This is a genomic window from Pseudomonas maumuensis (genome assembly GCF_019139675.1).
GTDB classification, from domain to species: domain Bacteria; phylum Pseudomonadota; class Gammaproteobacteria; order Pseudomonadales; family Pseudomonadaceae; genus Aquipseudomonas; species Aquipseudomonas maumuensis.
The window spans coordinates 3,401,078-3,862,450 of the sequence record NZ_CP077077.1; the positions used below are offsets into that span (position 1 = coordinate 3,401,078).

403 protein-coding genes, 7 tRNA genes, 3 rRNA genes and 7 pseudogenes (1 of these 420 running past the window's edge) are annotated in these 461,373 nt (G+C 64.7%); 221 read left to right on the plus strand and 199 right to left on the minus strand.

Annotation, left to right across the window (positions count from 1 at the left end; genetic code table 11):
• Both KSS90_RS15130 and KSS90_RS15135 read left to right on the plus strand, forming a co-directional pair.
• On the plus strand, positions 1–134 hold the final stretch of the coding sequence (locus KSS90_RS15130; RefSeq protein ID WP_217866215.1) for an RHS repeat-associated core domain-containing protein. The gene continues 712 nt to the left of window position 1, outside the view; only the last 134 of its 846 coding nucleotides appear in the window; its start codon lies beyond the left edge, outside the window; its stop codon occupies positions 132–134.
• A gap of 334 nt (positions 135–468) precedes the next feature.
• Positions 469–702 carry a hypothetical protein gene (locus KSS90_RS15135; protein WP_028689390.1) on the plus strand — a complete coding sequence of 78 codons (234 nt, stop codon included), beginning with the start codon at positions 469–471 and terminating at the stop codon, positions 700–702.
• Positions 703–736: 34 nt separating this feature from the next.
• On the opposite strand, the gene KSS90_RS15140 is transcribed toward KSS90_RS15135, so the two are convergent.
• Complete coding sequence (locus KSS90_RS15140) at positions 737–1,489, minus strand: anti-sigma factor family protein (RefSeq protein WP_217866216.1); 753 nt, start codon at positions 1,487–1,489, stop codon at positions 737–739.
• A complete protein-coding gene (locus KSS90_RS15145) occupies positions 1,486–2,004 on the minus strand; it encodes a sigma-70 family RNA polymerase sigma factor (RefSeq protein ID WP_217866217.1) in 519 nt (172 codons plus the stop codon). Before KSS90_RS15145 ends, KSS90_RS15140 begins: the two co-directional genes overlap by 4 nt.
• 133 nt (positions 2,005–2,137) lie before the next feature.
• On the opposite strand from KSS90_RS15145, the gene KSS90_RS15150 reads away from it, so the two are divergent.
• The 4 genes from KSS90_RS15150 (at position 2,138) to KSS90_RS15165 (ending at position 5,636) form a co-directional block, all read left to right on the plus strand.
• Positions 2,138–3,184: a catalase family peroxidase gene (locus KSS90_RS15150; protein ID WP_217866218.1), complete on the plus strand. Its 1,047-nt coding sequence runs from the start codon at positions 2,138–2,140 to the stop codon at positions 3,182–3,184.
• Entirely contained in the window at positions 3,181–3,714 is a 534-nt protein-coding gene (locus tag KSS90_RS15155; protein WP_102684632.1) for a cytochrome b, read from the plus strand. The genes KSS90_RS15150 and KSS90_RS15155 overlap by 4 nt, the downstream gene beginning before the upstream one ends.
• 79 nt (positions 3,715–3,793) lie before the next feature.
• Complete coding sequence (locus KSS90_RS15160) at positions 3,794–5,011, plus strand: MFS transporter (protein WP_110605079.1); 1,218 nt, start codon at positions 3,794–3,796, stop codon at positions 5,009–5,011.
• Positions 5,012–5,090: 79 nt separating this feature from the next.
• Entirely contained in the window at positions 5,091–5,636 is a 546-nt protein-coding gene (locus KSS90_RS15165) for a cupin domain-containing protein (protein ID WP_023631327.1), read from the plus strand.
• 377 nt (positions 5,637–6,013) lie between these two features.
• On the opposite strand, the gene KSS90_RS15170 is transcribed toward KSS90_RS15165, so the two are convergent.
• Both KSS90_RS15170 and KSS90_RS15175 read right to left on the minus strand, forming a co-directional pair.
• Positions 6,014–6,613, minus strand: coding sequence for a 2-hydroxychromene-2-carboxylate isomerase (locus tag KSS90_RS15170; RefSeq protein ID WP_217866219.1), 600 nt, complete (start codon positions 6,611–6,613; stop codon positions 6,014–6,016).
• 27 nt (positions 6,614–6,640) lie between these two features.
• A complete protein-coding gene (locus KSS90_RS15175) occupies positions 6,641–7,372 on the minus strand; it encodes an SDR family oxidoreductase (protein ID WP_217866220.1) in 732 nt (243 codons plus the stop codon).
• Between the two features lie 89 nt (positions 7,373–7,461).
• Between KSS90_RS15175 and KSS90_RS15180 the strand changes: the two genes are divergently transcribed.
• From KSS90_RS15180 to KSS90_RS15205, 6 genes are all read left to right on the plus strand, one after another.
• Positions 7,462–8,025, plus strand: coding sequence for a TetR/AcrR family transcriptional regulator (locus tag KSS90_RS15180; protein ID WP_217866221.1), 564 nt, complete (start codon positions 7,462–7,464; stop codon positions 8,023–8,025).
• Entirely contained in the window at positions 8,012–8,605 is a 594-nt protein-coding gene (locus KSS90_RS15185; protein WP_217866222.1) for an eCIS core domain-containing protein, read from the plus strand. Before KSS90_RS15180 ends, KSS90_RS15185 begins: the two co-directional genes overlap by 14 nt.
• 153 nt (positions 8,606–8,758) lie before the next feature.
• Entirely contained in the window at positions 8,759–10,000 is a 1,242-nt protein-coding gene (mexE, locus tag KSS90_RS15190) for a multidrug efflux RND transporter periplasmic adaptor subunit MexE (RefSeq protein WP_217866223.1), read from the plus strand.
• 12 nt (positions 10,001–10,012) lie between these two features.
• Positions 10,013–13,192, plus strand: a complete 3,180-nt coding sequence (locus KSS90_RS15195; RefSeq protein ID WP_217866224.1) for an efflux RND transporter permease subunit — start codon at positions 10,013–10,015, stop codon at positions 13,190–13,192.
• On the plus strand, positions 13,189–14,604 hold the full coding sequence (locus KSS90_RS15200; protein WP_094011162.1) for an efflux transporter outer membrane subunit: 1,416 nt from the start codon (positions 13,189–13,191) through the stop codon (positions 14,602–14,604). The genes KSS90_RS15195 and KSS90_RS15200 overlap by 4 nt, the downstream gene beginning before the upstream one ends.
• A 597-nt stretch (positions 14,605–15,201) precedes the next feature.
• A complete protein-coding gene (locus KSS90_RS15205) occupies positions 15,202–15,819 on the plus strand; it encodes a LysE family transporter (protein WP_038705946.1) in 618 nt (205 codons plus the stop codon).
• Positions 15,820–15,822: 3 nt separating this feature from the next.
• Here the strand turns inward: KSS90_RS15205 and KSS90_RS15210 are convergent, their stop codons facing one another.
• The 4 genes from KSS90_RS15210 to KSS90_RS15225 all read right to left on the minus strand — a co-directional run bounded on the left by KSS90_RS15210 (position 15,823) and on the right by KSS90_RS15225 (position 32,837).
• Complete coding sequence (locus KSS90_RS15210; protein ID WP_217866225.1) at positions 15,823–16,218, minus strand: hypothetical protein; 396 nt, start codon at positions 16,216–16,218, stop codon at positions 15,823–15,825.
• 87 nt (positions 16,219–16,305) lie between these two features.
• The gene (locus KSS90_RS15215; RefSeq protein WP_217866226.1) at positions 16,306–28,806 is read right to left on the minus strand and encodes a putative filamentous hemagglutinin family protein; all 12,501 of its coding nucleotides are present in this window, start codon (positions 28,804–28,806) and stop codon (positions 16,306–16,308) included.
• Between the two features lie 207 nt (positions 28,807–29,013).
• Positions 29,014–30,162, minus strand: a complete 1,149-nt coding sequence (locus tag KSS90_RS15220) for a substrate-binding domain-containing protein (protein ID WP_217866227.1) — start codon at positions 30,160–30,162, stop codon at positions 29,014–29,016.
• 440 nt (positions 30,163–30,602) lie between these two features.
• Positions 30,603–32,837, minus strand: a complete 2,235-nt coding sequence (locus tag KSS90_RS15225) for a TonB-dependent siderophore receptor (protein WP_225933087.1) — start codon at positions 32,835–32,837, stop codon at positions 30,603–30,605.
• A gap of 303 nt (positions 32,838–33,140) precedes the next feature.
• Between KSS90_RS15225 and KSS90_RS15230 the strand changes: the two genes are divergently transcribed.
• Complete coding sequence (locus tag KSS90_RS15230; RefSeq protein ID WP_217866228.1) at positions 33,141–34,229, plus strand: TerC family protein; 1,089 nt, start codon at positions 33,141–33,143, stop codon at positions 34,227–34,229.
• Here the strand turns inward: KSS90_RS15230 and KSS90_RS15235 are convergent, their stop codons facing one another.
• The gene (locus tag KSS90_RS15235; RefSeq protein ID WP_038705893.1) at positions 34,230–34,523 is read right to left on the minus strand and encodes a DUF1330 domain-containing protein; all 294 of its coding nucleotides are present in this window, start codon (positions 34,521–34,523) and stop codon (positions 34,230–34,232) included.
• A 78-nt stretch (positions 34,524–34,601) separates the two neighbouring features.
• On the opposite strand from KSS90_RS15235, the gene ribBA reads away from it, so the two are divergent.
• From ribBA to KSS90_RS15260, 5 genes are all read left to right on the plus strand, one after another.
• On the plus strand, positions 34,602–35,714 hold the full coding sequence (ribBA, locus tag KSS90_RS15240) for a bifunctional 3,4-dihydroxy-2-butanone-4-phosphate synthase/GTP cyclohydrolase II (protein ID WP_217866229.1): 1,113 nt from the start codon (positions 34,602–34,604) through the stop codon (positions 35,712–35,714).
• 326 nt (positions 35,715–36,040) lie between these two features.
• Positions 36,041–37,066, plus strand: a complete 1,026-nt coding sequence (locus KSS90_RS15245; protein ID WP_217866230.1) for an ABC transporter substrate-binding protein — start codon at positions 36,041–36,043, stop codon at positions 37,064–37,066.
• On the plus strand, positions 37,063–37,980 hold the full coding sequence (locus tag KSS90_RS15250; protein ID WP_111532250.1) for an ABC transporter permease: 918 nt from the start codon (positions 37,063–37,065) through the stop codon (positions 37,978–37,980). The genes KSS90_RS15245 and KSS90_RS15250 overlap by 4 nt, the downstream gene beginning before the upstream one ends.
• A gap of 6 nt (positions 37,981–37,986) precedes the next feature.
• Positions 37,987–38,793 (plus strand): ABC transporter permease, encoded by an 807-nt coding sequence (locus KSS90_RS15255; RefSeq protein WP_046856011.1) that lies wholly within the window; start codon positions 37,987–37,989, stop codon positions 38,791–38,793.
• Between the two features lie 19 nt (positions 38,794–38,812).
• Complete coding sequence (locus KSS90_RS15260) at positions 38,813–39,961, plus strand: ABC transporter ATP-binding protein (protein WP_217866231.1); 1,149 nt, start codon at positions 38,813–38,815, stop codon at positions 39,959–39,961.
• A 59-nt stretch (positions 39,962–40,020) separates the two neighbouring features.
• Here KSS90_RS15260 and KSS90_RS15265 read toward each other — a convergent pair whose 3' ends face one another.
• Positions 40,021–40,728, minus strand: coding sequence for an NUDIX hydrolase (locus KSS90_RS15265; protein WP_217866232.1), 708 nt, complete (start codon positions 40,726–40,728; stop codon positions 40,021–40,023).
• Between the two features lie 143 nt (positions 40,729–40,871).
• On the opposite strand from KSS90_RS15265, the gene KSS90_RS15270 reads away from it, so the two are divergent.
• From KSS90_RS15270 to KSS90_RS15290, 5 genes are all read left to right on the plus strand, one after another.
• Positions 40,872–41,522 (plus strand): nicotinamidase, encoded by a 651-nt coding sequence (locus KSS90_RS15270; RefSeq protein ID WP_217866233.1) that lies wholly within the window; start codon positions 40,872–40,874, stop codon positions 41,520–41,522.
• Complete coding sequence (gene pncB, locus KSS90_RS15275) at positions 41,519–42,718, plus strand: nicotinate phosphoribosyltransferase (RefSeq protein ID WP_217866234.1); 1,200 nt, start codon at positions 41,519–41,521, stop codon at positions 42,716–42,718. Before KSS90_RS15270 ends, pncB begins: the two co-directional genes overlap by 4 nt.
• Positions 42,719–42,873: 155 nt before the next feature.
• Positions 42,874–44,247 carry a nucleotide 5'-monophosphate nucleosidase PpnN gene (gene ppnN, locus KSS90_RS15280; RefSeq protein ID WP_217866235.1) on the plus strand — a complete coding sequence of 458 codons (1,374 nt, stop codon included), beginning with the start codon at positions 42,874–42,876 and terminating at the stop codon, positions 44,245–44,247.
• A gap of 215 nt (positions 44,248–44,462) precedes the next feature.
• A complete protein-coding gene (locus tag KSS90_RS15285; protein ID WP_217866236.1) occupies positions 44,463–45,113 on the plus strand; it encodes a TIGR04211 family SH3 domain-containing protein in 651 nt (216 codons plus the stop codon).
• 118 nt (positions 45,114–45,231) lie between these two features.
• Entirely contained in the window at positions 45,232–46,242 is a 1,011-nt protein-coding gene (locus KSS90_RS15290) for a zinc-binding alcohol dehydrogenase family protein (protein WP_217866237.1), read from the plus strand.
• Positions 46,243–46,293: 51 nt separating this feature from the next.
• On the opposite strand, the gene KSS90_RS15295 is transcribed toward KSS90_RS15290, so the two are convergent.
• Positions 46,294–47,199 (minus strand): LysR family transcriptional regulator, encoded by a 906-nt coding sequence (locus KSS90_RS15295; RefSeq protein WP_217866238.1) that lies wholly within the window; start codon positions 47,197–47,199, stop codon positions 46,294–46,296.
• The gene (locus KSS90_RS15300) at positions 47,196–48,158 is read right to left on the minus strand and encodes a GlxA family transcriptional regulator (protein WP_217866239.1); all 963 of its coding nucleotides are present in this window, start codon (positions 48,156–48,158) and stop codon (positions 47,196–47,198) included. Before KSS90_RS15300 ends, KSS90_RS15295 begins: the two co-directional genes overlap by 4 nt.
• Positions 48,159–48,262: 104 nt before the next feature.
• Here KSS90_RS15300 and KSS90_RS15305 point away from each other — a divergent pair, with 104 nt between their 5' ends.
• The 8 genes from KSS90_RS15305 (at position 48,263) to pdxR (ending at position 59,246) form a co-directional block, all read left to right on the plus strand.
• A complete protein-coding gene (locus tag KSS90_RS15305) occupies positions 48,263–49,048 on the plus strand; it encodes an SDR family NAD(P)-dependent oxidoreductase (RefSeq protein ID WP_217866240.1) in 786 nt (261 codons plus the stop codon).
• A 232-nt stretch (positions 49,049–49,280) separates the two neighbouring features.
• A complete protein-coding gene (locus KSS90_RS15310) occupies positions 49,281–51,938 on the plus strand; it encodes a M60 family metallopeptidase (protein WP_217866241.1) in 2,658 nt (885 codons plus the stop codon).
• Positions 51,939–52,043: 105 nt separating this feature from the next.
• Positions 52,044–53,264: a M20/M25/M40 family metallo-hydrolase gene (locus KSS90_RS15315; RefSeq protein ID WP_217866242.1), complete on the plus strand. Its 1,221-nt coding sequence runs from the start codon at positions 52,044–52,046 to the stop codon at positions 53,262–53,264.
• A 7-nt stretch (positions 53,265–53,271) separates the two neighbouring features.
• Positions 53,272–54,771 (plus strand): glycolate oxidase subunit GlcD, encoded by a 1,500-nt coding sequence (gene glcD, locus KSS90_RS15320; protein WP_217866243.1) that lies wholly within the window; start codon positions 53,272–53,274, stop codon positions 54,769–54,771.
• Positions 54,771–55,817 carry a glycolate oxidase subunit GlcE gene (glcE, locus tag KSS90_RS15325; protein ID WP_217866244.1) on the plus strand — a complete coding sequence of 349 codons (1,047 nt, stop codon included), beginning with the start codon at positions 54,771–54,773 and terminating at the stop codon, positions 55,815–55,817. The genes glcD and glcE overlap by 1 nt, the downstream gene beginning before the upstream one ends.
• 9 nt (positions 55,818–55,826) lie before the next feature.
• Entirely contained in the window at positions 55,827–57,065 is a 1,239-nt protein-coding gene (glcF, locus tag KSS90_RS15330; protein WP_217866245.1) for a glycolate oxidase subunit GlcF, read from the plus strand.
• A gap of 228 nt (positions 57,066–57,293) precedes the next feature.
• Positions 57,294–57,632 carry a hypothetical protein gene (locus tag KSS90_RS15335; RefSeq protein ID WP_217866246.1) on the plus strand — a complete coding sequence of 113 codons (339 nt, stop codon included), beginning with the start codon at positions 57,294–57,296 and terminating at the stop codon, positions 57,630–57,632.
• Positions 57,633–57,812: 180 nt separating this feature from the next.
• The gene (pdxR, locus tag KSS90_RS15340) at positions 57,813–59,246 is read left to right on the plus strand and encodes a MocR-like pyridoxine biosynthesis transcription factor PdxR (protein ID WP_217866247.1); all 1,434 of its coding nucleotides are present in this window, start codon (positions 57,813–57,815) and stop codon (positions 59,244–59,246) included.
• Here pdxR and KSS90_RS15345 read toward each other — a convergent pair.
• Both KSS90_RS15345 and KSS90_RS15350 read right to left on the minus strand, forming a co-directional pair.
• Positions 59,239–60,432, minus strand: coding sequence for a cyanate transporter (locus KSS90_RS15345; protein WP_217866248.1), 1,194 nt, complete (start codon positions 60,430–60,432; stop codon positions 59,239–59,241). The two genes, pdxR and KSS90_RS15345, sit on opposite strands and share 8 nt — an antisense overlap.
• On the minus strand, positions 60,429–60,887 hold the full coding sequence (locus tag KSS90_RS15350) for a nucleoside deaminase (protein ID WP_217866249.1): 459 nt from the start codon (positions 60,885–60,887) through the stop codon (positions 60,429–60,431). The genes KSS90_RS15345 and KSS90_RS15350 overlap by 4 nt, the downstream gene beginning before the upstream one ends.
• A gap of 199 nt (positions 60,888–61,086) precedes the next feature.
• Between KSS90_RS15350 and KSS90_RS15355 the strand changes: the two genes are divergently transcribed.
• Positions 61,087–61,524: a carboxymuconolactone decarboxylase family protein gene (locus tag KSS90_RS15355; RefSeq protein ID WP_217866250.1), complete on the plus strand. Its 438-nt coding sequence runs from the start codon at positions 61,087–61,089 to the stop codon at positions 61,522–61,524.
• A gap of 48 nt (positions 61,525–61,572) precedes the next feature.
• Here KSS90_RS15355 and argE read toward each other — a convergent pair whose 3' ends face one another.
• Together argE and KSS90_RS15365 are read right to left on the minus strand one after the other, a co-directional pair.
• Positions 61,573–62,733, minus strand: coding sequence for an acetylornithine deacetylase (gene argE / locus KSS90_RS15360; RefSeq protein WP_217866251.1), 1,161 nt, complete (start codon positions 62,731–62,733; stop codon positions 61,573–61,575).
• On the minus strand, positions 62,726–63,403 hold the full coding sequence (locus KSS90_RS15365; RefSeq protein WP_046855919.1) for a DUF1028 domain-containing protein: 678 nt from the start codon (positions 63,401–63,403) through the stop codon (positions 62,726–62,728). Before KSS90_RS15365 ends, argE begins: the two co-directional genes overlap by 8 nt.
• A gap of 259 nt (positions 63,404–63,662) precedes the next feature.
• Here KSS90_RS15365 and KSS90_RS15370 point away from each other — a divergent pair, with 259 nt between their 5' ends.
• Together KSS90_RS15370 and KSS90_RS15375 are read left to right on the plus strand one after the other, a co-directional pair.
• Positions 63,663–64,979, plus strand: coding sequence for a flavin-containing monooxygenase (locus KSS90_RS15370; protein WP_217866252.1), 1,317 nt, complete (start codon positions 63,663–63,665; stop codon positions 64,977–64,979).
• Complete coding sequence (locus KSS90_RS15375) at positions 64,979–65,395, plus strand: RidA family protein (protein WP_023632135.1); 417 nt, start codon at positions 64,979–64,981, stop codon at positions 65,393–65,395. The genes KSS90_RS15370 and KSS90_RS15375 overlap by 1 nt, the downstream gene beginning before the upstream one ends.
• 95 nt (positions 65,396–65,490) lie before the next feature.
• On the opposite strand, the gene KSS90_RS15380 is transcribed toward KSS90_RS15375, so the two are convergent.
• From KSS90_RS15380 to KSS90_RS15405, 6 genes are all read right to left on the minus strand, one after another.
• Positions 65,491–66,378 carry a pirin family protein gene (locus KSS90_RS15380; protein WP_217866253.1) on the minus strand — a complete coding sequence of 296 codons (888 nt, stop codon included), beginning with the start codon at positions 66,376–66,378 and terminating at the stop codon, positions 65,491–65,493.
• Positions 66,379–66,545: 167 nt separating this feature from the next.
• Positions 66,546–68,183, minus strand: coding sequence for a phosphoglucomutase (alpha-D-glucose-1,6-bisphosphate-dependent) (pgm, locus tag KSS90_RS15385; protein ID WP_217866254.1), 1,638 nt, complete (start codon positions 68,181–68,183; stop codon positions 66,546–66,548).
• Between the two features lie 78 nt (positions 68,184–68,261).
• On the minus strand, positions 68,262–70,517 hold the full coding sequence (locus tag KSS90_RS15390; RefSeq protein WP_217866255.1) for an ATP-dependent DNA helicase: 2,256 nt from the start codon (positions 70,515–70,517) through the stop codon (positions 68,262–68,264).
• Positions 70,514–72,166, minus strand: coding sequence for a VRR-NUC domain-containing protein (locus KSS90_RS15395; RefSeq protein WP_217866256.1), 1,653 nt, complete (start codon positions 72,164–72,166; stop codon positions 70,514–70,516). The genes KSS90_RS15390 and KSS90_RS15395 overlap by 4 nt, the downstream gene beginning before the upstream one ends.
• A gap of 171 nt (positions 72,167–72,337) precedes the next feature.
• Complete coding sequence (locus tag KSS90_RS15400; protein WP_217866257.1) at positions 72,338–73,738, minus strand: hypothetical protein; 1,401 nt, start codon at positions 73,736–73,738, stop codon at positions 72,338–72,340.
• 207 nt (positions 73,739–73,945) lie between these two features.
• Positions 73,946–74,971, minus strand: coding sequence for a zinc-dependent alcohol dehydrogenase family protein (locus KSS90_RS15405; protein WP_217866258.1), 1,026 nt, complete (start codon positions 74,969–74,971; stop codon positions 73,946–73,948).
• A 207-nt stretch (positions 74,972–75,178) separates the two neighbouring features.
• On the opposite strand from KSS90_RS15405, the gene KSS90_RS15410 reads away from it, so the two are divergent.
• The gene (locus KSS90_RS15410; RefSeq protein ID WP_225933088.1) at positions 75,179–76,093 is read left to right on the plus strand and encodes a LysR family transcriptional regulator; all 915 of its coding nucleotides are present in this window, start codon (positions 75,179–75,181) and stop codon (positions 76,091–76,093) included.
• A gap of 60 nt (positions 76,094–76,153) precedes the next feature.
• On the opposite strand, the gene solA is transcribed toward KSS90_RS15410, so the two are convergent.
• The 5 genes from solA to KSS90_RS15435 all read right to left on the minus strand — a co-directional run bounded on the left by solA (position 76,154) and on the right by KSS90_RS15435 (position 81,191).
• Positions 76,154–77,302 carry an N-methyl-L-tryptophan oxidase gene (gene solA / locus KSS90_RS15415; RefSeq protein WP_217866259.1) on the minus strand — a complete coding sequence of 383 codons (1,149 nt, stop codon included), beginning with the start codon at positions 77,300–77,302 and terminating at the stop codon, positions 76,154–76,156.
• A complete protein-coding gene (locus KSS90_RS15420; RefSeq protein WP_217866260.1) occupies positions 77,295–78,209 on the minus strand; it encodes an EamA family transporter in 915 nt (304 codons plus the stop codon). The genes solA and KSS90_RS15420 overlap by 8 nt, the downstream gene beginning before the upstream one ends.
• A gap of 5 nt (positions 78,210–78,214) precedes the next feature.
• Positions 78,215–79,054: a methyltransferase gene (locus KSS90_RS15425; RefSeq protein WP_217866261.1), complete on the minus strand. Its 840-nt coding sequence runs from the start codon at positions 79,052–79,054 to the stop codon at positions 78,215–78,217.
• A 16-nt stretch (positions 79,055–79,070) separates the two neighbouring features.
• Positions 79,071–79,865 (minus strand): pyrroline-5-carboxylate reductase family protein, encoded by a 795-nt coding sequence (locus KSS90_RS15430; RefSeq protein ID WP_217866262.1) that lies wholly within the window; start codon positions 79,863–79,865, stop codon positions 79,071–79,073.
• A gap of 375 nt (positions 79,866–80,240) precedes the next feature.
• A complete protein-coding gene (locus tag KSS90_RS15435; protein ID WP_217866263.1) occupies positions 80,241–81,191 on the minus strand; it encodes a LysR family transcriptional regulator in 951 nt (316 codons plus the stop codon).
• 767 nt (positions 81,192–81,958) lie between these two features.
• On the opposite strand from KSS90_RS15435, the gene KSS90_RS15440 reads away from it, so the two are divergent.
• From KSS90_RS15440 to dapF, 11 genes are all read left to right on the plus strand, one after another.
• Entirely contained in the window at positions 81,959–83,374 is a 1,416-nt protein-coding gene (locus KSS90_RS15440) for a coproporphyrinogen-III oxidase family protein (protein WP_217866264.1), read from the plus strand.
• Between the two features lie 26 nt (positions 83,375–83,400).
• Positions 83,401–83,640, plus strand: a complete 240-nt coding sequence (locus KSS90_RS15445; RefSeq protein WP_217866265.1) for an acyl carrier protein — start codon at positions 83,401–83,403, stop codon at positions 83,638–83,640.
• Between the two features lie 12 nt (positions 83,641–83,652).
• On the plus strand, positions 83,653–84,588 hold the full coding sequence (locus KSS90_RS15450) for a chlorinating enzyme (RefSeq protein ID WP_217866266.1): 936 nt from the start codon (positions 83,653–83,655) through the stop codon (positions 84,586–84,588).
• Positions 84,589–84,646: 58 nt separating this feature from the next.
• Positions 84,647–85,798, plus strand: a complete 1,152-nt coding sequence (locus KSS90_RS15455) for a Rid family hydrolase (protein ID WP_217866267.1) — start codon at positions 84,647–84,649, stop codon at positions 85,796–85,798.
• A gap of 5 nt (positions 85,799–85,803) precedes the next feature.
• Positions 85,804–87,144 carry a hypothetical protein gene (locus KSS90_RS15460; RefSeq protein ID WP_217866268.1) on the plus strand — a complete coding sequence of 447 codons (1,341 nt, stop codon included), beginning with the start codon at positions 85,804–85,806 and terminating at the stop codon, positions 87,142–87,144.
• A gap of 20 nt (positions 87,145–87,164) precedes the next feature.
• Entirely contained in the window at positions 87,165–88,373 is a 1,209-nt protein-coding gene (locus KSS90_RS15465; protein ID WP_217866269.1) for a pyridoxal phosphate-dependent aminotransferase, read from the plus strand.
• Positions 88,370–89,287: a beta-ketoacyl-[acyl-carrier-protein] synthase family protein gene (locus KSS90_RS15470; RefSeq protein WP_217866270.1), complete on the plus strand. Its 918-nt coding sequence runs from the start codon at positions 88,370–88,372 to the stop codon at positions 89,285–89,287. The genes KSS90_RS15465 and KSS90_RS15470 overlap by 4 nt, the downstream gene beginning before the upstream one ends.
• Complete coding sequence (locus KSS90_RS15475; protein ID WP_217866271.1) at positions 89,284–90,837, plus strand: amino acid adenylation domain-containing protein; 1,554 nt, start codon at positions 89,284–89,286, stop codon at positions 90,835–90,837. The genes KSS90_RS15470 and KSS90_RS15475 overlap by 4 nt, the downstream gene beginning before the upstream one ends.
• On the plus strand, positions 90,834–91,079 hold the full coding sequence (locus KSS90_RS15480; RefSeq protein WP_217866272.1) for an acyl carrier protein: 246 nt from the start codon (positions 90,834–90,836) through the stop codon (positions 91,077–91,079). Before KSS90_RS15475 ends, KSS90_RS15480 begins: the two co-directional genes overlap by 4 nt.
• A gap of 135 nt (positions 91,080–91,214) precedes the next feature.
• Positions 91,215–92,429: an MFS transporter gene (locus tag KSS90_RS15485; RefSeq protein WP_217866273.1), complete on the plus strand. Its 1,215-nt coding sequence runs from the start codon at positions 91,215–91,217 to the stop codon at positions 92,427–92,429.
• A 75-nt stretch (positions 92,430–92,504) separates the two neighbouring features.
• Entirely contained in the window at positions 92,505–93,311 is an 807-nt protein-coding gene (gene dapF / locus KSS90_RS15490) for a diaminopimelate epimerase (RefSeq protein WP_217866274.1), read from the plus strand.
• A gap of 121 nt (positions 93,312–93,432) precedes the next feature.
• Here the strand turns inward: dapF and KSS90_RS15495 are convergent, their stop codons facing one another.
• The 3 genes from KSS90_RS15495 to KSS90_RS15505 are packed head-to-tail and all read right to left on the minus strand — an operon-like array spanning position 93,433 to position 95,160.
• Positions 93,433–93,963 carry a hypothetical protein gene (locus tag KSS90_RS15495; RefSeq protein WP_217866275.1) on the minus strand — a complete coding sequence of 177 codons (531 nt, stop codon included), beginning with the start codon at positions 93,961–93,963 and terminating at the stop codon, positions 93,433–93,435.
• Positions 93,960–94,484, minus strand: a complete 525-nt coding sequence (locus tag KSS90_RS15500) for a hypothetical protein (protein WP_110699588.1) — start codon at positions 94,482–94,484, stop codon at positions 93,960–93,962. Before KSS90_RS15500 ends, KSS90_RS15495 begins: the two co-directional genes overlap by 4 nt.
• Positions 94,485–94,506: 22 nt before the next feature.
• A complete protein-coding gene (locus KSS90_RS15505) occupies positions 94,507–95,160 on the minus strand; it encodes a hypothetical protein (RefSeq protein WP_104444015.1) in 654 nt (217 codons plus the stop codon).
• A gap of 277 nt (positions 95,161–95,437) precedes the next feature.
• Here KSS90_RS15505 and KSS90_RS15510 point away from each other — a divergent pair, with 277 nt between their 5' ends.
• Both KSS90_RS15510 and KSS90_RS15515 read left to right on the plus strand, forming a co-directional pair.
• Positions 95,438–96,157 carry a tellurite resistance TerB family protein gene (locus KSS90_RS15510; RefSeq protein WP_217866276.1) on the plus strand — a complete coding sequence of 240 codons (720 nt, stop codon included), beginning with the start codon at positions 95,438–95,440 and terminating at the stop codon, positions 96,155–96,157.
• Between the two features lie 210 nt (positions 96,158–96,367).
• A complete protein-coding gene (locus tag KSS90_RS15515; RefSeq protein ID WP_217866277.1) occupies positions 96,368–96,811 on the plus strand; it encodes a GFA family protein in 444 nt (147 codons plus the stop codon).
• A gap of 142 nt (positions 96,812–96,953) precedes the next feature.
• Here the strand turns inward: KSS90_RS15515 and KSS90_RS15520 are convergent, their stop codons facing one another.
• Positions 96,954–97,388 (minus strand): PRC-barrel domain-containing protein, encoded by a 435-nt coding sequence (locus tag KSS90_RS15520; RefSeq protein WP_217866278.1) that lies wholly within the window; start codon positions 97,386–97,388, stop codon positions 96,954–96,956.
• Positions 97,389–97,691: 303 nt separating this feature from the next.
• Complete coding sequence (arsH, locus tag KSS90_RS15525) at positions 97,692–98,393, minus strand: arsenical resistance protein ArsH (protein WP_217866279.1); 702 nt, start codon at positions 98,391–98,393, stop codon at positions 97,692–97,694.
• 94 nt (positions 98,394–98,487) lie between these two features.
• On the opposite strand from arsH, the gene KSS90_RS15530 reads away from it, so the two are divergent.
• Positions 98,488–99,615 carry an IS481 family transposase gene (locus tag KSS90_RS15530; protein WP_217869717.1) on the plus strand — a complete coding sequence of 376 codons (1,128 nt, stop codon included), beginning with the start codon at positions 98,488–98,490 and terminating at the stop codon, positions 99,613–99,615.
• A gap of 57 nt (positions 99,616–99,672) precedes the next feature.
• Here the strand turns inward: KSS90_RS15530 and KSS90_RS15535 are convergent, their stop codons facing one another.
• The 3 genes from KSS90_RS15535 to KSS90_RS15545 are packed head-to-tail and all read right to left on the minus strand — an operon-like array spanning position 99,673 to position 101,823.
• Positions 99,673–100,143, minus strand: coding sequence for an arsenate reductase ArsC (locus KSS90_RS15535; RefSeq protein WP_217866280.1), 471 nt, complete (start codon positions 100,141–100,143; stop codon positions 99,673–99,675).
• A 27-nt stretch (positions 100,144–100,170) separates the two neighbouring features.
• Positions 100,171–101,454, minus strand: a complete 1,284-nt coding sequence (locus KSS90_RS15540; RefSeq protein WP_217866281.1) for an arsenic transporter — start codon at positions 101,452–101,454, stop codon at positions 100,171–100,173.
• 21 nt (positions 101,455–101,475) lie between these two features.
• Positions 101,476–101,823 (minus strand): metalloregulator ArsR/SmtB family transcription factor, encoded by a 348-nt coding sequence (locus KSS90_RS15545; protein ID WP_217866282.1) that lies wholly within the window; start codon positions 101,821–101,823, stop codon positions 101,476–101,478.
• Positions 101,824–102,040: 217 nt separating this feature from the next.
• Between KSS90_RS15545 and KSS90_RS15550 the strand changes: the two genes are divergently transcribed.
• The 14 genes from KSS90_RS15550 to KSS90_RS15615 all read left to right on the plus strand — a co-directional run bounded on the left by KSS90_RS15550 (position 102,041) and on the right by KSS90_RS15615 (position 117,864).
• Positions 102,041–103,282 carry an MFS transporter gene (locus KSS90_RS15550; protein WP_437180036.1) on the plus strand — a complete coding sequence of 414 codons (1,242 nt, stop codon included), beginning with the start codon at positions 102,041–102,043 and terminating at the stop codon, positions 103,280–103,282.
• Between the two features lie 137 nt (positions 103,283–103,419).
• On the plus strand, positions 103,420–105,270 hold the full coding sequence (locus tag KSS90_RS15555) for an ABC transporter ATP-binding protein (protein WP_217866283.1): 1,851 nt from the start codon (positions 103,420–103,422) through the stop codon (positions 105,268–105,270).
• A 144-nt stretch (positions 105,271–105,414) separates the two neighbouring features.
• Positions 105,415–105,942, plus strand: a complete 528-nt coding sequence (locus KSS90_RS15560) for a DUF3455 domain-containing protein (RefSeq protein ID WP_217866284.1) — start codon at positions 105,415–105,417, stop codon at positions 105,940–105,942.
• Positions 105,943–106,045: 103 nt separating this feature from the next.
• Complete coding sequence (locus KSS90_RS15565; protein ID WP_217866285.1) at positions 106,046–106,594, plus strand: sigma-70 family RNA polymerase sigma factor; 549 nt, start codon at positions 106,046–106,048, stop codon at positions 106,592–106,594.
• Entirely contained in the window at positions 106,591–107,289 is a 699-nt protein-coding gene (locus KSS90_RS15570; protein WP_217866286.1) for an anti-sigma factor, read from the plus strand. Before KSS90_RS15565 ends, KSS90_RS15570 begins: the two co-directional genes overlap by 4 nt.
• 130 nt (positions 107,290–107,419) lie before the next feature.
• The gene (locus KSS90_RS15575; RefSeq protein WP_217866287.1) at positions 107,420–108,253 is read left to right on the plus strand and encodes a phytanoyl-CoA dioxygenase family protein; all 834 of its coding nucleotides are present in this window, start codon (positions 107,420–107,422) and stop codon (positions 108,251–108,253) included.
• A gap of 13 nt (positions 108,254–108,266) precedes the next feature.
• Positions 108,267–108,683 (plus strand): RidA family protein, encoded by a 417-nt coding sequence (locus tag KSS90_RS15580; RefSeq protein WP_217866288.1) that lies wholly within the window; start codon positions 108,267–108,269, stop codon positions 108,681–108,683.
• Between the two features lie 136 nt (positions 108,684–108,819).
• Positions 108,820–109,515 carry a TetR/AcrR family transcriptional regulator gene (locus KSS90_RS15585; protein ID WP_217866289.1) on the plus strand — a complete coding sequence of 232 codons (696 nt, stop codon included), beginning with the start codon at positions 108,820–108,822 and terminating at the stop codon, positions 109,513–109,515.
• Between the two features lie 210 nt (positions 109,516–109,725).
• A complete protein-coding gene (locus tag KSS90_RS15590) occupies positions 109,726–111,213 on the plus strand; it encodes a flavin monoamine oxidase family protein (RefSeq protein ID WP_217866290.1) in 1,488 nt (495 codons plus the stop codon).
• Positions 111,210–111,878 (plus strand): c-type cytochrome, encoded by a 669-nt coding sequence (locus KSS90_RS15595; RefSeq protein WP_217866291.1) that lies wholly within the window; start codon positions 111,210–111,212, stop codon positions 111,876–111,878. The genes KSS90_RS15590 and KSS90_RS15595 overlap by 4 nt, the downstream gene beginning before the upstream one ends.
• Positions 111,879–112,072: 194 nt before the next feature.
• Entirely contained in the window at positions 112,073–113,572 is a 1,500-nt protein-coding gene (locus KSS90_RS15600; RefSeq protein ID WP_217866292.1) for a flavin-containing monooxygenase, read from the plus strand.
• 72 nt (positions 113,573–113,644) lie between these two features.
• Entirely contained in the window at positions 113,645–115,288 is a 1,644-nt protein-coding gene (locus KSS90_RS15605) for a 3-(methylthio)propionyl-CoA ligase (protein ID WP_217866293.1), read from the plus strand.
• Positions 115,285–116,235, plus strand: a complete 951-nt coding sequence (locus KSS90_RS15610; RefSeq protein WP_217866294.1) for an alpha/beta hydrolase — start codon at positions 115,285–115,287, stop codon at positions 116,233–116,235. Before KSS90_RS15605 ends, KSS90_RS15610 begins: the two co-directional genes overlap by 4 nt.
• Positions 116,236–116,283: 48 nt before the next feature.
• Positions 116,284–117,864 (plus strand): GMC family oxidoreductase, encoded by a 1,581-nt coding sequence (locus KSS90_RS15615; RefSeq protein WP_217866295.1) that lies wholly within the window; start codon positions 116,284–116,286, stop codon positions 117,862–117,864.
• A gap of 377 nt (positions 117,865–118,241) precedes the next feature.
• Here KSS90_RS15615 and KSS90_RS15620 read toward each other — a convergent pair.
• The 11 genes and pseudogenes from KSS90_RS15620 to KSS90_RS15670 form a co-directional block, all read right to left on the minus strand.
• Positions 118,242–119,665 (minus strand): annotated as a pseudogene (locus KSS90_RS15620) (coniferyl aldehyde dehydrogenase).
• A 54-nt stretch (positions 119,666–119,719) separates the two neighbouring features.
• Positions 119,720–120,361, minus strand: coding sequence for a hypothetical protein (locus KSS90_RS15625; RefSeq protein ID WP_217866296.1), 642 nt, complete (start codon positions 120,359–120,361; stop codon positions 119,720–119,722).
• A gap of 33 nt (positions 120,362–120,394) precedes the next feature.
• Complete coding sequence (locus KSS90_RS15630; RefSeq protein WP_217866297.1) at positions 120,395–121,048, minus strand: c-type cytochrome; 654 nt, start codon at positions 121,046–121,048, stop codon at positions 120,395–120,397.
• 9 nt (positions 121,049–121,057) lie between these two features.
• The gene (locus tag KSS90_RS15635; RefSeq protein ID WP_217866298.1) at positions 121,058–122,545 is read right to left on the minus strand and encodes a flavin monoamine oxidase family protein; all 1,488 of its coding nucleotides are present in this window, start codon (positions 122,543–122,545) and stop codon (positions 121,058–121,060) included.
• 78 nt (positions 122,546–122,623) lie between these two features.
• Complete coding sequence (locus KSS90_RS15640; protein WP_217866299.1) at positions 122,624–123,340, minus strand: hypothetical protein; 717 nt, start codon at positions 123,338–123,340, stop codon at positions 122,624–122,626.
• A gap of 61 nt (positions 123,341–123,401) precedes the next feature.
• Positions 123,402–124,763 (minus strand): NAD(P)/FAD-dependent oxidoreductase, encoded by a 1,362-nt coding sequence (locus KSS90_RS15645; RefSeq protein ID WP_217866300.1) that lies wholly within the window; start codon positions 124,761–124,763, stop codon positions 123,402–123,404.
• A gap of 237 nt (positions 124,764–125,000) precedes the next feature.
• Positions 125,001–125,954 carry a WD40/YVTN/BNR-like repeat-containing protein gene (locus KSS90_RS15650; protein WP_217866301.1) on the minus strand — a complete coding sequence of 318 codons (954 nt, stop codon included), beginning with the start codon at positions 125,952–125,954 and terminating at the stop codon, positions 125,001–125,003.
• Between the two features lie 10 nt (positions 125,955–125,964).
• Positions 125,965–128,373, minus strand: coding sequence for an efflux RND transporter permease subunit (locus KSS90_RS15655; protein ID WP_217866302.1), 2,409 nt, complete (start codon positions 128,371–128,373; stop codon positions 125,965–125,967).
• A gap of 14 nt (positions 128,374–128,387) precedes the next feature.
• Positions 128,388–130,034 carry a DUF1302 domain-containing protein gene (locus KSS90_RS15660; protein ID WP_367616210.1) on the minus strand — a complete coding sequence of 549 codons (1,647 nt, stop codon included), beginning with the start codon at positions 130,032–130,034 and terminating at the stop codon, positions 128,388–128,390.
• Between the two features lie 23 nt (positions 130,035–130,057).
• Entirely contained in the window at positions 130,058–131,482 is a 1,425-nt protein-coding gene (locus tag KSS90_RS15665) for a DUF1329 domain-containing protein (RefSeq protein ID WP_217866304.1), read from the minus strand.
• A 350-nt stretch (positions 131,483–131,832) separates the two neighbouring features.
• Positions 131,833–132,720, minus strand: coding sequence for a LysR substrate-binding domain-containing protein (locus KSS90_RS15670; protein ID WP_217866305.1), 888 nt, complete (start codon positions 132,718–132,720; stop codon positions 131,833–131,835).
• A 126-nt stretch (positions 132,721–132,846) separates the two neighbouring features.
• On the opposite strand from KSS90_RS15670, the gene KSS90_RS15675 reads away from it, so the two are divergent.
• Both KSS90_RS15675 and KSS90_RS15680 read left to right on the plus strand, forming a co-directional pair.
• The gene (locus tag KSS90_RS15675; RefSeq protein ID WP_217866306.1) at positions 132,847–133,482 is read left to right on the plus strand and encodes a glutathione S-transferase family protein; all 636 of its coding nucleotides are present in this window, start codon (positions 132,847–132,849) and stop codon (positions 133,480–133,482) included.
• 23 nt (positions 133,483–133,505) lie between these two features.
• Positions 133,506–134,534 (plus strand): LLM class oxidoreductase, encoded by a 1,029-nt coding sequence (locus KSS90_RS15680; protein WP_225933089.1) that lies wholly within the window; start codon positions 133,506–133,508, stop codon positions 134,532–134,534.
• A gap of 82 nt (positions 134,535–134,616) precedes the next feature.
• Here the strand turns inward: KSS90_RS15680 and KSS90_RS15685 are convergent, their stop codons facing one another.
• From KSS90_RS15685 to KSS90_RS15735, 11 genes are all read right to left on the minus strand, one after another.
• Positions 134,617–137,028: a TonB-dependent siderophore receptor gene (locus tag KSS90_RS15685; protein ID WP_217866307.1), complete on the minus strand. Its 2,412-nt coding sequence runs from the start codon at positions 137,026–137,028 to the stop codon at positions 134,617–134,619.
• 172 nt (positions 137,029–137,200) lie between these two features.
• On the minus strand, positions 137,201–138,121 hold the full coding sequence (locus KSS90_RS15690) for a FecR domain-containing protein (protein WP_217866308.1): 921 nt from the start codon (positions 138,119–138,121) through the stop codon (positions 137,201–137,203).
• Positions 138,118–138,633: a sigma-70 family RNA polymerase sigma factor gene (locus KSS90_RS15695; protein ID WP_217866309.1), complete on the minus strand. Its 516-nt coding sequence runs from the start codon at positions 138,631–138,633 to the stop codon at positions 138,118–138,120. Before KSS90_RS15695 ends, KSS90_RS15690 begins: the two co-directional genes overlap by 4 nt.
• A gap of 295 nt (positions 138,634–138,928) precedes the next feature.
• Positions 138,929–142,810, minus strand: coding sequence for a hypothetical protein (locus tag KSS90_RS15700; RefSeq protein WP_217866310.1), 3,882 nt, complete (start codon positions 142,808–142,810; stop codon positions 138,929–138,931).
• Between the two features lie 561 nt (positions 142,811–143,371).
• A complete protein-coding gene (locus KSS90_RS15705) occupies positions 143,372–144,679 on the minus strand; it encodes a DUF6161 domain-containing protein (protein WP_217866311.1) in 1,308 nt (435 codons plus the stop codon).
• 385 nt (positions 144,680–145,064) lie between these two features.
• On the minus strand, positions 145,065–145,562 hold the full coding sequence (locus tag KSS90_RS15710) for an HIT family protein (RefSeq protein WP_217866312.1): 498 nt from the start codon (positions 145,560–145,562) through the stop codon (positions 145,065–145,067).
• A 372-nt stretch (positions 145,563–145,934) separates the two neighbouring features.
• A complete protein-coding gene (locus KSS90_RS15715) occupies positions 145,935–146,909 on the minus strand; it encodes a 5-oxoprolinase subunit C family protein (protein ID WP_139670482.1) in 975 nt (324 codons plus the stop codon).
• Positions 146,906–147,778, minus strand: coding sequence for a 5-oxoprolinase subunit B family protein (locus KSS90_RS15720; RefSeq protein ID WP_217866313.1), 873 nt, complete (start codon positions 147,776–147,778; stop codon positions 146,906–146,908). Before KSS90_RS15720 ends, KSS90_RS15715 begins: the two co-directional genes overlap by 4 nt.
• A complete protein-coding gene (locus KSS90_RS15725) occupies positions 147,775–149,148 on the minus strand; it encodes an acetyl-CoA carboxylase biotin carboxylase subunit (protein WP_217866314.1) in 1,374 nt (457 codons plus the stop codon). The genes KSS90_RS15720 and KSS90_RS15725 overlap by 4 nt, the downstream gene beginning before the upstream one ends.
• Positions 149,149–149,158: 10 nt before the next feature.
• Entirely contained in the window at positions 149,159–149,404 is a 246-nt protein-coding gene (locus KSS90_RS15730; protein WP_023629552.1) for an acetyl-CoA carboxylase, read from the minus strand.
• Between the two features lie 94 nt (positions 149,405–149,498).
• Positions 149,499–150,257 (minus strand): 5-oxoprolinase subunit PxpA, encoded by a 759-nt coding sequence (locus KSS90_RS15735; protein ID WP_217866315.1) that lies wholly within the window; start codon positions 150,255–150,257, stop codon positions 149,499–149,501.
• A gap of 125 nt (positions 150,258–150,382) precedes the next feature.
• Here KSS90_RS15735 and KSS90_RS15740 point away from each other — a divergent pair, with 125 nt between their 5' ends.
• Positions 150,383–151,300, plus strand: a complete 918-nt coding sequence (locus KSS90_RS15740) for a LysR family transcriptional regulator (protein ID WP_217866316.1) — start codon at positions 150,383–150,385, stop codon at positions 151,298–151,300.
• A gap of 43 nt (positions 151,301–151,343) precedes the next feature.
• On the opposite strand, the gene KSS90_RS15745 is transcribed toward KSS90_RS15740, so the two are convergent.
• The 6 genes and pseudogenes from KSS90_RS15745 to KSS90_RS15770 all read right to left on the minus strand — a co-directional run bounded on the left by KSS90_RS15745 (position 151,344) and on the right by KSS90_RS15770 (position 157,043).
• Positions 151,344–152,171, minus strand: a complete 828-nt coding sequence (locus KSS90_RS15745) for a M24 family metallopeptidase (protein ID WP_217869805.1) — start codon at positions 152,169–152,171, stop codon at positions 151,344–151,346.
• Positions 152,172–152,282: 111 nt separating this feature from the next.
• Positions 152,283–152,492, minus strand: a pseudogene (locus KSS90_RS15750) (GrpB family protein); the annotation flags it as partial.
• A complete protein-coding gene (locus KSS90_RS15755; RefSeq protein ID WP_217866317.1) occupies positions 152,489–153,031 on the minus strand; it encodes a P-loop NTPase family protein in 543 nt (180 codons plus the stop codon). The pseudogene KSS90_RS15750 and the gene KSS90_RS15755, both read right to left, overlap by 4 nt.
• A 152-nt stretch (positions 153,032–153,183) precedes the next feature.
• A complete protein-coding gene (locus tag KSS90_RS15760; protein ID WP_217866318.1) occupies positions 153,184–155,607 on the minus strand; it encodes a TonB-dependent siderophore receptor in 2,424 nt (807 codons plus the stop codon).
• Positions 155,608–155,696: 89 nt separating this feature from the next.
• Positions 155,697–156,530, minus strand: coding sequence for a FecR family protein (locus tag KSS90_RS15765; RefSeq protein WP_217866319.1), 834 nt, complete (start codon positions 156,528–156,530; stop codon positions 155,697–155,699).
• 3 nt (positions 156,531–156,533) lie between these two features.
• Positions 156,534–157,043 (minus strand): RNA polymerase sigma factor, encoded by a 510-nt coding sequence (locus tag KSS90_RS15770; RefSeq protein ID WP_217866320.1) that lies wholly within the window; start codon positions 157,041–157,043, stop codon positions 156,534–156,536.
• A gap of 245 nt (positions 157,044–157,288) precedes the next feature.
• Between KSS90_RS15770 and KSS90_RS15775 the strand changes: the two genes are divergently transcribed.
• Together KSS90_RS15775 and KSS90_RS15780 are read left to right on the plus strand one after the other, a co-directional pair.
• Entirely contained in the window at positions 157,289–158,344 is a 1,056-nt protein-coding gene (locus tag KSS90_RS15775) for a GlxA family transcriptional regulator (RefSeq protein ID WP_217866321.1), read from the plus strand.
• 132 nt (positions 158,345–158,476) lie between these two features.
• Positions 158,477–159,682 carry an NAD(P)/FAD-dependent oxidoreductase gene (locus KSS90_RS15780; protein WP_217866322.1) on the plus strand — a complete coding sequence of 402 codons (1,206 nt, stop codon included), beginning with the start codon at positions 158,477–158,479 and terminating at the stop codon, positions 159,680–159,682.
• 18 nt (positions 159,683–159,700) lie between these two features.
• Here KSS90_RS15780 and KSS90_RS15785 read toward each other — a convergent pair whose 3' ends face one another.
• The 8 genes from KSS90_RS15785 to KSS90_RS15820 all read right to left on the minus strand — a co-directional run bounded on the left by KSS90_RS15785 (position 159,701) and on the right by KSS90_RS15820 (position 175,552).
• Positions 159,701–160,411 (minus strand): HvfC family RiPP maturation protein, encoded by a 711-nt coding sequence (locus KSS90_RS15785; RefSeq protein ID WP_217866323.1) that lies wholly within the window; start codon positions 160,409–160,411, stop codon positions 159,701–159,703.
• Positions 160,412–160,415: 4 nt separating this feature from the next.
• Positions 160,416–161,237, minus strand: coding sequence for an HvfB family MNIO-type RiPP peptide maturase (locus tag KSS90_RS15790; protein ID WP_217866324.1), 822 nt, complete (start codon positions 161,235–161,237; stop codon positions 160,416–160,418).
• Between the two features lie 93 nt (positions 161,238–161,330).
• On the minus strand, positions 161,331–161,822 hold the full coding sequence (locus KSS90_RS15795) for an HvfA family oxazolone/thioamide-modified RiPP metallophore (protein WP_217866325.1): 492 nt from the start codon (positions 161,820–161,822) through the stop codon (positions 161,331–161,333).
• Positions 161,823–161,988: 166 nt separating this feature from the next.
• Positions 161,989–162,549 carry a DUF4174 domain-containing protein gene (locus KSS90_RS15800; RefSeq protein WP_217866326.1) on the minus strand — a complete coding sequence of 187 codons (561 nt, stop codon included), beginning with the start codon at positions 162,547–162,549 and terminating at the stop codon, positions 161,989–161,991.
• A 162-nt stretch (positions 162,550–162,711) separates the two neighbouring features.
• A complete protein-coding gene (locus tag KSS90_RS15805) occupies positions 162,712–167,226 on the minus strand; it encodes an NEL-type E3 ubiquitin ligase domain-containing protein (protein ID WP_217866327.1) in 4,515 nt (1,504 codons plus the stop codon).
• An 86-nt stretch (positions 167,227–167,312) separates the two neighbouring features.
• Positions 167,313–171,800: an NEL-type E3 ubiquitin ligase domain-containing protein gene (locus tag KSS90_RS15810; protein ID WP_217866328.1), complete on the minus strand. Its 4,488-nt coding sequence runs from the start codon at positions 171,798–171,800 to the stop codon at positions 167,313–167,315.
• Positions 171,801–171,886: 86 nt separating this feature from the next.
• A complete protein-coding gene (locus KSS90_RS15815; RefSeq protein ID WP_217866329.1) occupies positions 171,887–174,253 on the minus strand; it encodes a DNA polymerase II in 2,367 nt (788 codons plus the stop codon).
• A 93-nt stretch (positions 174,254–174,346) separates the two neighbouring features.
• Complete coding sequence (locus tag KSS90_RS15820; RefSeq protein ID WP_217866330.1) at positions 174,347–175,552, minus strand: MFS transporter; 1,206 nt, start codon at positions 175,550–175,552, stop codon at positions 174,347–174,349.
• A gap of 114 nt (positions 175,553–175,666) precedes the next feature.
• Between KSS90_RS15820 and KSS90_RS15825 the strand changes: the two genes are divergently transcribed.
• Complete coding sequence (locus KSS90_RS15825) at positions 175,667–176,578, plus strand: LysR family transcriptional regulator (protein WP_217866331.1); 912 nt, start codon at positions 175,667–175,669, stop codon at positions 176,576–176,578.
• Here KSS90_RS15825 and KSS90_RS15830 read toward each other — a convergent pair.
• Positions 176,559–177,479, minus strand: coding sequence for a LysR substrate-binding domain-containing protein (locus KSS90_RS15830; RefSeq protein ID WP_217866332.1), 921 nt, complete (start codon positions 177,477–177,479; stop codon positions 176,559–176,561). The genes KSS90_RS15825 and KSS90_RS15830 overlap by 20 nt on opposite strands.
• A 171-nt stretch (positions 177,480–177,650) precedes the next feature.
• Here KSS90_RS15830 and KSS90_RS15835 point away from each other — a divergent pair, with 171 nt between their 5' ends.
• The 6 genes from KSS90_RS15835 to KSS90_RS15860 all read left to right on the plus strand — a co-directional run bounded on the left by KSS90_RS15835 (position 177,651) and on the right by KSS90_RS15860 (position 182,279).
• Positions 177,651–178,427 (plus strand): YqcI/YcgG family protein, encoded by a 777-nt coding sequence (locus KSS90_RS15835; RefSeq protein ID WP_217866333.1) that lies wholly within the window; start codon positions 177,651–177,653, stop codon positions 178,425–178,427.
• A 2-nt stretch (positions 178,428–178,429) separates the two neighbouring features.
• Positions 178,430–179,062 carry a LysE family translocator gene (locus tag KSS90_RS15840; protein WP_217866334.1) on the plus strand — a complete coding sequence of 211 codons (633 nt, stop codon included), beginning with the start codon at positions 178,430–178,432 and terminating at the stop codon, positions 179,060–179,062.
• Positions 179,063–179,088: 26 nt separating this feature from the next.
• Complete coding sequence (locus KSS90_RS15845; RefSeq protein ID WP_225933091.1) at positions 179,089–180,189, plus strand: hypothetical protein; 1,101 nt, start codon at positions 179,089–179,091, stop codon at positions 180,187–180,189.
• Between the two features lie 167 nt (positions 180,190–180,356).
• Positions 180,357–181,022, plus strand: coding sequence for a sel1 repeat family protein (locus KSS90_RS15850; RefSeq protein ID WP_217869808.1), 666 nt, complete (start codon positions 180,357–180,359; stop codon positions 181,020–181,022).
• A gap of 128 nt (positions 181,023–181,150) precedes the next feature.
• Positions 181,151–181,774, plus strand: a complete 624-nt coding sequence (locus KSS90_RS15855) for a ferric reductase-like transmembrane domain-containing protein (protein WP_217866335.1) — start codon at positions 181,151–181,153, stop codon at positions 181,772–181,774.
• A gap of 16 nt (positions 181,775–181,790) precedes the next feature.
• The gene (locus KSS90_RS15860) at positions 181,791–182,279 is read left to right on the plus strand and encodes an HvfX family Cu-binding RiPP maturation protein (RefSeq protein ID WP_217866336.1); all 489 of its coding nucleotides are present in this window, start codon (positions 181,791–181,793) and stop codon (positions 182,277–182,279) included.
• Between the two features lie 73 nt (positions 182,280–182,352).
• Here the strand turns inward: KSS90_RS15860 and KSS90_RS15865 are convergent, their stop codons facing one another.
• Genes KSS90_RS15865 through KSS90_RS15875 form a run of 3 tightly spaced genes read right to left on the minus strand, consistent with a single transcriptional unit; the run spans position 182,353 to position 187,983 of the window.
• Positions 182,353–185,499 carry a CusA/CzcA family heavy metal efflux RND transporter gene (locus KSS90_RS15865; RefSeq protein WP_217866337.1) on the minus strand — a complete coding sequence of 1,049 codons (3,147 nt, stop codon included), beginning with the start codon at positions 185,497–185,499 and terminating at the stop codon, positions 182,353–182,355.
• Positions 185,500–185,514: 15 nt separating this feature from the next.
• Positions 185,515–186,711, minus strand: coding sequence for an efflux RND transporter periplasmic adaptor subunit (locus tag KSS90_RS15870; protein ID WP_217866338.1), 1,197 nt, complete (start codon positions 186,709–186,711; stop codon positions 185,515–185,517).
• A gap of 57 nt (positions 186,712–186,768) precedes the next feature.
• A complete protein-coding gene (locus KSS90_RS15875; protein WP_217866339.1) occupies positions 186,769–187,983 on the minus strand; it encodes a TolC family protein in 1,215 nt (404 codons plus the stop codon).
• A gap of 526 nt (positions 187,984–188,509) precedes the next feature.
• On the opposite strand from KSS90_RS15875, the gene KSS90_RS15880 reads away from it, so the two are divergent.
• The 3 genes from KSS90_RS15880 (at position 188,510) to KSS90_RS15890 (ending at position 192,887) form a co-directional block, all read left to right on the plus strand.
• Positions 188,510–189,730, plus strand: a complete 1,221-nt coding sequence (locus tag KSS90_RS15880; RefSeq protein ID WP_046855067.1) for a putative DNA modification/repair radical SAM protein — start codon at positions 188,510–188,512, stop codon at positions 189,728–189,730.
• Positions 189,727–190,569: a TIGR03915 family putative DNA repair protein gene (locus KSS90_RS15885; RefSeq protein WP_217866340.1), complete on the plus strand. Its 843-nt coding sequence runs from the start codon at positions 189,727–189,729 to the stop codon at positions 190,567–190,569. The genes KSS90_RS15880 and KSS90_RS15885 overlap by 4 nt, the downstream gene beginning before the upstream one ends.
• Positions 190,570–190,718: 149 nt before the next feature.
• A complete protein-coding gene (locus KSS90_RS15890; protein WP_217866341.1) occupies positions 190,719–192,887 on the plus strand; it encodes a TonB-dependent siderophore receptor in 2,169 nt (722 codons plus the stop codon).
• A gap of 86 nt (positions 192,888–192,973) precedes the next feature.
• On the opposite strand, the gene KSS90_RS15895 is transcribed toward KSS90_RS15890, so the two are convergent.
• The 5 genes from KSS90_RS15895 to KSS90_RS15915 are packed head-to-tail and all read right to left on the minus strand — an operon-like array spanning position 192,974 to position 197,412.
• Positions 192,974–193,729, minus strand: a complete 756-nt coding sequence (locus tag KSS90_RS15895) for an ABC transporter permease (RefSeq protein WP_217866342.1) — start codon at positions 193,727–193,729, stop codon at positions 192,974–192,976.
• A complete protein-coding gene (locus KSS90_RS15900; protein ID WP_217866343.1) occupies positions 193,729–194,934 on the minus strand; it encodes an ABC transporter substrate-binding protein in 1,206 nt (401 codons plus the stop codon). Before KSS90_RS15900 ends, KSS90_RS15895 begins: the two co-directional genes overlap by 1 nt.
• A complete protein-coding gene (locus tag KSS90_RS15905) occupies positions 194,921–195,742 on the minus strand; it encodes an ABC transporter ATP-binding protein (protein ID WP_217866344.1) in 822 nt (273 codons plus the stop codon). Before KSS90_RS15905 ends, KSS90_RS15900 begins: the two co-directional genes overlap by 14 nt.
• Positions 195,739–196,803: an acyl-CoA dehydrogenase family protein gene (locus KSS90_RS15910; protein ID WP_217866345.1), complete on the minus strand. Its 1,065-nt coding sequence runs from the start codon at positions 196,801–196,803 to the stop codon at positions 195,739–195,741. The genes KSS90_RS15905 and KSS90_RS15910 overlap by 4 nt, the downstream gene beginning before the upstream one ends.
• Before the next feature lie 48 nt (positions 196,804–196,851).
• Entirely contained in the window at positions 196,852–197,412 is a 561-nt protein-coding gene (locus tag KSS90_RS15915) for a carboxymuconolactone decarboxylase family protein (protein WP_217866346.1), read from the minus strand.
• Between the two features lie 102 nt (positions 197,413–197,514).
• Between KSS90_RS15915 and KSS90_RS15920 the strand changes: the two genes are divergently transcribed.
• Positions 197,515–198,429: an AraC family transcriptional regulator gene (locus tag KSS90_RS15920; protein ID WP_217866347.1), complete on the plus strand. Its 915-nt coding sequence runs from the start codon at positions 197,515–197,517 to the stop codon at positions 198,427–198,429.
• 7 nt (positions 198,430–198,436) lie between these two features.
• Here the strand turns inward: KSS90_RS15920 and KSS90_RS15925 are convergent.
• From KSS90_RS15925 to KSS90_RS15940, 4 genes and pseudogenes are all read right to left on the minus strand, one after another.
• A pseudogene (locus KSS90_RS15925) lies at positions 198,437–199,316 on the minus strand (DMT family transporter).
• Positions 199,317–199,471: 155 nt separating this feature from the next.
• Positions 199,472–199,972 (minus strand): GNAT family N-acetyltransferase, encoded by a 501-nt coding sequence (locus KSS90_RS15930; protein ID WP_217866348.1) that lies wholly within the window; start codon positions 199,970–199,972, stop codon positions 199,472–199,474.
• Positions 199,973–200,089: 117 nt separating this feature from the next.
• Entirely contained in the window at positions 200,090–200,509 is a 420-nt protein-coding gene (locus KSS90_RS15935) for a RidA family protein (RefSeq protein ID WP_217866349.1), read from the minus strand.
• A gap of 90 nt (positions 200,510–200,599) precedes the next feature.
• Entirely contained in the window at positions 200,600–200,812 is a 213-nt protein-coding gene (locus KSS90_RS15940) for a PLDc N-terminal domain-containing protein (RefSeq protein ID WP_217866350.1), read from the minus strand.
• A gap of 126 nt (positions 200,813–200,938) precedes the next feature.
• Here KSS90_RS15940 and KSS90_RS15945 point away from each other — a divergent pair, with 126 nt between their 5' ends.
• Positions 200,939–201,688 (plus strand): SIR2 family NAD-dependent protein deacylase, encoded by a 750-nt coding sequence (locus KSS90_RS15945; protein ID WP_217866351.1) that lies wholly within the window; start codon positions 200,939–200,941, stop codon positions 201,686–201,688.
• A 1-nt stretch (position 201,689) separates the two neighbouring features.
• Here KSS90_RS15945 and KSS90_RS15950 read toward each other — a convergent pair whose 3' ends face one another.
• On the minus strand, positions 201,690–202,157 hold the full coding sequence (locus tag KSS90_RS15950; RefSeq protein WP_217866352.1) for an FAD/FMN-containing dehydrogenase: 468 nt from the start codon (positions 202,155–202,157) through the stop codon (positions 201,690–201,692).
• Positions 202,158–202,218: 61 nt separating this feature from the next.
• Positions 202,219–202,833, minus strand: coding sequence for a LysE family translocator (locus KSS90_RS15955; RefSeq protein WP_217866353.1), 615 nt, complete (start codon positions 202,831–202,833; stop codon positions 202,219–202,221).
• A 112-nt stretch (positions 202,834–202,945) separates the two neighbouring features.
• On the opposite strand from KSS90_RS15955, the gene KSS90_RS15960 reads away from it, so the two are divergent.
• Positions 202,946–203,398 carry an Lrp/AsnC family transcriptional regulator gene (locus tag KSS90_RS15960; RefSeq protein ID WP_217866354.1) on the plus strand — a complete coding sequence of 151 codons (453 nt, stop codon included), beginning with the start codon at positions 202,946–202,948 and terminating at the stop codon, positions 203,396–203,398.
• Between the two features lie 25 nt (positions 203,399–203,423).
• Here KSS90_RS15960 and KSS90_RS15965 read toward each other — a convergent pair whose 3' ends face one another.
• Positions 203,424–203,774, minus strand: coding sequence for a hypothetical protein (locus KSS90_RS15965; RefSeq protein WP_046855051.1), 351 nt, complete (start codon positions 203,772–203,774; stop codon positions 203,424–203,426).
• 178 nt (positions 203,775–203,952) lie between these two features.
• Here KSS90_RS15965 and KSS90_RS15970 point away from each other — a divergent pair, with 178 nt between their 5' ends.
• From KSS90_RS15970 to KSS90_RS15985, 4 genes are all read left to right on the plus strand, one after another.
• Positions 203,953–204,132, plus strand: coding sequence for a hypothetical protein (locus KSS90_RS15970; RefSeq protein WP_046855050.1), 180 nt, complete (start codon positions 203,953–203,955; stop codon positions 204,130–204,132).
• 73 nt (positions 204,133–204,205) lie between these two features.
• Positions 204,206–204,586, plus strand: coding sequence for a glycine zipper domain-containing protein (locus KSS90_RS15975; protein WP_046855049.1), 381 nt, complete (start codon positions 204,206–204,208; stop codon positions 204,584–204,586).
• Between the two features lie 219 nt (positions 204,587–204,805).
• Complete coding sequence (locus KSS90_RS15980; protein ID WP_217866355.1) at positions 204,806–206,635, plus strand: SLC13 family permease; 1,830 nt, start codon at positions 204,806–204,808, stop codon at positions 206,633–206,635.
• A gap of 115 nt (positions 206,636–206,750) precedes the next feature.
• Positions 206,751–208,169, plus strand: coding sequence for a GGDEF domain-containing protein (locus KSS90_RS15985; RefSeq protein ID WP_217866356.1), 1,419 nt, complete (start codon positions 206,751–206,753; stop codon positions 208,167–208,169).
• Position 208,170: 1 nt separating this feature from the next.
• Here KSS90_RS15985 and KSS90_RS15990 read toward each other — a convergent pair whose 3' ends face one another.
• Positions 208,171–208,932 carry a sulfite exporter TauE/SafE family protein gene (locus tag KSS90_RS15990; protein WP_217866357.1) on the minus strand — a complete coding sequence of 254 codons (762 nt, stop codon included), beginning with the start codon at positions 208,930–208,932 and terminating at the stop codon, positions 208,171–208,173.
• Between the two features lie 102 nt (positions 208,933–209,034).
• Here KSS90_RS15990 and KSS90_RS15995 point away from each other — a divergent pair, with 102 nt between their 5' ends.
• Positions 209,035–209,952 (plus strand): LysR family transcriptional regulator, encoded by a 918-nt coding sequence (locus tag KSS90_RS15995; protein WP_217866358.1) that lies wholly within the window; start codon positions 209,035–209,037, stop codon positions 209,950–209,952.
• Between the two features lie 121 nt (positions 209,953–210,073).
• Here the strand turns inward: KSS90_RS15995 and KSS90_RS16000 are convergent, their stop codons facing one another.
• The 4 genes from KSS90_RS16000 to KSS90_RS16015 all read right to left on the minus strand — a co-directional run bounded on the left by KSS90_RS16000 (position 210,074) and on the right by KSS90_RS16015 (position 212,444).
• A complete protein-coding gene (locus KSS90_RS16000; RefSeq protein ID WP_031315428.1) occupies positions 210,074–210,265 on the minus strand; it encodes a hypothetical protein in 192 nt (63 codons plus the stop codon).
• Positions 210,266–210,749: 484 nt separating this feature from the next.
• Entirely contained in the window at positions 210,750–211,103 is a 354-nt protein-coding gene (locus tag KSS90_RS16005; RefSeq protein ID WP_217866359.1) for an SH3 domain-containing protein, read from the minus strand.
• Positions 211,104–211,150: 47 nt separating this feature from the next.
• Positions 211,151–211,642 carry a GNAT family N-acetyltransferase gene (locus KSS90_RS16010; protein ID WP_217866360.1) on the minus strand — a complete coding sequence of 164 codons (492 nt, stop codon included), beginning with the start codon at positions 211,640–211,642 and terminating at the stop codon, positions 211,151–211,153.
• 97 nt (positions 211,643–211,739) lie between these two features.
• On the minus strand, positions 211,740–212,444 hold the full coding sequence (locus KSS90_RS16015) for an SDR family oxidoreductase (RefSeq protein WP_217866361.1): 705 nt from the start codon (positions 212,442–212,444) through the stop codon (positions 211,740–211,742).
• 103 nt (positions 212,445–212,547) lie between these two features.
• Between KSS90_RS16015 and KSS90_RS16020 the strand changes: the two genes are divergently transcribed.
• Complete coding sequence (locus KSS90_RS16020; RefSeq protein WP_217866362.1) at positions 212,548–213,453, plus strand: LysR substrate-binding domain-containing protein; 906 nt, start codon at positions 212,548–212,550, stop codon at positions 213,451–213,453.
• A gap of 295 nt (positions 213,454–213,748) precedes the next feature.
• Positions 213,749–213,934, plus strand: coding sequence for a hypothetical protein (locus KSS90_RS16025; protein ID WP_217866363.1), 186 nt, complete (start codon positions 213,749–213,751; stop codon positions 213,932–213,934).
• A 172-nt stretch (positions 213,935–214,106) separates the two neighbouring features.
• Here KSS90_RS16025 and KSS90_RS16030 read toward each other — a convergent pair whose 3' ends face one another.
• Positions 214,107–214,544, minus strand: a complete 438-nt coding sequence (locus tag KSS90_RS16030) for a PACE efflux transporter (protein WP_217866364.1) — start codon at positions 214,542–214,544, stop codon at positions 214,107–214,109.
• Between the two features lie 315 nt (positions 214,545–214,859).
• Between KSS90_RS16030 and wecB the strand changes: the two genes are divergently transcribed.
• From wecB to KSS90_RS16055, 5 genes are all read left to right on the plus strand, one after another.
• Positions 214,860–216,014, plus strand: a complete 1,155-nt coding sequence (gene wecB / locus KSS90_RS16035; protein WP_217866365.1) for a non-hydrolyzing UDP-N-acetylglucosamine 2-epimerase — start codon at positions 214,860–214,862, stop codon at positions 216,012–216,014.
• Complete coding sequence (nfrB, locus tag KSS90_RS16040) at positions 216,011–218,185, plus strand: cyclic di-3',5'-guanylate-activated glycosyltransferase NfrB (RefSeq protein WP_217866366.1); 2,175 nt, start codon at positions 216,011–216,013, stop codon at positions 218,183–218,185. The genes wecB and nfrB overlap by 4 nt, the downstream gene beginning before the upstream one ends.
• A complete protein-coding gene (locus KSS90_RS16045; protein WP_217866367.1) occupies positions 218,182–221,184 on the plus strand; it encodes a phage receptor in 3,003 nt (1,000 codons plus the stop codon). The genes nfrB and KSS90_RS16045 overlap by 4 nt, the downstream gene beginning before the upstream one ends.
• Positions 221,184–222,023 (plus strand): DUF4434 family protein, encoded by an 840-nt coding sequence (locus KSS90_RS16050; RefSeq protein WP_217866368.1) that lies wholly within the window; start codon positions 221,184–221,186, stop codon positions 222,021–222,023. The genes KSS90_RS16045 and KSS90_RS16050 overlap by 1 nt, the downstream gene beginning before the upstream one ends.
• 135 nt (positions 222,024–222,158) lie before the next feature.
• Positions 222,159–223,247, plus strand: a complete 1,089-nt coding sequence (locus tag KSS90_RS16055; protein ID WP_217866369.1) for a GGDEF domain-containing protein — start codon at positions 222,159–222,161, stop codon at positions 223,245–223,247.
• Here KSS90_RS16055 and KSS90_RS16060 read toward each other — a convergent pair.
• Positions 223,222–224,520: an ATP-binding protein gene (locus KSS90_RS16060; RefSeq protein WP_217866370.1), complete on the minus strand. Its 1,299-nt coding sequence runs from the start codon at positions 224,518–224,520 to the stop codon at positions 223,222–223,224. The two genes, KSS90_RS16055 and KSS90_RS16060, sit on opposite strands and share 26 nt — an antisense overlap.
• Positions 224,521–224,526: 6 nt before the next feature.
• Positions 224,527–225,228, minus strand: a complete 702-nt coding sequence (locus KSS90_RS16065; RefSeq protein WP_217866371.1) for a response regulator — start codon at positions 225,226–225,228, stop codon at positions 224,527–224,529.
• 158 nt (positions 225,229–225,386) lie between these two features.
• Here KSS90_RS16065 and KSS90_RS16070 point away from each other — a divergent pair, with 158 nt between their 5' ends.
• The 4 genes from KSS90_RS16070 (at position 225,387) to KSS90_RS16085 (ending at position 231,755) form a co-directional block, all read left to right on the plus strand.
• On the plus strand, positions 225,387–226,562 hold the full coding sequence (locus KSS90_RS16070; protein WP_217866372.1) for an efflux RND transporter periplasmic adaptor subunit: 1,176 nt from the start codon (positions 225,387–225,389) through the stop codon (positions 226,560–226,562).
• Positions 226,563–226,573: 11 nt separating this feature from the next.
• Positions 226,574–229,696, plus strand: coding sequence for a multidrug efflux RND transporter permease subunit (locus KSS90_RS16075; RefSeq protein WP_217866373.1), 3,123 nt, complete (start codon positions 226,574–226,576; stop codon positions 229,694–229,696).
• A 61-nt stretch (positions 229,697–229,757) separates the two neighbouring features.
• A complete protein-coding gene (gene mobA / locus KSS90_RS16080) occupies positions 229,758–230,333 on the plus strand; it encodes a molybdenum cofactor guanylyltransferase MobA (RefSeq protein ID WP_217866374.1) in 576 nt (191 codons plus the stop codon).
• A 186-nt stretch (positions 230,334–230,519) separates the two neighbouring features.
• Positions 230,520–231,755 carry a hypothetical protein gene (locus tag KSS90_RS16085; protein ID WP_217866375.1) on the plus strand — a complete coding sequence of 412 codons (1,236 nt, stop codon included), beginning with the start codon at positions 230,520–230,522 and terminating at the stop codon, positions 231,753–231,755.
• Between the two features lie 108 nt (positions 231,756–231,863).
• On the opposite strand, the gene KSS90_RS16090 is transcribed toward KSS90_RS16085, so the two are convergent.
• Genes KSS90_RS16090 through KSS90_RS16100 form a run of 3 tightly spaced genes read right to left on the minus strand, consistent with a single transcriptional unit; the run spans position 231,864 to position 237,553 of the window.
• Positions 231,864–233,267: an efflux transporter outer membrane subunit gene (locus KSS90_RS16090; RefSeq protein WP_217866376.1), complete on the minus strand. Its 1,404-nt coding sequence runs from the start codon at positions 233,265–233,267 to the stop codon at positions 231,864–231,866.
• Complete coding sequence (locus KSS90_RS16095; RefSeq protein ID WP_217866377.1) at positions 233,267–236,395, minus strand: multidrug efflux RND transporter permease subunit; 3,129 nt, start codon at positions 236,393–236,395, stop codon at positions 233,267–233,269. The genes KSS90_RS16090 and KSS90_RS16095 overlap by 1 nt, the downstream gene beginning before the upstream one ends.
• Positions 236,396–236,410: 15 nt before the next feature.
• Entirely contained in the window at positions 236,411–237,553 is a 1,143-nt protein-coding gene (locus tag KSS90_RS16100; protein ID WP_217866378.1) for a MexC family multidrug efflux RND transporter periplasmic adaptor subunit, read from the minus strand.
• Positions 237,554–237,733: 180 nt separating this feature from the next.
• On the opposite strand from KSS90_RS16100, the gene KSS90_RS16105 reads away from it, so the two are divergent.
• From KSS90_RS16105 to KSS90_RS16115, 3 genes are all read left to right on the plus strand, one after another.
• A complete protein-coding gene (locus KSS90_RS16105; RefSeq protein WP_217869809.1) occupies positions 237,734–239,269 on the plus strand; it encodes an FAD-dependent oxidoreductase in 1,536 nt (511 codons plus the stop codon).
• Between the two features lie 109 nt (positions 239,270–239,378).
• The gene (locus KSS90_RS16110) at positions 239,379–240,386 is read left to right on the plus strand and encodes an aldo/keto reductase (protein WP_110701497.1); all 1,008 of its coding nucleotides are present in this window, start codon (positions 239,379–239,381) and stop codon (positions 240,384–240,386) included.
• Positions 240,387–240,489: 103 nt separating this feature from the next.
• Positions 240,490–241,122, plus strand: coding sequence for a LysE family translocator (locus tag KSS90_RS16115; protein WP_217866379.1), 633 nt, complete (start codon positions 240,490–240,492; stop codon positions 241,120–241,122).
• A 3-nt stretch (positions 241,123–241,125) separates the two neighbouring features.
• Here the strand turns inward: KSS90_RS16115 and KSS90_RS16120 are convergent, their stop codons facing one another.
• Positions 241,126–242,313, minus strand: coding sequence for an MFS transporter (locus tag KSS90_RS16120; protein ID WP_217866380.1), 1,188 nt, complete (start codon positions 242,311–242,313; stop codon positions 241,126–241,128).
• A gap of 111 nt (positions 242,314–242,424) precedes the next feature.
• On the opposite strand from KSS90_RS16120, the gene KSS90_RS16125 reads away from it, so the two are divergent.
• A complete protein-coding gene (locus KSS90_RS16125; RefSeq protein ID WP_217866381.1) occupies positions 242,425–243,345 on the plus strand; it encodes a LysR family transcriptional regulator in 921 nt (306 codons plus the stop codon).
• A gap of 26 nt (positions 243,346–243,371) precedes the next feature.
• Here KSS90_RS16125 and nfsB read toward each other — a convergent pair whose 3' ends face one another.
• A complete protein-coding gene (nfsB, locus tag KSS90_RS16130) occupies positions 243,372–244,025 on the minus strand; it encodes an oxygen-insensitive NAD(P)H nitroreductase (protein ID WP_217866382.1) in 654 nt (217 codons plus the stop codon).
• 103 nt (positions 244,026–244,128) lie between these two features.
• On the opposite strand from nfsB, the gene KSS90_RS16135 reads away from it, so the two are divergent.
• The 4 genes from KSS90_RS16135 (at position 244,129) to KSS90_RS16150 (ending at position 247,241) form a co-directional block, all read left to right on the plus strand.
• Positions 244,129–245,049 (plus strand): LysR family transcriptional regulator, encoded by a 921-nt coding sequence (locus tag KSS90_RS16135; protein WP_217866383.1) that lies wholly within the window; start codon positions 244,129–244,131, stop codon positions 245,047–245,049.
• 34 nt (positions 245,050–245,083) lie between these two features.
• A complete protein-coding gene (locus tag KSS90_RS16140) occupies positions 245,084–245,698 on the plus strand; it encodes a LysE family translocator (protein WP_038706363.1) in 615 nt (204 codons plus the stop codon).
• Positions 245,699–245,776: 78 nt separating this feature from the next.
• Positions 245,777–246,607 (plus strand): AraC family transcriptional regulator, encoded by an 831-nt coding sequence (locus KSS90_RS16145; RefSeq protein WP_217866384.1) that lies wholly within the window; start codon positions 245,777–245,779, stop codon positions 246,605–246,607.
• A 49-nt stretch (positions 246,608–246,656) separates the two neighbouring features.
• On the plus strand, positions 246,657–247,241 hold the full coding sequence (locus tag KSS90_RS16150; protein ID WP_217866385.1) for a LysE family translocator: 585 nt from the start codon (positions 246,657–246,659) through the stop codon (positions 247,239–247,241).
• Between the two features lie 7 nt (positions 247,242–247,248).
• On the opposite strand, the gene KSS90_RS16155 is transcribed toward KSS90_RS16150, so the two are convergent.
• Entirely contained in the window at positions 247,249–248,142 is an 894-nt protein-coding gene (locus KSS90_RS16155; RefSeq protein ID WP_217866386.1) for an EamA family transporter, read from the minus strand.
• A gap of 260 nt (positions 248,143–248,402) precedes the next feature.
• Here KSS90_RS16155 and KSS90_RS16160 point away from each other — a divergent pair, with 260 nt between their 5' ends.
• Both KSS90_RS16160 and KSS90_RS16165 read left to right on the plus strand, forming a co-directional pair.
• Positions 248,403–249,800 (plus strand): purine-cytosine permease family protein, encoded by a 1,398-nt coding sequence (locus KSS90_RS16160; protein WP_217866387.1) that lies wholly within the window; start codon positions 248,403–248,405, stop codon positions 249,798–249,800.
• Between the two features lie 131 nt (positions 249,801–249,931).
• On the plus strand, positions 249,932–251,239 hold the full coding sequence (locus KSS90_RS16165; protein ID WP_217866388.1) for a substrate-binding domain-containing protein: 1,308 nt from the start codon (positions 249,932–249,934) through the stop codon (positions 251,237–251,239).
• A gap of 5 nt (positions 251,240–251,244) precedes the next feature.
• Here the strand turns inward: KSS90_RS16165 and KSS90_RS16170 are convergent, their stop codons facing one another.
• Entirely contained in the window at positions 251,245–252,579 is a 1,335-nt protein-coding gene (locus tag KSS90_RS16170; protein WP_217866389.1) for an ATP-binding protein, read from the minus strand.
• Positions 252,576–253,322 (minus strand): response regulator, encoded by a 747-nt coding sequence (locus KSS90_RS16175; protein ID WP_217866390.1) that lies wholly within the window; start codon positions 253,320–253,322, stop codon positions 252,576–252,578. The genes KSS90_RS16170 and KSS90_RS16175 overlap by 4 nt, the downstream gene beginning before the upstream one ends.
• A gap of 121 nt (positions 253,323–253,443) precedes the next feature.
• On the opposite strand from KSS90_RS16175, the gene KSS90_RS16180 reads away from it, so the two are divergent.
• Together KSS90_RS16180 and KSS90_RS16185 are read left to right on the plus strand one after the other, a co-directional pair.
• Positions 253,444–253,782 (plus strand): hypothetical protein, encoded by a 339-nt coding sequence (locus KSS90_RS16180; RefSeq protein ID WP_217866391.1) that lies wholly within the window; start codon positions 253,444–253,446, stop codon positions 253,780–253,782.
• Complete coding sequence (locus KSS90_RS16185; protein ID WP_217866392.1) at positions 253,779–254,438, plus strand: DUF3313 domain-containing protein; 660 nt, start codon at positions 253,779–253,781, stop codon at positions 254,436–254,438. The genes KSS90_RS16180 and KSS90_RS16185 overlap by 4 nt, the downstream gene beginning before the upstream one ends.
• 151 nt (positions 254,439–254,589) lie before the next feature.
• On the opposite strand, the gene KSS90_RS16190 is transcribed toward KSS90_RS16185, so the two are convergent.
• On the minus strand, positions 254,590–255,642 hold the full coding sequence (locus KSS90_RS16190; protein ID WP_217866393.1) for an NAD(P)-dependent alcohol dehydrogenase: 1,053 nt from the start codon (positions 255,640–255,642) through the stop codon (positions 254,590–254,592).
• 179 nt (positions 255,643–255,821) lie between these two features.
• Here KSS90_RS16190 and KSS90_RS16195 point away from each other — a divergent pair, with 179 nt between their 5' ends.
• Complete coding sequence (locus KSS90_RS16195; RefSeq protein ID WP_217869810.1) at positions 255,822–256,727, plus strand: AraC family transcriptional regulator; 906 nt, start codon at positions 255,822–255,824, stop codon at positions 256,725–256,727.
• A 25-nt stretch (positions 256,728–256,752) separates the two neighbouring features.
• On the opposite strand, the gene KSS90_RS16200 is transcribed toward KSS90_RS16195, so the two are convergent.
• Positions 256,753–257,349, minus strand: coding sequence for a TetR/AcrR family transcriptional regulator (locus KSS90_RS16200; protein WP_217866394.1), 597 nt, complete (start codon positions 257,347–257,349; stop codon positions 256,753–256,755).
• 93 nt (positions 257,350–257,442) lie between these two features.
• Between KSS90_RS16200 and KSS90_RS16205 the strand changes: the two genes are divergently transcribed.
• Positions 257,443–258,057 carry an NAD(P)H-dependent oxidoreductase gene (locus KSS90_RS16205; RefSeq protein WP_217866395.1) on the plus strand — a complete coding sequence of 205 codons (615 nt, stop codon included), beginning with the start codon at positions 257,443–257,445 and terminating at the stop codon, positions 258,055–258,057.
• 49 nt (positions 258,058–258,106) lie between these two features.
• On the opposite strand, the gene KSS90_RS16210 is transcribed toward KSS90_RS16205, so the two are convergent.
• Positions 258,107–258,427: an I78 family peptidase inhibitor gene (locus tag KSS90_RS16210; RefSeq protein ID WP_217866396.1), complete on the minus strand. Its 321-nt coding sequence runs from the start codon at positions 258,425–258,427 to the stop codon at positions 258,107–258,109.
• A gap of 288 nt (positions 258,428–258,715) precedes the next feature.
• Between KSS90_RS16210 and KSS90_RS16215 the strand changes: the two genes are divergently transcribed.
• Positions 258,716–258,928: a hypothetical protein gene (locus KSS90_RS16215; RefSeq protein WP_023632517.1), complete on the plus strand. Its 213-nt coding sequence runs from the start codon at positions 258,716–258,718 to the stop codon at positions 258,926–258,928.
• Here the strand turns inward: KSS90_RS16215 and KSS90_RS16220 are convergent.
• From KSS90_RS16220 to KSS90_RS16250, 7 genes are all read right to left on the minus strand, one after another.
• Positions 258,900–259,910, minus strand: coding sequence for a nucleoside hydrolase (locus KSS90_RS16220; protein WP_217866397.1), 1,011 nt, complete (start codon positions 259,908–259,910; stop codon positions 258,900–258,902). The genes KSS90_RS16215 and KSS90_RS16220 overlap by 29 nt on opposite strands.
• 138 nt (positions 259,911–260,048) lie before the next feature.
• Complete coding sequence (rbsD, locus tag KSS90_RS16225; RefSeq protein WP_217866398.1) at positions 260,049–260,453, minus strand: D-ribose pyranase; 405 nt, start codon at positions 260,451–260,453, stop codon at positions 260,049–260,051.
• Positions 260,450–261,358, minus strand: coding sequence for a ribokinase (rbsK, locus tag KSS90_RS16230; RefSeq protein WP_217866399.1), 909 nt, complete (start codon positions 261,356–261,358; stop codon positions 260,450–260,452). Before rbsK ends, rbsD begins: the two co-directional genes overlap by 4 nt.
• A gap of 9 nt (positions 261,359–261,367) precedes the next feature.
• A complete protein-coding gene (locus KSS90_RS16235) occupies positions 261,368–262,393 on the minus strand; it encodes a LacI family DNA-binding transcriptional regulator (protein WP_217866400.1) in 1,026 nt (341 codons plus the stop codon).
• A 4-nt stretch (positions 262,394–262,397) separates the two neighbouring features.
• The gene (locus tag KSS90_RS16240) at positions 262,398–263,390 is read right to left on the minus strand and encodes an ABC transporter permease (protein WP_217866401.1); all 993 of its coding nucleotides are present in this window, start codon (positions 263,388–263,390) and stop codon (positions 262,398–262,400) included.
• Positions 263,387–264,940: a sugar ABC transporter ATP-binding protein gene (locus KSS90_RS16245; protein ID WP_217866402.1), complete on the minus strand. Its 1,554-nt coding sequence runs from the start codon at positions 264,938–264,940 to the stop codon at positions 263,387–263,389. Before KSS90_RS16245 ends, KSS90_RS16240 begins: the two co-directional genes overlap by 4 nt.
• Before the next feature lie 126 nt (positions 264,941–265,066).
• Positions 265,067–266,014: a sugar ABC transporter substrate-binding protein gene (locus tag KSS90_RS16250; RefSeq protein ID WP_217866403.1), complete on the minus strand. Its 948-nt coding sequence runs from the start codon at positions 266,012–266,014 to the stop codon at positions 265,067–265,069.
• Between the two features lie 340 nt (positions 266,015–266,354).
• Here KSS90_RS16250 and KSS90_RS16255 point away from each other — a divergent pair, with 340 nt between their 5' ends.
• The 3 genes from KSS90_RS16255 to KSS90_RS16265 all read left to right on the plus strand — a co-directional run bounded on the left by KSS90_RS16255 (position 266,355) and on the right by KSS90_RS16265 (position 268,606).
• Positions 266,355–267,443, plus strand: coding sequence for an asparaginase (locus KSS90_RS16255; RefSeq protein WP_186716449.1), 1,089 nt, complete (start codon positions 266,355–266,357; stop codon positions 267,441–267,443).
• Positions 267,444–267,667: 224 nt separating this feature from the next.
• Complete coding sequence (locus KSS90_RS16260) at positions 267,668–267,910, plus strand: DUF1654 domain-containing protein (RefSeq protein WP_046855153.1); 243 nt, start codon at positions 267,668–267,670, stop codon at positions 267,908–267,910.
• Positions 267,911–267,916: 6 nt separating this feature from the next.
• The gene (locus KSS90_RS16265; RefSeq protein WP_217866404.1) at positions 267,917–268,606 is read left to right on the plus strand and encodes an endonuclease; all 690 of its coding nucleotides are present in this window, start codon (positions 267,917–267,919) and stop codon (positions 268,604–268,606) included.
• A 6-nt stretch (positions 268,607–268,612) separates the two neighbouring features.
• On the opposite strand, the gene KSS90_RS16270 is transcribed toward KSS90_RS16265, so the two are convergent.
• Complete coding sequence (locus KSS90_RS16270; RefSeq protein ID WP_217866405.1) at positions 268,613–269,038, minus strand: GTP pyrophosphokinase; 426 nt, start codon at positions 269,036–269,038, stop codon at positions 268,613–268,615.
• A 272-nt stretch (positions 269,039–269,310) separates the two neighbouring features.
• On the opposite strand from KSS90_RS16270, the gene KSS90_RS16275 reads away from it, so the two are divergent.
• On the plus strand, positions 269,311–270,723 hold the full coding sequence (locus KSS90_RS16275) for a purine-cytosine permease family protein (protein WP_217866406.1): 1,413 nt from the start codon (positions 269,311–269,313) through the stop codon (positions 270,721–270,723).
• Between the two features lie 87 nt (positions 270,724–270,810).
• On the opposite strand, the gene KSS90_RS16280 is transcribed toward KSS90_RS16275, so the two are convergent.
• The gene (locus KSS90_RS16280) at positions 270,811–272,040 is read right to left on the minus strand and encodes an acyl-CoA dehydrogenase (RefSeq protein ID WP_102682866.1); all 1,230 of its coding nucleotides are present in this window, start codon (positions 272,038–272,040) and stop codon (positions 270,811–270,813) included.
• 141 nt (positions 272,041–272,181) lie between these two features.
• Here KSS90_RS16280 and KSS90_RS16285 point away from each other — a divergent pair, with 141 nt between their 5' ends.
• Positions 272,182–273,123 carry a LysR family transcriptional regulator gene (locus KSS90_RS16285; RefSeq protein ID WP_217866407.1) on the plus strand — a complete coding sequence of 314 codons (942 nt, stop codon included), beginning with the start codon at positions 272,182–272,184 and terminating at the stop codon, positions 273,121–273,123.
• 45 nt (positions 273,124–273,168) lie between these two features.
• Positions 273,169–273,387 carry a DUF2970 domain-containing protein gene (locus tag KSS90_RS16290; RefSeq protein WP_094011402.1) on the plus strand — a complete coding sequence of 73 codons (219 nt, stop codon included), beginning with the start codon at positions 273,169–273,171 and terminating at the stop codon, positions 273,385–273,387.
• Positions 273,388–273,684: 297 nt separating this feature from the next.
• Here the strand turns inward: KSS90_RS16290 and KSS90_RS16295 are convergent, their stop codons facing one another.
• Positions 273,685–274,761, minus strand: coding sequence for an ABC transporter substrate-binding protein (locus KSS90_RS16295; RefSeq protein WP_217866408.1), 1,077 nt, complete (start codon positions 274,759–274,761; stop codon positions 273,685–273,687).
• A 216-nt stretch (positions 274,762–274,977) separates the two neighbouring features.
• On the opposite strand from KSS90_RS16295, the gene KSS90_RS16300 reads away from it, so the two are divergent.
• Together KSS90_RS16300 and KSS90_RS16305 are read left to right on the plus strand one after the other, a co-directional pair.
• Positions 274,978–276,630 (plus strand): nitrite/sulfite reductase, encoded by a 1,653-nt coding sequence (locus KSS90_RS16300; RefSeq protein WP_217866409.1) that lies wholly within the window; start codon positions 274,978–274,980, stop codon positions 276,628–276,630.
• Positions 276,614–277,108 carry a DUF934 domain-containing protein gene (locus KSS90_RS16305; protein ID WP_028691443.1) on the plus strand — a complete coding sequence of 165 codons (495 nt, stop codon included), beginning with the start codon at positions 276,614–276,616 and terminating at the stop codon, positions 277,106–277,108. The genes KSS90_RS16300 and KSS90_RS16305 overlap by 17 nt, the downstream gene beginning before the upstream one ends.
• Positions 277,109–277,170: 62 nt before the next feature.
• Here KSS90_RS16305 and KSS90_RS16310 read toward each other — a convergent pair whose 3' ends face one another.
• The gene (locus tag KSS90_RS16310) at positions 277,171–278,031 is read right to left on the minus strand and encodes an AraC family transcriptional regulator (protein WP_225933092.1); all 861 of its coding nucleotides are present in this window, start codon (positions 278,029–278,031) and stop codon (positions 277,171–277,173) included.
• A gap of 260 nt (positions 278,032–278,291) precedes the next feature.
• Between KSS90_RS16310 and dkgB the strand changes: the two genes are divergently transcribed.
• A complete protein-coding gene (dkgB, locus tag KSS90_RS16315; protein ID WP_217866410.1) occupies positions 278,292–279,095 on the plus strand; it encodes a 2,5-didehydrogluconate reductase DkgB in 804 nt (267 codons plus the stop codon).
• Between the two features lie 58 nt (positions 279,096–279,153).
• Positions 279,154–280,335 (plus strand): MFS transporter, encoded by a 1,182-nt coding sequence (locus tag KSS90_RS16320; RefSeq protein WP_217866411.1) that lies wholly within the window; start codon positions 279,154–279,156, stop codon positions 280,333–280,335.
• Positions 280,336–280,412: 77 nt separating this feature from the next.
• Here KSS90_RS16320 and ahpF read toward each other — a convergent pair whose 3' ends face one another.
• The 7 genes from ahpF to KSS90_RS16355 all read right to left on the minus strand — a co-directional run bounded on the left by ahpF (position 280,413) and on the right by KSS90_RS16355 (position 287,508).
• Positions 280,413–281,975, minus strand: coding sequence for an alkyl hydroperoxide reductase subunit F (gene ahpF, locus KSS90_RS16325; RefSeq protein WP_217866412.1), 1,563 nt, complete (start codon positions 281,973–281,975; stop codon positions 280,413–280,415).
• A 125-nt stretch (positions 281,976–282,100) separates the two neighbouring features.
• Positions 282,101–282,664, minus strand: coding sequence for an alkyl hydroperoxide reductase subunit C (ahpC, locus tag KSS90_RS16330; RefSeq protein ID WP_023631141.1), 564 nt, complete (start codon positions 282,662–282,664; stop codon positions 282,101–282,103).
• 262 nt (positions 282,665–282,926) lie between these two features.
• A complete protein-coding gene (gorA, locus tag KSS90_RS16335) occupies positions 282,927–284,282 on the minus strand; it encodes a glutathione-disulfide reductase (protein WP_217866413.1) in 1,356 nt (451 codons plus the stop codon).
• 97 nt (positions 284,283–284,379) lie between these two features.
• On the minus strand, positions 284,380–285,219 hold the full coding sequence (galU, locus tag KSS90_RS16340) for a UTP--glucose-1-phosphate uridylyltransferase GalU (RefSeq protein ID WP_010223914.1): 840 nt from the start codon (positions 285,217–285,219) through the stop codon (positions 284,380–284,382).
• 222 nt (positions 285,220–285,441) lie between these two features.
• Positions 285,442–286,356, minus strand: a complete 915-nt coding sequence (locus tag KSS90_RS16345; RefSeq protein WP_217866414.1) for a c-type cytochrome — start codon at positions 286,354–286,356, stop codon at positions 285,442–285,444.
• Positions 286,353–287,003, minus strand: a complete 651-nt coding sequence (locus KSS90_RS16350; RefSeq protein ID WP_217866415.1) for a c-type cytochrome — start codon at positions 287,001–287,003, stop codon at positions 286,353–286,355. The genes KSS90_RS16345 and KSS90_RS16350 overlap by 4 nt, the downstream gene beginning before the upstream one ends.
• Positions 287,004–287,148: 145 nt before the next feature.
• The gene (locus tag KSS90_RS16355) at positions 287,149–287,508 is read right to left on the minus strand and encodes a hypothetical protein (RefSeq protein WP_217866416.1); all 360 of its coding nucleotides are present in this window, start codon (positions 287,506–287,508) and stop codon (positions 287,149–287,151) included.
• A gap of 161 nt (positions 287,509–287,669) precedes the next feature.
• Between KSS90_RS16355 and KSS90_RS16360 the strand changes: the two genes are divergently transcribed.
• The 8 genes from KSS90_RS16360 to csrA all read left to right on the plus strand — a co-directional run bounded on the left by KSS90_RS16360 (position 287,670) and on the right by csrA (position 293,413).
• Positions 287,670–287,972: a DUF1883 domain-containing protein gene (locus KSS90_RS16360; protein WP_046855131.1), complete on the plus strand. Its 303-nt coding sequence runs from the start codon at positions 287,670–287,672 to the stop codon at positions 287,970–287,972.
• A gap of 7 nt (positions 287,973–287,979) precedes the next feature.
• On the plus strand, positions 287,980–288,150 hold the full coding sequence (locus KSS90_RS16365; RefSeq protein ID WP_217866417.1) for a hypothetical protein: 171 nt from the start codon (positions 287,980–287,982) through the stop codon (positions 288,148–288,150).
• 35 nt (positions 288,151–288,185) lie between these two features.
• Positions 288,186–289,259, plus strand: coding sequence for an NAD(P)H-dependent flavin oxidoreductase (locus KSS90_RS16370; RefSeq protein WP_217866418.1), 1,074 nt, complete (start codon positions 288,186–288,188; stop codon positions 289,257–289,259).
• A 95-nt stretch (positions 289,260–289,354) separates the two neighbouring features.
• The gene (modA, locus tag KSS90_RS16375; RefSeq protein ID WP_217866419.1) at positions 289,355–290,113 is read left to right on the plus strand and encodes a molybdate ABC transporter substrate-binding protein; all 759 of its coding nucleotides are present in this window, start codon (positions 289,355–289,357) and stop codon (positions 290,111–290,113) included.
• Positions 290,113–290,793, plus strand: coding sequence for a molybdate ABC transporter permease subunit (gene modB / locus KSS90_RS16380; RefSeq protein WP_217866420.1), 681 nt, complete (start codon positions 290,113–290,115; stop codon positions 290,791–290,793). The genes modA and modB overlap by 1 nt, the downstream gene beginning before the upstream one ends.
• A gap of 1 nt (position 290,794) precedes the next feature.
• Positions 290,795–291,886 (plus strand): molybdenum ABC transporter ATP-binding protein, encoded by a 1,092-nt coding sequence (gene modC / locus KSS90_RS16385; protein ID WP_217866421.1) that lies wholly within the window; start codon positions 290,795–290,797, stop codon positions 291,884–291,886.
• Positions 291,887–291,944: 58 nt separating this feature from the next.
• Positions 291,945–292,967: a DNA topoisomerase IB gene (locus KSS90_RS16390; protein ID WP_217866422.1), complete on the plus strand. Its 1,023-nt coding sequence runs from the start codon at positions 291,945–291,947 to the stop codon at positions 292,965–292,967.
• A 251-nt stretch (positions 292,968–293,218) separates the two neighbouring features.
• Entirely contained in the window at positions 293,219–293,413 is a 195-nt protein-coding gene (csrA, locus tag KSS90_RS16395) for a carbon storage regulator CsrA (protein WP_023628788.1), read from the plus strand.
• 77 nt (positions 293,414–293,490) lie between these two features.
• Here csrA and KSS90_RS16400 read toward each other — a convergent pair whose 3' ends face one another.
• From KSS90_RS16400 to KSS90_RS16415, 4 genes are all read right to left on the minus strand, one after another.
• Entirely contained in the window at positions 293,491–293,850 is a 360-nt protein-coding gene (locus KSS90_RS16400) for a response regulator (RefSeq protein ID WP_217866423.1), read from the minus strand.
• Between the two features lie 4 nt (positions 293,851–293,854).
• Positions 293,855–295,300 carry an ATPase domain-containing protein gene (locus tag KSS90_RS16405; RefSeq protein ID WP_217866424.1) on the minus strand — a complete coding sequence of 482 codons (1,446 nt, stop codon included), beginning with the start codon at positions 295,298–295,300 and terminating at the stop codon, positions 293,855–293,857.
• A gap of 6 nt (positions 295,301–295,306) precedes the next feature.
• Positions 295,307–296,467: a two-component system sensor histidine kinase NtrB gene (locus KSS90_RS16410; RefSeq protein ID WP_217866425.1), complete on the minus strand. Its 1,161-nt coding sequence runs from the start codon at positions 296,465–296,467 to the stop codon at positions 295,307–295,309.
• Positions 296,468–296,547: 80 nt separating this feature from the next.
• On the minus strand, positions 296,548–296,832 hold the full coding sequence (locus KSS90_RS16415; protein ID WP_217866426.1) for a hypothetical protein: 285 nt from the start codon (positions 296,830–296,832) through the stop codon (positions 296,548–296,550).
• Positions 296,833–296,933: 101 nt separating this feature from the next.
• Here KSS90_RS16415 and KSS90_RS16420 point away from each other — a divergent pair, with 101 nt between their 5' ends.
• The 3 genes from KSS90_RS16420 to KSS90_RS16430 all read left to right on the plus strand — a co-directional run bounded on the left by KSS90_RS16420 (position 296,934) and on the right by KSS90_RS16430 (position 297,841).
• Positions 296,934–297,146 (plus strand): hypothetical protein, encoded by a 213-nt coding sequence (locus KSS90_RS16420; RefSeq protein WP_217866427.1) that lies wholly within the window; start codon positions 296,934–296,936, stop codon positions 297,144–297,146.
• A gap of 91 nt (positions 297,147–297,237) precedes the next feature.
• Positions 297,238–297,322, plus strand: a tRNA-Leu gene (locus KSS90_RS16425).
• Positions 297,323–297,427: 105 nt separating this feature from the next.
• Complete coding sequence (locus tag KSS90_RS16430) at positions 297,428–297,841, plus strand: DoxX family protein (protein WP_217866428.1); 414 nt, start codon at positions 297,428–297,430, stop codon at positions 297,839–297,841.
• A gap of 15 nt (positions 297,842–297,856) precedes the next feature.
• Here the strand turns inward: KSS90_RS16430 and KSS90_RS16435 are convergent, their stop codons facing one another.
• Positions 297,857–298,045 carry a hypothetical protein gene (locus tag KSS90_RS16435; RefSeq protein WP_217866429.1) on the minus strand — a complete coding sequence of 63 codons (189 nt, stop codon included), beginning with the start codon at positions 298,043–298,045 and terminating at the stop codon, positions 297,857–297,859.
• 242 nt (positions 298,046–298,287) lie between these two features.
• Here KSS90_RS16435 and KSS90_RS16440 point away from each other — a divergent pair, with 242 nt between their 5' ends.
• Positions 298,288–298,962 (plus strand): polysaccharide lyase family 7 protein, encoded by a 675-nt coding sequence (locus KSS90_RS16440; protein ID WP_217866430.1) that lies wholly within the window; start codon positions 298,288–298,290, stop codon positions 298,960–298,962.
• Positions 298,963–299,078: 116 nt separating this feature from the next.
• On the plus strand, positions 299,079–299,510 hold the full coding sequence (locus KSS90_RS16445; RefSeq protein ID WP_217866431.1) for a hypothetical protein: 432 nt from the start codon (positions 299,079–299,081) through the stop codon (positions 299,508–299,510).
• Between the two features lie 232 nt (positions 299,511–299,742).
• Here the strand turns inward: KSS90_RS16445 and KSS90_RS16450 are convergent, their stop codons facing one another.
• Positions 299,743–300,180 carry an anti-virulence regulator CigR family protein gene (locus KSS90_RS16450; RefSeq protein ID WP_217866432.1) on the minus strand — a complete coding sequence of 146 codons (438 nt, stop codon included), beginning with the start codon at positions 300,178–300,180 and terminating at the stop codon, positions 299,743–299,745.
• A 154-nt stretch (positions 300,181–300,334) separates the two neighbouring features.
• Here KSS90_RS16450 and KSS90_RS16455 point away from each other — a divergent pair, with 154 nt between their 5' ends.
• Positions 300,335–301,462 (plus strand): IS481 family transposase, encoded by a 1,128-nt coding sequence (locus KSS90_RS16455; protein WP_217869717.1) that lies wholly within the window; start codon positions 300,335–300,337, stop codon positions 301,460–301,462.
• Between the two features lie 71 nt (positions 301,463–301,533).
• Here KSS90_RS16455 and KSS90_RS16460 read toward each other — a convergent pair whose 3' ends face one another.
• Positions 301,534–302,151: a hypothetical protein gene (locus KSS90_RS16460; RefSeq protein ID WP_217869812.1), complete on the minus strand. Its 618-nt coding sequence runs from the start codon at positions 302,149–302,151 to the stop codon at positions 301,534–301,536.
• A 413-nt stretch (positions 302,152–302,564) separates the two neighbouring features.
• On the opposite strand from KSS90_RS16460, the gene KSS90_RS16465 reads away from it, so the two are divergent.
• Entirely contained in the window at positions 302,565–303,290 is a 726-nt protein-coding gene (locus tag KSS90_RS16465) for an META and DUF4377 domain-containing protein (RefSeq protein ID WP_225933093.1), read from the plus strand.
• Positions 303,291–303,436: 146 nt separating this feature from the next.
• Here the strand turns inward: KSS90_RS16465 and KSS90_RS16470 are convergent, their stop codons facing one another.
• From KSS90_RS16470 to sohB, 3 genes are all read right to left on the minus strand, one after another.
• Positions 303,437–303,742: a hypothetical protein gene (locus KSS90_RS16470; protein ID WP_217866434.1), complete on the minus strand. Its 306-nt coding sequence runs from the start codon at positions 303,740–303,742 to the stop codon at positions 303,437–303,439.
• Positions 303,743–304,148: 406 nt separating this feature from the next.
• Positions 304,149–304,222 (minus strand) — tRNA-Cys (locus KSS90_RS16475).
• Positions 304,223–304,366: 144 nt separating this feature from the next.
• Positions 304,367–305,383 carry a protease SohB gene (sohB, locus tag KSS90_RS16480; protein WP_217866435.1) on the minus strand — a complete coding sequence of 339 codons (1,017 nt, stop codon included), beginning with the start codon at positions 305,381–305,383 and terminating at the stop codon, positions 304,367–304,369.
• Positions 305,384–305,582: 199 nt separating this feature from the next.
• Here sohB and KSS90_RS16485 point away from each other — a divergent pair, with 199 nt between their 5' ends.
• The 4 genes from KSS90_RS16485 (at position 305,583) to KSS90_RS16500 (ending at position 308,727) form a co-directional block, all read left to right on the plus strand.
• Positions 305,583–306,296, plus strand: coding sequence for a histidine phosphatase family protein (locus tag KSS90_RS16485; RefSeq protein ID WP_038705820.1), 714 nt, complete (start codon positions 305,583–305,585; stop codon positions 306,294–306,296).
• Positions 306,297–306,350: 54 nt separating this feature from the next.
• Entirely contained in the window at positions 306,351–306,668 is a 318-nt protein-coding gene (locus KSS90_RS16490) for an SCP2 sterol-binding domain-containing protein (RefSeq protein ID WP_023630010.1), read from the plus strand.
• 197 nt (positions 306,669–306,865) lie between these two features.
• Positions 306,866–307,933 (plus strand): phosphotransferase family protein, encoded by a 1,068-nt coding sequence (locus tag KSS90_RS16495; RefSeq protein ID WP_217866436.1) that lies wholly within the window; start codon positions 306,866–306,868, stop codon positions 307,931–307,933.
• 26 nt (positions 307,934–307,959) lie between these two features.
• Positions 307,960–308,727 carry an SDR family oxidoreductase gene (locus tag KSS90_RS16500; RefSeq protein ID WP_217866437.1) on the plus strand — a complete coding sequence of 256 codons (768 nt, stop codon included), beginning with the start codon at positions 307,960–307,962 and terminating at the stop codon, positions 308,725–308,727.
• A 58-nt stretch (positions 308,728–308,785) separates the two neighbouring features.
• Here the strand turns inward: KSS90_RS16500 and KSS90_RS16505 are convergent, their stop codons facing one another.
• Positions 308,786–309,607: a class I SAM-dependent methyltransferase gene (locus tag KSS90_RS16505; RefSeq protein WP_217866438.1), complete on the minus strand. Its 822-nt coding sequence runs from the start codon at positions 309,605–309,607 to the stop codon at positions 308,786–308,788.
• Between the two features lie 135 nt (positions 309,608–309,742).
• On the opposite strand from KSS90_RS16505, the gene KSS90_RS16510 reads away from it, so the two are divergent.
• A complete protein-coding gene (locus tag KSS90_RS16510) occupies positions 309,743–310,783 on the plus strand; it encodes a helix-turn-helix domain-containing protein (protein ID WP_217866439.1) in 1,041 nt (346 codons plus the stop codon).
• Between the two features lie 40 nt (positions 310,784–310,823).
• Here KSS90_RS16510 and KSS90_RS16515 read toward each other — a convergent pair whose 3' ends face one another.
• From KSS90_RS16515 to KSS90_RS16525, 3 genes are all read right to left on the minus strand, one after another.
• On the minus strand, positions 310,824–311,393 hold the full coding sequence (locus tag KSS90_RS16515; protein ID WP_217866440.1) for an SPOR domain-containing protein: 570 nt from the start codon (positions 311,391–311,393) through the stop codon (positions 310,824–310,826).
• 155 nt (positions 311,394–311,548) lie between these two features.
• Positions 311,549–311,625: transfer RNA gene (locus KSS90_RS16520), tRNA-Val, on the minus strand.
• Between the two features lie 202 nt (positions 311,626–311,827).
• Positions 311,828–311,904, minus strand: a tRNA-Val gene (locus KSS90_RS16525).
• A gap of 202 nt (positions 311,905–312,106) precedes the next feature.
• Here KSS90_RS16525 and KSS90_RS16530 point away from each other — a divergent pair.
• The gene (locus KSS90_RS16530) at positions 312,107–313,390 is read left to right on the plus strand and encodes an NAD(P)/FAD-dependent oxidoreductase (protein ID WP_046856227.1); all 1,284 of its coding nucleotides are present in this window, start codon (positions 312,107–312,109) and stop codon (positions 313,388–313,390) included.
• Between the two features lie 79 nt (positions 313,391–313,469).
• Here the strand turns inward: KSS90_RS16530 and KSS90_RS16535 are convergent, their stop codons facing one another.
• On the minus strand, positions 313,470–314,213 hold the full coding sequence (locus KSS90_RS16535; RefSeq protein ID WP_217866441.1) for a peptidase C39 family protein: 744 nt from the start codon (positions 314,211–314,213) through the stop codon (positions 313,470–313,472).
• A gap of 154 nt (positions 314,214–314,367) precedes the next feature.
• On the opposite strand from KSS90_RS16535, the gene KSS90_RS16540 reads away from it, so the two are divergent.
• Entirely contained in the window at positions 314,368–314,547 is a 180-nt protein-coding gene (locus tag KSS90_RS16540) for a hypothetical protein (RefSeq protein WP_081941225.1), read from the plus strand.
• Positions 314,548–314,644: 97 nt separating this feature from the next.
• On the opposite strand, the gene KSS90_RS16545 is transcribed toward KSS90_RS16540, so the two are convergent.
• Positions 314,645–315,397, minus strand: coding sequence for a TerC family protein (locus tag KSS90_RS16545; protein ID WP_217866442.1), 753 nt, complete (start codon positions 315,395–315,397; stop codon positions 314,645–314,647).
• Between the two features lie 15 nt (positions 315,398–315,412).
• Positions 315,413–315,652, minus strand: a complete 240-nt coding sequence (locus KSS90_RS16550) for a hypothetical protein (RefSeq protein ID WP_217866443.1) — start codon at positions 315,650–315,652, stop codon at positions 315,413–315,415.
• Between the two features lie 131 nt (positions 315,653–315,783).
• Here KSS90_RS16550 and nhaR point away from each other — a divergent pair, with 131 nt between their 5' ends.
• The 3 genes from nhaR to KSS90_RS16565 all read left to right on the plus strand — a co-directional run bounded on the left by nhaR (position 315,784) and on the right by KSS90_RS16565 (position 318,721).
• The gene (gene nhaR, locus KSS90_RS16555; protein ID WP_217866444.1) at positions 315,784–316,677 is read left to right on the plus strand and encodes a transcriptional activator NhaR; all 894 of its coding nucleotides are present in this window, start codon (positions 315,784–315,786) and stop codon (positions 316,675–316,677) included.
• Between the two features lie 72 nt (positions 316,678–316,749).
• A complete protein-coding gene (gene sstT, locus KSS90_RS16560) occupies positions 316,750–317,961 on the plus strand; it encodes a serine/threonine transporter SstT (protein WP_217866445.1) in 1,212 nt (403 codons plus the stop codon).
• Between the two features lie 121 nt (positions 317,962–318,082).
• Positions 318,083–318,721, plus strand: a complete 639-nt coding sequence (locus KSS90_RS16565) for a YceH family protein (RefSeq protein WP_217866446.1) — start codon at positions 318,083–318,085, stop codon at positions 318,719–318,721.
• A gap of 1 nt (position 318,722) precedes the next feature.
• On the opposite strand, the gene KSS90_RS16570 is transcribed toward KSS90_RS16565, so the two are convergent.
• On the minus strand, positions 318,723–318,914 hold the full coding sequence (locus KSS90_RS16570; protein ID WP_023631521.1) for a hypothetical protein: 192 nt from the start codon (positions 318,912–318,914) through the stop codon (positions 318,723–318,725).
• A gap of 168 nt (positions 318,915–319,082) precedes the next feature.
• On the opposite strand from KSS90_RS16570, the gene KSS90_RS16575 reads away from it, so the two are divergent.
• Positions 319,083–319,547 (plus strand): nuclear transport factor 2 family protein, encoded by a 465-nt coding sequence (locus KSS90_RS16575; protein WP_217866447.1) that lies wholly within the window; start codon positions 319,083–319,085, stop codon positions 319,545–319,547.
• 41 nt (positions 319,548–319,588) lie between these two features.
• Here KSS90_RS16575 and KSS90_RS16580 read toward each other — a convergent pair whose 3' ends face one another.
• From KSS90_RS16580 to KSS90_RS25930, 8 genes and pseudogenes are all read right to left on the minus strand, one after another.
• Positions 319,589–320,770, minus strand: coding sequence for an extracellular solute-binding protein (locus KSS90_RS16580; protein WP_217866448.1), 1,182 nt, complete (start codon positions 320,768–320,770; stop codon positions 319,589–319,591).
• A 28-nt stretch (positions 320,771–320,798) separates the two neighbouring features.
• Positions 320,799–321,455, minus strand: a complete 657-nt coding sequence (locus KSS90_RS16585) for a LysE family translocator (protein WP_217866449.1) — start codon at positions 321,453–321,455, stop codon at positions 320,799–320,801.
• A 22-nt stretch (positions 321,456–321,477) separates the two neighbouring features.
• Entirely contained in the window at positions 321,478–322,371 is an 894-nt protein-coding gene (locus KSS90_RS16590; RefSeq protein WP_217866450.1) for an amino acid--tRNA ligase-related protein, read from the minus strand.
• Positions 322,372–322,412: 41 nt separating this feature from the next.
• Positions 322,413–322,799 carry a GFA family protein gene (locus KSS90_RS16595; RefSeq protein ID WP_217866451.1) on the minus strand — a complete coding sequence of 129 codons (387 nt, stop codon included), beginning with the start codon at positions 322,797–322,799 and terminating at the stop codon, positions 322,413–322,415.
• On the minus strand, positions 322,796–323,521 hold the full coding sequence (locus tag KSS90_RS16600) for a DUF3865 domain-containing protein (RefSeq protein ID WP_217866452.1): 726 nt from the start codon (positions 323,519–323,521) through the stop codon (positions 322,796–322,798). The genes KSS90_RS16595 and KSS90_RS16600 overlap by 4 nt, the downstream gene beginning before the upstream one ends.
• A 161-nt stretch (positions 323,522–323,682) precedes the next feature.
• A complete protein-coding gene (locus KSS90_RS16605; RefSeq protein ID WP_225933094.1) occupies positions 323,683–324,873 on the minus strand; it encodes a cupin domain-containing protein in 1,191 nt (396 codons plus the stop codon).
• A 153-nt stretch (positions 324,874–325,026) separates the two neighbouring features.
• Positions 325,027–325,188, minus strand: a complete 162-nt coding sequence (locus KSS90_RS16610) for a hypothetical protein (protein ID WP_217869864.1) — start codon at positions 325,186–325,188, stop codon at positions 325,027–325,029.
• A gap of 422 nt (positions 325,189–325,610) precedes the next feature.
• Positions 325,611–325,811: pseudogene (locus KSS90_RS25930) on the minus strand (calcium-binding protein); the annotation flags it as partial.
• A 156-nt stretch (positions 325,812–325,967) separates the two neighbouring features.
• Here KSS90_RS25930 and KSS90_RS16615 point away from each other — a divergent pair.
• The gene (locus KSS90_RS16615; RefSeq protein WP_217866454.1) at positions 325,968–326,576 is read left to right on the plus strand and encodes a hypothetical protein; all 609 of its coding nucleotides are present in this window, start codon (positions 325,968–325,970) and stop codon (positions 326,574–326,576) included.
• A gap of 58 nt (positions 326,577–326,634) precedes the next feature.
• Here the strand turns inward: KSS90_RS16615 and KSS90_RS16620 are convergent, their stop codons facing one another.
• On the minus strand, positions 326,635–327,426 hold the full coding sequence (locus KSS90_RS16620) for a FecR family protein (RefSeq protein ID WP_217866455.1): 792 nt from the start codon (positions 327,424–327,426) through the stop codon (positions 326,635–326,637).
• A 263-nt stretch (positions 327,427–327,689) separates the two neighbouring features.
• On the opposite strand from KSS90_RS16620, the gene KSS90_RS16625 reads away from it, so the two are divergent.
• The 4 genes from KSS90_RS16625 (at position 327,690) to KSS90_RS16640 (ending at position 331,124) form a co-directional block, all read left to right on the plus strand.
• Positions 327,690–328,085, plus strand: coding sequence for a hypothetical protein (locus tag KSS90_RS16625; RefSeq protein WP_217866456.1), 396 nt, complete (start codon positions 327,690–327,692; stop codon positions 328,083–328,085).
• 167 nt (positions 328,086–328,252) lie between these two features.
• Positions 328,253–329,068: an isocitrate lyase/PEP mutase family protein gene (locus tag KSS90_RS16630; RefSeq protein ID WP_217866457.1), complete on the plus strand. Its 816-nt coding sequence runs from the start codon at positions 328,253–328,255 to the stop codon at positions 329,066–329,068.
• A 113-nt stretch (positions 329,069–329,181) separates the two neighbouring features.
• On the plus strand, positions 329,182–330,099 hold the full coding sequence (locus tag KSS90_RS16635) for an arginase family protein (RefSeq protein ID WP_217866458.1): 918 nt from the start codon (positions 329,182–329,184) through the stop codon (positions 330,097–330,099).
• A gap of 161 nt (positions 330,100–330,260) precedes the next feature.
• Entirely contained in the window at positions 330,261–331,124 is an 864-nt protein-coding gene (locus KSS90_RS16640; protein WP_217866459.1) for a sensor domain-containing diguanylate cyclase, read from the plus strand.
• Between the two features lie 44 nt (positions 331,125–331,168).
• On the opposite strand, the gene bla is transcribed toward KSS90_RS16640, so the two are convergent.
• Complete coding sequence (bla, locus tag KSS90_RS16645; RefSeq protein WP_217866460.1) at positions 331,169–332,044, minus strand: class A beta-lactamase; 876 nt, start codon at positions 332,042–332,044, stop codon at positions 331,169–331,171.
• Between the two features lie 239 nt (positions 332,045–332,283).
• Here bla and KSS90_RS16650 point away from each other — a divergent pair, with 239 nt between their 5' ends.
• From KSS90_RS16650 to KSS90_RS16660, 3 genes are all read left to right on the plus strand, one after another.
• Positions 332,284–332,601 carry a hypothetical protein gene (locus KSS90_RS16650; protein WP_046856247.1) on the plus strand — a complete coding sequence of 106 codons (318 nt, stop codon included), beginning with the start codon at positions 332,284–332,286 and terminating at the stop codon, positions 332,599–332,601.
• A 95-nt stretch (positions 332,602–332,696) separates the two neighbouring features.
• The gene (locus KSS90_RS16655; RefSeq protein WP_217866461.1) at positions 332,697–333,080 is read left to right on the plus strand and encodes a tautomerase family protein; all 384 of its coding nucleotides are present in this window, start codon (positions 332,697–332,699) and stop codon (positions 333,078–333,080) included.
• A gap of 29 nt (positions 333,081–333,109) precedes the next feature.
• Positions 333,110–333,763 (plus strand): HD domain-containing protein, encoded by a 654-nt coding sequence (locus KSS90_RS16660; RefSeq protein ID WP_217866462.1) that lies wholly within the window; start codon positions 333,110–333,112, stop codon positions 333,761–333,763.
• A 7-nt stretch (positions 333,764–333,770) separates the two neighbouring features.
• Here the strand turns inward: KSS90_RS16660 and KSS90_RS16665 are convergent, their stop codons facing one another.
• Entirely contained in the window at positions 333,771–334,232 is a 462-nt protein-coding gene (locus KSS90_RS16665) for an Lrp/AsnC family transcriptional regulator (RefSeq protein WP_217866463.1), read from the minus strand.
• A gap of 130 nt (positions 334,233–334,362) precedes the next feature.
• Between KSS90_RS16665 and KSS90_RS16670 the strand changes: the two genes are divergently transcribed.
• The 9 genes and pseudogenes from KSS90_RS16670 (at position 334,363) to glsB (ending at position 344,392) form a co-directional block, all read left to right on the plus strand.
• Positions 334,363–335,598 (plus strand): Zn-dependent hydrolase, encoded by a 1,236-nt coding sequence (locus KSS90_RS16670; protein ID WP_217866464.1) that lies wholly within the window; start codon positions 334,363–334,365, stop codon positions 335,596–335,598.
• A gap of 34 nt (positions 335,599–335,632) precedes the next feature.
• Positions 335,633–336,838 (plus strand): diaminopropionate ammonia-lyase, encoded by a 1,206-nt coding sequence (locus KSS90_RS16675; RefSeq protein WP_217866465.1) that lies wholly within the window; start codon positions 335,633–335,635, stop codon positions 336,836–336,838.
• 84 nt (positions 336,839–336,922) lie between these two features.
• Positions 336,923–338,092: a MerR family transcriptional regulator gene (locus KSS90_RS16680; protein ID WP_217866466.1), complete on the plus strand. Its 1,170-nt coding sequence runs from the start codon at positions 336,923–336,925 to the stop codon at positions 338,090–338,092.
• 25 nt (positions 338,093–338,117) lie between these two features.
• Positions 338,118–338,675 (plus strand): annotated as a pseudogene (locus KSS90_RS25690) (HD domain-containing protein); the annotation flags it as partial.
• A 9-nt stretch (positions 338,676–338,684) separates the two neighbouring features.
• On the plus strand, positions 338,685–339,185 hold the full coding sequence (locus KSS90_RS25695; protein WP_263975116.1) for a GNAT family N-acetyltransferase: 501 nt from the start codon (positions 338,685–338,687) through the stop codon (positions 339,183–339,185).
• 98 nt (positions 339,186–339,283) lie between these two features.
• Positions 339,284–339,802 carry a sigma-70 family RNA polymerase sigma factor gene (locus KSS90_RS16690; protein WP_217866468.1) on the plus strand — a complete coding sequence of 173 codons (519 nt, stop codon included), beginning with the start codon at positions 339,284–339,286 and terminating at the stop codon, positions 339,800–339,802.
• Positions 339,799–340,746 (plus strand): FecR domain-containing protein, encoded by a 948-nt coding sequence (locus KSS90_RS16695; RefSeq protein ID WP_225933095.1) that lies wholly within the window; start codon positions 339,799–339,801, stop codon positions 340,744–340,746. Before KSS90_RS16690 ends, KSS90_RS16695 begins: the two co-directional genes overlap by 4 nt.
• Before the next feature lie 86 nt (positions 340,747–340,832).
• On the plus strand, positions 340,833–343,331 hold the full coding sequence (locus tag KSS90_RS16700; RefSeq protein WP_217866470.1) for a TonB-dependent siderophore receptor: 2,499 nt from the start codon (positions 340,833–340,835) through the stop codon (positions 343,329–343,331).
• A 143-nt stretch (positions 343,332–343,474) separates the two neighbouring features.
• Positions 343,475–344,392, plus strand: coding sequence for a glutaminase B (gene glsB / locus KSS90_RS16705; protein ID WP_038705799.1), 918 nt, complete (start codon positions 343,475–343,477; stop codon positions 344,390–344,392).
• Positions 344,393–344,405: 13 nt separating this feature from the next.
• On the opposite strand, the gene KSS90_RS16710 is transcribed toward glsB, so the two are convergent.
• Entirely contained in the window at positions 344,406–345,437 is a 1,032-nt protein-coding gene (locus KSS90_RS16710) for an AraC family transcriptional regulator (protein WP_217866471.1), read from the minus strand.
• Between the two features lie 232 nt (positions 345,438–345,669).
• Between KSS90_RS16710 and KSS90_RS16715 the strand changes: the two genes are divergently transcribed.
• Positions 345,670–346,617 carry a SphA family protein gene (locus KSS90_RS16715; protein ID WP_437180038.1) on the plus strand — a complete coding sequence of 316 codons (948 nt, stop codon included), beginning with the start codon at positions 345,670–345,672 and terminating at the stop codon, positions 346,615–346,617.
• Between the two features lie 277 nt (positions 346,618–346,894).
• Here the strand turns inward: KSS90_RS16715 and KSS90_RS16720 are convergent, their stop codons facing one another.
• From KSS90_RS16720 to KSS90_RS16740, 5 genes are all read right to left on the minus strand, one after another.
• Positions 346,895–348,172, minus strand: a complete 1,278-nt coding sequence (locus tag KSS90_RS16720; protein ID WP_437180039.1) for a DSD1 family PLP-dependent enzyme — start codon at positions 348,170–348,172, stop codon at positions 346,895–346,897.
• A gap of 9 nt (positions 348,173–348,181) precedes the next feature.
• Positions 348,182–349,513 (minus strand): D-arabinono-1,4-lactone oxidase, encoded by a 1,332-nt coding sequence (locus tag KSS90_RS16725; protein ID WP_217869815.1) that lies wholly within the window; start codon positions 349,511–349,513, stop codon positions 348,182–348,184.
• A gap of 81 nt (positions 349,514–349,594) precedes the next feature.
• On the minus strand, positions 349,595–349,951 hold the full coding sequence (locus KSS90_RS16730) for a c-type cytochrome (protein ID WP_217866472.1): 357 nt from the start codon (positions 349,949–349,951) through the stop codon (positions 349,595–349,597).
• A 553-nt stretch (positions 349,952–350,504) separates the two neighbouring features.
• Entirely contained in the window at positions 350,505–354,740 is a 4,236-nt protein-coding gene (locus KSS90_RS16735) for a hemagglutinin repeat-containing protein (RefSeq protein WP_217866473.1), read from the minus strand.
• A 38-nt stretch (positions 354,741–354,778) separates the two neighbouring features.
• On the minus strand, positions 354,779–356,488 hold the full coding sequence (locus tag KSS90_RS16740) for a ShlB/FhaC/HecB family hemolysin secretion/activation protein (protein WP_217866474.1): 1,710 nt from the start codon (positions 356,486–356,488) through the stop codon (positions 354,779–354,781).
• 546 nt (positions 356,489–357,034) lie between these two features.
• Between KSS90_RS16740 and KSS90_RS16745 the strand changes: the two genes are divergently transcribed.
• From KSS90_RS16745 to KSS90_RS16805, 13 genes are all read left to right on the plus strand, one after another.
• Entirely contained in the window at positions 357,035–357,493 is a 459-nt protein-coding gene (locus tag KSS90_RS16745) for a GNAT family N-acetyltransferase (protein WP_217866475.1), read from the plus strand.
• 307 nt (positions 357,494–357,800) lie between these two features.
• On the plus strand, positions 357,801–359,303 hold the full coding sequence (gene proP / locus KSS90_RS16750) for a glycine betaine/L-proline transporter ProP (protein ID WP_023631310.1): 1,503 nt from the start codon (positions 357,801–357,803) through the stop codon (positions 359,301–359,303).
• 148 nt (positions 359,304–359,451) lie between these two features.
• Positions 359,452–359,907, plus strand: a complete 456-nt coding sequence (locus KSS90_RS16755; protein WP_023631311.1) for a (2Fe-2S)-binding protein — start codon at positions 359,452–359,454, stop codon at positions 359,905–359,907.
• Entirely contained in the window at positions 359,907–362,153 is a 2,247-nt protein-coding gene (locus KSS90_RS16760) for a xanthine dehydrogenase family protein molybdopterin-binding subunit (protein WP_217866476.1), read from the plus strand. Before KSS90_RS16755 ends, KSS90_RS16760 begins: the two co-directional genes overlap by 1 nt.
• A 17-nt stretch (positions 362,154–362,170) precedes the next feature.
• Positions 362,171–363,505: a c-type cytochrome gene (locus KSS90_RS16765; protein ID WP_217866477.1), complete on the plus strand. Its 1,335-nt coding sequence runs from the start codon at positions 362,171–362,173 to the stop codon at positions 363,503–363,505.
• 56 nt (positions 363,506–363,561) lie between these two features.
• A complete protein-coding gene (locus tag KSS90_RS16770) occupies positions 363,562–364,575 on the plus strand; it encodes an XdhC family protein (RefSeq protein ID WP_217866478.1) in 1,014 nt (337 codons plus the stop codon).
• 83 nt (positions 364,576–364,658) lie between these two features.
• The gene (locus tag KSS90_RS16775) at positions 364,659–365,240 is read left to right on the plus strand and encodes a hypothetical protein (RefSeq protein WP_217866479.1); all 582 of its coding nucleotides are present in this window, start codon (positions 364,659–364,661) and stop codon (positions 365,238–365,240) included.
• 63 nt (positions 365,241–365,303) lie between these two features.
• Positions 365,304–365,858, plus strand: a complete 555-nt coding sequence (locus KSS90_RS16780) for a lipocalin family protein (RefSeq protein WP_217866480.1) — start codon at positions 365,304–365,306, stop codon at positions 365,856–365,858.
• Between the two features lie 59 nt (positions 365,859–365,917).
• Complete coding sequence (locus KSS90_RS16785) at positions 365,918–366,223, plus strand: NIPSNAP family protein (RefSeq protein WP_217866481.1); 306 nt, start codon at positions 365,918–365,920, stop codon at positions 366,221–366,223.
• A gap of 138 nt (positions 366,224–366,361) precedes the next feature.
• Positions 366,362–366,784, plus strand: a complete 423-nt coding sequence (locus KSS90_RS16790; protein ID WP_217866482.1) for a DUF2231 domain-containing protein — start codon at positions 366,362–366,364, stop codon at positions 366,782–366,784.
• Complete coding sequence (locus KSS90_RS16795; RefSeq protein WP_217866483.1) at positions 366,781–368,067, plus strand: PQQ-dependent sugar dehydrogenase; 1,287 nt, start codon at positions 366,781–366,783, stop codon at positions 368,065–368,067. Before KSS90_RS16790 ends, KSS90_RS16795 begins: the two co-directional genes overlap by 4 nt.
• Positions 368,068–368,243: 176 nt before the next feature.
• A complete protein-coding gene (gene glpT, locus KSS90_RS16800; protein WP_217866484.1) occupies positions 368,244–369,596 on the plus strand; it encodes a glycerol-3-phosphate transporter in 1,353 nt (450 codons plus the stop codon).
• Positions 369,597–369,759: 163 nt separating this feature from the next.
• Entirely contained in the window at positions 369,760–370,254 is a 495-nt protein-coding gene (locus KSS90_RS16805) for a DUF3916 domain-containing protein (RefSeq protein WP_217866485.1), read from the plus strand.
• A gap of 4 nt (positions 370,255–370,258) precedes the next feature.
• Here the strand turns inward: KSS90_RS16805 and KSS90_RS16810 are convergent, their stop codons facing one another.
• Both KSS90_RS16810 and KSS90_RS16815 read right to left on the minus strand, forming a co-directional pair.
• A complete protein-coding gene (locus tag KSS90_RS16810) occupies positions 370,259–370,732 on the minus strand; it encodes a GNAT family N-acetyltransferase (protein ID WP_217866486.1) in 474 nt (157 codons plus the stop codon).
• A gap of 4 nt (positions 370,733–370,736) precedes the next feature.
• Positions 370,737–370,946 (minus strand): DUF1737 domain-containing protein, encoded by a 210-nt coding sequence (locus tag KSS90_RS16815; RefSeq protein WP_217866487.1) that lies wholly within the window; start codon positions 370,944–370,946, stop codon positions 370,737–370,739.
• Between the two features lie 88 nt (positions 370,947–371,034).
• Here KSS90_RS16815 and KSS90_RS16820 point away from each other — a divergent pair, with 88 nt between their 5' ends.
• The 4 genes and pseudogenes from KSS90_RS16820 to KSS90_RS16835 all read left to right on the plus strand — a co-directional run.
• Positions 371,035–371,343, plus strand: a complete 309-nt coding sequence (locus tag KSS90_RS16820; protein WP_217866488.1) for a hypothetical protein — start codon at positions 371,035–371,037, stop codon at positions 371,341–371,343.
• Entirely contained in the window at positions 371,330–371,710 is a 381-nt protein-coding gene (locus tag KSS90_RS16825; RefSeq protein WP_217866489.1) for a hypothetical protein, read from the plus strand. Before KSS90_RS16820 ends, KSS90_RS16825 begins: the two co-directional genes overlap by 14 nt.
• A 2-nt stretch (positions 371,711–371,712) precedes the next feature.
• Positions 371,713–372,846 (plus strand): hypothetical protein, encoded by a 1,134-nt coding sequence (locus KSS90_RS16830; RefSeq protein WP_217866490.1) that lies wholly within the window; start codon positions 371,713–371,715, stop codon positions 372,844–372,846.
• Positions 372,847–372,866: 20 nt separating this feature from the next.
• Positions 372,867–373,361 (plus strand): annotated as a pseudogene (locus KSS90_RS16835) (restriction endonuclease); the annotation flags it as partial.
• A gap of 61 nt (positions 373,362–373,422) precedes the next feature.
• Here KSS90_RS16835 and KSS90_RS16840 read toward each other — a convergent pair.
• Positions 373,423–375,219, minus strand: a complete 1,797-nt coding sequence (locus KSS90_RS16840; protein ID WP_217866491.1) for a glycoside hydrolase family 15 protein — start codon at positions 375,217–375,219, stop codon at positions 373,423–373,425.
• A 243-nt stretch (positions 375,220–375,462) separates the two neighbouring features.
• Here KSS90_RS16840 and KSS90_RS16845 point away from each other — a divergent pair, with 243 nt between their 5' ends.
• Positions 375,463–376,512 carry a 3-oxoacyl-[acyl-carrier-protein] synthase III C-terminal domain-containing protein gene (locus KSS90_RS16845; RefSeq protein ID WP_217866492.1) on the plus strand — a complete coding sequence of 350 codons (1,050 nt, stop codon included), beginning with the start codon at positions 375,463–375,465 and terminating at the stop codon, positions 376,510–376,512.
• Between the two features lie 46 nt (positions 376,513–376,558).
• Here the strand turns inward: KSS90_RS16845 and zwf are convergent, their stop codons facing one another.
• Complete coding sequence (zwf, locus tag KSS90_RS16850; RefSeq protein WP_217866493.1) at positions 376,559–378,052, minus strand: glucose-6-phosphate dehydrogenase; 1,494 nt, start codon at positions 378,050–378,052, stop codon at positions 376,559–376,561.
• Complete coding sequence (gnd, locus tag KSS90_RS16855; protein ID WP_256591471.1) at positions 378,053–379,072, minus strand: phosphogluconate dehydrogenase (NAD(+)-dependent, decarboxylating); 1,020 nt, start codon at positions 379,070–379,072, stop codon at positions 378,053–378,055.
• Between the two features lie 161 nt (positions 379,073–379,233).
• On the opposite strand from gnd, the gene KSS90_RS16860 reads away from it, so the two are divergent.
• The 9 genes from KSS90_RS16860 to KSS90_RS16900 all read left to right on the plus strand — a co-directional run bounded on the left by KSS90_RS16860 (position 379,234) and on the right by KSS90_RS16900 (position 393,063).
• A complete protein-coding gene (locus KSS90_RS16860; RefSeq protein WP_220036851.1) occupies positions 379,234–379,401 on the plus strand; it encodes a DUF6026 family protein in 168 nt (55 codons plus the stop codon).
• A 490-nt stretch (positions 379,402–379,891) separates the two neighbouring features.
• Positions 379,892–381,451: a glycogen synthase GlgA gene (glgA, locus tag KSS90_RS16865; RefSeq protein WP_217866494.1), complete on the plus strand. Its 1,560-nt coding sequence runs from the start codon at positions 379,892–379,894 to the stop codon at positions 381,449–381,451.
• Positions 381,452–381,465: 14 nt separating this feature from the next.
• Entirely contained in the window at positions 381,466–383,208 is a 1,743-nt protein-coding gene (gene treZ / locus KSS90_RS16870; RefSeq protein ID WP_217866495.1) for a malto-oligosyltrehalose trehalohydrolase, read from the plus strand.
• Positions 383,205–385,274, plus strand: coding sequence for a 4-alpha-glucanotransferase (malQ, locus tag KSS90_RS16875; RefSeq protein ID WP_217866496.1), 2,070 nt, complete (start codon positions 383,205–383,207; stop codon positions 385,272–385,274). Before treZ ends, malQ begins: the two co-directional genes overlap by 4 nt.
• Positions 385,271–388,045 carry a malto-oligosyltrehalose synthase gene (locus KSS90_RS16880; RefSeq protein ID WP_217866497.1) on the plus strand — a complete coding sequence of 925 codons (2,775 nt, stop codon included), beginning with the start codon at positions 385,271–385,273 and terminating at the stop codon, positions 388,043–388,045. The genes malQ and KSS90_RS16880 overlap by 4 nt, the downstream gene beginning before the upstream one ends.
• 17 nt (positions 388,046–388,062) lie before the next feature.
• Entirely contained in the window at positions 388,063–388,332 is a 270-nt protein-coding gene (locus tag KSS90_RS16885; protein ID WP_217866498.1) for a DUF2934 domain-containing protein, read from the plus strand.
• 129 nt (positions 388,333–388,461) lie between these two features.
• Positions 388,462–390,615, plus strand: coding sequence for a glycogen debranching protein GlgX (gene glgX / locus KSS90_RS16890; protein WP_139672123.1), 2,154 nt, complete (start codon positions 388,462–388,464; stop codon positions 390,613–390,615).
• Positions 390,616–390,871: 256 nt separating this feature from the next.
• Positions 390,872–391,666, plus strand: coding sequence for an endonuclease/exonuclease/phosphatase family protein (locus KSS90_RS16895; RefSeq protein WP_217866499.1), 795 nt, complete (start codon positions 390,872–390,874; stop codon positions 391,664–391,666).
• 320 nt (positions 391,667–391,986) lie between these two features.
• A complete protein-coding gene (locus KSS90_RS16900) occupies positions 391,987–393,063 on the plus strand; it encodes an autotransporter domain-containing protein (protein WP_217866500.1) in 1,077 nt (358 codons plus the stop codon).
• 24 nt (positions 393,064–393,087) lie between these two features.
• Here the strand turns inward: KSS90_RS16900 and KSS90_RS16905 are convergent, their stop codons facing one another.
• The 4 genes from KSS90_RS16905 to KSS90_RS16920 form a co-directional block, all read right to left on the minus strand.
• Positions 393,088–393,492: a hypothetical protein gene (locus KSS90_RS16905; protein WP_217866501.1), complete on the minus strand. Its 405-nt coding sequence runs from the start codon at positions 393,490–393,492 to the stop codon at positions 393,088–393,090.
• A 242-nt stretch (positions 393,493–393,734) separates the two neighbouring features.
• On the minus strand, positions 393,735–395,945 hold the full coding sequence (gene glgB, locus KSS90_RS16910) for a 1,4-alpha-glucan branching protein GlgB (RefSeq protein WP_217866502.1): 2,211 nt from the start codon (positions 395,943–395,945) through the stop codon (positions 393,735–393,737).
• Positions 395,946–399,263 carry a maltose alpha-D-glucosyltransferase gene (gene treS / locus KSS90_RS16915; RefSeq protein ID WP_217866503.1) on the minus strand — a complete coding sequence of 1,106 codons (3,318 nt, stop codon included), beginning with the start codon at positions 399,261–399,263 and terminating at the stop codon, positions 395,946–395,948.
• Positions 399,264–399,438: 175 nt separating this feature from the next.
• The gene (locus KSS90_RS16920; RefSeq protein ID WP_217866504.1) at positions 399,439–401,457 is read right to left on the minus strand and encodes an alpha-1,4-glucan--maltose-1-phosphate maltosyltransferase; all 2,019 of its coding nucleotides are present in this window, start codon (positions 401,455–401,457) and stop codon (positions 399,439–399,441) included.
• A 139-nt stretch (positions 401,458–401,596) separates the two neighbouring features.
• Between KSS90_RS16920 and KSS90_RS16925 the strand changes: the two genes are divergently transcribed.
• Together KSS90_RS16925 and KSS90_RS16930 are read left to right on the plus strand one after the other, a co-directional pair.
• Positions 401,597–401,758: a hypothetical protein gene (locus KSS90_RS16925; RefSeq protein WP_217866505.1), complete on the plus strand. Its 162-nt coding sequence runs from the start codon at positions 401,597–401,599 to the stop codon at positions 401,756–401,758.
• A gap of 162 nt (positions 401,759–401,920) precedes the next feature.
• Entirely contained in the window at positions 401,921–402,181 is a 261-nt protein-coding gene (locus tag KSS90_RS16930; RefSeq protein ID WP_217866506.1) for an acyl carrier protein, read from the plus strand.
• On the opposite strand, the gene KSS90_RS16935 is transcribed toward KSS90_RS16930, so the two are convergent.
• Positions 402,156–403,826 carry an AMP-binding protein gene (locus tag KSS90_RS16935; protein WP_217866507.1) on the minus strand — a complete coding sequence of 557 codons (1,671 nt, stop codon included), beginning with the start codon at positions 403,824–403,826 and terminating at the stop codon, positions 402,156–402,158. The two genes, KSS90_RS16930 and KSS90_RS16935, sit on opposite strands and share 26 nt — an antisense overlap.
• Positions 403,827–404,107: 281 nt before the next feature.
• Between KSS90_RS16935 and KSS90_RS16940 the strand changes: the two genes are divergently transcribed.
• Genes KSS90_RS16940 through KSS90_RS16955 form a run of 4 tightly spaced genes read left to right on the plus strand, consistent with a single transcriptional unit; the run spans position 404,108 to position 409,663 of the window.
• On the plus strand, positions 404,108–405,271 hold the full coding sequence (locus tag KSS90_RS16940) for an isovaleryl-CoA dehydrogenase (RefSeq protein ID WP_217866508.1): 1,164 nt from the start codon (positions 404,108–404,110) through the stop codon (positions 405,269–405,271).
• 19 nt (positions 405,272–405,290) lie between these two features.
• Entirely contained in the window at positions 405,291–406,898 is a 1,608-nt protein-coding gene (locus KSS90_RS16945) for a carboxyl transferase domain-containing protein (protein ID WP_217866509.1), read from the plus strand.
• Positions 406,899–406,901: 3 nt separating this feature from the next.
• A complete protein-coding gene (locus KSS90_RS16950) occupies positions 406,902–407,711 on the plus strand; it encodes a gamma-carboxygeranoyl-CoA hydratase (RefSeq protein WP_217866510.1) in 810 nt (269 codons plus the stop codon).
• Positions 407,708–409,663, plus strand: a complete 1,956-nt coding sequence (locus KSS90_RS16955; RefSeq protein ID WP_217866511.1) for an acetyl-CoA carboxylase biotin carboxylase subunit — start codon at positions 407,708–407,710, stop codon at positions 409,661–409,663. The genes KSS90_RS16950 and KSS90_RS16955 overlap by 4 nt, the downstream gene beginning before the upstream one ends.
• Before the next feature lie 354 nt (positions 409,664–410,017).
• Here KSS90_RS16955 and KSS90_RS16960 read toward each other — a convergent pair whose 3' ends face one another.
• On the minus strand, positions 410,018–410,674 hold the full coding sequence (locus KSS90_RS16960) for a LexA family protein (RefSeq protein ID WP_217869816.1): 657 nt from the start codon (positions 410,672–410,674) through the stop codon (positions 410,018–410,020).
• Between the two features lie 129 nt (positions 410,675–410,803).
• On the opposite strand from KSS90_RS16960, the gene KSS90_RS16965 reads away from it, so the two are divergent.
• The 3 genes from KSS90_RS16965 to KSS90_RS16975 all read left to right on the plus strand — a co-directional run bounded on the left by KSS90_RS16965 (position 410,804) and on the right by KSS90_RS16975 (position 413,317).
• Entirely contained in the window at positions 410,804–411,118 is a 315-nt protein-coding gene (locus KSS90_RS16965; RefSeq protein WP_217866512.1) for a DUF6124 family protein, read from the plus strand.
• Positions 411,119–411,549: 431 nt separating this feature from the next.
• Entirely contained in the window at positions 411,550–412,065 is a 516-nt protein-coding gene (locus KSS90_RS16970; RefSeq protein WP_094010749.1) for a DUF4880 domain-containing protein, read from the plus strand.
• Positions 412,066–412,168: 103 nt separating this feature from the next.
• Complete coding sequence (locus tag KSS90_RS16975) at positions 412,169–413,317, plus strand: M14 family metallopeptidase (protein ID WP_217866513.1); 1,149 nt, start codon at positions 412,169–412,171, stop codon at positions 413,315–413,317.
• 13 nt (positions 413,318–413,330) lie between these two features.
• Here the strand turns inward: KSS90_RS16975 and KSS90_RS16980 are convergent, their stop codons facing one another.
• The 7 genes from KSS90_RS16980 to KSS90_RS17010 form a co-directional block, all read right to left on the minus strand.
• Complete coding sequence (locus tag KSS90_RS16980; protein ID WP_217866514.1) at positions 413,331–414,299, minus strand: Csu type fimbrial protein; 969 nt, start codon at positions 414,297–414,299, stop codon at positions 413,331–413,333.
• Positions 414,296–416,629 (minus strand): fimbria/pilus outer membrane usher protein, encoded by a 2,334-nt coding sequence (locus tag KSS90_RS16985; RefSeq protein WP_217869817.1) that lies wholly within the window; start codon positions 416,627–416,629, stop codon positions 414,296–414,298. Before KSS90_RS16985 ends, KSS90_RS16980 begins: the two co-directional genes overlap by 4 nt.
• A 68-nt stretch (positions 416,630–416,697) precedes the next feature.
• Positions 416,698–417,474, minus strand: coding sequence for a fimbrial biogenesis chaperone (locus KSS90_RS16990; RefSeq protein ID WP_217866515.1), 777 nt, complete (start codon positions 417,472–417,474; stop codon positions 416,698–416,700).
• Between the two features lie 34 nt (positions 417,475–417,508).
• Positions 417,509–417,970, minus strand: coding sequence for a Csu type fimbrial protein (locus tag KSS90_RS16995; RefSeq protein ID WP_225933195.1), 462 nt, complete (start codon positions 417,968–417,970; stop codon positions 417,509–417,511).
• Between the two features lie 45 nt (positions 417,971–418,015).
• A complete protein-coding gene (locus KSS90_RS17000; protein ID WP_217866517.1) occupies positions 418,016–418,549 on the minus strand; it encodes a Csu type fimbrial protein in 534 nt (177 codons plus the stop codon).
• Positions 418,550–418,566: 17 nt separating this feature from the next.
• The gene (locus KSS90_RS17005; RefSeq protein WP_217869818.1) at positions 418,567–419,100 is read right to left on the minus strand and encodes a Csu type fimbrial protein; all 534 of its coding nucleotides are present in this window, start codon (positions 419,098–419,100) and stop codon (positions 418,567–418,569) included.
• Positions 419,101–419,124: 24 nt separating this feature from the next.
• Positions 419,125–419,652, minus strand: a complete 528-nt coding sequence (locus KSS90_RS17010; protein ID WP_217866518.1) for a Csu type fimbrial protein — start codon at positions 419,650–419,652, stop codon at positions 419,125–419,127.
• 265 nt (positions 419,653–419,917) lie between these two features.
• Between KSS90_RS17010 and KSS90_RS17015 the strand changes: the two genes are divergently transcribed.
• The 3 genes from KSS90_RS17015 to KSS90_RS17025 are packed head-to-tail and all read left to right on the plus strand — an operon-like array spanning position 419,918 to position 425,068.
• Positions 419,918–422,200: an ATP-binding protein gene (locus KSS90_RS17015; protein WP_217866519.1), complete on the plus strand. Its 2,283-nt coding sequence runs from the start codon at positions 419,918–419,920 to the stop codon at positions 422,198–422,200.
• 11 nt (positions 422,201–422,211) lie between these two features.
• Positions 422,212–422,673 carry a response regulator gene (locus KSS90_RS17020; RefSeq protein WP_217866520.1) on the plus strand — a complete coding sequence of 154 codons (462 nt, stop codon included), beginning with the start codon at positions 422,212–422,214 and terminating at the stop codon, positions 422,671–422,673.
• 10 nt (positions 422,674–422,683) lie between these two features.
• On the plus strand, positions 422,684–425,068 hold the full coding sequence (locus tag KSS90_RS17025) for a hybrid sensor histidine kinase/response regulator (protein WP_217866521.1): 2,385 nt from the start codon (positions 422,684–422,686) through the stop codon (positions 425,066–425,068).
• A gap of 54 nt (positions 425,069–425,122) precedes the next feature.
• On the opposite strand, the gene KSS90_RS17030 is transcribed toward KSS90_RS17025, so the two are convergent.
• Positions 425,123–425,197: transfer RNA gene (locus KSS90_RS17030), tRNA-Gln, on the minus strand.
• Positions 425,198–425,500: 303 nt separating this feature from the next.
• Here KSS90_RS17030 and KSS90_RS17035 point away from each other — a divergent pair.
• Together KSS90_RS17035 and zapE are read left to right on the plus strand one after the other, a co-directional pair.
• Positions 425,501–425,743 (plus strand): hypothetical protein, encoded by a 243-nt coding sequence (locus KSS90_RS17035; protein ID WP_217866522.1) that lies wholly within the window; start codon positions 425,501–425,503, stop codon positions 425,741–425,743.
• A 64-nt stretch (positions 425,744–425,807) separates the two neighbouring features.
• Positions 425,808–426,128, plus strand: a pseudogene (gene zapE / locus KSS90_RS17040) (AFG1/ZapE family ATPase); the annotation flags it as partial.
• A 78-nt stretch (positions 426,129–426,206) separates the two neighbouring features.
• On the opposite strand, the gene KSS90_RS17045 reads toward zapE, so the two are convergent.
• From KSS90_RS17045 to KSS90_RS17070, 6 genes are all read right to left on the minus strand, one after another.
• Positions 426,207–428,096, minus strand: coding sequence for a propionyl-CoA synthetase (locus KSS90_RS17045; protein WP_217866524.1), 1,890 nt, complete (start codon positions 428,094–428,096; stop codon positions 426,207–426,209).
• 276 nt (positions 428,097–428,372) lie between these two features.
• Positions 428,373–428,488: ribosomal RNA gene (gene rrf / locus KSS90_RS17050) — 5S ribosomal RNA — on the minus strand.
• A 134-nt stretch (positions 428,489–428,622) separates the two neighbouring features.
• Positions 428,623–431,515: ribosomal RNA gene (locus tag KSS90_RS17055) — 23S ribosomal RNA — on the minus strand.
• 245 nt (positions 431,516–431,760) lie between these two features.
• Positions 431,761–431,836: transfer RNA gene (locus tag KSS90_RS17060), tRNA-Ala, on the minus strand.
• A 23-nt stretch (positions 431,837–431,859) separates the two neighbouring features.
• Positions 431,860–431,936 (minus strand) — tRNA-Ile (locus KSS90_RS17065).
• A gap of 86 nt (positions 431,937–432,022) precedes the next feature.
• Positions 432,023–433,559, minus strand: a 16S ribosomal RNA gene (locus KSS90_RS17070).
• The 16S, 23S and 5S rRNA genes sit together here with 2 tRNA genes alongside, the layout of an rRNA operon.
• A 636-nt stretch (positions 433,560–434,195) precedes the next feature.
• Between KSS90_RS17070 and rhtA the strand changes: the two genes are divergently transcribed.
• Together rhtA and KSS90_RS17080 are read left to right on the plus strand one after the other, a co-directional pair.
• Positions 434,196–435,083 carry a threonine/homoserine exporter RhtA gene (rhtA, locus tag KSS90_RS17075; RefSeq protein ID WP_217866525.1) on the plus strand — a complete coding sequence of 296 codons (888 nt, stop codon included), beginning with the start codon at positions 434,196–434,198 and terminating at the stop codon, positions 435,081–435,083.
• A gap of 186 nt (positions 435,084–435,269) precedes the next feature.
• Positions 435,270–435,551: a hypothetical protein gene (locus KSS90_RS17080; RefSeq protein WP_046854853.1), complete on the plus strand. Its 282-nt coding sequence runs from the start codon at positions 435,270–435,272 to the stop codon at positions 435,549–435,551.
• Between the two features lie 39 nt (positions 435,552–435,590).
• Here KSS90_RS17080 and KSS90_RS17085 read toward each other — a convergent pair whose 3' ends face one another.
• On the minus strand, positions 435,591–437,393 hold the full coding sequence (locus KSS90_RS17085) for an aminopeptidase P family protein (protein WP_217866526.1): 1,803 nt from the start codon (positions 437,391–437,393) through the stop codon (positions 435,591–435,593).
• A gap of 195 nt (positions 437,394–437,588) precedes the next feature.
• On the opposite strand from KSS90_RS17085, the gene KSS90_RS17090 reads away from it, so the two are divergent.
• Positions 437,589–438,701, plus strand: coding sequence for a DUF3182 family protein (locus KSS90_RS17090; protein ID WP_437180040.1), 1,113 nt, complete (start codon positions 437,589–437,591; stop codon positions 438,699–438,701).
• Positions 438,685–439,455, plus strand: a complete 771-nt coding sequence (locus KSS90_RS17095) for an alpha/beta hydrolase family protein (protein ID WP_217866528.1) — start codon at positions 438,685–438,687, stop codon at positions 439,453–439,455. Before KSS90_RS17090 ends, KSS90_RS17095 begins: the two co-directional genes overlap by 17 nt.
• Here KSS90_RS17095 and KSS90_RS17100 read toward each other — a convergent pair.
• Positions 439,434–439,814, minus strand: coding sequence for an antibiotic biosynthesis monooxygenase (locus KSS90_RS17100; RefSeq protein ID WP_217866529.1), 381 nt, complete (start codon positions 439,812–439,814; stop codon positions 439,434–439,436). The two genes, KSS90_RS17095 and KSS90_RS17100, sit on opposite strands and share 22 nt — an antisense overlap.
• 88 nt (positions 439,815–439,902) lie before the next feature.
• Here KSS90_RS17100 and soxR point away from each other — a divergent pair, with 88 nt between their 5' ends.
• A complete protein-coding gene (gene soxR, locus KSS90_RS17105; protein WP_217866530.1) occupies positions 439,903–440,358 on the plus strand; it encodes a redox-sensitive transcriptional activator SoxR in 456 nt (151 codons plus the stop codon).
• 3 nt (positions 440,359–440,361) lie between these two features.
• Here the strand turns inward: soxR and KSS90_RS17110 are convergent, their stop codons facing one another.
• Positions 440,362–441,339, minus strand: coding sequence for a GlxA family transcriptional regulator (locus KSS90_RS17110; protein ID WP_217866531.1), 978 nt, complete (start codon positions 441,337–441,339; stop codon positions 440,362–440,364).
• An 82-nt stretch (positions 441,340–441,421) separates the two neighbouring features.
• On the opposite strand from KSS90_RS17110, the gene KSS90_RS17115 reads away from it, so the two are divergent.
• Positions 441,422–441,970: a cysteine hydrolase family protein gene (locus tag KSS90_RS17115; RefSeq protein ID WP_217866532.1), complete on the plus strand. Its 549-nt coding sequence runs from the start codon at positions 441,422–441,424 to the stop codon at positions 441,968–441,970.
• Positions 441,971–441,974: 4 nt separating this feature from the next.
• Here KSS90_RS17115 and KSS90_RS17120 read toward each other — a convergent pair whose 3' ends face one another.
• Positions 441,975–442,538: a helix-turn-helix domain-containing protein gene (locus KSS90_RS17120; protein WP_217866533.1), complete on the minus strand. Its 564-nt coding sequence runs from the start codon at positions 442,536–442,538 to the stop codon at positions 441,975–441,977.
• 84 nt (positions 442,539–442,622) lie between these two features.
• Between KSS90_RS17120 and KSS90_RS17125 the strand changes: the two genes are divergently transcribed.
• From KSS90_RS17125 to KSS90_RS17155, 7 genes are all read left to right on the plus strand, one after another.
• Positions 442,623–443,567, plus strand: coding sequence for a DMT family transporter (locus KSS90_RS17125; RefSeq protein ID WP_217866534.1), 945 nt, complete (start codon positions 442,623–442,625; stop codon positions 443,565–443,567).
• A gap of 189 nt (positions 443,568–443,756) precedes the next feature.
• A complete protein-coding gene (locus KSS90_RS17130; protein ID WP_217866535.1) occupies positions 443,757–446,663 on the plus strand; it encodes a monovalent cation/H+ antiporter subunit A in 2,907 nt (968 codons plus the stop codon).
• Positions 446,663–447,007: a Na+/H+ antiporter subunit C gene (locus KSS90_RS17135; protein WP_023632557.1), complete on the plus strand. Its 345-nt coding sequence runs from the start codon at positions 446,663–446,665 to the stop codon at positions 447,005–447,007. The genes KSS90_RS17130 and KSS90_RS17135 overlap by 1 nt, the downstream gene beginning before the upstream one ends.
• A complete protein-coding gene (locus KSS90_RS17140; protein WP_217866536.1) occupies positions 447,004–448,683 on the plus strand; it encodes a monovalent cation/H+ antiporter subunit D in 1,680 nt (559 codons plus the stop codon). Before KSS90_RS17135 ends, KSS90_RS17140 begins: the two co-directional genes overlap by 4 nt.
• On the plus strand, positions 448,680–449,168 hold the full coding sequence (locus KSS90_RS17145) for a Na+/H+ antiporter subunit E (RefSeq protein ID WP_217866537.1): 489 nt from the start codon (positions 448,680–448,682) through the stop codon (positions 449,166–449,168). Before KSS90_RS17140 ends, KSS90_RS17145 begins: the two co-directional genes overlap by 4 nt.
• Positions 449,165–449,443, plus strand: a complete 279-nt coding sequence (locus KSS90_RS17150; protein ID WP_217866538.1) for a K+/H+ antiporter subunit F — start codon at positions 449,165–449,167, stop codon at positions 449,441–449,443. Before KSS90_RS17145 ends, KSS90_RS17150 begins: the two co-directional genes overlap by 4 nt.
• Complete coding sequence (locus KSS90_RS17155) at positions 449,440–449,805, plus strand: Na+/H+ antiporter subunit G (protein ID WP_217866539.1); 366 nt, start codon at positions 449,440–449,442, stop codon at positions 449,803–449,805. Before KSS90_RS17150 ends, KSS90_RS17155 begins: the two co-directional genes overlap by 4 nt.
• Positions 449,806–449,808: 3 nt before the next feature.
• On the opposite strand, the gene KSS90_RS17160 is transcribed toward KSS90_RS17155, so the two are convergent.
• Entirely contained in the window at positions 449,809–450,018 is a 210-nt protein-coding gene (locus KSS90_RS17160; protein WP_217866540.1) for a hypothetical protein, read from the minus strand.
• Entirely contained in the window at positions 450,015–450,485 is a 471-nt protein-coding gene (locus tag KSS90_RS17165) for a hypothetical protein (protein ID WP_217866541.1), read from the minus strand. Before KSS90_RS17165 ends, KSS90_RS17160 begins: the two co-directional genes overlap by 4 nt.
• Before the next feature lie 211 nt (positions 450,486–450,696).
• On the opposite strand from KSS90_RS17165, the gene KSS90_RS17170 reads away from it, so the two are divergent.
• Positions 450,697–450,984: a hypothetical protein gene (locus KSS90_RS17170; RefSeq protein ID WP_217866542.1), complete on the plus strand. Its 288-nt coding sequence runs from the start codon at positions 450,697–450,699 to the stop codon at positions 450,982–450,984.
• Between the two features lie 5 nt (positions 450,985–450,989).
• Here KSS90_RS17170 and KSS90_RS17175 read toward each other — a convergent pair whose 3' ends face one another.
• From KSS90_RS17175 to KSS90_RS25605, 9 genes are all read right to left on the minus strand, one after another.
• On the minus strand, positions 450,990–451,184 hold the full coding sequence (locus KSS90_RS17175; RefSeq protein ID WP_217866543.1) for a hypothetical protein: 195 nt from the start codon (positions 451,182–451,184) through the stop codon (positions 450,990–450,992).
• Positions 451,185–451,299: 115 nt separating this feature from the next.
• Complete coding sequence (locus KSS90_RS17180) at positions 451,300–452,895, minus strand: methyl-accepting chemotaxis protein (protein ID WP_217866544.1); 1,596 nt, start codon at positions 452,893–452,895, stop codon at positions 451,300–451,302.
• Between the two features lie 162 nt (positions 452,896–453,057).
• Entirely contained in the window at positions 453,058–453,462 is a 405-nt protein-coding gene (locus tag KSS90_RS17185) for a TraR/DksA family transcriptional regulator (protein WP_046854836.1), read from the minus strand.
• 331 nt (positions 453,463–453,793) lie between these two features.
• Positions 453,794–454,567, minus strand: a complete 774-nt coding sequence (locus KSS90_RS17190; RefSeq protein WP_194790858.1) for an enoyl-CoA hydratase — start codon at positions 454,565–454,567, stop codon at positions 453,794–453,796.
• A gap of 13 nt (positions 454,568–454,580) precedes the next feature.
• Complete coding sequence (locus KSS90_RS17195) at positions 454,581–455,708, minus strand: acyl-CoA dehydrogenase (RefSeq protein WP_217866545.1); 1,128 nt, start codon at positions 455,706–455,708, stop codon at positions 454,581–454,583.
• 8 nt (positions 455,709–455,716) lie between these two features.
• On the minus strand, positions 455,717–456,910 hold the full coding sequence (locus KSS90_RS17200; protein ID WP_217866546.1) for an acetyl-CoA C-acyltransferase: 1,194 nt from the start codon (positions 456,908–456,910) through the stop codon (positions 455,717–455,719).
• 12 nt (positions 456,911–456,922) lie between these two features.
• Positions 456,923–457,690 carry an SDR family NAD(P)-dependent oxidoreductase gene (locus tag KSS90_RS17205; protein ID WP_217866547.1) on the minus strand — a complete coding sequence of 256 codons (768 nt, stop codon included), beginning with the start codon at positions 457,688–457,690 and terminating at the stop codon, positions 456,923–456,925.
• A gap of 12 nt (positions 457,691–457,702) precedes the next feature.
• Positions 457,703–459,349: an AMP-binding protein gene (locus KSS90_RS17210; RefSeq protein WP_217866548.1), complete on the minus strand. Its 1,647-nt coding sequence runs from the start codon at positions 459,347–459,349 to the stop codon at positions 457,703–457,705.
• Positions 459,350–459,473: 124 nt separating this feature from the next.
• Positions 459,474–460,259, minus strand: coding sequence for an NEL-type E3 ubiquitin ligase domain-containing protein (locus KSS90_RS25605; protein ID WP_225933197.1), 786 nt, complete (start codon positions 460,257–460,259; stop codon positions 459,474–459,476).
• Positions 460,260–461,373 lie beyond the last annotated feature (1,114 nt).

A 461,373-nucleotide genomic window follows, 5' to 3' on the forward strand; every position in this document is an offset into this window, starting at 1 on the left:
GGGAAGCACTCGTAAACTATCTCGTACAAACGATGGCTCAACTTCGGAATACCAGTTGGCCAGATCAAACGACGTCAGTAAATCCATCACTTGCTTACATTTCCATCCTTGAAACCCCCGACCTGCCCCGGTAACCTTTGCGCGCTGCTGTAAGTCCAGCAGCCGGGTTTGGTAGCCCGCGATCAATCAAGGCGCACAAGCGCCCCCATCGCGATAGAGTCGGCGCTTTTTTTGTGCCCGCTGTTTCGTTTTATGGCGGCTGTGCGTAGGGCGCACTCGTGCGCGCCGGTTTCCTTGATTCCCGGTCTACCAACCTGCGTACAGCCGTCACCACTTCGTTTGGTAGCGATCTGTGGCGGCTCCATTGAATCAAGGAGCGACACAATGACAAAAGGCTTACCTGATCCCCCTTCCCGCGCCACCACGGCGCACTCCAGCTTCGGCAACTGCGAATGCAGCCACCCATCCCTGTTCGCCGTGCGCGAAGGCGTGGACTTCGAGGACGCGCTGGTGCATCTGTCCACCCTGCTCAAGGGCGCGTTCGCCACCAACCTCAAGGCCATGGAACTGGCGACCGGCACCTGCCACGACCTGCTGCTGGGCAACGATCACGGGCTGGATGCGGCCAAGGCAGTGGTCGAGGCGTTGCTCGACGGCGTGGAAATGCAGCAAGTGGAAAAAGCGCGCCTGCGCACGGTCTGAAACCGTGCAGGTCGATACGCCTGCCTCGACCTGTCTACAGGCTGACCCCCAGCGCCCGGCGCAACGACTCGCCGCGCGCGTCATCCGCCGCGCTGACCAGGGCGAAGTTGTAGTCCCCATGGGACCAGTAGCGGGCCTGCAACTGGCCGTCGGTGCGCTGGCCACTGGGCATGCGGTCGAAATGCTCGCCGGGCGAGCGCAGGAACAGGCTGACGCGCTGTCCCTGGCGGTCCTGGAACACCAGCAGCGCCGCCGGCCCCGCCTCGTTGCTCAGCAAGCGTGCGCCGACCGGCTGCAGGCCATAGCCGGACAGGTCTGGCAGCTGGCCGACGCGGTTGAAGTGACGCCCCAGCCATTCCTGCAGCCGCCGCGGATCGCTGGCCTGGATATCCAGCACGGCCGCATCGGCGAACAGCCGGTGGGCCTCTACCGCATCGGCCATGGGCAGCATGCCGGCGAACAGCGTCGCCTCGCGCGCCTGCCAGCCGCCCAGCCCGCCCAAGCCCACCGCCAGCATCAGCACCGCCGCTGCCGCCAGACGGCGCTGCCGGCGTTGCCGCAAGCGGCGACGCAGCGGCGCCAGCTCAAGGTGCGGATCGCTCGGCCGCTCGCCAAAGCCGGCCAACGCCGCCCGCAGGCGCCGGGCATCGACACGCCAGGCCTCGATGCGCAAGGCCTCCTGCGGATTGGCGGCCAGCCAGGCCTCCACCTCGGCCCGGCGCGCCGGCTCCAGGCGCTCGTCGACATAGGCGTGCAACTCGTGCTCGGTGGGGATCAGGCGTGTCATTTGAGTCTCCGCAGGGCCGAGGGCGTAGGGCTGCCCTCGGTCAGTTCACGCAGGGCGGCACGGGCACGCGACAGGCGCGACATCACGGTGCCGATGGGGATGCCAAGCGTCTCGGCCGCCTCCTTGTAGCTCAGGCCCTCGACACTGACCAGCAACAGCAATGCCCGTTGCTCAGGCGACAAGCGGGCGAAAGCCTGCAGGTCAGCCTGGGCCAGCACGATGCTCTCGATCTCGCCGCCCGCCGGTTCCTCGGCCTGGCCCCGACCGAACCAGGCCAGCCAGCGCGCATGCAGGCGCTCGCGGCGCTTGCCGTCGAGAAACAGCCGGTAAAGGATGGTGAACAGCCAGGGGCGCAGGCTGTCGGCGTCACGCTGCTGGCCGCGCCGGCTCAAGGCGCGCTCGACCGTGGCCTGGACCAGGTCGTCGGCGGTACCGGGCTCGCGGGTCAGCCACAGGGCGAAGCGGCGCAGGCGCTGCAACAGCTCGCGCCATTGTTGATCGTCCAAGTCGTGCATGGTCGGGTTCCGGGGCCCTGCGGGCTGTCAGTGTACAAGGCAGACGCGCGGGTACGGAATCTATTCCCCCGCCGGGAATAAATCGTTTACCCCTGCGTCGTACCGGTTCATTCCACCTGACCGGACCGTTCCCATGACAACTCCCTTGCACGGCCCCGCCAAGGCCCTGCGCCTGGCCGCCATCGCTGCCACATTGGCCGCCCTGGGCGCAGGTTTCGCCTACGCCGCCGGCTGGATCGGCGCGCCAAGGCTGACCCCGCAACGCATCATCGACACCTTCGAAGCCCAGGCCGGCCACCACCCCGGCTACCGGAAGAACCATGCCAAGGGCCTGTGTGTCAGCGGTTACTTCCAGGCCAGCGGCCAGGCCGCCTCGCTGTCCAGCGCCCGGGTATTCAGCCAGCAGAAGGTGCCGGTGATCGGCCGCTTCGCCATCGGCGGCGCCAATCCGTTCGCGCCGGACACCGCCATACCGGTGCGCAGTCTGGCGGTGCAGTTGACCAGCGACGACGGCCAGGTCTGGCGCACCGGCATGAACAATCCGCCGGTGCTGGCCGTGAGCACGGTCGAAGGTTTCTATGAACAAGTCCTGGCCGGCACCCCGGACCCGGCCACCGGCAAACCCGACCCGTCCAGGCTGCAAGCCTTCTTCGCCGACCACCCGGAGAGCGCGGCGTTTCGCCAATGGGCGGCCAGCTACAAGCCCAGCGACAGTTTCGCCAACACCGCCTACAACAGCATCAACGCCTTCCGCCTGATCGATGCCCAAGGCCAGGCGCACCCCGTGCGCTGGGCACTGGAGCCGCAGGCGGCCTACGCCGCCTTGCCCGCTCAGGTCGATGACAAGCAGTTCCTGCAGCACGACCTGCAGCAACGTCTGGCGCAGGGCCCGCTGCGCTGGACCCTGCGCCTGACCCTGGCCGAGCCCGGCGACCCGGTAGACGACCCGGCCCGCCCCTGGCCCGCCGAACGCCGCAGCCTCGATGCCGGCACCCTGGTCCTGGAACGGGTCGACGGCCCCGAGCAAGGCGCCTGCCGCGACCTGAACTTCGACCCGCTGATCCTGCCCCACGGCATCGAACCTTCCGCCGACCCGATCCTCGCCGCCCGCTCGGCCGCCTATTCGGTGTCGTTCAACCGCCGCAGCCACGAGTCGCTGACCGAAGGAGCCCGCCCATGAGCGCCACTGCCTTTCACCCCCTGGCCCGGCTGCTGCACTGGCTGATGGCCGTGCTGATCCTGGCCATGCTGTTCATCGGCGTGAGCATGGTCGCCGACCTGTCGCCACGCCACCCGTGGCTGGTCGAGCTGCACAAGGCCACCGGCCTGGCCCTGCTGGTGCTGGTGATCCTGCGCATCGTCCTGCGCCTGAGCCTGGCGCACCCGCCGCTGCCTCGCGACTTGCCCGCCCTGCAGCGCCTGGCAGCCGGCGCCTCGCACCTGCTGTTGTATGGGCTGATGCTGGCGATGCCGCTGCTCGGCTGGGCGATGCTCTCGGCAGGCGGCTACCCCCGCCCGTTGCAACTGCCCGCCATCGCTCCCCACGACCTGCAGCTCTACGCAGTGCTGCGCCAGGCCCACGGCTGGGCCGGCTACCTGCTGTTCGCCACGGTGCTCGCGCACCTGGGCGCAGCCTTGGTGCATGGCCTGGTGCGCCGCGACGGCGTCTTGCGTAGCATGTGGCCAGGCCCGTTGCGTCGCGGTGAGTGAGCTCCGCCAGGGCTCGACAATTGTAAATAATAATTACTAACATCGGCGCTCATTTCGTCGAACTGCCCTGGATTGCCTTATGAACGTTGCAAAGGACCCTGCCACGCTTGCCCCGGTGAGCAGCCCGCCCAGCACCCTGGACCTGCGCCCGCTGATGCTGGCCAACATGGCTTGCACCATGTCGATGATGGCCTTCGTCGCCCTGATCGGCCCGATCGCCCGCTTGCTGGGCATGGCCACCTGGCAGGCCGGCGCGGCGGTGACCGTGGCCGGCGTGGTCTGGGTGCTGCTGGCCCGGCCCTGGGGGCGCCTGGCCGATCGGCTTGGCCGGCGCCGGGTGCTGCTGCTGGGCAGCGGCGGCTTCACCCTGGCCTATTGGGTGCTGTGCCTGTTCATCGACGGCGCGTTGCGCTGGCTGCCGGGCGCGACCCTGGCCTTCTTCGGCCTGATGCTGGCGCGGGGCATGATCGGCGCCTTCTATGCCGCGCTGCCGGTGGGCGGCAACGCGCTGATCGCCGATCACGTCGAGCCGCAACGCCGGGCGCGGGCCATGGCCTCGCTGGGTGCGGCCAACGCGGTCGGCCTGGTGCTGGGCCCGGCCCTGGCCGCGCTGCTGTCGCGCTACAGCCTGAGCATGCCGTTCTATGTGCTGTCGCTGCTGCCGGCCACGGCGTTCGTCGTGCTGCTGTTCAAGCTCAAGCCACAGCCGTTGGCCCAGACCCATGCACCCAACCCGGTGCGACTGTCCGACCCGCGCCTGCGCAGGCCTTTGCTGGTGGCCTTCAGCGCCATGCTGAGCATCACCGTGTCGCAGATCGCCGTCGGCTTCTTCGCCCTCGACCGCCTGCAGCTCGAGGCCGGCGCCGCGGCCCAGGCCGCGGGCATCGCCTTGACCAGCGTGGGCGTGGCGCTGATGCTGGCCCAGGTGTTCCTGCGCCAGTTGGAATGGCCACCTCTGAAGATGATCAAGGTCGGCGCCTGCGTATCCGGGCTTGGTTTCGCCGCCGCGGCCCTGGCCACCAGCGCGCCGTGGCTGTGGGGCGCATTCTTCGTCGCCGCGTTCGGCATGGGCTTCGTGTTCCCGGCCTTCTCGGCCCTGGCGGCCAATGCCATGCACGCCAGCGAACAGGGTGCGACGGCCGGCTCGATCGGCGCCGCCCAAGGCATGGGCGCGGTAATCGGACCGCTGGCCGGCGCCCTGGTCTATGCCCTCGATCCGCGCCTGCCGTTCCTGGCCGTGGGCGCCCTGCTGCTGCTGGTCGGGCTGTGGCCGGCAGCGTCTGACCAGCGCCACTGATGCGCACAGCGCGCAAGCGTGCAGAGTGTGTTTTAATGCCTCGCCCATTATTTTTGACACCTCTGCAAACAAGGCGGCTATGGACACGGGGACACGACTCAAACTGGTGCGTGAACGCAACAACCTCTCCCAACGGGAGCTGGCCCGCCGCAGCGGCCTGACCAACTCGACCATCTCGCAGATCGAGCAGAACCGGGTCAGCCCTTCGGTCAGCTCCCTGAAGAAACTGCTCGAAGGGATCCCCATGTCCCTGGCCGAGTTCTTCAGTTTCGATGAGCCGGTGCGCGAGGAGCGCTATGTGTTCCGTGGCGGCGAACAGCCCGACCTGGGCCGCAACGGCCTGCGCATGCTGCTGGTCGGCGCCAGCGTCGAAGGTCGGCAGATGCGCATGCTGCGTGAGCTGTACGCACCGGGCGCCGACTCCGGCGAGCCGATCGTACATGCCGAAGGCGAGGAATGCGGCCTGGTCACCCGTGGCACCCTGGAACTGTGGGTCGATGGCCAGGTGAGCATTCTCAATGCCGGCGACGGCTACTACATCCCCACCACCCTGCCCCACAGCTTCAAGAACATCGGCCCCGACGAGGCCGAAATCATCAGCGCCAACACCCCGGCGAACTTCTGATTCGCCAAAAGGGTTTCAGCGCCTGTGAGATCGAGCGCCGCCCGCGCGGCGCATCGCTGGCAAGCCAGCTCCCACATCTGTTTCGGGCCAATCTGTCCTGTGAAGTCGTCGCTGTCCGCCTTGGTGCAGGTCTTGAGACTGGTAGAGCGGCAGTCATGCCCACGCTGAAACCGCGTCGTACCGACAAGGCGTACAGCCGCGGCGGCGCAGACATAACTGGCCCGAAATAAATGTGGGAGCTGGCTTGCCAGCGATGCGCCGCGCGGGCGGCGCTCGATCTCACAAGCGCTACAAGCCTGACGACATACACCTGACAGCCATCAGTCAATAGCACCCAAGGCCTTTAAAAGCGCTGCCTGCAAGAACGTGGTTGTACTTCATGCCTGCCTGACCAAGGCCTGCTCGACGAAATCCAGGCGGTCCTGACCGAAGAACATCTGCCCGTCGACAAAGAAGGTCGGCGCCCCGAACACGCCGCGCTCGACCGCCTCCTCGGTGGCTTTGCGCAAGGCGTCCTTGACCTCGGGCCGGGCGGCCAGTTCATGGAACATCTCGGCCTCGAAGCCGCCGGCGGCCAGGGTTTCGCCCAGTACCGCGGGATCTGCCAGATTGCGCCCGTGCACGAACAGCCCTTCGAACAACACCTTCAACAGCGCCTCGAAACGTTCTTCGGCAAACAACTGGACGCCAATCAGCCCGCGCATCAGGTTCAGGGTGTTGACCGGAAACCCCGGTGGCAGGGTCAGCGGCACGCCATAGCGATCGGCATAGCGCTTTAGGTCGATGCGCATATAGCGCCCCTTGGCCGGCACCATCACTGGCGAGGCATTGCCGGTGGCCTGGAACACCCCACCCAATAGAATCGGCTTGTACACCAACCGCGCCCCGTGACGCGCGCACAGGGCGGGTAGCTGGGTCGAGGCCAGGTAAGTAGCCGGGCTGCCCAGGTCCAGGAAGAACTCGACGGTCTTGCTCATGATTCAATCCTTGTATGAGGGTGGGATTTACCAGCGCTCCATCCACGGGCGCAGGTCCAGTTCAAAGGTCCAGGCATCACGTGGTTGCGCGTGCAGGAACCAGTAACTGTCGGCGATGTGTGCAGGATCGAGGATGCCGTCCTGGTCCTTGAGCGCATAACGTTCAGGGAAGCTGTCGCGGATGAAGGCGGTGTCGATGGCACCATCGACCACCACGTGGCCGACATGGATGTTTCGCGGCCCCAGTTCCCGCGCCATGCTTTGGGCCAGGGCGCGCAGGCCATGCTTGGCGCCGGCGAAGGCGGCGAAACCGGCCGCGCCGCGGGTGCCGGCGGTGGCGCCAGTGAAGAGGATAGTGCCGCGCTCGCGGGTCACCATGCGCCGGGCGACCGCCTGGGCGGTGAGAAAGCCAGCGAAGCAGGCCATCTCCCAGATCTTGAAATACTTGCGCGGGGTCTCCTCGAGGATGCTGCACGGCACATTGGCGCCGATGTTGAAGACGAACGCCTCGATCGGGCCGATATCGCGCTCGATGGTCTCCACCAGCTCGGCCACCTCCTCCTCCTTACGCGCATCGGAACCGAAGCCATGGGCCTGACCACCGGCGGCGCGGATCTCATCGACCAGCGGCTGCAGTTTTTGCGCCTCGCGCCGGGTCACGCAAGCGACATACCCCTCACGGGCGAAACGCTTGGCAATCTCGCCGCCAGTGGCGTCACCCGCCCCGATCACCAGCACGACCTTTTGTTGTTCTGCCATGGACCGCTCCATTGATGAATGATCGTTTAGTAAACGAACGCTATGCTACGATCTGCTCATCGTCAAGCCCACACCACGAGGTTGCGCGCATGCGCTATGCCACCGACCACAAGCAACAGACCCGCGAAAAACTGCTGGTCAGCAGCGGCGCCCTGGCCAAGCGCGGCGGTTTCGCCGCCACTGGCGTGGCCGGGCTGATGAAGGCCATCGGCCTGACCGGCGGCGCCTTCTACAACCACTTCCCGTCCAAGGATGATCTGTTCAGCGAGATCGTCCGCCGCGAGCTGGCCAACAGCCCGCTGGCGCGCCTGGTTGAACGTGGCACCGACCGTGCGCGGCTCAAGCGCCTACTCGACCAGTACCTGAGCCTGGCGCACCTGCACAATGCCGAAGGCGGATGCCCGTTGCCGCCACTGGGAGTGGAGATCGCGCGTGCCGAACGGCCGGTGCGCGAACAGGCCGAACACTGGCTGCTGGAATTGCACCAGGCCTGGAGCGAAACCCTGGATGATCCCGACCTGGCCTGGGCTTTGCTCAGCCAGTGTGTCGGCGCGCTGGTGGTGGGGCGCATGCTGGCCAGTGAACCGGTGCAGGCACAGGTGCTGGACGCCAGCCGCAAGCTGGTCGAGCAGGTCTTCGATGAAGTTCGCTAGCACGCTGCTGGGGTTGCTGATGACCCTGCCCGCCTTCGCCCAGGACAGCTGCCCGGCCGGGCAGTACCAGGTCTGCCTGGTGGTGTGTTTCTGCGCGCCCATCGACCCCAACCAAGGAGGCCAGGTGCTGCAGGATGTCGAGCGCATGGCCACCGGCAGCCTGGTGTTCGCCCTGCGCCAGGCCCGCGACGAAGCCACTGCCAACGGCACGCAGCCGATTCCCCTGCATATCCGTGCCCAGCTCGAACCCTGGTACGACTTCGCCGTGCTCGACGCGGCACGTTACCGGGTCGGCAACGAACAGCAGATCAGCGCCGCCAACGCACTACTGCAGAACCCGGACGTCAACGCCGTGACCCTGATCGACACGGTCATTTTCCGCCGCCCCGCCGATGCCGAGGACAACGTGGCATTGTGGGCCCATGAGCTCAAGCACGTGCAGCAGTATCAGGAGCTGGGCGTCGAGGCCTTCGCCCAGCAATACACCCGTGACTACCAGGCGCTGGAAGGGCCCGCCTACGAAATCGAGGCCAAGGTGGCCAAGGCGTTGCGTGAAAAGTCCGCTGGCGGGCCGCGCTGACAGCGCAATTTTGATGGGCGCCCATGCGTCATGATCGATGATGGCACCGGTCATATCATTGCCCGTGATAATAACCTTCGCTTCATTTGATTCGTGCGTCACGCGCAAGACACTCAAACTCCGCCCACTACTAATATCTCGGCGGAGTTCTCCATGGATCACTCACTCAAACCCTTGCGCTTCCCCCTCGCTGCCCTGGCAGTGGTGGTGCTCAGCGCTTGCGGTCGCACCCCCGACGCCGTGCAGGCTCCCGCCGCGCCAAAAGTCAGCGTCGCCAAGGTGATCGAACAACCGATCAACGAATGGGACGAGTTCACCGGCCGCCTCGAAGCGCCGGAGACCGTCGAGGTACGTCCGCGGGTGTCCGGCCAGGTCGACCTGGTGGCCTTCACCGAAGGCGCCCAGGTGAAGAAAGGCGACCTGCTGTTCCAGATCGACCCGCGCCCGTTCCAGGCCGAAGTGCGCCGCCTCGAAGCCCAGCTGCAACAAGCCAAGGCCACCGCCATCCGCAGTGCCAACGAAGCCCGCCGTGGCGAGCGCCTGCGTGACAGCAACGCCATCTCCGCGGAATTGGCCGAGTCGCGCACCAGCGCCGCCGCCGAAGCCCGCGCCGGGGTCGACGCGATCCAGGCCCAGCTCGACCTGGCCCGCCTGAACCTGAGCTTCACCCGCGTCACCGCGCCGATCAGCGGCCGGGTCAGCCGCGCCCAGTTCACCGCCGGCAACATCGTCACCGCCGATGTCACCCCGCTGACCAGCGTGGTCTCCACCGACAAGGTCTACGCCTACTTCGACGCCGACGAGCGCGTGTACCTCAAGTACAGCCAGCTGGCCCGCGACGGCCAGCGCGGCCAGAGCACCCCGGTGTACCTGGGCCTGACCAACGAGACCGGCAACCCGCACCTGGGTCAGATGAACTTCGTCGACAACCAGGTCAACCCGCGCACCGGCACCATCCGTGGCCGCGCCGTGTTCGACAACCGCGACGGCCAGTTCACACCCGGCCTGTACGCGCGTCTGAAGCTGGTCGGCAGCGCCCAGTACGACGCCGTGCTGATCAACGACGAAGCGGTCGGCACCGACCTGGGCAAGAAGTTCGTGCTGGTCATGGACAAGGACAACAAGGCCGCCTACCGCGCCGTGGAACTGGGGCCCAAGCTCGAAGGCCTGCGTATCGTGCGCAGCGGCCTGGGCAAGGACGACCGCATCGTGGTCAAGGGCCTGCAGCGCGTGCGCCCTGGCTCGCAGGTTTCCCCGCAGGAAACGCCGATGGCCAGCGAGCAGACTCTCGCCGCCCTCGCCCAGCAGCGCCAAGCCCTGGAAGCCAGCAACCCGGCACCGAAGGTTGCCGGCGCCAATGTCAAAGTCGCCAGCGCCCAAGCGCCGCGCGGTTAAGGGACAACACCGATGAACTTCTCGAAATTCTTCATTACCCGGCCGATCTTCGCCGCGGTGCTGTCGCTGGTGCTGCTGATCGCGGGTTCGATCTCGCTGTTCCAGCTGCCGATCAGCGAATACCCCGAAGTGGTGCCGCCCACCGTGGTGGTGCGCGCCAACTTCCCCGGCGCCAACCCCAAGGTGATCGGCGAGACCGTCGCCGCGCCGCTTGAGCAAGCCATCACCGGTGTCGAGAACATGCTGTACATGTCCTCGCAGTCCACCGCCGACGGCAAGCTGACCCTGACCATCACCTTCGCCCTGGGCACCGACCTGGACAACGCCCAGGTGCAGGTGCAGAACCGCGTCACCCGCACCCAGCCCAAGCTGCCGGAAGAAGTGACCCGTATCGGTATCACCGTCGATAAGGCCTCGCCCGACCTGACCATGGTCGTGCACCTGACCTCGCCGGACAACCGCTACGACATGCTCTACCTGTCCAACTACGCCATCCTCAACATCAAGGATGAGCTGGCGCGCCTGGGCGGCGTGGGCGACGTGCAGCTGTTCGGCATGGGCGACTATTCGCTGCGCGTGTGGCTCGATCCGAACAAGACCGCCTCGCGCAACCTGACCGCCAGCGACGTGGTGGCCGCGATCCGCGAGCAGAACCGCCAGGTTGCCGCCGGCCAACTGGGCGCCCCGCCTGCCCCCGGCTCGACCAGCTTCCAGCTGTCGATCAACACCCAGGGCCGCTTGGTCAACGAGGAAGAGTTCGAGAACATCATCATCCGTGCCGGCGCCAACGGCGAGATCACCCGTCTGAAGGACATCGCCCGGGTCGAACTCGGCTCCAGCCAGTACGCCCTGCGCTCGCTGCTGAACAACCAGCCGGCGGTGGCCATCCCGATCTTCCAGCGCCCAGGCTCCAACGCCATCGAGATCTCCGACGAAGTGCGGGCGAAGATGGCCGAGCTGAAGAAGGACTTCCCCGAAGGCATGGACTACAGCATCGTCTATGACCCGACGGTGTTCGTCCGTGGCTCCATCGAGGCGGTGGTACATACCCTGTTCGAAGCACTGGTCCTGGTGGTGCTGGTCGTCATCCTGTTCCTGCAGACCTGGCGCGCCTCGATCATCCCATTGATGGCCGTGCCGGTGTCGCTGATCGGTACCTTTGCGGTCATGCACCTGTTCGGCTTCTCGCTCAACGCACTATCGCTGTTCGGCCTGGTGCTGGCCATCGGTATCGTGGTGGACGACGCCATCGTCGTGGTGGAGAACGTCGAACGCAATATCGGCCTGGGCCTGAAACCGCTCGAGGCCACGCAAAAGGCCATGAGCGAAGTGACCGGGCCGATCATCGCCACGGCGCTGGTGCTGTGCGCCGTGTTCGTGCCGGCGGCGTTCATCTCGGGCCTTACCGGGCAGTTCTACAAACAGTTCGCCCTGACCATCGCCATCTCCACCGTGATCTCGGCGTTCAACTCGCTGACCCTGTCGCCGGCCCTGGCCGCCGTACTGCTCAAGGACCACCACGCGCCCAAGGACCGCTTCTCGCGGTTCCTGGAAAAACTGCTGGGCAGCTGGCTGTTCGCCCCGTTCAACCGCTTCTTCGACCGCGCCAGCCATGGCTACGTCGGTGGCGTGCGCCGGGTCATCCGTTCCAGCGGTATCGCCCTGTTCGTGTATGCCGGCCTGATGGGCCTGACCTACCTGGGCTTCTCGTCCACCCCGACCGGCTTCGTGCCGGCCCAGGACAAGCAGTACCTGGTGGCCTTCGCCCAGTTGCCTGACGCCGCCAGCCTCGACCGTACCGAGGCGGTGATCAAGAAGATGAGCGAGATCGCCCTCAAGCAACCGGGCGTGGCCGATTCGGTGGCCTTCCCGGGCCTGTCGATCAACGGTTTCACCAACAGCCCGAACAGCGGCATCGTGTTCACCCCGCTCAAGCCGTTCGACGAGCGCAAGGACCCGAGCCAGTCGGCGGCAGCCATCGCGGCCGCGCTGAACGCCCAGTTCGCCGATATCCAGGACGCCTACATCGCGATCTTCCCGCCTCCGCCGGTACAAGGCCTGGGCACCATCGGCGGCTTCCGCCTGCAGATCGAGGACCGCGGTAACCTGGGCTACGAAGCGCTGTACAAGGAAACCCAGAACATCATCGCCAAGAGCCACAACGTGCCGGAACTGGCGGGTCTGTTCACCAGCTACCAGGTCAACGTGCCGCAGGTCGATGCCGCCATCGACCGGGAAAAGGCCAAGACCCATGGCGTGGCGATCAACGACATCTTCGACACTCTGCAGGTCTACCTGGGCTCGCTGTACACCAACGACTTCAACCGCTTTGGCCGTACCTACCAGGTCAACGTCCAGGCCGAGCAGCAGTTCCGCCTCGACGCCGAACAGATCGGCCAGCTGAAGGTGCGCAACAACCTGGGCGAGATGATCCCGCTGGCGACCTTCCTCAAGGTCAGCGACACCTCGGGGCCTGACCGCGTGATGCACTACAACGGCTTCATCACCGCCGAGATCAACGGTGCCGCAGCCCCCGGCTACAGCTCCGGCCAGGCCGAGGCTGCGATCGAGAAGCTGCTCAAAGAAGAGCTGCCCAACGGCATGACCTTCGAATGGACCGACCTGACCTACCAGCAGATCCTCTCGGGCAACACTGCTCTGTTCGTGTTCCCGCTGTGCGTGCTGCTGGCCTTCCTGGTGCTGGCCGCCCAGTACGAAAGCTGGAGCCTGCCGCTGGCGGTGATCCTGATCGTGCCGATGACCCTGCTGTCGGCCATCACTGGGGTGATCATCTCCGGTGGCGACAACAACATCTTCACCCAGATCGGCCTGATCGTACTGGTGGGCCTGGCGTGCAAGAACGCGATCCTGATCGTCGAGTTCGCCAAGGATGAACAGGCCAAGGGCCTCGACCCGCTGGCTGCGGTACTGGAAGCCTGCCGTCTGCGTCTGCGGCCGATCCTGATGACCTCGATCGCCTTCATCATGGGTGTGGTGCCGTTGGTGTTCAGCTCCGGTGCCGGCTCGGAAATGCGTCACGCCATGGGTGTGGCGGTGTTCTCGGGGATGATCGGGGTGACCGTGTTCGGCCTGTTCCTGACCCCGGTGTTCTTCTTCCTGATCCGCCGTTTCGTCGAGCGTCGCCAGGCCCGCAAGGCCGAGCATAGCGTCGCGCTGGAGAACCACGCATGAAGTTGCTCAAACCCCTGACCCCGAGCCTGCTGGCACTGGCCCTGGCGGCCTGCGCGGTGGGCCCGGACTACCAGGCCCCGCTGACCGAACCGGCCAAGCTGGACGCCGGCCTTGAAGCCAAAGCCTATGACCGCAGCCGCTTCGAGAGCGTGTGGTGGAAACAGTTCGACGACCCGGTGCTGAACCAGCTGGTGCAGGCATCGCTGGACGGCAACCGCGACCTGCGCGTGGCCTTCGCCCGCCTGAAAGCGGCGCGGTCGATTCGCGAGGACGTGTCCAACGACCAGATCCCCGTGGTCACCAGCCGCGCCAGCAGCGACCTGGGCAAGGGCCAGGTCCCTGGCCAGACCGAGCGCCGGGTCAACAGCGAACGCTATGACCTGGGCCTGGACATGGCCTGGGAGCTTGACCTGTTCGGCCGCATCCAGCGCCAGATCGAGGCCAGCGAAGCCCAGGAAGCGGCGGCCGAGGCCGACCTGCAGCAACTACAGGTCAGCCTGATTGCCGAGCTGGTCGACGCCTACGGTCAATTGCGCGGCGCGCAACTGCGCGAGCAGATCGCCGTGGCCAACCTGAAGACCCAGCAGCAGTCGCGGGACATCACCGTGACCCTGCGCGACACCGGGGTCGGCAACGAGCTCGACGTGGTCCGCGCCGACGCCCGCCTGGCGGGTGTCGAAGCCACCGTGCCGCAATTGCAGGCCGAACAGGTGCGGGCCAAGAACCGCATCGCCACCCTGCTCGGCCAGCGTCCGGACGCGATGGCCGTGGACTTGTCGCCCAAGGCCCTGCCGGCCATCGCCAAGGCCTTGCCGGTGGGCGACCCCGGCGAGCTGCTGCGCCGCCGCCCGGACATCCGCAGCGCCGAGCGCCAGCTGGCCGCGGCCACGGCCAACGTCGGCGTGGCCACCGCCGACCTGTTCCCGCGGGTCAGCCTCAGTGGTTTCCTCGGTTTCACCGCCGCCCGCGGTTCGCAGATCGGCTCCTCGGCGGCCAACGCCTGGGCGCTGGGCCCGAGCATCACTTGGGCGGCGTTCGACCTGGGCAGCGTGCGCGCCCGCCTGCGCGGCGCCAAGGCCGACGCCGAGGGCGCGCTGGCCAACTACGAGCAGCAGGTGCTGCTGGCTCTGGAAGAGTCCTCCAACGCCTTCAGCGACTACGGCAAGCGCCAGCAGCGCCTGCTGGCGCTGATGCGCCAGAGCGACGCCAGCCGCAAGGCGGCGGACCTGGCCTCGGTGCGCTACCGCGAAGGCACGGTGGATTACCTGGTGCTGCTCGACGCCGAGCGCGAGCGCCTGAGCGCCGAAGACGCCCAGGCCCAGGGCGAGGTCGAGCTGTACAGCGGCATCGTCGCGATCTACAAGGCGCTTGGCGGCGGCTGGCAACCCGATGTGGTGGCCAGCTCGCGCTGACCGCCCCCTGATGTGAAGGCTCCTTTGGTTGGTTCCTCCCCCAACCGTTTGCCCCGAAGGCCTTGGTCTTCGGGGCTTTTTTATGCGCCGCTGGTGCCTAGGCGTATCCCCTGGATCGGCCTTTCAAGGTGTTCGGCGTTGGAATTGCAGCGTTCTTGAGATCGAGCGCCGCCCGCGCGGCGCATCGCTGGCAAGCCAGCTCCCACATCTATTTCGGGCCAGTCTGTCCTGTGAAGTTGTCGCTGTCCGCCTTGGTGCATGTCTTGAGACAAGTGGGACGTCAGTGATGCCCACGCTGAGACCGTGTCGTACCCACAAGGCGTACAGCCGCGGCGGCGCAGGCATAACTGGCCCGAAACAGATGTGGGAGCTGGCTTGCCAGCGATGCGCCGCGCGGGCGGCGCTCGATCTGATAGGCGCAGAAAGGCTTGCGGTGAACACCTGGAGGCCCTCACTAGTCTAGGGCGCAAAGACCCAGGATCGGCCTCACGCTCTTGACCGCCAGCAATACCTCCCTGTGCCGTCATGGCTTTGCAACTGCCGCAATTAAGGGCATATATCGTGATCTGCCCTCCCAACACCCCCAGGAGAATCCCCATGCTCGGCGTGACCGACTACGGCGCTTTCGTGATCGCGTTCCTCATCCTCCTGGCGATCCCCGGCCCCGGCAACTTCGCCCTGATCACCGCCACCGGCAAGGGCGGCATCAAGGGTGGGCTGGCCGCCACCTTCGGGGTGATCCTCGGCGACCAGGTGCTGATGTGGCTGGCGGTGGCCGGCGTGGCCACCTTGCTGGCCACCTACCCCACCGCCTTCCACGTGGTGCAGTGGGCCGGCGCCGCCTACCTGGCCTGGCTCGGCCTGCGCATGGTGCTGAGCAAGCCCGGCGGCGCCCCGCGCGAGAGCCGCATGGCCAGCGGCCGCTACCTGCGCCAGACCATGATGATCACCCTGCTCAACCCCAAGGCGATCATGTTCTACATGGCGTTCTTCCCGTTGTTCATCGACCCGGTGCGCCACCAGGGCGTGGTCACCTTCGCCTTCATGGCGTTGACCGTGGCCGGGCTGACCCTGCTCTACGGCCTGATCGCGGTGTTCCTTACCCACCGTCTGGCCGAGCGCATGCGCGCCAGCCCGCGCATCGCCAACCTGCTCGAACGCCTGGCCGGCGCCTGCCTGGTCGGCTTCGGCATCAAGCTGGCGGCGATGCGCTGAGGCTCAGGCGTCGCGCAGCAGGTCGTGGGCGTCGAGCAGACGGAAGGCCACTTGCGGGTTGCGCTCGAGCCCACGGCGGATCGCCGCGGGGATGGCTTGGCGAGTCTTGCGGCACAGGCCCAACTGCGCCTCCAGCTCGATGACGATACCGCGCATGGTGCGCACTTCGTTGAAGCCCGGGGCGATATGCACGCGGATGCCGAGCTGCTCGTAGAGGCGTGACTGCAGGCGCTGCAGGTCTTCAAGATCCCTGAGGTTCTCCAGGCGCTCGACCAGGCGCTTCTCCTCCTCGCGGGTGAGCCACAGGATGCGCCGCTCGGGGCCGTCGGCCAGGCGTTCGCGGCCACAGTCGCAGGCGCCCGGCGGGCATGGGTGGCGTTGGGGAAGAGGACTCGTCATGGCTGCAAGGATAGTCGCTGCACATCCCTTGTGCAGCCTGTGCCGGCCCATCGTCGGCAAGCCGGCGATGGGCCCCACGGCGACCCGTCACAGCAACAGGTTGCCCCGCTCCTCCTCGGTCAGTTGCGCCTTCGCCCGCTCGTCCAGCGCCCCCGCGCCCAGCACCTGCACCGGGCTCTGACGGTTGTACTGCGGATTGAGGCTCGCCCCATCCTGCCCCGGCACCAGCCGCTCGCCACCGAAGCCCAGCACCTGCACGGTGATCACCGACGGCTGGCGCTGGCGCGACGCGGCCTGTTGCTGGCGCCCCGCCTCCTCGGCCGCCTGGCTCGCCGACGACGCCGCGGCGCTGGCCGAAGCGATCGCCCCGGTATTCACCGCGGCCACCACCGGCATGCCCTTGGCATCGCCCTGCACCTGGATGTTCGCCGCGTTGACCACCTGCAGCGCGGCGATGTTGACGTTGCCCGACACGCGGATCCCCGCCTCGCCGGCATCGATGGTGCCCAACGGTGCGATCAGGTCGATATCCCCCGGCGCCACCTCGGCGATCGGGTTGAGCGTGGCGATGCCGGCGCCGGTGCTCGGCACGCTCGGCGCCAGGCCGACGTTGCCCCACAGGTCGTAGGTGCGCTTGGGCGGCGTGTACACCACGGTGGTCTTCGAGCCGCGACCGGCGTTGATGTCGCCCTGGGCCGACCAGCCGAGGATCGAGCCGCCGAAGGTGGTCATGATCCGGCTCTGGCCGAGCAGGATGCTGCCCTGGGAGTACAGCTGGATATCGCCGCTACCCTGGGTGATCACCCCGGCGGTGGACGGCGGCGCTTCGCCCTCGATGCCGAACACCTGCTGGCCACCCGGGGTCAGCACCTGGATGCCACCGCCGAAATCGGTGTGGATGCCCGCGCCGCCGTAGAAGGTGGCGCTGCCGTCGTAGCGGATCGGGTTGCCGGCCACGTCCTTGTCCGGGAACAGCGCGGCGATCGCCTGGCGACCGCGCAGGTAGCTGCCGGTACGCGGGCCGTTGACGTCGTTGTACTCGCGCCCGCCTTCGCGCAGCTCACTGAAGTAGACCTGCCGGGCGAAGATGCGCTGCTGCTCGGCGGGCAAGGCGGCAAAGAAGGCGCGGCTATCGGCGCGGTCGCCGCTGAAGCCGAAGCGCTCGCGCAGCCAGGCCAGCAGTTCCTGATCGTAGACCTTGAAGGCCTGGTCCGCCTGGCCCGGCTCGGCGGCCTGCCCAGCCCCAAGGTAGCGCTCGAGCAGGCGGTTGTAGTCCGGGCCGTTCTTGCCGGCGCCGACGACGATGGCGATAGCTGCGCCATCGTTGCCGCCAGCACTGCCATCGACCCGGCCGATACTGTTGATCGCCGCCTCCTGGTAAGCCGAGCCCACACCCTGGCCGGACTGGAACAGGTTGCGCCCGGCGACCACCTCCAATTGGCCGGGGCCGGCGACATTGAAGTTGCTCAGGCGAATGTCGCGCCCGGCGCTGATCAGCGAGACATCCAGGGCATCGCCATGGATGACCAGGTTGCCCGAGGAATAGACGTTGCCCTGGTCCCCCGCCACCATGCCCGGCGCGCCGAAGCGCTCGACACCCAGCGCCTTGCCGGCGTTGACGATGTCACGCCCGGCCATCACCCGCACCGGCCCCGCGCCCTGGTACAGCTTGAGCCCGGTCTGCTGGTACTCGATGATCTCGCCGGTGTTCAAGCCGACGATATCCCCGGCCAGGGCATAGAAGCGCGCAGGCGCCTGCAGCCGCGGCCCGGCCTTGTAGGTGTTCAAGCCATAGGCGAACAGCGGCGATGCATCCAGGCTCGCGGCGATATCCCCGCTCAGGTTGCTGGCGCGGTACACGTACGAGAAATCCTGGCCGAGCGTTGCCGGCCGTTGCGGCGTGGCGATGGCCGAGGTGTCGCTGCCCGCCTGGCTGATCACATAGCCGCCGGCATAGATCGACTCACCGGCGATCAACTGCAGGGCGCTGCGCGCCGAAGGTGCGGTCATCAGCGAATAGGCGGAGGTGGCGATGCCACGCTCGCTGGCCGAACTGCCGTAGTACAGGCTGCCGTTGGCCGCCGTCACCCGCAATGCCGTGGGGTAGAACAGGCGCCCACCGTAAAGCGGCAGGTTGCGGCCCGCACGCAGCTCATCGAAGCTCACCGGCGTGACATTGCCGCCCAGGGCGAGCATGTCCACGGCGGTGGTCTCGCGCCACAACGAGAACCAGCTGTTGCCCTGCCCGGCGTAGCGCACACCGTTGTCGCCGAGGAAGCCGGTCATGTTGAACTGCGGCACCCGGCCCGGGTCACCGACACCCTGCACGACCAGGTCGCCGCGGCTGTCCAGGCGCACGGCGGCATCGCCGGGCATGAGCGTCAGGCCCCCCAGCGCCGCAGCCTTGGTCGAGGTATACGGATCGTAGGCACGCGACTCGTTGCTGTCGTTGAAAGCGAAGCTGCTGCCATACACCTGTCTTACCACCCCAACGCTGCCCGCCTGGACATTCAGGGCACCGCGCAGGTTGACCAGCGTACCGCCCAGGTCGGGGGTGACCCGCGCCATCTCCAGGGCCGCGGACGCCGGGTTGATGCCACCAGCCACCCGCAGGTTCAGGTCGCCGCCGCCGGTCTGCACCAGGCGACCATCCTCGGCGATCCGGCCGCTGCCGCCGACCACCAGGTTCAGGCCCTGGCTGCGCTCGGCCTCGACGCCCGCGGTGTTGCTGGCCTGCAACAGGCCCGCCGAACCACCCACGCCGACGTCCAGGTTGCCACCCCCCAGGGTGCCGATGCCGGTGAAGCCCACCAGCCAAGGTTCGGCCACCAAGGCCTGGGGCTGCTGGGCGAAGGTGCCGAAGTTGACCCACCACGCCGCCGGGGTATCGGCACTGGTCTGCCCCTGGCGCCACAGCCAGTTGCCCACCGCGGCCGATGCTACTTGCGGCCTGGACAGGGCGCTGCCGGTCTTGCTCGCCACCAGGTTGCCGGTAAGGTCGCCCCCGGCCGTGATCCGCAGGTTGCCACCCTGCTCCGGATACCAGGCGCGGTACAGGCTGTCGGTCAGCGCCTCATAGGGCGCGCCGGCGCTGCCGAGCAAGCTGCCATCGGCCAGCCGGCCACGGGCGACCTGGTAAGGATCGCTGCCGCCACGCAGCAACGACGGCGCCTGGGTGCCGGCGGTGTAGACGCCGAACAGCGAGTCCATGCGCCAGTCCCCGGCACTGAGCAGGTCCAGATCGCCGGTGCCGGTACGTAGCACGCTGAACATCAAGGTCTGCGGCGTGACCTCGATACGCTCGGGTTCGGTTGGCGCGTCGATCTCCAGGCACCAGCCGGGGATGCTGCAGAATTCCATGTCGGCCTCGGCCACGGGGGTGCCGGGCTCCATGCCATAGGTGTTGTCCGGCCCCCAGACCCAGATTTTCTTGCCCCCCAGCGTCTGGTCCACGCACCAGCCGGCGATGTCGCACATCACCAGGTCCTCGGGCGCCACCGGCGTGCCCGGTTCCATGCCGTAGGTGTTGTCGGGGCCCCACACTTTGATGGTCTTCACCGCAGGCTCGCACCAACCGGCGATATCGCACAGCGCCAGATCCTCGGGGGCTACCGGGGTACCGGGCTCCATGCCGTAGGTGTTGTCCGGCCCCCAGACCATGCCGGTGCCGCCAGCTCCGCCACCGCTGCGCTTCTGCTGCGCGATGTAGTGCAGGTCGGCCAGGCGCAGCACGCCGGCATCGGTGTCGGCGCGGGTGATGCGGCTGTCGGCGGCGTCCAGGTCGGCGCCGGCCACCAGGCGCATCGACCAGGATTGCGAACCTTGCGGCAGCATCTGCGCCAGCGCCCAGTTGCGCCCCTGCTGGCCATTGCTTGCGGGGCGCAGCTCGATCAGATCTACGCCTGCGGCGAGCTTGACATCGGTGCCCGCCGGCAGCCGCGAGCCCACGGCCAGGGTAAGCGCGCTGCCTTGGGTGAGGCCACCACTGGGCAGGGCGATGCCCTTGCTCCAGATACCGCCCTGCACAGCCACGCTGACTGGCAGGCGGCTGCCGGCATCCAGGCGCGTGCCCGAACCCAGGGTGAGCGCCTCGCGCAGCAGCGTGCCGGCGGCGTACAACAGGTTGCCGCCAGCGTCGCGTACCGCGGCCTCGAGTACCGTGCCCGCGGGCAGGGTCAGCGGCGCCGACAGGCTCATGGCGCTGGGCAGGCGCAGGTTGGCCGGCAAGGTGGTGGCGGCGAACGGCAGGTCGAAGTTGAGCAGGCTGCCTTCGGGGAACTGCGTGCCCTCGGCAAGCTCGACGCCGCTGCGCGGGATCACCAGGTCGCTGTCGAACGGCTGCTTGCCGGGCAGCAGCAACCAGCCCTTGCCGTCCGTGCGTGTGTCGTCGGTGGCCAGGTCCACCGGCATGAAGCCGTCGCTGATGCTGCCATACACCTCCAGGTTGCCGCCGGCGCGCAGCACCAGGTTGCCCACCTCGCCCGAACCGTAAACGGCAGTCTTCGGCGTCAGCGGGTTGAGGCTGGCGTAGCGATGGCCGGACAGGTCCAGGTCGCCCTGCACCACCAGGTCGGTGGCGGCATCGACCGTGGCGATCTCCACCCCCGGGCGCAGGTGCAGGGCCTGGGCGTAGCGGGCGTTGTTCAGCCCGGCCAGGCGCACGTCGAGCAGGTCGCGGTTGCGCAGCAGGTTGTCGATGAACAGCACACTGAGGTCGTGCTTGCGGGTCAAGTAGTCCTGGTCGATGACCTGGATCGGCCGGCCACTGGCCGAGGTGCCGCCCGGCGCCGCGTCGGTGTAGCGCTGGTTGCCGATCACGGCGATGGAGCGCGCGCCGAGAATGTCCACCGGACCACGCACGTCGATGGCGATGTCGCCCGCCGTATCGCCGCCCAGGCGTGGGGCGATCAGCTCCAGGGTGCCGCGCTGGCGGCCATCGCCCTGCCCGGAGGCGGTGCCGTGGCGCAGGTCGATGCGTGCGCCGCTGGCCAGGGTCAACTGGCCCTGGCCGCTGTTGAGCTCGACCACGGCGCGGTTCGGCGCATCGATGATCGCGCCGTAGCTGTCGACCCGCAGCACACTGCCATGGGCGTCAAGCAAGGCCCCGGCGCCCAGGGTCAGGCCTCGATTGGCGGCCAGGCGGATGCTGCCGACCTGCTCGCCACTGGCATCGACGTGACCGTTGACCGTGAGCTGCCCGTTGTCCAGCGACACGTTGATCTGCTGGGCCTTGAGCTCATCGCCGATCACCAGGTCGCCCTGCTTGATCTGGAAGCTGCGCGCACCGAACACCTGGTCGCGGTTCAGGCGCTGGTTGAGGCCGGCAAAGTCGTCCAACTGCCGGGCGCGGATATCGACCACCCCGCCCGCGTACGGGACCTGCGTGCCGGCGGCGTCGTAACGGCCACTGGCCGCGCCGAGGATCTGGCCAAGCAGCTCGATGCGCCCGCCCTGCTCGCCCAGGGCGATGGCCGTCAGGCGCCCGGCGCGATTGCCGCGGGCACTGAGGTCGATCAGCGCGCCAGCGGCTTGGTGAATGTTGCCGAACTGGCTGCCCAGCACCAGCTCGCCGCCCCAGCTGTACTGAGTCACGTCGTTGAGGCTCAAGGTACGCCCGGCCAGGTCCAGCCGCGCGGCATCGCCCAGACGCAGGTCGTCCCGCGCCTGCAGGGTCAGGCGGCCGCTGGGCAGGCTGAAGGTGCCATCGACCAGCAGTTGCCGCGCCTTCAGGCTCAGCTCGGCGCCCAGGGCCTGACGACCGCTGGCAAGCAAGCCACCGCCGCCCTGTACGCGCAGGGTGCCACCGGCCTCGATACGATTGAGCGAGCCGGCGCTGCCGGTCCACAGCGGTGTGTCCACCAGCAGGTCACCGCCGCTGTAGGCGAAGCTGCCGTCGGCCTGGTAGTCGCCGCGGCGGTGGTGGACCAGCAGGCTGCCCTTGTGGTTGGCGCTCAGCTGATGGCTGGCGTGCAGTTCCACGCGGCTGAAGCCCAGGGTCTGGCGCGCCATGTCGGCGCTGCCATCGGGCTGGCTGTTGGCGCCGTAACCGAACTCCAGGTCCTTGACACGGATCGCCAGCACACCATCGCCACTGCCGGCCCCACCCGCGATCGGCGCGCCCGCGGCGTTGCGCGCACCGCTCCAGATCAGCCGTTCGGTGCGGATGGTCGCCTGGTCGCCCGCCTGGCCATGGCCATAAATGGCCGGCACGCCGAGCACCAGCGCCTGCAGGCGGTTCTTGCCGGTGACCGGGTCGTAGGTGTCGAGCGCCGTGGTGCCGAAGAAGTTCAGCGAGTCGGACGCCGCCAGGGTCAGGGTCTCCAGTGCCGGTACAGCCTCGGCCGGGCTGCCCTGCAGCAGGCGGTCGAGCACCTGCTGGTTGAGGGTCAGGCCCTGGCCCAGCACGCCGTCCGCCTGGGCGCGAGCCAGCGCCTGGGCGCTGCCGACGTTGATCCGCCCGACCGCCAGGCCCAGATGCCGGGTACCGAAGGCTACCCCGTCATCGAGGCTGAAGGTCTTGTCGGTGGCGGCGAACAACGAGCCGTCCGAGTACAGCCGGGTGGTGCCCTGGCAGCCGCCGGCGCTGCAACCGCCAATGAGGATGGAGCCTGGCGACCAGCTGCTGGTGAACTGCGACGACACCACATCCAGCCGGCCGTTGGACACCGCCAGCAAGGCACGGCCATTGCTGTTGATGAAGTAGCCGTCATCGGCATCGAACGGCACCGCGCCTCGACCAAGGGTGACGATCCCGGCCCCCTGCTCGACGACGATGCTGCCACGCGGGTCGTTGTTGGTCAGGAACACTTCACCGGCCTGCAGCACCGCCCCCGAACGCAGCCAGATATCACTGGTGCCTTCGAGGAAGGTCATCTGATTGCCGCCCTGGCCGTAGACCACATTGGCGCGACCGCCCAAGGTCAGCCGGGGTGCCTGCAGTGCATTGAGCTCGCGGGCCGACAGCACCGCGATGTTCTCGCCAATGGCCTGGCCGGCGCCACCATCGGCCACCACTTCAAGGCCACGGGCGCCGAACACCGCCGCGCTGCCGGCATGACCGCCTTCGGCGGCGGCGAAGTTCACCCGACCGGCGACGCGCAAGGTACTGGCGGCCTCGTTGTTACCCTGCACCCGCAGGTTCAGCCACTTGCCATCGGCCTCGACCGCCGCGCGCGGCACGCCTTTGGCCACGGCATCGGCACGGGCGAAGGCGGCGTAGGAGGTTTCGTTGTACTGCGAATAGCGCCGCAGCACGTCGCCCGAGGTCAGGATCACCTGGCTCGACAGCGGCTGGCGGATACCGGTGTTGGCCACCGACAGGCTGCCGGTGGTAGTCCAGGAGCCGTTGCGCATCGCCAGGCTGGTAGCGCTGCCCCCGGCCATGGCCAGGCCATTGAGCTCGACCCGGAACGCCCCCGGCAGCAGCGCAAAGCTGGCCGGCAGCAAGGTGTAGGTGCCCGCCGCCAGGCCGGGAACGCTGCCATCCAGGGTGATCTGCTGGCCGATCCCCGGCGCCGTCACGCCGGCCTCGCCGGTCACCGGCGCGTAAGAGCCGGTGAAGCTCGGCACAATGGCGTAGACCGGGTTGCTGCCCAGCGTGGGCAGGACCAGGCGGCCCTCGCCATCGAGTTGCATCAGCGGATGGTAGCGGGCGTCGGTGGAGCCACCACGCCCGGAGACGAAGCCGGCGCCGGTCAGCGTGCCGCCTCCGGACAGGTCGATCAGCGCGTCCTGGCGGATGTCGATGGACTTGCCGTTGAGCGATACCCCGTACAGGCTGTCGCCCGCCGCGCCCAGCAGCTTCACCGCCTGGCCACCGAACAGGTAGCTCAGGCCATCCACCGTCCCGCCGTAGGGCATGACCAGCCCTGCCGCGCTGACCGAGGTGATGCTGCCCGGCAGCAGGGTGACGGACTGGGTGCCACCCGTTTCCTGCCCCAGCGACAGCCCGCCCAGGGGCGCGCGCAGCACACCGCCCTGCTCGACCTTGCCGGCGACCAGCGCCAGCCGGCCGAACACCGAGAACGGCTGGTCGGGTGTGCCTTGCCCGGCCCTGCCGATGCGCAAGATGGCATCGCTGCCCGTCTCGATCTGGCCGAAGGCACCGGTGGTCGGGTAGATCTGCGCGGCGATCAGCTCCAGGTCGCGACTACTGCGCAACAGCGTACGGTCGATAGCATCGTTGACCTTGCCCAGCACTCGCAGGTCACCCTCGCTGCGCAGGCTGCCCAGGGCGAAACTACGGCGGTCAAAGTCCAGCGTGCGCCCCGCGCTCAAGGCCAGGCTGCCATGAGCGCCCAGGGTCAGCGCATCGCGCAGATCCAGCAGATGAGCATCGACCTGGAGCTGCGCCGAACTGTCCTGCGTGGACAGCCCGCCCTTGATTGTCGGCCGGGTCGCGGCATCCGTGTTGTGATGGTTGCTGCCGGCAAGCCGCACATAGGGCGCCTGCAGGTGGACGCGGGCATCGCCGGCGCTCCCCTGGGCCAGCACCAGCGAGCCGGTGTACAGCTGCAGGCTGCGGGCCATGCGCAGCTCGAGGTCGCCGTCGAACGCCACCACGCCGTCGCTGAGCAGCGAGAGGCTGTCGAAGCCGCCTGCGTTGATCCTGGCGACGTCGAGCCTTCCCTGGCCATAGCGCAGCGTGCCGGCGTCGACATTGCCCGCGCCTTGGGCAAGGATCAGCTCGCGGGGTGCCTTGACCCCGTCGACCAGGCTGCCGTTGAGGTAGAGACCGCTATCCAGCGCCACCTCCAGGCTGCCGCCCGCTGCACCAAGACCACCGGAAGCGGCGCTGAAGCTGCCGTTCAGGCGCAGCCCGTGGCTCGACGCCAGGCTGATGCGCCCGCCGTTGCTGGCCACGGCCAGCGGCCCCTGGCCACGGATATCCAGCGTGGCCTGGGCACCATCGGCGCGCAGGCGGGCACCTTCGGCCATGTCCAGGAACAGGTAGGCGCCGTTGCTGGTGCCCTGGTCATGGTCGATCTGCCCACCGATAACGATGCTGCCGCCAGCGTCGACCCGACCATAACGGCGGCCTTGCGCATCCAGGGCGGTGACCGCCCGCCCGGACACATCGATCAGGGCCTGCTCACCCAGGCGGATCGAGCGCTGGTGCGCCCCTTCCGTCACCCCGGAGTCCATGGTCGGCAACCATTGCTGCAGCAGGCTGACACTGCCGCCCCAGGCATTGAGGGTACCGTTCAGGTTCAACTGCGCGGTGCTGGTCAGGCTGATGGACTGCAAGGGGTCGACGCTGATCGTCGCGCCGCGCCCGACCTCGAGCACCGCCGCCTCACGGCTCGCCTGGTCGAAGCGGCTATCGCCCGCCGCCAGGGCCAGGCTGGCGCCAGCGCGCGGCTCCAGCTTGCCGGCCACCGCGTTCTGCGCCAACAGCGGCGCCAACACGATCAGCGCCGGATCGCCGAGCGGCCGGCTGGAGTCGAGCTGCTCCACTGGCCGGGTGACGTCGATACGGCTGCCGGCGGCCACGCTCAGGCCATGGTTGCCGGTGATGGCGTAATGCGCGAAACCACGGTTGAAGAAATCCTCGGCCAGATGCACGCCGGTCTCGCCCTGCGCGCTGCCCCCCAGGCTCACTCGGTCGGCGGCCACGGTCAGGGTGCCCGCACCGCTGCTGCCGTAGCCGCGCAGCTCACCGTCGAGGCGCATCCTGCCGGTCCCGGCGCTGTTCAACGCGCTGCTCTGCAAGGTCAGGTTGCCGCCACTGCCACCGAGCAGGCGGTTGGCTTCGCGGCGTATCACACCGCCGGACACGTCCAGCACGCTGGCGCTGTCCAGCAGCACATCGCCGCTGCTGCGCAGGCTCAGGCTGCCACCGTTGCGCCAGGCGCGTTCGCCAGGGTCCGTGCCTTCGCTGCGCAGACCGCTGACATCCAGGCGCACCCCGGCGCCCACGCCGACCTGCGCGCGCAGCCCTGCCGGGGTGGCCAGCGCCTGGTCCTGCAGGCTGGCGAGAACACGCTGGCGGAGCACATCGCCCAGGACCATCTGCCCGCCCCTGGCGGTCAGGTCGGCATTGACCTGGACCTGCGAGGCATAGAGGGTCAGGCTGCCGCCATCGGCCAGGCGCACGGCATCATCGACCTCGATGCGCCGCTGGGCGGCAACGCTCAAACCACCCAGCTCCAGACCGTTGAGCCAGTCGCTGTCGAGTGCCAGCTGGCCACGGCGCCGCTCGTCCAACGGTGCCTGCAGGCCGACGTCGGCGCTCTGCCCCCCGGCGCCCTGGCGTATCAACACCTGCTGCATGACCGGGGTCAGGCTGAAGCCGAGCTCCTTGGCGTCGCTGAGGTAGCCGGGCAGCTGTTGGCCGATAACCAGCTGCGCGCCCTGGGCCCGGGCGCTGTGTACCTGGGTATAGCCGTCGCGCCCGCGTACTGGTGCCTGCACCTGGCGCTCGTCCTGCCAGGTCTGGCCGATCAGCTGGCCGTCGAGCAGCGCGCTCTGGGTCGCCACCACCAGGCTGCCGGCGTCACGGCCCACGGTATAACCCTGCTCGTAGCGCTGGCCGGGGGCAATCAGCGGGTTGTAGAAGGTGCGGGTCTGGTCCCAGCGCGCGCTATGCGCCTCGTAGCCGTTGTACAGGCCGGTGTAGAGCAAATCGCCCGGGGCCTTCGACAACTCGTAAAGTCGGCCGTCCGCACCGCGCAGCCAGCTCTGGCGGATGTAGCCGTCCTGTACCGCCAAGGTGCCGCCGGACAGGTTGATCTCGGCGCCGGCGCGGGTCACCAGGTCCTGGCCGGTGAAGGTCACCGTGCCACCCTGGGCCATCCACTCGCCGACGCTGTGGTTGCGCGTGCCCAGGTAACCGCCCACCTCGAGCAGGCCACCGGCGGTGTACCAACGCTCGCTGGCATAGCCGTTGATGCCTTTCTCGACATGCACCAGCTCACGCACGTCCACCCACACATCGCGGTTGATCAGGCCGCCCTTGTCGCGGTTGCCGGCCGCATCGCGCTGCTCGTTGCCCTGCACGTTGATCTTGATGACATTGCTTTCCATCGCCACCTTGACCCCAAGGGCCCCGGCCACGTCGATGCGCGCGCCATCGTCCACCAGGCTGCGCAGCCCGGCGCTGACGGCCACCTGGCCGCCGGTGGCCAGGGTCAGGGCGCCTTCCTGAAAATGCACGGTGCCGCCACTGACCACCTCCACCCGCGACTGCTCGGGGCGGTCGATGACCTTGCTCAGGTTGTCGAAGCGGCCCGTGGCGTTGTTGCCGCTGACCCCATCCACACTCTGCCGCGAGGCCTCGCGCTGGCTGTCCAGGGCCTGACTGTCGTCGAGCAGTACGGCGGTGACGCTGCCCTTGCCGAAACTGACCGTGCCGCTGGAATCGCTGGCCGAGTTGAGCAGGTGGATGCTGCCGCGCCGGTCCACCGCTGTGCTGGCAAGGGCCACGCCATCCTGGCGCACGGCATGGCCGGTCAGGGTGATATCACCGCCCGCCGCCTGGATCAGTCCGTTGTTGACCACGCTGCCGGAGCTGCTGCCGGGCTTCAGGCTGCTGGCGACCTCATTGCCGCGGGTGGTGGAGTATGCGTTGGCCTGGGTGCCCCTGCCCCGGCGGATGTAGAAGTCGTCGCCGGCGGCAAGCGTGGCTTGGCCCTGGGGGGTGATGATCTGGCCTGCGTTGTTCACCTCGCTGCCCAACAGCAGCACATAGCCGCCGCCCTCGGTGGAGGTGGCTGGGGCGCGGGTCTGCACTTGCGCCCCCCGTTCGACCACGACCTTGCCGCCGGCCTGGGTAAAGGTGGCCTGGCTGCCATTGTTGTCGACATACAGCCCACGCTCACGGAACTGCTCGTCGCTGACCTGCGCCGCCGCCGCCACCAGGTTGCGCACGTTGACCTGGCTGCTGCCGTTGAACACCACGCCGTTGCGGTTGACCAGCATCACCGTGCCCTGGGCCTCGATCTGGCCGTGGATCTGGCTCGGCCGGGCGTTGGGGTCGTTGACCCGGTTGAGCACCGCCCACTGGGCTTGCTGGTCGAACTTGACCGTGGTGTCGCGGCCAACGTTGAAGGTCTCCCAGTTGAGGATCGCCTTGTCGGCGGTCTGCTCGATCAGCACCTGGGTCTTGCCGCCCACCTGACTTTGCTGTGGCGCCTTGGCGTTCTGCCAGCCCTTGGTCAGCGGGTTCTCGTCGACCTTCAGGCCGCCCTCGCCCAGGCCGTTGGGTACGGTTTGCGGCTGCACCTGCGCCAGGGTGCGGCCGGCGGCCTGCGCCGCCTGCTGCGCGGCGATGGCGGCCACGGTGTTGTCGAGGTTGCCCAGCGAACGTTGGAACCGTTGCTGCAGGCGCTGCTGCTGGGCCAGCGGTGGCGGCGTACCGGGCAGTTGCACCTGGCCCCCTCCCGCGCCGCCACCGGTTGCGGGCGCGGCACCCTTGGCCGCGAACCAGGCCGAACTGAACGGCTGCGCGGCCTGGGCCGTACCCGCCAGCATCAACAGCGCGACGGCCTGGGCCAACGGCTTGAGCAGCAACGGCGCATGCCCCTCAGGCTGGTGGCGGCGCTGGGAGACGGTGGCTGGCAGGGGTGGCTGGTACTGGCCGCGCGACATCGCAGGGTTCCTTGTGCTGGGTCTTGGAGGTCTAGTCGGTGCGGCTGTGATGCCGCTTTGCCATAAGGCAGCTGGCCCGGGTTCGGACCGAAGCTTTGTCACGCAAAGTTCATCTGCCTGGGATACGCGCACACGCGAAAACCGACGGTGCCGTGCCGGCCACCGTCGGTTGTCAGCCCGTTGCGGGCCTGGCGTTTCGCGTGACGCTTACAGACGGCCGATACCGTTGCAGACCGAAGCGTTGGCGATGTTGGTGCCTTCGTTGTAGCCGTTGTCCAGGAACACCTTCTTGATCTCGGCGGCGTAGGCGGCCGGCAGGCTGACGAAGGAGTGCTGGGCGATGGTGGCGGCCTTGGTACCGGTGTACAGGTCGTTCAGGAAGCTGCGGATGGCGGTGGCATCGGCGGCGGTCTGGTAGCACTGGCCGACCAGCAGGTTGGTGTAGCCGACGATTGGGTAGCCCGAAGTCGGTACCACGCCACCGGCGTTGAAGATCGGTACCCACTTGCTTGGGTCGGCGCGGTCGGCGGCGGTGCTCGGGGCGACAGCGGTACCCAGGGCAGTGCGGGCGTTGGCGGCGGTCGGCAGCGGCGCGGTGCCGGCGGCCATGGCGTTCTTGCTGACGCGGGCGACCACGGCGTTGTTGGCGGTGGCGACATAGTCAGGGCTGACGTAGCCGATGGTGCCATCGGTGGCGTTGACCGCGTTGACCACGTCGGCGCTGCCGGCGACGGCTTGCCAGGTGGCCGGTTCGCTGCCCACGTTGGCGGTGGTGAAGGTGCTGCTGACCACGAAGGACGATGGGCAGGAATCAGCCAGGAAACGCGACAGCAGCTCGGTGGTGCCGCTGCTGCCGGAACGGTAGATGACCTTGATCGGCGTGGTGTCGGCGGTGCCCAGCAGCTGACCCCAGGTGGTGGTGGTGCCGGAGAACACGCCGCACAGCTGGGCGCCGGTCAGTTGCAGGTTGGTCACGCCCGACTTCTTGTAGGGAATGGCAACGGAGGTGCCCACCGATGGGATCTGCACCAGCTTGCCCCAGGTGGCGGCCTTGCTGCTGTTGTAGGTCGACAGCTCCGAGGCGCTCAGAACCGAGTCGCTGCCGGCGAAGTCGACGTTGGTGCCGGCTGGCTGGTTGATCGAGGCCGCTGCGTTGGTCAGGAACGCCGTCTTGCCGCCACCGCTGCCGACACCGGTGTAGCTGAAGTCGGCCGGCAGCAGGCGTGGCAGGCTCGAGGTGCCGTTGTAGAGGTTTTCCGGCAGGGTGGCGCCGCCACCGACAACAGCAGCCATGGATTGGGCCGAAGCCAGGGTAGCAGCCACCAGGGAGGCGGCGATCACAGTACGCTTAAACATGAAGCAATCTCCTATCGTCGTGTTCATACGTTGAGTGGGTCGCGCATTGCTATGGCCACAGGCCGTATACCCTGATCCAGAGGGGCTGAAGGCCTGTCGACGAAAGCCACATTCGCAGCTTGTGGTGACAGGCAAAGGAAAAAACATCGGGAGTTCGACGGGGAAAAGCTCGGGGGTCGCGGGGCGTTACTTCAGCATTACGCACTGGCGCTGGAAGCAGGGCCAGGCAGTACGGGCAGGAGCAGTCTGGAGGATGGACATCGACGCACTCGGGTGTTTGCAGCGAGGGCGAAAAAAGATCTGGCCGAGGTCGGTAGGCCACCTTTTCTGGCGATGCGCCGCCGACGCAACGCATCGCCAGGCCGGCTCCCACAGCGACCGCGCCGGCCTCAGGCCGTGCGCCATCCTGGTGGGAGCTGGCTGCGCGGAGGTATCGTGCGTCAGAACGCGTAGCGCGTGGTCAGCATGAAGTTGCGTGGGTCACCGTAGTAACCGCCGTTGTAGAAGCCCAGGTTGTTGAAGTACTTCTTGTCGGTGAGGTTGTTGCCGTTGAGGGTCACCGACAACTGCTCGGTCACCTGGTAGCGCGCCAGCGCATCGAGGGTCAGGTAGTTCGACTGGGTGTAGCGAATGGTCTCGCCCGCCGCCACCGGGCTGTCCAGGTCCTTCCAGATCTTGCTCTGCCAGTTGGCCGAGCCGCCCACGGTAAGCTTGTTCCACACCCCCGGCAGGCGGTAGGTGGTGGACAGGCGCAGCAGGTTCTCCGGCTCGATGGTGGAGATCTTGTCGCCCTCGCCATCGCGGGTGATGCGGTGGGTAAAGCCACCCTGCACATGCCAGTCCGGGGTCAGCTCGCCCGCCACTTCCAGCTCGAAGCCACGGGTCTTGGCGCCCTGGATCGCCCGGTAGATGCCACGGTTGGTGGCCGGGTCGGTGCGGTCGAGCTCAGCGAGGTTGTCCTGGCGAACCTCGAACAGCGCCAGGCTGGCGTTGAGACGCCCGTCGTAGAACTCGCCCTTCAGGCCCAGCTCATAGGCGTCGCCCTCCTCCGGCTCGATCATCTTGCCGTTGGCGTCCCGCTCGGTCTCGTGCGGTTTGAAGATGCTGGTATAGCTGCCATACACCGACCAGTTGTCGTCCAGGTCATAGACCACGCCGGCATAGGGTACGACCACGCCGTTCTCTTCCAGGTCCTGGGTCTTGCTGCGCTGGCCGCTGGTGGTGTCCAGGCGGGTGCTGTCGAGCTGCCAATTGGACAGGCGCCCACCGAGGATCACCGACAGTTTGTCGGTGGGCTTGAAGCGGCCGGTCAGATAGGCCGCGTCTTCCTGCACGCGGGTGTCGACCTTCGACAGCGGACGCCCCCAGTCGGGCTCGCTGAACTCGCCGCGCCACTGGTAGATGTTGGCGCCGCCGAACAGGAACGGCCAGTTGCTTTCGTGGGCGCGCACATCGCGGTGGGAAACACCCGCTACCAATTCGTGCTCACGCCCCAGCAACTGGAACGGGCCACTGGCATACAGGTCGTAGGCGTTCTGCTCGGTCTGGTAGCGGTAGCGCCCCAGCCACACGCCCATGCCGGCCCCGGTGGCGGCATCGGGGTAGCCGTTGGCCGCCGAGCCCAGGCGCATCGGCGCATCGGTCTCGCTGCGCGTGGCCGAGGCCTTGAGCGTCCAGTCGTTGGCCAGGCGCTGCTCGAGGGTGACGAACAGGTTGTCGGCGGTATTGTCCCAGGCACTCCATTTGGCCCCGGGGTTGAACGAGCGCGACATGCCAAAGCGGTTGCCCTGGCTGTCCAGCAAAGGTGTCGACGGCCCCCAGGACGAACCTTCCGGGCGGTTGCTCTGGCGGCTCAGGCCGACGCTGAGCAAGGTGTCATCGCTGAGGTCGGCCTCGACGATGCCGTACATCACCTGCTTCTTCTCGGACAGGTTGTCCATGAACGACTGGCCGTCCTCGTAGGCCGTGACCAGGCGCCCGCGCACGTTGCCGTCCGGCGTCAACGCGCCGCCGATGTCGAACTCGCCACGGTAAGTGTCCCAGCTGCCGGCACCGAGCGATACATAGCCGGACAACTCGCGGGTCGGCCGCTTGCGTACCAGGTTGACGGTCGCCGACGGGCTGCCGAAACCGCTGAGCAGGCCGGTGGCGCCACGCAGCACCTCGACCCGGTCGTAGATCACCAGGTCGGTCTGGTCGATGCCATTGCCGAAGCGGAAGGCCGCCGGAATGCCATCGACCTGGAAGTTGTCGATGTCGAAGCCACGGGCCTTGAAACTGGCGCGGTTGCTGTCGAGCTTGGTGACGGTGACGCCAGGCGTCTTGCCCAGCACATCGCTGATGCTGGTGAGGTTCTGGTCATCCATCTGCTGGCGGGTGATGACCGTGACCGACTGCGGCGTTTGCCGTGGCGACAAGGCCATGCGCGTGGCGGTACGGCTCGCGCCAGTGGTGTAAGACCCGCTGTCTTCGGTGGTCTCGCCCAGCGCGGTGTCGGTGATGGCGGTGGCGCCCAGCTCCAGGGTGCCCTTGCCGCTGGCGGTTTCGGCCCAGGCCGGGCCGGCCGGCGCGACAAGGCTTGCCGCGAGGATGGCCAGTGCCAGCGGATGACGCTGGCGGACGGTGGTGGCGTTCCCTGCCCTTTGAACCGTGTTCAGAGAGTGCTGTCGTTGCACGCTTGTCGACCCCTAGTTGTTGTGTCTGCTCGATGCAGGTGGGGCTAATCACTGGCGATTGTTGTGGTTGTGCGCACGTTCTGCGACGGCTGCGGCGCATGCTAGAGTTTTTACGATTTTTTTACAATTGTGAATAATTCGCAATAATTGGATCCAGGCAAAGAAATGTAACAGCCCGCCATTCGGCAACCCCGGCGAACGCGACTAGGCTCAACCGCATGTGATGCCGGGCCCCTCTGACGGTTTGCGCCGCCATGTCGGAATCACTGTTGCCATGCAACGTCGACAATCAAGGAGGGGCTCATGACAGCTCTGCACACATTCCTCTTTACACCTTTTCTCGGCACCAGCACCTGGTTGTGGCTGGTCTTCATCACCATCGTCATCGCCTTGCTGGTCCTCGACCTCGGCGTGCTGCACCGCCAGGACCGCGAGATCGAGATGCGCGAAAGCCTGCTGCTGTATTCGGGTTATTTCAGCGTCGGCGTGCTGTTCGGCGTATGGGTCTGGTATGAGCTCGGGGCACAGCCGGCGCTGGAGTTCTATACGGGTTTCCTGGTCGAGCAGTCGTTGTCGATGGACAACGTGTTCGTCATGGCGATGATCTTCAGCTTCTTCGCCATCCCCCGCCGCTATCAGCACCGCGTGCTGTTCTGGGGCATCCTCGGGGTGGTGGTGCTGCGGGCGATCATGATCGGCGTGGGCGCCGCGCTGGTGCAGCACTTCGCCTGGGTGCTGTATATCTTCGGCGCCTTCCTGCTGTTCACCGGGGTGAAGATGGCCCTGTCCAAGGACGACGCCCACCCGGACCTGGCCAACAACCCGGTGCTGCGCTTCGTGCGTCGGCACATGCGGGTAACCGACCAGCTGCATGGCCGGCACTTCTTCGTCCATCTCACGCCGCCCGGAACCGACCGCGCCATCCGCTATGCCACGCCGCTGTTCCTGGCCCTGGTGCTGATCGAGCTGGCCGACCTGGTGTTCGCCGTCGACAGCGTGCCGGCGATCTTCGCCATCACCCAGGATCCGTTCATCGTCTACACCTCGAACATCTTCGCCATCCTCGGCCTGCGCTCGCTGTACTTCGCCCTGGCGGCGCTGATGCACCGCTTCGTCTACCTCAAGTACGCGCTGGCGTTGGTGCTGATCTTCATCGGCTGCAAGATCTTCTGGCACGGGCTGGTGGGCAAGGTACCGGCCGGGATTTCGCTGGGGGTCACGTTCGGGCTGTTGCTCGGCGGCGTGCTGCTGTCGTTGCTGCGCACGCGCAATCAGCCGCAACCCGACGCCCCGCAGCAAGCGCAGGACGCACCAGTGCCTACAGGGGACACGCCGACCTCCATCCCCACCGACAAGAATCCCGAAAAGAAAGGCCCGCACCTGCGGGTCTGATCAGGGCGCGAGCCCCTCGACGATGATCACCTGCGCCATCGCCGCGCCCTGGCGATGGCGGCAGGCCTCCTGGTACAGGTCCGAGCGATAGCAGGCCACGGCCTGCTCATAGGAATCGAATTCGATCACCACGCTGCGCTGCGGCGTCGCCCGCCCCTCCAGCGCCTCGCTGCGGCCGCCCCGGGCCAGGAATCGCCCGCCAAAGGCGACGAACGCCGCCGGCGCGCGCTGGGTGTATTGCAGGTATTGCTCGGGGTCGGTGACATCCACGTGGGCGATCCAGTAGGCCTTCATTCGTCGCGCTCCTGTTGCATGGTCATTTTCGTATTATGGTATACCATAAAACTTTCTTGACCAGCATGAGCGTGCAACATGGCCTTCAACAACATCGAAGAACTTCTCGAGGACTATCGCCAGGGCCGGATGGTCCTGCTGGTGGACGACGAGGACCGGGAAAACGAAGGCGACCTGCTGATCGCCGCCGAGCGCTGCGACGCCCAGGCCATCAACTTCATGGCCCGCGAGGCGCGTGGCCTGATCTGCCTGACGCTGACCGACGAGCACTGTCAGCGCTTGGGCCTGGAACAGATGGTCCCGACCAACGGCAGCGTGTTCAGCACCGCCTTCACCGTATCGATCGAGGCCGCCAGTGGCGTGACCACCGGCATCTCCGCCGCCGACCGGGCGCGCACCGTCGCCGCGGCCATGGCCGCCGACGCCCGCCCCGAAGACCTGGTACAGCCAGGCCACATCTTCCCCCTGCGCGCCCGCGAAGGCGGCGTGCTGACCCGCGCCGGGCACACCGAGGCCGGTTGCGACCTGGCCCGCCTGGCAGGCTTCAGCCCGGCATCGGTGATTGTCGAAGTGCTCAACGACGACGGCAGCATGGCCCGCCGGCCGGACCTGGAAGTGTTCGCTGCCCGCCACGGCATCAAGATCGGCACCATCGCCGACCTGATCCACTACCGGCTGAGCACCGAGCAGACCATCAAGCGCATCGGTGAACGCGCATTGCCCACGGTGCATGGCACGTTCCGCCTGGTCACCTACGAAGACCGCATTGAAGGCGGCGTGCACATGGCCATGGTCATGGGCGAGATCCGCCGCGAGCAGCCCACCCTGGTGCGCGTGCATGTGATCGACCCGCTGCGCGACCTGGTCGGTGCCGAATACGCAGGCCCGGCCAACTGGACGCTGTGGGCGGCGCTGCAGAAGGTCGCCGAGGAAGGTGCCGGGGTGGTGGTAATCCTAGCCAACCACGAGTCCTCCCAGGCCTTGCTCGAACGCGTGCCGCAACTGACGCAACCGGCTCGGCCCTACCAGCGTGGCCAGTCGAAGGTCTACTCGGAGGTCGGCACCGGGGCGCAGATTCTGCAAGACCTGGGCGTGGGCAAGCTACGTCACTTAGGGCCGCCGCTCAAATACGCCGGGCTTTCCGGGTATGAGCTGGAGGTGGTGCAAAGCATCCCGTTCGAGGGCAATTGATTTCACGTGGCTGCAAGCTCTGTCTGTCAGCTGGCTCCCACAGGGACCTCGCAATCCTAAGACCCGCGCCGTATCTGTGGGAGCCGGCTTGCCGGCGATGGGCCGCAAAGCGGCCCCTATCGCCACGCGGAGTGATGGCCGGTCAACGCCGACCTCTTGCGAAAAGCTTGGAATACCATAATATGACATTCCGTAGACCTTGATTCTGCCGGCCGCACCTACACTGTCATGACGGCCACGCTCCACCCGTTTGACGCTGCTCCCCGAACATGATTGGCGGGCGACAGAAGCCCGCCTCGAATAACAAAAGCAACGAGGGCGTAACCATGCTGTTGAGCAAACGAGTAACCGCAGTGCTGTCCGCCAGCCTGCTGACCCTGGCCTGCCAGGCCACCCAGGCGGCCGACAGCCTGAACTTCGTCAGCTGGGGCGGGACCACCCAGGATGCGCAGAAGGCCGCATGGGCCGAACCCTTCAGCAAGGCGTCCGGGATCAAGGTGGTGCAGGACGGCCCCACCGACTACGGCAAGCTCAAGGCCATGGTCGAAAGCGGCAACGTGCAGTGGGACGTGGTCGATGTCGAAGCCGACTTCGCCCTGCGCGCCGCCAGCGAAGGCCTGCTCGAACCCCTCGACTTCAAGCAGATCCAGCGCGACAAGATCGACCCGCGCTTCGTCTCCGACCATGGTGTCGGCTCGTTCTTCTTCTCCTTCGTGCTCGGCTACAACGAGGGCAAGCTCGGCGCCAACAAGCCGGTGGACTGGTCCGCCCTGTTCGACACCAAGACCTACCCCGGCAAGCGCGCCCTGTACAAGTGGCCCAGCCCCGGCGTGCTCGAACTGGCCCTGCTGGCCGACGGCGTGGCGCCAGACAAGCTCTACCCACTGGACCTGGACCGCGCCTTCAAGAAGCTCGACACCATCAAGAAAGACATTGTCTGGTGGGGCGGCGGCGCCCAGTCGCAGCAACTGCTGGCCTCGGGTGAAGCCGCGCTCGGGCAGTTCTGGAACGGCCGCGTGTATGCCTTGCAGCAAGACGGCGCGCCGGTCGGCGTGAGCTGGAAGCAGAACCTGGTCATGGCCGATTTCCTGGTCATCCCCAAGGGCGCGAAGAACAAGGACGCAGCCATGAAGTTCCTGGCCAACGCCAGCAGCGCCGAAGGCCAGGCCGAGTTCGCCAACAAGACCGCCTACGCCCCGGTCAACGTCGACAGCGTGGCCAAGCTCGACAAAGACCTGGCGCCGAACCTGCCGACCGCCTACGCCCAGGACCAGGTGACCCTGGACTTCGCCTACTGGGCGAAGAACGGCCAGGCCATCGCCGCCCGCTGGAATGAGTGGCTGGTCAAATGAAAGTCGCCATCAATGCCCTGCACAACGCGCAAGGTGCCCCCAGCGGCACCGGCGCTCCCGGGGCGGCCGAGCGTCGCCCGCCCATCAGCCAACGCTGGCGCGGCAGCCGCAACCTGCTGCCGGCGCTGCTGTTCCTCGGCCTGTTCTTCTTCGCCCCGCTGGTCGGCCTGCTGCTGCGCGGGGTGCTGGAGCCCGAGCCGGGCCTTGGCAACTATGCGCAACTGTTCGCCAACTCGGCCTATGCCCGGGTACTGTTCAACACCTTCTCGGTGGCCGGCCTGGTCACCCTGATCAGCGTGCTGCTGGGCTTCCCGCTGGCCTGGGCAATCACCTTGGTGCCCAAGGGCTGGGGCCGCTGGCTGCTGAACATCGTGCTGCTGTCGATGTGGACCAGCCTGCTGGCGCGCACCTACTCGTGGCTGGTGCTGCTGCAGAGTTCGGGGGTGATCAACAAGGTGTTGATGGCGCTGGGCATCATCGATGCGCCGCTGGAGATGGTGCACAACCTCACCGGCGTGGTGATCGGCATGAGCTACATCATGATCCCGTTCATCGTCCTGCCGCTGCAGGCGACCATGCATGCCATCGACCCGATGGTGCTGCAGGCCGGCTCGATCTGCGGCGCCAGCCCCTGGACCAACTTCTGGAAGGTGTTCCTGCCGCTGTGCCGCTCGGGGCTGTTCTCCGGCGCGCTGATGGTGTTCGTGATGTCGCTCGGTTACTACGTCACCCCGGCCCTGCTCGGCGGCGCGCAGAACATGATGCTGCCCGAGTTCATCATCCAGCAGGTGCAGTCGTTCCTCAACTGGGGCCTGGCCAGCGCCGCCGCCGCGCTGCTGGTGGTGATCACCCTGGTGCTCTTCTACCTGTACCTGAAGCTGCAGCCGGAGTCCCCGGTCGGCAACGCGAGGTAAACCGCCATGCTGCTTTCCCCCAATGCCATGGGTCGCCCGCTGCGCACCGGGCTGTACCTGACCACCGGGCTGATCGCCGCCTTCCTGCTGCTGCCGGTGGTGTTCATCATCCTGCTGTCGTTCGGCTCGTCACAGTGGCTGGTGTTCCCGCCACCGGGCTGGACCTTCAAGTGGTACGCGCAGTTCTTCGCCAACCCCGAGTGGATGGACGCGGCGCTGGCCAGCCTCAAGGTGGCGCTGCTCACCACCTTCGCCGCCGTGGCACTCGGCCTGCCCACCGCCTTTGCCCTGGTGCGCGGTCGCTTCCCGGGCCGCGAGCTGCTGTACGGGCTGTTCACCATGCCGATGATCGTGCCCCTGGTGATCATCGCCGTGGCGGTGTACGCGCTGTTCCTCAAGCTGGGCTACACCGGCACCTTGTTCGCCTTCGTGGTGAGCCACGTGATCGTCGCCCTGCCCTTCACCATCATCTCGATCATCAACTCGCTCAAGCTGTTCGACCAGTCCATCGAGGACGCCGCGGTGATCTGTGGTGCCTCGCGCCTGCAGGCGATCGTCAAGGTGACCTTCCCGGCGATCCGCCCGGGGATGATCGCCGGCGGCCTGTTCGCCTTCCTGGTGTCGTGGGACGAGGTGGTGCTGAGCGTGATGATGGCCAGCCCCGACCTGCAGACCCTGCCGGTGAAGATGTGGACCACCCTGCGCCAGGACCTGAGCCCGGTGATCGCGGTGGCCTCGACGCTGCTGATCGGCCTGTCCCTGCTTGTGATGTTCATTGCCGCCGCCCTGCGCCGGCGCGCCGAAAACGCCTGACTGCCCGGAGACAATGACAATGAGTGCAGTGATCAAAGACGATACGCGCAACCAGACCCTGGTCAGCCTGCGCGGCCTGAACAAGCACTACGGCGACTTCACCGCCGTGGACAACCTCGACCTGGAAATCCAGGACGGCGAGTTCCTCACCTTCCTCGGCTCCAGCGGCTCGGGCAAGTCCACTACCCTGTCGATGCTGGCCGGCTTCGAGACGCCCAGCAGCGGCGAGATCCTGGTCGACGGCCAGTCGCTGGTCAACGTGCCGCCGCACAAGCGCGACATCGGCATGGTGTTCCAGCGCTACTCGCTGTTCCCGCACCTGAACGTGCGCGACAACATCGGCTTCCCCCTGGCCATCCGCAAGCTCGGCGCCGACGAGACCCGCAAGCGCGTGGAGGCGATGCTCAAGCTGGTACGCCTGGAACCCTTCGCCCACCGCAAGCCCTCGCAGATGTCCGGTGGCCAGCAGCAGCGCGTGGCGATCGCCAGGGCGCTAGTGTACGAGCCGCGCATCCTGCTTATGGACGAGCCGCTCGGCGCGCTGGACAAGAAACTGCGCGAAGACCTGCAGGACGAATTGCGCCAACTGCACCGACGCCTGGGCATCACCATCGTCTACGTGACCCACGACCAGGAGGAGGCGATGCGCCTGTCCCAGCGCATCGCCATCTTCAGCCATGGCCGCATCGTCGGCCTGGGCACCGGCTACGACCTCTACCAGAACCCGCCGAATGCCTTCGTCGCCTCGTTCCTGGGCAACTCCAACTTCTTGCGCTTCACTGCCAGCGGCAACGGCGCCGGGCACTTCGAGGGCCAGCCGGTGGCGGTGCGCCTGACCCCGGGCCTGGCCAACGGCCAGGAAGCGCTGATCATGGTGCGCCCGGAGAAGGCCCTGGCGCTGACCGTCGAGCAAGCGGCGCGCGAACCCTTGCCGGCAGGCTGGAACGAAGTCACCGCCACGGTCGCCGAGCTGCTGTTCCTCGGCGAAAGCCAGACCTGCCACGTGGTCACCCAGGGCGGCACGGCGCTGACGGTCAAGGCGCTGTCCGCCGCCGGCATGCCCATGCGTCCAGGCGACCCGGTCAAGGTGCGCTGGGCGGTGGCGGATGCGTGCATCTACACCGAATGGGCCGAGAGCGACCTGAGCAAGGGCGCTGGGGCACATTGAGCAAAGTGGGGGCTGCTGCGCAGCCCTTTCACCGGTGTACCCGCGGTAGGCCGCCTGGCTTATCCGCCTGCCAGCAAGCTGCGATCGAACATGAATGCCCCGCCGCCCTGCGGGGTATGCAGGTATAGCTGCTGGGGCCGCCCAAGCCTGGGCTGGATCTTCTCTCCGGTGTCTTGCACCCAGCCTTCGCTCTTCATGCGCTCCAGCCGTTTGCGCAGCGAGGTGTTGTTGACCGCCTGCCCCACGCATGCCTCTACCGCTGCCAGGGCATCCAGCACGGTGAACCGCTCCGGTGTCAGGTAAAACGGCAGATTGCTGTACACGGACTTGGCTTCGAGCCGTTGATGGGCCCGCTCGACGAGCAGGCGATGATCGAACGGCAGCGACAGCTCATTGCTCAGCACGCTTCGCAGGTCGAAGAACGCAACCTGCGAGCCCTCGAGCTCCAGTTCGACCGCCGGATCGAGCAACGCCAGATAGTAGGTACTCAAGGTCCAACCGCGCGGATCGCGAACGGCATTGCCCTCGGTGCCAACCTGCTCCAGGTGGCGCGGACGCACCCTGGCCTTCTCCGCCAGGGCCCGACCGGCGGCGGCATCGAGGTTGTTATCCACGGTACGGCCATTGACGACGACACCCGGCAAGGCCCATTGGCCCTTGTAGGGCTCGCGCTCGCGCAGGTGCAGCAACACCTCCAGACGCTGGCTGTGAGGCGACAGGCGCAGGGCGACGATATCCACGCTGGCCAATACTTCTGCGGTACTCACGGTACGGCTCCTCTTGTAAATGCCGCCATATTCCACCAGAGCAACTAAGTCTTTCAAGCACTGATTAGCAATTGAAGTCAGCCTTGACATACTTATAGCACCAGGTGAAATATATAGGCATTCCCAGCCGAAGAGGTCCGCCCATGATCATCGCCAGCTTCGACGTCGACGCGCAGAACGGCTTTACCGACAATGCACCCCAGGAGTTGCCGGTGCCCGGCGGCCACCTGATCGCCCCCGCGCTCAATGCCATGGCTCAACGCGCCACGCTACGCCTGGGCAGCAAGGACGCCCACCCGGCAAACGCCGCCTGGGTGGTCGCCGAAGCCGCCCAGATGCTGCAACCGCTGGCCCTGGCCAACGCCGACCTGACCTGGGTCAGCCACTGCGTGCCCGGCACCCGAGGTTTCGAGCTGCTGCCAGGCCTGCCCGCCCCCATCGACTACGACTATTTCGTCTGGAAAGGCGTCGAACCCGACCTTCACCCCTACGGCGCCTGCTACCACGACCTGGCCGAACGCCGCTCCACCGGTGTCATTGAGTTCCTCAAGGTGCAACAGGTACAGGCGATCATCGTCGGCGGCCTGGCACTGGACTACTGCGTGCGCACCACCGCCCTGCAACTGCGCCGCGCCGGTTTCGAGGTGTTGCTGTACCTGCCGGCCTGCCGCGCACTGAGCGTCGAGGGCGCACAGGCTGCCTGCACTGCAATGGCCAATGCCGGCATCCACTTGTGCGGCGACGAACAGGCCCTCGACGACCAGCTCACCGCTCTCAAGGAGGCTCGCCCATGAGCGACAGCGTTTTCGGCCCCCGGATCATCCAGAATCTGCTGGACACCGACTTCTACAAGATCACCATGATGCAGGCGGTGCTGCACAACTACCCCAACGCCGAGGTGGAATGGGAATTCCGCTGCCGCAACAACGAGGACCTGGCGCCCTACCTCGCCGAGATCCGCTACCAGGTCGAGCAGTTGGCCGATGTGTCGATCACCCACGACCAGTTGGCCTACCTGGAGAAGATCCCGTTCATCAAGCCGGACTTCATCCGCTTCCTCAGCCTGTTCCGCTTCAACCTGCGTTATGTGCAGGTGGGCCTGGACGACGCCGGGCAGCTGGCGATCCGCTTGCGCGGCCCCTGGTTGCACGTGATCCTGTTCGAGATCCCGCTGCTGGCGATTGTCAGTGAAGTGCGCAACCGCTATCGCTACCGCGAGGTGATGATCGAACAGGTCGGCGAGCGCCTCTACCAGAAGCTCGACTGGCTCAAGGCCGAAGCCAGCGGCGACGAGCTGGCCGGCCTGCAACTGGCCGATTTCGGCACCCGCCGGCGTTTCTCCTACCGGGTGCAGGAAGAGGTGGTACACATCCTCAAGCGCGACTTCCCCGGACGCTTCGTCGGCACCAGCAACGTACATCTGGCCCGCGAGTACCAGGTCAAGCCCATCGGCACCATGGCCCACGAATGGTTCATGGCCCACCAGCAGCTCGGCCCGCGTCTGGTGGACAGCCAGGCCGCCGCCCTCGAGTGTTGGGTGCGCGAGTACCGCGGCCAACTGGGCATCGCCCTGACCGACTGCATCGGCATGGACGCGTTCATGAAGGACTTCGACCTGTACTTCGCCAAGCTCTTCGATGGCCTGCGCCATGACTCGGGCGAACCGCTGGCCTGGGCCGAGAAAGCCATCGCCCACTATGAGCGGCTGGGTATGGACCCAAAGGGCAAGACCCTGATCTTCTCCGACGGACTGGACTTCGAGAAGATGCTGACCCTCTACCGCGCCCTGCACGGGCGGATCAACGTCAGCTTCGGTATCGGCACCAACCTGACCTGCGACATTCCCGGGGTCACGCCGATGAACATGGTGATCAAGATGACCGCCTGCAACGGTGCGCCGGTGGCGAAGATTTCCGACAGCCCGGGTAAGACCCAGTGCCGGGACGAGAACTTCGTGGCGTACCTGCGGCATGTGTTTAACGTCCAATAACCCCGGGGCTGCCATGCAGCCCTGTCGCCGGCAAGCCGGCTCCCACAGGGTAGGCACTGCGGTCCAAGGTTTTTCACCAAGGCCCTCGTTGCCACGCACATTTGCTTGTATGGTGTTGTCAAAGAAGGATGTTTTACCCGCACAGGAAAGACCAGATGCCCCAACGCAATGTCATCAACGCCTCCGTCAGCCCCAAGGGCAGCCTGGAGACGCTGTCGCAACGTGAAGTCCAGCAACTGAGCGAAGTCGGTACCGGCAGCCTCTATACCCTGTTCCGCCAGTGCGCCCTGGCCATCCTCAACACCGGCGCCCATGTCGACAATGCCAAGACCATCCTCGAGGCCTACAAGGACTTCGAGGTGCGTATCCACCAGCAGGACCGCGGCGTGCGCCTGGAACTGCTCAACGCTCCAGCCGACGCCTTCGTCGATGGCGAGATGATCGCCAGTACCCGCGAGATGCTGTTCAGCGCCCTGCGCGACATCGTCTACACCGAGAGCGAACTGGCCAGCCAGCGCATCGACCTGGAAAGCTCGCAAGGCATCACCGACTACGTCTTCCACCTGCTGCGCAACGCCCGCACCCTGCGCCCTGGTGTCGAGCCGAAGATGGTGGTGTGCTGGGGCGGCCACTCGATCAGCACCGAGGAATACCAGTACACCAAGAAGGTCGGCCACGAACTGGGTCTGCGCAAGCTGGACGTCTGCACCGGCTGCGGTCCGGGCGTGATGAAGGGCCCGATGAAGGGCGCCACCATCGCCCATGCCAAGCAGCGCATGCATGGCAGCCGCTACCTGGGCCTGACCGAGCCGGGCATCATCGCCGCCGAGGCGCCCAACCCGATCGTCAACGAGCTGGTGATCCTGCCGGACATCGAGAAGCGTCTCGAAGCCTTCGTGCGTGTCGGCCACGGCATCATCATCTTCCCCGGCGGCGCCGGTACCGCCGAGGAGTTCCTCTACCTGCTCGGCATCCTCATGCACCCGGACAACCAGGGCCTGCCGTTCCCGGTGGTGCTCACCGGGCCGCGCAGCGCCGAGCCGTTCCTGCTGCAGTTGCATGCCTTCGTCGGCGCCACCCTTGGCGAGGAGGCGCAGCGCCACTACCAGATCATCATCGACGACCCGGCCGAAGTGGCGCGGCAGATGGTCGAGGGGCTCAAGGCAGTCAAGCAGTTCCGCCGCGAGCGCAACGACGCCTTCCACTTCAACTGGCTGCTGAAGATCGACGAAGGCTTCCAGCGCCCGTTCGACCCGACCCACGAGAACATGGCCAACCTGGCCCTGCGCCGTGACCTGCCGCCACACGAGCTGGCAGCCAACCTGCGCCGGGCGTTCTCGGGCGTGGTTGCCGGCAACGTCAAGGACAAGGGCATCCGCCTGATCGAGGAGCACGGGCCTTACCAGATCCGCGGCGATGCGGCGATCCTCGACCCGCTCGGGCGCCTGTTGCAGGCGTTCGTCGACCAGCACCGCATGAAGTTGCCCGGTGGGGCGGCGTATGTGCCGTGCTATGAGGTGGTGGCCTAAGGCCCTTGGGGCCGCTTTGCGGCCCTTTCGCCGGCAAGCCGGCTCCCACAGGGGCAGGTAAGTCCTGGTTTTTCGCAATATTTTGCGGATATTTGCTACGCCAGGTGGTGAACCTGCCTACAAAAAAACGGTCTTTCGCTGACGGTCAATCCACCCGACCGGATCGCCGGCCCAGTCATCGGGCCTTCATTCGTCCTGTTTCAGCGAAGACCAGCATGCCAGACATTCAGCCCGCTTCCCCTGCCCTCACCGCCCTGCGCGGTGGCCTGATCGCCGCCCTGATCGCCCTCGCCGCTCCGGCCCACGCCGAAGAGCCGGCCACTGATGCGCGTTGGGTCAGTGACAGCCTGAACACTTACGTACGCAGCGGCCCCACCGACGGCCACCGCATCGTCGGCACGCTCAAGTCCGGGCAGAAGGTCTCCCTGGTCACCAACCAGGGCAACTACAGCCAGGTACGCGGGCAGAGCGGCGACCTGGTGTGGATCCTCACCAGCGACCTGCAGGCGGTGCCCGGCCAGAGCGAGCGCCTGCCGCAGCTCGACGCCCAAGTGGCCGAGCTGTCCGGCCAGCTCAAGACCATCGACGACAGCTGGAAGAACCGCGTGCAGGGCATGCAGGAAACCCTGGATTCGCGCAAGGCGCTGATCGACGAGCTGGAAACCCGCAACAAGGCACTCAACGAGCAGCTCGAGCAGAGCCAGTCGAGCCTGCGCGACACCCAGGCGCGCCTGGGGGACGAGAACAAGCAGGTGATGATGCGCTACATGGTGTATGGCGGCAGCATTGCCGGCGCCGGACTGCTGGCGGGGCTGATCCTGCCGGCGCTGACCCGTGGGCGCAAACGCAACGATCGCTGGTTCTGACCAGCATGGCCGCTGCATTTTCAAGAAAATGCTGAAACTGTTCCTGTGATTGCGATGTTTTTGCGATAAATCTTGCAGGCTAAGGTTGCCCTACCTACCACTCAGGGACCCTGATGCCATGAAAGCCATCGTCTTCACCCAACACGGCCTGCCACTGACCGACCCGGCCTCGCTCTACGACAGCGACCTGCCCGCGCCTGCCCCCGGTCCACGCGATTTGCTGGTGGAAGTCCGCGCCATCGCGGTCAATCCGGTCGACACCAAGGTCCGCGCCGGCAGCGGCAGCAGCGGCCAACCCAAGGTGCTGGGCTGGGACGCGGTCGGCGTGGTGCGCGCCACAGGCGAACAGGTGACCCTGTTCCAGCCCGGCGACGAGGTCTTCTATGCCGGTGCCATCGACCGCCCCGGCAGCTACAGCGAACTGCACCTGGTCGATGAACGTATCGTCGGCCACAAGCCGCGCAGCCTGGACAATGCCAGCGCCGCCGCCCTGCCGCTGACCTCGATCACCGCCTGGGAGCTGCTGTTCGACCGTCTGGGCGTGCATGAAGGCGGTGGCGAAGGGCAAAGCCTGCTGATCGTCGGCGCTGGCGGTGGCGTGGGTTCGATCCTCACCCAACTCGCGCGCCAGCTCACCAACCTCACCGTGATCGGCACCGCCTCGCGCCCTGAGACCCAAGCCTGGGTGCGGCAACTCGGCGCCCACCAGGTGATCGATCACAACCAGCCGCTGGCACCCCAGCTGGAGGCCTTGGGTATTGGCCAGGTGGACTTGGTGATCAGCCTGACCCACACCGACCGCCACTTCGCGCAGTTGGTCGAGGTGCTGCGCCCACAAGGCCGCCTGGCACTGATCGACGACCCAGCCAGCCTCGATGTGGTGCCGCTCAAGCGCAAGTCGCTGTCGTTGCACTGGGAGCTGATGTTCACCCGTTCGCTGTACCAGACCGCCGACATGATCAAGCAGCACGAACTGCTGGAGCGAATCGCCGGGCTGGTCGATGAAGGCGTGATCAAGACCACGCTGGGCGAGCATTTCGGCGCGATCAACGCGGCCAACCTGCGCCGGGCCCATGAGCTCGTCGAAAGTGGCAAGGCCAAGGGCAAAGTGGTACTGGAAGGGTTCTAGACCGCCACGGGCCCTGCAGGCGCGAGGACGCGCCGTGCCTGCAGGGCCCGCCTACCCTAGCTCGGCAAACTTGTCCTGGAGGAAGCCCCGCAACCGCTGAATCGCTGGCGACACTGCCTGGCGATGCACACACACCAATTGCAGCGGTGCCGCCTGGCCGCATTCCGATGGGAACAGCTCCACCAGCCGCCCGGCCCGCACATCGGCCAGCACATCCAGCCGCGACTTGTAGACGATCCCCAACCCCGCCACCGCCCAGCGGCGGACCACATCGGCGTCGTCACTGGTGCGATCGCCCAAGACGCTCACCGTCCTGACCCCATCCGGCAGGTGGAAGCCCCAACGCTCGTGGGTCTGCTCGCCCATCACATAGCGCAGGCAGTTGTGCCCGGCCAGCTCCTCCGGTGTGCGCGGTGTGCCATGGCGGGCGATATAGCTCGGCGCGGCGCACAGCGTGCGGCGGTTGTCCGGGGCCAGAGGCAGCGCCACCAGGCCCGAATCGGCCAACTGGCCATAGCGGATACTGGCATCCAGGCGATCCCCCACCATGTCCGCCACCTGGTCGCTCAGGCGCAGTTGCAGGCTGATGCCCGGGTGCTGCAACTGAAACTCGTCGAGCCAGGGCAGCAGCACATTGCGCCCCAGGTCCGAGGGCATCGACAGGCGCAGCACCCCGCCGATCTCCTCGCGCCCTTGCTCCAGGGCCATTTCGCCCTCCACCAGTGCCTCGAGCACCTGCCGCGCATGGGGCAGGTAGCGCAGGCCTTCGTCGGACAGGCGCAGGCGCCGGGTGGAACGCACCAGCAGACGGAACCCCAAACTGCGCTCCAGGCGCTGGACCGCGCCGCTGGCCAGGGCCGGCGAGATGTCCAGCTGCCGCGCCGCCGCGGAAAAGCTGCCGCTTTCCACGGTGCTGACGAACACCTGCAGATCGTCCATACGCACGAGCTTCTTCATGCCGGCACCTCGTTGTCCAGGCGCCGCGCATCGCGGCGCACGGCCTGCGGCGGGATGCCGAAGCCGCGCAAGAACGCCTCGCGCAGATGCCGACGATCGCGGAAACCGGTCTCGCGGGCGACCACATCAAGGCTGTGGCGGCTCTGTTCGATCAACAGCCGCGCCGCCTCCAGGCGCAGGCGCTCGATGGCCTTGGCCGGCGATTCGCCAGTCTCGGCGCTGAACACGCGACTGAACTGGCGCGGGCTCAGGTGCGCCACCTCGGCCAGCGTCTCGACGGTCAGGGGCTGCCCCAGGTGCCCGCGCACATGCTCCAGCACCGCCTGGATGCGGTCCGAGCGCGGCGTCATGGCCAACAGCTGCGAATGTTGCGATTGCCCGCCCGAGCGGCGTTGGTGCATCACCAGGCGATGGGCCACGCCCCTGGCGATCTCGGCGCCCAGGTCCTGCTCGACCATACCCAGGGCCATGTCGATGCACGCGGTCATGCCAGCCGAGGTCCACAGGTTGCCATCGGCGATGAAGATGCGGTCCTCCTCGAGCTGGATGCGCGGGAACATCTCGCGGAACTCACGGGCAAAGGCCCAGTGGGTGGTGGCGCGGCGCCCGTCGAGCAAGCCGGCCTGCGCCAGTATGAAAGCCCCGGTGCAGATACCCGCCGTGCGCCGGGCCTGGCCGCCGAGGCGCCGCACCAGCGCAACCGACTCGGGTGTAGGCGGTAAATCGACCGGCGACAAGGTGCCCGCCACCAGCCAGGTATCGGCATGGCTCGGCGACCCCACCGCCTGGGTGTCGAGCACCAGGCCCAGGGACGAACGCAGCGGGCCGCCAGCGACACTGAAGTTGCCCAAGGCGTAGACCGGCCGCCCGGCCAGCAGGTTGGCGAACTCGAACACCGACTGCGAAGCCAGCGCCATCACCTGGAACCCTTCGCACAACAGATAACCGACCCGATGCATGGAATGTACTCCAGGACATGTCTTAAATACGTACTATATGCGTCATTTGCGCCAGCAGCAAAGCCCAGCATCATGGCCTCACCCCAACCCACGGAGTCACAACCATGAGCTCGAAAGGCACCGCACTCATCACTGGCGCATCCACCGGCATCGGCGCTGTGTACGCCGAACAGCTGGCCCACCGTGGCCACGACCTGATCCTGGTGGCGCGTAACCGCGAACGTCTCAACGCGCAAGCTGAGCGCCTCACCACCCTGACCGGCCGCAGCGTCGAGGTGTTGCCGGCGGACCTGGCCGATACCCAGGACCTGGCACGCATCGAGGCGCGCCTGCGCGAGGACGCCAGCATCGATCTGCTGGTGAACAACGCCGGGATCGGCACCCACACTCCGCTGCTGGACAGCGACGTGGAGCAGATGACCCGGATGATCGCCCTCAACGTCACCGCCCTCACCCGCCTGACTTACGCGGCAGTACCCGGTTTCGTCGCCCGTGGGCGCGGCGCGGTGATCAACATCTCGTCGGTGGTGAGCCTGGCCCCCGAACTGCTCAATGGCGTGTATGGCGCGAGCAAGGCCTATGTCACCGCCTTCAGCCAGTCGCTGCACAAGGAACTGGCCGGCAGCGGCGTGCAGGTCCAGGCCGTGCTGCCCGGCGCCACCGCCACGGACTTCTGGGCCATCGGTGGGCTGCCGGTGGAAAACCTCGACCCGGCGATCGTGATGACGGCGCGGGACCTGGTGGTGGCGGCGCTGCAGGACTTCGATACGGGACAGTTGATCTCGATCCCGTCGCTGCATGAGCACGAGCGCTACGTGGCTTTTGAAGCCGCCCGCCAGGGGCTGGCCGGGCAACTGTCCAATCAGCGCCTGGCGCCGCGGTATGGGTGAACGTGGTTCAGACAGATACGTGCCACGTTCACACGCTTGATCACGCCTGACGACAAGGACGTCACCATGACTGCGATTTCGACCTCCAGGCCTGACGCCCGGGGCGCAGCGCACCCCACGACCACCTGGCATTTCTATCAGTTGTCGCTGTTCCCACCGCTCGCCATCATCCCGGTTGCACGTTCGGCTCCTCTGGCCTCGCCGGCACGAACAACCCCCATGGACGAACCTCATGAACAGAAGCCGCCTCAATCATCCATTCCTGCCCTTTTCCTTGGCGATGACATTACTGGTGCTGCTGCTCACCGGCCTGTCCTCAGGCTTCGCCCAGGCGGATGAAACGTACGATGTGCTGACCAACAAGAGCGCCTTCGAACAAGGCGCTAGCAGACAGTGCCTGCGAGCCTCTGCATCTGGCCAGGAAGTCGACCTTGGCCCCTGTGAAACCGAGGGTGAGGCAGCCGAACTGACGCAATGGACGGTTCGCCAGCAGGACGGAGGCCTGCTGTTGGTGAACCGCCGTACGGCGGCCGATGGCACACAGCGCTGCCTGGTCAACGTCGCCTGGGCACCGGCCATGGGCCCTTGCGACAGCTCACGGGACGAGAATCGCTGGATCGTGCGCGATGGCTCGCCCAACTACGTAAGCTTGCAGAATGCCTATTCCACCGAGCAACGTTGCCTGGAGGTTAGCGACACGGCCGTTAAGCTGGTGACTTGCGCGCGCCTGCTCAGCGATACCGCGCTGTGGTCGGATACCCATATGCCCCGCGACCCGGTTTATCACCAGGACCATCCCGAAGAGTTCCCGCAGCCGCGCACGCTGGATATCGCCGCCTTGCCCAGCGCCGAATCCGAACGTGCCCGCGCGCGACAATCCCTGCTGTGGGCTGACTGGCAACCCACCGGTTTCCATCTCAACCCCTACACGGAACTGTCGGTCGACGTGGCAGGCGACCCCGGCGCTGCCGTGCTCGAGCTGGTTATCGGCACGCCTGCGCTGGTACACCCCTGGAACATCGCAAGCAGTGAGTCAGAGCCGCTTGTCCGAACACTGCAACCAGGTCAGAACCGAGTCTATTCGGTGCGAGGCGGCCTGATTTCGGTGCGCTACGTCACCGACAGCATCGATACCTCGGCCCCCAACGTCACCGTGACCCTCGGTGAACAGGCCGAGCCGGTGCCCTACTTCGAGCCAGGCAAAACCAGCCTCGAACAATGGAAAAGCATGCTCAAAGTCTCCAAAGTGCCCGTGGCACTGTTGCACAGCAAACGGGTGATCGTCGCCAGCTCGCTGCAAAGCATGCAACGCTCTGACCAGAATGCCGAAGCCTTGCTGCAGGTCATGGATCAGGGCATCCAGGCACAAGACCAGCTTGCGGGGCAGGCTGGCTCCGACCCACGGGACCGACCCAGCCCACTGCGGCGTTACGTGGTGGAAACGCAAACGGGCGTCAACCCGAACGCCAGTACATACCGCGCGGCGATCCCCGTCCCCTACGTGCTTGATGCACTTTCCGCGGACAAGGCGAAGTCCAACTGGATGCTCTGGCATGAACTGGGCCACTTGCGGCAGTCATCGATCTGGACCTGGAACCCAGGGCTACTCACCGAGGTGACCGTCAACGTGTATACCCTGGCCTCCCTGCGCCGCTTCTACGGGGAAATCGTACCTGCGCCCCCTGGTGGCCCTAGCCCGGCGCATTGGGACAAGGCGCAGATCTACCTGGCAGCACCGGAGAAAGACCGCGAGTTCGAGAACCTGAAAAAAACCGAAAACCTGCACATGGGCGTGATGTTCGAACAACTGCGCGTGGCCTTCGGCGAGACTTTCTATCCCACACTTGAACGCGCGGTGCGCGCTAGCCCGGACCCTGGCAACCGGCGTGGACGCAAGCAGTTGTTCATGGTCGAGGCCAGCAGGGCGGCAAAGCACGACCTTTCCGACTACTTCATCCATTGGGGCCTGGCACCCGATTCACAGACCCTCGCGGCAATCAAGGCCCTGGGGCTGGAAAAGCCGCAGGACGACCCTACCGCCAAGCCGGTGTACGGAGGCTCGGCCGCCAACCGCATGCTGGACCTGTGGGGCTTCTGGGGGCCCGACGCAAAGTCTGCGAACCCCGAAAAGACCAAGATGGCCCCCAGAAATCTGCAGCTCGAAGGCCATGCATTCGCGGCGCAGGGCACGCACATCGAGGTGCTGCACAGCAACGGCGAATGGCGCGCTGTCGGTGATGTGGGCAAGTACCTGGCATTCAGCAATGCAAAACTGGACGAAACCTGGATGGGCAAGGATGGAACAGTCAAGGCACGACTCAAGGGCAGTACCGACAGTTCGACATTCACCGTGACTCAGCGTCCGCTGATCACCAAACTCACTGCCCTGCGCACCCCTGACGGGCTCATCAAGGTCACCGGGCGCGGCCAGCCGCAAGGGGCCTCCATTGACGTCGGCAGGCAGGATGGCTCCTGGCCCGGCATCGGCTCGATCAATGCCGATGGGACGTTCCAGCATGCGGCGCTGAACAATGGTTTCTTGATCGATGGCCGTACCACGCTGCATGCACGCATGGACTACCTTGGCCGCAAGTTCAAGGAGGACTACCTGGTACCCGTTGCCCAGGTGCTCGAACTTAGCGGTAAATGGGTCGGCAACAAACTGGAGGCCAAGGGCAAGGCAGCCCCGGTCGGGGCCACTGTCGAAGCACTGAACAGCCAACGCCAATGGGTAGGCATCGCATCGGTCAAGGCCGACGGCACATTCGCAAACCTGGGCCTGGACAGCCGCTACCTGAGCGACGGCAAGCAGATCCTGGAGGTCCATATCACGCTCGCCGACGGTAGCGTGACGCAGTCCAAGGTGGTCGATACCGGCGGCCAACGCTAAGCGCTTCGCGCTTGCCCTAGGAACACATCCAAGCCCCAGGAGAATGGGCAGGGTCTACGCTGAACGGTTCATGACAAGCATTCATCATGGATCGAGGCCCTGCCCATGCGTTCGCAACTGATCTTTCTCTGCTTTACCCTCGCCTGCGCCGCCGCCCAGGCCGCCGAGCCCACGCCCCAGGAGCTGTTCCAGCAAGCCAAGGCCGAGCAGGCGCATTACCTGGAAACCCTCAAGGCCCTGGTTTCGGTGGATACCGGCACCGGGACCGAGGCGGGCCTGGAACAAGTCGGCGCCGAGCTGGTGAAACGCCTTGAGGCCTTGGGCGCCAAGGTCACCACCCAGCCGGCCACGCCCTCGGTGGGCGACAACATCGTCGGCACATTCAAGGGTACCGGCGACAAAGACTTCCTGCTGATGGTCCACTACGACACGGTGTTCGGCCCGGGTACCGTGGCCAAGCGCCCGTTCCGTATCGAAGGCGAGCGCGCCTATGGCCCTGGCGTGGCCGATGCCAAGGGCGGCGTGGCGATGATCCTGCATGCCCTGAAGCTGTTGCAGAACCAGCAGTACAAGGGCTATCGCACCCTCACCGTGCTGTTCAACCCGGATGAGGAAATGGGCTCGGCAGGCTCCAGGCAGCTAATCGCCGAGCTGGCGCGCCAGCACGACTTCGTCTTTTCCTACGAGCCACCGGACAAGGACGCGGTGACCGTCGCCACCAACGGCATCAACCGCCTGAAACTCACGGTGAACGGCCGCGCTTCCCACGCCGGCTCCGCGCCGGAGGCCGGGCGCAACGCGCTGATCGAGCTGGCGCACCAGTTGCTGCAATTGAATGCCCTCGGCGACAAGGACAAGGGTACCACCGTCAACTGGACCCTGGCCAAGGCCGGAGAGAAGGCCAACATCATCCCTGCCCTGGCCAGCGCCGAGGCCGACATGCGTTATTCCGACCTGAGCGAGACCGAGCGGGTACAGGAGGATGCCTTGCGGATCATCAAGAAGCAGTTGGTCGCCGATACCCAGGTCGAGCTGGTCATGGAAAAAGGCCGTCCGCCTCTGGCGAAGAACGACGCCTCCACACAGCTTGCACAAACTGCGCGGCAGCTCTACAGCAAGATCGACCGGCAACTGCAGCCCATCGCCATGCGCTTCGGCACCGACGCCGGCTATGCCTACGTGCCTGACAGCGACAAGCCCGCGGTGCTGGAGACCCTGGGTGTGGTCGGTGCCGGCCTGCATGGCGACGACGAGTACATGGAGATCGCCAGCGTGGCGCCGCGCCTGTACCTGACGGTGGCGATGATCAGGCAACTGGCGCAATAGGCCGCCGATGAACATCCTCTACGACGAACGTGTCGACGGCCCGCTGCCGCTCGTGGACAAGCCGGCGCTGCTGGCCGCCCTGCGCGAGACCCTGCCCGACCTGGACATCCTGCACCGCAGCGAAGACCTCAAGCCCTATGAATGCGACGGCCTCTCGGCCTACCGCACGCTGCCCCTGCTGGTGGCACTGCCCGAGCGGCTGGAGCAGGTGCAGGCGCTGCTGCGGCTCTGCCACCAGCGCGGCGTGCCGGTGGTCGCGCGCGGTGCCGGCACCGGCCTGTCGGGCGGCGCGTTGCCGCTGAGGCAGGGCGTCCTGCTGGTGATGGCGCGCTTCAACCGCATCCTCGAAGTCAATCCACAGGGCCGCTTCGCCAGGGTCCAGCCCGGCGTGCGCAACCTGGCGATTTCCCAGGCGGCGGCGCCCCACGGTTTGTACTACGCGCCGGATCCCTCCTCGCAGATCGCCTGCTCGATCGGCGGCAATGTCGCCGAGAACGCCGGCGGCGTGCATTGCCTGAAGTACGGGCTGACCGTGCACAACCTCCTGAAAGTGGAGATCCTCACCGTCGAGGGCGAGCGCCTGACCCTTGGCAGCGATGCCCTGGACAGCCCCGGCTTCGACCTGCTGGCACTGTTCACCGGCTCCGAGGGCATGCTCGGCATCGTCACCGAGGTCACCGTCAAGCTGCTGCCCAGGCCACAGGTAGCGCGGGTACTGCTGGCCAGCTTCGCCAGCGTCGAGGACGCCGGGCGCGCGGTGGCCGATATCATCGCCGCCGGGATCATCCCGGCAGGCCTGGAGATGATGGACAACCTGGCGATCCGCGCCGCCGAGGCCTTCATCCACGCCGGCTACCCGGTGGACGCGGCGGCGATCCTGCTGTGCGAACTGGACGGGGTCGAGGCCGATGTGCATGACGACTGCGCCCGCGTCGATGCCCTGTTGCGCCAGGCCGGTGCCCGCGAGGTGCGCCTGGCCTGCGACGAAGCCGAGCGCGTGCGCTTCTGGGCCGGGCGCAAGAACGCCTTCCCGGCGGTGGGGCGCATTTCGCCGGACTACTACTGCATGGACGGCACCATCCCGCGGCGCGAGCTGCCGCGCGTGCTCGCGGGCATCCGCCAACTATCCGAGAGCTACGGCCTGCGGGTCGCCAATGTGTTCCATGCCGGCGACGGCAACATGCACCCACTGATCCTGTTCGACGCCAACCAACCCGGCGAGCTGGAACGCGCCGAAGCCCTCGGTGGCCGGATCCTCGAACTGTGCGTGGCGGTGGGCGGCAGCATCACCGGCGAGCACGGCGTGGGCCGAGAGAAGATCAACCAGATGTGTGCCCAATTCAACGCCGACGAGATCACCGTGTTCCACGCGCTCAAGGCCGCCTTCGACCCACGGGGCCTGCTCAACCCGGGCAAGAACATCCCCACCCTGCAGCGCTGCGCCGAGTTCGGTGCATTGCATGTGCATCATGGGCAGTTGCCCTTCCCCGACCTGGAGCGCTTCTGATGTGTACGGATATCAGCCAGCAGTTGCTGGAGCAGGTCAACCAGGCGTTGCGCCAGGACACCGCACTGCGTATCCAGGGCGGCAACAGCAAGGCCATGCTTGGCCGCCCGGTGGCCGGCGAGCTCGTCGACACCCGTGGGCACAGCGGTATCGTCAGCTACGACCCCACCGAACTGGTGCTCACCGCCCGCGCCGGCACGCCCCTGCGCGAGATCGAGGCAACGCTGCACGAGGCCGGGCAGATGCTGGCCTGCGAACCACCCCACCTAGGGCCCGAGGCGACACTGGGCGGCATGGTCGCGGCGGGGCTGTCGGGGCCGCGCCGGCCCTGGGCAGGCGCAGTGCGCGACTATGTGCTCGGCACCCGGCTGATCACTGGCCACGGCAAGCACCTGCGCTTTGGCGGCGAGGTGATGAAGAACGTCGCCGGCTACGACGTGTCGCGGCTGATGGCGGGCAGCTTTGGTTGCCTGGGCCTGCTCACCGAGGTTTCGTTGAAGGTGTTGCCGCGTCCACGCCAGTGCCTGGGCCTGCGCCTGGAGATGGACGCCTACCAGTCGCTGGCCAGACTAGCCGAGTGGGGCCGACAGCCGCTGCCGATCAGCGCCGCCTGCCACGACGGCGAGGCCTTGCACCTGCGCCTGGAAGGCGGCGAAGGCTCGGTGCGCGCGGCCCGCGAGCGCCTGGGCGGCGAGATACTCGACCCACTGTACTGGAGCGACCTGCGCGAGCAACGCCTGGCGTTCTTCGCCGCGCCTGCCACGTTGTGGCGGCTGTCCCTGCCCATCACCTGCGGCATGCTCGACCTGCCCGGGCAGCAGCTGATCGACTGGGGCGGCGCCCAGCGCTGGCTCAAGTCAGAAGCGCCGGCAGCGACCCTGCGCGCCCTGATGGCCGAGGTCGGCGGCCATGCCACCGCCTACGCGCCCGGCGACGACAGCAGCGCGCCACTGGAGCCGATGACGCTGCGTTACCACCAGGCGCTGAAGCGCCAACTCGACCCCCAGGGCATCTTCAACCCTGGCCGCCTGTATGCACACCTGTGAGGCCGCGGCATGCAAACCCAACTGAGTGACTCCGCCCGCCGCCTGGCCCGTGCCGACGAGGCCGAGCAGATCCTGCGATCCTGCGTGCATTGCGGCTTCTGCACCGCCACCTGCCCCACCTACCAGTTGCTCGGCGACGAGCTGGACGGCCCACGTGGGCGCATCTACCTGATCAAGCAGGTGCTTGAAGGCGAACCAGTCAGCGCCAGCACCCAGACGCACCTGGACCGTTGTCTGAGCTGTCGCAATTGCGAGACCAGCTGCCCCTCCGGGGTGCAGTACCACAACCTGCTCGACATCGGCCGCGCCGTGGTCGACCGCCAGGTGCCGCGGCCTTTGGCCCAGCGCCTGCTGCGCAGTGGCTTGCGGGCGGTAGTGCCGAGGCCGGCGCTGTTCCGGGCCCTGCTGCTCTGCGGCCTTGCCCTGCGCCCCCTGCTCCCGGCCAACCTCAAGGCCAAGCTGGCGCCGCGGATCGCCGCCGCTGGCCAGCGCCCATCAGCGGCGTACACCCGCCGCGTATTGCTGCTTGAAGGTTGCGTGCAGCAGGCGCTCTCGCCCAATACCAACGCCGCCACCGCACGCCTGCTCGACCGCCTCGGTATCGGTGTTGAACCGATCGCCGAGGCCGGTTGCTGCGGGGCCGTGGACTACCACCTGGATGCCCAGGCGCGCGGCCTGGAGCGTGCCCGACGCAACATCGATGCCTGGTGGCCAGCCATCGAAGCCGGCGCCGAAGCTATCGTGCAGACCGCCAGCGGCTGCGGCGCCTTCGTGCGCGATTATGGCCACTTGCTCGAAAGCGACCCACACTACGCCGCCAAGGCCGCCAAAGTCAGCGCGCTGTCCCGTGACCTGGTGCAGGTGCTGCAGGCCGAGCCGTTGGAGCAGCTGGGGTTGTGCGCCGAGCAGCGCCTGGCCTTCCACTGCCCCTGCACGCTGCAGCACGCCCTCAAGCTAGGCGGCGCGGTCGAAGAGTTGCTGACGCGGCTGGGCTTTCACCTCACGCCGGTTCCGGACGGGCACTCGTGCTGTGGCTCAGCCGGCACCTATTCACTGACCCAGCCGCTGCTGGCGCGGCAGTTGCGCGACGATCGTCTCAATGCGCTGGAAAGCGGCAACCCGCAGGTGATCGTCACGGCCAACATCGGTTGCCAGTTGCACCTCGGCAGTGCCGGGCGGACACCGGTACGCCACTGGATCGAGGTCGTCGAGGCGGCGCTCGATGCCAAAAGCGCTGCAACGCTTTAGCCCTGCTGGCCACGGGGCATGAAAATGCCTCGGCAATCCGCGATGGACATGCCATGGACCTGACGCGGATCAAGGCGACGTTCAACCTCCTGCCTGTAATTTCAGAACCCTCCTACCACAAGCACGGACGCTGCTTGATTGTTGCCACCCCCTCGGCAAAACATCATCCGACCTGGAGAAGTTACGGCCGCCCCGGCGCGGCCAACCCCATCCAGATGAGGCCATGCCATGCCCACACACGACCGCCCTACCCGCGAACTGCGCCATACCCTGCGCCAATTGCTGGCTCATGAGGTCAGCAACCCCGACGACAACCCGCACCTCTCGGGTGTGCGCTTCTTCTGCGCCACCGACGAACACACCCGCCAACTGATCGAACGCGTCGAACTGCTCGCCAGCGAGGCCTTTTTCGACGCCAAGGGCCGCGCCATCCATGCCCGCATGCGCGAGGCCACGGTGGATGGCGTATGCATCAAGCAGAAGCGCAAGGCCTGCGACGACGAAACGGTGATCCGCATCGCGCTGCCCGAAAAAGGCTACATCACCATCAGTACCGCCCGCCTTTGATCGCCTGTATGCGCCTCATCGCTGGCAAGCCAGCTCCCACAAGGAAGGCACCGGGCTCGAGGTCGGCGCGGTCGGTGTGGGAGCCGGCTTGTCGGCGATGGGCCGCAAAGCTGCCCTACTTGCAGCCACCGCAATAAACCCCGAAGCTTCTACATCCCTGCGCTTCGGACCCTTCCCACGATGGAATTGCACATCCGCCTCGAAGGCCGCAAAGGCCTTGCCGAGCAGCTCTACCGGCAACTGCGCGCCGGCATCGACAGCGGCCACCTCGCCGCCGGCACGCAACTGCCGCCCACGCGCCTGCTGGCCGAGCAGTTGGGCGTCTCGCGCAAGACCGTGGCCGAAGCCTATTCCCGCCTGACCTACGACAACCTGCTCAGCGGCGTGGTCGGCCGTGGCACGTTCATCACCCCGCGCCACAGCTTGCGCCAGCGCGACAACGAGCACATCCCGCTGGCCGCCGCCGACACGCTGGAGCGCTGGCGCCAGCGCGCCACGATACTTGGCCACCGCGCGCTGGACGCCCCCTCTCGCTACGACTTCATCGGCGGCGCCTCGAGCAAGTCGCAGTTTCCCTACGATCAATGGCGCAGTTGCATGAACTACGCCCTGCGCCGCAGCCAGCGGCACCCCGAGCGCCAGTTTTCCGCCCAGGGCCTGCCCGAACTGCGCGAGGCCATCACCCATCACATCGCCTTCACCCGCGGCATCCAGTGCGCACCCAGCGATGTGCTGGTGTGCAACGGCGCCCAGCAGGCCCTGGACCTGATCGCCCGGGTGCTGGTCGAGCCCGGCTGCAAGGTGGCCATGGAAGACCCGGGCTATCCACCGGCCCGGCAGTTGTTCCAGGCCTTGGGCGCGCGCCTGCAGTCGGTGCCGGTGGACGACCAGGGATTGTGCGTGGAGCAGATCGAGGATGGCACCCGGCTGATCTACGTGACCCCCTCGCACCAGTTCCCGCTGGGCATGCCCATGGCCGCGCCACGGCGCGAGGCGCTGCTGGCGCGGGCCGCCGAACTTGGCGCGCTGATCATCGAGGATGACTACGACTGCGAGTTCCGCTACCAGGGGCCTGCCGCCGAGGCCCTGCAACGCATGGACCGGCATGGCCTGGTGGCGTATGTCGGGACGTTCTCCAAGACCCTGCTGTCCGAACTGCGCCTGGGCTACGCGGTGCTGCCGCCCGCCGTGCTGCAGGCCGCCTGCGTGGCCAAGCACCTGAGCGACTGGCACAGCCCGACCCTGCAGCAGTGGGCGCTGGCGCGGTTCCTTGGCGAAGGCCACCTGAACAAGCACATCCGCCGTTGCCACGAGGTGTACAGCGCACGGCGCGAGCGGATCCTGGCACGGCTCGGCGGCGACCTGGCGTCCTGGTTCGACGCGGTACCGACCAGCGCCGGCTTCCACCTGAGCGCGCTGGCCAAGCCGGGGGTGGATGTCGAGTTGCTGATCAGCCTGGCGCGCAAGGTGGAGGTGGGCCTCTATTCCCTGGCACCGTTCTTCAGCGAGGCCCCGGTAAGGCCGGGGCTGCTGCTGGGCTTTGGCGCCATCGAGCTGCTGGACATCGACCCGGCGCTGGACCGCGTCGCCGACACCCTGCAGCGCCTCAGTTGACCAGCGCTTCAGCGGGCTGCTGGCCACGGGCAATCGCCCTGGCGTAGCCCTTCGGCGCAAAGCACGCGGTCACCAGCAACATCGCCAGTACGGTGCAGGCCAGCAGGCTCCAGGAGGCCTGAAAGTCTCCGCTGACATCGCGCAACCAGCCGGTGATGTACGGCACGATGCCGGTGACGATGAAGCCCACGCCCTGGACGAACGCCGCCAGGCTGCCGGCTTCGCCGGGGCTGCGCAGGTGCTCCAGGGTCAGCGTCAGGCTGAGGCTGAAACAGGCACCCAGGCCCAGGCCGATCATCGCCACCCACAGGCCCATGGCGCTGGCCGGCGCCAGCAGCAGGCCGAGGAAGCCCCCGAGCTGGATCAGCAAGGCCAGCCACAGGCCGGGCCGGCGATCGACCAGGCGCCGCAGCAGCAATGGCACGCCCAGGGCACCGCAGACCTGGAAGATGGTCATCAGGCCGACCAGCTCGCCGCCCCCCTGGGCCGTGCCGCCATGCTCCAGGTGATAGGCCGGCAGCCACGCCACCATGCTGGTATAGCCGCCATTGATCAGCCCGAAGTACAACGCCAGCAGCCAGGCGCGGCGGTTGCCGAACCAGTGCCCGCCACCGCCGGCGGCCTGGCTTGGCGTGTGCTGGCGCGGACGCAGGGCCACCCAGGCCGCCATCGCCAGCAGCGCCGGCAGCGCCCAAAGGCCCAGGCCGAACTGCCAATGGCCGAAGTGTGCGGCAATCGCAGGGCCGAGCACCGCGGCCAAACCACCACCGCTCATCAACGCCGCCGAATACAGCCCCATGCTCGCCGCCAGGCGGCTGGGGAACCAGCGGTTGACCAGCCCCGGCATCATGCCCTGCACCACGGCAACGCCCAAGCCGGCAACCACGGCGCTGGCGATCAACGCCCAGGCGCTGTCCAATTGCAGGCGCCACAGGCAGGCCAGGGCAATGGCCGCAAGCCCGGCGAGCATGCCGCCATGCTCGCTCAGCCAGCGCCGCAGCCAGGGTTGCAACAACGGGATCAGGCCCATGCACAGCACCGGCAGCGCCGTCAGCAACGCCGCCTGCTGGTAACCCAGGCCGGTGCCCTGGCGCATGGGTTCGAGCAAAGGGCCGATGCTGGTGAGGATCGGCCGCAGGTTCAGGGCCAGCAGCACCACCAGCAACAGGTTCAGCGCGCCCCTCATCCTTGGCTGGCCTGCTGCCATTCACGGTACAGGCCGCTCTCCCCCGTGGGTTTCAGCGGGCGTAGGGGCAGGCTCTGCTGCTGCGGCGGGCGGGCCATCTGCGCATACACCCCGGCGGTGGACAGGCCATAGGGCTCGCCTTCGTCGTTGTCGTAGGCGAACCAGGCTCGCTCGATGCCACACAGGTGCATGGCTGCCAGGCACATCGGGCACGGGTGGCCGCTGGCATAGATCTCGGCACCCTCCAGGCGCGGCTGGCCAAGGGTCTGGGCGGCCTGGCGGATGGCCTGCATCTCGGCGTGGCTGGTCGGGTCCTGGGTGCTGTGGATTTCGTTGACGGCGCGGGCGATCACCTGCCCCTGGTAGACCAGCACGGCCCCAAACGGGCGGCCGCCGGCCTGGATATTGCCGCGGGCCAGCTCGAGGGCTTCGCGCATGTATCGATCTGCGGACATGAAACGGTTCTCCGGTGTTGACCCGCGCATTATCCCGGCTGCGACGCCCCGACAGAAATGAAGAGATTGGATGCCTGTCAGTGGCCATCCAAATGCGCGATTGGCCTCCTGGCAAAGCGCGGGATTGGCTATTCGGCACGGCACGGCTGGGGGCTAAGGTAGTGCCACTTGTCACCTGTACATTCTTTGGAGCCTCACCATGCATGACCGTATCGAATGGGCCAAGCACTCGCCGGAAGCCTACAAAGCCATGATCGGCCTCGAACAGGCGCTGGTCGCCTCGGGCCTGGAACACTCGCTGCTGGAGCTGATCCGCCTGCGCGCCTCGCAGGTCAATGGCTGCGCCTACTGCGTCAACATGCATGCCAACGATGCGCGCAAGGCCGGTGAAACCGAGGCGCGCCTGCAGACCCTGAGCGTCTGGCGCGAGACCCGCTACTTCACCCCACGCGAACGTGCCGCCCTGGCCTGGGTGGAGAGCCTCACGCGCCTGCCCGAGCGCGGCGCGCCGCAGGACGAGTACCAGGCGCTGCTCGAACACTTCGACGCCAAGGAAATCGCCAACCTGACCCTGGCCATCGCCACCATCAATGCCTGGAACCGCTTCGGCGTGGGCTTTGCGATGGTGCCGGCCTAAGTCATCACCTTCCCCGCCCCTACTGGGGCGGGCTTGCCCCGTGATCCCTCACGCCTGCGCCAGGTACTCGACCAACCGCCGCAGCATCGCATCGCAGCCACGCAATTGCTCGACACTGACGAACTCGTCAGGCTTGTGCCCCTGCTCCATGCTCCCCGGCCCGCAAACCACGGTGGCAATCCCCGCCTGGTCGAACAACCCGCCCTCGGTGCCGAACGCCACCGTGCCGAAGTCATCCGAGCCACTGAGCAACGCCACCAGTTGCGCAGCCTCACTGGCCGCAGGCGTGGCCAGCCCTGGGTAGGCGCTCAACGGCCGCAAGCGAATCGCACTGGCCGCATTGACGGCGCGCATGCGTGGCAGCAGCTCGGCCTCGGCGTAGGTTTGCAGCCGGTCGGCCACCGCTTGGGCCTCGAAGCCCGGCAAGGCACGTACTTCGAAGTCGAATTCGCATTCCTCGGGGACGATGTTCAGCGCTCTGCCACCGTTGATCACCCCGGTCTGCACCGTGGAGAACGGCGGGTCGAAGCGCCCGTCGTGATGCTCGGGACGGGCCAGCTCGTCACCGATGTCGCCCAGCTTGCCGATCAGCCGCGCCGCGTATTCTATGGCATTGACCCCATAGGGGGCATAGGCCGAATGGCAGGCGGCGCCCTGCACCTGGCAGCGCATGGCCAGTTTGCCCTTGTGGCCGAGCACCGGTTTGAGCTCGGTGGGCTCGCCGATCAGGCACAGGCGCGGCTTGTGCGGGCGTTGCGCCAACGCCGCCAACATCGAACGCACGCCCAGGCAGCCGACTTCCTCGTCGTAGGAGAACGCCAGGTGTACCGGCATCCTCAACGGCTGGGCGAGAAACGCCGGTACCGCCGCCAGCACCGAGGCGATGAAACCCTTCATGTCGGCCGTGCCACGGCCATACAGGCGCCCATCGCGCTCGCTCAGGCGAAACGGCTCGACGCTCCAGGCCTGGCCGTCGACCGGCACCACGTCGGTGTGCCCGGACAGCACCACGCCGCCTCGGTCGACAGGGCCTATCGTGGCGAACAGGTTGGCCTTGGTGCCTTCGTCGTTGTGGAACAGCTCGCTGTGAACGCCAAACCCGGCCAAGTAGTCGCGAATGAACGCGATCAGCTCCAGGTTGGAGTCGCGGCTCACGGTGGCAAAACCGACCAATCGCTCCAGCAGCGCGCGGCTGTCGACCTCACTCATCCCCAGGCACTCCGTAGCTGGGCGCGGCGGTAGGATTCAGTGCCCGGGTCACATAGTCCTGCATCTGCGGGCGATAGGCTTGCCACAGGGTGTCCAGTTCAGCGATCGGGTCCTGCTCGGTCCAGTCCACCCGCAGGTCAACCAAAGGCCAGGTCAGCTCGCCGGCGATCTTCAGCGCCGCCGAGTGGACCGGCCCGGCCTCGCCCCCGGCGGCCATCGCCGCGTGCATTGCCGCCAGCAGGCGGTCGGCCAGGTGGCCGCCGGCCTGCTCGAATGCCGTAACCATGGCCGCGATCACTGCCTGCGACGACAGCAGGTTGCCCGCCGCCGCGCATTGCTCGCCCGCCACCGCATTGTGCGTGCCCAGCGCCTCCTTGCCGGTGAATAGCGCCACCTGTCCGTGGCTGTCGATCACCGTGACCTGGCGGTACTCGCTCCAGCCATTGGCGCTCAGCACCCGGTCCAGCGCCGCGGCGGGCGGCAGCTGGCCTTGCTCCAGGGCATCGAGGATCTGCGGGCCGAGGGCTGGCAAGGTGATGTTCTGCGTGGCCACGGCACCGACCCCGGCACGTACCCACGGGCAACGGGCGCCGACGGCGATGCTCGATGAACTGATGGCGATGCCGACCTGGCCGGTTTCCTGGCAGCGGCCGATGATGGAGAAGGTCATGGTGCAGCTCCTGTGTTGAGTTACCGGCATTCTCGGCGGGCCAAGGCAACGGCGAAACCAACATTTTCCTCGGCACAGGGCAGGAAAAAACTATGGCGGCTCGGCGCGCAGCGGCGCTCATCCACCCTTCGCGAATTTATCGGCAAGCCCCAGCTAAATACTATTTTCGCGATTGCCCACCCATCCCTAGTCTGGCCCCAGGCAAAGGCGGTCCCCACCGACCTGAACAAGAACGCCGCTGAAGAAGAAGGGCTGGGACATGACACTGAACAACATCGAAATCGACACCCTCGTAGTCGGCGCCGGCCAGGCCGGCGTGGCCATGAGCGAACACCTGAGCAAGCTCGGCGTGCCGCACCTGGTGCTGGAGCGCAAGCGCATCGCCGAGGCCTGGCGCACCGGGCGCTGGGATTCGCTGGTGGCCAACGGGCCGGCCTGGCACGACCGCTTCCCGGGCCTTGAATTCGACCTCGACGCCGACGCCTTCGCCGGCAAGGACCAGGTCGCCGACTACTTCGAGCAGTACGTGCGCAAGTACAACCTGCCGGTGCGCACCGGTGTCGAGGTCAGGCAAGTGGTGCGCAACGCCGACCGTCCGGGCTTCACCATCGAAACCAACCAGGGCGTGATCCGCGCCAACCGCGTGGTGGCCGCCACCGGCCCGTTCCAGCGCCCGGTGATCCCGGCTATCGCGCCGAAAGACGACGGCCTGCACCAGATCCACTCCGCCGCCTACTACAACCCCGAGCAACTGCCTGCAGGCGCGGTGCTGGTGGTGGGCGCCGGCTCCTCTGGTGTGCAGATCGCCGAAGAGCTGATGCGCGCCGGGCGCCAGGTGTACCTGTCGGTAGGCGCCCACGACCGCCCGCCACGCAGCTACCGCAACCGTGACTTCTGCTGGTGGCTGGGCGTGCTCGGCGAATGGGATGCCGAGATCGCCAAGCCTGGCCGCGAGCACGTGACCATCGCCGTGTCCGGTGCCCGTGGCGGCCATACCGTGGACTTCCGCGCCCTCGCCCACCAGGGCATGACCCTGGTCGGCCTGACCCAGTCGTTCGAGGGCGGCGTGGCGCGCTTCCAGGACAACCTGGCCGAGAACATCAACCGTGGCGACGAGAACTACCTGGCCCTGCTGGACGCCGCCGACGCCTATGTCGAACGCAACGGCCTGGACCTGCCGCCGGAGCCCGAAGCGCGCAAGCGCCTGCCCGACCCGGCCTGCGTCAGCGACCCGCTGCGCGAGCTGGACCTGGCCCAGGCCAACGTCACCACCATCATCTGGGCCACCGGCTACGGCGTGGACTTCAGCTGGCTGCAGGTGGACGCCTTCGACGCCAACGGCAAGCCGCAGCACCAGCGTGGCGTGTCGAAAGAGCCAGGCGTGTACTTCCTCGGCCTGCCCTGGCTGTCGCGCCGCGGCTCGTCGTTCATCTGGGGCGTGTGGCACGACGCCAAGCACGTCGCCGGTCACATCGCCACCCAGCGCACCTACCTGGCCTACCGCGACCGCGAACAGCGCACGGCGGATGAGCAGCAACCCTCGATCAGCAACGTCAGCACCTTCGGAGCCCACTGATGCCTACTCATACTCGCATCCGCATGTTCAACACCAAGGCCACCTACCCCAACCAGACCCTGGACAACGACCTGTGCCAGGCGGTGCGCGCCGGCAACACCATCTACGTGCGCGGGCAGGTCGGCACCGATTTCGAGGGCCGCCTGGTCGGCCTGGGCGACCCGCAGGCGCAGGCCGAACAGGCGATGAAGAACGTCAAGCAGTTGCTTGAAGAGGCAGGCTCGGACCTGTCGCATATCGTCAAGACCACCACCTACATCACCGATCCGCGCTTCCGCGAACCGGTGTACAAGGAAGTGGGCAAGTGGCTCAAGGGCGTGTTCCCGATTTCCACCGGGCTGGTGGTGGCAGGGTTGGCGCAGGCCGAGTGGCTGATGGAGATCGATGTGATCGCGGTGGTGCCGGATCAGCTGTGATCGTCTGAAAAAGCAATCGCCGGCAAGCCGGCTCCCACAGGGATAGCACAGATCCTGTGGGAGCCGGCTTGCCGGCGATTGGAGTCAACGCTTTGTCATTGTCGGACGCCGCGCTCGGTACCTCCCATCTGCCCAAACCGCCCGGCCTGGAAATCATCGAACGATTCGGCGATCTCGGCCTGGCTGTTCATCACGAACGGGCCATACCCGACGATGGGCTCGTCGATCGGCTCGCCGCTGAGCAGCAGCACGCTGACGTCATCCAGCGCCTCGAGGCGCACACCGTCGCCGTCGCGCTCCAGCAATACCAGGCTGGCCGCACCGGCTTCGCGCTCATCGTTGACCCGCAGCGTGCCGCGCAGCACCACCAGCGCGGCATTGCGCCCGGCGGCCACCGGCAGTTGCAGCGTGGCACCCGCCTTCAGGCGCAGATCCCAGACGTCCATCTCGGTAAAGGTGCGTGCCGGCCCCTGCTGGTCAAGGTAACGCCCAGCGATCACCCGCAGGCTGCCCGCCTCGCCTTCCAGCGTCACCACAGGAATGTCGTTGGCCAACAGCGTCTGGTAGCCCGCTGCGGCGCGCTTGTCCCTGGCCGGCAGGTTGACCCACAGCTGCACCATCTCCAGCGTGCCGCCGCTACGGGCAAAGGCCGGGGAATGGAACTCCTCGTGGATGATGCCGCCCGCGGCGGTCATCCATTGCACGTCGCCCGGGCCGATCAGGCCGCCCGCGCCGGTGGAGTCGCGGTGCTCCAGTTCGCCCTGGTAGACGATGGTGACGGTCTCGAAACCGCGGTGCGGGTGCTGGCCGACGCCACGCCGGGCAGTGGTCGGAGCGAAGTCATGCGGGCCGGCATAATCCAGCAGCAGAAACGGGCTGATATGCCGCGCCAGATGGTCGTAGGTGAACAGGCTGCGCACCGGGAAGCCGTCGCCCACCCAGTGGGCGTTGGGGCTGCGGTGGATACCCTGGATCTTTTTCATGAGAAGCCTCCTGTTGATGGGTTACACCTTACAGATGAGGCCAATACTGCGGTAGATAGCTGAAATGGCATGGATCGTTCCACTTGTGGAACAGTGAAACGTATCGCGGGGGCAGGCCGCATCGGTATGCCGATGCAGCTTGCCCCCGCGATTGACGCCAGCGTCGATCAGGCGATCGCCGCGTCCACCAGCACTTGGGCTTCGGCCACCAGGCGCTTGAGGTGCGCCTCGTCGATAAAGCTTTCGGCGTAGATCTTGTAGATATCCTCGGTACCGGACGGCCGCGCGGCGAACCAGCCGTTCGCGGTCATCACCTTCAGGCCGCCGATGGCCTGGTTGTTACCCGGAGCATGGCTGAGGATCTGCTGGATCGGCTCGCCGGCAAGCTCGGTGGACTTGACCTGCTCCGGCGCCAGCTTGCTCAGCAGCGCCTTCTGCCGCGCGTCGGCCTTGGCCTCGACGCGAGTGGCGTACGGCTTGCCCAGTTTGGCGGTCAGGTCGGCGTAGATCTGACTCGGGTTGCGCCCGGTGCGGGCGGTCATCTCGGCCGCCAGCAGCGCCGGAATCAGGCCGTCCTTGTCGGTGGCCCAGACCGAGCCGTCCTTGCGCAGGAACGAGGCGCCGGCGCTTTCTTCGCCACCGAAGCCCAGCGAGCCGTCGAACAGACCCTGGGCGAAGAACTTGAAGCCCACCGGCACTTCATACAGCTCACGGCCCAGGCCCGCGGTGACGCGGTCGATCAGGCCGCTGGAAACCACGGTCTTGCCCACGGCGGCATCACTGCGCCATTGCGGGCGGTTGCGGTACAGGTAGTCGATGGCCACGGCGAGGTAGTTGTTCGGCTGCAGCAGGCCGTCGGCGGTGACGATACCGTGACGGTCGTGGTCCGGGTCGCAGGCGAAGGCCACGTCGAAGCGCTCGCGCAGGCCGATCAGGCCCTGCATGGCGTAAGGCGAGGATGGGTCCATGCGGATCTGCCCGTCCCAGTCGACGGTCATGAAGCGGAAGGTCGGATCGACCTCGGTGTTCACCACTTCCAGGTTCAGCTGGTAGCGCTCGGCGATGGCCGACCAGTAGCGCACGCCAGCGCCGCCCAGCGGGTCGACGCCCAGGCGCAGGTTGGCGCTGCGGATCACCTCGAAGTCGATGACGTTTTCCAGGTCGGCGACATAGCTGCTCACGTAGTCGTGGCGCTGGGTGGTCGGCGCCGCCAGCGCCTGCTGGTAGTCCATGCGCTTGACGCCAGCCAGGTTCGCCGCCAGCAGATCGTTGGCCTTGGCCTCGATCCACTTGGTCACGTCGCTGTCGGCCGGGCCACCGTTGGGCGGGTTGTACTTGAAGCCGCCGCTCTGCGGTGGGTTGTGCGACGGGGTGATGACGATACCGTCGGCCAGGCCCTGCTGGCGGCCACGGTTGTAGCAGAGAATGGCATGGGACACCGCCGGGGTCGGGGTGTACTCGTCGTCCTTGCTCAGCATCACCTGCACGCCATTGGCGGCCAGCACTTCCAGGGCGCTGGCGGCGGCCGGGGCGGACAACGCGTGGGTGTCGGCACCAATGAACAACGGGCCGTCGATGCCTTTCTCCTGGCGGTACAGGCAAATGGCCTGGGTGATCGCCAGCACGTGGTATTCGTTGAAGCTCAGTTCGAACGAAGTGCCGCGGTGGCCCGAGGTGCCGAAGGCCACGCGCTGGGCCGCCACCGCGGCGTCGGGACGGCCGGTGTAGTAAGCGGTCAACAGGCGGGGGATATCGACCAGCACGCTGGCCGGAGCCGGCTTGCCTGCCAAAGGACTGAGCGTCATGCGGAACCTCGAAATCAACGGATGTTGGTGTTGGAACGCGCAGTGTACTGGGAGTTTCGGCGCCAGGCGATGGGGCGTTCACGCAAGCTGCCACCAGCCGGGGAACATCTGCCGCACCCGCGGTTCGGCAAAGCGCTCGTCGATCAGCACCAGCACGCCGCGGTCGTGGTCGCCGCGGATCACCCGGCCGGCGGCCTGGATCACCTTGCGCACCCCCGGATAGAGATACGCATAGTCGAAACCGGCACCGAACTGCCGGCCCAGGCGCTGCTTGAACTGCTCGTTGACCGGATTGACCTGGGGCAGGCCGAGGGTGGCGACGAAGGCGCCGATCAGGCGGGTGCCCGGCAGGTCGACGCCCTCGCCGAAGGCGCCACCGAGCACGGCGAAGCCCACCCCCTGCCCGTGCTCCACGAAGCGCGCAAGGAAGGCCTCGCGGCTAGCCTCGTCCATCCCGGGGGACTGGCACCAGATGGGTAGCGCCGGATAGCGTTCGGCCAGCAGCCGCGCCACCTGCTCGAGGTACTCGAAGCTGCTGAAGAAGGCCAGGTAGTTGCCCGGCTGGCCGGCGAACTGGGCGGCGATCAGCTCGACGATCGGCGCCAGTGAGGCCTGGCGCTGCTGGTAGCGGGTGGATACCTCGCTGACGATGCGCACCTGCAACTGCTCGGCGCGAAACGGCGCGGCGACCTCCAGCCAGGCAGTATCGGCCGGCATGCCCAGCAGGTCGCTGTAGAAGTGCCGAGGATTGAGCGTGGCGGAAAACAGCGTGACGCTGCGCGCCGCGCTCATGCGCGGGCCCAGCAGCCGGGCAGGCACCACGTTGCGCAGGCACAACGTGGCCAGGCGCCGCCCACGGGGGCCGTTGCGCGGGCTGATATCGAACAGGAAGTGCTCGTCGAACAACTCGGCGATACGGCTGAACTGCAAGGCCTGGAAGTAGAACTCCAGCACCTTGGGCTCGACCTCGGCGGGCGCCTGGTTCATGCGTTCCTGGATCAGCCCGATGCATTGCTGCAGGGCACGCAGGAAAGCATCGGGCAACTGCTCGCTGGCCTGGTACGGTGCGACCTGCGCCTTGTACAACGCATTCCATTGTCGATTCAGCCGGTCGAGGGCGCTGCCGAGCCCGGCCGGCTTGCCCTGGCGCAGCGCCAGCAACTGGCCCTGGTCGAGGCTGGCGCTGTACATCTGCCGCCCGCGCTCGACCAGGTTGTGCGCCTCGTCCACCAGCACCGCCGTGCGCCACTGGTTGGCCTGGGCCAGGCCGAACAGCAGCGCATGGGCGTCGAAGTAGTAGTTGTAGTCGGCCACCAGCAGGTCGACCCAGCGCGCCATCTCCTGCCCCAGGTAATAGGGGCAGACCTGGTGCGCCAGCGCTACCTCGCGCAAGCTGGCACGGTCGAGCAGCGGCACCTGCGCAGCGGCCTCACGGGCGGCGGGCAAACGGTCGTAGAAACCTCGCGCCAAGGGGCAGGACTCGCCATGGCAGGCGTTTTGCGGATACTCGCAGGCCTTGTCGCGGGCGATCAGCTCGAGGCTGCGCAAGGCCGGTTGCGGCGACGCCTGGGTGATCTGGCGCAGCGCATCGAGGGCCAGGGCACGCCCCGGGGTCTTGGCCGTGAGGAAGTAGAGTTTGTCCAACTGCTGCGGCACCACGGCCTTGAGCAGCGGAAACAGCGTGCCGAGGGTCTTGCCGATGCCGGTGCTGGCCTGGGCCATCAGGCAACGGCCGGTGCTCACCGCCTTGTACAGGGTCTCGGCCAGTTGCCGCTGGCCTTGACGGAACGCAGGGTAAGGAAAGGTCAGGGCCTGCAGCCCCCGGTCACGTTCGGTCAGGCGTTGCTCCTGCGCCTGCGCCCAGGCCAGGAAGCGTTGGCATTGGGCCTCGAAAAAGCGCCTGAGGTCGTCGGCGTCGTAATGCTCACTGATCACGGTCTGGCCGTCGCTGTCGACGTCCAGATAGACCAGCGCCACGTCGATCGCCGGCAATTGCCGCGCCTGGCACAGCAGCCAGGCGTAGACCTTGGCCTGGGCCCAGTGCAGTTGGCGGTGATTGTCAGGCTGGCGGGCGAGGTCGCCGCGGTGGGTCTTGATCTCTTCCAGCCGGTTGCGTGCCGGGTCGTAGCCATCGGCACGGCCGCGCACCCTCAGGCCTTGGTATTCACCCTCCAGCACCACCTCCGACTCATAGCCGGCGCCGCGCTTGGCCACCACCCGGCGGTGCCCGGCAATACCTTCCTGGGCACTGGGCGACGGCGTGAAGCGCAGGTCGAGGTCGCCGACCTTGGCGCTGAATTCGCACAGGGCGCGCACGGCCACGGTGTAGCTCATGCCGGCGTGGCCTGCCAGCGCACGTGGCAGACCGCCACCGGCAGCCCGTGGACGTGGCAGAACTCGAGCCAGCGCAGCTGGTTGTCCTGCAGGCGGTCGCCCGGCGCCTTGACCTCGACCATGCGATAGCCGCCCTGCCCCGGCCAGAACTGGATAAGGTCGGGCATGCCGGCGCGGTTGGCGCGGATGTCCTGCAGCAAACGCAGGAAGCAGGCTTTCAAATGTTCGGGCGGCAAGTGCTCGAGTGCCTGTTCGAGCAGTGGCTCGTCGAGCATCTGCCAGAACACGAACGGCGACTGCAGACCTTGCTTGGCCGCATGGCAGTCGCGGATGGCCTGGCGGTAGCTGCCATCGTCCAGGCGCCCCAGGCAGGTGTCGAACAGTACGCCGCGACGCTGCTGGAAATCGCTGTCGTGCAGGTCTTGCGGCCCGGCCTGGAATGGATTGAAGAAAGCGCCTGGTATCGGTGCGAAGATCGCCTCCCAGCACAGCAGGCCGAACAGGCTGTTGAACAAGGTGTTCTCGACGTAGTGGACAACGCCGCCGTCCTGTTCCAGATGCTGGCGCACCGCCTCCTCCACCCCCAGTGCCGCCATCGCGGCGGGCAGTTCCAGCTCGATGAGCGTGACCGCGCTCGTGCGCCGACGCGGTTGTGGCGGGCCACCGAGCTTGCGCGCCAGGCGTGGCAGCATGCGCTCCAGTGCCTGGCGCTCCAACGCGTTGGCAGGCGCCTGGGCCATGGCCTGGGCCAATCCGAGTGCCGGCTGCCACTGCTCGCTGCGCTCGTATACCCGGACCTGACGGATGCGCGCCTCGGGGTGGGCACAGTCGGCATAGACCTGCAACGCCAGCTCCCAGTCGCCAGCGCGCTCGCATTGCTGGCCGATACTGAACAGCAGCCGCGCCCGACGTCGGACCAGCCAGGGGTTGCTGTGGTCCAGGCCCGCGAGTGCCGCAAGCAGTTCGGCGGGCGCGGCGCCCTGCTCGAGGCGCTCGGCGCACTGGTGCAGGGCCATGGCCAGGTCAACCTCGCTACGCTGGCGCAAGGCTCGCGAATCGGCGCTGAACGCCACCTGTTCGTAACGGAACACGCCCAGGTCGGCGAGCACGAAGTCGGACCAGCTCTGGTACAGGTTGCCAAAGAACAACAGGCGCAAGCGGTCGCATAACGGCTGTCGGCTCCAGTGCAGGATCAGCGTCGGGAAATCGGGGCACCACTGGGCCAGGGGCCTGGGCTCCAGTTCGAGAGCCTGCAACTGTTCCAGCAAGTCGGCTTTGCTGGCCCTGGGCCGGGGAACTGTCCCGGTGAAAAGCCCGGCCAGCTCGTCCTTACGCAACAACGCCCACAGTTGCTCGACGGCCAACGGTGCGTCAGCTGTCACCCAGCCCAATACCAGCAACGGCGCCAGGGCCGCGTCGGTATCGCCGATCTCGGCGTAGTCGAGCTTGTCACGGCGAAACCACTCGCCCTTGCGCATGACCATGCGCACCAGCAACGCCTGCGCGGGCACCGGCAGCTCGCTGAACACCCGGATGAAACTGTGCTCGTCATGGTCCAACAGGTCGGCGTAGCGTCGCCCGACCCAGCTCAGGACCTGACGGAAGTTAAACAGGTAGTACAAAGGGTCGTCGACGGAATGGGCGATCACGGTGCGGGTCGGATGCGGGGAACGTGTACTGGTTATACATACAGACAACCTGCGAGGGCAAGCGTGCTGGATCAACGGTCACGCCATCACCAACGCTGGTCTCGTTACGCTGTGAAAGTCGACGTAGCAGGCTGGACGGCCCGGGACCACGTTGAATTCTGGCAGCGTTGATTATTTGGCAGCCTGCAATCGTAGGTAACCGCCGTACGGGCTGGCTGGCAGAGGTCGCAGCCACAGGTCGCGCTGCCCCAGTAAACGGAACAGCCGCCGCGCCTGGCTGCCGAGCGTGCCAGCATACAGCGCCCGCAATTGCGTAAGCTGCAGCCCGCTGGTGTCCACCAGCCACTGACTGACAGGTTCCGGACAGGGCCGGCCCTGCAAGGCGCGATGCAAGTAGGGCAACGCCACGCGCATGCCGGGGTGGCAGCGCAGTACGAAGGTCTCGAGGTTATGCCCCTGCGCGTCGAACGGGGTGAACAGTTGGCAGACCAGCTGCGCTTCGCTCACGCCATAGGCCGCAAGCAACCGAGCCTGCGCCTCGTCACGCAAGACTCGACCGTGGGGCCAGGGCACCGAAGGCTGGCGCAAGCGCTGGTAGAACGCCTGCGCGCCCTCGCGGTAGGTACGCTGTTCGAGGTGCTGGGTCTTGAGTCCGTGCAGGTGGGCCAGTGGCAGGGGGTCGAATAACCCTGCCGGACCTTGGGCCTGACAGGCCTGCATCTCCAGCCGCCCGAGCATGCGGTCGAGGCTCCCGCTGTCATCGGGGTGGCGCAGCAGGTCCTCCACCGTCATCAGGTGCGGGTCGCCACAGGGTGGCTGGTGCATGGGCGGTACAGGCGGTTGCCAAGGGTCGGCCAGCACCTTGCCCAGTTGTTCAAGGCCGGCGACCAGGACGTTGTGGGGTGTCAGGGAATGCGCGACCTCCCCGGTTTGCCGCAGGCAACGCCGTCCCCAGGCCAGCAGGCGGTGGCGCTGGGCGAGCGGCACGGCACTGATCAGTATCTGCTCCCCGGCTTGCCCACCCAGCACTTGCGCAAGACTGGTTCCCATATCCAGATACCCCCTGGCCCCGAGCAAAGCGTCCGGCTGCCCCCCGACGAGGTGTCCGAACAACAGCCAGGCGTTACCCGCGGCGCTCAACTGTTCGGCCGAACAGGCCTGGCGGGCGCCGAACGGCCCAAGCTGACCACCATCGGCACGCAACAGCTCCACCCGCGGGTCGTCATGCAGGAACAGGGCACTGAAGCAACGATCGTGAAGGGCCAGAGCGGCGTCATCAAGGGTGGGCAATCGGGCCGCCAGCACCCGCAGGTGGAAGGTGGTGGCATGGCGAATGGCGATACTCAGTTGCGCGGCCCGCAGGCAGGCCAGCAAATGCGCGCTGCGCCGGTCCACGCCGTGCAGGGCCAAGACCCGCACGTTGCCGATGTGCTCCTGGCCACCGGCGATGACCAACAGGCGCTGGACCAGCAACTGCACTGAGGCGCGCTGGGCCTGGGTCATGTGCTCCAACAGACGCTGCAAGACCTGCTGGTAGATATAGTGCATCGCTTGGTCGTGGGTCTCGGTCATGCTATCGCTCCATCTCCCTGACGGCTTCGAAATGAAGTCCGATTCTGGCAGATGAATAACTGACCGAGCTTGAAGGAAGCTTCCCAAAGGGTGGTAGGACGATTAGCTATGTCTAGCTGGGAAGGTAAATACCCAAGTCCGCCCCTGCAGACCGGACGTCATGCCGAATCTGCAGAGGCGGCTTTACCCCGGCTGGCGTCGGTAACGTCAGCCCTGGCTGCCCATATCCAGTACCACCCGTCCACCGCAAGGGCAGGCGTCCATATGCCGGTGTGCCTCGACCACTTGCTCGAACGGATACACCTTGATGATCTGCGGCGTCAGCAGCTGGTCAGCGGTGAACTGGTTGATATCGCGCAAAGCCCGCTGCAAGGCCACCTGGTCCTGGGTGATGCCCAACTCTGGCTTACCAGTGAAGTTACCGATGCAATGCACATGAAATTGGATGTTCTTCTGGAACGCCGCGCAGGCCGGGAACGGTGTCTGGTTGCCGCCTTGCAGGCCATACAGCACCAGGCTGCCGCGCGGAGCCAGGACATCGCCGAGCAGCGACATCTGCGGGCCGCCCATGCCGTCGAGGACCATGTCAACGCCACGGCCATCGGTGTACTTGCCGATCTGCATCAGCAGATCCTGCTCCTCGGTGACGATCACCTTATCCGCACCCAGGCCCAGCAGGTATTCACGCTGCTCCGGCTCCTTGGTGGCGGCGAACACTCTCAGCCCCAGGGCCTTGCCCAACTGCACGAAGGCCGGCCCGGCGCAGTGGCTGGCGTCGGTGACCAGCGCGGTCTGCCCGGCCTTTGCCCGGGCCAGATCGACATAGGCGAAGTAGGCGATCAGCAGCGGGGTGTAATGCACGCTGGCCTCGATCGGGGTCAGCACATCCGGGTAGCGAGTGATGGCGCTGCGCGGCAGCACGATCACGTCGCCGTACACCGGGTGGTCGTTGGGGCTGGTGGCTGGGAAGCTGGCGACCCGGTCGCCCACCGCAATATCGTCCACACCCTCGCCGACCGCGATGACCACGCCGGCCATTTCATGGCCGATGCCCGCCGGCAACCGCGCCTGAGAGGGCGCCAGGTTCTGCCGCCAGAGCACGTCGTACCAACTGATGCCGATCGCCTCAACGCGAATCTGCACTTCGCCGGTAGCCGGAGACGGTTCGGCCTGCTCCTCGCAGCGGAGCACATCGGCCTGGCCGAACTTGTGGAAACGGATCATGCGGGACATCGCATACCTCGCCTTTGTGAATCTCGTATTACCACGGACTTTATCCGGGCTTTCACGGTTGGGCCATCAGTGGCTGTTAATAGTCGACATGCCTGTCATTGATTGGGCCCCTGACAAATCTGTGCATTGGCACCCGGAAATCGGTGCAGGGTACCAGCCTTTGGCCTTAAGATTCACCCCTGCCCCACTTCTGGCGAGCCGCATCGAATGAATCGTAACGACTTGCGTCGCGTAGACCTCAACCTGCTGATCGTGTTCGAAACGCTCATGCACGAACGCAGCGTGACCCGCGCCGCCGAGAAACTGTTCCTCGGCCAGCCGGCGATCAGCGCCGCGCTGTCGCGCCTGCGCAACCTGTTCGACGATCCGCTGTTCGTGCGTACCGGCCGCAGCATGGAGCCGTCGGCGCGCGCCCACGAGATCTTCGCCTTGCTGTCACCAGCGCTGGACTCGATCTCCACCGCCGTCAGCCGCGCCGCCGAGTTCGACCCGGCTACCAGTAACGCGGTGTTCCGCATTGGTCTGTCGGACGATGCCGAGTTCGCCCTGCTGCCCCAGCTGCTCAAGCGCATCCGCGCCGAGGCGCCCGGCATCGTGCTGGTGGTGCGCCGGGTCAACTACCTGCTGATGCCCACCCTGCTGGCCTCGGGCGAAATCTCGGTGGGCGTTAGCTACACCAGCGACCTGCCGGCCAACGCCAAGCGCAAGGTACTGCGCCGCAGCATGCCCAAGCTGCTGCGCGCCGACAGCATGCCCGGCAACATTACCCTGGACGACTTCTGCGCCCGGCCCCATGCACTGGTGTCGTTTGCAGGCGACTTGTCAGGCTTCATCGACGAGGCGCTGGAGGAGATCGGCCGCAAGCGCCATGTGGTGCTGGCCGTGCCGCAGTTCAACGGCTTGGGAAGCTTGCTGGCGGGGACCGATATCGTCGCCACCGTGCCGGACTACACCGCCGATGCGCTCACGGCGGCAGGCGGCCTGCGGGCCGAGGACCTGCCGCTGCAGGTGCGCAGCTTCGAGCTGCACATGGCTTGGCGCGGGGCGCAAGACAACGATCCGGCAGAGCGGTGGTTGAGGTCGCGGATACAGATGTTCTTCGGGGATCCCGATAGTCTGTGACCCCTGCCCCACTGAGTAACGGCTTTGCCTTGAGAGCTGCCGACGCGCAGCGGCCTACGGCTAGTGGGCAAAGCGCTGCCGACTGAAGGCCGGAACTTGTACTTGCAGCGACTGGCCTGCTATTGCTCGGGCCAGACAACCGCCCAATGCAGGTGCGAACTTGAAGCCATGCCCAGAACAGGCCGAGACATAGAACACACCTGGAAGCTCCTTTGATTCGCCTAATATGAACGCTTCGTCCGGTGTCAGGGTGTACACGCACTTGCGGGACGCATAGGGATGAGCGATGAGATCGGGGAAGATGCGATCCACGCACGCTGACATTTCAGCGATCTGCACGTCGCTAACCGGCTCCAATTGTGTGCCCAGGTCCAGTGCTGATTGCTGATGATTGTGGAACCCAATCTTGATGCCCGGCTCGGCATTGTCGATTTGCGGTGTGCCGTACAGCAGGCGACCGTCCTCGAGCTCATAGAGAAACGCTGGGAAGTTCGAAAATCGGTGCTCCACCCCCGGTTTGAATGCACACCAGTAAATCGGCACGCTGCGAGGTTGCAACAACCCGACAAGGTCGGGAATCAGAGCGTCTGCCAAACTGGCGCCAGTCGCCAACACCAGCTTTTGCGTGCGCACTTGTTGACCATCGGCCAGGCGTAGTACGAGCCCGTCCGAAACCAGGGTAATTTCCTGTACGGTGCTACCGAAGCGAATTTCAGCACCATGAGCCACTGCCTGGTTCAGCATTTGCAGCCGAGCATCGTCTGCAGCGATGGTGAATGCGCCTTTCTCGAACACCGCCTCCATGTGCTCATCGGCACGAAAGACTGGAAACCTGGCCTCAACCTCAGCTGCGGTCAGACACTGATGCGCAATGTTGCCGGCCTTCGCGGTCGCTACGCTGCCTGAAATCACCCCTGAACGAATCGGTCCGACGAACAGCCCTCCACTACGGTGCAACAAAGGCCGGTGGCAACTCGCTTGCAGCTCACGCCAGCCGAGGTCTGCTTCTGCCAGCAACGGCAGGTAGTCGGAACCCTCCCAGTAAGCCTGACGAAAAATCCGCGAACCACCGTAGGAACTGCCATACAGGTTGATTGGCGCTCTGGCCTCGAGCCCTAGGACACCTTGCTGCTGCTGAGCCAGGCGCCACAACGTGGCGCTACCCACAACTCCCAGGCCGACGACCACGGCACTATAGGTTTTAAGCATCTTCGACAACTCCTTTTGCCTTGAAGAAAACGGTATTGAGTAACGGTTCGAGTATTACCAGGAGCATGGCCAAGGCGATAAATGCAAACGCCAGTAATGCGCCATGGGAAGGCATCTGCTTATAGAAGATCAGCGCAACGAAGAATTGAGTCAGCGGTAGCACGAACTGCATCAACCCCATGATGCTCAGGGGCAGACGCCGAGCGGCGAACGAAAACAGGGCCAGCGGCAACAGTGATACTGCACCGCAAAGCAACAGGAGCCCTTTGTCACCAGTGTCCAAGGCTGCGATATCTGCCAGCGGGGTGCTCATCCATATGATGAACGGCACCAGTAACAAGCCCAGCACAAGTGATTCGAGAAACAGTCCCGACCACGGCGGCAAACGGGCCAGCTTCTTGAGCCAGGTGTAGCCGCCCCACGTCATCCCAATAACCAAGAACACCCGGCTATCCAGCCCACCGGTTTCGAAAAGCAAATAGATAACGCTGCCTATTACCAATGCTAATGACAATCCGCGTGGCAGGGACATTCGTTCACGATACAGCAGCAAGCCCAGCGAGATCCCCAGAACCGGCGCGATCAGGTAGCCCAGGCCGCTTTCCAGCACGTGCCCATGGATTGAAGCCCATATGAACGTCCCCCAGTTAGCGGCAACCAGCAGCGCTGCCCCACCGTGCAGGAGAATGTCGCGTCGAGTCAGGCCGCACAGCAGAGGTACGAACTCTTTACGCGCAGCAAGTAGCAGCGTGACACAGAGCAATGAGATCAACACCCTACAGCCGAGCAACGTCAGCGCCGGTAAGGTTGCGAGAGCCTTCCAGTAAAGGGACGACAGCCCAAGCAGGCAGTTCGACGCCAGCGCAGCAGACAATCCCGCTGCCGCGGCAAAGGGTTTTCCGGCCATGGTGGTCACTCGCCTATTGGCGTGAAAGAGAACTCAATGATCTCGTAGGACCAGAACAACATGCCGGAGTCGTCGAATCGGCAATGCGCCCGACCCTGGTCGGTCCAGCGTTCGATCTCGTCATGCAACATGCCTTGGAGAGCACGCCATTGCTCCGTGTACAGCACAAGCGGGATCTCGTGACGCTCCAGCAATGACCAATCGATCTTGAAACGCTCCCCATGGGTACCATAGAGGTCACGCATGACACCGGCAATGTCGACCAACGAATTGAGGCCGATGAGCAGCTTGCCTCCAGGCTTCAGGTAGGCCGGCACCCTTTCGAAGAATCTGCGCAAGGTCTGTTCGCCATAGAACATGGCTTCCAACGACAGACCTCGTGCAGCCTCAACGGACTGCAATGCCGCGAGGAACGCATCCGAGGGCGTCTGCCACCCTGGTGGATTGAACAGAATCACATCGAATCCGCCGTCTGCGCTGGGGACAGCGTCGAACAGATCACCATGCACGAACTCGATGCATGATTCGCCCAGGTTAACCAGTTCATTTGCCCGAGCCGCTTGAACAGCCTCTAGAGAAATATCGCTGGCAGTGATGTTGCGCATGCCTAACTGACGCAGCAGCAACGCATGCACGCCACTCCCGGTCCCCAGATCGAGAAAACGGGCATCCCTGTCGCGCCCGCCAAAACGCCTCGCGATCAATGCCCCGAACGCTTCTCCTGCAGGACTCACTCTAAACACCTTGGGGTCGTCGATCAGCGTAATCCGCTGGCCCATGCCGAAATACAGGTTATAGGCCGCAATGTCTGAATGGATGCTCCCCGGAGCGGTCAGAATAGTCATGTTTCATCCTCCTGAATCATTCACCCAATTGCGCGGAGCGCCTGGCTGCAGCATCAAGCGCAGCATTGACCAGTTCTTTGAAGCCTGCTGCGTCCAAGGCACCGATAGCGCGTTCGGTGGTGCCACCGACAGTTTGCACTTCGCGGCAAATCTGACTGGATGGCTTACCGCTCGCTCGGATCAACTCGGCAGTGCCGGCAAGCAACTGTAGGGCAACCACCGCTGCTTCTTCCTGGTCCAGCCCCGTGCGAAGCCCGTAATCCTGTAGTGCATCGGCGAAGTGAGCGACCAATGCCGGTCCACCGCCAGCCAAGGCAGTCCCCGTGTCGATCTGCCATTCCTCTCTGACCCTCAGAGATATTCCGATAACGTCGAAGATCTGCCGCGCGCAGTCGATCAGATCCGTGCTGGCATGCGCGGGTGCGTAGTACATCGTGACCCCCTGGGCTACTTCTGAAGGGGTATTGGGGATGGCTCGCACAACCGAGTCGTGGCCCAGCAGGCGTACTAGCGTTGCATGGGTGATACCCGCCATCACTGAAATCACGGGACCTTGATGACGGGAAAGTATCGGATTGCCAGCGAGCGCGCTTGCAAACTGTTGCGGAGGAACGGCCAACACCACGCAGTCGTGTGGCGCCAGCGTTTGAATCTGCGTGGCGGTATCAAACCCTTGTTCTCGCCAATAGCCCATACGCTGTGCATCTACTTCAACAACATGCAAGTTAGCAGTGCTTTTCAAGTGCCCCTTCAAACCACGAAGGATTGCCCCGCCCATATGACCTGCACCGACCATGTAGATGTTCTTCATGTAAATCCCTTTATGAAATCAACGAAAGACAACACAGCGCTACAACGGGCGCCAGGATTGGATCCAACGCGATCCGCCACTGAACATAATCGCTATCCAAAAACCCTGTCAACGCATATCAGGTACGAATAGGGCAACTAGTATCTGATATCACCAGGCCGCAAACCCAATGCAAGTCTCGCTCAGGCTTGGCGGTCATCAGTATTGAACTGCTGTCACCGCCTGCGTGCGCCACATGACGAAAAATCAAACTATCAAGAAATCCAAATAGTGAGCGACTGCCAGATATCGAGCAAACGTCACGTCGCACCCAACATCTGCACAGTCAACATTATCGCCTCGCAATAGTTCGGGTCACGCACCAAAGAAACAGCCTTAAGCGGACGCTCTCACATAATCCGAAGGTGCCTCGTGAAGTCCGGATTGGTATTGCATCGATAACGCGTTTGAAGTGCTACGTATGCATTCCACGAGGTGGTCGACGATTAGGGAAGCGCCACGCTGCAGCGGCCGTACCAAGCTGACACTGAAGGGCACCGAAACCGTGAGGCGCCTGATGATCAGGCCTTGGTTAGCGTAAATGTTGGCGACCAATGGGTTGATGATCGATACACCAATGCCGCTCAACACCATTTGGCAAATGGTGACGGCATTGTCGACTTCGATAATGTTGTTACGCGAAACACCCAACTGGGCAAAAACACTATCGAGATGGTGCCGGTAAGGGTCATTCGGCGCCAAGTGAATGAAGGGATACTGGCTGAGTTGCAGTGGGTCTATTTGCGGAAACACGGACAACGGATGACCAGGTGGCAGGACGCACACTTCATCCACATCCGTCAGGTGTTCAGTCGTGGTTCCCAAGGGTGCGCTCACCCCCTCGATCAAGCCGATATCGTAAGCTTGGCTGGATATCAACGGTTCGATATCGGGCGAGTCGTGAGTCGTGACACTCAGGTTGATATCCGGATAACGCTCGATGAATCTAGCAAGGCTGGTCGGCAAAATGGTTTGCGATAGTACGGGCAGGCTGACGATACTGATTTTTTCTCTCAACCCGAGCTTGATGCTTTGCGCCGCTGCGCTTACTCGAGCCAGACCGTCATACGCTTTAAGAATCTCGGAGTGAAGGGCCATACCCTCAGCCGTGGGTTTCAGGCGTCCTTTGTAGCGCTCGAACAGACGCATGCCGATGCTGCTTTCGAAATTCGAAAGCTCTCGACTTATCGTTGGCTGGGACGTCTCAAGTATCTGGGCGGCACCGGTGACAGTCCCGGTGATCATGATGGCCTTAAAGATCTCTATATGTCGAAATTTTAGGTGCATATTCACTCCTTGAATAACGCGAGCGTACTGTTTTCGAAGTACCTTGCTTTTTCTTGTGTGGCCCATCGCCCTCGTACACACCCCATCTTACTCAAAACCCTTCCCCTGTGCGTTTCAAACGTAACGGGTTGATCGTGCAGTCCTTGGCGCCGGGAAGGCCCGAGTCAAGCCGTCGAACTCATGTGCGGAGCCCTGGCAGCCGCTGCGGCTGAACCCGTCAATGCCGCTAAAAACCTTCTGCCATGCTGATGGGCAGATCTTTTCGACAAGCTTGCGACGCGAGCCAGGCTTGTTGCCAATCTCAGCACCTGCGCCTGAAAACCCGCCCCATTGCTAACCATGAGGGGAGAAAAACCCGTCAATCGTAAAGTGTCTTCACGACGTGGCCTGTTCGTCGCTCTGGCACTGTTCGTACACGGTGTGACGCACGGGGAAGCGCACCCCCAAAACAGCAACTTTATAGTTCAGCTGAATGACCATGAATGCCGACTGAATACTTGCATAAAGTCGCAACACCAAACAACAAAAAATTTAAATCCCCGACCCACCAAACACAAGACGAGCCCACGCCTTTAATGACAGGCACATATGTAAAAACAATACTAATTTGACACCCGAATATCAACTTTTTAATGAGCAATACATTTTTGATATAGATTGACAGCCATTCCATCAATCATTGAGCATCGCTGCCGACGGCACTCTTTGCCGACCATACCCAGGGACCTTGGGTTGAAATAATTCACGATGGAGGTCGCGTGCACGCCATGGCTGACAACTCGAATTTCAATGATGTTCTGGATGCGGCGATGACGCGAATGAACCATTGTTATCAACAAGTGCCGACACACTTCTGGGCAGATCGCACAGCCTTCACACACCGCTTCGATAACTTGCGTCAAATGGCAGGTCGCAGCGTCTCTCCACCGTTGACGCCCGCGCAAGCGCAACAGGCCGTGGTCCATGAGCTATCCACTGCTAAACGCACGGCACTGTACCTTGGCGTACCCTGGTGTATTCAAACCTGTTCATTCTGCGACCTCGCTTACTCGCGCAGCCCGCGAGCAGAGGAGAAACGCGAGTACATCGAGGTCATCCTCCAGGAACTGGATACCTACAATGCTGCAGGGCTCGCCTCGACGCCTGCAGGGAGTATCTACTTCGGTGGTGGCACCCCCTCGATACTCGACAATGATCTGCTCGCAGCCTTCGTCGATGGCACCTTGCAACGTAGCCACCTGGCAGACAACGCGGTGATCACACTGGAAGCAAGCCCGGCGACGTTGACGGACTCGAAATTGAAGCTGCTTTCCTCTCGGATCAATCGCATGAGTCTGGGGGTGCAATCCACCGACACTGCGTTGAGACAACGTGAAGGGCGGATCCTGCCACGGGAAAAGCTCCTGGCCCGGGTGGCTACCACGCTGGAGTACTTCGACCTGGTCAATACCGATGTTCTGTATGGTATGCCTGGTCAATCACTCGAGTCGGTATTCCTCACCCTGAAAGACCTGGTGGACCTGGGTGTGCCCTCCATCACCTTCTATCGCAACGAACTATTTCCTGGCACCAAGAGTTTCCAGTTGGCTCGCCAGCAACCCTGGGCAACGGTCTCCGAACACAAAGCCAGAGAAATGTACTTCCTTGGCAAGACCTACCTCGAATCGTGCGACTACCACGAAAGTCCATTGGGCTGGTTTGTTAAACATAAAAAAACAGAAGCCATCACGTCATGGGAAACGATGATTGAGCGCTGGAGTACGGTCGTCCCCTACTTTGGTTTGGGCATGGGCGCCTTTTCCACTGCCGCTAATTATTGGGTACAGAACAATGAATCGCTCAGTGGTTGGATGGAGCGTGTGCGTGGTGGTCAGTTGCCATTGGCCAGTGGTTCACTGTTCGATGATAAAGAACGGTTCATGGTCACGCTCATGCGTTATATCCGCGTGTTCAGTCGGGTGAAGCGTGATTACTTGCTGACACAGAGTGGAAGTACCCGCTTTGCCGTTGAACGTCTAATACATACCTGGTTAGAAATGGGCCTGGCCATGCACGAAGATGAGTGGCTGGTGTTCACCGAAGCGGGTTGTTCACTCATCCATTGGCTGATCGATGACTTGGCCCATGCGTTCGTCGACGGCGCGGTCAATACGGAAATCAAAATCGCTGCGCTAAATATCTGACAACATCACAGGGAGTGATTTATCCAATGAAAATCATTGATGCAATCGAAATAATCCTGGCTGACTGGATCGATACGTCGACATTCGACCGCAATGACGACTTGTTCGACCAGGGCATCAATTCGTTGCAGATGGCGATTCTTATTGATGAGATCAATAAGCGCTTCAACCTCTCCGCCAGCCTCGAGGTCCTCGCCGAAGGGGCTTCGATGACTGCCCTGGCTTCAACGTTGAGCCGGAAATTCTCTTCTCAGAACATCGGTTAAGGAGCAACCGTGATGACCAACGACCTGCATGAACCACTCAGTGACGAACAAGTGGCGTTCTTTCAGAAAGAGGGCTACCTCGGCCCCTTCCCGGCTTACTCCGAGGGCGAGATCGACGACATTTGGCGACGAGCCCGCCTGAAAACCTTCGATCACTCCAAATCGGTTTTCGGCAAAGCCGAGAACACCAAGGATCCGATATCCAGCTACGACCGCCACCTGGACATAGATGAACTTGCGGACCATGTCTGCCATCCGGCCATTGTCTCCAAGCTACAACGACTGATTGGGCGTGATGTGGCCTGCTGGCGCTCCGAGTTTTTCCCCAAGTATCCGGGCGATGAAGGGACCGACTGGCACCAAGGCGATACGTTCGCAGGTCTCAACGGCGGCAAGGACGCGCTTCGGTGGCCCGAAGGTTCTCAGGAAGGGGGAACTGTCACCGTCTGGACGGCGCTCTCGGATGTGACCCTTGACATGGGGCCAATGGGCATCATTCCAGGCACCCAGCACTCCCGGTTCTATGACGAATCCAAGGCGGCCTCTTACTCGCAAGACAAGCATGGACTGGTCAAGAACGGAGTGGCCCGCGGCTTCTACGGATACGACTACCGCGAATTGCAGGTTGATCCGAACTGGACGCCAGATGAATCGAAAGCCATTTACTTCACCATGAAGAAGGGTGAATTCATCATTTTCTGGTCCACCCTCCTGCATGGTTCGCTGCCTCACCTGGGTGAGACGAGCACGCCACGTCTGGGCTACGTATCTCGCTACGTGCCTACCTCCGTCAAGGTCTACCCGGATGCAGATACCCTCACCGAGTTCGGCAGAACGGTAACCCTCGAACAATACGGCACAGTCATCGCCGGTGGGGAAGATGCATATGGCCACAACCGTGTGCGCTCATGCACCACGCGCGGAAAGCCATTCAATCGAATTGCGTAATGGCGTCACTTGCCGTTCGGTTGCGCGCTCCGTCCTGTTTGTGAAAGGAAGATCTTCGATGACCCTCAGCATTCCCTTCGGGGACAACGCCTTGGCATTGTCCTTTGCCGGCTCACGTCACAAATTCCTCAGTGCCACTTGTACACCTGATGCATTCAGCGATTGCCTGCTGCAGTTGGTGGCTGCATCCAGCAGCGAGCCGGTACCACTCGGTGTACTGCGCCTGGTGGTGGCAGTCAGCGACCAAGACCAGCTTCACGGCATTCTCGAGCAACTGACGAAGGATTTCCCGGCGCTGCTTTGCCGGGCCGAGGTCGTTGTTCAGCCGCCCTTCTCAGGACAGCTGCAGCTCAGCGCCTGGCTGGTGGATCAGGCGGCCATTGCCAATGAGGCCTCCTCGAACAGCTCCTCTGCTGCGTTGCAATGGCTGTTCTCGGCCAGCAACGAGCTTGTGCCGAGCAATGCGCAAGTGGCCTCTGTGTTCAGCCGGCAGTTCTACGACGGCATGACGTTTGGCCATGCCCAAGGGCATACGCCCGATGACCTGCTGCGCGCCTGGATTTACATCGGCAACATCACCCAGGGGCGACACGATGAGACCCCCTATCAACAGGTCAATGCGGCTCGGCGAGACGTTTTCCAGGAGGTAGGGATCGGTAAAGGAACGGTCGGCTCTCCCTTCCCGGCAAGTACCGGCATAGGTACGCAAGGGCCTTCACTCACCCTTGGACTGCTCTCGTGCAGGACTCGCCCTGGAATGCGTCTCGTCGCCCTGGAGAATCGACGCCAGACCAGTGCGTTTCATTACCCGAAGGAGGAGAGCCTGATCGCGCCCTTGTTTTCACGCGCGGTGGCCATCCTTGGTGGTGCGCAAGCGATGGTGTTCGTATCCGGAACGGCCAGTATCGTCGGTGCGAAGAGCGTGCATCTCGGTGATATCGAGCAGCAAACGAGGCAGACCCTTGAAAACATAGGCAACCTGCTATGCGCCAGGCTGCTGTCGGATTACGACTGCTATCCAGCGGTATCCGGTCTTGAAAGCATTGTCAGCTATACGGTGTACATCAAACACCGCAAAGACTTTGCACTGGTACGCGCGGTATGCGCTGCACTGCTGCCGGACCGGGCAGTGGCGTCGTTCGTCGAGGCTGATGTCTGCCGAACCGAGTTGCTGGTGGAGATCGAAGCCATTGCCGTGATGCCGGAATAAGCACCATGCCGATCACTGACAGCGCTCACTTCGACGAAAGGCCTTTTCCCTCTGACTGGCAGCTACCGGATGACTTGACCGGCCGTATCTTCATCGGTGGCCTCAGGGAAAACCGAGAATGTTACTACCTCATCGATTTTGCTCAGAAACTTATCAAAAGCTGCATCGTGCAGGTCGACGGTTACGTTTCGGCATTCTCCGGATACATAGAAAAGCATCTGGCCCCTGACCAGTACCCTTACGCCTGCGGCTCCAGCAACGCCGTAGCGTATTGTTTCGTTCAACCGCATGAGGCGCTTGAACTTGAAGATGGTCGCGTTGTAGTTGGCATGCACAACTGCAGCTATGCCCGAGAAATCGAGTTTTCCCAGCGACATGTAGGCCATGTCTCTGAACATGATGAATTCGTGCCACGCATGATGTCCGCGCAAAACTCGCTTGATCGCGGCACAGGTGAATACCTGTACACCATGACCGATATGCAGCAGCGCTTGCGGGCCTATGGTGCAGGGCCGCAGGAGCTGGATACCGAGCTATATGCGCTTGATACAAGCTGGCAAAGCCCGCGCAAGCTGGCCTCGTTGCGCACGCTTGAGGCGTTGCACGAGGTCAAGCAGAGCCCGGACCCGCGTTACCTGGTACTGACCGAATTTTGCCTGGCTGCGAACGTTCGTCCTCCTTGCCCTGAAGGAGATCCCTTTGCCGACCCGATGCACTGGCAGGCATATCAGGCTGGAGGGCTGCAGGCCAATCGAATCTACCTGGTGGACAAGTCGACCGGGCAGTCCCAGGCACAGCTCGTTGCTGCAGGCACCCCTGGGCATATCGAGTTCTCGCGGACGGACCCTTCACGCTTCTACTTGTCTTGCCACAACCTGTCCAAAGCACACGGCAAGTTGATATTGCACGGCCAGGCGACACTGATCGCGGGCACGATCCGAGAGGGCGTGCTCAACCTCGAAGATAAGTATCAGCCCAAGGGGCTGTACCGGCTGACATCCCACAAATTGTTCATCTACCAGGGCGAGCACTACATCGTGCTCAGTGCCTATCCCAATCGTTTTCACATTGTGCGTGAACGTACGCTGCAACGAATCAGGGACGAGCAACTCTTCGAGCACGAATCCATCGCGACCCAGGGGCTGCACTTCTGCACCTTGCTCGGACACATGCCGCTATGGATAGAGACTTCCGATAATGGCCGCTACGTGTTGCTGGTTTCGAATGAGCTCATCTACGTCTACGACATGCAGCATCGCACCCTGCGTCATGTCCGCGGCTACAGCCATCACGGCGCCTTCTCAGGCACTGCGCACCTGAGCAACTTCAACGACGAGCACTATTGACCCTTCGATCGAGCGTGAACATGCAAGCGACAGTCTTCAATACCTTCTTTCGCGAGACCAAGCTGGCCCCCGACAGCGACGACTTCTTCAGTTGGGTCCGTACGCTCAAGGCCTCGTCAACTGGACAACCACTCCTCGACTTCGGCGTCGCGGACGCCTTCATGCCACCCGCTGACGAACTTTCCGAGGCGTTGAGTGCATTGGCCGCGCGTCGTGAGCTACATGGCTATGTCTACCATCATTCGGCTTACGAGGCGGCGTGCCTACGGCACGCAACCCAGGGTATCAGGTCGTCGTCCGCGCTGGCCGTTCTACCCACCAGTGGCGCAAAGTCCGCGCTCAATCTGCTGTGTCTGGCCCTGATAGACGCGGGCGACGTTGTTCTTGTGACGACGCCGGCATACCCTATTTTTTCGACCATGGCACAGCGCCTGGGCGCGACCGTGGTAGAACTGCCCCTGCTGGAGGAAAACGACTTCCTGCCGAATCTGCAGCAGTTGTCGGCAGAAGTGCTCGCGCGTGCCAAGTTGCTGGTGGTGAACTACCCGAACAACCCGACTGGAAAAGTGCCAAGCCAAGCGGAATGTGATCGTCTGCTGGCTCTTTGCAAGCTCCACGACATCTTGATGATCAACGACGCGGCCTATGCGGACTTGCTGCCTGCTGATCAACCCCGTGGACGTTTCCTGTATGCAGATGGCGCATCGAGCCACTGCATCGAAGTGCATTCGCTCTCCAAGTCATTGCAGATTCCCGGCTGGCGACTTGGCTTCATCCTTGCCGCACCCGCGTTTATCCAGGCGCTTGGCAAGCTCAGTCTGTTGCACGAAAGTGGGCAGCCGCGCATTTTACTGGATGCGGTTACCACCGTCCTCGACGATCGCGCTTTTGCCGAACAGCTTTGCCAGTGCATAGCCAAGCGGCGCACCGTGCTGGTCGATATCCTCCAGGCAAATGGCCTGACGGTGTTCAATCCTGACGGCGCGTTCTTTGTCTACGCACAATGTCCCCCCGGTTTGATCAATGGCAGGACGTTCGACACTGCCTACGACTTCTCGCACTACCTGGCCAGTGAACTGGGGATCCTGACGATCCCCTACCAAGTGGCTGGACGGAGCCAGGTGCGCTTTTCCGTGGCCTTCGGTGGCGACGACGAAACAGTGTTCTCTCGCTTGCGGCAGCAATTATCCCAGGTGAAGTTCAGGCATTCCGGGAAGGTGTCGAGATGACAATCCATCTTCGCAATGTCGCCGGCGTGCTTGGCGAACAACAGTTTTCCTATCTCGAAGTCGAGGACTTCGACCGTAAGCGGCGAGAGTATGGGCTACCCGATGCCCCGGAAATAATGGGTTGGCACCGACTCAGTCGAACGCAGGGAGATGCCTTCGACCTGGCCCAGCGTGTTATCGAGCAAGTTCTGGCCAAATCGGCGCGGCAGCAACCTATCGACCACCTGATTCTTTGCAGCAGCCGATTTTCTCTCGGTTTCCTGCAAGGTAACGACCGCCTCGACACGCTTTTACATACCTGCGGCCTCGACCATGTGCCGGTGACCGGAATGACACTCACCGGTTGCAACAGTCTGTTCAATGGCTTGCACCTGGCCGATGCCTTGATCAGCTCAAGCAAGTGCGAAAACGTGTTGTTGGTCACGACTGATTCGTCCGTCAGTGAAGCGCATCGTTTTGATCGCAATTGCATGTTCAGCGATGCGGCTGGCGGTGTGATCCTGAGCAGCACTGAAAGGTCATCACTGGCGCTGATTGACAGCGCCTGTAGCTTCGGTCGCGCTCACGAGGCAGGCGCGTTCTTCCGTGGCGATCTCAATGCCCTGGACGCGCTGGTCACGCGCTTGCTCGGGCGTCATGGGCTGCAGCGCTCAGATATCGCCAAGGTGGTGCTACCCAACTTCTACCTGCCGGTGGTCAACATGCTGCTGAACCGCCTCGGCTTTTCGGCACCGCAGCGTTTCTCAGGCAATGCCACACAGATGGCTCACTGCTTTGCAAGCGATTACCTGATGGCGCTCGCCGAACTCTCGCAGCAAGCGGTAGCCGCCGAAGAGCTCTACCTGCTAATCGGATATGCGGACCTTCATCAGGGAATCGGGCTCGTACGCAACACCGCAAGGAGTGCAGCATGAACGGAGCATTACCGACAGTAACCGGTGGGCCTGCCTATCCAGTGGACTTCTCGCTGGTCGAACACATCGAAGCCATCATTCAGCGTCAGCCATCGAACGTAGCGGCCTTCGACTCCGAGCAGCGCTTGACCTACAGCGACATCCGGACCGCACTGCTCACCTTGCATGCTCGCCTCCATGAGCTAGGGCTGCGTAGCGGTGATGTGGTCGCAGTGAATGCAACGGTGCAGTTACGCTATCCCGTCCTGGTTCTGGGGTTGCTGCTTGCAGGCCTGGTCTACTTGCCAATTGCCGCTGCCCTGCCCCCCGAGCGCAAACGCTTGATCTGTGAACAGGCCCGGCCCGCCATAATCATCACGGATACGGCAATGCCTGATGAATCAATACGAACCTGCTCTCTCTCCACGCTCTTTTCAGGTAAACCTGCGGGAGCAGTCTTCGACCAGTACCCGGAACCCTCCCCCGAGGCCACCGCCTATGTGATCTTCACCTCAGGCTCGACCGGCGTGCCCAAGGGCGTGAGTATCCCCCGTAAAGGTTTGCTGAATCGGCTGCAGTGGGCACGCGATTACTACACGCTCGGTAGCGAAGATGTGACGGCCCTGAAAACCCAGGCATCGTTTGACCCATCGATACAGGAAGCCGTGCTGCCCTTTTTCTCCGCGGGTGCTGTGTTCGTGCCCGACCAAACTCGCGTCAACTTCCCCAACTACCTGTCTGGCTGCATCCGTGAGCACGGTGTGACCATGCTTATCATGGTGCCCAGCCATTTGCAGCATTTGCTCGCGAGCCCGGCAATCGAGGCTTGCCAACACCTCCGGCATATCGTCTGCTGCGGTGAGCCTTGGGGTGTCGAGCTGATCAGTGCGCTTCATGCGCGGCTGCCAGGTTGCCGGATCTACAACGGCTATGGGCCGACCGAAGCCACGATCGGAACCCTGGTGTTCAATCCGCCACGCGGTTATGCCAGCGAAATCATCCCGATTGGTAAACCCATTGCGGGAACACATGTAGCGATCATTGACGACGATCTGCGCCCCGTGCCATCGGGTGAAGCGGGCGAGCTGATCATTGGGGGTATCTGCGTGGGCAATGGCTACCTGAACAATCCTCAACTGACTGAGCGGCAGTTCCGCACCTTGCCGGTTGAAGGCACGGGCGAGGTGAGATTCTATTTCAGCGGCGACATGGCTCGTGCTTTGCCGAACGGCGACATCGTGTTCCTGGGACGCAAAGATAACCAGGTGAAGATCAACGGTGTCCGCATCGAGCTCGAAGAGGTCGAACTTGCCCTGCGCAACTGCCCCGGCGTAAGCGATGCCATCGTGGTCAAGCGAGAAGGTAAGGTGAGTGATGAGCTCCATGCTTTCCTGATCGCTCAAGCACCTTTGGACACGGAGGCGATTGCAACCTCATGCGTCAGGCGGCTCGGCCAGGCGACGACACCTTCGCGTTTCTTCCAGGTCGACGCCTTTCCACTGAACCAGAACGGCAAGGTCGACCGGCAAGCCTTGGCGGCAAAGCAGATGACTGAGAGGAGCCTGCCGTGAGCACATCGTCGATAAGCAATACCCAGGTTGCCGAGCTGTTGAGCCGGCTGTTTCCAGATCTGCCTGACCCGGTCGACCCTAAGATCACGCTGCACGCACAAGGCGTCAACTCGATGGGCATGATTGTGTTGATTACACATCTCCAGGATGAGTTCGGCATCGTCTTCGACACTGCCGCCTTTGCCAAACTTCACGCCCTCACGCTGGAGTCGCTCCAGGGTTTGTGCATCGATCACCGCTAGGGTCTGAACGGGGAGAGAAAGCGCAGTGTACTGGGGTACATGAGCCTTCCGAGCCCCGTTTCAACGCCGTATGGGCGAGTGCAAATACATTTCGTACCGAGCCTAGGCTGTACCCATCATCCTCATTGGAGCCTGATGTCCTCCATGCATTCCTTCTCGCCGTTGCGGTCCTCCTCCGCCCTGCCTACCCTCTTGCTGGGCTCCCTGCTGCACGACCTGGGCAAAGGTATAGCCAGTCCATTGATGGTTCTTTTGCTGACTACCAGCTTTGCCTTGAACAGCTGGCAAGCAGGGGGGCTGCTCAGCATTGCCATGCTGCTGGCAACGTTGTTGTCATTGCCGGCAGGACTGCTTTTTGATTGGTTCGATCGACGGCACCTTGCCACTGCCGCATTGCTGCTCATGGCGTTGGCTGTGGCGCTGCTGCCATTTGCCCAGATCATTCTGCTCGTCAGCCTGCTGCTGGTGTTCATGGAGTTCGCCGCAGCACTGTTCAGCATCGGCTTGAAGGCACTCTTGGCCGATTTTGTGAAAGAGCAGCAACGCGTCCAGGCATTCTCCTATCGCTACATCCTGACCAATGTAGCGTTTGCCATAGGCCCTATCCTCGGCGTTCGGCTGGCGGAGGCTTCCCTGACGTTGGCTCTTCTGGTGGCAGCGGGTGCCAGCTGTCTGGCGATGGTCGTCATCATGTGTCTAAGCAAGGAGCAAAACCCATCTCGTACTTCGCCGACAAGCGGACAGCTATCGTTGGCCGAGGTACCGAGGGCCTTGGGCAAAGACCGAAATCTGGTCTTTTATACCTTGGGTTCATTCTTTAACACTGTCGTTCACGGTCGCTTCACGTTCTTTCTGTCGCTGTTGCTGCTCTATAAGTATCCTGCCACCCAAGGCATGGAGACACTTTCCTTGTTACTGTTGACCAACGCCGCTACGGTCATTCTTCTGCAACGCGTCGTCAGCCGTTGCATCACCCTGGAAAGCTTGAACAGTCGGGTACTGATGGGCGCCGTGTTGTTTTCCGCCGGCCTGCTCGGTTTTTCCGTCTCCGAACAACTTTCAGCCTGGTGTCTGTCGATGTTGATTTTCACCCTCGGCGAGCTTCTGATTCAGCCAGCCGAGTATCTCTATATCGACTCGATCAGCCCGCCCCACCTTAAAGGCAGCTATTTTGCCGCACACAATCTGGCAAGCCTGGGGGCCGCGATCAGCCCGGCGTGGTGTGGATTCATGCTTTCGCTGGCTGGCCCCAATGGCCTGTGCTATTCATTGATCGCGTGTGTACTGACGGGCAGCAGCCTGTGTGCCATGCGACCTCGCCTGCTGCCAACCAACTTGGCATCGAGGTAAACTTCGATGCCCCAGCATTATCGTTGATAGCCGATTTTCAACTTCAATCCTCTGATAACTTTGGTGCCCTAGCTAATGCAGTTTTTCAAATACCATGCGGCTGGAAATGACTACCTTGTCTACCGCGACAGCGCACCGTTTGATTATTCCAGACAGGTCATTTCCCTAATTTGCGACCGGCACCGTGGACTGGGCAGTGACGGCATTCTGGTACCGCTGATCAAAGAAGGTGAGATGTTGTCGGTGCAGATTTACAACACCGACGGTTCGCAGGCGGAGAAAAGTGGCAATGGCCTGCGGATTCTCTGCCGCTATCTGTGGGACCAGGGCATCGTCGGCGATGCACCTTTTGAAATTTCCACCAAAGGGGGCGTGGTGACCTGCCAGGTGCTCGACAAGGGGCAGCGGATCTCGATCGCCATGGGCCGAGCCACTTTTTCGGAGACGACGGAATTCACTGTTGCCGTTGACGGCACGCCACTACAATTGAATCCCGTGTCCATGGGAAACCCCCATTGCGTGGTATTCGTCAATCAACCAACCGAAACGCTGGCACGACAGCTGGGGCCGATTATCGAGCAGTTGTCGATCTTCCCCGACCGTACCAACGTTCAGTTCGTACGGGTCATTGATCAACACACGCTCGAAGTACAGATTTGGGAGCGCGGGGTAGGTTATACGTTGTCCTCGGGCACTAGCAGCTGCGCTGCGGCAGCCGTTTCACGTCGGCTTGGCCTGGTCGGGTCGCAGGTGGAGGTGAAGATGGCAGGTGGCGTCATCATGATCGAGCTGGACAACGACTACAACGTATTGATGCAAGGCCCGGTGTGCCGAGTCGGTCTGTATTCGCTGGATAGCGAGTGCCTTGCCCAAGTGATTTGAATACACGCAGGGCTTTGTTCGAAAAGTGCCTGCGCAACGATCATGCTGCGTTGAAAACAGGCTGGTGCGCCCTCGCCTGTTTTCACCTTGCCACGCCTTACCGTTGATCAGCCAACCCGACCTACCCCGCGTCCTCGACCTTGGGAATCAAAGCACTGGCATCCAGGTCGCGCATCAGCTCGGTAAGCATCTGCCGTTGGTTTTCGGTGATCGGCGGCGGCACATACCAGGTGCCCACGCTCATGCCCTCACGCTTGTAGCTGAAGGTGCGCAGCAACTCGCCGTCCTTGTAGACCTTGCCGGTAAGGTTATGCACGTAGCTGTAGGGCATCGGGAACGTCAGCAGCGTCAGGGCGTTGAGCGCGACCAGAAAACCAGCCCCTTCCCCTGGCGGTTGGCTGATGACCAGGGCGTAACCCTTGCGCGGTAGCCCGTGGTCGACGAAAGAGAACGCGCCGGACGACCTGACTGCGCTGGTCAGCTCGTCACGCTCCTGGACGTCGAAGCGGGTGTAGCCATCCGGCAGCACAAACAGGCTCATCGGCACGTAGGGCTTTTGCGCGTGATAGCCCAACGGCTTCATCGACGGGTTACAGCCACCGAGCAATGCCAGCCCGGCCGCCATCAGCGCCGCCTTGACCAGGTTGTTCATCGCTGCGCCTCCAGCGGCTTGCTGGCCTGGTTGGCGGCCTGCATGTCACGGGCGAAAGCACGGGCGACCCGACGGATGTTTTCCTCGCGCTCAGGAATACCGAGGTCGAGCAGCCAGGCGTACTTGGCCATGTAGTTCTCATAGTGATAGCGCTTGAGCACCTTGCCATCACGCATCACGGTGAAGTCGGCCTTGGTGTCCAGGTCACTCTGCAAGGGCAACAGGAACAGAGTGGCGGCACTGAGGAACAGCAACGGTGCAGGCGCAACCTTGCGCTGGGCATCCAGCTTGACCATCACCTGGGTCTGCCCTTCGCCTGCGGCACCGTTCTCGACCTTGCTGAACACGCCGCTCTCGCGCAGGTAATTGCGCAGCTCGGTGCCGTGTTCGAGCGAATCGACCATTACTGCGATCGGCGGCAGGTAATCCTGGCCTGCCTCGATGCGCGGATCGGGCAAGGTCTGGGTACCTGCGCAGCCGGCCAGCAGCAGGCTGGCGCTGAGGAACAGAGTCTTTTTCATTGCTGGGTTTCCTGGGTACGGGTCACTTCGCCGGCTGGGCGGCTTGGGGCAGCGGCATGACGAAGGGGAATGCCGGCGCCATGTTCAAGTTCAGGGCCTGCAGGGGTGGCAACCCGGGGGTGTAGCGCCGGGCGATCACTTCATCGCGCGGCTGTTGGTCGCCATGAAAGAACAGGCACGCGGAAAGCCCGAGGCAACGCGAACGGAATTCGCCGATGTAGTACGCCTTGCCTGCTTCCAGGTGCATGGGCACAAGAAACTGTTCCCGTGCCCGGATGGAGCTGTAGCCACCGTTGTAGCCGTTCCAGAAGAACTGGAAGTCATAGAACTCGTAGTCGCCGGGCTTGAGGGGCATGACGAACACGCTGGCCTCGCCGGGCAACGCCTGCTTGTCGGGGCCGCGCACCTCTTCGATGTCTTTCGGGGTGTGGGCCACCTCGGCGAAACCCCACCATGCCGCCGCGCCGTCCTGCGCGCCACGTTTGCGCAGGAGGATGCGTTGGTTGGTGTAGGCACTATCGCGGCCAAGGGGGCCGATGCTGCCTACCAGGTACGTTACTGGACCACCAGCGGCAGGTTGCAGGGCCTCGCTGACCAGGGCGGGGGATTTGGCGGCGCAGCCGGTAAGTAGGGCAAGCGGTAACAGACGTGCGAACGCACGGAGCAATCCAGGCATGAAAAATCCTTGGGGCGGGTCTCGATCCATCGGCAGCTGCAATCAGCGAGCAAGCACCTCAGCTGCGGGGGCGCAATGATATAGCGGGGCAAGGGATCAGGCGAGCAGGAATACGGCCTTTTGCCACCAACCTTGCGCAGGCGCTATCGCCCTCCCTCAATCCGAGCATCGACAACGCATTGAGCCGAACGCCCCATTGGTCAGGCGGTCATGGCGGATCGCCTTCAGGGGGCTATCGTTGCTTGTCTGGGCGACCACGACCGACGAGGGCGGTGCCATGAATACCAGTGATCTACTCGAACAGCTGCTGCGGGCCGGACAAGCTTCGCAGATGCAACAAGGGAGCGGCGGCAGGTCATCGCAAGACAGCCTGGGTGGCTTGGGTGGTTTGCTTGGCGGCCTGCTTGGCGGCGGCGGTACGACGGCTGGTGGTGGCCTTGGTGGTTTGCTGGGCGGTCTGTTGGGCGGCGGTGGCAGCAACACTGGCGGCTCTACCCAGGGGCGTTCCGCGGGCGGCGTCAATTACGCGGCCCTGGCGTCACTGGGGATGATGGCATTCAAGGCCTATCAGAACTGGCAGCGCAGCCAGGCGGCAGCCCCGCAGCAGGCGGTCCGCACGGTGGATCAACTGTCCGGCTCCGAGGCCGAGGATCACAGCCATGCGATCCTGCGCGCGCTGATTGCGGCGGCCAAGGCCGATGGGCGCATCGACCAGCAGGAAGAACAGTTGATCTACGCCGAAATCAAACGCCAGACCAGCGACCCGCAACTGCAGCAATGGCTGGATGAAGAAGTCAGCAAGCCACTCGATGCTGCCGAGGTGGCGCAGTCGGCGCGGGACCCGGCCATGGCCGCGGAAATGTACCTGGCCAGCGTGATGCTGGTGGATGACCAGCAGGAAGCAGAGCGGGCCTACCTGGATGAGCTGGCCGGCGCACTGCAACTCGATCCGGCATTGCAGGTGCATCTGGAGCAACAGGCCAAGGGCGTCGCCTGACTTGGATGCGATGCCTGCGCTCGCCATTGATCCGCGGCCAGAGTGGGCAAGGCTTTCGCGACGACGGCCTTGGGGCGATCGCTACCATCTGCGAGTGATCGCTTACGACTCAAAATACTCGCCCCAACCTGTCGGACCGGACAACCGTTCCCAGACAAAGCGGAGCGTTAACTCCTACTTTGACTTCCCAGACTCAAGTAGAGGAATGCCATGCTCAATGAAACAAACGATAACCGCCCTGTCTATCAAGCAGCCTGCCATTGTGGGACGGTGCAATTCTCATTGCGCTTGACCGACGGCACGCATACAGCGCGTAGGTGCAACTGCTCTCTCTGCCGTATGCGTGGTGCCGTGGCGGTATCAGCTAACCTGGGCGACATCACTGTTACCAAAGGGGAAGAGGCGCTGACTCTTTATCAGTTCAACACACGCGAAGCAAAGCACTACTTCTGCTCGAAGTGTGGCATCTACACCTTCCACCAGCGCCGTTCTGCGCCTGATCAGTATGGAGTCAATGTGGCCTGCATTGAGGGCATGAGCCCATTTGACTTCCCAGAGGTGCCTGTCAGTGAAGGTCGGATTCACCCCAAAGACCGTGTAGTCGCAGGTTCCGAGGTTGCAGGATGGGTGCGATACGAAAGCACCGCAGAGTGACTGCACAGCCTGCCTGGAGACCGTGCTGCGAGGGCGTGTGGCTCTCGCTGCGAAGAGCACGTCCATCGACCCAAAGCCGCCTGTCACGGTCCTGTTGATCAGGATAGGCTTGGCCGGGAGCCCGGCCAAGCAGGTTGACACATCACAGCCGGGGATCGTTTTCCCACGTGGTGCCGTAGTAGTCGTGGATACCTCTGCCCCAAGTCGGATCACTCATGTTTGGCCAGTTGTCCTTATCGAAGCCTGGGGCGTTCTTCAGGCGGTCCTTGTCGGCATCAAGGACGAAGCGCTTGTTCACCGTATCCAGGCGCAAAGCCCCCCACGGCACGGCGAACAGCTTTTCACCCATCCCAAGGAAACCGCCGAACGACAGTACAGCGTACGCAACCTTGCCGCTGGCGGTGTCCAACATGATTTCCTTGATGTCACCCAAGTCTTCGTCTTGCGTGTTATACACGTCGTTGCCGATGAGGGTATCCGCCCCCATCAGCCGCGGCCCCGGTCCGCGGTCTCCCTCGACAGTGAAATCGGTCCGTCCCTTGTACATACCGTACTTGTCGCGTTCTTCGAAGTTCATAGTGCGCTCCTGGCCGGAGGCCATAGGCAGTGAGCATCTCGACGCTTGGTTCAAGGCTGCTCGGGTGACGCCGGCGGAGATGCCCGGCGTGATCAGACATTTTTTAACCGCACGGTATCTTTCCTGCGTCAGCAAGGCTGGTAGGAGAGGCGGGCGGGACAGCGAGCGACGGGCTAGGACACTAAGCTTCGAGGGCCTGGATCCGTTGCTGCGGTGCTCAGAATAGGAGAGTGATGAGCATCATCAGCCGTTCGCTATTTGCGACCAGCGGTGGGACGTGGAGACGACTGAAGCGGCATCGTCTCAGATCGAGCGCTGGTTCACACGGGCAGAGAGTTGCTCGGCGTTTTCCTTGCGTTCCGAATAGCGATCCACCAAGAACGCCTGGCGGTCGCGCAACAGAACGGTGAACTTCACCAGTTCTTCCATGACGTCCACCACACGATCGTAGTACGGCGAGGGTTTCATACGCCCGGCGTCATCAAACTCAAGGTAGGCTTTGGGCAGCGAAGACTGGTTGGGAATGGTGAACATGCGCATCCAGCGGCCAAGCACGCGCAACTGGTTGACCACGTTGAATGACTGCGAGCCGCCACACACCTGCATGACCGCCAGGGTCTTGCCTTGAGTGGGGCGAACCGCACCCAGTGCCAGAGGAATCCAGTCGATCTGCGCCTTGAACACTGCTGACATTGCACCGTGGCGCTCTGGCGAGCACCAGACCTGGCCTTCCGACCACTGCACCAGATCACGCAGCTCCTGCACCTTGGGGTGCTCGACAGGCACATCGTCAGGTAGCGGCAGGCCCGAAGGATTGAAGACCCTGGTCTCGGCACCGAAGTGCTCCAGCAGGCGTGCAGCTTCCTCCACCAGCAGGCGACTGAAGGATCGTTCGCGGGTCGATCCATACAGCAACAGGATGCGCGGTTTGTGCTCGCTGGAGCGGGTTGCCGCTGGCGGTAGATCGAACAGCGAGAGATCGAGATTAGGCAGTTGCTCGGACATGTTTCCTCCTGCTGTATGGACCGGACACATGGTGGACACGTGTGCGGAGACATGGTTGACACTTTTCGGCAAGCAATCTGCCGGGAATACGACCATGCCTTGGAACGCGAGAGATGCCATGAGCTTAAGAGAAGAGTTCGTTAGCCTGGCCAATCACCCGGGCGCCAATATGAGGGAGCTATGCCGCCGGTTCGGCATTAGCCCTCAGACGGGTTACAAATGGCTCAATCGATTTCGACAGGAGGGCTTGCTCGGCTTGAAGGAGCGCTCTCGAAAGCCAGCCGTCAGCCCTCGCAAGACTCAGCCTGGGCTAGAAGAGGAAGTGATTGCCATCCGTAAGGAGCACTCCACGTGGGGTGGCCGAAAGATCAGTCACCTGCTTGATCAGCGCATCTGTGCCAGTACCGTAACCAATGTCCTGCATCGGCATGGATTGATCACCGCGGAGGCCTCCGAGGCGGCTAAACCATGGACACGCTTTGAGCGCGAAGCCCCGAATGATCTGTGGCAGATCGATTTTAAAGGTTTCTTCCAAACGGCTCAGGGACCTTGTTATCCGCTGACGCTGATTGATGACCACTCACGCTTTAACCTTGTGATACAGGCCTGCACACATCAGCGCACAGGGTTGGTCATGGAGCACCTGACCGATCTGTTCAGCCGGTATGGACTGCCCGTGCAGATCAACGCGGATAATGGCTCGCCCTGGGGGGCGCCAAGAAATCCCGGAGAACTCACACCGCTAGGTATCTGGCTGGTTCGTCTGGGAATTCGACTGACTTTCAGCAGGCCAGGCCACCCACAAACCAATGGCAAGGATGAGCGATTCCACCGGACGCTCAAGGCCGAGGTACTAACCGGGCGCAGTTTTCGGGATCTGCGAGAAGCGCAAGAAGCTTTCGACCTCTGGCGGGGCATTTACAACTACAAGCGTCCTCATCAGCAGTTGGGCTACAAAGTACCGGCAGATCGCTACCAGATGAGCAGGCGGGCTTTCCCAAGCCGTCTACCGCCCGTTGAATACGGTCCCGATGATATTTTGGTGAAACCCTACAGCAGTCAGTTCCGCTTCAAGAAACGCTCATTTCGGATAGCCAAGGCGCTAGCAGGCTATGTGTTGGCGCTCCGCCGCAGCGATCAAGGGCCTGACCATTTTGATGTTTACTTCTGCCAGCACAAGCTGCGAACCATCGACTTCAACAACCCCGACGGTAAGCGATAATGTGTCCACCATGTCCCCGCACATGTGTCAGCGATGTCTCAAGTCCATACATCCTGCTCAAAGCGTAGCGATGCGATCCAGCTCGTTTTTGAGCTGCTCACGGTCGAGATTTTCGAATGGCAGGGCGAAGAAGGCCTGGCAGCGAGACTGGATCCGGGCCAGCGTGGCGCGGAATGCAGCATCGACCGACGCTTCGTCAGCCACGACAGCGGACGGATCCTCCAGCCCCCAGTGCGTCTTCAGCGCAGGGCTGAAATACACCGGGCAGGCTTCGCCGGCAGCGTTGTCGCAAACGGTGATGACGATGTCAGGAGGGCAACGCTCGAACGCGTCATTGCCCTTGCTGCTCAGACCCTCGATCGAGATGCCGGCATGCTGCAAGGTGGTCAGGCTGCGAGGCAACACTTGGCCTTTCGGGAAACTGCCGGAACTGACGGCTTCAAATCCGTGAGGCGCCAGGTGATTGAACATGGCCTCGGAAAGGATGCTGCGGCAGCTGTTGGCCGTACACATGAATAGGACTCGCATGAAAGCTCCTGCGCTTCGTGGCGGGTTTCAGAGGCTAAGGCGCAATGCCAGAGCCGAAAGGGTGATCAGTAGAACTGGCAGCGTCAGCAGGATGCCGACTTTGAAGTAGTAACCCCAGGTGATGCGCATGCCTTTGCGCTCCAGCACGTGCAGCCAGAGCAGCGTGGCGAGGCTGCCGATGGGGGTGATTTTCGGGCCGAGGTCGCAGCCGATGATGTTGGCGTAGATCATCGCCTCGCGTACCAGCCCTTGCGCCTCGCTGGCCTGGATCGACAAAGCGCCGATCAGCACGCTGGGCATGTTGTTCATGACCGAGGACAGCAATGCAGCGATCAGCCCGGTGCCGATGGCGGCACTCCACAGCCCTTGCTGCGCAAGGCGGTCGAACAGGTGGGTGAGCATGTCGGTAAGGCCGGCGTTCTTCAGCCCGTATACCACCAGGTACATACCGAGGGAAAAGATCACCACCTGCCAGGGTGCCTCGCGCAGCACACGCCGGGTCGAGATGCGATGGCCACGGGCGGCGACGGCAAGCAGGATCGCTGCACAAGTTGCTGCTACCGCACTGATCGGGATACCCAGTGGCTCCAGGGCGAACAGGCCGATCAGCAACACCAGCAGCACCCAGCCACCAACCTTGAAGGTTGCGCGGTCATGGATTGCCTCGTTTGGCATCTTCAGGGCCGCGACCGCGTACTGTCTCGGGATATCACGGCGGAAGAACAGGAACAGCACCAGCAGGGTTGCCGACACGCTGGCGAAATTCACTGGCACCATCACCGCAGCGTATTCGCTGAAGCCCAACCTGAAGTAGTCGGCCGAGACGATGTTCACCAGGTTGGAGACCACCAACGGCAGGCTCGCCGTGTCGGCGATGAAGCCGGCGGCCATGACGAAGGCCAGTGTCGCGGCGGGCGAGAAACGCAGCGCGAGCAGCATCGACATGACGATAGGTGTGAGGATCAGCGCCGCACCATCGTTGGCGAACAGCGCCGACATGGCGGCGCCGAGCAGCACACAGAAGGCGAACAGGCGATAGCCGCTGCCGTTTGCCCAGCGCGCCACGTGCAGCGCGGCCCACTCGAAGAAACCGGCCTCATCCAGCAGCAGGCTGATGATGATGACGGCGATGAAGGTGACGGTGGCGTTCCAGACGATGGCCCACACAGTCGGGATGTCGTGCAGCGAAACGGCGCCTGCCGCCAGGGCGATGAGGGCACCGAGCGCTGCGCTCCAGCCAACGCCAAGCCCCTTCGGCTGCCAGATGACCAGGATGAGGGTGAAAACGAAGACTGCAATCGCTACCAGCATGATGACCTCGTACAGTGATGATCAGCAGCAGGCAGCGTCACGAACGGGGCGACCGTCCATGTTCTGCAGGCGCAGGGTGTTCTCTGCCAACCATTGCGTGTTGGCCTGCAGTGTCGCCTGCAAGATCTCGTGTACCCAGGAGGGCAGATCCGGGTTGAGGCGGTAATACACCCATTGCCCTTGGCGGCGGTCCAGCAGCATGCCACTGCTGCGCAGCTGCGCCAGGTGGCGACTGATCTTCGGCTGGCTGTCGTTCAGCGCGCACATCAGCTCGCAGACACACAGCTCACCGAGACTGGCGATCAGCAAGCTGGCGCGAGCACGGGTTTCGTCAGACAGGCTCTTGAACACATCGGGCGGGGTTATCATGGCTGCACCAATACATATGGAGATACGAATATACGGATTTCCATATGTATATTGCAAGCGGGTTCAGGCGTGCCAGGGGTGGTCAGTTTTCGCGGTACAACAATCGATCACACTGATGATTACTATCGAGCGCCCCGTCTGTCGGCTCGGCAAATCCGTCTCTTATAATCGCCAACCATTTTTCCCGCTCCCCGGTCCGCCCCAGGCGGCATCCCCCATGGAATCCAACACCATGTCCAGCGTCACTCCGCCGTCTCACGGCCGCCCCGAACACAGTCAACAAAGCGTCAGCCAACAGTGGCTGGCGATTCTCTCGGTCGCCGTGGGCGCCTTCGCCCTGGTCACCAGTGAGTTTCTCCCGGTGGGCGTACTCAACGATGTCGCCAGCGACCTGGGCATCAGCGCCGGGCAGGCTGGCCTGATGGTCACCCTGCCCGGCATCATGGCCGCCCTCGCCGCGCCCTTGCTGTCGGTGGGCATCGGCGCCCTGGACCGTCGTTACCTGCTGATCGGCCTGACGCTGATCATGATCCTCGCCAACGCCGTCGTGGCCTACGCCAGCGACTTCAGCCTGCTGCTGTTCGGCCGCGTGCTGCTGGGCATCAGCATCGGCGGTTTCTGGGCGACCGCCATTGCCCTCAGTGGCCGGCTGGCACCCAAGGGCGTGGGCGTGGCCCAGGCCACCTCGATCATCATGGTCGGCGTGACCCTGGCCACCGTGCTGGGGGTGCCGGTCGGCACCTGGCTGAGTGGCCTGATGGGCTGGCGCATGACCTTCCTGGCCACCGCGCTGGTAGGCGTGCCGGTGCTGCTGGCGCAGATCTTCCTGCTGCCGCGGCTCACCCCTGACAAAGCCATTCGCATCAGCGACCTGCCGGCGCTGTTCGTCAATCCGCAAGCGCGGGTCGGGTTGATCGCGGTACTGCTGATCGGCCTGGCGCACTTTGCCGCCTATACCTATGTCGCACCGTTCTTCAAGCAGAGCGCCGGTTTCGATGGGCCGACCATTGGTTCGCTGCTGTTGCTGTATGGCGTGGCCGGGGTGATCGGCAACGTCTTCGCCGGTTTCGCCGCCAACCGCAGCGTGCGCCACACCCTGTTGCTGGTCGCCCTGATGATCGGCATCAGCACCGCCCTGTTCCCCTACTTCGCCACCGGCATGACCGGCGCCGCGATGCTGATCGCGCTGTGGGGCTTCGCCTTCGGCGCATTCCCGGCCTGCGCCAGTATCTGGATGTTCGTGGTGGCGCCCAAGGACGTCGAACGCGGCATGCCGCTGTTCGTCGCCATGTTCCAGGTGATCATCGCCTTGGGCTCGTTCTTCGGCGGGCGCATCGTCGACCAGCTGGGCAGCGCGGTGCTGTTGAGCTTGGCCACGGCCCTGGTGGGCTGCGGTTTTGTCGCGGTACTGGTACTCGGGCGCAACGTCTCCAATCGGATGGCGGCGCAGCCTTGCTGACCGATTGCGCTGGATAACACTGGGCAGCAGCTGGCCTCAGGAGGACACGAGCGGCAAGGCGAACACCTCGATGTGCGGTATGGTTGCACCATCGCTACGGCGTTGCTTATCAACGCCGCGCCCCTCCGGAGACCAGCATGCTGCGTGTTTTTGAACGATGGCTCGACCCTTTCCCACCTGATGAGATTCCACCGCCACCGCTAGGCCTGCTGCGCTTCTTGTGGGCCTGCACGCGGGGCGCGCGCGGGTACATCCTGGCCCTCGCGCTGTTCAGTGCTGGCGTGTCGATCTATGAAGCCTGGCTGTTTTCCTTCCTTGGCCAGGTGGTCGACCTGCTTCCCGCCTGGCAGGCGGGCGGCGCAAGCGAACAGGAAAGCCGCGTGCTCTGGAGCATCGGCGGCGTGCTGCTGGGCAGTATCGTGCTGGTGGCCCTGCGCACCCTGATGCAGCACCAGGTGCTGGCGATCAACCTGCCGCTGCGCCTGCGCTGGGATTTCCATCGGCTGATGCTGCGCCAGAGCCTGTCGTTCTTCTCCGACGAGTTTTCCGGCCGGGTCACCACCAAGGTGATGCAGACCGCGCTGGCCGTGCGCGAGGTGCTGTTCACCCTGATCGAGGTCCTGCCCGGCATCGGCGTGTACTTCATCGCCATCATCGCCCTGGCCGGCGGTTTCGCCCTGCAACTGATGCTGCCGTTCCTGGCCTGGGGCGCCCTGTTCGGGCTGGCCATGCTGTACTTCGTGCCGCGCCTGGGCAAGGTCGGCCAGGAGCAGGCCCATGCGCGGTCATCGATGACCGGGCGCATCTCCGACGCCTACACCAACATCACCACGGTAAAACTCTTCTCTCATTCCAAACGCGAAGCGCACTTTGCGCGGGCGGCGATGGAAGACTTCAAGCTCACCGGATTTCGCCAGATGCGCCTGGTCAGCCAGTTCGAGATCGTCAACCAGGCGCTGGTGGTCGGCTTGATCCTGGACGCCGGCGGCTATGCCCTGTGGCTCTGGCACCAGGGCCAGGTCGGCGCGGGCGCCGTGGCGGCGGTCACGGCCATGGCCCTGCGGATCAACGGCATGTCGCACTGGATCATGTGGCAGATGACCTCCCTGTTCGAAAACATCGGTACCGTGCAGGACGGCATGGCCACCCTGACCCGCGGCCCCAAGGTGCAGGATGCGCCCGACGCCGGCACGCTGGTGACCCGCGGTGGCGCGGTGACCTTCGACAAGGTGAGCTTCAACTACAACGGCGAACGCCAGGTGCTCGATGATCTGACCCTGCACATCCGCCCCGGCGAAAAAGTCGGCCTGGTGGGCCGCTCCGGCGCCGGCAAGTCCACGTTGATCAACCTGCTGCTGCGCTTCTACGACGTCAACAGCGGCGAGATCCGCATCGACGGGCAGAACATCGCCCAGGTCACCCAGGACAGCCTGCGCAGCGCCATCGGCATGGTCACCCAGGACACGTCGTTGCTGCACCGTACCATCCGCGACAACATCGCCTATGGCCGCCCCGAAGCGACCGAGGCACAGATCCGCAGCGCCGCGGCCAACGCCCAGGCCGATGGTTTCATCAGCCAGCTGAGCGATCGGCAAGGCCACAGCGGTTACGACACCCTGGTGGGCGAGCGTGGCATCAAGCTGTCCGGTGGCCAGCGCCAGCGCATTGCCATTGCCCGGGTAATGCTCAAGAACGCGCCGATCCTGTTGCTCGACGAAGCCACCAGCGCCCTGGATTCGGAGGTCGAAGTCGCGATCCAGGAAAGCCTCGACGACATGATGCAGGGCAAGACCGTCATCGCCATCGCCCACCGCTTGTCCACGATCGCCGCCATGGACCGGCTCATTGTCATGGACGAGGGGCGCATCATCGAACAAGGCAGCCATGCCGAACTACTCGAAAAAAACGGCACCTATGCACGCCTGTGGCGGCATCAGAGCGGGGGTTTCCTGGGCGAGGACCAGGGGCTGGTCGAGGCTGTGGAGTAGCGCTCGGCATTGCACGTCGATCCTGGAACAGTACACCGCGGCGAATATTCTTGCGCGGCGTGCATCCAGATCGGCGGCTGGCGGGTACTGGTAATGGGCGGTCCGTGAGCGCCCAGCCAAATGACCTTTCAGGAGCACTGCCCCATGAACATCGAATCCTCCGCCTGCCTGCTCGCCTGCAGCCTCGCCCTGGTGCTGCAGAGCGCCAACGCCCAGTCCATGCTGCCGGATGCCGTCAAGGTTCCCGATGGCCACAATGTCATGCTCGAAACCGTCGGCGTCGGCGAGATCACCTATGAGTGCCGCGACAAGGCCAACACCCCCGGCCAGACCGAATGGACCTTCGTCGGCCCCAAGGCGGTGCTCAACGACCGCTCCGGCAAACCCGTGGGGGACTACTTCGGCCCACCAGCCACCTGGCAGGCCAAGGACGGCTCGAAAGTCACCGGCACCCAGCTGGCGGTGGCCCCAGCGGCCAAGGGCGACCTGCCCTATCAGTTGGTCAAGGCCAATCCAGCCGAAGGCCAAGGTGCCATGCAGGGGGTCAGCTACATCCAGCGCCTGGCCACCCGCGGCGGCGTGGCGCCGGCGAGCGACTGCACGGCGCAGAACAAAGGCACGCAGCAGATCGTCAAGTATCAGGCCGACTACGTGTTCTGGACCGCCAAGTGAAAGTTGACTGAGAGGACGCCCTGCAATCGATCATCTACGCTCGTTGGCAAGCCCCCGGCCACATGGCCGGGGTAACCTGCGTGACACAAGGAAGCCGCACACGTTGAACTCACCCGCCGCCACCTTCGATTTCGACCACTGCCTCACGGCCTGTGCGCAGGGTGACCGGCGAGCCTTGCAAGCGCTCTACGATCATGAAGGAGCGCGCTTGCTGGGCGTTGCCCGGCGCATAGCGCGTGACGACGCCACGGCACAGGACATTGTCCACGATGCCTTCATTCGTATCTGGACACGCGCCTCCAGCTTCGACCCCGCGCGCGGATCGGCGCGGGGCTGGGTCTACTGCATTACCCGCCACCTGGCGCTGAATGCCATACGCGACACCCGCCGTGAAACCGTGCTGGACGAAGCCGATATCGATATTGCGCCTCCGGCAAGCGGGGGGCTGGATGATGTTGAACTCTGGTCAGGCTCGGCAAAGATCTACCGTTGCCTTGAACAACTGCAGGCCGCACCGCGGCGCTGCATCCTGCACGCCTATGTGGATGGTTGCAGCCACGCCGAGATCGCCGTGCTGCTGGGCGCGCCACTGGGCACCGTCAAGGCCTGGATCAAGCGCAGCCTCAAGGCGCTGCGGGAGTGCCTGGAATGAAACCTGAAGTTGATAGCGAGCTGGACGCCCTCGCCGGGGAGTACGTGCTGGGGACACTGTCGCCCGAACAACACGCCGCGGTCGCCGAACGCCTGGGCACGGATCCCTCTTTGCGCGCCGCCGTGGATGCCTGGGAGGCCCGCCTGCTGGAGCTGACCACGCTGGCTGCCCCGCTGCCGCCGAGCGCCCGCCTGTGGGGCCGTATCCAGCGCAGCCTTGACGAATGTAGCGCACCTGCCACTGAGCAGCGTGCCCGCGGGTGGCAACGCCTCGGGCTGTGGCAAGGGCTGAGTGCCGCGGGGTTGGCCGCAAGCGTGCTGCTGGCCGTTCTCCTGCTCACTGCGCCACCGCCCACCACCCAGTACCTGGTGGTGTTGGTGGCGCCGAGCAGCCAGGCCCCGGGCTGGGTGGTGCAGGCCAGCGACAACCGCATGATCGAGCTGATTCCGCTTGGGCAGGACGAAGTCCCCGACGGCATGGCCCTGCAGTTCTGGACCAAAGGCGAGCGCTGGCGCACACCGGTCTCGCTGGGCCTGGTGCAGCCAGGCAAACCCTATCGCGTCCCACTGCAGAGCCTGCCGCCGCTGGAGGCCAACCAGTTGTTCGAGCTGACCCTGGAGAAAGCCGGTGGCTCGCCCACTGGGCTGCCGACAGGGCCCATCAAGTTCATCGGGCGTGCGGTCAAGGTGATTTGACCCCTTGCAAAACCAGGGTGACTGGCAGTGTGTGGCTGCCTCGCCACAATTTATAATAACGATCGTTGCGTTATTATCATCTGCTTGCTAGCCTCAAGTTCACCTGTGTAAACCCACCAGGAGAACAGTCATGCAAAACGCGCTGAAAAAGGCTTATCACGAAGACGGAGCGGTGTTGATCAAGGGGCTTCTGAACCCGAAGCAACTGTCGCGCTGCCGCGAAGCCTACGACTGGGCCGTGCTCAACCACGGCCCGCATGCCACCCGGATGTTCGCCGGGACGGTCCAGCAATCCCACGTCGACAATGCCAACCCACTGGCCAAGGAGCGCCTCGAGGCGCTCGTGGCGGAGCTGCCACTGGGGTCGTTGTTCGCAAATCTCTGGGGCTCGCGGAATGTCTGGTACTTCGCCGAGGAGGTCTTTCTCAAGGCCGGCGGCCAGGGCGCCCGGACGCTGTGGCATCAGGACACCTCCTACCTGCCCTGGGCCGGCCAGCACTGGGGCAACGCCTGGATCAGCTTCGATGCCGTGCCCAAGCGCAACGCCCTGGAAATCATCCGTGGCTCCCATCGTGGGCCGCGCTATGACGGCACGACCTTCACCAACCCGGATGACCCGACCCAGCCGTTGCACGGCAATGGCGCCCTGCCCCGCCTGCCGGATATCGAGGCGCAACGCCGGGAAAACCCGCAGGCCTACGACATCCTGTCCTGGGCCACGGAGCCTGGCGATGTGGTGCTGCTGCACCCGGGCTCCTTGCATGGCGGCGCGCCAGTGGACGAGAACTTCCCAAGCCGACGGACATTCGTGTTCCGTTTCTTCGGCGACGACGCCACCTTCAGCCCACTCCCGGCCCACAGCGATGCCGGTTACCCCCCGCAAGGCGTGCTGTTCAGAAAAGAGCTCGAACACCTGGTCGCGGGCGCCCCGTTCCGCCACCCCACCTTCCGCCAAGTGGTCTGACAGGAGTTCCTCGATGAATGCGAAACCGCTCAAGCGTCAGTCCATCAATCCACCTGCGACCCAGGCTTACTACGACAACTTGCACTTTTCCCAGGCCACCCGCGTGGGTGACCTGATCTGGGTCTCGGGCCAGGTGGGCGTCGACGCGGCCATGCAACCTGCGCAGGGTATCGTCGAGCAGTCGCACCTGGCCTTCCAATCGCTGAAGCTGGTCCTCGAGACAGCCGGTGCCAGCCTGGCGGACGTGGTCGAGCTGACGACGTTTCACACCCACCTGCAAGCCGACATGGCCGCGTTTGCCCAGGTGAAGGATGTGTACTTTCCGGCGCGCTATCCGTCATGGACGGCGGTGGGCATCAGCCAACTGGCACTGGCGCCGTTGAGGGTCGAGATTCGCGCCGTGGCCGTCGCGGGGTGTGGCGACGCCTGAGCGGGGCATGCGCAGGTGGCAAGGCTGCGCCGGGGCGGGATGTTTTATTCACGCAGTTTCTCTATGCTGGGGCCTTTGCACCCGCATCGACACCCGTGCCCGCCCCTTCAACCGACCTCGACAGTTCTGAGCGCCCATGCCTGAGACCAAAGCCCGCCCCACAGCCGCCCCTTCACGCGCAGACGGCAGCGCGCCGGAACCCGTTGCCCGACGCGGCAGGCCTGTCGGCGACCGCGACGCAAAGCGTGCGGAACTGCTGGAGGCCGCGATCACCGTGATCGCCCAGGAAGGCTATGCCGGGGCCTCGATGCGCAAGGTCGCCAAGCAGGCCGGCTGTACCACGGGCGCGGTGACCTATTACTTCGCCAACAAGGAAGACATGATCGGCGAGGTCGCGCAGAGCCTGTTCGACCAGGTCGACCTGCTGCTGGCCACCAACCAGGCCACTCTCGACATCGCCTCGCTGCTTCGCCAATGGCTGCAATGGGTCAACTTCGACGAATCGACCATGTGGCTCTCGTGGTTGCAGTTGCTCGCCCACGCCCGGCATGAACCGGTGTTCGCCGACATCATCAGGCAGCGCTACGCGAAGTTCCGCCAGGTGTTCACCGTGGTGATCGAACAAGGGCAGGCCCAGGGCAAGATCCGCGACGATATTCCGGCCGATGTGCTGGCCGACCAGATCAGCACCATCTGCGACGGCTGGCTGATGATGATGCCCATCGAGCCAGAGCGGTTCAGTGCCAAGCGTGGCCAGGCGCTGCTCGACGCGCTGATCCTGCTCATCTCCCCGCCTAAGGCAGTGGCTAAGGGCCGAGCCAAAGCCCAGTAATCCATCGTGCGGTGGCAACAAGCTGCCTGACGATAACTTCGCAGCGCTCGATCCCAAGGGCGCTGCCACGCTCCCAGCGAATCTCATCCACCGACTCCAGCAAACCTGACCAAGCGCCGTCCAGGGGGTATTCCCTTTGCCGAAAGAGCGCAGTAGTATTTTACATAACTAAGGTTATCTAAATACAAGAACAGGTTGGCCGAGGTGCAGATGGATCAGGAAAACACAGAACTGTCATTGTCGGCGCGGCAGCGGCGCTTGCTCGTGCAAGCACTCGCCAGCGCCACTTTGATCGGCGGTGCCGCCCTCAGCGGACGGGCCATGGCGCAAGCCTTGCGAGCAGAACCCGAACAGGTGCTGGACGTGGTGATCATTGGTGCCGGGCTGGCCGGGCTGACTGCGGCCCGTGACCTGCATCGCGCCGGATGCACGTCATTCGCCGTGCTGGAAGCGCGCGACCGTGTGGGCGGACGCACCTACAACCACCCGCTTGGCAATGGCGTGATCTCCGAAGCCGGCGGGGAATGGATCGGGCCGGGCCAAACCGCGATCTTCGACCTGGCACGCGAGCTCGATGTCGAAACCTTCCCCACCTACTACCAAGGGCGCAATGTCTACCTGGTCGGTGAAGCCCGCTACGAGGAAGACTTGAGCAGCGGCCAGGGCACCCATCACCCGGTGACCGAAAAGCTCAACCAGCTGTCGCGCCGGGTACCCGGCAAGGAGCCCTGGACCGCGGCGGACGCCGAGGCGCTCGACAAGCTGTCGGTGGGCCAATGGCTGGCGAGCCAGGGCATCGACAACGCCAGCCGGCTGACCTTCGACACTTCCATCGGCCTGACCACCGGCACGCCACCCTCCAGCCTGTCCCTGCTGCACTACCTCTCCCTCATCAACTCCGCCGACTGCAGCATGGCAAAGCTCGAGGGCTTCAAGGGCGGCGCCCAGGAGACCCGCTTCGTAGGTGGCTCACAGGTGCTATGCACACGCATGGCGCAGGCGCTGGGCGATCGGGTGAAACTGTCCAGCCCGGTGCGGCGGATCGTCGGCTGGGACCAGGAGATCGTCGAGATCCACACCGACCAGGGGCTTATCCGCGCACGCCAGGTCATCGCCGCCCTGCATCCGGCGTTGTGCAACCAGATCGTCTTCGACCCGCCACTGCCCGATGGCCGCGCCCAGTTGCAACGCCTGTGGCCGTCCTCGGCGCCCATGCGCAAGACCGTGCATGTCTATGCGCGCCCCTTCTGGCGGGACCAAGGGCTCAACGGCCAAGTCATACAGGCCGACGGGCCGCTGATTCTGTCCTGCGACAACTCACCGCCAGACCGCAGTGTCGGCATATTAATGGGCTTCGTGCGCAGCGCGCAGCTCAGTGATGAACCCGGGCAGGCCGCACGCACCCTCGCGAACATCTACGCCAAGGCCTTGGGCGAGGAAGCCCTCGACGTCACACAGTTCCACGATCACGACTGGGCCAAGGTCGACCCCTGGACCTTGACCTGCGTCGGCTCCATTCCCCCCGGTTTCCTGACCCGCTGGGGCCGCTATCTCAAGCCTGCTGTCGGCCGCTTGATCTGGTCGGGCACCGAGACTGCGGACTTGTGGGCCAGCAGCATGGACGGCGCGGTACGCGCCGGTCACCGCGCGGCGCTCGAAGCCCTGCAGGCACTTGCCGGCACCCGGAGGCACGCATGAAAAGGCGCACCCTGCTGCTGGGCAGTGCAATGCTTGCCGCAGGCTTGCTTGGGGTCACGGCCTTCCATGGCCCGGAGCTGCTCGCGGGATACAGGTTCATGAACGCCCTCGATCAGCATTACGCCAGCTATGAGACCAATGGCGGCGCCTGGCCGCAACCCCAGGATGCCTGCTCGCTTTGCCATGGCGTTCGCGGGCAACCGCATAACAGCCTCTACCCCGCACTCGCTGGGCAGTCGGCAGCGTACATCCAGGCGCAGCTTCAGGCGTTTGCCCAGGGCACGCGACACAGCGCGCAGATGCAGCCGCTGGCGGCAGCCCTGAGCGATGAACGGATCAAGGCCTTGGCCGAATACTTCGCCCGCCAGGTTCCCCGGGTGACCGACGCACCGCCCCCCGATGACGCCTTGCGGGCCCGCGGCCAGGCCAGTGCCGCCGCCCGAGGCTGCACCGCCTGCCATGGCGAAACGCTATCCGGTGGCCCGGTCGGGCCGCGCCTGGCAGGACAAGGGCAGGCCTACCTGCTGGAGCAGCTTGCGGCGTTCAAACGTGGCCAGCGCAGCGACCCCAGCGGCGCCATGAACGCTACCACCGCCAGCCTTTCCGAGGAGGAGCTCCAGGCCCTGGCGCACTACATCGCAGGGCTCGCGCCGAGCACTCGATAAACCGAGAGCTGCCGGTCTCGAACAGGGCCACCGTCGCGACACGCTGCCCGTGAGCAGTTGTGCCACGGCGACCGTCGGGTCTGTGCGGTGTAGATCCGACACTAAACATAACAACTGTTGCGTTAATGTATTCCGCGCTCTACAGTCCGCCATAACAACAAGTACAAGCCTGGGCCGCCAGGCCCGGAGACCTCATGAACCATCAGCATTTCGACACCTTGATCATCGGCGCTGGCCTGTCGGGCATCGGTACCGCGTGCCAGCTGGCGCAGGAGTTTCCTCAGCGCAGCCTGGCGATACTCGAGCGGCGCGCCTGCATGGGCGGCACCTGGGATCTGTTCCGCTACCCGGGTATACGGTCCGACTCGGACATGCTCAGCTACGGCTACAAATTCCGCTTGTGGCGCAGCCCCAAGGTGCTCGCCGACGGCGCCTCGATCCGCCAGTACATCCAGGACACGGCCAGGCAGCATGGCCTGGACAAGAAGATCCATTACGGCGTGAAGATCACCGGCGCCAACTGGTGCAGCCAGCAACGCCTGTGGCAGGTCAGCGCCGTGCATGAGGCCAGCGCAACGGTGCGGCAATACAGCTGCAAGTTCCTGCTGTGCTGCACTGGCTACTACAACCACGACGAAGGTTTCCTGCCGAGCTTTCCCGGCGAGGAGGCGTTCAAAGGGGTGCGGGTCCACCCGCAGCACTGGCCCGAAGACCTGGACTACACCGGCAAGCACGTCGTGGTGATCGGCAGCGGTGCCACCGCAGCCACGCTGATCCCGGCCATGGCCGACAAGACTGCGCATATCACCATGCTGCAGCGCTCCCCGTCCTATATCTACTCGCTGCCTTCCACCGACACTCTCACCGCCGCGCTCTCGCGCATCATGCCCACCCGCTGGGCCTATGGCCTGGCGCGCAAGCGCAATATCGTGCTGTATCGGGCGGCCTATATCGCCTGCCGGCAATGGCCGCGGCTGATGCGCAGGATCATCCTTTCGCACGTCCGTCGCCAAGTCGGCCCCGATGCCGACATGCGCCACTTCACCCCCCATTACATGCCGTGGGACGAGCGCCTGTGCGCGGTGCCCGATGGCGACCTGTTCAAGGCCATCCGCAGTGGCCGGGCCTCGGTCGAAACCGATCACATCGAGCGCTTCAGCGAAAACGGCATTGTGCTCAAGTCCGGCAAGCACTTGCCGGCCGACATCATCATCGCGGCGACCGGTCTCAGGCTTCAGGTGCTGGGCGGGATGGCCGTGTCGGTGGACGGCACTCCCTACCCGATCGGCGAGCAGATGACCTACAAGGGCGTGCTCCTGGAAAACCTGCCGAACCTGGCCTGGATCTTCGGCTACACCAACGTTTCCTGGACGCTCAAGGTCGGCCTGGCGGCCAAGTACCTGTGCCGGCTTTTCCACTACATGGACCAGCAGGGCTTCGATGTCGTGACCCCTCGCGACGATGCCGGCAACGCATTGGACGACGGGATCATGAATTCGATGAAGTCCGGCTATATCCAGCGCGACCAGCAGTTTCTTCCGCGCCAAGGCAAGGCCTACCCGTGGTTCGTCTTCATGCACTACGGCCGCGACAAGAAGATGCTGCTCAAGGATCCCGTTGAAGATCCGCGCCTCGCCTTCCTACAGAGCACACGGGAAATCCCTGCCCCACGACCTTCCCGCGTCACCGGTTGACCACACCCTGTTCCCGTTCACCTGGCTACGGCCAGCGTGGCCGGGGCATGACAACAAGAAAGGTAGAACCCGATGCAAGGCCAAATGATGACGCTGCCGCTGACCACCCCTTCGCTGCTCGAACATGCCGAGCGCTATCACGGCGACACGGAAATAGTCTCCTGCACCCTTGAAGGTCCCGTTCATCGCTACACCTACGCCGATGCGCACCGGCGGGCCAGGCAGGCCGCCCACGCGCTGGTCCGCCTCGGCACCGGGCCCGGCAGTCGCGTGGGTACCCTGGCCTGGAATGGCTACCGGCATTTCGAGCTGTACTACGCGATATCGGGCACTGGCGCGATCACCCATACCATCAACCCCCGGCTGTTCCCCGAACAGGTGGCCTGGATCATCAATGACGCCAAGGACGAGGTCGTGTGCTTCGACCTGAGTTTCGCCGCACTGGTCGAGGCCATCGCCGCCGATTGCCCGGGCGTCAGGCACTGGGTGGCGATGACCGACCGTGCGCATATGCCAGCCCTGCGGATCGCCAACCTGCTGTGCTACGAGGAGCTCTTGGCGGCCGAGTCGGCGGACTTCGCCTGGCCTGCGCTGGATGAGCATTCGGCGGCGGCGCTGTGCTACACCTCGGGAACCACCGGCAACCCCAAAGGGGTGCTCTACTCGCACCGCGCCACCTTGTTGCATGCGCTGGCCAGCGCGCTGCCGGACGCGCTGGCGCTGTCTGCGTGCGACGTCGTCGCCCCGGTGGTGCCGATGTTCCACGTCAACGCGTGGGGGCTGCCTTACTCCGCGCCACTGGTGGGCGCCAAACTGGTGTTTCCGGGCGCCTGCCTGGACGGCGAGAGCATCTTTTCGCTCTTCGAGCGCGAACGCGTCACCTTCTCGGCCGGCGTGCCCACCGTGTGGCTGAGCCTGCAGCAGCATATGCGCCAGCACGCGAGCCGCCTTCCCCACTTGCGGCGCATGATCGTCGGCGGCGCCGCCTGCCCGCCGGCGATGATGCGCAGCTACGAGCAAGAGTTCGGTATCCAACTACAACACGCCTGGGGCATGACCGAGCTGTCGCCGATGGGCACGGTGAACACACTCAAGGCCTCGCACCTTGGCCTGGATGACGAGGCGCGCTTCGCCATCGGCGTCAAGCAGGGACGCCCGCCGTTCGGCATGGACCTGAAAACCGTGGACGACCATGGCAACGAGCTGCCGCGTGACGGCAAGACCGCGGGCGCCCTGTTGGTGCGTGGCCACTGGGTGGTCGAGCAGTACTTTGGCAGCGAGGCAAGCCCGCTGGTGGATGGCTGGTTCCCCACCGGGGATGTCGCCACCCTCGACCCCGACGGTTTCATGCAGATCACCGACCGCGCCAAGGATGTGATCAAGTCCGGTGGCGAGTGGATCAGCTCGATCGACCTGGAAAACATCGCCATGGCTCACCCTGCGGTCGCCGAAGCCGCCGCGCTGGGGATCGCCCACCCGAAGTGGGATGAGCGCCCGTTGCTGGTAGTGGTGCTCAAACCAGGCCAGGCCGTGAGCCGCGAAGCGTTGCTGGCCCATTACGCCGGCAAGGTCGCGCGGTTCTGTTATCCCGACGATGTGGTGTTCATCGAGGCATTGCCGCACACCGCCACCGGCAAGGTCAGCAAGGTGCTGCTGCGCGAACAGTTACGCGACTACCGCTGGCCGACCCCCAGCCAGCGCGAGGTGACGTCATGAAGGCGCAGCTGCATACCCGTGAAATCGACCCGGCAGAGGGCCGCTGGAAAAGCCGGCTGCTCAACCTGCTGCTGCGCCTGCTGGTGAAGTCCGGGCATGGCCGACGCATCGACATCCGCAAGCTGCGCAAGCAGTTCGAACGGCTCGATGGCCAGGCGCCCAAGACATTCCCGACCGATGTACACCGCTCCGACGTGAACTGCAACGGCGTCGCCGCCCAATGGCTGACGCCGGCCCATTGCCGACCTGAACGGGTATTGCTGTACATCCATGGCGGCGCCTTCGTTGCCTATACCCCCGAGGTCTACGCCGCGATGGTCGCGAGCTGGTGCCGGCCACTCAAGACGCGGGCCTTGATGCTGGACTACCGCCTGGCCCCCGAGCATCCGTTCCCAACCGCACTGCACGAAGCGCTGGACGCATACCGCTGGTTGCTTGGACAGGGCTTCAAGGCCAGCGACATCGTCGTCGCCGGCGACTCCGCCGGCGGCAACCTGGCGCTTGCGCTGCTGCAACGGCTACGTGACGAAGACGCGCCCCTGCCGAGCTGCGCCGTGCTGCTCTCGCCATTTCTCGACTTCACCCTCAGCGGCGCGAGTGCCTTGGACAATGCGCGCCATGACCCGATCTTCACCCCGGCCTTCGCCATCGGCATTCGCGGTTTCTATGCCCCCGCCGAATCCCACGGGCAGCCGGCGGTATCGCCGCTGTTCGGCCGCTTCGATGGCCTGCCGCCGCTGCTGTTCCAGGTAGGCAGCACCGAGATGCTGCTGGATGACTCGGTGCGCGCCGCCGCCAAGGCCTCGGCGGCCGGCGTGCCGGTTCACCTGGAGATCTGGAAGCGCCTGCCCCATGTGTTCCAGATGATTGCCGCCCTGCCCCAGGCCCAGGCGGCGCAACGCAACATCACCCGTTTCGTCAACCAGTACACCGCCTGGGACGGCTAGCCCGCCCGCTCGCCTCCTCTACCTCGCCACCCACTCGAGAACAACAAGATGGAATTCGACTACCTGATCGTCGGCGCAGGCTCCGCCGGCTGCGTCCTTGCCAATCGCCTGAGCGCCGACCCCGGCGTCACCGTGGGCCTGATCGAAGCGGGCCCCGAAGACCGCTCGCCGCTGATCCACACCCCCGTCGGCGTGGCCGCGATCCTGCCGACACGGCATGTCAACTGGGCGTTCAAGACCACTGCGCAGCGGGGTCTGGGCGGCCGCCATGGCTACCAGCCTCGCGGCAAGGTGCTCGGCGGCAGCAGCTCGATCAATGGCATGGTCTATATCCGCGGCCATCACGACGATTACAACGACTGGCACGCGCTGGGCAACGAAGGCTGGTCGTTCGACGATGTGCTGCCCTACTTTCGCAAGAGCGAGATGCACCATGGCGGTGACAACGACTACCACGGCGGCGAAGGCGAGCTTTACGTCGGCCCCGCGCATCGCCATGTCGTCACCGAGGCCTTCGTTGAAGCAGCCCTGCGTGCCGGACACGGCTTCAACGAAGACTTCAACGGTGCCCGGCAAGAGGGTGTCGGCTATTACGACGTGACCATCCGCGATGGCCGGCGCTGGAGCACGGCCACCGCATTCCTGAAACCGGTGCGCCAGCGCCGTAACCTCACGGTGCTGACCAACACCCATGTCGAAAGCATCGTGCTCCAGAGCGACCGAGCCACTGGCGTGCAGGCACTGGTCAAGGGCACACGAGTCCACCTGAAGGCGCGCAAGGAAGTGCTGCTGGCGGCGGGAACCTTCGGCAGCCCGCATCTGTTGATGCTCTCGGGCATCGGCCCACGGGCCGAGCTCGAACCCCAGGGTATCGCCATCAAGCATGAGCTGCCGGGGGTTGGCCAGAACCTGCGCGATCACCCCGATGTGGTGCTGTGCTACAAGAGCAGCGATACCTCGCTGCTGGGCGTGTCCCTGGCGGGCAGCCTGAAGATGGGCAAGGCGACCTATGATTACCTGCGCCACCGTCGCGGCCCTTTGTCCAGCAACTGCGCCGAGGCCGGTGCATTCCTGAAGACCGACGCGGCCCTCGCCCGACCGGATATCCAGCTGCATTCAGTAATCGGCACGGTCGATGACCACAACCGCAAGCTGCACTGGGGCCACGGCTTCAGCTGTCATGTCTGCGTGTTGCGCCCCAAGAGCATCGGCAACGTGGGCCTGGCCTCGCCGGACGCGCGTGTCGCCCCGCGCATCGACCCGAACCTGCTCGCCCACGACGACGACGTCGAGACCCTGCTCAAGGGTTACCGCATGACCCGCGAGATCATCGCCCAGACACCGATGGCCAGCTTCGGCCTGCGCGACTTCTACAGCGCCGGCCTGCACAGCGATGAACAGCTGGTCGAGTTGTTGCGCAAACGCACCGACACCATCTACCACCCGGTCGGCACCTGCAAGATGGGCCAGGACGACATGGCCGTGGTCGACAGCCAGCTACGCGTTCACGGCATCGAGGGCTTGCGAGTGATCGATGCTTCGATCATGCCGACGCTGGTCGGCGGCAATACCAACGCCGCCACGATCATGATCGCCGAGCGCGGCGCCGAGTGGGTCGCCCAGGGCTGATATCGTTCAACCACCCATCCACATCGCCACCGCCCAACGAGCAATCCGGCGGTGGCGTCCTGTGTGAAAGCTCCACCAGCCTGCCCCTGACGCAGCACCCCGGAAAAAAAGGCGCCCCGAAGGGTAATGCCAGTCAGTTAAGCGATAGGGGCCGCTTTGCGGCCCATCGCCGGCAAGCCGGCTCCCACAAATACAGCGCAGGCCTCACTAAATGCGCGGTCCCTGTGGGAGCCGGCTTGCCGGCGATGGGTTGTGTAGCAGCCCCAGTGACGCTAACTGACAGGTATTACCCCGAAGGGCGCCCAAAAGGGCATGACGATCACGGGAGCAGCGTCAACTCGGAGCGACTTCGTCATGCCCGCCCAGCACACCGAGCCTCAGCGCAGCATCAGACGCAGCAGCGCCTGGGTGAGGCGACCGTAGGGCGGTTTGAGCAGGAAGCTGCCGTTGCGCTTGGCTTGATAGAAAATCGGCCGCATCTTGCTGAATGTCTGGAAACCCTCTTCGGCGTGATAGTGGCCCAGCCCCGAGTGGCCGACCCCACCGAATGGCAGGTTCTCCTGCAGCACGTGCAGCATCACGCTGTTGACCGAGACACCGCCGGAGATCGTCTGTCGCAGCAGCGTCTCGACACGCCCCTGGTCCTCATCGAACAGGTACAAGGCCAGTGGTCGTTCGTGGGCGTTGATGTAGTCCACCGCCTCTTCCAGCCGGCGATAACCGAGCACCGGCAGCACGGGCCCGAAGATCTCCTCCTGCATGATGAGCATGTCGTCGCGCACGTCGAACACCAGATGCGGCGCCAGCTTGCCGACCCGGCGGGCGCCTTCGGCGTCGGCCAGGGCGACGACCCGCGCGCCCTTGTCGCGGGCATCGGCCAGCAGGGCTTCGACCCGTGCCATCTGGCGCGGGTTGATCATGCAGGTGTAGTCCGGGTTGTCGGCCAGCGGTACCGGGTAATGACGGCTGACCGCCGCGCTCGCATGCTCGATGAACGCCTCTTCGCTGCCGGCCGCAGGAACAGATAGTCCGGGGCGACGCAGGTCTGCCCGGCATTGAGGCACTTGCCCCAGAGGATGGTGTCGGCGGCTTTGCGCAAGGGGTAATCGGGGGCCACCAGTGTCGGGGACTTGCCACCGAGTTCGAGGGTCACGGGGGTGAGGTTCTCGCTGCAGTTGCGCATGACCTGCCGGCCTACCGCAGGCGAGCCGGTGAAGATCAAATGATCGAACGGCAAACGCGAGAAGCCGTCGTTGATACCGGGACCTGGCTGGATGACCGCTACCAGGTCCTCGGCAAAGCGCCTGCCCAGCAGCTCGGCCAGCAGCCGCCCGAAGTGGCTCGAATCGCTGGCGACCTTGATCATCGCGCGATTGCCGGCGGCCAGGGCGCCGCACAGCGGCCCCAAGGTCAGGTAGAGGGGGTAGTTCCAGGGCGCGGCAATGCCGATCACCCCGAGCGGCTGGGCGAGCACGGCCGCACGCCCGGGCTGGAACCAGAGACCGACTCCGCGCTGGCGCGGTTTCATCCAGCGTTTCAGGCTTTTGATCGCATGATTGATTTCGCTGACCAAGCCAAAGATGTCCAGCAGTTTGGTCTCGTGTACCGAACGGTGGCCGAAGTCGCTGGAAATGGCCGCCGCGATCGCATCTGCGTGCTCCAGTACCAGCGCCTTGAGCGCTTGAAGGTTGGCTCGACGTGATACGTACGAGGGATAGCGTGCTTCGGCAAACGCCTGGCGCTGGAGGGTAAATACCTCGCGCATGCGCTCGACCGCCGGCGCGACTTGTTCAATGGACATGGGATGTACTCCGGGGTGGATTGCAAGGCTGCGCAGAGCCCGCGAACGGCTGCATCAACGCGCGCAGGCCTTGGCGCGCTCCAGGGCGAAGAAGGCGTAGTACAGCTGGATCATCATGTACGACCAGGTGACCAGGGCGATGGACAGGAAAATCGCCTTGGTGTCGTCGCCTGGGATCGGGTAGAAGTCGTAGATGCATGCCACGATCAATCCCGATATCGCCGCGACGGTCACGCCCAGCGCATGCAGGTGCTCACCCGCGCGGGCCAGCCTGGCGATGAAGTACGCCAGGTAGGCCGAATAGGCGCACCACATGACGACATAGAAGTAAGGCAATGGCTTGGCCATGAAGTCGCTCTTGATCATGACCAGCGTGCTGGCGAAGGTGATCGCGAAGATCGCCGCGTCCTTGAGCTTCGAAGGCTTGTAGTTGTGGGTCACCGCCATCAGGCCGAGCACCGTGACGATGGGGATGCCGAAGCCTCGGGAGAAGGCATCGCAGAAGAACGAGATGCCATAGGAGATCTGCGATTGGGTCAGCAGGAAGATCAACAGGTTGCTGCCGGAAAACGCGACGATCAACCACTCCATCCCCAGCAGGAAATTGCCCTTGCGCAGAAACTTGATGCCATAGATGCCCCCGGACGCGATCAGGAGCACACAGGTGAGCAAGGCGAAAACATCTTTGGTTTCCATAGCGAAATTCTCTTTTCTATAGGATTCGGAACGTCATTTCGGCGCAGCGGCGAGCGAGGCAAGGTAATGGGCGAGCGCCTTGCGATCCGCCGGTGACAAGGTTGCGCTGATCGCCTTCATCGACCCGCTCGGATCGGTCCGCCGCCCCTCGGCAAAGGCATCCAGTTGTGCCAGGAGGTAGTCGGCGCCCTGCCCGGCCAGGCGGGGGAATGGCCCCTGCCCCAGCAGATGCTCACCATGGCAGGCCATGCAAGCGCCCGCCGCCGCCAGCTTGCCGCCTTGCGCGCGCAGGGCTGGATCGGAGTCGAACCCGTGGTTGTCGAGCGCCGGCTGACGCGCGTAGTAATCGCTCAGTTCGAGGATCTGCTTTTCGGTCAGGCTCATGGCCAACGGCTGCATGTTCGGGTTCATGCGCTGGCCACTGGCAAAGTTGTGCAGTTGTGCCTTCAGGTACTCGGCGGGTTGCCCCGCCAGGCTCGGGTAACGCTGGTGCAGGGAGCTGCCTTGTTTACCATGGCAACCCAGGCAGGCATCCGCCGTGTGTGGCCAGGGCCCCTCTGCCTCGTAGGCCTGGGTGGTGGTGTCGAGATAGTCCAGCAGCCGGTACAGCCCAAGCAGGTCGCGCCCGAACAGGGCCAGCAGTACCACCAACGCTGCGCCGGTAGCCAACAACAGTTTCTTTTTCATGACCACTCCTCAAGCCTGACGCAGCGAAGCGAGTGCCTGCAGCGCGCCCTGATGACCCGAACGCACCGCGCCATCCATGTAGCCCGCCCAGATTTCGGCGGTTTCGGTCCCCGACCAGATCAGGTTGCCGCAGGCCGGACGCAGGGACTCGCCATGCTGGCTCCAGAAGCCGGGCGGGATTGCCGATACGCAGGTGATGCTCCATGGGTCGGCCTGCCCCCAGTCATGGTCGTGATAGCCGATGGGCTTCAGCGCTTCGTCACCCAGGGACCGTGCGTAGATTTGCGCCAACGCACGCTGCGCCGCGGCAGGTTCGGACGGCACCATGGCGTTGACGATAAAAGCGTTGATCACGCCGATTTCGCCATTGGGCGGCGAGTTGTCCCACGCCCACAGCACCTGCCCCTTCACCTCTACGGTGTGGCCATTGAGCCCCTTGTCGCGCCAGAACGGCCGCTTGTAGACCATGGCGGTCTTGCGTGCCGGGCTGTGGGCGGGCCAGGCACGTTGCAGCGCGGCCCGGCCTTCGGGGAGTGCGGGCTGAAAGCGTACCTGGTTGCACAGCGCAGGATGGATCGCCACGATGACCCGGCGTGCGCGGACCTCGCCCTGGTCGGTGACCAGCCTCACCACCTCACGGTCCCAGTCGGCGATCTCGCGCACCGGGCAGGCCAGGCGCAGCTTGTCACCCAGCGCCTCGGCCATGCGCGTGCACAACAGCTGCGAGCCGCCGACGAAGCGTGTGCCCTGCGCACTGTCCTTGATCGAGTCGAGCTTCATGTAGTCGCAGCTCGCCGAATTGATCATCGACAGGAAATGCAACAACCCCATCCTGGCCGGTGGCACGCCGCCGGTGAGGGTCAGACTGGTGTCCCACCCCGATCGCTCTTCGGGCTTGATGCCTTGCCGGGCCAGCCACTCGCCCACCGAGAGCTTGTCCAGCTCCGCAACCCTTGGCGAAGTCCAGGGGGCGCCAGAGGGCACGACCTTGGACAGTTCGCTGAGCTTGGCGCCGATGCGCTCGTCCGTGCCGAAGGTGCCGTGCAGGTCGACCTCGAGCCGCCCTTCCCCGCCAAGCACCACGGTCTTGCCCTGGTAGTAGGTCGGAAAAGTGTCTATCTGGAGTTCACGCGCCAGGTCGGCCACCGCAGTTTGCCCAGGCCCGATCCACTGGCCGCCGGCTTCGGAGATCTGGCCCCCGCCCAAGTCATGGTTCAGCACCCGGCCGCCGACACGATTGCGTGCCTCCAGCACCACGAATGACTGGCAACCTGCATTCTGCAGGTCGCGTGCGGCGGTCAGCCCGGCCATGCCGGCACCGATGATCGCGACGTCGAGCACGCCATCGTCGCTGTCGCGAACGCGGGCCGTGCCTTCGGCGGCGCTCGCCGGCAACGCGTGCAGGCCCAGGCCACCGACGGCCGCCGTGGCGCCGGCGAACTTCAGCAATTGCCGACGCTTGAGATCGAATGAATTGGAGGGGGGCTTTTCAGCCATTTCGGGAGCCTCGCACGGTTGTAGTTTGAGTACGCGCCCTCTTCGGGGGGCGTGTGGAACGGCTGACCAACCTGCGGTTCACGCGCCAAGCGCAAGGCGCAGCGAGCGTCGGCGCAACTGCACGCCGAACAGCACCATCCAGAACGGGAAGATCAGCACCACGATGACCAGCAGGGCATTGGTCAGGGCATCGAGCTGCGGGAAAAACCCCGCGATGAAGTACAGGCCGAAGCACCAGCCGACGATCTTCAGCGGCAACAGGATCGAAGCCCCCCAACCGGCCTGCTTCAACTGGCTGCCGACCACCAGCCCCCAGAACAGCACGACCGGCCCCTCGCACCACCACAGCCCGCGTTGGCTGCCCACCGCGATGCTGGTCCAGGTGACTTCGGCGGCGGCCTGCACCGCCGGTGAGCCGCCCTGGTGAAGCGCCGCGAGGGGGTTGAGCACCGACAGCTGCAAGCCGGCGCCGACCACGCCCAGCACCACGTAAGTGGTAATGGCCAGGGCGGCCACGTCACCCAATGCGCCGGCCTGGTCACGGAACGCCCGCCAGAGGTAGCCGCCGATCACCAGCAACGGCAGGTAGAAACCCAGCAGGTCGGCGAACATCGACAGCCTGAAGTACTGCCGCAGCTGCGCTGGCAAACTCAGCATCTGCGCGCCATCCAGGGTCACCGTCATGTCGCCGTGGGTCACCATCAGCATGAAGCCGACGTTCAGGTAGGCAAACAGACCGCCCAGGATCGCGGCCCAGGCCGTTATCCGGACGGCATCGTTCGTATTGCTGTTCATGATTGCTCCAAGTTTGCGAGCGCGAGTCGGCCTCAGGCGGCCGGCCTGCGCTGTCGAGGGGTTACTGGGCCTGGGCGGCCCGGACTTTGCGATTCAGATGGCGGTCGAGCCCATTCACACCCGCCAGGGCGGCCTGCATGGCGCACCACTGCAACGGTTCGGGCAAGGTCGAAGGCGTCTTGTGGCGCAGCGCCGCCAGCAGCGGATGCTCGATCCCGCCGATGCGTTCGGCCAACAGGTGGCCAACCAGCGACTGGGTACCGACGCCATGCCCGGAGCAACCGGCGCTGTAGAGGATGTTGTGCCGGGCACCCGTGGCGCCGACCACGGGCAAGGCGTCGTAAGCCAGGCTGATGTAACCGCTCCAGCAAGCACGGATCGGCGTACCGCGAAGCGTCGGGAAGCGCTCGCCCAAGGCTTGTTGCAAAGCCTTGTAGGCGGACAGGTCCGGCTGGTTGGGCGTGGCCGAGCCGTAGGCATAGCCAAGCTGCTTGGTGGTGACCAGCAAGGTGTCACGCGCCGTCAGGCGATGACTCTCCATGGTCCAGTGCGGGGTGACGATCCCTTCCCTGCCCTGCCATCCCAAGGTCTGTAGCTGCGCCTTGGACAATGGGGTGGTCTCGATCGCCGAAACTCGCAGCGGCACCACCTTGTCGCGCAGCAGCCCCAACTGCGGCGTATAGGCATTGGTGGCCAAAACCATGAACGGCGCGCTGGCACTGCCGCGCTCGCTGCGGCAGATGACGGTTGCGCCTTCCTGATAGGACAGCAGCCGGGTCTGCTCGAACAGCCGCACCCCGGCCCGCAGGGCGGCGCGGCGCAGGCCCATGACGTACTTGCCGGGATCGAGCGTGCCACCGTGCTGCGTACAGCCGAACAAAAACGCTGGCGGGATACCGCGCGCGCGCATTTCATCGGGCTCGACGAAGCGTGTGACAGAGCCCAGTTGCTGCCCGAGCGCCATGCCATGGCGCAGCTTCTTCTCCTGGGACGGATGCACAGCGGCGCGAATGATGCCGGAGGGGTTGTAGTCGCAGTCGATGGCCAGTTCACGCAGGCGCCGTTCCACGTAGCTGACGCCTTCATCGTAGAACGCGACGATTTTCCGCGCCTGCTCAACGCCCACCCGTTTGTGGAACAGCTCGAATTCCACACCCATGCTGCCGGCCAGGTACCCGGCGTTGCGCCCACTGGCGCCGAAGCCTGCGAAGTCCTGCTCCAGAACCACCACGCTGGCACCCAGCGCAGTCAGCTCCAGTGCCGTGGACAGGCCGGCAAAACCTGCGCCGATGATGACCACGTCGGCGCTGACATCGCCTTCCAGGGCGGGTTGCACATCGTCCGGGCGTTCGACCCAGCCGCCTAGCAGGCGGAACTGCTGCGAACCGGGGTTTGGCTGCGGTGTGTCGCTGAAAGTGTTCATGCACGCGCTCCAGGCAGCGGTGGAACCGCTGGGCGGCTGACGCTTGAGAAGCGGCTGGCACACATGGCGATCCTCCTGCGGCTTGTTGTTGTTTTTTTGACTCTACTGCGCTGATCGATTTAACGCAACTAGTGTTATGTATTTAAATCAAGAGCGTCCTTGGCGAGGCTCGCGAGGGGTACGTACAGGGTCAGGACGATGTGCCTGTGACGCTCGCTGCCACAGGCGGCACACACTTCAAGGCAAAGCTTTCCCCGGTCCGCGCCGGGAAAACAGCAACGGTCCATCCTCGCCACCGGCCAGCACGGCGGTCAGCGACACACCATCCTCGCGGCGTGACAGCGTGAACGTCCGCCCAACATCCTCGCTGCGCGCCTGCAGGCCATCGAGCCCCACCGCTACCACTTGCTGGCCGTCCACAGCGATGGAGGTGATCGAACTGCGGCTGTCCAGCGCAATGCGCTGCCACGACGCGCCGTCAGGCGTCCCGCGCAACAAGGTGCCACGCTGGCCCCCCACCAACAGTCCGCCATCGGGCAACACGGCGCCCGTCCAGAGCGTGCCGTCGTAGCCGGTGTCCAGGTATCGCCAGGTCTGCCCCCGGTCGTCGGAGCGCAACAGCTGCCCGCGTTCGGCCGTGGCATAGAGCGTCTGCTGACGACCATCGACGAACAGGCTCATCAGGTTGAGGTCCGCGCGGCCTGCGCCTGCCGGCGCCGGCAAATCGCGCTCGGTCCAGGTCGCCCCGCCATCGTCGGTGGTCAGCACCAGCGACCACAGCCCCACCGCCACGCCCCGCAGGTTGTCGAAGAAGTGAACGGCGAACAGCGGCCTGTCCTGGTCAGGGGTCAGGCGCTGAACCTGCCAATGCTCGCCGCCATCGTCGCTGGCAACAATCGCCCCCCAATGGCCCACCGCCCAGCCATGCCTGGCATCGGCGAAGCTGACGCCGGTCAGGCTGCTGGACACGGGCACGGCGCGGGCCTGGCGGTAGCTGCGCCCGTGGTCATCGGAAAGCAGCACGATGCCGTGGTCGCCCACCGCGACCACCCGCTTCTGCGCCCAGGCAGCCCCCAACAGCATGGCCTGGGCAGCGTGCGCGACAGGCGCCGCCGACACCGCTTCGAGGGCACCGGCCATAGCGGACACGCCCAATAAAATGACGCCCAACAGTGTTTTCAGGTATCCCATACCGCTCTCCTCAATGCGCCAGCGCGCCGATCCTGCGCACCGGGCGCTTGCGCGGGAAGACCCGCTCCAGCCAGACCGCGAACGCCGGCAATACGGTCATGGCCATCACCATGTTGACCATGAACATGAAGGCCAGCAGCTTGCCCATGTCCGCCTGGAACTTGAGCGCGGAAAACGCCCAGGTGGCCACGCCGACCGCCAGGGTGATGGCGGTGAAGATGGTCGCCATGCCCACCTCGCGCAGCGACAGCGCCACCGCGACTTCGATCGGCTGGCCATCGGCCTGGTGCAACTGGATGCGGTTGTAGATGTAGAAGGCGTAATCCACCCCGATGCCCACGGCCAGCACCATCACCGGCAGCGTGGCGATGGTCAGGCCGATCTGCAGCTCTTTCATGAACCAGTAGCCGATGAAGGTGCCAATGGTCAGCGGCAGGCAGCACACCAGCACGGCGCGCCAGTCGCGATACACCACCAGCACCAGCAAGGCGATGGCGGCGTAGACATACAGCAGCATCGGCGTCTCGCTCTTCTCCACCTCCTCGTTGATGGCGGCGATCACCCCGGCGTTGCCGGCGGCCAGGCGCACGGCAACGCCGGGCAACGGCTGCTCGGCGCGGAACGTCTTGGCCGCCTCGATCACCCGGCCGATGGTGGTGGCCTTGTGGTCCGCCAGGTACAGATGCACCGCGGTCATGCTGCAATCGTTGCGCATCAGGCCTGGGCTGCGCGCCACTTCGGCGGCCAGCGACGAATAGTTCAGCGCATCGATCGGCACCGCGCTCATCTTTGGGTTGCCCTCGTTGTAGCCTTCGTTGAACTGACGCATGGCCGAGGAGAACGATGCCACCGAAAGCACCCCCGGCACCCCTTCCATCGCCCACGCGAAGCGGTCCTGGTATTGCCCCAGCTCGACGTCCTCGCAGGCGTTGCCACCTGCGTCACCCAGCCGCTCGGGCTGCACTTCGAAGACCACGCTGAGCCAGTCGAGGCCGATGTCGTAGTGGCTGGCGATGGCCAGCGCGTCGCGGTTGAAGCGCGCGTCCTCGCGCAGCTCCGGTGCCCCGGCCTGCAGCGAACCGACCACGCGGTCGTGGCTCTGCCAGACGGCCGTGGCGAACACCAGCAAGGCCGCCAGCATGACCCAGCGCGCATTGCGCCATTCGGCCAGCGCGGCCAGCCACGCCAGGCGTGCGGCGCGACGCTCGCGGGCGGACTCCTCGCGGGCCGCGTAACGGCCATCGACCTTGAGCATCGAGGCTACCAGCGGCAACATGACCAGGTTGGTGACAATCTTGAAGGCCACACCGAGCGCCGCGGTGATCGCCAGCTCGCGCACCATGGGGATGGGGATCAGCAACAGGGTGACGAACGACACGAAGGCCGTCACCAACGCCAAGGTGCCCGGCACCAGCAACCCGCGGAAGCTCGAGCGCGCCGCCACCGCGACCGTGCTGCCGGCGGCGATCTCGCGGACGATGTAGTTGATCTGCTGTACCCCATGGGAGACACCGATGGCGAACACCAGGAACGGCACCAGCACCGCCAGCGGATCGAGCCCGTAGCCCAGCAAGCGCAGGCTGCCGAACTGCCAGACCAACGAGGTCAGCGAACAGCCCAGCGCCAGCAAGGTGAAGCGCAGCGAATGGCAGTACCAGTACACCGCCACCGCAGTCAGCAACAGCGCCAGCAGGCAGAACTCCAGCACCGCCGCCGCGCCATCGGCGATATCGCCGATCTGCTTGGCGAAGCCGATGATCTGCACCTCGAACTGCGCATCCTCGAACCGTTGGCGGATCTGCTCCTCCAGCACTCGGTTATAGGCCACGTAATCCAGGCGCTCACCGTTGGCATCACGCTCGTTGAGCTCGGCGGTAATCATCGCGCTGCGCTGGTCACGGGAAACCAGGGTGCCGATGAAGCCGCCCTGGGCGGTCGAGTCGGCGATCCGGGCGATGATGGCGCTGTCCAGCCGCTCGGGCGTCACCGTCCCGGGCACCAGCGGGTCGGCCCGGAACCCCTCCTCGGTGATCTCGTTGACGAACGCGTTGGGCGTCCACAGCGAGCGCACGCTGCTGCGCGAGATGCCGGGCAGGAACGTCACCGCCTGGGTCACATCGTACAGACGACGCAGGCCCGCCTCGCTCCAGATGCTGCCTTCGCGGGCCCTGACCACCAGGGTCAGACGGTTCGCACCCAACAAGTCGCCACGGTACTGCCTAAAGGTTTCCACGTACTCGTGGCCGATCGGCAGCTGTTTCTCGAACCCGGCATCCATGCGCAACTGCACCGCGAACCAGGCCATCACCGCGGTGAACAAGGCCAGGATAAGCAGGACCACACGCCGGTGCCCGAACAGACCGGCCTCGATGCGCGGCAGGACGCCGCGCAGCGATTGCTTCGATACATCGATAGACATGTTCACGGCAGGCCTCACAGAGTGCGCGACAGAACCACGCCGACATAGTCGCGGTCACGCAGCAGTTGGTCGTAGGCCGTGTCACCGCCCATGAACTTGGCGTAGTTGAACGACACCTGCCAACTGGCGGGGTTGCGCACGAAGTTGAGGTACAGGTTCAGGCTGCTGGCGTCCTCGGTGAAGGTCGCCGCCAGGTTGGGCGTGCGCCCGCCCAGCGAGCGCGCATAGAAGATGCCCGGGGTCACCTGCCAGCCGGGCAGCAGGGTGCCGTCGTAGGTCAGGCTGAAGTCCAGGTTTATCCCCGAGGAGGTCTTGTCGCCGTGGCCTTTCGGCGCGCTGGCCGGGTCCAGTTGCCAGGTGTTGGCCCCGGCGGCGATCACCTCGCCGTCGTAGCTGTCGTGCAGCCCCGGGTACTTGATGACCACCAGCTCGGTCAGCAGGGTGCCGGTGCTTGCCCCGGTCAGGTCCAGCAGCCGCGGCGAATTGGAAGGCGTCATGCTGTACAGCCCGGTGAGGTGCCACTGGAACTTCTTCTCGTCCTTCCAGCACTTGCCCCCGTTGTTCGCGCACAGGTCGAGCACCGGGTTCAGGGCGACGGCATCCTTGGGCCGGTAGGACAGCTCGGTGCCCACCGCCCAGTCGCCAAGCGGCAGGTTGGCACTGATGCCATACATCATCCGGTCTTCGGGATAGACCCATTTCTGCGACACGGCGAAGGTGTCCGGATCGAGCAGCCGGGTGGTCAGCGAAGGCAGCTTGTCGTGGTAGCGCATCACGTACACGCCCAGGTTGAGGTCGCTGTCCTGCGGCTGCCAGCGCAGCGAAAGCCCCCACTGGCCACTGTCGCGGGCGTTCTTGTCGTCGAAACCGTACGACTTCATGCCCTTGCCGAGCGCGGCGGTGTACGACCAGTAGCTGCCCACCGGCGGCAGTTCGCTCTTGTTCCAGGCGAACTGGTAATAGGCCTCGACATTGACCCCAGCCCCAAGGCCAGAGGCGACGCTGAGCATCGGCGCCGGCAGCACGGCTTCCTTGAGCTGCACGCCCGGGCGCGACAAGGCCTGCACATCGTAGGCGTTGGTGTTGTTGATGCCACCCTGCACGAACAGGCTTTCGCCCCAGTTGATCACCTGGTTGCCCAGCCGTGTACGCACGCGCTGATCGCCCACGTCGAAGCCCTTGCTCACCCAAAGGTCGAGCAGGCGCGCCTTGAATGCGAGGTCATCACGCGCCGAACGGGTCAGCCCGTCGCTGCCCACATCCGCCGGTGTGTTGAAGGACAACGCGCCCGTCGTGTCGCTGGCGGCGAAGTCGCGAATCCAGCTGCCCCGGGCCATGAAGGTGAAATCCTCGGGCATCTTTAGCAGCAGCTCGTGGGTGCCCTTGAGGTAGTGGGTGAACAGGTCGCCCTTGTCGTAGTTGAGATCGCCCTGGTCGCCGATACCGGAAGTCTGGGCCAGGCACCCCGCGGGAGGGTGATGGCCCGTTGCGCCCTGGTTGATCAGGTTGCAACCCTGCGACTCGGTGCGCACGCCCATGCCATAGGAGATCGTCGAGTCGAAAGACCCCCTGACGGATTCGGTTTCAAAGGTGAACCCCATTGCCAAGGGGGTCATGCACGCAATAGCAAGGCCTGAAACTTTTGTGATTGTTGTTTTCATGACGGCGCTCTAGAGGTGAAGGTTCAACGTTCGCTGATGGCCCGCAGGTTGTCGGAGGTGTAGAAGTCGCGCTTCAGGCGCGGGTTGCCGGCATCCTCGGTGAGCCAGCGGTGATCCTTCTTGCCAACGCCGATGGAGGTCATGTCGTAGAGGTAGCGGCCATCGACCAGGTTGTACTGGGCCTGGGCCTCCATGTCGCAGGTGCCGGTCTCGTAGACCGGGATGGTGTAGCCCTCGCGGACCTTCCAGATCTGCCCCTGTTTGTCGTAGTCGACCGCCATCAGGCCGTTCCAACTGTCCTCGTCGATGTAGAACACCCGCTTGGGCGCCTGGTGGCGCATGCCCTGGCGCACGTTGGCCTCCACCACCCAGACCCGGTGCAGCTCGTAGCGGCGGGCCTGGGGCGCGATGGCGCTCTGCTGCGCGACATCCTCGATGCGCGCCGAACCGTCATAGGCCCCGAACGCGTTGTACGGCACCAGCAGTTCCTGCTTGCCGACCAGCTTCCAGTCGAAGCGGTCCATGGGGCCGAAGAAGATGTTCGACTCGTCGATGGTGTACTGGTTGTCCAGGCCGATCTGCGGTGCATCGTAGGAGTACGACGGCATGCGCCGTACCCGTCGCTGCCCGGGGAAGTAGTAGAAGGTGCTGGCCTGCTCCCCGGCCTTGGTGGTGACCACCCCCGCCTGGCCCGCCAGGGCGGCCGGTTCGTAGTAGTTGAAGTAGGTGGCCACTTCCAGGCGGTCGAACGAGGAGAACAGCGCACTGCCCTTCTGCCCCCAAGGGGTGTACATGAACCAGTCGGTGGAAGTGCGCAGCCAGCTCCCGCCGGCCTCGCGCGGCGACAAACCGGAGACCGTCTTGGACATGTCGAAGCCGACCCCGCGGTAGCGCATCTTCATGTTCCACATGACCTCGGCCCCCGTCGTGGGCAGGGGGAACGGAATGCCGGGAACATGGGCCTCCTTCAACGCCAGGCCCTCGCCGTCGAGGGTGGCGAAGCCGACGTTCTTGCGCGTGTTGTCGACCACGAAGTCCGGGGCGCCGCAGCTGCGCCGCGTCGGGTAGACGTCCATGCGATAACCCGGGATCTTCTTGAACAGCTCGAGCTGGCCTGGCGACAGTTGCTGGGCATGTTGCGCCACATTGCCGGCGTCGATGCTGAACAATGGCTTGTCGTCCTTGAACTTCCAGTACTGGCCGCGCACCTGGCCGTAGCTCCACCCCGAGTCCTGTTTGCCGGGGACCACCCAGGCCGGGATCGAGCCGTCTGCGTTGGCCGCCACCTCGCCGCCCAGGGGGGTCAGCTTGCCGCCCAACTGCCCGGCATCAGTCCCGGCAGCCTGGGCCGAGCCGAAGACGGCCAGGGCCGCGAGCGCCACCACCAACGGCCGGGCTACTGCGCAGCAGGCATGGCCGACATCACGGTGCTGAATCACATCTTTCATTGGAAGGTCCTCATAGGCTCTGAGCTGTCGTCGAACATTCCTGATGCCAGGAGTGGGGACGACAGGGTCTGTTCGACACCCCGGGCGCGTGCCCGGACAGAAAGCCTTGGAGCAAACCACATGCCAATTTCGTAACAGATGTTTTCTACATATTTTTCAATCGGTTATTATTTTTATAACACTTGCTATGTGATACCTGACAACCCATCCATGCACGTTGCCGGAACAGTGCCCGCACCAAAAGCGTGAATTTACGAAACATTCGTTACTTTAAAATGTTGCCGCCCCAGGTCGGCATCAAGGTGATGCGACGATGGATTTGAGCACCTGTGAGCCCGAACCCCTGCCCTCTAGTCTTCGGCAAGCTGCCCGCCCAGCCAGTCGATGAACGTCCGCACCGGCGGTCGTTCGAGCTTCTCCCTGCGGGCGACCACGTAGTAGGCGAAACGCGACGGCCAGGGCCGGTCCAAGGCCACCACCAACCGACCCTCGCGCAGGTCTTCCTCGGCATGCTGCGCCTGCACCAGCGCGATGCCCTGGCCACCGACGGCCGCACGCAACAGCAGCAAGTCCTCGTCAAAGCTCGGCCCGCGCCTGCTGCGGCTGTCCGCCACCACGCCATGGGCCTGCAACCACAGCGCCCAGTCGGCGCGCTCGGCCTCCTGCAGCAGCGGGTATTGCAGGCAGTCCTGCGGCTCGCGCAGCAGCGGCCCGCCGGCGAGCAGGGCCGGGCTGCAGACGGGCAGCAGCACCGGTGCCAGGAAGGGGATCGATTCAAGCCCCGGATAGTCGCCCAAGCCATGGCGCAATGCGATATCGACACGCCCGCGCTGCAGGTCGACCAGTTGCGCGGTAGCCTCCACGCGCACCTCGATATGCGGATGCAGCGCATTGAAAGCGGCCAGGCGCGGCACCAGCCAGCTGGAGGCGAACGAGGGCTGGGTACTGATGGTCAAGGTGCTGGCGCCCACCAACGCGTCCAGGTCCAGCAACGCGTTCTCGATCTCGCCGAAGCCACGCAAGAGGCCAGGGTACAGCGCCGCTCCCGCCTCGGTGAGCTGCACACCATGGCGGCTGCGGGTCAGCAAGCTGACGCCAAGGCGGTCCTCCAGCTGGCGGATCTGCTGGCTGATCGCCCCCGGCGTCACCCCCATGCGCTCGGCAGCGGCCTTCAGGCTGCCCAGGCGAGTGGTTTCGGTAAAAGCGCGCAAGGCGAGCAATGGCAGGACAGCGCCCATAGGGATTCCTTGATTTAGAAAATCTAATTCTGGTGGCAGAAGCTATCGTTTTAAATACGTACACAGCATGCATAGGATAGCGCTCAGGCCAAACAACTTACGTTAGTTTCCCTGAGGTTATCCAGCATGCAAGCCCCCTCCCTTGTTCTCTACACCGACAGCTCCCCCAACGGCTTCAAAATCACCATCGCACTGGAAGAAATGGGCCTGGCCTATCGCCTGGAGCATGTCCGCATCGAGCACGGCGAGCACATGCAACCAGACTTTCTCGCGCTCAACCCGGCAGGCCGCATACCCGTGCTGGTCGACCGTGATGCCGACATCGTGCTGTTCGAGTCCGCCGCCATCCTGCTTTACCTGGCTCAGCTCAGCGGCCAGTTGCTCGATCAGGCAGCGCAGCCCCGCTGGGCCGCGATCACCTGGCTGATGTACCACAGCGCCAGCATGGGGCCCCTGCTCGGCCAGCGCGTGCATTTCGAGTGCTTCGAGGCCGTGCCCAACCCGGCGGCGCTGCAGCGCTACCGCAGCCTGACCGAAAGCACCTTCGAGACGCTCGACCAGCACCTGGCCAGCCGCTCGTGGCTGGCTGGGGACGCTTATTCGATTGCCGACATCGCCACCTTCGCCTGGCTGCATATCGCAGCCCTGGTGGGCTTTGATTTCAGCGCCTACCGCCACCTGGTGCGCTGGTACCGGCAGGTCGAACGGCGCCCGGCCGTGCAACGCGGTATCTGCCTACCCGCCCCGGCCACCGGGCCGTGAACACGCTGACCCAAGGAGCAGTTATGAACACCACCCCGAGCACCTGTGGCGCCAACGCCGACGCCTTCCGCGAGCATCCTGGCTACCGGCGCATGTTCGCCCCCGACACGCTGACGCTGGGCATCTTCATGCCGCTGCGCTTCTATGACGGCGATATGCGTGTGCTGTCCGGCCAGGCGCGCCTGGTCAGCAAGATCGACCAGTTGGGTTTCGCGGCGGTCTGGGTGCGTGACGTGCCGTTGTTCGACCCGCACTTTGGCGATGCCGGGCAGGTCTTCGACCCATTTGCCTACCTCGCCTATCTGGCCGCCCATACCGAACACATCGCCCTGGTGACCGGCAGTACCGTCTTCCCCCTGCGCCACCCCATCGACCTGGCCAAGGCCGCGGCCACCCTCGACAACCTGTCGGGCGGGCGCCTGGTGCTGGGCATCGCTTCGGGGGACCGGCCCGTGGAGTTCCCGGCCTACGGCCTGGACCACGATAACCGTGGCGAGCGCTTTGCCCAGGGCGTGGACTACTTCCGTCGGCTGCTGGCCCAGCAACCTGGGCCGATCGACTCACCGCTGGGGCAACTGCACGGCGCCCGCCTGCTGCCCGCGCCTGTCTGCGGGCGCATCCCGCTGGTGATGACCGGCTCGTCGCGGCAAAGCCTGCAATGGCTCGGCGAGCATGCCGACGGCTGGCTCACCTACCCGCACGCCACCCACGACAGGCACGGGCCGCTGCGCCTGGCGGCAAAAGTCCGCGCCTGGCGCGAGGCGATACCGGGTGGTGGTTTTCGCCCGCACATGACCAATGAATGGATCGACCTGGACGACGACCCGCACTTTCCCCGAACACCCATGCAGGGCGGTTATGTGCTGCGCACAGGGCGCCATGGGCTGGTCGAGCTGCTGGAGGAATGGCGCGAGGCCGGGGTGAACCACGCCGCGCTGGGATTGCAGATGGCCAGGCGTCCGGCGCAGGACATCATCCAGGAGCTGGCCGAGGAGGTGTTGCCGTTGTTTCCGACGCTGCCAGGGCCGCAGCCTCATTCACAAAGCTGGTAGCACCAGGCAGCCGCAGAGCCTGTCCATCGCGGTATGTCGGGTGGCCCCGGCCATGGGCGCCACCCGGCCTGCCCGACGTGAATCAGAATGCGTAGACCAACGTTGCCGTGGCACTGCGCGGGGTGCCGTACCACCCGCGCCCACCGATCGCGGAGTAGTACTTCTCATCCAGCACGTTGTTGAGGTTCAAGGCGACGCTGGTCTGCGGCGTGAACGCGTACTGCGCCATCAGGTCGACCACACTGTAGGCGCCCTGGGTGAACGTCTCCTTGTTCGGGCCGGCGTTCTTCTTGTACTCCATGCCCTGCCAGCGCACGCCGCCACCAATCTTCAACTGTGGCAAGGACTGCAGTTGATAACTGGTGAACAGCTTGAAGGTATCGCGCGGCACCTCAGTGAGCAGGCGCTTGCCATCGGAATCTTCGGCCTGGGCATAGGTGTAGCTGGCGGAAACCTGCCAATCAGGCAGGATCTGCCCCGCCATTTCCATCTCGAAACCACGGGTCTTGGTGCCGGATTCGGCGCGGTAGGCCTGGTCGCCGTTCGGTGCCAGCTTGTCGCCGTCAGCCACGGCCAGGTTGTCCTGCTGCACCTCGAAGACACTGAAGGCGGTGGTCAGGCGCTTGTCCCAGAACTCGCTCTTGATACCCAACTCGTAGTTCACCCCCTCCAGCGGCTCGATGTAGCCGCCAGTGGCATCCTGCCTGCTCTGCGGCTTGAAGATCGCGGTATAGCTGGCGTAGGCCGACCAGTTCTCGGCGAAGTCGTAGACCAGCCCCACGTAAGGCGTGACAACCCCGGTTTCGCTGCGCGAGGTGTGCTTGGTCTTGCCGGTCGCCAGGGTGGTGGCGCTTTCGTCGCGCTTCCAGTCGATCACCCGCGCGCCGGTAATCAACGACAGCTCATCGGCCAGGCTCCAGCGTACCGAGGCCACCAGGCCATCCTGGGTTTCATCCAGCGCATCTTCCGAAGACTTGGTGTGGATGGCATCCGGGATCGCCAGCGAACCGTCCCAGGTATGGATGTTGTCAATGGACTGGATCGTCCACAACGGGTAACCGTTGTTGCGGTAGTAGGCCCGGTAGTGACTGGCGCCGAGGTACGCTTGATGCTCGCGGGAAAGCAGCTCGAACGGGCCGCTGGCGGACAGGTCGAACGACGTCTGCCGGGGCTCGCCCGCCCAACGCCCGGTCCAGGTACTGATGCCGCTGCCATCGGGTTTGACGCTACCGGCGGCGGCAGTGGCGAAGGTGTCGTCATAGCTGCGGCGACTGTGCTCGGCATTCAGTTTCAACTGCCAGCCGTTGTCCAGCTGGTGTTCCAGCGTGGTGAACAGCGTTTTCGCGCGGCGCTTGTGGTAGCTCCAGTCCGAAGCCGAGTTGAACGAACGCGACGGATTGAAGTGGCTGCCATCGGAGTTGTACATCGGGAAGCCGTGGTTACCCGCGCCGTCGTTGTCCATCTCCTGGTACTCGGCGCCCACGGTCAGCATCGTGCTGTCGGTAACGTCCCACTCCACCACGCCGTAGGCGACCTGGCGCTCCAGCGACTGCCGGTCGACATGGCTCTGGCTGTCGGTGGTCGAGGCGACGAAACGCCCACGTACATGGCCGCTCTCCGACAGCTTGCCGGACAGGTCCAGCTCGGTGCGGTAGCTGTCCCAGGAGCCGGCCTTTAGGGTCAGCTTGCGCTGCGTCTCGAGGGTCGGCTTCTTGCGCACCAGGTTGATGGTGGCGCCGGGGTCGCCGGTCCCCGACATCAGGCCTGTGGCGCCGCGTACCACCTCGACCCGGTCGTACGACACCATGTCGGCCAGGTCGTCGCGAAAGCCGAAGGTATCGGGGCGGTTGACGCCATCGACCTGGATGTTGCCGACCTGGAAGCCGCGCACATAGATATGGTTGGCGTCGCTGCCGGCCGGCCCCATGCTGTCGACGACCACGCCCGGCGTCTGCTCGAGCACCTGGGTGACGTCTGTCAGGTTCTGGTCCTCGATCTGCTGACGGGTCACCACGCTGACCGACTGCGGCGTCTCGCGTGCTGACAGGCGCAGGCCGGTAGCGGTGCTGGCCGAGCCGGTGGTGTAGCTGCCGGTGCCTTCGGTGGTGCTGCCCAGGCCCAGGGCGTCGACGCTGGTCGCGCCAAGCTCGACGGCGCCGTCGTTGTAAACCTTGCTCAGCACGTAGCGCTTGTCGCCCACCTGCTGCACGCGCAGCCCCGATCCCTGCAGCAACGCGGAGAAACCTTGCTCCAGCTCGAAGCTGCCGTGCAGCCCCGAGGAATGCAGCCCGCTGGTTTCGTCATTACTGAAGCTGATGGTCACGCCGCTGGCGGCGGCGAACTGGCTAATCGCGGAGGCCAGGCTGCCGGCCGGGATATCGTAGCGCTGCGCGGCGGCCCAGGCGGTCGAGGTCGCCAGCGCGGCGCCGCAAAGGCTCAGTGCGAGGGTCGCCTGGCGAATACTGCAGGCTAGCGAGGTACGGCGTGCGGACATGAAAAGGGGTTCCTGTTTCGGGTTGGCTTGGGCACGCTTGATGCGCGCGCCCTCAAGAGCCGAAGCAGCGAAGGAAATCTGCTACCCCAAATGCGAAAAATTCTCGAATGTTTGAAAGCGGATGAGATTTCACCCCCCTTTGCCTGGCTCGGGCCTCCACGATTGTGGGCCCCTACCCCTTGCCAATGGGCTCCAGGCGCACCCAGTAGCGCGTCATGCGCCGTGCGCGAACTGGCAACGCGTCTTCCAGGCTGGCCAGGGCGACGTCGGTGTCGTCCAGGTTGAATGCGCCAGACAGGCGCAAGCCCGCGACCTCCCCGGCGCAGCCGAGATAACCGGGGCGGTAGCGCGCCAGCTCGTGGACCACCTCGTCCAGGCGCCAGTCGACGCTGACCAGCATGCCCTCGGCCCAGGCCTGGCCACCTGGGGCCAAGGGTTGCAGGGGGCCGATGTGGTCGGCGGTAAAACTCAGGCTGTACCCGCTGTCGATACGCACCACCTGCGACGCCCGGCTGGGCCGCACCTCCACGGCATGGGCGGCCACCGCCACATGGCTCACGTCGTTGTCCTGACGCACGCTGAAGCGGGTACCCAGGGCCAGGATGTCGCCTGCCACGGTGCGCACGCTAAGTGGCCGCGCATCCTTGGCGGTTTCCACCAGGATCTCGCCGCGCTGCAGCTGGATCAGGCGTTGGCCCGCGTCGTAGCGAACATCGACACGGCTGTCGGTGTTGAGGTCCAGACGCGTGCCATCGGCCAGGGTCAGTCGGCGGCGCTCGCCGATCCGTGTCGCATAGTCGGCACTCCAGGGCGAAGCCCGGTACCCCTGCCAACCAACGGCCCCGACGCCGAGCAACAGCGCCAGTGCCTTCACGGCATGGCGCCGGTCACGCCTGGCGTTTTCCAGGGTCTGCACGGCGCCGCGGGGAGCGCTGCCCAGGCGGCCTTGCAGTTGCTCCAGGCGCGCCCAAGCTGCGGCGTGGCGAGGGTCGGCCATGCACCAGGCTTGCCACGCGGCGCGGGTGGCGTCATCGACACTGCTGTCATGCAGGCGCACGTACCAGTCCACCGCCGCGCTGAGAATGGCCTTCATGCGTCCTCGACCAGCAGGCAATGCATCAGCGCGCGGGCCAGGTGCTTGCGCACGGTGCTTACCGAAACACCCAGGCGTTCGCCGGTCTTCTCGTAGCTCAGGCCATCCAGTTGCACGGCGAGAAACACAGCCCGCGTGCGCGAGCCCAGCCCATCGAGCATACGGTCGATGGCCATCAGGGTATCGAGGACGGCGGCGTGGGTTTCGGCAGAGGGTGCGTAGCGCTCCGGCTGCAGCGCCAGGGTTTCGAGGTAGGCATTTTCCAGGCTGCGGCGACGGTACAGGTCGATGGTCAGCCCACGCGCGATGGTCGCCAGGTAGTGCCGCGGCTCCTTGAGCGTGGCCGCGCTGCGTGCCAGCAGCACCCGGATGAAGGTGTCCTGGGCCAGGTCCGCGGCATCGGCGGAATTGCTCAGGCGCTGACGCAACCAACCGTGCAACCAGCCGCTGTGTTCGCGATACAGCGTTTCCAGGCCCGTGTGCGCAGCGCCGTCGGGAACAACGGTGGACATCACGTCCTCCCTAAAAAGATTACCAGCTGCAAATAGGAATTTGTCTCAAGTGTACTCAGTGAGGGAGGGATTGGGAATGCTGGCATGTGAAAGGAGTCGCAGGGATTGAAGTCCGCCATATGCCCTGATGGGGCCTGGGCATAGCTGGGTGTTTGGGCGAGCGCAAAGCGAGGCGAAGAGGACTTTGCTAGTGGTCCCTTTCGACTCAAAGCTGCCCCTCGCGGAGGGCAGCTAACGGCCAAATAGCTGCCGGTTAGGACGGGCAGTTACCGGCCAATGGGGGCGTCGGGCTAGCTTATTCGAAGCTCCCAGTACGCTCGCGCTCCTCTTCGTCCTCTCGAAGCTCTTCCGCTGCGATTCTTCGTTCGAGGCTCGCTCTAGCTGTCGCCAATACTGGCTTCAGTTGTTCATCGTTACCGAGACTCAGAGCATCGAGAAGCGGAATCCGCTTCTTCAGGATTTCGGCCAAAGACCCGGACCAGCCTGAAGGCGTAAATCGCTTCAAATAGGCTTCGATTACAGCTTTCTTATCAGGAGCATTAGCGAGCACAGCCAGCGCGGCATCCGAAATAACCAACTCAGAATCGTCCACAGAGTCGATATTGGTATGCTCTTCACTTACTTGACTTCGGGTGTCGAATAGCTTGCAGCTCCGCGCCGCGAACACGTAACGATCAGACGGGGAGGCATTACACCAATCGATCAACATGTCCACTGGGACTACGCTGAGTGCTGTCTCTTTCCGATCACTGTAAGCGCGCCCAATCACCGGCGACACCTGACGGTAGTAAGCTTCTTCACCGGGAACATAAATCGCGTCGAGCGCTCGTCGCGGCATGTGCCTGAGGAACGGCGAGATAGCGTTTTTGATGACGTCCCTATTGAAATAACTACATTCCTTCGTGCGCGCAAAGGCAACTAGACCGTTCAATACCTCCAGCGCTGCTTCGGAAGAAGCTAATCGCTTCAATGAAAACTCCAATATGCTCTCAAGGCGGTAAGCACTATTGGCACGATCTCCAAGAACCTTTCCCCATTCGGCTGAGCCCAGAAGATTGAGGCAGGTTGCCGCCAGTGACTCCTTATACGCATCATCGTGATCTGATGCGCAGTGGACGACCATGGCAAAGACGTCGAGAAACACGACACCACCATCTGGCAGCAGTGCTATCGCAGAAAGCAGCTCGCCAATCTCTGCAACAGAGAATGAGTCAGTTTGTCTGCCCATCCCGAGATAGGAGTATTGCCAGGCAGGAGTATTTCCAGCCTTGATTGATTGGTGGATTCGAGCGTAAGCCGCTTGGTTCATCGGTATGCTGCAATGCAGGTCCATGATCCATTTGGCCCAAATTGCATCACTCACCGCGCTGTCGAGAAACTCCTCGGCAGAAGCGGGAGATGCGTGATGCCAGCCGTTAAGCAAGCCGCGGAGGAACAAGACACCGATGGTTCCGGGCATGGCAGTGGCGATATGTTCTTTTGCCGCATCCAAAATCCAGCTCGGGTCCGCAATCTGTTTTCCAACCCCAACCCCCAAATGAAATGCACTGGCTCCTGACTTGGTTGAGAACAATTGCGGGAGTAACTCCAAGAGAAGGCCCTCAATGGTGGCAGCAGCCTCCCCAAGCTCCTCCAAGGCCTGGTTTGATCTGCGGATGCGCTCACCAGTCGTTTCAGCTCTCTGATCTGCATCATCGTCATCAAGATCTAGGTCGAATTGATTCGATTCTAGAAGTCGAGCTCGAATCATGTCGGGTATAGCCTTCGGCTTGAGAAGTTTCTCCAGATCGCGCAGCTCGTTTTGAACCGACTCATCGAGTTGACCCGAGTCAAAGCGGAGAATGCTTTTGACCCCAAACCAACCCTGAGGCCAGCTCGCGACTGAAGCCAGTTCTTCTATTGCTGCACACACTTCTGGCCTCAGATTCGTGTCAACCCAAAGTCCTCTCAAGCGGCGTCCCAAAATAGATCTGCAACTTTCAGAAAGCTCGGACGTCTGCTTACCAATGTCTAGTGCCATGCGAATGAATGGCATGTACCACGCATTAACATCTGAGCTGGATGCAGGAGCCCATCCCTCGCTCCGCTTTCGAGCTCCGAAATCGAATCTGCTCACGGAGGTAAAATACCCTGTCTCAAGCGCCGTATCGAGCGCCAAAATCCCCAACTGCTCCCGCTTGGAGTCCCCGGATTCAAGCAGTTCTCTGACGAATTTTGCCCTTTGATTGGGTGGGGCATTCGTCCCGGATAGCACGCAGAAAAACAGAGACGTCAGGATTCCTACAATGGATTCGTGCCCCCCATTTTCCTGGGGCTCCGCCAAGGCGAACCGGACAAGAATATCGGCGGCGATATCGAAGTCTTCGTCTTCGAACGCGATGGCTTTCAACGTGTGCGCATACTGAGCACGTTGTCTGTTTTCGTCCGAAAGAAAGCTAGGGATATTGGCAGCCCGTCCAATTGCCGCTAAAGCGACCTTTGGAGATACAGGCGCAATGTTGTGAAAGATCTCATGGCCAATATCATTGAGAGCCGTTAGATCGCCCAAGCGCCCGGATGGCGAGAGCCAGTCCCGTACAAGCTCGGCGGCTTTTGTGCTTTCATGTAGGTAACCAAGTCGCCGCGAGAACGACCGGGCAACACGGTCGTTCGCGTTATCGACAAAGATATTCACGATCTGCGATTTGGGTATCGCTTCTAGTGCCTGGGCTGCGAGTCGATTAGCAATCGCGTGTGGCAAAACAGCACGCCATTTACCGCGCACCTGTACGAGACCTCTTCGCTGTAAATCAACCACTTTTCGCTGTAGGGTGATCAATGAAACGTCAGCAACAGCGGCAATTTTGTTGAGCTCTGAGTCAGGGCCATCGTCTTCGCCGTCGAACGAGTACAAAATACTGGCCGCTTCCGCGCAGCTGAGGAGATCTTCATTCTCGGCGGACTTCTGATGAAACAGGCGCTTGAACAAGTCGGAGTCTCGCAACCGCGCCAGCTCACCAGTCGTCGTAACCGTCGCTGCCAACGCAAACGCGAGGCGAGCGTTACCGTCGGAGAATGCGGTGATGGTATCGACATCACTGAACGATAGGACTGGATAACGCCGCTGAAGAAGTTGCTTGATTACGTCATCGGAGGAGCCTTCGAGACGGTAGCACTTCGTGGCGTCTGGTAAGTCGTCTCGAACGTCGTACTCAACAGTAACCAAGCCTATCTTGCTGCCAGACTTTTTCAGCAGCTCGGTGAGCCTCTGATGAGTGTCAGCTCCGCAGTTGTCCACGACGAGAACACACTGACTTCCGTCTTCAATCAGCGCTTCGAGCATCGCTGAAGGTTGAGGTGAAGGTCCATCTGAAAGGTCCGTGTACAGCACGTCGTCAGCACTCAGCGCAGCCTGATGTGCCCTCACGCGCGGATCGAAGAGCGCCTGTACCAGTCTCGTTTTGCCGACGCCAGATAAGCCGACAATGCGTACGCTTGCCCCCTTCGACAGGTCGATACGCAGGCGATCAATGGCGGCCGAAACATTAATGCCCTTCTCTGCGTCAGGCGTGAACACATTGACTCGATCATCGATCAGATATTCGGAGTCGACGGTCGTCTCTTGGTAGGCCCATCCCGAGTATGGGCGCCAACCCACAAGTGGCTTGCCTAGCTGGTGTTTTACCCAGGCGACGATCGCTGGGTGTTGCTCGACCCAGTCTGCAATCTTTCTCGCGTCATAGAAGGCAATATGCGGCGAGGAGCCGAGGCCGTTGGCCGACAAGCAATCTCTCATCGCATTGAGTCGAAGATCGAGAGCGGATTCGGAGGTATCGTCTCGCGTCGCGGCGATGACGTAACTTCCTTTGGTCGTAGCGAGGTCGCGTATTGCTTGCCTTAACACTCCCTTGGGCGCCATTTCCCCAGGTATCTTGCCGGGGGGGAACACCTCGGCCTTTACCTGAAAGGCTGTGTTGTCATTGGGTAGATAGCCAGATATCCCCAGTGGCGGATTTATCTCTACCCTGACGTCCACCCCTCCATCTTTTGCTCTTTGATCGCCACCCCAGGTGACGGCCGACTCGGAGCCACCGTGCTTGCGAATCTCAGCCCGACACAATCTTGCGATCAGTGCGCGCGCTTGCTCGTCGTTCAGGGATTTTATGTCCGCTGCGTCTACGTGAAATAGTGTGTGCATTTTAGGGGGACGTCAGGCTGACTAAGGCCTTAGCTTATAGCCTGAAGGCCTTTTGATACAGCAAGGACTGGCAAGACGGAATAGTTGAGGGTTGGTTCCATCCGGCTAGCATGGCTGCAAACCAAACTGGGAACTCCAGAGTCCTCCGGGTATTCATCTCTGGCCGGTAGAACCCTCCACGTGGTAAGGCTGGTTGCCTTCGGTGCCACTGCTTGGAAACCTGGATGACTGCTTCTGGCCGCTCTCTGCCAGTCACCACAGGCAGGTGTCGACCCAAAGCGGCCGTCCGCGGCGGGCGGCTACCGGCCAGAAGCAACCGTACATGAACGACCGATTCCGACCCATAGCCGTCATCGGGCCGTGAGCAAAAATCGACCAGACGCGCCTGCAGGCACTGCTGTCACCGTCGAGTAAGATTCCTTCGCTGCCGGGCTGAGCTCGAGCTGGTGCCATCCCGGGCGCTCCTGGCCAATACAGTCGCAATACGGCCGTGTGGCGGCAGCTGAAATACTCACTGAGGTGGCCCGGCCTACGTGACCAGGGCCGGAACCCTTGATGTACTCAACTGGCTTTCTTGTCAGAAATGGTTTTGAAGATCAGCTCAACCGGGCTGGAGAACGGGATCTCGTCCATGGTGCCCGACTTGGTTGATCTGAACAGACTCTCCAACACCAGCTTGCGGTCTTCCTCGGACTTCAGCTTGCCTTCGTTCAGCAAGGCCAAGTATGTCTTGGTGAACGTAATCCGCTCCTCGGCTTCCAACGTCAGGTGTGAGTGGGTATTGAACTGGCGAAGCGTAATTCTGATGAGAATTCCCAGAAGTGTGATCAGCAATGCAACCCCGGCCAAATCCGCGATCGCCGTAGCCACTTCAGATCGAGCAGCGCCTGGCACCACAGCATGGGGCGGTGTTGTGGTCACTGCGGATCCGGTATCTGCAGGCTCCGTTTGAGCTGAGTGTTGAACAGGGTCGCCAGCCTCAGCAGAAACGGCCGCAGGCAACAGTGCTGCAACGAGTCCCACAGAAGAGCCGTTGCCGTCCGCGCTTTGCTGACGGTACTGACCGAACGCGCTTGAGAGCCCCGCAGCCCCACCAACCCCGTAATAGCCCATTACCGAAACGAACATGACGGCCATGCTCATGAGCACCGCAAAAAACCAGACGACCTTGAACACTGAGTGATTCCGTTTGCGCACCATCCAATATTGCACAGACGCATTCAGGTCTACTTGATCGTGGTACGCAGTTTTCGCGGATTCAAAAGAATCTACAGCGTCGGTAAATGCCGTGCGGGCTGAATTTCGCGCGTTGAGCAGATAGGCAGAGTAGCGTTTGCGACGTCGGATGTACGCGTTCTTCAACGAGTCGCCCAAGCTGTCGAGGTCTCGCTTCGCCGACTGGGTGGACTCGCTGATGTCGGTTACGTAGGTATTCACTGCATCCGTTGCCAAGTCAGCATGCGAAACGAATCGATCTAACGTTTCCAACATCAACGCAGAGCGGGCATCAGCCCCTATGGATGAAAAACCTTGAAGCGAAATGGCAATTTGAATCGCAACCGAACGCTCAAAGGTGAGCCGATCGCTGATTGCAAATTCGCTAATCCTTTCGTCACGAGCGACCAAGCTCCTGGTGTATTTACTCAAATATAGGATTGCCAAGGCAGCCGTGACATCATCGTACTCCCGCCTCGTTTTGGCGATGAGGTAACCGGCATCACTGTCATTGAGTAAAAATACGGACGTCTCGCTTCCCAGCTTATAGACAGATATCTTGCTATCTTCCATCTCCTGCCTAATCACAGAGATCGGATCGTAAAAATAGACCCGAAAAATGGCTTTACCGACCTCCTGATAGGCGCCCGTCATGTTTATAAGCCACTCCCACCCCCGGCAAATGGATTGCAAATAATCTTTGAGCTCATCCCTGGATTTGAACCTTAACACGTCGCCGTTTAGACGTAAGACTACACCCGTGCTTTTTGACATCAACATCTTCCCCTGACAAATGAGCGAGCACGGATTGTTTCATAAGTGAGAGCTCGAGCTGTGGGCTAACCGCGCCTACTTCAGATTCTCCACCCTGTGCGCTTTACGCCCTTTCTGAATCGCCCTTGGTTTTGTAGACACATCGAACGGCTGCTTCGGGTCGATTTCTGCCCGTCGTGAAGGGCAGCTTTGGGTCGATAGCTGTCACTCGCGAGTGAGCACAATCGACCCAAAGCGGCCAACTGCGTGAGCTAAACTTTCCAGGTCAACGAGGCAGCTCACAATCCAAAGCGCCGCGTAGGGCCGCAATAACGTCATCAACACAGGGGCCTTGAACCGGTGGAGGCACAGGGCGTTCACAAAATTCCCGCCAGACAAACAACATCAGTTCTGCGCCATCTGTTTGCAGCAGCGCGCTGTCGATTGAGCCGAAGGTTTGCAGCAGCCTGTACCTTTCGTCGAGCCAGAACAAGGCTTCCACCCAGTCATACACTGGGATGAAGTGGAAGTGAATGGAGTAACCGGCATCATGCCCAAAGCGACCGATATACAAGCGTTTGGGCCGGAGATCCGCTTCGATCGCGTGCTGAATTCGCGCCTGCAACTTACCCAACTCTGCCTGCGCTTCGAGCGGCAGTGCTGCCAGGGAATTGGTCATCTGCTTGGCACTGAGCATCAGGTAGCCTGGCAACGCACTGTCCATGCGCTGATTGAGAATCCAGTACCTGGATTCATGGATGATGAAGCGAGTCGGTATATCCATGGGGCGGCCTTGAGTGGGTCGGTCGCAGGGTAGCATTGCAGCAGATCTATGTCCGATTTTGGCTGATTGCGGGCCTTATCCACTGGCCGCTTTGGGTCGAAAGCAGCCGGTCGTGACTGACCCAATCGACCCATAGCAGCCGGTCGCATCAGGCAGAAACCGGCCAAAAGCAGTCGCTCAGGCAGGACTGCTTTTGACTCACAATTGCCGTTGGATTCACCCATCATTCAGGAGCTGTTCCCCTGCTGGGAGGTGGTTCGCTACCGCGTCCGGTCATGCAGGTTCCCAAAGCGGCTGCCAACGACGCATCTCGCAACGAGGGGCGGCGTTGGCTTGCTTTCTTGGCTTTACCCGCGCAGTGCGGCGGGCAGATCAGCAAGGGAACAGCTTGCTCAGACAGCTGAGTTTTTTCTTGTAGGAACGTCGGGCTTGCAGCGCCTCTTCCAGTGTCACCGCGACAAAGCGGGCCTTCTGGTTGGGTTGCATCTGGCCGACCAGGTCGAGGTCGGCGCTGATCACCGTGCCAATCATCGCATAGCCGCCACCGGACACTGCATCGCGGTGCAGAATGATGGGCTCGAGCCCTGCCGGCACCTGGATAGAGCCTATCGGGTAGCAGCTGTCGACGATGTTCGAAGGATCGGAGCCGGCGCCGAACGGCTGCTCGCGAGGCTGGAAGCTCAGCGGGCTGCCACCCTTGAAGCGATAGCCAATGCGATCTGCCTCCGAGCCGACGGTCCAGGCTTCGGCGAAAAAGCTGTCCGCCGCCGCCAAGGTCAAGCGATCGTAGTACAGCCCCGGCACCACCCGCAGGGTGACCTCCCCTCCCAGCGACTGTCGCAACGCCATGGGCAGACTCGCCCCGACGCGCCCCTTGCCGCTGGCGGCGCCTATCGGCAGTTCATCGCCGATCACCAGCCTACGCCCCTGAAAACCACCCAGCGCCCCCAGCGCGTAGGTGGAACGACTGCCGAGCACCACCGGTACATCGATACCGCCGGCCACCGCCAGATAAGCCCGTGCGCCAGCCTTGGGAAAATCGAAACGCAGCACTTGTCCGGCCTTCACTTCGAAGGCGGTGTCCAAGTGCATGTCCACGCCATCGACTTTCGGCGTCATCTGCGCACCACATACCGCCACCAGGGCGTCCTGCTGAAACTCCAGCTCCGGTCCCAGCAACGTGCATTCCAGCGCCGCCGAATTGGCCGGATTGCCCACCAACTGGTTGGCCGCGCTCAGGGCGTACTGATCCAGCGCCCCGGAAGGTGGTATCCCCAGATGGTAGTAGCCCTCGCGGCCGAGGTCCTGCACTGAGGTGGCCAGACCGGGTTTGAGTACCTTGATCATGCCAGCACCTCCTGCAGCGACTTGGGATAGCCGATCGGGTCGGCGAGGAACGCATCGAGCGAGAACGCAACTGGACGGATGCGCAGATCGAAGCGTCCGGCTTCGACCTCGGCCACGGCGTGGTCGTAGGCATCGCGGTCCATCGACTTGAACTGCACGATGTCGCCTGGACGGAAGAACACCATGTGTTCCTTTAGGTACGCCAGGTTCTGCTGCGGGTCGTAGATCGGTGCCGGAGTGACGCCAAACATCTGGTAGCCACCGGCGCCACGTACCGAGTAGATGCAACCGAAGCAGCCGCCATGGCCCAGGGTCAATTTCGGCGTGTCGGTACGGGGTCGCAGGTACTTGGGCACCTGCAACTGACGTTCGCGCTCGACCATCTGGAACATGAACGGCAGGCCCGCCACGAAGCCCACCATCGAAACGAACCACGGCGCGCCACTGTGGGCGGCGATGAACGCCTCGACGTCGGCCAAGCCGTTGATGCGCGCGGCGTACTCCAGGTCCGTGGCGTTCGGGTCCTGGTGGCGGTCGCGAAAACGCATCAGGGTTTCGTGGGTCCACGGATCGTTGTAGAGCACCGGGATCTCGATGATCCGGGTATGCAGGGTGCGCTCGGCCACGGCCTCGGCTTCGGCGCCCTTCACCGCTTCGAGCAGATCGGCCGGGGCGATGCGGTCCGGGTCGAAACGGATCTGGAACGAGGCGTTGGCCAGGCACACGTCGAGCACGCCATCGAGGGCCAGGCGCTCCACCGCACGGGTTACCGCCATACCCTTGAAGAAGGCTTCAAGGGACATGCTGTCGCTGACTTCGGCAAACAGGTGTTCGTCGGCGCCAAAGCTGTAGCGAATCGAACTGCTCATGCTGCACCTCCGCTGCGGCGCTCGGCCAGCCAGGTTTCCAAAGTGCCGGTGTGGAAGTCGGCGGTGTGCAGCCAGGGTTGCTCCAGCAACTCGCCGTGCAGAGACAAGGTGCTGGCCATGCCCGTGAGCGTGGTCTGCTCCACGGCCAGTCGCGCGCGGGCCAGGGCCTCGGCGCGATCGCTGCCATGGACGATCAGCTTGGCCAGCAGCGAGTCATAGTATGGCGGTACCCGGTAGCCTTCATACAGATGGCTGTCGACGCGCACGCCCTCGCCTTCCGGCCAGTTCAGCGCTTGCACAAGACCCGGGCTTGGGAAGAAATCCCGCGCCGGGTCTTCGGCGTTCAGGCGCATTTGCAGGGCCGCGCCGTTGAGCCGGATATCGCTTTGCTTGAGGCCCAGCGGTTCGCCGCCGGCGATGCGCAACATGGCTTGGACCAGATCGATGCCGGTGATCAGCTCGCTGACCGGGTGCTCCACCTGGATCCGCGTGTTCATCTCGATGAAGAAAAACTCGCCGGTGGCGTCGTCGTACAGATACTCAAGGGTGCCCGCGCCCTGATAGCCCAGGGCCTCGGTCAGGCGCACGGCACTCGCGCAGAGGGTCTCGCGCTGCTGCGCATCGAGGACCGGCGACGGCGCTTCTTCGAAGATCTTCTGCCGGCGGCGTTGCAGCGAACACTCGCGTTCGAACAGATGCACCGCATGCTTGCCATCGCCCAGCACCTGCACTTCGATATGCCGGGCCTTGCCGATGAAGCGCTCCAGATACACCGCGCCGTTGCCGAAGGCGGCCTGGGCTTCGCGCTGGGAACGGGGGAATTCTTCGCTCAGTTGCTGCGGGTTTTCCGCCAGGCGAATGCCACGCCCACCGCCACCGGCCGAGGCCTTGATCAGCAGCGGGAAGCCGACGGATTCGGCGGCTTTGAGCGCCGACTCCACATCGAACAGTTCATCCGGGGAGCCGGGCACCACCGGCACACCCGCGGCTTGCGCAGTGCGCCGGGCTTCGGCCTTGTCGCCCATGCGCCGGATGGTCTCGGGGCTTGGGCCGACGAAAATCGCCCCGGCGGCTTGCACCGCTTCGGCAAATTCGGCGTTCTCCGAGAGAAAGCCGTAGCCTGGATGCACCGCGTTGGCGCCGGTGGTCTTCAGGGCACCGAGCAGCGCTTCAACATTGAGGTAGCTCTTGTCAGCGCGGGCCGGGCCGAGGATGTGCACTTCGTCGGCCATGCGCGCGGCCAGGGAATCGACGTCTGCTTCGCTGCACGCCGCCACGGTTGGAATCCCGAGCGCTTGCGCGGCGCGGATGATCCGCACGGCAATCTCGCCGCGGTTGGCGATCAGCAATTTACCAATGCCTTGAGTCATGGTCGTGCCCTCACGCGTCTTCGAGTGTAGCGATGACCTGACCCGGCTCCACCGGATCACCGTCTTCGACCAGAAACGCATCCAGACGCCCTGCCGTACCCGCGGTCAGTTCGGAAAACTGCTTCATTACCTCGATCAGGCCAATCACTGTGTCGGCGCTGACGTTGGCACCGGCCTCGACGTAGTTCGGCGATTCCGGGGTGGCCTTGCGGTAGAAAGTCCCCGGCAACGGGGTGATGACTGTGTGCTGCGCCATGTCTGTTCCTCTTGGAATAGTTGTAGAAAGGCAGGCAAAAAATCTGTGTGTCGAGTAAGCCCTGGCGTCTGCGTGCCAGGTTTATTGGGGTGCGTTATCGCGGTGCGCGCACCTGGATCCCCGCGCAATCGAGCGCATTACGGGTAGCCTCGACCAGGGCCAGGGCACCGGGTGTATCGCTGTGCAAGCAAATGGAGTCGAATTCGATCGTCAGGTCTTCACCCTCCACCGTGCGCACCACGCCTTCCTGACAGGCACGCAGTACCCGCGCAGCTACTTGCGCGGGGTCGTAGGCACGCACGTTGCGGGTGAAGACGATGGAGCCGCTGAGGTCGTATTCGCGGTCGGCGTAGAACTCGCGGATCACCGGTTGGCCGAGCTCCGTGGCGATACGCCAGATGGTCGAGTCAGGCATGCAATACAGCAGCAGTTCAGGCTCGAGGCGCTGCAGGTTTTCCACCAGCAAACGCGCCGCTTCCTCGTCCCGGGCCAGGTGCATGTACAGCGCGCCGTGGGGTTTGATGTGTTGCAGGCCTACGCCTTGAACCCGGGCGAGTTCACGCAGGGCGCCCAGCTGATACAACATGTCGTCCACCAGCTCCTGGGCCGGTGCATTGATGTGACGGCGGCCGAAACCGACCAGGTCGCGAAAGCCCGGATGGGCACCGACGGCCACGCCCAGGCGCTTGGCCTGCTCGACAGTGCGACGCATGGTGCCGGGGTCGCCGGCATGGAAACCGGTGGCGATGTTGGCCGAGCTGATGAAGCCCATCAGTTCGTTGTCGACTCCGTCGCCGATAGTCCACGGACCGAAGCCTTCGCCCATGTCCGAATTGAAATCTACTGCCTGCATGACACTCGCTCCTGACCCTTGTGACTTCATGCAGAGCACGTTAAATTCCAGCCACCCCCTTGGGAAGATCTATTATCAGAGGGGATATCTTCTGAAAATCAGATACCTCATCAAGCGGAGTGTTCATGTCACTGACCCTGCGCCAGGTTCGCTATTTCGTCGCCACGGCCGAGATCGGGCAAATCTCCCAAGCTGCGATTCATTTGAATATTTCCCAGTCGGCGGTGACCACAGCGATCAAGGAGCTGGAGGGCATGCTCGGCACGCTGCTGTTCCAGCGCTCGGCCCAGGGCATGAGCCTGACCGATGCCGGACGGCACTTTCTCAATCGGGCCTACGTGATCTTGCGCAGCGTCGACGACGCCCTTAACAGCCCACTGCCGGACGTTCGCGCCACCGGCCTGTTGCGGGTAGCGGCCAGTTACACGGTGATCGGCTACTTCCTGCCGCACCATCTGCAACGCCTGGAACACTGGCACCCGGACGTGGCCATCGAAGTGCATGAACGGGAGCGCCAGGCCATCGAGCAAGGCCTGCTGGAAGGCGAATTCGACATGGCGGTGGTGCTGACCTCGAACCTGACCCACCCGGACATCGTCTCGAAAACCCTGTTCAATTCCGAGCGCCGGCTGTGGCTGCCCAGCCATCACCCGCTGTGCGGACACTCGGCCGTGAGCCTTGCCGACGTCACACACGAGCCCTTCATCCTGCTTACCGTCGACGAAGCCGAACAAAGCGCCATGCGCTACTGGGAACATGCCCGACAGCAGCCCAACGTGCGAATCCGCACCAGCTCCGTGGAAGCGGTGCGCAGCATGGTGGCCAACGGCAGCGGCGTGGCGATCCTCTCCGACCTGGTACACCGCCCCTGGTCGCTGGAGGGTAAACGCATCGAAACCGTGACCATCACCGACAAGGTCACCCCCATGAGCGTCGGCCTGGCCTGGCATCGCGAGCGGGAATTCAGCCCGGCGATGCACGCGTTCCACAATTACTTCCACGACGCATTCCTGGCGCCGCAGCAACTTTCCGCACGGCGCTGAAAGCAACGAAAGCCTATCCGACGGATGGACTGGCCAACAGCAATTAGTCCACCAATCTGCTCAGCAGCCGGTGCCCGTCAACTGTAACCTCCACCATCGCCGACAGCATGACGCTGTCTGCACCATCCTGTGTGTGGACAGTCCAAAAATCAGGCGGCTGGAAGCGCACCCCGAATGCGCCTGCCTTCGCAATCACATAAACGTTCAGCACCTGTCCTGGTTGCATGAGGGTGTTATCGTTTGTGTAGCCCTTGTAACCCAGCACCTGCGGTTCCTGTACCCGTGACTGCCCCATCGCATAGCCCGCGAGTTCATGAATCGCAACCGCCTGGTTGGCATCAAGCACCTCTTGAATGGCCTGGCCCACGTTGAACAGCGGCTCGCCACCACGAACCTGATCAATGCCACTACGCAACGCGCTGCGGGCTGTTGCCAACAACTGACGCTGCTGTTCGGTGGCGTTGGCGGTGGCAAATGTCCAAACCTGGGCGACATGGGCCTGGGTCGACGCGGCCACCAACTCAACTTTAACCAAGGCTGCGTTCGGGAATGGGGTATCAATAGGCGGTGCGTTACCCACTTGGCTATTCACCGACACCGGCACGGCTGCCGTATAGCCTTTGTAGCCCACCAGCATTGGTAGCCAGCCGTAGCGTTCGAACTGCGTCAATACGTAACGTTGAATCGCCGCACCGCTGCCGCCCTCGCGGATCATCGGCTTGACCTTGAGTAACAGGTCACTGGCCAACGGTGCGAGCCGAGCCTCCTCGGCAAGAATTGTCGAGCTATCTAGTTGAGTGATGCCAAGCGCACGGGCGCGATTAGCTTCGGCATAATTCTCGAGCGACGACTCTGTGGCGAAAATATTCACGCAATAGAGCAACAACAATATCCCTATGCTTCTCAAAACTTAACTCCTTGACTACCACCCACAGCGGCAGCTTTGGTTCGGAAACAGCCGGACACGCGCGACTGAGTCGCCTTACAGATAATAATCACCAGGTCTGATGCCGCCCTCACACAGCGCCGTGACGATGAACGGCCCCTTCCTCGCCAGATACTCAGCCATACCGCCGGTATTGGTGGCCTCCAGCTCGAGTTTGAGGTCTTGATATCGCTGCCGGAGGGAGGCATTTTTCCTGAGCAGATCCCTGAACGTCAGCATCTGGATCAAACGAGAACAGGCCTCTAATGACCTCGCACCACCTGATCAGGCAATGCGCCCAGGCTTGCGAGAAAAACTTCGGTATCTCGATTGCACCGCAGGCAGACCACGCGACAACCCGACGGGGCGGTCGCCACGAATCGCCTCATCGCCTCCCGGGACGAGTTCTTCGTCCGCCACATGAACCTGAAAAACTCCGGCAGGTTGGCCAGCAGCTCCGGACAGTCGTCCGGCAAGTCAGGCCGAGATCGACCGTGGCTCAGCATCGTTCTGAAGAACACACGCCAGAATCGAAGCGGCGCCGAGCGATCGATCCATATCAACGTGTCAGCGCGGGCCAGCCGGTTTTGCCATGTCGTCGAGTGCCCGCCTTCGAAGATCCAACGCTCCCGGGCCTCGACCTCATGGCAAAGACGCGTCTTCTCGTCACGGCTGCGCTCGACCCACCCTGGCTGCCAGTGAATCGTGTCGATATGCACGACCGGTAAGCCTGTGCGCTGGCCAAGCTTGCGCGCCAGGGCACTTTTCCCAGAGCCTGGCTGACCAATGATCATCACCCGTTGCATTGGAGCTCCCTCTCGCCATGCCTGCTGATTTTGGGGGGCGCGATTGTACGGCAATGATCGATTCGGTCAACTGCAAGCGGACTCATACTCTGAACGTCCGCTGCTAGTTGCAAAACACCAATCACTGCGGGCCCTTGCGCACTACAGCCAAACTAGAGTTCAGGCGTGTATTTCACACTGAACATGACGTTACGTGGGTCGCCGTAGTAGTTGTTGTAGTCGATGGTGTTGTAGGCCGGCTGGTAGTACTTCTTGTCCAGCAGGTTGTTGAGGTTCGCCGCCACGGTCACCTCGTCGCTGACCTTGTACGCGACCCGAGCATCCCAGATGGCATAACCGGGCAGGTCGAAGACGTGGTCGTAGGAAGTGGTGCCAGTGACCGCTGTGGTGCCCAACCCCACCGAGGTACGGCTCCAGTTACCCGGCAAGGTGTAGTCGGCCCACAGTTTGAACTGATGCTTGGGCGTCCAGGTGCTGTAGACCTTGTCCTTGTAGTTGGCGTCTTCCAGGTAGCGCGTGGTGTTGTAGACGTAGCCGGCCATCACTTGCAGGCCACTGAGGACTTCACCGCTGACCTGCGCCTCCAGGCCCTGGCTGCGCACCTTGCCTGAGGCCTTCGAGCAGTACCAGCCATTGCAGTCCATCGGCCCGCTGCGGTCGAGCACCGCGTGATGCTCCTGGTCGTAGCGGAACAGCGCGACCGAGGTGTTCAGCGCCCCGTCGAACAACTCACCCTTGAGCCCCAGTTCGTAGTTGCTGCCAATGATCGGCTCGACCACCGAACCGCTGCTGGTGCGTGCGCTCTGCGGCTGGAAGACGTCGGTGTAGCTGGTGTAGACCGACCACTGTTTGTTCAGCGCATACACCAGGCCCGCATAGGGCGAAACCTTGCCGTTGCTGCTGGTTGTCGATTCGCTGTAGCCGGTGCGGGCGAAGGACTGGGAGGCGTAGCTGTAGTCGTACCAGCTGGTGCGGGCACCGACGATCAGCTTCAGCGGCTCGGTCAGGTTGACCGACCAGCGCGAATACAAGCCCTTCTGGGTGATCTGGTACTCGGTCAACTCGCCACGACCCCGGCTTGCCAGGCCGTAGATGTCCGGCATCGGGCGGTGGTGGTCGACGTTACTGGAGTCTGCGCCGAAAGTGGGAGCCCTGGCCCAGCGGTCATCGGTATTGATGCGCGAGTAGTTGGCACCGAGCAGGAAGGTCTGCTCGAAACCGAAGCCGGTGAACTGGCCGTCCAGGTACAGGTCCAGGCCCTTGCTGTGGGTGGTGAAATCGGTGCTCCAGTCGATGTAGGTGTTGTTGGTGGAGCCGTTGGCCGGGAGGGCATCCCACAATGCCTGGTAGGTCGCGCCGTTGTGTTCGCTCATGTACACGCCGGCAGCCTTCAGCCGCCAGTCGTCGTTGAGCCGGTAGCTGGCGTCGAGGAACACGCTGGTCTGGTCGTTGTTGGCGCGGTTCCAGTCCGCGCCGACATAGGTCGAGCGCGACCAGTCGGGGTTGCCGCCGTCGGCATAGCGCGGCAGGCCGAGCATGGCCGGGCGGGCTTGGCCCTTCTGGTTGGCAACGCCAAGGCCCATCGTGAAGTCCGGGGTGAAGTCATAGTCCACGGCAGCGTAGACGGTCTGGTTCCAACCACGCACATAGTCGATGAACGAGCCGTTGTCGTTCTGGCTGACCACCGTGCGTGTACGCAGGGTGCCCTCGGCATTCAGCGGGCCGCCAGCGTCCAGTTGCAGGCCATAGCGGTCCCAGGAACCGGCCTTGCCGGTCAGGCTGACCACCGCCTTGTCCTGCCCGCGCTTGCGTACCAGGTTCATCGCCCCGCCCGGGCTGTCACCGCCTTGCAGCAGCGCGGCCGGGCCACGCAGCACTTCGACACGGTCATAGAAGCTCAGGTCTTCGGTGAGGTAGCTGCCGAGCGAGTAGGTATTGCGCGGGATCGGCACGCCATCGTACTGCAGCGTGTCGATGCTGAAACCGCGCGAGTAGATGAACAGCCCCGACCCCGGCGAACGGCTGGCGGTGAGGCCGGGCGTGCGGTTGACCAGGTCGCTGATGGTCTGGGTGTTCTGGTCGTCCATCTGCTGGCGGGTCATCACCGTGACCGACTGCGGGATGTCCTTGAGGGTCTGTACGCCCTTGCCCAGGGTGACCGCGCCGGAGGTGTAGGAATGGCTGCCCTCAGTGGTGGTGACCGGCTGGCGGCCGATGACGCTGGAGGCGTCCAGTTCCAGCGCACCGTTGCTGGGTTCGCTGGGCAGCGCGATCAGATACTGGCCATCGGCTGCCTGGGTGAGGCTCAGGTGGCTGCCGGCGAGCAAATGGCGCAGCGCCTGTTCGACGCTCAGTTGCTGGTGCAGTGTCGGCGCTTGTACCGCGTGCGCGGCGTCAGTGTTGAACAGAATGCGGCTACCGGTCTGGCGGGCAAGGGCATTGATCGACTGATCCAGCGGTTGGGCCGGCAGGTCGATGCGGTAGTGCGTCTGTTCGGCCTGCACAGGCCCGGCAAGCAGAAATCCGAATGTCGCCAGGCCCATGGCCTGACGCAGCGGGTGGATAAAGAGCGTCATGGAATCCCCATCAAAGCAAGTGAGAATGCGTTTCATAGGGATTGGCGTTTGTGCTGACCCGCACATTGATGCAGCGCTGAAAATTTTTTTCAGCGCTGCACGTCCACCTGCACAGCACCGCTCTTGTCGCGGCTGACTGTTACCGGCGCCAGCTGCGGCAGGCTGTCGAGCAACTGTTCGACATTGCCGGTGGGGAATTCTCCGCTGAGCCGGTGTTGCCTGGCGGTCGCGCCCTGCAGGCGAATCGGTGCGTCGCGATGGCGGCGCAGTTGCGCCAGGACCGACTCGAGCGGGGTGCCGTCGAAATGGAACAGGTCATGCCGCCAGGCGTCTCGTTCGCCGGGCTTGCTGTCATGCACCGGCCCCAGGCGCTGAGGGTTGGCAAACAGTTGCTGGTTGGCCGTCAGCCGTTGACGCGCCTTGCCGTTGTCCACTTCCACCTCGCCCTCCAGAACAGCCACCCGCACGCCGTCCAGGTCGCTGCGTACATCGAACACCGTGCCGATATCGCGCACAGCCACGCCCTGGCTGCGCACGATGAAAGGCTTGGCTTGATGAGCCACGCTGAACAAGCCTTCGCCATCGAGCAGCTCGAACTGCCGACTGCGCAGGCGATACTCGATGCGCAGCACACTGCCGGCGTCCAGTTCGACCACGCTGCCGTCGTCCAGGTGCAACGTTTCGCGACCGCTGCTGGCCACCTCGACCTGGCGGTAGCCCAGCGCCGGGTCGGCCAGCCAGGCCCAACCGGCCAGGGCCAGCAGCAAGGCCGTGCCGGCAGCCTTGCGCCGACGATTGGCGTTGCGTGCGCTCTGCGCCTTGGCTTCCTGCAAAAGCGCCTCACGGCTGGGCACCAGCGCGCGCAAGGATTCAGCGTAAGGCTCGAGGGCATCGCGCGCGCCCGGCGCGGTACGGCGTTGCATCGATCAGGCCTCCGGCTGCCAGCGTTGTGCGAGGGTGCGCATGGCCCGCATGAAATGCTGGGCAACCATGTTCACGGAAATCTCCAGCTCCTGCGCGATGTCCTTTTGCGGCATGCCGTGGATGCGGTGGAGCAGGAACACCTGGCGCTGGCGCGCCGGCAATGCGTCTATCACCGCCAGCAAGGCACGCAGGCGTTGTTCGAATTCGAGCGCCATCGCACCGTCCAGCTGGTCGCAGTGCTGCTCGACCACGGCGATCTGGCTCTGCGCGTACAGCGTGCGGGTGCTTTCCGCACGGCGCCGGTCGATTGCGCGGTTGAGCGTGGCACGCCGCAAAAAGGCCATGGGCACGCTGATGGCGTTGAGCGGCGGTTTTTCCAGGATCTGCACGCACACATCATGCACCACGTCGCGGGCAAAATGCTGATTGGAAAAACGTCGGCGAATGTGCTCGACCAAATCGTCGTAGTGCAAGGCCAGGGCTTGCAGGAGATCGTTGTCGGTCGAAGCCATGACGGCAACCAATTGATAGTGAATCTCATTTATATCATGGGGTTTTCGCGTTGAGCAACATCGGGGATCGCCCGAACACCCACGCGACGGTTGGAGTACATGAGCATTCCGAGCCCCGTTTCAACGCAGCATGGGCGAGTGCAGATACATTTCGTACAGAGCCTAGGCGCCGGTCATGGCGCTTGATCAGCGCCATGCCGCCTGCTCAGACTATGCCCAGTGCCACCGCCAACAAGAAGCGCGCCATGACCGACATCCCTCAGATCCCCTCTCCGTCCGTGCATGCCCTCGACCAGCCGCGCACCTTGCTGTTCCTTGCCTACCCGCAGATGGGCCTGCTCGACCTCAGCGGCGCGCAGACGGTGTTCTGGGCCGCGACCAAGGCCCGCGCCGCGCGCGGCCTACCCGGCTACCGGGTGGTCACCGCCAGTCTCGAAGGGGGCCTGGTGGCCACCGCCGAGGGCCTGGCCGTCGCCACCGAGCCACTGGCGCCCTGGCTGCACGAGCCCTTCGACACGCTGGTCGTGCCCGGCGCCCCGGAGATCGTCCGCACCCTCCCCGATCACGCCGAGTTGATCGCCTGGCTGGCCCAGGCCGCCCAACGCGCCCGACGTACCGCTTCGGTATGCAGCGGCACCTTCCTGCTGGCCGCCGCCGGCCTGCTCGATGGCCGCCGGGCCGCCACCCACTGGGCGATGTGCGATGCCCTGCACCGACGCTTCCCGGCCATCGAGGTGGATGCCGAATCGATCTTCGTGCAGCAGGATCAGGTATGGACTTCGGCCGGCGTCAGCGCCGGCATCGACCTGGCGCTGGCCCTGGTCGAGGCCGACTGCGGCCGCGAGGTGGCCATGCAGGTGGCCCGCGAATTGGTGGTGTTCCTCAAGCGCCCCGGCGGGCAGGCACAGTTCAGCGAACTGCTCAAGGCCCAGGGCGAGGACAGCGACGCCTTCGAGACCCTGCACCTATGGCTCAGCGAGCACCTGGGCGACCCGCGGCTGACGGTCGAGCGGCTGGCCGAGCAGGCGCGCATGAGCCTGCGCAACTTCACCCGGGTGTACAAGCACAAGACCGGCCGTACCCCGGCCAAGGCCATCGAGGTGTTCCGCCTGGAGGCGGCGCGCCGCTTGCTGGAAAACTCGGGCCAACATATCGAGCAGGTCGCCCGCCAATGCGGATTCGGCAGCGAGGAACGCATGCGCCTGGCGTTCCAGCGTCACCTGGCGGTGACCCCGCGGGACTATCGAGCGCGCTTCGCCCGCAGCGTGCCGCTGGCCGAAATCCAGGGTTCTTTGGCCTAGGGGCAAATCTAAGGGGGCGCTTAGCATCTGCAGCACGCCTGTCGGGCCGTCATCCAGGCTCACTCACTAGGCGTACCCTTTTTCCACTGCCGCAGCGACAACATCGATAATCGCGGCACCCAGGAGCCCCTCATGAAACAGATCCTGATCATTGGCGCAGGCTTCGCCGGGCTGTGGAGCGCCCTCGGCGCCGCCCGCCTGCTCGACCTGCACAAACGCGACGACGTGCTGATCACCGTGCTCGCGCCCCAGGCGGAGCTGCACATCCGCCCACGCTTCTACGAACCCGACGTACACACCATGGCCGCCCCCTTGCAGGCGGTGTTCGACGCGGTCAACGTGCGCTTCGTCAAAGGCACGGCCTACCACATCGACCAGGCCAGCCAGCAGGTGGCCTATCGTCAAGCGGGTGGTATCGAGGCCAAGCTGGGTTACGACCGCCTGATCCTGGCCTGCGGCAGCCTGCTCAACCGCCCGGCGCTGGAAGGCTTCGACCAGCACGCCTTCGATGTCGACAAGATCGACTCGGCCACCCGCCTGGAAGAACACCTCAAGTCCCTGGCCGCCCGCCCCGACAGCCCCGCACGCAATACCGTGGTGGTGGCCGGTGGCGGCTTCACCGGCATCGAGACCGCCACCGAGCTGCCCAGCCGGCTGCGAGCGATCCTGGGCGACAAGGTCAAGCCGCGCATCGTCGTGGTCGACCGCGGCGCGAAGATCGGCGCCGCCCTGGGCGACGGCATTCGCCCGGCCATCGAACAGGCATCGGCGGCGCTGGGGATCGAGTGGATCTGCGGCGCCACGGTGGCCTCGGTGGATGGCGGCGGCGTGCTGCTGGACAATGGTGAACGCATCGCCGCCAACACCGTTGTCTGGACCGTGGGCTTCAAGGCCAACCCGCTGACCGAGCAGATCAGCGGCGAACGCGACCGCCAGGGCCGCCTGCATGTGGACGGCCACCTCAAGGTCATCGGCAACCCGGCGGTGTATGCCGCGGGCGACGTGGCCTACGCTGCCTGTGACGAGGCCGGCAATTACGCGGTGATGTCCTGCCAGCATGCCATCCCGCTGGGCCGCTACGCCGGCAACAATGCCGCCGCCGAGCTGATCGGCGTGGCGCCGATGACCTACAGCCAGCCCAAGTACGTCACCTGCCTGGACTTGGGCGCCTGGGGCGCGGTGTATACCGAAGGCTGGGAGCGCACCGTTTCGCCGCCGACGGACAAGGCCGAGGCCAAGCAGCTCAAGCAGCAGATCAATTCGGTGTGGATCTATCCGCCGGCGGCCGACCGCGCGGCAGCGCTGGCGGCAGCCGATCCGTTGATCCCGGTGGCCTGACGGTACATCTGCGCGCGCCTACAGGGCATCTCGAGTACCGACGATGATGCCCTGCTCACGCAACTGTCGCAGCATTTGCAGCCCCTGCTGCAGGTGCTGATCCCCCAGCGCCCGCAAGCGCTCGCGCCCGGTGCCGGGCAAGCCCACCAGCAGTTGCCAGGCCAAAGGCGCCAACCGGGCGAAGCGCACCTGCAGGTCGGCGTCGCGGTACACCAGCAACAAGGTGGGCTGCTCGGGCGCCTCGTCGGGCTGATACTCGGGGCCGATGCGCTCCACCGGCCAGCGGTAGGCCAGCACCCGGGCCACGCACGATAGCAGCGGCTCGCCGGCCAGCAGGTCGCCGTCCGGATCATGCGGCGGATCCTCGGCGTCGCTCAGGTACAACTGCGCTTCGATCCATTCGTAGTGCGCCAGCTCCAACTGCCAGGGGGCGTCCGGCGCGACGCCCTGCAGGTAGTCGATGAAGGCTTCGGCTACTTCGGTGAACAGCGGCGTCTGGCTACGGTAATGGGCGTAGAAGTCACGCACCCGGGCATGCCAGCGCTGATCGCCAAGGGTCCGGCGCATCACCGGAAAACTGCCGGCCGACAGCCCTTCGATGGCGCCGTAGAACAGTTCGCGGTAGACCTTCAGGCGTCGCACCTCGATACCGGGCGGCGGCGGGTTGCCGACCGGGTCGCGCAGGTGGCGGGCCAGGGTGAACTGCTGGTGGCGCAGGGTTTCGGTCATGGTCTTACGCTCCATGGGCACGTTGCACGTCGCGGATGCGCGCCGTCTCGGCCAGCAACTCGGCCAGCGGCGGGTAGTTGAAGTCGCGCTCGAGCACGGTGGGTTGCGCGCCGAAGCGCTGGCAGGCGTCGGCGAACAAGGCCCAGACATCCTCCTTGACCGGCGCACCGTGGGTGTCGACCTTCAGGTCCGGCGCCTCGTCATAGTGACCGGCCACATGCATGCCCACCACCCGCTCGCAGGGAAGGCCGGCGAGGAAGGCCCGGGCGTCGTACCGGTGGTTGCAGGCGTTGACGAAGACGTTGTTGACGTCCAGCAGCAGGTCGCAGTCGGCCTCGTCGAGCACGGCGCGGACAAAATCCAGCTCGGCCATCGCCTGGTACGGCGCGGCGTAGTAGCTGATGTTCTCCACGGCGATGCGCCGGCCAAGGATGTCCTGGGCCTGGCGGATGCGGGCGGCCACATGGTGGACGGCCTCGTCGGTGAACGGAATCGGCATCAGGTCATAGAGGTGACCATCGTCGCTGCAGTAGCTCAGGTGCTCGCTGTACATCCGCACCTGATGGTGGTCGAGGAACTGCCGGGTGCGCTGGAGGAAGCCGATATCCAGCGGCGCGGTCCCACCCAAGGACAGCGACAGGCCGTGGCAGGCAATGGCAAAGCGCTCGGCCAGGCGCGCCAGGCCCTGGCCGAAGGCGCCGCCGACACCGATCCAGTTTTCCGGGGCGCACTCGAGGAAGTCCACCGCGCCTGCTTCCATGGTCAGCAGGTCGGGCAGCAGGCCACGGCGCAGGCCGAGGCCGGTTTGCAGGTTATGTTGGGGCATGGTCTGGAGGCTCCGCAGGGCGTTGAGCGGGATCGCGGGGCCAACCCGCTCCCACTGTGCATGCGTGGGCGCGGGCTGGCTGCGCGATAGGCGTCAGGATTTGCCGGTCAGATGGCTGAACAGCCCATCGGGCATGGCCTTGCCATTGGCCTTGTAGATGGCCGCCAGGTGATCGTGGGCCTCCTGCTCGGAGATGAAACCATCGTGGTTGCGGTCGATCTTGTCGAAATCGGCCGCCCGGTCCTTGGCCACCGCCAGGAACTCCTCGCGGGAGACCTTGCCATCGTGGTTGCTGTCGGTGCGGGCAAAGGAGGCGTCGCCGCACTTGCCCTCACCGCACTTGCCCTCGGCGCCGGCCTTGGCGCTGGCACCGCACTTGCCCTCGCCACATTTGCCTTCGCTTTGCGTGGACTTGCCGCTGGCGCCGCACTTGCCCTCACCGCACTTGCCTTCGCCGGGGGTCTTGGCGGCAGCCAGCTGGTAGCCCTGGGCCAACGGTTCTACGGCGAAGGCGCTGTTGCCCAGGACCATGCCGCCGAGCAGGGTGGCGCCGAGCAGGCCGAGGGTTTGACGGGTCGTTTTCATGGTGTCGCTCCACTGTGGTTGGAAAGTGGAGCCATTGAGCCGCAGCGGTGTGTCGCCGATGTATCGAGTGGGGTGACGTTTTGTATGGCAGTAGGTCGGTGCCAGGCGCAGATACACAGTGATACAAGAACGGCCCGCTGCTGGTGAGCAGGCCGTGACAGCGGGTTCAGTCTTCCAGCGGCTTGGGCGGCGCGGCGGGTTTGGCGGGTTTGCTTGGCTTGGCCTTGCTGTCCTTGGCCTTGGGTTCTGCTGGCGCTGCCGCGACGGGCTCCGGCGCCGTCACCGCCTGCTCACTGGCCGGCAGCTCGTCGACCGCCTTGAAGATCACCTGCGGGTCGAGCTTCTCGCCGCTATCGTCGTCCTTGAGCACATGGCGTTCGCCATCCTTGCCCACCAGGATCACCTTGGTGCCCTTGCTGGCGCCCAGCTTGAGCTCACGGATCAGCGCCATGGTGGTCTGCTGCTCGAGATTCTTGTCCTCGCGCTTGCCCATCATGTTGGCCACGCTGTACAGCACCAGCCCGCGCTCGGTGAAACCGGCCTTGGTGGCCGGGTCCTCCAGGGCCTGGTTCAGCGCTCGCAGGGTCGGATCGGCGCTGCTGGGCGCGATCACCACCAACGGCCTTGCCTTACCCAGTTCCTTGGCCAGTGGTGCGTCGCTGTCGGCGGCATGCAGCGGGGCTGCCAGGGCGAGCAAGGTGGCGAGGGTCAGTGACCGGACGAGCATGCGTATCTCCTTGTTTTCTCGATAAACCTAAAGACTACGGATCAGGGAGAAAGATCCGGCATGGGAATCTAAACCAACGGACACCCTCACCGCGCAGGACAACAGTAACCAGTCATGTCCCCATGCCTGAGCTGAGCATAGCCCAGCTCTGCCCCCTCTACATCAGGGCGCATTCCCCCCTGTTGCCGCGGATTCGGCCTCGAGCGCTTCGCGGGTCAGGTCCCGGAGCAAGGCGCGCCGCCCGGCTTCCCACTCGTCACGCAAGGCATCATGTCGAGTCAGGTAATCGCTCTCAGCCATGGTCTGGGCCGAATCCATCAGCGTGTTGGAGCGCTCCTGGAAGGGGTCATTGAAGGTCGCCAGGCGCTCGGCATGGGCGCGCGCCAGATGTTCCTGCCAAAAATCCCGCTGCACCAGCGCGTCGGACAGGCGCTCAGGTGTCTCGAGCTCCAGGACCCGCGCACGTGCTTGGCTTAGACGTTGCGCATCGAGCCCGGCAATTTCACCGAACAACATGTCGCCGGGTTGCGCGGGCAACTCGAGCTCATCGCGCAGCCCCACGCGATAGGCCAGTCCCACCTCGATCTCATCCGGGTCGGCACCCTGCGCCCGACGGGCCTGGATGTCCTCCCGGGCGATGCGATCGACCTCATCCAGGCGCCAAAGGCGCCGGCCCAGCCGCAACAACGCTTGCTCCTGGTCGCCGGCCACGGCGTCCACCCGTGCCCGCCACACCAGCATGCGCAGTTCGAGGTTGCTGAAGCGCAGGGTGGCGCTGTCCTGGCAAGTCAGCCCTTCGGTGGCATGGGTGAACAGCTCCGCGGTCAGCGAAGGGTAATCACGCATGTTGATCAGCATGGTGAACACTCGCGTAGCCAAGGCCTGACGCCGCCGCTGGAAATCGGCAGTCTCCTCCAGCCGATGCAGCAAGTGGAAAAAGTCGTTCGAGCCCTGCTCGCTTTCCAGTTCATCCCAGGCCGAGGACTGCTCCGGACGCAAGGCACTGTCGGCGGCGTCCAACCAGCGTTGACGCAACGATAGCGATGAAGCGACGGCAGGTGCCTCTGGCAGGATATCGTGAGCTTGCTGGAACACCTGTAAACGCACCGCAGCTTCAACGGAGAGTGGGTTTCCAGCCAGCAGGACATTGCTGCTGATCCACACGGGCGAGCGATGAAAACGCGACGGCAGTTCGCTGATCTGATTGTCCCGCAGGTCGGCGATCACCAGCTCCAGGCGGTCCAGCAGGGCGGGTGGGAACTCCGTGATCCCGGTACTGCGCAGATGCAATCGGCCCAGGCTGTCCAGTCGATACAACGGGAACGTGCGCCCCAGCGGGTTGTATGACAGGTTGATGTACTCGAGCCGCGTGCAGTTGCCAAGGGTCATTGCCTGGGAGGCATCGAGCACGATGGCGTTGCCGTACAGATCCAACTCACGCAACTGGCTCAGGTTCGCCAGTTCGGCGGGGATCTGTGTCAGCGCGTTGCTGGACAGTTCCAGCGCGCGCAGATGCGAGAACGCGCGCAGGAATCCCGGCGGCATCTCGCGTAACCCCAGCCCCATCAGCGACAGCTCATGCACATGGGCGAAACTGACCTGCTCAGGCAAGTCGGGCAGCGTTTCCAGGGTCACCGACCAGATACTCAGGCGATAGCCCGTGGGCAGCGCGTCCTGTCCAGCGCTCCTGGCCGACCTGCGCTGCCAGCAATTGACCAGGGTCTCCCTGAAGTAACGGCGCTCCGCACGCTGCTGAGAAGAGGACGCCATGCGTATCCAACCATGCAGGTGGCTGTCCAGCGCCTCCAACTGGCGTGAGAGACGGGCCAGTTCGTCATCCACCCGCCTTCCGTTGCGATGCACGTCGTTCAGCCAGGCAACGACTTCGGCATCGGTGAACGACGGATAGATCGCGCGCAGCGCGGCATACAACCCCTGGGATCTGCCACGTTGCAAGCTACCTGGGCTGCGACCACTGAGCGGATACCCCAGACGCCCATCGGCAAGCCGCCGCGGTGGGCGGAACCAGCCCGTCGGCCCACCCTGCCCCAAGGCGCGCTCCAGCAGCGCTGGCTGTCGGAGCGCCAGGCGTCTGATCAGTACCCTGAGGTTGTGGCCGAACGGCTCGCCCACGCCCAACGCCTGCAGCCGGGCATCGTCATAGGCGCCAGCGATCACCCCGAACAGCTCACCTGCGTCGCCTATCGCCGCTCCCCGTCGGTCCAGCAACTGGTACCGCCCACTGAAATGCACCAGGTCGAAGTCAGCGGGCTGCGCATCGCCGTATAGACGGGTGCCATCGGCCCCCCCGTCGAACAGGCGCCAGCGCAGGGGCTGCCCCTGGCCGGGCAGATGCTCCAATAGAGCCAGCACCACCTTGGCCAGGTTGGTGTCCTGTGGTGTGTCGAGGTACAGGCTCTCATGCAGCCTTACCTGGCGAGACTCCAGCAATGCAGCCCGCGCCGCCGTGGCCAGTCGCAGTGACACCCGTCCGCTGTCCAGCAGTCGGCGGCGGTCCGCTGGGCTTGCATTCGCGACAGCTTCCTCGGCCAGCGCGGACGACAGTCCCGGAAATTGCCGGCGCAACGCCGAGGTTTCCGGCGCCTCGTTGCCCTGCATGGCCAGGTACAGCCGTTCGAACAGCACGCGTCGCGAGCGCCAGACCAGCTCCGCCAGTTGCGGGTCGCCAAGACCGCTCGCCCCTGGCAGTAACCGGGCGTGATCGAGCACGGTCAGGTCATCGCTGGCCCGTCCTTCACGCAACTGCGCGACCAGTGCCCGGATACGCTGATCCAGGCGCGAGCGCCGCACGCTGTCGCGCAACCCTGCGCCAGGGGCTTGGCCTTGCACGTGCAAGGCGCGCAACCTGGCGCTGTCCAGTGCGTGAGCCGTGAGCAGCGTGTCGATACGTTCGTCGTCGAGCTTGGCGAACTCTGCACCCAGGCGTCTGAACAGGTAACGCTTGTCGTCCCAGCAGGCCGGTTGCTCGGACCACAATCGCCAGGCGCCAGCACCATTGTGGGCCAGCCGAGGCGCATATCCAGCCTGGGCTCGGAGGCACCAGTTGCCTTGGTTGGCCTGCTGGATGACCGGATAAAAATGCCCGTCCATCTCGATCCAGGCCTGGCCCTCGAAATGATGAATGCCCTCGGCATCAGGCCTTGCGGCCGATGGCGGCGGTCCGCTGCGAAAAGGCCGCAGGTCCTGGTTCCACAGGCGAACGGTTCCATCCTCCAGGCGGGCCGGCACCAGGCCGTCGACTACCGTGGCACGCGTCCAGGCTGCCCGCGCCGCGCCAATGCCCGCGGCGGTGAGTGCCATCATGGCCAGATCACCTGCCACGTTGATCACATGGTCGAGCGCTTCGCTGGCATCGCCGTCGCGCCAGGCCTCGACGCCATGGAACACCTCGCCCAACAGCTCCCAGGCGGTAACTGCCAGCAGCCCGGCGCCGATCACCGGCACGAACAACCCGGCCAGGTTGAGCAAGGCCCAACCTTCGGCCCGCAGGCGCTGTTCATGCGCCTGGCGAACCTGCGCATCGAGCCTGGCAGTGGGAATGGCGATCATCGCCGCGTCGTCCTTGATCTGCTCGATTCGCAGTGTGCCAAGGCTTTCGAAGACAGGGCCCGGCCACGGCTTCAGGTGTTCGTCGAGGCTGATGTTGGCCAGGTCCGAAACGCCCGTGTAACCGGTGATCACGGCAAGGAAGAAGCGCTGGCTATCGCGCCGACGAACGAAGCGGCTGAAAAAGCGCTGGTAACTGGCGGTACGCAGGTGCTTACCCAGCGCATTGGCGCAATGCCGCAGGTCGCTGAACGCCCGCCAGGCACCGTTGCCGTCACCCGGTATGTAGACCAGCAACCTGGAGGTAACGCTGTACACCGGCATCATGCTTTCATCGCGCACATCGAGCACGACGATCTGCTCGAGCGTCACGCCCAGCAAGCTCAGGCGCTTGACCTGCACGGGCTTACCGTTGAAACGTAGCGGCTGATGCAGCCCGCACAGATCCACCAACAATTGATGCTCATCCCGGTCGACGTCGCCCTTGATCCAGGCGACATGGGCGTCGACCAGCATCGCATAGCGCTGCGCGCGGGCGATCAACGAGGCCGCCTGGCCCTCCTGGGTTTCCAACACCGCAGCCAAATGGCGTTGATAGTGTTGGCCGATATCGAGCCTGCGGCATGCAGCGGCGAATACCGCCGCCGAGGGCAATGCCAACCCGCTGGCAGGCGCCGCTTCCAGACGGTTGCCGAGCGGTTGGCCGCCCGCGACGGTTTCCTCCAAAGTGAAGTTGCGCAATGCCACGGTCAGCGCTGGCACCTGCTCGTAGACCACCGTCGTCAGGTGCGCGCCCAGCGGTTGCGTGTTGATCACCGGTTCGCGCCGGCCTTTGCGAAAACGCAGCGCGGCGACATCGACGCCAGGACCTGTCAGCGAGGCCAATGCCTGCTGGAGCAAGGGCAAGGCGAACCGGTCGATGTTGTCGATTTTCGCCAGCATGGCGTTCACCCGCTGACGAAAGTACAGACACAAGGTCAAGGCCTCGCCCAAGGCCTGCAACTGCCTCTGCTCGGCGCCGCGCAACCAGCCGGGCAGGCGCTGGGCGATGATCGCGTCGACAAAGGCGCCTTGCGCTGCCACGGGGGGCTCGGGTTCGATACTGTTCATGGTGCATGTCTCCTGAAAATGGCGACATGCAAGCCTACACACCGGCCCGGCTAGCAACCGTTAGATAGATAGTGCCTGCTGGCGGGTCAAGGCAGCGGCGCTTCATCGGAGCCGGCTTGCACCTCCAGCGCTTCGCGGGTGAGCTCCAGCATCAGCAGGCGCTCGGCGGCGTCGCGCTCGGCCTGGATCAATTGCGTGGCCTCCAGGCTGGCCTGATCCTGGGCCAGGGTATCCGTAAAGACACGCTCCAGGCGTTCATGGAAAGGCGCATCGAGCGCGGTGAAACGCTGGGCATGGGCGTTGCGCAGATGCGTGCGCCAGAATTCTCGATCGACCAATGAAGCGGCCAGGCGCTCACCGGTCTCTGCTTCGAGCACCTGCGCTCGCGCGCGCTCGATGCGCTGCCGATCCACGCCCGATACTTCACGAAACAACATGCCGTGGGTCTCCATGGGCAGGTCCAGGTCACCACGCAAGGCCACCCGATAGGCCAACGCAACCTCGATCTGGTCAGGGTTGCCGCCATCGGCCCGCCTGGCCTGGATGTCCGCCAGCGCGATGTCGTCGACAGCCTCCAGGCGCCAGAGTCGACGCCCCAGACGCAACAACGCCCGCTCCTGATCGCCCTGCTGGGCGGTCTCCTGCGCACGCGCCAGGAGCAGGCGCACCTCCAGGTCGCTGAAACGCAGGGCCACGCTGTCCTGGCAGGTCAACTGACTGGAGTTGGCGAAGATTTCCTGACGCAGGGCATCCGACTCGCCCATCGCCTTCATCAGCGCCAGCACCCGCAGAGCCAGATTCCGGGCCGAATCGTGGAATTGGCAGTCATGGGTCTGCAGGAGGCCTTCGAGCAGGTCGAAGAATGCCTCGCAGCCCGGCTTGGCCTGCAGCGTCTCCCAGCACGCGCTGAGCTGCGCGCGGGCCTCGAGGCCAATCGTGTCCATCCAGCGCAGTCGTACCGCTGTCCGGCTTCTCGCCACGCCGCTTGGCAACGACGCCAACAGCGCCTGGTGCAGACGGTTGGTCTCCGCTGTCGTGAGCGGATTCCCGCGCAACTGCACTTCGCCCTCGGTCCATAACCGCGAGGCATAAAAGTGCTCCGGCAGGCTGGTGAACCTGTTGTCCCGCAGATCGAGCGTGCGGATGGAGGCGTTCTCCATCACCATGTACGGCAGGCAGTCGATACCCGTCCCAGCCAAGTACAAGGCTCGCAGGTGCGGCAAACCACTGACCGAGAACACGCGGCCGAGCGGGTTGCGCGACAGGTTGAGGCGCACCAGCGCAGAGCAACTGGCCAGAATCGTCGACTGCGCGGCATCCAGGACGATCTGGTTGCCCTCCAGGTTCAGGCTTTGCAGGCGCCGCATTTGCAGCAGGGCCTGAGGCACCCGTGTCAGCCGGTTGCCAGGCAGATCGATGAAGCGCAGGTTTGGAAAGGCCTGCAGGAAACTCTCTGGCAGGTTCTCCAGTTGCATCCCACTCAGGGACAACGAGTTGACATGGCTGAAACGGACTTGGGCGGGCAACTCTGGAAACGTGTTGGTACGGGCACCCACCAGATCCCAGTGATAGACCGCGCTCAAGTCCTCGCCATGCTCACCCTCGGCCAGAATGTGTTGCCAACAGCTGCGCAGCGCCCTTCGGACCCGACGTCGATTGCTCCGTTCCTGGGCACTCGCGCCCTCCTGCACCCAGTCGCGCAACCGCCTATTGAGGGCCGCGAACTCCTGCTCGGCCGATCGCAGGCGCCGTTCCAGGCCGCTGCCTGTTCGGCGCGCGGCGGCAATCCAGGCATCGACCTGGCCATCGGTGAACGTCGGGAACAAATAGCGCAGACGCCGCCGATAAGGTTCGGGGCCCGGGCTGGATTGGCCGCGCCCACTCAACGGATAGCCGATTCTGCCATCGGGCAGGCGGTCCGGCAGCCTGAACCACCCCGTGCGCCCCGGATCACCGAGCAACCGCCGAACATCGGCCCTGCGCTCGAGCGCCAGTTGTCCGATACGGGCACGCAGGTTCCCGGCGAAGGGCTCGCCCAGCTGCAGCGAGGCACGCTGATTTTCGTCGTAGGCGTTGGCCAACACCTCGAACAGGCTCCCCGAATCACCGATCTGTTCGCCATCGGCGTTCAGCAGCCTGAAACATCCATGGTCATGCTCCAGCGTGTAGGCGTGCTCACCTGATGCACAGGCAAGCGCAGGCGCAGGCTGGTCCGAGCCTTCCAGGATTCGCCAGCGCACGCCGGCTGCGGAACCCGGCAGCTGGCGCAGCAGGCCGGTCACGACCCGGGCAAGATCGCGGTCTTCCGGCATATCCAGATGCAGAGCCTCAAGCACCCGGGCGACACGCACTTGCATGCTCATGTCCCGGGCCGCCTCGGCAAGGGACAGCGGTACCCGTCCGGACTGCAGCAAGCGCTCCCGCTCCACTGCGCTGGCGCGCTCCAGCAAGGCGGCAGCCGCACGCCGATGCAACGTGGGAAACACCCGCCGCAATGCCACCACGTCAGGGCTGTCGGTTGGCGATTGTGCTTCATAAAGTTGTTCCAGCAGCTGACGCCGACGGCTCCAGACCCGCTCCGCCAACGCCTCCCCGGAAAGCCCCCGTGCGCCTTCAAGACCGCGTGCCTGGGTCAGCGCGAGTGCGTCATCGATCCGCTCGCCGCCACGCAGACGTTGGACCAATGCACGAACGCGCAGGTCAAGTACCACGCGCACCGTGGTATCGACCATGCCCGCCCCAGGTGGGCAGTTGCGCACATGCAACGCCCGCAAATGAGCACTGTCCAGATCATGAATACGCATCACCTGTTCAGCCTGTGCATCCGTGAGTGCCGCCATGGGGCCGCCGAGGCGACGGAACAGATAGCCAGCGTCACGCCAGCGCGCGGGTTGCTCGTACCACAGGCGCCAGGCGCCAGCGCCGTTGTTCAGCAGCAGGGGCCCGTGCCCCTGCCGTGGTACCAGTTGCCAGTGATCGTCGACGACGCGGCGCATGACCGGGTAATGATGGCCGTCCATTTCTATCCATGCCTGGCCGCCCTGTCGCCAGATGCCTTGATCGTCGGCCAGCACGCCGGCCGGCGGCGCACCACGAAACGCTGCCAAGTCACCATCCCATAAGCGTTGTGAACCGTCTTCGAGGTTCGCCTGGAGCAGGCGGTCGACCAGCGGCGAGCGCGTCCAGGCTCGACGGACCGCGGTGATCGCGGCAGCGGTGACAGCCATCGTCGCAAGATCGATGGCGACATGGCCAACGTGCTCCAGTGCCTGGCGCATGTCCCCCTCCCGCCAGGCCTCGAAGGCCTGGAACACCTCGCCCAATAGCTCCCAGGCGGTCACCGCCAGCAAGGTGAGGCCAATGGCCGGGACGAACAGGCCAGCCAGGACGAGCAAGCTCCAACCCTCGACGGCCAGGCGCCGCTCATGGGCCTCCTGAACTTGCCGATCCAGCAGCGCCGTCGGCGTGGCAAGCAATGTCGCATCATCCTTGAACTGGTACATACGCCATTGCGCCAGGGCATCGAACAGCGGTGTTGGAAGCGTGAGCATCTTTTCGTCCAGATCGATGTTCGCCCAGGCCGGCAGGTCGTGGTAACCCTCCATGACCTGGGAAAAGAACGCCTGGCTATCCCGCCGTCGCACAAAGCGGGCGAAGAAACGCAGGTACGCCTCATCGCGCAGCCGTTGGCCCAGCCTTTCGCGGACAAAGCGCAACAAGCTCGCGTGACCGCTCCAGGCACCATGAGGATCACCCGGGATGTACACCAGCACCCGGCGGGTCGAGGTGAAAATGGGCGCGAAGGTCTCGTCACGTTCATCGAGGACCAGGATCTGCTGCATCGAGTAACCCAATACCACCAGGCGTTTGGCGATCACCGCTTCATCGTCCAGACGAGGTACCCAGCCGTCACGCCACAGGCCAATCACTACATTCAGCTCCGCCCCGCTCAGTACCCCGGCATGGCGCGCCTTGAACGCATCCAGCAGCATGCTGTGACGGTAGCTGTCGGCCAGCAATGCCTTCATGTCCGCCACAGCGAACTGACGATCCAGATACTCCTGATAACACCGCCCCAGATCCAGCTGACGGACCAATTTGGCGAAAGCCGTCGAGTCCGGCGTGATGACCTCATCGCCGCTGGCGTCGCGCAAACCGGTGCCGGGTGCCTGACCACCGGGCACGCTCTGCTCGGCGGTGAAGTTGCGCAACGCGGCCTCCAGCAACGGCACCTGATAGTAGACGCGCTCGCTCAACGGCACGCGCAGGGGCGCATAGGTGGACAGCGGCCTGGAAGAGGCGTGGCGATACCACAACCGATCGACATCGACCCCCACCCCATGCAGGGCCGACAGCTGGTTCTGTAGTAGCGACCGCGCATGCGCATCAGGCCCCTGGATAGCGGCCAGCCTGGCCGCCAGGCGTTGCCGACAGTCCAGGCTGGCGTTCAACGCCACGCTCAAACAGCCAGCGTCGCTGGCTGAAACCGAGGTTATCCAGGCAGGCAAGCGAGCGCCGATGATGTGGTCCTGACCCGCCTGCTCGAGCGCCTCGTGCGATTGTGCGATACCCATGAAACAGCACCTCTGCGTAGTGAAACGCACGAGGCTAGGGGCAGAACGCGATGCCGCGGCTCTAGCCGGCTAACACCTGCCGCGGTTCAGAAGTCGAATGCCAACTGGCCGAGGTTGCGCAGGTCGAGGGTGCGCGACAACACGAACGGCAAGATCGCATCCGCCACCGGCTGCAGTTGCTTGCCCAGATAGTGGTCGTAGTCGATCGGCGAACACAGGCTCTCCATAGGCTCGGGCCCGGACGTGGTCATCACGTAGCTGATCCAGCCACCGTTCTGGTACTGGACGGGTCGACCGAGGCGGCGGTTGTAGTCGTCCGCCATACGCGCAGCACGCACATGCGGCGGCACGTTGCGCGTATAGTCCGCCAGCGGCCGGCGCAGACGTTTGCGATAGACCAGCAACTCATCCTGTTTGCCGGCCAAGGTCCGCTGCACATAGCCCTGCAGGTATTCGCGATAAGGCTGCCCACGAAACACGCGTCCGTAGAGCTCCTGCTGGAACTGCCGGGCCAGCGGCGACCAGTCGGTGCGCACCGATTCCAGCCCCTTGAAGACCATGTCATCACCACCATCGGCACGCTGCACCAGGCCGGCATAGCGCTTCTTGCTGCCTTCATCGGTGCCGCGGATGGTGGGCATCAGAAAGCGCCGGTAATGGGTTTCGAACTGCAGCTCAAGGGCGCTTTCCAGGCCCATGGTTTCCAGCAGGTGGCGGCGCCACCACTGGTTGACCTCGGCCACCAGCGCGTGGCCGATGCGCGCCGCCGCCGCCTCGTCGTGGGCGCCCTTGAGCCAGACGAAGGTGGAGTCGGTGTCGCCGTAGATCACATCGAAACCACGGGCTTCGATCAGCGCCCGGGTCTGGCGCATGATCTGGTGTCCACGCAGGGTGATCGACGAGGCCAGGCGCGGGTCGAAGAAGCGGCAGCCGCTGGAACCGAGCACACCGTAGAAGGCATTCATGATGATCTTCAGCGCCTGCGATAGCGGCGCGTTGCCGTCACGCTTGGCTGCCTCGCGGCCCTGCCACACCCGTTCGACGATCGCCGGCAGGCAATGCTGGCTGCGCGAGAAACGCCCGCCGCGAAAGCCCTCCACCGAATGTGTGTCGTCCGGTTGACGCAGGCCTTCGACCAGACCCACCGGGTCGATCAGGAAGGTGCGGATGATCGAGGGATACAGGCTCTTGTAGTCGAGCACCAGCACCGAATCGTACAGGCCGGGCCGCGAATCCATGACGAAACCGCCCGGGCTGGCTTCGCCCTCGACACTGCCCAGGTTGGGCGCGACATAACCCAAGCGATGCATGTGCGGGATGTACAGGTGACAGAACGCGGCCACCGAACCGCCGCTGCGGTCCACGGCAAGGCCGGTGACCGATGCGCGTTCGAGCAGGAACTCGAGCAGCCGGGTATGGGCGAAGATCCGCGTGACCAGTTCGCAATCCTTGAGGTTGTAGCGGGCCAGGGCCGGCTTGTCCTCGGCGAACCGGCGGTTGATCTCGTCCATGCGCTGATACGGCGTATCGATGGCCTTGCCCTCGCCGAGCAACTGTTGCGCGACGCTTTCCAGGCTGAACGAGGGGAAACTCCAGGTCGCCGAACGCAAGGCTTCGATACCGTCGATCAACAACCGTCCGGGTGCCTCGGCGAAGAAATGGCTGCGGCTGCCGTGCTCGCGCAGTTGCATCGGCGCGCCGTCGCGGCCCAGGCACAGCGGCACCTTAAGACGCTGGGCATGTTCGTGCAGCAGGCGCAGATCGAACTGCACCAGGTTCCAACCGATGATCGCATCGGGGTCGTGGCGGGCCAGCCACTGGTTTAGGCAAGTGATCAGTTCGGCGCGGTCGCCGCAGTAATGCAGGTCGAAATCCAGATCGCCGGCCTCGCCGTTGGCCGGGCCCAGCATATAGACCTGACGCTGACCGCAGCCTTCCAGGGCAATGCTGTACAGCTCGCCACGCTCGCTGGTCTCGATATCCAGCGACACCAAGCGTAAAGCCGGGCGGTAGTCGGGGTCGGGCTTGAGCTGGGCATCGAGCAAGGTGCCTTGGTCGTCGGCGCGGCCATCGAAACGCACTGGTGCGGTGATGAAGCGCTCCATCAGGTAGCGCTCCGGCGGGCGGATATCGGCTTCGAACACCTCGACGCCGGCGCCGCGCAGGCGCTTTTCCAAAGCGATCGACTGACGGTGCTGACGGCAGTACAGGCCCATCACCGGGCGCAGATCGAAGTCGCGCAGTTGCAGCGGCTTGAGTTCGACCCCCTGCTCCTCGGCCAGCAGCAACCTGGCGTGTTCGGCCTGGGCGGCGGGCAGGAAAGCCACCGAGGGCTGCGGCGCCAGGCGCACGCGCCGGGGCCCCTGGTCGGTGGCTAGCCAGAACTCCACGCAGGTGCCTTCGGGCGTGTCATGCCAGTGGCGGGTCAGGACGAAGCCTTGTTGCAATTGCACTGCGGGGGAACCTCGGATCGCTGCTTTGTTCGCACCCGCTGATTGTAACTGTCCTGCCGTCAGAAATGCTGCTTCGCGGATACGGACGTCGGGCTAACGGGCGCCAGCGGCGAACCCGGCTCGGCGTCCGCCCAGCACCAGCAACCATGCCAACCCCACCAGTGCCAGCACTACCGCGCCAAACGCCCCGACCCCGACGCCCACCAGCAACAGCCCGCCGATGATGCCACCCAGGGCGATGGCGCTGTTCCACACGGTCACCAGCATCGACTGCGCCACGTCGCCGCCCTCGCCCGCCGCATCGGCGCAGGCCGTTTGCAGCAGCGTCGGCGCGCCGCCGTAGGTCAGCCCCCACAACGCCACGCTGACATGCACCAACCAGGGTGCGCCTTGCACCTGCCCCAGCGCCAGGGTCGCCAGGGCGAAGCCGGCCAGGCACAACAGCACCAATCCGCGCAGATGCCGATCGATCCCCAGGCCGACCAGGGCAATGCCGGCCAGCGAGGCCAGGCCGAAGGTCATCAGCACCTGGCCCACCGCGTCGGCCATGCCCACCGCGGCGAGCAACGGCACGATGTAGGTGTAGAGAATGTTATGGCCAAGTATCCACGCCAGGATCACCAGCAGCACCCGCGCCACGCCCGGGGTGCGCAGCACCGTCAGCGCCGCGGGCCGCCTGCCGGCGGCCTGGCCGGGAAAATCCGGCACCGCCCGCAGCACCCAACCGGCCAGCAGCAATGCGGCCAGGGTCACCATCGCGAAGGTTGCCCGCCATCCCATCAATGCCCCCAGCCAGGTACCGATAGGCAAGCCCAGCGACAAGGCGATGGGCTGCCCCAGCATCGCCACTGCCATGGCCTTGCCCTGCTGGGCCGGCGCCACCATACGCCGCGCATGGCCGGCGATCAGGCCCCAGGCCAGGCCGGCGGCGGCACCGGTGCAAAAGCGCAGGAGCAAGGAGAGCATGTTGTCCGAGGACACCGCGGTCAGCCCGTTGAACAGGATGAAGCCGCCAATGGCCAGCAGCAGTGCCCGACGGCGCCACCAGCCTTGGGTCAGGGTCACCAGCGGGATGGCCGTGAGCAACGAACCCAAGGCGTAGGCCGTGACCCATTGCCCGGCCATGGCCTGGCTGATCTGCATGCCGTCGGCGATCTGGTCGAGCAGGCCGGCCGGCAGGGTTTCGCTGAGGATGGCGATGAAGCCGGTCAGGGCCAGCGCCAGCAAGCCGCTCAGGGGCAGGCGCGTGGCGCTGGCGGGGGATGCGCCGGCGCAGGCTGCCGGGGAAGGTGAATGCATGATGGTCTCCGGTTTGTCGAACAGGCAGGCATCTTGCGCCGCTGGGGGATTGCGGAAAAAGCCGGGTACAATTCCACTCAGTCAGGACATCAATGTCCGCAATCGGAGCGCAGCATGGACAGCCTCAGTGGCTTCATGGTCTTCATCCGGGTCGCCGAAGCTCGCAGCTTCGTCGCCGCCGGCCAATCGTTGGGGATCAGCGCGTCAGCCGTGGGCAAGCGCGTGGCCCGGCTGGAGGAGCGACTGGGGGTGCGCCTGTTCCACCGCAGCACGCGCAGCATCACCCTGACCGCCGAGGGCACGCTGTTCCTCGAGCGCAGCCGGCGCATCCTGGCCGAGATCGAAGCCACGGAGCAGGCGCTGTCCCATGCCAGCACAGCGCCGCGCGGGCGCCTGCGGGTGAGCCTGCCGCAGGTGACCGGGCTGGTGATGCCGGCGCTGGCCGAGTTCATGGCGCGCTACCCGGAAATCGAACTGGACCTGGACTTCAGCGACCGCATGGTGGATATCGTCGGCGAAGGTTTCGATGTGGTGATGCGCGGCGGCCAGCCGCTGGATTCACGGCTGAACGCCAAGTTCCTTGGGCACTTCCAGCATCGCCTGGTGGCCTCCCCCGAGTACCTGCGCGAACGTGGCACGCCGCAACATCCCCGCGAGCTGGTGGGACACAGTTGCCTGCACTACCGCTTCCCCAGCAGCGGCAAGCTGGAAACCTGGCCGCTACGCCGGGAACATCCCGAACAGGATTACGCCATCCCGATCTCGATGGTCTGCAACCATGTCGAGACACGCATCTGTTTCGCCCTCAACCACCGCGGCATCACCTGCCTGCCGGATTTCAGCGTGCGCAAGGAGCTGGCGGCCGGCAATCTGGCCAGTGTGCTCGACAGTTTCATGGAGCGGCGCGGCAGCTTCTACCTGCTGTGGCCCTCGGGGCGGCAGATGCCGCCCAAGCTGCGGGTGTTCATCGACTTCATGCTCGAACGGGTGCTACCGGCCACCGACCTCAGCCGTACAGGTAGCTGATGTCCTTGTGCGAAAGCGGCGGAACCTGCGCCACCAGGTAGTCGCGCAGCTTATGCATCTGGTGGGCCTTGGGGCTGGCCTTGAGCCAGGTCATGTAATAGCCGTCGCCGGTGGCCACGGCATGGGGGAAGGGTGTGACCAGATTGCCGGCGGCGAGATCGGCGCTGGCCAGCACCAGGTCGACCACCGAGATACCCAGCCCTTGCTGGGCGGCAGAAATGCCCTGGTCGAGGGTGTCGAACACCTGGCCCTGGTCGATGCTGATGTCCAACGCGTCCATGCGCGCCAGCCAACGCCGCCAGTCGCGGCGGTCCGGCGAGGGGTGGAGGAATTCGCAACTGGAGAGCACCGACAGCTCCGGCCGGGCCTGCTCGAGGTAGTTCGGGTGGCACACCGGGATCAGCCATTCATCGAACAGCTTGAGGCTCTCCACATCTGCCGGGAAGCGCCCGTTGCCCAACAGAATGGCGCAGTCGTAGGGCTCGGAATAGAAGTCCACGGCATCGATATCCATCCACACGCTGGACAGTTGCACCGAATAGCTGTTGTCGACCTTCTTGAAGCCGTCCAGGGCCCTGAGCAGCCAGCGTACGGTGAGTGTGGACGGCGACTTGAGCCGCACACCGTAACGGTCCTGGCGCAGTAGCGCACAAGCGTTCTCGATGATCTTGAAGCCGACCTTGAGCTCCTGGGCCAGCAGACGGCCGTGCTCGGTCAGGCGCAACTTGGGGCCGCGGCGCTCGAACAAGTCGCAGCCAAACAGGGCTTCAAGGGTCTTGATGTGGTGGCTGACCGCGCCTTGGGTGAGGGCCAATTCCTGGGCCGCGCGGGTGAAAGAGCCATAGCGCGAGGCCACTTCGAAGGCCCGCAGGGCGTGCAAGGCTTGAATCCGTTCCGACATGGCGCCTTCCAGAGCATGAGTGAAGCTAATAGTAGGTCATAGAACCAGGCGTTTTACAACGCATGACCCATCTTCGAAAATGCCGGTAAATAACAATTATATATAACCAACCCGCATGGATATGACGGAAAAGTTCTATTAACGCTGCATTCGGATCTACCTGGGGAAATCATGTTTACGGGTTATGGAATCTGCTATCGCCTGGATGCGCTAGAGCTTGCCGATGAACATGTCCAGAACCGACACCACTGGACACACAAGACCATAGAACACTTCAAGGAAACCCTGGCCAACCCTGACTTCCCGTGTCTGTTCGGACGCAAGGCGGTCACGGCGCGTACCTGCCATATCGTCTTCGCCCGCGCCGCGCAATTGGCCGACGATATCGCCCGCGGCCTGGCGGACTACATCGCCACCATCGGACCGATCCCGCTCAAGCAGCGTATCGGCAACCCGCTGCTGGTGTTTCTCGAAACGGCTTCCGATAGCTCGCTCGAGGCGCAGCAGGCGTTGGCCTGGGAGGTGCTGCGCGAGGTCCATGCCCGCGATCCGCTGCCGTGGCCCGAGGACGTCCCGCAGGATCCGCACGACGCACGCTGGTCGTTCTGCTTCGCCGGCATGCCGCTGTTCATCAACATGAGCTTCCCAGCCCATCGCCTGATGAAAAGCCGCAACCTGGGCAAGCACATCGCCTTCGTCATCAACCCGCGGGAGAGCTTCGACGAGGTGGCCAGCGCCAACACCGAAAGCGGCCAGCGCATCCGCGCACGCATTCGCGAACGAGTCCGCCACTACAACGACGGGGTGATGCCCGAGACCCTGGGCTTCTTCGGCCAGGACGACAACTTCGAATGGAAGCAGTACCAACTGCAGGAGCCCGGTACGCCGGGCCCGGCGCGCTGCCCGTTCCATGCCCACGCAACCGCTGCAACCCTCACCGAGAACTGATCGTGAATACCGCACTGACCGCCACCTACGCCCTCACCGTCCTGCTGCTGATCGCCACCCCCGGCCCGGTGGTGGCCCTGATCGTCAACACCGCCGCCGCTTCGGGCTCGCGCAAGGCCCTGTTCACCGCCGTCGGCACCAACTGGGCGTCACTGGTGCTGATCGGCGCGGCCGCCTGGATCATCCTGACCAGCGCGGCGATCGACAAGACCTGGCTCAGCGCCATGAGCCTGCTGGGCTGCCTGTTCATTGGCTACATCGCCCTGGGCACCCTGCGCGAGGTGCTGCAGACCCCGGCCGAGGACGCCACCCAGGCCGCAACCGGCGTACAGCCGGGCCGTGGCGGCCTGCTGCAGGGTTTCATGGTCGGCATCTCCAATCCGAAGGACATCATCTTCTTCATCGCCTTCTTCCCGCAGTTCATCCAGATCACCGAGTCGTTCGGCAAAAGCATGGTGGTGCTGTCGCTGCTATGGATCGCCATCGATTTCGCCGTGCTCAGCCTTTACATCTTCGCCATCGGCAAGATCGCCTCGCCGCGCAGCAACCGCCTGATCAGCCTGGCCTCGGGCGTTGCCCTGCTGCTGATCGCCGCCGTCGGCCTGGCCTACAACCTCAAGGAGCTGGCCGCCTGAGCCTGCTCTCACAAGAAGGAGCGCCCATGACACCGATCGACAGCGACACCCCCGGCAGCATGGGCGCCCCCGACCCTCTGGCAGAGGATTACCAGCGTTTCCTGCAACTGGGCAGCCGCAGAGCCCCGCACACGCTTTACGTGCATGAGCGCGGCTACCGTTCCGGCACCATCAACACCGACGCCCTGGGCATGCGCTACAGCCACTGCGCGGGCAAGCGTTTCTCGGTGGCCGAGCGCGGCGGCGCCGCGCGAGTCAACCTGCTGGTGGGCGGCTCCACCGCCATGGGCATCGGCGCCAGCTCCGACGAGCACACCGTGGCCTCGTACCTGTCGATGCTGACCGGCGAGATCTGGCTGAGTCTCGCCGGTTGCGGGCTCAATGCCACCCAGGAGCTGCTGATGTTCCTCACCCACCAGCATCGTTTCGGCCAGATCGGCCATGTGGTGGTGCTAAGCGGCCTCAACTCTCTGGCCCAGGAGGCCCTGGCCGAGGTTCTGGCCGGCGCCCAGGACCCGCACCGGGCGCAGGCCTACCAGGACTTTCTCAACCGGTTCAACGAAGGGGTGCAAGCCACCGGCGAGGCACGCCGCGAATCGCTCTGGCAGCGCCTGGGCCAAGTCCTGGTTCCCGCCCGGGCGCCGCGCTGGCCGGATATCGAGCCGCTGTCCAGCCCCGACAAGCGCTTGATCCGCGCCGCCGATTGCGTCGGCCGCACCCTGCGCCAATGGGACCGCCTGCTGGCCGACGGCCACACCACCCTCACCTTCATCCTCCAGCCGCTGCTGCCCTGGTGCCGCGAGGTCGTGCCCAGCGCCGAACAGGCCATGCTCGGCGAGCTCGAGCGCCAGCCGTCGAATTTCGATCGCCTGCTCGGCGACACCTTCGACAGCCAACTGCATATGGCTTTCTTCCGCCGTATCAAGAACCAGGCCGAGCCGGTGCCGTGCTATGACATGAACAGCATGCTCAGCAGCTCGCCGGTCTTCAGCGAACACCTGTTCGTCGACCGCCTGCACTTCAACGACCTGGGCAACAACGCACTGGCCAAGGTGATCACCGCCAAGCTGGGGCTGGCCCAGGAAAGACAGGCCCTGCGCAAGGTCGCGCCGATCAAGCTGGTCTGATGGCCGTACGCCGGGCTTTCGGGGAAGGGGTGCGGATGGATAGAATACGCTGTCGTCGCTCCTGATTTGCCCGAGGCAACCGCGTAACTGCCATGACCATCCCAGCCGTCCCTTCGTTTCCGGCCCGCCGTCAGGGCCGCAGCCATCGCGCCAGCCTGGCCGTGGCGATGCCGTTGCTGCTGGCCGCCGTCGGTGCCCAGGCCCTGGAAGTGAACATCGATCCCCATGCCGACCTGCTGTACCGCCAGGCACTGCCCCTGCTGGAACAGGCCGACAACCAGGACGACAGCGCCAGCCCGCTGCGCACCGCCGTTGGCGACCCCGAGCTCAGCCGCCAGGGCCAGGCCATGGCGCACACACTGCCCACGGCCGTGGCGCTGCTGAAGAAATCCGTCGCCCTCGGCCACCCGGTGGCCCAGTACCGCCTGGCGCTGTACTACACCACCTATTTGCCAGCCAACCAGATCGCCGAGGCCGCCTGCCCATTGCTCGAAGCCAGCCTCAAGCAAGGCTTCGCTCCCCCCGCGTTGGCCATCGCCCACTGGTGCATACCCTACAATGCCAGCCCTGCCTACCGTCAGGCCCTGGAGGCAGTACCCAGCATGGCCACGCTGTATGCCGCCTACTATCCGCAGCCGGCCACGCGCCTGGCCTGCAACCGCAGCAGGCCACAAGGCCTGCAGCTGCAGTGGGGGCGCCAGCGCGACTATCAAGCCGAGATCTACCGGCTGCTGGGCGAGCTCGACCCTCGCCAGCGCCAGGCCTTTCTGCAGAAGGCAGTGGAGATCAACGGCTGCGCGACTGCGCAGCAACGCCTGACCAGTAATCGCTAAGCACCGCTACACAGCGATACATAACCCCGCCTCCCTCGACACACTGTCGATACCCAGCCAGCACAGACTTGCCGCCAGCACAGCGCGACGGCAACCCGCCGTCGCCAAGTACGCCGGGAACCCTGCTGATGAAAGCTTTGCCACTGCCCGCTGGCTGGAAGCTGTTCCACACCCTCGCGGCCCTGATCCTGTTGATGACCGCCCTGGTCCTCGCCACTCATCCGCTGGGTGTCGACGGCCTGCGCAGCGCCATCCGCGCCACAGCGCGCAGCTCCTTCGCGCTGTTCCTGCTGACCTTCCTTGCCTCGACGCTGGTCACCCTACTGCCCGGCCCGCCCAGCCGCCAGTTGCTCCGAGAGCGGCGCTACCTGGGCTTGGCCTTCGCCTTCTCGCATACGGTCCATGGCGTGCTGATCTACCTGTATGCGCAGCGCTACCCGGAGCTGTTCTGGGCCGGACGCAGCACGCTGGCGAACATTCCGGGCTCGGTGGGCTACCTGTTCATCCTGCTGCTGAGCCTGACTTCGTTCAAGGCACCGATGCGCCTGCTCGGCCCACGCCTGTGGAAGGGCCTGCACAGCACCGGGACCTGGGTGCTGGCAGCAGTGTTCTGCCTGTCGTTCTACAAGCGCATCCCCATGGGCGGTTGGTATCCCCTGGCGTTCGCCCTGATAGTCGCCGCCATCGCCCTCAAACTCATCGCCAAGCAGGTCCAACGTGCGCGCCGGGCCGCGCCTGCGCTGTCGCACTGACCACAAGGAGTTCATCATGTTGACGACCACTCTGACCCGCCCCTTCCTGGCCCTCGACCGTGCCGGAAGCTGGAGCGCCGACCTGCCGTTGCGCCTGTTCCTGGCCTGGGAGTTCTTCGAATCAGGCCTGGAGAAATTCAACGGCAGCAACTGGTTCGCCGATCTGCAAGGCAGTTTCCCCTTCCCATTCGACCTGCTGCCGGCAGGCCTGAACTGGCAACTGTCGATGTGGGCTGAGCTGCTCTGCCCGCTGCTCCTGCTGCTCGGCCTCGGCACCCGCCTGGCCTCGGCGGTGCTGATGGTGGTGACCGTGGTGGCGATCGCGGCGGTGCATTGGCCAAGCCAGTGGTCGAGCCTGGCGGAACTGGGGCGGGGGTATGCGATCAGCGACCAGGGGTTCGGCAATTTCAAACTGCCGCTGATCTATCTGGTGGCGTTGCTGCCGCTATTGCTGAAGGGCGCTGGAAGGTTGAGCCTGGATCACTGGCTGTGGCGTCGGCGTTAAAAGCATCGCGGGGCAAGCCCGCTCCCACGCAGGCATTCACCTCGTAGGAGCGGGCTTGCCCCGCGATAGGGGGTCACACGGTCTCGGCCTCATCGCGCCGGTGCGCCCACTGATACAACGCCGGTAGCACCAGCAAGGTCAGCGCCGTCGACGACAGGATCCCGCCGATCACCACCGTCGCCAGCGGCCGCTGCACCTCGGCACCGGTACCGGTGGCCAAGGCCATCGGGATGAAGCCCAGCGACGCCACCAGTGCAGTCATCAACACCGGCCGCAGGCGGGTCAACGCGCCCTCCTCCACTGCGGCACGCAACCCCCGGCCCTCCTCGCGCAGGTTGCGGATGAAGGCGATCATCACCAGGCCGTTGAGCACCGCCACGCCGGACAACGCGATAAAGCCCACGCCCGCCGAAATCGACAGCGGGATATCCCGCAGCCACAGCGCCAGCACGCCACCGGTCAGGGCGAAAGGAATCCCGGTGAACACCAGCAGACCGTCCTTGAGGTTGTTGAACATCATCAGCAACAAGGCCATGACCAGCAGCAACGACACCGGCACCACCACGCGCAGGCGCTCGGCCGCCGATTGCAACTGCTCGAACTGGCCGCCCCAGCGGGTCCAGTAGCCCGGTGGAATTTGCACCTGCTCGATCAGCGCCTGCGATGCGTCGTCGACGAACGACCCCAAGTCCCGCCCGCGCACGTTGGCACTGACCACCACCACGCGCTTGCCGTCCTCGCGGCTGATCTGGTTGGGCCCCAGTTGCAGGTTCAGCGTGGCCACCTGGGACAGCGGGATGAAGCCGATCTGCGTGGCGCCGGCAGCGGCACTGGCGGGCACCGGGATGAGCAAGCTCGACAAGCCGTCGACATCGGTGCGCAGTGCCTCGGACAGGCGCACCACCATGTCGAAGCGGCGATCGCCTTCGTACAGGGTGCCGGCGGTACGGCCTCCCACGGCGATGGCGATGGCATCCTGCACATCGCCTACGTTCAGGCCGTGGCGGGCGGCCTTGTCGCGGTCGATGTCGATGGTCAGCACCGGTAGGCCAGTAGTCTGTTCGACCTTCACCTCGGACGCCCCCGGCACTTGCAGCAGGCTAGCGGCGATCTGCGCGGCGGTGCGGTTGAGCACTTCCATGTCATCGCCGAAGACCTTCACCGCCACATCGCTGCGCACTCCGGAAATCAGCTCGTTGAAGCGCAGCTGAATCGGCTGCGACAGCTCGTAGTTGCTGCCCGGCACGCTCGCCGCCGCCTGCTGTACCTCGGCGATCAGCGCATCGCGGGACTTGCTCTGATCGGGCCACTGTTCGCGCGGTTTGAGCATCACGTAGGCGTCGGAAATGTTCGGCGGCATCGGGTCGGAGGCGATTTCGGCGGTGCCGGTGCGGGCGAACACTCGCTCGACTTCTGGCACCCGCTCGATGATGGTCTTCTCCAGGCGCTGCTGCATGTCCACCGACTGCGACAAGCTGGTGCCCGGCACGCGCAGGGCCTGCAGGGCGAAGTCGCCTTCACTGAGGCTGGGGATGAACTCGCTGCCCATGCGGCTGGCCAGCACGCCAGACAGCAGCACCAGGGTGGCGGCACCGGCGAAGGCCAGGTTGCGCCGGCCCAGCACCCACTCCAGCACCGGGGCATAACGGCGGCGGGCGGTACGCATGACCACGCCCTCCTCTTCCTTCACCTTGCCGGTAACGAACAGCGCTAGGGCCGCCGGGACGAAGGTCACCGAGAGGATCATCGCCCCCAGCAACGCCATCACCACGGTGAAGGCCATGGGGTGGAACATCTTGCCCTCGACCCCGGTCAGGGCAAAGATCGGCAGGTACACCACCATGATGATCAACTGACCGTAGATCAACGGCCGGCGCGCCTCGCGGGCGGCGGCGAACACTTCGTGGAAGCGCTCGGAACGGGTCAGCATGCGGCCATGATGCTGCTGGGCATGGGCCAGGCGGCGGATGGCGTTCTCGACGATCACCACCGCGCCGTCGACGATGATGCCGAAGTCCAGTGCGCCCAGGCTCATCAGGTTGGCACTGACCTTGTTGCTGAACATGCCGGTAAAGGTGAACAACATCGACAGCGGAATGACCATGGCGGTAATCAACGCCGCGCGGATGTTACCCAAGAACAGGAACAGCACGGCGATGACCAGAATCGCGCCTTCGACAAGGTTCTTCTTCACCGTGGCGATGGCCTTCTCGACCAGGTTGGTGCGGTCGTACACGGTGATCGCCACCACACCCTTGGGCAGGCTGCGGTTGATCTCCTCAAGCTTGGCCGCCACCGCCTGGGACACCGTGCGGCTGTTCTCGCCAATCAGCATGAATACCGTGCCCAGCACCACTTCCCGACCGTTCTCGGTGGCGGCTCCGGAGCGCAGCTCCTGGCCCAGGCCCACCTGGGCCACATGGCTGACGCGGATCGGCGTGCCGTCGACACTGGAGATGACGATGCTGGCAATGTCTTCGGCCGAAGCCACCTGGCCCGGGGCGCGGATCAGCAATTGCTCGCCGTTGCGTTCGATATAGCCGGCGCCGACGTTGGCGTTGTTGCGCTCCAGGGCGGCGATTAGGTCGTTGAGGGTCAGCTTGTAGGCTGCCAGGCGCTTGGGATCCGGGGCGATCAGGTACTGCTTGGCGTGGCCGCCGATGCTGTTGACCTCGGCCACGCCCGGCACGTTGCGCAACTGCGGCTTGATGATCCAGTCCTGGATCACCCGCAGGTCGGTCGCGGTGTAGGGCGTGCCATCGTCCTTCAAGGCGCCCTCCTTGGCCTCGACCGTCCACAGGAAGATCTCGCCAAGGCCAGTGGAGATCGGCCCCATGGTCGCCTCGATGCCCTCGGGCAACTGCTCGCGGGCTACCTGTAGGCGCTCGTTGACCAGTTGCCGGGCGAAGAAGATATCGGTGCCGTCATCGAAAATCACGGTCACCTGCGACAATCCCGAACGCGACAGCGAACGGGTCTGCTTCAAGCCCGGCAACCCGGCCATGGAGGTCTCGATGGCGAAGGTGATGCGCTGCTCGGTCTCCAGGGGCGAGTAGCCGGGTGCCGCGGTGTTGATCTGCACCTGCACGTTGGTGATGTCGGGCACGGCGTCGATGGGCAGCTTCTGGTAGCTGTGGATGCCCACGGCGGCCATCAGCACCACGGCGAGCATCACCACCAGGCGCTGCTCGATGGCGAATTGAATCAGACGTTCGAACATGGAAGGCGTCCCCGGTCAGTGGCTGTGTTCGGCCGAGCCTTTGCCCAGCTCGGACTTGAGGACGAAGCTACCGGCGGCAGCCACCTCGGTGCCCGCGGCCAAGCCTTCACGGATCTCCACCTGGCCGGCGTCACGCCGGCCGGGCTTGACTGGGCGGGCCTCGAACCCCTCATCGGTGCGGGCGAACACCACGGTCTGCTCCTCCCAGGTCTGCAGGGCGCTTTCCGGCACCACCACGGCGGCGTCGAAGCGCTCGACGGTCACCGCGATGTTGACGAACAACCCGGGGCGCCAGGCGCCATTGGGGTTGCTCAGGGTCGCGCGCACGGTGGCGGCGCGGTTCTGCTCGCCGAGCAGACTGCCGACGTAGTTGACCTTGCCCTCCACCTGAGCGCCGAGGTCCGGCGCGCTGACGGTGACGCCACGGCCACTGACCACTTTGTCCAGGTCGCGCGGTGCAACGGCGAAGGTGGCCCAGACCCTACTCAGGTCAGAGAGCGTGAAGGCATTGCTGGTCTCGTCCACCACCTCGCCCACGGTCAGGTGCTTTTCCACCACCACCGCGTCAAATGGCGCGCGCAGCTCGTAGCGGTTGCCCTTGCCGGCCGGCGCCACCGCAGAGACCTTCTGCCCTGCGTTGGCGGCGGCGATCTCGGCTTCCTGCAGCGCCTGACGGGCCAGCTGGTAGTCCTGCTCGGCGCTGATGCGCTCCTGCCATAACTGCTTTTCGCGTTCGAAAGTCAGCCGCGCCAGCTCCAGGCGCCGCTGCGCGGCCTGCTGCTCGCTGCGCAGCTCGGATATCTGCTGGCTGGCGATCACTGCCAGCACCTGGCCGCGCTTGACCGCCTGGCCCAGCTCGGCCTGCACCGACTCGACCACGCCGGGAACCCTTGGTACCACGTGGGCGGTGCGGTCCTCGTCGAATCGGATCTCGCCGGGGAAGCTGATGGCAGCGCCCAGGGTGCGCGGGCCGGCGGTGGTCAGTTGCACGCCGGCGGCCTGGATCTGCTCGGCGGTCAGGTGCAGTTGGCCTTCCTCCTCTGCATGACCTGCTTCATTTTCTTCGGTGTGGGCATGGTCATCTTCGCCATGCTCGTCGTGCTGGGCCTGACTGTTGGCAGCCTTGCCGAGGGTGCCGGTCCAGGCGGCGCCGCCAAGGCCGAGAACGGCCAGGGCAGCGGCGAGGATGGCGAGCTTGCGTGGGTTGGTCATTGTGGCTCCTGCTTGAAATGTCGTCTGTCAGATCGCCGGCTGCGCGGCAGCCCTCGTTCAGAGCCCCGTCGGAAGCTCGCCGTAGATGCGTTCCACCTGCGCCCGCGCATCGGTCGCCAGGGCCAACGCTTGGAGATACAGGCCCCGCGCCTCGATCAGGGTGCGCTGCGCATCGAGCACATCGAGGAAGGCGAACTTGCCCATCTCGAAACCTCGGGTGGCGGTTTCCACCGCCTGCTGAGCGGCAGGCAGGATGGTGCGGTCATAGGCCTGCACCTCGCCCATGGCCGTGCCCCACTGGTCCAGGGCGCTGCGGGTTTCGCTGCGCAAGCGCAGCTCGACGGCATTGCGCAGATCGCGGGCCTGGTCGGCGCGGCGAGCGGCGGCCAGCACGTTGCCCTGATTGCGATCGAACAGCGGCAGCGGCATGGACAGCCCCACCACATTCACCCGCTCACGTTCCTCGCGGCTGTACTGGCTGCCCAGGCTTACGGTCAGGTTGGGGATGCGCTGGGCCTTCTCGGAACCGAGGCTGGCGTCGCCGCGCTCTATCTGTGCCACCGCCAGGCGCCATTCGGCGGTCTGCTCGACCGAGGCCAGCAGGCGTTCGGCCTGAGGTGCGGGGCCTGGCGAGAGTGAGGTGGCGTCGAGCCGGTCAAAACGGGTCTCGGCGCTGCCCGTCAGCCGCGCCAGGGATTGGTTGGCCACCGTACGCTCGGTCCGCGTCCGGCGCACCGCCGCCTCGGCCTGGGCCAACTGAATCTGGGCGCGCGTGGCCTCCACCGGCGAGGATTGGCCTGCACGCACCCGCCCTTCCACCACCCGAAGGCCACGTTCGGTCAGCGCCTGCGATTGCTGCGCCAGCTCCAGCGCAGTCTGCGCCCGCAAGGCGGCGTGGAAGGCCTGGATGACGTCGGCGCGCAGGCTGTTGCGTTGACGCTCGAGCTCCAGGCGGGCGATCGCCTGGCCAGCCTCGGCGACCTCGATCCGTGCGCCGCGCTTGCCGCCCAGCTCCAGGGCCTGGCTAAGGGTCACGGTGGTGGTGCTGGTGTCGCGGCGTGTGTCCTCGACCTCCCAGGACAACTCAGGATTGGGGATCAGCCCGGCCTGACGGCGCTCGCCTTCGGCGATGCCGATTTCGCGACCGATGGCGGCGAAGTCCGGGTTCTGGGCAAAGGCGGCGTCGAGCGCCTGGTCCAGGCTCAGGCCCTCGGCGCCGGCAGGGCCGGCCAGCAACAGGCAGAGCAAGGCGATCTTACGGGGGATGGGCACGGCGGAAGTCCTCGTCGAAAAGCGGCGGAAAGCGTTGGCGAGGGACTTTAGGAAGCTTTGGTTATCTGGGGGGTGGCGTGAAGATTACAATTCTGTAATCAAGGGAAAGCCACTCGAGGAGTTCGCCGGTAGAGTTTCAGCGCCTGTCAGATCGAGCGCCGCCCGCGCGGCGCATCGCGGATGAATCCGCTCCTACGTTTGTTGCAACGTACCGAACCTGTCAGGCCATGGTTGCCAGCCTTGGCGCAGGTCTTGAGACAGGTGGGGCAGCAGTAATGCCCACCGAAACATCGCGGCGAGCGCGAAAGGCTTACAACCATGGCCTATCAGGCATGGCCACGTTGCAACAAATGTAGGAGCGGATTCATCCGCGATGCGCCGCGCGGGCGGCGCTCGATCTCCTAGGCGCTGCAACTCTTTCGCCAGGCACTTCGCGCCATCACGCAATCACAACCAACCGCAAAGACTTGCCAGCAGACCAATCCCGAAATACTGTATGAATATTCAGTATTCAGCGGACCACCCCATGCAACTCATCGCCAAACTCGGCATCCTCGCCGACGCCGCCAAGTACGACGCGTCCTGCGCCAGCAGCGGCGCGCCCAAGCGTAGCTCGCGCGGCCGCGACGGCCTCGGCGCCACCGATGGCATGGGCATCTGCCACAGCTACACCCCCGATGGCCGCTGCGTGTCGCTGCTCAAGGTGCTGCTCACCAACTTCTGTCTGTACGATTGCCAATACTGCGTCAACCGCCGCTCGAGCAACGTGCCCCGAGCACGCTTCAGCCCCGAAGAGGTGGTGCGCCTGACCCTGGACTTCTACCGGCGCAACTGCATCAGCGGCCTGTTCCTCAGCTCAGGCATCATCCGCTCAGCCGACTACACCATGGAGCAACTGATCCGGGTGGCGCGCCTGCTGCGCGAAGAACACGCCTTTCGTGGCTATATCCACCTCAAGACCATTCCCGACGCCGACCCGCTGCTGATCGAGGAAGCCGGGCGCCTGGCCGACCGGTTGAGCGTGAACATCGAACTGCCCACCGACGCCAGCCTTCAGCGCCTGGCCCCAGAAAAGCGCGCCAGCACCATCCGCCAGGCCATGGGCGTGATCCACCACGGCCAGCAGGCGGTCGCCGGCGAGCCGCGGGCGCCACGCTTCACCCCCGCCGGGCAGAGCACCCAGGTGATCGTCGGCGCCGACGCCACCGACGACAGTACCTTGCTGCGCAACGCCGAGTCGCTGTACCAAGGCTATGGGCTCAAACGTGTCTATTACTCCGCCTTCAGCCCGATCCCCGACAGCCCCTCCAGCGTGCCCCTGGCCGCCCCGCCGCTGCTGCGCGAACACCGCCTGTACCAGGCTGACTTCCTGCTGCGCGGCTACGGCTACAAGGCCGGCGAACTGCTGGGCGAGGCCGGCAACCTGGCCCTGGACATCGACCCCAAGCTGGCCTGGGCGCTGGCCAACCGCGAGGTCTTCCCGCTCGACGTCAACCGCGCCGAACCGGCGTTGCTAGCGCGCATACCCGGTATCGGTCTGCGCAGCGTGCAGCGCCTGGTCGCCCTACGCCGGGAGCGGCGCATCCGCTACGACGACCTGATCCAGTTGCGTTGCGTGCTGGAGAAGGCACGCCCGTTCATCGTCACCAGTGACTACCGCCCGGCCCAGGCCGAGCTGCGCAGCGGCCTGCTGCGCGCCCGCCTGCGTGAACCCCAGGCGCCCGTGCAGATGGGGCTGTGGGGATGATCGCGCTGGATTGCGGCGATGACTTCGCCACCTGGCGCGACCAGGCCCGGCAACTGCTCGGCCACGGCATCGACCCGGCCACGGTGACCTGGGGCCAGACCTGGATGGATGACTTGCTGGCCGTGCCCACGCCCCTGCCCGCAGGCCCCGGCCCGTTCCACGCCCGCGTGCCGGCGGCGCTGCTGGCCCAGCTGGAACAGGCTGGGCGCTACCGCGGCGAGCAGCGCTGGAACCTGTTGTACGAGGTGCTGTGGCGCGTCGCCCATGGCGATCGCACCGCGATGCTGGCCGGCGACCGCCTGGGCAGTGAACTGCAACGGCGCATCCGTCAGGTCGGCCGCGAGGCTCATCACCTGCATGCCTTCGTGCGCTTCGTGCCACTGCCCGAGGCGCTGGCCAAGCAGTTGCAACTGGACTTGGTGGCCTACCACGAACCCGCGCATGACATCCTCGACAGCGCCAGCGCGCACTTCGCCGAACGCTTGGGCCGCCAGCGCTGGCTGATAGCGACGCCCCACGACGGCATCCGCTACGACGGCGCGCAACTGGACTATCGCCGCCAGTGCCCGGAAGACTGGCGGCAATGGGCGCGCAACGCCGACGACCCCGGGGCCGAACTATGGCTGGCCTACTACCGGCACACCTTCAACCCCGCGCGATTGAACCCCGGCGCGCTACGCCAGCATCTGCCCGGACGCTTCTGGCGTCATCTGCCCGAGGGACCGCTGATCCCCGAGCTGGTGGGCCAAGCACGGCACGGCAAACAACGCGACGGCCAGGCGCTGGAAATTGGGCAAAAACAAGGTAAACGGATTGGCGCAGGTGGCACCGACCGATAGGTACGGCTGTGGGCGAAACAATCCATTCGAATAGAAAATGTGAAAATTTCATCATTTTCAATGCATGCGGCCTGTTCTTGATCAGGCAATCCCGACATACTTATTGCTAATCGTTCTCATAAGCACTAGTAATAAGGATAAAGCTCGGCATGTCATCGCTCCCCTCGCCCCACCGTTTCGCGCCCACCCGCAACCTGCTGGCCATGGCCATCTGCATGGCGACCCTCACCCCCGCGCTGGCAGCCGAACAGGCCCCCGCCGTGATCGAGCTGGGCGCCACGGCCATCGACGACAGCAGCCTGGGCAGCACCACCGAGGGGTCGAAGTCGTACACCACCGGCGCCATGTCCACCGCCACCAAGCTGCCGCTGACCATGCGCGAGACGCCCCAGGCGGTGACGGTGATCACCCGCCAGCGCATGGACGACCAGGGCATGACCAGCATCAACGACGTCGCCAGGTACACCCCGGGCCTGTTCCTCAACCAGTCCAACGGCCCGGGCCGGCAGACCTACAAGGCCCGTGGCTTCGACGTCGACAACATCATGTACGACGGCATCCCCAGCGCCTACACCGGCTGGGTGGTCGGCGCCCAACCGAACCTGGCGATGTTCGACCGGGTGGAAGTGGTGCGCGGCGCCACCGGCCTGGTCACTGGCTCCGGCACGCCCTCGGCGGCGATCAACCTGGTACGCAAGCGCCCACTGGCAGAGCAGAAAGTCACCCTCACCGGCGCCGCCGGCAGCTGGGACAACTACCGCGGCGAACTGGACGCCTCCAGCCCGCTCAACGACAGCGGCACCCTGCGTGGCCGCGTGGTGGCCTCATATCGGGATGCCAACGGCTTCCGTGACGGCCAGCAGGAAGACCACGGGCTGTTCTACGCGGTGACCGAGGCCGATCTGGGCGAGGACACCACCCTCACCCTCGGCCTCTCCCACCAGAAGGACAAGACCAATGTGTTCTGGGGCTCGATCCCCAGCGCCCTCGACGGCCATCACCTGGACCTGCCGCGCTCCTACAACCCGGCCACCGACTGGGAAGTCAAGGACCAGGAGATCAATACCCTGTTCGCCGAGGTGCGCCAGCGCCTGGCCAATGACTGGAAGCTGCAGGTCAACGCCACCTACAGCGAGCAGAACGCGCTGTTCCGCGGCTCCTACCAATCGCGCTGGGACCTGACCCAGCCGCTGAGCCGGACGGTCTACCAGTCGGCCCACGACGAGAACCAGCTGGGCCTGGACACCTTCGCCAGCGGCCCGTTCGAGGCCTTCGGCCGCACCCACGAGCTGGTGGTAGGCGCCAGCAAGCGCATCTACGACATGAGCGAGCGCAACTACAGCCCCTACGACATGGACTACCCCATCGACGGCGGCAAGCCCAACTTCCTGCACACCAGCAGCAGTCGCTACCTGATCAACCAGGAAGGCGTGTACACCACCACCCGCCTGAGCCTGGCCGATCCGCTCAAGCTGATCCTCGGCGGGCGCCTGGACTGGTACGACTACGACCAGCGCGGCAGCAACGAAGGCGACTACAAAGTGACCCGCAACGTCACCCGCTATGCCGGCCTGATCTACGAACTGGACGAACACCACTCGGTCTACACCAGCTATACCGACATCTTCCAGCCACAGGACAGCCAGGACAGCAGCGGCACGCCGGTGCGGCCGATCGAAGGCAAGAACTACGAGGTAGGCATCAAGGGTGAATACTTCGATGGCGCGCTCAATGCCAGCCTTGCCGTGTTCCGCATCGACCAGGAAAACCGCGCGGTCGAGGTGGCCGACAAAAGCGTCTGCCGAGCGGGCCAGTTCACCTGCTACGAAGCCTCCGGCGAAGTGCGCAGCCAGGGTATCGACTTCGAGGTGCAAGGTGCGCTGACCGAGCAATGGCAGATCGGCGCCGGCTATACCTACGCCCGCGTACACACCACCAAGGACGCCAAGAATCCTGCCAAGGTCAACAAGCCACTATCGTCCGACACCCCCGAGCACCAGCTCAAGCTGTTCACCACCTACCGCTTCCAGGGCCCGCTGGAAAAACTGCGCGTCGGTGGCGGCATCACCTGGCAGAGCCGCATGTACAACGATTTCAGCGTGGCCGACGGCAGCCGCTACCGCCTCGAGCAAGGTGCCTACGCGGTGACCGACCTGATGGCCGGCTACGCGGTCAACCAGCACCTGGACCTGCAGCTCAATGCCAACAACGTGTTCGACAGGAAGTACTACTCGTCGATTTCCAGCTCGGTGAACTACGGGGGCGACACCTTTGGCGATCCGCGCAACCTGATGCTGACCGCCAAGTACAGCTTCTGACCCGCTCAGGCGCAGGGATGCGCTTGATACCGCGATTGAACACGGGTCTTGTGGGCGCCAGGGGTCGCTAGGCGCGCCCTCCTCCTTCAGGCATGCACCCAGCGTCGATGCAGCGCCCGCGCCAAGGCATCGAGCATGAACCCCAGTGCGCCGATCAGCAGCACCATCGCCATCAGCTCCGAATAGGCCAGCCGGTCGCGGGTGTCGAGGATGAAATAGCCAAGCCCGGCACTCACCCCGAGCATTTCGCACGGCACCAGCACGATCCACAGGATGCCGATGGCCAGGCGCACGCCGGTCAGCACATGGCCGATCACCCCGGGGATGATCACCTTGCACAACGTCTCCCAGCGCGTGGCGCTGAGGCTGCGGCTCAACTGCAGCCAGCGCGGGTCGAGCTGGCGCACCCCGGCGGCGGTGTTGAGCAGGATCGGCCACAGCGCGGCGAAGGCCAGCAGGAAGTAGATCGGCTGGTCGCCCACGCCCATCAGCATCACCACCACCGGCATCCACGACAGCGGCGAGATCATGCGCAGGAACTGGAACGCCGGCGTGGTCGCCGCCTCCAGGTGGCGATAGCTGCCCACCAGCAGGCCCAGCGGCACACCGATCAGCAGCGCCAGCAGCAGGCCGACGAGGATGCGCTCGAGGCTCACCCAGATATGCCCGTAGACCTCGCCCTGCCCCAGCAGCTCGATCAGGCTTTGCAGCGTGGCCTGAGGCGCGAAGCGCGCCGACAGGCCATCGGCGGCGCCGAACAGGCGCACCCCCGCCCACCACAGCAACAGCAGCGCCGCCAGGCCCGCCAGGCCCAGGGCGCCATGCATGAAATGCCTGCGCATCAGACCGCGAACTCCTCGCTACGCTGGAAGTTCTCGGCGATGCCGAACGCCGCCGGGCCACCCACCGCGGCAATGGCGTTGCGCACGAAGCGATCGTCCACCAGGTCGCGCGCGGTCTGAGCCGGGTCGAGGGCGGCAAGGAAATCGCTCTCGCCGACGATCAGGGTGTTCTTCAGGCGCTTGACCAGTTCCTCGGTGTAGCTGGGGAACGGGTAAGGCTGGAAGTCGATGCGCTTCTCGTCCCACTGCTGGTGCTGGATCGCGCCGCTGGCAATGTAACCAGCACGGTCATCGACCGATGGCGCCAGCACCTTGGTCAGCACCGCAGGTTCGTGCGGGGTGTACTTGTTAGGGCCGGCCTTGGACAGCAACGCCGCGGCCTCGGCACGGTGCTCACGGGTCCAGTGCTGGGCCTTGACGATGGCGTTGACCACCTTCTGCGACCACTCCGGGCGATTGTTCAGATCATGCTCGTGCATGAACACCACGCAGCAGGCGTGGTTGCGCCAGACGTCACCGGTGAAGCGCTGCACGCGGCCGACCTTGAGGTTCTCGGCCAGGGCGTTGAACGGTTCGGCGACGATGTAGCCGGCGATGCGCTTGCTGGCCAGGGCCGGCGGCATGTCCGAAGGCGGCAGCACCAGCAGGTTGACTTCGTTGTCCGCCAGCTGCGCGGTGGCGGGCTTGGACACGGGCTTGAGGCCGTTGTCGGTGAGCATCTGCTGCAGCACCACGTTGTGGATCGAGTACCAGAACGGAATGGCCACGGTCTTGCCGCCGAGCTGCTTCATGTCGGTGATGTCCGGGGCCACGGTCAGGCCCGAGCCGCCGACGTGGTTCCAGGCCACGACCTTGGCTGGCACCTTGCTGCCGTAGCGCGCCCACACGGTCATCGGCGACAGCAGGTGGATGACGTTGACCTGCCCGGAGATGAACGCCTCGATCACCTGGGCCCAACTGCGCAGCAGCACCGGGCGCTCGGCCTTGATGCCCTCGGCCTCGAACAGGCCGTTGTTGTGCGCCACCAGCAGTGGCGTGGCATCGGTGATCGGCAGGTAGCCGATGCGTACCGGCGCGTCCGGCTCGGCGGCGGCGCGCGCCTGCAGGCTCGACAGCAAGGGCACGGCGCCGGCGGCGGTGAGCATGGCGCTGAGTTTGAGAAAATCGCGACGGGACGTGGTGGAACAGCAGTCATCCATGCACATGGACAGCCTCCGAGGGCAAGGGGGATGGGGTGGTTTCGGCTGTGCGGCTTGCCCGCCGAAGGGTCTTGAGGATTTCGATACGCAGCGCGCCCAGCTCCTCGACCCGATGCGCGCGGGGCTGCGGCAGGTCGATGTGCCACTGGCCGAGGGTGCGCGCCGGGTGGTTGCCCAGTAGCAGCACGCGATCGGACAGCAGCAAGGCTTCGTCGATATCGTGGGTGATCAGCACGGCGGCAGTATTGTGGGTGGCGATCAGTTGCAGCAGCAGTTGCTGCATGTCGGCGCGGGTCACCTCGTCCAGCGCGCCGAACGGCTCGTCCAGCAACAGCACCTCGGGCTGGCGCGCCAGGCAGCGGGCCAGCGCGGTGCGCTGGGCCATGCCGCCGGACAACTGCGCCGGGTACTGCCCGCGGGCATGGGCCAGGCCCACCGCGTCGATGGCGTGGTCGATGCGTGTGCGCCGCTCGGCCGCCGCCAGCTTGGGCTGGCGGGCAAAGTCGAGGCCGAAGGCGACGTTCTTCTCCAGGCTCAGCCAGGGCAGCAGGCTCGGGTCCTGGAACGCCACCGCCAGGCGCGGGTGCGGCCCCTGCAGCGGCTCGCCGCGCAGCTGCACGCTGCCGCCACGGGGCTGCTGCAGCCCGGCCAGCACGCGCAACAGGCTGGACTTGCCGACCCCGCTGGGGCCAAGGATGGTCACCACCTCGCCCGGCGCCAGCGCCAGGTCGAACTGCTCCAGCACCGCCTGCCAGCCACCGTCGCGCGGGTAGCCCAGGCTGATGTCACGGGCTTCGAGCAGCACCTCGGTCATGCGCTGGCCGCCTGGCGTTGCAGTTCGGCGCGCAGCTGCACCAGGCTCGGGGTGACGATCGGCACGAACGCCGACTCGCGCCATCGCCGGGCGAAACCTTCGCCATAGGCCGTGAGATAAGCCTTGCCACCGCTGGCCTGAAGCTCCAGTTGCACAGCGTCGGCGGCGCATTCGGCGAGGGTGATGCGCAACTTGAACAAGGCGGCCGGTTGGCCCTGGAAGCGCCCGTCGAGCAGGCCCTGCTTGAGCTCGCCGACGGTATTCTCCAGGCGCTCCTTGAGCACCTGGCGAGCCTCTTCGAGGAACGAGCCACGGCCTTGCAGATGCTCCTGCACTTCATCCAACGCTCGCCGGGCCAGACCGATGGCCATGCCGCACTGCAGCGCCAGGAACGCCGGGCGCACCTTGGGCAGGAACTCGCGGGCGTTGTCATGCAGCAGCCAGTCGCGGGCCAGCGGCACCTGGTGGAACGCCAGCGCCGCAGTATTGCTCGACTGTAGGCCCATCAGTTGCAAGTCCTCGGAGCGCTCCAGGCCCGCTGCATTCGAGGGAATGGCGACCACGAACGGTGCGCCGCCAACGTCATCCTCGATGGCCGCCGCCACCACGAAGCCGCACTTGCGCAGATTGGTGACCCAATGCAGACGGCCTTCCAGGCTCCAGCCGTCGACCGCAGGGCGACCACGCACCTGCAAGGCTTCGATGCCGGAAAGGAACTTCATGGCGTTGGACAGGCCAGTAGCACCGGCCAGCTCGCCCTTGAGCAGGTCGGGCATCAGCCGCTCGCACAGTGCCCGGTTGGGGCTTTGCAGCAGGTATTCGATGAAGGCGCGCTGGCCCCAGCAGACGAACGCCGCGGCCAGCGAACGGCTGGCGATGGCGGCGATGGCCTCGACCGCCTCGCTGACGTCGCCGCCCGTGCCGCCCAGGGCCGGGTCGACGCCGATGCGCAGCAACTGCGACTCGGCGATCTGCGCAAGCACCAGGTGCGGATCGCACTGGCCCTGGTCGATGGCCTCGGCATTGGCATCCAGCCATTGTCGAAATGCATGGTCAAGCATGTCCCTAACTCCTTGTGAAACGCCGGACGCGCCGGCATCGGGCCTCGGTCAGGCCGAAGGCTGCCAGCGGTATTTGCCGAGCTCGTCGTTGAGCGGCGTCTGGGCGAACACATTAGCAAAGTTGCACAGGGTTGCGAGGCTGATACCGAGAATCACTTCCAGCGCGTTGCCTTCGCTGAAACCGGCGTCACGGAAGGCCTGGTAGGTGGCGTCGCCGACGTTGCCGCGGGTGGCGATCACTTCACGGGCGAAGGCGGCCAGGGTCTCGTAGCGAGCGTCGGGCAACTCGCCGCGGGCGCGCAGGGCATCGACCACTTCCTGGGGCAGCTTGGCCTTGTTCAGCGCCACCGCAGTGTGGCCGGCGACGCAGAAATCGCAGCCGTGCTGGGTGGCGGCGATCAGCTGCACCACTTCGCGCTCGGCCAGGGTCAGCTCGGACTTGCCGTTGAGCGCCGAGACGGTGACGTAGGTTTCCAGCGCCGCCGGGGCATTGGCCAGGATGCCCAGCAGGTTGGGAATGAAGCCTGAGTTCTTCTGTGCGTTCTCGAGGAACGGGCGGGCGGCTTCCGGAGCGGTCTGCAGGCTGTGTAGAGTGATGCGCGCGGACATGGAGTGGTCTCCTTTGATGTAGGTCGCTACAGTCTGTTGGTTATAAGAAGTAGCATCCATATTCATCAGTCGCCTTTCCTTGCTCCAGAGTCCTTGCATTAGATGATTTCTTCCAGCCCCCTCGTCGATTGGTTATTAGAGAGCCTGGAGCTCGACGCCAGCCTGTTCCATGTGGGCCGCTACTGCGGCGGCTGGCACGCCAGCACCCAAGGCCTGGGCCGGGCCAGTTTCCACCTGGTGGTGCAGGGCCACTGCTGGCTGCACATCGACGGCCAGGCGCAGCCTGTGCGCCTGGAGAGCGGCGATGCGGTGTTCCTCTTGCGTGACCTGACCTATCGATTGTCCGGCGACGAGGATGCCGCCGATGCCTGTGCCCAGCCGCGCCGGAGCATGCAGGCGCTGGACCTCGAAGCCAGCGATGGCGTGGGGCTGGTGTGCGGGTTCTTCCATTTCCAGTCCGGGTTGTCGTCGCTGATCGTCGACGGCCTGGCGGACTGGATCCTGCTGCGCGCGAGCGATCCTGCCGGCAGCGCGGCGCGGGCACTGTTCGGGCTGATCCTCGAGGAGTGCCGGCGCCCGCAGCCGTCCCAAGCGCTGCTCGAACGCCTGACCCACCTGTTGTTCCTCTATGTGCTGCGCCAGCAGGTGCATGACGGCCAGTCGTGGGGCGGGCTGATCGCCCTCGCCCGGCAACCGGCCTTCGCCGGCTTGCTCGAACGCTTGATCGAGGAGCCTGGCCAGGCCTGGACTCTGGAGGCCATGGCGGCCTGCGCGGGGTTGTCGCGCTCGGCGTTCTTCAAGCGCTTCAACGAGCTGGCCGGACAATCCCCCGGGCAGGTGCTGCTGGCGCTGCGCATGCGCCATGCCTGCCAGTTGCTCAAGGCCGGCAATACCGTCGAGCAGGTAGGCGCGCAGGCCGGGTATCAGTCGGTGGCGGCATTCACCCGAGCCTTCGCCAAGGCCGTCGGGGTGCAGCCAGGGGCGTACCGCAAGCAGCACGAAGGGCGCGCTGGGTAACGGCCTTTCAACGCCGCCGCTGCATCCAGGCAGCCCCCAGCCCGCTGAGGCAGATCACCGCGATACCGACCAGGCTGGTACTGTCCGGCACCTGCGCGAACACCACCAGGCCCAGCAACCCGGCGAACACGATCTGGCAATAGCTGAACGGCGCCAGCAACGCCGGCGCGGCATGGCGGAACGCCTGGGTCAGCAGCAAGTGCGCGGTCATCCCGCAGCCGCCCAGCGCCAGCATCAGCGGTACATGCGGCCACTGCGGCGTCTGCCAGAAGAACGGCACCAGCGCCGTCATGATCAGGGTGTTGCACACGCCCGCGTAGAAGTTGCTGGTGGTCGGGCTGTCATGGGCCGCCAGCTTGCGCGTCAGCAACTGACTAGAAGCAAAAACCCAAGGCCGAACCGAAGGGGAACAGGATCGCCGGGGTGAACATCGCCCCACCCGGATGCACCACCACCAGTACCCCGATGAAGCCCATCACCACCGCCAGCCACTGCCCCAGGGTCACCCGCTCCTTGAGCAGCGGCACCGACAATGCGGTGACCAGCACCGGGGCGAGGAAGTTGACCGAGGTCGCCTCCGCCAGCGGCAGGTACTGCAGCCCGGCGGTGAACAGCAGGCTGGTGCTGAGCAGGCTCAGCGCCCGCAAGGTCTGCAGCAATGGCCGGCGGGTGCGCAAAACCGCCAGTCCAGCCTTGGGCAGGAAGATCCCGGCCATCAGCAAGGTATGCACCAGGTAACGGACCCACACCACCATGACGACCGGGTAGATCCCGCCGAGGAATTTCGACAAACCGTCGTGGCTGGCGAACAGGAAGGTGGCCACCACCACCAGGGCGATGCCGCGCAGCGGCTGGTTGACTCCGGACAGCGGTGTACTGGAACTCATGGGGCTCTCGGGCGATTGCCCCGGCATGGCGCCCGGGCATGGGCGGATTCTAGAAGAGAACCTTCGGGAGGAACAAAGCATTGTGGTCCAACCGGTACATTCCGTTCGCTGATCGAACCGATTTCCCCAGGCACCGCGCCCAAAAGCCACAGCTTTCAGTGCCGCTGCGAGGTCACCAGGAAGTTACGCAACGCCGGCTCGTCATCCAGGGCGATCTCCCGTACCGGTCGTGGCAGGTCGGCCAGCACCGCCTGGCAGAACGCCAGGGCCGGAACATCCCCGCCGTAGCACCGCACCAACCAGTCGCCTTGTCCCTCGCACAGCGTGCGCCGCGCTACCGCCAGGCCCACGCCCTGGCGGCGATATTTCTTGAGCACGAACAGGTCGGCCAGCTCCCAGGCGTCGATGCCGGGTAGTTCACTGCGCTCGATGAGCATGAAGCCGGCGATGAAACCGTCCACCAGTATCAGGCTGGCGCTCCAGCCCGGGGTTTGCCAATAGCGGGTGAAGTGCGGCTCGTGGAGGTAGAAGCGCCCATCCGCCTCGACATCTTCCTGCTCCCAGTCAGAGGACTCGTAGGCGTAGAACTGGTAGAGGTTGCGTACCAGGTCGGCATGCTCGGGGCCGGTCTGCAGCAATTCGACAGGGAGGGTCATGGAACAGGCTCGATGAATGCGGGAGCGCGAGTCTACCTGGGCGCTCAGGCGTTTGCAGCGGGGCGGCGATGCATCCATCCTCGCGGCTCGTCGCCACGACGATGGATGCGGGTTTTGTCACGCCTGCGGCAGGGCTGCCACCGCGTCCACTTCCACCAGCATGCCGTCCAGCGCCAGGCGCGGTACCGGGATCAAGGTGCAGGTCGGGGTCATTCTGCCGCCCCAGGCACGCTCGGCCTCGGCCACCCACTGGCGCAGCCGCGCCTCGGAATGGTCGACCACCAGCAGGGTGAGCTTGCACACATGCTCCAGCGTTGCCCCACGGGAGGCCAGGGCGATCTTCAGGTTCATCAAGGCTTGGCGCGCCTGTTCGTCGAAGCGTGCCGACAGCTTGCCTTGCAAGTCCTCGCCGCCCTGACCGGCGATATACAGCAGGCGGCTGCCGGCGCGGACCTCGGCGACATGGGAATAGGCATTGCCACTGGGATCGTAGAGGCCTTCGGGGTTGCTCAGGGCAAAGGCGGCTGGCTGGGTCATGGTATCGCTCCATCGATGGAAAGAGCGGCCAAGTATCAAACCTCAGGTTAGGTCGAGGTCAAGCCCCGCCTGCCACGCCTTGGGCGGCACCTATTTTTCCTGCAACACCGCCCTGCCCTTCACTGCCCGCGGCCCGCGCCAGGCCCAGAACAACAAGCCCGGAATCGGCGCATAGACGACGAACACCACCCACAGCATCTTGCGTTCGGCGCGCCGGTCGCTGCCGATGATGTGCCAGATGGCCCAGATTTCCAGGAGGATGACGACGAGCGCGACAACGAACCAGATTGTTCCGATTTCCATGAGTCTTCTCCTATTGGCTGTACTGGCTTGGGTTGTCGCACGCGCCGAGGGTTCACTCGGATCTTGTCCGGCCCGCGACCCGCTGGCACAGTGGCCAACCACCCTGCACCGCCCCCGGGAGCCCTCATGCCATTCGATCCGACCCTGCTCGCCCAGGCGCGCCACGTGGTGGTGTTCACCGGTGCCGGGGTGTCCGCGGAAAGTGGCATCGCCACGTTTCGCGACAAGCTGACCGGCCTGTGGGCGCGCTTCGACCCGGCGCAACTGGCCAGCGCCGAGGGTTTTCGCGCCGACCCGGCGCTGGTCTGGGGCTGGTACCAGATGCGCCGCGCCGGGATCGCCAAGGCCACGCCCAACCCTGGCCACCTGGCGATCGCCGCGCTGGCGGCGCATGTGCCGCAGTTGACCCTGATAACGCAGAACGTCGACGACCTGCACGAACGCGCCGGCAGCCACGCCGTGCTGCACCTGCATGGCCGGCTGGACGCCTTTCGCTGCCTGGACTGCGCGCGCCCGGCGGATGAGCCCGTGGCACTGCCCGAGGCGGCCGCTCACGGCTGCCGTATCGAACCACCGCGCTGCGCTTGCTGCGCCGGGCCGCTGCGCCCCGGTGTGGTGTGGTTTGGCGAGATGTTGCCCGAGGCGGTGCTGGAGCAGGCATTCGCCGCCGCGCGGCAGTGCGATGTACTGCTGTCGGTAGGCACCTCAGGCCTGGTACAGCCGGCGGCCTCGATACCTCGCATGGCACTGGCGGCGGGGGCGACGGTGGTGCATGTCAATCCGCAGCCGGTGCCCTGCGAGCACCCACGGGCGTTCATGCTGGCCGGCAAGGCGGGTGAAGTGCTGCCGCAACTGCTGCGTCAGGCCTTCGCCTGAGCTAGCGGCCAGCCTGGTCCAAGGCGGTTTTCAGGGCATCGGCATCGGCATAGCTGTTGCGCGCTACCACCACGCCATGCTCCAGCGCCAGCCACAGCACCTTGCCTTCGTCCCCGGCATAGCGACTGGCGACCCGGCCTTCGCGGTCGAGCAGTACCCGGTAGCTGTAGTCGCGCATGGCCGGGATGGCGAACAGCTTGCTGATCAGCGCCGGCATGCGCTGGATATCCGCGACGAACACGGCATGCCGCGCCTCCAGGTAGCCTTTGGACTGCTCGCCCAGGGCCGCCTTGACCAGCTTGGCGCCGTCCATGTCGCGGGCGACCAACAGAATCCGGGTATCGGCCCCCAGGCTGTAGGGCTGGTCGTACTGATCGAGCAGTGTCCAGGGCGCGAGGGTTTCGCCGGGCTGCGCGGCGTGGGCCACGAGCGCAAGCAGGCTGAGCAGAAGTGCAGCGGCGTATTTCATGAGATGCAGGTCCGAATCGTGAGGGTCGCCAGCATAGCCCAAGCCACCGCCCTTGACAGGCTCAACGCAACTGCCCGGCAATCAGCCCCACGGCAATCAGGATCATCACCCCGCCGGACAAGCGCCCCACGGCCTGCGCCGCGGCAGGCCGGGTGCGCAGCACGGCCTTGGCGCCGTAGCCGACCATCAGGTAGATCACCAGCGAACTGCCCAGGTGCATCAACCCCAGCAGCAGGATCTGCAGCGGCAACGGCCAGTTCGACTGCGGGTCGGTGAACTGCGGCAGCAAGGCCAGGAACAGCAGGAACACCTTGGGGTTGAGACCGCTGACGCACAGGCCCTTGAATGCCCAACGCGACCCAGAGTCCTGCCCACCGCCCGCTCCCGCCTCGGGCACGGCCGGGCTCAGCAGCAGGTTGGCGCCCAGCCACAACAGGTACACGCACCCCGCCAGGGTCAGCAAGGTCAACGCCAACGGGTGCCCGGCAATCAGGCTGCCGACTCCGGCAGCGACCACCAGGGTGACGAGCAGATGCCCCGACAACATGCCCACCACCGCCGGCACGACCCAGCGCCCGCGCATGCCGGCCGAGATGGCGTAGGCCCAATCGGCCCCGGGGGTGATCACGAACAGCAGGGAAACGGCCCAGAACGCCGTCAGTACACTCATGGCCATTTCGAGCCTTCCTTTCACACAGGTTTCGGTGAAAGAAAGACTACGGATATCGCCCAGGGATTTTCTTTCGTATATTCCCCGGAACAAGCCAAACAATGGAAGAATCTTCCCCGTGGACCGAACCGATCGAAAGATCCTTGCCGAGCTGCAAAAAGACGGTCGCCTATCGGTGACCGAACTGGCCGAGCGCGTGGGCTTGAGCCTGTCGCCCTGTCACCGGCGCCTCAAGGCGCTGGAGGACGCAGGCGCCATTCTCGGTTATCACGCCCGCCTGGCCCCGGCGGCCCTGGGCCTGAACTTCGCCGCGCTGGTGTTCGTGACCTTGCGTGAGGTGACCCGCCAGCCAGTAGCAGACTTCGAGGCGGCGCTGGCGGAGATCCCGCAGATCGTCGAGGCCCAGCGCCTGTTCGGCGACCCCGACTACCTGCTGCACGTGGTGGCCAAGGATTTGCCGGCCTTCCAGAAGCTGTACGACGAGCAACTGACCAGCATTCCCAATGTGAAGCGCCTCAGTTCGACGCTGGTGATGAAGGAAGTGATTCAGGACCGGCTGCTACCGATGTGACCCTGGGCCACTGTCCGGACGCGCCCTACAGGCAGGTGGCGGCTGCCGCGCGCCGGCGCAGGGCCATGCCGTCGTTCTTCTGCGCGTAGTAGTCCACCCGCGTGCCGCCGGCCTGGGCGTAGACGTCGACGAACGACTCGGCTTCACGGGTATAAACCGTGAAACCGCCTTGCTTACGGGCCTCCAGGTAGCCGCTGGCGTCGACCCCGAAGGTGTTCTCTTCCTGCCAGCTGAACTGAATGCACTGGGCCACCAGATCCGGTGTCTTGTGCGAATCCAACTGCGCGGTGGGTGCGCCGCCGCGCGCCGCTTCCATGGTCGACGATGCACAGCCCGCCAGCAGCAGCGCCACGGTGATCGGCAGAATTGCTCGCATGTTCCATCCTCGGGACAAAAAAAAGAAGGTGACTCTAGCATTGCCCAGGCACCAGGTGAATCGCCGTCGCCGTTCATCGCCGCCGCAATAAAATCTTGCGCGACAAAGAACCAAATCGATCGCCTCGTGTCTCAGGAGGTACCGCGTAAACCCTTGCGGATCAAGGACCTATAACGTGATGAAACGCCTTGCAAGCCTTTCCATGGTCGCCACCCTGCTGCTGCTCGGCGGCTGCTACAGCAACCATTACCACGACGATGACGATGGCTGGCGCGACCGTGATCGTGGCCACCGTCACCACCATCGCCATGACCGCGACGATGACGACCGCCAGTACCGTGACCGCTACTACCGCTGAAGCGTCCTTGCAACCCTGACTCGCCGCGAACGCGCGGCAATCTACCCCTGATGACTCCCCTGAGGTTCATAACATGCGTCTGACTCTGCCTTCCCTCGCCCTCGGCCTGCTGCTCTGCCAGGGTGCTTTCGCCGGTGACGGCACCGCGGCCATCGGCGGCGGCCTGGGTGGCGCCCTCGGCAATGTCGTGGGCAAACAGATCGGCGGCAGCACCGGTGCGGCCATCGGCGCCGGCCTCGGTGGCGCGGCCGGTAGCGCGGTGGGCGCGCGCAAGGGCAACCGTACCGAAGCGGCCATCGGCGGCGGCCTGGGCTCGGCAGGCGGTTCGCTGATCGGCGGCAAGCTCGGCGGCTCCAACGGTTCGACCATCGGTGCTGGCCTGGGCGGCGCGGCCGGTGGCGCCATCGGCAACCACATGGGCGACAACAACCGCAAGCACAAGCGTCGTCACTGATTCCCCCGTGCTCCCGTAACAGCGGGCTTGCCCCGCGATAGTGCCCGAACAGGTGCCTTGCACACCTGAGCCGACGCCATCGCGGGGCAAGCCCGTTGTGCGTATTGTCCGACGCCTCCCGGCAAAACATTGCAGCACGTCAACGACGCCATCGCGTCAAGCTGCCACACTAGGGCCATCGCCTTTCGTGCCCCTGATGTGAAGGAACACCCCCTCCCCATGAACCATGAGCTGCTCTGGGTCCTTGGCCTGCTCGCCGTCGTCGTCGTCCTGTTCATCCTCAATCGCCCGCGTATGGACGTGGTCGCCCTGCTGGTGATCGTCGCCCTGCCGCTGTCGGGCATCCTCACCGTGGAGCAGGCCATGGCCGGCTTCAGCGACCCCAACGTGGTACTGATCGCCGCCCTGTTCGTGATCGGCGAAGGGCTGGTGCGCACCGGTATCGCCTATCGCATCGGCGAATGGATGAGCGAACGCGCCGGCAACAGCGAAGCGCGCCTGCTGGTGCTGCTGATGGTGGCCGTGGCCGGCCTGGGCTCGGTGATGAGTTCCACCGGTGTGGTGGCGATTTTCATCCCGGTGGTGTTGAGTATTGCCACGCGCCTGCAGCTTTCGCCCAGCCGGCTGATGATGCCGTTGAGCTTCGCCGGCCTGATCAGCGGCATGCTGAGCCTGGTAGCGACACCGCCGAATGTGGTGGTGCATAGCGAACTGGTGCGCCACGGCGAGAGCGGCTTCGGCTTCTTCAGTTTCACCCCCTTCGGCCTGGTGGTGCTGGTGCTCGGCATCGGCTACATGCTGCTGACCCGCCACTGGCTCAACGGCGAGGTGCGCAAGGATGGTCGGATCGAGAGCCGCCGCACCTTGCTCGACCTGGTGCTGGACTACAAACTCAATGGCCGCGAGCGGCGCTTGCGCATCCGTCCCCATTCGCCACTGATCGGTCACACCCTTGGCGAGCTGGAGCTGCGCACCCGCCACGGCGCCAACGTGATCGGCATCGAGCGTCAACACAAGTTCACCACCCGAGTGATCGGCGCCGACTCGGGTACCCTGCTGCTGCAGGGCGACGTGCTGTTGCTCGATCTGTTCGCCAACCGCGACGACCTGCGCAGTCTTTGCCAGGCCATGCTGCTCGAACCTCTGCACTTCAAGGCCGCCTACTTCATCGACCAGTCCCAGGAGCTGGGCATGGCGGAAATTTCGCTGCCCCCCGGTTCGCAGCTGATCGGCAAGAGCATCCTCGAACTGGCCTTCCGTACCCGCTACGACCTCAACGTGGTCGGCCTGCGCCGTGACCAGCAAGGCATCGAGGGGCAACTGGTGGAAGAAAAACTGCGCCTGGGCGACACCCTGCTGGTGGTCGGACCGTGGAAGGCGGTGCGCCAGTTGCAAAGCAAGCCGCGCGACTTCCTGGTGCTGAGCCTGCCGGCGGAAGTCGACCAGGTGGCGCCGGCGCGGGCCCGGGCACCTTACGCGCTGATCAGCCTGGCGGTGATGGTCGGGCTGATGGTCAGCGGCCTGGTCCCCAACGTCATCGCCGCGCTGATCGGCTGCCTGTTGATGGGTGCAGGACGCTGCATCGACATGAACAGCGCCTACCGCGCGATCCACTGGCAGAGCCTGGTGCTGATCGTCGGCATGCTGCCCTTTGCCCTGGCCCTGCAAAAGACCGGCGGCATCGACCTGGCCGTCGCTGCGCTGGTCGGTGCGCTCGGCGACGCCGGCCCCAGGGTGATCCTCGGCTGCCTGTTCGCCGTCACGGCACTGATCGGGCTGTTCATCTCCAATACCGCGACCGCGGTGCTGATGGCCCCGGTGGCGGTGAGCACCGCGCAGCAGCTGGGCATGTCGCCCTACCCGTTCGCCATGACCGTGGCCCTGGCGGCGTCGGCGGCGTTCATGACGCCGGTGTCGTCGCCGGTCAACACCCTGGTGCTGGGGCCCGGTCAGTACCGCTTCGCCGACTTCGTCAAAATCGGCGTGCCGTTCACCTTGCTGGTGATGCTGGTGACCGTGCTGATGGTGCCGTGGGTGTTCGGGCTGTAGTCGTCGGCACGATCCGGGCGGTTCGCAGCGAATTGACATCAATTGACCACTTGAAAGACACTGACACGACATCGTCCCAGGTGCCCACAGCCGTTTTCCTGGATTCTGTTTTCGCTTGCCGGTCGAGCCCATGGTGTCTCCAGTCCCGTCGCGCCTGCTGCCCCCCCTGATCCTGTTCGGCTTGACCCTGGCGCTGACCCTGGGCGGCATTCTCGCCCGCCCGATCGAATCACTGTCGCTGTTCTGGCCGGTGAACGCGGTGCTCGCCGGCGTACTGCTGCGCAACCCACGCCAGGCCACCCCTGGCGGCTTCGCCCTGGTCTACCTGGCCATGATCGGCGCCGACCTGGCCTGTGGCAGCGCCTGGCGCCCGGCCTTGTGGTTCAACCTGTGCAACCTCGGCGCCATCGTCACCATCTGGTACCTGATGGCCCGGCTGCCGCGCGTGCATCGTCGCCTGCGCACCCCGCACGGCACCCTGTGCCTGTTCGGCGCCTGCGCCGTCGGCGCGATGGTCGCCGCAAGCCTGGCCTGCGTGATGGCCGCGCCCTGGTTCGAACAATCACTGCGCGCCACCTGGCTGGCCTGGTTCAGCGAACAGTTCTCCACCAGCGTGTTGGTCCTGCCGGTGCTGCTCACCGCGCCCTCGCCCCGGGCCCTGACCCGCCCCGGTAGTGCCAGCCAGCCAGTACGCCTGGCGCCGCTGCTGGTGCTGCTGGCTTCGTTGAGCGTCAGCATCCTCTTCGGTGGGCCCGGCGCCATCGCCTTCCCGATTGCCGCGCTGCTGTGGTGCGCGCTCAGCTACTCGCCCTTTCTCGTCTCGCTGCTGGCCCTCTGCGCGGGCAGCACGTTGATCGTCGCGGTGGCGCAGAACCTGATGCACTTCAACATCCCGCAGAGCGAATCAGGGGTCACCACCTTGATGTCGGCGCGCCTGGGCATCGCCATGCTGGTGCTCGGCCCGCTGGTGCTGGCCTGCGTCAGCAGCGCCAACCGCAGCCTGATGGCGCGCCTGGCGCACCAGGCGACCATCGACCACCTGACCGGCACCCTCAGCCGCAGCGCGTTCATCCGCCGCGCCCACGCCTTGCTCGACAACCGCCAGCAAGCGCCGCTGACCTTGATGATGCTCGACATCGACCACTTCAAGACCATCAACGACCAGCATGGCCACGCGATCGGCGACCAGGTGCTGCGCCAATTCGCCATGACCCTGCAGGATCAGTTGCACGACGGTGAGCTGTTCGCCCGCCTGGGTGGCGAGGAGTTCGTCATCGTCGTGCCGGGGTTGGCGCCGGAGCTGGCCAGGTTCACCGCAGAACGCCTGCGCCGGGCGGTGCAGGACCAACACATCGCGCAGGCCGGGCAGCCGCTGCGGATCACCGTGAGCATCGGCGTCAGCGGCTGCGCCGCCGACACCCCGGCGCCCAGCCTCGACGAGCTGCTGGCCAGCGCCGACCAGGCGCTCTACCGGGCCAAGGCCCAGGGCCGCAACCGCGTCGAACAGGCCGAGGGGCAGCGCCAGGTCATGTGAGTCAAGTGGCCAGCAGGTCCCAGCTCAGCTTGGCGATCAGCACACACAGCAACACCAGGAACAGCCCCCGCACGAAACCCACGCCCTTGCGCACCGCCAGCCAGGTGCCGGTCAGCGCGCCGAGAATGTTGAACAGCGCCATCGGCAGCGCGATGGCCCACAGCACATTGCCCGACGGGATGAAGAACACCAGTGCGGCCAGGTTGGTGGCGATGTTGACCAGCTTCGCCGAGGCCGAGGCATGCAGGAAGTCCAGGGCGAAGAAGCGGATGAACAGGAAGATCAGGAAACTCCCGGTGCCCGGCCCGAACAGCCCATCATAGAAGCCGATGGCGCCACCGATCAGCACCGCCAGGCACTGCTCCTTGCGGCCAATGCCCCGCGGTTTGTGCATGGTGCCGAAGTCCTTCTTGCAGAAGGTGTAGACGGCCATCAGCACGATCAGCACCAGCACCAACGGGCGCATCACGCTCGCCGGCACCAACGACACGGTGGCCGCGCCGAAAAACGACATCACGAAGGCGCTCAGCGCCGCCGGCACGATCAACCCCCAGTCCAGCTTGACCTTGCGAATGAATGAACGCGCCGCGAACGTGGTGCCGCACACCGAGGCCAGCTTGTTGCTACCCAGCAGCGCCGCCGGCTGGGCATTGGGCAGCACATTGAACAGCGCCGGAATCTGGATCAGCCCGCCGCCGCCCACGGCAGCGTCGATCAGGCCAGCGGCGAAGGCAAACAGCGAAAGCAGGGCAATATCCATCATCTCGAGGGTCCAGGCGGCACAAAACAGGCTGTCAGACTAATCAAAGCGACGCGCTTGTGTTGAAATGCCATATTGCAAAAACTGCAACGAGGAGTCCCTCGCATGGCCTTGGACATGCTGCGTGAAATTCAGGCGTTCGTCAGCGTTGCGCACAAGCGCAGCTTCGTCAGCGCCGCCCGTTCACTGGGTCGTTCGCCCAGCGCTGTGACACGTGCCGTGCAGGCTTTGGAAGATAACAGCGGCGCCAAGCTGTTCAACCGCAGCGCCAACGCCGTGTCATTGACCGAGGCCGGGGAGCGCCTGCTACCCCACGCCGAACGCTTGCTGGATGTGCAACGCGACGCTGCCGATGAGTTAGCCGCGCTGACTGGCGACGCCCAGGGCTGGATACGCCTAGCCGCGCCCGAGGTGCTGGCCCAGCAGGTGCTGCCGGGGGTACTGGCAGCCTTCTCCCAGCGCCACCCCCGCGTCACCCTCGACGTGCAGTACAGCGACCAGGCCGTGGATCCGTTGCAGGGCAAACTGGATTTCGTGATCCGCGGTGCCTTCCCGCAGTCCAGCGAACTGATCGGCTACCCGCTGTGGCGTTATCGCCGTCACCTGTACGCCAGCCCCCAGTACCTGGCGCAGGCCGGCATGCCCCAGGAGCTGGAGGACCTGGAACGGCATGCGCTGATCCTGCACACGGCGCCGCGCATTCTCAAGGCCTGGCATTTCAGCAAGGACGGGCGCATCTCCAGCCTGCGCCCACGCCCGCGCCTACGGCTGGGTTCTGGGGTGGCGGTACTGCAAAGCACCTTGGCGGGCGCGGGCATCGCGCGGTTGGCCGATTGGCTCGGGGAACCGCAGGTGCGTGCCGGGCACCTGGTGCGGGTGTGCCCCGATTACCACCTGACATCCAGCAACGGGCACGACCCGCAAATGCATGCCGTCTACCCCGCCGGCGACCTGCCAGCAAGGGCTCGCGAGCTGCTGCAGGCCCTGCGCGAAGCCCGTCCGCACCCAGGGGAGCAGCCCTGAGCAGGGCTGCTCAATTTATGCTCAATCTGGCAGAGAACCCATCAATACTGGCCTGTAGCGTTTTATCCACAGACCTACCCACGTTTTTTGTGGACAGTTTCCGCAAGCCTTGAAGGAAAAATTACAACCGCAGCAAGGCCACGTTGGCCAGCTTGACCAACTCGATCCATTCGCTTGCGCTGATCACACCGGAACGCTCCAACTCTTCGGCACGGCGCAGTGCCTGATCGTAGTCCTCTTCGTGGAGGATGCCCTCGCCGAGAAAACGACCGCGCCACTCCAGCATTGCTGCAGTGCCTTTCTTGCATTCCATAGTGTGTATTGTCTCCAAGGCAAGTGAATGGCCCGTGTGCCCGGGCCCTGGGATTGGGGGCGCGAGATTACACGAGCGACTTGCACTTGAGAACGACTTGCAGCTACCGCTTGTCTAGACGACCGCGGCGTGGGGCGGGAAAACCTGAAGGGACGGGTCTGGCCCGCCATTGCGCCAGACGGGCCGAAACAGGCAAAAGAGGCGGCTCAGCTTGGCGGAATGGTGCCCAGCAGGCCAATCATGATAGTCAGCAGCAGAAAACCACCCAGAAACAGCGCGAGCTTGCCCATCGGAACCTCTACAGTGTGATGACATAACGGCGGGGCCGGCCGCTGCGGTCGTGCAGCGGGGCAGCCTGCCCAGCGCACCCCGAATTGGAAGGCTGGGCCTGGGCTTATTGTCCGGCGGCGGCTGATACGGTTACAGATGCAGGTTCGTGGAAAAAAAGCGGATCAGATGGGCCCGCAAGCCCGAGAACGTTGCGCTACGCCAGCACGCGCAGCTTGGCCAGCGGCACCCAGCCGAGCTCGCCATTGCTCACCCGACGGCACCAGACCCAACCGTTCAAGGGACGCAAGCTATCGAGTTGCTGGCCGGGATCGACGTCCAGTTCATGGGCCGAGTAGGCCTCCAGCGCCCGGCCCCGCCCCACCCCGAGGCGCTCGATGAACTGGGCAGGCACCCAACCCGGCTCTTGGCCCTGGCAACTGCACAAGTACCAATCCTGCCATTGCTCGTCGCCCTCATAGCGCTGGCCGATGTCCAACGGCGTGCCTCGGGCGAAGGTAATGGGCGCAGGGTATTCGCTGCGGTGTGTCTCGATCACGACGTACTTCACATGCCTCTCCCTGGCTGCGAAAAGCGTCGATGCTAGTCGAAGGTCGCCTACAGCACCATGACCATTTCATGCCAGGCCATGCCGCCATGGTCGGAAGCCGACGGGCGCACGTAGGCGTAGCCCATCTTCGCGTACAGCGCGACATGGCGCTCCTTGCACATCAGGTGGATGGTCGCCTTGCCGCGCTCGCGCATCTGCTCGACGAAACGCGCCATCAACCGGCTGGCATGGCCCAGGCCCTGATACGCAGGGTCGAGCACCACCGACATGATCACCACGTTGGGCGCATGTGGATCATGCCCGACCAACTCCTTGAAGGCCTCGTCCGACATCACCACGTCGTCGGCACAGCCACTGTTGATGAAGCCGATCACCTGGCTGTCGACCTCCAGCACCAGGAACCCCTCCGGGTACTGGGCGATGCGCGTAGCGATCTTCTCTCGGGTGGCGGCTTCGTCGCCTTCGTAGGCGCAGGTTTCGATCTGATAGCAGCGGTCTACGTCGCTGGACGTGGCCTGACGGAATATCGGTGTGCTCATGGGGTGGATCCGGATAGCGGGAACAGGGGCGCCATACTAGTGTGGCGTTTCACAAAACACGACCACGATTCGCAGCGGTTCGCGCCCCTGCCCTCACTCAGACCGAACGGGTAATGCCGCCATCGACACGCAGGTTCTGCCCGGTGATGTAACCCGCTCCCTCGGAGGCGAGGAAGCTGACAGTGGCCGCGATCTCCTCGGCCTTGCCATACCGCTGCATGGGAATCCGGCTACGGAACTCCTCCTTCTCCGGCAAGCTGTCGATGAAGCCCGGCAGCACGTTGTTCATGCGGATGTTATCGGCGGCATAACGGTCGGCGAACAACTTGGTGAAGGCTGCCAGCCCGGCGCGGAACACGCCGGAGGTCGGGAACGCCGGGTCCGGCTCGAAGGTGGCGAAGGTCGAGATATTGATGATGGCGCCGCTGTTCTGCCGCTGCATGATCGGCGTCACCAGGCGGGTCGGGCGCACCACATTGAGAAAGTACACCTCCATGCCCCGGTGCCAGTCCTCGTCGCTAATCTCGAGGACCGGCGCACGCGGGCCATGTCCGGCGCTGTTGACCAGCACATCGACACGCCCCCACCGCTGCATCACGGTATCGACCAGACGCTGCAGGTCTTCTACCGACTGGTTGGAGCCCGTCACACCGATGCCGCCGAGCTCGGCCGCCAAAGCCTCGCCCTTGCCGGACGACGACAGGATCGCCACCCTGAAACCATCGGCAGCCAGCCGCCGCGCGGCCTGCGCCCCCATGCCACTGCCACCTGCGGTGATGATTGCGACTTTCTGAGAAGACATCTGCTGCTCCTTACGGGAGTTGATCAAGTCAGCCCATGAAGCCAGAATCCGCCTGCCCGCACCAATCACAAATACTGCCATCAGCCTGCAGGAAATCTACTGGATGAGCGCGCCCAAGCGACGCAACGCCCCCGCTATCATCAACCACCTGGTGGCCTTCGAGGCCGCTGCCCGCCTGGGCAGCTTCCGCGCCGCCGCCGATGAACTGCACGTCACCCCGGGCGCGGTCGCCCAACAGGTGCGCACCCTCGAGAGCAAGCTCGGCCGCTCGTTGTTCGAGCGGCTGGCACGAGGACTACGGCCCAACCGGGATGGCGCCGATTACCTGGCCCGCGTGCGCCTGGCCCTGGACATCGTCGAGGACGCCACCTGCGAACTGCTGGAGCGCGACAACCCGCGCGACACCCAACAGGTCCTGCTCAGCACCACCCCCGCCTTCGCCAGCCGCTGGCTGATCCCGCGCCTGGGGCAACTGGCGCAGGCGCATCCACAACTGGCCGTGATGATCGATGCGTCCGACAGCACCCGCCCCCTTAGCGGTAAAGGCGCGGTGGACCTCGCCGTGCGCTGGGGCGTACCGCCCTTCGCCGAGGCCTACGCCCGCCCCTTGCTGCCCGGCATCGCCGTGCCGGTGTGCGCACCGGCGCTGCGCGGCGAGCAGCCTTGGCGGCGCGCCACCGACCTGGCCCAGCAGCCACTGATCTCCGACAGCCACAACAACTGGAAGCGCTGGTTCGATCACTACGCCCTGCCGGGCACGCGCTTCAATGGCCCGGTGTTCTCCCAGACCATTCTCGCCATCGAGGCCGCCGAGCAAGGCATGGGCATCGCCCTGGTACCACGCCTGCTGGTGGACAACGCGCTGAAGGCCGGCACCCTGGTGCTGGCCCTGGATGGCCATGAACTGCGTAGCGATGCCGGCTTCCACCTGCTCGCCAGCCAGGCGCCGCAGGCTGGATCAGTGGTTGAACAGGTCATCGACTGGTTGCAATCGCAGGCACGTGAGTAGCGGCATTTGCAACAAATCGTTTCAGCGAAGCGGGGTGGGTGCTGGGGGGCTGGCTGACTGTTCGCTGCGGGTGTTTTCTCGGCAGGCGTTGCGCGACAAGGCTTGTCGAGAAAATCTCGGAAGAATGCAGAAACATTAACCGAGAACATCTTGTAAGCAGCATCCTTTGTTGCTGTAGGACGTTTCGACGGTACTGACTTCCAGTGTATGAATAATCAGTATTGAAGGGCAGATTGAGCTGATACCGTCGAGCCTTCCTACAACGGCAAGGATGCCCACGGCCTGTGAGAACGACATGGACAACTACGACAGCTCGGCGCTTGGATTGCAGAAATGCCTGCTCAACCTGCGCCGAGATCATGCGCGGATGAAGGCGGCGGGAGACCTGGAACGAGCGGCGGTACTGGCGCAGCTGATCGAACGGATGGAACAAGGGCTGCAGAAGGCTTCCCAAGGGAGGCCGCCGCAAACGCTGCAATGACGTGTTCTCGCGGTTACCCGTTGCTTGTTCACGGTGTCCGAATCCCTACTGAACGAACCAAGCCCCGTACGCGATACCGCCATGGCCACACTGGCCTGCTGGCGGCCGATCCGAAAGCATTCCCACACAACCTGAAGCTCAAGCCGAACCACGCCAAGGCAAGGCTTGGCCATCAGCAGCCCTTGGGCACTTCCTGCGCCGAGACCGGCACATCGAAGACCTTGTCGAAGCCCCACTGGAACACGAACGCGTAGACGAAGAAGAACACGAACAACGCCAGGTTGGTCACCAGCGCCGCCCACAGACCGATATCCAGCCAGTAAGCCACCAGCGGCAGCAGGATCAGCACCAGCCCACCCTCGAAACCCAAGGCATGCAGCAGGCGCCGCAGGAAGGTGCGGCTGCGCTGGTGCTGACGCGCCTCCCAGCGCTCGAACGCCCAGTTGTAGGCCATGTTCCAGCTCATGGCGATGCCGGACATGAGGATCGACAGCACCGTCGACTGGGCCATGCCCGCGCCAAACGCCAGCTCCAGTGCCGGTGCCACGCAGGCCACGGCGATGGCCTCGTAAAGGATGGCCTGGACGACCTTGCGCGCCTTGCCTTGCATGTTCAACTCCCTGAAGAAAAGACCTGCAAAGCTACAAGAAGAAAGCTGCAAGCAAAAGTCAGAAATACTTTATTGACTGACCGTTCAATCAAGAAAAGTTAGCATAAACGTTTCCGCACCACCCCTCCCTGGCGCTCGGCAGCCCCTTCACGCCGACACGACCCCCTCTCCGTGGCACTTCAGCAAAGGCCTGCACCGCACCGTCCGGGGCGCGCCGCGCAGTGGACAACCCCACGATCGGCTGCTTGTATCTATGACTGCAAGCGGCGACAAGTCGTACAACTTCGTCCAGGGAATCGAACGAGGAACTACACGATGGCTTACACCGTGATGATGGTTTTCGGTACCCGCCCCGAAGCGATCAAGATGGCCCCGTTGGCCCGCGTCCTGCGCGACTGGCCCGAGGTCGACCTGCAGATCTGCTCCACCGGCCAGCACCGCGAAATGCTCGAACAAGTTCTCACCGCCTTTGGCCTCGAGGTCGACCAGGACCTGCAGGTGATGACCCAGAACCAGACCCTCAACGGCCTGGCCCGCGACCTGCTGGACAAGCTCGACCAAGCCTATGAACAGGTCAAGCCCGATATCGTCCTGGTCCACGGCGACACCACCACCAGCTTCATCGCCTCGCTGGCCGCCTTCCACCGCCACATTCCCATCGGCCACGTCGAGGCCGGCCTGCGCACCGGCAACCTGCAGCAGCCCTGGCCCGAGGAGGCCAACCGGCGCTTGACCGGCGTACTCGCCGACTTGCACTTCACCCCCACCCGCGACTCCGACGCCAACCTGATCCGCGAAGGCGTGCCGCCCGAGCACATCGAGGTCACCGGCAACACGGTGATCGACGCCCTGTTGTGGATGCGCGACAAGCTGAACAAGGACAACTGGCGTCCCGCCGCCGATTCCCCGCTCAATGTGCTGCGCGACGACCAGCGCATGGTGCTGATCACCGGCCACCGCCGAGAGAACTTCGGTAGTGGCTTCGAACGCATCTGCCTGGCCCTGGCCGAGCTGGCCCTGCGCTACCCGGACGTGCAGTTCCTCTACCCGGTGCATCTCAACCCACAGGTCCAGCACGCGGTGTACAGCGTGCTCTCGGGCCGCGACAACATCCACCTGGTCGCGCCCCAGGACTACCCGCACTTCGTCTGGCTGATGAACCGCGCCCACATCATCCTCACCGACTCCGGTGGCGTGCAGGAAGAGGCCCCGGCGCTGGGCAAGCCGGTGCTGGTGCTGCGCAAGGTCACCGAGCGCCCCGCGGTGCTCAAGGGCGGCACGGTCAAGCTGGTCGGCACGCTCACCGAGCGCATCGTCCAGGAGACCAGCCAGCTGCTCGATGACCCGGTTGCCTATGAGCGCATGGCCCAGGTCTACACCCCCTTCGGCGACGGCCACGCCAGCGAGCGCATTGCCGAACGCCTGAGCCGCTGGTTCGCCGAGCAATCCGCCGCACGGGACAACGCATGAGCCTGGCCTTCATCGATTTCCTCACTTACGTCCTGTTCGGCCTGAAGATCCTTGCCATCGTCCTGGCGACCTTGATGTTCCTGCTGGGCCTGGACGATCTGTTCATCGACCTGTGCTACTGGGGCCGCAAGCTGATCCGACGTTTCCGCATCTACGACAAGTTCGACAAGGCCGACGAAAAGCGCCTGTTCGAAGTGCCGGAAAAGCCCCTGGCAATCATGGTGCCGGCCTGGAACGAGGTCGGCGTGGTCGGCGAGATGGCGCGCCTGGCCGCCTCGACCATCGACTACGAGAACTACCAGATATTCGTCGGCACCTACCCCAACGACCCGCAGACCCAGGCTGACGTCGACGCCGTGTGCCTGCACTACCCCAACGTGCATAAGGTGGTCTGCGCCCGCCCCGGACCCACCAGCAAGGCCGACTGCCTGAACAACATCATCGATGCCATCCTGCGCTTCCAACAGGACGCGCGTATCGAGTTCGCCGGGTTCATCCTGCATGACGCCGAAGACGTCATCTCGCCCATGGAATTGCGCCTGTTCAACTACCTGCTGCCGAACAAGGACATGATCCAGATCCCGGTGTATCCCTATGCACCGGAGTGGAAGGGCTTCACCGCCGGCCACTATGTCGACGAGTTCGCCGAGAACCACGGCAAGGACGTCATCGTCCGCGAGGCGCTCACCGGCCAGGTGCCCAGCGCCGGGGTCGGCACCTGCTTCAGCCGCCGGGCGATCAGCGCGCTGCTGGAGGACGGCGACGGCATCGCCTTCGATGTACAGAGCCTCACCGAGGACTACGACATCGGCTTCCGCCTCAAGCAGAAAGGCATGAAGTGCATCTTCGCCCGCTATTCCATCACCGATCCTGCGCTGGCCCTCAAGCAGGAGTGGCGCCCCGGCATGAGCCGCGAGTTCGCCCAGGTGATCTGCGTACGCGAGCATTTCCCCCGTGACTGGCAGCACGCCATCCGCCAGAAATCGCGGTGGATCGTCGGCATCGTGTTCCAGGGCACCAGCAACCTCGGCTGGAGCCGCAAAGGCGCGCTCAACTACTTCCTCTGGCGCGACCGCCGCGGGCTGTTCGCCTATCTGTTGAGCTTCCTGGTCAACCTGTTGCTGCTGGTACTGCTGGCCATGTGGCTGGTCACGGTGATCGCGCCGGAGTCGTGGCGGTTCATGTCGATCCTAAGCGACAGCACGCTGCTCAGCACCTTGCTGTGGCTCAACGGCCTGCTACTGTTCAACCGCCTGTTCCAGCGGTTCTGGTTCGTCACCCGCTACTACGGCGTCTTCGAAGGCCTGCTCTCGGCACCACGGATGATGTGGAGCAACTTCGTCAACTTCTTCGCCAACCTGCGCGCCCTGCGTCAGGTGATGGAGATGGGCGATTCGCGGCGGGTGGCCTGGGACAAGACCACCCACGAGTTCCCTGCCCTCGCCGCGCCGGCACGCACCCCGCTGGGCCATCGCCTGGTGGACAAAGGCCTGATCAGCGAAGAACAGCTGGAGCAGGCCATCACCAGCCCGGTAAGGCGGCGCCTCGGGCGCGAGCTGCTGCTGCGCGGCTGGCTCACCAGCGAACAGCTGGTCGAGACCCTGGCCGAGCAACTGGACCTGCCCTGGGCACCGCTCAATCCGTTCAAGATCGCCCCGGCGCTGATCGCCAAGCTGCCGCGCAAGCTCGCCACCCACTACGGCGTGCTGCCGGTGGACGAAGACGGCGACACCCTGGTGCTGGCCAGCGAAAGCCCGGTCAGCCAGGTCTCGCTGGGGGTCATCAGCCGCCAGCTCAAACGCCCGGTGCGTACACGCCTGGCGCCGCAGGGGCGCGTGACCCTGGGCCTGCGCTACCACTACCCGAGCCCTTGGCAGAAACCCGAAACCCGCGAAATGCTCGAGGTACTCGAACGCCACCAGGACGATGCCGCGCTGCTGGAGAGCGTCGGCACCCACCAGGTGATGCTTGGTTCGCTGCTGCAGGTGCGCGGCATGGTACCGGTGGCCCTGTTCAACCAGGCCCTGATCGACTTCAACCCTGAGCAGCAGAGCCTGGGCGAGCACCTGATCGCCCGCGGCATCATCACCGAGGAGGTGTTGCAGCAAGCCCTCGCCGAGCAGGCCAGCGAACAGCAGGCCGCCTACGACCTGACCCGGGAGGTGGCATGACGCCCCGTCTTTCCCTGACCATCGTCAGCCTGTTGCTGTGTTCTTCCGCCCTGGCCGCGCCGACCAAGCCGATGACCGACTTCCAGCGCTTCACCAGCTACCCCTTCATGGAGCGTGGCTATCGGGAAGCGCAGAAGGACAACTGGGCCGAGGTCGAGCGCCTGACCCGCCATGTGCTGGGGCGCGTACCGAACAACAACGAGGCCCGCGCCCTGCTGGCCGAAGCCCTGGCCCATCAACGGCGCTACAAGGAAGCCCAGGCCATCGCCGAAGACCTCGACGACAATCCCGAACACGCCGACGCCCTGCTGGAACTGCGCCTGACCTGGATCGAACACGACCCGCCGGCCGCAAGCCAAGTGGAGGCCTGGCTCGCCGACAGCCAGGGCCAGCAGCGCGTACGCCTGTGGCAGGCCTACAGCGTCAGCCTGGCCAAGTTCGGTGGCGCGGCCAAGGCCCTGGAATGGCTCAACCAGTTGCCGGTACGCGACGATGGCATGGTGCTGCGCATGACCCGCGCCAACTTCGCCGAGCGACTACGCAACTGGGGAGAGACCATCGACCAGCTGCAACCCCTGGCCGAGAAGGGCCAACTGCCACCCGAGGATTGGCAGCGCCTGGCCAATGCCTATATTCAGCAGGTCGATGAAAAGGGCCTGAACAAACTCCTGGCCAGCGCACCGTCCCAGGAAGCGGCGACCCACGCCCGCCTGGCCATGGCCAACCGCGCCATCGCCATGGGCCACAACCAGCAGGCCGAGCGTTGGCTGCAGAGCCTGCCCGCCGGGCAACTGCAGCATCCCGAACAGCGCCAGCAACTGTGGGAACTGGCCCGTGAAGGCGATGACGCACCGCTGGTGCGCCAGCTGAGCAACGAACTGCATCGCCCCTGCTTGGAGACCGTCGACTGGCTGTCCCACAAGGACCTGAAGCTGGCCCGCGAACAGCTCGGCCAGTGCCAGGCCAGCGAAAATCCGCGCAGCTATGCCATCCTCAGGCAGCGCCTGTACGGCGAGCCCGCTCAGCCACCGCAGCCACGCACGGCGGCGCAGTGGGAGCAACGCTACCGACAGACCGGCGATCTTACCGCCCTGGAACAAGCCAGCTTCATGCTGCTCGAAAGCGGCCAGAGCGAGCGCGCCCGGCAGCTGCTCGACAACGCCTACGACCGTCGCCAAGGCAGGCTGACGCCTTCGCTGCTGCAACGCCTGGGCAACCTCTATGCGCGCAACGACGGTCCGCTGGACGGTCCACGCATGCTTGCCCTGGTGCCACGGGTCGATGCCGCCACCCGTGGCCAGCTACTGGCCCGCCTGGCCGAAGCCGGCCAATGCGAGGCCGTGCGCAAGGCCATCCCGGCCACCCCGGTCGAAGCCGGGCAGTATCGCGCCCTGGGGCGCTGCGCCACGCCTGATCAGCCAGGCGAAGCGGTGGTCTACTACCAAGCCGCCGAACGCCTGAGCGATAGCGGCAGTCGCCTGCCTTTGGCCTACGCCCTGGAAGCCTCCGGCGACTCCCAGGCGGCGCTGCCGATCTGGAACAGCCTGCCGGCCAGCGCCTGGACCGACAATGCGCGCCTGACCGCCGCCCGTGGCGCGCTGAACGCCGGTGACGCCAACGCCGCCCGCCGCCACTGGGATGCGGCAGCGCACCAGAGTGCCGACGACTGGGCGCTGGGCGCCGCCATTGCCCAGCGCCAGGGCGACCCGCAGCAGGCCCTGGCTTTCCAGCGCGAAGCGCTGCGTCATGCCCCGCGCGCCGATCACTACTACGCAGCCGCCGGCACCGCCCAGCAGGCCGGCGACAGCGCCCAGAGCAGCGCCTGGCTGGCCGAGGCCGTGCGCCTGGCGCCGGACCAGCCGCGTTACCGCGCCGACTATGGCATGCGCCTGGCGGGTTCGGCGGACAAGCAGCAACGCCGCCAGTCCATACCCTACCTGGAGCGCGCCACCCGCGACTTCCCCGAGGACTACCGCCTGGGCGAGACCCTGGCCCTGCGCTACGACGAGGTCGAGGACAGTGCCTCGGCCCGCCGCGAGCTGCGCCGGGTCCTAGACGTGGAGCGCAACCTGGTCGACGGCGACGACGAGTACGGCAGCCTGGAGGCGCGCAAGTACCGCCAGCGCCGCGCCCATGAAGCCCTGTCGCGCCGCGACAGCATCACCCTGGCCAGCACCTGGTCGCCCGCCGGCACCTCGACCAACGACAAATTCCTCGACAACGGCGAACGCAGCGGCAGCTCGCGCCGCGCCCGCTCGCAGAACGTGCAGCTGGCGATGTGGGACCACGCCCTGGGCGAGGAGCCCAGCCGCAATGGCAGCACCCTGTCGGTCTACGGCCGCGTGCTGTTCGGTGGCCAGAGCCGCACCGACTACGCGCAGAGCATGGGCACCGGTGTAGGCCTGCGCTACAAGCCGCTCGGCCAGGCCAACCTCAACCTGTACGCCGAGCTGTACCACCAGCGCCAGATCGACAGCACGCACTACAGCGGCCTGAGCCTGGGCGAGCTGCTCAGCCCGGCCAAGGTCGGCGGCAACTGGGGCGACCTGCGTCACAACGCCGAATCGAGCAACGACCTGCTGCTGCGCGCCACTGCTTCGTTCCTGGATCAGGGCAAGTACCGCAACGACTGGCGTATCGACGAGGACGACTGGGACGAGCGCTTCCTCTACCTCGACGCCGCCTGGTGGACCCGTGCCGGCGACCATGCCTGGCTGTCGCGCTTCCAGCAGGGCCATGCGTGGAAACTGCCCAGCCAGTCGCCGCAGACGATCATGCCCTACGGCTTCCTCGAGTTTTCCAGCCAGGACCCGAGCAACGACTGGCGCCAGGACGCCCGCGCCGGGGTCGGCGTGCGCTGGCAGTGGTGGTTCGACGACGACCGCTACAACGCCTACCGCGGCTCGCTGAAAGTACGCGCCGAGTACCAGCAGGCACTGGGCGGCAACCTCTACGAACGCGGCAACGGCGTGCTGCTGGGTGTGGAGATGAACTTCTGATGCGTAGCTTCCTGGCGCTCTGCCTGCTGGTCCTGTGGCTACCCGCCCAGGCCGACCAGCGCCTGTTCTACCAGCCGCTCAACCGTGACGCGAACGTCACCCCGGCGCAGTGGCAAAACCTGTGGCGAGCCACCGTGGCCCAGGGCGGCAAGACCCTGATCGTGCAGTGGAGCGCCTACGGCGACAGCGACTTCGGCGGCGCCCGGGGCTGGCTCGCCGACAGCCTGCGCGAGGCGCGGGCCCAAGGTCTGGAACTGGTGCTGGGCCTGTACATGGATCCGGCCTACTACCAGCGCCTCGAACAGCTCGACGGCGAAGGCCTGAACAGTTATTTCAAGGCGCAACTGGGGCGCTCGCTCACCCAGTACCAACAGCTCAAGGCCGAATGGGCGCTGCCGGTGGCCGGCTGGTACCTGCCCATGGAACTGGACGACCTGCACTTTCGCGACCCGGCCAGGCGCGATGCGCTGCACACGCAACTGCAGGCTTTCAACCGGCAACTGGACAAACCCCTGCATATCAGCGCGTTCAGCGCCGGCCAGCTGTCGCCGCGGGTCAATGGTGCGTGGCTGGAGCAGTTGGCCAGCCTTGGCCTGAACGTCTGGTGGCAGGACGGCGCCGGCACGGGCCGCCTGACGCCGCTGGTACGCCAAGGCTATGAACAGGCCCTGCCCTGCCGGGTGGGTATCGTGCGCGAAGCATTTCGCCAGGTCAGCAAGCCTGGCCAACCGTTCCGCGCCGAACCTGCGCAGCCAGCGCTGAGCGGAGGCTGCCACGCCGAAGCCGTGTTCGCCCTGCGCTATCGGCCCTGGGCCAGAGGGACGCTTTCCAGGGATTGAAACCAGCCGCCTGAACGAATCCCATCGTGGGGCAAGCCCGCGCCCATGAATACCAGCACCCAACCCTTTTGGGAGCGGGCTTGCCCCGCGATAGGGCCGGCAAAAACAGCACAATCGCCGAGGGCATCCTCCAGCATGTACAAAACCCTCGAAGCCCACATCCGCCAACAGGACGTCCCCGCCGCCCTGCGCGCCGAGTTCCGCCAGCACGAATTCGAGGCCATGCGCCGCTTCTGCCTGCTGATCTTCTGCATCGGCATCGCCATCTGGCTGGTCTTCGACCTGATCGTCAGCTACCTCGGCGGCCAGGGCTTCACCTGGCTATCCGGGGTGTTCATCGCCCTGCTGTGCAGCCTCACCGTGGTCCTCGGCTTCACCCGCAGGAGCCAGCATTTCGACGTGCTCAACCTGCTGTTCGTGGCGGTGATCACCCTGGCCATGCGCCTGGTGATCGAGGGCATCCCCATCGCCCTGCGCCCGGTATGGCTGGTGCTCGGGGTCTCCACCGTGCTGTACAGCGTGTCGGTGCTGCCGGTACGGCGCTGGTCGTTCTTCTGCGCCATGGGCGTCACCTGGATCATGCTCAATCCCTTCTTCCACACTCGTATCGAAGCCCTCGAGCTCGAAGGCGCGATGCTGATCAGCTACGCGGTATGCCTCAGCGGCCTGGTGATCTACAGCTACCTGCGCATCCGCCAGGCCAAGATGCACAACTTCTACCTGACCAAGGTGCTGCTGGAGCAGGCCTATATCGACGCGCTGACCGACATCCCTAACCGTCGCTCGTTCATGGCCAAGGCCGAACAGCAGCTGCAACAGGCCGGCGAGCAGTACCTGGCGATGATCGACATCGACAACTTCAAGCAGGTCAACGACCGCTTCGGCCATGACATCGGCGACGAGGTACTCAAGCGCGTGGCGGCGCACATCAAGGCGGCGATGATCGGCTACGAGATCGCCCGGCTGGGCGGCGAGGAGTTCGCGATCTTCTTCCAGGGGCTGGACGAGGCCGGCGCCGAACAACAGGTAGCGGCGCTGTGCCGGCGAGTGCGCGAGGACCTCGGGGCGCACCCGGTGACCATCAGCATCGGCCTGGCCCGGGTCGACTGCGGCGATACCTTGAGCATGGCGCTGATCCGGGCGGACCAGGCGCTGTACGAGGCCAAGCACACGGGCAAGGACCGTTTCGTCCGGTGGACTAACCGGCTGGCAAGCGAATCCTGAACTGCGCCCCACCCAACGCCGATTGCGCCACCGTCAGAGTGCCGCCTTGCCCTTCGATGGCCCGCCGGCTGATCGCCAGCCCCAGCCCGAACCCGCCGGTATTGCGATCACGGCTGCGATCCAGGCGGTAGAACGGCTGGAAGATCCGCTCACGCTCCTCGGCCGGGATGCCAATGCCGTCGTCCTCGACCGTCACCAGGCAGGCGCCGTCTTCTTCCAGGCGCAAGCGCAACAGCAAGCTTTCGTCGCAGTAGCGCATGGCATTGCGCACCAGGTTCTGCACCGCACGCGCGGTCAGCCGCGGATCGAGGACAAAACGCGGCAAGTCTGTCTCGCAGCGCACTTCCCACTGGATGCCACGGTCGTCGAGTTCTTCGGCGAAACCACCGAGCACGCTGTCCACCAGCTCGAGCAACGACACCTCGACGCGCTCGCGGGCCTGGTCGGCGCTTTCCAGGCGGCTGTAGGACAGCAGCTCGAGCACCAGCTCGTCCAGCTCGCGCACATGGCCCACCAGCCCCAGCAGGCGTTTGCGGCTGGCCGGCGGCACCTCGTCGAACAGCAGCACCAGGCCGAAGTCCAGGCGGGTCAACGGCGTGCGCAGCTCGTGGGACACCGCGTTGAGCAGCTCGCGCTGCTGGTTGACGTGGCGCTCCAGGTCGCTGGCCATGGTGTCGAACACTCCGGCCAGCTCGCCGATGTTCGAGCGCGGCGAGATATGCGTGCGCTCGGACATCTCGCCGCGCCCCAGGCGCCGGGCAGTGTCCTTCAGGCGCTCGAGGTCGCGCCAGTGCGGCCATACCCACAGCAGCAGGCAGCCGAGCATGGCCGCGCCGATCAGCACGGTCACGCCCCAGGACAGCACGTTGATGTCCAGCGGATCGTCCGGCGAGTGCAGGCGTACCAGCCAGTCCTGGCCCAGCGGCGCCAGCGCCGTTTCGTAATAGCCCCAGTCGGCCATGCGCACCACATACAGGCCATGCTCGAGCCGGGCCTTTTCCTCGCTGCTCAGCTCGGCGTCGTCCATGCGCAGCAAGCGCACCTCCAACGGCTTGAACGCCGCGGCCAGCTCCTTCTCCACCGTCGGCCACTGCTCCCGCGGCGCCTGCTGGAACTGGCGCACGATCAGGGTCTGCACACCCTTGGCCTGGTCGAGGTTGTAGGCCATGAAGCGATCGTGAAACAAGCCGACGATGGTGTCGGGAATCAGCGCGATCGCCCCGGCGTAGGCGACGATGATCACCAGGTACAACCGCACCAGGATCTTCAGCATGGCGTATCAGTACTCCCACTCGACGCGGCTGAACAGGTAGCCCTTGCCCCACACGGTCTTGATCTTGCGCGCTTCGCCGGCGCTGTCGTCGAAACGTCGGCGCAGCTTGGAGATGGCCACGTCCACCGAGCGGTCGGTGCCGTTGAACTCGATGCCGCGCAGTTGCTGCAAGATACGGTCGCGGCTCATCACCTCGCCGGCGTTGCGTGCCAGCACCACCAGCAGGTTGTATTCGCCGCTGGACAGCTCCACCTCTTCGCCACGCCAGTTGACGGTGCGCTCGGCCAGGTTGATGCGCAACCCGCCGACCTGGATCAGGTCGCTATCCAGGCGCGGCTCGTTGACGCTGCTGCGGCGCAGCAGCGTGCGTACCCTGGCCAGCAGCACGCGGGGCTCGCACGGCTTGGTGACGTAGTCGTCGGCGCCCATCTCCAGCCCCAGCACCTGGTCGTGGCTGTCGTCGCGGGCGGTCAGCATGAGGATCGGCAGGCTCTGGGTCTCTTGGCGGAGTTGGCGGCATACCTGCAGGCCGTCCAGGCCCGGCAGCATCAGGTCGAGGATCACCAGGTCGGGTTTCTGCCGGCGGAATTCGTCCAGCACATGGTCGCCACGGGCAATCACCCGGACATGGAAATCGTTGCGTTGCAGGTAGCTGGCGATCAGTTCGGACAACGCGCTGTCGTCTTCGACCAGGAGAATGTTCGGCATAAGGGGATTTGACGAAAGATTGAAGTAAGGCAGGATATAGAATCCCGGGCGGGCCACCGCCGATTGTTCACACTTTTTCACACACGCCCAACACAGCTTAACAGCCGCCACCCGAACGGCTGCTTTAGCATACGCTGGATCAAACTTGGAAGATCCGTATGTCCACGCTCCGTGCTTTGCGCCTGCGCCCTCTGGCGCTGTTGGCGCTGATGACCCTTTCCCTGGCCGCTTGCAACGACGCCGCCGAACCGGAAGAAAAGGCCCCACCTTCGCAGGTGCGGGTCGAAACCCTCGCCGTGCAGCCGCTGGCCATCAGCACCGAGCTCAGCGGCCGCATCCTCGCTCCGCGTACCGCCGAGGTGCGTGCCCGGGTGGCCGGGGTGGTGCTCAAGCGGGTATACCGCGAAGGCAGCGACGTGAAACAGGGCGATGTGCTGTTCCTGATCGATCCGGCGCCGTTCAAGGCCGACTTCGACAGCGCCCGCGCCACCCTGGCCAAGGCCGAGGCGACGCTGTACCAGGCCCGCCTGCAGGAGCAGCGCTACCGCGAACTGGTCGACGACAAGGCCGTCAGCCGCCAGGAGTACGACAACGCCCGCGCCGCCTTCCTCCAGGCTGACGCGGCGGTCGGCGAAGCCAAGGCGGCGCTGGAACGCGCGCGCCTGAACCTGGGCTATGCCACCGTCACCGCACCGATCTCCGGACGCATCGGCCGCGCCCTGGTGACCGAGGGCGCGCTGGTCGGCCAGAGCGAGACCACGCCGCTGGCCACCATCCAGCAGTTGAACCCGATCCACGCCGACGTCACCCAGTCGACCCGCGAACTCAACGCCCTGCGCCGCTCGCTGCGTGCCGGCGAGCTGCAGCAGGTGGGCCGCGACCAGGTCAAGGCCACGCTGATCCAGGACGATGGCAGCGCCTACCCGCTGGCCGGCAAGCTGTTGTTCTCCGATATCAGCGTCGACCCGAGCACCAACCAGATCACCCTGCGCAGCGAGTTCCCCAACCCGGACCTCGACCTGCTGCCCGGCAGCTATGTGCGCGTGCGCCTGGACCAGGCCGTGCAACCCCAGGGCATCAGCGTGCCGCAACGCGCCATCCTGCGTGACAGCGCCGGTGTGCCCAAGGTGCTGCTGGTCGACCACCAGGACCGCATCAGCGAACGCCAGGTGACCCTGGGCAGCGCCCAGGGCGACCGCTGGATCGTCAGCGAGGGCCTGGCCCCGGGTGACCGCGTGGTGGTCGAGGGCCTGCAACACGTCAAGGCCGGCGACCAGGTGCAAGTCGACGAACAACCAGGCGCCACCGCAGTCGCCCAACACAACGGCCAATGAGGGCCTGATCCATGCCGCAGTTCTTCATCGACCGCCCGGTGTTCGCCTGGGTGGTCGCCCTGTTCATCCTCCTGGTCGGCGCCCTGGCCATCCCGCAACTGCCAGTGGCCCAGTATCCCGACGTGGCTCCGCCGCAGGTGGAAATCTACGCCGTCTACCCCGGCGCCTCGGCGGCGACCATGGACGAAAGCGTGGTCAGCATCATCGAGCAGGAGCTCAACGGTGCCGACAACCTGCTGTATTTCGAATCGCAGAGCAGCCTGGGCAGCGCCACCATCACCGCCAGCTTCCAGCCCGGCACCAACCCGGACATGGCCCAGGTGGACGTGCAGAACCGCCTCAAGGTGATCGAGTCGCGCCTGCCGCGCCCGGTCACACAGCAAGGTCTGCAGGTGGAGAAGGTGTCCACCGGTTTCCTGTTGCTGGCCACCCTCACCTCCGAGGACGGCAGCCTCGACGAGATCGCCCTGTCGGACATCCTCGCGCGCAACGTGATGAACGAGATCCGTCGCCTCAAGGGCGTCGGCAAGGCGCAGCTGTATGGCTCCGAACGGGCCATGCGCATCTGGATCGACCCGGCCAAGCTGGTCGGCTTCAACCTCACGCCCAACGACGTGACCGAGGCCATCGCCGCGCAGAACGCCCAGGTCGCCCCCGGCAGCATCGGCGACCTGCCGAGCCGACCGACCCAGGAGATCACCGCCAACGTGGTGGTCAAGGGCCAGCTGAGCACCCCCGAGGAGTTCGCCGCCATCGTCCTGCGCGCCAACACCGACGGCTCCACGGTCACTGTCGGTGACGTGGCCCGGGTCGAGATCGGCGCCCAGGAATACCAGTACGGCACCCGCCTCAATGGCAAGGCCACCAGCGCCTTCAGTGTCAAGCTGTCGCCCGGCGCCAACGCCATGGAAACCGCGACCCTGGTCAAGCAGAAGCTCGACGAGCTGGCGCGCTACTTCCCGGCCGGGGTGAAGTACGACATCCCCTACGACACCTCGCCCTTCGTCAAGGTCTCGATCAAGCAGGTGATCAACACCTTGCTCGAGGCCATGGTGCTGGTGTTCGCGGTGATGTTCCTGTTCCTGCAGAACTTCCGTTACACGCTGATTCCGACCCTGGTGGTGCCAGTGGCGTTGATGGGCACCTTCGCGGTGATGAACGTGCTGGGTTTCTCGGTCAACGTACTGACCCTGTTCGGCATGGTGCTGGCCATCGGCATCCTGGTGGACGACGCCATCGTCGTGGTGGAAAACGTCGAGCGGATCATGGCCGAGGAAGGCCTGCCGCCCAAGGAAGCCACGCGCAAGGCCATGGGCCAGATCAGCGGCGCCATCGTCGGCATCACTCTGGTGCTGGTGGCGGTATTCCTGCCGATGGCCTTCATGCAAGGTTCGGTGGGGGTGATCTACCAGCAGTTCTCGGTGTCGATGGCGGTGTCGATCCTGTTCTCGGCGTTCCTCGCCCTGAGCCTGACCCCGGCCCTGTGCGCCACCCTGCTCAAGCCGCTGGAGAAAGGCGAGCATCATGAGCGCAAGGGCTTCTTCGGCTGGTTCAACCGCCGCTTCGAAGGCATGAGCAACGGCTACCAGCGCTGGGTGACCCACGCCCTGGCCCGCAGCGGTCGCTACCTGCTGGTGTACGCCGCGCTGGTCGGCGTGCTGGTATACGGCTTCAGCCAACTGCCCACCGCCTTCCTGCCCACCGAGGACCAGGGCTACACCATCACCGACATCCAGCTGCCGCCGGGCGCCAGCCAGGCACGCACCATCGAGGTCGGGCAGCAGATCGAGGCGCACAACGCCGAAGAGCCCGGCGTGGCCAACACCACGCTGATCCTCGGTTTCAGCTTCTCCGGCAGCGGGCAGAACGCGGCGCTGGCCTTCACCACGCTCAAGGACTGGTCCGAGCGCGGTGGCGACGACAGCGCGCAGTCGATCGCCGAGCGCGCCACCATGGCCTTCACCCAGCTCAAGGACGCCATCGCCTACGCGGTGCTGCCGCCGCCGGTGGACGGCCTGGGCGAGTCGACCGGTTTCGAGTTCCGCCTGCAGGACCGCGGCGGCATGGGCCACGCGGGGCTGATGGAAGCCCGCGACCAACTGCTGGACGCGGCGCGCAAGAGCAAGGTGCTGGTCAACGTGCGCGAAGCCTCGCTGGCGGAGAGCCCGCAGGTCGAGCTGGAAGTGGACCGCCGCCAGGCCAACGCCCTGGGCGTGTCGTTTGCCGATATCGGCGCGGTGCTCGACACCGCGGTGGGCTCGAACTACGTCAACGACTTCCCCAACCAGGGCCGCATGCAGCGGGTGGTGGTGCAGGCCGAAGGCGACCAGCGTAGCCAGGTCGAAGACCTGCTGAAGATCCATGTGCGCAACAGCAGCGGCAAGATGGTGCCCCTGGGCGCCTTCGTCAGCGCCCGCTGGCAGTCCGGCCCGGTGCAGCTGACCCGCTACAACGGCTACCCGGCGGTGTCGATTTCCGGCGAGCCGGCGGCCGGCTACAGTTCGGGCGAGGCCATGGCCGAGATCGAGCGCCTGGTGGCGCAGCTGCCGGCAGGTGCCGGCCTGGAGTGGACCGGCCTGTCGCTGCAGGAACGCCTGTCCGGTAGCCAGGCGCCACTGCTGATGGCGCTGTCGCTGCTGGTGGTGTTCCTGTGCCTGGCCGCGCTGTACGAAAGCTGGTCGATCCCCACCGCGGTGCTGCTGGTGGTACCGCTGGGCGTGCTCGGCGCGGTGCTCGCGGTGACCCTGCGCGGCCTGCCCAACGACGTGTTCTTCAAGGTCGGCCTGATCACCCTGATCGGCCTGTCGGCGAAGAACGCCATCCTCATCATCGAGTTCGCCAAGGATCTGGTGGACCAGGGCGTCGATGCGGCGGACGCGGCGATCCAGGCCGCGCGTCTGCGCCTGCGCCCAATCGTGATGACCTCGCTGGCGTTCATCCTCGGCGTGGTGCCGCTGGCCATCGCCAGCGGCGCCAGCTCGGCCAGCCAGCAAGCCATCGGCACCGGGGTGATCGGCGGCATGCTCAGCGCCACCTTCGCCGTGGTGTTCGTGCCGGTGTTCTTCGTGGTGGTGATGCGCCTGGCCGGGCGTGGCAAGGCCAAGGCAGCGCAGGTGGCCACCCACCAGGCCTGACTGGACAAGCCCTGCGGTAAATGGGAGGGTTCCCGGCATCGACTGCCCGGAACCCTTTTTCATGCCCGACGTTCTTCCCCCCTGCTCCATCCTTATTCTTGCCGGCGGCCGTGGCCAGCGCATGGGCGGGCGCGACAAGGGGCTGCTGCCCTGGCGCGGCGAGCCGTTGGTGGCGCATGTGCAACGCGCCGTGCGGGCGCTGAGCGATGACCTGGTGATCTCCTGCAACCGCAACCAGGCGGCCTACGCGACCTACGCCGACCAGCTCGTCACGGACGCCGAGGCGGACTTTCCCGGCCCGCTGGCTGGCGTGATCAGCGGACTCAAGGTGGCGCAACACGACTGGGTGGTGCTGCTGGCCTGCGATGCGCCGCGTATCGACCGGGCGCTGGTCGAGGACCTGCTGCGGCTGGCGGTGGCGCATGACAGCGCGGCCATGGTACGCCAGGGGGGATATTGGCAACCGATGTTCAGCGTCCTGCCCCGGCGTGTGCTGCCCCTGCTGGAACAGGCCTGGCAGGCGGGCGAGCGGAGTTTGCAGAAGGCCTTGCTGCAGGCGAATGTGCAGGGGTTGGCGTGTGCCGAGAACGATGCGCGGTTGAGCAACTTCAACAGCCCGGACTTGCTATCGGGTTGAATTTTATCGCGGGTCCGAGCCAGGCAATGCATATCGACTGTAGGCGAAAAATCAGTTTTCGCACAAAAAACAAATGCTGGAAAGCACTTCAACCAAGCTCATGCATGCTATGACCTGGTAATTCTGCTAGTTGCGCATTGGATGCGATCGGTTTTACATCAAATCTCCACAACTGGAGTACAGCCGATGTCGAACCCATCAAAGCAACTCTATGAGTTCCCCCAGAGAGAAAATAATCAATCACTTCGTGATCGCCTTACTTCCAAGGAGTGGCAGTTCTATATCGAGCGATTCCCTGAGCTTGCCGCAGGCGATACGCATGTCATCAAGGTCAATGCCGACATCGTCTCTGCGCACACCCAGGAAATTTTCCTCTCGCTACCGGACAGAAAAGTCCTAACGTTCGGACTGGACCGTTTTTCTCAAAAGCCAGGAGGCCGACCTTACTGGCATGGATCCATGCGGCCGGATCGTACCTCCGGCTTAACCTCACCCAAGGAACTAGCACTAGCCTCCCTCAACAATATTTTTCTAAGCCGATATGAAAACCGACTTAGAGGCGAGATCTATGTAGCGGGCCAGCTATATCGTCTGGAATTTCTTGGAAACGATACTCAAGTATTGTTCAGCGTCAGCAATCCCGCCAAAATAGGGTGTACACCTATTGAAGACCCTGCACCTGCGGAGGCGGAGGCGGTGCCAAAGCAATACCCCTCTCATGCTGACAGTAGTAAAATCGGGGTTCTCCACCTAATTGCACCGTCTATATGGCAAAACTATGAGAGTGATTTCGTCGACGAGTTAGACGAGGCATTCAAGGATAGCCTGGAGAGAAGCAACGGGGTTTTAGGAGTCAGCAAGATCGATATGACCTATGAGTACGCCGGCGTCCGTAAATTTACGTTCACAGAGGACTATAAAAATACCGACCTGCTAAAGCGCCTCACAGACACCACAACAGCCATCGGCAGACAGATAGATGACGCGCGCTATGACCTAAGCGCTCATTTAGTGCTTGTCTCACGATGGCAAACCCCCCTGGAGGACCCACCGCATAGGCCCTTCCAAGACGCCAGACAGTCGACCGCCTTTGCAGTTGTCGGCTTCTCACCTGACTCCATAACCGTGAACCACCAACTTGGCCACCTAATGGGGGCACGGCATGAGTGGAAGCCGGGGCCAGTACTGGAGCCAGGTTATCAATTCGCCTATGAATTTGATTTCATGGGAGAAAATCTTATAACGTTAATGGGAAAAATTGTTGCGGACGAGGATCGCCCCACATACTTCGTTATCTATTTTTCCAACCCCAGGTTGGATATTTTCGGCACCCCAGTGGGAACTGTCGAGCACCACGATGTCGCTCGCCGTTTCAATGAGCGAAGATTTGAGGTGGAAGCCTGGTATCCAAGGAAGAAGTGATAACGCTCCGCGCTCAAACGCGCCGCCACGGTAGATGAAGAAAAAAATGGCCTCGGAGCACACGCCTCCGAGGCCAAGCGGTTGGACTTCCCAACCAAAGGAGGCATTTCAACCTTGGGCCGGCCAGCCACCGCCCAAGGCACGGAACAGATCGACCAGGGCCAGCTGGCGCTGGGTGCTGGCCTCGATGAACGCCGCTTCATTGACATAACCGTTGCGCTGCGCATCCAGGTAACGCAGGTGGTTGTCCACCCCGCCCTCATAGCGCGCCTTGGCCAGCGCCACGGTCGCCCGGCTGGTGTCGGCCAGGGCACGCCGCGCGGCTTCCTCGCGGCGCAAGGTATCGGTGGCGGCCAGGGCGTCGGCCACTTCGCGGAAGGCGCTCTGGATCGTGCCTTCGTAAGCGGCCACCGCCGAATCCTTGCGCGCCTCGGCCAGGCTCAGCCCGGCCTTGTTGCGCCCGGCGTCGAACAGCGGCAGCGACAGTTGCGGCATGAACGTCCAGCTACGCGAGCCGCCGTCGAACAACCCGGACATCTGCGCGCTGGAGGTGCCGAAACTGCCGGTCAGGCTGATCCGCGGGAAGAACGCCGCCCGCGCCGCGCCGATATCGGCATTGCGCGCCCGCAGCCGGTGCTCGGCGGCGAGGATGTCCGGGCGGCGCTCGATCAGCGCCGACGGCGCGCCTGGGGCGATGTCCTGCAGGACCATCGGCGCCTCTGCCCGTTCGGCCGGAATCGACTTGGCCGCCTCGGCACTGCCCAGCAGCAGCACCAGGGCGTTGTAGGCCTGGCGCTGCTCGCGCACGATGCCTTCCAGCTCGGCCCGTGACTGCTCGACCAGCCCCAGCGCTTCCTGATGGTCCAGCGCCGTGGCCGTGCCGGCGCCTCGCCGCTGGCCGACCAGGGCCAGCGAGTCCTCGCGGCTGGCCAGGGTCTGGCGAGTCAGCGTCAGGCGCCGTTCAGCACCGTCCAGGGTCAGGTAGGCCTGGCTGACATCAGCGATCAGCGCGATGCGCGCGGCACGGCCGACTTCCTCGGTGGACAGGTACTGCTCCAGCGCCGCATCGCTCAGGCTCTTGACCCGACCGAACAGGTCCACTTCGTACTCTGGCAGCGACAGCCCCACCTGGTAACTGCTGCTGACCCCTTCCCTGCCGCTGTTCGACAGGTCCGCCGGCAGGTGCTGGCGGTTACCAGAGGCACCGGCGTTCAGGCCTGGTACCCGATCGGCCCGCTGGATACGGTATTGCGCTCGGGCCTGCTCGATATCGAGCAGGGTCTGACGCAGGGACCGGTTGTTGTTCAGTGCCGTGGTGACCAGCTGGCGCAAGGCCGGATCGACGATGAAGGCCTGCCAGTCCAGCTGCTCCACCGACTTGCCATGATGGCCGGCGGCATCGCCCCAGGCAGCCGCCACCGGCGCCTCCGGGCGCTGGTAGGTCGGTGCCAGGGAGCAGCCGACCAGGGTAACGGCCAGCGCGAACGGGAGTACACATTTACCCATGACCATCACTTCGCCACCTCGACAGCGTGTTGCACAGGGGCCGGCTTGCGCTTTAGCAGCTTCAGCACCCAGACGAAACAGATCGGCACGAACACCACGCCCAACAGGGTGGCGCTGAGCATGCCGCCAATCACCCCGGTACCGATGGCGCGCTGGCTCGCCGCGCCGGCGCCGGTGGCGATGGCCAGGGGCACCACGCCGAGGATGAAGGCCATGGAGGTCATCACGATCGGGCGGAAGCGCAGGCGCGCGGCCTCGATGGCGGCGTCGCTCAAGCTGTAACCCTTCTCCCACAGTTCCTTGGCGAACTCGACGATCAGGATGGCGTTCTTCGCCGCCAGGCCAATGATGGTGATCAGGCCGACCTTGAAGTACACATCGTTGGGCATGCCGGTGAGCAGCACCGCCCAGACCGCGCCCAAGGCGCCGATCGGCACGATCAGCATCACTGTCAGCGGAATGGCCCAGCTTTCATACAGCGCCACCAGCAGCAGGAACACCACCAGGATGGCCAGGGCGAACAGACCGGCGGCCTGGCCGCTGGAGACCTTCTCCTGGTAGGACAGGCCGGTCCAGGCATAGCCGATCCCCGGTGGCAGCTCGCTGACCAGACGCTCCATCTCGGCCATCGCCTGGCCGGTGCTGTAGCCGGGCGCGGCGTCACCGGCGATGCGAATCGACGGGTAGCCGTTGTAGCGCACCAGTTGCACCGGGCCCTCTTCCCACCGGGTGGTGACGAAGGCACTGAACGGTACCTGCTCGCCCTGGGCGTTCGGCGCATAGAGGCGCAGCACGCTTTCCGGGGTCATGCGCTCGCCCTGCTCGGCCTGCACCACCACGCGCTGCTGGCGCCCGGCATTGGTGAAGTCGTTGATCACCGCCGAACCGAAGGCGGTGGCCAGGGTGCTGTTGATGGTCTCGAAACTCACGCCCAGGGCGCGGGCTTTCTCGCGGTCGATCTGCACGCGCAGCTGCGGCGCCTCGGCCAGGCCCTCCATCATCGCGTAGAGGATCACCGGGTTGCCGTTGGCACGGGCCAGCAGTTGGTCACGGGCAGCCAGCAGCGCCTCACGCCCCAGGCCGCCACGGTCCATCAAGCGCAGGGCGAAACCGCCGGAGTTGCCCAGGCCGTCGATCGGTGGCGGCATGACCGCGGTGATGGTGCCGTCGCCATTGGCCGCGAACTGGGCGTTGATGGCTGCGGTTTCCGCCTCTGCCGACTGCTCCTTGCCGCGCACGGACCAGTCCTTGTAGGTGGGGAACGCCAGCGCGGCGTTGTCGCCCTGGCCCGAGAAGCTGAAGCCGCTGACGATGAACGAGCTGGCCAACGCGTCGCGCGACATCAGGTACTTTTCCAGTGCCTCGGCGGTGTGGTCGGTGCGTACCCGGCTGGCGCCGGGCGGCAGCTGCACGTCGACGATGCTGTAGCCCAGGTCTTCCGCTGGCACGAAGGCCTCCGGCAGGCGCAGGTAGGAGTAGCCAAGCACCACCAGGATACCGACGTAGGCGAGCATCCAGCGCCCGGCACGGGCCACCAGGGCGCTGTTCATCACCGAGTAGCGCTCGGTGACGCGGGCAAAGGCGCGGTTGAAGGCACCGAAAAAGCCGCCCTTTTCATGGTGGCCATGGGGCACCGGCTTGAGCAGGGTGGCGCACAGTGCCGGGGTGAAGGTCAGGGCGAGGAAGCCGGAGAACAGGATCGACACCGCCAGCGATACGGAAAACTGCTGATAGATCACCCCGACCGATCCGGACATGAATGCCAACGGCAGGAACACCGCCGCCAGCACCAATGTGATGCCGATGATCGCCCCGGACACCTGCCCCATCGCCTTGATGGTGGCCTCCACTGGCGACAAGCCTTCCTCGGCCATCAACCGCTCGACGTTCTCCACCACCACGATGGCGTCGTCCACCAGGATACCGATGGCCAGCACCATGCCGAACATGGTCATCATGTTCACCGAAAAACCGAGCAGCTTCATGACCATCAGCGTACCCAGCAGGCACACCGGCACCACGATCGACGGGATCAGGGTGTAGCGCACGTTCTGCAGGAACAGGAACATCACCAGGAACACCAGCACCATGGCTTCGATCAAGGTGTGGATGACCTTCTCGATGGCCACATCGACGAAGCGCGAGGTGTCGTATGGCACCGAATATTCAACACCTTCCGGGAAGAACTGCGACAGCTCGGCCAGGCGTTCCTTGACCAGCGTCGCGGTCTGGATGGCATTGGCGCCAGGTGCCAGCTGCACGGCGCCGGCCACGGCCGGTTTGCCATCCAGGCGCGAGGACAGGTTGTAGTTCTCGCTACCGATGGCCATGCGCGCCACATCGCCCAGGCGTACGCTGGAGCCGTCCGGGTTGGCGCGCAGGACGATGGCGGCGAACGCCTCCGGCGTTTCCAGGGTGCCTTGCACAGCCAGCGTCGCGGTCAGTTCCTGCTCGCTGGCCCCCGGCGTGCTGCCGAAGCTGCCGGCAGGCACCTGGACGTTCTGGCCACGGATGGCGTTGTTGATGTCGTCGATGGACAGGCCGTAGCCCACCAGTTTCTGCGGGTCGACCCAGACCCGCATGGCCGCTTCCGAAGAGAAGAACTGCAGCTTGCCCACACCCGGTACGCGCAACAGCTCGTTGTTGATGTTGCGTGCGGCATAGTCGGCCAAGGCCGTGGTATCACCGCGATCACCGGCCTTGCTGGTCAAGGCGTAGATCAGCAGGAAGCCGGAGCTGGCCTGCTCGACCTTGAGCCCCTGGGTCAGCACCGCCTGGGGCATGCGCGCCTCGGCCTTCTTCAGGCGGTTCTGCACATCGACCTGGGCCATGTCCGGCTGGGTGCCGGGCTCGAACGTCACCAGCACCTCGGCCACGCCGTTGGAGTTGTTGGTGGACTCGTAGTACAGCAGGCCCTTGGCGCCGTTGAGCGACTCCTCGATGATGCTGGTCACCGACTCCACCAGCACCTTGGCCGAGGCGCCCGGGTAGGAGGCGGTGATGGAGATCTGTGGCGGCGCCACGCTGGGGTACTGGGCCACCGGCAGCGCCGGGATCACCAGCAGGCCGGCCAGGGAAATGAACAACGCCACGACCCAGGCGAAGTTCGGCCGATTGATGAAGAACTTGGACATCTCGCTACCCTCGCCTTAACGCGCTGCGGCTTGTTGAGCCTGCGCCGGTACCACCGGCATGCCAGGGGCAAGGCCGGCGGGGCTGCCGACGATGACCTGGTCACCGGCGCGCAACCCTTCGGTGATCTGCCAGCGCGAGCCGTGCATCCCGCCGGTGCGCACGCTACGCGCCTCGGCCAGGTTGCCGGTGCCGACCACCAGCACCCGCGCCTCGCCGTCGCTACCGCGCTGCACCGCGCGCTGCGGCACCAGGATCGCCTGCTGGTCGGTGCCCTGCGGGGTGCGCACGCGCACGTACATGCCCGGCAGCAGGATGCCGTCGGCATTGTCAAAGCGACCGCGCAAGGTGACCTGGCCGGTGCCACGGTCGACCGCCACGTCGGTGAACATCAGCGCGCCCTGGCGCTGGTAGTCGGTGCCTTCCACCTGGGCCGTCAGCGCCTTGTCGTCGCCAGCGCCGAGCGCGCCGTCCTTGAGGGCCTGACGCAGACGCAGGGCTTCGGCGGCGGACTGGGTGAAGTCGACGTAGATCGGATCGAGCTGCTGGATGCGCGCCATCAAGGTGGCGTCGCCCTGCCCGACCAAGGCGCCTTCGGTGGCCAGGGCGCGGCCGATGCGGCCAGAGATCGGCGCGGTGACCGTGGCATAGCCCAGGTTCAGGCGCGCGGTCTGCACGTCGGCCTGGGCCGAGCGCACGGCCGCCTGGGCGCTGCGCAACTCGGCGCTGGCTGTGTCGAAGTCCTGCTGGCTGACCGCCTCGATCTTGACCAGCGGCTCATAGCGCTTGACCCGTGCCTGGGCCTCCTGCTGCACCGCCTGGGCCCGCGCAAGGTCGGCCTCGACGCGCGCCAGGGCGGCCTTGAACGGTGCCGGGTCGATCTGGAACAGCACATCGCCGGCCTTGACGTCGGCGCCTTCCTCGAAACGCTTGTGCAGGACAATGCCGGCCACCCGGGCACGCACCTCGGCCACCCGCATCGGCTCGACCCGGCCCGGCAGGGTCGAGGCCAGGGCCAGTTGCTCACTGGCCAGCGTCACGGTCTCCACCGGAAATGCCATTTCAGTCGCGGCCTGCTGTTCTTCAGCCGCTCCGCAGCCGGCCAGTGCCACCGCCACTGCCAGCCAGCTGGCCATCCCTATTGCACGCAAATTGCTCATGAACTCACCCGAGCCGTTAACTAAAATTGGCGCGAATGGTACTTACACATTTGATTTGAGTCAATTTAGTCTCATTTGAAGTTTTTGTGAAAAGTTGTAATCAGCACCTCCGATCGTCGGCTGACCGCAGCCCGGGCCCATGGTGGGCGTCAAATGAACACATCCCCTGAGGAGTTCCCCATGACCTTCCATGCCGTGGCCAGCCTCGACCAACTCGAAGAACACCGTCCCCTGCGCGTCCAGGCCGGCACCGAAGACATCGTCCTGGTGCGCCAGGGTGAGCGGGTGCGTGCCTACCAGGCCAACTGCCCGCATGAGGGCGCACCACTGGAACAAGGCGCGGTCTGTGGTGGATTGCTGATCTGCCCCTGGCACAAGGCCGCCTTTGCCGTGGACGAGGGCGCCGTGTGCGAGCCCCCGGCGCTGACCGGCCTGCGCCGGCATGCCGTGGAGGTCAGGGACGGCCAGGTATGGGTAGACGACCAGCCACTGCCCGAGGCCGATGCGCCGCGCCACCGCGACGCACGCACCTTCGTCGTGGTGGGCGCCGGCGCCGCCGGGGCGGCCGCCATCGCCACCTTGCTCGACCATGGTTTTGCCGGCCGCCTGTTGTGGATCGACCAGGAACAGCCGAACGCCTACGATCGCACCGCCCTGAGCAAGTTCGTCATCGCCGGGCAGATGCCGGTGGACGAAGTAGCCTCACTGCTCGCGCCAGTCGACCTGCGCCGAGGCCAACTGCAGCGCATTCACGGCAAGGTACGCGCGCTGGATGCCGGCAAGCGCCTGATCAGCCTGGCCGACGGCCAGCAGTTGAAGTACGACGCCGCCCTGCTGGCCACCGGCGGCAAGCCCAGCCGCCCCCAGCTTCCCGGCGTGCAATTGCCCGGCATCTGCGTGCTGCGCTCGCGCACCGATGCCGCCCAGTTGCTCGACCTGGCCGAGCCAGGCCAGCCGGTGGTGATCGTCGGTGACGGTTTCATCGGCCTGGAGGCCGCCAGCGCCCTGCGCAAGTACGGCTTGCAGGTGCATGTAGTCACACGCCGTGCCATCCCGCTGGCCCGGCAATTGGGCGAGCGCATCGGCCAGGCCCTGCGCGAGCTGCATGAGTGCAAGGGTGTGCAGTTCCACGGGCCGACCGAGGTGCTCGGCTTCGACGGTCATGAGCGCGTCGAGGCCGTGCTGCTGGCCAACGGCGAGCGCCTGGAAACCGCGCTGGTGCTGCTGGGCACCGGCGTCACCCCGGCCACCCGCTTCGTCCTGGGCCTGCCCCTGGCCGAAGACCACTCGCTCACGGTGGACGCGCACCTGCAGGCCGCCGACGGCCTGTGGGCAGCCGGCGATATCGCCACCTTCCCCCTGGCCGGTCGCCCGGTGCGCATCGAGCATTGGCGCCTGGCCCAACAGCACGGCGTGATCGCCGCCGCCAACATGCTCGGCGAGCGGCGCCGCTACGACGATGTGCCGTTCTTCTGGACCTACCACCACGGGTACACCTATGAAGTGCTCGGGCATGCCAGCGGCTGGAACCGCATCGAGTACGTCGGCACGCCGGAACAGGGCGACTTCATCGCCCTGCAATGCCTGGACGATCAGGTCGAAGCGGTGGTCGCCAAGGGCTATTCACGGGCCATGGCCGTGCTGTCGCAGCGCATGAAGCGGCCGCTGTCGAGCCGCGAGGCGCGTGAGCTGATCGATGCATGGCCGGAGCGATGAGCCATTCGCCAGCCCCTGGAAACGGCACCTGGCCCGCACTTTCAAAGCAGGGCGGAACTGTGTAAAAGAGGGGAACCCCTCTCGCGGCACCAGAAAAGGATTATCTGCAATGATCTACCGCCCCCTCGGCCATTCTGGCCTGCAAGTCTCGGCACTCACCCTCGGCAGCATGATGTTCGGGGAACAGACCAGTACCGAAGACTCGCTGCGGATCATCGACAAGGCCTGGGACCAGGGCATCAACTTCGTCGACACCGCCGATGTCTACAATGGCGGGCGCTCCGAGGAGATCGTCGGCGAGGCGGTGGCGCGCAACCGTCACGAGTGGATCATCGCCTCCAAGGCCGGCTATGGCCCGGTCGATGGCCTGCCGAACCGCAGCGGCCTGTCGCGCAAGCATCTGTTCAATGCCATCGAGGCCACCCTCACGCGCATGGGCACCGACTACCTGGACATCTACTACCTGCACCGCGAGGACCATTCGGTACCGCTGGAAGAGACGGTGCGCGCCATCGGCGACCTGCTGGCACAAGGCAAGATCCGCTACTGGGGCGTGTCCAACTTCCGCGGCTGGCGCATCGCCGAGATCTGCAACGTGGCGCAAAGGCTCGGCGTGGCCAAGCCGGTGGTCAGCCAGCCGCTGTACAACATCGTCAACCGCCAGGCCGAGCCCGAGCAACTGACCGCCGCCGCCTACCATGGCCTGGGCGTGGTGCCGTTCAGCCCGTTGGCCCGTGGCGTGCTCAGCGGTAAGTACGCGCCAGGCTCCACTCCCGACGAAGGCAGCCGTGCTGGGCGCCAGGACAAGCGCATCATGGAGGTGGAATGGCGCCAGGAATCGCTGACCATCGCCCAGAAGATCCATGCCTATACCGAGGCCAAGGGCGTGGGCATCGTCGAGTTCGCCATCGCCTGGGTGCTGAACAACCGCCTGGTCAGCTCGGCCATCGTCGGGCCGCGCACCGAGGCGCAGTGGGACACCTATGCCGGCGCGCTGGAGGTGAAGGTCACGGCGGAGGACGAAGCTTTCATCGATTCGCTGGTGACGCCGGGCCATGCCTCGACCCCAGGCTTCAACGATGTCGCCCACTTCGTCAGCGGGCGCCTGGCGCGCTGAACGGGCTTCGGGAGCGGGCAAGCCCGCTCCCTCAGCTGTGCCCATGGTGGCCCGCCCCGATTACTGGCATTGTGTGTCTTTCCCAGCGCAAAGGACGCGCTCCATGGCCCTGCACCTCTGGTTGACCTTTTCCTTCGCCTACCTGCTCACCTCGCTGATCCCCGGCCCAAATGTGCTGCTCACCGTACGCAATGCATTGCGCTACGGCCCTTCCGGCATGGGCATGACCCTGTTCGGCAACCTCACCGCGCAACTGCTGACGATCACCGCCGTGGCCATGGGCGTGGGCGCCCTGCTGATCTCGCTGCCCACGGCGTTCCTGGTGCTGAAGCTGGCCGGCGCCGCTTACCTGATCTACCTCGGCCTGCGCCAGTTGCTGGGTAAAGGAGCCCCCATCGCCCCAACGGCGCAGCTGGCCGCGACGCCGCCCCAGACGCAATGGCGGATCGCCGTGGAAGCCTTCCTGGTCTCGGCGAGCAACCCCAAGACCCTGGTGTTCTTCTGCGCCTTCCTGCCACAGTTCCTCGAGCCCGGGCGGCCGATCTTCGGCCAGTTCGCGGCCATGTACCTGAGCGGCTCGCTGATCGTCTGCCTGGTGCATTCCTTCTACTGCTTCACCGCCTGGCGCTTCGGCCTGCGCCTGAAGGCTTCGCCCCTGGCGGCCTGGTTCAAGCGAGCCAGCGGCGCGCTGTTCATCGGCCTGGGCGTGCGTCTGCTCAACACCCGGGCGGTGTAGGCCTCACTCGCTCGCCAGCATGGCCAGGGTGGCGATCATCGCCAGCACGGCGAACCCGCAGGCTACGTAGCCCAGGGCCCCCAGACCCAGCGCCTGGATTGCCACGCCGCCCAACGCCGCACCAGCGGCGATACCGGCGTTGGCCGCCGAAACGTTCAAGGTTCCGGCCAGGGCCTGGGCCTTGGCGCCGGCCTGCATCACCCGCACCTGGCAGACCGGGAACAGCGCCGTGTAGGCGATGCCCCATAGCACTAGCGCGCCACCCAACAGCCACGCCGTGTCGATCAACGGGGTGACCGCGCCCATGCCCAGCGCCAGCATCGCCAACAGCAGCAGGGTTGCCCGCAGCGGGCTGCGATCGACGATGCGCCCGGCCAGGCCGTTGCCGAGCATACCGACCACGCCGAAGCCCATCAGCCACCAACCCACTTCGCCGGTCGGCACGGCGGCCAGCTGTTCGAGCGTCTCGGCCAGGTAGGTGTAGGCAGTGAACATGGCAGTGAACACCAGCGCCGAGAGCAGCACATGGGCGATGAAACGGCGGTCCTTGAGGATCACCGTCTGCCGCTCCCCCGGCGCACGGGCGGGTGCCGCCGGCACAGTCGGCAGCCACGCCCACATCAACAGCGCCACCAGCAGGCACAGCCCGGCGAGCAAGGCGAAACTGCCACGCCAGCCGACCAGCCCGGCAGCCAGCGTGCCCAATGGGATGCCGAAGACAAATGCGGCGGTGATGCCCAGGTACACCCGAGACACCGCCCAGCCCTCGCGCCCCGCCCCGGCCAATTGCCCGGCGCTTTCGCTGGCGGTGCCCCAATACACCGGCAAGGCCAGCGCGGCGATGAAGCGTGCCAATGCCAGCACCCAGATGTTCGTCGCCAGCGCCGACAGCGCGTTGGACGCGGCGAACACCAGCAGGATGGCGATGAACAGTCCCTTGCGCGGCATCGCCGACAGCCAGGCGGTGAGCGGCGGCCCGAACAGCATCACGGTCACGGCGAACAGCGTGACCAACTGGCCCGCGCCCGCGACGGACAGGCCAAGGTCGCGGGCCAGCGCCGGCAGCAGGCCGAGAATCAGAAATTCGGTGGTCAGTACCGCGAAGCCGCCGATGGCGAACAGTCCAATGGACAGCCCCGTACGCGGCGTCGGGCGCGTGAGGGTGGCGTGGGTCAAGCTGGGGGTGGACATCGACTGCGATCCTTGATGAATGGCAGGCCAGCTTAATCTGGAATATGGCTCCGATTACTGGTACTTATTCCCTTATCAAGTGAATCTAGTTCAGCAATCGAAGGCCTTGCCATGTCTGCCTCGGAACGCCTCAAGGACATCGACTTCTTCGTCAGCGTGGCCAACGCTGGCAGCTTCATCGCCGCCGCCGAACGCATGAACCTCACCAGCTCCGCCGTGAGCAAGGGCATCGCGCGCCTGGAGAAGCGCCTGCAGGTGCGCCTGTTCGAACGCACCACCCGGCGCCTGGCCCTGACCGACAGCGGCGCCGACTACTACCGCACCTGCACCCGCGTGCTGGCGGACATCGAGGAAGCCGAACTGGCCCTCAACGATGAACACAAGACGCCCTGCGGCAAGCTGCGCATCGACCTGCCGGCCACCTTCGGCCGTCTGCACGGGCTCCCCGCCGTACTGGACTTCGCCGCGCGGCATCCACGGCTGCAACCGCACATCACCCTCTCCGACCGCTTCGTCGATCTGGTCGAGGACGGCATCGACATCGTCGTGCGCATCGGCGGACCGCAGGCCTGGCAGCCGGGCATCGAGCACCGTTACCTGGGCAGCCAGCGCCTGGTGTTCTGCGCCGCCCCCGCCTACCTGGCCCGCCACGGCACGCCCCATGACCTGCAGCAACTGCAGGCCCAGGGCTGCGTACTCTATGCCTGCGCAGACGGCAGCACGCCGGCCCTGCACTTTGCCGGCGCCCGCCCGGGCCTGACGCAGCTGCGCGGCATGCCCGGGCGCCTGGCCATCGGCGATGCCGAAGGGCAAGCGCTGGCGGTCAGCGCCGGGCACGGCATCGCCCAGTTGCCGACCTGGCTGGTCCAGCGCCAGCTCGATGAAGGGACGCTGCAGCAGGTACTACCGGCGTACGCGATGGAAGGATTGCCGATAAACCTGGCCTGGCGCCGCAACCGCGGACACCTACCCAAGGTGAGCGCGATGGTCCAGGCCCTGGCCGAGCGCCTGGGGCCGCTGATTCAGGGCTGACCCAGCTCAAGCGCCACTGCCGATACTCACAGGAAGGTAAATACCTGCCCCGCCGCCAACCGCGACTTGCTCAGCCCGGCGTTGAAATCCTCCTCGCTGCGGTAGCCCAGGCTGAGCAGCACCACGCTGGTGTAGCCCTGCTCGCGCAGGCCCAGTTCGGCATCCAGGGCCTTGGCATCGAAGCCTTCGATCGGCGTGGCGTCCAGGCCGTGGGCGGCGGCGCCGAGCAGCGCGGTGCCCAGGGCCAGGTAGACCTGCTTCTCCATCCAGTGCTGCAAGTCCTTGAAGTCATGGCGGTGCAGGTCGACATAACCGCGGCGGGTCTGGTCCTGGACATCGCGGGCCTGCTCAGTGCGGAAGCGGCCATCGGCGGCCTCTTGCGCCAGCACCGCCTGCAGATGGGCTTCGGTGATGTTGGTACGGGCGGCGAACACGATCACATGGGAGGCATCGCGCAGCTTCGGGCTGTTGTAGGCGAATCGCGCATCGGTGGCCTTGGCCAGGCGCGCCTTGCCTTCGGCGCTGTCGGCCACGACGAAGTGCCAGGGCTGCGAATTGACCGAGGACGGGCTGTGGCGCAACTGCTCGAGCAACGCGTCGATGGTGGCCTGGGGGATTTTGCGGCTGGCGTCGTAGGCCTTGGTGGTGTAACGGCGTTTGGCGAGGGCAACGGTGTCCATCTAGGGCAATTCCTCAAGGGTTCGTGAATGAATGGCATCTTATCTTCCCGACCGCAAAGAAAAACCAGCACAATGCAGCAACACTTTCATCCCCGGAGTGAAAATGCTGCGCATCAACGACCTCGAACTGTTCGCCCGTGCCAGCGCCTTGGGCAGCTTCACAGCCGCGGCCCACGAGGCCGACCTGCTGCCCGGCCAGGTGGCCGCGGCGATCAAGCGCCTGGAGCGCGAGCTCGATGTGCGGCTGTTCGCCCGCACCACCCGCAGCCTGCGCCTGACCGCCGAAGGCGAGCTGTACCTACCCACCGCCCAGCGCGTGATCGATGCCCTGCGCCAGGGCCGCGAGGACCTGCATGGCAGCCACAGCTGCCTGCGCGGTGTGTTGCAAGTGGCGGCGCCCTCGGACATGGGCCGCAACCTGCTGCGGCCCTGGCTCAGTGCATTTCGCCGCGAGCACCCGGGGCTGGGCCTGCGCTTCTTCCTCTCCGACCAGTTGGCCGACCTGTACCGCGACCCGGTGGATGTCGCCATCCGCTACGGCCAGAACGAGGACGCCAACTACATCGCCCTGCCCCTGGCGCCATGGAATCGCCGGGTGCTGGCGGCCTCTCCGGACTACCTGGCGCGCCATGGCCGCCCGCTGACCCCCGAGGACCTGCAGCAACACGACTGCCTGCTGTACCTGCAGCAAAGCCGGGTGTACGACAAATGGCGCCTGGGCAACCGCACCGTGCAGGTGCGCGGGCCGTTGTTCAGTGACGATGCCGACGTGGTGCGACGCTGGGCGCTGGAAGGCGAAGGCATCGTCTACAAGTCGTGGCTGGATGTCAGCGCCGATGTCGCCGCCGGCGAGCTGGAGCTGCTGCTGCCCGAATACCCCGGCGAGCTGACCCCAGTGACCCTGGTGTGCCCGCACCGCAAGCAGCTCACCCCCGCCGTTGCCCAGTTGCACCTGTGGCTGCGCGAACGTTTCGCCGCACTGCGCCCGGACGACATGTTGCAGCCGGTGTCGCCGGGCGTATAGTGCATCCACCCCCGACCGCAAGGAGCTGTCATTCATGCCGAGCCTGGAATTTCTCGTCACCGCGCTGATCATCGTGCTGATCCCCGGCAGCGGAGTCATCCTCACCGTATCGAGCGCCCTGGTGGCCGGGCGACGCGCCTGCCTGTGGACCGCCACCGGCTGCACCCTGGGCATCGTCCCACACCTGCTGGCCTCGGTGCTGGGGCTCTCGGCGCTGCTGCACACCAGCGCCCTGGCCTTCCAAGGCCTCAAGTTCGCCGGCGTCGCCTACCTGCTGTACCTGGCCTACGCCACCTGGCGCGACCGTGCGGCCTTCGCCGTGGACGCGCACGCCACCCCCGCCGCCGCCAGCCAACTGGTGATCAAAGCCTGCCTGCTGAATATCCTCAACCCCAAGCTGACGCTGTTCTTCCTCGCCTTCCTGCCGCAGTTCATCGTCCCGCAGGCCGGCTCCGCGACCGTGCAGATGCTCAGCCTCAGCGCTGTGTTCATGGCCATGACCTTCGTCGTCTTCGTCCTCTATGGCCTGCTCGCCCACCTGTTCCGCCGCGCCGTGATCGACTCGCCGAAGGTGCAGGCCTGGTTGCGCCGCGGCTTCGCCGCCTCATTCGCCGGGCTTGGCCTCAACCTGGCACTGGCGCAGCGCTGAAGGCTGCACAATCGTTCTAAACGCCCGGGCCGTTTGTGCGTTAAGGTCATCCATCGACCACCCACACGGCCCGCCCCCATGAGCAACTGGATCGACCTCAGACAGGACGCCGACACCGGCATCGAGTCGGTCCGCGCCCATTTCACCGGCCACGCCTACGACCCGCACTGGCACGACAGCTTCCTGGTCGGGGTGACCGAACAGGGTGTGCAGCAGTTCAACTGCCGCCGCGAGCGCCACTGCAGCACGCCCGGCCAGGTGTTCGTGCTCGAGCCAGGCGACCTGCATGACGGCCATGCGCCGACCGTGGAAGGCTTTACCTATTCGACCCTGTACCTGGACGCCAACTGGCTGGAAACCGAGCTGCGCGCCCTGTTCGAGCACGCCCCCTCAGGCGCCCTGCCCAGCTTCGGCACCCTGCTGCACCAGGATCCGCGCCTGGCCGGCGCCACCGCCCGGGCCTTCGAGGCGGTGCATCACGGCGACCTGCGCATCGTCCGCCAGACCGCCCTGGACGACCTGCTGGCCGGCCTCACCGGCCATCTGCACTGGCGCAAACGCCTGGACCCCGATCCACGCCTGCCGCTCAGTGCGCAACTGGCCCGCGACTACCTGCACGCGCACCTGGACCAGGACATCGGCCTGGCCGAACTGGCACAGGTCTGCGGCGTCGATCGCTTCCGCCTGACCCGGGCGTTCAAGGCAGCCTTCGGCCTGGCGCCGCATGCCTATCTGATCCAGCTGCGCCTGGCCCGCGCGCGGCGGCTGCTGGCCCTGGGCGAAACGCCGGCCAGCGTCGCCACCGCCCTGGGCTTCGCCGACCAGAGCCACCTGGGCCGCTGGTTCCGCCGCGCCTACCGGCTGACCCCGGCGGACTACCGCAAGCGCTGCTCAAACCTTCCAGACTGAACACGCGCTGGCCGCGACCATGGTGCTTCGATCACACGGAGCCATGACCATGTCGCACTCGCTGTTGCCCTTCATCCTGTTTGCCCTGGCCGCCAGCATCAGCCCCGGCCCGACCAACCTGTTGATCCTCGCCCACGGTGCCCGGCGCGGCTTGCGCGCCAGCCTGGCACCGATAGTGGCGGCCTGCTGCGCGGCGGCGGCGGTGGTGTGGCTGGTGGGAATGGGGCTGGGCTCATTGCTGCTGCGCTACCCCTTGGCGCAAATGGCCATGAGCTGGGCCGGCGCCCTGTGGCTCAGCTGGCTGGCCTGGAAGATGCTGCGCAGCGCCGGTGCGCCTTTGCTGGCGGGCAGCAAGGGCGGCCTCGATCCGTTGAGCGCCGCCACCCTGCAGGTGGTCAACCCCAAGGTTTGGGTGACGGCGGTGGCGATGGTCGGGCTGTTCGCCACCCCGGCACTGCCGATGGGCTGGCTGGCCCTGGTGTTCCTGCTGGTTGCCCTGCCCAGCATGACCGCCTGGGCATTGATGGGCATCGGCAGTACACGCTGGTTGCGCTCGCCGCGGGCCTTGCGCCTGTTCAACCAGGCTCTGGCGGGGTTGCTGCTGGTGTCGGCCTGGTCGGCCTTGCTGGTATGAGCGCCGCTCAGGTGCGCCCGGCGCTGGCGGTGCGCAGGCGTATCCCCAGGCGCGGGCCGAACACGTTGATCAACAGGCCCAGCATCACCAGCAGCGCGCCCCAGCCTTGCGCCTCGCTCAGGCGCTCGCCCAGCAACAGCGCCGCGGAGCTCAGGCCCACCACCGGCACCAGCAGCGAGAACGGCGCCACCTTGCCCGCCGGGTGGCGCGACAACAGTTTGCTCCACAGGCTGTAGCCGACCATGGTGGCGACGAACGCCAGGTACGCCAGGGCCAGCACCGAACTCCAGCCGATGTTGGCCAGGGCATGGCCAATGCGCTCGGGGCCTTCCAGCCACCACGACAGTGCCAGGAACGGCAGCGGCGGAATCAGCCCGCCCCAGATCACCAGGGCGACCAGGTCCACCTGGCCGAAACGCCGGGTGATGATGTTGCCCATGCCCCACATGGCGCCACCGCACAGGGTCAGCAGCAGCGCGACCAGCGGCACGTGGCCGCTGTCTTCGCTGCCGATCACCGCCAGGCCGCTGGCGGCCACCAGCAGGCCGAGCACACTGGCCAGGCGCAGCCGCTCGCCAAGAAACATGGCGGCGAAGCCCAGGGTGAAGAACGCCTGAGACTGCAGTACCAGCGAGGCCAGCCCAGGCGGCATGCCACTGGCCATGGCCTGGAAAAGGAAGGCGAACTGGCCCAGGGAAATGGTTGCGCCATAGGCGATCAGCCAGCGCCACGGCAGGTTCGGGCGCTTGATCAGGAACACCGCCGGGAAGGCCACCAGGAGGAAACGCAGGGCTCCAAGCAGCATCGGCGGCAGGCCGTCAAGCCCCACCTTGATGACCACGAAGTTGACGCCCCAGGCGATGATCACCACCAGGGCGATCAGCAGGTCCTTGAGTGGCATTGCAGGCATTCCTTCTTCAAGCTTGTTATAGACATATTTGGTTACAGCATACGGGCATCACGTCGCCGCGGACCAGCACAGTTGCGTACCAGCCTTGTGTAACAGTCGGCTGTGATGGCCGGCGAACGCCCGGAGAACCCTGCGCAAGCTTCACTTGACCAGACTTGTATATACATGCTCATATCGGGCTTCGGCCATCCGCCCTGCGTCCCGCCGATGGCCGCCGCCTTTCACAAAAACAACGAAGCGGAGCCTCCCCGATGTCCAGCAAACCCGTGATCGAGCGCCGCTCGATCGACTACATCCCCGAGTCTGAGCGCCATGGACGCGTCTACAGCCAATTCACCCTGTGGCTGGGAGCCAACCTGCAGATTACCGCGATCGTCACCGGCGCCCTGGCCGTGGTGCTGGGCGGCGACGTGTTCTGGTCGTTGATCGGCCTTTTGCTCGGGCAACTGGTCGGCGGCGCGGTGATGGCCCTGCATGCCGCCCAAGGTCCGCGTCTGGGGCTGCCGCAGATGATTTCCAGCCGCGTGCAGTTCGGCGTGTACGGCGCGGCCATCCCCATGGCCCTGGTGTGCCTGATGTACCTGGGCTTTACCGCCACCGGCACGGTGCTGTCCGGCCAGGCCATCGGCCAGTTGCTGAGCATCAGCGACAGCGCCGGCATCCTCATCTTCGCCGGGGTGATCGTGCTGGCGACCCTGGCCGGCTACCGGGTGATCCACTGGATCGGCCGGGTGGCCAGCGTGCTGGGGATCATCGCCTTCGTCTACCTGTTCAGCCGCATCCTGATGCTGGCCGATATCGGCCAGTTGCTCGACAACCGCCACTTCAGCTGGGCCAGCTTCCTGCTCGCGGTGTCGCTGGCCGCCTCCTGGCAGATCGCCTTCGGCCCTTATGTGGCCGACTACTCGCGCTACCTGCCCAGCCACACCTCGCCACTCAAGACCTTCCTCGCCGCCGGCCTGGGTTCGGTGCTCGGCGCCCAGGCCTCGATGATCCTCGGCGTGTTCGCCGCGGCCATCGCCGGTGGCCAGTTCTCCGGCCGCGAGGTGGCCTATATCGTCGGCCTGGGCGGTGCCGGTACCACGGCGGCGCTGCTGTACTTCTGCATCGCCTTCGGCAAGGTGACCATCTCGACCCTAAACAGCTACGGCAGCTTCATGTGCATCGCCACGATCATCAGCGGCTTCCGTGGCCACCTGCAGATCAGCCGCGTGCAGCGCCTGGTGTTCGTGCTCGGCATCGTCGGCGCGGCGACCCTGGTCGCGCTGCTCGGGCAGCACTCGTTCCTCAGCGCGTTCAAGTCGTTCATCCTGTTCCTGCTGACCTTCTTCGTGCCCTGGAGCGCGGTGAACCTGGTGGACTACTACTTCATCACCAAGGAACGCTATGACATTCCGGCACTGGCCGACCCGGATGGCCGCTACGGACGCTGGAACTGGCCAGGCATCGGCGTGTACACCTTCGGCGTGCTGGTGCAGATGCCGTTCATCGACACCAAGCTGTACACCGGGCCCATGGTCGCGCACCTGGGCGGCGTGGACGTGTCGTGGCTGATCGGCCTGGTGGTACCCAGCGTGCTGTATTACTGCGTGGCGCGCCGTCGGGCGGCCCAGGCACCGGCAAGCATCATCGTGCCGCAGACCCATTGAGCTGAACACCCTCAAGCCTGGGAGCGGCGCAGCACCGCTCCCAGGCTGCATCAGGCCAAAACAGCGCTGTCATCTTTCAGTCAGATCTCTGTCGTAATCTGCGGTGCAACTCTGTGCCACAGGTCTCCGGCATGCCTCGCCTGCTTCCCCTACTGCTGTGCCTGCTTGCAAGCCTGGCTTGCGCCGAGCCCGCGCAACTGCGTATCCAGGGCTCCAACACCATCGGCGCGGCGCTTGGCCCAGCCTTGGTGCGGGGTCTGTTGCAAGCGCAGGGCGCGAGCGCCATCGAACGCCAGCCTGGTACCTCCGCCAACGAGACCACGCTTCACGCTGTTGATCGCAACGGCCTGCCCTTGCGCATCGACATCGCCGCCCACGGCACCAGCACCGGCTTCGCCGCGTTGGCCCGGGGCGAAGCGGACCTGGCCGCGGCCTCGCGACCGATCAGTGACAGCGAGGTGCAACAGTTGCAGGCCCTGGGCAACCTGCGCGGCGCGGGCTCGGAGCAGGTCATCGCCCTGGATGGCGTGGCGGTGATCACCCATCCGGACAACCCCCTCGCGCAACTGACCACCGCGCAATTGGCGCAGGTGTTTGCCGGGCAGTTGCAGCGCTGGGAACAGCTGGGCGTGCCGGGCGGGGCGATCCACCTGTATGCCCGCGATGACCGCTCCGGCACCTTCGAGACCTTCAAGGCCCTGGTGCTTGCCCCGCACAACCAGGCGCTGGCCCCACAGGCACGCCGCTTCGAGTCCGCCGATGCGCTGGCCGCCCAGGTCATGGCCGACCGCCAGGCCATCGGCTTCAGTGGCCTGGGCACGGTCCACCAGGCCAAGGTGCTGGCGGTGGCCGAGGGTGACGCGCCTGCCCTGCTCCCCAGCCGCGCCTTGGTGGCCAGCGAAGACTACCCGCTGTCGCGTCGCCTGTTCTTCTACCTGCCCGCCCACGCCACGCCCCAGGCCAAGGCCCTGGCGGAGTTCGCCCAAAGTCCCGCCGGACAGGCGATCGTCGCCGACCAGGGGTTCGTCTCCCAGCAGATCAAGCCACAGCCGGTAGCGGCCCAGGCCGACATGCCGCCGCGCTACCGGGCACTGGCCAACGAAGCGCAACGCCTGAGCGTCAACTTCCGCTTTCAGGAAGGCAGCGCCAGCCTCGACAACAAGGCCCTGCGCGATGTGCAACGGGTCGGCGACTACCTGCGCCAGGCCGGCAAGCTGCAGGGCAAAGTGGTGCTGGTGGGTTTCGGCGACCCCAAGGAGACGCCGGGGCGCGCCGCCCTGCTGTCGCGGCTGCGGGCCATGGCAGTGCGTCGCGAACTGGCCCGGGCCGGGGTGCAGGCCAAGGACGTGACGGGCATGGGCGACGAACTGCCAGTGGCCGACAACGACCAGGAACAGGGACGTCTGCGCAACCGCCGGGTCGAGGTCTGGGTGTACTGACCCGCTCAACGCCCGTCGGGCAATTCGACCCGAGCCACCAGTCCGCCGCCGTTGCGATTGCGCAGGGTCAGCTCGCCGCCTTGTTCGCGCACGCTGGCACGGGCCGCCGAGAGCCCGAGGCCAACGCCGCCGGTGTCGCGGTTGCGCGACCCCTCCAGCCGGTAGAACGGGTCGAACACCCGCAGCAGAGCCTCTTCGGGAATGCCCGGCCCGCGGTCGCAGACTTCGATGACGATCAGGTGCGCGGTATGGCTCAGGGTGATATGCGGGTCACGGGCATACTTCATGGCATTTTCCAGCAGGTTGACGATCACCCGCTTGGTCGCCAGCGGGCGGCCGTCATGCACCAGGTGCGCCGGCCCCTTGAAGGTGACGGCGAGCTGCTGGTCGCGGTAGTCGTCGACCAGGGTCTGCAACAGCTCCGACAGGTCGTAGGCCGTGCGCTGCTCAAGCTGCGTGCCTTCGCGGAAGAACGCCAGGGCCTCGTTGATCATGCTCTGCATCTCTTCCACATCGCGGATCAGCTTGTGCTTGTGGTCCAGGTCCGCCATGAACTCGCTGCGCAGGCGCAGGCGTGTCAGCGGGGCGCGCAGATCGTGGGAGATGGCCGCCAGCATGTGGGTACGCTCGCGAATGAAGTGCTGGATCTGCGCCTGCATGGTGTTGAAGGCGATGATCGCCTGGCGGATCTCCTCGGGCCCTTCGATGTCGATGGGAGGGGCCTGCAGGTCGCCACCGAAACGTCGCGCCGCGCTGGCAAAACGCTGCAAGGGCGCGGCCAGCTGGCGGGTGGCGAGCCAGGCCACCAACAAGGTCGCCACCAGCCCCAGGCCGATGACCACCGCTAGGCGCGCCGTTACGCTCAGGCCCCAGCTGCGCTCCGGCGGCACGAACAACAACCAGCTGTCATCAGCCAGGGCGACCAGCGCCACGTAGTGGGCCTCGGGGCTGCCCTTGGGCCAGTCGTCGGGGTTGTAGACCTCGATGACGCGTGCCGGCCCCAGCAACTGCCCCATCGCCGGCACCTGGCCGGAGGTAAGCTGCACGCCAGGACCGGGCAGGCCGAAATCGCTGCGCTGGGTGCTCCAGGTCACCTCCAGGGTCGGCGTGCTCGCTGCCTGGGCCAGTTGGCTGCGCAGCGCCGGCGGTGCGCGCTCGATCACCCGCGTGGTCACGGCGATCTGCTCGAGCAGCCCGGTGCGGTCGATGGGTGGGCGCGCCCAGCTACCCGCCAGTTGGACGAACAAGGCGTTGAACGCCAGCGAAGCCAGCAACGCGACGAAGATGGTCAGGGCGATCCGTTTGCGCAAGGTATCGCGGCCCAGCAGGCGACGAATCATGAGCGAGTGACCTTGGCGCTGAACAGGTAACCGCCATTGCGCACGGTGCGGATCAGGTCCGGGCGCTTGCTGTCGGGCTCGATCTTGCGCCGCAGCCGGCTGACCTGCACATCGATGCTGCGGTCGTAGGCGTCATGGCCCTGGCCACGGGTCAGGTCGATCAATTGCTCGCGGGTGAGGATGCGCTGGGGATGTTCGAGAAACACCACCAGCAGGTCGAACTCGGCGCCGGACAGCGGGATCATCACCTGCTCGGGCGAACGCAGCTCGCGGCAGGTGACGTCCAGGTGCCAGCCGGCGAAACCGATCACCGGCCTGGCCGCCTCGCCGCGCGGGGCCTGCTCGCCGGCGCGACGTTGCACGGCACGCAGGCGGGCCAGCAGTTCGCGCGGGTCGAAAGGCTTGGTCAGGTAGTCGTCGGCGCCCAGTTCCAGGCCGATGATGCGGTCGCTCAGCTCGGCCATGGCGGTAAGCATGATGACCGGCACCCCGACCTGCGCACGCAGTTTCTGGCACAGGCTCAGGCCGCCTTCGCCCGGCAGCATCAGGTCAAGGATGATCGCGTCCGGGCACTGGCGCTCGATGGCCGCCCACATCGCCTGGCCTTCGGCGGCCAGGTCCACCTCGTAGCCCTGCTGGACGAAGAACTGCTTCAGCAGGGCGAGGATTTCCACATCGTCATCGACGATCAGCAGTCTGCTCACGGTGGTACAGGTCCGGAAAAAAGGCGTATCTAAAACCATTGCGCCGCCCGGGTCATTTATTTCAATCGAGCAACATTTCGTCACGCCCGACACGATTCGGACATCACCTGGCAAACATTGCCCTGCACCCTGCGGGCCTTCCACTCGCCGAGGGCTCCCCATGAAGATAGCCGACAGCCGCAACAGTACCGATATTCAAGAAGGTTCCGCCCCCCTGATTCTCAGCCAGCGCCACACCAGCCGCGGCCAGACCGGCTCACTGATCGTGCAGCAGGAGAGCCTGGGCCTGGCGGACGACCTGGGCTACATCACCCTGCGGCGCTACTTCGAGCATTACGACCCGGGCTGTGGCGAATGGGTCGAATACAGCCATACCGTGCCCATCCGTGAGCTGATCCACTGGCTGATGGCGCATGGCAAGTTGCAGATCCAGGCCTCGCAGGACGCGCCCCCGACCCAGGCCTGGCAGGCCGCCGCGCAAGAGGAGCGCCGCCCATGAGTCGCCGGCATCTGCTGACGGTCATGCTGACCACCACCCTGAGCCTGTCGGCATGCAGCAGCAACAAGCCGGCACAGGCCGGGTTTCTCAAGGACTACGGCCTGCTCACCCCGCACCAGGCGCCGTCTGGCGGTACCGTGCTGAGCTGGGCCGACCCCAAGTGGCCACGGGGGCGCTATATCGAGGTCTACCTGGCGCCGAGCCGCTTCTACCCGGCACCCGAGCCGAGCCCGCGCATTCCCCAGGCTACTCTCGCCTCGATCACCCACTATTACGACGCGGTACTGCGCAAGGAAATCGGCAAGGTGATGAAGGTGGTGGACACCCCCGGCCCGAACACGCTGGTGGTCAGGCCGGCCATCACCCACATCAGCGCCGACGCACAACCCTTGCGGTTCTACGAATGGCTGCCGATCACCCTGGTCGCGGCTGGAGTGAGCAGTGCCGTGGGGCTGCGCGACCGGGACAGTGAGATCGCCACCGAATTGTCGTTCGAAGCCGGCACAGGCGGGCGAGTGGTGGGCGAGGCGATGCTCGCAGGCACTGGCGTGCCGCTTGAGAACGACCGCCAGGTGATGACGGCCGCCAACGTCAAGGCCGTGCTCGATGGTTGGGGCGTCGACCTGCGCCAGGCGTATGCGGCGCCCCTCAGATAATGTGCCGTGCCGGTGTGTGGGCAGACTGCCTTCAAAGACCTCATCGCTGGCAAGCCAGCTCCCACAGGAATAGCGCAAGACTCAAGAACTGCGCGGGCGAGGTGGGAGCTGGCTTGCCAGCGATGCGCCGCGTCAGCGGCGCGCTGTCGACTCAGGCCTTCAAGGTGGCCATGTCGATGACGAAGCGGTACTTCACATCGCCGGCGATCATCCGCTCGTAGGCCTGGTTGATGTTGCGGATGTCGAGCATCTCGATATCGCAGCTGATCCCGTGCTCGGCGCAGAAGTCGAGCACCTCCTGGGTTTCGGCGATACCGCCGATCAGCGAGCCGGCCAGCACCCGGCGCTTCATCACCAGGTTGGCCGCATGCAGCGGCGGGTCGACCGGCTCGATCAAGCCGACCAGGATATGCACACCGTCGAACCTTAACGTCTCGAGGTAGGGATTGAGGTCGTGCTGAACCGGGATGGTGTCGAGCAGGAAGTCGAACCGACCGGCTGCGGCGCGCATCTGTTCGGCGTCGGTGGACACGATCACTTCATCGGCACCCTGGCGCCGGGCCTCCTCGGCCTTGGCAGCGGAGCGGGTGAACAGCGTGACATGCGCCCCCAGGGCCTTGGCGAACTTGATGCCCATGTGGCCCAGCCCACCCATGCCCAGCACGCCGACCTTGTGCCCCGGGCCGACGCCATGGTGCTTGAGCGGCGAGTAGGTGGTGATGCCGGCGCAGAGGATCGGCGCCGCGCTGGCCAGATCGAGGCCTTGAGGCATGCGCAGGACGAAATCCTCGCTGACCACGATGCTGCTCGAGTAGCCGCCCATGGTATTGCTGCCATCGACCCGGTCGGGGGTGGCGTAGGTCATGGTCGGGCCTTCCAGGCAGTATTGCTCGACGCCCTGGCGGCAGGCTTCGCAGTGACGGCAGGCATCGACCATGCAGCCGACACCGACCAGATCGCCCACCTGGTAGCGGCTGACCTGCGCGCCGACCGCGGTGACCCGACCGACGATCTCGTGACCCGGCATCAGCGGGTAGACGGCGATGCCCCACTCGTTGCGGGCCTGATGGATATCGGAATGGCACACGCCACAGTAGAGGATCTCGATGGCGACATCGTCGGCCCGCGGGCTGCGGCGCTGGAAGCTCATGGGGGCCAGGGGGCTGGTGGGGGACTGGGCGGCGTAGCCGATAGCGGTGTACATATGGGCCTCTCTTGCAAGTGAAACGGTTCAGGCGGCGCATTTTCCGCAGCCTGATCCAGGCCCGCCACGGCCGATTCTCCGGCATGCATGCCCGATTCTCCGGACCTGGCTGCCAACCCCTGGCGCAAGCTATCGAATCTGCGAAGATGCCAATGTCCGATTCTCTGCCCGGGTTCACCATGCACCTGACCTGCCACGTGGATGCCAATGCCACGCTTTGCTCACTGATCCGCACCCTCGCCACGCGCCCGGGGTTCGTGCCCACTGCCCTGCCCCAGGTCCAGGTGCTGACCTGGGACCATTACGTCGCCAGCAGCCCGCAGATCTACGAACCCAGCCTGATCATCGTCGCCCAGGGCAGCAAGCTGGCGCGCCTGGGCCCGCGCACCCTGGAGTACGGCGCCGGGCATTACCTGGTGCAGGCGCTGTCGGTGCCCTTCCTCTGCGAGACCTTCGCCACCCCCCAGGCGCCCCTGCTGGGTGTGGCGGTGGACATCGACCGCGCCATGCTCGGCGAGCTGGTGCAGGCCATGAACCTGGGGCCGGATGTGGCGGTCCAGGCACAGACGCCGCAGTCGATGGCCTCGGCGGCGCTGGACACGGCCATGCGCGAAAGCGTCGAACGCTTGCTGCAGTGCCTGCAGGATCCCCTGGACGCCAGGGTGCTGGGGCCGGCGCGGGTACGCGAGGTGCTCTACACCGCGCTGCGCGGCCCCCAGGCCGGCGTGCTGCGGGCGCTGGTCGAACAACAGGGGCACTTCGCCCGGATCGCCTCGGCCCTGGCCTACCTGCGCGAGCACTACGCCGAGCCGCTGGGCGTAGATGAACTGGCCAGCCGGGCGAACATGAGCGTGTCGACCTTCCATGAGCACTTCAAGCGCTGCACCGACCTTGCACCGATGCAGTACCTCAAGCGCCTGCGCCTGCTCAAGGCACAACAGATGCTGATCGGCGAAGGCCTGGGCGTGGCTCAGGTGGCGCATCGGGTCGGCTACCAGAGCACCTCGCAATTCAGCCGCGAGTACAAGCGCCAGTTCGCCCGCAGCCCGGGCGAGGAGCAGACGTACCAGAGCCTGCCGGCTTGATCGCCGGTCTACCCCGCGTCGGCAGCTACTGACGCAGGACCATCGCCACGATGGTCGCCTGCAATTCCAGCTTGGCGGCCTCGGCGGCCAATTCACCGGCCGCCGCCGCCAGGGACAGCGCATCCGCCGCCCCCACCAGCACCCACAGGCCGGCCACGCCGATATCACCGCCCGGCGCGAACGGCGCCAAGGCCTCCCGACATTTGTCCATGAAGGGCCCGTCATAGCCGCGCTTGAGCGCCTCGAGCTCCGGCGAACCGGCCAATGCCGCGCTGACACCGGGGATCTCGCGTCCTTGGGTCGCCACACAGTCCACATAGGCCTCGGCGATCACCCAGGCCCGCCCCGGCAGGTCCACCGGGCATCCGGCCAGGGCCGTGTCGAGCATCGCCGTCTGGCGCGCGTCGTACTCCTGGTACAGCGCCAGCAACAAGCCATTGCGGGTTTCGAAGTGGTCATACACCACCGGCTTGGTCACCCCGGCTTGCTCGGCCAGGCGCCCCAGGCTAAGGGCATCGGTGCCTTCCTCACGCACCAACCGCCAGGCCACATCCAACAGTTGCCGGCGACGCTCCTCGCGGGACAGGCGTTTGCGCGGCGCGGTCTTTTCCTCGCTTGACATCGATTACCTACCAAAAGTAACTTACCAATCGTAACTTACTGGGAGTATATAGCGCTCCCGAGGCCCTCGCATCCCGATTCTGGAGATTCTGCCATGCATGCCCTGATCGTCATCGGTCACCACGACACCGAGTCCCTTACCCATGCCCTTGCCCAACAGGTTGCCGAAGGGTTGCGCGCGGCCGGTCACACCAGCGAGTTCGCCGACCTGGCCCGGGAAGGTTTCGACCCCCGTTTCAGCCTGGCCGACCACGCCGTACACCGTCGCCTGGCGCCGCCGCCGGCCGATGTGCTGGCCGAGCAGGCGCGTATCGAACGCGCCGACACCGTGGTGCTGGTCTATCCCATCTACTGGTGGTCGCTCCCGGCCCTGCTCAAGGGCTGGGTCGAACGTGTATTCAGCAACGGCTGGGCGTTCTACCAGGCTGCGGACGGCAGCACCACCAAGCGCCTGCACGGCTTGACCGCGCACCTGATCGGCGTTGCCGGGGCCGATGCCGGCACCTTCGAGCGCCACGGCTACGGCGAGGCCATGCGCGTGCAGATCGAGCACGGCATCTTCGATTACTGCGGCGCTCAAGTGTTGAGTTCGACGTTGCTGGACGACAGCGAAGGACAGGATCCGGCACGGCATCTGCGCGCCGCACGCGCCTTGGGGGAGGGGTTGTTCACTCGCGAGGAACGGCGCGAGCCGGCAAGCGTGGAATGAGGGCGGGAAGGCGCGGGCCAACCCGCGCCAGGTGACAGCGTGCGGGCAATCAGCCGCAGTTGACGCGGGTCACCACACCCTTGTCATCGACATTCAGGTTCAACCGCTCGGAGCGGTATTCCAGGGTGATCACATCGTGCGGCTTGAGGATGCGTGCCATCTGCGAGCCGCTGGCCTTGCGCGCCTGCTCGAGCAGCTCGGCGCTGGCCGGCTTGCCGATGGCAAAATCGGCGCCACTGGCTTCGCAGCGGCCATCGTTGCCGGCCGCGGCGGCGGGGGCACTGTTGCTGCCCGAAGAGCCACCGGTGCTGCAACCTGCGAGGACGGTAGCCACCAGCAGGGTCGCCAGGGAAGCGCGGGTACGGAACATGAATCCTCCTAAATCGATCCGGGAACTGCCTAATGCGACAGTTCCGCCAACGGTTTGTTGCAAAACCGCAAGATTCTGCCTGACTCGGCCAGGGGATGTGAAACGCAATCGTCACCGGATTTTGCACCGAACCGCAGGTTCGGCCAAACGCAGGGCTTATGCCTAAGTCGCAGATCCGGTTGCGCAAAGGCATGATTTACTGCAAGAAGTGGAGCATGAAACACCTCCCCTTCGAACGCCAGGACGCGGTATTCGACCTATCACCCAGGCCCAAGCGAGAACCGCCCCATGAGCAGCCACAGCATCGACGCCGATATCAAGGTCAAGTGGGACGAAGGCCAGAGCGCCTACAGCCCGGGAACCCCCGAGGAGCTATTGCTGATCGCCATCGACCTGCTGGTACGCGATCGTGGCAGCGAGGCGGCGCGTAGCTTCATCGACCAGGTGTTCGAGCGCTACGCGCACCACGACACTATTTCAATCGGGCCAGGCGGGCGCTGAGCAGGTCGAAGAAGCCCTGGGCATCGCCCTCCTCGATCCACAGCACATTGGCCGGCTGCTTGAGCACGCCGTACCAGTCGGCAATGGTCTGGCCGAAGGTCGGGCCTTCGCGGCTGTCGACCACCATGTGTACCTGGCGCCCCTTGAACAGCTCGGGCTTGAGCAGGTAGGCGATGACGCTGGCATCGTGTACCGGGCCGCCGGGCATGCCGTAATTGTCCATGTCGAACTTGATGTAGGCGTTGAGAATGTCCACCACCAGCTTGCTGGCGTTGTTGTTGACCGCGGCGAGCTGCTTGAGGCGCGCGTCACTGGTGAGCACCTTGTGGGTGACGTCCAGCGGCAGGTAGGTGAGCTTCACGCCACTGGCCAGCACCACCTCTGCGGCGTGGGGGTCGGCGAACAGGTTGAACTCCGCCGCCGGGGTGATGTTGCCGCCGTTGAAGTGGGCGCCGCCCATCACCACCACTTCCTTGATACCGTTGACGATCTCCGGCTTCTGGATCAATGCCAGGGCCAGGTTGGTCTGCGGGCCGAGCATGGCGACGGTGATGCTGTGAGGCTCGGCGGTGCTCAGGGTGTCGATCAGGTACTGCACGGCGTTGCCCTGGGCCAGCGGCTTTTTCGGCTCGTGGACCTGGACGCCGGTCAGGCCTTCCTCGCCGTGGACGTTGGCGGCGTAGATCGGCGTGCGCACCATCGGCCGCCCTGCCCCGGCGTACACCGGGATCTCTTCGCGGCCAGCCCACTCACGGGCCAGGCGGGCGTTGCGCGAGGTCTTCTCCAGGCGCACGTTGCCGGCCACGGTGGTGATGGCGCGGATCTTCAGTTCCTCGGGCGAGGCCATGGCCAGCAGCAGGGCGACGACGTCGTCGGCGCCGGGGTCGGTGTCGATGATCAGGTCGCGGGGCGCGGCCATGAGGGAAGTCGCGGCCAGCGCGGACATGAGGACGGCTCCTTGGAGCAGGTTCTTGAGGGACATTCAGCACTCCTTGTTGCTAGGGGGATGGATTCACAAGGGGCCGCTTCGCGGCCCTTTCGCCGGCCAGCCGGCTCCCACAGAGGCGGCCCGAGGCCGCGCCCAACCTGTGGATCGAGGGCGCAAGCCCTCGCATTCGGTCTAGAAAGTCACGCCTGCCACCAGGGCAATATTGCTGTAGGGCTTGCACTCCCCCGTGCGCACCACGGCCCGGGCCTGGTGACACAGGGTCTTGAAGTCGGCGTGGCTCAGCACCTGGCGCTGGCCCAGCTCACCGCCCGCATGCAAGCGCTCGACCTCGGCCAACGCCGGCGGCTGGGCCTTGAACACTTCATCAGCCAGCACATGCCGCTCCACCTGCATCTCGCTCAGCACCACACGCAGCACACTGGCGAAATCCGGGATGCCGGGCGTCAGCGCCAGGTCGATCAGTTCCACCCCCGGCGGCACCGGCAGACCGGCGTCACCAATCACCAGGATGTCGCCATGGCCAAGCCCGGCAATGCTGCGCGACAGGGCGATATTCAGCAGCGCCGTCTTTTTCATGGCGCCAACTCCTTCAACAGGGGGATCGAAGGCTGCGCGCCCACACGGGTTACCGACACAGCGGCGGCGCGCTGACCGAAGGCGATCGCCTCGTCCTCCGACAAGCCCCGCGCCAGGCCGGCGGCAAAACCGCCGACAAAGGTATCGCCGGCCGCCGTGGTATCCACCGGCTGCACCCGCGGGGCCGGGAAATGCCGGCTACCGGCGGCATCGACCAGCAATGCACCGTCGCCGCCAAGGGTGACGATCACCTTCCCCGCCCCCAGCTGGCGCAAGCGCTCGGCCGCTCGACGGGCACTGTCCTGGTCGTTGACCCGCACCCCGGCCAGGGCCTCGGCCTCGCTTTCGTTGGGAATCAGGTAGTCGATGAAGGCATACCACTCCGCCGGCAGCGGCCCGCTGGCCGGCGCCGGGTTGAGGATCACCGTGCGGCCCAGCTCGCGGCCACGGGCCAGGGTCCAGGCCACGGTGGCGCTCGGCACTTCCAGTTGGCAGATGATCACTTCGGCGCGCTGCAGCAGCGTATCGAAACGGCTCACCGACTCTGGGCTGAGCAGGCCGTTGCCACCGGGGATGACGACGATGGCGTTCTGACTGGCGGCATCCACCACGATCAGCGCCACGCCGCTGGACACGCCCGGGCACACGCCCACACCCTGGCAATCGATGCCCTCGGTCAGCAGCGCCTGGCGCAGTTGCTGACCGTAGGCGTCGTCGCCGACGTTGCCGACCATCGCCACGCTGGCGCCCAGCCGGGCCACGGCCACGGCCTGGTTGGCGCCCTTGCCGCCGGGCGCGGTGAAGAAGCTGTCGCCGCTCAGGGTCTCGCCTCCCCGGGGCAGGCGTTGGGCGCGGGCCACCAGGTCCATGTTGAGGCTGCCGACCACTACCACCTTGGCATCCATGGGTATTCCTTAACGGTAATCGTTGAACAGGTCCGGGCGTGGCCCGGTGGATTCGCGCAGCACGATGCGCGGGGCGACGATGCGCTGTTCGGCGGCGCCGTCGCGGCGCGGCGTGACGATGCGCGACAGCAGCAGGCCGGCGGCGCTCTCGCCGAGCTCGCGGATCGACTGGCCGACCGTGGTCAGCGCCGGGTACACGTAGCGGCTCAGCTCGATGTCGTCGAAGCCGATCACCGACAGCTCGCCGGGCACGTCGATATTGCGTTCGGCGGCGGCGCGCAACACGCCGAAGCCGATCATGTCGTTGCCGGCGAAGATCGCCGTGGGCCGCTCGCCGTCGAGCAGGCGCGCCGCGGCGGCGTGGCCACCGGGGCTGGTGAAGTCGCTGTGCAGCACATGACCCGGAGCAATGCGCACGCCGCCCTCGGCCATCGCCCGACGGAACCCGGCCAGGCGCAACTGGCTGACCCCGGTGTCCACCGGGCCGCCGATGGTGGCGATCTCGCGGTGCCCCAGCTCGAGCAGATGACGGGTGGCCAGGTAGGCGCCCTGTTCATGGTCGATGCGCACCAGGTCGGCCTCGACGCCTTCCAGGGCTCGGTCGACGATGACCATCGGCGTACGCACACCGCTGAGGCTGTCGAGCAGGTCGCGATCCTCGCCCACCGAAGCGACGATCAGGCCGTCGATACGCTTTTCCAGCAGCACGCGCAGGTAACTGCGCTGCTTCTGCGGGTTGTCGTCGGAGTTGCACAGGATCACGCAGTAACCGTTGCGCTCGCAGGCGTCCTCGATACCCCGGGCCAGCTCGGCGAAGTACGGGTTGACGCTGTTGGGCACCAGCAAGCCGATGGTGGCGGTGCTGCGCGCCTTCAGCGAGCGGGCCACGGCGCTGGGCACGTAGTCGAGCTCGGCGATCGCCGCCTCGACCTTGAGGCGCACGTGTTCGCTGACCGGACGGGTCTTGTTCAATACATGGGACACGGTGGTGTAGGAAATACCCGCAAGTGCCGCGACGTCTTTGATGGTTGCCATGGTTTCAGTTCCGCCGGTTCGCACGCCGGCTGCGATAAGTGTCGAGTACCACGGCGATGACGATGACCGCCCCGGTGATGATGCGTTTGGTCGGTTCCGAGGCGCCGATCTGGGCCAGGCCTGCGGCCAGCACCGAGATGATCAGCACGCCGAAAAAGGTGCTGATGACCGAACCGCGCCCGCCCATCAGGCTGGTGCCGCCGATCACCACGGCGGCGATCACCTGCAGCTCCATGCCCGAGCCGGCATTGGGGTCGGCGGCCTCCAGGCGCGAGATCTGGAACAGCGCGGCGAGGCCCGCGAGTACGCCCATCAGGGCGAATACCAGGATCTTGTAGGGGCGCGGGTCGATGCCGGCCAGGCGTACGGCCTCTTCATTGGTGCCGATACCGATCAGGTAGCGGCCGAACACGGTACGGGTCAGCACCAGCTGGGCCAGCACGATCACCAGCAAGGCGATGATGAAGGCCGGCGAGATGCCGAAGGCGATCGGGTTGGAGAACCAGGCGAAGGCATCGCCGATGTACGCGGTGCGCGAATCGGTGAACTGATAGGCCAGGCCCCGGGCCATCTCCAGCACACCCAGCGAGACGATGAACGAAGGGATGCGCCAGGCCACGGTGATGCTGCCGGTGACAGTGCCGGCCAGGGCCGCCACGGCCATGCCCAGCAGCGCGGCGGGCAGCACGCTCCAGCCCCAGCCGAGGATGGCGACGCTGACCGTCGAAGCGGCCAAGGCCAGCACCGAGCCCACCGACAGGTCGATGCCGCCGATGATCAGCACGAAGGTCATGCCCACCGCCAGCACCATCAAGTCGGGGATCTGGTTGGCCAGGGTGCTGAAGGTGGCGTAAGACAGGAAATGGCTGCTCAGCAGCGAGAACAGCACGATCATCGCCAGCAAGGCGCCGGCCAGGCCCAGGTAGGTGCCCAGGCCGAAATAGGTGCCGCTGCGGCGCACGGGCGCGGCGCCCGAGGTGTTTGTTGTGGTTTTCATGCGTCCATCCTGGGAGCTGCTTCGTGCAGCAGGGCATCACGTTTCTGGTAGCCAGCGAAGGCGGCGGCAAGCAGTTGGTCCTGGGTCCAATGCTCGCGGTCGAAGGTGTCGATCAGGCGACCGGCGCTGAGCACGGCGATGCGGTCGCAGATCAGCATCAGCTCGCGCAGGTCGCTGGACACCACGACGATGGCCTTGCCCTGGCGGGCGAGTTCGGCGAGCAGGCCATAGATGTCGAACTTGGCGCCGACGTCGATGCCGCGGGTGGGCTCGTCGAACAGCAGCACCTGGCAATCGCGCTCCAGCCAGCGGCCAATCACCACCTTCTGCTGGTTACCGCCGGACAGCTCGCCCACGGCCTGGGCGGGGCTGGCGCTGCGGATGCGCATGGCGCCGATCTGGCGCTCGGCCAGCTCACGCTCGGCGTCCGCATCGAGCACGCCGGCGCGGGACACGGCACCGAGGTTGCCCAGGGCAATATTGGCGCTGATCGACTGGCTCAGCAGCAGGCCTTCGCCCTTGCGGTCCTCGGTGATCAGGGCGATACCGGCCTTGACCGCGGCCTTGGGCGAATCGATGGTCACCACCACCGGCGGCTGGCCGAGGGCGACCTGGCCGCTGTCGGCGCGGTCGGCGCCGTAGATCAGGCGCAGCAGCTCGGTGCGCCCGGCACCGATCAGGCCTGAGATACCGAAGATCTCCCCTGCCCTGACCTCGAACGACACCTCGCGGACCTTGTCGCCACGGCTGAGCTTGTCGACCTTGAGCAGCGGCGCGCCGATCGTGCGCTGGCCGAGGTCGATATGCTCGCCCAGCTCGCGCCCCACCATCAGGTTGACCAGTTGCTCGCTGCTGTAGCGCTGGATCGGCTCGGCGCACACCAGCTTGCCGTCGCGCAGCACGGCGATGCGCTGCGCCACTTGCTGCAACTCTTCGAGGCGGTGGGAGATATACACGATGGCCACGCCGCGCTGGCGCAGGCGCTCGATCTGGGTGAACAGCAGCTCCACCTCGCGGGCGGTGAGCATGGCCGTGGGTTCGTCGAAGATCAGCACATGGCAGTCGCCGATCAGGTTGCGGGCGATCTCGACCATTTGCTGGTGGCCGATGCCCAGCTCGCCGACGGGGGTGTCCGGGTCGATGGCATCCAGGCCGACCTGGGCCATGGCTGCGGTGGCCAACTGGCGCAGGCGCTTCTGGCTGATCCAGCCAAGGCGGCTGGGCAGGTTGTCGAGGAACAGGTTCTCGGCCACGGTCAGCGTCGGCAGCAGGTTGAGTTCCTGCATCACCATGCGCACGCCGAGACGCTCGGCCTCGGCACGGCTGCCGGGGGCGTAGGGCTGGCCGCGATAGAGCATCTGCCCAGTGGTGGGGATCTCCAGGCCGCTGATCAGCTTGGACAGGGTCGACTTGCCCGCGCCGTTCTCGCCGGTCAGGGCCAGCACCTCGCCGCCGCGCAGCTCGAGGGTGACATCGCCGAGCACAGGCTGGGCGTAGGTCTTGCCCAGGCCGCTGACGGCTAGCACGGTTTCATTGGCCGGTACTGACATGGCCATTCTCCTAAATAGACATACCCCCCTGTAGGAGCGGCTTCAGCCGCGATCACCCGCGAAGCGGGTGCCAGGCACCGCAGTGCCTGCATCGCGGCTGAAGCCGCTCCTACAGAGATCACTTTGTCACTTGGTAATCAGCTCGACCGGGGTCTGGATGACATTGTCGGCATCGACGCCTGGCTGCTCGCCCTTGAGCATCTTCAGCGCCGCCTGGATGCCGTACACCGCCTGCTGGCTGGCCGCCTGGTCGAGGGTGGCGAGCACGCGGCCATCCTTGAGCATCGGCTCGATGGCCTTGATGTTGTCGTAGCCGACCACCTGCACCTGGCCGGTCTTGCCGGCGGCGCGCACGGCCGAGACGGCGCCCAGGGCCATGCTGTCGTTGCCGGCCAGCAGCGCCTTCAAGTCGGGGTATTCGTTGAGCATCGAGGCGGCCACGGCGTTGCCCTTGTCGATCTCCCAGTTGCCGGATTGCACCGAGACGATCTTCATCTGCGCGGCTTGCATGGCGTCCTTGAAGCCGGCGGTGCGTTGCTGGGCATTGGTAGTGGTCGGCACGCCTTCGATGATGCCGACCTGGTCACCGGCCTTGAGCTTCTGCTGGGCCAGGTAGTCGCCGACCAGGCGCGCGCCCTTGCGGTTGTCCGGGCCAACGAACGGCACGCTGATGCCCTTGCTCTTGAGGGTTTCGGGGTCGAGGCGATTGTCGATGTTGATCACGATCACGCCCTTGTCCATGGCCTTCTTCACCGCCGACACCAGTGCCTTGGAGTCGGCCGGGGCGATCACCAGGGCCTTGGCGCCCGCGTTGACCATCTGCTCGACGATACGGATCTGCTCGCCGGTGTCGGTTTCGTTCTTGATGCCGTTGGCCACCAGGCTGAAATCGTCAGGGTGCTCTTTCTGGTAGGTCTTGGCGCCGTCTTCCATGGTGCGGAAGAACTCGTTGGCCAGCGACTTCATCACCAAAGCGACCTTGGGCGCTTCCTCGGCGTGGGCGGTGGACAGAGAGAAAAGCAGCGACGAGAAAACGGCGAGGGCCAGCGGACGGCCGGGAAACGGCAGCTTCATGGAAATGACTCCGAATTTTGTGGTTTTTATCGGATCGCAAACGTTTGCGGTAAGCAACTATGGAAACAGCTGTAGGGTTTGTCAAATCCATTGCGTAGGCAGCCAACACTACGCGAGTCGGATTATCCGCAATTTGTCCGAAAAACCGAACACATTTCCTACGCCTGTTCGGCCATCCGAACAGCTGGAAGTTACCTGACCTCTTGGTCTTTTCGAGTACCCCCAGTCATCACAGGGGTTCCAAGATGAAATACGACGAACGGTAGTTGATGGTACGAAATCTGCCTTACAGCAGTGCGACATAACGCACATCTCACCCAGGAAGAGAGAAGCAGAAACGATGAAAACCGCTATCAAGACCTTCGCACCGAGCGCCCTGGCGCTGCTGCTGGTACTGCCGACCACTGTTTCCGCCAAGGAAGCCGCGCAACAACAGAAACTCGCCAACGTGGTCATCCTCGCCACCGGCGGCACCATCGCCGGCGCTGGCGCCAGCGCCGCCAACAGCGCCACCTACCAGGCCGCCAAGGTAGGCATCGACAAGCTGATCGCCGGCGTGCCAGAGCTGAAGGACCTGGCCAACGTGCGCGGCGAGCAAGTGATGCAGGTCGCCTCGGAAAGCATCGGCAACGACGATCTGCTCAAGCTCGGCAAGCGCGTCGCCGAACTGGCCGACAGCAAGGACGTCGATGGCATCGTCATCACCCACGGCACCGACACCCTCGAAGAAACCGCCTACTTCCTCAACCTGGTGGAGAAGACCGACAAGCCGATCATCGTGGTCGGCTCGATGCGCCCGGGCACCGCGATGTCCGCCGACGGCATGCTCAACCTGTACAACGCCGTGGCCGTGGCCAGCAGCAAGGACGCCCGCGGCAAGGGCGTGCTGGTGACCATGAACGACGAGATCCAGTCCGGCCGTGACGTGAGCAAGGCGGTCAATATCAAGACCGAAGCCTTCAAGAGCCAGTGGGGCCCGCTGGGCATGGTGGTCGAGGGCAAGTCGTACTTCTTCCGCCTGCCGGCCAAGCGCCACACCGTCAATTCCGAGTTCGACATCAAGACCATCAGCAAGCTGCCGGCCGTGGACATCGCCTACGGCTACGGCAACGTGACCGACACCGCCTACAAGGCGCTGGCCCAGGGTGGCGCCAAGGCGATCATCCACGCCGGTACCGGCAATGGTTCGGTATCGTCGCGCGTAGTGCCGGCGCTGCAGGAGCTGCGCAAGGACGGCGTGCAGATCATCCGTTCGTCCCACGTCAACCAGGGCGGCTTCGTGCTGCGCAACGCCGAACAGCCTGACGACAAGAACGACTGGGTCGTGGCCCATGACCTGAACCCGCAGAAGGCGCGGATCCTGGCAATGGTCGCAATGACCAAGACCCAGGACAGCAAAGAGCTGCAGCGGATCTTCTGGGAATACTGATCGGCATGCACCTCGGGCTGGTGTGTTGAACATACCGGCCCATCGCGGGGCCAGCCCACCCCACAAAGTCGCCGCAGACTTGTGGGAGCGGGCTGGCCCCGTGCTGCCTTCGATGGAACCAATCCCTCTACTACGGTCTTATACGGCTTTCATCCTACCTGCTGTTGCGAAACGGCTTACAGTGAAATACTGTATGCACATACAGCAAAACAAGGAACAGCCCCGTGGCCAAACCCGCCCCAGCGTCGCCAAGCAGTTATGAACTACTGGGTCAGCGCATCCAGAAGATCATCAACAGCCCCACCGCCCAGCGCAGCCGCGCCGCCCTGATCTTCCGCCTGGAGCACGAATCGCCCGACGACTGGGCCACGCTGCTCGAGGAAATCGCCGAGAACGACAACGTCACCCTCGCCCACCGCGACGATGGCGGCGTGCAGGTGTTCTGGACCGTGCCGAAGGAAGACTGATCGCACATGAGAGTTTCGCTTTTCGCTACCTGCCTGCTGCTGCTCACCCCCCTCGCCCACGCCGACGCCCCGCGCACCTTCCAGGAGGCCAAGAAGGTCGCCTGGAAGCTGTATGCGCCGCAGTCCACCGAGTTTTATTGCGGCTGCAAGTACCAGGGCAACAAGGTCGACCTGGCGTCCTGCGGCTATACGCCGCGCAAGAACCTCAACCGTGCCTCGCGCATCGAGTGGGAGCACATTGTCCCGGCCTGGCAGATCGGCCATCAGCGCCAGTGCTGGCAGGACGGCGGGCGCAAGAACTGCTCGCGCAACGACAAGGTCTACCAGCGCGCCGAGGCCGACCTGCACAACCTGGTGCCAAGCATCGGCGAGGTCAACGGTGACCGCAGCAACTTCAGCTTTGGCTGGTTGCCCGAGCAGCATGGCCAATACGGCAGTTGCCTGACCCAGGTCGACTTCAAGGCCAAGAAGGTCATGCCACGCCCGTCGATCCGCGGGATGATCGCGCGCACCTACTTCTACATGAGCAAGCAATACGACCTGCGCCTGTCCAAACAAGACCGCCAGTTGTTCGAGGCCTGGAACAAGACCTACCCACCGCAGGCCTGGGAGCTGCAGCGCAACCAGCAGGTGGCATGCGTGATGGGACGCGGCAACACCTTCGTCGGCCCGGTCAACCTCAAGGCCTGCGGCTGAAGGCCCTCAGGCCAGCGCTTGCAGATAGGCGCTGGCCTGCTGATACCGGCACAGCCGGGCCACATCGGCCGGGCCTGGGCAAGGGATGCGCGAAAGGTCGCTGTTGTCTGCCAGGTCCGCCAGTTTCACCTGGCGCGCCAAGGGGTCCACACCCAGGCGAATGACGAACGCCTCGTAGCTCTCGCCTTCGCGCCGGCTCAGCGCCAGCAGCGCGGCGAGGATCTTCAGCGGGAAGCCTTCTCGGGCGAGGTCGGCCAGGGTCAATGGCGTGTCTTCCAGCACATCGTGCAACACCGCGACGATGCGCTGTTCGGGGGTGATCACCCGCTCCATCACCCGCAATGGGTGGAGAATGTAAGCCGCCCCGCCTTTGTCGAACTGCCCTTCGTGTGCCTTGATGGCCATCGCGATGGCCCGCTCCAGCGTCGCCATGAGGCGCTCCCCCACTCAACCCGCGCACTAGACAGCATAGCCGCTGCATCATGGGCATGTTTCCTTCGACGTCAAAGCAGCATGGCGGCGTGCTTGCCGCCATCCCCGCTCAAGCTTTTGCCAGCCTTAGGTTTTTTAAGGCTCATGAGTACAAATTTACTAATTTCTCGATCCCCGCCCGCGCCGCATCATCGCGCCAACAAGAACGCGTCGCCCCTTGCCGGCACGCACCCGGGCAGCACCCGATGCCCCACCTTGCCTTGGAGTCAGTCATGACCAGTGCAGCCAATTCGGCACCCCTCATCGAGAAACACACGATCGGCTACGTGCCGCCGCAAGACCGCCATGGAAAGGTAAGGGATCTGTTCACACTGTGGTTCGGCGGCAACATCGCGCCGCTGCCCATCGTCACCGGCGCACTCGGCGTGCAGCTGTTCCACCTCAACCTGGTCTGGGGCATCGTCGCGATCCTCGTCGGCCACCTGCTCGGCGGCGTGCTCATGGCCCTGCATTCGGCCCAGGGCCCGCAGATGGGCATCCCGCAGATGATCCAGAGCCGCGCCCAGTTCGGTTCGCTTGGCGCCCTGCTGGTGGTGGTGATCGCCGGGGTGATGTACATCGGCTTCTTCGCCTCCAACATCGTCCTGGCCGGCAAGTCGTTGCATGGCGTGGTCGAGACGGTGCCGGTGTCCGTGGGCATCGTCATCGGTGCATTGGGCTCGGGCATCATCGGCATCATCGGCTACCGCTTCATCCACGTGCTCAACCGCATCGGTACCTGGGTGCTGGGCATCGGCATCGTGGTCGGCTTCGGCTACATCTTCAGCCATGTGCAGAGCGACGACTTCCTCACCCGTGGCGGCTTCAACCTGGCCGGCTGGCTGGCCACCGTTTCGCTGGCGGCGCTGTGGCAAATCGCCTTCGCGCCCTACGTATCGGACTACTCGCGCTACCTGCCGGCCGACGTGAAGGTCTCCTCGACTTTCTGGACCACCTACCTGGGCTCGGCCCTGGGCTCGAGCCTGTCGTTCATCTTCGGCGCGGTGGCGGTGCTGGCGATCCCTGCCGGGATGGACACCATGGACGCGGTCAAGCTCGCCACCGGCACCCTCGGCCCGCTGATGCTGGTGCTGTTCCTGCTCAGCGTGATCAGCCACAACGCCCTCAACCTATACGGCGCGGTGCTGTCGATCATCACCCTGGTACAGACCTTCGCCTATCGCTGGATCCCCACTGCCAAGAGCCGCGCCGTGCTGTCGCTGCTCGTGCTGGCGGCCTGCTGCGTGGTGGCGGTGTTCGCCTCGGCGGACTTCATCGGCCACTTCGTCGACATGGTGCTGGTGTTGCTGGTGGTGCTGGTGCCATGGACGGCGATCAACCTGATCGACTTCTATGTCATCCACAAGGGCGACTACGACATCGACTCGATCTTCAAGGTCGACGGCGGCATCTACGGTCGCTACAACCCCCAGGCACTGATCGCCTACGCGGTGGGTATCGCGGTGCAGATCCCGTTCATGAACACGCCGCTGTATGTCGGGCCGGTGTCCGCACACATCAACGGCGCCGACCTGTCGTGGCTGGTGGGGCTGGCGATCACCTCGCCGCTGTACTGGTGGCTGGCCAGCCGCGACAGCGCGTATCGTCGTCGGCAGGTGGGTGCGAAGCTGGCAGCGGGGGTTTGATCCTACCGGGCCCAATGCCAATCAGAAGACCCGCCTAGGCGGGTCTTCTGTCGTCAATGTCAGCCGCCACGACTCAGGCGCAAAGCCCTAGCGCTCACTACGGAGCATCTCCTTCGGCACATACTTGCCAATCTCATACTTGCCGATCGCCGCCCGATGTACCTCATCCGGCCCGTCGGCCAAGCGCAGGGTACGCTGCATCGCGTACATGTAGGCCAGCGGGAAATCACCGCTCACCCCTGCCCCGCCATGGATCTGGATGGCCCGGTCGATCACCTTCAGCGCCACGTTCGGCGCCACCACCTTGATCTGGGCGATCTCGCTGCGCGCCACCTTGTTGCCGACGGTGTCCATCATGTAGGCGGCCTTCAGGGTCAGCAGCCGGGCCATGTCGATCTCCATCCGCGAGTCGGCGATCTTGTCGACATTGCCACCCAGCCGCGCCAGTGGCCGACCAAAGGCGGTGCGCTCGACCGAGCGCTTGCACATCAGCTCCAGGGCGCGTTCGGCCATGCCGATCGAACGCATGCAATGATGGATGCGCCCAGGCCCGAGGCGGCCCTGGGCGATCTCGAAGCCACGGCCCTCGCCGAGAAGCACGTTCTCGTAAGGCACCCGCACGTTCTCGAACAACACTTCGGCATGGCCGTGTGGCGCGTCGTCGTAGCCGAACACCGGCAGTGGGCGGACGATCTTCACGCCGGCTGCGTCGGTGGGCACCAGGATCATCGAGTGCTGTTGGTGACGCTGGCCGTCGGGGTTGGACAGGCCCATGAAGATCATCACCTTGCAGCGCGGATCGCAGGCGCCGGAGGTCCACCATTTGCGGCCATTGATCACCCACTCGTCACCGTCGCGGACGGCCGTGGCGGCCATGTTGGTGGCATCCGAAGAGGCCACGTCCGGCTCGGTCATGGCGAACGCCGAACGGATCTCGCCACGCAGCAGCGGCTCGAGCCACTGGCGCTTCTGCGCCTCGCTGCCGTAGCGCACCAGCACTTCCATGTTGCCAGTGTCCGGCGCCGAGCAGTTGAACGGCTCGGGCCCCAGCAGCGAGCGCCCCATGATCTCGGCCAACGGCGCGTACTCAAGGTTGCTCAGCCCTGCGCCATATTCGGATTCGGGCAGGAACAGGTTCCACAGCCCTTCCTCGCGGGCCTTGGCCTTGAGCTCCTCCATGATCGCGGTAGGCTGCCAGCGGTCGCCCTCGGCAACCTGGCGCTCGAACACCGGCTCGGCCGGGTAGACGTATGCATCCATGAATGCGCTGACGCGCTCGCGCAATGCCTGGACCTTGGGCGAATAGGCGAAATCCATCGGGGCTACCTTCCGTCAATGAAGAACATGGCCCTGAGCCTAGAACAGCGACCCTTCATCCACCTAGTCTATTTTCTATGTGTATAAACATTCATAAGCAATATATGATCGCCCCAATAACTCCAACAAAGAGCGGCGCCCATGAACCTCAGCAAGGTCGACCTCAACCTGTTCATCGTCTTCGACGCGATCTACACCGAAGCCAACCTGACTCGCGCCGGGCAGATCGTCGGCATCACCCAGCCGGCTGTGTCCAATGCTCTGTCACGTCTGCGCGAGACGTTCAATGACCCGCTGTTCGTGCGCACTGCCCAGGGCATGGTGCCCACGCCCATGGCGCAGAACATCATCGGCCCGGTGCGCAATGCGCTGTCGCTGCTGCGCACCTCGGTGCAGGAAAGCCGCATCTTCACTCCGCTGCAGGCGAGCAAGACCTTCCGCATCAGCATGACCGACCTTACCGAGGCGGTGATCCTGCCGCCGCTGTTCCAGCGCCTGCGCCGGCTCGCCCCGGCGCTGGTGATCGAGAGTTTCCTGTGCAAGCGCCGCGAGACCACCAAGGAACTGGCCGCCGGGCGCCTGGACTTCGCCGTCGACGCGCCGCTGAACACCGACCCGCAGGTGCGTCACGTCAAGCTCATGCAAGACCGCTATGTCTGCGCCATGCGCCCCGGCCACCCCCAGGCCGACGGCAAGCTGACCCTGGACAGCTACCTGGCCATGACCCACATCCATATCTCCAGCCGCCGCAACGGTCTGGGCTATGTGGACCTGGCCCTGGGCAAGATGGGCGTGCAGCGCCGTGTCGCCCTGCGTTCGCAGCACTACCTGATGGCCTCCCAGGTGTTGCAGCAGACCGACATGGTCATGACCGTGCCCGAGCGTTTCGCCCGCCGCCACCAGTTGCGCCACCAGCCACTGCCGGTGGAGGTACCGGCGCTGGAGACTCACCTGTACTGGCACGAAAGCACCGACCAGGACCCGGCCAACCGCTGGATGCGCGAGCAGATCATCGAGCTGTGCGAGCGGGTGGCGGCCCAGGACGACCAGGAGCAGCCAAGCCCGGCAATCGCATCGGCCTGAGTCGCCTACACTGTCGGTGATTGCCTCTGAACCCAGGAGCCACTCATGGACGACAGCCAACATGGCAAGCCACCGACCTTCTGGCAGATGCTGCAAAGCATCCTCGCCGCGGCGTTTGGCGTGCAAAGCGGCAAGAACCGCGCCCGCGACTTCACCTATGGCAAGGCCAGCCATTTCATCGTGATGGGGACGGTGTTTACGCTGATCTTCATCTTCGTGCTGATCGGCCTGGTGCAACTGGCGATGCACCTGACGGCGCGCTAGTCGCGCCGGGCATTACAGCCTGCCAAAACGCAATCCGCCCGCGGATGTCCCTTCCGCGGGCGGTTCAGGTGTTTCTCACGGTCTTGAGTGGTTGTCCGCTATTGATGGCTGACCCAGTACACCGCGGTGACCACCACCAGCACGATCAGACAGAGGATCGCCCAGGCATCGACACTGCTGTCAGCTTTGCGGACTTTGCTAGAGTTTCCCATTGCATTGCCTCTTGTAGTGTTTATGGGAATGCACTTCACAAGCAGCAGTTAAGTCCAGCAATGCCCTTCGCTCAAGCAGGGTCTTTCAATACTCGACGGGTGACGTGAGAAACGGGTAGCGGAAATCCGCTGGCCGCCCTTCGGCACTGAAACGGTGGAAGTCGATACCGTGGCCATCCTGCTCCAGCAGCTTGAGCCAGCGCCGCGCCTTGGCCGGGTCGATCAGTTGCAGGGCCGGCGCGCTGTGCTCGCGCTGGCCGTCGCGGTCCACCGCCAGCCCTTGGGCATCGTCATGCAACATGACCATGGCCCAGCCGCCCAAGGTGAAATGCCCGCCCATGAGCACGCTCAAACGCCCGTCGATCCGCGCGCGCAGGGCCTCGGGCGAGCTGTTGACCGCACTGAACAGCGCATCGCGCCCCGGCACCTTGCCCAGCGCTTCGAAGGCCTGCATGGCGCCGAAGGCCATCTGGTCGTTGGCCGACCACACCAGGCGGGTGCCAGGGTAACGCTCAAGCAGCATCTGCGCCTGTTCGAAGGCACGCTCGCGGCTCCAGCCGCCATACACCACCTGGCGCAAACGCACCTGGGGAAACTCGGCCAGCGCCCGACGCATGCCCTGCACGCGTAACTGCGAGGCCGGCGTGGTCTTGACCCCGGCAAAGGCCAGCAGGTCTACCGGCCCGGCATCGACAGGCAGTTGCGCAGCCAGCGCCTTGAGCATCTGGTAACCGGCATCCTCGTCGTTGCTGACTAGCGTGCCGAGCACTTCGGGGTACTTGTCCGGCTGCGCCTGGACGCTACGCGCCTGGCTGTCGGTGAGCCCGTTGTTGACCAGGAACAGCTTGACCCCGGTCCCCCGCGACAGGCGGATGATCTCGGGGGCGACATACAGTTCGTTGACCAGCACCAGGTAGTCCGGGCGCTGCGCTCCTTGCAGCACCTCCCGGGCCTGGGTCAGCGCGAGGTCGGCGCGGCGCTCGCTGTACTGCACGCGCAACGTCATGCCCAGGTCGCTGGCGGCGGCCTGCATGAAGCGTGAATAGTCGACCCAGAACGTTTCGTTGGAGTAGCCCGGATTGAGGAACACCACCGACGCGGCCTGTGCGCTCGCTGCCAGTGGCAGGCTCAGGCACAGGCTCTGGCACAAGGCCTTGAGCATGCTGTTACATCCCTGCGAAGCAAACCCCGGATTATAGCCCTGCGATGTACCGCTGCGGACAAATGCCAGTCAGTCTCACTTAGTCCAAATGGTTCTTTTCATATGCAAAAACATCACTTTAGCGCATAAACCCACTCTGCTATCGTTCCCCCGCTCCGCCCCGGAGTGCGCGGCCGTGCGCGCGATTAGCTGCATGCAGCCTGAGACAGGACTTATATGTACGTATACGACGAGTACGATCAGCGGATCATCGAGGACCGCGTCAAGCAGTTCCGTGATCAGACCCGCCGCTACCTGGCCGGTGAGCTGAGCGAAGAAGAATTCCGCCCTCTGCGCCTGCAGAACGGCCTGTATATCCAACGTTTCGCGCCGATGTTGCGAGTCGCCGTGCCCTATGGCCAGCTGAACGCACGCCAGACCCGCATGCTGGCGAAGATCGCCCGCGACTACGACAAGGGCTACGCGCACATCAGCACGCGCCAGAACGTGCAGTACAACTGGCCGGCGCTCGAAGACATCCCCGAGATCCTCGCCGAGCTGGCCACCGTGCAGATGCACGCGATCCAGACCAGCGGCAACTGCCTGCGCAACGTCACCACCGACCAGTTCGCCGGTGTCGCCGCCGACGAGCTGGTCGACCCGCGCCCGTGGTGCGAGATCGTCCGCCAGTGGACCACCTTCCACCCGGAATTCGCCTACCTGCCGCGCAAGTTCAAGATTGCCGTCAACGGCTCGAGCGACGACCGCGCCGCCATCGAAGTACACGACATCGGCCTGGAGCCGGTGCGCAACGCAGCCGGTGAACTGGGCTTCCGCGTGCTGGTCGGCGGCGGCCTGGGCCGTACCCCGGTGATCGGTTCGTTCATCAACGAGTTCCTGCCCTGGCAGGACCTGCTCAGCTACCTGGACGCCATCCTGCGCGTGTACAACCGTTACGGCCGCCGTGACAACAAGTACAAGGCGCGGATCAAGATCCTGGTCAAGGCCCTCACCCCGGAAGTGTTTGCCGAGAAGGTCGAGGCCGAGATGGCCCACCTGCGCGGCGGCAGCACCACCTTGACCGAAGCGGAAGTCGAGCGCGTGGCGCGCCATTTCATCGACCCCGACTACCTGGCCCTGGACAACGTCGACTACAGCGCGCAGGACCAGGAACATCCAGGCTTCGCCCGCTGGCGTTCGCGCAACACCCGCGCGCACAAGAAGCCGGGCTACGTCGCCGTGACCCTGTCGCTCAAGCCCACCGGCGTCGCCCCGGGCGATCTGACCGATAAGCAGCTCGACGCCGTCGCGGACTTCGCCGAGCGCTACAGCTTCGGCTACCTGCGCACCTCCCACGAGCAGAACATCATCCTCGCCGACGTCGAGCAGCGTCAGCTGCACGCGCTGTGGCTGGAGCTGCGCGAGCAAGGCTTCGCCACCCCGAACATCGGCCTGCTGACCGACATCATCTGCTGCCCGGGCGGTGACTTCTGCTCGCTGGCCAACGCCAAGTCGATCCCGATCGCCGAATCCATCCAGCGCCGCTTCGACGACCTGGACTATCTGTTCGACATCGGCGAACTCGACCTGAACATCTCCGGCTGCATGAACGCCTGCGGCCACCACCACGTCGGCCACATCGGCATCCTTGGCGTGGACAAGAAGGGCGAGGAGTTCTACCAGGTCTCGCTGGGCGGCAATGCCGCGCGCGACGCGAGCCTGGGCAAGATCCTCGGCCCCTCCTTCGCCCAGGACGCCATGGCTGACGTGATCGAGAAACTGATCAGCGTGTATGTCGAGCAGCGCACCGAAGACGAGCGCTTCATCGACACCTACCAGCGGATCGGCATCGACCCCTTCAAGGAACGCGTCTATGCAGCGAATCATTAAGAACAACCAGATCGTCGACGAAACCTGGCACCTGCTGCCCAAGGACGTCTCGATCGACGAGCTGACCAACTGCGACGACTACATCGTGCCGCTGCAGCTGTGGCGCGACCATCCGAGCCTGCTCAAGGCCCGCGACGGCGGCCTGGGCATCTGGCTGGACAGCGACGAGGAAGCCGAGGAAATCGGTGAGGACGTCGAGCACTTCCAGGTCATCGCCCTGAACTTCCCGGCCTTCACCGACGGGCGTAACTACTCCAACGCGCGCCTGCTGCGTGACCGCTACAAGTTCAAGGGCGAGCTGCGCGCCATTGGCGATGTGCTGCGCGACCAGCTGTTCTACATGGCCCGCTGCGGTTTCGACGCCTTCGCCATCCGTGCCGACAAAGACCCGGAAGACGCGCTGCAGAGCCTGAAGGACTTCTCGGTGACCTACCAGGGTGCCACCGACGAGCCGCTGCCGCTGTTCCGCCGCCGCTGATCGTCGCCCCGCCCTTACGAAACAACCCGCCATTCGGCGGGTTGTTTCGTTTCAGCAGCCCATTAGCGCAGCGGAACGTAGATATCGGTCTGCCACTGCTCCAACGGTGTGTGCGGATAGATGCTCAGGTAATGGAAGAACAACGGGTGATCGCGCAGTTCCTCGCCACTGCCCGGCAACCAGTCGCGGTAGAGCGGGTAAATGGTCTCACCGATGTGGTCCGGGGAGCCGACATGCCGTACCACCGCACAGCGCCCGGCTGGCAGGCTAGACTCCCGCACACCTTGGTCGTTCGGCGCCACGGCCTCATGGATTTCCCCGCAAACGGCAAAGCGGAAGTCTTCCGGCGCGGTCGTGTCCGGATTGTTGTAGGGGATGCCGAAGCTGCGGCTGCTGGCCACGGGCGATTGCCCGCTGCTCATGCGCCAGTCGATGAACCGGCGCACGGTTTCGCTGACCTGGCTCGGCGGCCCCCGATGTTCGAGCGCGGCAAGGCGCACGGCGGCGAAATCGACGATTCGTACCTGCATGGTGATGCTCCTGGAAAAATGAGGAATGGCAAACACCGTATTCCATACCTGCCAGTCAGGCCGGCGGCGAAACGCGCTGGGCGCATGCCCGAAGGCCCGCCTGAACGCCCTGCTGAATGCCTCGGGGCTTTCGAACCCCGCCGCCAGTGCCGCGTCCAGCACCGAGTGTTCGGGCTGGCCAAGCAACCGATGCGCGGCACGGCGCAGGCGCATCAGTTGCACATAACGAGCAACCGGGACGCCCACATAGGCACTGAACTGACGGTGAAAATGAAACACCGAAAAATGTGCCACGGCGCTCAAGGTTTCCACCGACAGGTCACCTTCGAGGTTGTCCTCGATATAGGCAAGCACGGTCTCGAACCGCTGCTGGTAAAGGGCATTGACTGACAACTCAGGTTGCTCCTGGAGATACGGCAGGCCACAGCTTCGTCGATCCAGCCATGGTCCCGCCTAGCCGCACTTGCTCAATCACAACATCCATCCTCCGGTAGCGCTATCACCGCCCGCCGACGCCGCATTATTGTCACGCCCCGATCACAACCCAACCCCGCATTCATGACTCCAGCTCAAAGGACCTTGGTTTGCCGAGGCCTTAATCAATCCCGTTGAACCGCGCACACTGCACGCATTCACTCGACAGGAGCAGATCCATGAGCATTCCATCCTTTGGCCTGGGCACCTTCCGCCTCACCGGCCAGGCCGTCATCGACTCGGTCAAGTCGGCGCTGGAGCTGGGCTACCGCGCCATCGACACCGCGCAGATCTACAAGAACGAAGCCGAGGTCGGCCAGGCCATCGCCGAAAGCGGCGTGCCGCGCGACGAATTGTTCATCACCACCAAGATCTGGGTCGACAACTATGCCGCCGACAAGCTGATCCCCAGTCTGCGCGAAAGCCTGGCCAAGCTGCGCACCGAGCATGTCGACCTGCTGCTGATCCACTGGCCGGCGCCGGGCAACGGCGTCGAGCTGCACGAGTACATGCAGGCCCTGGCCGAAGCCAAGCGCCTGGGCCTGACCCGCCAGATCGGTATCTCCAACTTCAACGTCGAGCTGACCCGCCAGGCCATCGCCGCGGTCGGCCAGGGCGAGATCGCCACCAACCAGATCGAGCTCAGCCCATATCTGCAAAACCGCAAGCTGGCTGCCTTCCTTGCCGAGCAAGGCATCACCACCACCTCCTACATGACCTTGGCCTATGGCAAGGTTCTGAAGGATCCGCTGCTGGCGCAAATCGCCGCCAAGCACAAAGCCACCGTGGCCCAGGTGGCCTTGGCCTGGGCATTGCAACTGGGCTATGCGGTGATCCCTTCATCGACCAAGCGCGAGAACCTGGCCAGCAACCTGCTCGCCCAGAGCCTGCGCCTGGACGCAGACGACATGGCCCGCATCGCCACCTTGGAACGCAATGGCCGCGAAGTCAGCCCGGATGGCCTGGCGCCGGTCTGGGACTGAGCTTCGCCGGGCATGGAAGCCCACCGCCCCGCTCTCAACCGCTTTTTCGGAGCTCCCAATGAGCACGCTTTCCCCCAAACGAGTGCTGTTCGCCCTGGCCATTGGCGCCTTCGGCATCGGCACCACAGAGTTCACGCCCATGGGCCTGCTGCCGGTGATCGCCGACGGCGTTGGCGCCAGCATTCCCAGCGCCGGCATGCTGATCACCGCCTATGCCATCGGCGTGATGGTCGGCGCGCCAATCATGACCTTGCTGTTCAGCCGCTTCGGCAAGCGCGCCGCACTGATGATGCTGATGGGCATATTCACCCTCGGCAACCTGCTCTCGGCCCTGTCGCCGGACTACTACACCCTGCTCCTCTCGCGTCTGATCACCAGCCTCAACCACGGCGCCTTCTTCGGCCTGGGCGCTGTGGTCGCCGCCAGCGTGGTGCCCCGAGACAAGCAGGCCAGCGCCGTGGCCACCATGTTCATGGGCCTGACCATCGCCAACATCGGCGGCGTGCCGGCCGCCACCTGGCTTGGGCAACAGGTCGGCTGGCGCATGGCCTTCGCCGGCACCGCGGTGCTCGGCCTGTTGGCGATCGCGGCGCTGTGGTACGCCCTGCCCAAGGGCGAGCGCGGCAGTGTGCCCCATGTACGCAGGGAACTGGCGGTGATCGCCCGTCCCAACGTGCTGCTGGCAATGGCTACCACGGTGCTTGGCGCTGGTGCGATGTTCACCCTGTACACCTATGTCGCCCCGGTGCTTGCCGAACTGACCGGCGCCTCCGACAGCTTCGTCACCCTGGGCCTGGTGCTGATTGGCGTCGGCTTTACCCTGGGCAACAGCCTGGGCGGCAAGCTGGCCGACTGGTCGTTGGACGGCGCCGCGCGGATCTTCCTCGGCGTGCTGGCGGCGATCATGCTACTGATGCCACTGGTGCTGGGCAGCCATATCGGCGCCGCGCTGGCGTTGCTGGTGTGGGGCGTGTTCACCTTCGCCGTGGTGCCGCCGCTGCAGATGCGGGTGATGACCGCCGCCGCCGAGGCGCCGGGGCTGGCGTCCTCAATCAACGTGGGCGCGTTCAACCTGGGCAATGCCGTCGGTGCAGCCCTGGGTGGCGCGGTGATCAGCCTGGACCTGGGCTACGCGGCAGTGCCGATGGCCGGAGGCTTGCTGGCAGCAACCGGGTTACTGCTGGTGTGGCTGGGCGGGCGTGGCAAGGCCAGCGATGAGCCCTTGGGCAACCCAGCCTGACCCCGCCATAACCCCACTACGAAAACGCCGCCATCCCCGAGGGAATGGCGGCGTTTTTGCGTCGTAACCGCAGGCGGTCAGGCTGGTGCCGAGGTGCGGATCAGGTGATCGAAAGCGGCCAGCGAAGCCTTGGCGCCCTCGCCCACGGCGATGACGATCTGCTTGTACGGCACCGTGGTCACGTCACCCGCGGCGAACACACCGGGGATGCTGGTCTGGCCCTTGGCATCGACGATGATCTCGCCACGCGGCGACAGCTCGACCGTGCCCTTGAGCCAGTCGGTGTTAGGCAGCAGACCGATCTGTACGAAGATACCTTCCAGCGCCAGGTCATGCAGCGCCTCGGTGCTGCGGTCCTTGTAGCGCAGGCCGGTGACCTTCTCGCCATCGCCGATCACTTCGGTGGTCAGCGCGCTGGTGATCACCTTGACGTTCGGCAGGCTGTGCAGCTTGCGCTGCAGCACGGCATCGGCGCGCAGCTGGCTGTCGAACTCGATCAGGGTCACCTGGGCGACAACGCCGGCCAGGTCGATGGCCGCTTCCACGCCCGAGTTGCCACCGCCGATCACCGCCACGCGCTTACCCTTGAACAGCGGGCCGTCGCAGTGCGGGCAGTAGGCCACGCCGCGGGCGCGGTATTGCTGCTCGCCCGGCACGTTCATTTCACGCCAGCGGGCACCGGTGGCCAGAATCACCGTCTTGGCCTTGAGTGAGGCGCCGCCGGCCAGGCGTACTTCGTGCAGGCCGCCGTCGGTGGACGGGATCAACGCTTCGCCGCGCTGCAGGTTCATGATGTCGACGTCGTACTGCTTGACGTGCTCTTCCAGGGCCGTGGCCAGCTTCGGCCCTTCGGTTTCCTGCACCGAGATGAAGTTCTCGATGGCCAGGGTGTCGAGCACCTGGCCGCCGAAACGCTCGGCCGCAACACCGGTGCGGATGCCTTTACGCGCGGCGTAGATGGCCGCCGCGGCACCGGCCGGGCCACCGCCGACCACCAGCACGTCGAAAGCGTCCTTGGCGTTGATCTTCTCGGCCTGGCGGGCGCCGGCATTGGTGTCGATCTTGCCGAGGATCTCCTCCAGGCCCATGCGGCCCTGGCCGAACACTTCGCCGTTCAGGTAGATGCTCGGCACCGCCATGACCTTGCGGGCTTCGACTTCATCCTGGAACAGCGCGCCGTCGATGGCGACGTGGCGCACATTGGGGTTGAGCACCGCCATCAGGTTCAGCGCCTGGACCACGTCCGGACAGTTCTGGCACGACAGCGAGAAGTAGGTCTCGAAGGTGAACTCGCCTTCCAGCGCCTGGATCTGCTCGATCACTTCGGCACTGGCCTTGGAGGGGTGGCCACCGACTTGCAGCAGCGCCAGCACCAGGGAGGTGAATTCGTGGCCCATGGGGATGCCGGCGAAGCGCAGGCTGATATCAGCCCCTGGGCGATTGAGCGAGAACGAAGGACGACGGGCGTCGTTGCCGTCCGCGCTGAAGGTAATCAGGTTCGACAGGCCGGCGATCTCCACCAGCAGGTCGTGCAATTCGCGGGACTTCGCGCCGTCGTCGAGGGAGGCAACGATCTCGATCGGCTGGGTGACCCGCTCCAGGTAGGTTTTCAGTTGCGATTTAAGCGTGGCGTCCAACATACGGGCGATTCCTTTTTCAAAACTCGGATACAAAAACGCCCAGGCGAGGTCGCCCGGGCGTTTTTACGGGGCGGTAACTGCTTCAGCTTTGGCGGCTGGCTACCGCCCGCGGGGTGTACATCGACTTAGATCTTGCCGACCAGGTCCAGCGACGGTGCCAGGGTGGCTTCGCCTTCTTTCCACTTGGCCGGGCAGACTTCGCCTGGGTGGGCGGCAACGTACTGGGCAGCCTTCACTTTACGCAGCAGCTCGGCAGCATCGCGGCCTACACCACCGTCGTTCAGTTCGACGATCTTGATCTGGCCTTCCGGGTTGATCACGAAGGTGCCGCGATCGGCCAGGCCGGCTTCTTCGATCAGCACGTCGAAGTTGCGCGAAATGACGTGGGTCGGGTCACCGATCAGCGGGTACTTGATCTTGCCGATGGTGTCCGAGGTGTCGTGCCAGGCTTTGTGGGTGAAGTGGGTGTCGGTGGACACGCCGTAGATTTCCACGCCCAGCTTCTGGAACTCGGCATAGTTGTCGGCCAGGTCGCCCAGCTCGGTCGGGCAGACGAAGGTGAAGTCGGCTGGGTAGAAGAACACGACGGACCACTTGCCTTTCAGGTCGGCTTCGCTGACCTGGACGAACTCGCCGTTGTGGTAGGCGGTGGCGTTGAACGGTTTGACCTGGCTGTTGATGATAGGCATGAGAGACGCTCCTTCATGGATTGAATTTCAATGGGTTGAAATCAGTTGACGGAGAGAATCCTAACCGCTGGTCCCGTTAAAGGCTCATTGGCAAAGCTCATGCTGGCGATTGGTTTTGGCTATAAGGCGGAATTATTAATAGAAGGGATTGGGCTGAGCAAAGGATTGCGCGGGGTCAAAAGCATCGCGGGGCAAGCCCGCTCCCACGTCCGGTGATACCTGGCGTGGGAGCGGGCTTGCCCCGCGATCGAGGAAGCGCGGATCAGCGCGTCACGGTACGCATGGTCACGAATTCTTCGGCGGCGGTCGGGTGTACGCCGATGGTCTCGTCGAACTGCTGCTTGGTCGCCCCGGCCTTCAGGGCGATGCCCAGCCCCTGGATGATTTCGCCGGCATCCGGTCCGACCATGTGGCAGCCCAGGACCTTGTCGGTCTCGGCGTCGACCACCAGCTTCATCAGGGTCTTTTCCTGAATGTCGGTAAGGGTCAGCTTCATCGCCCGGAAGCGGCTTTCGAAGATCTGCACCTTGTGCCCGGCGGCCAGCGCCTGCTCCTCGGTCAGGCCTACGGTGCCGATCGGTGGCTGGCTGAACACCGCAGTCGGGATGTTCTGGTAATCGACAGGGCGATACTGCTCGGGCTTGAACAGACGCCGAGCCACGGCCATGCCTTCGGCCAGAGCCACCGGCGTCAGTTGCACCCGGCCAATCACGTCACCAATGGCCAGGATCGAAGGCTCGGTGGTCTGGAACTGCTCATCGACTCGGATGAAACCACGCGGATCCAGCTCCACCCCGGTGTTTTCCAGGCCCAGGTTGTCCAGCATCGGCCGCCGACCGGTGGCGTAGAAGATGCAGTCTGCGACCAGCTCGCGCCCATCCTTGAGGGTGGCCTTGAGGCTGCCGTCATCGAGTTTGTCGATGCGCTGGATATCGGCGTTGAACTGAAGGTCCATACCGCGCTTTTCCAGTTCTTCCTTCAGGTGCGTGCGCACCGAGCCGTCGAAGCCGCGCAGGAACAGGTCGCCGCGATACAGCAACGTGGTATCGGCGCCCAGGCCCTGGAAGATGCCGGCGAATTCCACGGCTATGTAGCCACCACCCACCACCAGTACACGGCGTGGCAATGCCTTGAGGTAGAAGGCCTCGTTGGAGGTGATCGCCAGCTCCTTGCCGGGGATGTCGGGCACCTGTGGCCAGCCACCGGTGGCGATCAGAATGGTGGCCGCCGTGTAACGCTGGCCCTCGACCTCCACTTCATTGGCGCCGGTGATCCGGGCATGTCCCTGCAGCAGGGTGACGCCACTGTTGACCAGCAAGTTGCGATAGATGCCGTTGAGACGCTCGATCTCGCGGTTCTTGTTGGCGATCAGCGTACCCCAGTCGAAATGGCCCTCCTCGAGGGTCCAGCCGAAGCCCGCGGCCTGCTCCAGCTCGTCGGCCACATGGGCGCCGTATACCAGCAGTTTCTTCGGCACGCAGCCGACGTTGACGCAGGTGCCCCCCAGGTAACGGCTCTCGGCCACCGCCACTTTGGCACCAAAGCCCGCAGCGAATCGCGCCGCGCGCACACCGCCGGACCCGGCACCAATCACGAACAGATCAAAATCGTAGGCCATGCATTCAGTCTCCTAGGCAGGCGCCCAGCATAGCGCCGTTGGCCGCCGCAAACAAAAAAGCCACCCGAAGGTGGCTTTTTCAGACATCAAGAACGACTCAGTAAGCCTTGCCGGTCTTGTAGAAGTTCTCGAAGCAGAAGTTGGTCGCTTCGATGTAGCCTTCGGCGCCACCGCAATCGAAACGCTTGCCCTTGAACTTGTAGGCGATCACACAGCCGTCCTGGGCCTGCTTCATCAGTGCGTCGGTGATCTGGATTTCACCGCCCTTGCCCGGTTCGGTTTCTTCGATCAGCTTGAAAATGTCCGGGGTCATGATGTAGCGACCGATGATCGCCAGGTTCGACGGTGCATCTTCCGGCTTGGGTTTCTCGACCATGTTGCGTACACGGTACAGGTCGTCACCAATCAGATCACCGGCGATAACGCCGTACTTGCTGGTTTCCTGTGGGTCGACTTCCATGATCGCAACGATGGTGCAGCGGTACTGCTTGTACAGCTTGACCATCTGCTTGAGTACGCCGTCACCCTCGAGGTTGACGCACAGGTCGTCCGCCAGCACCACGGCGAACGGCTCGTCGCCGATCAGCGGGCGGCCGGTCAGGATCGCGTGGCCCAGGCCTTTCATTTCGGTCTGGCGGGTGTAGGAGAACGAGCACTCGTCGAGCAGGCGACGGATGCCGACCAGGTATTTTTCCTTGTCGGTGCCTTTGATCTGGTTTTCCAGCTCGTAGCTGATGTCGAAGTGGTCTTCCAGGGCGCGCTTGCCACGGCCGGTAACGATGGAGATTTCGTTGAGGCCGGCGTCCAGCGCTTCTTCAACGCCATACTGGATCAGTGGCTTGTTGACCACCGGCAGCATTTCCTTGGGCATGGCTTTGGTAGCGGGCAGGAAGCGGGTGCCGTAACCGGCTGCCGGGAACAAGCATTTCTTGATCATATACGTCCTTAACAAGGGCTTTGCGTACGAAATTCGGCGCAGTCTAATCAGGCGGAGGTCACCTTACAATGCCCCCCGCGTCGGCCGATGCCATCATAGAGATATTCCAGTGTAGATAGTTCCGAAATGGCGTGAACATTAAGCGCCCAACGGGTAGTCGCAGGGCCGGCCCGCAGCCACGAAAGCACCGTGGCTGCGGGCTTGGCCTTTCATCGGAACAGCTCAGCCGCCGATGCCCTGGCCGATGAGTACGCCATCGACCTTTTGCCCATACAGGTTGACCCCGTCATTGGCATGGAACTTCAACCGGGTCTTCTCGATCGAGCCCTGGACCAGGCGTGGATCCTGCGGCCGTTCTTGGCGGTTGATCCAGGCCGCGACGTCCCAGGCTTGCTGATCGCTCAGGCTGCCGGGCTTGCCCAGGGGCATGTTGTACTTGATGAACGACGCCGCGGTGTTGATCCGGTGCATGCCTGCACCCCAGTTGTACGAGTCCCTACCCCACAACGGTGGCATCACGTACTCCCCGGCCACCTTCTGCCCTTCGCCGTTGCCGCCGTGGCAGATCGCGCATTGCTCGTCATACACCTGCTTGCCGCGCTTGAAGTCGTAGCCGTCCTTGGGCTTCGGTACTTCCGGGTAGCCGCGCCCGGCGATCTCCACGCCCGTCGGCGCCTGGGTCGACAGCCAGTAGGCATAGACGCTCAGCGCAGTCATCTGCGGGCTATCGGCCGCCGGCGGCCTGCCGTTCATGCTGAAGCTGAAACAGCCCTGGATGCGCTCGGCGAAGGTGTTGACCTTGTCGTTTTTCTTACGGTAGGCCGGATACATCGGGTATGCGCCCCACAGTGGCGCGGAATGCGGCATGCGTCCCTGGTCGAGGTGGCAATTGCTGCAATTCATGCCATTGCCCACCGCGTCCGGCATCAGCCGGCGGGTGTCGACGAACAGCGCATGGCCTTCACGGATCATCTTGCCGAAGGCATTGTCGGGGATCGCGCTTTCCGCGGGCGGCACGAATTGCGGGGTGACCTGTGTGCCCGGGACCTTGAGCTGGGACTGGTCTTCCATGGCGATGGGGGCGGCCTGGGCAGAGCCCATGGCCAACAGCAACAAAGCTGGCATCAGGGTTTTCATGGCTTGGCCTCCTGGCTGGCGGGTTGGGCGAAGTAGTCGGCAAGCGCCTTGACCTCGGCATCGGTCATCGCCTTGGCCACGTTGACCATGAGCTGGTTGGGGTCGTTGCTGCGGCTGCCGTCGCGCCAGGCATTGAGCTGCGCGACCAGGTAACCGGCAGGCTGCCCGGCCAACGGCGGGAAGTGCTCGCCGACACCGCTGCCTCCCGGGCCGTGGCACTGCACGCAACCGGGAATCTGCCGGCTCCAGTCGCCATAGACCGCCAAGCGGGTCACCGGGTCGGTGGCGATCTGCTGGCGGCGCGTGTCAGGGGCGGCATCGGCCGGCAGCTTGGCCAGGTAGGCGCTGACCGCTTCGATTTCCGCATCGTCCAGGGCCTTGGCCAGCGGTTCCATCACCGCCTGCTTACGGCTGCCACTGCGAAAGTCGTGCAGTTGCTTGCTCAGATAGCCGGCGGGCAAGCCGGCCAGGCGGGGAAAACCGGCGGCAGCGATGCCTTTGCCGTCCGCACCATGGCAGCCTAGGCAGGCCATGGCGGCGGGGTTCTGCCCGCCCTGGTTGAAGATTTTCTGGCCGTCGGCGGCGTGCGCCGAGGGCCAGGCCAAGATCAGCAGGCTGCCGATCACGACATGGCTCAGGGGTTTCATCACGGAGGCTCCATTTCCTTGTTATAAGCTTAGGCTCAAACGATATAAGCCCAGAAATACTAGGCCTATTCCCCGGGCTGCGACAACGTGCCGCCGGGCAGGAAAATGGCAATACGCCAGCTATTTGCCGATTAACTGAGCTGGATCAAGAACCGGAGATGCACTGGGTTGCGGAGGTACGCACATCGCCCAGGCGTAGCGGGAAGTTGTTCAAGCGCTCGTAGACTTTGATTGCACTACCGCTGCCACGCTTGTCGATGTCGAACAGCGCCGCCGGGCCCACGCCGGCGGAAAGCTTCTGCGGCACGGTCAGGCGCAGGCCATCGCCGCGTACCTCCTCCTGCAACGGATCACGCGTTTCGGCCAGCTTGCTCTTCACGCAGTCGGCATACTCGCGCGGCGTCTTGCCGGAAATCACATCCAAGGTGGCGTGGGACTGCTCGAGTTCCGTCACGCTGACGCAGCCCCCCAATGTCAACAGCGCTGCCACTACTGCCCATTTCATGTACACACTCTCCAACTTCAAAGTCATCCTCTGACCACGTCCAGGCGTTTTTGCTCCCACGTCTGGCGGAAATCTCCTTGGCTTGGCCAGCCCGGACGCAAGTGTAACCTCACATCGTGATATCTTTCGCGTTTGCAGAAACAATCCTTGCGGAGCCCCCCATGAAATTCGTACACCAGCGCGAGCACCTGAACGAGGACGACATCGTCGTCATCGAGTGCTCCCAGCGCTGCAACATCCGCCTGATGAACGACGCCAATTTCCGCAGTTTCAAGAATGGCGGCCGACATACCTACCACGGCGGCCACTTCGAGAAGTTCCCGGCAAAGATCACCGTTCCCAGCACCGGTTTCTGGAACATCACCATCGACACCGTGACCACCCGCCCGATCTCCGTGACGCGCAAGCCAACCCTGACCCACAAGATCAAGATCATTCGTCGCTCGTCGTCGAAACTCGGATGAAGCCAGCATGACCCAGACCATCAAGTACGTGATCAAGTACAAGCTCGACGGCGAACGCCGCTGGGACTTCGCCCAGATGCCCGACGCCTCCCTCGAGCAGGCGCAGGAAGCCCTGCGCAAGATCCATGGCGACGACGCCGAGAAGATCAGCGACATCCAGGTCAGCAAGGCCTTGTAGCTACGCCTGATCCCACCGCACTCAAGGAGTCGCCCATGAGCACCTGGCAAGACCGCCGCATCCTCGATCTGCTGGGCATCGAGTTGCCCATTCTCCAGGCCCCCATGGCCGGCGCCACCGGCGCTGCCATGGCCATCGCCGTGGGCAATGCCGGAGGGCTGGGTGCCCTGCCCTGTGCCATGCTCACCGCCGAGCAGGTGCGTGGCGAAATCGAGACATTCCGCGCAGCCTGCCAGGGCCCGCTCAACCTGAACTTCTTCTGCCACCAACCGCCAGCGCCCGACCTTGACCGTGATGCCCGCTGGAAGCAGGCGCTCAAGCCCTTCTACGAGGAGGTCGGCGCGGACTTCGAGGCGCCGACGCCGGTGTCCAATCGCGCGCCCTTTGATGAACAGAGCTGCCAGCTGGTGGAGGAACTGCGCCCGGAAGTGGTCAGTTTCCACTTCGGCCTGCCGGCGCCCGATCTGCTACGGCGAGTCAAGGCAACCGGGGCCATAGTGTTGTCCAGCGCCACCACGGTGGAAGAGGCGGTATGGCTGGAACGGCACGGATGCGATGCGATCATCGCGATGGGTTATGAAGCCGGCGGCCACCGTGGCATGTTCCTCAGCGACGACATCACCAGCCAGATTGGCACCTTCGCGCTGGTGCCGCAGATCGTCGATGCGGTGCGCGTCCCAGTGATCGCGGCCGGTGGGGTGGCTGATCATCGCGGCCTGGTCGCCGCCCTGGCCCTGGGCGCCTCGGCGGTACAGATCGGCACCGCCTACCTGTTCTGCCCCGAGGCCAAGGTGTCTGCGGCTCATCGCCGCGCCCTGGACAGCGCGCCCGCCAGCGACACCGCACTGACCAACCTGTTCACCGGCCGTCCGGCACGCGGCATCAACAACCGTCTCATGCGCGAGCTGGGGCCGATGAGCGCCCTCGCCCCACGCTTCCCCCTGGCAGGCGGCGCGCTGATGCCGCTACGGGCGATCACCGACCCGCAAGGCGACACCGCCTTCAGCAACCTCTGGTCGGGGCAAGCCCTGCGGTTGGGTCGGCACATGGCGGCAGGCGAGCTGACCCGCGCCATCGCCGAGCAAGCTCTGAAAAAGCTGACTCACTGATCAAGAATTTGCCCGACCCCCTCTTTCCGACGGATGGCTTATCGCTATATAGTTGCCAACATAACGATAACCCGCCGTCCTCAGGAGCCGTTCGCATGCGTATTCGCCTGTCCCACCTGGCCATCAGCACCCTGGCCACCCTTATCTCGATCAACAGCGCCCTGGCCGATGAAGTCCAGGTTGCCGTGGCGGCCAACTTCACAGCGCCCATCCAGGCCATCGCCAAGGACTTCGAGAAGGACACCGGCCACAAGCTGGTCGCTGCCTACGGCGCCACCGGCCAGTTCTACGCACAGATCAAGAACGGCGCGCCGTTCGAGGTGTTCCTCGCCGCCGACGACAGCACCCCGGCCAAGCTGGAACAGGAGAAGGAAATCGTTGCAGGCTCGCGCTTCACCTATGCCATCGGCACCCTGGCGCTGTGGTCGGCCAAGCCGGGCTACGTCGACGCCAAGGGCGAGGTGCTGAAGAAGAACGAGTACAAGCACCTGTCCATCGCCAACCCCAAGGCCGCGCCCTATGGCCTGGCAGCCACCCAGGTGCTGGACAAGCTGAAGCTGACCGAAGCGACCAAGGCCAAGATCGTCGAAGGCCAGAACATCACCCAGGCCTTCCAGTTCGTCTCCACTGGCAACGCCGAGCTGGGCTTCGTCGCCCTGTCGCAAGTCTACAAAGACGGCAAGATCAGCGAAGGCTCGGCGTGGATCGTGCCGTCCGAGCTGCACGACCCGATTCGCCAGGATGCGGTGATCCTCAACAAAGGCAAGGACAACCCGGCCGCCAAGGCCCTGGTCGACTACCTCAAAGGCCCGAAGGCCGCCGCGGTGATCAAGTCCTACGGCTATGAAATCTGATGCCCCTCGACGCCAGTGACCTGGGTGCCATCTGGCTGACCATCAAGCTGGCCAGCCTGACCACCGCCATTCTCCTGGTACTGGGCACGCCCATCGCCTGGTGGCTGGCGCGCACCCGCTCCTGGCTGCGCGGGCCGATCGGCGCGGTGGTGGCCCTGCCCCTGGTGCTGCCGCCGACGGTAATCGGCTTCTATCTGCTACTGGCCCTCGGTCCCCATGGCTGGATCGGCCAGACTACCCAGGCCCTGGGCCTGGGCAGCGTGGTGTTCAGCTTCACCGGGTTGGTGATCGGTTCGGTGGTGTATTCGATGCCCTTCGTGGTGCAGCCACTGCAGAACGCCTTCGGCGCCATCGGCCAGCGCCCGCTGGAAGTGGCCGCGACGCTGCGCGCCAGCCCCTGGGACACCTTCGTTCACGTGGTGCTGCCCCTGGCTCGCCCCGGTTTCATTACCGCCAGCATCCTCGGCTTTGCCCATACCGTCGGCGAGTTCGGCGTGGTGCTGATGATCGGTGGCAACATTCCCGACAAGACCCGCGTGGTCTCGGTGCAGATCTTCGATCACGTCGAGGCCATGGAATACAGCCAGGCGCATTGGCTGGCCGGGGCCATGCTGGTGTTCTCGTTCCTGGTGCTGCTGATGCTCTATGCCGGCCGCCGTGGCAAGGCAGGCTGGAGCTGAAATGAGCGCATCGATACGCGCGCGCCTGAAACTGGCGCGCGACGACTTCACCCTGGACATCGACCTTGACCTGCCCGGTCGCGGCATCAGCGCCCTGTTCGGCCACTCCGGCTCGGGCAAGACCTCGTGCCTACGCTGCCTGGCCGGCCTGGAACGGGCGGCCAGCGCCTATATCGAAGTCAACGGCGAGGTCTGGGAGGACAGCGCCCGCAGGTACTTCATCCCACCGCACCGGCGCCCGGTCGGCTACGTGTTCCAAGAGGCCAGCCTGTTCCCGCACCTGTCGGTGCGCGGCAACCTCGAGTTCGGCTGGCGCCGTATCGCCCCGGAGGCCCGCAAGATCAGCCAGGACCAGGCCTGCCAACTACTGGGCATCGGCCACCTGCTGGCGCGCAAGCCGGCAACGTTGTCCGGTGGCGAGGCACAACGGGTCGGCATCGCGCGAGCCCTGCTCAGCAGCCCACGGCTCTTGCTGATGGACGAACCCCTGGCTGCGCTCGACAACGCACGCAAGCGGGAAATCCTGCCATACCTTGAGCGCCTGCATGACGAACTGGATATCCCGCTGATCTACGTCAGCCATGCCCAGGACGAAGTGGCGCGCCTGGCCGACCACCTGGTCCTGCTCGAACAGGGCAAGGCGGTGGCCAGCGGGCCGATCGGCCAGACCCTGGCCCGCCTCGACCTGCCGTTGGCCCAGGGCGAGGATGCCGGGGTGGTGCTCGAGGGCGTGGTGGTGGGACACGACCCGCATTATGAGTTGTTTGACCTGCGCCTACCCGGCACGGAGGGGCAATTGCTGCGCATCGCCCACCCCGCCTTGAATGTGGGCAGCACCCTGCGCCTCAAGGTCCAGGCCCGGGACGTCAGCCTGGCATTGGCCGCCGACGGTGCGTCGAGCATCCTCAACCGCCTGCCGGTGCGGGTTCGCGAATGTCGCCCGGCGGACAACCCTGCCCATGTGCTGGTCAGCCTGGATGCCTCCGGTAGCGCCCTGCTGGCACGCATCACACGCTATTCGGCGGACCAGCTCGAGGTACGCCCGGGCCAGTTGCTGTGGGCGCAGATCAAGTCGGTGGCGCTGTTGGGCTGAGCAATGACGCGGCGGCTGCTGTCCATTGCAGCAAGAGTGCCCTCGATGGACTGCGCCGATGCCCGACTGCCCGTTGCCTGCCGCCCTGCATTATGTCGATGACACCCAGCCCGGCCTTACCCGCCGGCGCTGGCGCGACCGCTTCCACTATTTCGACGCCAGCAACCAGCGGGTACGCGATGAAGATACTCTGGCGCGCATCGCCGCTCTGGTGATCCCGCCGGCCTACACCGACGTATGGATCTGCGCCGACCCGCGAGGGCACCTGCAGGCCACCGGGCGCGATGCCCGTGGGCGCAAGCAGTACCGTTACCACGCCCAATGGCGCGAGTCCCGCGACCAGTACAAGTACGCCCGCCTGCTGGCCTTCGCCGAAGCGCTGCCGAGGCTGCGCAAGCAATTGGACGCGCACCTGGCCTGCCCGGGCCTTGGCCGTGAGAAGGTCTTGGCGCTGGTGATCAGCCTGCTCGACACCACACTGATCCGCATCGGCAACCGTCAGTACCTGCGCGACAATCGCTCCTACGGCCTGACCACCCTCGACACCCGCCATGTGCAGGTCAAGGGCAGTCGTATCCGCTTCCAGTTCCGCGGCAAGCGCGGCGTCGAACACAACGTCACCCTGACCGACCGGCGCCTGGCCGGCCTGGTCAAGCGCTGCATGGAGTTGCCCGGCCAGACGTTGTTCCAGTACCTGGACGATCAGGGACAACGCCATGGCATCGGCTCGACCGAGGTCAACCAGTTCCTCCAGCAGTTGACCGGTGCCGACTTCACCGCCAAGGACTACCGCACCTGGGCCGGCAGCAGCCTGGCGCTGAAGCTGCTCCGACCGCTGGCCTGGGAACCCGACAGCGAGGCCCGCCGCCAAGTCGCCGCCATCGTTCGCCAGGTGGCCGCGCGCCTCGGCAACACACCGGCGGTCTGCCGGCGCTGCTACATCCACCCCGCGGTCCTCGAGTACTTCCACCTTGGGCGCCTGACAGGCCTGCCCCGCGCTCGCCCGCGCAAGGGGCTGGAGACCGAGGAAGTGGCATTGCTGCGATTCCTGCAAATCCTGGAGCAACAAGACGATCATTGACGCCCACTATTTACTTCATCGAACAGAGAAATTTCCCATATCGCGTCAAGCACCCTATCCTTGCCACCGAGCACCTTGCCGGGGGGCTGCATCACCACCCAACCGGCGCCTGCAACTAAAGATCGACAACAGAATTTATCTGTCGGGGAATTACTATCCGCCGAAAGCGTCTTTAATGAGAAGGAAGAGGGACAGGCTCCCACCGCAGACCACCTGGCTCGGCGGTTTTCTACATCACCAAGGAGAATTACATGCTGATACTCACCCGCAAGGTTGGCGAAAGCATCGTCATCGACGATGACATCAAAGTCACCATTCTGGGCGTCAAGGGGATGCAAGTGAGGATCGGTATCGATGCACCGAAAGATGTCCAGGTGCATCGTGAAGAGATCTACAAGCGAATCCAGGCGGGCAGCCCTGCCCCCGAGAAAAGCAACGACGAGTAACCCGCAAGCCAACCGCATCATGCCGCACGGATGCGCCTGATCGATTGCCCGCCCATGCGGGGAGCCTCTCCTGAACCTCAGGTGCCGATCAGTTCGCGCACCGTGGCGATCATCCGGTCCATGTCGAATGGCTTGTCGAACACCGCCGCGAATCTTCCGGGGCAGGCCCGGCCTTGGCTGGCCTGGGCGCCGCTCATGAGAATGACCGGCAGGTCCGTCAATTGCAGCTCGTCACGTATCGCCTGCAGCAGTTCCTCGCCGTTAAGCATCGGCATCATGTAGTCGGTGATCACCAGGTCGACCCGCTTTTCCTTCAAGGCCTCCAGAGCCTTGCGCCCGTTGCTGGCCTTTTCGACCAGATAGCCTTCGTCCTCCAGGGCAAAACCGAGGATATCGGCAATCAGGTACTCGTCATCGACGATCAGGATGCTATTCATCCCATCAGCGATCTCCCGGCGGGGTCGCCGAACCACTGAGCACGCCACTGGCACCGTCGAACGCTCGCGCCAGGCTGATGCCATGGGGTCCGAGGTTCAATGCCTGCAAGGCCGGGTCGTGGTCGCTGTCGCGCACCTTGATGACCGACAGGGCGCGGTGCAGCTGCGCCTCGAGCTCGGCGAAACGCATCAGTATCAGGTTGTCGACGATGCTCGACAGATCGGGGGCCGGCGCAGTGATCTCCGCGCCGAAGATGTCGCGCATCTCCCAGGTGAGCAGCACCGTTACGCCACGGGCACGCAACTCGCCGGTCAGTGCGCGGAAGAAAGCGTTCAGGCGGGCAGGCTCCAGCGCCAGGCGCCCGAACGCCCCTAGGCTGTCGATCACCACACGCCTGGCGCCCAGCGCCTCGACTTGCGCCAACAGCCGCGCACCGAGTTGATCGAGCAGGCCTTCGGTGGTCGGTTGCCAGCTCAATTGCACGGCGCCCTCACGCTCCAGCGCCTGCAGGTCGAACCCCAGCGCGCAAGCCTTCAACCGCAAGCGCTCGGGCATCTCGTAGAAGCCGAAATGCAGGCCCGGCTCAGCCTTCGTCGAAGCAGCCAGGAAGGCGATGCCCAGGGCTGTCTTGCCCACGCCCGACGGCCCCATCAACAGGCTAACCGAAGCCTCGGCCAACCCGCCGCCGAGCATGGCATCCAGGTCGGCAACCCCCGTGGCGACCCGGCTCAAGGTTTGCGCCCCTGCCTGGCTGGGACGACTGAAAAGCGACTCCAGCCGTGGGTAGACCTGCAACCCCGCCTCCGTGATCAGGCACTCGTGGCGCCCAGACAACGCGCCGCTGCCACGCGTCTTGCGCAGCTGGACATGGCGCACTGCAGTGCTGCCGACCAGGTGCTCGCCCAATTCGATCACGCCATCGACCATGGTGTGCTCGGGGCTACCCTCATCCAGCCGCGCACTGGTCAGCAGCAGTACCGTGCAACCGGCGAACGCCGCATGCCCGTGCAGCTCGGAGACGAACTTCTTGGTATCCAGGCTGGTTTCCGCCCTTGAGCGAGCGTTCAGCAGCCCGTCGACGATCAACAAGGTGGCCTGTTGTCGGGCTATTTCCTGACGCAACAACCGGACCACCGCGTCCAGGCCGTCCTGCTCCAAGGTGTCGAACGCGCTGACGAATTGAATGGTGTCGCCGACCACCGTCGGGTCGAAGAAGCTCAAGGTCGACAGGTACTGGAACAACCGCTCATGGGACTCGCTGAGCAAGGTTGCCACCAGGACCCGCCCGCCCTCGCGCACATGATTGCAGGCCAACTGGTTGGCCAGAATGGTCTTGCCCGAGCCGGGATGCCCCTGAACGATGTATGAGGCGCCGACCACCAACCCCCCTTTGAGTAGCGCATCAAGCCCCTCGATGCCCGTGGCCAGTCGCTTCAATTGCTCTACCATGGCTGCTCATTCCTCGCCCGAAGGCATATGAGAACCCGCCTGAGCAGGCAGGTACAGGCTCATGCAGGTGCCTTCCCCGAGCCGGCTGGACACCTCGATCGCGCCATTGCTCTGCCGGACGAAACCATAGGCCTGGCTCAGGCCAAGGCCGGTGCCCTTGCCAAAAGCCTTGGTCGTGAAGAACGGCTCGAAGATGCGCGGCAGCACTTGCGGGTCGATGCCCTGCCCGTCATCACGCACATCGAAGCGCACGAAGTGCCCGTGCAACCCCTCGACCTCGCCGGTCAACTGGACGCTTTCGACTACCAGGCGGATTTGCCCGGTGGCCGCGATGGCGTCACGGGCATTGAACACGAGGTTGAGCAGGACCATCTGCAACTGCCCGGCATCGACCTCGATCGGCGGCAGATCGGGTTCCACCTCGGGTAGCAGTTCGATCTCGCGGGGCAATGCGTGCTCGGCCAAAGCGCAAATGATATCGATCGCCTGGGCTGGCGTGATGCGGGTGATGCTCAGTTGCCGATGCCGGGCAAAACTGAGCAGTTGCTGGGTCAGTTGGGTGCCACGCTGGCCGGCATCGAGGATATGCTCGAGCAAGCGCCTGACACGTGCCGCATCCTGGCTGGCGCTGGCCAACCGGGCAGAGCTGAGGATGATGGTCAACAGGTTGTTGAAGTCATGGGCCAGGCCCCCGGTGAGCTGCCCAAGGGCCTCGAGCTTTTGCGCCTGGAACAGTTGCGCACGCATGGCATCGAGCTGCAGGGCCGACTCGCGGCGGTCGGTGATGTCGCGGGTGACCTTGGCCAAGCCAATGATTTCGCCCTGGGCGTCACGGATCACATCCAGCGCCGCCAGCGCCCAGAACTGCGTGCCATCCTTGCGCACACGCCAGCCTTCATCCTGCGCCTTGCCCTCCTCCATGGCTTGACGCAACAGACGCTGAGGGCGGCCATCGGCGCAGTCCTGGGCAGTGAAGAACAGCGAGAAATGCCGGCCTATCACTTCGTCGGCCCGATAGCCCTTGATCCGTTGCGCACCCGCGTTCCAAGACACCACATGCCCGGTCGGGTCGAGCATATAGATGGCGTAGTCCACCACTGCCTGGACCAACTGCTCGTAGCGTGCCTCGGGCATCACCGAATGGGGGGGGCGGTCTGTCGAAACCATGCGCGCTCCACAAGCACCGCGAAAGGACATATTGAGCGTAGTCAAAAGTCCAGCCTGCACCGAACCTTATACGACGATCGTCAGCGCTGGCGCTCCACCACGGTCGGCACCAGCCGACGCGGCATCGCCACCTTGAGCAGCCACGCCGCCACCAGCAGGATCAGCACCCCGCCCGCAAGCGCCAGGTAACGTTGAGGTTCAGGGTGCTCACCGTCGAGCCCCAGCATCAACAAGTAACCGCCCAGGCTGATGAAGCCCACGTACAGAAAAGCTGCCAGCAGGCAGACAAGCAGGAGCAATAGACGCCAGAACAACTTCGGGCGGACACGCCGCGTTGCGTCCGGGCCAGGGAAAAGCGATGACATGGCGACAGGCCTGGTTGGATCCAATGCGCGACAGTGGCGCAATGGCAGCACCCTGTCAATTGAACTATAGTGCTCGCGCCCAGGATTCCACAGGAAGCGCCATGACCTCCAACCTTCGTATGCAAGGGCTGCAGGACGACCTGATGCGCAGCGCCAACGAACTCGATGAACTGAGCCAGGCACTGGACGGCCATGTCCGGTTCCTGCGCCATTCGATCCACCAGGCCGATGCGCACATCATGGGCGAGCACGTCGATGATCTGCGCCACAGTGCCAGCGAGATGCGCGACATCGCCCGCACCATCGAGCCCTGAACCCTAGGCTGGTTGACGCTTCTATAACAATGGGTTATAAAGCGCGCCTGATTGCCCGAGCCTTCTTAGTCATGAAGTGATCAGCAATCGTGCGAGTGTGGTGGAATTGGTATACACAGCAGACTTAAAATCTGTCGGCGTGAGCCTTGCGGGTTCGAGTCCCGCCACTCGCACCATCTTCTGTCGATGAAGGCGCCCTTGCGGCGCCTTTTTCATGCACGCCGGAAATCCGCCGCGCAGCTGCTAGAGTGGAACCTGTCACTGTCCACTGGAGCGCCGCCATGCGCTATAGCCTGCTCGACGGTCAACGCGACGTCATTCTGCTGCTCGCCCGCATCCTGCTGATGATCCTGTTCGTGCTCTCCGGCTGGAGCAAGCTGACCGGATTCGAAGGCACGGTCGGCTACATGACCTCCCTGGGCGCCCCCGCCCCGCTACTGGCTGCGGCAGTCGCGGTGATCATGGAACTGCTGGTCGGCATCCTGTTGATCCTGGGCTTCTACACCCGCCCTCTGGCCTTGCTGTTCGCCCTGTTCGTGCTCGGCACCGCGCTGCTCGGGCATCCGTTCTGGAACATGGTCGAACCCGAGCGCAGCGCCAACATGACTCAGTTCCTGAAGAACCTCGCCATCGTCGGCGGCTTGCTGCTGCTGGCCCTCAGCGGTGCCGGGCGCTTCTCCCTCGACCGCCGCTGAACGATCCCGACAACCTCAATCGTCGCAGTCGTCATGCCAGGCCGGATGGTCCTCATCGTCATCGAAGTCGTCGAGCGATTCCTCATCTTCCTCGACTTCGTCAAGGGCCCCGTAGGCATCCGCCTCGGGATCGTAGCCCTCTTGGAATTCGGGGTCGAGCAGATGGTCGTGCTCAGGTTCGGGAAGATCGTCTTCGTCGTGCATCACAGGCTCCGGTAACAACGGCAGGCCTGTATAGGCGCATCGACGCATGGGGTCAATCCTTCAGCCGCTTAACCCCGGCTTAACCGACAACGCGCACAGTACAGGCTCTCCCTTCAAAAACGCTCTTTGCCCGCCTCCCTGGCGGGCTTTTTTTTGCCTGGACCTCCTTCGCCCAGTGAACCGCATGCCCTTTCAGGGCTCGCATGCGGTGCAGGATCTCTATCATCAAGGAGGTAACCACCATGACCGTGAACATCGACAACCTGATCATCACCACCCCGGTTGCGAAGTCGTCCAGCAACCCAGTGGCGCTGGAGTTGACCGGCGCCCAGGCCCTCGCCACCCTACCCCAGGTGGTCAGCCGCCTGGACACTGGCGCCGTGCGCATGAACGCGCCGACCAAAGGGGCGGCGAGCAAGAGTACCCACCGCACCCGCTGCGAGTGGAAGGAAGCGGTCTACTGGGCGTTGTCCAGCGCCGGCAGACATCTCAATCAGCAACGCATGGTGCTGGAGCGCGTCAACTCGGCACAGAAGGTGGTGGTCGCGCAAATGCATGTGAAAGATGACGACAGCCCGGCGATCAAGGTGTTCTGGAACAAAGGGAAGATCACCCTCGGTTTTCGCCAGGACTTCAACCAGGTGACGCCAACCAGCAGCACCATACTGGCCAATGTTCCCCTGGGCGTGCCTTTCGACATCACCATCGAGGTCACTGCGACGGGCGCCGCGACGGTGTCGGCCGCCTGCGCCGGCCGCACCGGCAACAGCGGGGTACTGAAAATGGCTGCGAGCTGGAATGGTCGTACGTTCAACTTCCACGGCGGTGTCTACAACCAGGTGGACTTCAGTGACAGCACGCCCCCCGAGGATGCTTCAACCTGTGTGATCAGCCAGCTCGATTTACTTCACCGCTAGGCCGAATCATTCATCCGAATGCAACAAATCAAGGCATAGTGCCATCACATCAGGTAGGATTTCGCCGCCTTGCCTTGGACTGCGAGGTAAATCACTGAAACACCTAGGAATCCGTAATGCAATTTGCTCGTCCCCTGATCGCCGCCACCTTTATCGCCTTAACCACCGGGTGCGCTAGTGGCCTGAATTCCGTGCAGGAACAGGAACTTGGCTACTACCGTGCACAGAACCTCGAAGTAAGGGAAAAAAGCCCTGGGGCCGCGGCGGCCCTCGGCCTGCTGCCCGGTGGCGGTTCTTTCTATGGTCGCGCCTACGGTTACGGCGTCACCAACCTGCTGCTGTGGCCCTTCTCGATCTTCTGGGATCCGGTCAGTGGTTACAACGCCGCCGAGTCGATCAACTACCAGGCCACCCGTGGCCATGTCTCGCGCATGAAAAAAAGCCAGATGGATGCGCTCGACAACAAATTGATCTCGGAAGAAATCGATCCCAAGCAGTATGCGATGGAGAAGCGCAAGATCGATGAAAAGTTTAGTAACGGTTACTAAAACCCTACCTGCTGTGGCCTTCACGAAATTCTGACATTCATGTAGGCAGACTGGCATGGCTTCGATACGTTCTGTTCAACCCGCCTATTTGGCGGGTTTTCTTTTTGCCACCCCGATCACCAAAAAGCAGCGGCAATTGACAACATTTTCACGTCGGCCCTGCCAAGCTAGTGACTCATCCGTGAAACACTTGGCCCGCCCTCCCCAGCGGGCCTTTTCTTTGCCCGCGGCGCTAGTCGAAGGCGCCGCTGAGCACCTCGTAAATCACCCCCGTGGCAACCGCCACCAGAATCAGGTCGACACCCGCCTGCATCCATTCATAACCGTCATAACTCGGCAGTTGGCCCAACAACCGGCCATCAAGCTGCTTGGCAATGCCGGGCGGCAGCGCCTTACCGCGCGCCAGGTTTTTCTGGATGCCTGGAGGCAGCGCCGGCCCTGGACGCCAGTAGTCACGGTGCCCACCCAGGATGCCCAGCACATCGCCCTGGTCGATCACGGGACCGCCATGCCCGCCATCGAGCTTGCCCACCCCTGGGTCGCCATGCTTCTGCTGGGCTTGCCCCTTGCCGTGCCCCTTGCCATTACCCGGGTCGGCAGAAGACACGCAAGGCCCCATCACCAATGCCATGGATGTCAGTGCGGCAATCACAGTACGGCGCTTGCTCATCGCTACTTGCCTTTACAGATTAGGGTCTGTGCAATCCTAGCCCAGTACAACGCCATGGGACTTCGCCACGGGTGTATGGACCGGACACATGGTGGACACGTGTGCGGAGACATGGTTGACACTTTTCGGCAAGCAATCTGCCGGGAATACGACCATGCCTTGGAACGCGAGAGATGCCATGAGCTTAAGAGAAGAGTTCGTTAGCCTGGCCAATCACCCGGGCGCCAATATGAGGGAGCTATGCCGCCGGTTCGGCATTAGCCCTCAGACGGGTTACAAATGGCTCAATCGATTTCGACAGGAGGGCTTGCTCGGCTTGAAGGAGCGCTCTCGAAAGCCAGCCGTCAGCCCTCGCAAGACTCAGCCTGGGCTAGAAGAGGAAGTGATTGCCATCCGTAAGGAGCACTCCACGTGGGGTGGCCGAAAGATCAGTCACCTGCTTGATCAGCGCATCTGTGCCAGTACCGTAACCAATGTCCTGCATCGGCATGGATTGATCACCGCGGAGGCCTCCGAGGCGGCTAAACCATGGACACGCTTTGAGCGCGAAGCCCCGAATGATCTGTGGCAGATCGATTTTAAAGGTTTCTTCCAAACGGCTCAGGGACCTTGTTATCCGCTGACGCTGATTGATGACCACTCACGCTTTAACCTTGTGATACAGGCCTGCACACATCAGCGCACAGGGTTGGTCATGGAGCACCTGACCGATCTGTTCAGCCGGTATGGACTGCCCGTGCAGATCAACGCGGATAATGGCTCGCCCTGGGGGGCGCCAAGAAATCCCGGAGAACTCACACCGCTAGGTATCTGGCTGGTTCGTCTGGGAATTCGACTGACTTTCAGCAGGCCAGGCCACCCACAAACCAATGGCAAGGATGAGCGATTCCACCGGACGCTCAAGGCCGAGGTACTAACCGGGCGCAGTTTTCGGGATCTGCGAGAAGCGCAAGAAGCTTTCGACCTCTGGCGGGGCATTTACAACTACAAGCGTCCTCATCAGCAGTTGGGCTACAAAGTACCGGCAGATCGCTACCAGATGAGCAGGCGGGCTTTCCCAAGCCGTCTACCGCCCGTTGAATACGGTCCCGATGATATTTTGGTGAAACCCTACAGCAGTCAGTTCCGCTTCAAGAAACGCTCATTTCGGATAGCCAAGGCGCTAGCAGGCTATGTGTTGGCGCTCCGCCGCAGCGATCAAGGGCCTGACCATTTTGATGTTTACTTCTGCCAGCACAAGCTGCGAACCATCGACTTCAACAACCCCGACGGTAAGCGATAATGTGTCCACCATGTCCCCGCACATGTGTCAGCGATGTCTCAAGTCCATACACACGGGCAAAAGCGCCCAGACTATATGCAGAGCCTTGGCGTCGGGAGCGAGACGATCATCCGGTCGAAAGCCGCCAGCGCGAATCGCCTGTCGAACGGCTCCATCACCGGCATTTGTGCCGGCAAACCAATGTGGACCCTGCCGGGCAACACCTTTTCCAACGCCGAATACCAGCTTAAAAGGGCCTGCTGCAGCCTCACGTGCAGCTCGAAATTGCTTCGGCGCCGGGTCGTATCCGCTTTGGCACGCTCACGCGCAAGTTCTGGGGCAATGCTGACAACCAGATAGCGGTCAGCAAAGCCGATACGGCCCTGGGCGATGGTGTCTCTCGTGGCTTGCAGCTCCGACAGCCAGTCCCGCTCGCTGGCCTCGCCGATCTGCCAGAGTGTCCAGATGTAATGCAGCTTGAGCGGATCGCTGTCACACACCGCCCAGCCAGCTTGCTGCTCCATGGCCCGCGCGGCCTGCCAGCGATCAACGTTGCGCTCAGCCCAGAATGCGGCTGCCGCTGCCGGGTCTTTGATGCGGTCGGGCACGCTTGTAAAACGCCCGTGTTCAGGTACGACATGTCCATCACCATGCTGGTTACACCAAGTGGTTTTCCCACTGGCGCTGATGCCTTCCACTACCAGAATCATTGCTGCGACTACTCCATTGGTTGCGCCATTCATGCGAGGCACCGACACCACCGCGAGCGCGTGAATCAGTCTTTTGACCACTTGCTCCAATTGCCCCTCACACAGAGCCGTGACCACCGCGCAAGATTTCGTAACATTTAGGGCTGGCTCGGGTTGTGAACCCAGGCCGGGTCGATGCTGTCCGATTGCCATCGGTTGCCGCCGAGGTCGCCAGGCCCGGTCGTAGATCATACCTGCACCGACCTCGATACTTCGGCTTACCGGCGCGCGCTTCCCGCTTGCAAGGAAGGTGCCCTCATTTTTCAAGGCTGAAAGAGCGAACCATGAAACAGAACATTCTCCTCGTCGCCGTTTGTGCTGCCCTGCTCCAAGCCTGCACTTCGGCTTCCACTTCCCATGAAGGATCGCCTTCCATGCCGACTACCACCTCGCCTGCCGCGGCCCAGGCTGAGCTTTCGGCCTACCACTGGAACCTGGCATCGGCCACCGATGCTTCCGGCAAACCCATCGCCGATCTGACGACAGGCATCGAGCGCAAGTTGCGCCTGAACTTCGGTGACCAGCAGCTGAACATCAGCGGCGGTTGCAACAACCAGTTCGGTGGCTATCGCTACCAAGAAGGCGTCCTGAAAGTGCAGCAACTGGCCTCGACCATGATGGCCTGCGACAAGCGCCTGATGGATATGGATACCCAAATCGGACGTCTGCTCAAAGGTGACCTGCGCGCTGTCGTCACCGGCGCTACCGAGGCGCCCGTGCTGCAATTGACCACTCAGGACGGCTCGGTGTTGAAGCTGCAAGGCGAAGCCACCCCCGAGACCCGTTACGGCAGCAAGGGCCAGACCAGGTTCCTGGAGGTTGCCGCCAAAACCGTCAAGTGCAGTCATCCGCTGATCCCCAACTACCAGTGTCTACAGGTGCGCGAGCGCCATTACGACGATGCTGGCCTGCAACTGCCGCCCCAGGACGCCTGGCACCCGCTTTATCAGTCGATCGAAGGTTACGAGCATCGTGACGGCGTGCGTACCGTACTGCGGGTGAAACAGTACGACTGGAAGAACCCGCCAGCCGACGCCCCTTCGCAAGTCTATGTGCTGGATCTTGTGGTCGAGCAGGATGCTTCGGGCAAGAACCCGTAATCCCAATTAAGAAGCCCAGCTCGAGGCTGGGCTTCTTGTGATGGCAACTTCTACTTATTCACGCGGGATATCGATCTGATCAGGATTTTCTCGCTGCTGACCCATCCCTTTTCCTTCCTCATCCATGAGCAAACCAGGGAGTAGAATCAGCTCAGTACGTCGTAGGTAGCGAAAAATCTGGAGTTAGAGTTGCCCGGCGCATACCAAAGCCCCATGCCCGCTGGAATGACAATCTCATAAGGGATCATCCCATCCGCTACCCAGATGGTCGGTACATTATTCAGTGTTGGCTGAGTCGGAATGACAGAGCCAGTGAGCAAACGCCCGCCGTAGATGTAGCAAGTGCGGATAACGATGCCGGTTGGATTGTTTGAAGGCAACACAATCGGGCGAACATAGTCATCAAAACCGGGCAGGTTAATGAATTTTTGGCCAGCTTTAAGTTGATTCATAGCTATCTACCTTTAATCGAATGATTTAGCGAAAAATTTCGCTTTCATGTCGCTCAGTGGCGATAACCAGAGGCTCGCGACCTTCGAGAGCTCGTAGCTCTTGAGAGAGGGCCCACCGCTTGACGGCAGGGCAAGAGCAATAATGCCACTCAAATACTGTATATGCAACCAGTATTTTTTGGGGTTTTCGCTTCTGTCAGATAAAGGACTGTACGGCGATTAGTTCCATGATTGGCCCACTCGAAAGAGGGAATCACCGAGCGCGTTTACCGTCGAGCCGGCGCGATCGCCAAGCCTTCCAAGTGATCCAGTTTTAGGACTGCGTGTAATTTGTTTTGGGACTTCGGAGGTTTCCTGCGCACAAAGAAAAACCCCGCAGACCTAGATCTGCGGGGCTTTCGAATAGTGGAGGCCGAGGTCGGAATCGAACCGGCGTAGACGGATTTGCAATCCGGAGCATAACCACTTTGCTACTCGGCCTCAAATTCGGAGCCAGCTTTCGCTATCTCCTTGAAACTGCTTAACTTTTTCAAGCAAGCTGCGTTTCGATGGACGCCATTATGTCGGCATTCTATGGACCTTGCAACCCCCTTGAAGAAAAAAATCTTCAAGGGGTTCAAGGTGTTAGCGCAGGCGCCCGAGTTTGCTCCACAAGCCGACCAAGGTGTTCTCGACCGCGCCACTGGCAGCCATGCCGATACGCTCCTGTAAGCTCTTGCGCTCGGCGAAACGCAGGTGGAACACATTAGCTTCGCGGGCGCTGCGGCTCAGGTACTCGTCGCTGGTGCCCAGTTCGTCGACCAATTGGCGATTGAGCGCGGCAATGCCGAGCCAGACCTCGCCGGTCGCCACCTCGTCGATGTGCAACTGTGGGCGGTAACGGGCGACGAAGTCCTTGAACAGCTGGTGAGTGATGTCCAGGTCTTCCTGGAACTTCTCCCGGCCCTTGTCGGTGTTCTCGCCGAACACGGTCAGGGTGCGCTTGTACTCACCGGCTGTGAGCACCTCAAAATCGATGTCGTGCTTCTTCAGCAGGCGGTTGATATTGGGCATCTGCGCCACCACGCCGATCGACCCCAGCACGGCGAACGGTGCACTGACGATCTTCTCGCCAATGCAGGCCATCATGTAGCCGCCGCTGGCGGCGACCTTGTCGATGCAGATGGTCAGCGGGATTCCCGCCTCACGGATACGCGCCAGTTGCGAGGCCGCCAGGCCGTAGCTATGCACCAGGCCGCCGCCGCTCTCCAAGCGCAATACCACCTCGTCACGCGGGGTGGCGAGGGTCAGCAGCGCGGTGATTTCGTTGCGCAGGCTCTCGGTGGCCGAGGCCTTGATGTCGCCGTCGAAATCGAGGACGAACACCCGGCGCTTGTCCTCAGGCTTTTTCTTCTGCTGTTTTTCCGCCTTGGCCTGCTGCTTGCGCACAGCCTTGAGTTGGGCCTTGTCGAGCAGGCCCGACTCCAGGCGCTCGCGCAGTTCCTTGTAGAACTCGTTGAGGCGGGTGACCTGCAGTTGCCCGCCCGGCTTGCGCCGCCCTTTGCCACGCAGGCCGGCGATGGCCGACAGCACCACCAGGATGGCGATCACCAGGGTGGCGGTTTTGGCGAGAAAGCTTGCGTATTCGGCAAGAAACTCCACATTGACTCCTTGATAAACCAGCGCCGCAACGGCGCGAACTGGATGCAAGCATACCGGGGCGCCAGAGCCGCTGCCAGCGGGTGAAAATGCTGGCAACACAGTTCAAACGACCTTTTCAAACGCTTGTATGTTTTTTCGTTGACAGCCCGCCTGGGGCAACCTAACCTCGCAGCAACCTCCAACCGGGCCGGACTTCAACGTGGGCAATCTCTACCTGATCCGACATGGCCAAGCCTCCTTCGGCGCCGCCGACTACGACGTGCTGTCGCCTGTGGGCGAACGTCAGAGCCAGGCACTGGGTGAACACCTCGCCCAACTGGGTCTGCGCCTGGACCGCTGCGTGGCCGGCACTTTGCGTCGCCAGCAGGACACCGCCCGCCTGGCCCTGGACGCGCTGCATGCCCATGGCAACCCCGTCCCGGCCATTGAGACCGATGCGGCCTTCAACGAGTTCGACGCCGACGGCGTGATCCGCGCCCTGCTCCCGCGCCTGCTGCCTGAAGAACCTGAAGCCCTGCATGTGCTGCGCAACGGTGCCCAGCACCGTAGCGAGTTCCAGCGCCTGTTCGCGCTAATGGTGCAGCGCTGGCACGACGGCGACCACGACCACGACGACCGCCTGGAAACCTGGCAGTCCTTCACTGGCCGAGTCGGCGATGGCCTGGAGCGCCTGCTCGACAGCGCCGCCAGCGGCGACAACATCGCCCTGTTCACCTCCGGCGGCACCATCGCCGCCCTGCTCCACCTGGTAAGCGGAATCACGCCGGCTCAGGCGTTCACCCTGAACTGGCAGATCATCAACACGTCGCTCAGCCACCTGAAATTCCGTGGCCGCGACGTCACCTTGGCTTCCTTCAACAGCCAAGCCCATGTGCGGCTGTTGCGGTTGCCGGAGCTCGTCACCTACCGATGAGCCCGGTCTGTTGTGTCCTTGCGGACGCGAATATCACTTAACAAGGAATACACCATGAGCGATGTAGCTAAAGCCGTCGAGGCAATGAAGGCAAAATTCAACCCTGCAGCTGCCGCCGGCCTGGACCTGGTGTTCGGCTTCAACATCACCGACGAAGACAAGCACTACGCCCTGCTGGTCAAGGACGGTACCTGCGAGATCCAGGAAGGCGAGAACGCCGACGCCAACTGCACCCTGGTAATGGACAGCGAAACCCTCAAGGGCATCGTCAGCGGTGACACCGACGGCATGCAGGCCTTCATGGGCGGCAAGCTGCGCGTCGAAGGCGACATGATGCTGTCGATGAAGCTCAGCGAGCTGTTCCCGGCCTGACTGGCGCGGTAGATCGCGAATGAAAAAAACCGAAGCCTGATGCGCTTCGGTTTTTTTTCGCCCGCGCAAAGCCCGTTCATCAGGGCCATTGATCGACCGGCAACACCCAGGCCAATAAGTGTCTGGCACGCTTGTACCAGCTTTGACAGGAAATTAGATTAGCCAATAGTCCTTGCTATCGATCATAAGGAAATCGCATGACGCTCACCGACCAGTCCACCCAGGTACGCCCCGGCGAAGAACTCGACGCGGCCGTCATCGATCCGTACCTCAAGGGTCATATACCTGGCCTGCAGGGCAGCCCGACCATCAGCCAGTTTCCCGGTGGCGCCTCGAACCTGACCTACCTGGTGGCCTACCCGGATAGGGAATTCGTCCTGCGCCGCCCGCCATTCGGCCACAAGGCCAAGTCGGCCCACGACATGGGCCGCGAGTTCCGCATTCTCAATCAGCTCAATGCCGGTTTCCCCTATTGCCCCAAGGCCTTCGTGCATTGCACCGATGAAGCGCTGATCGGCGGCGAGTTCTACGTGATGGAGCGGGTCAACGGCATCATCCTGCGCTCGGACATCCCCGCCGAACTCGACCTGGACGCCGGCCGCACCGAGGCGCTGTGCAAAAGCTTCATCGATCGCCTGGTCGAGCTGCACCAGGTGGACTACCAGGCATGCGGTCTGGCAGACCTGGGCAAGCCGGAAGGTTATGTGCAGCGCCAGATCGAAGGCTGGGCCAGCCGCTATGAAAAAGCCCTGACCCCCGACGCACCGCGCTGGGAACAGGTGATCGCCTGGCTGCGCGAGAAGATGCCCGCTGACCACCCGCGTCCGGGCATCGTGCATAACGACTACCGTTTCGACAATGTCATCCTCGACAGCGCCAACCCGATGCGCATCATCGGCGTGCTGGACTGGGAAATGGCCACCATCGGCGATCCGCTGATGGACCTGGGCAACAGCCTGGCCTACTGGATCGAAGCCAGCGACCCTGCGCCAGTACAGCTGATGCGTCGCCAGCCGAGCAATGCTCCGGGCATGCTGACCCGCCAGCAGTTTGTCGACTACTACGCCGAACGCGCCGGCATTCGCATCGACAATTTCGACTTCTATTACTGCTACGGCCTGTTCCGCCTGGCCGGCATCGTCCAGCAGATCTACTACCGCTTCTTCCACGGCCAGACCCAGGACAAACGCTTCGCCCAGTTCATCCACATGAACAAGCTGCTGGAGCACATGAGCTTGCAACTGATCGGCAAATCCAGCCTGTAACCCGGCCCACAATAAGGAATACCCGAATGTCCAAGACCCACCTGTTCGACCTCGACGGCAAGATCGCCTTCGTTTCCGGTGCCAGCCGTGGCATCGGTGAAGCCATCGCCCACCTGCTGGCCCAGCAGGGCGCCCATGTGATCGTCTCCAGCCGCAAACTTGACGGCTGCCAGCAGGTGGCCGAGGCGATCGTAGCCGCCGGCGGCAAGGCCACCGCGGTGGCCTGCCATATCGGTGAGATGGAGCAGATCCAACAGGTGTTCGCCGGCATCCGCGAGCAGTTCGGGCGCCTCGACATCCTGGTCAACAATGCCGCCACCAACCCGCAGTTCTGCAACGTGCTGGATACCGACCTGGGCGCTTTCCAGAAGACCGTCGACGTCAATATCCGCGGTTACTTCTTCATGTCGGTGGAAGCCGGCAAGCTGATGCGCGAGAACGGTGGCGGCAGCATCATCAACGTGGCCTCGATCAACGGTGTCTCGCCAGGGCTGTTCCAGGGCATCTACTCGGTGACCAAGGCGGCCGTGATCAACATGACCAAGGTGTTTGCCAAGGAGTGCGCGCAGTTCGGCATCCGCTGCAACGCCCTGCTGCCGGGCCTGACCGACACCAAGTTCGCCTCGGCGCTGGTGAAGAACGACAGCATCCGCAATGCCGCGTTGCAGCAGATCCCGCTCAAGCGCGTGGCCGACCCGAGCGAGATGGCCGGGGCGGTGCTGTACCTGGCCAGCGACGCCTCCAGCTATACCACCGGCACCGCGCTCAATGTGGACGGCGGGTTCCTGTCGTGACGGTACACCAGGCCTGACTGGCATGCGGGAGCGGGCGCGCTCCCACAAAGCCTGCTGTCTAGACCTTTATCGCCTGCAACGTGTAGCTCAACGGCAATCGCCAGGGCGCCTCGATCAGGCGCCACTCGCCGTCATCACCCAACGCCATCTGCCCAGGCAACGCCTCCCAGGGGATGCTCTGGTGCTCTTCCAGGCCGGTGATGCGCAGGCCGTTGCGCAACAGCGCGGTGATCACCTCGCCGAGGCCATGGTTCCACTCATGGGTTTCGGTCTGCGTCAGGGCCTGCTCGGTGTCGACGTAGGTCTGGTCGCTGATCCACACGGTCGGCGCCTCGCGCTCGAAGTACGGATACTCCAGTTGCAAACGGTCCTCGTAATCTTCGTTGACCGCCATCAGCATCGGGTGGCCATCGCGTAGGAACAGACGCCCGCCCGGTTTGAGCAATGCCGCCACCGCCTGCGCCCAGCGCTCGATGCTCGGCAGCCAGCACAACGCGCCGATGCCGGTGTAGACCAGATCGAAACTACCGACAGGCAGCACCTGTGCTGCCTGGTAGACGTCCGCTTCGACATAGGCGATACCAGCGCCGCAACGTTCGGCCAGGTCACGCGCCTGGGCCAGCGAGGCGGCAGAGAAGTCCAGGCCGCAAACATCCGCGCCCAGGCGCGCCAGCGACAAGGTGTCGGTACCGATATGGCATTGCAGGTGCGCAGCGCGCAGGCCATGGATATCGCCCAGGCGCGGCAGGTCGAAACGCACTACCTCGGACAGATGGCCGGATTCGGCGACAAAGCGTTCGACCTCGTAGTCCTTCGAAGCGGCGTGCAGCGGCGCCCGCTCATCCCAACTGGCGCGATTGAGTTCCAGTGATCGGCTCATGCTGTGCATCCCTGTCCTTTATGGCTCAGGCGCCACGTTAACCGGCGCCGTCGGTTGCGGCAACCGCGCTGTCAACCTGAAGTTGACAGCTCAGGTATACTGACCGCCTCGTCCACGCCCAAGGATCCAGCACCCATGACGGAAAACAGCTTCGCCTTTCGCCTCAAGGAACTGCTCGAACACCACAAGCTGACCCTGCAGGCGGTGGGCACGGCCTTGGGGATCTCGCGCACGGCGGTACACAAATGGACCCGCGGTGGCGAGATCGACTACGCCAACCTGCGCAAGCTGGCCGACCTGCTCAAGGTTAACTGGATCTGGCTGCGCTATGGCGAAGAGGCCCTGCACAGCGTGCAGCAGGCCGAGGTAGTCGAGCTGCCGATGACCGACGTGCGTCGCCGCTACACCGCCGAGATCATGGAGAGCGAGACGCGCATGAAGCTAGCCCAGGAGGGTGCGCGCATCGTCACCTGGGAATGGAACCTGGTCACCGACGAAGTGACTTACTCGCCCAACGTCGAGGCGGTGTATGGCTGGCCACTACGGCGCAACGAGGACTTCTGGGAACACATCCACCCCGAGGACGCCAGCCATATGCAGGGCATGTATGCCCAGGCCGTGGCCGACGGCACCGGCTGCGAGTGCGACTTTCGCATCACCCGCCCCGACGGCGACCAACGCTGGATCGCCTCACGCGCCACGGTGCTCAGCGACAGTGCCGGGCGCCCGGTGAAGATGGTCGGCATCAGCATGGACAACACTGAGCGCAAGGTGGCCGAAGAGGAGTTGCGCCAGAGCGAGGCGCGCTTTCGCACCATCTTCGAACTGGCCTGGGGGGCGCTCGCCTACATCGACCCGGATGGCAGCTGGCAGCGGGTCAACGGCAGCCTTTGCGAACTGCTGGGTTACCGAGAGGACGAGCTGTACGGCACGACGTTCCAGCAACTCACCCACCCCGACGACCTGCCGGACAACCTGGCGCTACTGCGACGCATGCTGGCCGGCGAAATCGAGCGATACGAGGTGCAGAAACGTGTGCGCCACAAGGACGGGCACTACCTCTGGGTGCGGGCACGCACCTCGCTGGAGCGCCGCGCCGATGGGCAACCCGAACATCTGATCAGCGTGTTCGAGGACATCGGTTCCGAACGCGAGGCAAGCCCGCGCGCCACCTGATACCTGCCCAGGCTCGAAGCTGGGCAGGCGCGCATGAGAGTCAGCGCTTGACGCCGTGTTGGATGACGATCGAGTCGGTGCCCAGCTTGGCCATCACCTCGGCCTTGCGCGCATCGGCATCGGCCTTGACCGGGAACGGCCCCATCAGCACCACCGGCTTGCCGTCGCGGTACTCGACCCAGGATGGGATGCCCTTTTCGATCAGGCGTGCGGTCATGTCGGTCAGGGCGCCCATGTTCGGCCCTTGGATCACCTCGACATCCCAGCCTTCCGGCGCCGGCTGGTCGGCCAGCGCCTCGGCGCGGCGCTGTAGGTCGGCGCCACCGCAGACTTCGCGGATACGCAGGTTGTTGCCGGTTTCGTCGATGAGGATCTCGTACTGACCGTCGTGCTTGATCGCCACGTAGCTGCGATAAGCCTCGTACTGACCGGCGTCATCCTTGCCGCGCACCTGGCCGCAGATGGAGCCCTGGGTATCGAAGCGCACGTTGGCGAACTTGGCCGTCTTGGGGTTGTTCAGGTGTTCGGCCACCTGCTTATGCACGCCTTCGACCTCGTTGTTACAGCCCGCCAGGGCCAACACCGCCATTACCACCGCCAGTTTGCGCACGCCTGTACCTCCAGATTCGAAGGGGCGGATTCTAGCATGAGCGAACCGCTCGACCGCAGGGATGAGGCGAAGGTGGAAAGTTGCAACGTGTGTCGGCGGCCATGGAACGGCGGAAAGCAAAAAGGGCGATCCTTACGGATCGCCCTCTTCTGATTTGGTAGGCACAATTGGACTCGAACCAACGACCCCCACCATGTCAAGGTGGTGCTCTAACCAACTGAGCTATGTGCCTGTCGTGTGGGGCGCATATTAGTGATCAACTGCGCACCTGTAAAGCGTTTTTTTCAAAAAAATCAAAAACTTTGCGAAATTCATCGGAGCCATCCCGGCGACCTGCGGACAAGGCCTTCACCGGCCGATCTCGCATGCGGCTCGCCCGCTGGAAGCGACCAAAAGCAAAAAGGGCGATCCTTGCGGATCGCCCTCTTCTGATTTGGTAGGCACAATTGGACTCGAACCAACGACCCCCACCATGTCAAGGTGGTGCTCTAACCAACTGAGCTATGTGCCTGTCGTGTGGGGCGCATTCTACGCGATCCAGATACCCTGTCAACTGTTTTTTTCACGCTAAGCTACTGAATCTTAAACTATTTATAGAAAGGCCGAGGTCCAGGGGGGCGTAAAGGATTTTCACCGGACGACTAGCGGGTGTTTATTATTATTGATAGCATCGGTACATTCGTTAAAAATATAAAACACGAGGTTCCTCGAGCATGGCAAACACCCCCTACCCCCAGTCCTACTACGCCGCCTCGGCCAACCCGGTGCCGCCACGTCCGGCGCTGCAGGGTGAGGTGGAAACCGATGTATGCATCATCGGTGCCGGCTACACCGGCCTGTCCAGCGCCCTGTTCCTGCTGGAGAACGGCTTCAAGGTGAGCATCGTCGAGGCCGCCAAGGTCGGTTTCGGCGCCTCGGGCCGCAACGGTGGTCAGATCGTCAACAGCTATAGCCGTGACATCGATGTCATCGAGCGCACCGTCGGCCCCAAGCAGGCGCAACTGCTCGGCCAGATGGCCTTCGAGGGCGGGCGCATCATCCGTGAGCGCGTGGCCAAGTACGACATCCAGTGCGACCTGAAGGACGGCGGCGTGTTCGCAGCGCTGACCAGCAAGCAGATGGGCCACCTGGAATCGCAAAAACGCCTGTGGGAACGCTTCGGCCACAACCAGCTGGAGCTGATGGACCAGAAGCGCATCCGTGAAGTGGTGGCCTGCGACAGCTATATAGGCGGCATGCTCGACATGAGCGGCGGCCATATCCACCCGCTGAACCTGGCCCTAGGCGAAGCCGCCGCGGTCGAGTCGCTGGGCGGCATCATTTATGAGCAAACCCCGGCCGTACGCATCGAACGTGGCGCCAACCCGGTGGTACATACCCCGCAAGGCAAGGTGCGCGCCAAGTTCATCATCGTCGCCGGCAATGCCTATCTGGGCAACCTGGTACCGGAGTTGGCTGCCAAGTCGATGCCCTGCGGCACCCAGGTGATCACCACCGAGCCGCTGGGCGAGGAACTGGCCCGCACCCTGCTGCCGCAGGACTACTGCGTCGAGGACTGCAACTACCTGCTCGACTATTACCGCCTGACCAGCGACAAGCGCCTGATCTTCGGCGGTGGCGTGGTATACGGTGCGCGTGATCCGGCGAACATCGAGGCGATCATCCGTCCGAAGATGCTCAAGGCCTTCCCGCAGCTCAAGGACGTCAAGATCGACTACGCCTGGACCGGCAACTTCCTGCTGACCCTGTCGCGCCTGCCGCAGGTCGGCCGCATCGGCGACAACATCTACTACTCGCAGGGTTGCTCGGGCCACGGCGTCACCTACACCCACCTGGCGGGCAAGGTGCTGGCCGAAGCCCTGCGCGGCCAGGCCGAACGCTTCGACGCGTTCGCCGGCCTGCCGCACTACCCGTTCCCGGGCGGCCAGATGCTGCGTGTGCCGTTCAGCGCCATCGGTGCCTGGTACTACAGCCTGCGCGATCGCCTGGGCTTCTGATGTAAAGCCATCGCGGGGCAAGCCCGCTCCCACAAGGCCAATCTTGTGGGAGCGGGCTTGCCCCGCGATCATTTCAGCCTCAGCGCCCCAAGCTGGTGACAGCCTGCTTCGCCGCGATCTCCTGCCCCGAACGGGCCAGTTCATCCGCCGCCTGCAGCCAGCGCTGGCGATCCACCTGGGCCGGAAGTTGCCGTGGCGATTGCAGCAACACCGCCCAGTTCCCCTCCTTGGCCCACGCCGACTCGAAATCATCGAAGGCCATCAACTGGCGCCGATGCATGCCCGAGCGCAGCAATACCCGCTGCTTGTAGCGGTCATAGCCGATCAGCACCGCATAGCGCGGCTCGCTCCACCACGCCGAACCTTCCTGATAACGCAGCAGCACCGGGTAACCGGCCGCCACTTGGGCGAGCAAGGCATCCAAATGTTTGTCCAGCGGGTAGACGACTCTGCCGTATTCACGGGCAACCCGAGGAATGCCGGTTTCCAGGGATTCGGCGGCGGCAGGCAGGCCCAACGGCTTGTCGAGCAGGCCAGGCGTGATCGGTGCGCCCTGCTGCGACAACACGGCGGCCAGGGCCATCGCGCCACTGTGGTTGGCTTTACCGCCGTAGAAAGGAACGCTGCTGATCTCGACCCGCTGTGGCAGGCCCTTGAGCGCGGCCGGTGGCGCGCTGGCGCAACCCGACAACGTAGCCGCCACCAGGCAGGCGGCCAGCAGGCGACGTGGGCCAAGGGCCCGGGACGTGATGAGTTTCTGCAACATGGACACTCGCATGATCCAGCGCCAGGCAGGCGGTGCCCGGCCATGAGTGCCGATCATAGGGCGCGGGCGGCTTCGGGTATAGCCCGATGCGGGCTTGGAACGAAACAACCCAAGTACTAGACCTTCGGTCAATGGAACGTCACAGGCTACAGGCTAGACTAAAGCAGTGTCTGGATGGCGAGCCTGGCTCGCCGGAGAGAAGGAGGCACACATGAGCCTGACAATGGCAATTCTAATGCTGGTCGGCATGTGGCTGAGCGTCGCGGCCGCCATGCTCTGGGGTGTACTGCGCATCGTGCGCCGGCATGCACACCCACATCACCTGCCCCCTCAAGCCTTGGTCAAACCGCAACCTGTGCGCCGTGCGCGTCGGCATGCCGGAGCACATTGAGCTGAAGCTTTCCTGAAACGCATCGCGGGGCAAGCCCGCTCCCACAAGACATGTTCTTTGTGGGAGCGGGCTTGCCCCGCGATGGTTTCACGCCAGGTCAGCCCTCGGCAGCCTCACGCTTCAAACGCGCCCGACGCGCCAGGATATTGAGAATCTCGATCGCAGTCGAGAACGCCATGGCGGCGTACACGTAGCCTTTCGGCACATGGGCACCAAAGCCTTCGGCGATCAGGGTCATGCCGATCATGATCAGGAAGCCCAGGGCCAGCATCACCACGGTCGGGTTGTCGTTGATGAACTTGGCCAGCGGGTCGGCGGCCACCAGCATCACGATGACGGCGCTGATCACGGCGATGATCATGATCGGCAGGTGCTCGGTCATGCCCACGGCGGTGATGATGCTGTCGATCGAGAAGACGATGTCCAGCAGCAGGATCTGGAAGATCGCCGCGGTGAAGCCGATGGTCACGGCGTTGCCGGCCTTGGACTCTTCCTTGGCGCCATGTGGGTCGACGCTTTCATGAATCTCCTTGGTCGCCTTCCACAGCAGGAACAGACCACCGGCGATGAGGATCATGTCCTTCCACGAGAACGTGTGGCCGAACACCTCGACCACAGGCTCGGTCAGCTGGACGATCCAGGCCACGGTGCTGAGCAGCGCCAGGCGCATGATCAAAGCCATGCTGATACCGATGCGCCGCGCCTTGGAACGATAGGCTTCGGGCAGCTTGTTGGTGAGGATGGAGATGAAGATCAGGTTGTCGATGCCCAGCACGACTTCCATAGCTACCAGGGTGGCGAGGGCAACCCAGGCGGTGGGGCTTGCGGCGAGTTCCAGCAAATATTCCATTGGTCAGTCCTGCTCTCAGATGTCCTGGGTGTCTTTCTTGTCGTCTTCGGCCTTGGCTTTCTCGCCATCGCTGCCGATGGCGTCGCTCAAGGCCTGCTGGGCGGCGTCGTTGGTCTTGTCGATGGCCTGCTTGGCGGTCTCGGCGGCTTGGTCGAGCATCTGCTGAGCGGATTTCTCGGCCTGGTCGCAACCGGACATGGCGAACAGGGCCAGTACCAACACCAGCGGTGTGCCAATGGATTTGAGTTGTAGCATGAGGTCCTCGCTTGTCGAATTCCGGGCGGCGCGCCATGCGCCTGATGGGGTGGCATTCTAGAGAGGCTGAAACATCCGGAAAATTCGTATTTTCAGCGTGTATACTTCGGTTTTTCCGAATCGAGACAGGCATGCTCAACTATCGCCAGCTCCACTATTTCTGGGCGGTGGCCAAGACTGGCAGCATCGCCCGCGCCAGCGAACAGCTCAACCTCACCCCGCAAACCATCAGCGGCCAGATCAGCCTGTTCGAGCAGACCTGGAACCTGGAACTGTTCCAACGCGTAGGACGCCAGCTGGAACTGACCGAGACCGGGCGCCAGGCCCTGGCCTACGCCGAGCAGATGTTCCAGATCGGCGGCGAACTGGAGGCCATGCTGCGCGCGGGGCCGCAAGAGCAGATCCTGTTTCGCGTGGGCGTGGCCGACGTGGTGCCCAAGTCCATCGTCTACCGCCTGCTGGCGCCGACCATGGAGCTGGACGAGGTACTGCGCATCAGCTGCCGCGAGGACAAACTCGAACGCTTGCTGGCGGATCTGGCAATCCAGCGCCTGGACCTGGTGATCTCCGACAGCCCCATGCCCAACCACTTGGACATCAAGGGCTACAGCCAGAAACTCGGCGAATGCGGCCTGAGCTTCTTTGCCACACCCTCCCTGGCCGAACGCCTGAAGCAGCCCTTTCCCGCCTGCCTGGACGACGCGCCGCTGTTGATCCCCGGCCAGGAAACCGTGCTGCGCAGCCGTCTGCTGCGCTGGCTGGCCGAGCAGCAGGTGCAGCCGCGCATCGTCGGCGAATTCGACGACAGCGCATTGATGCAGGCCTTCGGCCAGTCGGGCAGCGGCATCTTCGTCGCCCCCAGCGTGATCGCCGAGGAAGTCTGCCGCCAGTACAGCGTGCGCCTGATCGGCCAGACCGAGGCGGTGAACGAGTCGTTCTACGCCATTTCGGTGGAGCGCAAGGTCAAGCACCCGGGGATCCTGGCGATCACCGAGGGTGCGCGGCGGGAGTTGTTCCACTGGTAACCCTGCGCCTACAGGGGCCAGCAAGGACTGTGATAAAGTCGCGCCCTTTCACGTAACTGGATTGCGCTGCACATGACCCCCATCCTTCGCCTCATCAATCGCACCGGCCTGGTGACGCAGATCTGCATCGGCCTGGTGGCCGGCATCGCCCTGGCCTTGCTCGCCCCCTCCGTGGCCCGCGACCTGGGGTTCCTCGGCAAGGTCTTCGTCAGCGCCCTGAAGGCCGTGGCACCGATCCTGGTGTTCATCCTGGTGATGGCTTCGATCGCCAACCACCGCCATGGCCAGGAAACCCACATCCGCCCGATCCTCTGGCTGTACCTGCTGGGCACCTTCGCCGCGGCAGTGGTGGCTGTGGTGGCGAGCATGCTGTTCCCGTCCAACCTGGCACTGACCACGGGCGAGGCCGCACTCAGCGCTCCTGGCGGCATCGCCGAAGTGATGCAGAACCTGCTGCTCAGCGCCGTGGACAACCCAGTCAACGCACTGCTCAACGCCAACTTCATCGGCGTGCTGACCTGGGCCATCGGCCTGGGCGTGGCCCTGCGCCATGCCAATGACACCACCCGCACCGTGGTCGAGGACCTGTCCAACGGCGTGACCCTGATCGTGCGCGTGGTGATCCGCTTCGCCCCGCTGGGCATCTTCGGCCTGGTCAGCGCCACCCTGGCGCAGTCGGGCCTGGACGCGCTGCTCGGCTACCTGCACCTGCTGGGCGTGCTGATCGGCTGCATGCTGTTCGTGGCGCTGGTGATGAACCCGCTGATCGTGTTCTGGAAGATCCGCCGCAACCCGTACCCGCTGACCCTGCTGTGCCTGCGAGAAAGCGGCATTACCGCGTTCTTCACCCGCAGCTCGGCGGCCAACATCCCGGTCAACCTGGCGCTGTCGGAAAAACTCGGCCTGCATGAGGACACCTATTCGGTATCGATCCCACTGGGCGCGACCATCAACATGGCCGGCGCGGCGATCACCATCACTGTGCTCACCCTGGCCGCCGTCCACACTTTGGGTATCCCGGTGGACCTGCCGACCGCGGTGCTGCTCAGTGTGGTGGCGGCGGTCTGCGCCTGCGGTGCCTCGGGCGTGGCCGGTGGCTCGCTGCTGCTGATCCCGCTGGCCTGCAGCCTGTTCGGCATCCCCAGCGAAATCGCCATGCAGGTGGTGGCGGTCGGCTTCATCATCGGCGTGCTGCAGGATTCGGCCGAGACCGCCCTGAACTCCTCGACCGACGTGCTGTTCACCGCCGCGGCCTGCCAGGCCATGGAGCGGCGCAGCGCCTGAAGCCCCGTCGCGGCTCAAGCCTGCCCCACACCCGGTGGGAGCCGGCTTGAGCCGCGATAGATTGCTTAAGCCCGGCGCTTTACCTAGGCTAGTGGCCTTTTCCTCGCAATGAGACAGGGCCATGTCAGAACACGAAAGCACCCGCGAAGGCCGTTTCAACAGCATCGAGATCCGCGTGCTCGGCTCGCTGATCGAGAAACAGGCCACCAGCCCGGAAACCTACCCTCTGACCCTCAATGCCCTGGTCCTGGCCTGCAACCAGAAGACCAGCCGTGAACCCGTCATGAACCTCTCCCCCGGCCAGGTCGGGCAGGCCCTGCGCGCCCTGGAGAACCAGGAGATGGCCCGCCTGCAGATGGGCAGCCGCGCCGACCGCTGGGAACAGCGGGTGGACAAGGGCCTGGAGCTGGTACCGGCGCAGTTGGTGCTGATGGGCTTGATGTTCCTGCGTGGCCCACAGACCCTCAGCGAACTGCTGACCCGCAGCAACCGCCTGCATGAATTCGAGGATGTCGATCAGGTCCAGCACCAGCTCGAGCGCCTGGTCTCGCGTGGCCTGGCCTTGCACCTGCCGCGCCAGGCCGGCCAGCGCGAAGACCGCTACACCCACGCTTTGGGCGACCCGGCCGAGATCGAGGCGATTCTCGCAGCCCGCCAGCAAGAAGGCGGCACGCGCGCCAGCGCGGCGGACGAGCGCATCGAGGCACTGGAAGCACGGGTGGCGGCGCTGGAGACGCGCCTGGCGCAGCTCGAAGGTTGACTCAGGGCTTTTCGGCGTCGGGGAAGTTACGGCAGCTCTTGCGTTCGGCCAGCTCCCGCTCACTGGGGCGCTGGTCGACGAACACGGTGCGGCCGTCGGCGTAGATTTCCAGGTAGCCCCAGTGCAGGTCCTGCTCGGTCTGTCCGGGCTTGGGCGGGACGAGCCACCAGGGTTCGCGGCTGATCAGGGTCATGGCGGGCTCCAGCAAATGTCTGGGGTAACTATAGACAGCCGGGCCAGGCGGGGGATTGTTCCTCAAATAGTAATTATGAAGTGCCGAGAGCACCGATTCTCCCCGCCAACCGAACGGACTAATCTCGATCCTGCGAACCAAGCCCACCGAACTTGAGGATTGACCACGATGTCCCGCCCCCCACTGCCGCCGTTCACCCGTGAAACCGCCATCGAGAAAGTCCGTCTTGCCGAAGACGGCTGGAACAGCCGCGACGCGGCCAAGGTGGCCCTGGCATACACCACCGACACCCGCTGGCGCAATCGCGCTGAATTCTGCAACAGCCGCGAGGAGGCCCAGGCCTTCCTCACCCGCAAGTGGAACCGCGAGCTCGAATACCGCCTGATCAAGGAGCTCTGGGCCTTCACCGACAACCGCATCGCCGTGCGCTACGCCTATGAGTACCGCGACGACAGCGGCCAGTGGTACCGCGCCTATGGCAACGAGAACTGGGAGTTCGCCGAGGACGGCCTGATGCGCAATCGCCACGCCAGCATCAACGAACAACCCATCAGCGAAGCCGAGCGCAAGTTCCGCTGGCCACTGGGACGCCGTCCGGACGATCACCCGGGCCTGAGCGACTTCGGCTTCTGAAGACCAACACCGGATCTGCGGGGCCGCTCGACGGCCCCGTTTCAGGTTTGGGAAACCGCCGACTTCATCCGCCAACGTCTGCTGGAAGCAAAGCAGAGTTTCACCCTCGAAAGTACAACGATGTCGGCGGGCAAGGCGGATTGCTTCGTCGAGCAGTACGCCCTCCTCACCGCAGCGCTTGCCGGCCAGCGCTGCAACTCCTCCCATAGGCTGGCGTAGCGCGCCTGTACCGCAGGCGGGCAGGCCAAGGTGAACTCGGCGTTATCCAGCACCGCCTGGGGGATATTCAGTTCGGGCGCTGTCTTCAGGTGCTCGGGCAGAAAAGCATCGGCGCCTTCGATGCCTGTGGCATAGCCGTGAAACGTCGAATTGAGCGCGGCATTGCGCGGCTCGAGCACGAAGTCCATGAACAACCGCGCATTCTCCACATTGCGCGCCTGAGCCAGCAGCACCAGGCTATCGCTGAACACCTGTGTCCCCTCGCGCGGCAGGCCAAAATGGATGTGGGCATTGGCCAGGCGCTGGCGCAGGGCCGCGCCGTTCCAGTCGATACTCGCCTGGAAATGCCCGCTGGCCATCATTGCCACGCTGCCATAGTCCAGCGCCTTCCAGGCTGGCCTCGCCTTGAGCAAGGTCGTCCGCACCTTGGCCATCAGCGCGGGATCGGCCTCGCACATGCGCCCGCCATGCAAGCGCACCGCGGCGTAGATCACCTCGTTGAGATCGGCACCGATATTGATGGTGCCGACTAGGGCTGCGGGTGGATCCAGGACCACTGACCAGGTATCGATATCGCCGCTGTAGCGGTCGCCATGCACCGTCACACCCACCACACCCCATGCCCATGGCAGCGAATGCTCGCGCCGTGGGTCGAATGGCGGATCGGCCCAGGCGGCCTGGACATGCCGGAAGTTGCCCAGGCTGGCCGCCCCGCTCGGCCGCAACAGGTGCGCCTCGCGCCAGGCGGGCAGAAAGTTGCTGGCGACCACCGCCAGGTCCGCCTCTATCTTGCCCTCGCGCAACTCGGCCAGCGCCGCTTCACTGGTGCGGTACTCGATCAGCCGCACCTTGATGCCGTGGGCCTGCTCGAACCTGGCCAGCAGCTCGGGGCTGGTGTAACTCTCCCAGTTGTACAGGGTCAGGTTACCGGCGGCACTGACCAGTCCGGTCAGCAGCAGGTTGCACACACCAGCCAGCAGGCCAGTGAACAGCGTCTTGAACATGGTGCGCTTCCTTAGCGGGGTTCATGGGTCAGGCCATGGGTAGCAGGATGCGGCCCAGCGCCACCTGCTCGGCGCGCTCGTCGGTCCCGTCCAGCGTGGAGTAGGCGATCGAGGCAGAAAACAGCATGAGCATCACCGAGGCTGTGCGCAGGAAAGTGCCAGCATGCATAGACCAGGCGCTGCGCAAGGTCAGCAGGTGGCCTAGGCAGGTCCACAGGCTACCGATCGGGACCAGCACCAGCAGGAACACGCCCATGAACCAGGCGAACTGCTGCACCGACTGGAACGCCGACAGCGGAAAGACGCTACTGGCGAACAGGAAGGCCTTGGGGTTGAGCAAGGTCGCCAGGAACACCTCGAAACGCCCCGTGCTGCGTCGCTCCGCCACCAGGCGTGCCGCGCCACAACGCCATAGCTTGATCGCCAGCCACAGCAGGTACAGCGCGCACAGCCATTTCATGCCACTCAGCAGCCAGGGCCGATCGGCCGCAACCACCAACAGGACACTGCCCCAGGCCAGTATCGACAGGCCATAGCCTGCGGCCTCCGCACCGACCAGGGGCAAGGCGCGACGCAGGCCGACCTGCAGGCCAGCCGAGAACAGCAAGGTATTGGTAGGCCCCGGCACCACCAGGATCAGCGCGGCAAGCAGCGCCATGGGTAACAGTTGTTCGAGCGTCGGCATCGCAAGTCCTCGCTGAACGGGCCTAGGGTGCGGTGAACGGTAGTGAGGTGCGCAGCGGCTCGACGCTGTCCAGCCCCAACCCCATGCGACACAAGCGCTCGATCCCGACGCCGAAACCGGCGCTGCGCGGCGGTACGCTGCCGTCGCGCATCAAGGCGCACATGATCGCGTCCTCAGGGCCGAAACTCGCCAGGTGACGGGCCTGGGCCTCGAAGCGGTCCGGGTCGTCCTCGTCGGTATAGCCATGGACCACTTCCACGCAATCGATGAGGATCTCGAAACGCTCGACGATCGCGCCAGCGCCGTCACGCCGCCTGGCGCGTACCTCTGGCAGCAGCGGGAAATCGGTCACCACCATGCAGCAACCACGCGACAAAGGCTCGATCTGCTCGGTGATGTAGCGGTCGATCAACCACAGCGGCGAGATATCCGGCTCGTCATACAGCTGGCGGAAAGCTCGCACCAGCGCATCACCTGCCGCCGGGTCGGCGAACAGGTCGATGCCCAGGTCGTCACGCAGGTGGCTGGCGAACGACAGCACCTGGATCGGACCCGGATAGAAGGCTTGCACCAGCCGGCAAGCCAGGTCCAGCATTTCACCAAGGCTGGCATCCTGGCGATAGAGATCGAGCATGGTGAACTCGGGCAGGTGGGTGGCATCCAGCGCGTCTGGCCGGAAGCACGCCGCCAGTTCGTAGACCGCCGGCGCGTATTGCAGGTTGCAACGCAAGGCAAAGGCCGAGGACTCACGCAGCCAGCGGCCATCGCTCAACTGCAGGCGAGGCCGGTCGGCATCACCGGGATAGCGGCGCAGGATGGGGGTCATGATCTCGAGGTAGCCTGCGCTGTCGAGCATCTGGCGGATACGCCGCAGCATCAGCGCCTTGTAGAGCACCGGATGGGTGTCGGGGGACATGCACACTCCTTGTGGCGGGCCGCGCGCGGCCCGCAGTCAGCTCAGGGTTGGGGGTCGATCTTCCACCAGCGTGGACGGGACGATGTGAACGAGTGGGAGGTCGGGCGCAGCGCCTTGTCGCCCTTGGCGTCGAAGCAACCCAGCAACAGCCCCACGGTGGGCGCGTCGTCGATGGCACCGATGCTGCTGCCGCAGGTGGGGCAGAATGCCCGGCTCGAGTGCTCCGAAGAGCGGTACAGGGCCGGCATGCCGCCCTCGCCCACCCACTCCACGGCGTCCTTGTCATATTCCACCCAGCACAGCGTCAAGCTGCCAGAGTGGCGTTGGCACATGCTGCACGAACAGGTATGCGGAAAACGCGGCACGCCAGTCGCGACGAAACGGATGCGACCGCACAGGCAGCCGCCTTTGTAGACGGTGGTTTTCATCGGGCTACCGGCTCCTTGCCATCGCGAGCCGCGTCGACCATGGCACTGAGCTCCACCCACTGATCGACGAAGGGGTTGAGCATCTGCAGGAAACCGTCGATCACCTGCGGCTGGAGGAAGCCAAACAGCGGAGCCTGGCGAATGAAATGGGCTATGCCGTCCTGATGCCCCTGCTCCACCGCTACCTTGCCGTTGGCGGCGGCATGCTCTTCATCCAGGTGCATGCGGTAGTAATCGTGTAACCGGGGAAGATCGGCGCCGCAGCCACGCCCCAGCACTTCCCCGAGCCGGTCGGTGATGGCCTGCAGCAGGCGGGTCTCGGCGATAGCCACTGCCTCTGTGGCGTAGTACATGCCAAGGATGGTCGAAGGGCAGTGCGACCACGCCAGCACGTCGATCAACGACACCAGGCTGCGGGTGGAGGCCGCCCTGGGCATCCAGCCGTTGACACGCAGACCGAGATCGGCGATCAACGCGCCACTGAACACCACATAGTGTGCCGGCAGCTTGCCGCGTTCGCCGCCCTCCTCGAGGTAGTTGCGCGTCAGCTCCTGGGCCAGCTCCGGACAGAAGCCGCGCACCGTGTCGGCCGCCCGCAATAGCAAGGTCGAATTGTAGCGAGCGAACACCGACAGTTCGCCGATGTACAGGCGCGCCTCGTCCGCACTCAGTTGCAACGGCTCGACCCGCTGCCAGATCTGCTGGTAGACACGGGCAATCAATGGGTCGAAATTGTTCGCTGATAAGGCTGTGGCCGGTGATGACAGCGTGGCCCTGGCCAATCGCTTGCTCGAACACCTGGCGGGTGGCGCTTGCCTGATCGAGGTCATCATCCACCAGGCTGGGAAAATTTCGGTACATGCTCAACGCTCCTTGGTTCGGTTCAGAACACTTCCAGGCAACCTGTGCGCGAGAGCGCCTGGCCGACCGTTCGCTGCTGCTCGGTAAGCACCTGCAAGGCGTCATGGTTGTTCAGTTGCTCCAGCCACGCGGCATGGCTACCGTCTGGATCATCGAGCACCACGCTACGCGCGGCAGCGAAGACCCGCCGCTGTCCAACGGCACAGTCCAACGCCGCCTGCTGGCTGATGCGGAACGGCGCGCGCAAGCGAATACGTTGCCCTATCGCGAGTGCCAGCGGCTCGTGCAACGGGCGTTCCTCGCGCACCTGGGCCGAGATGGCGCGCGGCAGTTCCCAACCACCATTGCTGACCAGGCGGTGCCAGTGATAACCGAGGTACTCCGGCAGCGCAGCATCGCTCCAGCGCCGCAATGTATCGTCGAGCAGTTGCCCGAGCGGTAACAGCAGGGGGTTGCGGCTACCGAATGGCTGCAGTGCCGAAATGCCTTCCTGATCGAACGGCAGGCTTTGCTCACTGAGGTCGGGGATCACCCGGCGAGCGAGAAACCGGGTCAGCGGATAGGTATAGAACGGCAGCGCCACCGACACGGAATACTGGTCCTGCCGGCCAATGTGGTAGACCGAGGCAGGCAGATACAACACGTCGCCGGGCTTGAGCACGAACAGCTTGCCGGTCTTGAGCAACGCCTCGTAGGCGCCGGCATCGGCAAAGGTCGGGGCACGCCCGCCGGCGAGGGCCAGGTACTCTTCACGGGTCCAGCAATAGAAATCCTTCACTCCCGGGCCGAGGTGGCACAGGAAGGCATGCTCGAAACCTTCATGGATGCCGAAGGCCGTGCCGGCATAGTTGCCACAGAACGCGGCCTGTTCCACGCCGCCAATCGGCATGCCGCGGAACTCGAAGAACGAGCGGATGAAGCGACCGAAGTCTGCCGCCAATTGCGGGCTGACCTGCTCGAGATTGTTGATCACCAGACTGAAACGTTGTTTGCCAGTGAGGCGCTGCATGAAGGCGACCAGCGATTCGTTATCGAGACGAGGCTGTTCATACGCCTGGTCGATAAGTTCATCCCGGCGCGCCTCGCCATCATATACCCGAATACGGCAGTCGGTACTTTCGCGCAGCGTCTGCTCGGCCAGGGCATAAAACGCCTGCTCTACTGTTTGCGGCCCGGCAAAGCCTTCATTCAATGGCAAGATCGACTCAAACAAGTAAGGCGCCCGCCCGTTCGCGGTCTTCTGGTCAAAGCCGTCCCACAACTTTACGTCAAACATAGACAGACATTCCCTTGCGCCAATGAATAACCACATCACGGTTGTAGTGACCGATCACCGGCCGTTCCCGGTGATCGGCGCTTGCAGCAATCAGGCGTCAGGACGCACGCCTGCCTTCATCGCGTCTGGCCGTACACCCGCCTTCATGGCATCCGGCCGTTCCCCGGCCTTGAGCGCATCCGGACGAACACCGGTTTTCAGGGCATCAGGGCGTACACCAGCTTTCATCATGTCCATTTCGAAAGTCATCATGCATGTTCCTTCTTGATGATTGGCAAACTAAGGTTGCCCGCACACACAGGCACGACAATGGCCCCGGCAAAACTTGGAAGTTGCATCCAGCTCCACCACGACAACTTGATCAGGCCATTTTCTTTTGTACTTGCTAGTACAGACAGTGGTTTCAAACACGCCGTCGAAGGGGGTTCGGCGGCGTCGGAGAAAAACTACCTTTTGCGTAGGAAATTACCAGAGCGGAAAGTGTTTCGACTTGTTTTAAAGTGCTCAACACATTGATTCAGCATTGAAAAACGTCAAAAAAAGCTAAGAATCAGCAGGGCATCGGCAACTGTTTAAGATGGGCGTTACAAACCGGTTCCAGGCTTTGCAAACAAGCATTCGACCGGGCTGGCGCACCAGCCTGTTTTCCACGCAGCATGCGCGACGCGCCGTCCTTAGGACGCGAGGATGAAGTCCGCCGCCGTCACACTGGCCGCATCCGCCACCCCGACCAGACGAATGGAGTCGGGCCCACCGAAACTGACCAGCGTATCGTCGCCCACATCGGCAATGCTGACATTGACGGCAAAGCTCGCCGCGGTAATGTTCAGCGCCGTGATATCCAGGCGGTCCTGGCCGCCTGCCGGGGCGGCGTCGCTGGGCAGCCTGGGGGAATGACGATATCGACCAGATCAACCGCTACCTGGGGCCGGAGTTGTTGGTCAACAAACTAGGTCGATTCACAGCCCCACGACATCCGCCCACGGATTGGCGATACTACGCGGCCCTCATCCATGAAAAGGACTTCGCTGATGAAGCGACTGCTTGCCCTCACCCTTCTCACCCTGGCCATCGCCGGCTGCGACAAGGCCGACCAGGCCACCGCAGTGTCCGGCCAATGCGCCAAGGACATCGACTGCAAAGGTGAGCGCATCTGTGAAAGCGGCCAGTGCGTCAACCCGCAGCCCCAGGCCGCGATACTGGCCAAGCCTGCCGTCACCGCGCCGCTGGCGCCGAGCATCGCCTATGAACCGTTGCCGATCAGCGACGAAGGCGCCGGTCCGTTCCGCGTCCAGAGCATGGAACTGGGCACCGCTTTGAACTACCAGTCTCGGGCAGGCGTGATGAACGTCATGGAGTCCATCGTCGCCGACACCGAAGGCACTGGCTACGTCGCCATCGAAAAAGCCTACGCCTTCGGCCCGAGCCGATATGTGCTGGTAGTGTCCACGGGCGAAGGCGGCAATGCCTGCCCGGCGTCCACCTATGTCTTCAGCTTCGACACCAGCGGTGAGTACGTGGACGGCAAGGCCGAAGTGGACGGCTGTTCGGAAATGGTCGAAAGCCTGGCCGAAGGCAACAAGCTGACCATCAAGAAGGATGGCGCCGCGACCGTGGTGTACAACGGCCAGGTGAAGTAAGTGACCGGCGCGTTGCAGGTCACGGCCACACGCTGTCCAGCCGCTGAAACAGACGGACTCAGGCCGGCACCACGTTGACCCAGAACCCCAGCACCCGCTGGACCCGGACCGGCAGCACTTCGCTCAGCAGCGTCAGGCTGTCGTCCGGCTGGTCGAGGGACAACGATCTGCTGACCCGCAATCCCGCGATCCGTGGGTCGCACCTGAGCACGCCGGGGCGATAGTTGTCGAGCTCCTCCAGCACCTCGGCCAGGGGCATGCTCTCGGCCACCAGGTGTCCGTGGGTCCAGGCTCCGGCCCCATCCGGCAGTGCAACGCTCGGGGTGCTGCCCTTGTCGCCGAACAGCTGCTGCCAACCGCCTTCAAGTGCCACCGACGCTGTCGAACCACACGCGACCGACGCCACGCCATCGAGCATCTGCACCAGGGTGGCGCCGGCCTGTTGCTGAACGATGAAGCGTGCCGCCTGCCCCGGCAGAATGCGTACCTGCGCAGTTCGCAGGCTGACTCCAGTGCCCTGCGTCACCTCCAGCAGCACCCGTCCACGTTGCAAGGTCACGGCGCGGCCAACGCTGTCCAGCGCGCTGCGACTGTCCAGTAGCACTGAAAGGCCCGACGCCAGCCGCCAGCCACGTCGCTGCCCCGTACCAGTGGCGCAATCGCTGAGCAGGGTTGGCAGCGCGCCGCACTGGCTCAGGCCATAACCACTGGCGAGGAGCGCAGCGCTCGCGGTCAGGCCGCCGAGCAATGCACGCCGCGATACCTTTACCCGGCCACCCCAGGTCCCCAGCGGCTCGGCGTCAGTGTTCTGGATCAGGTCCAGTGCCGGCTCGCGGTTGCTTGAAGACATACGACGACTCTCTGGGGAGGGCGAAAGACGCTTATGATAATTCTTATCATTTACTTTCTACCAGTTGCTTCATCCCACTCCAAGGGCAGGCCTTTCAAGATACTCGCCACAGCGCCTGCAGCGCACGCCTGGAGGACAAGCCGCGGTGTACGCGCCCTGCAGAACTTTTTCCATTTTCCCGGTCTATTGGGTGAGTGCGTTCCACGGCTGTTCCAACAGCTAGCGAACACACGTTCATTGCCAATCAGAGGTTGTCTTCACTCATGAAAATCCCTGCCCCATGCATGCTGCTCGTTGGCCTGTTCGTACTCGCGGCCGCAGGCTCGGCAACCGCCGCAGCGATGAAGACTTCGATACCTCCCTCCCATACCCTCGACCTGGCGCACCGAAAGGCCACTGAAAACCCCTGGCCAAGCCTGGCAAGCGGGCCATCGGCGCCATTGCTGGCCCATGACGACCGCTATCGCCACGACGAGCGCTGGCATGACCACCGCGACGACTGGCGCCGGGAGCAGTGGCGCCGGGAGCAGTGGCGCCGCGAACAATGGCGCCGGGAGCAGCACCGCCGGGCAATGGAGCGGCAACGCTACTGGGACCGCCACCATGATCGCGCCCTGCACCATCGCTATGACGACGACCGCCGCTACTATCGCCGCTGATCAGCAGCCCCGAGTATCCCGACCCGTGCTGAAGTTCCACAGGAGGCCGGAGGCCACCGCAATGCTTCCTGGAACATCTTGAAAAATCGTGCAGGCCCGACCGGTTGAATGGCAATCTAGGGCGCGCAGCAATCCCTCTTCAGGATATTCAACGGAGTCATGCACTCATGGCAGCAATGGATCGCGTTTTTCATGACCTTCACCAGCAAGGGCTGTTGCTCCTGGCCAACGTGGCGGACGCCGGCGGCGCACGCCTGGTCGAGCGCCAGGGCAGCAAGGCGGTCGCCACCAGCAGCGCCGCCGTGGCCTGGTCCCATGGTTATCAGGATGGCGACAAGCTGCCCCTGGCGCTGCTGGCCGGCACCGTCGAGTCGATGGCAAGGGTACTCAACGTACCGCTGACCGTGGATATCGAAGGCGGCTACTCGGACGTTCCCGAACAGGTCGCCAAGGTCGTGGGCAGCGTCATCGACGCAGGCGCGGTGGGCATCAATCTCGAGGATGGCACGCAGTCCCCCGAACAGCTCCTGCGCAAACTCGACGCCGCCAGAAACGCCGCCAGCCAGCGCGGGGTCGACCTGTTCATCAATGTGCGCAGCGATGTCTACCTGAAGAACCTGCTGCCCGCCGAGCAGCGCCTCGAAGAGCTCCTGCGGCGTGCCAGGCAGTATGCCGCAGGTGGCGCGAACGGGCTGTTCGCCGCCGGCGTGGTCGAACCCGGCGAGATCGCCACGCTGTGCCGTGAAGTGACGCTGCCGGTCAACCTGCTCTGGCGCGCAGGCTTGCCCGGCCCTGCCGAACTGCAACGGCTTGGCGTTCGCCGCCTGAGCGCCGGTTCGAGCATCGCCGAGTTTCTATACGGTGCCATGAGCGGCCTCACCCAGCGCTTCCTGCAAAGTGGGCAGCTCGACACCGGTGGGTTGAAGGCCCACAGCTATGCAGAACTCAACGCTCTGATGGCCACCCAGGCTGATCGTACCTGAGCGCGATTGGGGCGACAGGTGATCCAGCGCTGCTGCACGCGCCTGTACGACAGTAGCGTCGTACAGGCGCCTCTCTTCAACCTCCGCGCCATCGCATTCGCGAGAACCATGCCATGCAAGTGATCGCCGCCCCCTCGAACCTCGGCCTCAGCCCACTGAGGCCCGGCCACCAACCCGGTACCTGGCGAGCCCCGTCAGCCCTGCTTGCAGCTGGCCTGCTACGGGCGATCAAGGCCAGCACCGTGAGGCATCTGCCGCGCCCGGCCTATTCAGCCGAGGCGCAGCCCGGCACCCGCCTGCGCAATGGCCACGCCCTGCGCGCGTTCAACCTCGCCCTGGCGGACATGGTGCGCGCCGCCACGCTGCAGGATGAATTCGCATTGGTCCTCGGCGGAGACTGCTCCATCCTGCTCGGCGCACTGGCCGGTGCGCGTCATGCAGGCCCGCTGTCGCTTCTCCACATCGACGGGCACAGCGACTTCCGCCACCCCGGCAACTACGACCCGGCACAGAGCCTCGGCGCCGTCGCAGGCATGGACCTGGCCCTGGCAACCGGCCGTGGCGAGGCGCTGGCGACCGACTGGCCCGGCATAACCAGCCCGCTCGTCGCCGATGCCCAGGTTATCCAGCTGGGCGAGCGCGAGAACCGTGACCATGACTTCGCCTGGCCCGACATAAACCATACGGCCATCAACCGGATCGACGTGTTCGAGGCGCTTGCCATCGGCCCGGACGCGGTCATCGCACGGGTCAGGGAAACGCTCGCTCAGGTGCCTGACCAGGGGCTCTGGATACACCTCGACGTCGATGTGCTGGACCAGGCGATCATGCCCGCGGTCGACAGCCCCGGCTCACCGGGCATCGCGCCCGACGACCTGGTGAAGATCCTCACCCCGTTCGTGGCGGATCGACGCTGCCGGGGCATGACGGTGACCGTCTTCGACCCTGACCTGGACCCCGACGGGCGCTGCGCGGCGACGATCATCGAGCTGCTGGGGCGATTGCCATTTCCACCGAGCAAGACCGATTGAAGCAGCCGCCATTTTACTTGCGTACCGGTAGTGCCCCGCCCCCGACCCTGTGTATGCTGCTCGGGCGCGGCGAGCGGCCCACGGCGGCTTGCAGGACATCGCGCGGCCGCCCTGCGTGATCGGACCATGACCGGGCTACCCGTATCGGACACCCCCGCCCTATGCCCGTCGACCTGCAAGCGCTCTACCCCAGGCTGATCCACCTGATGCTGGACACCGTGTTCGTGGTCGACCGGGACGACACCATCGTGTTCGTGAGCGATGCCTGCGAGGCCTTGCTCGGCTACCGCGCCGAAGAGCTCACCGGCACCCCGATCACCTGTTACATGCACCCGGACGACCTGGAGGCCACCCGCGCCTCGATCGTGCGGGTGATGAACGGCAACGCCCACTGCGACTTTCGCAACCGCTATGTGCGCAAGGATGGCGAGATCGTGCATATCCTCTGGGCGGCCTCGTGGTCCGACGAAGTGGGCGCGCGAATCGGTGTCGCCCGCAACATCACCGCCCTCACCCAGGCCGAGCAGGAACTGCGCTTCCTGGCCCATCACGACCCGCTGACCAAACTGACCAACCGCTCGCTGTTCAACGACCGCCTCGCCGTAGCCCTAGGCACGGCGCGCCAGCAGCGCCGGCGGCTGGCCTTGCTGTTTCTCGACGTCAACGATTTCAAGGGTATCAACGATGTGCATGGCCATGCCGCCGGCGACCGCGTGCTGTGCGCCATCGCCCGGAGGTTGCAGGACAGCGTGCAGGCGGCGGATACCGTGGCGCGGATCGGCGGTGACGAGTTCATCGTGCTGCTGACCGATGTGCCGTCCGAGGATGCCGTTTACGAAGTGGTCGAGCAGATTGCCATGATCATGGAGGAGCCGCTCGGCGCCGAGTTCGGCGAAGTCAGGATGCCCTCCTGCAGTATTGGCGTGGCCTGCTACCCCAGCGATGGCGAGGATGCCGACACCTTGCTCAGCCATGCCGATGGCGAGATGTACCGCAAGAAGCGGCGGCGGGTACGAGTGGGGTGATCCCCGCTCGCACCTCGACGTTGGCAAAGATCAATCGCTACCGCTCAGCCCTTCCAGGCCTCCACCACCACCCGCGTGGCCGCCGCGATCGTCTCGCTGTTCCAGGGCGCATCCGGCTTGACGCCACGGCTGAACACCACGAGGATCCACGGCGCCCGGCCTTTTGGCCAGATGACCGCGACATCGTTGGCCACGCCATAGTCGCCCGACCCGGTCTTGTCGCCCACCAGCCAATCCTTCGGCACGCCGGCGCGGATGCGGGCATCGCCCGTGGTGTTGCCCTTGAGCCAGGCCTGCAGCTGTTGGCGCTCGGCAGCAGCCAGGCCATCGCCCAGCAACAGGCGCTGCAGGGTCACCCCCATGGCCAGGGGCGTGGTGGTATCACGCGGATCGCCCGGCAAGGCGGTATTGAGCGTCGGTTCGTTGCGGTCGAGGCGGAACGTCGGGTCACCCAGGCTGCGGGCGAACGCCGTCAGGCCCGGCGGGCCACCGACCAGCTCGAGCAACAGGTTGCCGGCGGTGTTGTCGCTGTACTGCACCGCGGCGGCGCAGAGCTCGGCCACGGTCATACCGGGGCCTACGTGCTTTTCGGTGACAGGGGAATACACCACCAGTTGTTCGCTGCCGTAGGCGATACGCCGCTCCAGCAAGCCTGGCTCGGCCTGGCTGCGGTGCAGGATGGCGCCGGCGAGGACGGCCTTGAAGGTACTGCAGAACGCGAAGCGCTCCTCGGCGCGCCAGGCCAGTTGCTGGCCGCTGCCCGTGTCCAGGGCCCACAGGCCGATCGTGCTGCCGCTGGCGGCCTCCAGTTGCTGCATCGGCTTGCGCATTGGGTCATCTGCCCAGGTTGGCAGGGTCAGCAGGGCCGAACAGCCGAGCGCGCCCTGAAGCACGCGACGGCGGCTGAGGGTGGGAGTCATGCAGGTATTCCTTACGGCAATGAGCAAAAAGCGAAGGCTAGAACGTTTTAGCCTGTGCGCCAAGCCGATGATACGCCCAAGACCTGCTTGCACGGCGCAGGGTACGGGCTTCTCCTGTGGTCGAGGCTGAGACCGCGCCAGCGGCATTCTTTTCGCGCCACCGCCCTGGCCACCCTTGCGTTGACTGGCAAAAGGCAGGACAGTAACCGGGTGTTCCCGCAATGAAACGGAGATTCGCCTTGACTACCGATCGCCTGAGCCTGCTCCAGTTCGAGCACCTCAGCCTGAAACCCGCCGCCGCCAGCCAGTTCGCCCTTTCGTTGAAGGAGCTTGAACAGCTGACCCTTCCCGAGCGCTACGCCTTCCGCGCAGCCCACTACCTGGGCGACCTGGCCGAAGCGGAGAACAGCCAGCAACTGGCGGTCGCCAAGGACCAGGGCATCGGCTTCACCCAGGGCCTGCTCACCGCCGCGGCAATCGAAGACGCACTGGCGAAAAGACTGATCGAGGTCTTCAATAACGCCAGCGAACGCGCCCACAAGCTATTGCCTCAGTAATGCCTTCAACAGCCCGGCGCCATGCCGGGCTCGCTCTGCCCCGATCTTGCCCTACCAGCTTCTGCGTCTCGCCTGGCACAGCCCAAGGAGTCCACATGCCCCTGGTACGCATCGATATCAAGCGCCACCCCGACCCGACCCACCTGCGCACACTCGGCCAGATCGTCTACGCCTGCCTGCGGCGCACGATCAATGTCCCCGAGCACGACAACTTCCAGGTCCTGACCGAGCACGACGGTGATCGCCTGGTGTTCGACCCTGAGTACCTGGGCATCCAGCGCTCTGACGGCCAGGTGTTCATCCAGATCACCCTCAGCGAAGGCCGCACGCTTGAACAGAAGAAGGCGCTGTACCAGGCCATTGCCGAAGGCTTCGAACGCGAGGCTGGAGTCCGCCCGCAGGACGTGTTCATCAACCTGGTCGAAGTACGCAAGGAAAACTGGTCGTTCGGCAACGGCATCGCCCAGTACGCCCTCTGATCCTCAGCGCTGAACGATGGAGTCCCTCGATGGCCAACGCGCCATTCTTACCTTTGCAGCCACTGGCGGACGAACTGCTGCCCTGCTTGCCCGCCGCCTGCACCGACGGCTCCCACGACCGCGCCCATATCCAGCGGGTATGGAGCAATGCCCGGCGCATCCAGGCCAAGGAAGGCGGCGACCTTGAGATACTGCTCGCCGCCACCGTGCTGCACGACTGCGTGGCGGTGGAGAAGAACTCGCCGCTACGTGATCGGGCCTCGACGCTCTCGGCCCAGCGGGCCGCCGCGATCCTCACCGGCATGGGGTGGCCAGCGGCACGCATCGAACAGGTGGCGCATGCGGTGCAGACCCACAGCTACTCGGCAGGCATTGCGCCGCTGAGCCTGGAGGCGAAGATCCTCCAGGACAGCGATCGTCTCGATGCCATCGGCGCAATGGGCGTTGCCCGCTGCTTCTATGTCGCAGGCCGCATGGGCTCATCGCTGTACGACGTCAAGAACCCGATGGCCGAAGGACGGGACTACCGCGACAACCAGTTCGCCATCGAGCATTTCCACACCAAGCTGCTCAAGCTCGCCTCGGGCTTCCAGACCGCGGAAGGGGCCCGCCTGGCCACGCTCCGTCATGAACGGCTGGCATCGTTCCTCGACGATTTCATGGATGAGATCGGCACGGCCTGAGATCGACTCAGGTCACGGGCACCTGCAACCCCGTCTTCACATTGCTCATCGCCACCAATGTCTTGAAGCGCTTCACATTGTTGCTCTGGAAGAACAGCTCCCGCGTCAGCTGAGTGTATTGCGCCATGTCCCGCACCAACATGATCAGCACGAAATCGCACTCCCCCGCCACGTAATAGCACTGCTGTACCTGCGGACAGGCCATGAAGGCGCGCTTCATGGCGTCGAGCAGGTCGAGCCGCTCGTTTTCCACCTCCACTTCGGCAATCACGGTCAGTGCATAGCCCAGCGCCACCGGGTCCACTTGGGCCACCGTGCGCTGGATCACGCCGTCGTGGGTGAGCTTCTTCAGGCGGCGGTTGACCGCCGCCGAAGACAGGTTCACCTGCGCGCCAAGGTCGATCTGGGAAGTGCTGGCGTCACGCTGCACGGCGTCGAGCAACGCGCGGTCGAAGGGGTCAAGGTTCATGGATGTAACTCCTGTAAAGCACTGTGCAGATGCAATGAAATTACGCATTTAATCAAAAAATCAATATTTAAGCTCAATGCAAGCAAATAAAATTTCACCACACCCCATGAACGATGCCTTGGAGAAGCGCATGAATGAGCTGCACCTCAATGGCTGGAAACTGCTGGAGCAGATCCACGCCCTGGGCGAGATCGGTGCCGACGCGCAGCACGGCGGCCGCACCCGCATCGCCCTCACCGAGGCCGACAAGGCTGGCCGCGACCAGTTGCTGGCCTGGATGCACGAACTTGGGCTGGAGGTCGCCATCGATCGCATCGGCAATATTTTCGGCACCCTGCGCGTACCCGGCGATGCCGCGCCACTGATGATCGGCTCGCATATCGACAGCGTCACCAATGCCGGCGCCCTGGACGGATGCTACGGTGTACTGGCCGGGCTGGCGGTACAGCGGGCCTACCGCGAGGCCGGCGTGACGCCCGCACGCTCGATTACCGTGGCGGCCTTCAGCAACGAGGAAGGCGTGCGCTACCAGCCGGACATGATGGGCTCGCTGGTGCATGCCGGCGGGCTCGCGCTGCAGGCGGCGCTGGACACCCTCGGCACCGATGGCACACGCCTGGGTGACGAGCTGCAACGCATCGGCTACGCCGGCAACATGGAGCCTGGCGCCATCATGCCCCACGAATACCTCGAGCTGCATATCGAACAGGGGCCGCTACTGGAAGCCGAGCAAACGCAGATCGGGGTGGTCGAGAACCTGCAAGGGATCTCCTGGCAGCAGGTGACGGTAACAGGCAACGCCAACCACGCCGGCACCACCCCGACCCGGTTGCGCCACGACGCAGGCTTCGTCGCCTGCGCCGCGGTCACCGAGCTGCGGCGCCTGGCCCGGGACAGCGGCACGACACTGGCCACCACCGGCTGCATGCGTTTCGAGCCCGACGTGATCAACGTGATCCCACGCCGCGCCACCTTTACTGTCGACCTGCGCGACCCGGACGAACAGCGCCTGCAACAGGCCGAGGCGCACCTGGCGCAGATACTCCGGGCGCTCGCCGAAGCCGAAGGGGTCACCCTCGAAGCCGAGCAGTTGGTGCGTTTCCAGCCGGTGACATTCGACGCCGCGCTGGCCAACGCCATCGAGGCCAGCGCCAGGCGCCTGGGCTTGAGCCATCGGCGCATGACCTCCGGCGCCGGGCACGACGCGCAGATGATCTCGCGTATCGCCCCGGCGGCGATGATCTTCGTGCCGAGCCGTGGCGGCATCAGCCACAACCCCCGTGAGCATACCGACGACACCCAGTTGCTCGACGGCGCGCGGGTGCTGCTGGACGTGGTCGCTCAGCGACTGAACGCCACGCCGTGATCCAGCCCTATCGCTTTGCCAATCGGAGCATCCCATGCTGTTCGCCAACCCCAACGCTACCCGCCAGCCCTACCCCCGCGCCCTGCAGGCACTGATGAGCATCCGCCAGGCGCACGAAAGCCGCCAATGGCTGACGCACTGGCCGCAACTGCGTGCCACGGGCACACCACTCTACGACCTGCCTGACCTGGCCGCCGAACTGGGTGTCGGGCAGGTGCGGATCAAGGATGAATCGGTGCGCTCACCTCTGGGCAGTTTCAAGGCGTTGGGGGCGCCCATCGCCCTGGTGCGCCTGATCCTGCGCACCTTCCCCGGACACGGTTTCACCGCCGCCGACCTGTTCGCCGGCCGCCACGCCAGCCAGCTGGCCGGCTTCAGCGTGGTCAGCGCCACCGACGGCAACCATGGCCGCGCCCTGGCCGCCGCAGCGCAGAGCGTGGGATGCCGCTGCATCATCGTCCTGCATGCCCACGTCAGCGTAGAGCGCGAACTGGCCATAGCCGCCTACGGCGCGCAGATCGTACGGGTCGAGGGCAACTACGACGCCTCGGTGGCGCATGCCGCGGCCTTGGCCCAGGCCCATGGCTGGCAGGTGCTTTCAGACACCTCCTACGAGGGCTACGAACAGATTCCCGGCGACGTGATGCAGGGTTACGGCACCCTCGCCGCCGAGCTGGTCGAGGCCGCTGGGCCAGATCCAGCCTTCACCCATGTGTTCCTGCAGGGCGGCGTGGGTGGCTTGGCGGCGGGCATCGTCAGCTACCTCTGGGAGCTGATGGGTACACAGCGCCCGACCTTCGTCGTGGTCGAACCCGAAGAGGCCGACTGCCTGCTGCAAAGCGCCATGGCCGGCCAGCCGCGTGCCGCCAGCGGCTCGGTGGACTCGGTGATGGCCGGGCTGGCCTGCGGGGAAACCTCGCCGCTGGCATGGCGATTCCTGCAGCCAAGCGTCGATTTCTTCATGACCCTGGATGACAGCGAAGCCATCGCGGCGATGCGCCGCCTGGCGCAAGGCAGTGCCCGGGATATTCCGTTGCTGGCGGGTGAGTCGGCGGTGGCCGGGCTGGCAGGGTTGGCGCGGTTGATGGCGGCGCCTGCGCTGGCGGCCCAGGTGGGCCTCGGACGCGATTCGAGGGTACTGCTGATCAGCACCGAAGGGGCTACCGCTCCAGGCCTGTATACCGAGTTGGTGGGTGAAACACCGGCATCGGTAATGGCCAGGCAACAGGCGTGGCGCTGAATCAAGACACCTGCTGTGGAAATTCGCTTTACCTGTCCATAACTTCAGGGTTCATCATCGCCCCACTGCATGAGGGGAAGACAGGTGTATCGCATTTCCGAACTGGCGGCGAAGGTGGGCCTCAGCCGTTCCACGCTGCTCTACTACGAAAAACTCGGGCTGGTCACCTCACGGCGCCAGGCCAATGGTTATCGCCTCTACCATGAGCAGGACCTGCAGCAGTTGCGCCTGCTGCAGCAACTGCAGGCCGGCGGCCTGAGCCTGAAGGAGTGCCAGGCGTGTCTGGAGGCGCGACTCGACCGGCCGGCCCTGCTCGAACGCCTGCGCAGCCTCGACGAGGAGATCGCCGCCCGCCAGCGCTCGCGTGAACTGCTCGCGGCCATGCTTGGGTTGTCGTCCATGCGCCCCTGGCACCAGGCCCTCGAGCAGCAGGCGCCCGGCGCCCACCTGGCGTGGCTGCGCCGGCAAGGTTTCAGTGAAAAACAGGCCCTGCGCCTGAAATGGCTATCGCGCGACATGAACCAGCACGAACACTACATGGCCGACTTCGAACGCATTGTCGAAGGCCTGAAGCACCTTGGGCCAGGCTCGGCGCAGGATTCGCTGAAAGCGTTGCGCGCCCTGCCCCGCCCGCCCGCGACATTGCTGGACATCGGCTGCGGCCGTGGCGCCACCAGCGTGCTGTTGGCCGAACACAGTGCGGCGCAGATCACCGCGCTGGACAACGACGAACACAGCCTCGGCTGCCTGCGGGAAACCCTGGCCGCCAGAAGCCTGCAGGAGCGCGTCACGCCGCTGTGCGCAAGCATGACCCACCTGCCATTCGCCCCCCAGCGCTTCGACACGATCTGGGCCGAGGGCTGTGCCTACATCATGGGCTTCGACAACGCCCTGGCGTACTGGCGCACCTTCATCAAACCCCAGGGTTGCCTGGTGGTCAGCGACCTGGTGCGAGTGGCCGACAGGCTAGCGCCATCGGCCGAGGCCTTCTGGCAAGCCGCCTACCCGGACCTGCAAAGCGTCGACACCCGCCTGGCCGCCATCACCCGCCAAGGCTATCGCTGCCTGCTGCACTTCCCTCTGAGCGCGCAGGCCTGGGCCAACTATCTGGAGCCGCTGCGCGAGCGCGTGGCCGCCCTGGCAAACGACACGTTCGCCTCCCAGGCCTTGGCCGACATCCGGCGCGAACTCGAGATCCACCAAAACCACCTGGGCGAGTACGGGTATCATCTGTTCATCATGCAGACACGCTGAACCCGCCCCAGGACATGGAGTCACCATGAACATCGAAAAACTGCAGAACCGCCTGGACTTCCTGCGCCAGGCCGAACAACTCAAGAGCGTGCTGCGCAGCGCCCATACCTCCAGCGGTCGTGCTGAAAGCACCGCAGAGCACACCTGGCGGCTGTGCCTGATGGCCATCACCTTCGCCGACGAACTGGGCGACCTCGACCTGCTCAAAGTGCTGAAGATGTGCCTGGTCCACGACCTCGGCGAAGCCATCAGCGGCGACGTGCCCGTCGTCAGCAAGCAGGGCTTCCCCGACAAGAGCCAGCAGGAGCGTGATGACCTGCTGCAACTGATGGCGAGCTTGGATGCGCCCCTGCGCGAGGAAATCATGGGGCTATGGGAAGACTACGAAGCCGCGACGTCCGCCGAAGCCCAGGCGGTCAAGGCCCTCGACAAGCTGGAGACCCTGCTGCAGCACAACCAGGGCCGTAACCCACCGGGCTTCGACTATGCCTTCAACCTGGATTACGGCAAGCGCTACACCGCCGCCACACCGCTGTTCGAGGCCCTGCGCGGCCTGATCGACGCCGACACGCGCAGACACCTGGACAATGGCATCGCCCTGCGCGACGAACGCCCCGAGGACATCGACGCCATCGGCCAATTGACCGAAGCCGCCTTCGCCGACGCCGAGCACAGCAGCCACACCGAGCAGTTCATCGTTACGGCGCTGCGTCGGGCCGGACAGTTGACAGTTTCGCTGGTGGCCGTGGAAGCCGGCACCGTCGTCGGCCATGTGGCGATTTCCCCGGTCACCCTGGCGTCGGGCGCCAGCGGCTGGTTCGGCCTCGGGCCGGTCTCGGTGTCGCCGGCGCGCCAGGGCCAAGGCATCGGCTCGGCGCTGATCAATGCCGCGCTGGCCCGGCTGCATGGGCTGGGCGGCCAGGGCTGCGTGGTGCTGGGCGACCCGCGCTACTATGCCCGCTTCGGCTTCAAGGCCCAGCCGGGCCTGACCTTGCCGGGCGTGCCTGCCGAGTACTTCCAGGCCCTGGCCTTCGCTGGGGACGTACCGCAAGGCGACGTGCAGTACCACGCCGCGTTCGGGGCCAGCGAATAGGCCTGACCGCTTCACGGCCAAACCGTGGGCCTGGCCCCGTTGCCAGGCCCACGGCAAATCCACAATAATGCGACAAATTCCCATTTAAGAATTCATCCATGTCGGCCGAGTCCCCTGCCCTGCCCAATGCTGTCGGTACCCTCTACGCCCAGCACAGCGCTTGGCTGCGCGGCTGGCTGCGCAAGCGCATGGGCAACCATTGCGATGCCGCCGACCTGGCGCAGGACACCTTCGTCAAGCTGATCAAGGCCCGCACCGCGCTGGAGATCCGCGAGCCGCGCCAATACCTGAGCACCGTGGCCAAGGGGCTGATGATCGACCTGCTGCGCCGGCGCTCGCTGGAGCAGGCCTACCTCGACACCCTGGCCAGCCTGCCCGAAGCCCAGGCCCCCAGCGCCGAGACCCAGGCCATCCTGTTCGAAACCCTGGTGGAACTCGACCGGCTGTTGCTGGGGCTGGGCGCACGGGTGCGCCAGGTCTTCATCCTGTCCCAGCTCGAAGGCCTCACCTATGCCCAGATTGCCGAGCAGTTGGGGGTTTCCCTGCGCACGGTGAACGGCCACATGGCCAAGGCCATGGAACATATCTGCCTGCTGCAATGGGACGCCAGCGAGTGACGCCGACACCTGCCCAACGCGAGGCGATTCGCGCCGCCGCACGCTGGTACGCACGGCTGGCGTCAGGCACGGCGGACGCGCACGAACAGGCGCGCTGGCAGCAATGGCACGACAGCGATCCCTTGCATCAACTGGCCTGGCAGCGCATGCAGGCAGTCAGCGACAGCCTTGGCCGCGTGCCAGGCCAACTGGCCGCCACGACCCTATTGGCGGCTGGGCAATCGCGACGTCAGGTGCTCTACGGGCTGGCCTGCCTGCTGGGTGGAGGGACGCTGGCGACCCTGGGTTGGCGCAGCGACCTGGGCCTGGCCCTGAGGGCCAGCCACCACACGGCCGTGGGCGAGCGCCGCACCTTCACCCTGCCTGACGGCAGCCAGTTGACCCTCGACACCGACAGCGCGGTCGACGTGCGCTTCGACAAGCGCCAGCGCCTGCTGGTGCTGCATCACGGCCAGCTGGCCGTCAGCACCGGCAGCGACCCGGCCGCTCGCCCCTTCCTGGTCGATACCCGTTTCGGCCAGGTGCTGGCATTGGGCACCCGCTTCACCGTCAGCGCGCTCGACCAGGGCAGTGAAGTGGCGGTACTGGAAAAGGCGGTTCAGGTCTCGGCAGGCACCAGTCGGCCGCTACGCCTGGAAGCCGGCCAGCGGGTCGCCTTCGGCGCGACGGGCATCGGCCAGGTACGCGACAACGATGCCTCGGTCGGTGCCTGGCAGGATGGCAGCCTGATTGCCATCGAGCAGCCGCTGGGCGAGTTGATCGCCCAACTGTCGCGCTACCGCCCCGGTGTGCTGCAGTGCGATCCGGCGGTGGCTGACCTGAAGATCTCCGGCGCTTTTCCGATCAGCGATACCGACCTGGCCCTCGCAGCCCTGCAAAGCGCCTTCGCCGTCGATGTGCGGCGACGCACCCGGTACTGGGTGACGGTGACCGCGCGCGGTTGATTTTTTTGCCAACGCTTGCACTTTCCTGCGCGCTCGTTCGGCCCTTCCTTCCATCTGACACACTCAAGCATCTGGGGAAGGTAAGCATGAGCACGCGGTACACGGCACACTCGGCATTGGCCCTGGCCATCCACTTGTCACTGGGCACGGCGCTCGCCTTGCCTGGCATCGCCCTGGCCGCATCGGCCAACAGTACCCAGGCCCGGGCATACGCCATTGCACCGGGCAGCCTGAACGAAACCCTGAGCCGCTTTGCCAGCCAGGCCGGCGTGGCGCTGTCGTTCGATGGCGCACTTACCCGGGCCCTGCGCTCGCCCGGGCTGCAAGGCAGTTACAGCATCGACCAGGGCTTTGCCGTGCTGCTGGCCGGCAGCGGCCTGCAGGCGGTGCGCCAGGCCAATGGCGTGTATCTGCTGATCGCCCTGCCGAACGATGGCGCCGTGCAACTCGGCGCCACGCAGATCGACAGCCAGAGCCTGCAGGCCGATGCCGACAGCTACACCGCCTCCAGCGCCACGGTGGGCAGCAAAGTGGCCACCTCGCTGCGTGAGGTACCGCATTCGGTATCGCTGATCACCCGCAAGCGTATCGAAGACCAGAACCTCAACAGCCTGACCGACGTGATGGGCAAGATGACCGGGGTCTCGGTGCAGAAAGGCGGGATCTCCCAGGCAGCCATGGGCAACGAGAGCAATTTCTTCTCCCGCGGCTTCGCGGTGTCCAACACCACCCTCGACGGTGGCGCGCCACTGACCAGCTCGATCGCCGGCTACGGCTCGCTCAGCCAGCTGGACATGGCCCAGTACGAACGTGTCGAGTTCCTGCGCGGTGTCGATGGCCTGTATTCCAGCACCGGTGACCCTGGCGGCACCATCAACCTGGTGCGCAAGCGCGCCCTGCGCGAACAGCGCCTGAGCTTCGCCGCCTCGGCCGGCAGCTGGGACAACTACCGCAGCGAGCTGGATGTCACCGGGCCGCTGGTCGACAGTGGCGCCCTGCGCGGCCGCCTTGGCCTGGCCTATCAGGACAGCAAGTCGTTCCTCGACTACGTCGACACCCAGAACTCGCTGACCTACGGCGCGCTCGAGCTCGACCTGACGCCAGATACCGTGCTCACCGTCGGCGGCAGCTTCCAGGACAACGATGGCGTGCCCTACTTCGCCGGGCTGCCACGCTACAGCGACGGCGCCGACCTGAAGCTGCCACGCCACACTGCCTTCACCTCGAACTGGAACACCGTGCGGGAAAAGACCTCCCAGCTGTACACCCGGCTGGAACACAACTTCACCAGCGACTGGTCGCTGACCATCGACCTGACCTACGTCGACATCGACCGCGACTCCACTGGCCTGTACTACTTTGGCGGCGTCGACCCGCAGAGCGGCACCGGGCCGACCTGGCACCAGTACCCGAACAAGGGCGGCAGCGTGCGCAAGACGGTGAACAGCTACCTCAAGGGCGGCTTCGATGCCTTCGACCGCCACCATGACGTACTGCTCGGAGTGGACTACACCAACACCGTGGGTTCGGTGATCCAGCGCACCGGCCTGATTTCCGGCATCCCCGTGGACCTCGGCGGACGCAACCCGCCGCAGGACCTGGGCAGCACGCCCAACAAGAAGCAGTTGCTGCCCGAGATCCGCCGCTCCGCCTACGGGATGACGCGCCTGGCCCTCAGCGACGACCTCAAGTTCATCCTTGGCGGTCGCCTGACCGACTACAGCTACCAGAACAAACAGGACTTCTACGACGGTGTGACGCCACCGTCGCGCCCAGCCACACAGCACAAGCGGGGCGTGTTCACCCCCTACGCCGGCCTTACCTACGACCTCAACGCCCAATGGACCGCGTACACCAGCTACGCCGAGACCTTCACCCCCCAGGCCGGCAACACCGACACCAGCGGCGCCCAGATCGCGCCAGCCACCTCGAAGAACTACGAGATCGGCCTCAAGGGCCAGTGGTTCGACGGTCGCCTCAACAGCTCGTTCGCGGTGTACCGCATCGAGCAACAGGACACCGCCGTCTACGATGAAAACGGCAGCGGCCCGGTCGGCAGCGAAGCCACCTGCTGCTACTTCAATGCAGGCCAGGTCACCAGCAAGGGCTTCGACGCAGAAATCAGCGGTGAGCTTGCTCGTGGCCTGCAACTGATGGCCGGCTACACCTACAACCGCCTCGAGGCCAAGGACGCCAACGACGGGCGCGGCAGCTTCGAAGGGGTCACGCCAAAACACCTGCTCAAGGTCTGGGGCACCTGGCAGTTGCCCGGTGAACTGCAGGACTGGAAAGTCGGCCTGGGCGCGATCAGCCAGAGCGGCACTTCCAAGCGCGGCACGGTCAGCCCGTTCAACCCGGCCAGCGGCCGCTTCGACGGCGACCCGGTCGACTACAAGTTCCTGCAATCGGGCTACACGATCTGGAGCGCCAGCCTGGATTACCGGATAGACCAACACTGGTCGGCAACCCTCAACGCCAACAACCTGTTCGACAAGAAGTACTACGCGACGGTGGGTAACTCGGCCTACAACAACTTCTATGGCGAACCACGCAACCTCATGCTGACCGTGCGCAGCACATTCTGATACCACGCCTCGGCGGCAGGCCGGGACTCCCCGGTGCGAGAGAAAGGCTGGCGGCGTCAGTGCAATCGATGTGCTCCGCAGCCAGCGACCATCGTCTACCTGAACGTTTTCGACCGCGTCTTTCCTCCGCACCAGGTTTTCCGATGCAAGCACTCCTGCAAGAGATCCTCGACCACGTCCGCCCCCTGCTCGTCCAGGGCCAGGTGGCGCAGTACATTCCCGCCCTCGCCCAGGTCGACCCCAACCAGCTGGGCATCGCCGTGCAGAGCCTGGACGGTCAGCTGCACTGCGCCGGGGACGCGCGCACGCCGTTCTCGATCCAGAGCATCTCCAAGGTGTTCAGCCTGGTGCAGGCGATCAATCACAGCGGCGAGGACATCTGGTCGCGGCTGGGCTACGAGCCTTCGGGGCAGGCGTTCAACTCGCTGGTGCAGCTGGAGGTGGAAAAGGGCCGCCCGCGCAACCCGTTCATCAATGCCGGGGCGCTGGTGATCTGCGACATCAACCAATCGCGCTATGCCACGCCTACCCTGTCGATGCGCGATTTCGTCCGCCGCCTGGCGGCCAACCCGCGTATCGTCAGCGACACGGTGGTGGCCGAGTCGGAGTACCAGCACCGCGCTCGCAATGCGGCCATGGCCTACCTGATGCAGGCCTTCGGCAACTTCCACAACGATGTCGACGCGGTGCTGCGCAGCTATTTCCACCACTGCGCGCTGTCGATGAGCTGCGCCGACGTCGCCCGTGGCTTCGCCTTCCTGGCCAACAGCGGCTACTGCCCGCACAGCGGTGAGCAGGTGCTCAGCCCACGCCAGGCACAGCAGGTGAACGCGATCATGGCCACCAGCGGGCTGTATGACGAGGCCGGCAATTTCGCCTACCGGGTCGGCCTGCCGGGCAAGAGCGGCGTGGGCGGCGGCATCGTCGCGGTGGTGCCGGGGCGCTACAGCATCTGTGTGTGGTCGCCGGCGCTGAACGCCTCGGGCAACTCGCTGGCGGGGTTGCGGGTTCTGGAGCTGTTGAGCGAGCGGATTACCGGGTCGGTGTTTTCGGCGGTCTGAGCGAAGTCGTCGCCTAAGGAGGGCTTTCGCGCCAGGCCGACGGGCTCACGCCGGTCCAGCGTTTGAACGCCCGGCGAAAACCGCGCACATCGCTGTAGCCCAGCGTCTCGGCGATGCGCTCGATGGCCATCCGCGGGTTGCCCAGCAGGCTCATCGCCCGCGCCTGGCGCACCTGCTCCTGCAAGCCGTCAAAGGTCATGCCGTGCTCGTTCAGATGCCGGCGCAGGGTGCGGCTGCTCATGTTCAGGTCAGCGGCGACGCTATCGATACGGCAGCCCTGGGGCAAGTCGCGGGCGATGGCGCGCTCCACGGTCTGCAGCAGGCTGGCCTTGTGCTGCAGCGGCGCGCATTCCATCTCCAGCAGGGTGAGTGCCTGGCGCAAGGCCACGGGCTGATGGCCCGGCAAGGGCTGGTCCAGCCAGTGGCTGGCGATCACCATGCGGTTGTGCAGGCAACCGAACGCCACCTCAGGGCCCAACAGGCTAGCGTAGGCCTCCAGGTAGACCGGCGCGGCATGGGTGAACTCGAAGCGCAGCGGCGCGAAGCCGGTGCCGATCAGCGCCCGGCTGTAGACCATCAGGCTGGCGAAGAACTCTTCCACCGCGAACACCTGGATATCGGCATAGGGCAACCGGCATTCGACCTCGACGAAGGTCTCCCGCTCGCCCTCATGCAGGCTGTATACCGCGATGCCGCCGCTGGTGTGCTGATAGCGCGCGCCCACCTCGAAGGCATCGCGCAGGGTCCGGCACAGCGACAGCACATGCCCCAGCAGGCCCAAGGTACCCAGCACATTGCGATGCCCGACCCATAACCCCAGCCCCTGCCCGGGCAGGGCCTCCAGGGTGCGACGGATCAGCGTCACCGCCTGACGGCAGGCGATGCGCTGGGCCGGGTCCTGCAGCTCACCGGGGGTGAAACCCAGGCCGCGACACAGCCGCTCGCCGTCAAGGCCACGATCGCTGGCGAGCTGGATCAGCGTCTGCAACATGAAAGGCGAGGCCAGCGCCTGGTCCAGCTGCGGGTCGAGGGGGGTATGGGGCATGGCGACGACTCCCGAACCGAGACGCCTGGATTCTTGTTGTCGGGGCTGCGCTCGGCGCCGTCATCATATCGCGCAGGAGAAGGCCCTGGCGGCGAGAGTAACAAAATATTGCAGAGTGTCCGGCAAAGCCCCCCTGCCTGGCCGGTACGGCCCTGCATCCCCGGGCGGCCAGCGCTTATTTGTATAGGGCAGCCGACGCCGCTCGCCCACAACAACAAGAACGAGCCCGACCATGACCCCGACCCGCCGCCCCTGGCTGCCCCCGGCAGCCGCCTGCATGCTCAGCGCCAGCCTCGCACTCCCAGCCCACGCCACCGAGAACGGTGTCGACAACATCGGCCCCGGCACCGACGGTTTCTTCGTCCTGCCGCTGAACGTCGACCAACTGCCGGAGCACATGTTCGCCTTCAACCTGTACTACAACCACTACCAGGCGCGGAAGCTGGATATCAGCTCGCTCGGTGGCAAGGTGCCGCAGGTGAAGATCACCTCCGACGCGATCATCCCGCGGCTGGACTATCTCAGCCCGCTGCGCGTGTTCGGCGGTCGCCTCGGCGGCTACGTGGCACAGCCCTACATGCGCCAGCAAGTGGCGATGTTCGGCCAGCGCAGCCGCCACGAAAGCCAGGGCGACGTTACGGTCGCACCAATCATCCTCTGGGACCTCGGCCCACGCCTGACCCTGGGCGCGGCGCTGGAGATCACCCTGCCCACCGGCGACTACGAGGCCACGCGCCTGGCCAACACCAGCAACAACTTCTACACCTACAAGCCTCTGTTGTCGGCGACCTGGCTGCCCAGCGAACGCAGCGAGCTGTCGGTCAAGGCTACCTACAGCTTCAATGAAGAGAATCACGACACCGACTACCGCTCGGGTCAGCTGTTCCATTTCGACTATTCAGCCAGCTACCGGGTGACCGACAACCTGCGCCTGGGGGTCAATGGCTACTACGTGAAGCAGACCACCGACGACAAGCAGTTCGGTCGAACCGTGAGTTTCATGGGCGAGGATGTCGATGACGGTGTGCGTGGCCAGGTGTTCGCCATCGGCCCGGCGCTGCATTACACCTTCCTCGAGTACGCCAGCATCGAGGCGCGCTGGGCCAAGGAGTTCGCGGTGCAGAACAGGCCGGAGGGCGAGATGCTGTGGGTCAAGCTGAGCTTGCCGTTCAGTTTGTGATGCTCGCTTCTGAAGCTATCAATGACCCTTTATTGAACGTGACCCTGTGGGAGCGACGGTCTTGTGTTGTTTGTAAGGGCCTCATCGCTGGCAAGCCAGCTCCCACAGGGACGACGCTTGGCTCGAGGGCCGCGCGGTCGGTGTGGGAGCCGGCTTGCCGGCGATCACCGGCAACGCCGGTGCCCGACAACGCGGTGCCTGCATCGCCGGCAAGCCGGCTCCCACAGGAATGACTATTCATACAGCAACAGCACAGCCTGAGCGATCCCCCTGGCGCTCACGCATACACCGGCCATCTCTCTACGATCCGCCCCTCGCGCACCGCCAGCAGGTCGCCGAACTGCAGCAGTATCGCCTCGGACTGGGTAGGTCGCAGGAACACCTGGTCGTCGACCTGCAACCCGACCGCGGCCGAGCCATTGAGCATTTCCTGGTTGGAGCTGCGCCCGTACAGGCCGTTGAAACGCAGGCCCCGGGGCGACTCCGGCTCGGCCAGCCAGTTGCCGCCATAAATGAAGAAGGTTTCGCGCTGATTGGGATCCCACCAGGCAAACAACGCCGACTTGCCGTCCAGCGCCGGGATCTGCACAGCCCCCGTGCGCTTGATCACCGGCGTGGCGATGTAGGCCGCAGGCATGTGGTCCTGCAGCGACGGCAGGTCATAGTGGCTGGGCTTGAGCAATGCCGAGCCCACCGACACCTCGCTGCTGGTGCGCTCGTGTTCGTGCATGCGATAGCTCGGGCTGCCGGCAGTGTTGAGCGTCAGGTCCGTGCGCCACAGCCCGGGATAACGGCTACGGGCATGCTCGACGAAACCGTCGTACGCCCCCATGACCTTGGCGAACAGCGCCTCGGGTGAACCCAGGATGCCCGGCACACCCATGCCGACAAAGGGGTCGTAGCCCATGAAGCCGGCGAAGGTCAGGTGCTGGGGGTTGGCGGCGATGATGGCGAGCATCCGCTCCAGCTCCGCCACATCCTTTACCCCGCCACGGTGCAGGCCGACATCCAGCTCGATATTGATCCGCAGACGTGTGCCCAGCCCCTGGGCCAACGCCAGGTACTGTTGCAGGCGCTCGGGGGTGTCGAGCAGCCATTGCAACTGCCTGGCCGGATCGAAAGCGCCGCGGTGCGCTTCGTAGAACAGCTGCGCCGAACGCACCGGCAACGGTTTGCCGAGCAGGATATCGGCCTCGGCAAAGCGCACGGCGTCAAGGTTGAGGAACGGCTGGTGGAAGGACATCAAGCGGCCGGTGCCGGCGCGCCGGGCGATGTAGTCGAGCAACTGCGGCGAAGGCAGCGACTTTTCCACCAGGCGCAGGTGCTTGCCGGCGCGACGCACCGACTGGGTCACCACGTCGATGTTGTGGTCCAGGCGGTCGAGGTCGATCAGCATCACCGGGCGCATCGGCCCGTGCTCGCGCAGTTCGCGCTGCAGCCTGGCGAAATAGTCGCTGTGCGGCGCGCCTTGTGCGCCGGGGCGCAGCCAGGCGCCGGCGGCGGCCAGCAGCACGCCGGCACCGGCGGCGCCAACCAGGAATCTGCGTCTGTTCATCTACACCTCCTAGTGGGCCACGCCCAGGATCGAGGCCAGGTGGGCATTGAGGAACTTGCCGGTCGGGTCCAACGCCTGGCGTACCTCGGTAAAGTCTTTCCAGCGCGGATACAACGGTTGCAGGGTGCGCGCATTGAGGGTGTGCAGCTTGCCCCAGTGCGGGCGCCCGGCGTACTTCCAGAAGATCGGCTCGATGGCGGCGAAGAAGTTGTGGTGGTCCATGCTGTAGTGCTGATGCACCGAGATCGAGCAGCTGTCGCGCCCTTCGAACATGCTCAGCGGGATATCGTCGGCCTTGACGTAGCGGTACTCGATGGGGAACCAGGTGCGCAGGTCGCGCTCGCGGATCAGCGCGAGGATCTCCCGCAGGCAGGCAGGCCCCTGCTCGGCGGGCACCGAGTACTCCATCTCGTTGAAGCGCACGTTGCGCACATTGGCGAAGATCGCGTACGAGTCATCGACCCGCTCGTCGAAGCTGGCGACATGCCGCAGGCTGTTGAGCAACGCCCGCCGCGCGGCGGGAAAGTCACTGCCGTACTTGTCGAGCTTCTCGATCAGGCTGACGAACTCATTGCCGCCTTCACTCGCCGGGTCCCGGGCGGCGGTCGGTGCATCCTCGGTTTCGTTGAGGGCGATGGACAACGCGTAGTCGGAGTGGGTGATCACCAGCATTTCCCAGTGCTGGTTTTCGCGGGTGTTCTTTTCCACTTCCTCGAGCAATTCGTCGGTACGGGCGATCCACTGCCGCTCGCGCAGGCGGAAGGCCTCGCGGTTCTGCAGGCGGATGCGCGTGGCCACGCCCAATGCGCCGAGCGACACCCGCGCCGCGGCGAACACTTCAGGGTGCCTGCGGCTGTCGCAGTCGAGCACTTCACCGCTGGCCGTGACCAGTTGCAGGCCGCTGACCCGTGAAGAATACGAACCGAAGCCGACGCCGGTGCCATGGGTCGAGGTGGCGATCGCGCCAGCCAGGGTCTGGTAATCGATGTCGGCCATGTTCGGCAGCGCCTGGCCCACCGCCTTGAGCGCCGCGCCCATCGACGCCATCGGCGTGCCGGCGGCGAACTCGGCCTGCAGCGTGGCCGGGTCGTGATCGAGCAGGCCGCTGAAGTGACCGAGCGACACCAGGGTGCCATCGGTTGGCACCAGGGCGCTGAAGGAATGCGCCGAGCCGACCGGGCGTACTTTGCCGGTGGCCTGGCCGATGACCTGGACCAACTCGTCCAGGCTCTGCGGCGCCAGCCGCGCTTCGGGCAGGCAGCTCTGCGCGCCGGACCAGTTGCGCCAGGGAATCAGCCGTGGCGCGCGCAACAGCTGCGCCAGCGCCGGGTTGCCGGACAGCGCCAGCAAGGCGCAGGCCGCGCCCGCCTGTTGCAGCCAGCGGCGTCGAGAGAGGTGGATCGCCATGGGGATACCTTGCGTTCAGTGGAGGGGCTGGCCGGCCATGTAGCCGATCAGGGCCAGGAACTGTGCCTCGGAGCACTGCATGCACAGGCCCATGGGCGGCATGCCCTGGTAGCCGTTGATGCTGTGATCGAGCAGGCGCTCCGTACCCTGGGCAAGGCGTGGCGCCCAGGCCGCCGTGTCGCCGGCCAGGGGGGCACCGGAAGCCGGGTTGGCGTGGCAGGTCTTGCAGGTGCTGGCATAGAGCGCGGCCAACGCCGGGTCGGTGGGGGCGGCCCGGGTGGCAGCAGGTTCGCTGTCGTCCCGGCAACCGCCGAGCAGCAAGGCCAGGGTGGTCAGGGCGGCTGCGCGCAGCAGCGGTGGAAAAAGCGGCATGGTGCTCCCCTCTTCTACCGTGCGTGGGCACGGCGTTTTCTTGTGGTGGGTAGGGGCAACAGTAAGGCGGGAACAGGCTGGCGGTTCAGGGCATTGGCGGCCAGCGAGGGGGGTGGGATCGGACAATCCTGCAAGGCCCCTTCAGCGCAGGCCTTTGAAGATCCTCGGACGTGGTAGGGATCACATCAGGGTTGCCAGGTGCTCGTCGCAACCCTTGCGGCGCCTAGCAGACCGAGCGCCGCCCGCGCGGCGCATCGCGGATGAATCCGCTCCTACATTCGTTGCAACGTACCGAACCTGTCAGGCCATGGCTGCCAGCCTTGGCGCAAGGCTTGAGACAGGTGGGGCGGCAGCAATGCCCACCGAAAAATCGCGTCAAGCACACAAGGCTAACAACCATGGCCTATCAGGCATGGCCACGTTGCAACAAATGTAGGAGCGGATTCATCCGCGATGCGCCGCGCGGGCGGCGCTCGATCTCACAGGCGCGGCAACTCTAACGTCGAACACCTTGAAAAGCCTTGCCCCGCGATAGACCGCAGGGCGTGCCCCGTCAGCCCTTGTTGGTCAGGCCATCAAGCTGACCTTCGACCGTCACCGGCCCGACCTTCAACTTGCCGTCATCCAGCGACACGCTGGGCAGGCCGGCTTCAGGCAGCTTGGGCAGGTCGAGGGTGGCCTTGACCTGATATCCGAGCGGCTTCACCTCGGCCCCGACCATATTCCCACCCTGCTCCACGCTTTTGACCTGCAGCCCCAGCTCGCGCTGCGCCGTAATACCCGACGCCTCACCGACCCCGGCCTTGCGCACGAACTCCCCCTGGGCATTGAACGACGGCGTGTAGCCGAAGGCGGGCTTGGCTTCGCCCTCCTTGGCCTCGCCCGGTTTGCCGACAAGGCCGGCGCCCAGGTCGAGACGTACCGAGGTGGTGGTGTCCTGACGCTCCTGGATGCTGAGCCCGCCGTCGAACTTGCCGCCGATGTGCTGGCCTTCGACACGCGCGCCGCTCAGTTGCGCCGCGCCCGTGCTGTTCAACGCCACCGTGTCGGCGGCGATCCGGCTGTTCTGCTGGGTGGTGCCCTGCAGATGATCCACATGCACCTTGCCGCCGAGGTCGAAGTCATGGGACGCAGTGGCCTGCTGATCGGCGTCGGCCGGGGTATTGCGGCTCAGGTTGCCGCCGGCCTTCAGCTCGACGCCCCAGTTGTTGCGGCTCTGGGTGGACTGCGCCGACTCCAGCGCCAGGCCACCCTCGCCTGCGCTGACGTTGACGCCCGCAGCTGCGACCTGCGTGCCCTGCAGATGCACCGACTGGCCGGCCAGGTCCACATTGGCGCGGCTGTTCAGCTGGCCGCCGCTCAGGGTCTGCGAGCGTTCGTTGGTCTGGCCCACATTGAAGTTACCGCCCAGCTTGCCGCTCAGGTCGCGGCCCTGTTCACCGGTGGCTGCCTTGCCGCCGAGGTTGAGACCACCGCCCAGGTGGCTGCCGCTGACGGTCCGGGTGTCGCTGGCGGCCTGCAGGTCGAGAGCGCCACCGGCCTTGAGTTCGACCGGGCCCGCCACGTCGATGCGCGTACCTTGCAAGGTCTGGTCGCCACCGCTGCCCAACCGCACCGGGCCGCTGCCGCTGATGCTCGCCACCTGGGCCTTGCTGTCGGTACTGTGTTCGCCGGCATGGTCGAGTTGCAACCCTGCGCCCAGGTCGACCTTGTCGCCCACCGGCAAGGTGCCCACGGTCAGCGAAGCGCTGCCAGCGAGGCTGCCGGTGTCGCGACGCTCATGGTTGCTGGCCTGCTCCAGGGCCAGCTTGCCGCCGGTGTTGACGGCCACCGCGCCCTGGCCACCGTCGAGGCGGCTGCCTTCGAAGCGGGCATCGCCGTCGACCTGGATGTTCAGGCCCTGATTGCCAGTAAAGGTGCCGACCACGGCAGTGGAGCTGTCCTCAGTGAAGGATTTGCTGCCCCCCGAGCCATTGGCGGTGACGTTCAGGTCTTCGCCGGTCTTGGTGTAGACCCGGGCGGATACATCGGCATTCACCTGCTGCTCGCTGCGGCTGTGGGTGTTGCTGGCCGCATCGGCCTGCAACGTGCCGGCCTTGACGTTCAGCGCGCCGCCGTTGGCGTTGTACTGGGTGCCCTGGTCCTTCAGCGCACCGGCTACGTCCAACCGGACGCCCTGGCCGTTGAACTGGCTCACCACCGCGGTGCCGGTCTGCTCGCCCTGCTGCTGGCTGGTATGGCCCACGGCCAGGTCGACGCCCAGGTTCGGCGTGCCGAGCTTGCCCAGGGCGTCGGTCAGCGAGGTCTTGCCGGCAAGCACGTCCTTGACATCGCCCAGCGGCAACTTGCCGTCGAGCGCGTCCTTCACCGACACCTTGCCGTCCACCACATCCTTGACCACCCCGGCGATCGGCCGGGCGATGTCCTTGTACTCGACATTGACGCCGACATCCGCCGTCCAGCTGCTTTGCTGGTGGCTGTTGCTGCTGGTGTCGCGAGCCGCGCGGTTGTCCACCTGGTTGGCGCTGACGCTCAGGGTGCCGGCGCTGTTGGCCTGCGCGCCTTCGCTGGCCAGGGTGTCGGCCTTGATGGTCAAGTTGCCGGCGCTGTCGATGCCGGTGGTCTTGGCAGTGCTGCTGCTCGCGGCGTCCTGCTGGGTGGCATGGGCGAAGTCGACGCCGGCGCCGGCACGGTCGAGGCCGGCGGTGAGGTAGACGCCACCCCCGGTGTGGCTGCTGTCGCGAGACTCGCTGCGGCTGTCCTGCTCAGCCAGCAACGACACCTGCTTGCCGGCCAGGGTGGTGTCGCCTGCGGTGGACTTCACCGCTGCGCCCTTGACGGTCAGGTCACCGCCAGCCGTCAGCTGAACTTCGCTGCCGCTGAGGCTGGAACCCTGCTGGCTGACCTGGCTGCCAGTGGCGCTGTGGCGATCGCTCGCATAGCCGACACCGGCGCGATACTGCCCCGAGCCCGGCGCGGTTTCCTTGGTCGAGGCCACGAAACCACGGCTGCTGCTGGCGCTGCCGTGCTCACGGGTGTCCTGGGCCGAAGCGACCTTCAGGTCGCCCGCCGCGTCGGCGCTCAACGCGCCGGTGGCCTTGACCGTGGAGCCGACCACCTCGATGCCCTCGGCGCTGTTCAGGCCGACACTGCCACCGGCCACCAGCTCGCTGCGCACGGCGGTGCTTTCCCGGCTGTTCTGCTTGGCTTCGTTGTGGCTGACGCCGAAGAACTTGCTCTGCTGGTTCTGGCTGTCGCGCTGGTCGGTGCGCGAGGCGTTGCTGATCTGCACCTGCTTGCCGGCGATGCGGATGTCCTGGCCGCTGGTCAGCTGGGCACCTTCGGCCAGCACCGAGGCCTTGGCCCGCAGTTCGATATCGCCGCCCTTGAGCTGGCTGGTGACGCTGCGCTGGGTTTCGCTGCGGTTGTCCCAGTCGGCTTTCCAGAAGCCCTTGGTGTGCTTGCCCTGGTCGCTGTTGACCTGGCGTTCGGTGGCAGCGCTCAGGCGCAGATCGCCACCACTGTTCAGGCTCAGTTGGCCGGGCGCCTCGATGCTGCCGGCATTGACGGCGAGATCCTGCCCGGCATTCGCCCGAGCATCACGCTGGGCCACGACCTGCACCCCATGCTCGCGGGTATCGCTGTCGATCTGGGTGCGCTGGTAGGTTTCCCAATCGATGCCCAGTGCGCCGCTGCGCCAGTTCTCGCGTTTCTCCTGGAGCTTGCGGCTTTGCACGGTGCTCAGGGTGAGGTTGCGCCCGGCGTCGAGCTTGACGTCGCGCCCGGCCACGTCGGCGGCGGCCAGGGTCAGGTCCTGGGCACCCCGCAATTGCACATCGCCCTGGCTGCTGCGCACGCCCGCGCGGGTCGCTTGCAGCGAGTCGGCCACGGCGGCGCCGCTGATGTTCAGGTCACCCGCCGAGTCGATGCGCACGCCGTCGCGGCCTTCGATCTGCCCCGGCCCGACCCGCACCCCGGCACCCTGCGCGGTGCTGACGATATTGATGCGCCCGGCCTGCATCGCGCCGAACAGGCTGGCGTCGATACGCTGCTCGCCGCTGGCCGCGCCGCCATCGAGCACCTTGACCTGGCCGCTGGCGTAATCCAACTGGTTGCGGCCCACGCTGAGGTTGAGCTGGTCGCGGGCATCCAGGCGGCCCTGGCTGTCGATGCGCGGGGCGATCAGGTTGACCGAACCGCCGTCGTTGCGCAGGCCGGCGCCCTGCACCTGCAACTGGCCGCTGGCATCCTGGGTGCCCAGGGCCTTGAGCCTGCCGGCGTCCAGCTCGGGCCGGCCCACCACCAGGCTGGCGTTGGGCGCGTTGATGAAGCTGGCGCCGTTGACCGAGATGCCGTTGGGGTTGGCCAGCACGTAGTCGGCGGCACGGCCGAAGATTTCCTGGGCGCCATTGATGGCCGAGGCGTTGCGGCTGACCACTTCATTGAGGATCACGCTCGCCGCCTGGCCCTGGAACTGCGGGTTGGCCGCCAGCTCGCCGGCCAGCTGCGAGTGCCCGGCCTGCAGGGCGTTGTTCAGCACCAGGCCCTGGCGGTCGACGTTGTAGTCGAGGAACTGGTTATGCGACAGGCCCGCGCCGTTGGGGGCGACGATATTGACGATGGGCACGCCGCCCTGGGTCTGCAGTTGCGCTGTGCCCCCGGGCCCGGGGGCGACCACCACGCCGCCGGCCAGCGCTTGGGGCAGGCTGGTGGCCAGCAGCAGGCTGGCGATCGCCCAGCGCAGTTTGCCTTGCGGGGACAAATTGAAGGTAAAGGGGGTCTTGGGCATTGGTCACTCTCCATGTAGGTACTGCTAAATCGGTGCGCTCAAATCTGCACGGCGGCGCGCAACAGCCAGACTTCGGGCTCGCGCTGGTAACCACGGGGAGTGGTGAGGCTGCGCTGGTAGTCGAGGTCCAGCTGCAGCGCCTTCCAGCCCAGGTTCAAGCCCAGACTCGCGCCGCTCAGGCGCTGGCTGGAGGCGCCGTGGTCGGCCTTTATCCAGCCGTGATCCAGCCCCAGCCGTGGGGTGATGGTCAGCGGTCCCTGGGGGTGCAGCGGCAGGCGCAGGGTGTTGCGCCACACCGCCCCGCTGGCACCGGACAGGCTGCTGATGCGGTAGCCGCGCACGGCCGAGTCGTCGGTGCCGAGCAACTGCTCGATGGCCGGCAGCGGGTCCGGGCTGTACTGCAGGTTGAGCTGGCTCTGCCACTGCCAGGCCTGGCCCAGCAGCTGGCCATTGCGCCACTGGCTGAGCCCGGCGCGGTACTTGTGAAACTGCGCCATGGGCAGGTCGGGCACCCGCCGATCGGCATCGTCGTCGGCGCCAAACCAATGCAGCCCCTGGGCGTAGTTGAGGTCCAGATTCCACACCGCGCGGTCGAGCCAGAACAGGTTGAGGCCGGCCTCGGCCACGGTCAGCGTCGGGCTCTGCACGTCCAGGCGCACCTTGGCGAACTCGCTGTCGACATCCTTGTGCGCCAGTTGCAGGCTGGCGCTCAGTTGATGGCGCTGGTCGCGCCACAGCACGCGCTCGCCGCGCAGGCTGAGCTGATCGGTAATGCCGCGGCTATGCAGGGTCAGGGTGCTGAGCTTGACCGGCGAGCGATACTCGGCATGGCTGGCGAACAGGCTGAAGGTCCAGTAGCCATAGGGGATCGCGTAGTACAGGCTGGCGTTGCGGCTGTAACGGTCGCCCTGGTTGAGGGTATCGCTGGCCGACAGGCTGAGCAGGTCGTTGAGTGCCAGCGGGTTGTCCAGGCCCAGGCTGAGCACGCGACGGTCGCGCCCGGTGCTGGCGCTGCCGAGGTTGTCCAGGCCCAGGCCCACGGCCACCCGTGGCTGGCCGGCGCTGCGCGGGCGCAGAATGATCCGCGAGGCGCCCGGCTGGCTGCCGGGGGCGATATCGGCGGTCAAGTCGACCGAGCGCAGGCGGTTGAGCTGGTCCAGGCCCTGCTCCAAGTCACGCAGGTTGAGCGGCTCGCCGAGCATGCCGGGAAAGGCCCCGGCCAGCGACACCGGCAGGCGCTGGTCGGCCAGTTCGATGGCCTCCAGGTAGCCCTCGTCCACCAGGATGTCCAGCGACTGCCCGGCTGCCGGGGCGCTGCTCAGGTAGGGCCGGCTGGCGATATAGCCCTTTTCCAGGTACAGCGCGGTGATACTCGCCAGCAGCTGGTTGATCTGCCCCACACCCATGCACGCCGCCACCAGCGGGTCGATGCGCGCATCGAGGGTGGCACGCTCGATCAGGGTGACGCCACCCACACGCACCCCGGCCAGCGGCCAGCAGCGTGCATCCGGAGTCGCGGCCTGGGGGACCTGCGCAGAAGTATCCGGCCCCGTGAACGCACCGCGCTGCAGTTGGCGGCGACGTTGTTCCAGTTGCAGTTGCTGCAGATCATGTTGTTGCTGTTGCTGTTGGCGCAACACTTCCTGGCCGGGCACGAACGTCTCGGCACGCAGGTTGTCCAGGGACAGGCAGGCCAATACGACGCACAGCGATACGCGACGGCAATCAATAGCAGACAGGTACGACATACAACACCCATTCGCAGGCAAAGGCACAGCGAGAATCGCAGTACTTGGAACTTCCCGGCACGGTCACCGAGAGTTATCGGCACACGTGCAATAACTTTAGAAAGTTGAGCGTTAATCACTGTAACGCTCGCGGAAAAGTTAATGACTGCCAATTACCAGCCAAAGCCCGGCATGACCACCTGGTCGCCCGACACCCCATGCTGCAGAGGCTAAGGGGGTTGACGCGACAGATTGTCCAACAATCAAACTTGCCGACTGTTTGAACCAACGGTACTTCTAGACACGAGCGGGAGACACCGGACTTTAGTCGAATGCCGTCTGCCCACAGCAACTTGGAAACACACAAGAGGACTCTACTTCGGTGAAACGCATCGAAACTAAGCCGAACAACTGGCCCGCACAGCGACGATTCGTGCTGAACTTTCAACTCTATTGAAGCGACTGTCCTCGAATGTACTTGCAACTCGAATACGCGTTAGATCCCTGGTGTATGCTCGCGACATCACAGCCCACCGTACTGAAATGCCCCTCGACAAGGACAACAGCATGCCCCGCCTGGACTGGCTTGAACACCATATGGCCCACAGCGCTACCCTCGCCCAGTGGCTGCACCAACAGTTCCACTACGAGTACGCGGACGTGCCGCTTAGCGACTGGCAACGCGAGTTCGCCGAAGGTCAGCGCAACGGCCAATGGCGATGCCTGGTCGCCCTCGACGGCGACCGCCTGCTGGGCAGCGCCGCCCTGGCCAGCGACGACCTGCCCGGGCGCAGCGATCTTGGTCCGTGGCTGGCCTGCGTGTTCGTCACCCCGCAAGCACGAGGGCAAGGCCTGGCGGAACGAATGATCGAAGGCATCTGCGACCATGCACGCAGCAGCGGGGTCTCCACGCTCTATCTGCACACCCATGACCAGAGCGCCTACTACGCCAAGCGTGGCTGGGCACCGCTGGAGCCATTCGAGGCCTGGGGGCAGCAGCACTGGCTGATGTCACGCACGCTTTGATCGCGTGCCGATGGCCGCTCTTTCAAGGTCTTTGGGTACGAGGCTATTGATCGAGTGAGGGCCTCTACGTGTTCGCCGCAAACCTTGCAGCGCCTATGAGATCGAGCGCCGCCCGCGCGGCGCTCGATCTCATAGGCGCAGAAGCCTTCGCGACGAACACCTTGAATGACCTGACTGTAAAGCCCGCCCCCCGTGCCGCACACAAACGATCCAGCAGGGAATTATTTAGCGCGCCGTTGTATCTGACCCTAGGTACAAGGCTGGCCAAACCATGGCCATGCCCCCAAGCCTCGAAGGACAACGGCCCATGAAATCACGCAGAAAACCCGTCAAGCCCATCGGCTTGAAGGACATCACCATCGTCGACGACGCCAAGATGCGCAAGGCCATCACCGCCGCCGCCCTGGGCAACGCGATGGAATGGTTCGACTTTGGCGTCTACGGCTTCGTCGCCTATGCCTTGGGTAAGGTGTTCTTCCCCAACGCCAGCCCCGGCGTGCAGATGATCGCGGCGCTGGCCACCTTCTCCGTGCCCTTCCTGATCCGCCCGCTGGGCGGGCTGTTCTTCGGCGCCCTGGGCGACCGCTACGGGCGCCAGAAAGTGCTGGCCGCGACCATCGTGATCATGTCCCTGAGCACCTTCGCCATCGGCCTGATCCCCTCCTATGCCAGCATCGGCATCTGGGCGCCGATCCTGCTGTTGCTGGCGAAGATGGCCCAGGGCTTCTCGGTGGGCGGTGAATACACCGGCGCCTCGATCTTCGTCGCCGAGTACGCCCCGGACCGCAAGCGCGGCTTCCTCGGCAGCTGGCTGGACTTCGGCTCGATCGCCGGCTTCGTCCTCGGCGCCGGCGTGGTGGTGCTGATCTCGACGCTCCTCGGCGAGGAACAGTTCCTCGAATGGGGCTGGCGCCTGCCGTTCTTCCTGGCCCTGCCGCTGGGCCTGATCGGCCTGTACCTGCGCCACGCGCTGGAAGAAACCCCGGCCTTCCAGCAACACGTCGAAAAGCTCGAGCAAGGTGACCGCGAAGGCCTGGCCAGCGGCCCGAAAGTGTCGTTCAAGGAGGTGGCGACCCAGCACTGGCGCAGCCTGCTGACCTGCATCGGCGTGGTGATCGCCACCAACGTCACCTACTACATGCTGCTCACCTACATGCCCAGCTACCTCTCGCACAACCTGCACTACAGCGAAGACCACGGCGTGCTGATCATCATCGCGATCATGGTCGGCATGCTGTTCGTGCAGCCGATCATCGGTCTGCTCAGCGACAAGTGGGGGCGCAAGCCATTCATCATCATCGGCAGCGTCGGCCTGTTCGCCCTGGCGATCCCGGCGTTCATGCTGATCACCAGCGGCAAGCTGGCGGTGATCTTCGCCGGCCTGTTGATCCTCGCCGTGCTGCTGAACTTCTTCATCGGCGTGATGGCCTCGACCCTGCCGGCGATGTTCCCCACGCATATCCGCTACAGCGCCCTGGCCAGCGCCTTCAACATCTCGGTGCTGATCGCCGGCCTGACCCCGACCCTCGCCGCCTGGCTGGTGGAAACCACCGACAACCTGTACATGCCGGCCTATTACCTGATGGTGATCGCCGTGATCGGCCTGCTCACCGGCCTGACCATGAAGGAGACCGCCAACCGTCCGTTGCGCGGCGCCGCCCCGGCCGCCTCGGATATCGACGAAGCCCGCGAACTGCTGCAGGAGCACCACGACAACATCGAACAGAAGATCGAGGACATCGACGCGCAGATCGCCGAGCTGGAGGCCAAGCGCAAGACCCTGGCCCAGCAGCACCCACGCATCGATTGAGCAGGCTTGCGCATTCCGCCGGATTGCTTGCCTGATCCTCTGAACATGCGGGGTGCATCGATTGCGCAACAGGGCCATGTGCTAGCGTTTCTGGATTGGGGAACAGCGTATTCCCCGCTTCCAGAACCGATGATCAGCAGGTGAGCCCATGGAACTAAGAATCAACCAGCAGACCTACCAGGTCGAGGCTGACGCCGACACGCCCTTGCTCTGGGTGATCCGTGACGACCTCGGCCTGACCGGCACCAAGTACGGTTGCGGCCTGGCCCAATGCGGCGCCTGCTCGGTGCTGGTGGACGGCAACGTGGTGCGCGCCTGCGTCACCCCGGTGGCCGGCGTGGTCGGTCGTGAAGTCACCACCATCGAGGCCATCGAAGCCGACGCCGTGGGCAAGCGCGTGGTCGCCGCCTGGGTCGAGCACCAGGTGGCCCAGTGCGGCTACTGCCAGTCCGGCCAGGTGATGGCGGCCACCGCGCTACTCAAGCACACCCCCAAGCCCAGCACCGAACAGATCGACGCAGCCATGGTCAACCTGTGCCGCTGCGGCACCTACAACGCCATCCATGCCGCCGTCCACGAACTGGCCCAAGGGGAGAACGCCTGATGAATGCGCGTATCGACACTCCTGACGACCTGGCACGGCTGCGCAGCGGCGAAACGGTCAACCTGTCGCGCCGGCGCTTTCTTGCCGGCAGCGCCATCGGCGCCCTGGTGCTCGGCTTCGGCCTGCCGCTGGGCTCGGCGCGGGTGCAGGCCGCCGCCGTAACTACCGAGCGCGGCACCCAGGTGCCGGCCTTCCTGGAGATCCGCGCGGACGGCAGCGTGCATCTGCTCAGCCCGTTCATGGAGGGCGGGCAAGGCGTCAACACGGCCATGGCGCAGATCATCGGCGAGGAACTGGACGCCGACCCGGCCACCTTCGTGGTCGAAAGCGCGCCAGCGGGCGAGGCCTACGTGGTGATGGAGAACGGCCTGCGCATCACCGGCGGCAGCATGTCGGTGCGCATGAGCTACCCGACCATGCGCCGCCTCGGCGCCCTGGCCCGATTGATGCTGCTGCAGGCCGGTGCCGAACAGCTGGGGGTGCCGGTCGCTGAACTGAGCACCGAGCCTGGCAAGGTGGTGCATGCCGCGTCGGGCCGCGCGCTGGGCTACGGCGAACTGGCCGCCAAGGCCATGGACCTGCCGGTGCCCGACCCTGCCAGCGTCAAGCTGCGCGACCCCAGCCAGTTCCGCTGGATCGGCAAGCCGGTGCAGCGCCTCGACGCCTACGACAAGTCCACCGGCAAGGCCGTCTACAGCATCGACGTCAAGGTCGACGGTATGCTCCACGCCGCCGTGCAGCATGCGCCGCGCCTGGGCATGACCGTCGGCAGCCTGCGCAACGAGGACCAAGTCAAGGCCATGAAGGGCGTGCATTCGGTACATCAATTGCCCGGCGCGGTCGCCGTGGTCGCCGAACGTTGGTGGCACGCCAAGCGTGCGGTGGAAGCGCTGCAGGTGGACTGGAAGGAAGTGGCCGCCGACAGCCAGGTGCGGCCAATGCCTGCCGATTTTTCCAGCGACGGCTGGCGCGAACACCTGGCCGCCCAGACCGGGCCGAGCCGCGACGAGGAAAACCACGGCGATGTCGCCGGCGCCCTGGCCGCGGCCAAGACCAAGGTCGAGGCCACCTACCACAACCAGTTCCTCAACCACGCGCAGTTGGAACCGCCCTCCGCCACCGCCCGTTTCAACCCCGACGGCTCGCTGGAAGTGTGGCTGCCCAACCAGGCCCAGGACATGTTCCGCGACGACATCGCCAAGCGCACCGGCCTGGACCCGGCGCGGATCACCCTGCATTCGCCACTGCTCGGCGGTTTCTTCGGTCGGCACTTCCTGTACGACTCGGCCAACCCCTACCCGCAGGCCATCGCCCTGGCCCAGGCGGTCGGCAGACCGGTGAAACTGATCTGGAGCCGCGAGGAAGAGTTCCTGCGCGATGCCATGCGCCCCATGGCCGTGGTCAAGTTCCGCGCCGCGCTGGACGAGAAAGGTCTGCCGGTGGCCATCGAGGCGATCAGCGCCACCGAAGGCCCGACCGAGGCGATTGCCGGCAAGCAGGGCGACACGGTCGACCCCACCGCCCTCGAAGGGTTGTCGGGCAAGGCCTACGCCATCGCCAACAAGCGCATCGCGCAGATCTATGTCAAAGGCCCGGCCATGCTCGGCTACTGGCGCTCGGTGGGCAATTCGCTGAACGACTTCTTCTACGAGTCGTTCCTCGACGAGTTGGCCGACAAGGGCGGCCATGACCCCTATGAACTGCGCCTGCACCTGCTACAGGGCAACCCACGCCTGACCACCCTGCTGCAGGCGGTGGGCGAGCTGTCCGGCGGCTGGAAGCGCGGCCCGTTCATCGCCGAGGACGGCAGCAAGCGCGCCCGTGGCGTGGCCATGGCCTCGCCGTTCGGCTCCGAGGCAGCGGTGATCGCCGAGGTGTCGCTGGAGGGCGGCCAGGTCAAGGTGCATGACATCTGGCAGGCCATCGACCCGGGCAGCATCGTCAACCCGGCGATCATCGAGGCCCAGGTCAACGGCGCGGTATCCCTGGGCCTGTCCCAGGTGCTGCTGGAAGAATCGGTGTGGCTGAACGGCATGCCACGGGCGCGCAACTACGACCTGTACCCAGTGCTGCCGCCGTCGCGCATGGCCCGGGTGCATGTGCGCATCGTCGAGAGCGGGGCGAAGATGGGCGGCATCGGTGAACCGCCGCTGCCGGCGGTGGCGCCCGCGGTGGCCAACGCCGTGGCGCAGCTCACCGGCCAGCGCGTGCGCAGCATGCCCCTGAGCCGCCATACCTTCAGCTGACACGACAAGGACAGCCCATGAACAACAGCCGATTGGCAAGAACCGCAGGCTGGCTGGCCTTGCCGTGCCTGGTCGCGGCAGGCCTGCTGGCCTGGTACGTCACCCGCGAGCCCGCCTCGCCCTTCGGCGCCTCGGACAGCGCCGACGCCGCCCTGGTCAGCCGCGGTGAATACGTCGCCCGCCTCAGCGACTGCGTGGCCTGCCACAGCCTGCCGGGCAAGGCGCCCTTTGCCGGAGGCCTGGAAATGGCCACGCCGCTGGGGGCGATCCATGCCACCAACATCACCGCGGACCGCGAGCACGGCATTGGCGCCTACAGCCTGGCCGACTTCGACCGCGCCGTGCGCCAGGGCGTGGCGCCGGGGGGGCGACGGCTGTACCCGGCCATGCCCTACCCGTCCTATGCCAAGCTCAGCGACGACGATGTGCGCGCGCTCTACGCGTTCTTCATGAAGGGCGTGCAACCGGCAGCCGAAGCCAATATTCCCAGCAGCATTCCCTGGCCATTGAACCTGCGCTGGCCCATCGCCCTGTGGAACGGCCTCTTCGCGCCGACCACCGCCTATGCGCAGAAACCCGACCAGGATCCGCTGTGGAATCGTGGCGCCTACATCGTCCAGGGCCCCGGCCACTGCGGCAGTTGCCATACGCCTCGGGGCCTGGCTTTCAACGAGAAAGCCCTGGACGAAAGCGGCGCGCCGTTTCTCGCCGGGGCCCTGCTCGATGGCTGGTACGCGCCGAGCCTGCGCCAGGACCACAACACCGGGCTCGGGCGCTGGAGCGAAGCCGAGATCGTGCAGTTCCTCAAGACCGGGCGCAATCGCCATGCAGTGGTGTACGGCTCGATGACCGAGGCCTTCAACAACTCCACGCAGTTCATGAGCGACGACGACCTGGGCGCGATCGCCCGCTACCTCAAGGCATTGCCCGGCGACCCTCGGCGTGATGGTGCGCCCTGGCAGTACCAGGCGATGGCCGCCGCGCCTGATGCGCCCGGCGCGCACACCTACGCGACCCGTTGCGCCAGCTGCCATGGCGCGGATGGCAAGGGCCAGGCCGAGTGGATGCCGCCGCTGGCGGGGGCCACCTCGATGCTGGCCGCAGAGAATGCCTCGGCGATCAACATCACCCTCAACGGCTCGCAGCGCATCGTCGCCGCCGGAGTGCCGGACGCCTACCGCATGCCGGCGTTCCGTGAGCAGTTGTCGGACCGAGAGATCGCCGAGGTGCTGAGTTTTACCCGCAGTGCCTGGGGCAATCATGGTGGCGCGGTGCAGGCCAAGGCGGTGGGCGAGCTGCGCGGGCATACCGACCCTGCCAGCAGTAGCCCGATCATTCTGCATATGCGCTGATACCGCCATCGCCGCGCAGCGCCCCGATCACAGTCAACTGAAATACCGAGGACACCATGGAAAGCATCGACCTGCTGGTCCTGCGCACCACCCACGACTGGCTCCAGGCCGGGCACCGCGTGCTGCTCGCCACTGTCGCCCGCACCTGGGGTTCCTCCCCTCGCCCGGTCGGCTCGATGATGGCGCTGCGCAACGATGGCCGGGTGGTCGGCAGCGTGTCCGGCGGCTGCATCGAGGACGACCTGATCCATCGCTACACCAGCGCCTATGGCGGCCCCGGCCTGCCCCTGGGCAGGCCCGAGGTGATCCGCTATGGCGTAAGCGCCGACGAGGCCCACCGCTTCGGCCTACCCTGTGGCGGCACCCTGGAACTGATCCTGGAATTCGAACCGGCAGTGCTGCCGCTGCAACAACTGCTGGAGCACCTCGACCAGGGCCGGCTAATGCGCCGCCGACTGGCCCTGCAAAGCGGCGCGGTGAGCCTGGCCGCCACCGCCACCCCCGAGCAGTTCAGCTTCGATGGCCAGCACATGGTCAACACCCTCGGCCCCGGCTACCGCATGCTGCTGATCGGCGCCGGGGCGCTGGCCGAGTACCTGGCGACCATGGCCTTGTTCAACGGCTTCCGGGTGGCGGTGTGCGACCCTCGCCCCGAACACATGGCCACCTGGGCGGTGGCCGGCGTCGAGCACCTCAAGGGCATGCCGGACGATGCGGTGCGCGCCTTCAACGCAGACCTGCGCACCTGCATCATCGCCGTCAGCCATGATCCCAAGCTCGACGACCTGGCGCTGCTCGAGGCCCTGCACAGCCCGGCGTTCTACATCGGCGCCATCGGCTCGCGGCGCAACAGCCAGCTGCGCCGCGAGCGCTTGATCGAGCACTTCGGCGAAACCGAGCAGTCCCTCGAACGCCTGCATGGTCCCATCGGCATCTACATCGGCAGCAAGACCCCGGCGGAGATCGCGGTGAGCGTGATGGCCGAAGTGCTGGCCGCCAAGAATGCCGTGACGCTGCCCGGGGCAGTCAGCGTGTCCGGCGCGAAGGCCCTGGAGCAGCCAGCCTTGTGAGCGGGCCACACACCGGCCAACTACTGTCTATGCTTGCTCAACGCGAACTACCCATCGGTATCGACCACAAGGAAGACAGGCCAATGAACTCGACCCTCGTCCGCGCCATCGCTTTCACCTCGCTCATCGGCGCGACCAGCCTCGCCGCCCACGCCGCCGAACTGCCCATCGCCAGCGAGGCGCTGGAAAGCCATATCACCACCGAAGTGACCAAGATCGACCTGCCCAACCGCCAGGTCACGGTCAAAGGGCCCCACGACAAGGACGTGACCTTCCAGCTCACCGAACAGGCCAAGGCCCTGCCCAACCTCAAGGTCGGCGATCAGGTCGACATCAAAGTCACCCGTGCCATCGCCTATGTACTGAACACCAATGTCGGCGGCGCGCCCAAGGCCTCCGAGGAATCGGGCACCATCCGCGCCACCGCGGCCAACCCCAACCCAGGTGGCGAGGCTTTCCGCCAGGTCAAGGTCACCTCGCAGATCAAGAAGATCGACCTCAACACCCATGAAGTCACCCTGCTGCCGCCCGAAGGCAAACTGCAGGTGGTCAAGGTCGAGAATCCCGAGCTGCAGGCACGCATGAAAAACCTCAAGGTCGACCAGACCGTCGAAGCCATCTTTACCGAAGTACTGAGCGTGGAAACTTCCCGCCCAGCCCAGTAAAACCTTTGGCCGGCCCGCGCATCGAAAGCCATGTGAGCCTTTCCCCCCTTCAGGAGGTTTCCCATGGCGATGCGCCTGGCCGTGCCGTTTTGCTGCTGCCTCACCCTCGCACTCTTGGGCTGCACCAGCGCCCGTGACGAGCAGCCACCGCCCACCACGCAACAAGTCGAACTCCAGCGCTACCAGGGCACCTGGTACGAACTGGCGCGCCTGCCGATGTTCTTCCAGCGCAACTGCGTGCAGTCCGAGGCCCGTTACGGCCTGCGCGAGGACGGGCGCATCGACGTCACCAACCGCTGCCTGGAAAACGACGGCCAATGGAACCAGGCCAATGGCATCGCCGAGGCACAAGTGCCCGGCCGCACCGACAAGCTCTGGGTACGCTTCGACAACTGGTTCAGCCGCCTGGCACCGGACCTGACCAAGGGCGAGTACTGGGTGCTGTACCACGATACCGACTACCGCGTGGCACTGGTCGGCCACCCGAACCGCGAATACCTGTGGCTGCTGTCGCGCACTCCCACCGTCAGTGACCAGACCCGTGACCAGCTACTGGCGCTGGCGCGCAAGCAGGGTTACCCCACCGAGCAACTGATCTGGCGCCAGGCCAAGCCCTAGCTGTCCCCGCCCACGCCCTGTAAGGTGAGCCACCCGGCTCACCCAAAGGATTGCGTGCAATGATCACCTGCCACCTCAAGTACATCATCGACCCCTACCAGATCCCCGCCTTCGAAGCCTACGGCAAGCTGTGGATCGGCCTGGTCAACCGCATGGGCGGCAGCCACCATGGCTACTTCCTCCCCAGCGAAGGCGCCAACAATGTCGCCTACGCGCTGTTCAGCTTCCCCAGCCTGGCGGACTACGAGCAGTACCGCAAAGCCTCGGAAACCGACCCGGAGTGCATCGCCGCCTTCGCCCTGGCCACCGAGCAGCGTTTCATCCTCAGCTATGAACGCAGCTTCCTGCGGCCCGTACTCGACTGACCTTCCCAGGCACGGCCCCGGATTCTTGCAGGGGCCGGCGACACCAACGGCAAACTCCACTGAACTATTGCGCCTCGATCACGATCCTCACCTAAGCACCCTCGACCCAGGATCGTCGATCGACAAGGAGCCTAGCCAGTGACCACCACCACCCTCCCCCATTGCACCCCAGGGCCGCTGCACGCGACCCTGCTCGCCGGCAGCGTGCCGCTGTTTCTCGGCGCCCTGCTCAGCGACATCGCCTACTACCAGAGCTACCAGATCCAGTGGAGTAACTTCGCCGCCTGGCTGATCGCCGGGGCCTTGCTGTCCAGCGGCTTGGCGCTGCTGTTCGCCCTGGCCAACCTGATCCGCGCGCCACGCAAGGCCGGGCGCCCGCTGCTGTACGTGCTGTTGCTGCTGGCCACCTGGGTACTGGGCCTGGTCAACGCCTTCGAACACGCCAAGGACGCCTGGGCCGTGATGCCCGCAGGCCTGGTGCTGTCAGTGGTGGTCACGGTGCTGGCCATGATCGCCACCTGGGCCGGCCTGACCCGCCTGCGCACGGAGGGCGAAGCATGAAACACGTATTGAGCGCCCTGAGCATGGCTCTGCTGCTCAGCGCCTGTGGCGGCGACGGCGAGAAGACCCAGGCCCATGGCCCGGACCCGAAATTGCCGGCCCCCGAACGCGGGCTGCTGCCAAGCATGAAGATCGCCCAGCCGGCCGCCTGGGGTGAGCAAACACCCCAAGTGCCTCAGGGCTACCGCATCAGCGCCATCGCCACCGACCTGAAGATCCCGCGCCAGACCCTGGTGCTGCCCAATGGCGATATCCTCGTTGCCGAGGGGCGTGGCGGCAACGCCACCAAGCTCAAGCCCAAGGACGTGATCGCCAGCCAGATCAAGGCCAAGGGCAACACCCAGGTCAAGGGCGGCAACCGCCTTACCCTGCTGCGCGACGCCGACGGCGATGGCCGCTACGAACTGCAGACGGTGTTCGCCGAACACCTCAATGCGCCCTATGGCCTGGCCTATGCCGACGGCAAGCTGTACGTGGCCAACCAGGACGCGCTGGTGCGCTTCGCTTACCAGGACGGCCAGACCCAGGCCGGTGGCCCGCCGACCAAGGTCACCGACCTGCCCGCCGAGATCAACCACCACTGGACCAAGTCGCTGGCCATCAGCCCCGACGGCCGCCACCTGTACGTCGGCATCGGCTCCAACAGCAACATCACCGAGCGTGGCATGGAGGCAGAGGTCGACCGCGCGATGGTCTGGCAGGTCGATGCCGTGAGCGGCGCCCACCGGCCTTATGCCACCGGCCTGCGCAACCCGACCGCGTTGGCCATCCAACCGGGCGACGGCCAACTATGGGCAGTGGTCAACGAGCGCGACGAACTGGGCCCGGACCTGGTCCCGGACTACCTGACCTCGGTGCGCGAAGGTGCGTTCTATGGCTGGCCGTACAGCTACTGGGGGCAGAACGTCGATGAGCGCGTGCGCCCGCAGAACCCGGACAAAGTGAAAGCCGCGATCAAGCCCGACTACAGCCTCGGCTCGCATGTGGCGGCGCTGGGCGTGGCCTTCTCCAACCCGGCGATGGGCGAAACCTTCGCCGATGGTGTGTTCGTGGGTGAACATGGCAGTTGGAACCGGCCCAACCCGGTGGGCTACAAGGTGATCTTCGTCCCGTTCAGCGATGGCAAGCCGGCCGGCGAGCCGGTGGATTTCGCCACCGGTTTCCTCGGTGAGGACGGCAAGACCCGTGGGCGCCCGGTGGGGGTGACGGTCGATCCAAAAGGCGCGCTGATCATCGCCGACGACCTGGCCAATACGGTTTGGCGGGTTACACGCAATCAGTAAGCCCCTGACGCTGAACAACCCCTCTTGCGCGCAAGTCGCGCGGGAGAGGGCTCGGCTGCGGATAGCCCTGGCCAAGGTTCACAAAACAACAGTATTTCCCAGCGGAACCGGTATTTTTTCTGTAACGAAAATGTAAAATTCGTTTTCGCATACCTATAACAAGCTGGGAGCTTCACATGTTTGCCTTCTTCCGCCCTGCCGCGCACCAGGCGCCGCTGCCCGACGAGCGCGTCGACAGCACCTATCGCCGCCTGCGCTGGCAAATCTTCGCCGGGATCTTCTTCGGCTATGCCGGCTACTACCTGCTGCGCAAGAACTTCTCCCTGGCCATGCCCTACCTCATCGACGAAGAGGGCTACACCCGCGGCCAGCTGGGCCTGGCGATCTCCGCCATCGCCATCGCCTACGGTTTGTCCAAGTTCCTCATGGGTCTGGTCTCGGACCGCTCCAACCCACGCTACTTCCTGCCCTTCGGCCTGCTGATCTCGGCCGGGGTGATGTTCATTTTCGGTTTCGCGCATTGGGCCACGTCCAGCGTGACGATCATGTTCGTGCTGCTGTTCATCAACGGCTGGGCCCAGGGCATGGGCTGGCCGCCAAGCGGGCGGACCATGGTGCATTGGTGGTCGCAGAAAGAGCGCGGCGGCGTGGTGTCGGTATGGAACGTCGCCCATAACGTCGGCGGCGGCCTGATCGGCCCGCTGTTCCTGCTGGGCCTGGCCTGGACCAACGACTGGCACGCGGCCTTCTATGTGCCCGCCACGGTTGCCGTGCTGGTGGCCGTGTTCGCCTTCGCCACCATGCGCGACACCCCGCAATCGGTCGGCCTGCCGCCGGTCGAGCAGTACAAGAACGACTACCCCGAAGGCTACGATGAGAGCCACGAGCAGGAGTTCAGCGCCAAGCAGATCTTCGTCCAGTACGTGCTGTGCAACAAACTGCTGTGGTACATCGCCCTGGCCAACGTGTTCGTCTACCTGCTGCGCTACGGCGTGCTGGACTGGGCGCCGACCTACCTGAAGGAAGCCAAGCACTTCAGCGTCGACACCACCTCGTGGGCCTACTTCTTCTACGAGTGGGCCGGCATCCCCGGCACCCTGCTGTGCGGCTGGATGTCCGACAAGATCTTCCGCGGCAACCGTGGCCTGACCGGCATCGTGTTCATGGCCCTGGTGACCGTGGCCACCCTGGTGTACTGGCTCAACCCGCCGGGCAACCCGACCATCGACATGATCGCGTTGTTCGCCATCGGCTTCCTGATCTACGGTCCAGTGATGCTGATCGGCCTGCAGGCGCTGGAACTGGCGCCGAAGAAAGCCGCCGGTACCGCCGCCGGTTTCACCGGCCTGTTCGGTTACCTGGGCGGCTCGGTCGCGGCCAGCGCGGCGATGGGCTACACCGTCGACCACTTCGGCTGGGACGGTGGCTTCGTGATGCTGGTCAGTGCGTGTGTGCTGGCGATTGCGTTCCTGATTCCGACCTTGCGTCATACCAAGGTCGCCAGCAACGGGCGTGAAGCTCTGGCCTGACGCGCAAGGCAGATGTAAATGACAAAGCCCGGGGTTGCGCCCCGGGCTTTGTGTTTTCAGGCAGTCTGCAACAGCTGCGTGATGTTGATGCCGCAAAGAATTGATCAGCCTGTGGAATCCCTCATAATCGCCTGCCATTTCATGGCCCCGAGAAGGACCTCTCTTGCGACGACTCAGCCTGAGCAACAAGAAACTGCGCAACATCCCTCGCCATCTGCGGGCCCTGGAGTATTGGGCATCAACCTTCGAGGGCGAATTCCATCCTCGCCCTGGTGTGCAGCGCTACTGGAACTGGAAGATCCCGGTGATCGACTCGCTGGTTCAGGGCCCTCAGGCGCGTGTCGAAGTACAGGCCCTGTGCGTGCAGCAACTACTGGAGGCGGCGCGCCACCTGGCCGAGGCGGCCGACCGCAGTCACGGCTACTACCGTGTCGCCTGCCTGCTGGTCTGGCCATGGCTGCACCAGAGCGAAGTGACGGTCTTCTACGACCGTGATTACTACCTGTCTTTCCTCGGCCAGCACAACGCCCTGGCCCCATTGCGCCTGAGCGACACCCTCGCATTGGCCGTGCCCGACGGTTTCATCGAGCATGGGCACCCGGTCATTGACGACGAAGGCGAGACACAGCACTGGTGGTGCATCGCAGAGCCGGCCTGAACGCTCATGGTTGTTGCAGGCCGACCAGCGACTTGCACATGAACACCCGAGCGAAACCATCCTCAACCGCACGGTGAGTCTCGTGGTAACCGCGCGTACGGTAGATCTCGATGTTCTCTGTCATACGCTCGTGGGTGTACAACCTGATCGCCGCACACCCGAGCGCACGGGCATGGGCCTCGGCGAAGTCGAGCATGTGCCGCCCTACACCCTGCCCCTTGCAGGCAGTGCGCACGGCAACGTTTTCCAATAGCAGGTCGCCCCTGTCACGGCGCAGCACAAGCACACCGGCAATGCCGTTACCCAACTGGGCCACGAACACCTCGTCGTCACGCACGACTCGCGTGTAGTCAGCCAGCATGGGGGCTGGCTTACGGCCTATTCTCGCGATGTAGGGGGTATACGCCTCAGCAACCAGCGCGGCAATCTCACTCGCCTCCTCGACCCTGGCCGGGCGCAGAGCGATGTCCATTTCCATGATGTCAGCTCCGGGTGGCGGTACCGTGAACGGGCCACAATACCGCTTGTGCGGCCACCACATGCCCCTTGCTGTTGTCGAAGGTCACGCTGGGCGAACCATGAAGCTGATAGCCCAAGGCCAGGATCTCGGAAATGCGTTGGCAGAAGCTGGCGTCGTCCTTACCGGTGATCAGGCGATAGACCGGCAGGCCGTTGGGTGGGGACGAGGGCATTCAAGTGCTCCTTTTGAGGCAGGCGCCAATCGCGTGCGAGGTAGGGCATCATGCCATAGCCGCTGCGCCGTTCGCCTCGACGTGTCTGATGCAGCTCCCCAACGGTATAAACATCCTGCTTGCCATCTGGAGGAGCGGACTTGCGCGCAATGGCGCCAACAGTGATACAGAAATGGCCTACACCAAACACAGCCATTCTGACGTTCAGATCAACTGCTGGCTCATCGATTCGCATCTACAGTCAGGTCCGATGCTGCAAGTGCGCAAAAAACACTTCGGTAAAAACACTGCCAGCTTGCAAGCCATCATCGAACGCCAAGTCATGCCACATGGACGCACCACGACCATGAACCTAAAATGCCAGACACGACAAGGATGCACCGATGACCTTTCCTGACGGGCTACCCGACAACTGCCCGCTGCCAGCCGCTGTGAGCTGCTCCGGTATGATCTATATGGTTTCACTCAACAACCCCGTACATGAACAGGATTGCCTCTCGCAAGCGGAGCGTGGCCGGGCTATTGACGCAACCGGTGATAACGCCTGCATTCGCCATGGTTTGTCCGTGTTTCCCGATTTTGCCAGCTGCAGCCATCAACAATCATTGTTCCCAAGACTTGGGAAGTACATCGCTATCGCCAGGCTCGACCCACGCCACGGAAAAATTCTGCAGACACCGGCAAAGTGCAACCCTCTCCATATGACCTGGTGGCCATGCAAGGACGTCGAGCGCAACCTTCTGTTCTCGATGGCGGAGGTCTGAGCATGCTGTGGCCCATTATCTCTAACCCCATCAGCCCCCAGCCCTTTGAGGCGCTGCATATCGCGGAGGTCCTTTACGAGTTCGACGGCCCCAAGATATTCACTACCGTGGGCTGCGATTCCCTCCTGCGTTTCTGGTACGAAAGCGCGGAAGACCGCGAAGAGAAGTTGATTCGCTATCTGGTTACCCCTACCAGCCCCTCGCTGATCCAACAGTTGAAAGCTGGGCACAAAACTGTTCATGACCTGCTCAAACAGAGTTGGCTCTGGGTGGTCGATATGCACTACGACATGTCCCCCGCCATGGCCTGGAGCCTGGAAAGCCTGGATGACGTACCCCTGCAGTTCAAGCCAGAACCCCATGCCACTCTTTGCCCAGAGCACATGCCGCTGCTTTCCTATCGCCTCATAGGGCCGGGCCTGAGGGAAGGCGCCGTACCCGCCAGCGTGATTGCGCGAGCGGTCAACAGCCCGGCAAGCGCGCTCAAGAAAATCCTCGAAGTTGTCACGCAAAGCGTCTCCCAAGGCAGGCCGGAAGAAAGCTTCAGGAAATCATACGACCTGCCGGCAACGCGCTTTGCCTATAACAGTTTTGAAGTTTCGTTCAGCAGCCCCAGCTCCGATCAACTGGATCTGCAGACCTCTCCCATAGATGCCTACGCCCAAAGCGCACGCGTGCTCGAGTCGGGGTTGAACTGGCTTGTCGAGCGCTCAGGCAACGAGCCTGAGATTTCCATACTGGAAGCACTGAGGGACCTGACACCACCGACTCACGGCCAGGTGGAGTCTGCCGAAATTCGCGGGCAGCTGATCAAGAACAGTCAAGTCATCCGTCTGAACCGCAACCACCGCAAGTTCATCAGTGAAACGCTAGCCCGGCACCTGACGCAAAAACATCAACTCATGAAGACCAGCGGTCAGATCCGTGAGTTGGATAAGGACAACCTGACTTTCATCCTCCGCGGCCGTCCCAACCACGAAACCGAACTCAAATGCGCGTTCAGTGACAGCCTGTACGATGATGTAGTCGAATGTTTTGCCAGCGAGGTAACGATCAACGTCACCGGTAGGCTCAAGCCAACTAAGTCAGTGCTTGAAATCAGCGATATCGAAGCCAGTCCGGATGATCAGCCTTGAAATAGTACGAGACTGGTTGTTTCGCCTCACGCGTCTACGATGGTGTTATCACCCAGAAGGTAAGGGAGCAATTCGGCCTGCTGACTCGCAAGGCTGCATCTCAGTTTCTGAATGACCAAATCAATGATCGTTTAAAGTCAGCCATGAGCGGTGTTTCTTACCCAACCCCGGCGGAGAAGCTCGTAACAGAAACGCAGAGCGAGCCCTCCGATAGCGCAGAGGATCGCATTCAAACCACGATGGATGAGTTGGAAGGGTTCCACATTGTAAAAGCCATTGTTCGCACCACGGTGGACGCCAAGCGCGTCATCCACAGAGACACGCAAAGTTATTTCGGAATCCTGCTTGACGACAACAACCGAAAACCGATTACTCGGCTCCACTTCAACCGCTCACAAAAATACATCGGTATTTTCGACAAAGATAAGAATGAGACACGCCACCCCATTAGTTCTTTGGACGACATCTACGAGTTCGCTGACCAATTAAGGGACACCGTGGGTTACTACGAGTAAAGGAAAGACGCCCTTGCCTCTGGCGTGTACCCAAGGCGAAGGCAACCACACTTGCTCACTATCAACTGCACTTCGCCCGATCCCGCACCGGACACTGCGCCCGGTGCAGGTTCAACGCCGTATTGATGATGCCGATATGGCTGAACGCCTGCGGAAAATTCCCCAGCATCCGTTTGCCCACCGGGTCGTACTGCTCGGCGAGCAATCCCACGTCATTGCACAAGGCCGTGAGCCGCTCATAAAGCGCCTGCGCCTCCTCCTGCCGACCTAGCAGCACGTAGACATCCGCCAACCAGAACGAACACACCAGGAACGTTCCCTCCCCTGGCGTCAGGCCGTCGCTGCAACTGTCGCTGTCGTAGCGCAGCAGCAGGCCGTTGCGCAGCAGGCGGGTTTCGATCTGTTCGAGAGTGCGCAGGAAACGTGGATCGTCGGCCGGCAGAAAGCCGGTCAGGGCGATCTGCAGCAGGCTCGCGTCCAGCTCGGTCGAACCGTAGGCCTGGACGAAGTGACGACCGTCGGCATCCAGCCCTCGGCGGCAGACCTCGTCACGGATTTGGTCCGCCACCTGGCGGTAATGTCGCCCCCGTTCACGCCCTTCCTCGGTGGTGTCGGCCAGGCTCGCCGATCGATCGAAGGCAACCCAGGCCATCACCTTGGAATGCACGAAGTGCTGGCGACCGCCGCGCACCTCCCACAGCCCCTCGTCCGGCTCACGCCAGATGCTTTCGAGGTACGGCAGGATCGAGCGGGCGATGGCGGCGCTGCGCGGATGACGCGGCAGCCCGCCCTTGATGGCCTGGGTCATGGCGTCGGCCAGTTCGCCGTAGATATCCAGCTGCAACTGCTCGGACGCGGCATTGCCGACCCGCACTGGCTGCGAATGCTCGTAACCGGGCAGCCAGGGCAGGCTGAACTCCGGCAGGTCGCGCTCGCCCGCCAGCCCATACATGATCTGCATCTGCTCGGGGTTGCCCGCCACCGAGCGCAGCAGCCACTCGCGCCAGGCCTGGGCCTCGTCGAAATAGCCAAGGTTCATCAGCGCCAGCAAGGTCATGGTGGCGTCGCGCAACCAGCAATAGCGGTAGTCCCAGTTGCGCTCGCCACCGACGCGCTCGGGCAGCGAGGTGGTGACGGCGGCGACCATGCCCCCGGTGGGCGCGTAGGTCATGGCCTTGAGGGTCAGCAGCGAACGGCGTACCCGCTCGGTGTATGGGCCGACGTCGGGGCAGCGGGCGGCGAAGGCCTGCCATTGGTCGATGGTCTGCTCGAGGTCGTGGTCGACATCGCAACCGGGCTGCACAGGCAGGTGCGAGGGCTGGTGGCAGAGACTGAACACCTGGCGCTCACCGGCGCGCACGCGAAACCGGGCAACGCTGTGATGGTCTCGGCCATGGGTCTCGGTACTGCTGCGCAGGATCAGGCGATCGGGGCCGGCAACCGCGCTCAGGGTCAGCGGGTCGAGCTTCTCCACCCAGGGCACGCTGCGGCCATAGTCGAAGCGCAGCACCAGGTCCATCTCGAACGCCGTCTCGCCAGCCAGGCCCTCGACAATGCGCAGCACTGCGTTGGCCTCGCCGAGGGGCATGCAGTCGAGCACGCGGGCGCGGCCGCTGGCAGTGGTCCAGGTGGTTTCCAGTATCAGGGTGTCGTCGAGGTAGCGGCGCGCGCTGTGCTCGACCGGGTCGCTGGGGGCGATGCGCCAACGGCCGTTTTCCTCGTTGCCCAGCAACGCGGCGAACACCGCGGGGGCGTCGAAGCGTGGCAGGCACAGCCAGTCGAGGGCGCCGTCGCGGTTGATCAGGGCGGCGCTGCGGCAGTTGCCGATGAGGGCGTAGTCTTCGATCAGGGCAGGCATCTCGAATCCTCAGGCGGTGGGCGTGAGTTTGGATGCCGAAGCGCGATTGCCGGTTCCGTTGAGATGCACCCGGCGCAGCTTATCGAGGTGCTTGAATCGATGCGCAGGAACATTGATCCACGGCACTGATTCACTAATGCGCTGTGTTAGAAATACCGGGCCAGTGGTTGCTTATCAGGATGAATAAGCTTCTGCCCGTGCGCAACCATTGCGCTGATTCACTACTTTCAACAAGGACGTTATATGAAGATTGTCGGTTTATCCGGAATACTGCCCTCACGCTGCGTCAGCAACCAGGACGTTATCAACCTGGTGGAAGAACACTCCCGCAACACCTTCCAGGAAGACTTGCCGAAAACCCTGAAGACCATCGGCAAGTTGCTGGAAAAAAGCGGCAGCGACACCCGCCATTGGCTGGCGGCTGACGAGACGCCGATGCAATTGATGGAAGCGGCGTTCGACGCGGCGCTGGCCCAGGCCAACATCAGCAAGGCCGACCTCGACCTGCTGATCTACCCCAACGTCACCCGTGGCTTCATCGAGCCGGCCAACAGTACCTTCATCGCCAAGGCACTGGGCCTGAACTGCCGCAACTTCGACGTGGTCGACGCCTGCAACGGCTGGGTGACGGCCATGGACGTCATCAACAGCAAGATGCAAGCGGGTGAAATCCGCTACGCCGCCATCGTCAACATGGAGTTCGGCATGTCGGCGGGCGGCCCGGTGATGCCCAAGAACTTCTCGCTGCAGTCGCCGGCCGAACTGGCCTACAAGTTCCCGAGCTTTACCATCGGTGAAGCCGCCGTTGTCACCATCCTCAGTAACGAGGCAAAGGACAACTTCAAGTTCTCGTACATCAACCGACCCGACCTGAGTGACTTGTCGACGATCTCGTTGCCGGACTGGAAACTGTTCTGCAACGAGGCGGATATCGCCAAGATCGAACCCACCGGTGGCCAGTATCAATTCAACTCCTATGCCGCCGCCCTGCACGAAGATGGTCGCAACGAAGCGATAAAAGTCTTCAACCTGCAAAAACTCACAGCGGACGACGTGCATAAAGTGTTCATCCATACCGGCTCGCCGAAGATGTGGGAACATATTGGCCAGATGATCGGCGTCGATCACAAGTTGCATCACGTCGGGCACAAGACCGGCAACATCATTACCGCGTCGATTCCCTTCGGCATCTTTGATGCGATGAGCCGGGGCGAAGCCGAGCACGGTCAGTTCTGCATGGGCTGGGCGGGCAGTGGCGGGATGGTGTTCTCGGCCCTGTCGTTCACCTTGTAGGGCACACCTGCGCACCTACCGCCAACGGCGGTAGGTCGCCGCAAGCTCACCCCAGCGTATGCCACTCGCGCTTGTCCCGCGCCAGCAGCTCGTCGCCGGCCTCGGGGCCATCCTCTCCCGCCGCATACTCATGCACCTCGCCACCCTCGGCCGCCCAGGCATCGAGGAACGGCTGCACGGCACGCCAACCGTTCTCGATATTGTCGGCGCGCTGGAACAAGGTCTGGTCACCGGTAAGGCAGTCGTAGATCAACGTCTCGTAGCCGGTCGCCGGGGTCATCTTGAAGAAGTCCTTGTAGGCGAAACCCAGCTCGACGTTCTCCATCACCAGCTCCGGCCCCGGGCGCTTGGCCTGCAGGTCGAACCACATGCCTTCGTTGGGCTGGATCTGGATCTTCAGGTAGTTGGGCTTGGGCCGCTCCAGTTCGCTTTCGCGGAACTGCGCGTAGGGCGCCGGCTTGAAGCAGATGGCGATCTCGGTGTCGCGCACGCTCATGCGCTTGCCGGTGCGCAGGTAGAACGGCACCCCCGCCCAGCGCCAGTTGTCGATCATCACCTTGAGGGCGACATAGGTCTCGGTCTGGCTGTGCGGGGCGACATTGGCCTCCTCGCGGTAGCCGGGCAGCTTCTTGCGGCCCTGCTTGCCGGCGCTGTACTGGCCACGCACGGAATTGCGCAGGGCCATCTTCTGCGACCAGGGGCGAATGGCGCCGATCACCTTGGCCTTTTCACCGCGCACCGCATCGGCGCCGAAGGCCGCCGGCGGCTCCATGGCGACCATCGCCAGCAGCTGGAACAGGTGGTTGGGCACCATGTCGCGCAGGGCGCCGGTGTTGTCGTAGAACGCCCCGCGCGTCTCGACGCCGACGGTTTCGGCGGCGGTGATCTGCACGTGGTCGATGTAATGATTGTTCCAGAACGATTCGAACAGGCCGTTGGAGAAACGGCTGACCAGGATGTTCTGCACGGTTTCCTTGCCCAGGTAATGGTCGATGCGATAGATCTGCCGCTCGTTCATCACCTTGAGCAGGCGGGCGTTGAGCGCCTCGGCGCTGGCCAGGTCAGTGCCGAAGGGTTTCTCCACCACCACCCGACGAAAGCCGCCGCCCGACTCGTCGAGCAGGCCGGCGTCGCCCAGGCGCTGGGCCACCTCGGGGAAGAAGCGTGGCGAGGTGGCCAGGTAGAAGATGGCATTGCCGTGGCTGGTCTTGTCGATACGCCGCGCCAGGGCCTGGTAGGTCTGGGGATCGAGGAAATCGCCAGTCTGGTAGTCCAGGCGCTTGGCCAGGCGTGCCCACAGTTTCTCGTCCAGGCACTTGCCGACTTCGCGCTCGGCCATGAAGGCATGCAGGCGCTCGGCGAACTCGGCAGCCGTGGCGGCGTTGTGGTCGACCCCGACGATACGCAGGTTGCGGTCGAGCAGGCCGTCACGGCTGAGGTTGTACAGCGCCGGCATCAGCAGGCGCTTGACCAGGTCGCCGTTGGCGCCGAACAGGAACAAGGTGCATGGCGGCGCCGCGGGGATGGTCGGTTTAGTCATTTAGTCCTTCTTTTTCTCGACGTGGCCGCCGAAGCCCAGGCGCATGGCGGAGAGGATCTTGTCACCGTAGGTGCCCTGCTGCTGGCGCGAGCGGAAACGGGCGAACAGCGCGCTGGACAGCACCGGCACCGGCACGGCCTGTTCGACGGCGGCGTCGATGGTCCAGCGCCCTTCGCCGCTGTCGGACACCGAGCCGCTGAATTCGGTCAGTTGCGGGTCGGCGACCAGCGCGTCGGCGGTCAGGTCCAGCAGCCAGGAAGTGACCACGCTGCCACGCCGCCATACTTCGGCGATCTCGGCCACATTGAGGTCGAAGCGCTGCTCTTCCGGCAACTCCGGGCCACCCTTGCTGCGCAGCAGGTCGAAGCCTTCGGCGTAGGCCTGCATCAGGCCGTACTCGATGCCGTTGTGCACCATCTTCACGTAGTGACCGGCGCCGGGCGGGCCGGCGTGGATGTAGCCATGCTCGGCGCGCTCGTGCTCGCCGCTGCGGCCCTGGGTGCGCGGAATGTCGCCGACGCCTGGGGCAAGGGCCTTGAACAACGGTTCCAGGCGCTCGAACACCGCCTTCTCGCCGCCGATCATCATGCAGTAGCCACGGTCCAGGCCCCACACGCCGCCGGAGGTGCCGACGTCGAGGTAGTGCAGGCCACGCTTGCCCAGCTCGGCGGCGCGGCGCACATCGTCCTTGTAGAAGGTGTTGCCACCATCGATGATGGCGTCGCCCGGCTCGAGCAGGTCGGCCAGTTGCGCGATGGTCTGCTCGGTGATTTCGCCGGCGGGCAGCATGACCCACACCGCGCGCGGCGCCTTGAGTTTCTGCACCAGCGCCCCGAGGTCGTGGGCGCCGACGGCCCCCTCGCCTTCCAGGGTGGTGATGGCTTCGCGGTTGCGATCGTGGACCACAGTGCTGTGACCTGCGCGCATCAGGCGCCTTGCGATATTGCCGCCCATGCGGCCAAGCCCGATGATTCCCAGTTGCATGTGCCGACGCTCCCGTTGGTTTTGCTTTACAACAATTGAAGATTTCAGATTAGTCCAGCGTTCTGGCGTAGGGTTCACCGACGAACGGGGCGACAACGATAAACAAAAAAGTTCCCAAGGGCCTGCAAAGAATTCAGAATGCGCGCCGCGTGAAGCGTCTACGCTTCAAAATGTCACCAGCCATGCGAGGTGTGCCCATGGGAACCCTGATGCCTGCCACTCCCACCCAGACCCTCTATGTCACCGTGCGCCGCGACGAGCTGCGCCAGTTGAAGGATGAGCGCGATCACCTGCGCCAGCAGGTCGCCCAGCTGAACCTGCTGCTCGAACAGGCCCGTGTGCAAGGCAAGGCCGCCGGCCTCTGATTCACCGCCCCTCTGCGTGGGAGCTGCCAGGCTCCCACCTCGTCACAGCTTCCCTTCCTGATTGCGTTGTGCCGCGTCTGTCGCCAATCCGCTGCGCCTACGCTGGCTAGCCTCATATTTTGCAACAACTCGCCAACGTTTGCGCGGGTAAACCGTCGCGACAAAAATGACCAACGGGTCACTTTCATGCCGCTTCGTCTCCTACACTCCAGATTCGGCCCGCGTTTTGCTCGGAAAAAGTGACGTAAAAAAGTCGAACTTTCCAAAACACGGGCAGGTCAGGACTTAAGTAGGGCCGACGCAAAAGGACTGCCTCACGCCAGGCCCGCACACCCCAACCAGTCCATACGTCTTTCGGCGGGAATGCCGAGCGTGCCGTGCCTGCGCGCACGAATCTGGGGCAAGGAACGCACTACGAAGATGCAACAACGATCAGAGAGCAGAACCACGAGCCAACGCCAAGCAAACAGAACAAGGGACGGAGAGAAGTATGATCAGTGCCGCTGTCGAACCTCACGTAGAGTCATTCAACCCGGATAACCGCGAGCCGCTGCCTGCGTCCCTCGCCCCGACAGTCAAGGCACCCGGCGCGCAGCGCCAGCACAACCCGAACAAGCGCAAGATCCTGTTCGTCACCTCGGAGATTGCCGACCTGGTCAAGACCGGCGGTCTGGGCGACGTGTCCGCTGCCCTGCCCCGTGCCCTGGCGCACCTGCACGATGTACGCGTGCTGATCCCCGGCTACCGCCAGGTGGTCGAGAGCGACAACCCCATTCACATCGTCGGTGAGCTGGGCGGCCACGCCGCGCTGCCGCCGTGCAAGATCGGCCGCATGGACCTGGCCGACGGCCTGGTGATCTACGTGCTGATCTGCCCCGAGCTGTACCAGCGCGACGGCACGCCCTACGGCGCCAACAACGGTCGCGACTGGCCCGACAATCATATCCGCTTCGCTCGCCTGGGCCTGGCCGCCGCAGAAATTGCCGCCGGCGAAGGCATGGCCCACTGGCGCCCCGACCTGGTGCATGCCCACGACTGGCCGGCCGGGCTGGCCCCGGCCTACATGCACTGGCGCGGCCTGAGCACCCCGACCCTGTTCACCATCCACAACCTGGCCTACCAGGGCGTGTACAGCCGCGGCTGCAGCCCGGAACTGGCGATCCCCGACCATGCCATGCAGCAGGAAGGCATGGAGTTCTACGGCAAGCTGTCGTTCCTCAAGGCGGGGCTGGCCTACGCCAGCCACATCACCACGGTCAGCGCCACCTACGCCCGGGAAATCACCACCCCCGAGTTCGGCTGCGGCCTGGACGGTTTCCTCGCCAGCAAGGCCCAGCAAGGGCTGCTCGGTGGCATCCCCAACGGTATCGACGAAAGCTGGGACTCGGCCACCGACCAGCACCTGGACCACAATTTCAGCATCAACGACTGGGACGGCAAGGCACGCAATGCCGACCAGGTGCGCGCGCTGTTCGGCCTGCAAGCGAGCGACGGGCCGCTGTTCGCCGTGGTCTCGCGGCTGGTCTACCAGAAAGGCCTGGACCTGACCCTGGGCGTGGCCGACTACATCGTCGAACAAGGCGGCCAGATCGCCATCATCGGCCGTGGCGAACCCGAGGAAGAGCAGGCCATGCGCGAACTGGCCCTGCGTCACCCTGGCCGCATCGGCGTGCGCATCGGCTTCAACGAGACCGACGCCCGGCGCATGTTCGCAGGCAGCGACTTCCTGCTGATGCCGTCGCGCTACGAGCCCTGCGGCCTGAGCCAGATGTACGCCCAGCGCTTCGGCTCGCTGCCGGTGGCGCGCAACACCGGCGGGCTGGCCGACACCATCGAGAACGGCGTGACCGGTTTCCTGTTCGACGACTCCACCGTAGACAGCTACCGCGAAGCCCTGGGCCGCGCTTTCTATGTGTACGGCAAGAAGCACCTGCTCAATGCCATGCGCTGCCTGTCGATGACCCAGCCGTTCAACTGGTGCCAGGCGGTGGAACCCTACGCGCGCCTGTACGAAGACCTGGTGAAGCAGACGCAGCACGCCCATTACTGAGCGGAGAGCCGACGATGCACAAGCATGGCGCACAGTTGCTGGACGCCACGTCGGCGCGCTTCGCCCTGTGGGCGCCAGATGCGCGCAGCGTGAGCGTGGCGATCGGCCAGCAGCCGCCCGTGGCACTGCTGCCCGACGACGATGGCTGGTACACCGGCGTCGCCCCCTGCCAGGTGGGCGAGCGCTATCAGTTCGTGATCGACGATGAACTGCGCGTGGCCGACCCGGCCTCGCGCTGCCAGCCCGAGGGCGTGCAGGGCCCCAGCGAGCTGGTCGACCTGGGCGGCTACCCGTGGCGCCATCCCTGGCAGGGGCGGCCCTGGCACGAGGCAGTGATCCAGGAGCTGCACGTCGGCCTGCTCGACGGCTACGCGGGCGTTGCCAAGGTGCTGCCGCGCCTGGCCGAACTGGGGGTCAGCGCCATCGAGCTGATGCCGCTGGGGCAGTTCCCCGGCGCGCGCAACTGGGGCTACGACGGCGTGCTGCCATTCGCCCCGCAGCACAGCTATGGTCGCCCGCAGGACCTGTGCGCGCTGGTCGACGCCGCCCATGGCCAGCGCTTGATGGTGCTGGTGGACGTGGTCTACAACCACTTCGGCCCGGACGGCAACTACCTGCACCGCTACGCCAGCCCGTTCTTCCGTGAAGACCGCCAGACACCGTGGGGCGCGGCCATCGACTTCCGCCGCGCCGAGGTGCGCGAGTTCTTCATCCAGAACGCCCTGATGTGGCTGTGCGACTACCGTTGCGACGGCCTGCGCCTGGACGCGGTGCATGCCATCGACCAGCCGGACTTTCTCGTCGAACTGGCGCAGCGGGTACGCGCCACGGTCGAGCCCGGGCGGCAGGTCTGGCTGGTGCTGGAGAACGAGCACAACCAGGCCACGCTGCTCGAGCAAGGCTTCGATGCGCAGTGGAACGACGACGGCCACAACGCCCTGCACGTACTGCTGACCGGCGAAACCGAAGGCTACTACGCCGATTACAAGGACCGGCCAATCGAGCAGTTGGCGCGCTGCCTGGCCGAGGGCTTCGTGTTCCAGGGCCAGCCCGACCGCCACGGCAGGCCGCGCGGCGAGCCCAGCGGCCACCTGCCGCCCAGCGCTTTCGTGCTGTTCCTGCAGAACCACGATCAGGTCGGCAACCGCGCCCTGGGCGAACGGCTGTCCCGGCTCTGCCCGCCGCCGGCCCTGAAGGCGGCCACCACCCTGCTGCTGCTGGCACCGATGATCCCGCTGCTGTTCATGGGCGACGACGACGGCAGCCGCAAGCCGTTCCTGTTCTTCACCGACTTCCACGACGCGCTGGCCGATGCCGTGCGTGAAGGCCGGCGTGGCGAGTTCGCTCATTTCGAAGCCTTCGCCGACCCGCAGAAGCGCGAGCAGATACCCGACCCCAACGCCGAGGCCACCTTCGAAACCTCCAAACCTCGGCAACAAGAGGTGCTGGCCGGCTGGCACGGCCTGTACCAGCAGTTGCTCGAATTGCGCAGGCGCCATGTCATCCCGCACCTGCCCGGCACCCGCGCCGAGGGCTGCGAGGTACTCGGCGCCAAGGCGCTGACCGCCCGCTGGCGCCTGGGCGACGGCCAGCAGCTGCGCATCGACCTGAACCTCGATGCCCAGCCCCAGCCGGTCACCCTGCCGGCCCTGCCCCGCCGCCTGTTCGACAGCAGCGACAACGCCCACCCCGACTCGACGCTCGCCGCGCACAGCTGCGTGGTGAGCCTGCTGCCCCCCGACCAGGAGACGCCATGAGCGCAGAGCCCCTTCACCGCCTGGCCGCCCGGGTGGGCCTGGCCCGCGACTGGATCGACGCCAACAACCGCCCGCAGCAGGTCAGCGATGACGTGCTGCGCCAGGTGCTCGCCGGCCTTGGCCACCCGGCAGGCAACGCTGCCGAGATCGACGCCAGCCTGCGCGCCGTCGAGCAGGCCGAAGACAGCGAGCACCTGCCACCGTTGCTGACCGTGGACATCGACCAGCCCCTAGACCTGCAGCGTTACTTCAGCGCCGCCAGCCAGGTGCATTGCAGCCTGGAAGACGGCAGCCAGCGCAGCCTGACCCTGGACGCCCAGGCGCGCCTACCGGCCGGCTTGCCCCTGGGCTATCACCGCCTGGATATCGATGGCCGGACCTGCACCGTGGCCGTGGCACCGGTGCGTTGCCATGCCCTGCAAGACTGCGTGGAGCAGCCCCCGCCCCGTTGCTGGGGCCTCGCCGTGCAGCTGTACAGCCTGCGACGCCCCGGCGATGGCGGCTTTGGCGACTGCCTGGCGCTGGAACAACTGGCGCGCCACGCAGCCGAGCGCGGCGCCGATGCCCTGGCGATCAGCCCGATCCACACCCTGTCGGCCTTCGACCAACATCACTACAGCCCCTATTCGCCGTCCAGCCGCCTGCTGCTGAATGTGCTCTATGCCAGCCCCGGCGTGGTCTTCGGCGAACGCGAAGTGCGCATGGCCACCGAGGCCTGTGGCCTGCAGGCCACCCTCGAAGCGCTGGAGCAGCAGACGCTGGTGGACTGGCCCCGGGCCGCCGAGGCCCGACTGCGCCTGCTCGAAGCGCTCTACCGGCACTTCAGCCAGGGCGAGCACCCCTTGCGCGCGGACTTCGATAGCTTTCGCGCCAACGCCGGCGAGCAACTGGAACACCACTGCCGCTTCGAAGTGCTGCAGGCCGAGGCGGTGAGCAGCGGCCTGGGCGCGGACTGGCGCAACTGGCCCAAGGCCTGGCACGACCCCTACGACCCCGAGGTCGAGGCCTTCGCCAACGCCTACCCGGCGCGGGTCGAGTTCCATGCCTTCTGTCAGTGGCTGGCCGAGCGCAGCCTGCAACGGGCCCAGGATGCGGCGCGCGGCAACGGCATGGCCGTGGGCCTGATCGCCGACCTGGCGGTGGGCGCCGACGGTGCCGGCAGCCAGGCCTGGAGCCGCCAGGACGAACTGCTGGCCGAACTCAACGTCGGCGCCCCGCCCGATATCCTCAACCGCGCCGGGCAAGACTGGGGCATCTGCGCATTCTCCCCTGAAGGCCTGCGGCGCAATGGCTACCGCGCCTTCATCGAAATGCTGCGGGCCAACCTGGCCCATGCCGGCGGCCTGCGCATCGACCATGTGATGGGCCTGCGCCGCCTGTGGCTGATCCCCCGTGGCGCCAAGCCCAGCGAAGGCGCCTACCTGGAGTACCCGCTGGACGACCTGCTGCGCCTGCTGGCGCTGGAGTCGGTGCGACACCAGGCGATCATCCTCGGCGAGGACCTGGGCACCGTGCCCGAGGGCCTGCGCGAGCGCCTGGCCGACAAGGCCGTGCTGGGCATGCGCGTGCTGCCGTTCGAGCAGCAACCGCCAGGCCGGTTCACCCCGATCCTCGACTGGCCGGACAACGCCCTGGCCACCACCGGCACCCATGACCTGGCGCCGCTCGCCGGCTGGCTGGCCAGCCGTGACATCGACTGGAGCCATCGCCTGCAATTGATCGACGCCGCCACCGAACTGCACTGGCGCCACACCCGGGCCCTGGAGCGCGATGGACTGCGCCGTACCTTGGAGCAGAACTACGGGCCACTGCGCGACGATTCGGCGCTGATCGACGCGGCGATCCGCTACGTCGGCCATACCCGCGCACCGCTGGTGCTGGTGCCGCTGGAAGACCTGCTGGGCAGCGACGAGCAACCCAACCTGCCCGGCACCACCAGCGGCCATCCCAACTGGCGGCGCCGCTTCAAGGCGCCGGTACGCGAGCTGCTCGACGACGAGGACGCCGCCCGGCGCCTGGAGCTGCTGGCCCAGGCCCGCGAACAAGCCTGGGAGCGTGACCGATGAAACCCTTGACCGCGACCCTGCGCCTGCAACTGCACAGCGACTTCACCCTCGACCACGCGGTACCGCTGGTGCCCTATTTCGCCCGGCTGGGTATCAGCCACCTGTACGCCTCGCCGATCCTCACCGCCCGCGCAGGCTCGCGCCATGGCTATGACGTGGTCGACCCGACCCGGGTCAATCCCGAACTCGGCGGCGAGGCGGCGCTCGAACGCCTGGTGGCCGCCTTGCGCCAGCATGGCATGGGGCTGATCGTCGACACCGTGTCCAACCACATGGCCGTGGGCGGCGCCGACAACCCCTGGTGGCAGAGCCTGCTGGCCTGGGGCCGGCGCAGCCCCTACGCGGAATTCTTCGATATCCAGTGGCATTCCAGCGACCCGTTGCTGGCCGGCCAGCTGTTGCTGCCGTTCCTCGGCAGCGACTATGGCGCCGCCCTGCACAACGGCGAGATCCCGCTGACCTTCGACGCACAACACGGGCGCTTCGAAATCGCCCACCATGAGCACCGTTTCCCGATCTGCCCATTAGACTATCCACGCATCCTCGGCCAGGCCGAGGACCCGCGCCTGCAGGCGCTGGCCGCGCATTTCAGCGCCCTCGGCGAGGCGGCCGATCCTCTGGCCGAGGCCCAGCCGCTACACCGCGAACTGGCGCGTGTGGCTGCCGCCGGCGCGGATCCGCAAGCGGCCCTCGCCGCCTTCGACAGCCGCGAAGAAGCAGGCTTCAAGCGCCTGCATTTGCTGCTCGAACGCCAGACCTATCGCCTGGCCAGCTGGCGCACCGCCGCCGACGACATCAACTGGCGGCGCTTCTTCGACATCAACGAACTCGGCGGCCTGCGCGTGGAGCGTGCCGTGGTGTTCGAGGCCACCCACGCCAAGCTGTTCGAGCTGATCGAGCGCGGCCTGGTCGATGGCCTGCGCATCGACCACATCGACGGCCTCGCGGATCCGCGCCGCTACTGCCGCAACCTGCGCCGCCGGGTCGATTCGCTGCTGGCGCGACGTCCCGTCGCTGCCGCGCTGGCACACTTCCCGATCTACGTGGAAAAGATCCTCGGCACGGGCGAACACCTGCACCGCGACTGGCTCACCGACGGCACCACCGGCTACGAGTTCATGAACCAGGTGTCGCTGCTACAGCACGACCCTGTGGGCGAGCCCACCCTGGACGAACTATGGCGCAGCACCAGCGAGCGTCCCGAGTTCCCCGAGGAGGTGCGCATCGCCCGCCACCTGGTGCTCAACGCCAGCCTGGCCGGCGACTGCGAGTCGGTGGCCCAGGCCCTGCTGCAGGTGGCCCGCGACGACCTGATGACCCGTGACCTCACCCTCGGCGCGATTCGCCGGGCGCTGCAGGCGCTGGTCGAGCACTACCCGGTGTACCGCACCTATATCAACGCCTGCGGCCGGCCCGCCGAGGACGAGGCGTTCTTCCAGCAGGCGCTCACCGGCGCGCGCCAGTCGCTGGGGGAAGCCGACTGGCCGCTGCTCGAACAGCTCGAACGCTGGCTTGGCGGCCAACCCTGGCGGCACCTGCCGCCAGGCCGCCCGCGCAAGCACCTGCGCCACGCCTGCGTGCGCTTCCAGCAACTGACCGCCCCCAGCGCTGCCAAGGCCGTGGAGGACACCGCCTTCTATCGATCCGCCCGGCTGCTGTCGCGCAACGACGTGGGCTTCGATGCCGAGCGTTTCAGCGCCGATGCGGCCTGGTTCCACAACGAAGCCCAGCGCCGCCTGCGCGACTTTCCCGACAACCTGCTGGCCACCGCCACCCACGACCACAAGCGCGGCGAAGACTGCCGCGCGCGGCTGGCCGTGCTCAGCGAACGCGCGCCCTGGCTGGCCAGCCGTGTCGAGCACTGGCGCGAGCTGGCCGCGCCGTTGCGCGAAGCACTGGACGATGGGCAGGCGCCAAGCCCCGGCGACGAGCTGCTGCTATTGCAGACGCTGCTCGGCAGCTGGCCACTGGACCTCGACCTGCATGACCGGCAAGCCCTGAACGGCTACGCCGAACGCCTTCGCCAATGGCAATCCAAGGCCCTGCGCGAAGCCAAGCTGCGCAGCAGCTGGGCCGCGCCCAACGAACGCTACGAGGCGGCTTGCGCGGCCTATGTCGACGGCCTGCTGCTGGACGAGGAAAACCAGCAGCTGCGCCAGTCCCTGCACGAGGCCGCGCAGCGCCTGGCCTGCCCCGGCGCCTTGAACGGCCTGGTGCAGTGCCTGCTGCGCATGACCACCCCCGGCGTGCCGGACCTGTACCAGGGCAACGAGTACTGGGACCTCTCGCTGGTCGACCCGGACAACCGCCGCCCGGTGGACTACCCGGCCAGGCGCGCCAGCCTCGACGACGGCACGCCCCTGGCCGAGCTGCTCGCCCACTGGCGCGATGGCCGCATCAAGCAGGCCCTGGTGGCCCGCGTGCTGGATGCCCGCCAGGCCCATCCCGAGCTGTTCCAGCGCGGCGCCTACCTGCCGCTGAGCGTGCAGGGCCGCCACGCCGACCAGGTGCTGGCCTTTGTCCGCCTAGGCCAGGGCGAGCGCGCCATCATTGTCGTGCCACGGCTGGCCAGCGTCCTGCTGGGCGCTGCCGCCACCCCGTTGATCCCGGCTCAGAACTGGGACGATACCCGGCTTGTACTGCCGTTTGCCTTGTCGCCTGCCAACTGTTCGGGACTTTTCGGCGGCGGTGCTGTCACCCCTTCAAGGGAGCTGATGTTGAGCACCGTGCTGGCAGAGTTTCCGGTCAATGTGTTGATTGAGCATGCCTAACTGTATTCAGGAGCGTCGTGATGAGTGTCGATGAAAAACGTATTCGCGAGTTCGCCTATCAGATCTGGGAGTCGGAGGGTAAGCCCGAGGGGCGCGAGGAGGAACATTGGGACAAGGCGCGCAAGCTGGCCGAAGCCGAGGCGCTGGCCCCCAAGGCGCCGCCACGCAAGAAGGCAGCGGCCAAGCCCAAGCCACCGGCAGAGCCCAAGGTGGCGGCGTTGCCGGGCGTGAAGCCGGCTGCGGCGGCTAAAAAACCGCGAGCGGCGAAGAAACCTGCCTCTGGCTGAGCCTTTTGCAAGCCTGTACCGCCCTCATCGCGGGGCCAGCCCGCTCCCACGCCTCAGTCACTGAGTGCTCGTGCGTGTGAGCGGGCTTGCCCCGCGATGGCCCCCTCTCCCCGGACCATGAGGACCGCCATGAGCCCCCGCACCCCAAAGAAAACCCGCTCCGTCGCCCCATCGCGCATTCGCGAAGGCCTGCCCTTCCCCCTCGGCGCCACCTGGGACGGCCTTGGGGTCAACTTCGCCCTGTTCTCGGCCAACGCCACCAAGGTCGAGCTGTGCCTGTTCGACGCCACGGGCGAAACCGAAATCGAGCGCATCGAGCTGCCCGAGTACACCGACGAGATCTACCACGGCTACCTGCCCGACGCCCACCCGGGCCTGGTCTACGGCTACCGGGTGCATGGCCCCTACGAGCCCGAGAACGGCCACCGTTTCAACCCCAACAAGCTGCTGATCGACCCCTATGCCAAGCAATTGGTGGGCACGCTGAAATGGTCCGAGGCGCTGTTCGGCTACACCATCGGCCACCCCGACGGCGACCTGTCGTTCGACGAGCGCGACAGCGCGGCGTTCGTACCCAAGTGCAAGGTCATCGACCCGGCCTTCACCTGGGGCCGCGACCAGCGCGTGTCGATCCCGTGGGAGCGCACCATCATCTACGAGGCCCACACCCGCGGCATCAGCATGCGCCACCCGGCGGTGCCCGAGCACCTGCGCGGCACCTTCGCGGGCCTGGCCAACGACGAGCTGCTGGGCCATATCAAAGAGCTGGGCGTGTCGAGCATCGAGCTGCTGCCGATCCACGCCTTCGTCAACGACCAGCACCTGCTGGACAAGGGCCTGAACAATTACTGGGGCTACAACAGCATCGCCTTCTTCGCCCCCCACCCGCGCTACCTGGCCAGCGGCAAGATCGCCGAGTTCAAGGAGATGGTCGCCCACCTGCACGACGCAGGCCTGGAGGTGATCCTCGACGTGGTCTACAACCACACCGCCGAAGGCAACGAACGCGGCCCGACCCTGTCGATGCGCGGTATCGACAACGCCTCGTACTACCGCCTGATGCCCGACGACCGGCGCTTCTACATCAACGATTCCGGCACCGGCAACACCCTCGACATGAGCCATCCACGGGTGCTGCAACTGGTCACCGATTCGCTGCGCTACTGGGCCGGCGAGATGCACGTGGATGGTTTTCGCTTCGACCTGGCGACCATCCTCGGCCGCTATCACGATGGCTACAGCGAGCGCCACGGCTTCCTCGTCGCCTGTCGCCAGGACCCTATGCTCAGCCAGACCAAGCTGATCGCCGAGCCCTGGGACTGCGGCCCAGGCGGCTACCAAGTGGGCAACTTCGCCCCGGGCTGGGCGGAATGGAACGACCGTTTTCGCGACACCGTGCGCAGCTTCTGGAAAGGCGACGAAGGCATGCTCGCCGACTTTGCCGCGCGCATCACCGCCTCGGGCGACCTGTTCAACAACCGCGGCCGGCGCCCCTACGCCTCGGTCAACTTCGTCACCGCCCACGACGGTTTCACCTTGCGCGACCTGGTGTCGTACAACGACAAGCACAACGAGGACAACGACGAGAACAACCAGGACGGCACCGACAACAACCTGTCGTGGAACTGCGGCGTCGAAGGCCCCACCGACGACCCGGCGATCAATGCCCTGCGCATGCGCCAGATGCGCAACTACTTCGCTACCCTGCTGCTGGCCCAGGGCACGCCGATGATCGTTGCCGGCGACGAGTTCAGCCGCACCCAGCACGGCAACAACAACGCCTACTGCCAGGACAGCGAGATCGGCTGGGTGAACTGGGACCTGGACGAGGACGGCCAGGCGCTGATGGCCTTCGTCAAGCGCCTGACCCGGCTGCGCCTGGCCTATCCGATCTTGCGCCGCTCGCGTTTCCTGGTCGGCGACTACAACGAGGCGATCGGCGTCAAGGACGTCACTTGGCTGGCTCCGGACGCCAGCGAGATGACCGTCGAGCAGTGGGAAGATCCGCATGGGCGTTGCCTGGGCATGCTGATGGATGGCCGCGCCCAGGTCAGCGGCATCGCCCGGCCAGGCGCCGAGGCGACCATGCTGCTGATCGTCAACGCTTACCACGACGTGGTGCCTTTCACCCTACCGGCAGTGCCGGAGGGCGACTACTGGAGCTGCCTGGTCGACACCGACCGGCCCGAGCTGCGCAAGGCGCAGCACCTGGCGTTCGACACCGTGTTCGAGGTCAAGGGGCGGTCGTTGCTGCTGATGGTGTTGCAGCGGGAGGAGGACTGAACCCGAAACAGGAAGTCCTGTCCTAGACTGTGTCGAGCCAGTTGAACCAGGGGATGTTGCGGTTCGTCGCCACGACAAGCCGGCTCCCACAAGCCCAGCGCCGAGCAGCAACTGGCTTGTGTAGCTTGTAATGGCCTCATCGCTGGCAAGCCAGCTCCCACAGGGATGGCACTTGGCTTGAGGGCGGCGCGGTCGGGGTGGGAGCCGGCTTGCCGGCGATGGGCCGCAAGGCGGCCCCCATAGAACAGGAGTGACCGTGAACCTCGAAGCCGGCAGTCCAGGTTTCGCCAGCGTCAGCCAGGCCCCGGCCGTGCATCGGGTCAAGGTGCTGACGGTCAACACCCACAAGGGCTTCACCGCCTTCAACCGACGCTTCATCCTGCCGGAGCTGCGCGAGGCGGTGCGCAGCACCGGGGCTGACATCGTGTTCCTGCAGGAGGTGCTCGGCAGCCACGACCGCCACGCCGCGCGCTACCCCGGTTGGCCCCAGACCTCACAGTACGAATTCCTCGCCGACAGCATGTGGAGCGACTTCGCCTATGGCCGCAACGCGGTCTACCCCGACGGCCACCACGGCAACGCGCTGCTGTCCAAGTACCCGATCATCGAGCACCGCAACCTCGACGTGTCGATCACCGGCCCCGAGCGCCGCGGCCTGTTGCACTGCGTGCTGGACGTGCCCGGCCAGCGCCAGGTGCATGCGATCTGCGTACACCTGTCATTGCTCGAGCGGCACCGGCAAAAACAGTTGCAGCTGCTGCGCCGTTTGCTCGATGCGCTACCCGCCGACGCCCCGGTGATCATCGCTGGCGACTTCAACGACTGGCAACTGCGCGGCAATCGCACCCTGCGCCTGCACCGCGGCCTGCACGAGGCCTTCGAGCGCCATCATGGCTTGCTGGCCCGCACCTACCCCGCCCGTCTGCCCCTGCTGCGCCTGGACCGTGTATACCTGCGCAATGCCGAGAGCCACGCGCCAAGAATCCTTGGCAACAAGCCCTGGACTCACCTCTCCGACCACCTGCCACTGGCGGTGGAGGTGCGCTTGTAGCAACGATTCGGCATAGCGGCGTGGCGGCAAATCACCATTATCGATATGCATCTTTGAAAATCACATACATTCAATAAGTTATGCCTTCAAACAGGCATTTTGAGAGCATTTCACGCTTTCTTGACGCAAGCGCGGTCCTCTCCTTAGCTGAACAGTAATCACCAGATGGAAAATCTCGTGCCGGGCCTCTAGCTCGCGCCCTCGTGCGCGCTCCAAGAAGCTGGCGCGCTGGTTTGGGTCGCCCCTGTTCTTGTCGTACAGCTCGTGACATCAGGCCAGGTATCGGGCTGTTCACTTCACTCATCAACAGGAGATCCGCCATGAAAAGCACCTCGAATTCCTTGCGCTTCGACGCTTTTTTCTGTGCGGTTTCCACGTCGCTGCTCTTGGCAACCCCGGTGGAAACCTTCGCGTTCGAACTGCAGGAGGGCGAGCCCTTCGCCCCCTTCCTGGCGCAACCCGAGGTGCCGCGACTATCGCTCGATCCGGTCAGCGCCAGCGGCCTTAGCCAGGGCATGCTGAACGCCTTTTCCGAACGCATGGGCGAGCGCCACGGCCAACTCGACAACGAACACATTGCCAGCCAGTGGGCGCAGTTCTTCCCCGGCACGCCGCGCCAGGGCGCCCAGCCACCGGCACAGGTGGAGGCACCCAGCCAGCAGATGGTGATCGGCCCGGACCTGTTCGTGCGTGAAACCAATGCGGGCAATGTGCATCGCGCGGGCATCTTCGTCGGCCACAACAACCTGCAGAGCACCTTCAACGGTATGCGCCCGCTGCTTGGCGACAAGCAACGCAACGCGGTCAACCTCAGTGGCGAAAGCCTCGGCGTGTACTGGAGCATGACCCACGAGCAGGGCTGGCACGTGGACGCCGTGGCCATGGGCACACGCATCGACGTCAATGGCCGCTCCCAGGCCGGCCAGCGCCTCGACGACAGCGGCCACGCGATGACCTTCTCGGTGGAGGGTGGCTACCCCATCGGCCTGGGCGCAGGCTGGGTCATCGAGCCGCAGGCGCAGTTGATCAACCAGCAGTTCTTCCCTGGCAGCCAGGTGCAGGAAGAGACCCTGCAAGCCTTCGACAGCCAACCCAGCTGGAGTGGCCGGGTCGGCGCCAAACTGTCGGCGCGCTATGAAGTACGTGGCATGCCCATCGAACCCTATGTGCGCACCAACGTCTGGTACGACTTCAGCAACGCCGACCCGGTGAAGCTGGATCAGGTCGACAAGATCTCCAGCTCGCGCAGCGCCGCCACGGTGGAACTGGGATTGGGCCTGGTGGCCCGGGTAACGCCGAACGTGGCGCTGTTCGTCAGCGCCGACTACAGCTCCGATGTGGATGACAATGACCTGAATGGCTTGATTGGCAGCCTGGGAGTGCGGATGCGCTGGTAAGCGCTAGCCGGATGCTTGTCTCCCTTACTTGACACACAGCAGCAGGAAGCTCATGCGCGGGTCGTGATCGCGCCGAGAGTCGCCGACACGGTGAGTCTGCACCTTCACCTGTTGCCTGTCCGGAGTACCGCCAAGCTGGGCCTTGCCGTAGAAGATGTCGTCGTAATCGCTGCGGTCGGTGGCGGCGACCGAACAATAGCCTGGCTGGCGGGCAAAGACATCGGCTTTGAAGGCAATGGTGTATTCAGCGAAATAGCCGGGCTGCCCGCTGACTTCAACCTTGTCGAGCCAGTTGGATGACTGGCGCAGCACTTTCCCGGTACTACTGATCGCCGCTGTGTACTGTCGCTGCTCGGCCAGCGCATCCTGACAAAGGGCAAGCAGCGCAAGCAGGCCGGCGCACGTCGCAGAGGCTATTGGAGAGTTCATGGGTTGGTTTCCTTGTGCTCGATGAGTGAAATGCCCGATGGGCAGCGGACCATCTGCGCACCCCGGGTTCGGGCATGCAATGGCATCGCGCAAACAAGGAAAAGCCTGTAACGACGATGGCTAGCGACCTACGACAGCGGCCAGCCGTTCACGCACGTTTACCCGAATAGATCCACGAACGGCACGTGACATGCGACCTTACTGGCCCTTCACCGAGGGTCTCGGCAGAGGGCCAATGCGCTTCAGGCCGGCTTCATCACCAACACCCCCAGCGGCGGCAAGTTCAACGCCAGCGACAACGGCTGGCCATGGCTGGCGACCTCATTGGCCACCACTGCCCCGAGATTGCCGACATTCGACCCGGCATACAGCTCGGCGTCGCTGTTGAGCAGCTCCACCCAGTGCTCGCCGAACGGCACGCCGATACGGTAGCCCTCGCGCGGCACCGGGGTGAAGTTGGCCACCACCAGCAGCGGCTCGCCCTCGCTGCTCCAGCGCAACCAGGCATACACACTGTTGTGCGCGTCGTCGCCGATCAGCCACTGGAAGCCCTGGGGTTGGCAGTCCTGCTCATGCAGCGCGGGCAGGTCGCGGTACAGGCGGTTGAGGTCGGCCACCAGCTTCTGCACGCCCTGGTGCTCGGAGTACTGCAGCAGGTACCAGTCCAGCTGCTGGTCGTGGTTCCACTCGCGCCACTGGCCGAACTCGCAGCCCATGAACAGCAGTTTCTTGCCTGGGTGGGTCCACATGAACGCCAAATAGGCGCGCAGGTTGGCGAACTTCTGCCAGCGGTCGCCGGGCATCTTGTCGATCAGCGAATGCTTGCCGTGGACCACCTCGTCGTGGGAGATGGGCAGGATGAAATGCTCGGAGTAGGCGTAGATCAGCCCGAAGCTCATCTCGTTATGGTGGAAGGTGCGGTGTACCGGGTCGTTCTGGATGTAGTGCAGGGTGTCGTGCATCCAGCCCATGTTCCACTTGTAGGCGAAGCCTAGCCCGCCCTGCTGCACCGGCTGGCTGACGCCGGGCCAGGCGGTGGATTCCTCGGCGATGATCAGCGCGCCCGGCGCCTCGACGGCGGCAACGCTGTTGAGGTGGCGGATGAAGTCGATGGCCTCGAGGTTCTCGCGCCCGCCGTGGCGGTTGGGCACCCATTCGCCGGCCTTGCGCGAATAGTCGCGGTAGAGCATCGAGGCCACCGCGTCCACGCGCAGGCCGTCGATATGGAAGTGCTTGAGCCAGTGCAGCGCCGAGGCCAGCATGAAACCACGCACCTCGTTACGCCCGAGGTTGTAGATCAGCGTGTTCCAGTCCTGGTGAAAGCCTTCCAGCGGGTTGTCGTATTCGTACAGGGCGGTGCCGTCGAAGCGCGCCAGGCCATGCTCGTCGGTGGGGAAATGCGCCGGCACCCAGTCGAGGATCACGCCGATGCCGCCCTGGTGGCAGGCGTCGACGAAGAAGGCGAAATCCTCGGCGCTGCCATAGCGCGAGGTCGGCGCGAACAGCGACAGCGGCTGGTAGCCCCAGGAGCCGCCGAAGGGGTGCTCCATGATCGGCATCAGCTCGATATGGGTAAAGCCCAGTTCCTGCACATAAGGCACCAGGCGCTCGGCCAGTTCACGCCAGTTGTAGTAGCGGGCTACCTCGCCGGCGTCGTCCAGCTCGCAGCGCCAGGAGCCGGCGTGCAGCTCGTAGATCGACAGCGGCGCACTGTAGGCGTGGCGCTGGGCCCGGTGTTCCAGCCACTGACCATCGCGCCATTCGTGGGCCAGGGCGCCGGCCACCTTGGAGGCGGTGCTCGGCGGTAATTCGGTAGCGCGCGCCAGGGGGTCGGCTTTGAGCGGCAGCACACCGTCGTGGCCGAGCACCTCGAACTTGTAGGTCTCACCCACGCCGAGCCGGGGCACGAACAACTCCCACACCCCGGCGCCATGACGTAGGCGCATGGGGTGGCGACGGCCATCCCAGTTGTTGAAGTCGCCCACCACCGATACCCGCCGGGCGTTGGGCGCCCAGACCGAAAAGCACACGCCCTCGACGCCGTCGACCGCGGTAGGCTGCGCGCCAAAGCGTCCGGACAGGTCGCGGTGGTTGCCCTCGGCGAACAGGTACATGTCCATCTCGCCCAACTGCGGGCCGAAGCTGTAGGGATCCTCGGTGACCTGCTCGCCACCGGCCCAGCCGATCTGCAGGAGGTAGGGATGCGCCTGCTCCAGGTGCGCGGTAAAGAGCCCGGGCACACCACCCTGGCGCATCTCGGCGAGCTCGCGGTGGTCGTCGCGCGCCAGCACGCGCACGCTCCACGCGCTGGGCAGGAAGGCGCGAATGAACTGGCCGCCCGCACCATCGGGGTGCGGGCCGAGTACGGCGAACGGGTCGGCGTGCTCGGCGCGGGCCAGGGCATCGAGGTCCCGTTGCCGAAGGCCGCCGTTGTCACGCGTGGTTGCATTCATCTATGACTCTCCCCAGGTACTGATCAGTCCATGCAGGCCATGCAAAGGCACGGCCAGCCAACTTGGCCGGTTCTCGGCTTCATAGGTAATTTCGTAGGCGGCCTTCTCCAGGCAGAACAGCTCCAGCGCGGCGCGCTCGCCCTCGGCCTGTTGCCAGGCGTGGGGCATGGCGGCGGTGGCCAACCCATAGGCTTCGACGAAGGCATGGCGCGACTGGTGCAGGTACTGCCGGGCGACTCGCTGCCGGGCCTGGCGCGCCGCCTCGGAGAGGTCTACCGCCGAGGCGCTGCGCAGGATCATCGCAGCAGCATAGTCGAAGGAACGCAGCACACCGCTGACATCCTTGTACGGGCTGTGCTTGGCCCGGCGTTCGTCCAGTGGCCGCGCCGGCTCGCCCTCGAAATCGATCAGGTAGGCGTCGCCCTGCACCACCAGCACCTGGCCCAGGTGCAGGTCGCCGTGTACCCGCATCAGCAGCCCGCCATGGGCCTGGCGGGCGAGGCTGTCGACATGCTGTCGCAGGCCTGCGCGCTGTTGCTGCAGGTCGTCGACCAGAGCCTGGCTGTCGCTGTCCAGGCTGTCACGGTGCTGGGCGAGCAGATCGAGGGCATGGCTCAGTTCGGCGCTGATCTGGTGGCTCCAACGCTCGCTGTCGCGGGCATCGCTCGGGCGTGAACGGAACGCTTCGTCGTCGCTCGGCGCGGCCAGCAGCAGGTGCATTTCGCCCAGGCGCTGGCCGAGCAAGGCGGCAAAACCGGTCAGCTCGGCCAGGGCATCGGTGTGCGCCTCCTGCTCAACGCTGGCGGGCTCCATCTGGTCGCGGATCGCCCGTTCCAGGGTGTTCTGCGTCCAGTCCCAGGCGTCGCCCTGGTTGCTCAGGTAGCCCTGGGCGATCATCAGCAGGTGCGGCTGCTCGCTGTCGTCCACGCGGCTGACCCAGGCCAGCAACGGGGAGATATTGGCAAAGCCGGCGGCTGTCAGATAGGCGCTCATCTCCAGCTCCGGGTGGATGCCCGGATTGACCCGCCGGATCAACTTGAGCACCAGGCTGCCACCGACCACCACCGAGCTGTTGGACTGCTCGGCGCTCAGGTAGCGCACCTCGCTGTGCTCATCGAGCTGCAGCGCGGCCAACTGCTCGGTGCTGTGGAAGTGCAACTCGCCCAGGCCTTCGCCACAGGCCAGTCGCAGGCCGTCCTGGCAGCTCTGGAGCACGGCGCGAATGAAGGGTTCGAGCACGAAGGCGTCGGTGATCAACCCCACCTGACGGCCACGGCGTACCCGCGACAGCGCCAGCTGCTGGGGCAGCGCGGCGTTGATCTGTTCTTCCGGGAGCAGGCCGAACGGCAGCTGGTAATGGGTGACCACGCCCTCGCTATGCACCTCCAGCTCGCCAAGCAGCACCGGCAACGCCGGGGTGGCCATGCGCACGCCATAGCGCAGGCGGACCTGATCGATCGGCCCTTCCTTGCCGGCGAACCAGCGGCGCTTGGGCAGGTACTGCGGCAGGATCGCGTCCTGCAACGTCTCGCGCGCCGGTGCTTCGAGCAGTTCTTCCATGCGCTTGCGCAGCACCAGGGTGGTCAGCTCGGGCAAGCCTTCGCTGGGCTGGATGTGCCAGCTGGGCATGCGGTCGTGGCTGGCCAGCAGGAACCAGTAGAAGCCGTAGGGCGGCAACGTCAGCAGGAACGGCAGTTGGCCGATGGGCGGGAAGGCGCTACCGCCAAGCATCTCCACCGGCACCTTGTCGGCGTACTGCGACAGCTCCAGCTCGGCGGCCTGGGCGGCCCGCGAGACGTTGGCCACGCACAGCACGATCTCGACGTTGCCCTCGGCATCGGTGTATTCGCGGATATAGGCCAGCACCCGCCGGTTGCTCGGCGTGAGCATCTTCAGGCTGCCGCGGCCGAAGGCCTTCTGCTGCTTGCGCACCGCCAGCAGCCGGCGATTCCAGTTGAGCAGCGAATGCGGGTCGTGGGCCTGGGCCTCGACGTTGATCGTCTGGTAGCCGTACAGCGGGTCCATGATCGGCGGCAGCACCAGGCGCTGGGGGTCGGCGCGAGAGAAGCCGCCATTGCGGTCCGGCGACCACTGCATGGGAGTGCGCACGCCATCGCGGTCGCCCAGGTAGATGTTGTCGCCCATGCCCAGTTCGTCGCCGTAGTACAGCGTTGGCGTGCCGGGCATCGACAGCAGCAGGCTGGTGAGCAGCTCGATACGCCGCCGGTCGCGCTGCAGCAGCGGCGCCAGGCGCCGGCGAATCCCCAGGTTGATGCGGGCGCGGCGGTCCTCGGCGTAGTAGTTCCACAGGTAGTCGCGCTCGCGGTCGGTGACCATCTCCAGGGTCAGCTCATCGTGGTTGCGCAGGAAGATCGCCCACTGGCAGTTGGCCGGGATCTCCGGGGTCTGGCGCAGGATGTCGGTGATCGGGAAGCGGTCTTCCATGGCCAGGGCCATGTACATGCGCGGCATCAGCGGGAAGTGGAAGGCCATGTGGCATTCGTCGCCGTCGCCCTCGCCGAAGTACGGGCGGGTGTCCTCGGGCCACTGGTTGGCCTCGGCCAGGAGCATGCGGTCGGGGTAGTTGGCGTCGATTTCGGCGCGGATCGCCTTGAGCACCACATGGGTCTCGGGGAGGTTCTCGTTGTTGGTGCCGTCGCGCTCGATCAGGTAGGGGATGGCGTCCAGGCGCAGGCCGTCGACGCCGATGTCGAGCCAGAAGCGCATCACCCCGATCACTGCCTTGAGCACTTGCGGGTTGTCGAAGTTGAGGTCCGGCTGGTGCGAGTAGAAGCGGTGCCAGAAGTATTGACCGGCCACCGGGTCCCAGGTCCAGTTGGATTTCTCGGTGTCGAGGAAGATGATCCGCGTGCCGTCGTACTTCTGGTCATCGTCCGACCACACGTAGAAGTCCCGGGCCTTGCTGCCACGCTTGGCATGCCGGGCGCGCTGGAACCAGGGGTGCTGGTCGGAGGTGTGGTTGATGACCAGCTCGGTGATCACCCGCAGGCCACGCTTGTGCGCCTCGGCGATGAAGCGCCTGGCGTCGGCCATGCTGCCGTAGTCCGGATGCACGGCTTTGTACTCGGCGATGTCGTAGCCGTCGTCGCGCCGTGGCGAGGGGTAGAACGGCAGCAACCAGAGGGTGTTGACGCCCAGTTCGGCGATGTAGTCGAGCTTGCCGATCAGGCCTGCGAAATCGCCGATGCCGTCGTTGTTCGCGTCGAAGAACGATTTCACGTGCAGTTGGTAGATCACCGCGTCCTTGTACCACAGCGGATCGTCGATGAAGGCTGCCGGGCGGGAACGCTTGGCCATTGGGGACTCCTTTCAGTGCTGCGGGACCGTGTCGCCTGGACGGGGGCTGCTGCGCAGCCCATCGCTGCGGTTCGTCGCCACGACAAGCCAGCTCCCACAGGTCATGTGCAAATTTCACTGCCAGCGCCGCCCCCTGTGGGAGCCGGCTTGCCGGCGATGGCCGCAAAGCGGCCCTTCATGTAGCCCTTTCGATGCGCCAGATACCGAACGGCTGGTGCCACGGCTCGATGCGCATCCACTGGGTCTTGCCATGCCAGGTCCAGCGTTGGCCGTTCATCAGATCCTCGCCCTGGGTGTCGGCGCTGTCGTCCAGCCCCAGCTCCCATAGCGGCAACTCGAAGCTGGCCTCCTGGGCGTTGTGCGGGTCGAGGCTGATGGCCACGAGAATGAAGTTGTCGCGCTCGGGGGTGCGCTTGGCGAAGTAGAGAATGTTGTCGTTCCAACAGTTGAGGAACACCACCCCCAGGTGGGTCTGCAGGGCGCGGTTCTGCCGGCGGATGCGGTTGAGCTGGGCGATCTCGGCAACGATGTTGCCGGGCTGGGTGAAGTCCCGGGGGCGGATTTCGTATTTCTCCGAGTCCAGGTACTCCTCCTTGCCCGGCAACGGCGTGCCTTCGCACAGCTCGAAGCCCGAGTACATGCCCCACAATCCCGAACCCATGGTCGCCAGCGCCGCACGGATCAGAAAGCCCGCCCGCCCGGAGGTCTGCAGGAAGTACGGGTTGATATCCGGCGTGTTGACGAAGAAGTTAGGCCGGTAGCACTGGCTCCAGGGCGGCTGGTTGAGCTCTTCGAAGTAGTCGCGCAGCTCTTGCTTGCTGTTGCGCCAGGTGAAGTAGGTGTAGCTCTGCGCGTAGCCGACCTTACCCAGGCGCGCCATCATCGCCGGGCGGGTGAAGGCCTCGGCGAGGAAGATCACCTCGGGGTGCTGGCTGCGCACATTGGCGATCAGCCATTGCCAGAACGGCAGCGGCTTGGTGTGCGGGTTGTCGACGCGGAAGGTCTTCACCCCCTCCTCGACCCAGCCGACCACCACGTCGCGTAGTGCCAGCCACAGGCTCGGCACCGCCTCGGGGGCGTAGAAGTCGACGTTGACGATGTCCTGGTATTTCTTCGGCGGGTTTTCCGCATAGCGGATGGTGCCGTCGGGGCGCCAGCTGAACCAACCGGGGTGCTCCTTGAGCCAGGGGTGATCCTGGGAGCACTGGATGGCGAAGTCCAGAGCGATCTCCAGGCCGTGCTCGGCGGCAGCGGCGACCAGCCGGCGGAAGTCCTCGCGGCTGCCCAGCTGCGGGTGGATGGCGTCGTGCCCACCTTCGGGGCTGCCGATGGCGTAGGGGCTGCCGGGATCGCCGGGCTCGGCCTGCAAGGCGTTGTTGCGGCCCTTGCGGTGCTTCATGCCGATGGGGTGAATGGGCGGGAAGTACAGCACGTCGAAGCCCATGTCGCGGATCATCGGCAGGCGTTGGTGTACGTCGTCGAAAGTGCCATGGCGTTCGGGGTCGTCGGTGACCGAACGCGGAAACAGCTCGTACCAGCTGGCGAACTGGGCCGCCTCGCGGTCCACGTCCAGCGGGAGTTCGCCGCTGCGGGTCAGGTAGCTGCGATGCTCCGCCTCCCCCATCAGGCGTGCGGCGTCGGGGTGCAGCAACGCTTTCACCTGTTCATCCACCGGCAACCCCGGCAAGCGCTGCTGCAACTGCGCCAGTTGCTCGCGCAGCAAGCCGTCGCTGCGCTCGATGCCCTTGCCCAGCAGCAAGCGGCCCTCCTCCAGCTCCAGCTTGACCTCCACGCCGGCGGCGTACTTCTTCTCCAGGTCGTGGCAGTAGGTGGCCCAGGGGTCGATCCAGGCCTCGATGCTGAACAGGTGCAGCCCCAGTTCGGTGGGCGTGAACTCGGCCAGCCACAGGTCGTTGCCCGGTGAGTGCATGGCCACGCAGTGCCAGCGCCGACTGTGGGCCTGGCGCCAATGCAGAGTCACCGCCAGGCGGTCGTGGCCGTCGGTGTAGACCTTGGCGCCCACCCCGACCGAGTGTCCACGCACGGCCTTGGCGGCAAAGGTACCGCCGTCGAGCACCGGGCTTGCGTCCTCGATCACGATACGCGGCGCCAGCAGCGCCTGGGACAGGCTGATCGCCTGGTCCGGATGATCGCCCGCCATGGGCACGCTTTCGAACGGCTCGTTACCAGACATCGACCTTGCTCCCCTGGGCTGGTGGCGGTAAGGGTTCAGAGCCGTGGTCGGGCGCAGGGGTTCAAAAAAAATGAGCGCGCGGTGCAGACCTGGGTCAAAGCCTGCGACACCCCTTCATTCATCCCACGAGGCCAGGCCCATGAACATTCCCATTCCACCGGAGACACCCGACCCGAACATCGACGACCCAAGCTTGCCGCCGCCGGTGCCCGAGCAGGAGCCGGACGAACTGCCGATCAAGCCGACCGTGCCGCCGACCGTGGGCGACCCGCCGAGCCAGGAGCCGCCGGTGAAAGCTTGAGGATAGACAAGGCTGCGCAAATCTGACCGTCTTGGCCGGCCTCGTCGCGGGGCCGGCATATACAGCACAAACCTGGCTCAACCGCACCTGACATTTCTACCAGTAGCACCTGCCCGCAAAGCCACGTACAGAGAAGACTCACTCTCTGACGATCCTTCCGGCATGCACTCACGCCTCTACATCGCCTTCCACGTGCAATGGATCCTCGCAAGCTTCCTGGAACAGAGCCTGCACCGGATCCGCCCCGACATCACCCTGGACGAGCTGGGCGCCGACAGCTTCGACCTGGTGGAGCTGCAGGCGATCATGGAGGAAACCTTCGGCATCTTCATCGCCGAGCCCCTGCGGGCCTACGTCACCTTCGCCGAACTGGTCGAACTGATCTACAAGACCATGGCTAACCCCCCAGCTCCTCCACACTGATCTCGCGCATGCGAAACTTCTGCACCTTCCCTGTCACCGTCATCGGGAATTCTTCGACAAAGCGGAAATGCCGCGGTGTCTTGAAATGCGCCAGTCGCGCCTTGCACCACTGCTGCAGTTCCTCCGCCGTGGCACTGTGCCCAGGGTGCAGGCGAATCCACGCAACCACCTCCTCGCCGTACTTGCTGCACGGAATCCCCACTATCTGTGCCTCGGCCACCGCCGGGTGGGTATGGAAGAACTCCTCCAGCTCGCGCGGATAGATGTTCTCGCCGCCACGAATGATCATGTCCTTGTTGCGCCCGACGATACGGACATAGCCCTCCTCGTCCATCACCGCCAGGTCGCCGCTGTGCATCCAGCCGGCCGGGTCGATGGCGTCATGGGTGGCCTGCAGGTTGTCCCAGTAGCCGAGCATCACGCTGTAGCCGCGGGTACAGAGTTCACCGATCTCGCCCCGTGGGACGATGCGCCCGTCGGCGTCCACCAGCTTGGTCTCCAGGTGCGGCTGGGTACGGCCCACGGTGGTCACGCGCAGTTCCAGGCCATCGTCGGGGCCGGTCTGCAACGACACCGGGCTGGTCTCGGTCATGCCGTAGGCGATCTGCACTTCGGCCATGTGCATCTGGTCGATCACCTTGCGCATCACCTCGATCGGGCAGGTGGCGCCGGCCATGATGCCGCTGCGCAGGCTGGAAAGGTCCATGGCCTGGCGTGACGGATGGTCGAGCATGGCGATGAACATGGTCGGCACGCCATAGAGGATGCTGGCACGCTCCTCGGCCACGGCGCGCAGGGTCAGCTCCGGGTCGAAGGCATCGTTGGGGTAGACCATGGTGCTGCCGTGGGTGATGCAGCCGAGGTTGGCCATGACCATGCCGAAGCAGTGGTACAGCGGCACCGGGATCACCATACGGTCGCGCTCGGTCAGGCCCAGGCTCTGGCCGACCATATAGCCGTTGTTGAGGATGTTGTAGTGGCTCAGGGTCGCGCCCTTGGGCGCGCCTGTGGTGCCAGAGGTGTACTGAATGTTCACCGGTTGATCGAACTGCAGGCCGGCCTGGCGGGCCACATACTCGGCCTCGCTCACCTGCCCTGCCCACCCGGCCAGCGCGGCCCAGGGCAGGAAGCCCGAAGGCGGCTCGGCGGCCAGGCTGATCACCCCGCGCAGGTCGGGCAGGCGTTCGCTGGCCAGCTCGCCCAACCCATGGCTGGCCAGTTCAGGCACCAGTTCCTGCACCATCGCGTGGTAGTCGGAGGTCTTGAAGGCACCGGCGCACACCAGCCAGCGGCAGCCGGACTGGCGCAGCACGTATTCCAGCTCACCCACCCGGTAGGCTGGGTTGATGTTGACCAGAATCGCACCGACCTTGGCGGTGGCCAGCTGCAGGATGCACCACTGGGCGCAGTTGGGCGCCCAGATACCGACCCGCTCGCCCCCCGCCACCCCAAGCGCCATCAGCGCCCGAGCCTGCACATCGACCTCGGCGGCCAACTCGCGCCAGTTGTAGCGCAGGCCCTGGTGGCGCACCACCAACGCCTCGCGCTCGCCGTGGCGGGCGACGGTGGCATCGAAGGCCTGGCCGATGGTCAGGGTCAGCAAGGGGTGGTCCTGTCGGCCGCGGGTATAGCTTGGTTGAGGCATGGTGATCCCTTCTTGTGGTTGTTCTGGGCATGACTGAAGCAGGCGGCAAATACTCTGGCGCAGATTTACGTTTACGTAAAGGTGATGATCCGATTGACAGCCCCTGAAGCCAGGTTTACGTTAACGTCAACCACGAGCACCGACCCTGTGGGAGCGGGCTTGCCCGCGATGAGGCCGGACCAGACAACATCGCTGGCCGTTCTGACGGGCATCGCGGGCAAGCCCGCTCCCACAGGGTCGGTGCAGTACCTCGAATTTCAAGAACAACAAGGTGCCCCGATATGCATTACCCCAGCCTGAACTTCGCCCTGGGCGAGACCATCGACATGCTCCGCGACCAGGTGCGCACCTTCGTTGCCGCCGAACTGGCGCCGCGAGCCGCGCAGATCGACCACGACAACCTGTTCCCTGCCGACATGTGGCGCAAGTTCGGCGACATGGGCCTGCTGGGCATCACCGTGCCGGAGGAATATGGCGGCGCCGGCCTGGGCTACCTGGCCCACGTGGTGTCGATGGAAGAAATCAGCCGGGGTTCGGCGTCGGTGGCCCTGTCCTACGGCGCCCACTCCAACCTGTGCGTCAACCAGATCAACCGCAACGGCACTCACGAGCAGAAACTCAAGTACCTGCCCAAGCTGATCAGCGGCGAGCACATCGGCGCCCTGGCCATGAGCGAGCCCAACGCCGGCTCCGACGTGGTGTCGATGAAACTGCGCGCCGAAAAACGCGGCGACCACTATGTGCTCAACGGCAGCAAGACCTGGATCACCAACGGCCCCGACGCCAACACCTACGTGATCTACGCCAAGACCGACCTGGACAAGGGCCCCCACGGCATCACCGCGTTCATCGTCGAGCGCGACTGGAAAGGCTTCAGCCGCAGCAACAAGTTCGACAAGCTCGGCATGCGCGGCTCCAACACCTGCGAGCTGTTCTTCGATGACGTCGAAGTGCCGCAAGAAAACATCCTCGGCCAGCTCAACGGCGGCGTGCGCGTGCTGATGAGCGGCCTGGACTACGAGCGCGTGGTGCTGTCAGGCGGCCCGACCGGCATCATGCAGAGCTGCATGGACTTGGTCGTCCCCTACATCCACGACCGCAAGCAGTTCGGCCAGAGCATCGGCGAGTTCCAGCTGATCCAGGGCAAGATCGCCGACATGTACACCCAGCTCAATGCCAGCCGCGCCTACCTGTACGCCGTGGCCCAGGCCTGCGACCGTGCCGAGACCACGCGCAAGGACGCCGCCGGGGTCATCCTCTACACCGCCGAACGCGCCACGCAGATGGCCCTGGAAGCGATCCAGATCCTCGGCGGCAACGGCTACATCAATGAATTCCCGGCTGGCCGCCTGTTGCGCGACGCCAAGCTGTACGAGATTGGCGCCGGCACCAGCGAGATCCGCCGGATGCTGATCGGCCGCGAACTGTTCAACGAAACTCGCTGAGCATAAGGAACGGGCGCACATGGCTACCCTGCACACCCAGATCAACCCGCGTTCGGCGGAATTCGCCGCCAACAGCGCGGCCATGCTCGAACAGGTCCAGGCCCTGCGCGGCCTGCTCGCCCAGGTCAGTCAGGGCGGCGGGCCGAAGGCCCAGGAGCGGCATACCTCGCGGGGCAAGCTGCTGCCTCGCGAGCGTATCGACCGCCTGCTCGACCCGGGCTCGGCGTTCCTAGAGATCGGCCAGCTGGCCGCCCATGAGGTGTACGGCGAAGACGTGCCGGCCGCCGGCGTGATCGCCGGCATCGGCCGCGTCGAAGGCGTGGAATGCATGATCGTGGCCAACGACGCCACGGTCAAAGGCGGCTCCTACTACCCGCTGACCGTGAAGAAACACCTGCGCGCCCAGACCATCGCCCTGCAGAACCGCCTGCCATGCATCTACCTGGTGGACTCCGGCGGCGCCAACCTGCCGCGCCAGGACGAGGTGTTCCCCGACCGCGAGCACTTCGGGCGGATCTTCTTCAACCAGGCCAACATGAGTGCCCTGGGCATCCCGCAGATCGCCGTGGTGATGGGCTCGTGCACCGCCGGTGGTGCCTACGTGCCGGCCATGGCCGACGAAGCGATCATGGTGCGCCAGCAGGCGACCATCTTCCTCGCAGGCCCGCCCCTGGTGAAGGCCGCAACCGGTGAAGTGGTCAGCGCCGAGGACCTCGGCGGCGCCGACGTGCATTGCCGCACCAGCGGCGTGGCCGACCACTATGCCGACAACGACGAGCATGCCCTGGCCATCGCCCGGCGCAGCGTCGCCAACCTCAACTGGCACAAGCAGGGCAAGCTGCAATGCCAGGCGCCGATTGCACCGTTGTATGGCGCAGAAGAGCTGTACGGCGTGGTTCCGGCAGACGCCAAGCAGCCGTTCGACGTGCGTGAGGTGATCGCCCGCCTGGTCGATGGCTCGGTTTTCGATGAGTTCAAGGCGCTGTTCGGCACCACCCTGGTGTGCGGCTTCGCCCACCTGCACGGCTACCCGGTGGCAATCCTGGCCAACAACGGCATCCTCTTCGCCGAAGCCGCGCAAAAAGGCGCGCACTTCATCGAACTGGCCTGCCAGCGCGGCATCCCGCTGCTGTTCCTGCAGAACATCACCGGCTTCATGGTCGGCAAGAAGTACGAGGAAGGCGGCATCGCCAAGCACGGCGCCAAACTGGTGACCGCGGTGGCCTGCGCCCAGGTGCCGAAGTTCACGGTGATCATCGGCGGCAGCTTCGGCGCCGGCAACTACGGCATGTGCGGCCGCGCCTACGACCCGCGCTTCCTGTGGATGTGGCCCAACGCGCGCATCGGCGTGATGGGCGCCGAGCAGGCCGCTGGCGTGCTGGCCCAGGTCAAGCGCGAGCAGAGCGAACGCAGTGGCGAAACCTTTAGCGCCGACGACGAGAAGAAGCTCAAGCAGCCGATCCTCGACCAGTACGAGCGCCAGGGCCACCCCTACTACTCCAGCGCCCGGCTGTGGGACGACGGTGTCATCGACCCGGCGCAGACCCGCGACGTGCTCGGCCTGGCGTTGTCCGCCGCGCTGAACGCCCCGATCGAACAGAGCCGCTTCGGCATTTTCCGGATGTGACCCATGAGCGAATTCGCCACCCTTGAACTGGTCAAGGACCCTCGCGGCTTCGCCACCCTGTGGCTGAGCCGGGAAGAAAAGAACAACGCGTTCAACGCGCAGATGATCCGCGAGCTGATCGTCGCCATCGACCAGCTGGCCGAGGACGCCAGCCTGCGCTTCGTGGTGTTGCGCGGCCGTGGCCGGCACTTCAGCGCCGGCGCCGACCTTGCCTGGATGCAGCAGTCGGCGCAGCTGGACTTCAACACCAACCTGGACGACGCCCATGAGCTGGGCGAGCTGATGTACGCCCTGCACCGCCTCAAGGCGCCGACCCTGGCCGTGGTCCAGGGCGCGGCCTTTGGCGGCGCGCTGGGGCTGATCAGTTGCTGCGACATGGCCATCGGTGCCGAAGACGCGCAGCTGTGCCTGTCGGAGGTGCGCATCGGCCTGGCGCCGGCGGTGATCAGCCCGTTCGTGGTCAAGGCCATCGGCGAGCGCGCCGCCCGCCGCTACGCCCTCACCGCCGAGCGTTTCAGCGGCGTGCGCGCCCGCGACCTGGGCCTGCTCGCCGAGGTGTACCCGGCCGCCGAACTGGACACCCAGGTCGAGGCCTGGGTCGACAACCTGCTGCAGAACAGCCCGCAGGCGCTGCGCGCCACCAAGGACCTGCTGCGCGAAGTGGATGACGGCGAGCTGAGCCCGGCCCTGCGCCGCTACTGCGAGAACACCATCGCCCGCATCCGCGTCAGCGCCGAAGGCCAGGAGGGCCTGCGCGCCTTCCTGGAAAAACGCCGCCCTGCCTGGCAAGACAACAAGGAACCGCGCCCATGAGCCGACCCACGCTGACCACCCTGCTGGTCGCCAACCGCGGCGAGATCGCCTGCCGGGTGATGCGCACCGCCAAGGCCATGGGCCTGACCACCGTGGCCGTGCACAGCGCCACCGACCGCGACGCGCGCCACAGCCGCGAGGCCGATATCCGCGTCGACCTCGGCGGCAGCAAGGCCGCCGACAGCTACCTGGTGATCGACAAGCTGCTCGCCGCCGCCAAGGCCAGCGGCGCCCAGGCCATCCACCCGGGCTATGGCTTCCTCTCGGAGAACGCCGGTTTTGCCCGCGCCATCGAACAAGCCGGGCTGATCTTCCTTGGCCCACCGGCCAGCGCCATCGATGCCATGGGCAGCAAGTCGGCGGCCAAGGCGCTGATGGAGGCCGCCGGGGTGCCGTTGGTACCGGGCTACCATGGTGAAGCCCAGGACCTGGAGACCTTCCGCGCCGCCGCCGAGCGCATCGGCTACCCGGTGCTGCTCAAGGCCAGCGCCGGCGGTGGCGGCAAGGGCATGAAGGTGGTCGAGGAGGAAAGCCAGCTGGCCGACGCCCTCGCCTCGGCGCAACGTGAAGCGCAGTCGTCGTTCGGCGATGCGCGGATGTTGGTCGAGAAGTACGTGCTCAAGCCGCGCCATGTGGAGATCCAGGTATTCGCCGACCAGCACGGCCACTGCCTGTACCTCAACGAGCGTGACTGCTCGATCCAGCGCCGCCACCAGAAAGTAGTCGAGGAAGCCCCGGCGCCGGGCCTCTCCCCCGCTCTGCGCCAGGCCATGGGCGAGGCCGCGGTGCGTGCCGCCCAAGCTATCGGCTACGTCGGCGCCGGCACCGTGGAATTCCTGCTCGATGCCCGTGGCGAGTTCTTCTTCATGGAGATGAACACCCGCCTGCAAGTGGAACACCCGGTCACCGAGGCCATCACCGGGCTCGACCTGGTGGCCTGGCAGATCCGCGTGGCCTGCGGCGAGCCGCTGCCTCTGACTCAAGAGCAGGTGCCGCTGATCGGCCATGCCATCGAGGTGCGGCTGTACGCGGAGGATCCGGCCAACGAATTCCTGCCGGCCACCGGCACCCTGGGGCTGTACCGCGAGTCGGCGCCGGGCGAAGGCCGCCGGGTGGACAGCGGCGTCAGCGAGGGCGACGTGGTATCGCCGTTCTACGACCCGATGCTGGGCAAGCTGATCGCCTGGGGCCAGGACCGCGAACAGGCGCGCCTGCGACTGCTGGCGATGCTCGATGAGTTCGCCATTGGCGGATTGAAGACCAACATTGCCTTCCTGCGCCGCATCCTGGCGCACCCAGCGTTTGCCGAGGCGGAGCTGGACACTGGCTTCATCCCGCGCCATCAGGACGTGCTGCTGCCCCCGCCACAAGCGCTGCCGGTGCAATTCTGGGAGGCCGCCGCCGAAGCCTGGCTGCAAAGTGAGCCAGCGCAACTGCGCCAGGACGACCCTACCTCGCCCTGGACCTTGCGCGATGGCCTGCGCCCGGGGCTGCCGGCACGCAGCAGCCTGCACCTGCAATGCGACGGAGATGAGCAGGCGGTGGCGCTGGAGCGTAGTGCGCCTTCGACTTATCGCCTGGAGGGTGAGCAACTGTGCCACGACCAGGGCGGCCTGCGCCGTCGTTACCTGGCGGTTCGCCGGGGCGGCACGCTGTACTTGCAGTGGCAGGGCGAGTTGCACGCCGTCAGTGCCCACGATCCGATCGCTGCGGCCGAAGCCAGCCACAGCCACCAGGGCGGGCTGGGGGCGCCGATGAACGGCAGTATCGTGCGGGTGCTGGTGGAGCCGGGGCAGGTGGTCGAGGCCGGCACCGCGCTGGTGGTGCTGGAGGCGATGAAGATGGAGCACAGCATCCGGGCGCCCCATGATGGGACGGTGAAGGCGCTGTTCTGTCAGGAGGGCGATATGGTCAGCGAGGGGACAGTGCTGGTCGAGCTGGAGGAGGCGTAACGGCGGCAATGTGTTCGCCGAAAGGGTTGTTTCGCCTATGAAATCGAGCGCCGCCCGCGCGGCGCATCGCTGGCAAGCCAGCTCCCACATCTGTTTCGGGCCAATCAATCCTGTGAGGTTATCACTGTCCGCCTTGGCGCTTGTCTTGAGACAGGTGGGGCGCCAGTGGCGCCCAAGCTGAAACCGCGTCGTACCCACAAGGCGTACAGCCGCGGCGGCGCAGGCATAACTGGCCCGAAACAGATGTGGGAGCTGGCTTGCCAGCGATGCGCCGCGCGGGCGGCGCTCGATCTAGAGAGCGCTGCAAGACCCCCGCCTGGCACCTCGCAACCTCAACACGGTCTACGCGCGAACCTAGAGCACCCCGTGCATTCGCACCACAACACCAAGAAACTCGCACCCCTCCTCGCACAACACCGTCGGATACAAGGTATTGAGCGGCCTGAGCATGCGCTGCCCACCCTCCTCGATCAACTCACGCAGCACCGCCGGCTTACCGGGCTGCCGCGCCACCACCAGCCTGCCCGGCGTCACCTCGATCCCCGCATCCAACAACACCCGCATACCCTGCGGCACGCTCCTGCCGCTGGCGGCATTCATCGAATCATTCTCGACCGGCAGCCAGAACGCATTGCCCGCGGGCATGTAGTCGGTCAACTCGTGGATTTCACAGGATTGCGGCAAAGGCCCGTCCAGGTCGGCCCAGCTCAGCACTGGAAAGCGAAAGCTGGCATGGCGCAAGGCATTGACCGAAAGCGGTCGCTCTGCGGCGTAGGCGCCCCTGGTCTCGCGAACCGTGGCGTCACGCTCGACCACCATTACCCGCGCTTCGAGGTACACCAGCCCAAGCTTTTCCAGCTTCTCGTTGACCGTTGCAAGGGTGGGCCTGCGCGTGCCACGCAGCCAATGTCCGACACCGCCTTGGGTCATCCCCAGACGCTCGGCCAATTGATGCTGCTTGAGGTTGTGCTCGCGCTGGTAGCGCGACAGAAATTCGATCCAGTTTTCCATGGCTGTGAACGATACGGACTGGATGAACGGCATCAATACACATCCTGAATTATCTCAGAATGAAAAAATAATACAAATTGACCTAACATCAATGCTCATTGTCCTCGAAGGGATTTCATAGGAGCAGTCATGAGCAAAGTGACAAAAGAAGAAACAGATCTCGACGAAGAAGCCGCTCGTCGCGCCCTCGATTTCTACCTCAACCCTACCCCCACGCCCCGCGACCTGGAGCGTTCGCTGTGGACCTTGCGCGAAGGCATCGACAACGCCGAGGCCAGCGAGCACGCCATGGCCCTGCTGCGCTGCGCCTCGGCCACGGCACAGGAAACCGGCAACCATCTGCAGGGCACGACACGAGAAGTGGTGTTTGCGCTGATGCACATGATCAACATGGCCCGCGCCCTGCTGGAGCAGTGCCACGCCACGGAAAAGGCATCGATCTGAAGGGAGAACGTGATAGCCGACGAACGGCAAAAGCCCCGATTGCCGGGGACGAGGAGTGCGTCAGGAATATTTTTTTAGCCAATCGCTGAAAAATCATTTGACTGGCAAATGATAACGATTATTATTGCACTCAGCAGGTCGCGAGACCCGCTGGATAACCTGCAACGTCCTCAGGTCGGACGCTCAGATTATCTCCTCATCAGGCTAATCACGGTTTTTGACCCGGCTTTTTGCCGGGTCATTTTTTTTGGCTCTTCAGGCTAATGAAGATCGTTTAATGGCCGCGATGATAGCAAAAGTGTGTCAGCACGTGAATGCTCATTACAAATCTTTGCGGAATCAGCACTTGAGAATCAATCTCGTTTAGCCTAAGCTGGCTCCGCATCAAGGAAGATGCCCCCACCCCTTTCCTTATGAGCAAGGAGCTGTCCATGACCCGCCTGCTGCTGCCTCTCGAGCACGACCCGCGCCCTGCCGAACTGCACGCTGAAGACGCGCTGCTGCATGCACTCAAGCGCCTGCCGCGCCGGGTCCAGCAAGTCTTCCTGCTCAACCGCCTCGACCAGCAGGGCTTCGCCGCCATCGCCGAGCGCCTGGACCTGCCACTGATCAGCATCGAGCGCCACATGAACCAGGCCCTGCAGACCGCCCGCGCGCCCGGCGACGCGCTGGCCAGCATCGCCGGCCAATGGTACGTGCGCCTGCAAAGCCCGCAGGTGACCGCCAGCGAACGCATCGATTTCCGCCGCTGGCTGGATGCCGACCCCGACCACCTGCGCGCCTTCCACGAAACCGAACTGCGCTGGCGCAGCCTGCTCGCCCCGGCGCGGCAATTGGGCCATGACGGCTGGTACCGGCAAGGGCGCGCGGCGCTGTCGCTTGGTGGCTGTTCGATTGCCGTCGGGCTTGGTGTTGCTGCGCTTGTGGCGCTGGGGCTGCTGACCTGATTCACAGGGGTGGACTGATCCACGACTGCGTCAATTAACCTGCGCACCCGCACCACCAGGCGGTGTAGAGTACGGTCACAACAACGCCAACAGGAGGCTGGCAATGACCGTGACGCTCTCCCCGCTGCACATCGACTGCGATTTCGACTCCGGCAACATCCTGGTCCTGGACGCCAGCGACCCTGCCCACGTCCACCTGAACATCCGCAAGGACAGCCACAGCGACCACTTCCAATGGTTCCATTTCAAGGCCAGCGGCCTGACCCCGGGCCAGGTTCATCGCTTCAGCCTGGATAACGCCCACCAGTCCTCCTACAAGAACGCCTGGACCGGCTATCACGCCGTGGCCTCGTACGACCAGCAGACCTGGTTCCGCGTGCCCAGCCAGTTCGACGGCAAGGCCCTGAGCTTCGACTTCAAGGCCGAACAGCCACAAGCCTGGTTCGCCTACTTCGAGCCCTACCCCCGCGCCCGCCACAACCAGCTGATCGAGCGCGCCAAGCATATCCCCGGCGTCGAGCTGCTGGCCAGCGGGCGCAGCGTGCAAGGCCGGGATATCCCGCTGCTGCGCGCAGGCGACGGCGCGACCGGCAAGCGCAAGCTGTGGATCATCGCCCAGCAGCACCCGGGCGAGCACATGGCCGAGTGGTTCATGGAAGGTGTGATCGACGCCCTCGAAGCCAACGGCCCGGTCATCCAGCAACTGCTGGCCAAGGCCGACCTGTACCTGATCCCCAACATGAACCCGGATGGTGCCTTCCTCGGCCACCTGCGCACCAACTTCAAGGGCAAGGATCTCAACCGCGCCTGGCAGGACGCCAGCGTCGAACTGAGCCCCGAGGTGTTCTTCGCCCAGAGCCAGATGAAGCTGCATGGCGTGGACGCGTTCATCGATGCCCATGGCGACGAGGAGATCCCCCATGTGTTCACCGCGGCCTGCGAGGGCAACCCAGGCTACACGCCGCGCATCGCCGAGCTGGAAGAGCAGTTCCGCAGCACCCTGTGCAGCCTGACCCCAGACTTCCAGACCAAGTACGGCTACACCCGCGACGAGCCGGGCCAGGCCAACATGACCCTGGCCTGCAATGCCGTGGGCCAGGCCCATGATTGCCTGGCGCTGACCTTGGAGATGCCGTTCAAGGACCACGACGATGCGCCGAACCCGCAGACCGGCTGGTCGGGTGAGCGCTCCAAGGCGCTGGCCGGGGCGGTGCTTGAGACGTTGCTGAAGATGGTCGGCGATCTGCGCTGAACAACGCCGTCACTCAAAACTGCACATCCAGAATCACGCTGTCGGTATAGGTCGCCGCCGGCGGCGTGGCCTGGTCGGTGTAGACCTTGGCGTTGTAGTTGAACACCTGGCTGCCCGTGCCGGTCCCGGCCCCGGGGTTCACCTCGGCATCGCTGCTCGACCGCCGCGCCGCGCCCACCGAGCCCCAGCGCACCACGCCGGCACTCTTGAAGATGTCGTAGGCCAGGTAGTTGTTGGCAGTGGACTTCATCCGCCGCCGCCCGCCCGACACATTCTGTCCGTCGTCCAGCCCCACCGTGTAGTTGCTGCCCTTGGTGCATGACACGCTCAGGCTCTGGTTCACCGTGCCGAACCCGGCCACCACCGGTGCGCTGGCGAAGCTGATATTGGGCGTGGTGATCTGACAGTCGTTGCTTACCGTCAGGCTGACGTTCAGGGTCTTGCTGCCACTGCCGATATCTCGCCCCAGGCAGATATTGCCGATGCCGATGCCCGAGCAGTAGTTCCAGCTCCAGGCGACGGTCAGCGTCTCCTGGTACAAGCCCGCGGCGACGTTGCTGCCGATCTGGGTGCGCAGGTAGATCGGTACCGCCTTGGGCGTAGGACCATTGAGCAGGCCGAGCAGGTCGAGGATGCCATTGCGGGCAAAGTCGAAGGCAACGCCCCGGGTGATCGGGTAATTGACGCTGTTGTCGGCGTACAGGGTGTAGTTGATGACATCGCCGGTCGGGCCGACCAGGCCACCGGAGGCGGGCGTAATGGTTGCGTAGAAGTGGTCATTGCTGGACAGCAGGCTGAGCAGCGAGCCGGTGCATTGCAAGCCGGAATTGCTGCTCGAAGCGGCCTGCACGGTGGTACGTACCAGCGTCGAGTTGACGGTGCCGAACGCCGCCGGCGTGGTGGCCACCGACGAACACAGCGCCCAGGCCGGGCATGGCGCCAGCAACAGGCCAAACAGCAGGCCGTACCGTCGAACATTCACTGGCACACCAGCGGACCGATCAACGGGATCGGCCCCTCCCCTTCAGGCAGGTCGAACGCCACCTGGCACTGCCCGCCGTCGGCCTTGTCCACCAGCAGGCGATTGTGCGGCGCCAGGTTTTCCAGGTAGACCAGCCCATCCCAGCCCACCACCGCCTCGCTGCCGCTTTCGACGTGGCGTACCCGGCTGCCCAGCTTGAGCTCCTGCTGATTGCCGTCGACCAGCACCAGGCTCGCCGCCAGCACACGCTTGAGCGGGAACTCCAGCAGATAGCCACTGCCACGACGCACCGCTACACGCTGCTCCACTTGCGGCGCCAGCACATCGGCAGGCAGGTCCATGGGGTCGATCTCGTATTTGCCGCGGTAGTAACCGCTGCTGTAGGGCACCAGCAAGTGGCCGTTGCGGTCGGTGCGGCCGATCTGCTGGTTCTCGTAGCGCACCGGCACGTCGGCGTAGCCGCTGGTGCTGACCACCACAAAGGCGTCGTCGATGCGGTTGGCGGCGAACAGCCCCGCATCCATCAGCACCAGCGAACCGCTGGCGTCGGCCCAGCGGGTCATCTCGCCGCTGCTGCCGTAGGCGCCCACCTGCAGCTGCACCGACTGCAGGCGCCAGGTCAGGTCGGCCTGGCGGTAGTCGTCACGGTTGCCGCCGGTGGCGTAGCCCAGGTTGTAGCCCACACCACCGCCCACCGGCACCGCCTGGCTGTAGTTGACCCGCTGCAGGTCCTGGCCGTCCTTGCTGCGCTCGGCGCTGAAGGCCAGGGTGCCGCGCAGGTCGAAGGGGATCACCAGTTGCGCCTGCACCGCCCACTGGCTGTCACCAACCTCACGGTTGGCCGACAGGTACAGGCTGCTGTTACGCCACAGCGGCTTGCTCCAGCTGAGGTTGATCAGCCGCGTGCGCGTGCCGTCACCAGCGCGCACATCGAAGTAGCCGGCACCTAGACTGCCGTAACTGTCCAGGTTCAGGCTCAGGGTCGCCTGCTCGCTGCGCTGGCTGAGGCGCGTGTAAGGGCTGTCGACCCGCGAGAGGTCGGCGTAATCGCCATGGCGCTGCACACGCTGGTAGTTGAAGCCGATGCGCCGGCTGTTGTACTGGTAGCCCAGCGCCAGCTGCTGGCCTGTATCGCCTTCGAAGCGGCTCTGGGTCACGGCCGCGTTGAGCACGCCGAAGGTTGCCAGACGCAGGTTGCCACCCAGGCCGCCGAGCATCAGCGACTCGGCGCTCTCGGCATGGGTTTCAATGGTGAAGTAGTCGGATACACCATGGCGCAGGGTCGCCGAGGCCACACCCGGGCCATAGGCGAAATCGCGCACGGCGTAGTCGCGGCGCAGGCTGCCGGCGGCCACCGAGAAGTCCGACAGGCCCTTGGCCAACAGGCTGCTGGTGACATAGAACGGCAAGGTGGTCGACACCTGCCGGCCCAGGGCATCGGTGGTGACCACCACCGCTTCGCCGGCGCCGTTGATGAACGGCACGTTGGTCAGGGTGTAGGGGCCGGGTTGCAATTCGGTACTGCTGCTCTTGTAGCCGTTGATGAACAGGTCCAGCGAGGTCGGCACGGCGGCTTCGCCGGCAAAGGCCGGCAGCGGATAAGTGACCAGGTCGGGACGGGCGCCGAAGTCGCGGGACAGTTGCAGGCCGCCCACGCGCACCGAAGTGGTCCAGGGCAGCGCGCCGGTCACCAGGTCGCCGGCCTCATAGGTCAGCAGGCGCTGCTCGTCGGTGTAGCGGAACGTGGTGTCGTAGCGCAGGAAGCCCTGGCGGCCCTGGGCCTGGGCGCCATTGAACGACTGGCGCCACTGCCCGGTGGTGGAGAAGGTGCCCCAGTCGTCGAACAGACGCAGTTCGTTCCAGGCGGCCAGGTAACTGCCGCCCTCATCGGTGTCGTTGAGGTAGGCGTCGTAGTTGAGCAAGGCGCCGAAGCTGCTGCGCGCATCGCTGGCCGGGTACAGGTTGCGCTCACCGACCTGCTGGTCGGGCAGCCATGCCGGCGGCACCTGCAACAGCAGGCGCTGGTTCTGGCTGTCGTAATCACTGTGCAGGCCGGAGATGTCGTCCAGGGCCACCTCGCCCTGAGGTGTACCCGGCAGCCTGACACCCGCCTCGCGCAACACCTCGCTGGCCAGATACAGCCGCCCGGCGCGCTGCTGCACCGGCACCAGCTCAGCCTTGGCCACCTGGTTCACCAGCAGGTCGAGGTACAGCGTGGCGTCGGCGATGGCGGCATGTTCCGAGGGCGGCGGCGGCAAGTCGTCGGCCACGCCCAGACCGGGCCCCAGCACCGCCAGGCCCAGCCACAACCGGTGCGTTGCCACCCGCACCCAGCTCACACACGATTTCCAACCATTGCCGGGTCCTCCCTGGCCCCTGAGATCCGTTCAAGCGTGGGTCATTGCCCCTGTTTGATGGCCTGCGCCACCTCCTGGCCGTTGACCCGCCCTTTCAGCACGCTGGCAGCACCCGGCGTGGCCGGTGCCGGCCAGCGCATGCTGGCGCCGGGCAGCACGTAACCGAGCAGCCCTTCGACCAATGGCCGATCCTGCCCAGCCTGCTGTAGCACCACGTCGGTCAGCCGCGCATGCACCGGCCCGGTATTGCGCAGCTCGACATAGGGTTTGCCCTGTACCGTCACCGCGCGCCAGCTCAACTGCGGCTTGCCCACGCCTTCGGCACTGCGCTTGCCCTCCGGGTCGGGCTTGCCCCACAGCCCCTCGCCGTAGACGAACAGTGGTACCGAGTAGCGCATCTGCAGACGGATCGCTGCCTTCGGTCCTTCACTGGCGGCATCGGTCGGCAGCGGTGACGGGATCTCATCGATGATGATGCGGTACGCCTGTTCCTGACCTGCGGGCGAACCACCCGTGCGAGTCAGGCGGATCAGTTGCTTCTGCCCTGGCGCAATGTTGGCCACCGGTGGGCTGCCGATGATCTCGCGCTGGGCCTGGAACTGCTCCTGGTACTCGCCCTGACGCCAGGCGAACACCCGTACCTGCAAGCTGGTCGGCGCCGTGCCGCGATTTTCCAGCCACAGCGCGCCAGCCTTCTGGTCGGCCTCCAGCACCGGGTCGATCGGCCAGATCAGCACCGAGGTGGCCGCGAAGGCCGGTACGCTGGCCAACAGCAGCAGCCCGATGATTCCCCGCGCCCATTTAACGCCTGCCCCCATGCCCCTCTCCTTCTGTTTTATTCGCAGTGGCCTTTCACCAGGTCACCGTCACTTGCACGACATCGGTGTAGGTTCCCGCCGGCAAGGTGCCGGACAGGGTGGTACGGCCATAGACCGGCAGCTTGATCGCGGTCGGATCGCTGTAGCTCACCGCCACGCTGCTACCGATGCCCAGGCTCTGGCTGAAGCCGGCGTCGCGATAAAGCTGGTAGGCCAGCAGTTGCGTGCCCCCCGAACGCTTGAGATTGCGCGTGCCGCTGGCGCTGTTCTGGCCACCGTCCAGGCTCATGCTCAGGGCCACCCCGGGGGTACACTGGAAGGTCACCGTGCTACCGCCGAGCGAGGTGCTCAAAGTGGCCGTGGACAGCGCCGAACTGGTGCCGAAATCGAGCACGCCATAAGCCGTCACACCGCCGACCACCAGGCAGCCGGCGACGATCTGCGCCGTCACCTGGAAGGTACTGGTGGTGACCGCGTGGGCGCCCGGCGACAACATCAGGCACACCCCGACGGCCAGTAGCCGCGCAGTGCCTGGCATGGCTCAGAAACTCAGCTCGACCGCCACCGTGTCGGTGTACACCCCGGCCGGCAGGCCAGCCTTGCCACGGGCCTGGCCGTACAGGTTGACGGTCTGTGCCACGCCGGTGCTGGTCGGCAGGGTGATGGTGCCGTCGATCGCCAGCAGCTGGGTGTGCCCGGCGTCGGTGTAGAAGTCATAGGGCACGAAATTGCCCGAGCCATCGGCCAAGGCCCGGGTCCCCCCGGCGGACTGCGAGTCATGGGCGCCGGCACGCACCTTGATCGTCGGCACCGTGCCTGCCGAGCAGAGAATGCTCATGGCCCCGCCACCACCGCCGAGCACCTGGCCATTGGCGGTGGTGAACAGCGAATCCTGGGTGCCGAAGTTGAGGCTGCCGAAATTCAGCCCGGAGGTGCCGCCGCTGCCATTGACCTGGCAGGCGGCGGTCAGGGTCAGGGTCGAGCTGATGGTGCCGGTCACGGTGGCGGCCTGGGCCTGGGCCACCAAGGCGAGGCCAAGGCCGGTGAGGATGCAGCGGGTGAGGTGCTTGGGCATTGCAATCTCCTTGCGTGTTACCAGTCCAGGGTCACCCTGAGGGTGTCGCGATACAGCCCGGCGGGCAGCGCGCGCGGTTGCGCGACCACCACGCCGTAGATGGGCACGGGTACTTGCTGAGTACTGCTGATGGTGAAGGTACGCGCCTGGCCGATGCCGTAGCGGCTGTTGCCGCTGGGGTCGATGGCCAGCTGGTAGGGAATGAGTTCGCGACCGTTGCTCAGGCGGCGCACGCCGTCGCTGCCATTTTGCCCGCCGTTGATGCGCACGCTGAAGGCACGTACCTGGGGCGAGCAGCTGATCTGCAGGCTGCCCTCGCCGCCGGCCTCGTCGACCCGACTGGTCAGGGGCTGGTCCCACGTCGGCCCGCGCGCGCCGAAGTCCATCAATCCTGGGTTACCCAGGGTGGCCGGTTGCTGGTCGCTGTTGATCTGGCAGGCGGCGCTGATCACCAGGCGCGCCTGGATGAAACCGGTGGTGGTGCCATGGGCCGCGCCACTGGGCAACAGCAGCGGGCCAAGGGTGAGCAGCAGGAGCGAACCACGGTGCAGTGCGTCCATGAGCATGAAGCCTCCCTACCAGGTGACCGTGACTTTGAGCAGATCGGCATACAGGCCGGCGCGGGGCACCCAGGCCAGCTTGTCGATCCGTGCGTAGAGGGGCAGCTCCACCGAGCCGCTGTCCGGCACCCGCGCCGATTGCGCGACGTCCACTGCCAGCGGCTGGCGCCAGGCGGCATCGCGGTACAACCGGTAGGGAATCGGTCGAGCCTGGGCATCGTGGCTTGCCAGGTAGCGCAACTCGCCGACACCGCCGTGCTGGCCGCCATCGACACGCACCTGGTATGGCGTGTCGGGATTGCATTCCAGACGCGGCGGGCGCTGGGCGAGCAACACACCACCCACTGGCGCTCCCGGGCCATCCAGCCGCGCCACGCTGCCCAGGTCGATAAGCCCCAACGCCTGTGGGCCGGCATCGCGCTGCTGATTGATCAGCATGCAGCCACGTTGCACGCGAACCTGCACCTCGACGAGAAAATCCGCCGCCATGGCGTTGCCACTCAACCACAGGCCCAACAGCATGGCCATCCAGCGCTCCGTCACCTGTCGATCCTTCGTCGGTATAGATTGAGTTTGAGCGTAGCAGCGCGGCTGGATGAGAGCCGGGGTAGGCCACCCCTCTTTGGCATTAATGAAAAGGCGGAGGTTGGCATTCACCGGAAAGGGAATCACTCCAGGTGGTCGTTCACTGGGAAATTTCCCGGCCAGGGAACGAAACCCCTGCGCATGGCGTCGTTCAAATAAGCAGATTCCGGCAAAGCAGCCGGCATTCTGATACCGTTCACCCACAAATATCCTGTGCAAGCGCATGCGTGGACGGACCCTACAGGAGAGTCTCGTGACGACCGACCAGACCTCGCTCGACCAGGCCATCGAGCGCTGTGCCCAAGAACCGATCCAGGTTCCGGGCAGCATTCAGCCCCACGGTTTCCTGTTGGTGCTGGACGAGACCGACCTGCGTATTCTCCAGGCCAGCGAGAATGCCGAACACTGGTTGGGCGTGCCCGCCCGCGCGCTGGCGGGGCAGGCTTTCGCCGAGCTGACCAGCGACAGCTTCGACCTGCGTAAGCGCCTGGCGAGCCTGCCCGACGACGAAATTTTCCCCTTTCACATCGGCGACACGCACCTGCATCAGGGGGCTCCCTGGCACGCTCCACTGCGGGTGCTGGCCCATCGTCACGACCAGGTGCTGATCCTGGAATTCGAACCCCATCGCATCGCACCGGGGACCACTGCAGAGGACAACTACTACCCACTGGTCCGGGCATTCGTGAGTACCCTGCACCAGGTCTCCAGTATCGACGAGCTGTTGCAGCATTCGGTGCGCCAGATCAAGCGCATCACCCGCTTTGGTCGCGTCAAGGCCTACCGTTTCGACGACGAAGGTAACGGCACGGTCCTGGCCGAGGATGCCGACGCCGGCTACCCGAGCTACCTGGGGCTATGTTTCCCAGCCTCGGACATCCCGCGCCAGGCCCGCGAACTGTACCGGATCAACCGTATCCGCCTGATCGAGGACGCCGATTATCAACCCTCACCCCTGGTACCGGCCAACAACCCGCGCACCGGCAAGGCGCTGGACATGAGCTTCGCCGCATTGCGCAGCGTCTCGCCGGTACACCTGCAATACATGCGTAACATGGGCACCCTGGCGTCGATGTCTCTGTCCATCGTGGTCGACGACAAACTCTGGGGGCTGGTGTCCTGCCACCATGACCAGCCGCGGCCGGTGGGGTTCCAGACCCGAACCGCCTGCGAGCTGCTGGCCAACGTGCTGTCGTTGCAGATCGAGGCCATCGAAAAGCACGACAGCACGCGCCAGTTGCTCGACCTGCGTCAGCACATCGTGCGCATGCTCGGTTCGATGGCCGACCACGACAGTGTCAGCGATGGCCTGCTCGCGCAGCCCGAGGTGCTACTGCAGTTCGCCAGCGCCTCGGGCGCGGCGATCATCAGCGCCGAGCGCTGCGAGCTGATCGGCGTCACCCCACCAGAGGCGCAGGTCATTGCCCTCGCGCATTGGCTGGAACGGCGTGGCGATGACACGGTGTTCCACACCGACAACGTGCAACGCGACATCGATGAGTTGCCCGAGCTGGCCCGACACACCGGCGGGGTGCTGGCCGTCGCCATCTCGCAGCTCCATTCGCACTACCTGCTGTGGTTCCGCGCGGAACGAGCGCACACGGTGGACTGGGCTGGCCGTCCGGAAAAGTCCGTCGGCCCGCAGGGCAATCTCGCCCCACGGCTCAGTTTCGAACGCTGGCGGCAAGAGGTCCGCGGGTTCAGCGCGCCGTGGCAACCGCTGCTCGTCGAAGCCGTGATGGAGTTGCGCGGCGCGGTACTCGGCATCGTCTTGCGCAAGGCCGAAGAGCTGGCGCAACTGGCCGGCGAGCTGAAGCGCTCGAACAAGGAGCTCGAGGCATTCTCCTACAGCGTGTCCCACGATCTGCGCGCGCCCCTGCGGCACATCGCCGGCTACAGCGAGTTGCTCGGTGAGATCGAGGGGGAACAGTTGTCCGAGCGCGGCAAGCGCTTCCTAGGCCATATCGAGGACGCCGCGCAGTTCGCCGGCACCCTGGTGGACAACCTGCTCAACTTCTCGCAGATGGGCCGTTCGGCGCTGCACCGCTCCGACGTCGACCTCAACACTCTGGTCGATACCATTCGCACCGAGTTGGCACCGGACTATGCCGGCCGCGCCATTGCTTGGGAAATCGCCAAGCTACCCAAGGTGATCGCCGATCCGGCTTTCATCAACATGGTCCTGCACAACCTGATCGCCAACGCCATCAAGTACACCCGTGGTCGCGACCCGGCACGTATCGAGATCGGAGCACTACACCACCGGCATGAGGTCGAATTCTATGTGCGCGACAATGGCGTGGGCTTCGACATGGCCTATGTCGACAAGCTGTTCGGGGTGTTCCAACGCCTTCATCGCATGGAAGATTTCGAGGGCACCGGCATCGGCCTGGCCAGTGTGCGGCGGATCATCGAGCGCCACGATGGCCGGGTCTGGGCCGAGGGCCGTATCGACCAGGGCGCAAGCTTCCATTTCACTCTGCCCCTTCACCCCCTGTCTACCTGAGTCCTGACACCATGCTCAAACCCATCCTGCTGGTCGAAGACAACCCCCGGGACCTCGAACTGACGCTGCTCGCTCTGGAGCGCAGCCAGCTGGCCAACGAAGTGATCATCGTGCGCGACGGCGCCGATGCGCTCGACTATCTGTTACGACGCAACGTCTACGCCGAGCGCGACGACGGCAATCCGGCCGTGATGCTACTGGATCTGAAGCTGCCCAAGGTCGATGGCCTGGAAGTGCTCAAGGTGGTGCGCGAAACCACCGAGCTGCGCAGCATCCCCATCGTCATGCTGACCTCCTCGCGGGAGGAGCCCGACCTGAGCAGGGCGTATGAACTTGGGGTCAACGCCTACGTGGTCAAACCGGTGGAGTTCAAGGAGTTCGTCACCGCCATCTCCGAGCTCGGCATGTTCTGGGCAGTGCTCAACGAACCGCCACCCGGTTCGCTGCGCCTGAATCGCCGCGGCAGCAACTGAGGCGGATGCGATGCAACACACCCCGCTGAAACTGTTGATGGTCGAAGACAGCGCCATGGATGCCGAGTTGATCCTGACCCGCCTGGAACGCAGCGGATTGCAGGTGCAATCACGGCTGGTGTTCGACCATGTCGGTGCCGAACATGCCCTGCGCGAGTCCTCGTACGACCTGATCCTGTGCGACTGCGTGCTTCCGGGCTCCTCTGGCGCCGATGTGCTGGCCGCCGCCCAACGCCTGGCCCCGCATATCCCATTCATCTTTCTCTCCGGTATCTACGGCGAGGAGCACGCGGTCGAGATGATCCGCCTCGGCGCCACCGACTATGTCCTGAAGAAGAATTTGCCGTTGCTGCCCAAGGCCGTGCGCCGGGCGTTGACCGAGGTGCAGGAGCGCCAGCGTCGCCGCCGCGCCGAAGAGGCGCTGGCCGATGCCGAAGCCCGCGCGCGTATTGCCATCGATGCCGCCGGCATGGGTACTTGGGACTACCGTCCGCAGGATGGACAGATGGTGTGGGATGATCGCTGCAAGATGTTGTTTGGCATCCCCAATGACACGCCGATGAACATCGAGGTTTTCTACGCCGGCATCCACCCCGACGACCTGCCTCGTGTGCGCAACGCCGTCGAGCAGGCCATGCGGCCGGACAGCGACGGTCTCTACCGGGCCGAGTTTCGTATCACCCAACCAGGCGCGCTGGAGCCTCGCTGGTTGCTCTCCACCGGCCAGACGCAGTTCGTCGACGGCCTGTGCGAGCGCTTTTCCGGCGTGTTGCAGGACATCCACCAGCAGCGCCAGGCCACCCGGGCGCTGGAGCAGCTCAACACGATGCTGGGCGAACGGGTCGAGCGCCGTACCCGCGAACGCGACCGCGCCTGGGAACTGTCCCAGGACCTGTTGGCGGTGCTCAACAAGGATCTGACGCCAGTGGCCTTGAATCCGGCCTGGGAAACCACGCTCGGCTTTCCCCGCGAACAGCTGGGGCGCAATTCCCTGCTGCAGCTGCTGCCGGAAGCCGATCAGGAAACCTTCCTCACCGAACTCGCCGCACTCTCCCAAGGGCGCACCAGCGCCCGCTTCGTCGGCCGCATCCTGCATGCCGAAGGCCAGCAGCGCTGGCTGTCTTGGGTGGTGGTGCCAGACGACAATCTGCTGCATGTGGTCGCCCGCGACATTTCCAGCGAACGCGAGGCAGTGCTGGACCTGGCCGAGGCCAACGAGCGCTTGCGCGAACAGATTGCCGAGCGTGAACGGATCGAGGCCGCGCTTCAGCAGATGCAGCGCCTGGAAGCGGTCGGCCAGCTCACCGCCGGAGTGGCGCACGACTTCAACAATCTGCTGACGGTGATTCTCACCGGTGCCAGTTTCTTGCGTAACGACCTGGACAAAGGCCTTCTGGACAAGGCCCATAAGCGCCTGCAACACATCCGCGAAGCGGGCGAGCGCGGCGCCAAACTGACCGCCCAATTACTGGCGTTCTCACGCAAGCAACGGCTGGAGCCGGTGCCACTGAACCTCAATCGCACCCTGGCGGGCTTGGAGGAACTGCTGCGCCGTACCCTGGGTGGCAGCATCGCCGTACGCCTACAGCTGGACGCCGGTCTCTGGCAGGCCCTGACCGACCCGACCCAGACCGAGATGATCATCCTCAACCTGGCCATCAACGCCCGCGACGCCATGCCCGAGGGAGGCCAACTTACCCTGGCCACGCGCAATACCCGCGTCAGCAACCGCCCGCAGCGCCCGGAGGAGCCCGAGCCCGGCGACTACGTGGTATTGAGCATTCGCGACAGCGGCTGCGGCATGAGCGAAGAGGTACTGGCCAAGGCGTTCGAGCCGTTCTTTACCACCAAGGACATCGGCAAGGGTTCGGGTTTGGGGCTGGCGCAGGTATTCGGCTTCGCCAAACAGACCGGGGGTGGCGTGCGCATTGATACCACGCCAGGCCGCGGCACCCTGGTGAGCGTCTACCTGCCCGCGGTAAAAAACCGCGCCGACATCCTCACTGCAGCAGAGGACGATGCGCGTCCTGTGGCCGCTCAGCGGACCGAGCGGCACATCCTGCTGGTGGACGACGACCACTTGGTGCGCGAGATGATCGGCGATCTGCTCCAGCGCCAAGGCTACGAGGTCCACCAGGCACACAATGGCGCACAGGCCATGGCCCTGCTCAATGAACGCATAGACCTGCTGCTCACCGACTTCGCCATGCCTGAGTTCAATGGCGCCCAACTGGCCCTGGCGGCCCGCGAGCGTTTCCCACGCTTGCCCGTGGTTTTCCTCACAGGCTACGCCCAGCTGCAAGGGCTGGAGCTGCCAGGATGCCAGGTCGTGCAGAAACCGGTGCATGAACACGTGCTCGCCCAGGTGTTGGCCGAGTCGCTGGAAAACAGGTAGGCAGAAACGAAAAAATCGCCGAAAGGCGATTGAGGAGAGGATACATCTTGAAAATGGCAGGGGCGGCTGGATTCGAACCAACGCATGGCAGGATCAAAACCTGCTGCCTTACCGCTTGGCGACGCCCCTGTATCGGATCTGGCGGATTACTGCTCACCGCCTCACTGACAACCCCCTCACAGCTCCGTGTGTTACTGCTCGGGAATGGCCGGCACTTTAACAACCTTTTTTCCAGGTGGGAAGCTTTTTTTTAAAAAAACTGCAGAAAAACAGCAAGTTAGTTGAATCAGTCCGGTTGAGAAGTATTTCTTCCCGCCCCGCCACAGCACTCACGACAACCACTCGTCGTAATTCCACCGTCTCGCTTCAACACAATCGCATTCCCCCCTTCCAATCAAATAAGCCCCATCGGCGCATCACAAGGAGGACGCCATGCCCGTTTCCCATGACCTCTATCAGGACCTCCACTACCCTCGCGAGATAGTCCAGCAGCGGCGTCAACAGGATCCGCAACTCGATCGCCTTTTAGACGAATACATGGACATCGATAACCAGGTGCTGGCTGCCGAGTCGATCTCGGCAGGCAACTTCGAGGACGAAGACCTGCGCCATCTCAAGGAGCGCCGCCTGGCGGTCAAGTACATGATCGAGCGCCAACTCGAGCAAAAGGTCTGACCTATCGCGTTTCAAGATCGTTGCCCGGCACATTCTCGATTGCTCAAAATGCCCGGCATCGCGCGAGGGGCGCCAGGTAATGTTCGGCTTCGACGACTTGTGCGAACGGCCCACCGCGGTGATCGATTATCTGGTCTTGGTCGAGCGCTATGACCGCTGGATCATCGACGGCCTGGATGATCTGGCCATGTGTTCGCTGGCGGCGCAACAGCGCTTCGCCAACCTGGTGGATGTGCTGTATGACCAGGACCGCGAGGTGCTGGTGATCGGTCGCCAGGCACTGGAGTCGAGCCTGGACGGCGCCCACCCCGATCTGATGCGCACGCGCAGCCGTTTAGGGCAACTGCATCAGGTTGGGCCTGGCGATCTCCGGGCCTTGCTGTAGGAGCGACTTCAGCCGCGACGCAGACTCCGCGGTGAGCGGAGCCCGCTTCGCAGGTGATCATTCTACTGCGCGAGGGCGTCAGCCCGCCTTGGGCAAGTCCGCCAACACGCCTTCGATTTCCCCAAGCACCGCGGGGTCGTCCAGGGTGGAAGGCGGCACGTAGTCCTGTCCATCGGCGATCTTGCGCAGCACAGCCCGCAAAATCTTGCCCGAGCGAGTTTTGGGCAAACGTTTCACCAGGCGCACACGATTGAAGCAGGCCAATGCGCCGATCTGCTCACGCACGTTGGCCACCAACTCGCCCTGCAACTGCGCCTCGCCAATAGCCTGCCCATCCTTGAGCACCACCAGCGCCAACGGCACCTGGCCCTTGATTTCGTCGTGGACGCCGATCACCGCGCACTCGGCCACCGCCGGATGGCGCGCCACCAAGTCCTCCATTTCCCCGGTCGACAGGCGATGCCCGGAAACGTTTATCACATCGTCGGTGCGCCCCATGATGTAGACGAAACCGTCTTCGTCCAGGTACCCGCCGTCGCCAGTGTGGTAGTAGCCGGGATAGCTGCGAAGATAAGCTTGCAGGTAACGCTCATGATCGCCCCAGAGCGTCTGGCTGCAACCCGGAGGCAACGGCAACGCGATCACGATGGCGCCTTGCTGGTTCGGCCCCAGCGGTCGACCTTCATCATCCAGAACCTGCACGTGGTACCCCGGCACCGCGCGGTTGCTCGACCCCGGGCGCGCCACGCTGCCTTCGAGCCCGACACAAGGCGCCGTCACCGGCCAGCCGGTTTCGGTCTGCCACCAATGGTCATGCACCGGTTTGCCGCTGACCCGCTCGAGCCATTCATGGGTGCTGGAGTCGAGCTTCTCACCTGCCAGGAACAACTGACGCAACGAGCCGAGATCGTGAGCGCGGAGCAACTCGCCTTCTGGGTCCTCCTTGCGAATGGCACGCATGGCGGTGGGCGCGCAGAACAAGCCATTGACCTGGTATTGCTCCACCACCCGCCAATAGGCCGAGGCGTCCGGTGTGCGGATCGGCTTGCCCTCGTAGAACACTGTGGTGCATCCGCTCATCAGCGGCCCGTACACGATCAGCGAATGCCCCACCACCCAGCCAACGTCCGAGATCCCCCACCAGACATCCCCTGCCTGCATGCCGTAGACGTGACGCATGGCATAACACAACGCGACTGCATTGCCACCGTTTTCCCGGACGATGCCCTTGGGTTTTCCCGTGGTGCCAGAGGTATACATGATGTACAGCGGATCGCCCGCGTCCAGTTCCACGGGAGCTACTGGCTGGGCACCGACCAACGCTTGCTGCCAGTCCAGGTCCCGTCCGGGCTGCAGGTCTGCGCACACCTGCGGACGCTGCAACACCAAAACATGCCGAAGTTGATGATGAGCCAATTGCAGAGCGCGATCGACCAGCGGTTTGTATTCGATCAGACGATCGAACTCCAGGCCGCAGGAAGCCGTCAACAGCAGCTTGGGCCGGGCATCATCGATGCGCAGCGCCAGTTCGTTCGCGGCAAAGCCACCGAACACCACCGAATGCACCGCACCAATGCGGGCGCAGGCGAGCATGGCCATGGCCGCCTGCGGCACCATCGGCATGTAGATGACCACTCCATCGCCCTTGGTCACGCCCAGCGAACGCAACAACCCTGCCAACCGCGCCACCTCGTCACACAGTTGGAGGTAGGTAAAGGTCTGCTGCACGCCGGTCACCGGCGAATCGTAGATCAATGCCAGTTGTTCCCCGCGTCCCTGCTCGATCTGGTGGTCAAGGGCCAGGTAGCAGCTATTGAGGCGGCCATCAGCGAACCAGCGGTGGGTACCATCGGCGTTCTGCTGCAAGGTGACGGTCGGCTTGCGCTGCCAGCCGAGCTGCTCGGCCTGGGCTTGCCAGAAGGTGACGGGGTCGGAGATGGAATGGGCGTAGCTCTGCTGATAGGTCATTGGTTCGCAACCCGGTACTTGTTGTTATTGAAGGGCGAACCTTGAGTATGGACGGGTACCAGCCACCCGCCATCGGACTTAAGTCGCAACCCATATGCAGATTTGCCGCACCTGAGCGCCGAATGAGTGCAGATAGGATAGATGAGAGAGCGAGACAAGCAGGGAGAATGCCGCTACGCAGCGTATCTCCGGCAAGCGGGAATCCGTCGAGCATTTTATCGGCCACAAAGACAAAACCCCTACCTGCTCGCGCAGATAGGGGTTTTGCGAAATGAATCTTGACGATGACCTACTCTCACATGGGGAAACCCCACACTACCATCGGCGATGCATCGTTTCACTGCTGAGTTCGGGATGGGATCAGGTGGTTCCAATGCTCTATGGTCGTCAAGAAATTCGGTTGCCAGTACGTCCTTGCAGACATGCCAGCCAATTCGGATATGCGATATTTGTGGTCTTACGAATCTTCGGTTGCTTCGTCTTCACCACCACAATTCGGCTTACGCGCAAATTGCTTGGGTGTTATATGGTCAAGCCTCACGGGCAATTAGTATTGGTTAGCTCAACGCCTCACAGCGCTTACACACCCAACCTATCAACGTCGTAGTCTTCGACGGCCCTTCAGGGAGCTCAAGGCTCCAGTGAGATCTCATCTTGAGGCAAGTTTCCCGCTTAGATGCTTTCAGCGGTTATCTCTTCCGAACATAGCTACCCGGCAATGCCACTGGCGTGACAACCGGAACACCAGAGGTTCGTCCACTCCGGTCCTCTCGTACTAGGAGCAGCCCCTCTCAAATCTCAAACGTCCACGGCAGATAGGGACCGAACTGTCTCACGACGTTCTAAACCCAGCTCGCGTACCACTTTAAATGGCGAACAGCCATACCCTTGGGACCGGCTTCAGCCCCAGGATGTGATGAGCCGACATCGAGGTGCCAAACACCGCCGTCGATATGAACTCTTGGGCGGTATCAGCCTGTTATCCCCGGAGTACCTTTTATCCGTTGAGCGATGGCCCTTCCATACAGAACCACCGGATCACTAAGACCTACTTTCGTACCTGCTCGACGTGTGTGTCTCGCAGTCAAGCGCGCTTTTGCCTTTATACTCTACGACCGATTTCCGACCGGTCTGAGCGCACCTTCGTACTCCTCCGTTACTCTTTGGGAGGAGACCGCCCCAGTCAAACTACCCACCATACACTGTCCTCGATCCGGATAACGGACCTGAGTTAGAACCTCAAGGTTGCCAGGGTGGTATTTCAAGGATGGCTCCATGAGAACTGGCGTCCCCACTTCAAAGCCTCCCACCTATCCTACACAAGCAAGCTCAAAGTCCAGTGCAAAGCTATAGTAAAGGTTCACGGGGTCTTTCCGTCTAGCCGCGGATACACTGCATCTTCACAGCGATTTCAATTTCACTGAGTCTCGGGTGGAGACAGCGCCGCCATCGTTACGCCATTCGTGCAGGTCGGAACTTACCCGACAAGGAATTTCGCTACCTTAGGACCGTTATAGTTACGGCCGCCGTTTACCGGGGCTTCGATCAAGAGCTTCGCTTGCGCTAACCCCATCAATTAACCTTCCGGCACCGGGCAGGCGTCACACCCTATACGTCCACTTTCGTGTTTGCAGAGTGCTGTGTTTTTAATAAACAGTCGCAGCGGCCTGGTATCTTCGACCGGCGTGGGCTTACGCAGCAAGTGCTTCACCCTCACCGGCGCACCTTCTCCCGAAGTTACGGTGCCATTTTGCCTAGTTCCTTCACCCGAGTTCTCTCAAGCGCCTTGGTATTCTCTACCTAACCACCTGTGTCGGTTTGGGGTACGGTTCCCAGTTATCTGAAGCTTAGGAGCTTTTCTTGGAAGCATGGCATCAACCACTTCGCGCTCTAAAGAGCACTCGTCATCAGCTCTCGGCCTTAAGATCCCGGATTTGCCTAAGATCTCAGCCTACCACCTTAAACTTGGACAACCAACGCCAAGCTGGCCTAGCCTTCTCCGTCCCTCCATCGCAATAACTGGAAGTACAGGAATATTAACCTGTTTTCCATCGACTACGCTTTTCAGCCTCGCCTTAGGGACCGACTAACCCTGCGTCGATTAACGTTGCGCAGGAAACCTTGGTCTTTCGGCGTGCGAGTTTTTCACTCGCATTGTCGTTACTCATGTCAGCATTCGCACTTCTGATACCTCCAGCAAGCTTCTCAACTCACCTTCACAGGCTTACAGAACGCTCCTCTACCGCATCACCAAAGGTGATACCCGTAGCTTCGGTGCATGGTTTGAGCCCCGTTACATCTTCCGCGCAGGCCGACTCGACTAGTGAGCTATTACGCTTTCTTTAAAGGGTGGCTGCTTCTAAGCCAACCTCCTAGCTGTCTAAGCCTTCCCACATCGTTTCCCACTTAACCATGACTTTGGGACCTTAGCTGACGGTCTGGGTTGTTTCCCTTTTCACGACGGACGTTAGCACCCGCCGTGTGTCTCCCATGCTCGGCACTTGTAGGTATTCGGAGTTTGCATCGGTTTGGTAAGTCGGGATGACCCCCTAGCCGAAACAGTGCTCTACCCCCTACAGTGATACATGAGGCGCTACCTAAATAGCTTTCGAGGAGAACCAGCTATCTCCGAGCTTGATTAGCCTTTCACTCCGATCCACAGGTCATCCGCTAACTTTTCAACGGTAGTCGGTTCGGTCCTCCAGTCAGTGTTACCTAACCTTCAACCTGCCCATGGATAGATCGCCCGGTTTCGGGTCTATACCCAGCGACTAAAGCGCCCTATTAAGACTCGCTTTCGCTACGCCTCCCCTATTCGGTTAAGCTCGCCACTGAATATAAGTCGCTGACCCATTATACAAAAGGTACGCAGTCACCTAACAAAGTAGGCTCCCACTGCTTGTACGCATACGGTTTCAGGTTCTATTTCACTCCCCTCTCCGGGGTTCTTTTCGCCTTTCCCTCACGGTACTGGTTCACTATCGGTCAGTCAGTAGTATTTAGCCTTGGAGGATGGTCCCCCCATGTTCAGACAAAGTTTCTCGTGCTCCGTCCTACTCGATTTCACTGGCAAGAGATTTTCGTGTACGGGGCTATCACCCACTATGGCCGCACTTTCCAGAGCGTTCCACTAATCTCAAACCAGCTTAAGGGCTGGTCCCCGTTCGCTCGCCACTACTAAGGGAATCTCGGTTGATTTCTTTTCCTCAGGGTACTTAGATGTTTCAGTTCCCCTGGTTCGCCTCTTGCACCTATGTATTCAGTACAAGATACTCAGCTTATGCTGAGTGGGTTCCCCCATTCAGAGATCTCTGGATCACAGTCTGTTTGCCGACTCCCCAAAGCTTATCGCAGGCTACCACGTCTTTCATCGCCTCTGACTGCCAAGGCATCCACCGTATGCGCTTCTTCACTTGACCATATAACCCCAAGCAATCTGGTTATACTGTGAAGACGACATTCGCCGAAAATTCGTACGTCGCGCTTTCGCGCAGAACTCACAAATTTTACCTTAGCCTGATCCACCAGCAGTGAAACTGGTGTTCAGTCTATTTCTATCACATATCCGAATTTTTAAAGAACGATCTGACAAAAGTCAGAAATCAACATTCATCACCGAATGTTCATTTCTAAGTTCTGAGCAGTGCTGCGAAACCTGAAAGAGTGGTGGAGCCAAGCGGGATCGAACCGCTGACCTCCTGCGTGCAAGGCAGGCGCTCTCCCAGCTGAGCTATGGCCCCATTGACCAGCCGCACCAAGTAATTGGTAGGTCTGGGCAGATTTGAACTGCCGACCTCACCCTTATCAGGGGTGCGCTCTAACCAACTGAGCTACAGACCTATAACAGGGTCGCGTTACAGCATCGTCTTTACACAATGAATCAAGCAATTCGTGTGGGAGCTCATCAGCAGGCTGATGTCTTCGATTAAGGAGGTGATCCAGCCGCAGGTTCCCCTACGGCTACCTTGTTACGACTTCACCCCAGTCATGAATCACACCGTGGTAACCGTCCTCCCGAAGGTTAGACTAGCTACTTCTGGTGCAACCCACTCCCATGGTGTGACGGGCGGTGTGTACAAGGCCCGGGAACGTATTCACCGCAACATTCTGATTTGCGATTACTAGCGATTCCGACTTCACGCAGTCGAGTTGCAGACTGCGATCCGGACTACGATCGGTTTTGTGAGATTAGCTCCACCTCGCGGCTTGGCAACCCTCTGTACCGACCATTGTAGCACGTGTGTAGCCCAGGCCGTAAGGGCCATGATGACTTGACGTCATCCCCACCTTCCTCCGGTTTGTCACCGGCAGTCTCCTTAGAGTGCCCACCATAACGTGCTGGTAACTAAGGACAAGGGTTGCGCTCGTTACGGGACTTAACCCAACATCTCACGACACGAGCTGACGACAGCCATGCAGCACCTGTGTCAGAGTTCCCGAAGGCACCAATCCATCTCTGGAAAGTTCTCTGCATGTCAAGGCCTGGTAAGGTTCTTCGCGTTGCTTCGAATTAAACCACATGCTCCACCGCTTGTGCGGGCCCCCGTCAATTCATTTGAGTTTTAACCTTGCGGCCGTACTCCCCAGGCGGTCAACTTAATGCGTTAGCTGCGCCACTAAAATCTCAAGGATTCCAACGGCTAGTTGACATCGTTTACGGCGTGGACTACCAGGGTATCTAATCCTGTTTGCTCCCCACGCTTTCGCACCTCAGTGTCAGTATCAGTCCAGGTGGTCGCCTTCGCCACTGGTGTTCCTTCCTATATCTACGCATTTCACCGCTACACAGGAAATTCCACCACCCTCTACCATACTCTAGCTCGCCAGTTTTGGATGCAGTTCCCAGGTTGAGCCCGGGGCTTTCACATCCAACTTAACGAACCACCTACGCGCGCTTTACGCCCAGTAATTCCGATTAACGCTTGCACCCTCTGTATTACCGCGGCTGCTGGCACAGAGTTAGCCGGTGCTTATTCTGTCGGTAACGTCAAAATTGCACGGTATTAACGTACAACCCTTCCTCCCAACTTAAAGTGCTTTACAATCCGAAGACCTTCTTCACACACGCGGCATGGCTGGATCAGGCTTTCGCCCATTGTCCAATATTCCCCACTGCTGCCTCCCGTAGGAGTCTGGACCGTGTCTCAGTTCCAGTGTGACTGATCATCCTCTCAGACCAGTTACGGATCGTCGCCTAGGTGAGCCATTACCTCACCTACTAGCTAATCCGACCTAGGCTCATCTGATAGCGCAAGGCCCGAAGGTCCCCTGCTTTCTCCCGTAGGACGTATGCGGTATTAGCGTTCCTTTCGAAACGTTGTCCCCCACTACCAGGCAGATTCCTAGGCATTACTCACCCGTCCGCCGCTGAATCAAGGAGCAAGCTCCCGTCATCCGCTCGACTTGCATGTGTTAGGCCTGCCGCCAGCGTTCAATCTGAGCCATGATCAAACTCTTCAGTTCAATACTGCTTGGGTTTTTAAGAAACCCTAAACTTGGCTCAGCAATCTCAAATGACTATGTGATTTCTCGCATGGCCACTTGTGATGCTGATAATCTTGGCGACTATCAGTCCGTACTCACAAGCACCCACACGAATTGCTTGATTCAATTTGTTAAAGAGCGGTTGGTTAAGAATCTTTCGTCTCAACCGAGGCGCGCATTCTACGCTTTCCTCATTTGCTGTCAAGCGTTTATTTCGAAGTATTTTGCGAGAAACCCGTTCAACTTCAAACACTTGACTCGCTGCGATCTCTCGTAGCGGGAGGCGAATCATACAGCGTTACAACCTGCTGTCAACTGCCTTTTTCACCGCTGCCGATCTGACGACCGAAGCACCTCCGCAACCCTCTTGATCGATCAACTCGTTGATATTCAAGGAGTTTTTCGTTCCGATGTCGCTGGAAGTGGGGCGCATTATAAGGGGATCTGAAAGCCCGTCAACCTTTTATTTCAGAAATATGACGCGGAAGCGCATGGCAGCTGCCATGCGCTCCATAGTCTCAGCCGCGCTTACCGAAACAACACCCGACCTTGCCAACACACATTCCGCTGCGCACTATATTGCGCACCCTTGCGCTTACAACAACGGAACCCAACATGAATTCCCCCCAACGCAGCCTGGCCACCACGCTGTTCCCCATCGGCCTGCTGCTGATCGCCATGGCTTCCATCCAGTCCGGAGCCTCGCTGGCCAAAAGCATGTTCCCTGTTGTTGGCGCCCAAGGCACCACAGCGCTGCGCCTGATCTTCGCCAGCATCATCATGCTGCTTATATTGAGGCCCTGGCGCGCGCGCCTGGACGCCAGCACCCTGCGCAGCGTGATCATCTACGGCATGGCCCTGGGCGGCATGAACTTCCTCTTCTATATGTCCCTGCGCAGCGTGCCTCTTGGTATCGCCGTGGCGCTCGAATTCACCGGGCCGCTCGCAGTGGCGCTGTGGGCCTCGCGACGAGCGCTGGATTTCCTGTGGATCGCCCTGGCAGTCGCCGGGCTGTTGCTGCTGATACCCGTAGGCCAGACGGGGGCCAGCCTCGACCCGATCGGCGCCGCCTACGCCCTGGGCGCCGGTGTATGCTGGGCGCTGTACATTCTCTATGGGCAAAAAGCCGGAGCCGAGAACGGCATCCAGACCGCCGCCCTGGGCGTGGTAATCGCCGCACTGTTCGTCGCCCCCATCGGTATCGCCCATGCCGGAGCCGCACTGCTCACCCCTGCCCTGCTGCCGGTGGCCCTGGGCGTGGCCATCCTGTCGACGGCCCTGCCCTACAGCCTGGAAATGGTCGCGCTGACCCGCATGCCAGCGCGCACCTTCGGCACGCTCATGAGCATCGAGCCGGCCTTTGGCGCCTTGTCCGGACTGCTGTTCCTCGGCGAACAACTCACCCTCTGGCAATGGCTGGCGATCCTCGCCATCATCACCGCCTCAGTGGGCGCCACCCTCTCCATGAAACGGGAAACAGCGCCACCGGTGGCCGCCGACTGATTTGAGAAATATTTGCATTTAGCCACCCTGCAGACTTGTACCGACCGACATCGCTGATTAAGCTGTCGCCAGATCATAATCTTGACGCTATCTACTGAGTGGTACATGGACGCCGGGGCAATCAGGGAAGAAGCACAGCGCAGACATCAGGTCCGTCCATGTAGTCGGGCCATATAAAGGACAGGAATGAAACGTATTTTGCTCATCCTGGGCATCCTGGCCATCGCTGGATGTGCCGCGACCGCCAACACCGAAGTGAAGCGAGGAAAGAAAGGGCTGCATATCAATTGCTCGGGACTCTCCTCGTCATGGGAGAAGTGCTACAGCAAAGCTGCGAGCTCCTGCAGCAGCAAAGGTTACAAAGTCATCGCCCGTTCCGGTGACACCGACGAGGAGCCCGGCGACTACGTCTTCGGTATCAATCCCGCCGGCTACACCAGCCGCAGCATGATCGTGATCTGCAAGTAACGAATATAAAAGGGCAGCCAATGGCTGCCCTTGTCATTTTCAGAGAGGTGCGGTGCGCTGCTCCAGCCAGACCAGCGCCTCGCCTTCGAGCAGTGGGGCAAGACGCTCCCTCACGATCTGGTGATAGTTGTTCAACCAGGCGATGTCCTCGCTGCCCAGCGCCTCGACCAACAGGCAGCGCGTGTCGATCGGGCACAGGGTCAAGGTTTCGAACGCCAGGAACTCGCCAAACTCGCTGGTACCGACCTCGCGATTGACCACCAGGTTCTCGATACGCACCCCCCACTGCCCCGGCCGGTAGGTCCCAGGCTCGATCGAGCTGATCATCCCCGGCTGCATGGCTGTCTGCGGCGTGGCGGCCGCCTGGTAGGCGATCACCTGCGGGCCTTCATGCACATTCATGAAGTAGCCGACACCGTGGCCGGTGCCATGCCCGTAATCGACCTGATCAGCCCAGATCGGCGCGCGGGCGATGGCATCGAGCAGCGGCGAGAGGATCCCACGCGGAAACCTGGCCCTGGACAGCGCGATCATGCCCTTGAGCACCCGCGAGCAATCCGCCTTCTGTTCGCGGCTCGGCTCGCCGATCGGCACCATTCGGGTGATATCGGTGGTTCCCCCTAGATACTGCCCACCTGAGTCGATCAACAGCAGGCCATTGCCCTCGATCACGGCATGGGACTGCTCGGTGGCGCGGTAGTGCGGCATGGCGCCATTGCCGTTGTAGGCCGCGATGGTGGAAAAACTCAGCGACACGAAACCCGGACGGCGGGCACGGGCCGCGCTGAGCTGATCGTCGATGGTCAGCTCGGTAATGCGTTGGGTCCCCAGATTCGTCTCAAGCCAGGCGAAGAATTCGCACAGTGCCGCGCCGTCCTGCTCCATAGCCTGACGGATATGGGCGAGATCCCCTTCACCCTTGCGCGACTTGCTCAAGGTCGTCGGATTGATGCCCTCGACCAGCCGCACCTGCTCATGCAGGTTATCCAGCAGCCCACGGGTGACCCGTGCCGGATCCAACAGCAGACTGGCCGTGGCCGGAATCGCCGACAGCGCGTCGCCGACCGCTACGTAGTCACGGACCTCGATACCATCGGCCGCCAATACCTGGCGCAGGTGCCCATCGACCTTGTCGCGCCCGACGAACAGGTACGCCTTGTCCTGGCTGACCAACGCGAAAGAGACGAACACGGGATTGTAGGAAACGTCGCTGCCACGCAGATTGAACAGCCAGGCGATATCGTCGAGCGTGGCGATGAAATGCCAGTCGGCGCCATTTTCCTGCAGGGTGCCCCGCAGCTCGGCAAGCTTTTGCGCACGATTGACGGTCGCATGGGGCGGCAGGTGCTGGTAAACCGGATTGCCCGGCAACGATGGCCGGTCGCTCCAGACCTCGGTCAGCAGATCGATATCCGTACGCAGCTTTGCGCCCCGCGCCTGCAGACGTTCGCTTAACTGACGGGCAGCGGCCACTGCCATGACCGCACCATCCACCGCCACGGTACCGTCGACCTCCGTACCCAACCACTCCAACGCGCCTGGCTGCCCGGGCCGCAGCTTCATGAGTTCGATGCCACTGCCGGCCAGCTCCTTGTTCGCCTGCTCCCAATAGCGGCTGTCAGCCCACAGCCCAGCGAAATCCGCCGTGACCACCAGCGTGCCCACCGACCCCTCGAAACCGGACAACCATTGCCGCCCCTGCCAATAACCAGGCAGGTACTCGGACAGATGCGGGTCGGCCGAGGGCACCAGCAGGGCAGCAACGCCCTCCCTGGCCATGGCCTCGCGCACGCGGGCAAGCCGCGCCGGTACGGATTCGTGAAGCGGGGACTGACTGTTCATGCGCACTCCTGCGGATAGGTGTCGACGGGTCCAGGCCGTCGATAATGAAACAGCTGGCGGGCGCCCGCAATCACCACGACCGTAACAAGGCATGCATTGCCCCAAGTGCCCTGCCGACCGTCGATCCTTCCTCCTGAACTAAACAGCCTGCGCGCCTTCACACCCCTTACACCCCCTGCGAACGCGAGGTTGGCCATGCCCCACTCCCGCGAACCGAAAAGCGCTGTCGTACTGCTCGATACCCGCGAGCACACACCCGAACACGAGCGGGCGACCCAACTGAGGATCGCCGAGTACCTGGCACGCCTGTTGGGCATCGAGCGCGTCGAGCCAACGCCTCTGCCCGACGCCGAAGCATGCTGTTACTACGTGCCGAGCGAAACCATAGTCGATCCGACGCGTCAGGCAATGCTCGGCATCCAGGACGAGAACGACCTTTTTGGCGGAGCCGTCAGTCATCCGCACCTCGCTACCAAGGCCATCTCCCACCCAGTGCCTGCCGACGCCAGCTTCCCGCCCGGCTGGACCGATGCGTTTGCACAGCAAGCCTGCGATGCCCTGCTCCGTGGCTATACGGTGTTTTCCAAGGGCGACGCCCGCCGGGCGGCCGAGCTGCTGCTGCGCGAGGGGCCGGTACGCATCAAGCCGGTGCTGGCCTGCGCCGGTCGGGGCCAGCAGGTCATCAGTGACGCCCAGGCCCTGGAACCGTTGCTGGAGGGCATGGACGAACAGACGTTGGCACTGTGGGGCCTGGTCCTGGAAGAAGACCTCGACGACGTCGAGACCTTCAGTGTCGGCCAAGTACGTGTGGCAGGGCTGACCCTGAGCTACCACGGTACCCAGCACCTGACCCGCGATCACGCAGGCAGCGAAGTGTACGGCGGCTCCGATCTGGTGCTCGTGCGTGGCGACTACCAGCAATTGCTGCAATTGCCGCTCGCGGATCACCTACGTCTGGCCATCACCCAGGCCATGGCCTACGAACAGGCCGCCGAACGTTACTTCCCCGGATTTATCGCTTCACGCCGCAACTACGACATCGCCCGTGGCCGCGACAGCCACGGCCATCTGCGCAGTGGCGTGCTCGAACAATCCTGGCGCCTGGGTGGCGCCAGTCCGGCCGAGGCCCTGGCATTGACGGCCTTTGCCGAGGATCCGGCGCTGCAGCGGCTATGCGCATCGACCCACGAGGTATTCGGCCGGGCGCGACTGCCCGCCGACGCCACACTGTTCTATCAGGGGCACGACAGTGAACTCGGACAACTCAGCAAATATGCACGGATACGCGACCATGACCATCGAGAGTGAAACCGTGGAACTGCACGTCGAAGGGGAAAGCATCGTCGGCACCCTGGTCAGCCCCGGCAGCCGCATGCCAGGGATCCTCTTCGTCCATGGCTGGGGCGGCAGCCAGCAGCGTGACCTGGCCCGCGCCCGGCAGATCACCGGGCTGGGCTGCGTGTGCATGACCTTCGACCTGCGCGGCCACGAAAAGACCGAGAGCCAGCGCCTAACCGTCACCCGCGAACAGAACCTGGCCGACCTGCTCGCCGCCTACGACCGGCTGGCCAGCCACCCGGCCGTCGACCCCGGCGCCATCGCCGTGATCGGTAGCAGCTACGGCGGCTACCTGGCCACCCTGCTCACCCCGCACCGCCCGGTGAAGTGGCTGGCGTTGAGGGTGCCGGCCCTGTACTGGGACGATGAATGGAACGCACCGAAGCAGGCCCTGGATCGCCAACGCCTGAACGCCTACCGTCTGCGCAGCCTCGGCCCGGCCGACAACCGCGCCCTGGCGGCCTGCGCCGAGTTCGGCGGCGACGTGCTGCTGGTGGAGTCCGAGCAAGATGACTACGTCCCCCACAGCACACTGATGAGCTACCGCTCGGCGTTCGTCAGTGCCCATTCGATGACCCACCGTCGGGTCGACGGCGCCGACCATGCGCTGTCCAGCGAGGAAAGCCAGAAGGCCTACAGCGCGATTCTCACAGCCTGGATCAGCGAGATGGTCATCGGCGCCCGCCTCGACCGCTACCCTCACTACGCACCCTGGTACGCCTGAGTGCTGCCCAGCTGGCAGTGCAGGCCGCCATCGGCCCCGCGCACCAGGCTGCGCAAGGTCTGATACGCAGCGAAGTTCACCCCGCGCGCCTGGTGCTCGCCCAGCAGGTCGAGGAAGGGTTCCTCGATGAAGCAGCCCGCGGCGGCTGCCCAAGCCTGACGTGACTGCCAGCGCAGGTGCTGCAGCACCCGGCGGCCATCGTCGCTGACCTGGATGCTGACGCTGAGCAAGCCGTCGCAGCGTTGTGCCAGGTGCTCGCTGCGCGTCACCAGCGCCTCGGCCAGCGCATCCTGGCGCAGCGGTGGCACGTCGTACTCGATCATCTGGGTGAACCACAGGGAATGGGTGTTGACCGCCATGACGCATCTCCTCGTTTCGGGCTCTTGCAGCAGATGGTCGTGGAGGGTAAAACCTCTAGCTAAGTCAAGGTCAAGGATTTTGTTGCCGATGAAGCCACCCTCCTCCCAGGAACGCCTGCTCAGCGTCGGCCAACTGGCCGCCCGCAGTGGGGTAGCCGTGACCGCCCTGCATTTCTACGAGACCAAGGGCCTGATCCACAGCACGCGCAACGCCGGCAATCAGCGGCGTTACCCGCGAGCCGTGCTACGGCGCGTGGCGGTAATCAAGATGGCCCAGCGCCTGGGCATTCCCCTGGCCGACATCGCCAGCGCCCTGGATACCCTGCCTTGCGACCACACGCCCACCGCCGACGACTGGCAGCGCCTCTCGGCGCGCTGGCGCGACGACCTGAGCCGGCGCATCGACGAGCTGGCGATGTTGCGTGACCAGCTCGATGGCTGCATCGGCTGTGGCTGCATGTCACTCAAGGAATGCCCGCTACGCAACCATCATGACCGCCTGGCCGATGAAGGGCCCGGGCCGCATCCGCCCAGCCACGCCTGAGGGTCAGCCGCCGATGGTCGAAAACCGCCGCCGGTAGTCGCTGGGGGTCATCCCGGTCAGGCGCTGGAACACTTTGCGAAAGGCACCAGGATCCTGGTAACCGACACCCCAAGCGATCTGATCGACGCTGCGCCGGGTGAACTCCAGCAACCGGCAGGCCCGCCCGACCCGCACCTGCTGCGCGTACTCGGTGGGGCGCAGGCCAGTGGCGGCGCGAAAGCGGCGCAGGAAGGTGCGTGGTTCCAACCCTGCGCAGCGTGCCATATCGGCCAGGCTGGCAGCCCGGGCCTCCTCCCCTTGCAACCAGTGCTGGACCCTCAACACTGCCTCGTCGCCATGCTCCAGGCGCGGCTGGAACAACGCTCCAGGCAAGGGCGTCGACGCGGGTTCGACCGACAGGTAGCGCGCAGTCTCATGCGCCAGGCCATGGCCGAGAAAACGCTCGATCAGGTGCAGGCCCAAGTCGGTCCAGGCCATCAGTCCGGCGGAAGTGACGATATCGCCGTCATCAAGCAACGGTTGGCTGCCTTGCACCCGCACCTTGGGGAAACGCTCGGTAAGGGCCTGGGCATAGTTCCAGTGGGTGCAGGCCGCCCGACCATCCAGCAGGCCACTACCGGCGACGAGAAACACACCGATACACACCGAGGCCAGCACGGTGCCCTGGCCGTGCATCTGGCAAAGCACGGCGCTATGCGCTTGGAGCACCTCGGCAGAAGGGGTCGCCGAAAGGCTCGGAGGAATCATCAGGGCCCGCAGCGCGTGGCCGCCCTGCGGCTGGCTGTCATGCACCACTTGCAGCAGCCCTGCCGCATCGAGCTGCCAATGCGTGACCCGCAGCACCGGCATTTCGTGGGCGCCCAATTGCGCCGCGACCCGGTTGGCCACCGCGAAGAGGTCGGTCAGGCCATGTATCGCCGCCGACTGCGCGCCGGGATAGATCAGCACGCCAATTTCCAGGCTGTCAGTTTTTGCCGTCATTGTGTCGCTCGCGCCCATCCTCAAGCCAATCGCCCAAGCCTATAACTATCGACAGTTCATCACTACTGCCGCAGGAGGCACCATGAGCAAGCGCGCCCTGATCATCATCGATATCCAGAACGACTACTTCCCCGGTGGCAAATGGGCCCTGGACGGTGCCGACGCGGCCGCCGACAACGCCGCCCGGCTATTGGCTGCGGCCCGCAAGCGTGGCGACCTGGTGGTGCATGTGCGCCATGAGTTCGAGAGCAGCGACGCGCCCTTCTTCGTACCAGGTTCTGCTGGCGCGCAGATTCACCCCAAGGTCGCACCGACAGCCAACGAAGCGGTGGTGCTCAAGCATCAGGTCAACAGTTTTCGCGGCACCGACCTCAAGGCCCTGCTCGATCGCCACGCCATCGAAGCGCTCACCCTCGCCGGCAGCATGAGCCACATGTGCATCGATGCCGCAACCCGCGCCGCCGCCGACCATGGCTACGCGGTCAGCGTGGCCCACGACGCCTGCGCCACCCTGGCGCTGGAGTTCGACGGCAAGCTGGTTCCAGCGGCCGATGTGCATGCCTCGGCGATGGCGGCACTGGCGTTCGCCTACGCCAACGTGGCCAGCACCGACGAGCTGCTGGCACGCTGAACGTTCAGATCACCACATTGCGCACGAAGCGCACTGGCTCCTCGCCGTCATTGCGATAGGCATAGCGGCGATCGCTAGGGAAGACGAAGAACTCGCCCTTGCCCAGTTGCCGTTCGCTTTCTTCGATGATCAGCGTCAGGCGCCCTTCGGCCACATAGATCTGCTCGCTCCAGCCTGCGGCATCCGCTTCGCTGGCGTAGCACTCGCCGGGCGCCAGCGTCCACTCCCACAATTCGACCTCTCGCCGCGCCGGGCTGCTGCCAAGCAGCACGGCGCGGCTGCCTGGGTGCTCACCGGCCCAGGCCAGCTCCTCGATGCGACTAGGGTCGCGCCGCTCCGGCGCCTGAATCAGGGTGCTGAACGCTACCCCGAGCGCTTCGGCGATCAGGTCCAGCGTGGTGAGGCTGACATTCTTCTCGCCGGCCTCGATGGCCACCAGCATCCGCCGGCTGACCCCGGAACGCTCGGCCAGGGCGGCCTGGCTCAGGCCGGCGTCACCGCGTAGGCGGCGAACGTTCTGGCTGACATGCTGCAACACCGAAGCCCGGTGCTCGGAATCTTTGTGCACTATATTGCTCACTGGTAGGGAGTGCGCAGTATACTGCCCACTTTGCGGCGAATTGTGCGCCGCCCCTTCCGAGTGCGCAAGACCATGAGCCAGGCCTTTCCCAGCAAGCCCGCCGTCACCTTCCGCCTGAGCAAGGCCGAACTGGTGCTGGTGTTCATCACCATGCTCTGGGGCGGCACCTTCCTTATCGTGCATAACGTCATGACCGTCAGTGGGCCGATGTTCTTCGTCGGCCTGCGCTTCGCCGCCGCGGCGCTGTTCGTCGGCCTGGTGGCGGCCCGCTCGCTGTCGGGGCTTACCTTCACCGAGCTGAAGGCCGGCGTGCTCATCGGCGTATCGATCATGCTCGGCTACGGCTTGCAGACCATGGGCCTGCAGACCATCAGCAGCAGCCAGTCGGCGTTCATCACGGCGCTATACGTACCCTTCGTGCCTCTGCTGCAATGGCTGGTGCTCGGCCGCCGTCCCGGCCTGATGCCCAGCATCGGCATCTGCCTTGCGTTCATCGGCCTGATGCTGCTGGCCGGCCCCGAGGGGGGCGCGCTGCACTTCAGCGAAGGCGAGGTGGTGACGCTGATCAGCGCGGTGGCAATCGCTGGCGAGATCATTCTCATCAGCCGTTACGCCGGCAAGGTGGATGTGCGACGGGTCACCGTGGTGCAGTTGGCCACCGCCTCGGCACTGTCGTTCCTGATGATCGTGCCGACCCAAGAGCAGCTCCCCGATTTTTCCTGGCTGCTGCTGGCCAGCGCGGTGGGCCTGGGGGCCATGAGCGCGGTAATTCAGGTGGCGATGAACTGGGCGCAGCAGTCGGTCTCGCCGACTCGCGCCACGCTGATCTACGCGGGCGAACCGGTGTGGGCCGGCATTGTTGGGCGAATTGCCGGCGAGCGCTTGCCTGGTGTGGCGTTGATCGGCGGGGCGCTGATCGTGCTGGCGGTGGTGGTGAGTGAGCTGAAGATTCGTCGCCGGGATGAGGCCGACGCCTTGCAGGAAGATGAGGCGCGTCAGCGCGAGGCTGGGTTGTAGCCCCCCTGCACCACATCAGGGCCGCGTTGCGGCCCCACAGGCACACAATCAGCCGCTATGCTCTGAAAGAAACTGTTATAAAAAAACAGCTTGTCACAGCACATTTGTAGGATCCTGCAACCGCTTGCGTGTTGGTGATCAACCGTCCGGCACGTATGATCCTTGGCAAACTTCTCAGAACAGAACGCTATGTCATTGATTGTGCTATTGCTTCTGCCCTTCCTGGGTAGTTGCCTGGCGGCTGTACTGCCGCACAACGCACGCAACGCCGAGTCCATTCTTGCCGGGCTCGTGGCCCTGGTCGGCACCGTCCAGGTGGCGTTGCTGTACCCCCAGATCGCCGATGGCGGGGTCATCCGCGAAGAATTCCTGTGGCTGCCCAGCCTAGGCCTGAATCTGGTCCTGCGCATGGACGGCTTCGCCTGGCTGTTCAGCTTGCTGGTGCTGGGCATCGGCACCCTGGTGTCGCTATACGCCCGCTACTACATGTCGCCGCAGGACCCGGTACCGCGCTTCTTCGCGTTCTTCCTGGCGTTCATGGGCGCCATGCTCGGCCTGGTGATCTCCGGCAACCTGCTCCAGCTGGTGTTCTTCTGGGAGTTGACCAGCCTGTTCTCATTCCTGCTGATCGGCTACTGGCACCACCGCGCCGACGCCCGCCGCGGCGCCTACATGGCGTTGATGGTCACGGGGGCCGGCGGTTTGTGCCTGCTGGTCGGGGCCTTGCTGCTCGGCCATGTGGTCGGCAGCTATGACCTGGACAAGGTCCTGGCTGCCGGCGACATCATCCGCCAGCATGCGCTGTACCCGGTGCTGCTGCCCCTCATCCTGATCGGCGCCCTGACCAAGAGCGCGCAATTCCCCTTCCAGTTCTGGCTGCCCCATGCCATGGCGGCGCCCACCCCCGTATCGGCTTATCTGCACTCGGCGACCATGGTCAAGGCCGGGGTGTTCCTGCTCGCCCGGCTATGGCCGGTGCTGTCGGGCAGCGAGGAGTGGTTCTGGATCGTCGGCGGCGCCGGTGCCGCCACCCTGCTGCTCGGCGCCTTTGCCGCGATGTTCCAGAACGACCTCAAGGGCCTGCTGGCCTACTCGACCATCAGCCACCTGGGCCTGATCACCCTGCTGCTGGGCCTGAACAGCCCCTTGGCAGCGGTCGCCGCGGTGTTCCACATTCTCAACCACGCCACCTTCAAGGCCTCGCTGTTCATGGCCGCGGGGATCATCGACCACGAGAGCGGTACCCGCGACATCCGTCGCCTCAGCGGCCTGTTCCGCCTGGTGCCGTTCACCGCCACCCTGGCCATGGTCGCCAGCGCCTCGATGGCCGGCGTGCCGCTGATGAACGGCTTCCTGTCCAAGGAGATGTTCTTCGCCGAGACCGTGTTCATCAGCTCGACCGCCTGGGTCGAGGCCGCACTGCCAGTGATCGCCACCCTGGCCGGGACCTTCAGCGTCGCCTACGCGCTGCGCTTCACCGTCGATGTATTCTTCGGGCCTACGGCCCAGGATCTGCCGCACACGCCGCACGAGCCCCCACGCTGGATGCGTGCGCCGGTCGAGCTGCTGGTGCTCACCTGCCTGGTGGTCGGCATCTTCCCAGCACAATCGGTCGGCCCGCTGCTGGCCGCTGCCGCGCTGCCAGTGGTGGGCGGCACCCTGCCGGAGTACAGCCTGGCCATCTGGCACGGCTGGAACGCCCCGCTGATCATGAGCCTGATCGCCATGAGCGGCGGCATCGTCCTCTACCTGCTGCTACGCAAGCAGCTGCAGCGCGGTCGTTTCCCTCACCCGCCGTTGATCGAGCGCTTCAACGGCAAGCGCCTGTTCGAACATGGCCTGGTCCGGCTGATGCTGCTGGCTCGGCATCTCGAACGCCTGCTGACCACCCGCCGCCTGCAGACGCAGTTGTTCATGTTGGTGCTGGCCGCCTTCATCGCGGGCTTGACGCCATTGCTGTACAGCGGCCTGAGCTGGGGCGAGCGGCCGAAGATCCCCGGCTCCGGGGTGTTCGTCGCGCTGTGGCTGATCGCTATCGCCTGCGCCATCGGCGCCGCCTACCAGGCCAAGTACCACCGTCTCGCGGCGCTGATCATGGTCGGCGTCTGCGGCCTGATGACCTGCATCACCTTCGTCTGGTTCTCCGCGCCCGACCTGGCCCTGACCCAGCTGGCGGTCGAAGTGGTGACCACCGTGCTGATCCTTCTCGGCCTGCGCTGGCTGCCACGGCGTATCGAAGGCGTATCGCCGCTGCCCGGCAGCCAGGACCGCGCCCGCCTGCGTCGCTTGCGCGACCTGCTGCTGGCGGTGCTGGTCGGCGGCGGCATGGCCCTGCTGTCCTACGCCATGCTCACCCGCCCGACGCCCAACGATATTTCCTCGTTCTTCCTCAGCCGCGCCCTGCCGGAAGGCGGCGGCACCAATGTGGTCAACGTGATGCTGGTGGACTTCCGTGGCTTCGACACCCTCGGTGAAGTCACCGTGCTGGTGGCCGTGGCGCTGACCGTGTTCGCCCTGCTGCGCCGTTTCCGTCCGCCCAAGGAGAGCATGCAACTGCCGGCCCAGCAGCGCCAGCTGGCCCCGGACGTGGTCACCGACCTGGTCAACCCGCGCCATGCCACCGACACTGCGCTGGGCTTCATGATGGTGCCGGCCGCCCTGGTGCGCCTGCTGCTGCCGATCGCCCTGCTGGTGTCGATGTACCTGTTCATGCGTGGCCACAACCAGCCGGGTGGCGGCTTCGTCGCCGGCCTGGTGATGTCGGTGGCGTTCATCCTGCAGTACATGGTCGCCGGCACCCAGTGGGTCGAGGCGCAGATGAGCCTGCGCCCGCTGCGTTGGATGGGCACCGGCCTGCTCTGCGCCACCCTTACCGGTGCCGGGGCGATGCTGCTCGGCTACCCGTTCCTCACCACCCACACCGCCCACCTGCACCTGCCGCTGCTGGGTGACGTGCATGTGGCCAGCGCGCTGTTCTTCGACATCGGCGTGTACACCGTGGTGGTCGGCTCGACCCTGCTGATCCTCACCGCGCTGGCCCACCAGTCGGTGCGTGCCTACCGCCCCGCCAAGTCCAGCCAAGCAGGAGCCGCCTGATGGAAGAAGTCATTGCAGTCGCCATCGGTGTCCTCGCCGCCTCGGGGGTCTGGCTGATCCTGCGCCCGCGTACCTACCAGGTGATCATGGGCCTGTGCCTGCTGTCCTACGGCGTCAACCTGTTCATCTTCAGCATGGGCAGCCTGTTCATCGGCAAGGAGCCGATCATCAAGGACGGCGTGCCCCACGATTTGCTGCACTACACCGACCCGCTGCCCCAGGCACTGGTGCTGACCGCCATCGTCATCAGCTTCGCCATGACCGCGTTGTTCCTGGTGGTGCTACTGGCTTCGCGCGGCCTGACCGGCACCGACCACGTCGATGGCCGGGAGCGTGACGAATGAGCGGGATGAACCAACTGATCATCGCGCCGATCCTGTTGCCGCTGCTCACCGCGGCGCTGATGCTGCTGATCGGCGAAAAGCACCGCTGGCTGAAAGCGCGCCTGAACCTGCTGTCCACCGCCCTCGGCCTGGGCATCGCCGTGACCCTGCTGATGTGGGTGCGTACCCAGGGCCAGGCCGAGTCCATCGGCGTCTACCTGCCGGGCAACTGGCCGGCGCCGTTCGGCATCGCCCTGGTGGTCGACCATCTGTCGGCGCTGCTGCTCACACTGACCGGCATCGTCGGCTTGAGCGCCCTGCTGTTCGCCCGGGCCCGCTGGGACGGCGCCGGTGCCAGCTTCCACGCGCTGTTCCAGATCCAGCTGATGGGGCTGTACGGAGCCTTCCTCACCGCCGACCTGTTCAACCTGTTCGTGTTCTTCGAGGTGCTGCTGGCGGCCTCTTACGGCCTGCTGCTGCATGGCTCGGGGCGGGCACGGGTCAAGGCGGGGCTGCACTACATCGCCATCAACCTGTTCGCCTCGTCACTGTTCCTGGTAGGCGCGGCCATGCTCTACGGCGTGACCGGCACCCTGAACATGGCCGACCTGGCGTTGAAAGTACCACTGGTGCCGGAAGCCGATCGCGGCCTGCTGCATGCCGGCGCGGCGATCCTGGCCGTCGCTTTCCTGGCCAAGGCCGGAGTCTGGCCGTTGAACTTCTGGCTGGTGCCGGCCTATTCGTCGGCCAGCGCGCCGGTGGCCGCGCTGTTCGCGATCATGACCAAGGTCGGGCTGTACGCCATCCTGCGCCTGTGGACGCTGCTGTTCTCCGGGCAAGCTGGCGCCTCGGCGTTCTTCGGCGGGGACTGGCTGGTGTATGGCGGTCTGGCGACCCTGGCTGTGGCGGCGATGTCGATCCTCGCGGCGCAACGCCTGGAGCGCCTGGCAGCCCTGAGCATCCTGGTGTCCGCCGGCACGCTGCTGGCCGCCGTCGGCTTCGGCCAGCCGATCCTCACCGGCGCCGCGCTGTTCTATCTGGCCAGCTCGACCCTGGCGTTGTGTACGCTGTTCCTGCTGGCCGAACTGGTGGAGCGCTCGCGCTCGGCCAACGAGGCGCCGCTGGACGACGAAGAGGACGCGATGCCCTCGCCGCTGGAGTCGCTGCACCCGCCCAAAGGCATCAACCTGGACGACGAGCAGCAGGTGGTGATCGGCCAGATCATCCCCTGGACCATGGCCTTCCTGGGCCTGAGCTTTATCGCTTGCGCCCTGCTGATCATCGGCATGCCGCCACTGTCGGGCTTCATCGGCAAACTCAACCTGATCAGCGCACTGTTCAACCCGCAGGGCATGGGGGTCACCCCGGAGCAGCCACTGGGTGCCACGGGCTGGACCCTGGTCACTCTGTTGGTGCTGTCCGGCATGGCCTCGCTGATCGCCTTCGGCCGAGTGGGCATCCAGCGTTTCTGGAAGCCCGAGGAACGCCCCTCGCCAGTACTGCGTCGCTATGAATGCGTGCCCATCGTCATTCTCCTGGGCCTGTGCATCTTCCTCAGCCTCAAGGCCGAGCCGCTGCTGCGCTACACCCAGGACACCGCCGCGAGCCTGAGTACGCCTGAGACCTACGTCAAGGCGGTCATGGCCACCCGACCGCTGCCAGGCCCCACCACCCTGAGCGTGGAGGCGCAGCCATGAGCCGACTTTTCCCTGCGCCGCTACTCTCCATCGCACTGTTCGTACTGTGGCTGCTGCTCAATCTTTCGCTCAGCCCGGGCAACCTGCTGCTGGGTGCCGCGCTGGGCATCCTTGCGCCGATCCTGATGGCGCCGCTGCGCCCGCAGCATGCCCACGTGCGTCGGCCCTGGGTCATCGCCAAGCTGATCGGTCGCGTGGGCCTCGACGTGATCCACTCCAACCTACAGGTCGCACGTGGCGTGCTGCGCGCTGGCAGCACACCACCCCGCTCGGCATTCGTGCATATCCCGCTGGACCTGCGCGACGCCCACGGTCTGGCAGCACTGTCGATGATTACCACCGTGGTGCCGGGCACCATCTGGTCGGAGCTGGCCCTGGATCGCAGCGTACTGTTGCTGCATGTGTTCGACCTGGAAGACGAAGCGGCCTTTATCGAACACTTCAAGCACACCTATGAACGCCCGCTGATGGAGATTTTCGAATGAGCGGCCTGCTTGCCTATGCCGTCCTCGCCAGCCTGTTCATCTTCGCCATCGCCATGGCCCTGGCTTTGATTCGGGTAATGCGCGGCCCTTCCGCCCAGGACCGCGTACTGGCACTGGACTACCTGTATATCCTGGGCATGCTGACGATGCTGGTGCTGGGTATTCGCTACGCCAGCGATACCTACTTCGAGGGCGCACTGCTGATCGCCCTGTTCGGCTTCGTCGGCTCGTTCGCGCTGGCCAAGTTCCTGCTGCGTGGCGAGGTGATCGAATGAACGAGGCCATCGAATTGCCGTTCTGGCTGGAACTGCTGGTGTCCGCCCTGCTGCTGCTGGGCAGCCTGTTCGCCCTGATCGGCGCCATCGGCCTGGTCCGCCTGAAGGACTTCTTCCAGCGCATGCACCCGCCCGCACTGGCTTCGACCATCGGCGCGTGGTGCGTGGCGGCGGCCTCGATTCTGTACTTCTCGGTGCTCAAGCAGAGCCCGGTGCTGCACGCATGGCTGATCCCGATCCTGCTGTCGATCACCGTGCCGGTGACGACGTTGCTGCTGGCCAGGGCCGCGCTGTTTCGCAAGCGCACCTCAGGCGAAAACGTACCGGAAGAAGTCAGCAGCGGTCGCGACCGTGGCAATTGAGGCTCAGGCGTGGTTCAAACGCTGCAGTTCACGGCGCACCATGGCGACGAAGGGCGGCGGGCTCATCCGGTAGAGCTCGCCAGCCACCCAGGCCAGCCAAGCAGCATGCAGTTCATCTCGACGCGCCAGTAATCGTTCGGCCTCTGCCAGCGCACGGGCCTGGTGCTGGCGGTGGAAGTCGGCCCGCGAGCCCAAGGAGGCCTCTTCGCTCATTCGCTGGCCTTGAACGTGGTCAGCTCGCCCTTGCGCCATTTGGCGACCTTGCCGGTCACCGCCTTGAGCAACTTGCCCAGGCCTTCCTGCACCTGTTGCTGCGCCGCGAACACCAGCATCACGCCATGCCCGTCGCGGAACACGATACCGTCGCCTTCCGGTACCGAGACGAAGGCGTAGTCGCCCTGGCCATAGACGTTCAGCTTGATCTCGCGAAAGCGCAGCTCCAGCTTGCCGCCTTCGCGGCTGGGCAACACCGCGGCACGGAAGTGGTCACCCACTTTCAACTCGAGGCGCTGCTTGTCATCGACCACCATGGCGTTTTCGGTGTCGATTTCGGCCATGTACAGGCCTTCGGGATTCTGCTCGGTGACATAGATGAAACGCCCATGGAACAGCTTGACCAGTTGGGCGCGCAAGTCGCCCAGGGCGAACAAGGCATGGGTATCCAGAGTACTGACTGCCAATGAAAGGCTCCTCACATCGATTGCAACGGCCACGCCACGGACACCGGTGGCGTCAGGTGGCGGGCACTGTCTAGTCATGGTCCGCAGGACCGTGGAAACAAGCATCACAGCGTCCTCGCGCAACGGCGCAGGGGCAACCAGGAAGTGATTCACCCAGCCACCGCCCGGCGACGCGAAGTAAGCTCCGGCTCGATTGCGCAAAGGAAACGTAATGTCCGGCAGCAAAAATGCCGGAAAGGATGCGACAAACAACGCCAGTTCTTTCGCCAGAAAGGAATGCTGGTCTTCGGTCGCGCATTACAGGAGAGCGAATATGCACGAAAACACTGAAACCCGTCGAGAGGCACGTAATATTTCTGGCCGGGAACTGCCTCGCTATATCGTCATTCCCGCAGGCATCGCCTTCTACCACATTGCCGAACGCGAGACCGGGCTCGTCAGGGGTTTTCGCCAGTGCCACGAACAGGCCTGCGCACTGGCCCGGCACTTCGAGCGTTGAACCTTTCAGGCCGCGCTGCACCTGCCCAGCTGGGCCAGCCAGGCGGCCTGGCACTCCAGCGCTTCGGCACGGCTGGCGAACGCCGTGCCACGCCGCTCGCCATCGACCAGCACCACCCAGCACACCCGATTGCCCGAGGCCTGCATTGATTGCGGCACGCCGGTCCCGATCATGACGGCCACATCGACTCGGCTATTCATCATTCCCTCCGGAATTTAATTAGCAACCTAACGATGTGCGCATGATACGCCGTGCCCGCGCCGCGAAAAAGCGCCGCCAGGTACAGCTGTATTGCAATTACGGCAACAAATCCGCTCAATCCAACCCAGGTTCGGGTCGGTAGCCCAAGCGCAGCCCGCCCCAGTGCCGGCCCTGGACGAAGATCGGCACCGACAGGTCGTGCATCAGTTCGCCAGTATCACGGGTGTAGGTCTGCAACAGCACCCGCTGCTGGTGATTGCCGCAGCGGCTGCCGGTACGGTCGTCGAACATGCGTTTGCTGCGATTGTGCGCGGTGTCATGCGCCGGATCGCCGGTCAGTGGCTGATTGAAGGCGCTGTTGTGGGTAGGCACATACCCTTGCTGGGTGCAGGCGATTGCGTACACCAAGCCATCATGGCGCAACAGCGGTTCCTGGATCTGCGGCAACACGCTGTCGGTGTAAGGATCGAAACGAGTGTTGAAGCGCGGTGGCTGCATGCCGGCAATCGGCCGGTACTGGCGGTCGAACAAATCGTCCAGGGTGATCCGCCCCTGCTCGACATCCGCCTCGAAACGCTCACCGATCTGCCGCGCACCGGCCTGGGCCAGTTCGAAGACCCGTTGGTGATAGGCATCCAGCCCCACCTCGGCCAGGCGCTCGCTGAGGTTCTCGACCTGCCCTTCCATCCGCACCGCCGCCTCGGCCAGACGTCGGGTCTGCTGGTCACTGACCTGCAAGTCGCCACGTACCTGGGCCACCGCCTGGAACAGGGTATCAAGCTGGGCCTGATTGGTTTGCGTGCCCTCGGCAATCTCGCTGACCTGACATTCGACGCTGGTCGCCAGACCGGTGATCTGCGCCAGTTGCCCACCGGTTTGTTCGACCTGTTCGACCCCACTACCCAGCTCATCGGCCAACGCACGGATCTGCGCCACCACCTGGGCAGTGCGCACCTGGATATCCGCCACCATCTGCCCGACTTCCTCGGTAGCGCTGGCGGTACGCCCGGCCAGGCCGCGCACCTCATCGGCCACCACCGCGAAGCCACGGCCGTGCTCGCCGGCCCGCGCCGCCTCGATGGCCGCGTTGAGCGCCAGCAGATTGGTCTGGCTGGCAATCGCCTGGATCACCAAGGTGACCCGGGCGATATCCTCGCTACGCTGGTGCAGCGCCTCGATCAGCTCACGGCTGGCGCTAGCCCGTCCGCTCAGGTCACGCATACGCTGTATCGACTCGGCTAGCACGGCATTGCCCGCCACGCTGCTGTCACGGGCCGAGCGTGCCGCTACCAGGGCCTGCTGGCTGAGCTGGGCGGCGGCTTGCTCGGTGGTGATCATGATCTCGGCGCTGCCGACGATTTCCTGGGCCGCGCCCAGCTGCGACTGCACGCGCGCCGCCAGTTGCTGCACCGAATGGGCCACCGCGGCGGCCGACAGGGCGTTGTGGCTGGTGCCTCGCGCCAGCTCCTGCAGCAGTCCGTCGTCGTGCGCGGCGGCCACCACCACGGGCTCTGGCGCACGCCGCTGGTGTGGTAGCCACAGCACCAGCAGCACCAGGGGCACGGCCAGGTACAACGCCAGGTCGGCATACGCCATGCCCACCAGCACCGCGCACATGGCCACCCCCTGCAACAGGCCGACGGTGATAGCCGATCGGGCAGGCACAGGCCGAGGCGTTTCACCGGTCGACAGAGATCCTTCTCGCATCATCTTCGTGATCCATCCACATGTCGTTATTGTGAGGTCATTAAACGCCACTATAACGCCATTATCCAAGCTTCCTTGGAAGACAAGGCGGTCACGCTTGACGCATGGCAAGAAAACACGAAGGCCCCAGGGATCGCTCCGTGGGGCCTTGCGCAAGGCGTTGGCTCAGATCTGCCGCTGGTGGCGGTCGAGCTGCTCGTGACGCTCCTGGGCTTCGATGCAGTACTTGGTGGTCGGGCTGATCAGCAGGCGCTTCAGGCCGATCGGCTCGCCGCTGTCGTCACACCAGCCGAAGCTTTCCTCGGTGATGCGGTCCAGGGCCATCTCCAACTGCGGCAGCAGACGCTGGTCGCGGTCGATGGCGTTGACCAACCAGGTACGTTCTTCCTCGACCGACGCCACGTCAGCGGGATCCGACGGGGTATCCAGGCTTTCGATGGCGGTGCGGCTGAGTTCGATGCGCTCGTGGGTTTCGACTTTCATCGCCTGCAGCAGCGCGGTGAAGTACGCGAGCTGCTCGGCGTTCATGTAGTCATCGGCCGACATGGCCAGCAACTGTTCCTTGGTCATCGATTTCTCTATGAAAAATGTGCATATGGGCGATTCGGGTGCCGCCGACGCTGCTGCGTCGGCGGCGGAATTCTTCAAGCGCCAACCGGCACTCTTTTACAGGGGGCGGAAGTCTAAGGTGCCAAGCGACACTGGGCAACAGAAATGACGGAGGAATTGACCGAAATGGGCAGGAATCCGCCCATTGGTGTCGTATCGGACGCTACAGACACGTGGATCTGGCGCTGCCAGGCAATATGCCGCAACAAATGCCTTGCCGCGAGCGTAACGGCGACGCTTCACCCGATCGGCAGAACACCGTCCGGGCGCAGCCTAGCTGCGCCCTTATCCATCAACGGTCCTTGAATTGCGCTTCGCGCTTGGCGATGAAGGCTGCCATGCCTTCTTTCTGATCTTCGGTGGCGAACGCTGCGTGGAACACCCGACGCTCGAAGCGCACGCCTTCGCTCAAGGTCACTTCGAAGGCACGGTTGACGCTCTCCTTGACCATCATGCTCACCGGGATCGACTTGCTGGCGATCGTCGCGGCCACCTTCAGTGCCTCCTCCACCAGCTCGGCCTGCGGCACGATGCGCGCTACCAGGCCGGCGCGCTCGGCTTCCTCGGCGCCCATCAGGCGGCCGGTCAGGCACAGCTCCATGGCCTTGGCCTTGCCCACCGCGCGGGTCAGGCGCTGGGTGCCGCCCATGCCCGGCAGCACGCCGAGATTGATTTCCGGCTGGCCGAACTTGGCGTTGTCGGCGGCGAGGATGAAATCGCACATCATCGCCAGTTCACAGCCGCCACCCAAGGCGAAACCGGACACCGCGGCGATGATCGGTTTACGCCGATTGGCGATGCGGTCGGCGTCGCTGAACAGATCCTCGACGTAGATCTGCGGGTAGCGCAGCTCGGCCATTTCCTTGATGTCGGCGCCAGCGGCAAAGGCCTTGGCCGAGCCAGTGAGTACCACGCAGCCGATGTTCGGGTCACGCTCCAGCTGGTCCAGGGCCTGGTTGATCTCGCCGACGATCTGCGCGTTCAGCGCATTGAGCGCCTGGGGGCGGTTGAGGGTGATCAGGCCGACCTTGCCGTGGATGTCCAACAGGATGGTTTCGAATGCCATGCAGTCTGCTCCTTCAAAGATTGCGCGCAATAACCATGCGCTGAATGTCGCTGGTGCCTTCGTAGATCTGGCAGACCCGCACGTCGCGGTAGATCCGCTCCAGCGGGAAGTCGCTCAGATAGCCATAACCGCCGAGGGTCTGCAAGGCGTCCGAACAGACCTTTTCGGCCATTTCCGAGGCGAAAAGCTTGGCCATCGAGGCTTCCACCAGCGCCGGGCGCCCGGCATCGCGCAGCGCGGCGGCGTGCAACACCATCTGCCGGGCTACGGCCACCTTGGTCGCCATGTCGGCCAGGCGGAAGGCCACGGCCTGGTGCTGGATCAGCGGCTTGCCAAAGCTCTGGCGCTCGTTGGCGTAGTCGCGGGCCACCTCGAAGGCGGCGCGGGCCATACCCACCGATTGCGAGGCGATGCCAATGCGCCCGCCTTCGAGGTTGGCCAGGGCGATCTTGTAGCCCTCACCTTCCTCGCCCAGGCGGTTTTCCACCGGCACGCGCACATTGTCGAAGACGATCTGGCAGGTATCGGAGGCGTGCTGGCCGAGCTTGTCCTCGACCCGCGCCACCTGGTAGCCCGGCAGGTCGGTGGGCACGATGAAAGCCGTGATGCCGCGCTTGCCGGCGTCCGGATCGGTGACGGCGAAGACGATCACCACCCCGGCGTTCTGCCCGGAGGTAATGAACTGCTTGCTGCCGTTGAGCACGTAGTGGTCGCCATCCAGGCGGGCGCGGGTCTTCAGACTGCTGGCGTCGGAGCCGGCCTGGGGCTCGGTCAGGGCGAACGCGCCGAGCATCGAACCGCTGGCCAGCGGCGCGAGGAACTGCTGCTTCTGCGCCTCGCTGCCGAACTTGAGGATCGGCACGCAACCCACCGAGTTATGCACGCTCATGATGGTCGAGCAGGCGCCGTCGCCGGCGGCGATCTCTTCCAGGGCCATGGCGTAGGCCACATATCCTGTGTCGCTGCCACCGTACTGCTCCGGCACCAGCATGCCGAACAAGCCAAGCTCGGCCATTTCCTCAATGGCCTCCTTCGGAAAGCGGTGCTCCTTGTCCCACTGTTCGGCGAATGGCTTCAGCCGCTCCTGGGCGAATGCCCGCACCGCGTCGGCGATCTGTTGTTGCTCATCAGTTACCAGCATGGTTCACCTCAATACAGGCATTCGACGGCCATGGCCGTGGCCTCGCCACCACCGATGCAGATGGCCGCCACGCCCCGGCGCAGGTTGTTCTGGCGCAAGGCAGACAGCAAGGTCACCAGGATACGGGCGCCCGAGGCACCAATCGGGTGGCCCAGGGCGCAGGCACCGCCATGGATGTTGACCTTGTCGTGGGGCAGGTCGAGATGCTTCATGGCCGCCAGGGTGACCACGGCGAAGGCCTCGTTGATCTCGAACAGGTCGACCTCGGAAAGGTTCCAGCCGGTGCGTTTCAGCAGCTTGTCGATGGCACCGATGGGGGCTGTCGGGAACAGCGCCGGGGTGTCGGCGAAAGCCGCATGACCATGGATCACCGCCAGAGGTTTCAGGCCACGCTTCTCGGCTTCGGAGCGACGCATCAGCACCAGCGCCGCAGCACCGTCGGAGATCGAACTGGAGTTGGCCGCAGTCACGGTACCGCCTTCACGGAACGCCGGCTTGAGCTGCGGGATCTTGTCCAGGCGCGCTTTCGGCGGCTGTTCGTCATCCTTGATAACACGCTTTTCCCTACCCTCGGTGACTTCCACCGGGACGATCTCGGCAGCGAAGCGGCCATTCTTGATGGCGTCCTGCGCCCGGGTCAGCGAGGCGATGGCGAAGTTGTCCTGGGCTTCGCGGCTGAATGCGCCGCTCTGCGCGCAGTCCTCGGCGAAGGTGCCCATCAGCCGGCCTTTGTCGTAGGCGTCTTCCAGGCCGTCCATGAACATATGGTCGATGATCTTGCCGTGGCCCATGCGGTAGCCGCCACGGGCCTTGTCCAGCAGGTAGGGGGCGTTGGTCATGCTCTCCATGCCGCCAGCGACGATCACCTCGGCACTGCCGGCCAGCAACTGGTCGTGGGCCAGAATAGCGGCCTGCATGCCCGAGCCGCACATCTTGTTCAGCGTGGTGCAGGTGGTGTGCTTGTCCAGCCCGGCGCCGAGTGCCGCCTGGCGTGCCGGAGCCTGGCCCTGGCCAGCTGGCAGCACGCAGCCGAACAATACTTCCTGGACGCTGGCGGCATCGATACCGGCGCGCTCGACGGCGGCACGGATCGCCGCGCTGCCCAGCTGCGCGGCGGTCAGGCTCTTGAGGTCGCCCTGCAGGCCGCCCATGGGCGTGCGCACGGCGCTGACGATAACGATCGGATCATTGGCGAGGGTCATGTTCGTTGCTCCTTACTTGGCAGCCATGCGCAGCGCGCCGTCGAGGCGAATCACCTCGCCGTTGAGCATGCTGTTCTCGATAATGTGACGGGCCAGCGCCGCGTATTCCTGCGGGCGACCCAGGCGCGGCGGAAACGGCACCCCGGCAGCCAGCGAGGCACGTACTTCCTCGGTCATGCCGGCCATCATGGGGGTTTCGAAAATGCCCGGGGCGATGGTCATCACGCGAATGCCGAAGCGCGCCAGCTCACGGGCAGCCGGCAGCGTCAGGCTGGCGATGGCACCCTTGGAGGCGGCATAGGCGGCCTGGCCGATCTGACCGTCATAGGCGGCAATGGACGCAGTGTTGATGATCACCCCGCGCTCACCCTGCTCGTCCGCCGGCCCTTCGGCCATGGCTGCGGCAGCCAGGCGCAGCAGGTTGAAGCTGCCGATCAGGTTGACGTTGATCACCTTGGCGAAACTGCCCAGGGCATGCGGACCGTTCTTGCCCAGGACCTTCTCGGCGCCGACGATACCGGCGCAGTTGACCAGCCCGTGCAGGCTACCGAAGGCACTGACGGCGGCGTCGACGGCGGCCTGCGCGGCATGCTCGTCGCTGATGTCAGCCACCGCGAAGCGGGCTTGGTCACCCAACTCACGCGCCTTGGCTTCGACCGCGGCGGCATTGAGGTCGACCAGCATGACCTTGGCGCCAGCCTCGATCAGCATCTGCGCGGTAGCGGCGCCCAGGCCTGAGGCCGCACCGCTGACGATGAAGTGTTTGTTCTTGATATGCATAACGTTCTTCCTTCAGGCGCCCGCAGCGATCGGCTGCGCGGCTTGTTGTCGGGCGATTTCCTGGTTGCGCAGGATGAAGCGTTGCAGCTTGCCGCTCGGGGTCTTGGGCAGCTCGCCGACGAATTCGATTTCACGCGGGTAGGCGTGGGCATACAAGCGCTGGCGCACATGCTGGCGCAGCGCCTCTTCCAGCTCGGGGCTGTCCTCGTAGCCCTGGGCGAGCACCACGAAGGCCTTGATCAGTTCGGTGCGCTCCGGGTCGGGTTTGCCGATCACCGCCGCCTCGACCACCGCCGGGTGCTCGATCAACGCGCTCTCCACGTCGAAGGGGCCGACCCGATAGCCAGAGGTGGTGATCACATCGTCGCTGCGACCGACGAAACTGATGCTGCCGTCCGAGTTCAGCTCGACGGTGTCGCCGCTGAGGTAATACCTGCCGACGAACGCCTTGGTCGGCAGCCCGTGATAGCCACCGAACCAGCATAGCGGCGACTGCTCGCGGTCCACCGCGAGAATCCCCGGCTGGCCGGCGGGCAGCTCATTGCCCTGCTCATCCACCACCACGATACGGTGGCCGGGAATGGCGAAGCCCGCTGACCCCATATGGACGGGATGTTCCAACTCATGGTGGTTGCACAGCACCATGCCCAGTTCGGTCTGGCCGTAATGGTCATGGATGGTCACTCCCAGTTCGTCGGCGAACCAGCGGATCACTTCTGGGTTCAGTGGCTCGCCGGCGCTGCTGACCACCCGCAGTCGGCCCTGGATCGGCGCCGAGAAGGCGCTGCCTGCGGCAATCAGCAGGCGGTAGGCCGTGGGCGAACCCGCCAGGTTGGTGATGCCGAGCTTGTCGATGACCCGCGCGCAGCTCTCCACGCTGAACGGCCCGTCATAGAAAGTGGTGGCGTGGCCAAGGGACAGCGGCCCGGTGACGGCGTAGTACAAACCGTAGGCCCAGCCTGGGTCGGCCAGGTTCCAAAAGCGGTCTTCAGGGCGCAGGCCAATGGCATCGCGCATGTAGCCCTGGAAAGCCACGATGGCACGCAGCGGCACCTCCAGCGGCTTGGCGGGGCCGGTGGTACCGGAGGTGAACATCAGCAGAAAAGGATCGTCGCCCCGCCGCATCACGGGTTCGCAAACGCTGTCCGCAGCCTCCAACGCCTGATGGAAATCCAGTTCGCCGCTGCTGGCACCGACCGTGACGATGAACGGGCAGCCCGCCACGTCATCGAGCTTGGGCCGGTTATTGCGATCGGTGACCACCACCTTGGCATGGGATTGTTCGAGCCGGTGCTCGATCGCCCTGGGCCCGAAGGCGGTGAACAATGGCTGGTACACAGCGCCCAGGCGCCAGGTGGCAAGAATGGTCACCAACAGCTCGAGGGTGCGCGGCATCAGCCCCGCGACCCGATCACCGGCCTCGACCCCGTGGTCCTTGAGCACATTGGCGAAGCGCGTCGCCATGCCCTGCAACTGGTCGAAGGTGTAGAGGCCGCCGTTGCCGTCACGGTCCTCCCAGATCAGCGCGGGCTTGTCGCTGCCGGTGTGCCGGTCGCAGCACTCGACACAGGCGTTGAGGGCCTCGAGGTTACCTTGCAGCGCCGCACTGGCGGCTTGGGCGAGGTCGAATGCACGAGCGGCCTCGGCGTAATCACGCATCGTCGAACTCCTGATTTGTTGTTTTTGGAGTGGAACCATCGGTTCGACGATGTTCGCGCCGCTCAACCACGGCGACAATGGTCAAAGCTGTCAATCTGGATGACCGGTTTGGCCGCAGCAAGCCTCAACCGGGCTGCACGGCATCAGCTTCCAGGGCGTCCAGGGTGAGCTGCAGCATCAGCGCCTGGAGCGCGGATTCCCGCTCATTGCGCAAATCCTCCCAGCGCTGGGTGTAGACCTGGCTGGTGAGCGTATTCATCCCCTCGTCCAGGGCATCCCCCCGCGCCGCGAACTCGTTGCCAATGGCCGTGAAGGCCTGCGCATGCGAGAGGTTGAGCCAGTCGCGCCAGAAATCCCTTTGGCTCAAGTCATCGGCAAGCGCCGCTGGTGTCTCGGCTGCACGCACGGCGGCTCTTGCAGCCTCCAACTCGGCGGGCCCGACACGGGCAACATCGCCATAGCGCATGCTCCGCGGCTGGAATGGCAAGTCGAACTCCTGCGCCAGGTGGATGCGGTAGAAAAGACTGACCTCGATCTCGTCGACCCCGCGCCCCTGTGCGGAGCGACCAAGCATGTCCTGGCGAGCGAAACGTTCCAGACGATCCAGACGGAACAGACGACGCCCCAGCCTCAGAAGATCGGCCCTGCGCGTTTCGCCGTCGGCCTGACGGCTGACGGTGCTTACCAACAGCTGCACCTGAATATCGCTGAAACGCTCGGCGACACTGTCTTCGCAGGTTCGTGGCTGGTTGGCCCGGGCGAAGATGCGCTCGCGCAAACCGGCATTGCCGTCGGGCTCGCCATCCACTTGCAAACTCGCGAGCAAATTCCAGACCTGTTCGGACAGATAAGCGCGCGCCCTGGAAATCGGCGGTGCGCCGCAACTCCTCCAGCAGCTGGAACAGCCCATGACTTTCCGCCATTGCACTTACCACGTTCCATTGCTGGCCGCGTGCGGCCCTGTCGGCGGCAGCCAGCGTATTGAGCCAGGCATCACGGCTCAACACCTGCTCGGTCGACGATGTCACCGTGGCGTTGTGCGCGACATGTTGCTCGACACTGTACAGAGTGGAAAGATCCGCCACCGGCAAGGGGTTGCGGTCGACGACGAAACTCATGCGAAATCTCAAGGGCATGCGCTGAATATCCAGTGGCAAGCTGGCGATGTTGTTGTCGCGCAGATCCACGTACTCGAGCAACCCGCACAAATCCAGCCCGCCCGGCCAGTCATGCAGTCGGCAATGCCGTAGGCGCAGCGTGGCAAGCCGGGACAATTGGTTGAAACGCAGGGTCAGGGTGCTCAGCGGGTTGTAGCTCAGGTCCAGATGCCTCAGTTCGGGGAGCGAGGCCAGCGCGGTGATACCGGCCTGATCCAGGCGCAAACGGTTATGGGCCAGGCGCAACTCCCGCAGTTCGAGCAGATAGGGCAAGGCCTCAGGCATTCGGTGCAGCCGGTTGCTTCCGAGGTTCAGGCGGGTCAGCGAGCCGAAGCGGCGCAAGAAGCCGACGGGCACCTGCGTAAGGTCCATGTTCGCCATCGACAGGACGGTGACATGGCTGAAGTCCACTTCCTCCGGCAATTCGGGCAAGTCCTGCACCCTGATACCACTGAGGTCCAGGCGCATGCCCTCCGGCTGCCCGGCGGTATCATTGACGACCTCGCCCTGCAATCGCCAGGCTCCGCGCAAGCTCGCCGCCAAGCGCTGCCTGAGCGCTCGCCTGGACGCCTGCGCCTGTGAACTCTCCCAGCGCGCCAACGTTTGTTCCAACTGCGCATAGTTGCGTTCTTGAGCCAGCATCACCTCGAAAGGCGAAGCCGATGAGCACAGAAGGATATGCAGATAATCCTCCACCTGCGTCTCGGTGAACCCCCAGTACAGGGCACGAATACGATCGCGCAGGACATCCCAACTGTTCCGTTGCCCTTGGCCACGACCGCTGAGCGGATACCCTACCCTGCCATCGGCGAGGCGGCGCCCTGGGTTGAACCAGGGCGCCGCCTGTCGCCAGCCAAGCAACCGCAG

Coding starts and splice junctions, on each gene's coding strand:
- KSS90_RS15140 (WP_217866216.1), bottom strand. CDS start 1,489: ATGACACGCCTGATCCCCACCGAGCACGAGTTGCACGCCTATGTCGAC.
- KSS90_RS15145 (WP_217866217.1), bottom strand. CDS start 2,004: ATGCACGACTTGGACGATCAACAATGGCGCGAGCTGTTGCAGCGCCTG.
- KSS90_RS15150 (WP_217866218.1), top strand. CDS start 2,138: ATGACAACTCCCTTGCACGGCCCCGCCAAGGCCCTGCGCCTGGCCGCC.
- KSS90_RS15155 (WP_102684632.1), top strand. CDS start 3,181: ATGAGCGCCACTGCCTTTCACCCCCTGGCCCGGCTGCTGCACTGGCTG.
- KSS90_RS15160 (WP_110605079.1), top strand. CDS start 3,794: ATGAACGTTGCAAAGGACCCTGCCACGCTTGCCCCGGTGAGCAGCCCG.
- KSS90_RS15165 (WP_023631327.1), top strand. CDS start 5,091: ATGGACACGGGGACACGACTCAAACTGGTGCGTGAACGCAACAACCTC.
- KSS90_RS15170 (WP_217866219.1), bottom strand. CDS start 6,613: ATGAGCAAGACCGTCGAGTTCTTCCTGGACCTGGGCAGCCCGGCTACT.
- KSS90_RS15175 (WP_217866220.1), bottom strand. CDS start 7,372: ATGGCAGAACAACAAAAGGTCGTGCTGGTGATCGGGGCGGGTGACGCC.
- KSS90_RS15180 (WP_217866221.1), top strand. CDS start 7,462: ATGCGCTATGCCACCGACCACAAGCAACAGACCCGCGAAAAACTGCTG.
- KSS90_RS15185 (WP_217866222.1), top strand. CDS start 8,012: ATGAAGTTCGCTAGCACGCTGCTGGGGTTGCTGATGACCCTGCCCGCC.
- mexE (WP_217866223.1), top strand. CDS start 8,759: ATGGATCACTCACTCAAACCCTTGCGCTTCCCCCTCGCTGCCCTGGCA.
- KSS90_RS15195 (WP_217866224.1), top strand. CDS start 10,013: ATGAACTTCTCGAAATTCTTCATTACCCGGCCGATCTTCGCCGCGGTG.
- KSS90_RS15200 (WP_094011162.1), top strand. CDS start 13,189: ATGAAGTTGCTCAAACCCCTGACCCCGAGCCTGCTGGCACTGGCCCTG.
- KSS90_RS15205 (WP_038705946.1), top strand. CDS start 15,202: ATGCTCGGCGTGACCGACTACGGCGCTTTCGTGATCGCGTTCCTCATC.
- KSS90_RS15210 (WP_217866225.1), bottom strand. CDS start 16,218: ATGACGAGTCCTCTTCCCCAACGCCACCCATGCCCGCCGGGCGCCTGC.
- KSS90_RS15215 (WP_217866226.1), bottom strand. CDS start 28,806: ATGTCGCGCGGCCAGTACCAGCCACCCCTGCCAGCCACCGTCTCCCAG.
- KSS90_RS15220 (WP_217866227.1), bottom strand. CDS start 30,162: ATGTTTAAGCGTACTGTGATCGCCGCCTCCCTGGTGGCTGCTACCCTG.
- KSS90_RS15230 (WP_217866228.1), top strand. CDS start 33,141: ATGACAGCTCTGCACACATTCCTCTTTACACCTTTTCTCGGCACCAGC.
- KSS90_RS15235 (WP_038705893.1), bottom strand. CDS start 34,523: ATGAAGGCCTACTGGATCGCCCACGTGGATGTCACCGACCCCGAGCAA.
- ribBA (WP_217866229.1), top strand. CDS start 34,602: ATGGCCTTCAACAACATCGAAGAACTTCTCGAGGACTATCGCCAGGGC.
- KSS90_RS15245 (WP_217866230.1), top strand. CDS start 36,041: ATGCTGTTGAGCAAACGAGTAACCGCAGTGCTGTCCGCCAGCCTGCTG.
- KSS90_RS15250 (WP_111532250.1), top strand. CDS start 37,063: ATGAAAGTCGCCATCAATGCCCTGCACAACGCGCAAGGTGCCCCCAGC.
- KSS90_RS15255 (WP_046856011.1), top strand. CDS start 37,987: ATGCTGCTTTCCCCCAATGCCATGGGTCGCCCGCTGCGCACCGGGCTG.
- KSS90_RS15260 (WP_217866231.1), top strand. CDS start 38,813: ATGAGTGCAGTGATCAAAGACGATACGCGCAACCAGACCCTGGTCAGC.
- KSS90_RS15270 (WP_217866233.1), top strand. CDS start 40,872: ATGATCATCGCCAGCTTCGACGTCGACGCGCAGAACGGCTTTACCGAC.
- pncB (WP_217866234.1), top strand. CDS start 41,519: ATGAGCGACAGCGTTTTCGGCCCCCGGATCATCCAGAATCTGCTGGAC.
- ppnN (WP_217866235.1), top strand. CDS start 42,874: ATGCCCCAACGCAATGTCATCAACGCCTCCGTCAGCCCCAAGGGCAGC.
- KSS90_RS15285 (WP_217866236.1), top strand. CDS start 44,463: ATGCCAGACATTCAGCCCGCTTCCCCTGCCCTCACCGCCCTGCGCGGT.
- KSS90_RS15290 (WP_217866237.1), top strand. CDS start 45,232: ATGAAAGCCATCGTCTTCACCCAACACGGCCTGCCACTGACCGACCCG.
- KSS90_RS15295 (WP_217866238.1), bottom strand. CDS start 47,199: ATGAAGAAGCTCGTGCGTATGGACGATCTGCAGGTGTTCGTCAGCACC.
- KSS90_RS15300 (WP_217866239.1), bottom strand. CDS start 48,158: ATGCATCGGGTCGGTTATCTGTTGTGCGAAGGGTTCCAGGTGATGGCG.
- KSS90_RS15305 (WP_217866240.1), top strand. CDS start 48,263: ATGAGCTCGAAAGGCACCGCACTCATCACTGGCGCATCCACCGGCATC.
- KSS90_RS15310 (WP_217866241.1), top strand. CDS start 49,281: ATGAACAGAAGCCGCCTCAATCATCCATTCCTGCCCTTTTCCTTGGCG.
- KSS90_RS15315 (WP_217866242.1), top strand. CDS start 52,044: ATGCGTTCGCAACTGATCTTTCTCTGCTTTACCCTCGCCTGCGCCGCC.
- glcD (WP_217866243.1), top strand. CDS start 53,272: ATGAACATCCTCTACGACGAACGTGTCGACGGCCCGCTGCCGCTCGTG.
- glcE (WP_217866244.1), top strand. CDS start 54,771: ATGTGTACGGATATCAGCCAGCAGTTGCTGGAGCAGGTCAACCAGGCG.
- glcF (WP_217866245.1), top strand. CDS start 55,827: ATGCAAACCCAACTGAGTGACTCCGCCCGCCGCCTGGCCCGTGCCGAC.
- KSS90_RS15335 (WP_217866246.1), top strand. CDS start 57,294: ATGCCCACACACGACCGCCCTACCCGCGAACTGCGCCATACCCTGCGC.
- pdxR (WP_217866247.1), top strand. CDS start 57,813: ATGGAATTGCACATCCGCCTCGAAGGCCGCAAAGGCCTTGCCGAGCAG.
- KSS90_RS15345 (WP_217866248.1), bottom strand. CDS start 60,432: ATGAGGGGCGCGCTGAACCTGTTGCTGGTGGTGCTGCTGGCCCTGAAC.
- KSS90_RS15350 (WP_217866249.1), bottom strand. CDS start 60,887: ATGTCCGCAGATCGATACATGCGCGAAGCCCTCGAGCTGGCCCGCGGC.
- KSS90_RS15355 (WP_217866250.1), top strand. CDS start 61,087: ATGCATGACCGTATCGAATGGGCCAAGCACTCGCCGGAAGCCTACAAA.
- argE (WP_217866251.1), bottom strand. CDS start 62,733: ATGAGTGAGGTCGACAGCCGCGCGCTGCTGGAGCGATTGGTCGGTTTT.
- KSS90_RS15365 (WP_046855919.1), bottom strand. CDS start 63,403: ATGACCTTCTCCATCATCGGCCGCTGCCAGGAAACCGGCCAGGTCGGC.
- KSS90_RS15370 (WP_217866252.1), top strand. CDS start 63,663: ATGACACTGAACAACATCGAAATCGACACCCTCGTAGTCGGCGCCGGC.
- KSS90_RS15375 (WP_023632135.1), top strand. CDS start 64,979: ATGCCTACTCATACTCGCATCCGCATGTTCAACACCAAGGCCACCTAC.
- KSS90_RS15380 (WP_217866253.1), bottom strand. CDS start 66,378: ATGAAAAAGATCCAGGGTATCCACCGCAGCCCCAACGCCCACTGGGTG.
- pgm (WP_217866254.1), bottom strand. CDS start 68,183: ATGACGCTCAGTCCTTTGGCAGGCAAGCCGGCTCCGGCCAGCGTGCTG.
- KSS90_RS15390 (WP_217866255.1), bottom strand. CDS start 70,517: ATGAGCTACACCGTGGCCGTGCGCGCCCTGTGCGAATTCAGCGCCAAG.
- KSS90_RS15400 (WP_217866257.1), bottom strand. CDS start 73,738: ATGACCGAGACCCACGACCAAGCGATGCACTATATCTACCAGCAGGTC.
- KSS90_RS15405 (WP_217866258.1), bottom strand. CDS start 74,971: ATGTCCCGCATGATCCGTTTCCACAAGTTCGGCCAGGCCGATGTGCTC.
- KSS90_RS15410 (WP_225933088.1), top strand. CDS start 75,179: ATGAATCGTAACGACTTGCGTCGCGTAGACCTCAACCTGCTGATCGTG.
- solA (WP_217866259.1), bottom strand. CDS start 77,302: ATGCTTAAAACCTATAGTGCCGTGGTCGTCGGCCTGGGAGTTGTGGGT.
- KSS90_RS15420 (WP_217866260.1), bottom strand. CDS start 78,209: ATGGCCGGAAAACCCTTTGCCGCGGCAGCGGGATTGTCTGCTGCGCTG.
- KSS90_RS15425 (WP_217866261.1), bottom strand. CDS start 79,054: ATGACTATTCTGACCGCTCCGGGGAGCATCCATTCAGACATTGCGGCC.
- KSS90_RS15430 (WP_217866262.1), bottom strand. CDS start 79,865: ATGAAGAACATCTACATGGTCGGTGCAGGTCATATGGGCGGGGCAATC.
- KSS90_RS15435 (WP_217866263.1), bottom strand. CDS start 81,191: ATGCACCTAAAATTTCGACATATAGAGATCTTTAAGGCCATCATGATC.
- KSS90_RS15440 (WP_217866264.1), top strand. CDS start 81,959: ATGGCTGACAACTCGAATTTCAATGATGTTCTGGATGCGGCGATGACG.
- KSS90_RS15445 (WP_217866265.1), top strand. CDS start 83,401: ATGAAAATCATTGATGCAATCGAAATAATCCTGGCTGACTGGATCGAT.
- KSS90_RS15450 (WP_217866266.1), top strand. CDS start 83,653: ATGACCAACGACCTGCATGAACCACTCAGTGACGAACAAGTGGCGTTC.
- KSS90_RS15455 (WP_217866267.1), top strand. CDS start 84,647: ATGACCCTCAGCATTCCCTTCGGGGACAACGCCTTGGCATTGTCCTTT.
- KSS90_RS15460 (WP_217866268.1), top strand. CDS start 85,804: ATGCCGATCACTGACAGCGCTCACTTCGACGAAAGGCCTTTTCCCTCT.
- KSS90_RS15465 (WP_217866269.1), top strand. CDS start 87,165: ATGCAAGCGACAGTCTTCAATACCTTCTTTCGCGAGACCAAGCTGGCC.
- KSS90_RS15470 (WP_217866270.1), top strand. CDS start 88,370: ATGACAATCCATCTTCGCAATGTCGCCGGCGTGCTTGGCGAACAACAG.
- KSS90_RS15475 (WP_217866271.1), top strand. CDS start 89,284: ATGAACGGAGCATTACCGACAGTAACCGGTGGGCCTGCCTATCCAGTG.
- KSS90_RS15485 (WP_217866273.1), top strand. CDS start 91,215: ATGTCCTCCATGCATTCCTTCTCGCCGTTGCGGTCCTCCTCCGCCCTG.
- dapF (WP_217866274.1), top strand. CDS start 92,505: ATGCAGTTTTTCAAATACCATGCGGCTGGAAATGACTACCTTGTCTAC.
- KSS90_RS15495 (WP_217866275.1), bottom strand. CDS start 93,963: ATGAACAACCTGGTCAAGGCGGCGCTGATGGCGGCCGGGCTGGCATTG.
- KSS90_RS15500 (WP_110699588.1), bottom strand. CDS start 94,484: ATGAAAAAGACTCTGTTCCTCAGCGCCAGCCTGCTGCTGGCCGGCTGC.
- KSS90_RS15505 (WP_104444015.1), bottom strand. CDS start 95,160: ATGCCTGGATTGCTCCGTGCGTTCGCACGTCTGTTACCGCTTGCCCTA.
- KSS90_RS15510 (WP_217866276.1), top strand. CDS start 95,438: ATGAATACCAGTGATCTACTCGAACAGCTGCTGCGGGCCGGACAAGCT.
- KSS90_RS15515 (WP_217866277.1), top strand. CDS start 96,368: ATGCTCAATGAAACAAACGATAACCGCCCTGTCTATCAAGCAGCCTGC.
- KSS90_RS15520 (WP_217866278.1), bottom strand. CDS start 97,388: ATGAACTTCGAAGAACGCGACAAGTACGGTATGTACAAGGGACGGACC.
- arsH (WP_217866279.1), bottom strand. CDS start 98,393: ATGTCCGAGCAACTGCCTAATCTCGATCTCTCGCTGTTCGATCTACCG.
- KSS90_RS15530 (WP_217869717.1), top strand. CDS start 98,488: ATGCCTTGGAACGCGAGAGATGCCATGAGCTTAAGAGAAGAGTTCGTT.
- KSS90_RS15535 (WP_217866280.1), bottom strand. CDS start 100,143: ATGCGAGTCCTATTCATGTGTACGGCCAACAGCTGCCGCAGCATCCTT.
- KSS90_RS15540 (WP_217866281.1), bottom strand. CDS start 101,454: ATGCTGGTAGCGATTGCAGTCTTCGTTTTCACCCTCATCCTGGTCATC.
- KSS90_RS15545 (WP_217866282.1), bottom strand. CDS start 101,823: ATGATAACCCCGCCCGATGTGTTCAAGAGCCTGTCTGACGAAACCCGT.
- KSS90_RS15550 (WP_437180036.1), top strand. CDS start 102,041: ATGGAATCCAACACCATGTCCAGCGTCACTCCGCCGTCTCACGGCCGC.
- KSS90_RS15555 (WP_217866283.1), top strand. CDS start 103,420: ATGCTGCGTGTTTTTGAACGATGGCTCGACCCTTTCCCACCTGATGAG.
- KSS90_RS15560 (WP_217866284.1), top strand. CDS start 105,415: ATGAACATCGAATCCTCCGCCTGCCTGCTCGCCTGCAGCCTCGCCCTG.
- KSS90_RS15570 (WP_217866286.1), top strand. CDS start 106,591: ATGAAACCTGAAGTTGATAGCGAGCTGGACGCCCTCGCCGGGGAGTAC.
- KSS90_RS15575 (WP_217866287.1), top strand. CDS start 107,420: ATGCAAAACGCGCTGAAAAAGGCTTATCACGAAGACGGAGCGGTGTTG.
- KSS90_RS15580 (WP_217866288.1), top strand. CDS start 108,267: ATGAATGCGAAACCGCTCAAGCGTCAGTCCATCAATCCACCTGCGACC.
- KSS90_RS15585 (WP_217866289.1), top strand. CDS start 108,820: ATGCCTGAGACCAAAGCCCGCCCCACAGCCGCCCCTTCACGCGCAGAC.
- KSS90_RS15590 (WP_217866290.1), top strand. CDS start 109,726: ATGGATCAGGAAAACACAGAACTGTCATTGTCGGCGCGGCAGCGGCGC.
- KSS90_RS15595 (WP_217866291.1), top strand. CDS start 111,210: ATGAAAAGGCGCACCCTGCTGCTGGGCAGTGCAATGCTTGCCGCAGGC.
- KSS90_RS15600 (WP_217866292.1), top strand. CDS start 112,073: ATGAACCATCAGCATTTCGACACCTTGATCATCGGCGCTGGCCTGTCG.
- KSS90_RS15605 (WP_217866293.1), top strand. CDS start 113,645: ATGCAAGGCCAAATGATGACGCTGCCGCTGACCACCCCTTCGCTGCTC.
- KSS90_RS15610 (WP_217866294.1), top strand. CDS start 115,285: ATGAAGGCGCAGCTGCATACCCGTGAAATCGACCCGGCAGAGGGCCGC.
- KSS90_RS15615 (WP_217866295.1), top strand. CDS start 116,284: ATGGAATTCGACTACCTGATCGTCGGCGCAGGCTCCGCCGGCTGCGTC.
- KSS90_RS15625 (WP_217866296.1), bottom strand. CDS start 120,361: ATGGAAACCAAAGATGTTTTCGCCTTGCTCACCTGTGTGCTCCTGATC.
- KSS90_RS15630 (WP_217866297.1), bottom strand. CDS start 121,048: ATGAAAAAGAAACTGTTGTTGGCTACCGGCGCAGCGTTGGTGGTACTG.
- KSS90_RS15635 (WP_217866298.1), bottom strand. CDS start 122,545: ATGGCTGAAAAGCCCCCCTCCAATTCATTCGATCTCAAGCGTCGGCAA.
- KSS90_RS15640 (WP_217866299.1), bottom strand. CDS start 123,340: ATGAACAGCAATACGAACGATGCCGTCCGGATAACGGCCTGGGCCGCG.
- KSS90_RS15645 (WP_217866300.1), bottom strand. CDS start 124,763: ATGAACACTTTCAGCGACACACCGCAGCCAAACCCCGGTTCGCAGCAG.
- KSS90_RS15650 (WP_217866301.1), bottom strand. CDS start 125,954: ATGGGATACCTGAAAACACTGTTGGGCGTCATTTTATTGGGCGTGTCC.
- KSS90_RS15655 (WP_217866302.1), bottom strand. CDS start 128,373: ATGTCTATCGATGTATCGAAGCAATCGCTGCGCGGCGTCCTGCCGCGC.
- KSS90_RS15660 (WP_367616210.1), bottom strand. CDS start 130,034: ATGAAAACAACAATCACAAAAGTTTCAGGCCTTGCTATTGCGTGCATG.
- KSS90_RS15665 (WP_217866304.1), bottom strand. CDS start 131,482: ATGAAAGATGTGATTCAGCACCGTGATGTCGGCCATGCCTGCTGCGCA.
- KSS90_RS15670 (WP_217866305.1), bottom strand. CDS start 132,720: ATGGGCGCTGTCCTGCCATTGCTCGCCTTGCGCGCTTTTACCGAAACC.
- KSS90_RS15675 (WP_217866306.1), top strand. CDS start 132,847: ATGCAAGCCCCCTCCCTTGTTCTCTACACCGACAGCTCCCCCAACGGC.
- KSS90_RS15680 (WP_225933089.1), top strand. CDS start 133,506: ATGAACACCACCCCGAGCACCTGTGGCGCCAACGCCGACGCCTTCCGC.
- KSS90_RS15685 (WP_217866307.1), bottom strand. CDS start 137,028: ATGTCCGCACGCCGTACCTCGCTAGCCTGCAGTATTCGCCAGGCGACC.
- KSS90_RS15690 (WP_217866308.1), bottom strand. CDS start 138,121: ATGAAGGCCATTCTCAGCGCGGCGGTGGACTGGTACGTGCGCCTGCAT.
- KSS90_RS15695 (WP_217866309.1), bottom strand. CDS start 138,633: ATGTCCACCGTTGTTCCCGACGGCGCTGCGCACACGGGCCTGGAAACG.
- KSS90_RS15700 (WP_217866310.1), bottom strand. CDS start 142,810: ATGCACACACTATTTCACGTAGACGCAGCGGACATAAAATCCCTGAAC.
- KSS90_RS15705 (WP_217866311.1), bottom strand. CDS start 144,679: ATGACGGGCGCCTATCAGGAGGTCGGTAAAGCCATTTTTCGGGTCTAT.
- KSS90_RS15710 (WP_217866312.1), bottom strand. CDS start 145,562: ATGGATATACCGACTCGCTTCATCATCCATGAATCCAGGTACTGGATT.
- KSS90_RS15715 (WP_139670482.1), bottom strand. CDS start 146,909: ATGATCAAGGTACTCAAACCCGGTCTGGCCACCTCAGTGCAGGACCTC.
- KSS90_RS15720 (WP_217866313.1), bottom strand. CDS start 147,778: ATGAGCAGTTCGATTCGCTACAGCTTTGGCGCCGACGAACACCTGTTT.
- KSS90_RS15725 (WP_217866314.1), bottom strand. CDS start 149,148: ATGACTCAAGGCATTGGTAAATTGCTGATCGCCAACCGCGGCGAGATT.
- KSS90_RS15730 (WP_023629552.1), bottom strand. CDS start 149,404: ATGGCGCAGCACACAGTCATCACCCCGTTGCCGGGGACTTTCTACCGC.
- KSS90_RS15735 (WP_217866315.1), bottom strand. CDS start 150,257: ATGCAGGCAGTAGATTTCAATTCGGACATGGGCGAAGGCTTCGGTCCG.
- KSS90_RS15740 (WP_217866316.1), top strand. CDS start 150,383: ATGTCACTGACCCTGCGCCAGGTTCGCTATTTCGTCGCCACGGCCGAG.
- KSS90_RS15755 (WP_217866317.1), bottom strand. CDS start 153,031: ATGCAACGGGTGATGATCATTGGTCAGCCAGGCTCTGGGAAAAGTGCC.
- KSS90_RS15760 (WP_217866318.1), bottom strand. CDS start 155,607: ATGACGCTCTTTATCCACCCGCTGCGTCAGGCCATGGGCCTGGCGACA.
- KSS90_RS15765 (WP_217866319.1), bottom strand. CDS start 156,530: ATGCAACGCCGTACCGCGCCGGGCGCGCGCGATGCCCTCGAGCCTTAC.
- KSS90_RS15770 (WP_217866320.1), bottom strand. CDS start 157,043: ATGGCTTCGACCGACAACGATCTCCTGCAAGCCCTGGCCTTGCACTAC.
- KSS90_RS15775 (WP_217866321.1), top strand. CDS start 157,289: ATGACCGACATCCCTCAGATCCCCTCTCCGTCCGTGCATGCCCTCGAC.
- KSS90_RS15780 (WP_217866322.1), top strand. CDS start 158,477: ATGAAACAGATCCTGATCATTGGCGCAGGCTTCGCCGGGCTGTGGAGC.
- KSS90_RS15785 (WP_217866323.1), bottom strand. CDS start 160,411: ATGACCGAAACCCTGCGCCACCAGCAGTTCACCCTGGCCCGCCACCTG.
- KSS90_RS15790 (WP_217866324.1), bottom strand. CDS start 161,237: ATGCCCCAACATAACCTGCAAACCGGCCTCGGCCTGCGCCGTGGCCTG.
- KSS90_RS15795 (WP_217866325.1), bottom strand. CDS start 161,822: ATGAAAACGACCCGTCAAACCCTCGGCCTGCTCGGCGCCACCCTGCTC.
- KSS90_RS15800 (WP_217866326.1), bottom strand. CDS start 162,549: ATGCTCGTCCGGTCACTGACCCTCGCCACCTTGCTCGCCCTGGCAGCC.
- KSS90_RS15805 (WP_217866327.1), bottom strand. CDS start 167,226: ATGAACAGTATCGAACCCGAGCCCCCCGTGGCAGCGCAAGGCGCCTTT.
- KSS90_RS15810 (WP_217866328.1), bottom strand. CDS start 171,800: ATGGGTATCGCACAATCGCACGAGGCGCTCGAGCAGGCGGGTCAGGAC.
- KSS90_RS15820 (WP_217866330.1), bottom strand. CDS start 175,552: ATGCATTCACCTTCCCCGGCAGCCTGCGCCGGCGCATCCCCCGCCAGC.
- KSS90_RS15825 (WP_217866331.1), top strand. CDS start 175,667: ATGGACAGCCTCAGTGGCTTCATGGTCTTCATCCGGGTCGCCGAAGCT.
- KSS90_RS15830 (WP_217866332.1), bottom strand. CDS start 177,479: ATGTCGGAACGGATTCAAGCCTTGCACGCCCTGCGGGCCTTCGAAGTG.
- KSS90_RS15835 (WP_217866333.1), top strand. CDS start 177,651: ATGTTTACGGGTTATGGAATCTGCTATCGCCTGGATGCGCTAGAGCTT.
- KSS90_RS15845 (WP_225933091.1), top strand. CDS start 179,089: ATGACACCGATCGACAGCGACACCCCCGGCAGCATGGGCGCCCCCGAC.
- KSS90_RS15850 (WP_217869808.1), top strand. CDS start 180,357: ATGCCGTTGCTGCTGGCCGCCGTCGGTGCCCAGGCCCTGGAAGTGAAC.
- KSS90_RS15855 (WP_217866335.1), top strand. CDS start 181,151: ATGAAAGCTTTGCCACTGCCCGCTGGCTGGAAGCTGTTCCACACCCTC.
- KSS90_RS15860 (WP_217866336.1), top strand. CDS start 181,791: ATGTTGACGACCACTCTGACCCGCCCCTTCCTGGCCCTCGACCGTGCC.
- KSS90_RS15865 (WP_217866337.1), bottom strand. CDS start 185,499: ATGTTCGAACGTCTGATTCAATTCGCCATCGAGCAGCGCCTGGTGGTG.
- KSS90_RS15870 (WP_217866338.1), bottom strand. CDS start 186,711: ATGACCAACCCACGCAAGCTCGCCATCCTCGCCGCTGCCCTGGCCGTT.
- KSS90_RS15880 (WP_046855067.1), top strand. CDS start 188,510: ATGCAACTCATCGCCAAACTCGGCATCCTCGCCGACGCCGCCAAGTAC.
- KSS90_RS15885 (WP_217866340.1), top strand. CDS start 189,727: ATGATCGCGCTGGATTGCGGCGATGACTTCGCCACCTGGCGCGACCAG.
- KSS90_RS15890 (WP_217866341.1), top strand. CDS start 190,719: ATGTCATCGCTCCCCTCGCCCCACCGTTTCGCGCCCACCCGCAACCTG.
- KSS90_RS15895 (WP_217866342.1), bottom strand. CDS start 193,729: ATGCGCAGGCATTTCATGCATGGCGCCCTGGGCCTGGCGGGCCTGGCG.
- KSS90_RS15900 (WP_217866343.1), bottom strand. CDS start 194,934: ATGTGCATGGATGACTGCTGTTCCACCACGTCCCGTCGCGATTTTCTC.
- KSS90_RS15905 (WP_217866344.1), bottom strand. CDS start 195,742: ATGACCGAGGTGCTGCTCGAAGCCCGTGACATCAGCCTGGGCTACCCG.
- KSS90_RS15910 (WP_217866345.1), bottom strand. CDS start 196,803: ATGCTTGACCATGCATTTCGACAATGGCTGGATGCCAATGCCGAGGCC.
- KSS90_RS15915 (WP_217866346.1), bottom strand. CDS start 197,412: ATGTCCGCGCGCATCACTCTACACAGCCTGCAGACCGCTCCGGAAGCC.
- KSS90_RS15920 (WP_217866347.1), top strand. CDS start 197,515: ATGATTTCTTCCAGCCCCCTCGTCGATTGGTTATTAGAGAGCCTGGAG.
- KSS90_RS15930 (WP_217866348.1), bottom strand. CDS start 199,972: ATGACCCTCCCTGTCGAATTGCTGCAGACCGGCCCCGAGCATGCCGAC.
- KSS90_RS15935 (WP_217866349.1), bottom strand. CDS start 200,509: ATGACCCAGCCAGCCGCCTTTGCCCTGAGCAACCCCGAAGGCCTCTAC.
- KSS90_RS15940 (WP_217866350.1), bottom strand. CDS start 200,812: ATGGAAATCGGAACAATCTGGTTCGTTGTCGCGCTCGTCGTCATCCTC.
- KSS90_RS15945 (WP_217866351.1), top strand. CDS start 200,939: ATGCCATTCGATCCGACCCTGCTCGCCCAGGCGCGCCACGTGGTGGTG.
- KSS90_RS15950 (WP_217866352.1), bottom strand. CDS start 202,157: ATGAAATACGCCGCTGCACTTCTGCTCAGCCTGCTTGCGCTCGTGGCC.
- KSS90_RS15955 (WP_217866353.1), bottom strand. CDS start 202,833: ATGGCCATGAGTGTACTGACGGCGTTCTGGGCCGTTTCCCTGCTGTTC.
- KSS90_RS15965 (WP_046855051.1), bottom strand. CDS start 203,774: ATGCGAGCAATTCTGCCGATCACCGTGGCGCTGCTGCTGGCGGGCTGT.
- KSS90_RS15970 (WP_046855050.1), top strand. CDS start 203,953: ATGAAACGCCTTGCAAGCCTTTCCATGGTCGCCACCCTGCTGCTGCTC.
- KSS90_RS15975 (WP_046855049.1), top strand. CDS start 204,206: ATGCGTCTGACTCTGCCTTCCCTCGCCCTCGGCCTGCTGCTCTGCCAG.
- KSS90_RS15980 (WP_217866355.1), top strand. CDS start 204,806: ATGAACCATGAGCTGCTCTGGGTCCTTGGCCTGCTCGCCGTCGTCGTC.
- KSS90_RS15990 (WP_217866357.1), bottom strand. CDS start 208,932: ATGATGGATATTGCCCTGCTTTCGCTGTTTGCCTTCGCCGCTGGCCTG.
- KSS90_RS15995 (WP_217866358.1), top strand. CDS start 209,035: ATGGCCTTGGACATGCTGCGTGAAATTCAGGCGTTCGTCAGCGTTGCG.
- KSS90_RS16000 (WP_031315428.1), bottom strand. CDS start 210,265: ATGGAATGCAAGAAAGGCACTGCAGCAATGCTGGAGTGGCGCGGTCGT.
- KSS90_RS16010 (WP_217866360.1), bottom strand. CDS start 211,642: ATGAGCACACCGATATTCCGTCAGGCCACGTCCAGCGACGTAGACCGC.
- KSS90_RS16015 (WP_217866361.1), bottom strand. CDS start 212,444: ATGTCTTCTCAGAAAGTCGCAATCATCACCGCAGGTGGCAGTGGCATG.
- KSS90_RS16020 (WP_217866362.1), top strand. CDS start 212,548: ATGAGCGCGCCCAAGCGACGCAACGCCCCCGCTATCATCAACCACCTG.
- KSS90_RS16025 (WP_217866363.1), top strand. CDS start 213,749: ATGGACAACTACGACAGCTCGGCGCTTGGATTGCAGAAATGCCTGCTC.
- KSS90_RS16030 (WP_217866364.1), bottom strand. CDS start 214,544: ATGCAAGGCAAGGCGCGCAAGGTCGTCCAGGCCATCCTTTACGAGGCC.
- wecB (WP_217866365.1), top strand. CDS start 214,860: ATGGCTTACACCGTGATGATGGTTTTCGGTACCCGCCCCGAAGCGATC.
- nfrB (WP_217866366.1), top strand. CDS start 216,011: ATGAGCCTGGCCTTCATCGATTTCCTCACTTACGTCCTGTTCGGCCTG.
- KSS90_RS16045 (WP_217866367.1), top strand. CDS start 218,182: ATGACGCCCCGTCTTTCCCTGACCATCGTCAGCCTGTTGCTGTGTTCT.
- KSS90_RS16050 (WP_217866368.1), top strand. CDS start 221,184: ATGCGTAGCTTCCTGGCGCTCTGCCTGCTGGTCCTGTGGCTACCCGCC.
- KSS90_RS16055 (WP_217866369.1), top strand. CDS start 222,159: ATGTACAAAACCCTCGAAGCCCACATCCGCCAACAGGACGTCCCCGCC.
- KSS90_RS16060 (WP_217866370.1), bottom strand. CDS start 224,520: ATGCTGAAGATCCTGGTGCGGTTGTACCTGGTGATCATCGTCGCCTAC.
- KSS90_RS16065 (WP_217866371.1), bottom strand. CDS start 225,228: ATGCCGAACATTCTCCTGGTCGAAGACGACAGCGCGTTGTCCGAACTG.
- KSS90_RS16070 (WP_217866372.1), top strand. CDS start 225,387: ATGTCCACGCTCCGTGCTTTGCGCCTGCGCCCTCTGGCGCTGTTGGCG.
- KSS90_RS16075 (WP_217866373.1), top strand. CDS start 226,574: ATGCCGCAGTTCTTCATCGACCGCCCGGTGTTCGCCTGGGTGGTCGCC.
- mobA (WP_217866374.1), top strand. CDS start 229,758: ATGCCCGACGTTCTTCCCCCCTGCTCCATCCTTATTCTTGCCGGCGGC.
- KSS90_RS16085 (WP_217866375.1), top strand. CDS start 230,520: ATGTCGAACCCATCAAAGCAACTCTATGAGTTCCCCCAGAGAGAAAAT.
- KSS90_RS16090 (WP_217866376.1), bottom strand. CDS start 233,267: ATGGTCATGGGTAAATGTGTACTCCCGTTCGCGCTGGCCGTTACCCTG.
- KSS90_RS16095 (WP_217866377.1), bottom strand. CDS start 236,395: ATGTCCAAGTTCTTCATCAATCGGCCGAACTTCGCCTGGGTCGTGGCG.
- KSS90_RS16100 (WP_217866378.1), bottom strand. CDS start 237,553: ATGAGCAATTTGCGTGCAATAGGGATGGCCAGCTGGCTGGCAGTGGCG.
- KSS90_RS16105 (WP_217869809.1), top strand. CDS start 237,734: ATGACCTTCCATGCCGTGGCCAGCCTCGACCAACTCGAAGAACACCGT.
- KSS90_RS16110 (WP_110701497.1), top strand. CDS start 239,379: ATGATCTACCGCCCCCTCGGCCATTCTGGCCTGCAAGTCTCGGCACTC.
- KSS90_RS16115 (WP_217866379.1), top strand. CDS start 240,490: ATGGCCCTGCACCTCTGGTTGACCTTTTCCTTCGCCTACCTGCTCACC.
- KSS90_RS16120 (WP_217866380.1), bottom strand. CDS start 242,313: ATGTCCACCCCCAGCTTGACCCACGCCACCCTCACGCGCCCGACGCCG.
- KSS90_RS16125 (WP_217866381.1), top strand. CDS start 242,425: ATGTCTGCCTCGGAACGCCTCAAGGACATCGACTTCTTCGTCAGCGTG.
- nfsB (WP_217866382.1), bottom strand. CDS start 244,025: ATGGACACCGTTGCCCTCGCCAAACGCCGTTACACCACCAAGGCCTAC.
- KSS90_RS16135 (WP_217866383.1), top strand. CDS start 244,129: ATGCTGCGCATCAACGACCTCGAACTGTTCGCCCGTGCCAGCGCCTTG.
- KSS90_RS16140 (WP_038706363.1), top strand. CDS start 245,084: ATGCCGAGCCTGGAATTTCTCGTCACCGCGCTGATCATCGTGCTGATC.
- KSS90_RS16145 (WP_217866384.1), top strand. CDS start 245,777: ATGAGCAACTGGATCGACCTCAGACAGGACGCCGACACCGGCATCGAG.
- KSS90_RS16150 (WP_217866385.1), top strand. CDS start 246,657: ATGTCGCACTCGCTGTTGCCCTTCATCCTGTTTGCCCTGGCCGCCAGC.
- KSS90_RS16155 (WP_217866386.1), bottom strand. CDS start 248,142: ATGCCACTCAAGGACCTGCTGATCGCCCTGGTGGTGATCATCGCCTGG.
- KSS90_RS16160 (WP_217866387.1), top strand. CDS start 248,403: ATGTCCAGCAAACCCGTGATCGAGCGCCGCTCGATCGACTACATCCCC.
- KSS90_RS16165 (WP_217866388.1), top strand. CDS start 249,932: ATGCCTCGCCTGCTTCCCCTACTGCTGTGCCTGCTTGCAAGCCTGGCT.
- KSS90_RS16170 (WP_217866389.1), bottom strand. CDS start 252,579: ATGATTCGTCGCCTGCTGGGCCGCGATACCTTGCGCAAACGGATCGCC.
- KSS90_RS16175 (WP_217866390.1), bottom strand. CDS start 253,322: ATGGTTTTAGATACGCCTTTTTTCCGGACCTGTACCACCGTGAGCAGA.
- KSS90_RS16180 (WP_217866391.1), top strand. CDS start 253,444: ATGAAGATAGCCGACAGCCGCAACAGTACCGATATTCAAGAAGGTTCC.
- KSS90_RS16185 (WP_217866392.1), top strand. CDS start 253,779: ATGAGTCGCCGGCATCTGCTGACGGTCATGCTGACCACCACCCTGAGC.
- KSS90_RS16190 (WP_217866393.1), bottom strand. CDS start 255,642: ATGTACACCGCTATCGGCTACGCCGCCCAGTCCCCCACCAGCCCCCTG.
- KSS90_RS16195 (WP_217869810.1), top strand. CDS start 255,822: ATGCACCTGACCTGCCACGTGGATGCCAATGCCACGCTTTGCTCACTG.
- KSS90_RS16200 (WP_217866394.1), bottom strand. CDS start 257,349: ATGTCAAGCGAGGAAAAGACCGCGCCGCGCAAACGCCTGTCCCGCGAG.
- KSS90_RS16205 (WP_217866395.1), top strand. CDS start 257,443: ATGCATGCCCTGATCGTCATCGGTCACCACGACACCGAGTCCCTTACC.
- KSS90_RS16210 (WP_217866396.1), bottom strand. CDS start 258,427: ATGTTCCGTACCCGCGCTTCCCTGGCGACCCTGCTGGTGGCTACCGTC.
- KSS90_RS16215 (WP_023632517.1), top strand. CDS start 258,716: ATGAGCAGCCACAGCATCGACGCCGATATCAAGGTCAAGTGGGACGAA.
- KSS90_RS16220 (WP_217866397.1), bottom strand. CDS start 259,910: ATGTCCCTCAAGAACCTGCTCCAAGGAGCCGTCCTCATGTCCGCGCTG.
- rbsD (WP_217866398.1), bottom strand. CDS start 260,453: ATGAAAAAGACGGCGCTGCTGAATATCGCCCTGTCGCGCAGCATTGCC.
- rbsK (WP_217866399.1), bottom strand. CDS start 261,358: ATGGATGCCAAGGTGGTAGTGGTCGGCAGCCTCAACATGGACCTGGTG.
- KSS90_RS16235 (WP_217866400.1), bottom strand. CDS start 262,393: ATGGCAACCATCAAAGACGTCGCGGCACTTGCGGGTATTTCCTACACC.
- KSS90_RS16240 (WP_217866401.1), bottom strand. CDS start 263,390: ATGAAAACCACAACAAACACCTCGGGCGCCGCGCCCGTGCGCCGCAGC.
- KSS90_RS16245 (WP_217866402.1), bottom strand. CDS start 264,940: ATGTCAGTACCGGCCAATGAAACCGTGCTAGCCGTCAGCGGCCTGGGC.
- KSS90_RS16250 (WP_217866403.1), bottom strand. CDS start 266,014: ATGAAGCTGCCGTTTCCCGGCCGTCCGCTGGCCCTCGCCGTTTTCTCG.
- KSS90_RS16255 (WP_186716449.1), top strand. CDS start 266,355: ATGAAAACCGCTATCAAGACCTTCGCACCGAGCGCCCTGGCGCTGCTG.
- KSS90_RS16265 (WP_217866404.1), top strand. CDS start 267,917: ATGAGAGTTTCGCTTTTCGCTACCTGCCTGCTGCTGCTCACCCCCCTC.
- KSS90_RS16270 (WP_217866405.1), bottom strand. CDS start 269,038: ATGGCGACGCTGGAGCGGGCCATCGCGATGGCCATCAAGGCACACGAA.
- KSS90_RS16275 (WP_217866406.1), top strand. CDS start 269,311: ATGACCAGTGCAGCCAATTCGGCACCCCTCATCGAGAAACACACGATC.
- KSS90_RS16280 (WP_102682866.1), bottom strand. CDS start 272,040: ATGGATTTCGCCTATTCGCCCAAGGTCCAGGCATTGCGCGAGCGCGTC.
- KSS90_RS16285 (WP_217866407.1), top strand. CDS start 272,182: ATGAACCTCAGCAAGGTCGACCTCAACCTGTTCATCGTCTTCGACGCG.
- KSS90_RS16290 (WP_094011402.1), top strand. CDS start 273,169: ATGGACGACAGCCAACATGGCAAGCCACCGACCTTCTGGCAGATGCTG.
- KSS90_RS16295 (WP_217866408.1), bottom strand. CDS start 274,761: ATGCTCAAGGCCTTGTGCCAGAGCCTGTGCCTGAGCCTGCCACTGGCA.
- KSS90_RS16300 (WP_217866409.1), top strand. CDS start 274,978: ATGTACGTATACGACGAGTACGATCAGCGGATCATCGAGGACCGCGTC.
- KSS90_RS16305 (WP_028691443.1), top strand. CDS start 276,614: ATGCAGCGAATCATTAAGAACAACCAGATCGTCGACGAAACCTGGCAC.
- dkgB (WP_217866410.1), top strand. CDS start 278,292: ATGAGCATTCCATCCTTTGGCCTGGGCACCTTCCGCCTCACCGGCCAG.
- KSS90_RS16320 (WP_217866411.1), top strand. CDS start 279,154: ATGAGCACGCTTTCCCCCAAACGAGTGCTGTTCGCCCTGGCCATTGGC.
- ahpF (WP_217866412.1), bottom strand. CDS start 281,975: ATGTTGGACGCCACGCTTAAATCGCAACTGAAAACCTACCTGGAGCGG.
- ahpC (WP_023631141.1), bottom strand. CDS start 282,664: ATGCCTATCATCAACAGCCAGGTCAAACCGTTCAACGCCACCGCCTAC.
- gorA (WP_217866413.1), bottom strand. CDS start 284,282: ATGGCCTACGATTTTGATCTGTTCGTGATTGGTGCCGGGTCCGGCGGT.
- galU (WP_010223914.1), bottom strand. CDS start 285,219: ATGATCAAGAAATGCTTGTTCCCGGCAGCCGGTTACGGCACCCGCTTC.
- KSS90_RS16345 (WP_217866414.1), bottom strand. CDS start 286,356: ATGAAAACCCTGATGCCAGCTTTGTTGCTGTTGGCCATGGGCTCTGCC.
- KSS90_RS16350 (WP_217866415.1), bottom strand. CDS start 287,003: ATGAAACCCCTGAGCCATGTCGTGATCGGCAGCCTGCTGATCTTGGCC.
- KSS90_RS16355 (WP_217866416.1), bottom strand. CDS start 287,508: ATGAAATGGGCAGTAGTGGCAGCGCTGTTGACATTGGGGGGCTGCGTC.
- KSS90_RS16360 (WP_046855131.1), top strand. CDS start 287,670: ATGAAATTCGTACACCAGCGCGAGCACCTGAACGAGGACGACATCGTC.
- KSS90_RS16365 (WP_217866417.1), top strand. CDS start 287,980: ATGACCCAGACCATCAAGTACGTGATCAAGTACAAGCTCGACGGCGAA.
- KSS90_RS16370 (WP_217866418.1), top strand. CDS start 288,186: ATGAGCACCTGGCAAGACCGCCGCATCCTCGATCTGCTGGGCATCGAG.
- modA (WP_217866419.1), top strand. CDS start 289,355: ATGCGTATTCGCCTGTCCCACCTGGCCATCAGCACCCTGGCCACCCTT.
- modB (WP_217866420.1), top strand. CDS start 290,113: ATGCCCCTCGACGCCAGTGACCTGGGTGCCATCTGGCTGACCATCAAG.
- modC (WP_217866421.1), top strand. CDS start 290,795: ATGAGCGCATCGATACGCGCGCGCCTGAAACTGGCGCGCGACGACTTC.
- KSS90_RS16390 (WP_217866422.1), top strand. CDS start 291,945: ATGCCCGACTGCCCGTTGCCTGCCGCCCTGCATTATGTCGATGACACC.
- csrA (WP_023628788.1), top strand. CDS start 293,219: ATGCTGATACTCACCCGCAAGGTTGGCGAAAGCATCGTCATCGACGAT.
- KSS90_RS16400 (WP_217866423.1), bottom strand. CDS start 293,850: ATGAATAGCATCCTGATCGTCGATGACGAGTACCTGATTGCCGATATC.
- KSS90_RS16405 (WP_217866424.1), bottom strand. CDS start 295,300: ATGGTAGAGCAATTGAAGCGACTGGCCACGGGCATCGAGGGGCTTGAT.
- KSS90_RS16410 (WP_217866425.1), bottom strand. CDS start 296,467: ATGGTTTCGACAGACCGCCCCCCCCATTCGGTGATGCCCGAGGCACGC.
- KSS90_RS16415 (WP_217866426.1), bottom strand. CDS start 296,832: ATGTCATCGCTTTTCCCTGGCCCGGACGCAACGCGGCGTGTCCGCCCG.
- KSS90_RS16420 (WP_217866427.1), top strand. CDS start 296,934: ATGACCTCCAACCTTCGTATGCAAGGGCTGCAGGACGACCTGATGCGC.
- KSS90_RS16430 (WP_217866428.1), top strand. CDS start 297,428: ATGCGCTATAGCCTGCTCGACGGTCAACGCGACGTCATTCTGCTGCTC.
- KSS90_RS16435 (WP_217866429.1), bottom strand. CDS start 298,045: ATGCACGACGAAGACGATCTTCCCGAACCTGAGCACGACCATCTGCTC.
- KSS90_RS16440 (WP_217866430.1), top strand. CDS start 298,288: ATGACCGTGAACATCGACAACCTGATCATCACCACCCCGGTTGCGAAG.
- KSS90_RS16445 (WP_217866431.1), top strand. CDS start 299,079: ATGCAATTTGCTCGTCCCCTGATCGCCGCCACCTTTATCGCCTTAACC.
- KSS90_RS16450 (WP_217866432.1), bottom strand. CDS start 300,180: ATGAGCAAGCGCCGTACTGTGATTGCCGCACTGACATCCATGGCATTG.
- KSS90_RS16455 (WP_217869717.1), top strand. CDS start 300,335: ATGCCTTGGAACGCGAGAGATGCCATGAGCTTAAGAGAAGAGTTCGTT.
- KSS90_RS16460 (WP_217869812.1), bottom strand. CDS start 302,151: ATGATTCTGGTAGTGGAAGGCATCAGCGCCAGTGGGAAAACCACTTGG.
- KSS90_RS16465 (WP_225933093.1), top strand. CDS start 302,565: ATGCCGACTACCACCTCGCCTGCCGCGGCCCAGGCTGAGCTTTCGGCC.
- KSS90_RS16470 (WP_217866434.1), bottom strand. CDS start 303,742: ATGAATCAACTTAAAGCTGGCCAAAAATTCATTAACCTGCCCGGTTTT.
- KSS90_RS16490 (WP_023630010.1), top strand. CDS start 306,351: ATGAGCGATGTAGCTAAAGCCGTCGAGGCAATGAAGGCAAAATTCAAC.
- KSS90_RS16495 (WP_217866436.1), top strand. CDS start 306,866: ATGACGCTCACCGACCAGTCCACCCAGGTACGCCCCGGCGAAGAACTC.
- KSS90_RS16500 (WP_217866437.1), top strand. CDS start 307,960: ATGTCCAAGACCCACCTGTTCGACCTCGACGGCAAGATCGCCTTCGTT.
- KSS90_RS16505 (WP_217866438.1), bottom strand. CDS start 309,607: ATGAGCCGATCACTGGAACTCAATCGCGCCAGTTGGGATGAGCGGGCG.
- KSS90_RS16510 (WP_217866439.1), top strand. CDS start 309,743: ATGACGGAAAACAGCTTCGCCTTTCGCCTCAAGGAACTGCTCGAACAC.
- KSS90_RS16530 (WP_046856227.1), top strand. CDS start 312,107: ATGGCAAACACCCCCTACCCCCAGTCCTACTACGCCGCCTCGGCCAAC.
- KSS90_RS16535 (WP_217866441.1), bottom strand. CDS start 314,213: ATGATCGGCACTCATGGCCGGGCACCGCCTGCCTGGCGCTGGATCATG.
- KSS90_RS16540 (WP_081941225.1), top strand. CDS start 314,368: ATGAGCCTGACAATGGCAATTCTAATGCTGGTCGGCATGTGGCTGAGC.
- KSS90_RS16545 (WP_217866442.1), bottom strand. CDS start 315,397: ATGGAATATTTGCTGGAACTCGCCGCAAGCCCCACCGCCTGGGTTGCC.
- KSS90_RS16550 (WP_217866443.1), bottom strand. CDS start 315,652: ATGCTACAACTCAAATCCATTGGCACACCGCTGGTGTTGGTACTGGCC.
- nhaR (WP_217866444.1), top strand. CDS start 315,784: ATGCTCAACTATCGCCAGCTCCACTATTTCTGGGCGGTGGCCAAGACT.
- sstT (WP_217866445.1), top strand. CDS start 316,750: ATGACCCCCATCCTTCGCCTCATCAATCGCACCGGCCTGGTGACGCAG.
- KSS90_RS16565 (WP_217866446.1), top strand. CDS start 318,083: ATGTCAGAACACGAAAGCACCCGCGAAGGCCGTTTCAACAGCATCGAG.
- KSS90_RS16570 (WP_023631521.1), bottom strand. CDS start 318,914: ATGACCCTGATCAGCCGCGAACCCTGGTGGCTCGTCCCGCCCAAGCCC.
- KSS90_RS16575 (WP_217866447.1), top strand. CDS start 319,083: ATGTCCCGCCCCCCACTGCCGCCGTTCACCCGTGAAACCGCCATCGAG.
- KSS90_RS16580 (WP_217866448.1), bottom strand. CDS start 320,770: ATGTTCAAGACGCTGTTCACTGGCCTGCTGGCTGGTGTGTGCAACCTG.
- KSS90_RS16585 (WP_217866449.1), bottom strand. CDS start 321,455: ATGCCGACGCTCGAACAACTGTTACCCATGGCGCTGCTTGCCGCGCTG.
- KSS90_RS16590 (WP_217866450.1), bottom strand. CDS start 322,371: ATGTCCCCCGACACCCATCCGGTGCTCTACAAGGCGCTGATGCTGCGG.
- KSS90_RS16595 (WP_217866451.1), bottom strand. CDS start 322,799: ATGAAAACCACCGTCTACAAAGGCGGCTGCCTGTGCGGTCGCATCCGT.
- KSS90_RS16610 (WP_217869864.1), bottom strand. CDS start 325,188: ATGATGACTTTCGAAATGGACATGATGAAAGCTGGTGTACGCCCTGAT.
- KSS90_RS16615 (WP_217866454.1), top strand. CDS start 325,968: ATGAAGCGACTGCTTGCCCTCACCCTTCTCACCCTGGCCATCGCCGGC.
- KSS90_RS16620 (WP_217866455.1), bottom strand. CDS start 327,426: ATGTCTTCAAGCAACCGCGAGCCGGCACTGGACCTGATCCAGAACACT.
- KSS90_RS16625 (WP_217866456.1), top strand. CDS start 327,690: ATGAAAATCCCTGCCCCATGCATGCTGCTCGTTGGCCTGTTCGTACTC.
- KSS90_RS16630 (WP_217866457.1), top strand. CDS start 328,253: ATGGCAGCAATGGATCGCGTTTTTCATGACCTTCACCAGCAAGGGCTG.
- KSS90_RS16635 (WP_217866458.1), top strand. CDS start 329,182: ATGCAAGTGATCGCCGCCCCCTCGAACCTCGGCCTCAGCCCACTGAGG.
- KSS90_RS16640 (WP_217866459.1), top strand. CDS start 330,261: ATGCCCGTCGACCTGCAAGCGCTCTACCCCAGGCTGATCCACCTGATG.
- bla (WP_217866460.1), bottom strand. CDS start 332,044: ATGACTCCCACCCTCAGCCGCCGTCGCGTGCTTCAGGGCGCGCTCGGC.
- KSS90_RS16655 (WP_217866461.1), top strand. CDS start 332,697: ATGCCCCTGGTACGCATCGATATCAAGCGCCACCCCGACCCGACCCAC.
- KSS90_RS16660 (WP_217866462.1), top strand. CDS start 333,110: ATGGCCAACGCGCCATTCTTACCTTTGCAGCCACTGGCGGACGAACTG.
- KSS90_RS16665 (WP_217866463.1), bottom strand. CDS start 334,232: ATGAACCTTGACCCCTTCGACCGCGCGTTGCTCGACGCCGTGCAGCGT.
- KSS90_RS16670 (WP_217866464.1), top strand. CDS start 334,363: ATGAATGAGCTGCACCTCAATGGCTGGAAACTGCTGGAGCAGATCCAC.
- KSS90_RS16675 (WP_217866465.1), top strand. CDS start 335,633: ATGCTGTTCGCCAACCCCAACGCTACCCGCCAGCCCTACCCCCGCGCC.
- KSS90_RS16690 (WP_217866468.1), top strand. CDS start 339,284: ATGTCGGCCGAGTCCCCTGCCCTGCCCAATGCTGTCGGTACCCTCTAC.
- KSS90_RS16700 (WP_217866470.1), top strand. CDS start 340,833: ATGAGCACGCGGTACACGGCACACTCGGCATTGGCCCTGGCCATCCAC.
- glsB (WP_038705799.1), top strand. CDS start 343,475: ATGCAAGCACTCCTGCAAGAGATCCTCGACCACGTCCGCCCCCTGCTC.
- KSS90_RS16710 (WP_217866471.1), bottom strand. CDS start 345,437: ATGCCCCATACCCCCCTCGACCCGCAGCTGGACCAGGCGCTGGCCTCG.
- KSS90_RS16715 (WP_437180038.1), top strand. CDS start 345,670: ATGACCCCGACCCGCCGCCCCTGGCTGCCCCCGGCAGCCGCCTGCATG.
- KSS90_RS16720 (WP_437180039.1), bottom strand. CDS start 348,172: ATGAACAGACGCAGATTCCTGGTTGGCGCCGCCGGTGCCGGCGTGCTG.
- KSS90_RS16730 (WP_217866472.1), bottom strand. CDS start 349,951: ATGCCGCTTTTTCCACCGCTGCTGCGCGCAGCCGCCCTGACCACCCTG.
- KSS90_RS16735 (WP_217866473.1), bottom strand. CDS start 354,740: ATGCCCAAGACCCCCTTTACCTTCAATTTGTCCCCGCAAGGCAAACTG.
- KSS90_RS16740 (WP_217866474.1), bottom strand. CDS start 356,488: ATGTCGTACCTGTCTGCTATTGATTGCCGTCGCGTATCGCTGTGCGTC.
- KSS90_RS16745 (WP_217866475.1), top strand. CDS start 357,035: ATGCCCCGCCTGGACTGGCTTGAACACCATATGGCCCACAGCGCTACC.
- proP (WP_023631310.1), top strand. CDS start 357,801: ATGAAATCACGCAGAAAACCCGTCAAGCCCATCGGCTTGAAGGACATC.
- KSS90_RS16755 (WP_023631311.1), top strand. CDS start 359,452: ATGGAACTAAGAATCAACCAGCAGACCTACCAGGTCGAGGCTGACGCC.
- KSS90_RS16760 (WP_217866476.1), top strand. CDS start 359,907: ATGAATGCGCGTATCGACACTCCTGACGACCTGGCACGGCTGCGCAGC.
- KSS90_RS16765 (WP_217866477.1), top strand. CDS start 362,171: ATGAACAACAGCCGATTGGCAAGAACCGCAGGCTGGCTGGCCTTGCCG.
- KSS90_RS16770 (WP_217866478.1), top strand. CDS start 363,562: ATGGAAAGCATCGACCTGCTGGTCCTGCGCACCACCCACGACTGGCTC.
- KSS90_RS16775 (WP_217866479.1), top strand. CDS start 364,659: ATGAACTCGACCCTCGTCCGCGCCATCGCTTTCACCTCGCTCATCGGC.
- KSS90_RS16780 (WP_217866480.1), top strand. CDS start 365,304: ATGGCGATGCGCCTGGCCGTGCCGTTTTGCTGCTGCCTCACCCTCGCA.
- KSS90_RS16785 (WP_217866481.1), top strand. CDS start 365,918: ATGATCACCTGCCACCTCAAGTACATCATCGACCCCTACCAGATCCCC.
- KSS90_RS16795 (WP_217866483.1), top strand. CDS start 366,781: ATGAAACACGTATTGAGCGCCCTGAGCATGGCTCTGCTGCTCAGCGCC.
- glpT (WP_217866484.1), top strand. CDS start 368,244: ATGTTTGCCTTCTTCCGCCCTGCCGCGCACCAGGCGCCGCTGCCCGAC.
- KSS90_RS16810 (WP_217866486.1), bottom strand. CDS start 370,732: ATGGAAATGGACATCGCTCTGCGCCCGGCCAGGGTCGAGGAGGCGAGT.
- KSS90_RS16815 (WP_217866487.1), bottom strand. CDS start 370,946: ATGCCCTCGTCCCCACCCAACGGCCTGCCGGTCTATCGCCTGATCACC.
- KSS90_RS16820 (WP_217866488.1), top strand. CDS start 371,035: ATGCAGCTCCCCAACGGTATAAACATCCTGCTTGCCATCTGGAGGAGC.
- KSS90_RS16825 (WP_217866489.1), top strand. CDS start 371,330: ATGACCTTTCCTGACGGGCTACCCGACAACTGCCCGCTGCCAGCCGCT.
- KSS90_RS16830 (WP_217866490.1), top strand. CDS start 371,713: ATGCTGTGGCCCATTATCTCTAACCCCATCAGCCCCCAGCCCTTTGAG.
- KSS90_RS16840 (WP_217866491.1), bottom strand. CDS start 375,219: ATGCCTGCCCTGATCGAAGACTACGCCCTCATCGGCAACTGCCGCAGC.
- KSS90_RS16845 (WP_217866492.1), top strand. CDS start 375,463: ATGAAGATTGTCGGTTTATCCGGAATACTGCCCTCACGCTGCGTCAGC.
- zwf (WP_217866493.1), bottom strand. CDS start 378,052: ATGACTAAACCGACCATCCCCGCGGCGCCGCCATGCACCTTGTTCCTG.
- KSS90_RS16860 (WP_220036851.1), top strand. CDS start 379,234: ATGGGAACCCTGATGCCTGCCACTCCCACCCAGACCCTCTATGTCACC.
- glgA (WP_217866494.1), top strand. CDS start 379,892: ATGATCAGTGCCGCTGTCGAACCTCACGTAGAGTCATTCAACCCGGAT.
- treZ (WP_217866495.1), top strand. CDS start 381,466: ATGCACAAGCATGGCGCACAGTTGCTGGACGCCACGTCGGCGCGCTTC.
- malQ (WP_217866496.1), top strand. CDS start 383,205: ATGAGCGCAGAGCCCCTTCACCGCCTGGCCGCCCGGGTGGGCCTGGCC.
- KSS90_RS16880 (WP_217866497.1), top strand. CDS start 385,271: ATGAAACCCTTGACCGCGACCCTGCGCCTGCAACTGCACAGCGACTTC.
- glgX (WP_139672123.1), top strand. CDS start 388,462: ATGAGCCCCCGCACCCCAAAGAAAACCCGCTCCGTCGCCCCATCGCGC.
- KSS90_RS16900 (WP_217866500.1), top strand. CDS start 391,987: ATGAAAAGCACCTCGAATTCCTTGCGCTTCGACGCTTTTTTCTGTGCG.
- KSS90_RS16905 (WP_217866501.1), bottom strand. CDS start 393,492: ATGAACTCTCCAATAGCCTCTGCGACGTGCGCCGGCCTGCTTGCGCTG.
- glgB (WP_217866502.1), bottom strand. CDS start 395,945: ATGAATGCAACCACGCGTGACAACGGCGGCCTTCGGCAACGGGACCTC.
- treS (WP_217866503.1), bottom strand. CDS start 399,263: ATGGCCAAGCGTTCCCGCCCGGCAGCCTTCATCGACGATCCGCTGTGG.
- KSS90_RS16920 (WP_217866504.1), bottom strand. CDS start 401,457: ATGTCTGGTAACGAGCCGTTCGAAAGCGTGCCCATGGCGGGCGATCAT.
- KSS90_RS16925 (WP_217866505.1), top strand. CDS start 401,597: ATGAACATTCCCATTCCACCGGAGACACCCGACCCGAACATCGACGAC.
- KSS90_RS16930 (WP_217866506.1), top strand. CDS start 401,921: ATGCACTCACGCCTCTACATCGCCTTCCACGTGCAATGGATCCTCGCA.
- KSS90_RS16935 (WP_217866507.1), bottom strand. CDS start 403,826: ATGCCTCAACCAAGCTATACCCGCGGCCGACAGGACCACCCCTTGCTG.
- KSS90_RS16940 (WP_217866508.1), top strand. CDS start 404,108: ATGCATTACCCCAGCCTGAACTTCGCCCTGGGCGAGACCATCGACATG.
- KSS90_RS16945 (WP_217866509.1), top strand. CDS start 405,291: ATGGCTACCCTGCACACCCAGATCAACCCGCGTTCGGCGGAATTCGCC.
- KSS90_RS16950 (WP_217866510.1), top strand. CDS start 406,902: ATGAGCGAATTCGCCACCCTTGAACTGGTCAAGGACCCTCGCGGCTTC.
- KSS90_RS16955 (WP_217866511.1), top strand. CDS start 407,708: ATGAGCCGACCCACGCTGACCACCCTGCTGGTCGCCAACCGCGGCGAG.
- KSS90_RS16960 (WP_217869816.1), bottom strand. CDS start 410,674: ATGGAAAACTGGATCGAATTTCTGTCGCGCTACCAGCGCGAGCACAAC.
- KSS90_RS16965 (WP_217866512.1), top strand. CDS start 410,804: ATGAGCAAAGTGACAAAAGAAGAAACAGATCTCGACGAAGAAGCCGCT.
- KSS90_RS16970 (WP_094010749.1), top strand. CDS start 411,550: ATGACCCGCCTGCTGCTGCCTCTCGAGCACGACCCGCGCCCTGCCGAA.
- KSS90_RS16975 (WP_217866513.1), top strand. CDS start 412,169: ATGACCGTGACGCTCTCCCCGCTGCACATCGACTGCGATTTCGACTCC.
- KSS90_RS16990 (WP_217866515.1), bottom strand. CDS start 417,474: ATGGGGGCAGGCGTTAAATGGGCGCGGGGAATCATCGGGCTGCTGCTG.
- KSS90_RS16995 (WP_225933195.1), bottom strand. CDS start 417,970: ATGTTGTCGCCGGGCGCCCACGCGGTCACCACCAGTACCTTCCAGGTG.
- KSS90_RS17000 (WP_217866517.1), bottom strand. CDS start 418,549: ATGCCCAAGCACCTCACCCGCTGCATCCTCACCGGCCTTGGCCTCGCC.
- KSS90_RS17015 (WP_217866519.1), top strand. CDS start 419,918: ATGCGTGGACGGACCCTACAGGAGAGTCTCGTGACGACCGACCAGACC.
- KSS90_RS17020 (WP_217866520.1), top strand. CDS start 422,212: ATGCTCAAACCCATCCTGCTGGTCGAAGACAACCCCCGGGACCTCGAA.
- KSS90_RS17025 (WP_217866521.1), top strand. CDS start 422,684: ATGCAACACACCCCGCTGAAACTGTTGATGGTCGAAGACAGCGCCATG.
- KSS90_RS17035 (WP_217866522.1), top strand. CDS start 425,501: ATGCCCGTTTCCCATGACCTCTATCAGGACCTCCACTACCCTCGCGAG.
- KSS90_RS17045 (WP_217866524.1), bottom strand. CDS start 428,096: ATGACCTATCAGCAGAGCTACGCCCATTCCATCTCCGACCCCGTCACC.
- rhtA (WP_217866525.1), top strand. CDS start 434,196: ATGAATTCCCCCCAACGCAGCCTGGCCACCACGCTGTTCCCCATCGGC.
- KSS90_RS17080 (WP_046854853.1), top strand. CDS start 435,270: ATGAAACGTATTTTGCTCATCCTGGGCATCCTGGCCATCGCTGGATGT.
- KSS90_RS17085 (WP_217866526.1), bottom strand. CDS start 437,393: ATGAACAGTCAGTCCCCGCTTCACGAATCCGTACCGGCGCGGCTTGCC.
- KSS90_RS17090 (WP_437180040.1), top strand. CDS start 437,589: ATGCCCCACTCCCGCGAACCGAAAAGCGCTGTCGTACTGCTCGATACC.
- KSS90_RS17095 (WP_217866528.1), top strand. CDS start 438,685: ATGACCATCGAGAGTGAAACCGTGGAACTGCACGTCGAAGGGGAAAGC.
- KSS90_RS17100 (WP_217866529.1), bottom strand. CDS start 439,814: ATGGCGGTCAACACCCATTCCCTGTGGTTCACCCAGATGATCGAGTAC.
- soxR (WP_217866530.1), top strand. CDS start 439,903: ATGAAGCCACCCTCCTCCCAGGAACGCCTGCTCAGCGTCGGCCAACTG.
- KSS90_RS17110 (WP_217866531.1), bottom strand. CDS start 441,339: ATGACGGCAAAAACTGACAGCCTGGAAATTGGCGTGCTGATCTATCCC.
- KSS90_RS17115 (WP_217866532.1), top strand. CDS start 441,422: ATGAGCAAGCGCGCCCTGATCATCATCGATATCCAGAACGACTACTTC.
- KSS90_RS17125 (WP_217866534.1), top strand. CDS start 442,623: ATGAGCCAGGCCTTTCCCAGCAAGCCCGCCGTCACCTTCCGCCTGAGC.
- KSS90_RS17130 (WP_217866535.1), top strand. CDS start 443,757: ATGTCATTGATTGTGCTATTGCTTCTGCCCTTCCTGGGTAGTTGCCTG.
- KSS90_RS17135 (WP_023632557.1), top strand. CDS start 446,663: ATGGAAGAAGTCATTGCAGTCGCCATCGGTGTCCTCGCCGCCTCGGGG.
- KSS90_RS17140 (WP_217866536.1), top strand. CDS start 447,004: ATGAGCGGGATGAACCAACTGATCATCGCGCCGATCCTGTTGCCGCTG.
- KSS90_RS17145 (WP_217866537.1), top strand. CDS start 448,680: ATGAGCCGACTTTTCCCTGCGCCGCTACTCTCCATCGCACTGTTCGTA.
- KSS90_RS17150 (WP_217866538.1), top strand. CDS start 449,165: ATGAGCGGCCTGCTTGCCTATGCCGTCCTCGCCAGCCTGTTCATCTTC.
- KSS90_RS17155 (WP_217866539.1), top strand. CDS start 449,440: ATGAACGAGGCCATCGAATTGCCGTTCTGGCTGGAACTGCTGGTGTCC.
- KSS90_RS17160 (WP_217866540.1), bottom strand. CDS start 450,018: ATGAGCGAAGAGGCCTCCTTGGGCTCGCGGGCCGACTTCCACCGCCAG.
- KSS90_RS17170 (WP_217866542.1), top strand. CDS start 450,697: ATGTCCGGCAGCAAAAATGCCGGAAAGGATGCGACAAACAACGCCAGT.
- KSS90_RS17175 (WP_217866543.1), bottom strand. CDS start 451,184: ATGAATAGCCGAGTCGATGTGGCCGTCATGATCGGGACCGGCGTGCCG.
- KSS90_RS17180 (WP_217866544.1), bottom strand. CDS start 452,895: ATGATGCGAGAAGGATCTCTGTCGACCGGTGAAACGCCTCGGCCTGTG.
- KSS90_RS17185 (WP_046854836.1), bottom strand. CDS start 453,462: ATGACCAAGGAACAGTTGCTGGCCATGTCGGCCGATGACTACATGAAC.
- KSS90_RS17190 (WP_194790858.1), bottom strand. CDS start 454,567: ATGGCATTCGAAACCATCCTGTTGGACATCCACGGCAAGGTCGGCCTG.
- KSS90_RS17195 (WP_217866545.1), bottom strand. CDS start 455,708: ATGCTGGTAACTGATGAGCAACAACAGATCGCCGACGCGGTGCGGGCA.
- KSS90_RS17200 (WP_217866546.1), bottom strand. CDS start 456,910: ATGACCCTCGCCAATGATCCGATCGTTATCGTCAGCGCCGTGCGCACG.
- KSS90_RS17205 (WP_217866547.1), bottom strand. CDS start 457,690: ATGCATATCAAGAACAAACACTTCATCGTCAGCGGTGCGGCCTCAGGC.
- KSS90_RS17210 (WP_217866548.1), bottom strand. CDS start 459,349: ATGCGTGATTACGCCGAGGCCGCTCGTGCATTCGACCTCGCCCAAGCC.
- KSS90_RS25605 (WP_225933197.1), bottom strand. CDS start 460,259: ATGGGCTGTTCCAGCTGCTGGAGGAGTTGCGGCGCACCGCCGATTTCC.